The sequence below is a fragment of the Duganella rhizosphaerae genome, from assembly GCF_040364205.1.
Classification (GTDB): Bacteria; Pseudomonadota; Gammaproteobacteria; order Burkholderiales; family Burkholderiaceae_D; genus Rugamonas; species Rugamonas rhizosphaerae.
This window is the reverse complement of record NZ_BPWK01000006.1, coordinates 57,672-412,745: the sequence shown is the minus strand read 5'-3', so window position 1 is coordinate 412,745 and position 355,074 is coordinate 57,672. Positions and strand designations below refer to the sequence as shown.

331 protein-coding genes, 4 tRNA genes and 2 pseudogenes (1 of these 337 cut by a window edge) are annotated in these 355,074 nt (G+C 63.8%); 175 read left to right on the top strand and 162 right to left on the bottom strand.

Going from position 1 to position 355,074, the window contains the following annotated elements:
- The coding region (locus RUGAMON1_RS16085; RefSeq protein ID WP_445231436.1) for a non-ribosomal peptide synthetase at positions 1–5,587 on the top strand (5,587 nt) is incomplete at its 5' end.
- 58 nt (positions 5,588–5,645) lie between these two features.
- Here RUGAMON1_RS16085 and RUGAMON1_RS16080 read toward each other — a convergent pair.
- From RUGAMON1_RS16080 to RUGAMON1_RS16070, 3 genes are all read right to left on the bottom strand, one after another.
- Complete coding sequence (locus RUGAMON1_RS16080) at positions 5,646–8,066, bottom strand: ABC transporter permease (protein WP_445231435.1); 2,421 nt, start codon at positions 8,064–8,066, stop codon at positions 5,646–5,648.
- A 79-nt stretch (positions 8,067–8,145) separates the two neighbouring features.
- Complete coding sequence (locus RUGAMON1_RS16075; protein ID WP_445231434.1) at positions 8,146–8,829, bottom strand: ABC transporter ATP-binding protein; 684 nt, start codon at positions 8,827–8,829, stop codon at positions 8,146–8,148.
- Between the two features lie 33 nt (positions 8,830–8,862).
- A complete protein-coding gene (locus tag RUGAMON1_RS16070) occupies positions 8,863–10,146 on the bottom strand; it encodes an efflux RND transporter periplasmic adaptor subunit (RefSeq protein ID WP_445231433.1) in 1,284 nt (427 codons plus the stop codon).
- A gap of 164 nt (positions 10,147–10,310) precedes the next feature.
- Between RUGAMON1_RS16070 and RUGAMON1_RS16065 the strand changes: the two genes are divergently transcribed.
- Positions 10,311–11,153 (top strand): 4'-phosphopantetheinyl transferase family protein, encoded by an 843-nt coding sequence (locus tag RUGAMON1_RS16065; protein WP_445231432.1) that lies wholly within the window; start codon positions 10,311–10,313, stop codon positions 11,151–11,153.
- Here RUGAMON1_RS16065 and RUGAMON1_RS16060 read toward each other — a convergent pair.
- Complete coding sequence (locus RUGAMON1_RS16060; protein WP_445231445.1) at positions 11,102–11,881, bottom strand: thioesterase II family protein; 780 nt, start codon at positions 11,879–11,881, stop codon at positions 11,102–11,104. The two genes, RUGAMON1_RS16065 and RUGAMON1_RS16060, sit on opposite strands and share 52 nt — an antisense overlap.
- Positions 11,882–12,233: 352 nt before the next feature.
- On the opposite strand from RUGAMON1_RS16060, the gene tnpA reads away from it, so the two are divergent.
- The 6 genes and pseudogenes from tnpA (at position 12,234) to RUGAMON1_RS16030 (ending at position 15,800) form a co-directional block, all read left to right on the top strand.
- Positions 12,234–12,620: an IS66-like element accessory protein TnpA gene (gene tnpA / locus RUGAMON1_RS16055; protein WP_445231431.1), complete on the top strand. Its 387-nt coding sequence runs from the start codon at positions 12,234–12,236 to the stop codon at positions 12,618–12,620.
- Positions 12,617–12,922: pseudogene (gene tnpB / locus RUGAMON1_RS16050) on the top strand (IS66 family insertion sequence element accessory protein TnpB); the annotation flags it as partial. The gene tnpA and the pseudogene tnpB, both read left to right, overlap by 4 nt.
- A 73-nt stretch (positions 12,923–12,995) precedes the next feature.
- Positions 12,996–14,087, top strand: coding sequence for an IS66 family transposase (gene tnpC, locus RUGAMON1_RS16045; protein WP_445231430.1), 1,092 nt, complete (start codon positions 12,996–12,998; stop codon positions 14,085–14,087).
- A gap of 1 nt (position 14,088) precedes the next feature.
- A complete protein-coding gene (locus RUGAMON1_RS16040) occupies positions 14,089–14,463 on the top strand; it encodes a transposase domain-containing protein (RefSeq protein WP_445231444.1) in 375 nt (124 codons plus the stop codon).
- Positions 14,464–14,826: 363 nt separating this feature from the next.
- Positions 14,827–15,252: an organic hydroperoxide resistance protein gene (locus RUGAMON1_RS16035; RefSeq protein WP_445231429.1), complete on the top strand. Its 426-nt coding sequence runs from the start codon at positions 14,827–14,829 to the stop codon at positions 15,250–15,252.
- Positions 15,253–15,347: 95 nt separating this feature from the next.
- A complete protein-coding gene (locus RUGAMON1_RS16030; RefSeq protein WP_445231428.1) occupies positions 15,348–15,800 on the top strand; it encodes a GNAT family N-acetyltransferase in 453 nt (150 codons plus the stop codon).
- Between the two features lie 10 nt (positions 15,801–15,810).
- On the opposite strand, the gene RUGAMON1_RS16025 is transcribed toward RUGAMON1_RS16030, so the two are convergent.
- Together RUGAMON1_RS16025 and RUGAMON1_RS16020 are read right to left on the bottom strand one after the other, a co-directional pair.
- Positions 15,811–17,055, bottom strand: a complete 1,245-nt coding sequence (locus RUGAMON1_RS16025) for a sensor histidine kinase (protein ID WP_445231427.1) — start codon at positions 17,053–17,055, stop codon at positions 15,811–15,813.
- On the bottom strand, positions 17,045–18,466 hold the full coding sequence (locus RUGAMON1_RS16020) for a sigma-54-dependent transcriptional regulator (RefSeq protein WP_445231426.1): 1,422 nt from the start codon (positions 18,464–18,466) through the stop codon (positions 17,045–17,047). The genes RUGAMON1_RS16025 and RUGAMON1_RS16020 overlap by 11 nt, the downstream gene beginning before the upstream one ends.
- Positions 18,467–18,668: 202 nt before the next feature.
- On the opposite strand from RUGAMON1_RS16020, the gene RUGAMON1_RS16015 reads away from it, so the two are divergent.
- The 4 genes from RUGAMON1_RS16015 to RUGAMON1_RS16000 are packed head-to-tail and all read left to right on the top strand — an operon-like array spanning position 18,669 to position 25,538.
- Positions 18,669–19,973 carry an efflux RND transporter periplasmic adaptor subunit gene (locus RUGAMON1_RS16015; protein ID WP_445231425.1) on the top strand — a complete coding sequence of 435 codons (1,305 nt, stop codon included), beginning with the start codon at positions 18,669–18,671 and terminating at the stop codon, positions 19,971–19,973.
- A gap of 32 nt (positions 19,974–20,005) precedes the next feature.
- A complete protein-coding gene (locus tag RUGAMON1_RS16010; protein ID WP_008443565.1) occupies positions 20,006–20,686 on the top strand; it encodes an ABC transporter ATP-binding protein in 681 nt (226 codons plus the stop codon).
- Positions 20,687–20,704: 18 nt separating this feature from the next.
- A complete protein-coding gene (locus RUGAMON1_RS16005) occupies positions 20,705–23,095 on the top strand; it encodes an ABC transporter permease (RefSeq protein ID WP_445231424.1) in 2,391 nt (796 codons plus the stop codon).
- 13 nt (positions 23,096–23,108) lie between these two features.
- The gene (locus RUGAMON1_RS16000; RefSeq protein WP_445231423.1) at positions 23,109–25,538 is read left to right on the top strand and encodes an ABC transporter permease; all 2,430 of its coding nucleotides are present in this window, start codon (positions 23,109–23,111) and stop codon (positions 25,536–25,538) included.
- A 71-nt stretch (positions 25,539–25,609) separates the two neighbouring features.
- Here the strand turns inward: RUGAMON1_RS16000 and RUGAMON1_RS15995 are convergent, their stop codons facing one another.
- A complete protein-coding gene (locus RUGAMON1_RS15995; RefSeq protein ID WP_445231422.1) occupies positions 25,610–26,467 on the bottom strand; it encodes an FKBP-type peptidyl-prolyl cis-trans isomerase in 858 nt (285 codons plus the stop codon).
- Positions 26,468–26,584: 117 nt separating this feature from the next.
- Positions 26,585–28,465 (bottom strand): potassium transporter Kup, encoded by a 1,881-nt coding sequence (locus RUGAMON1_RS15990; protein WP_445231421.1) that lies wholly within the window; start codon positions 28,463–28,465, stop codon positions 26,585–26,587.
- Between the two features lie 227 nt (positions 28,466–28,692).
- On the opposite strand from RUGAMON1_RS15990, the gene rarD reads away from it, so the two are divergent.
- Both rarD and ettA read left to right on the top strand, forming a co-directional pair.
- Complete coding sequence (gene rarD, locus RUGAMON1_RS15985; RefSeq protein ID WP_445231420.1) at positions 28,693–29,568, top strand: EamA family transporter RarD; 876 nt, start codon at positions 28,693–28,695, stop codon at positions 29,566–29,568.
- Positions 29,569–29,650: 82 nt separating this feature from the next.
- A complete protein-coding gene (gene ettA / locus RUGAMON1_RS15980; RefSeq protein ID WP_445231419.1) occupies positions 29,651–31,318 on the top strand; it encodes an energy-dependent translational throttle protein EttA in 1,668 nt (555 codons plus the stop codon).
- A 103-nt stretch (positions 31,319–31,421) separates the two neighbouring features.
- Here ettA and RUGAMON1_RS15975 read toward each other — a convergent pair whose 3' ends face one another.
- Together RUGAMON1_RS15975 and RUGAMON1_RS15970 are read right to left on the bottom strand one after the other, a co-directional pair.
- Positions 31,422–32,009, bottom strand: coding sequence for an outer membrane beta-barrel protein (locus tag RUGAMON1_RS15975; RefSeq protein ID WP_445231418.1), 588 nt, complete (start codon positions 32,007–32,009; stop codon positions 31,422–31,424).
- 183 nt (positions 32,010–32,192) lie between these two features.
- Positions 32,193–32,798, bottom strand: a complete 606-nt coding sequence (locus tag RUGAMON1_RS15970) for an alpha-ketoglutarate-dependent dioxygenase AlkB family protein (RefSeq protein WP_445231417.1) — start codon at positions 32,796–32,798, stop codon at positions 32,193–32,195.
- Positions 32,799–32,841: 43 nt separating this feature from the next.
- Between RUGAMON1_RS15970 and RUGAMON1_RS15965 the strand changes: the two genes are divergently transcribed.
- Positions 32,842–33,432 carry a putative pterin-binding protein gene (locus RUGAMON1_RS15965; RefSeq protein WP_445231416.1) on the top strand — a complete coding sequence of 197 codons (591 nt, stop codon included), beginning with the start codon at positions 32,842–32,844 and terminating at the stop codon, positions 33,430–33,432.
- Here the strand turns inward: RUGAMON1_RS15965 and RUGAMON1_RS15960 are convergent.
- The 6 genes from RUGAMON1_RS15960 to RUGAMON1_RS15935 all read right to left on the bottom strand — a co-directional run bounded on the left by RUGAMON1_RS15960 (position 33,429) and on the right by RUGAMON1_RS15935 (position 38,316).
- Positions 33,429–33,791 (bottom strand): hypothetical protein, encoded by a 363-nt coding sequence (locus RUGAMON1_RS15960; RefSeq protein ID WP_026334793.1) that lies wholly within the window; start codon positions 33,789–33,791, stop codon positions 33,429–33,431. The genes RUGAMON1_RS15965 and RUGAMON1_RS15960 overlap by 4 nt on opposite strands.
- 235 nt (positions 33,792–34,026) lie before the next feature.
- Positions 34,027–34,851, bottom strand: a complete 825-nt coding sequence (locus tag RUGAMON1_RS15955; RefSeq protein ID WP_445231415.1) for a Rossmann-like and DUF2520 domain-containing protein — start codon at positions 34,849–34,851, stop codon at positions 34,027–34,029.
- The gene (locus RUGAMON1_RS15950) at positions 34,851–35,468 is read right to left on the bottom strand and encodes a DUF924 family protein (RefSeq protein ID WP_445231414.1); all 618 of its coding nucleotides are present in this window, start codon (positions 35,466–35,468) and stop codon (positions 34,851–34,853) included. The genes RUGAMON1_RS15955 and RUGAMON1_RS15950 overlap by 1 nt, the downstream gene beginning before the upstream one ends.
- Before the next feature lie 8 nt (positions 35,469–35,476).
- On the bottom strand, positions 35,477–36,223 hold the full coding sequence (locus RUGAMON1_RS15945; protein ID WP_445231413.1) for an MgtC/SapB family protein: 747 nt from the start codon (positions 36,221–36,223) through the stop codon (positions 35,477–35,479).
- A 24-nt stretch (positions 36,224–36,247) separates the two neighbouring features.
- Positions 36,248–36,505: a hypothetical protein gene (locus RUGAMON1_RS15940; RefSeq protein WP_116991218.1), complete on the bottom strand. Its 258-nt coding sequence runs from the start codon at positions 36,503–36,505 to the stop codon at positions 36,248–36,250.
- The gene (locus RUGAMON1_RS15935; RefSeq protein ID WP_445231412.1) at positions 36,502–38,316 is read right to left on the bottom strand and encodes an aminopeptidase P family protein; all 1,815 of its coding nucleotides are present in this window, start codon (positions 38,314–38,316) and stop codon (positions 36,502–36,504) included. The genes RUGAMON1_RS15940 and RUGAMON1_RS15935 overlap by 4 nt, the downstream gene beginning before the upstream one ends.
- A 364-nt stretch (positions 38,317–38,680) precedes the next feature.
- On the opposite strand from RUGAMON1_RS15935, the gene RUGAMON1_RS15930 reads away from it, so the two are divergent.
- Positions 38,681–39,001 carry a Rossmann-fold NAD(P)-binding domain-containing protein gene (locus tag RUGAMON1_RS15930; RefSeq protein WP_445231411.1) on the top strand — a complete coding sequence of 107 codons (321 nt, stop codon included), beginning with the start codon at positions 38,681–38,683 and terminating at the stop codon, positions 38,999–39,001.
- Between the two features lie 52 nt (positions 39,002–39,053).
- Here the strand turns inward: RUGAMON1_RS15930 and RUGAMON1_RS15925 are convergent, their stop codons facing one another.
- Positions 39,054–39,743, bottom strand: coding sequence for a Crp/Fnr family transcriptional regulator (locus tag RUGAMON1_RS15925; RefSeq protein WP_445231410.1), 690 nt, complete (start codon positions 39,741–39,743; stop codon positions 39,054–39,056).
- Positions 39,744–39,882: 139 nt separating this feature from the next.
- On the opposite strand from RUGAMON1_RS15925, the gene RUGAMON1_RS15920 reads away from it, so the two are divergent.
- The 11 genes from RUGAMON1_RS15920 to RUGAMON1_RS15870 all read left to right on the top strand — a co-directional run bounded on the left by RUGAMON1_RS15920 (position 39,883) and on the right by RUGAMON1_RS15870 (position 51,817).
- Entirely contained in the window at positions 39,883–41,829 is a 1,947-nt protein-coding gene (locus RUGAMON1_RS15920) for an AMP-binding protein (protein WP_445231443.1), read from the top strand.
- 14 nt (positions 41,830–41,843) lie between these two features.
- On the top strand, positions 41,844–42,677 hold the full coding sequence (locus RUGAMON1_RS15915; protein WP_116991432.1) for an ABC transporter ATP-binding protein: 834 nt from the start codon (positions 41,844–41,846) through the stop codon (positions 42,675–42,677).
- 2 nt (positions 42,678–42,679) lie between these two features.
- Positions 42,680–43,576 carry a branched-chain amino acid ABC transporter permease gene (locus RUGAMON1_RS15910; protein WP_332852769.1) on the top strand — a complete coding sequence of 299 codons (897 nt, stop codon included), beginning with the start codon at positions 42,680–42,682 and terminating at the stop codon, positions 43,574–43,576.
- A 19-nt stretch (positions 43,577–43,595) separates the two neighbouring features.
- Positions 43,596–44,654, top strand: coding sequence for a branched-chain amino acid ABC transporter permease (locus tag RUGAMON1_RS15905; RefSeq protein WP_445231409.1), 1,059 nt, complete (start codon positions 43,596–43,598; stop codon positions 44,652–44,654).
- Between the two features lie 34 nt (positions 44,655–44,688).
- Complete coding sequence (locus tag RUGAMON1_RS15900) at positions 44,689–45,987, top strand: ABC transporter substrate-binding protein (protein ID WP_445231408.1); 1,299 nt, start codon at positions 44,689–44,691, stop codon at positions 45,985–45,987.
- Positions 45,984–46,835 carry an ABC transporter ATP-binding protein gene (locus RUGAMON1_RS15895; protein ID WP_445231407.1) on the top strand — a complete coding sequence of 284 codons (852 nt, stop codon included), beginning with the start codon at positions 45,984–45,986 and terminating at the stop codon, positions 46,833–46,835. Before RUGAMON1_RS15900 ends, RUGAMON1_RS15895 begins: the two co-directional genes overlap by 4 nt.
- Before the next feature lie 20 nt (positions 46,836–46,855).
- Entirely contained in the window at positions 46,856–47,203 is a 348-nt protein-coding gene (locus RUGAMON1_RS15890; protein ID WP_445231406.1) for an MmcQ/YjbR family DNA-binding protein, read from the top strand.
- Positions 47,204–47,209: 6 nt separating this feature from the next.
- On the top strand, positions 47,210–48,466 hold the full coding sequence (locus tag RUGAMON1_RS15885) for a phenylacetate--CoA ligase family protein (protein ID WP_445231405.1): 1,257 nt from the start codon (positions 47,210–47,212) through the stop codon (positions 48,464–48,466).
- A 100-nt stretch (positions 48,467–48,566) separates the two neighbouring features.
- Positions 48,567–49,136, top strand: coding sequence for a hypoxanthine-guanine phosphoribosyltransferase (locus RUGAMON1_RS15880; RefSeq protein ID WP_445231404.1), 570 nt, complete (start codon positions 48,567–48,569; stop codon positions 49,134–49,136).
- Positions 49,137–49,162: 26 nt separating this feature from the next.
- Positions 49,163–50,272, top strand: coding sequence for an AraC family transcriptional regulator (locus RUGAMON1_RS15875; protein WP_445231403.1), 1,110 nt, complete (start codon positions 49,163–49,165; stop codon positions 50,270–50,272).
- A gap of 78 nt (positions 50,273–50,350) precedes the next feature.
- Positions 50,351–51,817: an amidohydrolase family protein gene (locus RUGAMON1_RS15870; protein ID WP_445231402.1), complete on the top strand. Its 1,467-nt coding sequence runs from the start codon at positions 50,351–50,353 to the stop codon at positions 51,815–51,817.
- 11 nt (positions 51,818–51,828) lie between these two features.
- On the opposite strand, the gene RUGAMON1_RS15865 is transcribed toward RUGAMON1_RS15870, so the two are convergent.
- The 3 genes from RUGAMON1_RS15865 to RUGAMON1_RS15855 form a co-directional block, all read right to left on the bottom strand.
- Positions 51,829–52,782 carry an NAD(P)H-dependent flavin oxidoreductase gene (locus RUGAMON1_RS15865; protein ID WP_445231401.1) on the bottom strand — a complete coding sequence of 318 codons (954 nt, stop codon included), beginning with the start codon at positions 52,780–52,782 and terminating at the stop codon, positions 51,829–51,831.
- Between the two features lie 110 nt (positions 52,783–52,892).
- Entirely contained in the window at positions 52,893–53,801 is a 909-nt protein-coding gene (locus RUGAMON1_RS15860; RefSeq protein WP_445231400.1) for an MBL fold metallo-hydrolase, read from the bottom strand.
- Entirely contained in the window at positions 53,798–54,028 is a 231-nt protein-coding gene (locus RUGAMON1_RS15855; protein ID WP_445231399.1) for a DUF1289 domain-containing protein, read from the bottom strand. Before RUGAMON1_RS15855 ends, RUGAMON1_RS15860 begins: the two co-directional genes overlap by 4 nt.
- A gap of 86 nt (positions 54,029–54,114) precedes the next feature.
- Between RUGAMON1_RS15855 and RUGAMON1_RS15850 the strand changes: the two genes are divergently transcribed.
- Positions 54,115–54,528: a ribbon-helix-helix domain-containing protein gene (locus RUGAMON1_RS15850; protein ID WP_116991234.1), complete on the top strand. Its 414-nt coding sequence runs from the start codon at positions 54,115–54,117 to the stop codon at positions 54,526–54,528.
- Positions 54,529–54,561: 33 nt separating this feature from the next.
- Positions 54,562–55,773 carry an extracellular catalytic domain type 1 short-chain-length polyhydroxyalkanoate depolymerase gene (locus RUGAMON1_RS15845; protein ID WP_445231442.1) on the top strand — a complete coding sequence of 404 codons (1,212 nt, stop codon included), beginning with the start codon at positions 54,562–54,564 and terminating at the stop codon, positions 55,771–55,773.
- Here the strand turns inward: RUGAMON1_RS15845 and RUGAMON1_RS15840 are convergent, their stop codons facing one another.
- From RUGAMON1_RS15840 to RUGAMON1_RS15820, 5 genes are read right to left on the bottom strand one after another with little or no spacing between them, the layout of a single operon-like run.
- A complete protein-coding gene (locus RUGAMON1_RS15840) occupies positions 55,774–56,907 on the bottom strand; it encodes a response regulator (protein WP_445231398.1) in 1,134 nt (377 codons plus the stop codon).
- 13 nt (positions 56,908–56,920) lie between these two features.
- Positions 56,921–59,977: a hybrid sensor histidine kinase/response regulator gene (locus tag RUGAMON1_RS15835; RefSeq protein WP_445231397.1), complete on the bottom strand. Its 3,057-nt coding sequence runs from the start codon at positions 59,975–59,977 to the stop codon at positions 56,921–56,923.
- 12 nt (positions 59,978–59,989) lie between these two features.
- Positions 59,990–60,196, bottom strand: a complete 207-nt coding sequence (locus RUGAMON1_RS15830) for a cysteine-rich CWC family protein (RefSeq protein WP_445231396.1) — start codon at positions 60,194–60,196, stop codon at positions 59,990–59,992.
- A 9-nt stretch (positions 60,197–60,205) separates the two neighbouring features.
- Positions 60,206–60,430, bottom strand: coding sequence for a zf-HC2 domain-containing protein (locus RUGAMON1_RS15825; RefSeq protein WP_445231395.1), 225 nt, complete (start codon positions 60,428–60,430; stop codon positions 60,206–60,208).
- 45 nt (positions 60,431–60,475) lie between these two features.
- Positions 60,476–61,051: a sigma-70 family RNA polymerase sigma factor gene (locus tag RUGAMON1_RS15820; protein ID WP_445231394.1), complete on the bottom strand. Its 576-nt coding sequence runs from the start codon at positions 61,049–61,051 to the stop codon at positions 60,476–60,478.
- 145 nt (positions 61,052–61,196) lie between these two features.
- Between RUGAMON1_RS15820 and argB the strand changes: the two genes are divergently transcribed.
- Positions 61,197–62,090: an acetylglutamate kinase gene (gene argB / locus RUGAMON1_RS15815; RefSeq protein WP_332852754.1), complete on the top strand. Its 894-nt coding sequence runs from the start codon at positions 61,197–61,199 to the stop codon at positions 62,088–62,090.
- 54 nt (positions 62,091–62,144) lie between these two features.
- Positions 62,145–62,219 (top strand) — tRNA-Thr (locus tag RUGAMON1_RS15810).
- A 35-nt stretch (positions 62,220–62,254) separates the two neighbouring features.
- Here RUGAMON1_RS15810 and RUGAMON1_RS15805 read toward each other — a convergent pair.
- Entirely contained in the window at positions 62,255–63,184 is a 930-nt protein-coding gene (locus RUGAMON1_RS15805) for a TraB/GumN family protein (RefSeq protein ID WP_445231393.1), read from the bottom strand.
- A gap of 25 nt (positions 63,185–63,209) precedes the next feature.
- On the opposite strand from RUGAMON1_RS15805, the gene RUGAMON1_RS15800 reads away from it, so the two are divergent.
- From RUGAMON1_RS15800 to pabB, 3 genes are read left to right on the top strand one after another with little or no spacing between them, the layout of a single operon-like run.
- A complete protein-coding gene (locus RUGAMON1_RS15800) occupies positions 63,210–63,938 on the top strand; it encodes a pyrimidine 5'-nucleotidase (RefSeq protein WP_445231392.1) in 729 nt (242 codons plus the stop codon).
- A gap of 41 nt (positions 63,939–63,979) precedes the next feature.
- Positions 63,980–64,573, top strand: coding sequence for a nucleoid occlusion factor SlmA (gene slmA, locus RUGAMON1_RS15795; RefSeq protein ID WP_116991241.1), 594 nt, complete (start codon positions 63,980–63,982; stop codon positions 64,571–64,573).
- 4 nt (positions 64,574–64,577) lie between these two features.
- Entirely contained in the window at positions 64,578–66,443 is a 1,866-nt protein-coding gene (gene pabB / locus RUGAMON1_RS15790) for an aminodeoxychorismate synthase component I (RefSeq protein WP_445231391.1), read from the top strand.
- On the opposite strand, the gene RUGAMON1_RS15785 is transcribed toward pabB, so the two are convergent.
- A complete protein-coding gene (locus RUGAMON1_RS15785; protein ID WP_445231390.1) occupies positions 66,440–66,901 on the bottom strand; it encodes a GNAT family N-acetyltransferase in 462 nt (153 codons plus the stop codon). The two genes, pabB and RUGAMON1_RS15785, sit on opposite strands and share 4 nt — an antisense overlap.
- The gene (locus RUGAMON1_RS15780) at positions 66,901–67,260 is read right to left on the bottom strand and encodes a DUF1428 domain-containing protein (protein WP_445231389.1); all 360 of its coding nucleotides are present in this window, start codon (positions 67,258–67,260) and stop codon (positions 66,901–66,903) included. Before RUGAMON1_RS15780 ends, RUGAMON1_RS15785 begins: the two co-directional genes overlap by 1 nt.
- A 118-nt stretch (positions 67,261–67,378) precedes the next feature.
- On the opposite strand from RUGAMON1_RS15780, the gene RUGAMON1_RS15775 reads away from it, so the two are divergent.
- Positions 67,379–68,161, top strand: a complete 783-nt coding sequence (locus RUGAMON1_RS15775) for a substrate-binding periplasmic protein (RefSeq protein WP_445231388.1) — start codon at positions 67,379–67,381, stop codon at positions 68,159–68,161.
- Between the two features lie 7 nt (positions 68,162–68,168).
- On the opposite strand, the gene ftrA is transcribed toward RUGAMON1_RS15775, so the two are convergent.
- Positions 68,169–69,125 carry a transcriptional regulator FtrA gene (gene ftrA, locus RUGAMON1_RS15770; RefSeq protein ID WP_445231387.1) on the bottom strand — a complete coding sequence of 319 codons (957 nt, stop codon included), beginning with the start codon at positions 69,123–69,125 and terminating at the stop codon, positions 68,169–68,171.
- Between the two features lie 97 nt (positions 69,126–69,222).
- On the opposite strand from ftrA, the gene RUGAMON1_RS15765 reads away from it, so the two are divergent.
- Positions 69,223–69,624 (top strand): rhodanese-like domain-containing protein, encoded by a 402-nt coding sequence (locus RUGAMON1_RS15765; protein WP_332852745.1) that lies wholly within the window; start codon positions 69,223–69,225, stop codon positions 69,622–69,624.
- Positions 69,625–69,626: 2 nt separating this feature from the next.
- On the opposite strand, the gene RUGAMON1_RS15760 is transcribed toward RUGAMON1_RS15765, so the two are convergent.
- From RUGAMON1_RS15760 to RUGAMON1_RS15750, 3 genes are all read right to left on the bottom strand, one after another.
- On the bottom strand, positions 69,627–69,866 hold the full coding sequence (locus RUGAMON1_RS15760) for a hypothetical protein (protein ID WP_445231386.1): 240 nt from the start codon (positions 69,864–69,866) through the stop codon (positions 69,627–69,629).
- A gap of 299 nt (positions 69,867–70,165) precedes the next feature.
- Complete coding sequence (locus RUGAMON1_RS15755) at positions 70,166–70,420, bottom strand: hypothetical protein (RefSeq protein ID WP_445231385.1); 255 nt, start codon at positions 70,418–70,420, stop codon at positions 70,166–70,168.
- Between the two features lie 81 nt (positions 70,421–70,501).
- Positions 70,502–71,104, bottom strand: coding sequence for a glutathione peroxidase (locus RUGAMON1_RS15750; protein ID WP_332852741.1), 603 nt, complete (start codon positions 71,102–71,104; stop codon positions 70,502–70,504).
- A gap of 163 nt (positions 71,105–71,267) precedes the next feature.
- Here RUGAMON1_RS15750 and RUGAMON1_RS15745 point away from each other — a divergent pair, with 163 nt between their 5' ends.
- Positions 71,268–72,320 (top strand): extracellular catalytic domain type 2 short-chain-length polyhydroxyalkanoate depolymerase, encoded by a 1,053-nt coding sequence (locus tag RUGAMON1_RS15745; RefSeq protein WP_445231384.1) that lies wholly within the window; start codon positions 71,268–71,270, stop codon positions 72,318–72,320.
- Here the strand turns inward: RUGAMON1_RS15745 and RUGAMON1_RS15740 are convergent.
- The 4 genes from RUGAMON1_RS15740 to RUGAMON1_RS15725 form a co-directional block, all read right to left on the bottom strand.
- Entirely contained in the window at positions 72,317–73,771 is a 1,455-nt protein-coding gene (locus RUGAMON1_RS15740) for an NAD-dependent succinate-semialdehyde dehydrogenase (RefSeq protein ID WP_445231383.1), read from the bottom strand. The genes RUGAMON1_RS15745 and RUGAMON1_RS15740 overlap by 4 nt on opposite strands.
- Before the next feature lie 12 nt (positions 73,772–73,783).
- Positions 73,784–74,626 (bottom strand): polyphosphate kinase 2 family protein, encoded by an 843-nt coding sequence (locus RUGAMON1_RS15735; protein WP_445231382.1) that lies wholly within the window; start codon positions 74,624–74,626, stop codon positions 73,784–73,786.
- Positions 74,627–74,738: 112 nt separating this feature from the next.
- Positions 74,739–76,346, bottom strand: a complete 1,608-nt coding sequence (locus RUGAMON1_RS15730) for an NAD(P)-binding protein (RefSeq protein WP_445231381.1) — start codon at positions 76,344–76,346, stop codon at positions 74,739–74,741.
- Positions 76,346–77,857: a polyamine aminopropyltransferase gene (locus RUGAMON1_RS15725; RefSeq protein WP_445231380.1), complete on the bottom strand. Its 1,512-nt coding sequence runs from the start codon at positions 77,855–77,857 to the stop codon at positions 76,346–76,348. The genes RUGAMON1_RS15730 and RUGAMON1_RS15725 overlap by 1 nt, the downstream gene beginning before the upstream one ends.
- A 65-nt stretch (positions 77,858–77,922) precedes the next feature.
- On the opposite strand from RUGAMON1_RS15725, the gene RUGAMON1_RS15720 reads away from it, so the two are divergent.
- From RUGAMON1_RS15720 to speD, 5 genes are all read left to right on the top strand, one after another.
- Positions 77,923–78,309 carry a DUF350 domain-containing protein gene (locus RUGAMON1_RS15720; protein ID WP_445231379.1) on the top strand — a complete coding sequence of 129 codons (387 nt, stop codon included), beginning with the start codon at positions 77,923–77,925 and terminating at the stop codon, positions 78,307–78,309.
- A 15-nt stretch (positions 78,310–78,324) separates the two neighbouring features.
- A complete protein-coding gene (locus RUGAMON1_RS15715; protein WP_445231378.1) occupies positions 78,325–79,353 on the top strand; it encodes an SPFH domain-containing protein in 1,029 nt (342 codons plus the stop codon).
- Between the two features lie 72 nt (positions 79,354–79,425).
- Positions 79,426–80,829, top strand: a complete 1,404-nt coding sequence (locus tag RUGAMON1_RS15710; protein ID WP_445231377.1) for a DUF4178 domain-containing protein — start codon at positions 79,426–79,428, stop codon at positions 80,827–80,829.
- Complete coding sequence (locus tag RUGAMON1_RS15705; protein WP_445231376.1) at positions 80,826–81,008, top strand: hypothetical protein; 183 nt, start codon at positions 80,826–80,828, stop codon at positions 81,006–81,008. Before RUGAMON1_RS15710 ends, RUGAMON1_RS15705 begins: the two co-directional genes overlap by 4 nt.
- The gene (gene speD, locus RUGAMON1_RS15700) at positions 81,005–81,403 is read left to right on the top strand and encodes an adenosylmethionine decarboxylase (RefSeq protein ID WP_445231375.1); all 399 of its coding nucleotides are present in this window, start codon (positions 81,005–81,007) and stop codon (positions 81,401–81,403) included. Before RUGAMON1_RS15705 ends, speD begins: the two co-directional genes overlap by 4 nt.
- On the opposite strand, the gene RUGAMON1_RS15695 is transcribed toward speD, so the two are convergent.
- Entirely contained in the window at positions 81,396–81,575 is a 180-nt protein-coding gene (locus tag RUGAMON1_RS15695) for a hypothetical protein (RefSeq protein WP_445231374.1), read from the bottom strand. The two genes, speD and RUGAMON1_RS15695, sit on opposite strands and share 8 nt — an antisense overlap.
- Positions 81,576–81,661: 86 nt before the next feature.
- On the opposite strand from RUGAMON1_RS15695, the gene RUGAMON1_RS15690 reads away from it, so the two are divergent.
- Complete coding sequence (locus RUGAMON1_RS15690) at positions 81,662–82,030, top strand: VOC family protein (RefSeq protein WP_445231373.1); 369 nt, start codon at positions 81,662–81,664, stop codon at positions 82,028–82,030.
- On the opposite strand, the gene RUGAMON1_RS15685 is transcribed toward RUGAMON1_RS15690, so the two are convergent.
- Positions 82,027–82,653: a glutathione S-transferase family protein gene (locus RUGAMON1_RS15685; protein ID WP_445231372.1), complete on the bottom strand. Its 627-nt coding sequence runs from the start codon at positions 82,651–82,653 to the stop codon at positions 82,027–82,029. The two genes, RUGAMON1_RS15690 and RUGAMON1_RS15685, sit on opposite strands and share 4 nt — an antisense overlap.
- An 80-nt stretch (positions 82,654–82,733) precedes the next feature.
- Here RUGAMON1_RS15685 and RUGAMON1_RS15680 point away from each other — a divergent pair, with 80 nt between their 5' ends.
- From RUGAMON1_RS15680 to rsgA, 4 genes are all read left to right on the top strand, one after another.
- A complete protein-coding gene (locus RUGAMON1_RS15680) occupies positions 82,734–83,543 on the top strand; it encodes an AraC family transcriptional regulator (protein ID WP_445231371.1) in 810 nt (269 codons plus the stop codon).
- A gap of 85 nt (positions 83,544–83,628) precedes the next feature.
- Positions 83,629–83,754: a hypothetical protein gene (locus RUGAMON1_RS15675; protein WP_445231370.1), complete on the top strand. Its 126-nt coding sequence runs from the start codon at positions 83,629–83,631 to the stop codon at positions 83,752–83,754.
- Entirely contained in the window at positions 83,741–84,070 is a 330-nt protein-coding gene (locus tag RUGAMON1_RS15670) for a helix-turn-helix domain-containing protein (protein WP_445231369.1), read from the top strand. The genes RUGAMON1_RS15675 and RUGAMON1_RS15670 overlap by 14 nt, the downstream gene beginning before the upstream one ends.
- 238 nt (positions 84,071–84,308) lie before the next feature.
- Positions 84,309–85,361: a ribosome small subunit-dependent GTPase A gene (rsgA, locus tag RUGAMON1_RS15665; protein ID WP_445231368.1), complete on the top strand. Its 1,053-nt coding sequence runs from the start codon at positions 84,309–84,311 to the stop codon at positions 85,359–85,361.
- 100 nt (positions 85,362–85,461) lie between these two features.
- Here the strand turns inward: rsgA and RUGAMON1_RS15660 are convergent, their stop codons facing one another.
- The 7 genes from RUGAMON1_RS15660 to RUGAMON1_RS15630 all read right to left on the bottom strand — a co-directional run bounded on the left by RUGAMON1_RS15660 (position 85,462) and on the right by RUGAMON1_RS15630 (position 90,234).
- Entirely contained in the window at positions 85,462–85,860 is a 399-nt protein-coding gene (locus RUGAMON1_RS15660; RefSeq protein WP_445231367.1) for a hypothetical protein, read from the bottom strand.
- A gap of 61 nt (positions 85,861–85,921) precedes the next feature.
- Entirely contained in the window at positions 85,922–86,233 is a 312-nt protein-coding gene (locus RUGAMON1_RS15655; RefSeq protein ID WP_445231366.1) for a hypothetical protein, read from the bottom strand.
- A 58-nt stretch (positions 86,234–86,291) separates the two neighbouring features.
- On the bottom strand, positions 86,292–86,522 hold the full coding sequence (locus RUGAMON1_RS15650) for a hypothetical protein (protein WP_445231365.1): 231 nt from the start codon (positions 86,520–86,522) through the stop codon (positions 86,292–86,294).
- Between the two features lie 95 nt (positions 86,523–86,617).
- Positions 86,618–87,799, bottom strand: a complete 1,182-nt coding sequence (gene tet / locus RUGAMON1_RS15645; protein ID WP_445231364.1) for a Tet(A)/Tet(B)/Tet(C) family tetracycline efflux MFS transporter — start codon at positions 87,797–87,799, stop codon at positions 86,618–86,620.
- A gap of 45 nt (positions 87,800–87,844) precedes the next feature.
- Positions 87,845–89,044, bottom strand: coding sequence for an MFS transporter (locus tag RUGAMON1_RS15640; RefSeq protein WP_445231363.1), 1,200 nt, complete (start codon positions 89,042–89,044; stop codon positions 87,845–87,847).
- Positions 89,045–89,064: 20 nt separating this feature from the next.
- Positions 89,065–89,535 carry a cyanase gene (cynS, locus tag RUGAMON1_RS15635; protein WP_445231362.1) on the bottom strand — a complete coding sequence of 157 codons (471 nt, stop codon included), beginning with the start codon at positions 89,533–89,535 and terminating at the stop codon, positions 89,065–89,067.
- Between the two features lie 36 nt (positions 89,536–89,571).
- A complete protein-coding gene (locus RUGAMON1_RS15630; RefSeq protein ID WP_445231361.1) occupies positions 89,572–90,234 on the bottom strand; it encodes a carbonic anhydrase in 663 nt (220 codons plus the stop codon).
- Positions 90,235–90,345: 111 nt separating this feature from the next.
- Here RUGAMON1_RS15630 and cynR point away from each other — a divergent pair, with 111 nt between their 5' ends.
- Positions 90,346–91,239, top strand: coding sequence for a transcriptional regulator CynR (gene cynR / locus RUGAMON1_RS15625; protein ID WP_445231360.1), 894 nt, complete (start codon positions 90,346–90,348; stop codon positions 91,237–91,239).
- Between the two features lie 103 nt (positions 91,240–91,342).
- Here the strand turns inward: cynR and RUGAMON1_RS15620 are convergent, their stop codons facing one another.
- The 16 genes from RUGAMON1_RS15620 to RUGAMON1_RS15545 all read right to left on the bottom strand — a co-directional run bounded on the left by RUGAMON1_RS15620 (position 91,343) and on the right by RUGAMON1_RS15545 (position 105,141).
- The gene (locus tag RUGAMON1_RS15620) at positions 91,343–92,089 is read right to left on the bottom strand and encodes a hypothetical protein (RefSeq protein ID WP_445231359.1); all 747 of its coding nucleotides are present in this window, start codon (positions 92,087–92,089) and stop codon (positions 91,343–91,345) included.
- A 46-nt stretch (positions 92,090–92,135) separates the two neighbouring features.
- The gene (locus RUGAMON1_RS15615) at positions 92,136–92,321 is read right to left on the bottom strand and encodes a hypothetical protein (protein ID WP_445231358.1); all 186 of its coding nucleotides are present in this window, start codon (positions 92,319–92,321) and stop codon (positions 92,136–92,138) included.
- A 168-nt stretch (positions 92,322–92,489) separates the two neighbouring features.
- Positions 92,490–92,912, bottom strand: a complete 423-nt coding sequence (locus RUGAMON1_RS15610; protein WP_008443442.1) for a F0F1 ATP synthase subunit epsilon — start codon at positions 92,910–92,912, stop codon at positions 92,490–92,492.
- A 60-nt stretch (positions 92,913–92,972) separates the two neighbouring features.
- Positions 92,973–94,373 carry a F0F1 ATP synthase subunit beta gene (gene atpD, locus RUGAMON1_RS15605; protein ID WP_445231357.1) on the bottom strand — a complete coding sequence of 467 codons (1,401 nt, stop codon included), beginning with the start codon at positions 94,371–94,373 and terminating at the stop codon, positions 92,973–92,975.
- 29 nt (positions 94,374–94,402) lie between these two features.
- On the bottom strand, positions 94,403–95,278 hold the full coding sequence (atpG, locus tag RUGAMON1_RS15600; RefSeq protein ID WP_116991264.1) for a F0F1 ATP synthase subunit gamma: 876 nt from the start codon (positions 95,276–95,278) through the stop codon (positions 94,403–94,405).
- A gap of 52 nt (positions 95,279–95,330) precedes the next feature.
- On the bottom strand, positions 95,331–96,872 hold the full coding sequence (atpA, locus tag RUGAMON1_RS15595) for a F0F1 ATP synthase subunit alpha (protein WP_445231356.1): 1,542 nt from the start codon (positions 96,870–96,872) through the stop codon (positions 95,331–95,333).
- A 62-nt stretch (positions 96,873–96,934) separates the two neighbouring features.
- Complete coding sequence (locus tag RUGAMON1_RS15590; protein WP_445231355.1) at positions 96,935–97,480, bottom strand: F0F1 ATP synthase subunit delta; 546 nt, start codon at positions 97,478–97,480, stop codon at positions 96,935–96,937.
- A gap of 2 nt (positions 97,481–97,482) precedes the next feature.
- Positions 97,483–97,953, bottom strand: coding sequence for a F0F1 ATP synthase subunit B (locus RUGAMON1_RS15585; RefSeq protein WP_116991267.1), 471 nt, complete (start codon positions 97,951–97,953; stop codon positions 97,483–97,485).
- A gap of 42 nt (positions 97,954–97,995) precedes the next feature.
- A complete protein-coding gene (gene atpE / locus RUGAMON1_RS15580; RefSeq protein ID WP_008443432.1) occupies positions 97,996–98,271 on the bottom strand; it encodes a F0F1 ATP synthase subunit C in 276 nt (91 codons plus the stop codon).
- A 60-nt stretch (positions 98,272–98,331) separates the two neighbouring features.
- Positions 98,332–99,132 (bottom strand): F0F1 ATP synthase subunit A, encoded by an 801-nt coding sequence (atpB, locus tag RUGAMON1_RS15575; RefSeq protein WP_445231354.1) that lies wholly within the window; start codon positions 99,130–99,132, stop codon positions 98,332–98,334.
- 21 nt (positions 99,133–99,153) lie between these two features.
- Positions 99,154–99,519: an ATP synthase subunit I gene (locus tag RUGAMON1_RS15570; protein ID WP_036622994.1), complete on the bottom strand. Its 366-nt coding sequence runs from the start codon at positions 99,517–99,519 to the stop codon at positions 99,154–99,156.
- A gap of 299 nt (positions 99,520–99,818) precedes the next feature.
- Positions 99,819–100,706 (bottom strand): ParB/RepB/Spo0J family partition protein, encoded by an 888-nt coding sequence (locus RUGAMON1_RS15565; protein ID WP_116991269.1) that lies wholly within the window; start codon positions 100,704–100,706, stop codon positions 99,819–99,821.
- Positions 100,707–100,715: 9 nt separating this feature from the next.
- Complete coding sequence (locus RUGAMON1_RS15560) at positions 100,716–101,486, bottom strand: ParA family protein (protein WP_445231353.1); 771 nt, start codon at positions 101,484–101,486, stop codon at positions 100,716–100,718.
- 120 nt (positions 101,487–101,606) lie between these two features.
- The gene (rsmG, locus tag RUGAMON1_RS15555; protein WP_445231352.1) at positions 101,607–102,257 is read right to left on the bottom strand and encodes a 16S rRNA (guanine(527)-N(7))-methyltransferase RsmG; all 651 of its coding nucleotides are present in this window, start codon (positions 102,255–102,257) and stop codon (positions 101,607–101,609) included.
- Entirely contained in the window at positions 102,254–104,197 is a 1,944-nt protein-coding gene (mnmG, locus tag RUGAMON1_RS15550; RefSeq protein ID WP_445231351.1) for a tRNA uridine-5-carboxymethylaminomethyl(34) synthesis enzyme MnmG, read from the bottom strand. Before mnmG ends, rsmG begins: the two co-directional genes overlap by 4 nt.
- A 179-nt stretch (positions 104,198–104,376) precedes the next feature.
- The gene (locus RUGAMON1_RS15545; protein WP_445231441.1) at positions 104,377–105,141 is read right to left on the bottom strand and encodes a sulfite exporter TauE/SafE family protein; all 765 of its coding nucleotides are present in this window, start codon (positions 105,139–105,141) and stop codon (positions 104,377–104,379) included.
- Positions 105,142–105,297: 156 nt separating this feature from the next.
- Here RUGAMON1_RS15545 and RUGAMON1_RS15540 point away from each other — a divergent pair, with 156 nt between their 5' ends.
- A complete protein-coding gene (locus RUGAMON1_RS15540; protein ID WP_445231350.1) occupies positions 105,298–106,464 on the top strand; it encodes an iron-containing alcohol dehydrogenase in 1,167 nt (388 codons plus the stop codon).
- Between the two features lie 66 nt (positions 106,465–106,530).
- Here the strand turns inward: RUGAMON1_RS15540 and RUGAMON1_RS15535 are convergent, their stop codons facing one another.
- From RUGAMON1_RS15535 to RUGAMON1_RS15500, 8 genes are all read right to left on the bottom strand, one after another.
- Positions 106,531–108,588, bottom strand: a complete 2,058-nt coding sequence (locus tag RUGAMON1_RS15535; protein ID WP_445231349.1) for a 3-hydroxybutyrate oligomer hydrolase family protein — start codon at positions 108,586–108,588, stop codon at positions 106,531–106,533.
- A 121-nt stretch (positions 108,589–108,709) separates the two neighbouring features.
- Positions 108,710–109,693: a branched-chain amino acid ABC transporter permease gene (locus RUGAMON1_RS15530; protein ID WP_445231348.1), complete on the bottom strand. Its 984-nt coding sequence runs from the start codon at positions 109,691–109,693 to the stop codon at positions 108,710–108,712.
- Between the two features lie 10 nt (positions 109,694–109,703).
- Entirely contained in the window at positions 109,704–110,588 is an 885-nt protein-coding gene (locus tag RUGAMON1_RS15525; protein ID WP_445231347.1) for a branched-chain amino acid ABC transporter permease, read from the bottom strand.
- Positions 110,589–110,680: 92 nt separating this feature from the next.
- Positions 110,681–111,889 (bottom strand): ABC transporter substrate-binding protein, encoded by a 1,209-nt coding sequence (locus tag RUGAMON1_RS15520; protein WP_445231346.1) that lies wholly within the window; start codon positions 111,887–111,889, stop codon positions 110,681–110,683.
- 62 nt (positions 111,890–111,951) lie between these two features.
- Positions 111,952–112,659 carry an ABC transporter ATP-binding protein gene (locus RUGAMON1_RS15515; RefSeq protein ID WP_445231345.1) on the bottom strand — a complete coding sequence of 236 codons (708 nt, stop codon included), beginning with the start codon at positions 112,657–112,659 and terminating at the stop codon, positions 111,952–111,954.
- The gene (locus RUGAMON1_RS15510) at positions 112,659–113,429 is read right to left on the bottom strand and encodes an ABC transporter ATP-binding protein (RefSeq protein WP_445231344.1); all 771 of its coding nucleotides are present in this window, start codon (positions 113,427–113,429) and stop codon (positions 112,659–112,661) included. Before RUGAMON1_RS15510 ends, RUGAMON1_RS15515 begins: the two co-directional genes overlap by 1 nt.
- 123 nt (positions 113,430–113,552) lie before the next feature.
- Complete coding sequence (locus RUGAMON1_RS15505; RefSeq protein WP_445231343.1) at positions 113,553–115,181, bottom strand: GMC family oxidoreductase; 1,629 nt, start codon at positions 115,179–115,181, stop codon at positions 113,553–113,555.
- 29 nt (positions 115,182–115,210) lie between these two features.
- Positions 115,211–116,248 carry an NAD(P)H-dependent flavin oxidoreductase gene (locus RUGAMON1_RS15500; RefSeq protein ID WP_445231342.1) on the bottom strand — a complete coding sequence of 346 codons (1,038 nt, stop codon included), beginning with the start codon at positions 116,246–116,248 and terminating at the stop codon, positions 115,211–115,213.
- 389 nt (positions 116,249–116,637) lie between these two features.
- Here RUGAMON1_RS15500 and RUGAMON1_RS15495 point away from each other — a divergent pair, with 389 nt between their 5' ends.
- The 3 genes from RUGAMON1_RS15495 (at position 116,638) to RUGAMON1_RS15485 (ending at position 121,114) form a co-directional block, all read left to right on the top strand.
- Positions 116,638–119,430, top strand: coding sequence for a bifunctional diguanylate cyclase/phosphodiesterase (locus tag RUGAMON1_RS15495; protein ID WP_445231341.1), 2,793 nt, complete (start codon positions 116,638–116,640; stop codon positions 119,428–119,430).
- Positions 119,431–119,762: 332 nt separating this feature from the next.
- Positions 119,763–120,470, top strand: coding sequence for a 5'-methylthioadenosine/adenosylhomocysteine nucleosidase (locus RUGAMON1_RS15490; RefSeq protein ID WP_445231340.1), 708 nt, complete (start codon positions 119,763–119,765; stop codon positions 120,468–120,470).
- 2 nt (positions 120,471–120,472) lie between these two features.
- Positions 120,473–121,114 (top strand): formylglycine-generating enzyme family protein, encoded by a 642-nt coding sequence (locus RUGAMON1_RS15485; protein ID WP_445231339.1) that lies wholly within the window; start codon positions 120,473–120,475, stop codon positions 121,112–121,114.
- A 55-nt stretch (positions 121,115–121,169) separates the two neighbouring features.
- Here RUGAMON1_RS15485 and putA read toward each other — a convergent pair whose 3' ends face one another.
- Positions 121,170–124,823: a trifunctional transcriptional regulator/proline dehydrogenase/L-glutamate gamma-semialdehyde dehydrogenase gene (gene putA / locus RUGAMON1_RS15480; RefSeq protein ID WP_445231338.1), complete on the bottom strand. Its 3,654-nt coding sequence runs from the start codon at positions 124,821–124,823 to the stop codon at positions 121,170–121,172.
- A gap of 212 nt (positions 124,824–125,035) precedes the next feature.
- Between putA and RUGAMON1_RS15475 the strand changes: the two genes are divergently transcribed.
- Both RUGAMON1_RS15475 and RUGAMON1_RS15470 read left to right on the top strand, forming a co-directional pair.
- Positions 125,036–125,491: an Lrp/AsnC ligand binding domain-containing protein gene (locus RUGAMON1_RS15475; protein WP_008443393.1), complete on the top strand. Its 456-nt coding sequence runs from the start codon at positions 125,036–125,038 to the stop codon at positions 125,489–125,491.
- Positions 125,492–125,547: 56 nt separating this feature from the next.
- Positions 125,548–127,113, top strand: a complete 1,566-nt coding sequence (locus RUGAMON1_RS15470) for a methyl-accepting chemotaxis protein (protein WP_445231337.1) — start codon at positions 125,548–125,550, stop codon at positions 127,111–127,113.
- Here RUGAMON1_RS15470 and RUGAMON1_RS15465 read toward each other — a convergent pair whose 3' ends face one another.
- Positions 127,114–128,082: a LysR family transcriptional regulator gene (locus tag RUGAMON1_RS15465; RefSeq protein ID WP_445231336.1), complete on the bottom strand. Its 969-nt coding sequence runs from the start codon at positions 128,080–128,082 to the stop codon at positions 127,114–127,116.
- 170 nt (positions 128,083–128,252) lie between these two features.
- On the opposite strand from RUGAMON1_RS15465, the gene RUGAMON1_RS15460 reads away from it, so the two are divergent.
- Complete coding sequence (locus tag RUGAMON1_RS15460) at positions 128,253–128,534, top strand: hypothetical protein (protein ID WP_445231335.1); 282 nt, start codon at positions 128,253–128,255, stop codon at positions 128,532–128,534.
- Positions 128,535–128,586: 52 nt separating this feature from the next.
- Here RUGAMON1_RS15460 and RUGAMON1_RS15455 read toward each other — a convergent pair whose 3' ends face one another.
- From RUGAMON1_RS15455 to RUGAMON1_RS15435, 5 genes are all read right to left on the bottom strand, one after another.
- A complete protein-coding gene (locus RUGAMON1_RS15455; RefSeq protein WP_445231334.1) occupies positions 128,587–129,180 on the bottom strand; it encodes a chalcone isomerase family protein in 594 nt (197 codons plus the stop codon).
- 132 nt (positions 129,181–129,312) lie between these two features.
- Positions 129,313–129,570, bottom strand: coding sequence for a YfhL family 4Fe-4S dicluster ferredoxin (locus RUGAMON1_RS15450; RefSeq protein ID WP_116991290.1), 258 nt, complete (start codon positions 129,568–129,570; stop codon positions 129,313–129,315).
- 12 nt (positions 129,571–129,582) lie between these two features.
- Positions 129,583–130,083, bottom strand: a complete 501-nt coding sequence (gene coaD, locus RUGAMON1_RS15445) for a pantetheine-phosphate adenylyltransferase (protein ID WP_116991291.1) — start codon at positions 130,081–130,083, stop codon at positions 129,583–129,585.
- 108 nt (positions 130,084–130,191) lie between these two features.
- Positions 130,192–130,848 carry a 16S rRNA (guanine(966)-N(2))-methyltransferase RsmD gene (gene rsmD / locus RUGAMON1_RS15440; RefSeq protein ID WP_445231333.1) on the bottom strand — a complete coding sequence of 219 codons (657 nt, stop codon included), beginning with the start codon at positions 130,846–130,848 and terminating at the stop codon, positions 130,192–130,194.
- A gap of 53 nt (positions 130,849–130,901) precedes the next feature.
- Entirely contained in the window at positions 130,902–131,783 is an 882-nt protein-coding gene (locus tag RUGAMON1_RS15435) for a DUF6279 family lipoprotein (RefSeq protein WP_445231332.1), read from the bottom strand.
- 40 nt (positions 131,784–131,823) lie between these two features.
- On the opposite strand from RUGAMON1_RS15435, the gene glmU reads away from it, so the two are divergent.
- Entirely contained in the window at positions 131,824–133,188 is a 1,365-nt protein-coding gene (glmU, locus tag RUGAMON1_RS15430; RefSeq protein WP_445231331.1) for a bifunctional UDP-N-acetylglucosamine diphosphorylase/glucosamine-1-phosphate N-acetyltransferase GlmU, read from the top strand.
- 371 nt (positions 133,189–133,559) lie between these two features.
- On the opposite strand, the gene RUGAMON1_RS15425 is transcribed toward glmU, so the two are convergent.
- Positions 133,560–134,012 (bottom strand): Lrp/AsnC family transcriptional regulator, encoded by a 453-nt coding sequence (locus RUGAMON1_RS15425; RefSeq protein WP_332852692.1) that lies wholly within the window; start codon positions 134,010–134,012, stop codon positions 133,560–133,562.
- A gap of 139 nt (positions 134,013–134,151) precedes the next feature.
- On the opposite strand from RUGAMON1_RS15425, the gene glmS reads away from it, so the two are divergent.
- The 5 genes from glmS (at position 134,152) to RUGAMON1_RS15400 (ending at position 142,901) form a co-directional block, all read left to right on the top strand.
- A complete protein-coding gene (gene glmS / locus RUGAMON1_RS15420; RefSeq protein WP_445231330.1) occupies positions 134,152–135,981 on the top strand; it encodes a glutamine--fructose-6-phosphate transaminase (isomerizing) in 1,830 nt (609 codons plus the stop codon).
- 121 nt (positions 135,982–136,102) lie between these two features.
- A complete protein-coding gene (locus tag RUGAMON1_RS15415; RefSeq protein ID WP_445231329.1) occupies positions 136,103–137,572 on the top strand; it encodes an aminotransferase-like domain-containing protein in 1,470 nt (489 codons plus the stop codon).
- A 168-nt stretch (positions 137,573–137,740) separates the two neighbouring features.
- A complete protein-coding gene (locus RUGAMON1_RS15410; protein WP_445231328.1) occupies positions 137,741–140,419 on the top strand; it encodes a PAS domain-containing hybrid sensor histidine kinase/response regulator in 2,679 nt (892 codons plus the stop codon).
- A 14-nt stretch (positions 140,420–140,433) separates the two neighbouring features.
- A complete protein-coding gene (locus RUGAMON1_RS15405; RefSeq protein ID WP_445231327.1) occupies positions 140,434–141,624 on the top strand; it encodes a response regulator in 1,191 nt (396 codons plus the stop codon).
- A 47-nt stretch (positions 141,625–141,671) separates the two neighbouring features.
- Positions 141,672–142,901 carry an EAL domain-containing response regulator gene (locus RUGAMON1_RS15400; RefSeq protein ID WP_445231326.1) on the top strand — a complete coding sequence of 410 codons (1,230 nt, stop codon included), beginning with the start codon at positions 141,672–141,674 and terminating at the stop codon, positions 142,899–142,901.
- A 7-nt stretch (positions 142,902–142,908) separates the two neighbouring features.
- Here the strand turns inward: RUGAMON1_RS15400 and RUGAMON1_RS15395 are convergent, their stop codons facing one another.
- The 3 genes from RUGAMON1_RS15395 to RUGAMON1_RS15385 all read right to left on the bottom strand — a co-directional run bounded on the left by RUGAMON1_RS15395 (position 142,909) and on the right by RUGAMON1_RS15385 (position 145,528).
- Positions 142,909–144,168: a hypothetical protein gene (locus tag RUGAMON1_RS15395; RefSeq protein WP_445231325.1), complete on the bottom strand. Its 1,260-nt coding sequence runs from the start codon at positions 144,166–144,168 to the stop codon at positions 142,909–142,911.
- Entirely contained in the window at positions 144,165–144,902 is a 738-nt protein-coding gene (locus RUGAMON1_RS15390; protein WP_445231324.1) for a hypothetical protein, read from the bottom strand. The genes RUGAMON1_RS15395 and RUGAMON1_RS15390 overlap by 4 nt, the downstream gene beginning before the upstream one ends.
- Positions 144,903–145,024: 122 nt before the next feature.
- Complete coding sequence (locus tag RUGAMON1_RS15385; protein ID WP_445231323.1) at positions 145,025–145,528, bottom strand: hypothetical protein; 504 nt, start codon at positions 145,526–145,528, stop codon at positions 145,025–145,027.
- Between the two features lie 108 nt (positions 145,529–145,636).
- Here RUGAMON1_RS15385 and RUGAMON1_RS15380 point away from each other — a divergent pair, with 108 nt between their 5' ends.
- Both RUGAMON1_RS15380 and RUGAMON1_RS15375 read left to right on the top strand, forming a co-directional pair.
- A complete protein-coding gene (locus tag RUGAMON1_RS15380) occupies positions 145,637–146,026 on the top strand; it encodes a YybH family protein (protein ID WP_445231322.1) in 390 nt (129 codons plus the stop codon).
- A 63-nt stretch (positions 146,027–146,089) separates the two neighbouring features.
- On the top strand, positions 146,090–146,737 hold the full coding sequence (locus tag RUGAMON1_RS15375) for a TMEM175 family protein (RefSeq protein ID WP_445231321.1): 648 nt from the start codon (positions 146,090–146,092) through the stop codon (positions 146,735–146,737).
- Position 146,738: 1 nt separating this feature from the next.
- On the opposite strand, the gene RUGAMON1_RS15370 is transcribed toward RUGAMON1_RS15375, so the two are convergent.
- From RUGAMON1_RS15370 to RUGAMON1_RS15355, 4 genes are all read right to left on the bottom strand, one after another.
- Positions 146,739–147,419: a Fe2+-dependent dioxygenase gene (locus RUGAMON1_RS15370; RefSeq protein ID WP_332852656.1), complete on the bottom strand. Its 681-nt coding sequence runs from the start codon at positions 147,417–147,419 to the stop codon at positions 146,739–146,741.
- A 70-nt stretch (positions 147,420–147,489) separates the two neighbouring features.
- Positions 147,490–149,865 (bottom strand): catecholate siderophore receptor Fiu, encoded by a 2,376-nt coding sequence (locus RUGAMON1_RS15365; protein WP_445231320.1) that lies wholly within the window; start codon positions 149,863–149,865, stop codon positions 147,490–147,492.
- A gap of 210 nt (positions 149,866–150,075) precedes the next feature.
- The gene (locus RUGAMON1_RS15360) at positions 150,076–153,639 is read right to left on the bottom strand and encodes a response regulator (protein ID WP_445231440.1); all 3,564 of its coding nucleotides are present in this window, start codon (positions 153,637–153,639) and stop codon (positions 150,076–150,078) included.
- Positions 153,640–153,730: 91 nt separating this feature from the next.
- Positions 153,731–154,477, bottom strand: coding sequence for an alpha/beta fold hydrolase (locus RUGAMON1_RS15355; protein WP_445231319.1), 747 nt, complete (start codon positions 154,475–154,477; stop codon positions 153,731–153,733).
- Positions 154,478–154,676: 199 nt separating this feature from the next.
- Here RUGAMON1_RS15355 and RUGAMON1_RS15350 point away from each other — a divergent pair, with 199 nt between their 5' ends.
- The 3 genes from RUGAMON1_RS15350 to fnr are packed head-to-tail and all read left to right on the top strand — an operon-like array spanning position 154,677 to position 156,227.
- Positions 154,677–154,907 carry a YgaP family membrane protein gene (locus RUGAMON1_RS15350; protein ID WP_445231318.1) on the top strand — a complete coding sequence of 77 codons (231 nt, stop codon included), beginning with the start codon at positions 154,677–154,679 and terminating at the stop codon, positions 154,905–154,907.
- Positions 154,904–155,422, top strand: a complete 519-nt coding sequence (locus RUGAMON1_RS15345) for an RNA polymerase sigma factor (RefSeq protein ID WP_445231317.1) — start codon at positions 154,904–154,906, stop codon at positions 155,420–155,422. Before RUGAMON1_RS15350 ends, RUGAMON1_RS15345 begins: the two co-directional genes overlap by 4 nt.
- 46 nt (positions 155,423–155,468) lie before the next feature.
- Positions 155,469–156,227, top strand: a complete 759-nt coding sequence (fnr, locus tag RUGAMON1_RS15340; protein WP_445231316.1) for a fumarate/nitrate reduction transcriptional regulator Fnr — start codon at positions 155,469–155,471, stop codon at positions 156,225–156,227.
- Between the two features lie 84 nt (positions 156,228–156,311).
- Here fnr and RUGAMON1_RS15335 read toward each other — a convergent pair whose 3' ends face one another.
- The 11 genes from RUGAMON1_RS15335 to RUGAMON1_RS15285 all read right to left on the bottom strand — a co-directional run bounded on the left by RUGAMON1_RS15335 (position 156,312) and on the right by RUGAMON1_RS15285 (position 167,945).
- Complete coding sequence (locus tag RUGAMON1_RS15335; protein WP_445231315.1) at positions 156,312–156,845, bottom strand: FixH family protein; 534 nt, start codon at positions 156,843–156,845, stop codon at positions 156,312–156,314.
- Positions 156,846–156,855: 10 nt separating this feature from the next.
- Positions 156,856–158,241 carry a cytochrome c oxidase accessory protein CcoG gene (gene ccoG, locus RUGAMON1_RS15330; protein ID WP_445231314.1) on the bottom strand — a complete coding sequence of 462 codons (1,386 nt, stop codon included), beginning with the start codon at positions 158,239–158,241 and terminating at the stop codon, positions 156,856–156,858.
- Entirely contained in the window at positions 158,238–159,170 is a 933-nt protein-coding gene (gene ccoP, locus RUGAMON1_RS15325; protein ID WP_445231313.1) for a cytochrome-c oxidase, cbb3-type subunit III, read from the bottom strand. The genes ccoG and ccoP overlap by 4 nt, the downstream gene beginning before the upstream one ends.
- A complete protein-coding gene (locus tag RUGAMON1_RS15320) occupies positions 159,163–159,327 on the bottom strand; it encodes a cbb3-type cytochrome oxidase subunit 3 (protein WP_445231312.1) in 165 nt (54 codons plus the stop codon). The genes ccoP and RUGAMON1_RS15320 overlap by 8 nt, the downstream gene beginning before the upstream one ends.
- A 1-nt stretch (position 159,328) precedes the next feature.
- A complete protein-coding gene (gene ccoO / locus RUGAMON1_RS15315) occupies positions 159,329–159,943 on the bottom strand; it encodes a cytochrome-c oxidase, cbb3-type subunit II (RefSeq protein WP_445231311.1) in 615 nt (204 codons plus the stop codon).
- A 14-nt stretch (positions 159,944–159,957) separates the two neighbouring features.
- On the bottom strand, positions 159,958–161,385 hold the full coding sequence (gene ccoN, locus RUGAMON1_RS15310; RefSeq protein WP_445231310.1) for a cytochrome-c oxidase, cbb3-type subunit I: 1,428 nt from the start codon (positions 161,383–161,385) through the stop codon (positions 159,958–159,960).
- A gap of 97 nt (positions 161,386–161,482) precedes the next feature.
- Complete coding sequence (gene ccoS, locus RUGAMON1_RS15305) at positions 161,483–161,638, bottom strand: cbb3-type cytochrome oxidase assembly protein CcoS (protein ID WP_445231439.1); 156 nt, start codon at positions 161,636–161,638, stop codon at positions 161,483–161,485.
- The gene (locus tag RUGAMON1_RS15300; RefSeq protein WP_445231309.1) at positions 161,638–164,127 is read right to left on the bottom strand and encodes a heavy metal translocating P-type ATPase; all 2,490 of its coding nucleotides are present in this window, start codon (positions 164,125–164,127) and stop codon (positions 161,638–161,640) included. The genes ccoS and RUGAMON1_RS15300 overlap by 1 nt, the downstream gene beginning before the upstream one ends.
- Positions 164,106–164,867: a sulfite exporter TauE/SafE family protein gene (locus tag RUGAMON1_RS15295; RefSeq protein ID WP_445231308.1), complete on the bottom strand. Its 762-nt coding sequence runs from the start codon at positions 164,865–164,867 to the stop codon at positions 164,106–164,108. Before RUGAMON1_RS15295 ends, RUGAMON1_RS15300 begins: the two co-directional genes overlap by 22 nt.
- A 7-nt stretch (positions 164,868–164,874) precedes the next feature.
- Positions 164,875–166,308, bottom strand: a complete 1,434-nt coding sequence (hemN, locus tag RUGAMON1_RS15290) for an oxygen-independent coproporphyrinogen III oxidase (protein ID WP_445231307.1) — start codon at positions 166,306–166,308, stop codon at positions 164,875–164,877.
- 2 nt (positions 166,309–166,310) lie between these two features.
- The gene (locus RUGAMON1_RS15285; protein ID WP_445231306.1) at positions 166,311–167,945 is read right to left on the bottom strand and encodes a methyl-accepting chemotaxis protein; all 1,635 of its coding nucleotides are present in this window, start codon (positions 167,943–167,945) and stop codon (positions 166,311–166,313) included.
- Positions 167,946–168,064: 119 nt separating this feature from the next.
- On the opposite strand from RUGAMON1_RS15285, the gene RUGAMON1_RS15280 reads away from it, so the two are divergent.
- Complete coding sequence (locus RUGAMON1_RS15280) at positions 168,065–168,850, top strand: glutamate racemase (RefSeq protein WP_445231305.1); 786 nt, start codon at positions 168,065–168,067, stop codon at positions 168,848–168,850.
- 4 nt (positions 168,851–168,854) lie between these two features.
- Here the strand turns inward: RUGAMON1_RS15280 and RUGAMON1_RS15275 are convergent, their stop codons facing one another.
- The 3 genes from RUGAMON1_RS15275 to RUGAMON1_RS15265 all read right to left on the bottom strand — a co-directional run bounded on the left by RUGAMON1_RS15275 (position 168,855) and on the right by RUGAMON1_RS15265 (position 172,439).
- Positions 168,855–170,933 carry an EAL domain-containing protein gene (locus RUGAMON1_RS15275; protein WP_445231304.1) on the bottom strand — a complete coding sequence of 693 codons (2,079 nt, stop codon included), beginning with the start codon at positions 170,931–170,933 and terminating at the stop codon, positions 168,855–168,857.
- A gap of 74 nt (positions 170,934–171,007) precedes the next feature.
- Complete coding sequence (yiaA, locus tag RUGAMON1_RS15270; protein ID WP_445231303.1) at positions 171,008–171,433, bottom strand: inner membrane protein YiaA; 426 nt, start codon at positions 171,431–171,433, stop codon at positions 171,008–171,010.
- 73 nt (positions 171,434–171,506) lie between these two features.
- Positions 171,507–172,439, bottom strand: coding sequence for a DUF808 domain-containing protein (locus tag RUGAMON1_RS15265; RefSeq protein WP_445231302.1), 933 nt, complete (start codon positions 172,437–172,439; stop codon positions 171,507–171,509).
- A gap of 149 nt (positions 172,440–172,588) precedes the next feature.
- On the opposite strand from RUGAMON1_RS15265, the gene RUGAMON1_RS15260 reads away from it, so the two are divergent.
- Both RUGAMON1_RS15260 and RUGAMON1_RS15255 read left to right on the top strand, forming a co-directional pair.
- Positions 172,589–173,230 carry a LysE family transporter gene (locus RUGAMON1_RS15260; RefSeq protein WP_445231301.1) on the top strand — a complete coding sequence of 214 codons (642 nt, stop codon included), beginning with the start codon at positions 172,589–172,591 and terminating at the stop codon, positions 173,228–173,230.
- A gap of 88 nt (positions 173,231–173,318) precedes the next feature.
- On the top strand, positions 173,319–175,292 hold the full coding sequence (locus RUGAMON1_RS15255; protein ID WP_445231300.1) for a DUF6600 domain-containing protein: 1,974 nt from the start codon (positions 173,319–173,321) through the stop codon (positions 175,290–175,292).
- A 261-nt stretch (positions 175,293–175,553) separates the two neighbouring features.
- On the opposite strand, the gene RUGAMON1_RS15250 is transcribed toward RUGAMON1_RS15255, so the two are convergent.
- Positions 175,554–176,039, bottom strand: coding sequence for a phage regulatory CII family protein (locus tag RUGAMON1_RS15250; RefSeq protein ID WP_445231299.1), 486 nt, complete (start codon positions 176,037–176,039; stop codon positions 175,554–175,556).
- An 86-nt stretch (positions 176,040–176,125) separates the two neighbouring features.
- Here RUGAMON1_RS15250 and RUGAMON1_RS15245 point away from each other — a divergent pair, with 86 nt between their 5' ends.
- From RUGAMON1_RS15245 to RUGAMON1_RS15230, 4 genes are all read left to right on the top strand, one after another.
- Complete coding sequence (locus RUGAMON1_RS15245) at positions 176,126–176,914, top strand: hypothetical protein (protein ID WP_445231298.1); 789 nt, start codon at positions 176,126–176,128, stop codon at positions 176,912–176,914.
- 1 nt (position 176,915) lies between these two features.
- A complete protein-coding gene (locus RUGAMON1_RS15240) occupies positions 176,916–177,701 on the top strand; it encodes a DUF2491 family protein (protein ID WP_445231297.1) in 786 nt (261 codons plus the stop codon).
- A 26-nt stretch (positions 177,702–177,727) separates the two neighbouring features.
- The gene (locus RUGAMON1_RS15235; RefSeq protein ID WP_445231296.1) at positions 177,728–178,540 is read left to right on the top strand and encodes a hypothetical protein; all 813 of its coding nucleotides are present in this window, start codon (positions 177,728–177,730) and stop codon (positions 178,538–178,540) included.
- A gap of 79 nt (positions 178,541–178,619) precedes the next feature.
- A complete protein-coding gene (locus tag RUGAMON1_RS15230; protein ID WP_332852632.1) occupies positions 178,620–178,895 on the top strand; it encodes a DUF493 family protein in 276 nt (91 codons plus the stop codon).
- A 1-nt stretch (position 178,896) separates the two neighbouring features.
- On the opposite strand, the gene RUGAMON1_RS15225 is transcribed toward RUGAMON1_RS15230, so the two are convergent.
- Positions 178,897–179,796: a transcriptional regulator GcvA gene (locus RUGAMON1_RS15225; RefSeq protein WP_445231295.1), complete on the bottom strand. Its 900-nt coding sequence runs from the start codon at positions 179,794–179,796 to the stop codon at positions 178,897–178,899.
- Between the two features lie 122 nt (positions 179,797–179,918).
- Here RUGAMON1_RS15225 and yfcF point away from each other — a divergent pair, with 122 nt between their 5' ends.
- The 5 genes from yfcF to RUGAMON1_RS15200 all read left to right on the top strand — a co-directional run bounded on the left by yfcF (position 179,919) and on the right by RUGAMON1_RS15200 (position 183,100).
- Positions 179,919–180,548, top strand: coding sequence for a glutathione transferase (gene yfcF, locus RUGAMON1_RS15220; RefSeq protein WP_445231294.1), 630 nt, complete (start codon positions 179,919–179,921; stop codon positions 180,546–180,548).
- A gap of 91 nt (positions 180,549–180,639) precedes the next feature.
- Positions 180,640–181,326 carry a lipoyl(octanoyl) transferase LipB gene (lipB, locus tag RUGAMON1_RS15215; protein WP_445231293.1) on the top strand — a complete coding sequence of 229 codons (687 nt, stop codon included), beginning with the start codon at positions 180,640–180,642 and terminating at the stop codon, positions 181,324–181,326.
- 31 nt (positions 181,327–181,357) lie between these two features.
- Entirely contained in the window at positions 181,358–182,344 is a 987-nt protein-coding gene (gene lipA, locus RUGAMON1_RS15210) for a lipoyl synthase (RefSeq protein WP_445231292.1), read from the top strand.
- 142 nt (positions 182,345–182,486) lie between these two features.
- Complete coding sequence (locus RUGAMON1_RS15205; protein ID WP_445231291.1) at positions 182,487–182,723, top strand: type II toxin-antitoxin system Phd/YefM family antitoxin; 237 nt, start codon at positions 182,487–182,489, stop codon at positions 182,721–182,723.
- Positions 182,723–183,100 (top strand): type II toxin-antitoxin system VapC family toxin, encoded by a 378-nt coding sequence (locus tag RUGAMON1_RS15200; RefSeq protein ID WP_445231290.1) that lies wholly within the window; start codon positions 182,723–182,725, stop codon positions 183,098–183,100. Before RUGAMON1_RS15205 ends, RUGAMON1_RS15200 begins: the two co-directional genes overlap by 1 nt.
- Before the next feature lie 20 nt (positions 183,101–183,120).
- Here the strand turns inward: RUGAMON1_RS15200 and RUGAMON1_RS15195 are convergent, their stop codons facing one another.
- The 5 genes from RUGAMON1_RS15195 to RUGAMON1_RS15175 all read right to left on the bottom strand — a co-directional run bounded on the left by RUGAMON1_RS15195 (position 183,121) and on the right by RUGAMON1_RS15175 (position 189,358).
- Positions 183,121–184,242, bottom strand: coding sequence for a HupE/UreJ family protein (locus RUGAMON1_RS15195; RefSeq protein ID WP_445231289.1), 1,122 nt, complete (start codon positions 184,240–184,242; stop codon positions 183,121–183,123).
- Positions 184,239–185,411, bottom strand: a complete 1,173-nt coding sequence (locus RUGAMON1_RS15190) for a tetratricopeptide repeat protein (protein WP_445231288.1) — start codon at positions 185,409–185,411, stop codon at positions 184,239–184,241. Before RUGAMON1_RS15190 ends, RUGAMON1_RS15195 begins: the two co-directional genes overlap by 4 nt.
- A gap of 61 nt (positions 185,412–185,472) precedes the next feature.
- Complete coding sequence (locus RUGAMON1_RS15185) at positions 185,473–185,712, bottom strand: hypothetical protein (protein WP_445231287.1); 240 nt, start codon at positions 185,710–185,712, stop codon at positions 185,473–185,475.
- Positions 185,709–187,235, bottom strand: a complete 1,527-nt coding sequence (locus RUGAMON1_RS15180) for a DUF4331 domain-containing protein (protein WP_445231286.1) — start codon at positions 187,233–187,235, stop codon at positions 185,709–185,711. The genes RUGAMON1_RS15185 and RUGAMON1_RS15180 overlap by 4 nt, the downstream gene beginning before the upstream one ends.
- A 95-nt stretch (positions 187,236–187,330) precedes the next feature.
- Positions 187,331–189,358 (bottom strand): TonB-dependent receptor, encoded by a 2,028-nt coding sequence (locus tag RUGAMON1_RS15175; protein WP_445231285.1) that lies wholly within the window; start codon positions 189,356–189,358, stop codon positions 187,331–187,333.
- A 144-nt stretch (positions 189,359–189,502) separates the two neighbouring features.
- On the opposite strand from RUGAMON1_RS15175, the gene RUGAMON1_RS15170 reads away from it, so the two are divergent.
- From RUGAMON1_RS15170 to RUGAMON1_RS15150, 5 genes and pseudogenes are all read left to right on the top strand, one after another.
- Positions 189,503–190,090: a sigma-70 family RNA polymerase sigma factor gene (locus RUGAMON1_RS15170; RefSeq protein WP_445231284.1), complete on the top strand. Its 588-nt coding sequence runs from the start codon at positions 189,503–189,505 to the stop codon at positions 190,088–190,090.
- The gene (locus RUGAMON1_RS15165) at positions 190,087–190,791 is read left to right on the top strand and encodes an anti-sigma factor (protein WP_445231283.1); all 705 of its coding nucleotides are present in this window, start codon (positions 190,087–190,089) and stop codon (positions 190,789–190,791) included. Before RUGAMON1_RS15170 ends, RUGAMON1_RS15165 begins: the two co-directional genes overlap by 4 nt.
- Before the next feature lie 58 nt (positions 190,792–190,849).
- Entirely contained in the window at positions 190,850–191,272 is a 423-nt protein-coding gene (locus RUGAMON1_RS15160; protein ID WP_445231282.1) for a PaaI family thioesterase, read from the top strand.
- A 46-nt stretch (positions 191,273–191,318) separates the two neighbouring features.
- Positions 191,319–191,780: pseudogene (locus RUGAMON1_RS15155) on the top strand (group I truncated hemoglobin); the annotation flags it as partial.
- The gene (locus RUGAMON1_RS15150; RefSeq protein WP_445231438.1) at positions 191,778–192,632 is read left to right on the top strand and encodes a DUF3034 family protein; all 855 of its coding nucleotides are present in this window, start codon (positions 191,778–191,780) and stop codon (positions 192,630–192,632) included. The pseudogene RUGAMON1_RS15155 and the gene RUGAMON1_RS15150, both read left to right, overlap by 3 nt.
- 93 nt (positions 192,633–192,725) lie before the next feature.
- Here the strand turns inward: RUGAMON1_RS15150 and RUGAMON1_RS15145 are convergent, their stop codons facing one another.
- Genes RUGAMON1_RS15145 through RUGAMON1_RS15125 form a run of 5 tightly spaced genes read right to left on the bottom strand, consistent with a single transcriptional unit; the run spans position 192,726 to position 196,377 of the window.
- Positions 192,726–193,241 (bottom strand): peroxiredoxin family protein, encoded by a 516-nt coding sequence (locus RUGAMON1_RS15145; RefSeq protein ID WP_445231281.1) that lies wholly within the window; start codon positions 193,239–193,241, stop codon positions 192,726–192,728.
- 50 nt (positions 193,242–193,291) lie between these two features.
- Entirely contained in the window at positions 193,292–193,942 is a 651-nt protein-coding gene (locus tag RUGAMON1_RS15140) for a BON domain-containing protein (RefSeq protein WP_445231280.1), read from the bottom strand.
- Positions 193,935–194,531 carry a phosphoheptose isomerase gene (locus RUGAMON1_RS15135; protein WP_116991343.1) on the bottom strand — a complete coding sequence of 199 codons (597 nt, stop codon included), beginning with the start codon at positions 194,529–194,531 and terminating at the stop codon, positions 193,935–193,937. Before RUGAMON1_RS15135 ends, RUGAMON1_RS15140 begins: the two co-directional genes overlap by 8 nt.
- Before the next feature lie 57 nt (positions 194,532–194,588).
- On the bottom strand, positions 194,589–194,939 hold the full coding sequence (locus RUGAMON1_RS15130) for a YraN family protein (RefSeq protein WP_445231279.1): 351 nt from the start codon (positions 194,937–194,939) through the stop codon (positions 194,589–194,591).
- 13 nt (positions 194,940–194,952) lie between these two features.
- Positions 194,953–196,377, bottom strand: a complete 1,425-nt coding sequence (locus tag RUGAMON1_RS15125) for a penicillin-binding protein activator (RefSeq protein WP_445231278.1) — start codon at positions 196,375–196,377, stop codon at positions 194,953–194,955.
- A 10-nt stretch (positions 196,378–196,387) separates the two neighbouring features.
- Between RUGAMON1_RS15125 and rsmI the strand changes: the two genes are divergently transcribed.
- Complete coding sequence (gene rsmI, locus RUGAMON1_RS15120; RefSeq protein ID WP_116991346.1) at positions 196,388–197,296, top strand: 16S rRNA (cytidine(1402)-2'-O)-methyltransferase; 909 nt, start codon at positions 196,388–196,390, stop codon at positions 197,294–197,296.
- On the opposite strand, the gene RUGAMON1_RS15115 is transcribed toward rsmI, so the two are convergent.
- Positions 197,297–197,935 carry a hypothetical protein gene (locus RUGAMON1_RS15115; RefSeq protein ID WP_445231277.1) on the bottom strand — a complete coding sequence of 213 codons (639 nt, stop codon included), beginning with the start codon at positions 197,933–197,935 and terminating at the stop codon, positions 197,297–197,299.
- Positions 197,936–198,058: 123 nt separating this feature from the next.
- Between RUGAMON1_RS15115 and RUGAMON1_RS15110 the strand changes: the two genes are divergently transcribed.
- The 4 genes from RUGAMON1_RS15110 (at position 198,059) to RUGAMON1_RS15095 (ending at position 204,354) form a co-directional block, all read left to right on the top strand.
- A tRNA-Pro gene (locus tag RUGAMON1_RS15110) sits at positions 198,059–198,135 on the top strand.
- Positions 198,136–198,230: 95 nt separating this feature from the next.
- Complete coding sequence (locus RUGAMON1_RS15105; protein ID WP_445231276.1) at positions 198,231–198,962, top strand: hypothetical protein; 732 nt, start codon at positions 198,231–198,233, stop codon at positions 198,960–198,962.
- A gap of 271 nt (positions 198,963–199,233) precedes the next feature.
- Entirely contained in the window at positions 199,234–201,999 is a 2,766-nt protein-coding gene (locus tag RUGAMON1_RS15100; RefSeq protein WP_445231275.1) for a TonB-dependent receptor, read from the top strand.
- Complete coding sequence (locus RUGAMON1_RS15095; protein ID WP_445231274.1) at positions 202,000–204,354, top strand: beta-galactosidase; 2,355 nt, start codon at positions 202,000–202,002, stop codon at positions 204,352–204,354. It begins immediately after the preceding gene.
- A 12-nt stretch (positions 204,355–204,366) separates the two neighbouring features.
- Here RUGAMON1_RS15095 and RUGAMON1_RS15090 read toward each other — a convergent pair whose 3' ends face one another.
- The 11 genes from RUGAMON1_RS15090 to RUGAMON1_RS15040 form a co-directional block, all read right to left on the bottom strand.
- A complete protein-coding gene (locus RUGAMON1_RS15090; RefSeq protein ID WP_445231273.1) occupies positions 204,367–205,278 on the bottom strand; it encodes a hydroxymethylglutaryl-CoA lyase in 912 nt (303 codons plus the stop codon).
- Position 205,279: 1 nt separating this feature from the next.
- Positions 205,280–206,212, bottom strand: coding sequence for a 2-hydroxyacid dehydrogenase (locus tag RUGAMON1_RS15085; protein ID WP_445231272.1), 933 nt, complete (start codon positions 206,210–206,212; stop codon positions 205,280–205,282).
- An 11-nt stretch (positions 206,213–206,223) separates the two neighbouring features.
- Complete coding sequence (locus RUGAMON1_RS15080) at positions 206,224–208,260, bottom strand: acetyl/propionyl/methylcrotonyl-CoA carboxylase subunit alpha (RefSeq protein WP_445231271.1); 2,037 nt, start codon at positions 208,258–208,260, stop codon at positions 206,224–206,226.
- Positions 208,261–208,383: 123 nt separating this feature from the next.
- Positions 208,384–209,433, bottom strand: coding sequence for a biotin synthase BioB (bioB, locus tag RUGAMON1_RS15075; RefSeq protein WP_445231270.1), 1,050 nt, complete (start codon positions 209,431–209,433; stop codon positions 208,384–208,386).
- A 17-nt stretch (positions 209,434–209,450) separates the two neighbouring features.
- Positions 209,451–210,233 carry a dethiobiotin synthase gene (bioD, locus tag RUGAMON1_RS15070; protein ID WP_445231269.1) on the bottom strand — a complete coding sequence of 261 codons (783 nt, stop codon included), beginning with the start codon at positions 210,231–210,233 and terminating at the stop codon, positions 209,451–209,453.
- A 1-nt stretch (position 210,234) separates the two neighbouring features.
- Positions 210,235–211,419 (bottom strand): 8-amino-7-oxononanoate synthase, encoded by a 1,185-nt coding sequence (gene bioF, locus RUGAMON1_RS15065; RefSeq protein ID WP_445231268.1) that lies wholly within the window; start codon positions 211,417–211,419, stop codon positions 210,235–210,237.
- Positions 211,420–211,421: 2 nt separating this feature from the next.
- Entirely contained in the window at positions 211,422–212,756 is a 1,335-nt protein-coding gene (gene bioA / locus RUGAMON1_RS15060) for an adenosylmethionine--8-amino-7-oxononanoate transaminase (protein ID WP_445231267.1), read from the bottom strand.
- Between the two features lie 105 nt (positions 212,757–212,861).
- Entirely contained in the window at positions 212,862–213,659 is a 798-nt protein-coding gene (locus RUGAMON1_RS15055; protein WP_445231266.1) for an enoyl-CoA hydratase/isomerase family protein, read from the bottom strand.
- A 2-nt stretch (positions 213,660–213,661) separates the two neighbouring features.
- Entirely contained in the window at positions 213,662–214,531 is an 870-nt protein-coding gene (locus tag RUGAMON1_RS15050) for a dienelactone hydrolase family protein (protein WP_445231265.1), read from the bottom strand.
- A 13-nt stretch (positions 214,532–214,544) separates the two neighbouring features.
- Complete coding sequence (locus tag RUGAMON1_RS15045; protein ID WP_020703867.1) at positions 214,545–216,167, bottom strand: carboxyl transferase domain-containing protein; 1,623 nt, start codon at positions 216,165–216,167, stop codon at positions 214,545–214,547.
- 45 nt (positions 216,168–216,212) lie between these two features.
- Positions 216,213–216,647: a YchJ family protein gene (locus RUGAMON1_RS15040; protein WP_445231264.1), complete on the bottom strand. Its 435-nt coding sequence runs from the start codon at positions 216,645–216,647 to the stop codon at positions 216,213–216,215.
- A 166-nt stretch (positions 216,648–216,813) separates the two neighbouring features.
- Between RUGAMON1_RS15040 and RUGAMON1_RS15035 the strand changes: the two genes are divergently transcribed.
- From RUGAMON1_RS15035 to RUGAMON1_RS15025, 3 genes are read left to right on the top strand one after another with little or no spacing between them, the layout of a single operon-like run.
- On the top strand, positions 216,814–217,554 hold the full coding sequence (locus RUGAMON1_RS15035) for a GntR family transcriptional regulator (protein ID WP_008443158.1): 741 nt from the start codon (positions 216,814–216,816) through the stop codon (positions 217,552–217,554).
- Positions 217,555–217,564: 10 nt separating this feature from the next.
- Positions 217,565–218,446, top strand: coding sequence for an N-acetylmuramic acid 6-phosphate etherase (murQ, locus tag RUGAMON1_RS15030; protein WP_445231263.1), 882 nt, complete (start codon positions 217,565–217,567; stop codon positions 218,444–218,446).
- Entirely contained in the window at positions 218,443–218,895 is a 453-nt protein-coding gene (locus tag RUGAMON1_RS15025; RefSeq protein WP_445231262.1) for a GNAT family N-acetyltransferase, read from the top strand. Before murQ ends, RUGAMON1_RS15025 begins: the two co-directional genes overlap by 4 nt.
- A gap of 4 nt (positions 218,896–218,899) precedes the next feature.
- On the opposite strand, the gene RUGAMON1_RS15020 is transcribed toward RUGAMON1_RS15025, so the two are convergent.
- The gene (locus RUGAMON1_RS15020; protein WP_445231261.1) at positions 218,900–219,388 is read right to left on the bottom strand and encodes a GNAT family N-acetyltransferase; all 489 of its coding nucleotides are present in this window, start codon (positions 219,386–219,388) and stop codon (positions 218,900–218,902) included.
- Positions 219,389–219,408: 20 nt separating this feature from the next.
- Positions 219,409–219,699 (bottom strand): type II toxin-antitoxin system TacA family antitoxin, encoded by a 291-nt coding sequence (locus RUGAMON1_RS15015; protein WP_445231260.1) that lies wholly within the window; start codon positions 219,697–219,699, stop codon positions 219,409–219,411.
- 145 nt (positions 219,700–219,844) lie between these two features.
- Between RUGAMON1_RS15015 and RUGAMON1_RS15010 the strand changes: the two genes are divergently transcribed.
- The 5 genes from RUGAMON1_RS15010 to RUGAMON1_RS14990 are packed head-to-tail and all read left to right on the top strand — an operon-like array spanning position 219,845 to position 225,168.
- Complete coding sequence (locus tag RUGAMON1_RS15010) at positions 219,845–221,032, top strand: MFS transporter (protein ID WP_445231259.1); 1,188 nt, start codon at positions 219,845–219,847, stop codon at positions 221,030–221,032.
- Positions 221,033–221,074: 42 nt separating this feature from the next.
- On the top strand, positions 221,075–222,727 hold the full coding sequence (locus RUGAMON1_RS15005; protein ID WP_445231258.1) for a glycoside hydrolase family 10-like protein: 1,653 nt from the start codon (positions 221,075–221,077) through the stop codon (positions 222,725–222,727).
- Between the two features lie 17 nt (positions 222,728–222,744).
- The gene (locus RUGAMON1_RS15000; protein WP_445231257.1) at positions 222,745–223,644 is read left to right on the top strand and encodes an N-acetylglucosamine kinase; all 900 of its coding nucleotides are present in this window, start codon (positions 222,745–222,747) and stop codon (positions 223,642–223,644) included.
- 22 nt (positions 223,645–223,666) lie between these two features.
- The gene (locus RUGAMON1_RS14995; protein ID WP_445231437.1) at positions 223,667–224,539 is read left to right on the top strand and encodes an N-acetylmuramoyl-L-alanine amidase; all 873 of its coding nucleotides are present in this window, start codon (positions 223,667–223,669) and stop codon (positions 224,537–224,539) included.
- A 17-nt stretch (positions 224,540–224,556) separates the two neighbouring features.
- Positions 224,557–225,168 (top strand): M15 family metallopeptidase, encoded by a 612-nt coding sequence (locus RUGAMON1_RS14990; RefSeq protein WP_445231256.1) that lies wholly within the window; start codon positions 224,557–224,559, stop codon positions 225,166–225,168.
- A gap of 96 nt (positions 225,169–225,264) precedes the next feature.
- On the opposite strand, the gene RUGAMON1_RS14985 is transcribed toward RUGAMON1_RS14990, so the two are convergent.
- Positions 225,265–226,242 (bottom strand): aldo/keto reductase, encoded by a 978-nt coding sequence (locus RUGAMON1_RS14985; RefSeq protein ID WP_445231255.1) that lies wholly within the window; start codon positions 226,240–226,242, stop codon positions 225,265–225,267.
- A gap of 83 nt (positions 226,243–226,325) precedes the next feature.
- On the opposite strand from RUGAMON1_RS14985, the gene RUGAMON1_RS14980 reads away from it, so the two are divergent.
- A complete protein-coding gene (locus tag RUGAMON1_RS14980; RefSeq protein ID WP_445231254.1) occupies positions 226,326–227,258 on the top strand; it encodes a LysR family transcriptional regulator in 933 nt (310 codons plus the stop codon).
- Between the two features lie 10 nt (positions 227,259–227,268).
- Here the strand turns inward: RUGAMON1_RS14980 and RUGAMON1_RS14975 are convergent, their stop codons facing one another.
- Together RUGAMON1_RS14975 and RUGAMON1_RS14970 are read right to left on the bottom strand one after the other, a co-directional pair.
- Positions 227,269–228,171, bottom strand: a complete 903-nt coding sequence (locus tag RUGAMON1_RS14975) for a pepsin/retropepsin-like aspartic protease family protein (protein WP_445231253.1) — start codon at positions 228,169–228,171, stop codon at positions 227,269–227,271.
- A 76-nt stretch (positions 228,172–228,247) separates the two neighbouring features.
- On the bottom strand, positions 228,248–229,141 hold the full coding sequence (locus RUGAMON1_RS14970; RefSeq protein ID WP_445231252.1) for a LysR family transcriptional regulator: 894 nt from the start codon (positions 229,139–229,141) through the stop codon (positions 228,248–228,250).
- Between the two features lie 116 nt (positions 229,142–229,257).
- Here RUGAMON1_RS14970 and RUGAMON1_RS14965 point away from each other — a divergent pair, with 116 nt between their 5' ends.
- The 3 genes from RUGAMON1_RS14965 (at position 229,258) to RUGAMON1_RS14955 (ending at position 232,145) form a co-directional block, all read left to right on the top strand.
- Complete coding sequence (locus RUGAMON1_RS14965) at positions 229,258–229,950, top strand: glutathione S-transferase family protein (protein ID WP_445231251.1); 693 nt, start codon at positions 229,258–229,260, stop codon at positions 229,948–229,950.
- 301 nt (positions 229,951–230,251) lie between these two features.
- A complete protein-coding gene (locus RUGAMON1_RS14960) occupies positions 230,252–231,547 on the top strand; it encodes a zinc-dependent metalloprotease family protein (protein WP_445231250.1) in 1,296 nt (431 codons plus the stop codon).
- Positions 231,548–231,575: 28 nt separating this feature from the next.
- The gene (locus RUGAMON1_RS14955; protein ID WP_445231249.1) at positions 231,576–232,145 is read left to right on the top strand and encodes a hypothetical protein; all 570 of its coding nucleotides are present in this window, start codon (positions 231,576–231,578) and stop codon (positions 232,143–232,145) included.
- Here the strand turns inward: RUGAMON1_RS14955 and dacB are convergent.
- Together dacB and RUGAMON1_RS14945 are read right to left on the bottom strand one after the other, a co-directional pair.
- Complete coding sequence (gene dacB / locus RUGAMON1_RS14950; RefSeq protein WP_445231248.1) at positions 232,142–233,650, bottom strand: D-alanyl-D-alanine carboxypeptidase/D-alanyl-D-alanine endopeptidase; 1,509 nt, start codon at positions 233,648–233,650, stop codon at positions 232,142–232,144. The two genes, RUGAMON1_RS14955 and dacB, sit on opposite strands and share 4 nt — an antisense overlap.
- An 11-nt stretch (positions 233,651–233,661) precedes the next feature.
- Positions 233,662–234,900 carry a spore maturation protein gene (locus tag RUGAMON1_RS14945; RefSeq protein ID WP_445231247.1) on the bottom strand — a complete coding sequence of 413 codons (1,239 nt, stop codon included), beginning with the start codon at positions 234,898–234,900 and terminating at the stop codon, positions 233,662–233,664.
- A 108-nt stretch (positions 234,901–235,008) separates the two neighbouring features.
- On the opposite strand from RUGAMON1_RS14945, the gene RUGAMON1_RS14940 reads away from it, so the two are divergent.
- The 8 genes from RUGAMON1_RS14940 (at position 235,009) to RUGAMON1_RS14905 (ending at position 241,857) form a co-directional block, all read left to right on the top strand.
- The gene (locus tag RUGAMON1_RS14940) at positions 235,009–236,718 is read left to right on the top strand and encodes an ABC transporter substrate-binding protein (protein WP_445231246.1); all 1,710 of its coding nucleotides are present in this window, start codon (positions 235,009–235,011) and stop codon (positions 236,716–236,718) included.
- A gap of 20 nt (positions 236,719–236,738) precedes the next feature.
- The gene (locus RUGAMON1_RS14935; RefSeq protein WP_445231245.1) at positions 236,739–237,656 is read left to right on the top strand and encodes a YihY/virulence factor BrkB family protein; all 918 of its coding nucleotides are present in this window, start codon (positions 236,739–236,741) and stop codon (positions 237,654–237,656) included.
- 372 nt (positions 237,657–238,028) lie between these two features.
- On the top strand, positions 238,029–238,343 hold the full coding sequence (locus RUGAMON1_RS14930) for an ArsR/SmtB family transcription factor (RefSeq protein ID WP_332853842.1): 315 nt from the start codon (positions 238,029–238,031) through the stop codon (positions 238,341–238,343).
- Positions 238,340–238,822, top strand: coding sequence for an arsenate reductase ArsC (locus RUGAMON1_RS14925; protein WP_445231244.1), 483 nt, complete (start codon positions 238,340–238,342; stop codon positions 238,820–238,822). The genes RUGAMON1_RS14930 and RUGAMON1_RS14925 overlap by 4 nt, the downstream gene beginning before the upstream one ends.
- Positions 238,822–240,102, top strand: a complete 1,281-nt coding sequence (locus tag RUGAMON1_RS14920) for an arsenic transporter (protein WP_445231243.1) — start codon at positions 238,822–238,824, stop codon at positions 240,100–240,102. Before RUGAMON1_RS14925 ends, RUGAMON1_RS14920 begins: the two co-directional genes overlap by 1 nt.
- 9 nt (positions 240,103–240,111) lie before the next feature.
- Positions 240,112–240,816, top strand: a complete 705-nt coding sequence (gene arsH / locus RUGAMON1_RS14915; protein ID WP_445231242.1) for an arsenical resistance protein ArsH — start codon at positions 240,112–240,114, stop codon at positions 240,814–240,816.
- Positions 240,817–241,407 (top strand): flavin reductase family protein, encoded by a 591-nt coding sequence (locus RUGAMON1_RS14910; protein ID WP_445231241.1) that lies wholly within the window; start codon positions 240,817–240,819, stop codon positions 241,405–241,407.
- A 156-nt stretch (positions 241,408–241,563) separates the two neighbouring features.
- On the top strand, positions 241,564–241,857 hold the full coding sequence (locus tag RUGAMON1_RS14905) for a GIY-YIG nuclease family protein (RefSeq protein WP_445231240.1): 294 nt from the start codon (positions 241,564–241,566) through the stop codon (positions 241,855–241,857).
- Positions 241,858–241,923: 66 nt separating this feature from the next.
- Here the strand turns inward: RUGAMON1_RS14905 and RUGAMON1_RS14900 are convergent, their stop codons facing one another.
- The 7 genes from RUGAMON1_RS14900 to RUGAMON1_RS14870 form a co-directional block, all read right to left on the bottom strand.
- Positions 241,924–242,367: a hypothetical protein gene (locus RUGAMON1_RS14900; protein ID WP_445231239.1), complete on the bottom strand. Its 444-nt coding sequence runs from the start codon at positions 242,365–242,367 to the stop codon at positions 241,924–241,926.
- A 515-nt stretch (positions 242,368–242,882) separates the two neighbouring features.
- Positions 242,883–244,010, bottom strand: coding sequence for an acyl-CoA dehydrogenase family protein (locus RUGAMON1_RS14895; protein ID WP_445231238.1), 1,128 nt, complete (start codon positions 244,008–244,010; stop codon positions 242,883–242,885).
- An 84-nt stretch (positions 244,011–244,094) separates the two neighbouring features.
- The gene (locus RUGAMON1_RS14890; protein ID WP_445231237.1) at positions 244,095–244,763 is read right to left on the bottom strand and encodes an SDR family oxidoreductase; all 669 of its coding nucleotides are present in this window, start codon (positions 244,761–244,763) and stop codon (positions 244,095–244,097) included.
- Positions 244,764–244,767: 4 nt separating this feature from the next.
- Positions 244,768–245,967, bottom strand: coding sequence for an acetyl-CoA C-acyltransferase (locus RUGAMON1_RS14885; RefSeq protein ID WP_332853847.1), 1,200 nt, complete (start codon positions 245,965–245,967; stop codon positions 244,768–244,770).
- Complete coding sequence (gene aceK, locus RUGAMON1_RS14880) at positions 245,960–247,783, bottom strand: bifunctional isocitrate dehydrogenase kinase/phosphatase (protein WP_445231236.1); 1,824 nt, start codon at positions 247,781–247,783, stop codon at positions 245,960–245,962. The genes RUGAMON1_RS14885 and aceK overlap by 8 nt, the downstream gene beginning before the upstream one ends.
- Positions 247,784–247,857: 74 nt before the next feature.
- Complete coding sequence (locus RUGAMON1_RS14875) at positions 247,858–249,042, bottom strand: isovaleryl-CoA dehydrogenase (RefSeq protein WP_116991384.1); 1,185 nt, start codon at positions 249,040–249,042, stop codon at positions 247,858–247,860.
- A 112-nt stretch (positions 249,043–249,154) separates the two neighbouring features.
- Positions 249,155–249,562, bottom strand: coding sequence for a MerR family transcriptional regulator (locus RUGAMON1_RS14870; protein ID WP_445231235.1), 408 nt, complete (start codon positions 249,560–249,562; stop codon positions 249,155–249,157).
- A gap of 87 nt (positions 249,563–249,649) precedes the next feature.
- Here RUGAMON1_RS14870 and RUGAMON1_RS14865 point away from each other — a divergent pair, with 87 nt between their 5' ends.
- The 3 genes from RUGAMON1_RS14865 (at position 249,650) to RUGAMON1_RS14855 (ending at position 251,760) form a co-directional block, all read left to right on the top strand.
- The gene (locus tag RUGAMON1_RS14865; RefSeq protein ID WP_445231234.1) at positions 249,650–250,690 is read left to right on the top strand and encodes an MBL fold metallo-hydrolase; all 1,041 of its coding nucleotides are present in this window, start codon (positions 249,650–249,652) and stop codon (positions 250,688–250,690) included.
- Between the two features lie 243 nt (positions 250,691–250,933).
- Entirely contained in the window at positions 250,934–251,341 is a 408-nt protein-coding gene (locus RUGAMON1_RS14860) for a hypothetical protein (RefSeq protein ID WP_026334739.1), read from the top strand.
- Between the two features lie 248 nt (positions 251,342–251,589).
- A complete protein-coding gene (locus tag RUGAMON1_RS14855; protein ID WP_020703835.1) occupies positions 251,590–251,760 on the top strand; it encodes a hypothetical protein in 171 nt (56 codons plus the stop codon).
- Between the two features lie 20 nt (positions 251,761–251,780).
- Here the strand turns inward: RUGAMON1_RS14855 and RUGAMON1_RS14850 are convergent, their stop codons facing one another.
- The 3 genes from RUGAMON1_RS14850 to RUGAMON1_RS14840 form a co-directional block, all read right to left on the bottom strand.
- Positions 251,781–252,392, bottom strand: a complete 612-nt coding sequence (locus RUGAMON1_RS14850; protein WP_445231233.1) for a UbiX family flavin prenyltransferase — start codon at positions 252,390–252,392, stop codon at positions 251,781–251,783.
- Positions 252,385–252,696 (bottom strand): Grx4 family monothiol glutaredoxin, encoded by a 312-nt coding sequence (gene grxD / locus RUGAMON1_RS14845; RefSeq protein ID WP_315399911.1) that lies wholly within the window; start codon positions 252,694–252,696, stop codon positions 252,385–252,387. Before grxD ends, RUGAMON1_RS14850 begins: the two co-directional genes overlap by 8 nt.
- 81 nt (positions 252,697–252,777) lie before the next feature.
- Complete coding sequence (locus tag RUGAMON1_RS14840) at positions 252,778–255,126, bottom strand: Tex family protein (RefSeq protein WP_445231232.1); 2,349 nt, start codon at positions 255,124–255,126, stop codon at positions 252,778–252,780.
- A gap of 237 nt (positions 255,127–255,363) precedes the next feature.
- Here RUGAMON1_RS14840 and RUGAMON1_RS14835 point away from each other — a divergent pair, with 237 nt between their 5' ends.
- The 7 genes from RUGAMON1_RS14835 to RUGAMON1_RS14805 all read left to right on the top strand — a co-directional run bounded on the left by RUGAMON1_RS14835 (position 255,364) and on the right by RUGAMON1_RS14805 (position 269,271).
- The gene (locus tag RUGAMON1_RS14835) at positions 255,364–258,513 is read left to right on the top strand and encodes a DEAD/DEAH box helicase (protein ID WP_445231231.1); all 3,150 of its coding nucleotides are present in this window, start codon (positions 255,364–255,366) and stop codon (positions 258,511–258,513) included.
- Positions 258,514–259,647 (top strand): PAS domain-containing sensor histidine kinase, encoded by a 1,134-nt coding sequence (locus RUGAMON1_RS14830; RefSeq protein ID WP_445231230.1) that lies wholly within the window; start codon positions 258,514–258,516, stop codon positions 259,645–259,647.
- A gap of 55 nt (positions 259,648–259,702) precedes the next feature.
- Positions 259,703–260,383 (top strand): response regulator transcription factor, encoded by a 681-nt coding sequence (locus RUGAMON1_RS14825; RefSeq protein ID WP_445231229.1) that lies wholly within the window; start codon positions 259,703–259,705, stop codon positions 260,381–260,383.
- A 114-nt stretch (positions 260,384–260,497) separates the two neighbouring features.
- Entirely contained in the window at positions 260,498–262,093 is a 1,596-nt protein-coding gene (locus RUGAMON1_RS14820; protein ID WP_445231228.1) for a methyl-accepting chemotaxis protein, read from the top strand.
- A 57-nt stretch (positions 262,094–262,150) separates the two neighbouring features.
- Positions 262,151–262,852 carry an REP-associated tyrosine transposase gene (locus RUGAMON1_RS14815; RefSeq protein ID WP_445231227.1) on the top strand — a complete coding sequence of 234 codons (702 nt, stop codon included), beginning with the start codon at positions 262,151–262,153 and terminating at the stop codon, positions 262,850–262,852.
- A gap of 192 nt (positions 262,853–263,044) precedes the next feature.
- Positions 263,045–267,772 carry a glutamate synthase-related protein gene (locus RUGAMON1_RS14810; protein ID WP_445231226.1) on the top strand — a complete coding sequence of 1,576 codons (4,728 nt, stop codon included), beginning with the start codon at positions 263,045–263,047 and terminating at the stop codon, positions 267,770–267,772.
- Positions 267,773–267,807: 35 nt separating this feature from the next.
- Complete coding sequence (locus tag RUGAMON1_RS14805) at positions 267,808–269,271, top strand: glutamate synthase subunit beta (RefSeq protein WP_445231225.1); 1,464 nt, start codon at positions 267,808–267,810, stop codon at positions 269,269–269,271.
- A 68-nt stretch (positions 269,272–269,339) separates the two neighbouring features.
- On the opposite strand, the gene RUGAMON1_RS14800 is transcribed toward RUGAMON1_RS14805, so the two are convergent.
- The 3 genes from RUGAMON1_RS14800 to RUGAMON1_RS14790 are packed head-to-tail and all read right to left on the bottom strand — an operon-like array spanning position 269,340 to position 272,907.
- Positions 269,340–271,166, bottom strand: coding sequence for a tetratricopeptide repeat protein (locus RUGAMON1_RS14800; protein ID WP_445231224.1), 1,827 nt, complete (start codon positions 271,164–271,166; stop codon positions 269,340–269,342).
- 25 nt (positions 271,167–271,191) lie between these two features.
- A complete protein-coding gene (locus tag RUGAMON1_RS14795) occupies positions 271,192–272,067 on the bottom strand; it encodes a GNAT family N-acetyltransferase (protein WP_445231223.1) in 876 nt (291 codons plus the stop codon).
- A gap of 18 nt (positions 272,068–272,085) precedes the next feature.
- Positions 272,086–272,907 (bottom strand): PEP-CTERM sorting domain-containing protein, encoded by an 822-nt coding sequence (locus tag RUGAMON1_RS14790; protein WP_445231222.1) that lies wholly within the window; start codon positions 272,905–272,907, stop codon positions 272,086–272,088.
- A 283-nt stretch (positions 272,908–273,190) separates the two neighbouring features.
- Between RUGAMON1_RS14790 and RUGAMON1_RS14785 the strand changes: the two genes are divergently transcribed.
- From RUGAMON1_RS14785 to tatC, 24 genes are all read left to right on the top strand, one after another.
- On the top strand, positions 273,191–274,012 hold the full coding sequence (locus RUGAMON1_RS14785) for an ABC transporter ATP-binding protein (protein ID WP_445231221.1): 822 nt from the start codon (positions 273,191–273,193) through the stop codon (positions 274,010–274,012).
- Complete coding sequence (mlaE, locus tag RUGAMON1_RS14780) at positions 274,009–274,794, top strand: lipid asymmetry maintenance ABC transporter permease subunit MlaE (RefSeq protein ID WP_445231220.1); 786 nt, start codon at positions 274,009–274,011, stop codon at positions 274,792–274,794. The genes RUGAMON1_RS14785 and mlaE overlap by 4 nt, the downstream gene beginning before the upstream one ends.
- A 48-nt stretch (positions 274,795–274,842) precedes the next feature.
- Complete coding sequence (gene mlaD, locus RUGAMON1_RS14775) at positions 274,843–275,313, top strand: outer membrane lipid asymmetry maintenance protein MlaD (RefSeq protein ID WP_070267829.1); 471 nt, start codon at positions 274,843–274,845, stop codon at positions 275,311–275,313.
- The gene (locus RUGAMON1_RS14770; RefSeq protein ID WP_445231219.1) at positions 275,310–276,161 is read left to right on the top strand and encodes an MlaA family lipoprotein; all 852 of its coding nucleotides are present in this window, start codon (positions 275,310–275,312) and stop codon (positions 276,159–276,161) included. Before mlaD ends, RUGAMON1_RS14770 begins: the two co-directional genes overlap by 4 nt.
- A 31-nt stretch (positions 276,162–276,192) precedes the next feature.
- Entirely contained in the window at positions 276,193–276,837 is a 645-nt protein-coding gene (locus RUGAMON1_RS14765) for an MlaC/ttg2D family ABC transporter substrate-binding protein (protein ID WP_445231218.1), read from the top strand.
- A 33-nt stretch (positions 276,838–276,870) separates the two neighbouring features.
- Positions 276,871–277,296, top strand: coding sequence for an STAS domain-containing protein (locus RUGAMON1_RS14760; RefSeq protein WP_445231217.1), 426 nt, complete (start codon positions 276,871–276,873; stop codon positions 277,294–277,296).
- A 187-nt stretch (positions 277,297–277,483) separates the two neighbouring features.
- Positions 277,484–278,398 (top strand): ABC transporter ATP-binding protein, encoded by a 915-nt coding sequence (locus RUGAMON1_RS14755; RefSeq protein ID WP_070358806.1) that lies wholly within the window; start codon positions 277,484–277,486, stop codon positions 278,396–278,398.
- Positions 278,395–279,162 carry an ABC transporter permease gene (locus RUGAMON1_RS14750; RefSeq protein WP_445231216.1) on the top strand — a complete coding sequence of 256 codons (768 nt, stop codon included), beginning with the start codon at positions 278,395–278,397 and terminating at the stop codon, positions 279,160–279,162. The genes RUGAMON1_RS14755 and RUGAMON1_RS14750 overlap by 4 nt, the downstream gene beginning before the upstream one ends.
- A gap of 27 nt (positions 279,163–279,189) precedes the next feature.
- The gene (locus RUGAMON1_RS14745) at positions 279,190–279,426 is read left to right on the top strand and encodes a BolA family protein (RefSeq protein WP_008443072.1); all 237 of its coding nucleotides are present in this window, start codon (positions 279,190–279,192) and stop codon (positions 279,424–279,426) included.
- A 6-nt stretch (positions 279,427–279,432) separates the two neighbouring features.
- Positions 279,433–280,683 carry a UDP-N-acetylglucosamine 1-carboxyvinyltransferase gene (murA, locus tag RUGAMON1_RS14740; RefSeq protein WP_445231215.1) on the top strand — a complete coding sequence of 417 codons (1,251 nt, stop codon included), beginning with the start codon at positions 279,433–279,435 and terminating at the stop codon, positions 280,681–280,683.
- Positions 280,684–280,695: 12 nt separating this feature from the next.
- A complete protein-coding gene (hisG, locus tag RUGAMON1_RS14735) occupies positions 280,696–281,358 on the top strand; it encodes an ATP phosphoribosyltransferase (RefSeq protein WP_008443069.1) in 663 nt (220 codons plus the stop codon).
- 6 nt (positions 281,359–281,364) lie between these two features.
- Positions 281,365–282,681 carry a histidinol dehydrogenase gene (gene hisD / locus RUGAMON1_RS14730; RefSeq protein ID WP_445231214.1) on the top strand — a complete coding sequence of 439 codons (1,317 nt, stop codon included), beginning with the start codon at positions 281,365–281,367 and terminating at the stop codon, positions 282,679–282,681.
- On the top strand, positions 282,678–283,496 hold the full coding sequence (locus RUGAMON1_RS14725) for a DNA-methyltransferase (protein ID WP_332853871.1): 819 nt from the start codon (positions 282,678–282,680) through the stop codon (positions 283,494–283,496). Before hisD ends, RUGAMON1_RS14725 begins: the two co-directional genes overlap by 4 nt.
- 13 nt (positions 283,497–283,509) lie before the next feature.
- A complete protein-coding gene (gene hisC / locus RUGAMON1_RS14720) occupies positions 283,510–284,604 on the top strand; it encodes a histidinol-phosphate transaminase (protein ID WP_445231213.1) in 1,095 nt (364 codons plus the stop codon).
- A 30-nt stretch (positions 284,605–284,634) separates the two neighbouring features.
- Positions 284,635–285,225: an imidazoleglycerol-phosphate dehydratase HisB gene (gene hisB, locus RUGAMON1_RS14715; protein WP_008443061.1), complete on the top strand. Its 591-nt coding sequence runs from the start codon at positions 284,635–284,637 to the stop codon at positions 285,223–285,225.
- A gap of 21 nt (positions 285,226–285,246) precedes the next feature.
- The gene (hisH, locus tag RUGAMON1_RS14710; RefSeq protein ID WP_116991409.1) at positions 285,247–285,885 is read left to right on the top strand and encodes an imidazole glycerol phosphate synthase subunit HisH; all 639 of its coding nucleotides are present in this window, start codon (positions 285,247–285,249) and stop codon (positions 285,883–285,885) included.
- Positions 285,886–285,918: 33 nt separating this feature from the next.
- A complete protein-coding gene (hisA, locus tag RUGAMON1_RS14705) occupies positions 285,919–286,710 on the top strand; it encodes a 1-(5-phosphoribosyl)-5-[(5-phosphoribosylamino)methylideneamino]imidazole-4-carboxamide isomerase (protein ID WP_116991410.1) in 792 nt (263 codons plus the stop codon).
- 11 nt (positions 286,711–286,721) lie between these two features.
- On the top strand, positions 286,722–287,483 hold the full coding sequence (gene hisF / locus RUGAMON1_RS14700; RefSeq protein ID WP_332853874.1) for an imidazole glycerol phosphate synthase subunit HisF: 762 nt from the start codon (positions 286,722–286,724) through the stop codon (positions 287,481–287,483).
- A 24-nt stretch (positions 287,484–287,507) separates the two neighbouring features.
- Entirely contained in the window at positions 287,508–287,969 is a 462-nt protein-coding gene (gene hisI / locus RUGAMON1_RS14695; protein WP_116991412.1) for a phosphoribosyl-AMP cyclohydrolase, read from the top strand.
- Positions 287,966–288,304, top strand: coding sequence for a phosphoribosyl-ATP diphosphatase (locus tag RUGAMON1_RS14690; RefSeq protein WP_116991413.1), 339 nt, complete (start codon positions 287,966–287,968; stop codon positions 288,302–288,304). Before hisI ends, RUGAMON1_RS14690 begins: the two co-directional genes overlap by 4 nt.
- A 22-nt stretch (positions 288,305–288,326) precedes the next feature.
- The gene (locus tag RUGAMON1_RS14685; RefSeq protein ID WP_176362069.1) at positions 288,327–288,698 is read left to right on the top strand and encodes a histidine triad nucleotide-binding protein; all 372 of its coding nucleotides are present in this window, start codon (positions 288,327–288,329) and stop codon (positions 288,696–288,698) included.
- A 125-nt stretch (positions 288,699–288,823) separates the two neighbouring features.
- Positions 288,824–289,027, top strand: a complete 204-nt coding sequence (gene tatA, locus RUGAMON1_RS14680; RefSeq protein WP_026334731.1) for a Sec-independent protein translocase subunit TatA — start codon at positions 288,824–288,826, stop codon at positions 289,025–289,027.
- Between the two features lie 39 nt (positions 289,028–289,066).
- Positions 289,067–289,561 carry a Sec-independent protein translocase protein TatB gene (gene tatB, locus RUGAMON1_RS14675; RefSeq protein ID WP_445231212.1) on the top strand — a complete coding sequence of 165 codons (495 nt, stop codon included), beginning with the start codon at positions 289,067–289,069 and terminating at the stop codon, positions 289,559–289,561.
- Positions 289,562–290,317, top strand: coding sequence for a twin-arginine translocase subunit TatC (tatC, locus tag RUGAMON1_RS14670; RefSeq protein ID WP_020703803.1), 756 nt, complete (start codon positions 289,562–289,564; stop codon positions 290,315–290,317).
- A gap of 2 nt (positions 290,318–290,319) precedes the next feature.
- On the opposite strand, the gene RUGAMON1_RS14665 is transcribed toward tatC, so the two are convergent.
- The 4 genes from RUGAMON1_RS14665 to RUGAMON1_RS14650 form a co-directional block, all read right to left on the bottom strand.
- The gene (locus tag RUGAMON1_RS14665) at positions 290,320–290,631 is read right to left on the bottom strand and encodes a CCDC90 family protein (RefSeq protein ID WP_445231211.1); all 312 of its coding nucleotides are present in this window, start codon (positions 290,629–290,631) and stop codon (positions 290,320–290,322) included.
- A 119-nt stretch (positions 290,632–290,750) separates the two neighbouring features.
- A complete protein-coding gene (locus RUGAMON1_RS14660) occupies positions 290,751–292,709 on the bottom strand; it encodes a DUF885 domain-containing protein (protein WP_445231210.1) in 1,959 nt (652 codons plus the stop codon).
- 103 nt (positions 292,710–292,812) lie between these two features.
- Positions 292,813–296,976 (bottom strand): DEAD/DEAH box helicase, encoded by a 4,164-nt coding sequence (locus RUGAMON1_RS14655; RefSeq protein ID WP_445231209.1) that lies wholly within the window; start codon positions 296,974–296,976, stop codon positions 292,813–292,815.
- 6 nt (positions 296,977–296,982) lie between these two features.
- Positions 296,983–298,965, bottom strand: a complete 1,983-nt coding sequence (locus RUGAMON1_RS14650; RefSeq protein WP_445231208.1) for a dipeptidyl-peptidase 5 — start codon at positions 298,963–298,965, stop codon at positions 296,983–296,985.
- 114 nt (positions 298,966–299,079) lie between these two features.
- On the opposite strand from RUGAMON1_RS14650, the gene hemE reads away from it, so the two are divergent.
- On the top strand, positions 299,080–300,162 hold the full coding sequence (gene hemE / locus RUGAMON1_RS14645; protein WP_445231207.1) for a uroporphyrinogen decarboxylase: 1,083 nt from the start codon (positions 299,080–299,082) through the stop codon (positions 300,160–300,162).
- Positions 300,163–300,750: 588 nt separating this feature from the next.
- Here hemE and RUGAMON1_RS14640 read toward each other — a convergent pair.
- Positions 300,751–300,969: a hypothetical protein gene (locus RUGAMON1_RS14640; RefSeq protein WP_445231206.1), complete on the bottom strand. Its 219-nt coding sequence runs from the start codon at positions 300,967–300,969 to the stop codon at positions 300,751–300,753.
- On the opposite strand from RUGAMON1_RS14640, the gene RUGAMON1_RS14635 reads away from it, so the two are divergent.
- On the top strand, positions 300,968–303,001 hold the full coding sequence (locus RUGAMON1_RS14635) for a primosomal protein N' (RefSeq protein WP_445231205.1): 2,034 nt from the start codon (positions 300,968–300,970) through the stop codon (positions 302,999–303,001). The genes RUGAMON1_RS14640 and RUGAMON1_RS14635 overlap by 2 nt on opposite strands.
- 95 nt (positions 303,002–303,096) lie before the next feature.
- Here the strand turns inward: RUGAMON1_RS14635 and RUGAMON1_RS14630 are convergent, their stop codons facing one another.
- Positions 303,097–303,987, bottom strand: a complete 891-nt coding sequence (locus tag RUGAMON1_RS14630) for an ArgP/LysG family DNA-binding transcriptional regulator (RefSeq protein WP_445231204.1) — start codon at positions 303,985–303,987, stop codon at positions 303,097–303,099.
- 145 nt (positions 303,988–304,132) lie between these two features.
- Here RUGAMON1_RS14630 and RUGAMON1_RS14625 point away from each other — a divergent pair, with 145 nt between their 5' ends.
- A complete protein-coding gene (locus RUGAMON1_RS14625) occupies positions 304,133–305,575 on the top strand; it encodes a dihydrolipoyl dehydrogenase (protein ID WP_445231203.1) in 1,443 nt (480 codons plus the stop codon).
- Positions 305,576–305,652: 77 nt separating this feature from the next.
- A complete protein-coding gene (locus RUGAMON1_RS14620) occupies positions 305,653–306,798 on the top strand; it encodes an HD-GYP domain-containing protein (RefSeq protein WP_445231202.1) in 1,146 nt (381 codons plus the stop codon).
- On the opposite strand, the gene RUGAMON1_RS14615 is transcribed toward RUGAMON1_RS14620, so the two are convergent.
- Positions 306,795–307,277, bottom strand: coding sequence for an SRPBCC family protein (locus RUGAMON1_RS14615; RefSeq protein ID WP_445231201.1), 483 nt, complete (start codon positions 307,275–307,277; stop codon positions 306,795–306,797). The two genes, RUGAMON1_RS14620 and RUGAMON1_RS14615, sit on opposite strands and share 4 nt — an antisense overlap.
- An 82-nt stretch (positions 307,278–307,359) precedes the next feature.
- Complete coding sequence (locus RUGAMON1_RS14610; protein ID WP_445231200.1) at positions 307,360–308,268, bottom strand: LysR family transcriptional regulator; 909 nt, start codon at positions 308,266–308,268, stop codon at positions 307,360–307,362.
- Between the two features lie 101 nt (positions 308,269–308,369).
- Here RUGAMON1_RS14610 and RUGAMON1_RS14605 point away from each other — a divergent pair, with 101 nt between their 5' ends.
- The 4 genes from RUGAMON1_RS14605 (at position 308,370) to RUGAMON1_RS14590 (ending at position 312,247) form a co-directional block, all read left to right on the top strand.
- On the top strand, positions 308,370–309,362 hold the full coding sequence (locus tag RUGAMON1_RS14605) for a zinc-binding alcohol dehydrogenase family protein (protein ID WP_445231199.1): 993 nt from the start codon (positions 308,370–308,372) through the stop codon (positions 309,360–309,362).
- A gap of 52 nt (positions 309,363–309,414) precedes the next feature.
- Positions 309,415–311,475 carry a UvrD-helicase domain-containing protein gene (locus RUGAMON1_RS14600; RefSeq protein ID WP_332853891.1) on the top strand — a complete coding sequence of 687 codons (2,061 nt, stop codon included), beginning with the start codon at positions 309,415–309,417 and terminating at the stop codon, positions 311,473–311,475.
- 64 nt (positions 311,476–311,539) lie between these two features.
- Positions 311,540–311,995, top strand: coding sequence for a cache domain-containing protein (locus RUGAMON1_RS14595; RefSeq protein ID WP_445231198.1), 456 nt, complete (start codon positions 311,540–311,542; stop codon positions 311,993–311,995).
- Between the two features lie 36 nt (positions 311,996–312,031).
- A complete protein-coding gene (locus RUGAMON1_RS14590) occupies positions 312,032–312,247 on the top strand; it encodes a SlyX family protein (RefSeq protein ID WP_020703788.1) in 216 nt (71 codons plus the stop codon).
- Here the strand turns inward: RUGAMON1_RS14590 and RUGAMON1_RS14585 are convergent, their stop codons facing one another.
- A complete protein-coding gene (locus RUGAMON1_RS14585) occupies positions 312,248–312,715 on the bottom strand; it encodes a heme-degrading domain-containing protein (RefSeq protein ID WP_445231197.1) in 468 nt (155 codons plus the stop codon). It abuts the gene before it with no gap.
- Between the two features lie 49 nt (positions 312,716–312,764).
- Positions 312,765–314,399 (bottom strand): TonB family protein, encoded by a 1,635-nt coding sequence (locus RUGAMON1_RS14580; protein WP_445231196.1) that lies wholly within the window; start codon positions 314,397–314,399, stop codon positions 312,765–312,767.
- 158 nt (positions 314,400–314,557) lie between these two features.
- On the opposite strand from RUGAMON1_RS14580, the gene RUGAMON1_RS14575 reads away from it, so the two are divergent.
- A complete protein-coding gene (locus RUGAMON1_RS14575) occupies positions 314,558–315,004 on the top strand; it encodes an SRPBCC family protein (RefSeq protein WP_445231195.1) in 447 nt (148 codons plus the stop codon).
- 21 nt (positions 315,005–315,025) lie between these two features.
- The gene (locus RUGAMON1_RS14570) at positions 315,026–315,508 is read left to right on the top strand and encodes a hypothetical protein (protein WP_445231194.1); all 483 of its coding nucleotides are present in this window, start codon (positions 315,026–315,028) and stop codon (positions 315,506–315,508) included.
- A 15-nt stretch (positions 315,509–315,523) separates the two neighbouring features.
- Here RUGAMON1_RS14570 and RUGAMON1_RS14565 read toward each other — a convergent pair whose 3' ends face one another.
- A complete protein-coding gene (locus RUGAMON1_RS14565) occupies positions 315,524–315,805 on the bottom strand; it encodes a hypothetical protein (RefSeq protein WP_445231193.1) in 282 nt (93 codons plus the stop codon).
- A gap of 152 nt (positions 315,806–315,957) precedes the next feature.
- Here RUGAMON1_RS14565 and RUGAMON1_RS14560 point away from each other — a divergent pair, with 152 nt between their 5' ends.
- Positions 315,958–316,515 (top strand): TMEM175 family protein, encoded by a 558-nt coding sequence (locus tag RUGAMON1_RS14560; RefSeq protein WP_445231192.1) that lies wholly within the window; start codon positions 315,958–315,960, stop codon positions 316,513–316,515.
- Here the strand turns inward: RUGAMON1_RS14560 and RUGAMON1_RS14555 are convergent.
- Positions 316,484–316,873 carry an MmcQ/YjbR family DNA-binding protein gene (locus tag RUGAMON1_RS14555; protein ID WP_445231191.1) on the bottom strand — a complete coding sequence of 130 codons (390 nt, stop codon included), beginning with the start codon at positions 316,871–316,873 and terminating at the stop codon, positions 316,484–316,486. The two genes, RUGAMON1_RS14560 and RUGAMON1_RS14555, sit on opposite strands and share 32 nt — an antisense overlap.
- A 214-nt stretch (positions 316,874–317,087) precedes the next feature.
- Here RUGAMON1_RS14555 and RUGAMON1_RS14550 point away from each other — a divergent pair, with 214 nt between their 5' ends.
- From RUGAMON1_RS14550 to RUGAMON1_RS14535, 4 genes are all read left to right on the top strand, one after another.
- A complete protein-coding gene (locus tag RUGAMON1_RS14550; RefSeq protein WP_445231190.1) occupies positions 317,088–319,217 on the top strand; it encodes a M3 family metallopeptidase in 2,130 nt (709 codons plus the stop codon).
- Between the two features lie 26 nt (positions 319,218–319,243).
- Positions 319,244–321,388, top strand: a complete 2,145-nt coding sequence (locus RUGAMON1_RS14545) for a M3 family metallopeptidase (protein ID WP_445231189.1) — start codon at positions 319,244–319,246, stop codon at positions 321,386–321,388.
- Positions 321,389–321,475: 87 nt separating this feature from the next.
- Positions 321,476–321,685 (top strand): VF530 family protein, encoded by a 210-nt coding sequence (locus RUGAMON1_RS14540; protein WP_116993833.1) that lies wholly within the window; start codon positions 321,476–321,478, stop codon positions 321,683–321,685.
- A gap of 9 nt (positions 321,686–321,694) precedes the next feature.
- Positions 321,695–321,976, top strand: coding sequence for a DUF4404 family protein (locus RUGAMON1_RS14535; protein WP_445231188.1), 282 nt, complete (start codon positions 321,695–321,697; stop codon positions 321,974–321,976).
- Positions 321,977–322,088: 112 nt separating this feature from the next.
- On the opposite strand, the gene RUGAMON1_RS14530 is transcribed toward RUGAMON1_RS14535, so the two are convergent.
- Positions 322,089–322,598, bottom strand: a complete 510-nt coding sequence (locus RUGAMON1_RS14530; protein WP_445231187.1) for a DUF1269 domain-containing protein — start codon at positions 322,596–322,598, stop codon at positions 322,089–322,091.
- Positions 322,599–322,757: 159 nt separating this feature from the next.
- Between RUGAMON1_RS14530 and RUGAMON1_RS14525 the strand changes: the two genes are divergently transcribed.
- From RUGAMON1_RS14525 to ahpF, 11 genes are all read left to right on the top strand, one after another.
- Entirely contained in the window at positions 322,758–325,133 is a 2,376-nt protein-coding gene (locus RUGAMON1_RS14525) for a YgiQ family radical SAM protein (protein WP_510167298.1), read from the top strand.
- Between the two features lie 279 nt (positions 325,134–325,412).
- Positions 325,413–326,849 (top strand): RCC1 domain-containing protein, encoded by a 1,437-nt coding sequence (locus RUGAMON1_RS14520; protein WP_445231185.1) that lies wholly within the window; start codon positions 325,413–325,415, stop codon positions 326,847–326,849.
- A gap of 145 nt (positions 326,850–326,994) precedes the next feature.
- Positions 326,995–329,808, top strand: coding sequence for an EAL domain-containing protein (locus RUGAMON1_RS14515; RefSeq protein ID WP_445231184.1), 2,814 nt, complete (start codon positions 326,995–326,997; stop codon positions 329,806–329,808).
- A gap of 110 nt (positions 329,809–329,918) precedes the next feature.
- Positions 329,919–332,708 carry a type VI secretion system Vgr family protein gene (locus RUGAMON1_RS14510; protein ID WP_445231183.1) on the top strand — a complete coding sequence of 930 codons (2,790 nt, stop codon included), beginning with the start codon at positions 329,919–329,921 and terminating at the stop codon, positions 332,706–332,708.
- A 31-nt stretch (positions 332,709–332,739) separates the two neighbouring features.
- A complete protein-coding gene (locus RUGAMON1_RS14505; RefSeq protein ID WP_445231182.1) occupies positions 332,740–333,621 on the top strand; it encodes a hypothetical protein in 882 nt (293 codons plus the stop codon).
- Positions 333,622–333,636: 15 nt separating this feature from the next.
- Entirely contained in the window at positions 333,637–336,651 is a 3,015-nt protein-coding gene (locus RUGAMON1_RS14500) for a T6SS effector BTH_I2691 family protein (RefSeq protein WP_445231181.1), read from the top strand.
- 33 nt (positions 336,652–336,684) lie between these two features.
- On the top strand, positions 336,685–337,701 hold the full coding sequence (locus tag RUGAMON1_RS14495) for a DUF6708 domain-containing protein (protein ID WP_445231180.1): 1,017 nt from the start codon (positions 336,685–336,687) through the stop codon (positions 337,699–337,701).
- Position 337,702: 1 nt separating this feature from the next.
- Entirely contained in the window at positions 337,703–338,317 is a 615-nt protein-coding gene (locus RUGAMON1_RS14490) for a hypothetical protein (protein WP_445231179.1), read from the top strand.
- Between the two features lie 133 nt (positions 338,318–338,450).
- Positions 338,451–338,597 carry an immunity protein TriTu family protein gene (locus RUGAMON1_RS14485; protein ID WP_445231178.1) on the top strand — a complete coding sequence of 49 codons (147 nt, stop codon included), beginning with the start codon at positions 338,451–338,453 and terminating at the stop codon, positions 338,595–338,597.
- A gap of 159 nt (positions 338,598–338,756) precedes the next feature.
- Positions 338,757–339,320: an alkyl hydroperoxide reductase subunit C gene (gene ahpC / locus RUGAMON1_RS14480; RefSeq protein ID WP_020703761.1), complete on the top strand. Its 564-nt coding sequence runs from the start codon at positions 338,757–338,759 to the stop codon at positions 339,318–339,320.
- Between the two features lie 108 nt (positions 339,321–339,428).
- Positions 339,429–341,024: an alkyl hydroperoxide reductase subunit F gene (ahpF, locus tag RUGAMON1_RS14475; protein WP_445231177.1), complete on the top strand. Its 1,596-nt coding sequence runs from the start codon at positions 339,429–339,431 to the stop codon at positions 341,022–341,024.
- Positions 341,025–341,070: 46 nt separating this feature from the next.
- On the opposite strand, the gene RUGAMON1_RS14470 is transcribed toward ahpF, so the two are convergent.
- The 6 genes from RUGAMON1_RS14470 to RUGAMON1_RS14445 all read right to left on the bottom strand — a co-directional run bounded on the left by RUGAMON1_RS14470 (position 341,071) and on the right by RUGAMON1_RS14445 (position 344,750).
- Complete coding sequence (locus RUGAMON1_RS14470) at positions 341,071–342,198, bottom strand: AI-2E family transporter (RefSeq protein ID WP_445231176.1); 1,128 nt, start codon at positions 342,196–342,198, stop codon at positions 341,071–341,073.
- The gene (locus RUGAMON1_RS14465) at positions 342,195–342,677 is read right to left on the bottom strand and encodes a cyclic nucleotide-binding domain-containing protein (RefSeq protein WP_445231175.1); all 483 of its coding nucleotides are present in this window, start codon (positions 342,675–342,677) and stop codon (positions 342,195–342,197) included. The genes RUGAMON1_RS14470 and RUGAMON1_RS14465 overlap by 4 nt, the downstream gene beginning before the upstream one ends.
- A gap of 65 nt (positions 342,678–342,742) precedes the next feature.
- The gene (locus RUGAMON1_RS14460) at positions 342,743–343,360 is read right to left on the bottom strand and encodes an ABC transporter ATP-binding protein (protein ID WP_445231174.1); all 618 of its coding nucleotides are present in this window, start codon (positions 343,358–343,360) and stop codon (positions 342,743–342,745) included.
- Positions 343,351–344,475 carry a hypothetical protein gene (locus RUGAMON1_RS14455; protein ID WP_445231173.1) on the bottom strand — a complete coding sequence of 375 codons (1,125 nt, stop codon included), beginning with the start codon at positions 344,473–344,475 and terminating at the stop codon, positions 343,351–343,353. The genes RUGAMON1_RS14460 and RUGAMON1_RS14455 overlap by 10 nt, the downstream gene beginning before the upstream one ends.
- A gap of 100 nt (positions 344,476–344,575) precedes the next feature.
- Positions 344,576–344,652 (bottom strand) — tRNA-Asp (locus tag RUGAMON1_RS14450).
- A 22-nt stretch (positions 344,653–344,674) separates the two neighbouring features.
- Positions 344,675–344,750, bottom strand: a tRNA-Val gene (locus tag RUGAMON1_RS14445).
- A 180-nt stretch (positions 344,751–344,930) separates the two neighbouring features.
- On the opposite strand from RUGAMON1_RS14445, the gene RUGAMON1_RS14440 reads away from it, so the two are divergent.
- The 4 genes from RUGAMON1_RS14440 to RUGAMON1_RS14425 all read left to right on the top strand — a co-directional run bounded on the left by RUGAMON1_RS14440 (position 344,931) and on the right by RUGAMON1_RS14425 (position 348,328).
- Complete coding sequence (locus tag RUGAMON1_RS14440) at positions 344,931–346,205, top strand: MFS transporter (protein ID WP_445231172.1); 1,275 nt, start codon at positions 344,931–344,933, stop codon at positions 346,203–346,205.
- 70 nt (positions 346,206–346,275) lie between these two features.
- Complete coding sequence (locus tag RUGAMON1_RS14435) at positions 346,276–346,632, top strand: nuclear transport factor 2 family protein (RefSeq protein WP_445231171.1); 357 nt, start codon at positions 346,276–346,278, stop codon at positions 346,630–346,632.
- Between the two features lie 38 nt (positions 346,633–346,670).
- Positions 346,671–347,507, top strand: a complete 837-nt coding sequence (locus RUGAMON1_RS14430) for an alpha/beta fold hydrolase (RefSeq protein ID WP_445231170.1) — start codon at positions 346,671–346,673, stop codon at positions 347,505–347,507.
- A complete protein-coding gene (locus RUGAMON1_RS14425) occupies positions 347,504–348,328 on the top strand; it encodes a helix-turn-helix domain-containing protein (RefSeq protein ID WP_445231169.1) in 825 nt (274 codons plus the stop codon). The genes RUGAMON1_RS14430 and RUGAMON1_RS14425 overlap by 4 nt, the downstream gene beginning before the upstream one ends.
- Here the strand turns inward: RUGAMON1_RS14425 and RUGAMON1_RS14420 are convergent.
- Positions 348,325–349,155 carry a substrate-binding periplasmic protein gene (locus RUGAMON1_RS14420; protein WP_445231168.1) on the bottom strand — a complete coding sequence of 277 codons (831 nt, stop codon included), beginning with the start codon at positions 349,153–349,155 and terminating at the stop codon, positions 348,325–348,327. The genes RUGAMON1_RS14425 and RUGAMON1_RS14420 overlap by 4 nt on opposite strands.
- 123 nt (positions 349,156–349,278) lie before the next feature.
- Between RUGAMON1_RS14420 and dinB the strand changes: the two genes are divergently transcribed.
- From dinB to RUGAMON1_RS14405, 3 genes are all read left to right on the top strand, one after another.
- Complete coding sequence (gene dinB, locus RUGAMON1_RS14415; protein ID WP_445231167.1) at positions 349,279–350,430, top strand: DNA polymerase IV; 1,152 nt, start codon at positions 349,279–349,281, stop codon at positions 350,428–350,430.
- A 91-nt stretch (positions 350,431–350,521) separates the two neighbouring features.
- Positions 350,522–351,418 carry a recombination-associated protein RdgC gene (locus RUGAMON1_RS14410; protein ID WP_332853928.1) on the top strand — a complete coding sequence of 299 codons (897 nt, stop codon included), beginning with the start codon at positions 350,522–350,524 and terminating at the stop codon, positions 351,416–351,418.
- A gap of 173 nt (positions 351,419–351,591) precedes the next feature.
- Positions 351,592–355,074, top strand: the beginning of a protein-coding gene (locus RUGAMON1_RS14405) for an SPM autocatalytic domain-containing protein (protein WP_445231166.1). Its footprint extends 4,314 nt past the window's final position; only the first 3,483 of its 7,797 coding nucleotides appear in the window; it begins with the start codon at positions 351,592–351,594; its stop codon lies beyond the right edge, outside the window.

Sequence of the window (355,074 nt, the reverse complement as noted above, 5' to 3'; positions counted from 1 at the left end):
CGTGGTGCTGCAAAAGACGCCGTTCAGCTTTGACGTATCGGTGTGGGAATTCTTCTGGCCGCTCAGCTGCGGCGCGCGGCTGGTGATGGCCAGGGCGCAGGGACACAAGGACCCGGCGTATCTGAGCGAGACCATCGCACGGGAAGGCGTCACGACGCTGCACTTCGTGCCGTCGATGCTGCAGGTATTCCTGGAACACGCGCAGTTGAGCGCTTGCGGCAGCGTGACGCGGGTGGTGTGCAGCGGCGAGGCCTTGCCGGCGGCGCTGGCGCAGCGCCTGCATGGCGGCCTGCCGGGTGCGCAGCTCTACAATTTGTACGGCCCCACCGAGGCGGCGGTCGATGTCACGGCCTGGACCAGCGTGGCGGGCGATACGCGCACCACGGTGCCGATCGGGCGGCCGATCGCCAACACCCGCATCTACCTGCTTGATCAGGCGATGCGTCCGGTTCCGCTGGGCGTGGCCGGCGAGCTGTATATCGGCGGCGTGCAAGTGGGGCGCGGTTATCTGCATCGGCCGGAACTGACGGCCGAACGCTTCGTGCCCGATCCGTTTGCCGGCGTGGCCGGCGCCCGCATGTACAAGACGGGCGACCTGGCGCGCTTCCTGGGCGATGGCAATATCGAATACCTGGGCCGCAACGACTTCCAGGTCAAGATCCGCGGCTTCCGCATCGAACTGGGCGAAATCGAGGCGGCGCTGGCCGCCTGCGCCGGGGTGCGCGAGGCGGTGGTGCTGGCGCGCGAAGACCAGCCGGGCGACCAGCGCCTGGTGGCCTATGTGGCGGCCCAGGACGGCGTGGAGCTCGACATCGTCGCGCTGCGCGCGCAGCTGGGCCGGACGCTGTCGGAGTTCATGGTACCAAGCGCCTTCGTGGTGCTGGATGACTTGCCGCTGACGCCGAACGGTAAGCTCGACCGCAACGCCCTGCCCGCGCCGGACCAGGATGCGGTGTCTGCGTCCGCCTATGCGGCGCCGCGCGGCGCCACCGAGCAGGCGCTGGCTCGCCTGTGGCAAGAGCTGCTGGGGCTGCCGCAGGTGGGCCGCCATGACCACTTCTTCGAGCTGGGCGGCCACTCGCTGCTGGCGGTGCAACTGACGGCGCGGCTGCGCAACCAGCTCGGGGTCGAGCTCAGCCTGCGGGCGCTGTTTGCCCAGCCCACCCTGGCCGCGTTGGCCGAGCTGGTCGACCAGGCGCGTGGCGCCGGCATTGCGGCCGACACCCCTGCCATCGTCGCGGCCGACCGCGACGGCGCGCTGCCGCTGTCCTGGGCCCAGCAACGCCTGTGGTTCCTCGACCAGCTCGATCCGGCCGCAGGCGCCGCCTACCGCATGCCGGCCACGCTGCGTCTTAGCGGCGCGCTGGACCGCGCTGCGCTGCAAGCCTGCCTGGACCGCATCGTCGCCCGCCACGAGGGCTTGCGCACCAGCTTTTCCGGCGGCGCCGACGGGCCGCGCCAGCACATCGCCGCGGCCGATTGCGGTTTCGTGCTGGACACGCACGACCTGCGCCAGCTTGACGGCCAGGCCCAAGACGACGCCGTGGCCCGCCTCGGCGCACTAGAGGCGGCGCGGCCGTTCGACCTAGCGGCCGGGCCGCTGGTGCGCGGACAACTGCTGCGCCTGGCCGACGACGAGCACCTGCTGCTGCTGACCCAGCACCACATCGTCACCGACGCCTGGTCGATCGGCATCCTGGTGAGCGAAGTCAACGCCTTGTACACCGCCTTCAGCCTGGGCCGACCCGACCCGCTACCGCCGCTGGCGCTGCAATACGCCGACTACGCGGCCTGGCAGCGACAATGGCTGCAGGGCGCCGCCCTGCGCCGACAGGCCGACTTCTGGCGCGATTACCTGGACGGCGCGCCGGCGCTACTGGCGCTGCCGCTGGACCGGCCACGCCCGGCGCTGCAGCAATATGCGGGCGCCAGCGTCGCGCTGACCATTCCCGCCGGGCTGGCCGCAGGCCTGCGCCAGCTGTCGCAGCGGCACGGTGCAACCCTGTTCATGACCCTGCTCACGGGCTGGGGCATGCTGATGGCGCGCCTGAGCGGGCAGGACGATATCGTGATCGGCACCCCGGTGGCCAACCGCCAGCGCCCCGAGCTCGAAGGCTTGATCGGCTTGTTCCTCAACACCCTGGCATTGCGCGTGCGTCTGCACGGCAACCCGAGCGTGACCGCACTGCTGACGCGGGTCCGGGACAGCAGCCTGGGGGCCTACAGCCATCAGGACTTGCCCTTCGACCAGGTAGTCGAAGCCGTGCAGCCGCCGCGCAGCCTGGCCCACGGGCCGCTGTTCCAGGTCATGCTCAACCTGATGAACACTCCGGGCGACGGCGCCCTGGCCCTGCCCGGCCTATCGCTGCGCCAGGAAAGCCGTCCGCCCGACACCACCCACGACGACCTGTCGCTGTCGCTGATCGACAGCGGCGGCGCCATCTCTGGCAGCCTGAACTACGCCAGCGCGCTGTTCGACCATGGCACGGTCGAGCGCATCGGCCGCCGCTTCGTGCGGCTGCTGGAGGCGATGGTGGCCGACGCGCGGCAGCCGGCCGGCGACATCGCGCTGCTCGACCCGGACGAGCGGCAACTGCTGCTGGCCGGCTTCAACGCCACCGCCTGCGCATGGGACGGGCCGGGCATGCTGATACACCAAATGTTCGAGACGCAGGCGGCCGCGCGGCCGGACGCCGTCGCGCTACTGCACGATGGCGTCGCCGTCCGCTATAGCGAGCTGAACGTTCGCGCCAACCGGCTGGCGCATCGCCTGCTGACGCTCGGTGTGCGCGCCGACGACCGGGTCGCACTGTGCGCAGAACGCAGCCCGGAGCTGGTGATCGGCCTGCTGGCCATCCTCAAGTCCGGCGCGGCCTACGTGCCGCTCGACCCGGCCTACCCGGCCGCGCGCCTGGCCCACATGCTGCAGGATTGCGCGCCGGTGGCGTTGCTGGCGCAGGACGGGTTGCAGGCGGTGCTGGCGACCATCGCGGTATCGGCCACGCTGCCGGTGCTGGCGTTGTCGGCAGCCGCCGACGCCGGGGCGCCGCACGCCGACCTCAATCCCGCGCCCGACACGCAAGCCGCGCACCTGGCTTACGTGATCTACACCTCAGGCTCCACCGGCCTGCCCAAGGGCGTGGCGGTGGAACACGGCAACGTGCTCAACCTGGTCCGCCATCACATCGACAGCTGCGCCCTGCGGGCGGATGACCGCGTGCTGCAGTTCGCCTCCTTCAGCTTCGACAGCTCGATCGAAGAACTGTTCCCGGTACTGGCGGTGGGCGCCACCGTCGTGCTGCGACCGGCCGACATGGTCGCGCCGTCGCCGGCCTACATCGCCTTCCTCGACGACCACGGCATCACCGTGGCCGACCTGCCGACCGCGTTCTGGCACCAATGGATGCTGGAGTGCCAGGCCGGCCTGGCGCCGCCGTCGGCAGCGCTGCGGCTGGTGATCATCGGCGGCGAGAAAGCTGAGCGCCGCCACCTGGACAGCTGGCAGGGCTGCGCCCGCCTGCGCCAGTGCGAGCTGCTCAACACCTACGGTCCCACAGAGACCACCGTGTACGCCACCGCCCGCCGCTTCGGACGGTCCTCGCCGGCGCCGGCCGAGGGCGTGCCGATCGGGCGGCCAATCGCCAACACCCAGGCCTACCTGCTCGACGCGCGCGGCCATCCGGTGCCGCTGGGCGTGGTGGGCGAACTGTGTCTCGGCGGCGCTGGCGTGGCGCGCGGCTACCTCAACCAGCCCGCCTTGAGCGCCGAACGCTTTATCGACGATCCCTTCAGCGGCCGCCCCGGTGCGCGCCTGTACCGCACCGGCGACCTGGCGCGCTGGCTGCCCGATGGAGATCTCGACTATCAGGGACGCAACGACTTCCAGGTCAAGCTGCGCGGCTTCCGCATCGAACTGGGCGAGATCGAGGCGCGCCTGGCCGCCTGCGACGGCGTGCGGGAGGCGCTGGTGGTGCTACGCGAGGAACGGCTGGTGGCGTACCTGCTCAGCGCCGGCGAGGCCGCGCCCGACGCGGCCGCCCTGCGCCGCCAGCTGGCCGCCACACTGGCCGAGCACATGCTGCCGTCGGCCTTCGTGACGCTGCCGGCATTCCCGCTCACGCCCAACGGCAAGCTGGACCGCAAGGCGCTGCCGGCGCCCGGCCGGGAAACCTACGCCACGCTCGACTACGAAGAACCACGCGGGACAACCGAAGTGGCGCTGGCCGCAGTGTGGGCCGAGGTCCTCAAGCTGGGGCGCGTGGGCCGGCACGACGACTTCTTCGCCCTGGGCGGCCATTCAATGCTGGCGGCTAAGCTGATGTCGTTGATCGAAATGCGCCTGCTGCGCAAAGTACCGCTGCAGCGTATTTTCAGCTGCCCCACGGTCCACCTGATGGCCGAAGCAATCGATCAGCATCAAACCATGCCGGGCGCCGCGACGCCTTTGGAGCACGCGTTGTTGCGCGCGGTGCCGGTGGTGGACAGTGCCGCGCCGGCCGCCGGCGCGCACGTGCTGCTCACCGGCGCCAACGGCTTTGTCGGTGCGTTCCTGCTGCGCGAACTGCTGGCATCGCGCCCCGAGGCGACCATCTATTGCCTGGTGCGCGCCGCCACGCCGCTGGCCGCGTCCCGGCGCCTGCAACAGGCGCTGGAATCCTACGGCTTGTGGCAGCCGCGCTACGCCGACCGCATCGTCGCGCTGCCGGGCGACTTGGCAGCGCCGAATCTGGGCCTCGATAGCGCCACTCAGCGCCTGCTCGAACGGCGCGTCGGCCTGATAGTCCACAACGGCGCTGCGGTCAATCACGCGCAGCCCTACCGCGCGCTGCGCGCGGCAAATGTCGAGGCCACCTTATTCCTGCTGCAACTGGCGGCCCGGGCAGGAGGCGCGCGCTTTGCCTTCATTTCCACCACGGCGACGTTTTCCCCGGCACCCGGGCGCAATGCGGTGGACGAGCGAACCTGCAACCTCGACGAGCGTCATGTCGAGCATACGGGCTATGCGGCCAGCAAGTGGCAGGCGGAAGTGTTGGTAGAGCGGGCAAGGAAGCAAGGTCTAGCCGCCAGCATCTTCCGCCTCGGCCGGGTGGTCGCCGACAGCGTGCACGGCAAGGGCCGCGACGACGATATGGTGGCGCGCTATCTGCGCACTTGCCTGGCACTGGGCATCTACATCGATACCCCTTACCACGAGACCGTCATTCCGGTCGATGCGGTGGCGGCAGCGGTGTGCCGCCTGTGTACGCCGGCCAGCGCGAGCGGCAACTACCACCTGCTCGGTCAGCAGGCCTTCGACTGGAACCAGCTGATGGACTGGGCGCGGCAGGAGCGCGCGTCGCTACGGCCCGTACCGCTCAGTGCCTGGTACGCAGAGGCCCTGCGGGCGTCGGCGGAAAACAGCAGCCTGCCGTTCGCACCGTATCTGCATCTGTTTAACCCGGCGGGAGGCGGCGCGGTCGCCGCGGAAGTGCAGGTAGACCAGCAAGCGACCCTGCGGGTGCTTGCCGAACTGGACTACGCGGTGCCCGCCATGACGGCGCCAGTGCTGTTGAAGTATCTGGACGGAATCGCTGGCGAAAGCGCGTAATTAAAGCAGGGTTCCGGCCGCACGCCACTAGCTGGCATGCGGCCGGCGGCCGGCAGCGCTAAGCGGTACGGAAGGCCAGCGCCGGCGCGATGCCCGTGGCCTTGAGCGTGTGGCGCAGCGTGGCGCAGAAGGCCACCACGGCGACCAGGGCCAGCGCCAGGGCCAGCGCCAGTCCGGCCAGCGGCGCGCGCTCGACAAAACTCGACAGATAATGCTCGGTGGCGAACCAGGCCAACGGCAGGCCGATGGCGGCACCGACGCCCACCAAGACGCTGAACTCCTTGCCGATCAACAGGCCGATCGCGCGCGCATCGGCGCCATACAATTTGCGCAGCACGATTTCGCGTTCGCGCCGCTGCACGCTGTAGGCGGCCAGAACATAGATGCCGAAGGCGGCGATGCCGATGGCGATCGCGCTGGCCAGGCCCAGCAGCTTGGCCAGGCGCAGGTCCTCCGCGTAATTGAGCGCGAAATAGCTGCCGGCGCGGCGCACTTCCAGCACGTCGTTGGGGAAGTACTGGCGCTGCAGGTCGCCGACCGCGCTTTCCAGCGCGGTCAGGTCGCCGTGGCTGCGTGCGGTAAGCGTGTTGATCGTCAGCGCCGGGAAATACACGATCGGCTGCGGCACATCATGCAAGCCCTCGTGGCGGATGTCCGGCGCCACGCCGATCACGCGTGCGGCCACCGCTTCGGGCCCGTCGCCCATCGTGATGACCTGGCCCACCGCCGCTTCCGGCGTGGCGAAACGCAGCGCGCGCACTGCGGCGCCGTTCAGGACCACTGCGTCGCGCCGGTCTTCCTGGTCGCGCTGGTTGTCGAACAGCCGCCCAGCACGCGCCGCCACGCCGTAGACGCTGAAGAAGTTCGGGCTGACCGGGCGCGTGACCACGCTGGCCTTGATGCCGTCGCTGCGGGCCAGGCCGACATTGGCGCCGATGAAGCCGCGCCCGACCGGATCGGCCGAAACCGCCACGCCATCGACACCAGGTAGATGCGACAGGGCTTCGCGCAGACCACGGCTGGCGGGGTTCTGCAAGTCGGCCGGTAAGCCGACCACTAGCAGCGGATGCGTATCGAAGCCGGGATCGGCCGCCATCGCGTAACGGGTCTGGTAGGCGATGGTCAGCGTCACGCCGGACAGGCCGATCGCGGTGGAAAACTGCAAGACGGTCAGCGCGCGGCGCAGCCACAACCCGGCGCCGGTCTCGCTGCCGCCACGACCTGCCAGCGTGCGCGGCGGACGCACGCGCCATGCCACCCAGGCCGGATAGCTGCCCGCCAGCGCGCCAACCGCCGCGCCCAGCGCCAGCGCCAACAGCACCGCGCCGGCCGTGAACATATGATCAAGGTGGCGGTCCATCAATTCCGAGAACAGCGGCAGCAGCAGCGCCGCCAGGGCCAGTCCCAGCAAGGTGGCCAGCATCGACACCAGCAACGATTCGGCCAGGAACTGGCCGGTCAGGCGGCCGACGCCGGCGCCGAGCACCTTGCGTACCGCGATTTCACGCTGGCGCCGCAGCGTACGCACGGTGGCCAAGTTGACGTAATTGATCACCGCCAGCAGCAGGATCAGCACGGCCACGCCGGCCAGCGCGATCACCACCCTCAGGTCGCCGTGCTGGCTGCTCATCGGCGAATTGGCAGTGTCGTTGTCGAAGTACATATCCGACAGCGCGCCCAGGCGCAGGTCCATGACCTTCTTGCTGCCCAGCTCGGCGATGACTTCGGGGCCCAGCTCCTTGATCAGCGGCGAATGGTCGGCCGCTTCCTGCAGCACGCCAGCCAGCACCTCGGGCGCCACGCCAGGCTTGAGCTTGACGTACATCTTGGCGCCGATATTGCCCCAGGACTGGAACAGGAATTTGCGCTCCTCGTCGGCCCAGGCGGCGCTGTCGATGCCGACCAGGCCGTCATAGGTGACGGTGCTGTTGCTCGGCACGTCGGCCAGCAAGGCCCCCAGCGTGTACGACTTGCCGGCGATCTGCAGCGTGCGCCCCACTCCGGCGCCGTCACCGAACAGGCGATTGGCGGTGCTGCGGGTGAGTGCGATCGTGTCCGGCCGGCTTAACGCTTGCGCCAGGTCACCCGCGATCGGATGGAGGTTGAACATCTGGGGGAAGCTGGCGTGCACCGCCGACAGGCTCAGCGGCTGGACCACGGCACCCACCTTGGCCGACACGTCCAGCGCCATCAGGGCGCTGCCGCTCTCGACCATGCCACTGCGCTGCGCCACCGCGAGAAACGGCAACGGCGTCGACTCGTACCACGCCGGCTTGCCGATGATGTTGAGTTTGTGCTTGATCAGGTAGATACGCGACGCGTCCGGCACGAAGGCGTCGTAACTGCAAGCATAGCGCACGAAACCGAGCAATAGGAAACAGACGGCGAAACCGACCGACAGGCCGAGCACCACCACGCTCGAATACGCCGGCTCCTTCACCAGCAGACGCAAGCCAATACGAAAATCACGAAAATTCATGGGTATCCTTTACGCACGGCGGACCGTGCGGGCAATCGGGGAATCAGGCAATTGGAAAAGGCGCGGCACGCCGGCAAATTCAGGCGGCGGCCTGGATGGCGTCGTGGACTAGCTGGCCGTCGAGCAGGCGCAGCACGCGCGTAGCCTGCAGCGCGTGCTCCGGTGAGTGCGTGACCATGATGACGGTGGTGCCTTCGGCGTTGATCTGGCGCAGCAGCTGCATGACCTCGTCGCCGTGCGCGGTGTCCAGGTTACCGGTCGGTTCATCGGCCAGCAATACTGCCGGAGCGGCCACCAGCGCGCGGGCGATCGCCACGCGCTGCTGCTGGCCGCCGGATAGCTGGGAGGGACGGTGGCCGGCACGATGGGCGATGCCCAGCTTGTCGAGCATGGCAGCGACGCGTTCGCGCCGTTCCCTGGCCGGCGTGCCGGTATATTCCAGTGCCAGTTCGACGTTCTCGAACACGGACAACTCCTCGATCAGGTTAAAACTCTGGAAAATGAAGCCGATGCGTCCACGCCGCAGCTGGTTCAGCCGGGACTCGCTCCAGCCGGCCACATTCTGCCCCTCGAACCAGTACTCGCCGCTGTCCGGCACGTCGAGCAAGCCCATCAAACTAAGCAAGGTGGATTTGCCGCAACCCGACGGCCCGGTGATGGCGACGTATTCCCCTTTAAGGATTTCAAGGTCGATCTGGCGAAGCGCCGTGGTTTGCACTTCGCCAGCCTGATGGATCTTGTTGACGCCTACAATTTTGATCATGGGTTTTCCTGAGAAAAGTTGAATATGGGGGCGTTACTGCGAAAGCTGCAAGCGCTCGGCCTTGCCGAACGACGCGTAGCTGGAAACGATGACTTTCTCTCCGGCGGCCAGGCCGGAGAGAATTTCAAGCTGGCCATTGCTGCGGCGGCCGGTTTTGATCACCCGCCGCTCGACGCTACGGCCATCGCGGCCGACCACGAACACCCAGCTTCCGCCGCTGTCGTTGACGAAGGCGCCGTTGGGCAGCAAAGTCGCCTTGCCGGGCTCGCCCAAGGTGATTTGTGCGTCCAGGCTCTGGCCGGGCGACATCCCCTCGGGCTGGCCTCGCGTGAAGACCATCTCGACGGTGAAGCGCCCGTCCTTGATTTGCGGATAGATGGCGCTGATATCGACGGGATAATTCTTGCCAGCCTGGCTGATGCCACCGTGACGGCCGATCGCCACCCGGTTCAGGTAAAACTCGTCGAGCTGCGCGCTGAGCTTGAATAAGGTCGGATGATCGATGCGGCCGATATGCTGGTCGGTCTTGACGGTCTCGCCCACCTGCAGGCGAAAGCCGGTCAGGCGGCCGGCAACCGGGGCGCGCACCGCGAGCGCTTCGACCGTGGCGTTGACCAATGCCAGCCCGCGATTGAGGCCGCGGATCGCGCCGTCCAGCTGCGCCAGCGCTGTGCTGCGCACCTTGAACTCCGCGTCATTGCTGGCTTTTTCCTGCTCCAGCAAGTGGCTCTGCTGCGCTAGGCTGTCGTCGGACTCTTCCAGCTGCGCTGCGGAAATAAAGCCCTGGCTGGCGAGTTTGACATCGCGCGCGTGTTGCTTCTGGCGCTGCGTCAGGGTGAATTGCAGATCAGCTATGCGGCGCTGATGGTCGATACGGCTGGCTTCGTCGCCGACGCGCAAGATGGACAGATTCGATATCTGCTGCGCGATTTCAGTCTGGCGGGCGAGCAAGTCCAGGTTACGCTGGGGATTAGACAAGCGGAACAGCAACTGGTCCTTGGTGACCAGTGCGCCATCGGTGGCGAGCACCTCTTCGACCCGGCCCATCTCGACCGAATCAAGCAACACCGAACTCAGCGGTTCGGCCTTGGCCCGTACGGTAACGTCGTCAATGAACAAGCCTTTTTCAACGGTCGCGATGCGGACCTCGCTAGCCGGCACTTGCAGTCCGTGCGGCAACCAACTCCAGGCCAGGTATCCACCAGCCATGAGCACAAGTACCGCGACGGCAATGAGGACAACTGGCTTGTTGCGGCGCCGGGGCATAATAGTGTCCATGGCCGCACCGGTGGCGGCGCGATTAGTCGAAGCGGTCATTTAGAAATCCAAAGGACAAGTGCAACCACACTTGTGACATTCTTAAAAAAACACGGCAAATTGGCCGGATTAGTATAGTCGTTTTCTTTTGCGCTAGTTGAAATAAAAGAAATATTTATTTATTTAACCATTAGCAAAACAACAGTAAGTACGGCGGCCTACGGATGCCGCCAACTCTCCGGCGGCATGATAAGATAGACAACAGGCAGACGCTACCGATATCAAATGACTTCATCCACTTTGTTCTTCATTACAAGCCCCGATACCGAGGCGAGAAATTGAAGTTTTGCGGCGCCTGCGATGGGCACCCTTTTATTAATATGTCCCAGTGCGTTCTGCCGGGTGATAACGCCATTCCATATTCAATGGCACGCTTTTGTCCGCAGCACTTTCAGCTCGACCTGTTCAGGCACTTCGGCATAGACATACCACCGTCGATCGGCGCCAGCGTTCAAAAACGCCAGGCCGAGTTTCTCGCCGGCCGGATCTGTGCTCAGGCAATGCTACAGCTCCACGGCCGCTCCCCAACACAAGTTAACATCGGGACGCATCGCGCACCGCACTGGCCTGAAGGCATTGTCGGCAGCATTACACACAACTCGCATTTTTCCGCCGCTATAGTCACCACGGATCCGGCGGTAAAAGGCATTGGCATCGATATCGAAACCGTCATCGAACCATCGTTGGCGCGTACCATAAAACATCAGATAGCCAATGAGCGAGAGATGGACAGTCTGGGCGCCCCCGGCAGCGAATTAAGTACCCACCAGCGATTGACGCTACTCTTTTCTGCAAAGGAAAGCTTTTTCAAAGCCGCGTTCCGTCAGGTTGGCCAATACTTTGACTTCAGTGCTGTTGAATTAATCCAGCTGGATCAGGAAAATTCAAAGATGCAGTTTCGCTGCGTGGATACCCTGAGTCCCGGATTACCGGCAGGCACGCGCTTCCTGGCATCCTATCGCATGCTGGACGAAGCGACCCTGATGACATCGGTAATACTGACCTGAGCGCGCGTTGGCGGGTTGCATTGCGATGCCATGGATCTCCAAGCAGAAAGTTGAGCGTTGACATACAAGTTCACCGCGTCGGCTTGTTTCTGCAAGAAGAAATGGTGACCGTCGAACCAGTGAACCTCGCAAGTTCCGGTCGTCTCCAGACGCCATGCATCCACTTGTTCGAGCGTTGTATATTCGTCATCGCGACCAGCCAGTACGGCGATCGGCATCGCAAGCGGGGGGCGCGGCACATACTGGTAACGCTCGGCGAGGGCGAAATCTGCACGCAACACCGGCAATACCAACTCCATCAACTCAGCATTGTTCAAAACCTCCGCCGGCGTGCCCTGATAATTCTGTAGCGCTCTAATGAGTTCGTCCTTAGGCAACAAGTGCAAGTTTTCCGGCGGCTCGCGAAGACGTGGCGAACTGCATCCCGACACCATCAAGCCAAGCGGGAGCGCGCCACCAATTTCCTGCAAGCGCGAGCTTACCTCAAAGGCTACCAATGCCCCGAGACTGTGGCCGAAGAATGCAAACGGCAGCGGCGGCTGTCCAGCGATCCGCTCTGCCAACACATCCACCAACAGGTCCAGGTCGCGCACCGGCAGTTCGTGAAAGCGTGTACCGCGGCCCGGCAACTGAACAGCGCAAACTTCAATGTCGCCATCCACACGCTTCCGCCATTGTGAGAAAACGCCGGCACTGCCGCCAGCATAAGGGAAACAATACAACCGCATTCGAGGCTCAGCTGGAGCACTCCGAACGAACCAGGGATCAGGCACCATCAGACTTCCTTCATATCGGATGTTGCGGCGATCAAACCGCCGCAGGAAAACTTTGTTTCATTGCTTAATCGCCAATAGTATCATGTTTATACTGCAATTATTATAGTTGTTATATTAGGACAATCCGGGCGCCAATTATCAGGAGTCAGCAATGTGTTGGCGCCGAGGCAAACTTGTACGTTTGCTGGCTGGATTGCCCCTCTCAGTTTGACCGTAAGCGTCTTCCCAGCGCCATCTGGACTGCCTGATCGGCGTCATCCATGATCGAATTTTGGCACAGTATTTGTGCCCACAATTTTCGATTATGGACACAAATTTTCAACCGATCATTTCCACGAATGCACGCGGCCACTACCGCCAGCATCCATTGGAGTTCAAGCGCGCCCTAGTGGCGCTGTCGCTGGAGCCTGGCGCCTCGGGCGCGCACATCGCGCGTGAGCACGGCGTCAATGCCAACCAAGTCTTCAGCTGGCGCCGGCTGTATCAACAAGGACGCCTCGACGTACCTGCATTGATGCGAGGCGATGGCCTGTTACCGGTGATGCTGGCGCCAACAGCGTCAGCATCGAGCAACACCAGCTCCGATGCCGACGGCATTATCGTGCTTGAGTTGGGCGAGGTCCGCGTGCGGATCGAAGGGCAACCCAATGCGGCCATATTGGCGCAGGTGTTAGACCGGGTGCTGCGATGATCGGTCTGCCCACCGGCACCAAGGTCTGGATCGCCGCCGGCATCACCGATATGCGCGCCGGCTTCAATGGACTGGCTGCAAAAGTGCAGACGGCGCTGGAGGAAGATCCGTTCAGCGGCCACGTGTTTGTGTTCCAAGGGCGACGCGGCGACCTCATCAAATTACTGTGGTGGACTGGCGATGGCCTATGTCTGTTGGCCAAGCGGCTTGAGCGCGGGCGCTTCGTCTGGCCGCAAGCTACCAACGGCTCGGTAGCGCTGACGCAGGCGCAGCTGTCGATGCTGCTCGAAGGCATAGACTGGCGGCGGCCGGAACGGACCTGGAAACCCACGTCGGCCTCCCTTGAAGGCGCTGCTGCTCGCCCAAGACGAGGTGGTGGAAGGGCTGCGCGAGCAACTGAACACGCGCGCCGTCGAGATCGAGCACCTCAAGCTGCAGATCGCCAAATTGCGGCGCATGCAGTTCGGCCGCAAGTCGGAAAAGCTGGACCATCAAATCGAGCAGCTCGAGCTGCAGCTGGAAGACCTGCAGGCCGACGAGGCCGAGGCGGCGCGCGAGATGCCGGCCGCCGACCAGGCGCCGCGCAAGAAGTCGGTGCGTCGGCCTTTGCCCGATCATTTGCCACGAGACGAGAAGGTATACGCGCCGACCGCCGATGCCTGCCCAACCTGCGGTGGCGGCCTGCGGCCGCTGGGCGAGGACGTGGCGGAGCAACTGGAGTTCGTGCCGGCCAGCTTCCGCGTGATCCGCCATGTGCGCGCCAAGCTGGCGTGCTCCTGCTGCGACGCCATCGTCCAGGCGCCGGCGCCGAGCCGGCCAATCGAGCGCGGCATCGCCGGCCCCGGTCTGCTGGCGCACATTCTGGTGGCGAAGTTCGCCGATCATCTGCCGCTGTACCGCCAGTGCGTCATCTACGCCCGCGAAGGTGTCGACCTGGATCGCGCAATGCTGGCGAGCTGGGTCGGCGCCGCGAGCGCGTTGTTACGGCCGTTGGTCGATGCCGTTCAACGTCATGCGCTGGCGGCGTCGAAGCTGCATGCCGACGACACCCCGATTCCGGTGCTGGCGCCCGGCAACGGCAAAACTAAGACGGCGCGTTTATGGACCTACGTGCGCGATGACCGGCCAGCCGGCGACACCACGCCGCCAGCCGTCTGGTTTGCCTACACACCGGACCGCAAGGGCATCCATCCACAAACGCACCTGGCCAAATTCGAGGGCGCGCTGCAAGCCGATGCCTACGCCGGCTTCAACGCCTTGTTCGAAGACGGCACGATCCGCGAAGCGGCCTGCTGGGCACACGCGCGACGCAAATTCCACGACCTGCACGCGGCGCGACCAACCCCGCTGACCACCGAGGCGCTGCGGCATCGCCGAACTTTATGTGATCGAGGCCGAGATCTAGGGCAAACCTCCCGACGAACGAAGAGAAGTTCGGCAAGCCCGCTCTCGTCCGCTACTCGATGACCTGGAACGCTGGCTGCAAACCACGCTCGAAACGCTATCGCGCAAGTCCGACACGGCGGCGGCGATCCTGTACGCGCTCAAACTCTGGCCGGCGCTGCTGCGCTACTGCGACGACGGCGCCATCGAGATCGATAACTCGGCTGCCGAGCGCGCCTTGCGTGGCGTCGCCATCGGCCGCCGCAACTACCTCTTCGCCGGCGCCGACAGTGGTGGCGAACGCGCCGCCGCGATCTATTCGTTGATCGGCACGGCCAAGCTGAACGGTGTCGACCCCGAAACCTGGTTGCGTCACGTGCTGACGCATATCGCCGATCATCCCGTGAACCGGGTTGATGATTTCTTGCCTTGGAACTGCAACCTACCAGCAGCCCTTTGAGATGACGCCGCTTCCCAGCGGGGTAATGCCATCATCGATTAATTTTCTACAGCATTCAAGACGGCGCTCAGCGGACGCTTACTTTGTGACCGAGTTTTGTGTGTTTTTAATCAATATTTTCATTTAGCGACTTTATTTGGCTGTTTGCGACTTTTTTAAACATTAGCGACTTATTTGCACGGAATAGGCGCCGACGGGCCGCGCATCCCGGTAAAAATATTTTTAAAAATAGCTTGCTATTCAATAGCGCACGATCTATAGTGTGTTCATGGGCGCTGCAAACAGCGCCGAATAGTAGTAGAAGTAAGTAGCTAGCGATTAGATAGTTAATTAAACATTCTCCCTCACTCAAAGGAAATCATCATGTCGATCCAACAAGTTCTGTACCGCGCAAACGCAAAAGCAACCGGTGGCCGCGAAGGCCGTGCTGTTTCCTCCGACAGCGTGCTGGACGTGAAGCTGACCACCCCGAAAGAACTGGGCGGCGCCGGCGCCGTCGGCACCAACCCTGAGCAGCTGTTCGCTGCCGGCTACTCGGCCTGCTTCCTCGGCGCGATGAAATTCGTCGGCGGCCGCGACAAGATCGCCGTCCCGGCGGACGTTTCGGTGGAAGGCACCGTCGGCATCGGTCCTATCCCTACCGGTTTCGGCATCGAAGTCGAACTGAAAATCTCGCTGCCAGGCCTGGACCGCGCAGAAGCCGAGAAACTGGTCGCCGCCGCCCATATCGTTTGCCCATACTCGAACGCCACCCGCGGCAACATCGACGTCACCCTGACCATCGTTTAATCGACGCGGTCCCCGAATGAAAGGCCGGCCCCTCCTCCGAGGCGCCGGCCTTTTTTCACATACAATCGTTGTTTTGAACCGCATCGGGACACGCAATGATTGAGTGGCAATGGCTGGCCTTTGACGACATCCCCCGCCTGGACTGGCATGAAGTGCTGCTGCAGCGCCAGCAGGTGTTCATCCTGGAGCAGACCTGTTTGTACCCGGACATCGACGGCGCCGATCCGCAGTGCCATCACCTGATGGCCTGGCGCGAGATCGACGGCAAGCGCACGCTGGCCGCGTATCTGCGCTGCGTGCCGCCCGGCGTGAAGTACGACGAAATGTCGCTGGGCCGCGTGCTGACCACGCAGGCCGCGCGAGGCGGCGGCATCGGCCGCGAGCTGCTGGCCAAGGCGATCCCGCTGGCCGAGGCGCTGCATCCCGGCCACGGTTTCCGCATCGGCGCGCAGGCGCATCTGGAAAAGTTCTACGCCAGCTTCGGCTTCAAGACGGTGACCGAGCCTTACGACGAAGACGGCATCCTGCACATCGATATGGTGCGGTAAGACCCGTGCGCTAGAACGTCAGCATGAAACGCGCGCCGGCGCTGACCGAGCGCGCGTAGCGCACCGTGCCGCCGTTGGCGTGCACCAGGTGCCGCACCATCGCCAGGCCGATGCCCCGGCCCTGTTTTTTGGTTGAGAAGAACGGCGTGAAGATGTGCGCGGCCAGCGCCTCCGGCACGCCGGGGCCGTTGTCCACCACTTCGATGCGCAGGCGGCCGCCGCGGCTGAAGCGCGCGCGCACCTGCGCTTCCGGCGCCTTGCCGGTGATGGCTTCGGAGGCGTTCTTCAGCAGGTTGATGAGCGCCTGTTCCAGCTGGCCGGGATCGATCATCACCGCCAGCGACGCCGGCTCCACCGTGAACGACACCTTTCCACCCAGGGCCTGCCACTGCGGCGCGATCAATATCGACAGGCGGTCGAACAATTCCTCCAGCAGCACGCGCTGCGGCTGCGCCTGCGGCACGGTGGACAGGCTGCGGTAGCTGCCGACAAAATCGACCAGGCTGGCGGCGCGGCGCGAGATGGCGTCCAGCGCGGTGCCCAGGTCGGCGTGGATGTCGGCCGGCAGGCCGGCTCCCGCTTCGTCCAGCAGCCCGCAGGCGGTGCGCGACAGGGACGCCACCGGCGTCAGTGAATTCATGATCTCGTGGGTCAGCACCTGCACCAGTTCGCGCCAGGCGTTCAGGGCTTCGGCTTCCAGTTCGCTTTCCACCGGCATCAGCGCGGCCAGGCGCTGGGCCGTGCCCTGCATCGTCAGCGCGGCGACGGCGACCAGCGCGCGCTCCACGCCACGTTCGGTGTCAAAGCTGATCAACTGCCGCTGGCCGGCGGTCTGCGCGGCCAGCAGCTGGTGCAGGTCCTGCGGCGCGCTGGCGCGGCCAGGTGCGAGCAGGCGGCGCGCGCTGGCGTTCAGCGGCGCCACCGCGCCGGCGCCGGCCGCGTTGCGGATGCTGAACAACGCGATGGGCGCGTGTTCGAGCCGGGCTTCCAGCGCGTGGATGGTGTCGGCCAGTTCGCGGCCTGCGGGTGCGCCGTAGTGCATCGCGCTGTCGTGCGCTTCCATGCGCGGGGTGCGCGGCGCCAGGCGGCGCAGGCATTGCCACAGCGCGGCGGCAGGCATCAGCGCGGCGAGGCAGCACAACACGATGCGACGCGGCTCGGGCGTGGCGGACATGACGTCGGCAACGGCGGTCAGCGCCATCAAGCCGGCAACGCTGGCGGCAGCGCCCAGCTTGAGGAGGCGTTCAGATGCCATGCTTGCCCAGCTTGCGGTACAGCGCGGCGCGGCTGACGCCCAGCGATTTCGCGGCGTGGCTGATATTGCCGTTGAACTGGGCCAGCGCCGAGGCGATGGCTTCGCGTTCCAGGGCGTCGAGCGTCATGTCGCCGGCGATGGCGCCGTTGAGGGCGCCGCTGCCGGAGCCGGAGCCGTTGATGGCGGTGCGCGCTGAAGCGGCAACCGCGACGCCCGGCGACGCGATGAAATCTTCGCCATCATCCAGCGCCGCAGCGCCGGCGCCGAGGCCGAAATCGCCCAACGATAATTCAGCGCCCTGCCCCAGGATCACGGCGCGTTCGCAGGCATGGCGCAGCGCCCGCACATTGCCCGGCCAGTCGTGGCGCAGCAGGCCATCCATCGCCACCGCATTCACGTTGCGCACCGGCCGGTCGTACTGCAGGGCGTACAGGTTCAGATAGTGCGCCAGCAGCAGCGGTATGTCCTCGCGCCGCTCGCGTAGCGGCGGCACGCGGATCACGATGGTATTCAGGCGGAACAGCAAATCCGGCCGGAACACGGCGGGATCGAACAGCCGCGCCTCGTCCAGGTTGGTGGCGCTGATAATGCGCACGTCGATGGCTTCCGGTTTGTCGGCGCCGATCGGCGTCACCTCGCGCCGTTCCAGCGCGGTCAATAACTTGGCCTGCGCCGCCAGCGGCATGTTGCCGATTTCGTCCAGGAACAGCGAGCCGCCGCGCGCGGCCTGGAAGCGCCCCGCCCGATCGGCCTTGGCGTCCGTGAACGATCCTTTGCGATGGCCGAACAACTCGCTCTCGAAGGTCGATTCCGGCAGCGCGCCCATGTCCACCGCCAGCAGCGTGCCGGCCGCGCGGCGCGACAGCGCATGGATGGCGCGCGCCACCAGCTCCTTGCCGACGCCGTTCTCGCCCAGCACCATCACGTTCGCCTCGGTCGGCGCCACGCTGGCGATCAAGGCCTTCAACTCGCGCATCGCCGCAGATTCACCCATCAGGTCGGGCGTCGCCGCCATCGGACCGCGCATGGCGGCGCGACGGGCCAGCGCCTGGTCGATGGCGGCCACCAGCCGCGCGTTGTCCCACGGCTTGGTGATGAAATCGCCGGCGCCGCGCTTCAACGCTTCCACCGCCAGCGGCACGTCGGCGTAGGCGGTCATCGCGATCACCGCCGGCGGCTGCGCCTGTGAGCGCAACAGGTCCAGCAGCGCCAGGCCTTCGGCGCCGTCGATGAAGCCGGGTGTGAAGTTCAGGTCCAGCAGCACCACATCCGGCATGCCCTGCGCCAGCAAGGCCGGCAGGCCTGCCGGATCGCACAGCGTGGCGACCTTGTCGTAGCGTCGCCGCAGCAGCAGCTGTGCGGCAGTGGCAACATCGGCGTCATCATCGAGTATCAGGACATAGGCGGTCATGCAGGCATTCTAGCAGCCGCCAACGGGCGCCGGGCATGGCTTTCCGGCCGCAGGCCTTGGGCGCGCGCCGCAAGTGTTCAGTTCCGAACAGTGGCCGCTGTTCATAAGCGGACACCGGACGGCCATTGAGGGCCGATGAGGGGCAAACAGGCTGTCAATACAGGCTTTTTGGCCATGGCACAGGGTTTGCTGTATGGCTTTCATGCACATCAAAAAAAATATCGGCCCCTCTCCTTCCCACCTGCCATCCAGCGGCGCGGCGATGGACGTTGTGGTGCCACGCAAACGCGGCAAGGCCATCGCCCTCGGACTGGCGGCCACGCTGGCCGTCGCGGCGGCCGGCTACGCCCTGTGGTCGTGGATGCCGCGCGGCCTGCAGATCGACGGCGCCGACCTGCGCATCGGCCAGGCCGCGCGCGGCATCTTCGTCGACGAAATCGTCGTGCGCGCCAATGCGGAGCCGCTCAATTCCGTGATACTCGACTCGGTCGAATCGGGCCGCGTCGAAGAAGTCTTCGCCATCGACGGCACGCTGGTGAAAAAAGGCCAGCTGCTGTTCCGCATCTCCAACCCGCAGCGCAACCTGGAACTGCTGGCGCGCCAGTCGGAACACGCGGTCAGCATTTTCAACCTGTCCAACCTGCGCGTGGCGCAGGAGGCCAGCGCCAGCGACCACCAGCGGCGGCGCGAAGACCTCCAGTACGCGCTGGAGCAGGTCCGCAAGCAGCATGAGCGCAATGTGAGGCTGGCGGCGCAGGGCTATATCTCCGCCGTCGCGCTGGAGGAATCGGCAGACAAGCTGCAGCAGCAGCGCCGCCTGCTGGCACAGGAAGAACGCGCCTCAGGCACCGAGGAGAGCGTGCGCCGCAACGCCGCAACGCAGCTGGAAACGGCGATCGGCGGCCTGAACTCCGGCCTGAAGCTGGTCTCCGCCACCGTCGATGCGCTGGCCGTGCGGGCGCCGGTCGACGGCCGGCTGACCAACTTCCGCCTGCAGGTGGGCGAATCGATCAGCACCGGCAAGAACATCGGCCGCATCGACGATCCGGCGCGCTTCAAGCTTTCCGCCAGCGTCGACGAGTACTACCTGAACCGCATGGCCGTCGGCCGCCACGGCAGCGTCAAGCAGGACGAGCGCAGCTACGCGATCGATATCCGCGCCATCTACCCGCAGATCAAGGAAGGCCGCTTCATGGTGGAGCTGGTGTTCACCGGTGGCCAGCCGCCGGTGCTCAATCCCGGCCAGAGCCTGGACGCGCGCATCACGCTGGGTGAGCCGGCCAAGGCGTTGCTGCTGCCGAACGGCGCCTTCATCAACGACAGCGGCGGCGCCTGGGTCTATGTACTGGACGCCGGCGGCCGTACGGCGCAGCGGCGCGCGGTACGCGTCGGCCGCCGCAACAACAGCCAGCTCGAAGTGCTCGAAGGCCTGGCCGCCGGCGACAAGGTGATCCTGTCGAGCTACGCGGCCTACGGAAATTCACCACGACTGCAAATAACGCAGTAAATTCCCATCACTACCAATCAAAGGCAAACCCCATGCTCAAACTCGTCGGCATCAGCAAAATCCACCAGGCAGGAGAAATCCAGACCACCGCGCTGGATCGCATCGACCTGGAAATCGAAGCGGGCGAATACGTCGCCATCACCGGGCCGTCCGGCTGCGGCAAGTCGACCATGCTGGGCATACTGGGGCTGCTGGACGTGCCGAACCACGGCGAATACTGGTTCGAGGGCCAGAACGTGGCCGGCTGGAGCGAATCGAAACTGAACCAGCTGCGGCGCGGCCGCATCGGCTTCATCTTCCAGAGCTTCAACCTGATCGAAGAATTGACCGTGTTCGAGAACGTCGAACTGGCGCTGGAATACAACGGCACGCCGGCGCGCGAACGGCGCGAGCGCGTGACGGCGATGCTCAACAAGCTGGGCGTGGGCCATCGCGCCTCGCACCGCCCTTCGCAACTGTCGGGAGGCCAGCAGCAGCGCGTGGCGATCGCGCGCGCGCTGGTGGCCGGCCCCGCCGTCCTGCTGGCCGACGAACCGACCGGTAACCTGGACACCGCGCACGGCGATGAAGTCATGCGCCTGCTGCGCGAGATTAACGCCGAAGGCACCACCGTGGTCATGGTCACGCACTCGCCGGACCACGCCGCGCAGGCTTCGCGCACACTGAACCTGCTCGACGGCCGCATCATGGTCGACGTACTGCAAGCCGCTTAAAGCGTCAGGATCATCTCCATGAACCTGCGCGACTTTCGCATAGGCTGGCGCCTGCTGTTGCAGCAGCCGGCCTACTCCGCCGTGGTCATCGGCGGCCTGGCCATCGGCTTTGCCGCCTGCTTCCTGCTGTTCGGCTTTGTCGAATTCTGCCTGAACTTCAACAGCGCCATCCCCGACAACGATCGTCTGCTCGTGGTCAAGCAGCGCATCAACGTCTTCCCGCGACCGGAATGGCAAGCCTGGGCCTTTATGCCCCTGCGCGATGTCGCTCTCGCCAGCGGCATGGTGTCGGAGGCCAGCGTCGCCAAGCCCATCGACTCGCCGATACGCGCCGGCAGCGATTTGCGCGCGCTGAACCTGCTGGCGGTCGATCCCGATTTCCGCACCATGTTCGGCATCGTCGCGCTGCAGGGCGACTTGAAAGCGGCGCTGGCGCAGCCGGACGGCCTGGCGTTGACGCGCACCGGCGCCCACAAACTGTTCGGTTCCAATCCCGCAATTGGCCAGACCGTCACGGTCGACGGCACGGCATTGCAGGTGCGGGCGCTGATGCCCGATCCGCCGGCCAACAGCAGCCAGCAATACGAGGCGCTGGTCGGCACCGGCAGCAGCGCCTGGCCGGAACGCGAAACCGCGATCAGCAAATGGGGGCGCGGCATCGTCTACATGAAGCTCAAGCCCGGCGCGTCGATGCAGGCGTTGACGGCGCTGCTGCAGGAAGCCAGCGAGAAATCGCCCACCAACCAGCGCGTTAAAAGCAGCGGCATGGGCAAGGGCCTGAACGGCCGCAACGTCGCCGATATCAGCCTGCTGCCGCTGCGCGACGCCTACTTCGACGAGGGCCTGGCCAACAGCCGCGCGGGCGAGCAATACGGCCAGCGCAGCAGCGTGTTCGGGCTGGCGGCGGCGGGTTTCCTGATCCTGCTGCTGGCGGCGATCAACTACATCAACCTGGCGACGGTGCGCACCTTGCGGCGCCAGCGCGAGATCGGCATCCGCAAGCTGCTGGGCGCAAGCTCCGCACGGCTGGTGCGCCAGTTCCTCAGCGAGGCGGCGCTGACTTCCGTGCTGGCGGCCATCGCCGGCCTGGTGCTGGCGTGGCTGCTGCTGCCGACTTTCTCGGAGCTGGTGAACCGTCCGCTGGCCGGCATGTTCACGCCCTGGCGCTGCGTGATCGCGCTGGCGTTCGGACTGTTCATCGGCGTGTGCGCCGGCGCCTATCCTGCATGGCTGGCGCAACATGCGTTGCCCGGACCCGCGCTGGCGGGACGCGGCAACAGCGAAACCGCCGCAGGCCTGTGGGTGCGGCGCGTGCTCACCGTGCTGCAGTTTTCCAGTGCGATGGCGCTGTCGGCGACGGCGCTGGCGGTCGGCTGGCAGACGTATTTCGCCACCCATGCGTCGCCGGGATTCGATCCCGCGCACCTGCTGGTGCTGGACCTGCCGTCCGATGCGGAGGGCAAGCAGGGAGCTGTCGCCTTCATGGAGCAGCTGGCCCGGCTGCCGCGCGTTGAAGGCGTGTCGTCTATTTCCGAGGCGGTGGGCCGCGACGGCATGAAGCTGACCAATACCGTGACCACCAGGGACGGCCGCGAGATACCATTGGAGGGCAAGAACGTCAGCGCCAACTGGTTTGAAGTAAGCCACCTGCAGGCGCTGCACGGACGGCTGTTCCGCGCGGCGCAAGATGTCGACTATGGCAAATCCCCACGCGTGGTGGTCAACACCGCCGCCGCGCTGGCGCTGGGGTATCTGGCGCCGCAGGATGCGGTCGGCCAGGTTGTACCGGGCGGGATGGAGATCGTCGGCGTCGCGCCCGACCTGCGCTTCCAGGGACTGCACCAGCCACCGAAGGCGATCGTCTATTTCGTCCGCCCCGGCGGCGTGCTGATGATACGCACCAGCGACAGCCTGGAAACGGCCTACGCCGAGATCGAACCGCTATGGCGTCGCCACTTCCCCAACGCCATCATGGAGATGAAGACACAGCAGGCCGTACTCGAAGAGCGCTACGCCAGCGAGGCGAGGCTGATACGGATACTAGCGGCCACCAGCGTGATCGCCATCGCCCTGGCGGCCTTCGGCATCTACGTGCTGTCGGCCTACAGCGTGCAGCGCAGCCGGCGCGAGATCGTGATGCGCAAGCTGCACGGCGCCGGCCGCGCCGACATCGCGCTGATGATGGGCCGCGAGTTCTCGGCGCTGGTGGGTGCCGGCGCGATGATCGGCCTGCCGCTGGCGGCGGTGGCCATCCAGCGCTACCTGGCTGTCTACACCGAGCACGCACCCATCGGCGTCTGGACGCTGGCGGCGGCGCTGGCGATGGCTCTTCTGGTGGCGCTGCTGGCCACCACCCGCCACACGGTGACGGCATTGCGCATGTCGCCCGCATTGGCGCTGCGCGACTGAACCGGAGACTGATATGAAAACTAGCGACTTCCGCATCGGCTGGCGCCTGCTGCTGCGCCATCCACTGCATTCCGCAGTGGAGATACTGGGCCTGGCGACCGGCTTCGCCGTTTGCTTCCTGCTACTGGGATTTGTGGCCTACTCCTTCAGCTACGACAGCGACGTGCCGCAGCGCGAGCGCGTGTTCGTCATCAAGCACCGGCTGAACTTCATCCCGCAGCCGCAATGGATGGAGTACACGCCGTTCGCGCTGCGCGAGGTGGCGCTGCGCAGCGGGGTGCCGCTGGAGGCCAGCGCCTGGTGGCCGCGCCAGGCCACGCTGCAACTGCACGGACGCATGCAGCAGCTGGAGGTCACTGCGGTCGACCCGGCGTTCCAGTCCATCAGCGGCCTGCCGGCAGTGGCAGGCGACCTGCGCGCGGCGCTGACCCGGCCCGACGGCCTGGCCGTGACGCGGCAGACCGCGCTGCGCCTGTTCGGCACCACGCAGGCGCTGGGACGCAGCATCGAGATCAATCGCCAGGCGCTGCAAGTACGGGCCGTGCTGGCGGACCGTCCGGCCAACAGCACGCTGCAGTTCAACGCGCTGGTCGGCGTGGGCAGCATGCTGTGGCCGGAGAAGGAGCGCCAGGATGCGCTGTCCAACTGGATGGGCATCGGCGGCCGCATCTACGTCAAGACCGGCCAGGGCGTCAGTCCGCAAGCCTTGCAGCGGGCGCTGCAAGATGCGATCGACCATGCGCCGTGGGCCAGCATGGCGACGCCTGAAATGAAGGTGGCGCTGGCCCAGCGCAAGATGGTCGATGTCGGCCTCGGTCCGCTGGCCGACGCCTACTTCGACCGCAGCGTCGCCAACACCATGGGCACCGGCCCGCGCGGCGACATGCGCGTGGTGCTCGCGCTCGGCGCCACCGGCCTGCTGATACTGCTGCTCGCCGTGATCAACTACGTCAACCTGGCGACGGTGCGCACCTTGCGCCGCCAGCGCGAGATCGCCGTGCGCCGGGTGCTGGGCGCCAGTACGCGCCAGTTGCTGGCGCAGTTCATGGCCGAATCGATGCTGCTGTCGGTGGCCGCCGCGGCGCTGGGCGTGTTGCTGGCGTGGCTGCTGCTGCCGCTGGCCTCCGACCTGCTGGAGCGCCGCCTGGACGGCATGTTCACGCCGGCGGCGATCGGCGTCTGCCTGCTGGCCGGCGCGCTGGTCGGCGCGGCGGCCGGCGTCTATCCAGGCTGGCTGGCGCGCGGCGTCGACATGGGCATCACGCTGGCCCACCGCAGCGGCGAAACCGCAGGCGGCGCTTGGCTGCGCCGCGTCCTGACGGCGGTGCAGTTCGGCGCGGCGATGAGCATGGGCAGCGTGGCGCTGGCGATCTTGTGGCAGACGCAGTTCGCCGCGGCGGCGCCGCCGGGCTTCGATGCCGAGCCGCTGCTGGTGGTGGAGATGAGCGAGAACCTGCGCGACAGTCCCGCCGCCCGTTCGCTGCGCGACGCCATTGCGCAACTGCCCGGCGTGGCCGGCGTAGCGGACAGCCGCGACGTGCCGGGCCGCGACGACCATACCGGCACGCATGGCAGCGACATGGTCAAGCGCGTGGACGGCAGCAGCGCCTCGCTGTCGGTGCATTTTGTCGGACCGGATTTCTTCAACGTCTACGGTCTGAAGGCGCTGGCCGGGCGCATGTTCGATCCGCGCATCGAAGGCGCGGCCGGCGACGGCGAACAAAACGTCGTGGTCAACCAGGCGGCGGTGCGGGCGCTGGGCTGGGCGTCCGCGCAACAGGCGGTGGGGCAGCGCATCGGCGGCACCCAGTTCCGCATCGCCGGCGTGACGCCCGAGCTGCGCTGGGAAACGCTGCGCGACCCGGTGCGCCCGACCATGTACCGGATAGCCAAGGACAACCAACTGCTGACGGTGCGCATGCGCGCCGCACCGGATGCGCAAAGCCGCGCCGCGCTGGAGCAGGACATCGCCGCCGCCTGGAGCCGCTACTTCCCGGCCAGCGAGCCGGTGATACGCCTGGCCGGCAGCTACTACGCGCAGGCCTACGCCGACGACGTGCGCATGGCCAGGCTGCTGGCCTGCGCCACGGCGGTGGTGTTCGCGCTGGCCGCTTTCGGCATCTACGTGCTGGCGGCGCACAGCGTGCAGCGCCGCGCGCGCGAGATCGTGCTGCGCAAGCTGCACGGCGCCGGCCGCAGGGCGATCGCGATGCTGGTCAGCCGCGAATTCCTGCTGTTGACGATGGCCGCCGCCGCAGCCGGGCTGCCGCTGGCGTGGCTGGCGATCGAGCGCTATCTGGCGGGCTTCGCGGCGCGCACGCCGCTGGGCGGCTGGGCGCCGGCGGCGGCGCTGGCGTGCGCGCTGCTGATCGTGGCGCTGGCCACCGCCCGCCACACGCTGGCGGCGATGCGCATCGCACCGGCGCAGGCGCTGCGCGACTAGGCGCCCGGTACAAAAAAAGGCCGGTTTCCCTCAACAGGGAAACCGGCCTTTTTCATTGGTATCCGATCAGATTATTTGACCGAAACCAGTTGCAACTGGAAGATCAGCGTCGCATTGGCTGGAATGCTGCCCTTGCCGGCCGCACCATAAGCCTGGTCGGGCGGGATAGTCACGGTGCGCGTGCCGCCAACGGCCATGCCGATAACGCCGTTGACGAAGCCTGAAATATTGCCAGTGCCGGTGCTCAGGACCAGCGCATAGGGATCGGCAGGCGCCACATTGGCATCGAACTGCGGGCCCTTGCGATCGGCGCGCGTGCCGTCATACACCCAGCCGGTGTAACGCACGGTGACGGAGCTGCCGGTCACGGCGACAGCGCCGGTGCCGATCACGTCATTGACGATGGTCAGCGTCGTCGGTGGCGGGACGTTGGGGATGACGGTGCCCGGGATAACGTCGATCAGCTCAAAATCGTAGACTATCGGCGAATTGGCGGGAATCGCCGGATAGATGCCTGTTGCAGCGCGCGATGCGGCGCCGTACACCAGGTTGGCCGGCAGGATCGCGGTGCGCTTGCCGCCGATTTTCATGGCGGCGACAGGCGCCACGCCGAGAATCGACTGGTCCCAGCCCGCCACTACCGCGCCCACGCCCACCGTGAACGGAGTGGCCGGCTTGCCGGTATCGACCGAGCTTTCCACTTTGGCGCCTTTGAAATCGGCCTTGGTCGAGTCGTACAGGTAGCCGGTGAAGTTGATCACCACAATGTCGCCCGCCTTGGGGGCGGCGCCGGTGCCGACCACGGTATCGGTCAGTTTGAACGCCGGTTGCGGCACCACCACCGCCACCGGAGCTTTAGAGCCCCCGCCGCAGGCCGTCAGGGCCGCTACGCAGGCAACGGCAGCAATAAATTGAAACATCGATTTCATGATTACCTTTGATGAGTATTCGTATTGGTCGCACATTCGGAGCAGAAGTTTAGCAGACCATACCGCTTCCGCTCCGGGCGCTACATTCGGTTACATCTTTTAGCGCCGAAGGTGTGCTTAAATTTCCACTTGCGTGCCAAGTTCGATCACGCGGTTGGTGGGAATCTGGTAGTAGTCGGCGGCGCCGCGGGCGTTGCGCGACATCGTCACGAACAGGTGTTCGCGCCAAGTCGACATGCCGGCGCCAGGGGTCGAAATCACCGTCTGGCGGGCGATGAAGAACGACGTCTCCATCATCTCGAACGGCAGGCCGAGGCAGTCGCACTGGGCCAGCGCCTTCGGAATATCCGGTTCGTCCTTGAAGCCGTAGTGGACGTTCACTTGGTAGCACTGGTGGCCCAGGTCCGTGACCTTGACCTGCTCGGCCACCGGCACGAACGGCTCTTCCACCACGTGCACCGTGAAGAACACCACGCGCTCATGCAGCACCTTGTTGTGCGACAGGTTGTGCAGCAGCGCGTGCGGCACGCCGTCGCTCTCGCCGCGCAGGAAGATGGCGGTGCCGTAGACCCGCGTCGGCGGCGCCACGAACAGCGAGGCCAGGAAGTCTTCCAGCGGAATCGCGTGCTTCTGCAAATTCTGGAACACCAGTTCGCGGCCGCGCTTCCAGGTCAGCATCACCGTGAACAGGATGATGGCCAGCAGCAGCGGGAACCAGCCACCGTGGAACAGCTTGAGCGAGCTGGCCGAGAACAGCAGCAGGTCGATCACGATGAAGAAGCCGGTGGAGGCAAAGCACACCCACAGCGGCAGGTTCCAGCGGAAGCGGATCACGAAGAAGGTCAGGAAGGTGGTCGCCAGCATGGTCGCGGTGACCGCGATGCCGTAGGCGCCGGCCAGTTTCTCCGACGAGCCGAATCCGACCACCGCCATCAGCACCACCGCCAGTTGCAGCCAGTTGACGATAGGGATGTAGATCTGGCCGATCTCGGTGGCCGAGGTATGCAGCACGCGCATGCGCGGCAGCAGGCCCAGGGCGATGGCCTGCTTGGTCATCGAGAAGGTGCCGGAAATGGTGGCCTGCGAGGCGATCACCGTCGCCAGGGTCGACAGCGCCACCAGCGGGTAGACGCTCCAGGAGCCGAGCTGCTGGAAGAAGGGATTGGCGATCGCTTCGGGATGGGTCAGCAGCAGCGCGCCCTGGCCCAGGTAGTTCACCGCCAGCGACGGGAACACGATCATGAACCAGGCGAAGCGGATCGGCCGCGCGCCGAAGTGACCCATGTCGGCGTACAGCGCCTCGGCGCCGGTGAAGGCCAGCACCACGGCGCCCAGCGCGACGAAGGCGATCATGCGGTTTTCAAACATGAAGCGCAGCGCATGCAGCGGGTTCAGCGCCCACAGGATCTGCGGCGCCTGCACGATGTTGATCAGGCCCATGACCGCCAGCGCGGCAAACCAGACCACCATCACCGGGCCGAACCAGCGGCCGATGCCGGCCGTGCCGTGGCGTTGCACCGCGTACAGCGTGACCAGCACGATGATGGTCAACGGCACAATGTACTGTTCCAGCCCCGGCGTGGCCACTTCCAGACCCTCGATCGCGCTCAGCACCGAGATGGCAGGGGTGATCACGCTGTCGCCGTAGAACATGGTGGCGCCGATCACGCCCAGCAGCATCAATGGATAGTGCCAGTTCGGCGCTTTCTTGCTGACCGAGTTCAGGGCCAGCGCCATCAGCGCCATGATGCCGCCCTCGCCGCGGTTGTCGGCGCGCAGCACCAGGCTGACGTATTTGAGCGAGACGATGGTCGTCAGGCCCCAGAAGATCAGCGAAATGATGCCCAGCAGGTTGCCTTCGTTCAGGATCAGGCCGTGCTCGGGATCGAAGATGGTTTTGAGGGTGTAGAGGGGACTGGTACCGATATCGCCGTAGACGATGCCTACCGCAGCCAGCGTCAAGGCGACGAGGCTGCTTTTCTTATGTTGCTCGGTCAAGATTGCACCTGTTGTTGTTTTGGTGCATTGCACAATAGGATAAGTATTTGCAAAAGGCAAGGAGATTTTCGCATGGAAGGGCGTTCCAAAAATTCAATATCGCCAGTGTACGCTGGTGCGGGCTGAAGCGCGAGTTCGGCGGCAGACGTGGCGGCGGTCCCGGCAGCGGCGGCGCGTCATTTAGGCGATAATGGCAGACCTTGCCCTCCGCCCCGCCGTCCGTCCCCATGAACATAGGTATTGTTTACGCCACATTCGCGTTCTTTTGCTGGGGTCTGTTCCCGCTGTATTTCCACGCCATCGGCGAGGTGCCGGCGCTGGAAATCCTGGCGCACCGCATGCTGTGGTCGCTGTTGTTCCTGGGCCTGGTGCTGACCGCGCGCCAGCAATGGAAATGGCTGCCGAAGGTGCTGCGCAATCCGCGCGTGCTGGCCAGCTTTGTCGCCTCGGCGCTGCTGCTGACGGCCAACTGGTTCGTCTACATCTGGTCGGTCAACAACGGCCACGTCATCGACGCCAGCCTGGGCTACTTCATCAATCCGCTGGTCAATGTGCTGCTGGGACTGCTGGTGCTGAAGGAAAAGCTGCGCCGCGGCCAGTGGATTGCCATCGGCGTGGCGGCCAGCGGCGTGCTGTGGCTGACCTGGTCGGCCGGCCAGGTGCCGTGGATTGCCTTGATTTTAGGCCTGACCTTCGGCGGCTACGGCCTGCTGCGCAAGACCGCCGCGCTGGCGGCGCTGGAAGGCCTGTCGCTGGAAACCATGCTGCTGTTCCCGCTGGCGCTGGTGTATGTGCTATGGCTGACCTTGCACGGCCACAACACCTTCGTCAACACCCCGTACGACAGCACCCGCTGGCTGCTGGCGGCGGCCGGGCCGATCACCGCGATACCGCTGGTGATGTTCGCGGCCGGCGCGCGCAAGATCCCGATGTCGGTGCTGGGCCTGCTGCAATACCTGTCGCCCACCATGCAGGCGGTGCTGGGCGTGTGGGTGTTCCATGAAAGCTTCCCGCCGGCGCGGCTGATCGGCTTCGTCATCATCTGGGCCGCGCTGGCGCTGTACGTGGCCGAAGGGCTGTGGATGGCCCAGCGCGCTAAATAGTGGGCGGACGGCGGGATTTATCGTATCCTGTCGTCCTTCCTTGCATTTCTACGCAATTAAAAAATTCTTACTGAGATTCTCAATGGCAAATTACGTCTACACCATGAACAAGGTGGGCAAAATCGTCCCGCCCAAGCGCCAGATTCTGAAAGATATTTCGCTGTCCTTCTTCCCGGGCGCGAAAATCGGCGTGCTGGGCCTGAACGGCTCCGGTAAGTCGACCTTGCTGAAAATTATGGCAGGCATCGACACCGACATCCAGGGCGAAGCCGTGCCGATGCCGGGCCTGAACATCGGCTACCTGCCGCAGGAACCGCAGCTCGATCCCGAAAAAACCGTGCGCGAGGAAGTCGAATCGGGCCTGGGCGAAGTGTTTGAAGCGCAAGCCAAGCTGGAAGCGGTGTACGCCGCCTACGCCGAGGAAGACGCCGACTTCGACGCCCTCGCAACCGAGCAGGCGCGTCTGGAAGCGATCATCTCGACCTCCGACGGCGGCAACCTGAACCTGCAGCTGGAAATGGCCGCCGACGCGCTGCGCCTGCCGCCTTGGGAAGCCAAGATCGGCGTGCTGTCCGGCGGTGAAAAGCGCCGCGTGGCGCTGTGCAAGCTGCTGCTGTCCAAGCCGGACATGCTGCTGCTCGACGAACCGACCAACCACCTGGACGCCGAGTCCGTCGATTGGCTCGAACAATTCCTGCTGCGCTTCCCGGGCACCGTGGTCGGCATCACCCACGATCGCTACTTCCTCGACAACGCCGCCGAATGGATCCTGGAGCTGGACCGCGGCCATGGCATCCCATGGAAGGGCAACTACTCGTCGTGGTTGGACCAGAAGTCCAACCGCCTGAAGCAGGAAGAGTCGACCGAGTCGGCGCGCCAGAAGGCGCTGCAGAAGGAACTGGAATGGTCGCGTCAGAATCCGAAGGCGCGCCAGGCCAAGTCCAAGGCCCGCCTGGCCCGCTTCAACGAGCTGAGCGAGTACGAATACCAGAAGCGCAACGAGACCCAGGAGATCTTCATCCCTGTGGCCGAGCGTCTGGGCAACGAAGTGATCGAGTTCAAGAACGTCTCGAAAGCGTTTGGCGACCGCCTGCTGATCGACAATGTGTCGTTCACGATTCCGCCGGGCGCCATCGTCGGCATCATCGGCCCGAACGGCGCCGGTAAATCGACCTTGTTCAAGATGATCGCCGGCCTCGACAAGCCGGACAGCGGCGAAGTGGTGATCGGCCAGACCGCCCGCATCTCGCTGGTGGACCAGAGCCGCGATACGCTCAGCGACAGCAAGAGCGTGTTCGAGGACGTGTCCGGCGGCGCCGACATGCTCAGCGTCGGCCGTTTCGACATGCCGTCGCGCGCCTACCTGGGCCGCTTCAACTTCAAGGGTTCGGACCAGCAGAAGATCGTCGGCAACCTGTCCGGCGGTGAACGCGGCCGCCTGCACCTGGCCAAGACGCTGCTCAAGGGCGGCAACGTACTGCTGCTGGATGAACCGTCGAACGATCTGGACGTGGAAACCCTGCGCGCGCTGGAAGATGCGCTGCTGGAGTTCGCCGGTTCCGTGCTGGTGATCTCCCACGATCGCTGGTTCCTGGACCGTATCGCCACCCACATCCTGGCGTTTGAAGGCAACTCGCAGGTCACCTTCTTCGACGGTAACTATCAGGAATACGAAGCCGACAAGAAGAAACGTCTGGGCGAGGAAGGCGCCAAGCCTAAGCGCATCCGCTACAAGCCACTGACTGTCTAAAAGCAAAAGGCCACCGCAAGGTGGCCTTTTTTATGGCTAAGAGGCGAACCCCGAACCGTGGAGGGGTCAGACCCCGTACGGGGTCTGACCCCAGGCTGGCGGGTTAGAAGTTGTAGCGCACGCCAGCAGTGATGGCGCTGTTTTTGCGGCCCAGATCGATGTTGTTCTTGCCGTAGTTTTCATACTCCAGCGAGACCTTCACGTTCTTGTTGATCGCGTACTCGGCGCCAACCGAGCCGTACAACGCGCTCTTGTTGGCGTCGCCACTGACGGAAGCGATGCCGGTGGTGGTGACGTCGTTGTGGTTACGCGCCACGCCCAGCTTGCCGAACAGGGCGACCTGGTCATTCACCGTATAGGTGCCCTTGCCCGCAACGTAGAACGAGCTTGCCTTGGTTTGCACATGGCCGGGCGCGCCGCCTACCGTGTAGTCATAACCTTTCTTGCCGAAGTCGGTGTAACCGCCTTCGACCGCCCAGGTCTTGTCGATGTTGTAGCCGGCGAAGATCTTGCCGGTCGCCTTGTCGCCGCTGCGGTCGGAAACGCTGGTGGCGTTCGGCACGTCGAATTTGTAGTGGCTGCCCACGACACCGGCGCCGATGTAGGCGGTGCCCGCGTCATCGGCGGCGTAAGCGGAGGTGCCGGCCAGGGCGGCAGCGGAAGCAACTAATGCGAACAGAATTTTTTTCATGGTCTTGGATCTTTCAGCAAAATGAGTGTTGGACTTGCTTGGGATCGCAGTTCTCTGAATTGCGATGGAGCCAAGATAGCACTCACGCCAACACCTGTCCGCACCGATTTAGTAAGAAGTGTGACAGGATGTAAGCCAAATTATAGATGGCTTACACTAACTTCCTCCAAACTTAAGAGAGGCTTAAGGTTCGCGCAGAATATTGCGGAAAGTGAGGTTAATGCGCGGCCCCTTGGGTCCGCGTTCCTTGTTGATGCCGTGCAGCCAGTGATGCTGCAGGCTGCCCGCCATCAGCAACAGGCAGCCGTCGCCCAGCGCCAGCTTGACGGTCTTCGGCAGGGTCCGGTGCTTGAGGATGAAGGTGCGCGCCGCGCCGAAGCTGACCGAGGCGATGGCGGGATTCGGCCCCAGCGTCGGCTCATTGTCGGCATGGAAGCCCATGCGGTCGCGTTCGTCGCGGTAGTAGTTCAGCAGCAGGCTGTTGAACTGGCGGCCGGTGGCCAGCTCCACTGCCTGTTTGATGTGCAGCTGCAAAGGTGTGAAGGGCAGCGGACGGAACAGCTTGCCGGAGTATCGGTAGCGGGCGTCGCCATGCCAGGCGCTCAGGCGCGGCTGCATGTGCAGCTTGCCCCAGACCTGGATCTGTTCCTCGCGCCAGTCGGTTTCGTCGAGCAGGCGCTGCATGGCCTCGGCCGGCGCCAGGTCCAGCGCCAGCCGCTGCTGGAACCACAGTTCGCCATCCTCGATCGGGATGGGCATCAAGGCGCTGTCGTCGGCAAATAAGTCCATGCGCGGTATCATACCGGCACTACGTCAGACAGGAGAACCTCGTATGCAAAAACGCCAGTTTCTGGGCCGCGCCGCCTTGGCCGGCATGGCCGCCGCCGCCCTGCCCGCCTCGCAAGCCGCCGCCGTTGCGGGTAACGCCGGACCAGCGCTGCTGACCGTGACCGGCGCCGTCGGCAAGGTCAACCGCGGCCGCTTCGATCCGGTGCGCGACCAGATGATGTTCAAGCAAAAACTCAGCTTCGACAAGGCGCATGCCTTCGACTTCTCCGCGCTGGCCGCGCTGCCGGCCATCACCATCCAACCGACGCTGGAATACGACGGCAAGGTGCACACACTGCGCGGCCCGTTGCTGCTGGATGTGATGAAGGCGGCCGGCGCATCGCTGGGCGACGGCGGCAAGCTGGTGTTGCGTGCGGTGGATGGTTATGCGGCCACGGTCACCGTGGCGCAGGCGCGCGCGCAGCGCTACATCGTCGCCACCCATCTGGATGGCGCGGCGATGGCGCTGGGCGGACTGGGTCCGCTATGGGCGGTCTACGATGCCGACAAGATCCCGGAAATGGCGGCCAAACCGCTCGCAGAACGGTTCGGTTCCTGCCCGTGGGCCCTGTATCACATCGAAGTGCAGGCTTAAGCGTAGGCTTCGGCCAACGTCATTACGCGTGGCGCAATGGTGATGCCGATGCCGCTGAACAGCGCGGTGATGGCGGCCATATTGGCTTCCATCTCTTCCGCTTTCCAGCCCTGGAACAGGTCGGTGCCGTCTTTCTGGAAGTGCAGGTCCAGCACCTTGCCGCGGTCCTTGTGGGTGTAGCCGCCGCTGTAGGTGTTCTTGAAACCCATCGCCGCCAACGCCGCCAGCACTTCGGCCGGAGGATTGTCCGGATCGGTGGCCATGAACACACCAAAAGTCTTGCCGGGTGGTTTAGCGGCGATATCTACGTCGTAAATCCCTGGCGCTTTCGTGACGGTCGTACTCTTCAGAAATAACATGTTCTTACCCCTATCCTATTGGTGCGCCGGCTTCGTGCTAGATTCTTCAAGAAAACATTCTAAGAAACAAGCTTATTGCTAATTCCGAGGTTTGTCGACTAATCCCGCCACTTATTTGTGAATTCGTACCAATAAAACTGCAACGCTCGCTTACAGGAAAAGCATACACCTACTTAAAATATAGTTGTTAAGTAGTAATTTGCAAGGAGATAAGAGGCGTAGCCGTCACGGCGCGCTATTTGTGCCGCTTTCGCTGCGCCAGATCGACGGTGGGCGCCACCAGCGCTCGGTAGAGCTCGCCGGTTGATCTATCCCACTGGTCGACCGCCCGTTGTTGGCGATCCACAGTGACCATGTCGCCGCGCGCGATCGGGCCGCTGAGCGCGGCGGCGGCGCCGAGCCGGAACACATTGGCCATCGACTCGCTGGCCAGCGGCTGCGCCATCTGGCGCGCCACCTCCTCCGGGATACCGGCCGCCATGTACGCGCGCAGGGCGGCGTCCAGCACCGTGACCAGGTAGTTGCTGGCGAACACGGCGGCGGCGTGATACACGGTCTTGGCCGAGGCGTCGATCGGCACCGGTTGCGCGCCGATCGCCTGCAAGGCCGGCGTCAGCACGGCCAGCGCGGCGGCATCGCCCTCGATGCCGCAGTAGGTGCCTGAAAATTGGGCAGCCACCGCTTCCGGATCGGCGAAGCTGCGGATCGGATGGACGCTGGCGACCAGCGCGCCCGCATCGCGCGCCGCCTGCAACTGGCCGGACGCCAGCGCGCCGCTGCAATGGAACACGATGCTGCCTTGCAGCGGCACCGCTTGCGCCAGCGCGGCGCAGGCGCTGACGATCTGGTCGTCGCCGACGGCCAGCACATGGATGTCGGCCGGCAGCAATTGATCGTAACGCTGCACCGGCGCGCCGCTGCCGATGAAATCCACGGCGGCCTGCGCCGACGCGGCGGAGCGCGTCAGCACCTGCCGCACCTGGAAGCCAGCCTGTGCAGCCAGCAAACGTCCCAGCACGCGGCCGACATGGCCGGCGCCGATCAGGTTGAGGGTCGCCATCAGAAACCGGACCCCGGCTGTTGTAAAAACGCCTGTTCTTCCGGTGTCGACGCGCGGCCAAGGATGGCGTTACGGTGCGGGAAGCGGCCGAAGCGGCGTATCACCTCGCGATGGCGCTGCGCGTAGTCGAGCATGCCGGCGATGGCCTGGCTGGTGGCCGCCGGCGCCGTATCGCGCCCGGCGTCCGCCATGCGGGTGTACAGCGCCACGGCCTGCTCCTGCATCGCCATGTTCTCCGCGTGCTCAAACGGCAGGTAAACAAAAGCGCGCTGCAAGGGCGGCAGCGCCAGGTCCTGCCCGGCCCCGACCATATCAAGTGCCGCCTGCAAGGCTTGCTGGTCGCCGCCAAAGGCCAGCGGCGTGCCACGATGGACGTTGCGGCAGAACTGGTCCAACACCAGGATGCGCGCCAGCGCGGACTGCGGACCTTCCGCATCCCACGCGTGCAGGCCGCCGGCCAGCGCCTGCTCGATCAGCGCGCCGAATCGGCTGGCGATCTCGCGGTCGAAATCGTCGTTCTTCTGGAACCACTCGCGTCGCGCCGCGTCTGCTGCCTGCCCGCCGGCGGGCTGGAACCAGAAATCGAATACTGCCCTGACTTGTTCGTTCATGCTCATGTTCGTGTTCAGTTGCGTGCGTGCGATAGTTGGAAGCTGTGGATGCCGTCGAATTGCGCCAGCTCGGCCGACAGCACCGACATCGGCGCGCCGCTACGCTTGCTCAGCGCGATGGCGACGAAACGCCATTCCTGCATGCCGCCGTCGCTGCCTATCATCAGCGAGCCGCCGGCGATTTCATAGCCGCGTTGCAGCGCCATCTGCCGCAGCGCCGGTTCCTGCGGCAGATAGCCTGCCTTGAAGCGCATGGTGATCGCGATCGCATGCCGCGACGGCAACCAGGCCTCGACCCTGGTCAGCAGGATCATCGCGCCGGCGCACAGCGCCGCCAGCCCCATCGCGCCCAGGTAGAAGCCGACGCCGACCATCACGCCGATCACCGACGAGGCCCAGATCGAGGCCGCCGTCGTCAGGCCGCTGATATTAAAGCCTTCGCGCATGATGACGCCGGCCCCGAGGAAGCCGATGCCGGTGACGATGCCTTGCACGATGCGGGTCGGGTCGGAGGTCAGGATGGTGTGGCCGGCATGGCCGCCGAACCACTCGCCGGGATAGCCGCCGATCACCGTCAGCGCGGCGGACGCCATGCATACCAGCCCGTAAGTGCGCATGCCTGCCGCTCGACCATGATACGAACGCTCGTAACCGACCATCAGGCCGAGCAGCAACGCGCCGACCAGATTCAGCAAGATTACGCCGTTGGTGGCGATTTCATGGGCGGACCAGTAAGCAAACAGGAACTCGATCGGTGGCATGCGTGGTCTCTTTCAGCGGTGGCGCTATGGTGTTTTTTTAACGAGCTGTTTTTCAAACGCGACATCGAGCTTGCTGACGCGCCGGGGCGGCCCCGGCGAAATGCCGTTGACGAAGGCGACGAAATCGTCGAGCTCCAGCGGCGCGCACAGCGGCGGCTGGCCGGGGCCTTCGGTCAGGAAGAAATGGCCGCTGCCGGTGCGCGACATCGAATACTTGGCATTTCCACTACGAACCTTGAGACGGTCGACGGCCGTCGTGGCCCGGGTTGCGCGGCCGCTCATAGCGCCTCCGTGCGGGTTTGCAGCCAGGCCAGCGCGGCGCCGGACAGCAGCGGAGCCAAACGCTGGCGCACCGTGGCGTGATAGTCGTTCAGCCAACGTTTCTCGTCGTCGCGCAGCAGCGAGAGCTCGATGCAGCGGGTGTCGATCGGGCACAGGGTCAGCGTTTCGAAATCGAGGAATTCGCCGAACTCGGTCTGCCCCGCGGGACGGTTCAGCACCAGGTTTTCAATCCGGATGCCCCACTTGCCGGGGCGGTACAAGCCCGGTTCTATCGATGTAATCATGCCTGGCTCCATGGCGGTGTGCGGCTCCGGCATCGCCGATTGCGAAATCGACTGCGGGCCTTCGTGCACGTTGAGGAAGTAGCCGACGCCGTGGCCGGTGCCGTGGCCGAAGTCCATGCCTTCGGCCCACAACGGCGCGCGGGCGATGGCGTCGAGCATCGGCGACTTGGTCCCGCGCGGGAAGCGCGCCGAGGACAGGGCGATCACGCCCTTGAGCACCAGCGTGAAATCACGTTTGTGCTCGTCCGTGATGGCGCCGACGCCGACCACGCGGGTGATGTCGGTGGTGCCGCCCACATACTGGCCGCCGGAGTCGATCAGCAACAGGCCATCGCCTTCGATGACGGAGTGCTGGGCTTCGGTGGCGCGGTAATGCATGATCGCGCCGTTGGAGCGGAAGCCGGCGATGGTGGAGAAACTGGGGCTGACGAAGCCAGGACGGCGCGCGCGCGCGGCCGTGATTTCACGGTCGATGGCCAGTTCGGTCAGCGGCGGACGCTGCGGATCGGCCAGCGTCTGCTCCAGCCAGGTGAAGAATTCGCACAGGGCGGCGCCGTCCTGCTCCATGGTGGCGCGCACGTGCGCCGCATCGGCCTCGCTTTTCTTCGATTTGGCGAAGGTGGTCGGGTTGATCGCCTCGATCACCTCGACCGTGGCCGGTATCCACTGGCGCGTGCCGTAGGTGAGGCGGCGCGGATCAATTAGCAAGGTGCTGTCGGCCGGCAGCCCGGCCAGCGCGGCGGCGGCTGATTGGTAGGGCGCGATATCGACGCCGTCCTCCGCCAGTGTGGCGCGCAGCGTGGGCGAGACCTTGCCGTCGGCGACGAACAGCGTGGCGCGGGTTCGGCCGATCAGCGCGTGCGACAGGAAAATCGGGTTGTAATTGACGTCGGCGCCGCGCAGGTTGAACAGGTAGGCGATATCGTCCAGCGTCGAGATCAGGTGGTTCTGCGCGCCCAGCTGCTGCATCGTTGTGCGCAAATTGACAAGTTTTTCGGCACGGGTTTGCGATGCGAACGGCGGCAGATGCTCGTACACCGGCGCGGCCGGCAGCGCCGGACGGCCGCTCCAGACCTGGTCCAGCAGATCGAGATCGGTGCGCAGCGTGACGTTTTTAGCGCGCAGCGCCGTTTCCAGCAGCCGGGCGATGGACAGGCCGAGCACCGCGCCGTCGACCGCAGCCGTCTGGCCAGGCTTCAGGGTCGCGGCCAGCCAGTCGACATATTGCACGCTGGCGCCGGAGGTCAGCTTCATCAGCTGGATGCCGGTATTGGCCAGTTGCTGGTCGGCCTGGGTCCAGTAACGGGCGTCGGTCCAGATGCCGGCAAATTCCGGCGTGATGATGAAGGTGCCGACCGAGCCGGTGAAACCGGACAGCCATTCGCGGCCCTGCCAGCGGGCCGGCAAATATTCGGACAAATGGGGATCGGCGGACGGCACGATCAGCGCGTCGATTTGCTGTTGATGCATCGCCGCGCGCAACAGCACCAGGCGCTCGACGACATGGGAGGTTTCTGGAATATGCATGGCTGAGGTCAATTTCCGGTGCGCCGCCGATGCGGCATAGCTTGTCGCTATGATACCGCGATTGCTCGGGACATAGGTCTCCGAATTACCCGCGCATCGCATCCACCGCTGGCATTAGCCACGCCATCGCTAGCATCAATCAAGCGGTGGAAACATTTAATCAGAAATTCGACGGTGGCTGGGCATTACCGCTGGCGACGGACATGAGTAATGCAGGCAGCGAAAACATATCCGTCGCTAAATACCCCGGGATCGACATCCTTGTGAATAACATGGAACTTATGCACTGAGCGACTTCTTTTCAGCGTGCGGCCGGCACGTACTTTTGACGCCGATGCCACGATGCAAGGCGATCCAATTATCCATGTCGCGCAGTTTGGTGAAATTAACCAAAGGCACCCAAGTGACGGTCCACTCGGCATTACCCGACCCGACTGAAAAAGAAGGCCTGAAAATTTTTATTTCTTCCGTCAATTCTGAATTGTCTTATACCGAGGCTGAACGCCAGTTTATGAACGGGAATAAACCGTCATCGCTTATTCACCGTCTGGCTAAACCCCATCAAATCGCCAATGTCGTCACCTTCCTGGCCAGCGAATGCGCCGGCGGGCGGAACGCTGCCAACCATCGCCTGACGACCGCCAAAAGCTGGAATCTGGCGCGAACACGCCAAAAACTAGCATGATTTAAGGGCAAAACTTCCCCGATCGGAGATTCATAACCAAGGGAAGTGGTGCTCAGGCCTCGTAGCGGCGCAGGCCTTCGAGGTCGAGTATGCGGATACCGCCATAATCAAGACTTAATAAGCCTTGTTTCTCCAGCAGCTGTAACGCCTGATTGGCGCGCTGGCGCGAAGCGCCGGACAGCAGGCCCAACTCTTCCTGCGATATCTGCACCAGTTTCTCCAATCCCGGATAAAGATGGGAATTGAACATGGAAACCAGACAACGCGCCACACGGGTATCGGGATTTAATAGGCGGTCATTTTCCACCATGCCGATAAACTGCCCCAGCCGCTCATTCAGCTGCATCAATAAAAACCGCGTGAATGGCAGACTGGTATCCAGCAACCAGTGAAAAGTGGACATCGGCATACGGGCGATACGGCTATCGCGCAATGTCATCGCGTCGTATTTTAGTATCTCCCGCTTTAATATCGAACCCTCGCCAAACCAGCCGCCGGGTGGCACGCCGGTAAATGACACGCTTTTACCGGCCGCCGAGAAATTAGTCATCTTGACCATGCCCTCCATAATCCCCAGCCAATGCTCGACCATTTCCCCCTTGCGGCAAACATAACCGCCCTTCGGAACAAATGTTTCAAAGGTTTCGGCCTCGACACGCGCCATTTGTTCAGGCGTCAGGCCCTGGGCCCAGATCGCCGTGCGCAATGCTTCCTTGAGGGTAATATGATGTCGATTAGGCATTATTGCAACGCAATATGGAAAGTTCGGTCAAATGTCGCCGAAAAGACAACCTGAGTGTCGGCGGCAGGCTAATATCATCACATAAAAAGGCTGCCGTATCAGAAGTTTAACAAGTACGAGCAAACAGCAACAGGAGACACTGGTGCATACACAGAACGAGACGTTCCCGCGCTGGCTGCTGACCCACGGTCAGCTCCGCCCGGGGAAACCCGCATTCCGCGAAAAATACCTGGGTATCTGGCAAAGCTGGACCTGGGCCCAGGTCAACGACGAAGTGCGCGCTCTGGCCTGCGGCCTGGCCGCCATCGGCTTCCAGCGCGGCATGAACCTGGCCATCATCGGCGACAACCGCCCCCGCCTGTACTGGTCGATGCTGGCCGCTCAATGCCTGGGCGGCGTGCCGGTGCCGCTGTACCAGGACGCCCCCGCCGCCGACATGGCCTACGTGCTGGAAAACGCCGAAATCCGCTACGCCATCGTCGAAGACCAGGAACAGGTCGACAAGTTGACGGAATTGCAAAGCCTGTACCCGCATGTCGCCCACGTGGCCTACGACGACGAGCGCGGCATGCGCCACTACCGCCAGCAAGGCCTGCTGTCCTTCGCCCGCCTGCAAGAGCTGGGCCGCGACTGGGACAAGGCCAATCCCGGCATGTTCGACGCCGCCGTCCAAGCCGGCAAGGGCAGCGACAACGCCATCATCCTGTACACCTCCGGCACCACCGGCAAGCCCAAAGGCGTGTGCCAGACCCACAGCGCGCTGATCGCGGCCGGCACCGGCGGCGTCGGTTTCGAGAACCTCACCGACGAGGAAGACATCCTGTCCTACCTGCCGATGGCCTGGGTGGGCGACTGCCTGTTCTCCTTCGCCCAGGCGATGACGGCCGGCTTCACCGTCAACTGCCCCGAATCCGGCGACACCGTCATGACCGACATGCGCGAAATCGGCCCTACTTATTACTTCGCCCCGCCGCGCGTGTTCGAGAACATGCTGACCACCGTGATGATACGGATGGAGGACGCCGGCGCCATCAAGCGCCGCATGTTCCATCACTTCATGGCGGTGGCGCGCCGCAGCGGCGCCGCCATCCTGGACGGCAAGCCGGTGCCGCTGTCCGACCGCCTGGCCTACGCGGTGGGCAAGGTGCTGGTCTACGGCCCGCTGAAAAACGTGCTCGGACTGTCGCGCGTGCGGGTCGCCTACACCGCCGGCGCCGCGATCGGCCCGGATCTGTTCCGCTTCTACCGCTCCATCGGCGTCAACCTGAAGCAGTTCTACGGCTCCACCGAAACCTGCGCTTATATATGTCTGCAACCGGACGGCCAGATCAAGTTCGACAGCGTCGGCCTGCCGGCGCCAGGGGTCGAAGTCAAACTGGCCGACAACGGCGAGGTGCTGGTCAGGTCGCCAACATTGATGGACTGTTACTACAAGCGCCCCGACGCCACCAACGAAGCGATCGACGCCGAAGGCTACTTCCACACCGGCGACGCCGGCCTGTTCGACAACGAAGGCCACCTGAAGATCATCGACCGGGCGGCGGACGTCGGCAAGATGAACGGCGGCGCCATCTTCGCGCCCAACTATGTGGAGAACAAACTCAAGTTCTTCCCCTTCATCAAGGAGGCGGTGGTGTTCGGCGACAAACGCGACGAGGTCTGCGCCTTCATCAATATCGACATGGAAGCCGTGGGCAACTGGGCCGAACGCCGCAGCATCGCCTACTCCGGCTACACCGACCTGGCCGCGCACCCGCAGGTGTATGGCCTGGTGCGCGACTGCATCGAGCAGGTCAACGCCGACCTGGCGGCCGAACCGATGATGAGCGACACGCAGATCCACCGCTACCTGGTGCTGCACAAGGAGCTCGATCCCGACGACGATGAGCTGACCCGCACCCGCAAGGTGCGCCGCAAGTTCATCGCCGAGAAGTACGCGGTGCTGATCGATGCGCTCTACAGCGGCAAGCAGTCGCAGTACATCGAAACGCAGGTCAAGTTCGAGGATGGACGCAGCGGGCTGGTGGCGGCGGACCTGAAGATCGAGTCCAGCAAGACCTTCCCTGCCATCAAAGCAGCGGCATGATCGAGGAAGCCACCATGCAAATGAACGAACCAGACACCCACTTCGGTGCGGACGCAGACCCCGGCCGCCGGAAAATCGGCCCGGTGATCCTCGACCTGAAAAATATCTCGCTGTCGTTCGGCGGCGTGAAGGCGCTGACCGACATCTCCTTCGATGTGAAGCAGCACGAGATCCGCGCCATCATCGGCCCGAACGGCGCCGGCAAAAGCTCGATGCTCAACGTGATCAACGGCGTGTACCGCCCGCAGCAGGGGGAGATCATCTACCGCGGCGAACACCGCAAGAACATGGACTGCCACGCGGCCGCCAAATCCGGCATCGCCCGCACCTTCCAGAATATCGCTCTGTTCAAGGGCATGACGGTCCTCGACAACATCATGACCGGCCGTAACCTGAAGATGAAATCCAACTTCCTGATGCAGGCCCTGTACTGGGGCCCGGCGCGGCGCGAGGAAATCGCCCACCGCGTCAAGGCCGAGGAGATCATCGACTTCCTGGAGATCCAGGCGATCCGCAAGACGCCGGTGGGCCGCCTGCCCTACGGCCTGCAAAAGCGCGTGGAGCTGGGCCGGGCGCTGGCGGCAGAACCGGAAATCCTGCTGCTCGATGAACCCATGGCCGGCATGAACGTCGAAGAGAAACAGGACATGTGCCGCTTCATCCTCGACGTCAACGACCAATTCGGCACCACCATCGTGCTGATCGAGCATGACATGGGCGTGGTGATGGACATCTCGGACCGCGTGGTGGTGCTCGACTACGGCAAGAAAATCGGCGACGGCACGCCCGACGACATCCGCTGCAACCAGGACGTGATCAACGCCTACCTCGGAAAGGCCTGCGAATGAACGTGAACTTTTTCTTTGAGGTGCTGATCGGCGGCCTGCTGTCCGGCGTGATGTACGCGCTGGTGGCGATCGGCTTTGTGCTGATCTACAAGGCCTCCGGCGTATTCAACTTCGCCCAGGGCGCGATGGTGTTCTTCGCCGCGCTGACCTGCGTCGGCATCGTCGACAAGTTCGGCGTGTCGCTGTGGGTGGCGATCCCGCTGACCATCGTCGTCATGATCCTGCTCGGCATCGCCATCGAGCGCGTGGTGCTGCGGCCGCTGGTGAACCAGCCGGAGATCACGCTGTTCATGGCCACCATCGGCCTGGCGTTCTTCATCGAAGGCCTGGCGCAGTTGATGTGGGGCTCGCAGGTGCACAAGCTGGAGCTGCCGATCGAGGACGTGCCGTCCGAATACCTGATGAACAAATTTAACATCCTGGTCTCGCAGTTCGACATCATGGCGGCCGCCGTCTGCGGCCTGCTGGTGACGGCGCTGGCACTGCTGTTCTCCAAGACCAAGGTGGGCCGCGCACTGCGCGCGGTGGCGGACGATCACCAGGCCGCGCTGGCCGTCGGCATCCCGCTGCAACGCATCTGGGCGGTGCTGTGGGCGGTGGCCGGGTTGGTCGCGCTGGTGGCCGGCCTGCTGTGGGGCGCCCGCAACGGCGTGCAGTTCGCGCTGACCTTCGTGGCGCTGAAGGCGCTGCCGGTGCTGATCCTCGGCGGCTTCACGTCGATGCCGGGGGCGATCGTCGGCGGCCTGATTATCGGCGCCTCCGAAAAAATGGCCGAGGTGTATATCGGCCCGCTGGTCGGCGGCGGCATCGAAGGCTGGTTCCCGTATGTGCTGGCGTTGTTGTTCCTGCTGGTGCGCCCGGAAGGCCTGTTCGGCGAAAAAATCATCCGCAGAATCTGAGAGAGTAAAGGTAAAAACGATGCTCTACCGCGAAGCAGGACAATTTAAAACCAGCTATCAGGCCGACAGCCAGATCTTCCCGATCCTGCAGGACCGCATCGCGCTGTTCGCGTTGCTGGCCGTGGCGATCGTGGTGGTGCCGCTGTTCGCATCGCCGTACACCTTGTCGGCGATCCTGATCCCCTTCCTGATTTTCTCGCTGGCCGCGCTGGGACTGAACATCCTGACCGGCTACGCGGGCCAGCTGTCGCTGGGCACGGCGGCCTTCATGGCGGTCGGCGCCTTCGCCTCGTACAACTTCCTGGCGCGGCTGCCCGGCCTGCCGGTGCTGCTGGCCTTCGTGCTGGGCGGCTTGAGCGCGGCGATGGTCGGCATCGCCTTCGGCCTGCCGTCGCTGCGGATACGCGGCTTCTACCTGGCCGCCTCCACGCTGGCCACGCAGTTCTTCGTGGTGTGGTGCCTGACCAAGATTCCCTACCTGACCAATTACAGCAGCTCCGGCGTGATCACCGCGCAGAAGATCGCCATCCTCGGCTACCAGTTCGACACCCCGGGCCGCAAGTACCTGCTGGTGCTGGGCGTGGTGGCCGTGATGGCTCTGCTGGCCAAGAACATGATCCGCTCCAACGTCGGCCGCTCATGGATGGCGGTGCGCGACATGGACGTGGCGGCCGAGGTGATCGGCTTCCGGCTGATGCGCACCAAGCTGCTGGCCTTCGCGGTCAGCTCCTTCTACTGCGGCGTGGCCGGCGCGCTGTACGCCTATGCCTACCTCGGTACGGTGGAGCCAGAAGCCTACAACCTCGACCTGTCGTTCCGCATCCTGTTCATGGTGATCATCGGCGGCGTCGGTTCGGTGCTCGGCTCCTTCCTCGGCGCGGCGTTCATCGTGCTGCTGCCGGTGTTCCTGAATATTTTCGCCCACAGCCTGGCGCTGCCGACCAGCGTGGCGTCCAACCTGGAGCTGATGGTGTTCGGCGCCCTGATTATATTTTTCCTGATCGTGGAACCGCACGGTCTGGCGCGTTTATGGCAAATCGGTAAAGAGAAACTGCGTCTGTGGCCGTTCCCGCACTGAGCGCATACAAAACAATAACCTGGAGGAGAAGACAATGAAACGCATCGCATCCCTGGTAGTTGGACTCACACTGGCGGCATCCGTTACGGCGTGGGCGCAGGACCAATACGTCGCCCTGCCCTCGTATCGCGTAGGCCCTTATGCGGCGGGCGGTTCCGGCTTTTACGGCGGCATCATCGACTACTTCAACCTGGTCAACCTGGCGGGCGGCGTCAACGGCGTGAAGATCTCGTGGGAAGAGTGCGAGACCGAATACAACCCTTCGCGCGGCGTCGAATGCTACGAGCGCCTGAAGACCAAGAACGGCGGCGCCACGCTGGTCGAGCCATTGTCCACCGGCGTCGCCTACGGCGTACTCGATCGCCTGCCGACCGATAAAATCCCGATGACGATGATCGGCTACGGCCGCTCGGACGCCGCCAACGGCAAGGTCTTCCCCTATGTGTTCCCGCTGATTACCAGCTACTGGAACCAGGCCGCCGCGATGATCAAATACCTCGGCGACAAAAACGGCGGCATGGACAAACTGAAGGGCAAGAAGATCGCCTACCTGTACCACGACTCGGCATTCGGCAAGGAGCCCTTGCCGGTGCTGGAGGCCTTGTCCAAGCAGTACGGCTTCGACCTGATCAAGGTTCCCGTCACGCCGCCGGGCACCGAGCAGCAATCGCAATGGCTGCAAATCCGCCAGGCCAATCCGGACCACGTGATCCTGTGGGGCTGGGGTTCGATGAACGCGGTCGCCATCAAGACCGCGCAGCGCAACGGCATCCCGCGCGAGAAGCTGCTGGGCGTGTGGTGGGCCGGCTCCGAAGAGGACACCGTGCCGGCCGGCGACGCCGCCAAGGGCTACAGCGCGATGACCTTCAACACGCCGGGCAACTACCCGGTGATGGACGAGATCCACAAAAAACTCTACGACGCGGGCAAGGGCAACCTGGCCGACCGCAGCCGCATCGGCTCCGTGTACCACATGCGCGGCGTCAGCGCGGCCATCCTGTGGGTGGAAGCGATGCGTACCGCGCAGGACAAATTCGGCAAGGGCAAACCGGTCACCGGCGAACAGATGCGCTGGGGCCTGGAACACCTGAACGTCGACGAAGCGCGCCAGAAAGCCATCGGCGCCTTCGGCATGCTGCCGGTGGTGAAGACCAGCTGCGACGACCATGAAGGCTCGGGCGCGGTCAAGGTCCAGCAATGGGACGGCAAGAAGTGGAACGCCATCACGCCCAACTGGATCGTCGGCGACAAGGCCCTGACCCGCAAGCTGCTGGAAGAAAGCTCCGCAGCCTACGCGGCCGAGAAAAAAATCACCCCGGCCTGCGCAAAATGATGACAGCCACCAGCACAGGCACCAGCAACCCCGCCGCTCCGGCGGCCGCGCCCTACCTGTCCGTGAACAACGTGGAAGTGATCTACGACCATGTGATCCTTGTGCTCAAGGGGGTGTCCCTGCAAGTCCCGCAGGGGAAGATCGTGGCCCTGCTGGGCGCCAACGGCGCCGGCAAGTCCACCACGCTGAAAACCATCTCCACGTTGCTGCGCGGCGAACGGGGCGACGTCACCAAGGGCGAAGTCCAGTTCAAGGGCGAGCGCATCGACCAGCTCACGCCCAATGAACTGGTGCGGCGCGGCCTGTCGCAGGTGATGGAAGGCCGCCACTGCTTCGGCCACCTGACCATCGAAGAGAACCTGCTCACCGGCGCCTACACCCGCAGCGCATCGCGGGCGGAGCTGAAGGAGTCGCTGGAGAAGGTCTACCACTACTTCCCGCGATTGCGCGAGCGTCGCAGCAGCCAGGCCGGCTACACCTCCGGCGGCGAGCAGCAGATGTGCGCCATCGGCCGCGCGCTGATGGCCAAGCCGTCGATGATCCTGCTGGACGAGCCGTCGATGGGCATCGCGCCGCAGATCGTCGACGAGATCTTCGGCATCGTCAAGGATTTGAACAGCAAGGAGAACGTGTCCTTCCTGCTGGCCGAGCAGAACACCAGCATCGCGCTGCGCTACGCGGACTTCGGTTACATCCTGGAAAACGGCCGCGTGGTGATGGAAGGCGCGGCCTCCGAGCTGGCCAGCAATGAAGACGTCAAGGAGTTCTACCTCGGCGTTTCCGCCGCCGGCCGCAAGAGCTTCCGCGACATGAAATTTTACCGCCGCCGCAAACGCTGGCTGGCCTGAGCAACAAAGGACCACACCGCATGAATATCAAGCAGGCCAAGGCCCTGTGCCGCACCTTTCCCGGCGCGACCGAGGATACCAAGTGGGGCGCGGATCTCGTGTTCTCCGTCGGGACGAAGATGTTCGCCGTCACCGAGCTGGATGACAAGGCCAAGGGTATCAGCTTCAAGGTGGAGGATGACCGCTTCCTGGAACTGACCGACCGCCCCGGCATCATTCCCGCGCCCTACCTGGCGCGGGCGAAGTGGGTATATGTCGAGGATTTGAAAACCCTCAGCGACGCCGAAGCCAAAGAACTGCTGACGCGCTCTTATGAACTGGTGTTCGGCAAACTGACCAAGAAGCTGCAACGCGAGATACAAGGATAAACAATCATGGCCGATACCTACGACAGTCTCGAAACGCGCTCGCCCGAACAACGCGAACGCGAACTGATGTCACGCCTGCCGCAGCTGGTGGCGCGCGCCAAGGCAGCCGCCGGCTGGTCGCGCATCCTGCACGACGTCAACGCCGCCGACATCAACAGCCGCGCCGCGCTGGCGACGCTGCCGGTGACGCGCAAGTCCGAGCTGCACGCCTTGCAGAAGCAGCAGGCGCCGTTCGGCGGCCTCAATACCACGCCGGTCGGCCAGCTGTCGCGCGTGTTCATGTCGCCCGGTCCGATCTTCGATCCCGAAGGACGCGGCCAGGACTGGTGGCGTTTCGCCCGGCCGATGTACGCGGCCGGCGTGCGCCCCGGCGGCCTGCTGCAGAACTGCTTCTCCTACCACTTCACGCCGGCGGCTTTCATGGTCGAAGGCGGCGCCGCGCGCATAGGCTGCGCCGTGATACCGGCCGGCGCCGGCCAGACCGAGATGCAGGTGCAGGCCATCGGCCACTTGCGGCCCGATACCTACATCGGCACGCCGTCGTTCCTGAAGATCATCATCGAAAAAGCGCAGGAGCTGGGCGCGGACGTCAGCAGCATCCAGCAGGCCTTGATGTCCGCCGAGGCGCTGCCGGAATCGCTGCGCAGCTGGTTCATCGAGCGCGGCGTGCCGCACGTGCTGCAATGCTACGCATCGGCCGATATCGGCAGCATCGCCTACGAAACCCAGAGCGGCGGCGTACGCGATCCGGGCATGGTGCTGGACGAAGACCTGATACTGGAGATCGTCCGCCCCGGCAGCGGCGATCCCGTGCCCGACGGCGAAATCGGCGAAGTGGTCGTCACCCTCTTCAATCCGGACTACCCGCTGATCCGCTTCGCCACCGGCGACCTGTCGGCGATCCTGACCGACGTGCCGCCCTCGCCCTGCGGCCGCACCAACACCCGCATCAAGGGCTGGATGGGCCGCGCCGACCAGACCACCAAGGTGCGGGCGATGTTCGTGCATCCGTCGCAGGTGCACGACGTCACCCGCCGCCATCCGGAAATCGTCAAGGCGCGGCTGGTGGTGTCCGGCCACATGGCGCAGGACGTGATGACGCTGCACTGCGAAGTGGCCGATCCGTCCAGCGCCTCCAGCGCCGTCGCCATCACCGAATCGATACGCGACCTGACCAAATTGCGGGGTGAAGTGCGGTTTGCCACCATCGGCAGCCTGCCCAACGACGGCAAGGTGATCGACGACGTGCGCGATTACACCTAGGCTGCGCCTGGTTGTGGTGGAAAACCAACGGCATGCGGCGAGGCGGGATATGGCGGATAATAGCGAACTTACCACCTGTTTTTAGAAGCCGACGAAGATCATGCAAGACTTCCACCACACCCGCGCCCGCGCCCTGCTGGAGAACGCGGAAGAACTGTTCACCAAAGCAGACGTCGACCGGGCCGTCACCGCGATGGCCGACAACCTCAACGCCCGTTTCGACCGACCGGACAGCGAATCCTTCCCGCTGGTGCTGGGCGTGATGGGCGGCGCCGTGGTCTTCACGGGCAACCTGCTGCCGCAACTGACCTTCCCGCTCGAATTCGACTACATCCACGTCAGCCGCTACGGCGACGACGACAAGGGCGGACAAGTGGTCTGGAAAGTGGTGCCGCGTTCGAACGTGGCCGGCCGCGTGGTCATCGTGCTGGACGACATCCTGGACGAAGGCGAAACGCTGGCCCACGTCAAACAGCGCCTGCTGGACATGGGCGCGGCCGAAGTGGTGCTGGCCGTCTTCGCCGACAAGGCGATCGGCAAGGCCAAGCCGTGCAAGGCCGACATCGTCGGCATCACCATCCCCAACCGCTTCGTGGTGGGCTTCGGCATGGACGCCTACGGCTACTGGCGCAACCTGCCAGGCCTGTGGGCGATCCAGACCGAGAACTAAACCTTACGACCGCAGGCGGCGAAGGCATGTTCAATGCGATGCTTTCGTGGCTGTTCCTGCTGGCGATAGGCCAGGCCTTCCTGATGACGGCGACGCTGCTCAGCGTCCGCCAGCCGGAGATGCGCACCGCCAACCGGCTGCTGTCGGCGCTGCTGCTGGTGTTCGCGGCCATCATCGGCCACAACTGGCTGGGGCTCAACCACCTGTATCAGCAGTATCCGCACAGCGCGCTGGCCATCGTCACCCTGGGGTTGGTGGTCGGGCCGCTCCAATATCTCTACCTGCACGCGATGCTGTCGGACCAGCCTCTGGGCCGGCGCGCGCTGCTGCACTTCCTGCCCTTCGCCGTTGCCACGCTGGCGATGACGCCGTTCTACCTGCGCTCGGCCGAAGAGAAGCTGGCGTGGATGCATCAATGGCATGGCTGGCCGTGGTACCTGACCGTGGCGGGGCTGGCCAAGCTGGCCATCCTGCTGACCTACATCCGCGCCACCTACCGGCTGGTGGGCCGGGTGCCGGCCGACTCCGACCTGGTGCGCGATCTGCGGCGGCTAATGGGGATGTGGCTGGTCAGCGCGGCGCTGAGCATCGTCGCGCTGGCGATGGCGGTGCTGGACGTGGAGCAGCCGCTGTCCACCGACGCGATGGACGGCATTTCGCTGATGCTGTTCGTGTTCGCGACCGCCGTCACGGCGATGCGGCTGCCGCTGGGTTATCGTCCGCGCGCGCTGCCGCCGCCCCCGCCGCCCAAGCAGCGCTACGCCAGCAAGCAGTTATCCACAGCCGACCGCGACGCCTTCCTCGCGCGGCTGAACGCCTGCATGGAACAGGACCAGCCCTACCGCAACGGCGAATTGAAACTGGAAGACCTGGCCGCGCAGGTGGCGATGACGCCGCACGAACTGTCCCAGCTGATCAACGAGAACTGCGGCGCCAATTTCGCCGATTTCCTCAACCGCCACCGTGTGGAAGCCCTGAAACAAGCCTTGCACGACCCGGCGCAAGCCAGCGCCAGCATCCTCGACTTGGCGATACTGGCAGGATTTAACAGCAAAAGCGCGATGAACCGCGTATTTAAGAAGCACACCGGCATGACGCCGGGCGAATTCCGCGACCAGGCCAAAACACCCGCGTAGCAGGTGCCAAATCATCATTTGAGACGCAAAACGCAGCGTGCGACGGCACACTGGGCTCCTCACAACACGGAGCTTCACATGAAAACCACCCGCATTCTGATCGGCCTTTCCGTCCTCCTCTGCGCCCAGGCCTGGGCCGGCCAGCAAACCTGGATCACCAACGTCACGCTGGTGTCGCCGGAAAAACTGGATCGCATCGAGACCGGCAGCGTGCTGATCGAAGACGAGCGCATCGTTCGCGTCGAACGCGGCGCGGGCAAGAAAGCGCCGGCCGGCGCCCGCCGCATCGACGGCAAAGGCCAGTTCCTCACGCCCGGGCTGATCGACTCGCACGTCCACCTGTACTCCGTCCCCGGCATGAGCTTCGAGCAGGCCGACCAGAAGAAAACCATGGCCGCCGAATACTTCGCGCAGATGCCGCGCTCCTTCCTCTACTACGGCTACACCACGGTGATCGACCTGGCCGCCGGCAGCCGCGAATTCATCGACCGCGTGAAGGCCACGCCACTGCATCCGGACGTCTACGACTGCGGCGCGCCGCTGGTGTTCGCCAACGGCTACCCCTCGTCCTACGCGCCACCGGAGAGCCGCTTCGAGATGTTCTCCAACTTTATCTACGACCCGGCGCAGGCCGACAAGATCCCCGCCCGCTTCAAGCCGGAAGACTACACCGCCGCCAAGGGCGTGGCGCGGGTCAAGGCCGACCATGCCATCTGCGTCAAAACCCACTTCGAACACGGCTTCGGCACCATGCACAACCTGCCGGTGATGAGCCCCGCCGTGTACGCGGAAGTACGGAGCGCCGCCAGCAAGGACGGCCTGGTGCTGGTCACCCACGGCAATTCGTTCGAGGCGCAGACTTTTGCCGTCAACGGCGGCGTCGACGTGCTGGCGCACGGCATGTGGCACTGGGGCGCGATGGACAAGGAACAGGAACTGCCGGCTGAGATCAAGCAGCTGCTGGACAAGATCGCCGAGCGCAAGATCGGCTACCAGGCGACGATGCAGGTGCTGTATGGACTGAACGCCTACTTCGATCCGGCCTACCTGAACAACCCGGCGCTGGCCAAGCTGCTGCCGCCGGCCATGCTGGCCTGGCTCAAGACGCCCGAGGGCCAATGGTTCAAGCAGGAGCTGGCGGAAGATGAAACCGATGCGGCGGTGTTAAAGGGAATGGAAGCGCCGCTGCGCCGCCAGCAGCAGGTGGTGGCCTACCTGGCCAGCAAGGACGCCAACTTCGTGTTCGGCACCGATACGCCGTCGTCGCCAACCTACGGCAACATCCCCGGCCTGAACGGCTACCTGGAGATGCAGGACCTGCACAAGGCGGGGCTGTCGCTGGCGCAGCTGTTCAAGGCGGCCACCATCAACAACGCCCGCACCTTCAGGATCGACGCGCAAGTGGGCACCATCGAAGCGGGCAAGCTGGCTAACCTGGTGCTGATGAAGACGTCGCCGCTGGCCGACATCCGCGCCTACGACAGCATCGACACGGTCTGGGTACGCGGCAAGCAGGCTGCGCGCGGCAGCCTGGCGGTCAAATAAATCCGGGGTTTTTACAGGGCCAGACGGGCGCGCGCAGCGTCGTATTCCTGCTTCAGGCGCGCCACCATCTCGGCGGTGGTCGGCACGTCGTCCATCAGCCCCACGCCCTGGCCTGCGCCCCAGATGTCGCGCCAGGCCTTGGCGCTGCTGGAGCCGAAATTCATCGAGCTCTTGTCGGCCTGCGGCAGCGCTTCCGGATCCAGGCCGGCGGCGACGATGGATTTTTTCAGGTAGTTGCCATGCACGCCGGTGAACAGGTTCGAATACACGATGTCCGCCGCGGTCGATTCCACGATGGCGTTGCGGTAGTCATCGCTGACGTTCGATTCCTGCGTCGCCAGCCAGCGCGAGCCGATGTACGCGAAGTCCGCGCCCATCGCCTGTGCCGCCAGGATCGCGTCGCCGGTAGCGATGGAGCCGGACAGCGCGATCGGGCCCTTGAAGAATTTGCGGATTTCGCCCACCAGCGCAAACGGCGACAAGGTGCCGGCATGGCCGCCGGCGCCGCTGGCCACCAGGATCAGGCCATCGACGCCCGCTTCCAGCGCCTTCTCGGCGTGGCGAATCGAGACCACGTCATGCAGGACGATGCCGCCGTAGCTGTGGATCGCGTCCAGCATCTCTTTCGGCGGCGCGCGCAGCGAGGAGATGATGATCGGGATCTGGTGCTTGACGCAGACTTCCACGTCATGCGCCAGGCGGTCGTTCGACTGGTGCACGATCTGGTTGACGGCGATCGGGCCGACGCGCTTGCCGGGATTGGCGGCCTGGAATTCGGCCAGCTCTTTCTGCAAATCGGTCAGCCACACGTCCAGCAGTTCCGCCGGACGGGCGTTCAGCGCCGGGAAGGAGCCGACGATGCCGGCCTTGCACTGCGCCGCGACCAGGGCCGGGCCGCTGGCGATGAACATCGGGGATGCGATAACTGGGAGGGAAAGGTTTTGCAACGCTGCTGGCAGGGCCATGGCGAACTCGCTGTCGGTGAGTTAAGGAAAATCGATTATAGATCGAAAATAGTACGACCGTGCCTAAACTAGGAGGCTCCCTCTATATTTCCTGGCGACTACTCGCTTAGCTACTCATTCAGTAAGTACTCACCCTCGACGCGAGCCGCAGCGGCGCGCACCAGCTGGCCGACCGCCCAGGCGCCGACCTGCTCCGGTGTCTGCTTCAGGAAGTTGGTATTGGCCTTTTCAAACACCGGCATCGCCATCAGCAGCTGCGGCACGTCCGCCAGCGGAATGCGCTGGCGCTCCAGCAGCAGGAACTTCAGCAGCACCTTCAGCGCGTTCTGCGCGTTGCGCACCGGATCGGCCTCCAGGTAGTCCAGCCGCGAACGCGCCCGCGCCAGCGCGCCGGCCACGTCGTCGAACGGCTTGCCGTGGCCGGGGATCACCAGCCGCACGTCTAGCCCGGCGATCACGTCCAGCGTGGCGCGTTCCTCGGCGAAGCCGGACTGGCCGTCCAGCTCCGGGAAGATGATGCCGAAGCCGTTTTCCCACAGCGCGTCCGCCGAAATCAGCAGCCGCTGCTGCGGGCAGTAGAAGATCAGCGAATGCGGATCGTGGCCGGGCGCGCCCAACGCCTGCCATTCCATGTCCGCCAGCTTCAGCACGTCGCCGGGGGCGATGGTGGCGTCGAAGGTGAACCGTTCGCAGCGCTGGCCGGTGGCCTTGAAGCTGAGCGCCTCCACGTCCCAGCGCCGCACTTTGTCCGCCTCTGCCACCGGGATCGAGGTGCGGCTGCCGAAATGCGCCTGCAAGACGGCGTTGCCGCCGCAATGGTCGGAGTGCAGATGGGTGTTGACGATCTGGTCGAGATGACGGCCATGCAGCGCATGGCGCACCAGTTCCAGCGTTTGCGGTGCGTGGCTCAGGTAACCGGTGTCGATGATGGCCGTGTCATGGCGGCCCAGCAGCATGACGTTGTTGGACGACAGCCAACCCCGCTCAAACACCTGGACGGTATCGGGCAGCGCGTTCATTCGTCGTCGAAGTTGATTAATTGCTCACGCCGGCGGATTTCCGCCCACACGCCGCGCTTGTAGTCGTCGTCCGCCTTGGACCAGGCGACGATCTCCGGAATGGTGCGCATGCAACCCATGCAATACAGGCGATCTTCGTCCATTTTACACAGGCTGACGCAGGGCGACGGCACCGGTGTGGCCAATTCCGGCGCGCCGGGGGGAATTAAGTTAGCTGGTTCACTCATGCCGCCATTATGCCGCGAACACGCTTGACTTGGTGAGTTTCAAGCCTATAATACCATCCATGTAGATGGTAACCGGATGGAGAATCATGGCAAAGCAAGAATTAAAACTGAAGACCGCTGAATCGGAAAAGATCACGATCAACCTCGGTCCTATCGACCTGGGACAAATTGACCTGTTGGTGCAGGAAGGGTTTTATTCCAACCGCACCGACTTGATACGAACGGCGATCCGCAATCAGTTGAACCAGCACGCCGACGTCGTGAAACAGACGGTGGCGCGCAAAAGTCTGGTACTGGGGATGCAGCACTATTCTCGCGCCGACCTGGAAGCTACCCAGGCGGCGGGACAACGGCTGCAAATCCAGGTACTGGGGTTGGCCAGCATCGCCAGCGACGTTTCCGTCGAACTGGCACTGGCAACGATCGAATCCATTTTTGTATTGGGATCGCTGCACGCCAGCGCCGTGCTCAAAACCGCGCTGGCAAACCGCATCCATTAAAGGAATATCATGAAATTACCACTGTTTGCGCACATGCGCGAGGCGGCACAAAAGCTAATGAACATCAACGCGACGGCCACCGTCCAGCAAGCGATGGACAGCCTGCGCGGCCATCCGTCCATGCGGCCGGCCGCTCCGGCGCAACCCTCGCAACCTACCATGCGCGACATCAATCCGCCGCCACGGTCCACCGCGGAAGCGACGCCCGAAGTGACGGCCAAGGCAGCGCCGGAACCAAGCGCACCGCCGCCCAACGACGCCAGGCCGAATCCGGCCACGCATCCGGCCGAGTTCGCGCAGGATATGCTGAACCGCATGGGCATCAAGGTCGACCTGCAAGCCAATATCGACCACGCCATCGACATCGGCGCCATCATGCACCCTGCGCCCGCCGTGCCGCTGCCGGACGGCGCGCAATTCATCAAAAGCAGCTACACCAACCACGCAGGCACCCGCAACTACAAGCTGTACATCCCTGCCAGCTACCACGGCCAGGCCATGCCGCTGCTGGTGATGCTGCACGGCTGCACGCAGAACCCGGACGATTTCGCCGTCGGCACGCAAATGAACCAGCTGGCCGAGGAAAAGGAATGCTTCGTGGTCTACCCGGAGCAGACGTCCAACGCCAACCAGAGCAAGTGCTGGAACTGGTTCAGCGCCATCGACCAGCAGCGCGGCCAGGGCGAGCCGTCGATCATCGCCGGCATTACCCAGCAAATCATCGACGACTATCCGGTCAACGAGCGCCAGGTGTATGTGGCCGGCCTGTCGGCGGGCGGCGCGATGGCGGTGATCGTCGGCACGCTGTATCCGGAACTGTTTGCGGCGGTGGGCGTGCATTCGGGGCTGCCGTTCGCCTCGGCGCAGGACCTGCCGTCGGCGCTGACGGCCATGAAGCGCGGCGTGATGTCGCCGCGCAAGGCCGGCGACGGCTCGCAACCCATCATCGTCTTCCACGGCGACAGCGACAACACCGTCCATCCGCGCAACGGCGAGCAGGTGATCGAACAGCTGCTGCACAGGCAGCAGGGCAAGCCATCGGTGCAATCGGGCAGTGTGCCGAACGGCCACCGCTATACGCAGACCACCCACACCAAGGCGGACGGCACGCCGATCGGCGAACACTGGGTGGTGCACGGCGCCGGCCACGCCTGGTTCGGCGGCAGCGGCAGCGGCACCTATACCGACGCCAAAGGCCCGGACGCCAGCCGCGAGATGCTGCGCTTCTTCCGCACCGTCAGCTGATTACCCCGTAAAACGCTCGATCTTCTCGCGGTTCTGTTCCATGTCGTGATCGGAATCCGCGTAACGTTTGGCGATGTCGATGAATTCCTGTTGCAGTTCCAGGAAGGCGTCGACCATGTCGGGATCGAAGTGCTGTCCCCGTCCCTCGATGATGATGGCCACCGCCGCCTCATGCGACATGCCGGCCTTGTAGACGCGGCGGCTGATCAGCGCGTCGTACACGTCGGCCACCGCCATCAGGCGCGCGGAAATCGGGATGTTGTCGCCGCTCAGGCCTTCGGGATAGCCGCTGCCGTCCCATTTCTCCTGGTGGCCGTAGGCGATCTCCTTGGCGAACTTGAGGAAGTCCACCTCCAGCCCCAGCTCGCGCTCGGCCTGGCGGATCGCGTCGCGGCCCAGCGTGGTGTGGGTCTTCATGATCTCGAACTCGTTGCCCTCGAAACGGCCGGGCTTGAGCAGGATGCGGTCCGGGATGCCGACCTTGCCGATATCGTGCAGCGGTGCGGACTTGAACAGCAGCTCGATGTTTTTGTCGGTCAAAAAATCGCTGAAGCGCGGATTGGTGCGCAGCTTTTCCGCCAGCGTCTTCACGTAGTGCGCGGTGCGGCGGATATGGTTGCCGGTTTCGCTGTCGCGCGTTTCGGCCAGCGAGGCCATGGTGTGGATGGTCACGTCCTGCAAGGCGCCGATTTCGCGGGTGCGCTTTTCGATCTCCGTTTCGAGGAAGCTGTTCTGGTCGCGCAGGAAGTCGTGTACCCGCTTCATCGACAGCTGGGTCTTGATGCGCGCCTGCACGATGGGCGCGGAGATCGGCTTGGTGATGTAGTCGGCCGCGCCCAGGCTCAGGCCGAGCTGCTCGTCCACCGCCTCGCTCATCGCGGTGACGAAGATCACCGGAATGTCGCGCGTGTCGGGATTGGCCTTGAGCGCCTTGCAGACATCGTAGCCGCTCATCCCCGGCATCATCACGTCCAGCAGGATCAAGTCCGGCTTGGATTCGCCGTTGGCGATCTTCAGGGCGCGCTCGCCGTTGACGGCGATCTTGGTGCGGTAGTCGTCTTCCAGTACGGCGCACAGCAGATCGATGTTGTCCGGGATATCGTCGACCACGAGGATCGTTGGTTTTGCGTTCATCGGCGTTCTCTCTTCACAAGGCGATGTTCAATGCATCGGCGGCGGCCTTCAGTTCATCCAGCGCGCCTTCAAAATCATATTGTCCCAGCATGCGCCGCATCTGGCGCGCATGTTCGGCCTGCCCGGCGCTGGTCAGCGCGCCGCACAGGCGGTCCAGCAGCTTAACGGCGGCGCCGTCGTCCTGCGCCAGCAGGCGCGCCATCTCGTGCGCCAATGCCGTCAATTCATCCTTATCCACCGCCTGTGTGGCCGGCGCGGTTTCGCCGGCGGCCGGCTTGTCTTCCATCGATATCGCCATCGCAATGCGCGCCACCAGGTCGTTCAATTCGCCCGCCATGTCGGCGATGGCTTCGTCACGGCCCTTGGTCGCGCCCATCGCCAGCATTTGCTCCACCTTGCCGGCCGCATCGGCCATGCCGCCGGCGCCGATATTGCCGGCCAGGCCCTTGACAGTATGCGCCTCGCGCGTGGCCCCGGCCAAGTCGTTGTTTTCGATGGCGGTGGCGATGCGCTGCATGGCGTCGATCTGGGTTTCGACAAAGCGCGACAGCAGCTTGCGCATCAGCTTAACATTACCCCCCACCCGCTGCAGCGCGGCTTCCATGCGCAGGCCGGCGACCACCGGCAGCGCTTCGTCGCGGGCGGCGCCGGGCGGCGTTTCGGCCTCCGCTTCGGGCGCCAGCGGATTCTTCACCGTGACCCAGCGCGCCAGCGTGGTGAACAACTGCGCCACGTCGATAGGCTTGGCGATGAAGTCGTTCATGCCGGCGGCCAGGCACTTCTCCTTGTCGCCCACCATGGCGTTGGCGGTCATGGCGATCACCGGCAGGCCGGCGTAGCGCGCATCCTCGCGCAGCTTGCGGGTGGCGTCGTAGCCGTCCATGACCGGCATCTGGCAGTCCATCAGCACGCCGTCATAGTCGGCCACGGCGATTTTGGCCAGCGCCATCGCGCCGTTGACGGCGATGTCGACGCGGATGCCGGCGTCGCTGAGGATCTGCTGCGCCACTTCCTGATTGACCTCGTTGTCCTCGACCAGCAGCAGGTAGGCGCCACGCATCGCCTCTTCGGCCGCCATGTAGTCGGCGCGGCGGCGCGTGCTGCGGCAGCGGCTCAGGTCCTTGCCGAACACGGTGGAAATCGAATCGAGCAGCGTCGACGCGCTGACCGGCTTGTTCAGCATGGCGTCGATGTCGATGCCGCGCGCCTCCTCCATCAGCACGTCGCGGTTGTAGGCGGTGACCATGATGAAGGCCGGCGGCTCGGCGCCGCCGGCCGTGGCCTGCTCGCGGATCGCCTGCAGCGTCTCCAGGCCGTTCATGCCGGGCATTTGCCAGTCCAGCAGCACGACATTGAACGGCCGGCCTTCGCTGCGGGCCTGCGCTGCCATGTCGACGGCGCGCTGGCCGCTGTCGGCGCAGGCGGCGTTGAACTTCATCGTGGCCAACATGCCCATGAAGATTTCGCGGGCGCTGGCGTTGTCGTCCACCACCAGTGCGCGCAGGCCGGAAATGTCCGGCAGCGGCAGCGGCTCCTCGACGGTGGCGACGCCGAATACCGCCGTGAAGTAGAAGGTGCTGCCGACGCCGGGCTGGCTTTCCAGCCCGATCTCGCCGTCCATAAGCTCGACCAGGCGCTTGCTGATGGTCAGCCCCAGGCCGGTGCCGCCGTGGTGGCGCGTGGTCGAGGTGTCGGCCTGCGAGAAGGCCTGGAACAGGCGCGCCTGCTGCTCCGGCGTCAGGCCCGGGCCGGTGTCGCGCACGTCGACGCGCAGGCGCACGCGCTGCTCCGGCAGCCGTTCCTGCACGTGGATCGTCACCACGATCTCGCCCTGCTGGGTGAACTTGATGGCGTTGTTGGTCAGGTTGATCATCACCTGGCCGAAGCGCAGCGGATCGCCGACCAGCGCCTGCGGCACGTCCGGTGCCACATCGAACAGCAGCTCCAGGCCCTTGTCCTGCGCCCGCATGACGGACAGGTCGGCGATATTCGCCATCACGTCTTCGACGTAGAAATCGACCTGCTCGAAGGCCAGCTTGCCGGCCTCGATCTTCGAGAAGTCCAGGATGTCGTTGATGATGCCCAGCAGGTTCTTGGCCGCGCCTTCCACCTTCTCCAGGTAGTTGCGCTGCTTGGGCGTGAGGTCGGTCTGCAGCGCCAGATGGGTCATGCCGATGATGCCGTTCATCGGCGTGCGGATCTCGTGCGACATATTGGCCAGGAAGTCGGACTTCATCTTGGTCGCGTCCTCGGCCACCGTCACCGCGTGGCGCAGCTGCTGCTCGGCCGCCAGGCTGGCCGTCATCAGCTTCAGCGCGTGCAGCAGTTCGCCCGTCTCGTCCTGCGACGTCACCTCGATCACGGAACTGAGGTCGCCCTGGCCGACCCGCTTGGCGATGCCGATCGCAGCCTCCAGCGGCCGCGTGATCGAGCGCGCCGAAAAGCCGAAGCCTATCCCCACCAGCACCGCCGCGCCGCCCATCAGCGAGATCAGCCCCAGCGAAAAATTGATGTCGGCGCGCGCACGTTCGGCGCTGGCCATCACCTGGCTTTGCTGCAGCTGCCCCAGTATCCTGATCTGCTCCAGCAGGTGATCCAGCGCAGGCAGCGCCATCGCGTTCATCTTTTCTTCGGCCTGGTCACGGTCCTCGGCCTCCACCATATCGGCCACGGAGATGAAGGTGTCGTAGTAGGCGGCGCGCGCCTGCTTGACCTTTTCGATCTGCGCCCGCGCTTCCGGCGTGGCGTCCAGCTTGGCCAGCAGCTCCAGCTGGGCGTCGATATCGAACTTGATGCGGTCGATGCGGCTGTAGCTGTCGACGCGATGCTTCTGGTCCTTCTGGATGATCAGCGTGATGATGCGGGTCGCCGCCTCGCGCGACTGCGTATCGATGGCATTGATGGCGGCGCTGGCGGCCCAGTCCTGGTGCAGGATATGGTCGCTCTCGCCGCGGATGGCGTAGATGCGGCTCACGCCGACAAGGATCACGCCTACCATCAGCAGGATCAGGATGATGTAACCGCTGCTGATGCGCGCGCGGATACCCATGTCGCTAAAACGGCGCATCATGCTTCCTTCAGGCTAGCCGGCCGGTTTGGGAGGGTCGGCGCATTGGTTCAAAATATGCTGTTTCAGACAATCCGGGCACCAGCAGCTGGCGCCCGGCGCGGACGGCACCGGCAGCGAGGCCGGCAAGTAGGTGCACCAGCAAGGCTGCGCCGGCGCCGCCGGATCGGCGTCCACCATGGCGCAGCTGAATTGGGCGCCGCAGCGCGAACAGGTGCTCATGGCGCGCGCCTACGGGTGATGATGTCCCGCGTGCTCGTCGTCGTCCAGCGGCGGCGGGCTGTCGTCCGGGAAGCGGTGCATGGCGGTGCGCAGCAGCGACATCTGGCCGTTGAACCGGGTACAGGCGTCGCATACCATCAGGTGCAGCCGCATGCGGGTGCGCTCGATGAAGGACAAGTCACGGTCCATCCCTTCCGACACCAGCCGGTGCACTTCGCGGCAGGTAGGTTTCAAGCCGGTTTTATGTGGTTCCATAGTCGCAGACAATAAGTGGCGCGGTCACGTGGCCTGGCGGTTGCCAAACCAGTTCAAGTCCAGGCACTCGCGCAGACGCATGCGAGCCCGGTACAAGAGCACCCAGGCATTAGACGTTGTAATCGCCAGTTCCTTACAAATTTCGTCGGTTTCCAGCTCCAGCCATTCGCGCATCATGAAGATGCGGGCGGTCTTGGCGGGCAGCTTTTCCAGGCAAATCTCCAGCACCTTGAAGAAATCCTTCTGCTCCAGCGTGGCATCCGGGTCGCCCCAGGCCAGCGGCTGTTCGACGGTGTGGCCGTCGGCCTTGAACAGCGCGTCGATGGCGTCGTCCTCGGACTGGTCCTCGGCGGTGTCGATCTGGCGCTCGCGCGAGCTGGCGCGCAGGCAGTCGATGATCTTGTACTTCAAGATGCCCGTCACATAGGTGCGCAGGGAGGACTGTCCATTGAAACGTTCGGGTTTCTCCAGCACGGCGATCAGCGCGTCCTGGACCGCGTCTTCGGCCAGGGCCTGATTCCGTATTTGCAACTGTGCAAATCGGACAAGCAGGGGGCGCATGACTTCCAGTTGGCGGTGAAGGGTATCGATAGGGCTCATATGACGGCCAGCGTATCGGATGATCCGGGAAAATACAACCGGATAGCCCTATAATGCATGGTTGATTGCAGCATCAGGCTGTAAAATTGCACAGAATTTTCTAACCGGACTCGCCATGACCCAACTGACTAACCTTAACTTAGGCATGACTGACGACTTGACCGCGGTGGCGCCGCAGATCAAGGCGCAGATCCTGGCTGAAGCCCTGCCCTACATCCGTAATTTCCATGGCAAGACCATTGTCATCAAATACGGCGGCAACGCGATGACCGACGAGCGCCTGAAACACGGCTTCGCCCGCGATGTCATTTTGCTCAAACTGGTGGGCATGAATCCGGTCGTGGTACACGGCGGCGGTCCGCAGATCGACAACGCGCTGAAAAAAATCGGCAAGCAAGGCACCTTCGTGCAGGGCATGCGCATCACCGACGAAGAAACCATGGAAGTGGTGGAGTGGGTGCTGGGCGGCGAAGTCCAGCAGGACATCGTGATGCTGATTAATCACTACGGCGGCCAGGCGGTCGGCCTGACCGGCAAGGACGGCGGCCTGATACGCGCCAAGAAGATGGCCATGCCAGACCGGGACAATCCGGGCCAGTTCCTCGACATCGGCTTCGTCGGCGAGATCGACGCGATCAACCCGGCCGTGGTCAAGGCTCTGCAGGACGACGCCTTCATCCCGATCATTTCGCCGATCGGCTTCGGCCAGGATGGCCAGGCGTACAACATCAACGCCGACGTCGTCGCCGGCAAGATCGCCGAGATCCTGAAGGCTGAAAAGCTGATCATGATGACCAACATCGCCGGCGTGCAGGACAAGCAGGGCAACCTGGTGACCGATTTGTCGGCGCGCGAGATCGACGAGATGTTCGCCGACGGGACGATTTCGGGCGGCATGCTGCCTAAAATTTCATCAGCCCTGGACGCGGCCAAGTCGGGCGTCAACACGGTTCACATCATCGACGGGCGAATTGAACACAGTTTATTGCTCGAGGTGTTGACCGAACAGGCTTTTGGCACTATGATCCGGTCTCACTGAAAAAACGGCGATGCACTTTTAGCCGCGATTTCAAGTGCATCGTCATACCAGTACGCCCTTTTAGCTCAGTGGTAGAGCACTCCCTTGGTAAGGGAGAGGCCACGTGTTCAATCCACGTAAAGGGCACCATCTCTGCAATACCCCTCCCTGCAGCACCCTCTCCCTTAGTAAATCCGCTCTACCGTCATGCCGCGTTTGCGCAGCAGTTCCGGCACGCTTCCGTTACCGATCAAATGCAGTATGCCGATCGCCGCCACGCTATTGTTCTCGCGCGCCATCAGCTTGGCCATGCCGTCGGCCAGCGTGGGGTTGCGTCCGTCCAGCAGCACCTTCTGCACGAAGCGGCCGGAAAAGCTGTCGTCCATCTCTGCCTTGAGCGCCAGCGCGTCCAGCGCGATGACGTCGGCCTTGCGCCAGGCGTCGGCGATCTCGCGCGCCTGGTTGGCCTGTTCCTTGTCCTCGATGCCGGCGATGGCCTCCTGCAGGAAGGTCAGCTGCTCGGCGGCGCTCATCTGGTCGAACAAGGCCATCTGGCTCTCGGCCGATTCCAGCTCGACCACTTTCTGGCCGCGTCCGTGAGCCTGCCGCGACAAATGGGCGTCCACCGCCAGCGCCGCCTCGTAACCCTGGGCCGAGAACTCGCTCACCGTCAGCAGGCTGGCCAGCAGCCAGGGCTTCATCGCCGCCACGGTCTCCGGTTCGATGTTGTACTGCTTGAGCAGGCGGTCCAGCCGCAGGCGCCAGTCGGCCGACAGTTCCGGGCCGGCCGGCCCGCCCCTGGTCAGCATGCCGTGGCGCTGCACGGCGCGCATCAGCGGCTGCTGGTCGCCCAGCGGATCGATCTCCAGCGCCAGCACCGGCGCCTTCTTCAGCGCGGCGGCGATGCGCGGCTCCAGCGGATAGAAATCGGCCGCGCCGACGTGGATGGTGCCGAACAGGTACAGTGTATGTCCGCCCTGCTGCACCTTGAACAAGGCGCCGTGGTTGGGGGCCGGCCCCTTGTCGGCGGCCCACGCCGACGTAACCATCAGGGAGGACAATGAGAACAAAGTCCAGAACATCACTATAATCTGGCGCTGTATGGCTACCCGCATGGCTTCCTTGGATGACTGAATTGAAGTGAACATTATTACTCGCAACGCCCCGGTGTGGCTATTCGATCTGGATAACACGCTGCATAACGCCTCACATGCGATCTTCCCGGCGCTGATGGCCAACATGAACGCCTACATCGCCAATGTGCTGGGCGACGGCGTCACGCCCGCCGGCGCGGACGCCGTCAACGCCGCACGCACCCTGTACTGGCGGCGCTACGGCGCGACCATGCTGGGACTGGTGAAGCACCATGGCGTAAAAGCCGCGCACTTTCTCGACGAAACACACCGCTTCGACGGCCTGACCGACATGATCCGCGCCGAACGCGGCCTGCGCCAGCTGCTGCGCCGCCTGCCCGGCCGCAAAATCCTGCTGACCAACGCGCCGCACCGCTATTCGACGCAGGTGCTGCGCCACCTGGGCTTGCAGCGCCACTTCAGCCACCACATCTCGGTCGAATCGATGACGGTGCACCGGCAGATGCGGCCCAAGCCGTCCAAGCTGCTGCTGCGTAAGCTGATGCGCAGCCATGGACTGACGCCCGGCCGCTGCGTGCTGGTCGAGGACACGCTGGCCAACCTGCGCAGCGCCCACGCACTGGGCATGCGCACCGCGTGGGTCACGCAGTACCTGAAAGTGGGCGACGCGGTCGGCCTGGCGCACCCGCAAAAAAGCTTAATTCGCCCCGCTTATGTCGATGTCAAAGTAAAATCTGTCAGGAAACTGCCGGCACGTCTGCATCACCTGCGCTGAACGAAAAACTTACACATCCATTCACTTATCCGCGAGATCACATGGCAAGCAACCCGCCGGGCCAGCGCCGCATGCAAATTTTGCAGGCGCTGGCGGAGATGCTGGAACAACCCAAAGGCGAGAAGATCACCACCGCTGCGCTGGCGCGCAAGCTGGAGTTTTCCGAGGCCGCGCTGTACCGGCACTTCGCCAGCAAGGCGCAGATGTTCGAGGGGCTGATCGAGTTTATCGAGTCGTCGGTGTTCGGCTTGATCAACCAGATCGCCGAACGCCAGAGCGACGGCTTGGCGCAGGCGCGCGACATCCTCGGCATGCTGCTCAACTTCGCCAGCCAGAATCCGGGTATGACGCGGGTGCTGACCGGCGAGGCGCTGGTCAACGAGGACGAGCGCCTGCAGCTGCGCATGAACCAGTTCTACGACCGCGTCGAGCTGGCGCTGAAGCAGGCCTTGCGGCTGGCCGTGACCGAAGGCCAGGCGCACGAAGCGGAAGTGGCCGCGCGCGCCGGCATGCTGGTGAGTTTCGTCATCGGCCGCTGGCACCGTTACGCCAAGAGTGGATTCAAGAACAACCCGGCGCAGGACGCGCCGCTGCAAATCGCCCTGTTGCTGCCGTACGTAGAAGATGAACGCTGAATAGATGGACGCTGAATGCTTTGCACTGCTCGATGACGCCAGCCCGGAAGGTACGCATACTCCGGGCGCGCGTTCGCGCCTGTACACCGGCCACACCGGCACGCTGCGTTGCGACGACATCGGCCAGTGGCCGCAGCTGCTGGAGCGGATGCAGGCGGCGCTGACGCGCGGCGAATACGCCGTCACCGTATGCAGCTACGAGCTGGGAGCGGAGCTGCTGGAGCTGGGCGCATCCGTCCCCCGCACTGCGGAAGCCCCGCCGCTGGCGCAGATCCTGCTGTTCTCGCACTGCGCCCAGCTGTCGTCGGACGAAGTGGGCGACTGGCTGGCGGCGCGCTCCTTCCCGGTCGACCGTCCATCCGGCATCGCCAACGTCCGCGCCAACATCGACCAGGAAGCCTTTAGCGGCGCCCTGGCGCGCATTCACGACTACATCGAGGCCGGCGACACCTACCAGGTCAATTACACGTACAGGCTGCGTTTTGACGCCTTCGGCAGCATCCACGCGCTGTATGCGCGCCTGCGCGGCCGCCAGCCGGTGCCCTACGGCGCGCTGGTACGGCTGGAGGACGGCAGCGCCATCCTGTCGCTGTCGCCCGAGCTGTTCGTGCGCCACGAGGACGGCGTGCTGACGGCGCGCCCGATGAAGGGCACCGCGCCCGCCGCACCGCCGTCGCAATCGGCCGAGAACATCCTGCGCGCCACCACGCTGGCCGCCGATCCGAAGAACCGTGCCGAAAACCTGATGATCGTCGACCTGCTGCGCAACGACATCGCCCGCATCGCCCAAACCGGCAGCGTGACGGTGCCTGCGCTGTTCGAGGTGCACCGCTACAGCAGCGTGCTGCAAATGACGTCCACCATCACCGCCAAGCTGCGCGACGACGCCACGCTGGCCGACATCTTCACCGCGCTGTATCCATGCGGCTCGATCACCGGCGCGCCCAAGCGGCGCACGATGGAGATCATCCGCGAACTGGAGCCGGACCCGCGCGGCATCTACACCGGCGCCATCGGCTGGTTCGATCCGCGCAAGGATGACAACAGCGGCAAGGTGGGCGACTTCTGCATGTCGGTGCCGATCCGCACGCTGACGCTGCAAGCGCCGGCCAGCCCGAACGGCGCGCGCCGCGGCGAGATGGGCGTGGGCGCCGGCATCGTCTTCGACAGCGATGCGCAAGAGGAATACGCCGAATGCCAGCTCAAGGCGCGCTTCCTCACCGGCCTGAAAAACGACTTCGAGATTTTCGAGACCATGCGCGCCACGCGGGCCGACGGCGTGCGCCATCGTGACCGCCACCTGAAGCGGCTGGCCGCATCGGCGGCCTGCTTCGGCTACGCCTGGGACGCGGCGGCGGCCGACGCTTACCTCGACACCGCCTGCACGATGCTGGACGCGGGCGTCGACTACCGGCTGCGATTGGCGCTCAGTTCAGCGGGCGCGTACTCGGTGCAGCATGCGCCGGTGACGCCGTTGACGGAACCGGTGCGCGTGCTGCTGGCGCCGGACGCCACCGAATCGGGCGACCTGTTCCTGCGCCATAAAACCAGCATCCGCAGCCGCTACGACGCCGCCTGGCGCGAGGCCGAGGCGCAGGGCGCTTTCGATACGCTGTTCTTCAACGAGCGCGGCGAGCTGACCGAAGGCGGCCGCACCAACGTCTTCGTGCGCGTGGACGGCCGCTGGCTGACGCCGCCCCTGAGCAGCGGCGTGCTGCCCGGCGTAATGCGCGGCGTGATGCTGGACGATCCGCTGTGGCAGGCCGGCGAGGCCGTCATCACGCGGGCGATGCTGGCGGCGGCCGATGAAATCATCGTCTGCAACGCCCTGCGCGGCGCCATGCGAGCCGTATTGGCAACGGCAGGCTAGGAACGCCATTCCAGCATCTTGTAGGGGCCGGCGTCGCCGGTCACGCGAAAGCCCAGGCGCTCATACAAACGCTGCGCCGGGTTGCTGCCCTCCACATGCATGCTGATGCTGCCGCCATCGCGCGCGGCATCCCGCTGCAAGCCTTGCAGCAGTTGCGTGCCGATGCCCTGGCCTTGCCACGGCGGCAGCAGCGCAATGTCGATCACGTGCGTAACCGACGGCCGCTGCGCAACGTAGATGCGGCCGATCGCCGCGCCATCCAGTTCGACGATATCGAACTGCGCGTCGGGATAGGCGGAGCGGTAGTGGCGGTCCTGCGCGTCGAACTGCATGCGCAGGAAAATCTCGGCCTGGCTGGAGTGCCAGCCGAACAGGCCGATTTCGTTGGCCCGGGTGGAGGCGTACACGCTGCGCAGGAAGGCCTCGTCGTCGGGCTGACTGGATCGGCGCGCCAGCATCACAGGTCGATCATCATGTCGAAGCCGCCCCAGATCATGCGCTTGCCGTCGAACGGCATGTTCTTCGGATCCATGTAATGGGCGATGCGCGGGTCTTTCATCACCTTCTCGTTGATCTCGTCGCGCGCGGCGCGGGAGGCATAGACGATCCATGAAAACACCACGGCCTCGCCATCCTTCAGGTCGACGCTGAGCGGGAACGACGTCACCTTGCCGGGCGGGACATCGTCGCCGATACATTCGCGGAATTCGAGCGCGCCGAATTCCTTCCAGACCTTGCCGCATTCCAGCGACATTTTCTTGTACGCCTCAACGTTTTCCTTGGGCACCGGAATCACAAAACCGTCTACATAGGACATGGCTGTCTCCTTCTCAGTTTGGAAATTCAGGGTAGCGAAATATGGCCGAAATGACAAGCGGCGCCGTGCGCGCCGGTGAATGCGGTAAGCTTGGGTACCATCGTAGTGGGAGAGCTGCATGACTATCCAAGCTGGCCGACTGGGCCGACTATTTTCTGCTGTGCTACTCGCTGGCATGCTGGCATCCTCGGGGCTGGCACGGGCCGCCCCGTTGATCCGCCTGGGCTCGGACGATTGGTGTCCCTTTGTGTGCGCGGTCGACGGCAAGCCTCCCAGCGGCTATCTGGTGGAACTGGCCGCGATGGCGATGGCGCTGGAAGGGTATCGGGCGGAACCGGTGCTCATGCCGCTCAACCGCGCCATCACCCAAACGGCGCACGGCGATATCGAAGGGGTGTATGCGCCGCCGATCGACCAGCGCCTGCGCCTGAGCGCTCCCCTGGCGCAGTCGCGGGCCTGCTTCTACACGCGGGTGGGCGACGACTGGACGTTTCACACCATCGGTTCGCTCAAAACACAGGTGGTCGGCGTGATCGACGACTACGGCTACGACGACGGGCCGATGGATGCCTATATTGCCGCCAACCGGCATACACCTTCCCTCATCGCGCTGGCCTTCGGCGCATCGGCCGGCACCACCAATGTCCAGAAGTTACTGGGCGGACGCTATCGTGTGATGCTGGAACATGCCGCCGTCATGGCGCAATTGAGCAAACGGCTCGATGTGGCCGACCGCATCCGCCAGGCGGGCTGCCTGGAACACGAACTGCCCCTGACCATCGGCTTCGCGACGCAGGACATGCGCGCCGAAACCTGGATCCGCGCGCTGGCCGATGGCATGCGCAAGCTGGAAGCATCCGGCGATCTGAAAGCGCTGCAAAAGCGCTACAAGATCGACTAACGCTCCCCTAAATCGCGTGGGCGAAGCGGCGGCGGTAGGCGCCCGGCGTAGTGGCGGCCAGGCGGCGGAAATGGTGGCGCAGCGATTCCTCCGAACCGAAACCGGCGCGCTCGGCGATCTGCGCCAGCGGCACGTCCGCCACCTCCAGCATGTCCTTGACGATGGCGACGCGCTCGCGGATCAGCCATTCGACCGGGCCGAGGCCGGTGGCCTGCTGGAACTGCCGCTGCAAGGTGCGCGGACTCATGGCGGCGCGTTCGGCCATGCTGTTGACGGTGTGCGGCAGTTCCGGGTGGCTGCGCAGCCAATCCATCAGGCGCGACAGGCGGCCCTGCTCGCCCTGCGCCATCGGCCGCGGCAGGAACTGCGCCTGGCCGCCTTCGCGATGCGGCGCCACCACCAGCCGCTGCGCCACCAGGTTGCCGACCTTGGCGCCGTAATCCCTGCGCACCAGATGCAGCAGCATGTCGAGTCCGGCGGCCGAACCGGCGGCGGTGATGATCTGGCCGTTATCGACGTACAAGTCGTCGGGCTGGACCTGGATCTGTGGATAACGTTGCGCCAGGCGGTCGGCGTAGCGCCAGTGGGTGGTGGCGCGCTGGCCGTCCAGCACGCCGGCGGCGGCCAGCACGAACACGCCGGAACAGATCGAGCACAGGCGGGCGCCGCGCCGGTGGGCGGCGCGGATCATGTCCAGCACGGCCGGCGGCGGCAGCTCGTCGGCGTCGCGCCAGCCGGGGATGACGATGGTGTCGGCCCGCTCCAGCAGCTCCGGCGCGTACGGCGCCTGCACGGTGATGCCGCCGGCCGCGCGGATCGGGCCCGGTTCAACGGCGCAGACGGCGAAGTCGTACCAGTCCACCTCCAGCTCGGGGCGCTCCAGCGCGAACAGTTCGACCGTGCAGCCGAACTCGAAGGTGCACAGGCGGTCGTAGGCCAGTGCGACAACCAGATGTTTTTTCATGGCGCAATCTTAACGCAGAATGGCTTGTGCGCCACTGCCGGCGATGGCGGCGGCATCGCACAATGGCGTCACTGTCCACTCATTGAAGGAGATCACGATGTCCGCCAAGTCCCTCGTCGCCGCCATTCCCGCCGCCGCCAGCAGCGATGCGCTGGCCCGCTTTGAAGCCAGCTTCAGCTATGAAACCGACTGCTGGGACGTGCACGACGCGCTGACCAACGGCCCGCAGGATTTCGTTTTGCTGGATGTGCGCGGCACGGAGAAATACGCGGCCGGCCACGTGCCGGGCGCGCTGGACCTGGCGCACCGCAAGATCATCGGCTCCAAGCTGGCCGAGTTCCCGGCCGACACGCTGTTCGTCGTGTACTGCGCCGGCCCGCACTGCAACGGCGCCGCCCGCGCCGCAGTACGGCTGGCGCAACTGGGCCGCCCGGTCAAACTGATGCCGGGTGGGATTACTGGATGGGTGGATGAGGGATTCGCGTTGGCGACAGCGTAAGGTCACGGGACCTCGACAAACTTCCCCGCCTTAAAATACCCTCTCGCCACCCGGCCATCAAGTTCACGGATGACCAGATGGGGGTCTTGCGGATCGGTGCTGAAGATGGGCGTGCCCGGCTCGGCGAGCGCATCGGCGAGCGCAATCACGGCGCGCTTGCCGATGTTGCGCGCTCGTACCAATTGCAGGACCGTTGACGGTTTAGTCCGGATTGTAATGCTGCCAACCGAGATATCAAGCATGGCGCCTCCACTCTGCCGATTGAGCTGCCGGGGCAGCCATTACTGGTAGACACCGGCCCTGCTCAAAAGTTCACGACAGCGGCGCAACCACATCCAGCCACCGCGTGATGGCCTCCGCAGGAGATCCCATTTCGCGGATATCGAACAAAATCTCTTTGTTTGTGCGTACAGAGGACACGGAGGACACTGAGGTCAGTTCCGGCACTCTGCCAACAAGGGCGGCCTTCATCACTGCATGCAGCACATCTTGGCACATTGCCGGAACTGACCCCGCTCAGCGCGCTCAGGACGCAATAGGCTCACTTTATTTCGACAAACTTGCCGCCAACGAAGCGGCCACGAGAGGTTTTTCGTTTGAGTTTGCGGATGACGACAGTTGGATCGGAGGGATAGGCGGAAAATAGCGGTGTATCGCTCTTAAAGCGCAGGCTCAGCTCAGAAGGCAAAGCGGCTACTGCCACGGGCAAGGCCTTGGCTACACGACGGCTGTCTCGCAGATCAGCATCCTCTACAACCGGCGGAACTACTACCTGCATCTTTCTGTTGCGCGCCATAGCATCCTCCTGCACTGCGGTTGAGCCGCCGGGGCAGCCGTTACTGGTAGACCCCGGCGCTGCTCAAAAGTTCAGCACAACTTACAGCGCCAGCGCTTTTTCCACCGCACCGACCAGTTGCTTGTCGCTAGGCGTGACTTTGCTGCCGAAGTTTTCCACTACCTTGCCGTTGCGGTCGATCAGGTATTTGTGGAAGTTCCAGGCCGGCGCCTTGCCGGTGATTTTGATCAGGTTGGCGAACAGCGGATTCGGCTCCTTGCCCGACACCACCGACTTGGCGAACATCGGGAACTTCACGCCGTAGGTGTTGTAGCAGAAATCGGCGATTTCCTTGCTGCTGCCCGGCTCCTGCTGGCCGAAGTCGTTCGACGGGAAGCCCAGCACCACCAGGCCCTTGCTGCCGTACTTGGCGTACATCGCTTCCAGGCCTTCGTACTGGTTGGTAAAGCCGCAATAGCTGGCCGTGTTGACCACCAGGATCACCTTGCCGGCGTACTGGCACAGGTCCTGCGGCGACTCATCCTGCAAGCGTTTGAAGGTCTGCTTGAGAATGGCCGGGCAGCTGCCCGCCGCAGCGGCCGGGGCCGCCGTTGGCGCGGCGGCGGGCGCCTGCGCAAACGCGGACGCGCTGGCCAGCAAAGTCAGCGAGGAAAGCAGGCATAACTGGGCAAAGGTCTTGGACATGGTGATGGGCCGAAAAAGGGAAAAAACCATTCTATGCCAAACGCCAACACCCTGCTTGCCGAGGCCGCGAATAACAATCTCATGCCCCGCGCACGATTGAGCGAAATTAAGCAAATGGCACTGTCCTGCCCCACACTCACTGCAGACCTGAGGCGAGGAGACCATGATGAGAATATTGTGTTTGCTGTGGCTGCTGATGGGCGCGGCCCAGGCGCAGGTGGCGCTGCCGAATATGACAACCTCGCAAGTCACCGTGTCCGGCCTCTCGTCCGGGGCCTACATGGCGGTGCAGTTCGAGGTGGCCTTCTCGGAGACGGTGCAGGGCGCCGGCGTCATCGCCGGCGGGCCGTACTTCTGTTCGCAGGGCAGCGTGTTCACCGCCACCACCAGTTGCAGCTGCACCAGCGAGCTGTTCGGCTGTCGTGTGCGCCCGGGCGCCACCCGCATCAACGACCTGATCGCCTTCACCGATTGGTTCGCCAACTCCGGCACCATCGACCCCACCGCCGCCCTGGCCGGCCACCATATCTGGATGCTGTCCGGCAGCGCCGACTCCGTCGTGCCGCAGGCGGTGATGACCGACCTGTACTTCTACTATCGCCACTATATCGACGCCGACCACATCTCCTACACCCGCAACCTGCCGGCCGAGCACGCGATGCCGACCGACCAGTACGGCAACACCTGCAGCACGCTGGGCACGCCCTACATCAACAACTGCGGCTACGACGCGGCGGGCGAGCTGCTGCGATGGATCTACGGCCCGCTCACGCCGCGCAACAACGGCACGCTGGGCGGCCGCTTCATCGCCTTCGACCAGTCCGATTTTTTGCCGCTGCCCAACTGGCACGGCATGGCCAACACCGGCTACCTGTACGTGCCCAAGGCCTGCGACGGCAACAGCGGCGCAGGATGCAAGCTGCACGTAGCCTTCCACGGTTGCCTGCAGGACCTGGACAACATCGGCACCACCTTCGTCGAGCACGCCGGCTACAACGCCTGGGCCGACAGCAACAAGATCGTGGTGCTGTATCCGCAAGCGTCGGCGATCTACCCGTACACCAATCCCAACGCCTGCTGGGACTGGTTCTCGTATGACGATCCGCGCTTTGCGCAAAAATCCGGCCACCAGATGGCGGCCGTCAAGCGCATGGTCGACCGGCTGACCGGCGTGGCGCCGGCCACCGTGCTGGTGCGGCTAGGCGCGCATCGTTAAATGCCGCCGAGGCAGATGTATTTGATGACCAGGTAGTCGTCCAGCCCGTAGTGCGAGCCTTCGCGCCCCAGGCCCGATTGCTTGACACCGCCGAACGGCGCGATTTCGTTGGAGATCAGGCCGGTGTTGACGCCGACCATGCCGCTCTCCAGCCCTTCGGCCACGCGCCAGATGCGGCCAATGTCGCGCGAATAGAAGTAGCTGGCCAGGCCGAACTCGGTGTTGTTGGCCAGTTCCACGGCCTGCTCGTCGGTCGTGAAGCGGAACAACGGCGCCAGCGGGCCGAAAGTCTCCTCGGTGGCGACGATCATGTCGCTGGTGACGTCGGCGATCACGGTCGGCTGGAAGAAGCTGTGGCCCAGCGCGTGCCGCTTGCCGCCGGCCAGCAGGCGGCCGCCCTTGGCCAAGGCATCGGCCACGTGCTGTTCGACCTTCTGCACCGCCTTCTCGTCGATCAGCGGTCCCTGGGTGACGCCTTCGTCGGCGCCGTTGCCGACCTTGAGCTTGGCCACGGCGGCCACCAGTTTTTCGGCGAACTGCTCGTACACGCCGTCCTGCACGTAGATGCGGTTGGCGCAGACGCAGGTCTGGCCGGCGTTGCGGTACTTGGAGGCCAGCGCGCCCTCCACCGCCGCATCAAGGTCCGCATCGTCGAACACAATGAACGGCGCGTTGCCGCCCAGCTCCAGCGACAACTTCTTGATGGTCTTGGCGCTCTGCTCCATCAGCAAACGGCCGACCGCAGTCGAGCCGGTGAAGGTCAGCTTGCGTACGGTCGGGTTGGATGTCATTTCGGCGCCGATGTCCTTCGGCGTGCCGGTCACCACGCTGAACACGCCGGCCGGCACGCCCGCGCGCTCGGCCAATACCGCCAGCGCCAGCGCGCAGTACGGCGTCGATTCGGCGGGCTTGAGCACCATGGTGCAGCCGGCGGCCAGCGCCGGGCCGACCTTGCGGGTGATCATCGCGATCGGGAAGTTCCACGGCGTGATGGCGGCGCAGACGCCGATCGGCTCCTTGGTCACCACCAGGCGGCGGTCCGGCCAGGGCGAGGCCAGCGTTTCGCCGGACACGCGCTTGGCTTCCTCGCCGAACCATTCGATGAACGACGCGCCATAGGCCACCTCGCCGCGCGACTCGGCCAGCGGCTTGCCCTGCTCCGCCGTCATCAGCTGCGCCAGGTCTTCGGTGTTTTCCAGGATCAGGTCATTCCACTTGCGCAGGATGACGGCGCGTTCCTTGGCGCTCTTCTTGCGCCAGGCCGGCCACGCCGCGTTGGCGGCGGCGATGGCGCGGCGCGTTTCGGCCGTACCCATCAGCGGCACGGTGCCGAGCTGCTCGCCAGTGGCGGGATTGGTCACGGCCAGCGTGGCGCCGTTGTCGGCGTCGCTCCACTCGCCGTTGATGCAGCCCTGCTGGCGCAGCAGGGTGGGATCTTTAAGTTGCAACATGGTTAAGCTCCTTTATTCCACGGTGAACGAGGACAGGTCGGGATGCGGCTCGGGATACGCCAGGTCCATGTCTTCCAAGGTCTCCAGCAGCAGGCTGGCGACCACCAGATTGCGGTGGGTTTTGGAATTGGCCGGCACCACGTACCACGGCGCGTGCGGCGCATTGGTCTCGCGGATGGCCCGCTCGTAGGCGCGCTGGTACTCGCTCCACTTCTTGCGCTGTTCGACGTCGGTCGGATTGAATTTCCACTGCTTGTCGGGATCGTCCAGCCGCTCCTGCAGGCGCTGGCGCTGCTCTTCCTTCGAGATGTGCAGGAACACCTTGACGATCACCGTGCCAGTCTCCGTCAGCATGCGCTCGAAATCGCGGATCTGCGCATAGCGGCGCTGGCATTCGTCGTCGTCGATCATGCCCTGCACCCTGGTGATCAACACGTCTTCGTAGTGGCTGCGGTTGAAGATCGCGATCTCGCCCTTGACCGGCACCTGCTGGTGCACGCGCCACAGGTAGTCGTGCGCCAGTTCGTTGTCGGTCGGCGCCTTGAAGGCGGCAGCGCGCACGCCCATCGGACTGATGCCGCTGAACATGGCGCGTATCGTGCCGTCCTTGCCGGCGGTGTCCATGCCCTGCAGGATCAGCAGCACCTTCCGGTTGTGCTGCGCATACAGCTTGTCCTGCAAGGCGTCGATGCGGGCGATCAGCGCGGCGGTGCGCTTGTGGTCCAACGCCTTGGCCTTGGACTTGCTCAGTTCAGGATTGACGGAACGGCTGGAAAAAGTCGCATCGTCTGCATATTTTTCGCGCAGTTTCAATTTGGCGGAGGCGCGGAAGCGCTGGCGGGCGTTATGTGTCATGGCACTAGCATAGCATTCCAGCAAGCCGGGCGGCGCGCGCGGAAACCGTTTACCCCGCACTGCGGCGACAGGGGTCTGACCCCGCACGGGGTCAGACCCCAACTTGTCGGGGTTAGGCCGCGAGGGTTGCGGCGCGATAACCCCACCACGCGGCCTCCTCGAACACCGAGAAGCCCGACAGGTCGGCATGCGCGAACAGGATGGGACCATCGACCTCGCGCAGCGCCTTCATGCCGGCGTTGCTGCGGAAGTTGGGTCCCGGCGACGCCATCGCGTGCCCGCGCAGCGTGATGTCGACCCGCTCGACGCAGGAGGCGAACTGCGAGCCATAGGCTTCCTTCAGGTCGGCGCTGGCCAGCGCCAGCAGCTCCTCCGGCTTGGCCGCCTCCAGCCAGCGGCGCGCGGCGGCCGGCTTGCGGTCCGACAGGGCGACGTAGGCGCTGAAGACGGTCTTCTCCGGCGGCCGCACGCGGATGTCCTGGTGGGTGGAGACGACGAAACCCAGTCCCGGCTCGCTGTACACCACGTTATCCCACGACAGCGGCTGGCTGGGACGCTCGTCCGGAAAGCGCTTGAGCAGGAAGTTCGCCACCATCCACGGCGCGTAGTCGGGAACGTGTTTGGCCGGATCAAAACCGTAGGCGCCGATGTTATCCACAACCCGCGCCGCCACGTAGGTGGGCATCGCGCAGATCGCCTTGCGCGCGCGGACCATGTAAGTGGACGGCTTGCCGTTTTCCAGCTTGAAGCACAGCGCCTCGACGCCGTTCGCCGTGGTCTTCAGCGACACCACGGTGCCGGCCTTGCGCTGGACGCCGGCCGCGCGCTCGATGCCGGATGCCAGCGGCTGCAAGCCTCCCGGCCAAGTGAGCCAGGCACCGTTGCCGGCGTTGGCGGCCTGACCCCAGCGGCTGCAATAGTAGTGCAGCCCGGCCCAGGCCGAGACCTGGTCGTAGCGGGTGCCGTAGTCGTCGCGGCAGCAGTAGTTCAGGTACCAGTGCAGCGTCGGCGACTTGTAGCCGTTTTGCTCCAGCCACTGCTTGAGGGTGATGCGGTCCAGCGCCTGCCACTGCGGGTCTGCCGACGACAGCACGGTCGGGAACACGAACACGCGGCGGCCGTCGGCGCCATGGGTCTGGCGCAGCCGCGTTACCTCGGCGAAGAAGCGTGTGTGCTCGTCGCGCTCCCATTGCGGCACGCCGTCGGTGGGGATGAAGCCGTCCTGCCAGTGGCCGTTGAACAGCAGCCGCTCCTCCGGCCCGTGCAGGATGAAACGCTCGTCGTAGTAGGGCTTCTCCGCCATCGCATCTTTTTGGATGATGCCCAGGTCGGCCAGGATCTCGCGCACGTGCACCGATTCCGGCGACGGCAGCGGCAGGTAGTGCGCGCCGGTCGGATATTCGAGGTCGCCGAAGGCGCCGCCGGCGGCGTTGCCGTGCGGCTGAGGGCCGTCGATCATCAGCACGTCGGTCTTGCCGAGTTTTTTCAGCTTCCATGCGGCGGTCAGGCCGGCAATGCCGGAGCCGAGGATGGCGACGTCGGTGTGGATAACTTCCGCTGGCGGCGGCAAGGCGCGGCGGTCGCGCAGGAAGTGGCCCTCGTCGCGGCCCGGATAGTGGACCGTTGGCGTGATCTCCTGCCAGCGATGAAATCCTGCCACGCTGCCCGCCGCCACCACGCCGCTGGCGCCGGCCCATACGAGGAAGGAGCGGCGCAGCATCAGCGTATCACCCTGCGCCAGTCCTGCTCGAACTCGTGCACCAGCGACTGCGTGTTGAGGCGGTTCGGCTCCATCGGCAGCGCCTTCATATCCGGCGGGAAGATGAACATCTCGCGCGTGGTGTCGGCGTTCAGGTAACGCATCGGCAGGCGGTATTCGGTGGGCGGCTTGTAGTCCGCCTGTGGCGTGGCGAGAATGAAGCCCCATTCGCCGAACGACGGCACGTAGGCGTGGTACGGATAGGTCTTCAGCCCGACTTCGCGCAAGGTGGCGTCGATGGTCCAGTAGGCGTGCGGCGCGAAGAACGGCGAGGTCGATTGCACCACCATCAGGCCATTGGCGGACAGGTGCTTCTTCACCATGCCGTAGAACGGCACCGAATACAGCTTGCCCAGCGCGAAACTGGACGGATCGGGGAAATCGACGATGACGGCGTCGAACATGTCGTCGCTGTGTTGCAGCCAGATCGCCGCGTCGGCGTTGATGACGCGCACGCGCTTGTCGCTGAAGGAGCCGTGATTGAGCTTGACCAGCTCTTCGCGCTTGGTGAAGGCGCCCGTCATCGCCGGGTCCAGGTCGACCAGCGTGACCTGTTCGATGTTCGGATAGCGCAGGATCTCGCGCAGCGCCAGGCCGTCGCCGCCGCCCAGCACCAGCACGCGCCGCGCCCAAGGCAGCGGTTGCAGCACCGGATGCACCAGCGCCTCGTGATAGCGGTACTCGTCGCGCGAGGAGAATTGCAGGTTGCCGTTGATGTACAGGCGCAGGTCGTCCTTCCAACGCGTGATCACCAGCCGCTGGTAGGGCGTGGTGGTGGCGTACACGATCTCGTCGCCGAACAGGCCATGCTCGCCCCAATAGGTCATCTTGTCGGCGAAGGCGAAGCCGAAAATCAGCACACACATCACGCTGGCGGCGCGCAGCATGCGGCCGGTGACGTTTTTCAGCTCTGTGCGAAACGCCGTAATCGTCCACAGCGCGACGCCGACATTCAACATGCCGAACAAGAAGCCGGTGCGCACCAGGCCCAGGTACGGCGCCAGCACCAGCGGGAACAGCAGCGACACGGCCAGCGCGCCCAGGTAATCGAAAGTCAGCACGCGGCTGACCAGCTCATTGAATTCGGTCTTGCGCTCGTTCAGCGCCCGCATCACCAGCGGCACTTCCATGCCGACGAAGGCGCCGATCAGGAACACCATCACGTACAGCAGCGTGCGGAACGGCGCCGCCATCCACGAGAAGGTCAGGAACAGCACCGCCGCCGACAGCCCGCCGACCAGGCCAACCGCCAGCTCGATATCCACAAAACGCGCCAGCACATCCTCATCCCTGACATACTTGGAAAAGTGGGCGCCGACGCCCATGGCGAACAGATAGCAGCCGATGATGGTGGAGAACTGCAGGATGGAATCGCCCAGCAGGTAACTGGACAGGGCGCCGGCGATCAATTCGTAGGCCAGGCCGCAGGAAGCGACGACGAAGACGGACAGGATGAGAATCTTTTTGGTCATTTAGCTCTTTTTGCTCTAATATGTTTCAGCGTTAGCAAGTTAACCACTTTAACCCAAGGTGCGCCGTGCCCGCCATCCTAAACTACCTGATCCATCTTTTGCTGGCCGCCGTGCTGCTGGCGATATTTTTCAAAGCCTACACGTGGATGACGCCTTTCGACGAGGTGCTGCTGATACGACAGGGGAATTTCGCCGCGGCGCTATCGCTGGGCGGGGCCTTGATAGGTTTTTCCATCACCATCGCCTCGGCGCTGGTGCATACTGCCGATTACCGGGAGTTCTCCGCCTGGGCTCTCGGGGCGATGGTGGTGCAGATGCTGGCCTATGCCATCACCACGCGCGTGCTGAACATGTCGAAGGACCAGATCGAAGGCAACAACGCGGCCTTCGGCGGCCTGCTGAGCGCCATCTCCATTTCCATCGGCGCCATCAACGGCGCCTGCATTTCATAATTAGCGAGGACCATCATGGGCTTAGGCAGCTTTATCAAGAAGCAGTTTATAGACGTACTTCAGTGGAACGAGGAAGTCGACGGCGTACTGGCGTGGCGTTATCCGATGCAGGACCAGGAGATTCAGAACGGCGGCGTGCTGGTGGTGCGTGAATCGCAGATGGCGGTGTTCGTCAACGAGGGCCAGATCGCCGACGTGTTCGGCCCCGGCACCCACAAGCTGACCACGCAAACCCTGCCGGTGCTGACCAACCTGAAAAACTGGGACAAGCTGTTCGATTCGCCGTTCAAGTCGGATGTCTATTATTTCAGCACCCGCGTGCAGACCGGCCGCAAATGGGGCACGCAGCAGCCGATCACCATCCGCGACAAGGACTTCGACATGGTGCGCGTGCGCGCCTTCGGCATGTACTCGTACCGCGTGGCCGATCCGCGGCTGTTCTTCAAGGAGATCAGCGGCACCCGCGAGGCCTACACCCGCGACGAGGTGGAAGACCAGCTGCGCGGCATCCTGATGGCGACCATGGCCAGCTCGCTGGGCAGCGCGCAAGTGCCCTTCCTCGACATGGCGGCCAACCAGGCGCTGATGGCGCAGCAGGTCAAGGGTGACCTGGCCACCGCGTTCGGCCGCTACGGCATCGGCCTCGATGAATTCAACGTCGCCAGCGTCAGCCTGCCGGAAGAACTGCAGGCCGCGCTGGACGAGCGCATCTCCGCCGGCATGAAGGGCGGCATGAGCGCCGACAAGATGGCCGGCTTCACCAAGTACCAGGTGGCCAGCGCAATTCCGATGGCGGCGCAGAACGAGGGCGGCATGGCCGGCATCGGCGTCGGCCTGGGCGCGGGCGTGCAGCTGGGCCAGGTGATGGGCCAGGCGCTCGGCGCGTCGCTGGCGCCGCAGGCTGCTCCGGCGGCCGCAGCACCGGCCGAGGACTCGATCGAGGCGCGGCTGGAAAAACTTAAGGGTCTGCTCGACAAGGGCTTGATCACGGCTACCGACTACGACAGCACCAAGGCCGAGCTGCTGAAAAAACTGCTCGGTTAAGCGCACTACATGCAAATCGTTTCCTGTCCCAGCTGCGGCGCGGAAGTCAAATTCCGCTCGGCTGCCTCGGTTATGGCTGTCTGCGAATATTGCAGCACCAGCGTGCTCAAAGACGCCGACTCGGTCAAGGACCTGGGCAAGATGTCGTCCGTGCTGGAGGACTATTCGCCGATCCAGATCGGCACCACCGGGGTGCTGGGCAAGCGCCAGTTCACGGTGGTCGGCCGCATCCAGCTGCGCTATTCGGCCGGCATGTGGAACGAGTGGTATCTGCTGTTCGACGACGGCGTCACCTCGTGGCTGGGCGATTCGTCCGGCATGTACACCGTCACCGCGCAGTACAAGGGCGAAGGCGAGTTGCCCGCCTTCGAGCAGCTGCGGCCCGGCCGTAGCTATCCGATCAACGGCGCGCCCTACATCGCCGCCGAAATCCGCACCGCCGATTGCATCGGCGGCCAGGGCGAGCTGCCGTTCAAGGTCGGCGCAGGCTACCAGGCCAAGGTGGCGGACTTCCGCCGCGGCGGCGAATTCATCACGCTCGATTATTCGGATTCGCCGCGGCCCGTGGTCTACACCGGCCTCTCTGTCACGCTGGAGAGCATGAAGTGCCAGCTGCTGCGCGACGACGACACCATCCAGCGCGCGGCCGGCCGGTATCGCGGCAAGCTCGATGCGCTCGATTGCCCGTCCTGCGGCAGCGCGATCAAATACATCCCCGGCGTGACGGCAACCTTGGTGTGCCCGGCCTGCCACGCGCAGATCGACGCCGCCAGTCCGAAGGCGCAAGTGCTGGCGGCCGGCGAACGCGTGGCCGCCGTGCCGATGACGATAGAACTGGGCGCGACCGCCAAAATCAACAACCAGGACTTCACCATCATCGGCATGATGCGCCGCGCCGACGACGAAGGCACGCAGTGGAACGAGTACCTGATGTACGGCACCCGCGCGGGCTTCTCGTGGCTGGTGGAGACCGATGAGGGCTGGTCCGGTTCCAACGTGATGGCCGAATGGCCGGCATGGTACGCGCCCGGCGCGCCGACGGTGACTGTGGATAAGTCGCAGTTTTCCCGCCTCTACGATTACGGCTCGGTGGTGACCTTCGCGGCCGGCGCCTTCAACTGGCGGGTAGCGGCGGGCGACCGCACGCGGGTGGAGGAATTCTCGGCCGGCCAGATCCGGCTGGCGTCCGAAACCACGGAGCAGGAGATGACGTGGTCGCGCTCCTCGCCGGTATCGGCCGACCAGCTCAAGGCCTGGTTCGGCGACAAGTTCAAGGGCCGCGTGGGCGCGCCGGCGGCGGCCAAGGGCGGCAAGCGCCGCTACCGCGATACGGCCAAATACATCATCTGGTTCATGCTGGCGATTAATGCGATTCCGTTGCTGATGAATTTTTCCGGTACCTGGTTCCTCAGCCTGGTCGGCGCGGCGGCGATCTACCTGCCCGCCTGGTTTATGGACAACGAGGACAAATCTTGAGCAAATTCTTCATCTACGCGATCATCGTTTCCGTGGTCACCTCGGGCAGCAGCTGGATGCGCGCCATGAGCGGCAGCAGCAACTACGGCAGCGGCTACCGGGGCAGCACCTGGAGTTCGAACACCGGCGGCGGCGGCGGCAGTTACGGCGGCGGCTCCGGCGGCGGAGGCCACAAGTGAAACGCGAAGCACTCCCGGACCCGGCGCAGCCGGTGGTCCACCAGCCGGCCGGCACGCATCTGCTGGCGGACCTGAGCGGCATCGCTGCTGAAAAACTGGGCAATTGCGCCGAACTGGACGCGCTGCTGCGTGCAGCGGCCGAGGCCGCGCATGCGCGCGTGCTGTTCAGTCATTTTCACGGCTTTGGCGAGGGCCAGGGCGTGACCGGGGTGGTGCTGCTGGCGGAATCGCACATCTCGATCCACACCTGGCCGGAATGCGGCTTTGCCGCCGCCGACATCTTCATGTGCGGCAACGCGCAGCCCGAGTTAGCGCTCACCATCATCGAAACGGCCTTGCAGCCTGCCTCCAGCCGCATCAACACGGTGCGGCGCGCACCGCCGGCGATCAGTTGACCCGGGCCGCGCTCTGGCTGGGCGACATCAATTTCAGCGGCACATCTTCCTGTGGCAGGTTGGCGGTCATGACGGGCGCGGCGATCTGGGGCGCCGGCACGTCGACGATGCGCGGCACCGGGGCGCAAGCCGCCATCGCCAACAGGCACGACAAAGCGAGTATTCTCTTCATGAATTTCCCCTGATGGACAACGTGTCCATCAAATTATCACTCAGGAAATAGAAGATGACAATCTGCAATTTTCAAAGGTGCGCACCATGACGCTTTCTTGCTTGGGGCAGATCGCCCTGCCGGTTTCCAACGCCGACCGTTCGGAGCAGTTTTACGGCGACAGCCTGGGGCTGCCCAAGCTGTTTCGCTACGGCGAGCTGGTGTTTTTCGATTGCGGCGGCGTGCGCCTGATGCTGGAGGGTTCGGGCAAGGCGCCGGTGCAGGCCGGCACCGGCGTGTGCCACTATTTCAAGGTCGAGCGGATTGAGGCGGTGGCCGCCGAGCTGCAAGCGAAGGGCGTGGTGTTTCAAGCGGCGCCGCACCTGGTCGCGAAAATGCCCGACCACGAACTGTGGATGGGCTTTTTCCGCGACCCGGACGGCCACCTGCTGGCCGTGATGGAAGAAAAGCGCTAGGCGGCCTGGGCGGCGGCCAGTTCGCCGTCCTTGGCATTGGCTGCGGCAAAAGCGGGCCGGCTCGTCACGCGCGCCACGTACTGCTCGATCACCGGCAGCTTGGGCAGCAGCTCGTAGGCGCCCATCCAGCCCATGGCCGACGCCCACAACACGTCCAGCGCGCTGAACTGCTCGCCCAGCAGGTACGGGCCCTTGGACAGCTGTTCGACCAGCGTGTTGAACATGGTGTCGAAGTCGCCGTAGTGGCAGGAGGTCTTGTCGGCCGGCGTGTTTTTCATCCACTTGTCGACGATGGCCGGCTCGAAGCAGCTGCCGTAGAAAGCCATCCAGCGCAGATAGGGCCCGCGCAGCGGATCGCCCAGCGGCGGCGCCAGTTTGGCGGCCGGGAACAGGTCGGCCAGGTACAGGTAGATCGCCACTTGCTCGGTGATGACGGCGTCGCCGTGGCGGACCGCCGGCACCTTGCCCATCGGGTTGACGGCCAGGTAGGCCGCTTCGCGGTTCTCGCCCTTTTTCATGTTCATCACATGCAGGTCGTAGGGCGCATGCAGCTCTTCCAGCAAGGTCATGACGCCGGTGGAGCGGGAATACGGGCAGTGGTACAAAGTCAGCAGTGGTGCCATGTCAGGTCTCCTGTCGGTGGTGAAGAAACGTCACGATAACTCTTGCTATGATGATGGTCTTGTAAAAACGCGAACACCTTATGCAAACCGTGACGAGCCGGCCCAAGGGCGTGGTCAATCCCGCCGCAGCTGAGAAAATCTTCCGCCTGGAGCGCTACCTGCCGCCGCCGGACCTGACGCCTTTCATCGAGCATTTCTGGCTGGTGGCGTGGCAGTTGCCGGAAGGCGTAGTCCATCTGCAGCGCACCCTGCCCTCGCCCTGCATCCACATGGTGTTCGACGCCGGCCGCACGGCGGTGTTCGGCGTGATGACTGGCGCTTTCGAATATACGCTGAAAAACAGCGGCCGCATCCTCGGCGTGCGCTTTTTGCCGGGCGCCTTCCGCAGCTTCCTGAAGCGGCCGGTGCAGTCGGTGACGGACCGCGAATTGCCGCTGTCGGCACTGTTCGATTGCGACGATGCGCAAGCCGAGCGCAGCGTGCTGACGGCGGCCGACGACGCCGGCATGGTGGAGGCGGCCAGCGCCATCCTGCGCCGCGCCCTGCCCGTGCCCGATGCGCAGACCGCGCGCATCGCGGAGATCCTGGAGGCGATCGAGCACCATCCCGAGATCACGCAGGTGCAGCAGTTGGCGGATCACACCGGCATCAGTGTGCGCCGCCTGCAAATCCTGTTCAAGGAGTATGTGGGCGCCACGCCGAAATGGGTGATACGCCGCAACCGCCTGCTGGACGCGGCCGACCAGCTGTCGCACGGCAGCGAGATCGACCTGGCCTCGCTGGCGCTGGCGCTGGGCTATTACGACCAGGCCCACTTCACCACCGACTTTGAAAAACTGGTCGGCAAGCCGCCCGCCGATTACCGCCGCAGTTGCAAGGAGCAGGCATGAGCCGTCGTTTCAAGCAGGTCGATGTCTTCACCACTGCGTTCGCAAGGTCCGTTGGCGCCGAGCAGGATCCGGTAAGTCCGGCGGCGTGAGAGTAATTTACTTTACTCGTAACTCCGCTGACGAAATTGTTTTGTTGACGCTATACGCGAAGGCAGAAACGGCAAATCTGTCCAGCGCCGCACTAAAGGAAATTCGCCGTGTCTACGAATAGTAAATTGCCTCTCGACGATGAAGAGATTGCTGCCTTTGAGGCCACCCGCGACTTGGCTGCCGAGTTACTGCTAGCGGGCGGGCAAATGAAAGCCGGGCTCGGACGCATAGTCTATTCGCAGCTAATCGCCGCACGAAAAAATACCGGGCTGACACCGGAGCAGTTCGCGGCCCTATTCGGTATTTCCGTCAGCACTTTGGAAAGCTGGGAACAAGATCGCAGTCCGCCGGTCGGTGCCGCACGGACGCTGATCGCCATCGCCCTCCATCATCCCGAGGCGCTGATCGCTATCGCGAATCAGCCTCAAGAAGTGTGAAGACAATTGACGGCGCCATCGTCCAATGAGACACTGTGCGCCTTATCCCAACCACAGGAGACCATCAAATGTACCAAGTAGATACTGCCCTCCTGTCGGCTGCCTGATTACGTCGGGACTCCCCCTGTAGTGTGTTGATCCGCGCGTTCTCGCGCAGCTGACTTCCCGTATTCGCCACCTATTCGCTTTACCGCGAAGGGTATTGCTCGCCTTACCGGAATCAGGAAACACATACACCATGATCGACATCGATTTTGAATCGCTGCGCCTTATCGGCTTAACGCAAACCATCGCCAGCCAGCTCTACCAACTGCACGACGCACCGGCCAACGCCCAGCTGGTGCGCATCACCGAAATCCAGCGTGACTGGCTCACCGTCCACGACGGCCAGGCCGAGTTCCGCGCGCGCGTCCTGCCGGCGCTGCACGACGAAGCGCTGGCCGTCGGCGACTGGGTGCTCAGCGCGACGCTGGCGCACGACGAACGCTGGCTCAGCACGCTGCTGCCGCCCACCACCCACATCGCCCGGCGCGGCAACGACGGCCGCCATCACAGCCTGGTCAGCAACGTCGACACGGCGCTGCTGGTGATGGGCCTGGATCACGACTTCAATCCGCGCCGGCTGGAGCGCTACCTCGCCATCGTGAAGACGGCGGGCGTGGAGCCGGTGGTGGTGATGAGCAAGGCCGACATCGGCGTCGATGTGGAACAGCGCATGGACCTGCTGCGCCAGCGCCTGCCCTCCAGCATACCGCTGCTGGCCGTCAACACGCTCAGCGACGACGCTGCGCTGCAACTGGCGCCGTGGCTGGGCGTGGGACAGACGCTGGTCTTACTGGGTTCCTCTGGCGCAGGCAAGTCCACGCTGACCAACACGCTGACGCTGGCCGGCCAGCAGACCGGCGGCGTGCGCAAGGGAGATGGGCGCGGCCGGCACACGACCACGTCGCGCTCGCTGCACCTGTGCGACGGCGGCGCCTGCATCATCGACACGCCCGGCCTGCGCAGCTGGCAACCCGACGCCGACGAAGCGAGCCTGACGGCCGCCTTCGAAGACATCGACGCGCTGGCGGCGCAATGCCAGTTCCGCGACTGCCGCCATGCCGGCGAACCCGGTTGCGCGGTGCGCGGCGCGGTGGATGAGGATCGTCTGCTGAACTACCACAAGCTGCTGCGCGAGGCGCGCCGCAGCCAGCAAACCCCGCTGGACCGCATCGCCGAAGTCGCCAAGTGGAAAGTGATGCAGCGCGCCGCCGTGGCCCGCTCGAAGGACAAACTCGGCAAGCGATAAACGAGACTGCCGCCGTCGGCCAAGATGAGGCCGGCGGCATTTCCGCAAGCGGCTCGGCAGGACCGTGACCGGGGTATGGTCAAATCCATTGGATTGAACTCTATGAAAACATCTCGCTGATGTCGCGCCACCGAACGAAAGCGGGCCAGTCCTCGCCGCGCAGAAAGGCGCAAAATGCGTCCGCCGCCACGGCGCACGTGAACCACTCGTTTGCATTCAGTTTGACGGCGCCGCCACCGAACATCAAGGACGTTCCGTCGGGATAAATCGTGCTGGGGGTGTTATGAAATGCCCGGAAATGCCGGCCGCTGGCGGCCTCGCGTCGTTCCAGCACGCAGGTGATGACACCGCCGGCGACCTGGATATAGCTACCGTCGGCATCGACCAGCGAAGCAAACGACGACGGCCCGTAGCTACGCAATGCCTGAATGACGCTACGTATCTTCTTCTCAGTGACATTCTCGACACTGGCCTTGCCTTCTATGTCCAAACGCATCAATTAAGGTCCCAATAGCACTCAAAACGATTATGCGGCGCAGCGCCAGGGCGCCACAACCAGCCTAGGTCGTCAGCGCTTGCTGCGTTTCCAACAACACCAGCAAGGCCTCGATTTTCGGCATGAACGCCCCCTTGTTCATGAGCGCTACCCGTTGCCTGGCAATACAAGCCAGTTCCTCGAAATTGGCGCGCCCCAGCAGCTTGGCCGTAATCAGTCCGATCGCATAGCGGTCCCACAAAATCTTGTGGGGCGTCGGCAGGAGCGGCTCCGTATTGAGCAACTGGTCTATCGCTTCAATTGACCCATAGCGTTCAAAATACGGCAGCGCAAATTCGTGAAATACCCGCTCCACACCCTGCACCACCAGCGGCAAATCCGCTCATGGTGACAAGGCCACACGCCAACAGCCGCGCGGTGCAAGGCCCGCCAATTCAGCAATAACAAAAATAAATGTCTTTCACCAGGGCGGCATGCTCCGGCGTCATGGCTTCAGCCAGCCATGGATCCAGACGCGCCAGCAGACCTTTTACCCCGGCGCCATTGCTGGACACCTGCTCAGCCTGCTCAAGCAAGCGGCGCTGGTCCCCCGGGGGAATATAGGTGCGGATCAGAAGCGCTAGATTGGCGTTCAGTTCATCAAGGGACATCAGCGGCTGTGTCATAACTTCGTGAGGGAGATTGAAATTTTAGATAATATTGCGGAGCACGGACATGCTACCTTATTACAATAAAATCAATCATTAAATTTCGGTAATATTCATGCTTGATATTGCCCGCGCAGCAATACCGGCAAGCACAACACGTACAGGCCGGCGCCGATCAGCCAGACCAGACCGGGGAAGCTGCCGCGCGACATGAAGTAGATCGTGCTGATCGCCACCGGCCCGATCACGGTCGCCAGGCTGGCGGTGCTGGCCAGTACGCCTTGCAGTTTTCCCTGCTGATCCGGGCCGACGCTGGCCGACACCAGCGACTGCAAAGCCGGTGCACCGATGCCGCCGAGGCAGAACAAAGGCATCAACGCGAACGCCATCCAGCCCTGGCTGGCCAATGCGATCAGGACGTAGGCGCAACTGTCGGCCGCGATGCCGACCAGCAGCGCGCGGCGTTCGCCCCAGCGTTCCGCGATCGGTCCGACGACGAAGGCCTGCGCCAACGCGTGAAACGCACCAAAGCCCGCCAGCGAGATGCCGATGGTCAGCGAGTCCCAGGCAAACTTGTCTTCTCCGTACAGCACCCAGACCGTGCCGCCGATTTCTCCGATCAACACCAGCACGCCGGAAGCGCCGATCAGCGGCAGCAGCGATTTGAAGCTGGCCGCCCAGCGCAGATTGGCCAGCGGATTGAAGGACATGCGCTCGGCCGGCGCCGCACCGGCCGCGCGCGGCGTGTGCGACTCGCGCACCACCAGCAGGGTCAGGATCAGATTGACGGCGTTCATCGCCGCAGCCGCCAGGAACGGCGCCCTCACCCACCACGCTCCCAGCAGGCCGCCGATTACCGGGCCGATGATGAAGCCGATGCCGAAGCAGGCGCCCAGCTGGCCGTAGCGGCGCGAGCGCTGGTCTTCCGGCGTGACGTCGGCAATGTAGGCCGAGGTGACGGCCATGCTGGCGCCGGTGATGCCGGCGATCGCGCGGCCGACGAACAGCAAGGCCAGCGACGGCGCCATCGCCATGAACAGGTAATCGACCACGGTGCCCGCCAGCGACAGCAGCAGCACCGGCCGGCGTCCGATGCGGTCGCTCAGCACGCCGAGCACCGGCGAGAAGATGAACTGCATCAGCGCGTACAGTCCGGTGAAGGCGCCGAAGCGCCAACCCAGCTCGGATGTATGGCCGACATCGCGCATCAATTGCGGAACGATGGGCATGGTCAGCCCGATGCCAACGGCGCTCAGGACAACGGTGGAAAGTATGGTCAGCAGCGCTCGGTTCATCGGGCTCTTTTCGGAAAGTAGCCGCCGATTGTATGCCGCCCCGGTTCACACCGTTGTGGTCGTTGTCACAATTACCAGTCTTCCGCTGGCACGCCAGGCGATGAGGGCGATTGCGCTTAACGCAGCGCCGGCCAGCGAAACCCCTGTCCATCCGGCGCGGGCATAAACGAAGGTGGAAAGCACCGATCCGGATGCGCCGCCGATGAAGTAGCAGCTCATGTAGCACGCCGTCAGGCGATTTCTTGCGTCGGGACGCAGTTGGTTGAGGACGCTGAGGTTCATCACGTGGATCGCTTGCGCCGTGAGGTCGAGTATCAGTACGCCGAAAAGAAACGCCACGAGGGAGGTCCTGGCGGCCGCCAGCGGCAACCACGACAGCAACAGCAGGCCCAGGCCGACGCTGGTGACCTGGCCGGCTTTGCCGCGATCGGCCCATCGCCCGACCGGAGAGGCGGCCAGCGCGCCCGCCGCGCCGACCAGTCCGAACAAACCTATGGTGGCGTCGGAATAATTGAAGGGTGCGGCAGCCAGCAAGAAGGACAGCGATGTCCACAGCACACTGAAGACGCAGAACACCACGGCGCCCAGGAAAACCCGGATGCGCAACACGGGTTCTTCCAAGAACAAGGTCAGCGTCGATCCCAGCAGGCGCGGGTAGCTGAGCCCCGGCGACTGCCGGTGGCGCGGCAGCGCCCATCCAAGCGCGAGCGCCGTGACGACCATCATGCCGGCGCCCAACCAGTACACCGTTTGCCATCCCCCCAGCGAGGAAAAATAACCGGCGACAGTACGCGCCAGCAAGATCCCCAGCAACAGGCCGCTCATGACATTGCCGACGACTCTGCCGCGCTGTTCCGGCGCGGCCAGGGTCGCGGCGAATGGCAGCAGGATTTGCGCGACCACCGAGAACAGGCCGGTCAGCACCGTGCCGATCAGAACCTGGGTGATGCCGGAGGCGAGCGCTGTCAGCAGCAGTCCTGCCGCGGAGAGCAAGGTCATGCTGACGATCAGTTGCTTGCGCTCGAACAGGTCGGCCAGTGGCACCAGCAGCATCAGGCCCGAGGCATATCCCAATTGGGCTGCGGTCACTATCCATCCGGCGGTGGCGTTGGAGATGCCCAGTTGTGCGGCTATGGTGTGCAGCAACGGCTGCGCATAATAGTTGCTGGCGACGGCAACGCCGGTGGCGGCCGCCATCAACATGACGAGGCCGGCGCTGAGCCTGGTGGATGGCGTATCAGCCATGGTCGAGCGCCGGCCGTCCATTAGTACGGCTTGTTCGGCAAGAATTTGCCGTTCAGCGTGATCACTGCGCGCTTGCCGCCGTCGGGGTCGTCTTCGGTCTTGAAGTCGAGCTTGAAGTTGATCGCGCTGATGATGCCGTCACCCAGTTCCTCGTGGACCAGGGCCTTCAGCGTGGTGCCATAGATCTGCACCATTTCGTAGAAACGATAGATGGTCGGATCGGTTGGTATGCCGCCGGGGATGCTGCCGCGCAGCGGAATCGCTTGCAGCTGCCGGGCATCGGCCGAGTCCAGCCCCAGGCGCTGGCATACCAGCTCCGCGGCATCCTTGCTCAGCGTGTGCTGCCCCAGCAGCGCCGCCGTCACATAGGGCACGCTCAAGCCGCTGTCCGCTGCGATCTCTTTCCAGGACAGGTCTTTCAGCGCCTTGGCGGCAAGCACGCGGTAGGTGACATCAAGGCGAGGATCTTGAAAAACGTTCGATTGTTGCATGGTATTTTCCTTTATCAACGGGTGGAGTGATGATGGTCAGGCGACCAGGACGCTATGCTTGGCTTGCGTAGCGCGGGTTTGTGGAAATTCGGCGAGCGGGACAAAGCTGTTGCTCTCGCCATCCAATGCCACGATGGATCCTGTCTCAATGTCATAGACCCAGCCGTGCAGATTCAGCCGGCCTTGCTCCAGCGCCAGCGCGACCGAGGGATGGGTACGGAGATTGACCAGCTGCGCGATGACGTTTTCACGCACCATCGAATTGAGGCGCGCAGCCGGAGAGATATGGGTGCGGGATGCGTTGACGACCTTGGCCGAATCCGCGTGGCGCAGCCAGCTGGCGACGGCCGGCAAATGATCCAGGCACTTGCAACTGGAGATGGCGGTCATCGCGCCGCAGTCCGAATGGCCGCAGACGACGATGTCGGTCACGCCCAGCACCGCGACCGCATACTCGACCGTGGCGGTGACGCCGCCGGGTTCGGAGCTGTACGAGGGCACGATATTGCCGGCGTTGCGGATCACAAAGATGTCGCCCGGATCTTGCTGGGTCAGCAGTTCGGGCACGACCCGGCTGTCCGAGCAGGTGATGAACAGCGCTGTCGGGCTTTGGGTGGTGGCCAGCTCCTTGAACAGCGACGACAGCGCAGGGAAGGCATGCTGCTGAAACTTGATAACTCCGTCGACGATGGACTTCATGGCGTTTCTCCTTGGGTGATGAGGCAGTAACGTCATGATGAGGCGGTTGAGCTATTGCGTCCAAGACTCATATACAATGAAATCCATAATCAAAGCTTATAGTTCAGGGCCATGCAACTACGTCACATCCGCTATCTGCTCGCCGTCGCGGAGCACAGGAATTTCACCCGCGCCGCCGAGACGCTGCATGTCTCGCAGCCGGCCTTATCGCAGCAGATCAGGCAGCTTGAAGAGTCGCTTGGGGTGCAGCTGCTGGACCGGACCGGCCGCACGGTGCGGCCCACCGATGCAGGAACAGCGTATATCGAATATGCGCGCAGGGCATTGACGGAACTTCAAGCGGGCGAGCGCGCGATGCAGGACGTGCGCGACCTGTCGCGCGGCGCGCTCAGGCTGGCGATGACGCCGACGTTCACCGCCTATCTGGTCGGCCCGGTGATCGAGCGTTTCAATACCCGCTATCCCGGCATCAAGATCGGCATCCGTGAAATGGCGCTGGACGCCATTGAATCCGCCCTGGCGGAAGACGAGGTGGACCTTGCCATCGCATTCAGCGAAGTGCGGTCCGCGGAACTGGATTGCCGCACGCTGTTTGTCGAAAAGCTCAGCGTGGTGGTCGGCGCCGATCATCCTTTCGCGCTGCGCCCGCAAGCCATCAGGCCCGCAGACCTGGAGTCCACGCCGCTGGCGCTGTTGACGGCCGATTTTGCGACCCGCGCGCATGTGGACGCGTACTTCCAGGCGCAGGGCATCGCGCCGAGGACTGCGATCGAAGCCAATACGATCAGCGGCATCGTCGAAATCGTCCGCAGGGGAAAGGTGGCGACGATACTGCCGGACGCGATCGCCCGCGAGAACGATGCGCTGCGGTCCATCACGCTGGCGCCGCCCTTCCCTCACCGCAGCGTCGCGCTACTCAGCCGAAAAGGCGCTTACCAAAGCGCGGCGGCTGTCGCCTTCGCCGAACTGCTGGCCACCATGATTGCCGACGCGAGCTTCGCCTGAAATAAAAACGGCCCGGTCGAAAACTCGACCGGGCCGTTTTTATTTCAGGCGAAGCTGCCTTTCGGGCAATTGCTTGCTCAACGTTTGTTATCCTCATGATTTTTCAGCGTGGATTGAATGCCGGCTTGCTCAAGCATCCCGCGCTTCTGAGGGCCTCGATCAGTTTCCGCAAGCGGTTCAGTGCTTCAGCATCCTCCGCCCCCGGCGGGGCCGCCTCTGTCCGAATCAAAAGTCCATCGCTGAGCGCCTCCGCCTTGATGGGCACAGCCAAGCTTGACGTGCACTGAGCATTATCCCAGTAAGTCAACCACCCGACCGGCTTCTCTTTGACCGGCTGGCCGACAAGCCGACGCACGTCGCCTCGCACCGCGACACCAAAATTCGGCGCCGAGCAGGCAATCAAGGTCTTAAACACCCGCTCCGCCAGATCAGGCGTCGCCAAGTCGGCCGACATCGTGAGCACTATGCTATCGGCAGAAAAATTCACCCGGCTTCCGGCCGTCGCCGACAGCATGCAACCTGAGGCATCAGTATCCTCGGAAGTCACGAATGCGTTGGAAAAACTCATTTTGGGCCGCGCCTCCAAGGTAAAGCGCTTGCTGTCCGAGCCGTCAATTTCAAACGCCCATCCCCGAGGTTGATTGTCCGCCACGCAGGACTCGAGATTGGAAAAATCGGCTGACACTGACCGGTAGCCATTGGGCTGAACGACTGCGTAGCGCGCAAAACAGGGTGCGCTACGCTGCAGCGCAAGCAGGAGCCGAGACAGCCACTCTATATATTCACGACCAGTCATTGGTTTGCCATACCAATACACGCACAGATTAAGATTTTCTTCGGACAAAACCATAGAGCTCCTTAACGGCGCCGCGTAGCGCTGAAGCGCCTGCAACCACCTACTGTATTTCCAGCAACGCCAGCAAGGCCTCGATTTTCGGCATGAACGCCCCCTTGTTCATGAGCGCCCCCCGGTGCGTGGTCAGCCCGATCACATAGCTGTCCCAGACGATGCGGGTCCCCCGGGGAGGATAGGTGCGGATCAGAAGCGCCAGACTGGCGTTCAGCTCATCAAGGGACAGCACGGATAGGCTACATGATTACAATAAAAACAATCATTAAATTTCGATAATATCTGCATTGATCGTCTCGCACCGATACCGCCACAGCTTGACGCATCGACTTTGATATACAGCCACGCCAATAAAAAAAGGCAGCCGAGGCTGCCTTTTTGCTGTGATGCTATGCGTTGCTTAGTGCTTGGCGCGCAGTTTGGCGATCGCCGCCAGCTGGCCGATGGCCGCCGCCAGTTCGGCTTGCGCTTTCGCGTAGTCGATACCGGAGGTGTTGTTCGCCAGCGCTTCTTCGGCGCGTTTCTTGGCCGCTGCCGCTTTGGCTTCGTCCAGATCCTTGCCGCGAATCGCGGTATCCGCCAGCACCGTCACGGCGCCCGGCTGCACTTCCAGCAGGCCGCCCGCGACGAAGACAAATTCTTCCTCGGCTTGACCTGGTACCTGGATGCGCACCGCGCCCGGACGGATGCGGGTGATCAGCGGCGTGTGCTTGGGGTAGATCCCCAGCTCGCCCTGCTCGCCCGGCAACGCGACGAATTCGGCTTCGCCCGAGTAGATCAACTCCTCGGCGGAAACCACGTCAACGTGAATTGTATTTGCCATGTGTGTCCTGTCGGTGTGATGCGGCCCCGCTCACACGGGGCCGCGCTCGAAGCTCAATGATTAGTTGAGTTTCTTGGCTTTTTCGATGGCTTCATCGATCGTGCCGACCATGTAGAACGCTTGTTCTGGCAGGTGATCGAGTTCGCCGGAAGCGATCATTTTGAAGCCCTTGATCGTGTCTTTCAGCGAAACGTATTTACCTGGCGAACCGGTAAACACTTCAGCAACGTGGAACGGCTGCGACAGGAAACGCTGCATCTTACGTGCGCGCGATACCAGCAGTTTGTCTTCCGGCGCCAGTTCGTCCATACCCAGAATCGCGATAATGTCACGCAGTTCCTTGTAGCGCTGCAGGGTGCCCTGAACGGCGCGCGCGGTGTCGTAGTGCTCTTGGCCGACGACCAGCGGATCCAGCTGACGCGAGGTCGAATCCAGTGGGTCCACCGCAGGGTAGATACCCAGCGAGGCGATGTCACGCGACAGAACGACGGTCGAATCCAGGTGACCGAAGGTGGTCGCTGGCGATGGGTCGGTCAAGTCATCCGCTGGAACATAGACGGCCTGGATCGAGGTGATCGAACCGGTCTTGGTCGAGGTGATGCGCTCTTGCAGACGGCCCATCTCTTCGGCCAGGGTAGGCTGGTAACCCACTGCGGAAGGCATACGGCCCAGCAGTGCGGATACTTCGGTACCGGCCAGCGTGAAGCGGTAGATGTTATCCACGAAGAACAGAACGTCCTTGCCTTCGTCACGGAACGATTCCGCGATGGTCAGACCGGTCAGCGCGACGCGCAGACGGTTACCAGGTGGTTCATTCATCTGACCGTAGACCATCGCTACTTTCGAGTTGGCCGGGTTTTCCAGGTCAACTACTTTAGCGTCAGCCATTTCGTGGTAGAAGTCGTTACCTTCGCGGGTACGCTCACCAACGCCGGCGAACACGGACAGACCCGAGTGCGCTTTAGCGATGTTGTTGATCAGTTCCATCATGTTCACGGTCTTGCCCACACCTGCACCGCCGAACAGACCGACCTTACCGCCTTTTGCGAACGGGCAGACCAAGTCAATCACCTTGATGCCGGTTTCCAGCAGGTCCTGCGACGGCGACAGTTCGTCGTATGCAGGAGGAGTGCGGTGGATCGAGGCGATCTGGTCGTGAGCGACCGGGCCGCATTCGTCGATCGGATTACCCAGCACGTCCATGATGCGACCCAGGGTAGCTTTACCCACCGGCACCATGATTGGCTTGCCGGTGTTCTGGATCATCATGCCGCGACGCAGACCGTCGGACGAGCCCAGAGCAATGGTACGGACCACGCCGTCGCCCAGCTGTTGTTGTACTTCCAGGGTCAGCTCGGAGCCAGCCATCTTCAAGGCATCAAATACCTTAGGCATCGCGTTGCGTGGAAACTCTACGTCCACCACAGCGCCGATACACTGAACGATTTTGCCATCAGCCATGTTCGTTCCTTCTATATAGTTTAATTCGTTTAAACCGCAGCCGCACCGGCGACGATTTCGGAGAGTTCTTTGGTAATCGCAGCTTGGCGGGTCTTGTTGTAGATCAGCTTCAATTCGCCGATCACACTGCCGGCGTTGTCGCTTGCCGACTTCATCGCCACCATACGCGCCGATTGCTCGGACGCCAGGTTTTCCGCCACCGACTGGTACACCAGCGCTTCTACATAGCGCTCCAGCAGCTCATCAATCACGGTCGCAGCATCCGGCTCGTAGATGTAATCCCAGTTGTGATTACCCGCGTCGGCCTGCGTCTTCGCGGCTGGCAGTGGCAACAATTGCTCCACTACCGGCTCTTGCTTCATCGTGTTAATGAACTTGGTGTAGCACAGGTAGACTGCGTCAACTTCACCGTTCTGGAACTTCTCGAGCATGACCTTGACCGGTCCGATCAGTTTTTCCAGGTGCGGCGTGTCGCCGATCTGCGTTACTTGCGCAACGACAGGGATGCCTACGCGATTCAAAAACCCCAAACCTTTGTTACCGATAGCTACCGCGGCAATCTTGTTGCCGGCTGTTTCCAGCTCACGGGTTTTCGCCGTCACCATGCGCAGGATGTTGGTGTTCATGCCGCCGCACAGACCTTTGTCGGTGGTGACGATCACGAAGCCAACTGCCTTCGCCGAGTCCTTTTGCTCTTCAGCCAGGAACGGGTGGGTGTATTCCGGATTTGCGGTAGCCAGATTAGCGGCGATATTGCGAATCTTTTCACTGTAGGGACGGGCGGCGCGCATGCGATCCTGCGCTTTGCGCATTTTCGATGCGGCGACCATTTCCATCGCCTTGGTGATCTTCTTCGTATTCTCTACGCTCTTGATCTTGCCACGTATCTCTTTGCCTACTGCCATGAGTCCTTACTCCTTCTGCGCGTAAGGCGCCCCTCGCGGGGCGCCGTTGTGCTTAAAATGCGCCGGATTTCTTGAAGTCCGCAATGGCGGCCGACAGCGTTGCTTCGCCGTCTTTGTCCAGTTGCTTCGACGATTCAATCTTGGACAGCAGGTCAGCTTGCTTGGTCTTCAGGTAGGCGTGCAGGCCGGCTTCGAACGGCAGTACTTTCTTGACTGGCACATCATCCAGGAAGCCCTTGTTCACTGCGAACAGCGAAGCGGCCATCAGGGAGATCGACAGTGGCGAGTACTGAGCCTGCTTCAGCAGTTCGGTCACGCGGGCGCCGCGGTCCAGCTGCTTGCGGGTCGATTCGTCCAGGTCGGAAGCGAACTGCGCGAACGCAGCCAGTTCACGGTACTGCGCCAAGTCGGTACGGATACCGCCGGACAGGTTTTTGATGACCTTGGTCTGGGCGGCGCCACCAACGCGCGACACCGAGATACCGGCGTTAATCGCAGGACGGATACCCGAGTTGAACAGCGAGGTTTCCAGGAAGATCTGGCCGTCGGTAATCGAAATCACGTTGGTTGGAACGAACGCCGAAACGTCGCCAGCCTGGGTTTCAATGATCGGCAGTGCGGTCAGCGAACCGGTCTTGCCGGTGACGGCGCCGTTGGTGAAGGCCGACACGTAGTCGGCGTTCACGCGGGCTGCGCGTTCCAGCAGACGGCTGTGCAGGTAGAACACGTCGCCTGGGTAGGCTTCGCGGCCTGGTGGGCGGCGCAGCAGCAGGGAGATCTGACGGTAGGCAACGGCTTGTTTCGACAAGTCATCGTACACGATCAGCGCGTCTTCACCGCGGTCGCGGAAGTACTCGCCCATGGTGCAGCCCGAGTAGGCCGAGATGTACTGCATCGCTGCCGATTCGGCGGCCGATGCGGCAACAACGATGGTGTACTCCAGCGCGCCGTGCTGTTCCAGCGAACGCACGATGTTCTTGATCGTCGAGGCTTTCTGACCGATAGCCACGTAGATGCAGGTCATGCCCTGGCCTTTTTGGTTGATGATCGCATCAACCGCTACGGCGGACTTACCGGTTTGACGGTCGCCAATGATCAGCTCGCGCTGGCCACGGCCAATCGGCACCATCGCGTCGATCGATTTCAGACCGGTCTGCATAGGCTGCGAGACGGACTCACGGGCGATAACGCCAGGAGCGATCTTTTCGATTGGCGAGGTCATCTTGGCATCGACAGCGCCTTTGCCGTCGATCGGCTGGCCCAGGGCGTTGACCACACGGCCACGCAGTTCAGGACCGACCGGCACTTCCAGAATGCGGCCGGTGCACTTGACCGTGTCGCCTTCGGAGATGTGCTCGTAAGCACCCAGAATCACGGCGCCGACGGAGTCACGCTCCAGGTTCATCGCCAGACCAAAGGTGTTACCAGGGAATTCCAGCATTTCGCCCTGCATCACGTCCGACAGGCCGTGGATGCGGACGATACCGTCGGCGACGGAAATAACCGTGCCTTGGTTGCGTACTTCAGCGCCGCCATCAAGGCCTTCGATACGGCTCTTGATCAGCTCGCTGATTTCAGATGGGTTGAGTTGCATACTAACTCCTAAAAGTGTTTCTCTCAGCTTGCGCGAGGGGAAGAATCTGTTCTAAGCGGCGCTTACGCGACCAGCGCGACACGCATTTGCTGCAACTTGGCGCGGACCGACGTGTCCAGCACCTGGTCGCCAACAACGACGCGTACGCCACCGATCAACGCTGGATCCACGGTCACGACCGGGTTCAGCTTGCGGCTGAATTTCTTCTCCAGCGTGGCGACCAGCTCGCTCACTTGAGCCGAGCTCAGGTCGAAGGCGCTGGTGATGTCGGCGTCTGCCGCACCTTCCGTGGCGTTTTTCAACGCCAGGAATTGCGCGCCGATTTCCGGCAGCAGACTGATGCGGCCGTTGTCGACCAGCATCGCCAGGAAGTTTTTCGCTTCCGTGTTCAACGGCGACTTGACCAGTGCCGTAATGGCGGCGCTCACATCGCTAGCCGAAGCTTTCGGGTTGCGGGCGAATGCTTGCACCTCGGGGTGGGCACCGATCTGGGCCAGTTCGGCCACCAGTTCGGACCACGCCGCGAGGTTGAACGATTCCTTACCTGCTTGGGCTACGCGGAACAAAGCTTCCGCGTAGGGACGGGCGACGGTTGCGTTTTCTGCCATGATTACAGCTCGACAGACAGGCGCGACAACAGATCGGCGTGAGCCGAGGCGTTGACTTCGCGCTTGAGGATTTGCTCGGCGCCCTTCACAGCCAGGTCAGCCACCTGAGCGCGCAGCGTGTCGCGCGCTTTGGCCAGTTGCTGATCGGCGTCGGCCTTGGCTTGCGCAATGATGCGGTCCGCTTCGGCTTGTGCATTTGCTTTGATTTCTTCTGCCACCAGTTGCGCGCGCTTTTCAGCGTCGGCAACGCGTTGCGAAGCTTCTTCGCGTGCACCTGCCAGCGCTTCGCTGGCGCGCTTCTCAGCCACTACCATCGCTTGCTGGCCTTGGTCGGCCGCAGCCAGACCGTCAGCGATACGCTTGGCACGCTCATCCAACGCTGCATTCAGCGATGGAAATACGAACTTCATCGAAACCCAGACCAACACCGCGAAGGTGATCATCTGACCGATGAGAGACATATTGATGTCCATACCTTTGCTCCTAACTAAAAGTTTCTCCTAGAAGGGAGCGAATTAATGTGCCGCCAGAACAGCTGCCAGGAATGGGTTGCTGAAGGTGTACAGCAGAGCAACGCCGACGCCGATCATCGAGATCGCATCCAGCAGACCAGCGATAACGAACAGTTTGGTTTGCAGTTGTGGCATCAGTTCTGGTTGACGAGCCGAAGCTTCCAGGAATTTGCCGCCCAGAATTGCGAAACCGAGTGCGGTGCCGATAGCGGCCAGGCCGATGATGATTGCTGCGGCCAGAACGGTCATGCTTTGTACTTGTGCGATCAGAGCTTGCATTGAATTTCTCCTAAGATTTTAAAAAAGACTACAGATACTAAAAAGTTAAAACTAAGTTGCTTAGTGCTTCTCAACCGCGAGGCTCAGGTACACAACAGTCAACGCCATAAACACAAACGCTTGCAGGGTCACCACCAGGATGTGGAAGATAACCCAAGGACCACCCAGCAGCCACTGCGCCCACCATGGCAGCAGAGCGATCAGAATGAACAGCAGCTCACCGGCGTACATATTGCCGAAGAGTCGCAGCGACAGCGACAGTGGCTTAGCCAGCAACTCGATCATCTGGAAGGCGAAGTTGACCGGAGCCAGCACGACGGCCATGAAGCCGTGGGCGTGGAACGGAGCGGTCAGCAACTCTTTACCCCAGCCGCCGAGACCTTTGGCTTTGATCGAGAAACCAATAATGCACAGCATGACGCCGAACGACATGCCGAAAGTGTGGTTGACGTCCGCGGTCGGCACGACTCGCAGTTTATGGACGCCAGCGTAGCCAAGAATCTTAGGCAGCAGATCGACCGGCAGGAAGTCCATCGCGTTCATCAGCCAAACCCAGCAGAAGATCGTGATAGCCAGCGGTGCGATGACCTTGCTCTTGGCGTGGAATGCGGAATTGACGACTTCGTTGACCAGCTCCATGACGGCTTCGACGAAGTTTTGCAGCTTGCCCGGCACACCGGCGGTCGCACGGCGCGAGGCCATGTAGAACACGCCGAGGAAAATCAAGCCCAGAACGGCCGAAACCCAGAACGTGTCCAGGTTAAAAGCGCCGTCCGCGGACTTCAGGTGCGACAGGTGATGCTGAATATACTCAATGGAGGTGGGCGCTTCGTGTGCCCCTACAGCGTTTTCTGTGGTCATAAAAGTATTAGATTTTGGTGATTAAATTGCGAGCAGTGAAAACCAATAAGCTAAGGTTGCCACCGCGAAACCCAAGATCAGCCATAACCAAGAGGCCGACTGAAACAGCGCCAGTGCCAACACAAACAGCACTACCGTGATAAATATTTTTACAACTTCGGCGCGTACATGCGACCGGAAAGCTTTTTTGGCGTCATTTGTTCCGCCCGCAACAATCATCGCGTACATCAGACTCCCGATGACTGCGATTGCTCCGCCATAGGCGGCCGACCAAGCTTTGAGTACTCCGCCCAAGTTCCAGGCGAGCAAGGCGAATCCAGTTGCGATGGCTAACTGGAGGGCGACGACTTTAAACACCGGCTTGGAAATACTCGTCGAATCATTCATCTGGCGAGCCCCCTGAAAAGCCGATAAAACCCAAAGACACGGGATTATATGTGTCTTTACTGTATCACGTCAAACATTGCTGCACCGCAGCAGAGCAATTGGTGCACGAAAGCGACGCTTTTATAAACATTTCCAAGCCGGTTGCACCAAGTTGGAACCAGTTAAGCGTTTTCGTTTTTTATTGTCTCTGCTACAACATCGGGGTCAGATCTGACATTCGGACACGAGCTCTGCCATTGCACCGCTAAGGCAGAGCTCGTGTCCGAATGTCAGATCTGACCCCGGGGTTTAGGTTTAGGTTAAGCGCGCAGGCGGGCGAGGACGCCGTCGAGGATGTCGAGGTCGGCGAAGTCGATGATCATCTGGCCGCGCCCCTTGGTGCCCATCTTGAACACCACCGGCGTGGCCAGCTTGTCCGACAGCTCTTCTTCCAGGCGGACGATGTCGCCGGACTTTTCTTTCTGGCGCGCTTCGGTCGGCGAGGCTTTTTGATCTTCCAGCGTTTTTGCCACCAACTTTTCAGTTTCACGTACCGACAACCGTTTGGCGATGACCATATTGGCCAGGTTGATCTGCGTTGCCGCATCCACCGACAACAACGCGCGGGCGTGACCCATGTCGATATCGCCGGCCATCAGCATGGTTTGCACCGGGTTGGCCAGGTTCATCAAACGCAGCAGGTTGGAGACCGCGCTGCGCGAACGGCCAACGGCCGTGGCCGCCTGCTCGTGCGTGAAACTGAAATCGGTGATCAGACGGTGGATGCCCTGCGCCTCTTCCAGCGGATTCAAATCCTCGCGCTGCATGTTCTCGATCAGGGCCATCGCGGCGGCGGCCTGGTCGTCCACATCGCGCACCAAAACCGGGAGCACTTCCAGGCCGGCGATTTGCGCGGCGCGGAAACGGCGTTCGCCGGCGATGATCTCGTACTTGATGGCGCCAGTCAGCTTGTCGGTGCCGACCGGACGGACCAGGATAGGCTGCATGATGCCCTGGGTCTTGATCGACGCGGCCAGCTCCTGCAAGCCGCCCTCATCCATACGGGTACGCGGCTGGTATTTACCGGCCTGCATTTGCGTGACCGGCAGTTCGGACGGCGTGTTGGCGTCCGGAGTGGTGATGTCGCCGTCGCCGCCGAGCAGCGCTTCCAGGCCGCGACCCAGGCCTTTGAGTTTTTTGGTTGCCATTTTATTGCCTTACATTTTCTTGATGCGCTTGACCATCTCGGCGCCGAAGGCGATATACGCCTGCGCACCTTTGGAGGATGGATCGAAGGTGACGCCCGGCAGGCCGTAGGACGGCGCTTCGGCCAGGCGTACGTTGCGGGGGATGATGGTTTTGAAGACCTTGTCGCCGAAGTGCTGCTCCAGCTGGGCCGACACTTGCTGCGACAGCGTCATGCGCGGATCGAACATCACGCGCAGCAGGCCGATGATCTTCAGGTCCGGGTTCAGGTTGGCGTGCACCTTCTTGATCGTGTTGACCAGGTCGGACAGACCTTCCAGCGCGTAGTACTCGCACTGCATCGGGATGATGACGCCGTGCGCGGCGCACAGGCCGTTCAAGGTCAACATCGACAACGCCGGCGGGCAGTCGATCAGGATGAAGTCGTACTCCTTGTCGACCAGGGCCAGCGCATCCTTCAGGCGGCGCTCGCGGTTTTCCAGCGAGACCATCTCGACTTCGGCGCCGGCCAGCTCGCGGTTGGAAGGCAGCACGTCGAACTGGCCCGGCTCCGAACGCTGGCGCGCGGTGGCCACGTCGGATTCGCCCAGCATCACCTCATAGGTCGATGCAGGCAGTCCCGCCTTGTTGATGCCTGCGCCCATCGTGGCATTGCCTTGTGGGTCCAGGTCGACCAGCAGTACCCGCTGGTTCAGCTTTGCCAATCCGGCGGCCAGGTTGACCGTCGTGGTAGTCTTGCCTACGCCACCCTTTTGATTCGCTACGCAAAAAATTTTCGCCATGTATTTCTTTGGGTTGTGCTTCTTAATTATTTATACTATTAAAACGATATAAACGATTTATACTGTTTATACAGAATAAACTGTATAAACCTTATAAACGATTTATACCGTATAAATCATTTACTTAGTTTCGGCTTGGATAAAAACCAGGTGGCGCTCCGCGTCCAGCCCCGGCACTTCTAAAGGCTCCAGTTTCTGCACTTTCCATGGCTCTGGCAGTCGCTCCCGCTCCTCTGCAGGCGCCGTTCCTTTCAGGGCTATGAATCGCCCGCCCTCTTGCAGCAGGTGCCCCGACCAGTTGACGAAGTCGGAAAGGTCCGCAAAAGCCCGCGAGGTGATGACGTCGAATTTCGTCTTCACTTCCAGCTGCTCCACGCGCTTGGTGTACACCGTCACGTTGGCCAGGCCCAGCTCCGCCTTCACCTGGTTCAGGAACGCGGTCTTCTTGTGCACCGTGTCGATCATCGACACTTTCATGTCCGGACGGCTGATCGCCAGCACCATGCCCGGCAGTCCGCCCCCTGCTCCCACGTCCAGCACGTTCTGCGCGCCGGCGAAGGCAGGCACCGCCGCCAGCGAGTCCAGCACATGCAAGGTGACCATCTGCATCGGATCACGCACCGAGGTCAGGTTGTACACCGAATTCCACTTGTTCAGCAGCGCCAGGTAGTCCAGCAATTTCTCCACCTGGTCGTCGCCGAGGCCCAGCTTCAGACTGTTGATGCCTTGTTTTAAAACATCCGCTAGTACTGCACGGTCAAACACCTTCATTGAACAGCCTCATCTTTTTGAGCATTATCAGGACTAACAAAACCGCCGAAACCGGCCTTCTTCAGGTGTACCAGCAGCAGCGAAATCGCCGCCGGCGTCACGCCGGAAATGCGAGATGCCTGGCCCAGCGTTTCCGGACGCTGCGCGTGCAGCTTCTGGCGCACTTCCACCGACAGCGCGGTGATGTCCAGGTAGTTGAAACCTTCCGGCAATTTCAGGTTTTCGTAGTGCTCGTGACGCTCGACTTCCTTGGTCTGGCGATCGATATAGCCCGAATATTTGAGCTGGATTTCCACCTGTTCGCGCACCGCTTCGTCGGCCACGCCGGGGCCGGCCAGCTCGCGGCCGTCGATGCCGGACAGGCTCATCAGCTTGTCGTAGTCGACGCCGGGACGGGCCAGCAGGTTCGCCAGCGAGTACTCGCGCTCGATCGCCTGGCCGATAACGCGTTCGGATTCGGCCGCTTCCAGGATGCGCGGATTGACCCACGTGGAACGCAGACGCTCCAGCTCGCGCGCCACGGCCTCGCGTTTGGTCTCGAACGCTTCCCATTGTGCATCGCCGACCACGCCCAGTTTGCGGCCGATCTCGGTCAGGCGCATGTCGGCATTGTCTTCACGCAGGCTCAGGCGATACTCGGCGCGGCTGGTGAACATGCGGTAAGGTTCCATCACGCCTTGCGTGACCAGGTCGTCGACCATCACGCCCAGGTAGGCTTCGGAACGGGCCGGCGTCCAGGCTTCGCGGCCCTGGGTTTGCAGCGCGGCGTTGATGCCGGCCAGCATGCCCTGCGCCGCCGCTTCTTCGTAGCCGGTGGTGCCGTTGATCTGGCCGGCGAAGTACAGGCCGCCAACCGCCTTGGTTTCCAGCGAAGCCTTGAGGCCGCGCGGGTCGAAATAATCGTATTCGATGGCGTAGCCGGGACGCAGGATGTGGGCGTTTTCCATGCCCTTCATCGAGCGCACCAGGGCGATCTGCACGTCGAATGGCAGGCTGGTGGAGATGCCGTTTGGATAGAATTCGTTGGTCGTCAGGCCTTCCGGTTCCAGGAAAATCTGGTGCGATTCCTTGGCCGAGAAGCGGTGGATCTTGTCTTCGATCGACGGGCAGTAGCGCGGGCCGACACCTTCGATGACGCCGGTGTACATCGGGCTGCGATCCAGGCCGGCGCGAATGATGTCGTGGGTCTGGGTGTTGGTGTGCGTAACCCAGCACGGCATTTGCTCAGGGTGCATGGCGGCATTGCCCATCACCGAGAATACCGGCACCGGATCGAGGTCGCCGGGCTGTTCGGTCATCAGCGAGAAGTCGATGCTGCGGCCGTCGATGCGCGGCGGCGTGCCGGTCTTCAGGCGGCCTTGCGGCAGCTTCAGTTCCTTCAGGCGGGCCGACAGCGAGATCGCCGGCGGATCGCCGGCGCGGCCGGCCGAGTAGTTTTGCAAGCCGACGTGGATCTTCCCGTCGAGGAAAGTACCGGCGGTCAGCACCACGGCCGGTGCCAGGAACTTCAGGCCGATCTGGGTGACGGCGCCGATCACGCGGTCGCCCTCCACCATCAGGTCGTCGACAGCCTGCTGGAACAGCCACAGATTGGGCTGGTTTTCCAGGCGCGAACGGATGGCTTGCTTATACAGGATGCGGTCGGCCTGGGCGCGGGTGGCGCGCACGGCAGGGCCTTTAGACGAGTTCAGGATGCGGAACTGAATGCCCGACTCATCGGTGGCGATGGCCATGGCGCCGCCCATGGCGTCGACTTCCTTGACCAGATGGCCTTTGCCGATACCGCCGATGGATGGGTTGCACGACATCTGGCCCAGCGTCTCAATGTTATGCGTGAGCAGCAAAGTCTGCTGGCCCATGCGGGCCGAAGCGAGGGCCGCCTCGGTGCCGGCGTGACCGCCACCGACGACGATGACGTCGAATTTTGTAGGAAATAGCATGTTGGAATTGGTTAAAGCGAAGGGATCAAGGTCAGATTATAGAGTCTTTTTGTGGCTGCGACTTTTTTAAGCAAAAAAATATCGTCAAATTGTTCCACGTGAAACATTGAAAAAGGGCCCTTATCGTTACCCTCATTGGCAACCACAAGAGCCCTCTTTTGGTTCCACGTGAAACAGTGTCACCAACGCAACCATGCATCGTAGCCAGTTTTCAGGATCAGGATGGTGACCACGACCAGGAACAGCTTACGAACGAATCCACTGCCATGCTTCATTGCCATGCGCGAGCCGATGATGGAGCCGGCGATCTGGGCCACCGCCATGATGATGCCCAACTGCCAGATCAGGTGGCCGCTGTAGCCGAACCAGATCAGCGCGGCGAAGTTGCAGGCGACGTTGACGACTTTGGCCACGGCCGACGCGCCGAGGAAGTCGAAGCCGAAGATACGCACAAACAGGAACACCAGGAAGCTGCCGGTGCCGGGGCCGAAGAAGCCGTCGTAGAAGCCGATGCCGGCGCCGATCAGCAGCGCCAGCGTCTGCTCCCGGGCGCCCGAGTGGATGGGTGCGTGCACGCTGCCGAAGTCCTTCTTGGCGAAGGTGTAGATGGCGACCGCCACCAGCACCACCGGCAACAGCAGGCGCATGAACTCGGCCGAGACCTTGGTCACCGTGTAGGCGCCGAGGAAGGCGAAGATCAACGCGGCCAGTGCGGCCGGCGTGGCAACCGACCAGGCGATGGCGACGCGACGCGCGTAGCTCACCGCCGCGACGCCGGTGCCGAAGATGCTGGCCAGCTTGTTGGTGCCGATCAGCGTGGCGGGCGCCATGTTGGGAAACACCGAGAACATCGCCGGCAGCTGTATCAGTCCCCCGCCCCCGACCACCGCATCCACCAGACCCGCACCGAACGCCGCCACTCCCAACACCAGATAATCGACCATCACCTTGCCATCCTTTACGCTTGCGAAGGCTATATTGTACGGAAGAAATTCGGAGCGGCTCATGCGCATGCTGCATGGACACTGCATGGACCACGACAGGCACGACGGCCGCGCATGAGGTAAGCTTCACGTGAAATCCACCACCCTGGAACCGCCATGACCGACTTCCCAGCGTTCGCATTCAGCACCGTCGCCCACATCGTTTCCGAGCTCGGCGCAGCCGGACGCTTGGGCGAACATATCGCCCAGCGCTTTCCGACGGCCAGGCGCGCCCTGCTCGTCACCGATCCCGGCTTCCTGGCAACCGGCCTGGTCGAGGCTCCGGCCGCCAGCCTGCGCGCCGCGGGCGTGGCGGTGGAAGTCTATTCCAAGGTCGTGGCAGACCCGCCGGAGCAGGTCGTGCTGGACGCCGTGGCTGCCGCGCGCAAGCATCGCACCGACCTCGTCATCGGCCTCGGCGGCGGCAGCTCGATGGATGTCGCCAAGCTGATCGCCGTGCTGGCGGGCAGCGAGCAGCCGCTCAGCGCCATCTACGGCATCGGCAATGTGCAGGGTGCGCGGCTGCCTTTGGTGCAGATTCCGACCACCGCCGGCACCGGCTCGGAGGTCACCAACATCGCCATCGTCACCACCGGCACTACCACAAAAATGGGCGTCGTCGCGCCGCAACTCTATGCCGATCTGGCATTGCTGGATGCCGAGCTGACCATCGGCCTGCCGCCCATGGTCACCGCCGCGACCGGCATCGACGCGATGGTGCACGCGATCGAGGCCTACACCAGCCGCCACAAAAAGAACCCGCTGTCCGATATCTTTGCGCGCAAGGCGCTGGGTCTGCTGTCGGCCAACCTGATCCGCGCTTGCGAAAACGGCCGCGACCTGGCGGCGCGGCAAGCCATGCTGCTCGGCGCGATGTTGGCGGGACAGGCGTTTTCCAACGCGCCGGTGGCGGCGGTGCATGCGCTGGCGTATCCGATAGGGGGCATATTCCACGTGCCACATGGGCTGTCGAACTCGCTGGTGCTGCCGCACGTGTTGCGTTTCAATGCACCGGAGGCGGCTGCGCTGTATGCGGAACTGGCGGAGATCGTCGTGCCCGAGGTGAGCGGCAGCGTCGAGGCGAGGGCGGAGGCGCTGGTTGTTGCGATGCAACAAATAGCCACCATCACGGGGATAGAGCGGACTTTGCAGCAGGTGGGGATCAGGGAAACGGATCTGGACCGGCTGGCGGATGACGCCATGCTCCAGACCCGCTTGTTGGGAAATAACCCCCGCACCGTCACGCGCGACGATGCGAGGGCGATCTACGCTGCGGCGCTATAACCCCGCACGGCGCTCCGAAGGGGTCTGACCCCGTACGGGGTCAGACCCCAGGCTTTACGGGTTACGTCAGTTGGGCACATCGACCGTGGTGCCGGTGACCGTGATGGCATTGGCGCCCGGCGCGGCGGCGATCGGCGGTACATTGGCCACGGTGATCAACGAGGTGTTATCGACACGCGGCACCGTGCGCACAACCTGCGAGGGAGGCAACGCCACCGCCGAGCTGCGCAGGTTGGCCAGCATCGCATCCAGCGCGCGGAACAGGTAGACGTGCAAGGGCACGATATTGGCCGGCAGCGCGTTGGTGAACGAGTCGAAGTGGTTGGCGTTGGTCACTTCGATGTAGCGCAGCTTGCTCGCCCCGCCCTCCGCCGATGCATTCAAGCCCACATAGGAACGTGAAGCAAAGTTGACCGGAATCAGCGTATCGCTGCGTCCCTGCACGATGATGGCCGGTTTGCCGTGCAGATTGCCGGTCGCCGCCACCTCGGCCATGCCCGCCTTCACGCGCGCGCTTTGCGCCGCCAGCGTCGCGCTCAGCGCGCCGCCGGTGACAGGATCGACACCCGTCGCCAGCGAGCGCAGGCACAGGAAGCCGTCCAGCGACTGGTCCGCCAGCGTGCTGCTCGGGGACACACCAAGGTTGTAGGCCTTGGCGCCGCCTACCGAATTCTCATAGACCACGCTGCCGATGATGCCGCTTTGCGTCGCGAAGCTGCTGGCTTTTTGCGCCGCCGTGAAGGCCACCGGAGCGCCCGTCACATCGGTCGCGGCAAACGAGAATCCGCACACCTTGTCCGTCACCGAGAACTTGCCGTAAGCATTGGCGTACGTCACCGCCACCAGGATATTGGTGCCGGCGTGGGCCGCTTGCAGAATGTCGGAATCCACCAGCCAGCCGTAGGCCTTCAGGCGGGCCTTGGCGTCAGCCTGCTGCGACGGCAGGTCGGCGCCGGTCAGCAAGCCCTTGGCGGCCAGCGCCGTGCAGCGGCCCGGCGCGGCGGCGGTCGATGCGATGCACGGCTGGTATAGCGCGGCATAGGTCGAGTAGTCGAACAGCGCCTTGCCCTGCCCCGTCGCGTTGACGCCGCCCTGGCGCACCGTGTAGCCGGTGGCGGCCTTGGGCTGCACCTGCGGCTCGGTGGCCGCCACGCCCCCAATAAGGCCCTTGGTGTCCTGTTCCGCAGCGAGCAGAGCCGAGCCGGCGCCGTTGGAAATGCTGGAGGCGATCGTCACCGTGTTCTTCGGCGTCAGGCGCACGATGTGGCTTTTGTTGTCCTTGGCCAGCACGCCGTACTTTTCATTGAGCACATAGAAGGCGAATTCCAGCGATTGCAGCGTGACCTTGCCCCAATCCTTTTCCGGGTTCTGCTGCGAGTGCGCGTGCTTGAAGGCGATGCGCGCCGGCGATGACGAGGCGAACGCGGCGCGGTCGGCATCGCTCAATGCCGGTGCGAAGATGGCGTTCTTGCCGGCTGCGGTGCGGGTGGCGCGCACGCCGTTTTGCAGGTTCACGCTGTCGTCGTCAAACGTGTAGAGGCCGTTGCCGCTGCCCTTGTCCGCGTAGGCCACGGCGCAGTTGTTCTTCAGGCCCCATTCGCCGGCGCTGCCGATGGCGCCATAGATGCCGCGCGATCCGCTCGAGGTACCGGTGACGATGCAGGGATTGTTGATGTCGAAGCCGTTCGGTATCTGCACCATCAACGTCACGTTCTGGTTGCCCGTGCCGTCGTCGGAGTAGGCGATGTATTCGGTGCCGGCGATCATGCCCTGCCCCGATCCGATCCCGCCCTTGGCGTCCACATTCGGGCCATACAAGGTGCCGTAGCCGCTGTTGACGTTGATGTCGAGCACGGCGCGGTAGTTGGCGTGGATGGCGTTGCGGCGCAATTCAGCGGCGGTGGGATTGGCCGGGTCGGCATATGCCGGCGTGGCACCGGCCAGACCGGTCGCGCCCAGGCCGGCGGTCAGCAAATCGTCGGTGGTGCCGTCGTAGGTCTTGCTGCTGATGGTGCCCAGGTACGCCGGCAGCACGTTCAAGTCCTCGGCCGTGTCGTGTTCATTGGCGCCGCAAGCGGTCAGCGCAATGCCGGCCAGCGCCAGCGTGATTTTTTTGATATGCATGTCATCCTCTATGTCGATAAAAGTTACGGACGGACTACTCCCACTCCGGCCGGCGGCCAGACGAAAATTTACTACCGATAAAAAAAAAACGCCGGACAGAACGTCCGGCGTGTGCGCTACATCAAGCTGGTTTTTTGCCGTTGTTGACGGCGAACTTGGCGACGATCTCGCCGACGATGCCGCGCCGGAACAACAGCACGCAAACGATGAAGATAAAGCCGATCACCATGTTGACCGCCTCGCCGATGGTGTTGAACCATTCGATGCCGGTATGCGACACCATGAAGATGCCGAAATCGCCCAGCTTGTTTTCCAGCGCGATGATCAGGATCGCGCCCAGCATCGGGCCGGCAAACGTGCCCATGCCGCCCACCAGCGTCATCAGGATCACCAGGCCGGACATGCTCCAGTGCACGTCGGTCAGCGTTTCGAAACCCTGCACCAGCATGTTGGACGCGCCCGCCAGGCCGGTCAGCGCGGCCGACAGCACGAAGGCCAGCAGCTTGTACTTGTCCACATCGTAGCCCAGCGAAATCGCGCGCGGCTCGTTTTCCTTGATCGCCTTGAGCACCTGGCCGAACGGCGAATGCACGGTGCGCACGATCAGCATGAAGGCCAGCACCGCGATGCCCAGCACGAAGAAGTACAGCGCGGTATCGTTGGACAGGTCGACCAGGCCCAGCAGTTTTCCACGTGGAACACCTTGCAAGCCGTCTTCGCCGCCGGTGAACTCGCCAGCGCGCAACGCGCCGAAGTACACCATCTGCGCCAGCGCCAGGGTGATCATCGAGAAGTAGATGCCCTGGCGGCGGATCGCCAGCGCGCCCATCACCAGGCCGATGAAGGCGCCGGCCGCGACACCGGCCAGCAGGCCCAGTTCGACCGGCAAGCCCCACACCTTCATCGCGTTGCCGGCCACGTAACCGGCGGCGCCGAAGAAGGCCGCGTGGCCGAACGACAGCAAACCGGTAAAGCCGATCAGCAGGTTGAAGGCGCTGGCGAACAACGCAAAGCACAACAGCTTGGCCAGGAAGATCGGATAGCCGACAAACGGCGCCGCCAGCGCGATCGCGAAGGCGACGAGATAACCTATGTTCTTATTCATCAACGGCCTCTTATTTTTCTTTGCCGAACAAGCCGGCAGGACGGATCAACAACACGATGACCATCACCAGGAACACCACCGTCGACGAAAACTCGGGGTAGAACACCTTGGTCAAGCCTTCGATAACGCCCAGGCCGAGGCCGGTCAGGATGGAGCCCATGATCGACCCCATGCCACCGATCACTACAACGGCGAATACGACGATAATCAGGTTCTGACCCATCAGGGGCTGCACCTGGATCACCGGGGCCGCCAGCACCCCTGCAAAGCCCGCCAAAGCGACGCCGAAGCCGTAGGTCAGCGTGACCATCAGCGGCACGTTGATGCCGAAGGCTTCGACCAGCTTGGGATTCTCGGTGCCGGCGCGCAGGTAGGCGCCCAGTTTGGTCTTCTCGATGACGAACCAGGTCGACAGGCACACCGCCAGCGACGCCACCACCACCCAGGCGCGGTAATTCGGCAGCACCATGAAGCCGAGGTCGGTCGCCCCGGCCAGCGCCTCCGGCACCTGGAACGGCTGGCCGGACACGCCGTAGAACGAGCGGAACACGCCTTCGACCAGCAGCGTGATGCCGAAGGTCAGCAGCAGGCCGTAAAGATGGTCCAGCTTGTAGAGCCAGCGCAGCATGGTCTTTTCGATGACGATGCCGAACACGCCGACGATGAACGGCGCCAGCACCAGCATCACCCAGTAGTTCAGGCCGAGGTAGGCCATGCCCATCCAGGCGACAAACGCGCCCATCATGTACAGCGCGCCGTGCGAGAAGTTAATCACGTTCAGCAGGCCGAAGATCACCGCCAGGCCGAGCGACAGCATGGCATAGAAGGAGCCGTTGACCAGGCCCAGCATCAGCTGGCTCATAATCATGGGCAAGGGGTAGCCGAATATTTCCATGAGATCACAATATAAAGATCGCCGTCCCGGACGGGCAGGCGTGGCACCAGAAAAAGGCCGGGCAAGGGAGCCCGGCCTGTGTACAACTCAGCTTATTTCCACAGGGAGCATTTGGTTTCCGCCTTGGTGGCGTAAGCCTGGTCGCCCGGAATGGTGGCCACGACCTTGTAGTAATCCCATGGATATTTCGATTCCGACGGCTTCTTCACTTCCATCAGGTACATATCGTGGACCATGCGGCCGTCCGGACGGATCACGCCGTTCTTGGCGAACATGTCGTTGATCTTGTTCGCCTTCAGGTAGGCCATGACCTTGTCGGTGTCGTCGCTGCCGACGGCCTTGACCGCTTTCAGGTAGTTGGCCGCCGCCGAGTAGTCGGCCGCCTGCAGCATCGACGGTTCCTTCTTCATCTTCTCGAAGTAGCGCTTCGACCAGGCGCGGGTGTCGGCGTTCGCATCCCAGTACCAGCCGTCGGTCAGGTACATGCCCTGGGTCAGGTTCAGGCCCAGCGAGTGCACGTCGTTGATGAAGATCAGCAGGCCGGCCAGCTTCATTTTCTTGGTGATGCCGAACTCGTTGGCGGCCTTGATCGAGTTGATCGCGTCGCCGCCGGCGTTGGCCAGGCCCAGGATCTGCGCGCCCGAAGACTGCGCCTGCAGCAGGAAGGACGAGAAGTCCGATGCCGACAGCGGATGCTTGACCGAACCCAGCACCTTGCCGCCGTTGGCCTTCACCACATCGGCGGTATCTTTTTCCAGCGACTGGCCGAAGGCGTAGTCGGCGGTCAGGAAATACCAGCTCTTGCCGCCCTGTTTGACAATGGCGCCGCCGGTGCCGCGCGCCAGCGCGATGGTGTCGTAGGCGTAGTGAATCGTGTACGGCGTGCATTCCTCGTTGGTCAAACGGGCCGAGCCGGCGCCGATCGAAATGAAGACTTTCTTCTTCTCGGCCGCGACCTTGGCCATGGCCAGGTTAGCGCCCGAGTTGGTGCCGCCGATCAGCATGTCGACGCCCTGCTGGTCGAACCACTCGCGCGCCTTGGAGGCGGCGATATCGGCCTTGTTCTGGTGATCGGCGGAGATGAACTCGACTTTTTTACCGGCGATGACCACGCCGGCGTCGGCAATCGCCATCTTGATGGCCTCGGCACCGCCGGCGCCGTCGATGTCCGTGTACAGGCCGGACATGTCGGTGATCAAGCCGATCTTGATGGTGTCGCCGGAAACCTGGGCTTGGGCAGCAAAGGACAGGCCGAGTGCGCACACGGCGGTGGCTGCGATGGTGATGGCTTTAAGTTTCATTTTGTCTCCGTTGGTTCAAGAAGTAGTGTTTGCTTATTTTTTGTACACTTATTTGCAACCCTTTAGACACCCAGAAGCTCGGTCAACACCGGCATCTTGGCGCCTAATTCCGATGCAACAAAGGTCTCGACGATCTGACCGTGTTCCATCACATAAAACCGGTCCGCCAGCGGGGCGGCAAACCGGAAATTCTGTTCCACCATGACGATGGTGTAGCCCTTGGCCTTGAGCGTGGTGATCATGCGGGCCAGGCCCTGCACGATGACCGGCGCCAGGCCTTCGGATATTTCATCGAGCAGCAGCAGGCGCGCGCCGGTGCGCAGGATGCGCGCCACCGCCAGCATCTGCTGCTCGCCGCCCGACAGGCGTGTGCCCTGGCTGTGCTTGCGCTCTTCCAGGTTGGGGAACATCGCGTAGATTTCCTCGACCGACATGCCCTTCTGGCCGGTCGCCAGCTGCGGCGGCAGCATCAGGTTTTCCTCGGTCGACAACGACGAGAAAATGCCGCGCTCTTCCGGGCAATAGCCGATGCCGAGGTGGGCGATTTTATGCGTCGGCATGCCGATCGCTTCCTCGCCGTTGACCTTGATCGAACCCTTGCGGGTGCCGGTCAGGCCCATGATGGCGCGCAGCGTGGTGGTGCGGCCGGCGCCGTTGCGGCCCAGCAGCGTGACCACTTCGCCGGGCTGCACCGTCAGGTTCACGTCGTGCAGAATATGCGATTCGCCGTACCAGGTCTGCAGGTTGGAGATTTCCAGAGCGGCCGTCATCAGTGGGCTCCTTCCAGTACTGCGGCTTCGGTACCCATGTAGGCTTCCATCACTTGTGGATTACTTGAAACTTCGGCGTAAGTGCCTTCGGCCAGCATGGCGCCGCGCTGCAAAACGGAGATCTTGTCGCAGATGCCGGACACCACCTTCATATTGTGTTCGACCATCAGGATCGTGCGGCCGGCTGAAACTTTCTTAATCAATTCCGTCACGCGGTGCACGTCTTCGTGGCCCATGCCCTGGGTCGGTTCGTCCAGCAGCATCAGTTCCGGTTCCATCGCCAGCGTGGTGGCGATTTCCAAAGCGCGCTTACGGCCGTAAGGCATATCGACGGTGATGGTGTCGGCGAATTCGGTCAGGTCGACCTCGGCCAGCAGCTGCATGGCGCGGTCGTTCAACTTGCTCAACGACCGTTCGCTCTGCCAGAAATTGAAGCTGGTGCCGAGCTGGCGCTGCAATCCGATGCGGACGTTCTGCAGCACCGTCAGATGCGGGAAGACAGCGGAAATCTGGAACGACCGGATCACGCCCATGCGGGCGATCTGCGCCGGCTTGGCCGCGGTGATGTCCTTGTCGTTGAAGAGGATCTGGCCCGAGGTGGGCACCAGAAACTTGGTGAGCAGATTGAAGCACGTGGTTTTACCGGCGCCATTGGGGCCGATCAGCGCGTGGATGTGGCCGCGCTGCACTTTTAAATTCACATCATTGACCGCGGTGAATCCCTTGAATTCCTTGGTCAGATGCTTTGTTTCCAAGATAACGCCGGACATCCTGTCTCCTTGTTATTCTTTTCAAACTACTAAATTTTTTTAGATCATACACAGTAACAAATTGGCTAACAATACAGTATAACTACGGTCCGCTTTTGATCTAGACCTAGCGGGCACAGGGTTTCATTTCCACTCTGAACGGATCAGTTCTGAAGCTTTCTCTGCGATCATGATGGTGGGAGAGTTGGTATTTCCGGAGGTTATGAACGGCATGACGGAAGCGTCAACCACACGCAGTCCTTGTACGCCAATTACACGCAGCGCGCTGTCCACCACGGCGCCCGGATCGTCCGCGCGGCCCATCTTGCAGGTGCCTACCGGATGGAAAATCGTGGTGCCGATCGCGCCTGCCGCCTGCGCCAATTCTTCCTCCGTGCGGTATTGAATGCCGGGCTTGTACTCTTCCGGCGCGTAGCGCTGCAAGGCCGGCGCGGCGACGATCTGGCGCGTCAACGTCAACGCGGCGGCGGCGACTTTGCGGTCTTCCGGCGTGCTCAAATACATCGGCGAAATCTTCGGCGGCGCATACGAATCGGCGCTGGCGATGCGCACATGGCCGCGCGAAGTCGGACGCAGATTGCAAACGCTGGCCGTGAATGCGGTGAAGGCGTGCAATGGTTCGCCGAACTTTTCCAGCGACAGCGGCTGCACGTGGTATTGCAGATTCGGCGTGGCCTGCGCGGCGTCCGAACGCGCAAAGGCGCCCAGCTGCGAAGGCGCCATCGACATCGGCCCGCTCTGGAACATCGCATATTCAAGGCCGATTTTCATCTTGCCGTACCAGCTGCCCGCCATCGTGTTCAGCGTGCGCGCGCCGCCGCCGAGTTTGTAGATCATGCGCAGTTGCAGATGGTCTTGCAGGTTTTCGCCGACGCCGGGCAGATCAGCCAGCGGCTCGACGCCGTGCTGGCGCAAGCTGCCGGCCGCGCCGATGCCCGAGCATTGCAGAATTTGTGGAGAACCAACGGCGCCAGCCGCCAGCAGGGTTTCTTTGTCGGCGGTCGCCGTGAACTGGGTGCCGCCGCCGGTGAAAATCACGCCTTTGCATACCGGTCCGCGATCGCTCATTTCGATCTGCAAACGTTCCACGTGGCAGCCGGTCATGATGGTCAGGTTGGGCCGCATCGACACCGGTTTCAAAAACGCCTTCGACGTGTTCCAGCGGATGCCACGTTTTTGATTGACGTCAAAATAGCCGCAGCCGGCGTTGTCGCCGCGATTGAAGTCGTCCACTTTCTGGATGCCGACCTGCTCCGCCGCATCGCGGAACGCGTCCAGGATTTGCCACGACAAGCGCTGCTTTTCCACGCGCCACGGACCGCCGGCGCCATGCAGTTCGGAAGCGCCGCCGTGGTAATCCTCGCTCTTTTTAAACAAGGGCAGCACCGATTGCCAGCGCCAGCTGTCGTCGCCGGTCAACTCGGCCCAGCGGTCGTAGTCGCTCGCCTGGCCGCGCATGTAGATCATGCCGTTGATGGAGGAACTGCCGCCCAGCACCTTGCCGCGCGGGTAAAGCAAGCTGCGCCCGCCCAGGCCCGGATCGGCTTCGGTGCGGAACATCCAGTCGGTCCGCGGATTATCTATGCAATGCAGATAACCAACAGGAATATGGATCCACACATAATCGTCTCTACCACCCGCCTCGATCAGCAGGACATTCGCGTTTCTGTTTGCGCTCAACCGGTTTGCCAATACGCAGCCCGCCGAGCCTGCACCAATAATGATGTAATCGTAAATGCCTGCTGATTCCAAAAACTTCTCCTCCAAGAGTACTGTTTCAGTCAGGCGGCTGCTATCTCCGCCAGCAATGTCTCAACCAGTTTCGCCGCCGGCATCGGCCGCGCGCGCGCAACGCCGGTACCGCACCACAGCGACATCAATTCCGTCTCGCCGCGCTTGCCCGCTTCCGCCCGGATGGCGCCGGTCAGTGCGTTTTGGATCGGATAGGCGGGGATTTGTTTTTCCACCGGCGCCATTTCAAGCATGAACCGGTTCTCCAGGCCGCGCGCATAGCGACCGGAAAACGTGCGCGTCAGCCGGGTCGGATGATCGCCGGCCGTCAGCAAGCGTTGCTTGTAAATTGGATTGATGGACGATTCGTCGCACACCAGGAACGCCGTGCCCATCTGCACCGCCTGGGCGCCGCCATCCAGCGCGCGCTTGATATCGGCGCCGTCCATGATGCCGCCGGCGGCGATCACGGGAATATGCACCGCCTCGACGATGGTCGGCAGCAGCTCGAAAGTGGTCAGCCTGGCGTCTTCCTGCGCGCCGATGAAGGTGCCGCGATGGCCACCCGACTCGGTGCCGGAAGCGATCACCGCATCGGCGCCCCTGCTTTGCCAGGCCAGCGCTTCGTCGGCGTGGGTGATGGTGCCGATGACGAAAATACCGGCGTCATGCAGGCGGCGGATCTGCTCGGTGCTGAGGATGCCGAAGGTAAAACTGGCCACTGCGGGACGCAATTCGATCAGCGCCTCGAACTGGGCGGCAAAGTCTTCGCACCATTTGGCCGGTGTCGGCACTTCGGTCCAGCCCAGCGACGATGCGATCGGCTTCAGCCATTCCTTGGCGCGGGCCACTTCGTCCGGATCCGGCTTGGGCGTCTCCAGCACGAAGAAATTCAGGCAAAACGGCTTGTCGGTCAGGGCGCGGATCTGCGCGGTCTGGGTGCGGATGGTGTCCGGCGCAAGTAAGGAGCAAGCCAGCGAACCCAGTCCGCCGGCATTCGAGACCGCAGCCACTTGTGCGGGTGTGTTATTGCCGCCGGCAGTAGGTCCCTGGATGATGGGATGAGGAAAAATGGATGCCAAATTCATCTGATTTCTCGCATAAAGTGGCGTTTACGACATGTGGATAAGTCTATGGATATCCACAGGCACTAAATGTGAGTAAACAAAAAATTTTTGGGGACGCTTTTTCTTATCCCAAAACAGTTCTTTGCTCATACACGGCTTTCTCGCCCGCTTATGCAGTCCGTAAACGCCTGATTTTAATCCAAAATGAACACTTATCCACAGAAAAGTGTCTGCGTTAACAACTACTACTATTTTTATATATACATCTTTAGAGTAAACCATAAACTCAAAAACCACAGGCGGCTGCGCCGGAACGACCTGATACCCCACTGAAACGGAAATAAGATTTCGCCAACATCTGCTTTCCCCTATACTGAATTCGCAAACAAACAGCCCCTGGCGGAGACATTTTGTCCTCACAGCGCAAAAATCTGCGGTCGCCGGCTTACCTGCGCTTTCGGCGACGTCTGATCACCGGCCTTTTCCTCATGGCTGCGCTTGCCATTGCTGTTGTCGTTTCCCAATTCCGCACCACCTACGTCGAACGCGAACTCGCGGTCAAAACCCAGACCGAGCACTACGTCAAAGCGATGGAAGCGCATGTGCTGTACTCGATACAATCGGTCGATTTGTCGCTGATTGGATTTGCCAACGCCATCAAAGTTCTGAATGCGCAGCAACGACGTTCACCGGAAACCGTGTCGGAGTTGTTGTCCTCGCGCGGTTCAGGTTTCAACAGCGAGTACTGGATCAGTTTTCTTGATGCCAAAGGCGAAGCGATCGCCGCCTCCGTTGGCAATAATATTTCCGGCACCCGATACGGCGATCGCGATTACTTCAAAGCCCACCAAAATGTTGCCATGCGTGGCAAATTGTTCATCGGCGAACCGTCAATAGGACGACGCAGCAACCAAAGACTGTTTTTTCTCAGCCGTCGTGTGGAAAGCGCCAAGGGCGAATTCCTAGGAGTGATCGTCGCGCCACTCAACGTCAATCGCTACGTCACGGTGTTTGAAAATTCGCGTTTCAGTTCCGATATCTCGATCGCGCTGATACACAGCGGCGGCAAAGTGATCGCCGGTGTACCCAATTTCGAACAATCATTTGCCCGCGATCAGGGACCGACCGACTTGTTCGACAACGTACGCCGCACCAGTTCAGGGACTTTCAAAACCGTCAGCAATGCCGACGGCCTGACCCGCGTGTTCAGTTACCGGGTATTTGAAAACCTTCCCTTGATCATCGTCGTCGGCAGCAACGATGCGGAATCGGCCAGGCTACTCCAGCAAAACTACCTGATTGCTGGCGCTGGTTTGATCATGTTGCTGATACTGATGGTAGGCGCCGGTCATTTTTCGCTGCGCACCTACACCAAACAGGAAGAACGCGAACTACGCTTCCGCTCGCTGTACGCCGCCAGTCGTGAAATGGAGCAAAAACTGCTGGCCAACGAGGAAGAGCGCAAGAAAAACGAAGAATCCATGAAGCTGGCCGCCCTGCTTTTTCAAAACAGCGGCGAAGGCATGATGGTCACCGACGCCGATGGACGCATCTTGACCGTGAATCCAGCCTTCTCGCTGCTGAGCGGCTATACGGAAAAAGAAGTCATCGGCCACCGCGGCTATGAACTGACCACCAGCCGGCAAGACATCAACTTCTTCACCCGCATGTACGAATCGATTGCCCAAACCGGACAATGGGAAGGCGAACTCTGGCATCAGCATAAAGACGGCGACGAATACCTGGTCGCGATGCGCTTCAACACCGTCTACGATGAGGTGGGTAATCCCTTCCGCTATGTTGCGCTGTTGAGCGACATCACGAAAAAGAAAGCATCGGAAGAATTGATCTGGCGCCAGGCCAACTTCGATGCGCTGACCGGCTTGCCGAACCGGCGCATGTTCCACGAGCATCTGCGCCAGGAAATGAAAAAGACCGACCGCTCCCATCTGCCGATGGCGCTGGTGTTCATGGATCTGGACCATTTCAAGGAAATTAACGACACCCTGGGCCACGATAAAGGCGATTTGCTGCTCAAAGAAGTGGCAAGCCGCTTGTCCGGCACCGTGCGCGGCACCGATACGGTGGCGCGACTGGGCGGCGACGAATTCACCATCATCCTCAGCGAGTTGCATAACGCCGGCGATGTGGTGCGTACAGCCCAGGAAATTCTTAAGCAAATGAGCACGCCGTTCAACCTGGGCAATGACGGCGACAAGCATATTGCCCGTATTTCGAGCAGCATCGGCATCACGCTCTACCCTGAAGACGGCGCCGATGCTGAAACTTTAATCAAAAACGCCGACCAGGCCATGTACGCAGCCAAGCAACAGGGCCGCAACCGCTTCAATTATTTCGCTCCGTTCATGCAGGAAGCCACGCGTGTGCGCATGACATTGGTCAACGAATTGCGCGAAGCGGTCAATCACAACGAATTGCGGATCTTGTTCCAGCCAATTATCGACCTGGCCAGCGGCAAGATCTGCAAGGCGGAAGCGCTGGTGCGCTGGCAGCATCCGGTGCGCGGACTGTTGAATCCTGCTGAATTTATCGGCATCGCCGAAAGCAGCGGCATGATCGTCGGCATCGGCGACTGGGTTTTCAAGCAGGCGGCACAGGAAGTGCAGAAACTGCAGGCGCTGGGATTGCCCGATTTCCAGGTCAGCGTGAACAAATCGGCCTGGCAGTTCCGTGACAACGGCAGCAACTACCAGCAATGGCTGGATTTTCTCCAGGAACTGCATCTGGATGCCAACAGCATCATCATCGAGGTGACGGAAAACCTGCTTTTGGACACTACCAACTCGGTTTCGGAGCGAATGTTGGCTTTCCAGCACGCCCATATGCAGATTTCGCTGGACGATTTCGGCACCGGCTACTGCTCGGTGGCGTTTTTGAAGCGATTCGATATCGATTACATCAAAATCGATCCAACTTTTGTCTCAAATCTGTCCAGCGGCACCGACGGCATAGTGCTTTGCGAGGCAATTATCGCCATGGCGCACAAGCTGAACATCAAAGTGATCGCCGAAGGCATCGAAACGCCTCAACAATTGGCCGCTCTGACGGCCGCCGGATGCGATTTAGGGCAGGGATACCTGATTTCCAAGCCGATTTCAGGCGAAGAACTGGAAAAACAGATCAAAAACGAGCTGGGACCTGTGAATAACTCGCTGGATATCCACAGGACGACTTGTGAGTAAGGACCAAGTTGTCCAAAGGCCGCCATTTTATACAGAATTGCTCCTGAACTGGTACAGCGTTTATGCAAGCGCTTATCTTTCTCGTAAACGAATGATTTGTAAACGTATACATGACTTATCCACAGGCTTTTGGTCGTTTACTATTACTACTATTTTTATATAAATCTTTTGTAAACTACTAAACCCGTAAAACGCGAAATCTGAAGGCCTGGTCGTGCTTTAAAAACACTCCAGACCACAAAAAACGCCTTAAAATCGATCGTTTTTTGTAAACTGCTGTGGAAAAGCAGCTCGAAATCCACAGCCTCCACCTCTACAAACCAAGGAAAACTATGCGTTTAGGCATCATCAGCGCTTTGGCTGAAGAACAGCACGGGCTGATAGAAGCCCTTGAGAGCCCCTACAAGCTCGTCCACGGCATGCGGGAGTACACGGGCGGGAAACTCTGGGAAATCGACGCTGTGTGCGTTCTGTCGCGTATAGGCAAGGTTGCAGCAGCGATGACAGCCTCCATCCTTGTGGAAAAGTTCGGAGTTACCCACATCGTCTTCACCGGCGTCGCTGGAAGCGGGGATAAAAATGTACAAGTCGGTGATATCGTCGTCGCCGAAGAGCTGGTTCAGCATGATTTCGATGCCAGCCCGCTTTTTCCACAGTTTGAGATCCCGCTGACAGGCTTGTCGCGCTTCGCGACCGACACGGCCCTGACCCAGCGATTGGCTATCGCCGCCGCACAAACCACGCGGGTACACCGGGGATTGATCGCCAGTGGTGATCAATTCATAGGCAAACTGACGCAGATTCAGGCCTTGAAAGCCGCTTTGCCCGATTTATTGGCAGTGGAGATGGAAGGCGCAGCGGTCGCGCAAGTGTGTTTCGAGCTGGGCATCCCGTTTGCCATCATCCGCACGATCTCGGACAACGCCAACGACGATGCGGCCGTCGATTTCATGCATTTCATCAAAACCGTGGCTTCGCGTTACGCTTTTGAGGTGATTGAAAACTTCTGCAAGGCCGCTCAACCAGTGAAAAGTGCGTAGAAATGGTGATTATTCCCGCTGGGACCATCGCCATGAGGGATGACCGGACCGGTCGCGCATGGGTAGTCGAACTTCCATCGTTTGCGATCGGCCGCTATCCGGTCACGCAGGCCGAATATGCCGCAGTCAGCGGCGTGCGGCCGGCATCCCACGATTCCCCGCACAGCCCGGTGGAAAACGTCTCCTGGATCGATGCCGTCCGATTCTGCAATAGCTTGTCGGCTAGCGCAGGATTGCGCGCCTGCTATGAACTTCATGAGGACAGCGCCACCCGCATCCCCGGCAGCGACGGCTATCGCCTGCCTACCGAGGCGGAATGGGAATACGCATGCCGCGCCGGCACCAATGGCCCGCGCTATGGCAATCTCGACGACATCGCCTGGTACCGGGAGAATTCCGGCGGCCGTTCCCGCGTGGTCGGCCAGAAGCAGCCCAATCTGTGGGGGCTGCACGATATGCTGGGCAACGTCTGGGAGTGGTGCGAAGACCAGTACGACCCCGAGGTCTACGGTTTGTATCGGGTGTTCCGGGGTGGCGGCTGGTCGGATGCCGAACGCGGCTGCCTGGCGACCAACCGCCGCCGCAGCCATCCCACATATGCCATTGACGATCTCGGATTCCGGGTCGCCAGATCGCAGGCGTAAAAAAAGGGCCGGGTTTTATCCCGGCCCCCAAAACAACAACAGGTGATCGTTACAGTTATGCGTCCAGCGTCATCAGGCTGGCGTTGCCGCCAGCTGCCGTCGTATTCACGCACAGAGCGCGCTCAGCGAGCAAACGCCACAGGGGGATGGCGCCATCCTCGTTGGTGTCGATCAAGCCCACCAGCGCCCCGCTACGGGCCGCCAGCGAGCTGCGCAGGCCGCCGACCAGCATGGTCTCCACCAATGCGATCTGGAAATCGCCAGTGAAGCTTTCCAGCGTGCCAACCACCTGGATGCGGTCCTTGACCGCCGCCGGCAGGTCCGCAGGCAGCAATTTGGACGATTCCGCCGTCAACAGCGCGATATTGCCGGTCGCCAGCGTCGCCGCGATCTGGTTCAGCAGGCCAGCTTGCGTACCGGCCACGCACACCACGGAACCGCGTGCGACCAGCGCCAGCGTATTGCGTTCGCCTGTAGGGCCGGGCAACACGGTGACGCTGCCCAGCATCGTGGTGCGGCTGTACTGCTCAGCCAGGGTGGCGGCGCGTTCGTGACCGTGCATTTTCGACCAGACGGCCAGCGCATCCAGACCCGGCGTCGACTGGCTCTCGTGCTGGACGCTGGTGATGGCGCCGCGTTGCAGACGCTTCAGGTACAGCGGACCGCCGGCTTTCGGGCCGGTGCCGGATTTGCCTTCGCCGCCGAACGGCTGCACGCCGACCACCGCGCCGACGATGTTGCGGTTGACGTAAATATTGCCGACGTGCGCGCGCGAGGTGATGTAGTCGATGGTTTCATCGATGCGCGAGTGCACGCCCAGCGTCAGGCCGTAGCCGCTTTCGTTGATCTGCTCGATCAGCTTCGGCAGATCGGCGCGCTTGTAGCGGATCACGTGCAGGACCGGGCCGAACACTTCCTGCGTCAGTTCGGACAGCGAACGGATCTCCAGCACGGTCGGCGGCACGAAGGTGCCGGCCGCCGTCACGCTGGCAGGCAGGTCCAGCGAGAAGTAGTTCAGCGCGGTCGCTTTCAGCTTGTTGATGTGGGCCAGCAGGTTTTGCTGGGCTTCGGCGTCGATCACCGGGCCGATGTCAGTCACCAGGCGGTCCGGGCAGCCGACTTTCAGCTCCAGCATCGCGCCCTTGAGCATTTTGATGGTCTTGTCGGCGATATCTTCTTGCAGGAACAGTACGCGCAGCGCCGAGCAACGCTGGCCGGCGCTGTCGAAGGCCGACGAAATCGCATCCTGCACCACTTGCTCTGGCAGCGCCGACGAATCGACGATCATGGCGTTCTGGCCGCCGGTTTCGGCGATCAGCGGGATGTCGGCGTTTTCTGCGACGGCGCGCTTGGCCAGGGTACGGTTGATCAGCTGCGCCACTTCGGTCGAGCCGGTGAAAATCACGCCCTTGACGCGGGCATCGGCGGTCAGCGCGGCGCCGACCACTTCGCCGCGGCCAGGCAAGAATTGCAGCGCGGCGCGCGGGATGCCCGCTTCGTGCAGCAGCTCGACGGCGCGGTGGGCGATCAGCGGGGTCTGCTCGGCCGGCTTGGCCAGCACCACGTTGCCGGCAGCGAGCGAGGCGGCCACCTGACCGGTGAAGATCGCCAGCGGGAAGTTCCATGGGCTGATGCAGGTCACCGGACCCAGCGCCAGGGTGTTGGTCGAGCCGTGCACTTCGCCGGCGTAGTAGCGCAGGAAATCGACCGCTTCGCGCAGTTCGGCGATGGCGTTCGGCAGCGATTTGCCGGCTTCGCGGATCGCCAGGGTCATCAGTTCCATGGCGTTGGTTTCGAACAGGTCGGCGGCGCGATTCAGGGCGTCGGCGCGCAGCGACGGTTCGGTGGTCTGCCAATCCATGGCGAAAGTGCTGGCGCTGGTCAGCGCGGTTTCGACGTCGGCGGCGCTCGCTTCCACCAGTTGGCCGACGATGTCGCTGCGTTGCGCCGGGTTGGTCACGTCCTGCGTCGGCTGGCCGGCGCTCAGGCCGCCCGCCAGCAAAGGCGCGGCGCGCCAGCTGCGCGGTATGGCCAGTTCTGCTGAAATTTTACGCAGCACGTCTTCGTTGGCCAGGTCGAAACCGGCCGAGTTCTTGCGGTCGCCGAACATGTCCTGCGGCAGGGCGATGCCGGTGTGCGGCAGGCCGCCCTGTTCGCGCGCCTGGGCGACCGGGTCCTTGACCAGCGATTCGACCGGGATCGCTTCGTCGACGATCTGGTTGACGAAGGACGAGTTGGCGCCGTTTTCCAGCAGGCGGCGCACCAGGTAGGCCAGCAGCGTTTCGTGGGTGCCGACCGGGGCGTAGATGCGGCACGGCTTGTCCAGGTTGTCTTTGCCGACCACCTGGTCGTACAGCGATTCGCCCATGCCGTGCAGGCACTGGAATTCATAGTCGGTCACGCCGTCGCGCTTGGCCCAGGTGTAGATCGTCGACAGGGTTTGCGCGTTGTGGGTGGCGAACTGCGGATAGATCACGCCGGTCGAGCCCAGCAGCTTTTGCGCGCACACCAGATAGGACACGTCGGTGTAGACCTTGCGGGTGTAGACCGGATAGCCGCTCATGCCGTCGACTTGGGCGCGCTTGATTTCGGCGTCCCAATACGCGCCCTTGACCAGGCGCACCATGAACTTGCGGCCGCTGCGCTTGGCCAGGTCGATCAGGTAGTCGATGACGAAGGGGCAGCGCTTCTGGTAAGCCTGCACGACGATGCCGATGCCGTCGAAACCGGCCAGTTCAGGATCGTAGGCCAGCGCTTCGACCAGGTCCAGCGACAGTTCCAGGCGATCGGCCTCTTCCGCATCGATGTTCAGGCCGATGTCGTAGTGCTTGGCCAGCAGCATCAGTTCACGCACGCGCGGCAGCAGTTGTTCCATCACGCGGCTGCGCTGGGCGCGGCTGTAGCGCGGGTGCAGCGCCGACAGTTTGACCGAAATGCCGGGGCCGTTCTTGATGCCGCGGCCGTTCGAAGCCTTGCCGATCGCATGGATCGCGGTTTCGTAGGAAGCGTAGTAATTCTTGGCGTCGGCCTCGGTCAGCGCCGCTTCGCCCAGCATGTCGTACGAATAACGATAGCCGCGCGCCTCGTTGGACTGGCCGTTCTTGATCGCCTCGGCTATGGTCTGGCCGGTGACGAACTGGTTGCCCAGCATGCGCATCGCCAGGTCGACGCCTTTGCGGATCAGCGGTTCGCCGCCCTTGGAAATGAGCTTGGTCAGCGCCGAGCCCAGGCCGGTTTCGCTGCTGGTGGAGACCAGCTTGCCGGTGATCAGCAGACCCCAGGTGGCGGCGTTGACGAACAGCGAAGGCGATTCGCCCAGGTGCTTGCGCCAGTCGCCTTTGCTGATTTTGTCGGCGATCAGGCGGTCGGCGGTGGCGTTGTCGGGAATACGCAACAGTGCTTCGGCCAGACACATCAGTGCCACGCCCTCTTCGGACGACAGCGAAAACTCGTGCATCAGGGCATCGACGCCGGAGGCGCGGGTGCGCTGTTCGCGCACCGAGCTGACCAGTTTATGCGCCAGTTGCTGGGCCTGTTGCAGGGTGCCGGCGTCGTTGTTTTTGATTTGTTCCAGCAGCCACTGAACGGCGCTGACTTCATCGCGGCGATAGGCCGCCGTCACTGCTGCGCGCAGGGGAATCGGGTCGCGCAGGATTTCGGCCTGCATGGCGGCGAAAGGGGTAAAACCGGTGGCTGCTGCTGCTTGCATTGAATACTCTCAGAAGGAAAATTTTGGCGCGGCCGATTACAAAAAAACGCTCTGCCTGCGAGTGCTGGAGAGCGTGAATCTGAGTCAACTGCTGATGATTCGATTGTAGTGGGATTTCTTCTGGATTAATTCTGGTATTGCAGGGGGCTAGCAATAGATTGTTTTTAGTGCGACAATTTAACCAAATAATATTTATTTGGGAGTTCCCGGAAATGTTAGACAAGATCAGCAAAAAAATCTTGATGGAATTGCAGAGCGATGGCCGCATCAGCAATGTGGAGCTGGCGGCGCGGGTGAACCTGTCACCAGCCGCTTGCCTGGAACGCGTGCGCAAGTTGCACGAATCCGGCTACATCATGGGCTACACGGCACAACTGAATCCGCAGTTGCTGGATGTGTCCCTGCTCGTCTTCATCGAAGTGGTGCTCGATCGCACGACACCCGAAGTGTTCGACGCCTTCAAACACAGCGTGCAGGTGATACCGGAAGTGCTGGAGTGCCACATGGTTGCCGGCGGCTTCGACTATCTGGTCAAAGCCCGCGTCAAGGACATGGCGGCCTACCGCGAATTCCTGGGTAAAACCCTGCTCCAGAAGGGCGTACGCGAAACGCATACCTACGCCGTCATGGAAGAGGTGAAGAATACCACCAAGTTGCCCATAAAATAGCATCAGGGAAATAAATTAGTCGAGACGCCCAAGGCGCCTGGTAAAACGGGGGACAGATGAAGCTTTTGCAGCACAAGCTGGTGCAACGTGGATTGTGGATTTTGGGCGCGACGGCTGGCGGTACCTGCCTTGCATATTTGTTCAATCTGGCGGCCGGCGACGGCGCCGCGCTGGTCTATACGGCGGCGCCGGCGGCGCTGACCGGGGCTTTGGTGGCCTGGTGGGCAGCGGGCCTGAACAAGGACGAGGGCGGCGTGCGCCGCTTCGCCCAGGTGGTCGGCGACGAAATCGACGCCATCATGATCGGCGCGGCGGAAACGTCCTATTTCGTCGATTCCGTCAAAAAGAAAATCGAACTGGACGTGGGCACGGCCGGGGTGATCGTCCGCAGCGCGGCGCACAACGCGCAGGCCACCGCAGCCATTGCCGCCAATGCCGAGCGCGCCGCCAAGATCGCCGCCCAGGTGCGCGGCGAGACGGTTGCCGGCCGCACCGAGGCCGATCACGGCCTGCAGCGCATCAACACGGCGCGTCAGGATGCGCAGACCGCGGCGGCCGTCATGGCCAGCCTGCAAACGAATTCCCGCAAAATCTACAGTTTTACCGAGGCCATCAGCGAAATCTCGGCCCGCACCAACCTGCTGGCGCTGAATGCCGCCATCGAGGCTGCGCGCGCCGGCGAACAGGGGCGCGGCTTTGCCGTGGTCGCCAGCGAGGTGCGCCAGCTGGCGCTGCGCACCAAGGAAGCCACCGACGAGATCAGCACCATGGTGCGCGAGATTAATCAGCAGGCCGAACAGGCTGCCACCGGCATGAATTCGCTGGCGCTGAAAGTCAGCGACGCGGCCGGCAACGTGGAAACGGTGCATGGTTTGCTGGGCAATATCGAGCGTTCGTCCGGCGTGTCGGAGGAAGAGATAGGCGAGATCGCGCGGGCGTCGCGCGAGCACGTCGCCACGACTGAAGAAATCGCCGCGGCCATCGCCAGCATCCGCGACAGCCTGTTATCCACAGAGAAGGAATTGCCGCGCGCCGCCAGTTCGGCGATGGCGCTGGCGGAGCGGGCCGAAGTCATCACCGGCGCGCTGGGGGAATCGTCGATAGCAACCTCGCACGACGCGATCCGCGTCGCCGCGCAGCAGGCGGCCGAACAGGTGGGACGGATATTCGAGGCGGCCATCGCTTCCGGCAAGATCACGCGCGATGCGCTGTTCGACCGCAGTTACACGCCGATCCCGAACACCGACCCGCCCAAGCACAAGACCCGCTTCGACGATTTCACCGACCGGGCGCTGCCGCATTTGCAGGAGGGTTTGCTGGCGGCCATGCCGCAGCTGGCTTATGCCGGCGCTGTGGATAACAACGGCTATTTCCCCACCCACAACAAGAAGTTTTCGCAGCCGCTGACGGGCAACTACGACGTCGATATCGTCAACAACCGCACCAAGCGCATCTTCAGCGACCGCACCGGCAAGCGCTGCGGCGCGAACACCAAGCCTTTCCTGCTGCAAACCTACAAGCGCGATACCGGCGAAGTGATGCACGACCTGTCGGCGCCGATTTATGTGAACGGCAAGCACTGGGGCGGTTTCCGCATCGGCTACCGCTCCAGCCACGAGTAATCAGTACGTATCGTTCTTGGGCGCCGTGCCCGGCGCGGTGCGCTGGGCCACGGTGTTCATGCCTTCCAGATGCATGCGCAGCCACTTGTGGGCCGGGCTGCGGGCATCGCGCTCGTGCCACAGCATGTCCAGGTGCACGGCCGGCAAGGTGAACGGCAATTCCTTGGAAATCAGCGCGTCGGTCATGCCGGTCGAGGCGATCAGGTGGCGCGGCAGCACGGTGATCAGGTCCGAATTGGCCACCACGCGGCCGGCGGTGAAGAACTGGTTCACCGTCAGCAAGATGCGGCGCTCGCGCTGGATCTGCGCCAGCGCCTCGTCCACCAGGCCGTGCGCGCGGCCGGAGAAGCTCACCAGCAGGTGGTTGGCCTTGCAATAGTTGTCCAAGGTCAGGTCGACCTTGGACAGCGGATGGTCGCGCCGCATCACGCACACATAATGTCCCGAATACAGCCGCTCGTGGCGGATCGGCGAGCCGGTCTCGTACGACAGCTGCGCCGCCACGCCGGGGAAGAAGCCCACCGCCAGGTCGATATCGCCGCGTAGCAGCATCGGCCGCGGCTCGCGCGTGGTCAGCGGCACCATGCGCACGTTGACGCCCGGCGCTTCGCTCTCGATCGAGCGCATCAGCGACGGCAGCCAGAAGGCGGCGGTGGCGTCGGCCATCGCCATGCGGAAGGTGGCGTGGGCGGCGGAGACGTCGAAGGTCTCCGGCGCCACGGCCGCTTCCAGGCTGGCCAGCGCGCTGCGCACCGACGGCCACAGCACCTCGGCGCGCGGGGTCGGCTTGACGCCGTAGGCGGTGCGGATCAGCAATTCGTCGCCCAGGCTCTCGCGCAGGCGCTTGATGGCGTTGGAAACGGCGGGTTGGGTCATGGCCAAATGGCCGGCGGCGCGTGTCAGGTTCTGCTCTGTCATCACGGCGTCGAAGACGCGTAACAAATTCAAGTCCAGCGTCAAAAAGCTCATGTCGGCTCGGGATGTGGGGTTGGGGTCGGTACAGTATCGAGAAATATGGATTTCACGTCAATGGCAAGCATCCCATTCACCAAACGAATAATTGTTATCGGGGAAGTAAATTGGATACTTATGTTGCGCTGCACTATAGTTACACTTGATTCTAAATGCAGTGCTACAACATGTCTACCATCATCTCATTCGTACAAAATTTTTCCTTGGTCGCCGCCGGTGAGCTGGCGCTGGTCAGCGGCGCCGTATGCGCGCTGATCGTTCTGTTCAAACCGCTGCTGCGCGGCCTGGCGCGTGCCGCCATGCTGGTCATCAAGCCGAAACGCAGCAAGGAAGAGCAGTTGCAGCGTCGCCAGATGCGCGACGCAATGATGCTCAAGCGCATGCTCAATGCGATGGAACGCGATCCCAGCCATGCGGCGGAACTGCGCGCCATGGCCGCACGTGCCTAAATAATACGCAGCGGTACCGAGGGAATCAGCCCGCCGGTACCGCGCCGCAGCATTACTTCTCGCCCAGCAGGGCAGGTTTCAGCGAGCTGTCGACCGGATGGTCGCCCAGCCAGATACGCAGCACGGCGTTGTAGAACGCCATGTCCGGCATCAATTCCCCGATTTTCTTACCGTTCAGATAGCACTGCGTGCCCTCGCCCGGGGTCCAGTCCAGCAGCATCTGGTCGCCCTTTTTCAGCGCCTGGATCTGCGCGAACACTTCGCCGAACTTCATCGTCTGCGGCGCTATCTTGCTGCGTTCGTTCTTGTCGGTATTGTTGTTCAGGCCTTCCAGGAAGGCCTTGCCGAAGTCTTCCGAGCTCACTTCGCGCAGCATCGTGATCGACACGCGGCGCGGGCCCTGGGTGGCCAGCACGTCCGGCACGGAGGCTTTCTTTTCGGTGAGGTACAGGCCGGCGGCATAGACCTTGAAGAATACCTTGGTGCGCAGGCCGGCGCCGTTCAGCTTCAGTTCTTTGCCGGCAACGCTGATGGTGTCGTCGAATTTAACGCCGGCCACTTCCACGGCGGCAAAGGCAGGCAGGCTGAAGCTGCCGGCCAGGAAGGCGGCCGCCATCAGGCTCTTGATGATATTTCTGCGATTCATGAGTTGTCTCCGAGGATGATAGATGCCCGCATCTCGCCCGCGATGTAGGCGTTGCTGGAATATACCATTGGGAGTCGCGCAAAAACGCGTGGCGGCGCAAATTGGCCGCACGGTCATGCTTTTTCCGGCTCGTCAGGCCTTGCTGGCGGCTTGCAAACGGTCGAATTTGTCGCGCAATTGCTCTTCGGTCTCGCGCCAGGCGGGATTGAAGGGGATGCAGCTGACCGGGCACACCTGCTGGCATTGCGGCTCATTGAAATGGCCGACGCATTCGGTGCACTTGTCCGGATTGATTTCGTAAATTTCGGCGCCCATGTAGATCGCGTCGTTCGGGCACTCCGGCTCGCAAACGTCGCAATTGATACAGTCGTCGGTGATCATCAAGGCCATGATGGAACTCGCTTATTGCTGCTCGGCGGCGTTGTTGGCGGCAATTTTCTTTTGCAGCCAGCGGTCGACCGATGGGAAGACAAACTTCGATACGTCGCCACCCAGCACCGCGATCTCGCGCACGATGGTGCCGGAGATGAACTGGTATTGGTCGGACGGGGTCAGGAACAGGGTTTCGACATCCGGCAGCAGGTAGCGGTTCATGCCCGCCATCTGGAACTCGTATTCGAAGTCGGACACGGCGCGCAGGCCGCGCACGATGACGCGGGCGTCATGCTCGCGCACGAAATCCTTCAGCAGGCCGGAGAAACTCTGGACCTTGACGTTGGGATAGTGGCCCAGGACTTCGTTGGCGATGGTCAGGCGCTCTTCCAGCGAGAAGAACGGTTTCTTGTTCTTGCTGTCGGCAACACCCACCACCAGCGTGTCGAACAGACCGGATGCGCGACGCACCAGATCTTCGTGACCACGGGTCAACGGATCAAAAGTTCCTGGATAAACGGCTACTACCATCGCGGCTCCTTGCAGTGCACCAATATAGAACGCGCATTATGCCTGAAAATCCCTGTTTGCCTTAATTTGGGGCTGCTTGCAGCCCTTTTAGCGGCAAATGCGGACCGTTCAGGCTGCCGTTTGCCTGTGCTTTAACAAATGATAGAACACCATCCCGGCCTTGTCGGCCCGCAGCACTTCCCACGGCGCCATCCACTCCGGCGCGGCGCCCTCGTCGAACTCCAGCGCCATGCCGGATTCGGCATAGACCAGGCCGCCCTCTTTCAAGATGCGCGTGCACAGCGGCAGGCAGCGTTCGAGGAACTCCTGCTGGTACGGCGGATCGAGGAAGATCAGGTCGTATTTCTGACCGCGCGCGGCGGCCGACTGGGCCACGGCCAGCGCGTCGGCGCGCATGATCTGTACGTTCTCGGCTTTCAGCTTGGCCTTGATCTCTTCCAGCTGGCGCACCACCGGCACCACGGTGTCGATCATCGTCACCGATTGCGCGCCGCGGCTGGCCGCTTCGAAACCCAGCGCGCCGCTGCCGGCGAACAAGTCCAGCACCTGCGCATCGGCCCAATAGCCGTCGCGCTGGTGATTGATCCAGTTAAACACGGTTTCGCGCACCCGATCCGGCGTCGGACGCAGGCCGGAGGCGCTCAACACCGGCAGCGGCGTGCGCTTCCAGGCGCCGCCGATGATGCGCACCTGGTTGCTGTGCTGGGGACCGTGGACCGGTACTTTGGGTGGTTTCGCGGGCTTGTTGGCGGGCTTTTTTGGCATGTGGCTGTGGTCTAAGTCATTGATTCAACAGGGGCCACTATACCATATGGGCCTTAGCGGGGTTCCGCCGCCAAGCTGTTGAAGTCGTCGATCCAGCCTTGCATGCGCTTCTGCGCGTGGGCTTTCTGGGCCGGCGTGGCGATCTTGACGACGGTCAAGACCAGCTGCACGGTGGACTCATTGTAGGTGTCGAAGAACTGTTTGCGCTCGGAACGTTCGAGGCGCTCGAAGCTGTCCTTGATCAAGGTGTGGATCAGCGCCATCGTGGCGTCCTTGCCCAGCTTTTCGCGCTGGACCTTCTGCACCAGCGTCAGGATGTTTTTCTGGCGGCGCATGCGTTCGTCCAGCCAGATTTCGTTGTCCAGCGGACGGGCGTCGGAAGCCTTGCGGATCTGCGCTTCCTGCTCGGCGCTGAAACTGCCGAACCAGAGCTCGAACTGCTCCATCGATTTTTTGTAGCGGAACTTTTGCTGCGCTTCCTTGTCCCCCTTCATGTTCTTCTTGCGGAACTCGGCGTTGTTGGAGGTGAATTTCTTATCCAGCGCGGCGATCTGCTCGGGTTGCAGCGAGCGCACCAGGTCCGCCAGTTCCGGCAGCGCCTTGAACAGCAACAGCTGCGTGCGGCTCTTGATATCGTCGTAGTCGTTCATCAGGTCGGCCGCCGTCGGGTTGCCGGCCAGCTGGCGCTGTCCCGTTTGCAGGACTTGCACGTAGTCGCGCAACTGGGTCTTGCGATGCCAGTGGAACAGATCGTCTATATCCTTCTTGACCCAGCCCTTTTGATCGGCGTTGAAGTCGACGTAGGCGTCCAGCCACCAGTACAGCAACGTATCGCCGTGGTTGTAGGCCAGGCGCAGCGAACTGCATCCGGCCAGGACCGCCATCAGGACGATCAGGAAAAGGCGGCGCAGTGCGCGGTTGTGGATATCTGGCATGTTAAACTTTCGCTTTAATTAACTCTCTGATTTGGCACCTATGAACGTAGTTATCCTCGCAGCCGGCATGGGCAAACGCATGCAATCCGCGTTGCCGAAAGTGTTGCATCCGCTGGCGGGCAAGCCGCTGTTGTCGCATGTGCTGGATACGGCGCGCAGCCTGTCTGCCAGCCAATTATGCGTGATTTACGGACATGGGGGCGCTGCGGTGCTGGAGATGCTGGCCGCGCAGCCGGAAAAGGTCGCCACCGCACTGCAGGAACCGCAGCTGGGCACCGGCCACGCCGTCATGCAGGCCCTGCCTGAACTGGACGACAGCGCCGCCACCCTGATCCTGTACGGCGACGTGCCGCTGACCACTTCCGCCTCGCTGCAAGCGCTGGTGGACGTGGCCGGCAACGACAAGCTGGGCATCCTGACCGTGGTGCAGGACGATCCGACCGGGCTCGGCCGCATCGTCCGTGAAAATGGTGAAATTGTGCGCATCGTCGAGCAAAAAGACGCGAACGAAGCAGAACGTGCCATTAAAGAGATCAACAGCGGCATTCTGGTGGTACCCACCGCGCGCCTGAAGCAATGGCTGGGCGCGCTGAAGAACAACAACGCCCAGGGCGAGTATTACCTGACCGACATCGTCGCCATGGCGGTGGCGGACGGCGTGCCTGTCGTTTCGGCCCAGCCATCGGCGCAGTGGGAAGTGGCCGGCGTGAACAGCAAGGTGCAGCTGGCCGAGCTGGAACGCATCCACCAGGCCAATATCGCCTTGAAATTGCTGGAACAGGGCGTGACGCTGATGGACCCTGCCCGCATCGACGTGCGCGGCGAGCTGATCTGCGGTCGCGACGTCACCATCGACGTCGGCTGTGTGTTCGAAGGCAAGGTCGAGCTGGCTGACGGCGTGCGCGTCGGACCGCACAGCGTGATCATCAACTCCCGCATCCTGGCCGGCGCCCACATCAAGCCGTTCTGCCATATCGAAGAGGCGGTGGTGGGTGAAGTGTCCATCATCGGCCCGTATGCGCGCCTGCGTCCCGGCACCGTGCTGGCGGAGGATGTGCATGTGGGTAACTTCGTCGAAATCAAGAACGGCCAGGTCGCCGCGCACAGCAAGGCCAACCACCTGGCCTACATCGGCGATGCGACGATCGGCTCGCGCGTCAATATCGGCGCCGGCACCATCACTTGCAACTACGATGGCGTCAACAAGTTCCGCACCGTGATCGAAGACGATGCCTTTATCGGCAGCGACAGCCAGCTGGTTGCTCCGGTGACCGTCGGCAAGGGCGCCACGTTGGGTGCAGGCACCACGCTGACCAAGGATGCGCCGGCCGGCAAGCTGACGATTTCCCGCGCGCGCCAGATCACCCTGGATGGCTGGAGCCGCCCGGTCAAAAAGCCGAAGTAACGGCATCGCACTCCACACCAAAACCGGGCCAGTCCCGGTTTTTTCATTTGTGGATAACAATGTGGAGAAGCCTGCGCATAAGCCCTGAAGAAGCGGCGTATAAGCCTGGGAAAAGTGTTGGACAACTCCCCTTGCATCTAAAAAGTGACCCCTTGCCACGGCATACAGCCGCGATTCCGGCCGGGCTGTGGATAAGCCTGTGGGAAATCATGTGAGTAAATCAGGATAACTTTTTACTGTGGATAAGCTTGGGTATAAGCCAGTGCAAAGCCCTTGGAAAAGCCATGGAAAACCCGGGAAAACATTTCCCGGGTTTTAGCCGATGTGGATAAGCCTGTGCAAAAGCACCTGAACAAGGCAGGGATAAGTGGCTAAACCGCGATCCGCGTCTCGAATTTGCTGCGGAAGGTGGAAAAGTAGGCTTTGACATTGCGCACATTGGTCTGCGTGGCGAACAGGCGATGCGCCAGCGCGTGGTACGCCGGCATGTCGGCCACCTGGACGATCAGCACGAAGTCCGGCCCCGGCGCTACCCGGTAGCATTGCAACACGGCGTCGTCGGCCGCCACGTGGGCCTCGAACTCGGCCATGCGCTCGGCGGCCTGGACATCCAGCGAGATTTCCACGATCGCCGTCAGGCTGGGCCCGACCTTCTCCGGCGCCACGATGGCGACCTGGCGCTGGATCACTCCGCTCTCGGTCAGATGCTTGACCCGACGCAAACAAGTCGGCGCGGAAACATGGACTGCCAGCGCCAGCTCGCTATTTGTTTGCGATGAATCAACTTGCAGCGCATTCAAAATGCGACGATCTATCTCATCCATAAAAATATTCCTCAAAAATGAAATAATATTTCACGCCTTCAGCGTGATGAAAGAATATTCCAAAATATACAGGATTTAGAAAGCATATTTCATAAGTACTGCTCTAGCATGGCTACACTTATTTTTAGCGAGGTTTTCTATGTGCGGCATCGTCGGCGCGGTAGCGCAACGCAACATCACTCCCATCCTGATCGAAGGCCTGAAGCGCCTGGAATACCGTGGTTACGACTCCTGTGGCGTCGCCCTGCACGTGGATGGCCAGTTGCAACGTTCGCGCAGCACCTCGCGCGTGGCCGACCTGGAAAAGCAGATCGCCGAAGTCGGCATGCAAGGTTTCACCGGCATCGCCCACACCCGCTGGGCCACGCACGGCGCACCGGCCTCGCACAACGCCCACCCGCACTTCTCGCCGACCACCGAACAGGCGCGCATCGCGCTGGTCCACAACGGCATCATTGAAAACCATGACGAACTGCGCGCCGAACTGACCGCGCTTGGCTACGTCTTCCAGAGCCAGACCGACACCGAAGTGATCGCCCACCTGGTCGACCATATGTACAACGGCGACCTGTTCGACACCGTCCAGCAAGCCGTCAAGCGCCTGACCGGCGCGTATGCGATCGCCGTGTTCGCCCGCGAAGAGCCGCACCGCGTGGTCGCCGCGCGCCAGGGCTCGCCGCTGATCGTCGGCCTGGGCCAGGGCGAGAACTTCGTCGCCTCGGACGCGATGGCGCTGGCCGGCACCACCGACCAGATCATCTACCTGGAAGAAGGCGACGTGGTCGACCTGCAGCTGGCCCGCACCTGGATCGTCGACGTCGACGGCAAGCCGGTCACGCGCGAAGTCAAGACCGTGCAGGCGCACACCGGCGCGGCCGAGCTGGGCCCATACCGCCACTACATGCAGAAGGAAATCTTCGAACAGCCGCGCGTCATCGGCGACACGCTCGAAGGCGTCACCGGCATCATGCCGGAACTGTTCGGCGACGGCGCCTACGCCGTCTTCAAGCAGATCGACCGCGTGCTGATCCTGGCCTGCGGCACCAGCTACTACTCCGGCCTGACCGCCAAGTACTGGATCGAATCGGTGGCCAAGATTCCGGTCAACGTCGAGATCGCCAGCGAATACCGCTACCGCGACAGCGTGCCGCACCCGAACACGCTGGTGGTGACGATTTCGCAAAGCGGCGAAACCGCCGACACCCTGGCCGCGCTGAAGCACGCGCGCAGCCTGGGCATGGAACACACGCTGACGATCTGCAACGTTTCCACCAGCGCCATGGTGCGCGAATGCAAACTGGCCTACATCACCCGCGCCGGCGTCGAAGTGGGCGTGGCCTCGACCAAGGCCTTCACCACGCAGCTGGCCGCGCTGTTCCTGCTGACCCTGGCGCTGGCGCAAGTCAACGGCCGCCTGACCGAAGAGGAAGAAGAGCAGCACCTGAAAGCGATGCGCCACCTGCCGGTAGCGATTTCCGCCGTGCTGGCACTGGAGCCGCAGATCATCGCCTGGTCGGAAGATTTCGCCCGCAAGGAAAACGCGCTGTTCCTCGGCCGCGGCATGCACTACCCGATCGCGCTGGAAGGCGCGCTGAAGCTGAAGGAGATTTCCTACATCCACGCTGAAGCGTATCCAGCGGGCGAACTGAAGCACGGCCCGCTGGCGCTGGTGACGGAAGAAATGCCGGTCGTCACCATCGCCCCGAACGATGCGCTGATCGAGAAGCTGAAGTCCAACATGCAGGAAGTGCGCGCGCGCGGCGGCCAGCTGTACGTGTTTGCCGACGTCGACTCGCGCATCACCTCGGGCGAAGGCGTGCACGTGATCCGTCTGCCGGAACACTACGGCCTGCTGTCGCCGATCCTGCACGTGGTGTCGTTGCAGCTGCTGGCCTACCACTCGGCGCTGGCACGCGGCACCGATGTGGATAAACCGCGCAATCTGGCGAAGTCCGTCACGGTCGAGTAATTCGCAAACCGCTAGTCTGGCCGGCAACGCCAGACTAGCTTGCATTTCGACAAGAATGCCGTAGACTGGAGCGGTGCTCCTCTATCCAGCCGGCAGTCGACTGAGGCGTGGTGCAGACCCCATGCCTACCCACCTACCCACCGCCCCTTCGAGGTTCGAAACTCTGGCTCAGGAACTCCAGCAGCAAATCGCTGCCGGGGTTCTGCGCCCGGGGGACCGCTTGCCCTCCGTTCGCCAGACTTGTGCCAGCCGGCGCATGAGCCCCAGCACGGTGTTCCAGGCCTACTACCTGCTCGAGTCCCGCGGCCTGATCCGCGCGGTGCCACGGTCGGGCTACTTCGTCGCCGCGCGCGCCAACGGCGTGCCGCTGTCGGAGCCACGAACCTCCGAGCCCAAGCCTGGAATCCAGCCCGTCGAGGTCAACGATTTGATCTGCACGATCCTCGGCTCTGCGCGCGCGCGCGACATCGTGCCATTCGGTTCCGCTTTCCTGAACCCGGCCCTTTTCCCTCTCGACCGCTTGCGGAGCGCGCTGATATCGAGCACGCGCCGACTTGAACCCTGGAACATGGTCGACGACCTGCCGCCGGGCAACCTGTCGCTCAGGCGCGAGATCGCCAAGCGCTACCTGCGCCAGGGCATGGCCGTGGACGCCGACGAGGTCGTGCTGACCAACGGCGCGATGGAGGCCTTGAACCTCTGCCTGGGCGCGCTGACGCGACCGGGCGACGCGGTGGTGGTCGAGTCCCCGACCTTTTATATTGCGCTGCAAGCCCTCCAGCACATGGGCCTGCATGCCATCGAGGTGCCGACCCATGTGCGCGAGGGCATCGATCTCGGCCGCCTGGCGCAGGTCATCGAGCTGTATCGCCCGAAGGCGTGCTGGCTGATGACGACCTTCCAGAATCCGCTCGGCAGCCTGATGCCCGACGCGAAAAAGCGCGACCTGGTCGAACTGCTGGCGCGCCACGACCTGCCGCTGATCGAAGACGACGTCTATTCAGAGCTCTACGACGGCAAGGTGGCGCCGCTGCCCGCCAAGGCGTTCGACCGCCGCGGTCTGGTGCTGCACTGCTCGTCGTTCTCGAAGTGCCTGGCGCCGGGCTATCGGGTCGGCTGGGCCGTGCCGGGCCGCTGGACGCACGAAGTCCAGCGGCTGAAGGTGATGACCAGCCTGTCGGGATCGATTCCGGTTCAGGCCGCGCTGGCCGAGTACCTGCAGGAAGGCGGTTACGACCACCACCTGCGTAGCCTGCGCCTGTCCTTGCGGGCTCAGCGCGCCAGCCTGTTCGAGGCCGTTACCCGGCACTTTCCAGACGGAACGCAAGTCGTGCTCCCGACCGGCGGCTACTTCCTGTGGGTCGAATTGCCCATCGGGGTAGACGCCATGGCCCTGTACCGCGCCGCGCTGGCGCAAGGCATCAGCATAGCGCCCGGGCCCATGTTTTCCGCGCGCGCCGAGTTCCAGCGCCATATCCGGCTGACCTGCGGTCACCGCTGGGACGCGTCGCTCGAGCGCGCCACGCGCACCCTGGCGCGGCTGGTCGACGACGCGGTGCGCGCCCATGCCGGCTTGCATCCAGCGATCTGATCCGGTCATCCAGGCCAGCAACTGCTCACGCTGGCGGCGCAGTTTGCCGGGCAAACTGTCTGCATGGAAAAGCTCATCACAGATCAGCGTACCCCTTGCCGCGATGCCGCGGAGCCCCTGCTCGCGCCCGGCGATGTGCCACCGGCCGCCGAGCGCGCGCTGCGCGACGTGCTGGATCGACTCGGACCATCGGTGTTCGCCGGGCTGCTCGACGCCGACGGCGTCCTGCGCTACGCCAATCATGCGTCGCTGCGGAGCATCGGCAGCACGCCGGAGCAGGTGCTCGGCCAGCGCTTCGACGCGACGCCCTGGTGGCGGGGCTGCGAGGCGTCGCGGCGGCGACTGCAAGAGGCGCTGGCAACGGCGTCGCGCGGCGAGTCCGTGCGTTTCGACGCCCGCATCACCACCAGCGGCGGCCACACGCTCGCCATGGACTTCTCGCTGCAGCCGCTGCATGGCCCCGACGGGCGCGTACAGTGGCTGATCCCTTCTGCCTGCGACGTGAGCGAGCGCGAGCAGGCGCAGCGCCAACTGCTGCTCACCCGCCATGCCGTCGAACAAGCCAACGATGCGCTATTCCTGGTGGGGCCCGACGGCGCCTTTCACGACGCCAACGCCGCCGCCTGTCGGCTGCTGGGCCTGGATCGCCGGCAGGTGCTGCGGATGCGCATGAGCGATCTCGACACCCCAGGCGAGGAGACGCGCTGGCCGCAACGCTGGCAGCAGTTGCGCGAACGCGGTTCGCTGCGCTTCGAGAGCGGCGTGCGCCACAACGATGGTCAGGAAATTCCGGTCGATGTCTCCGTCAGCCTGGTCAGCAGCGACGGCGAGATGTTCGCCCATGTCTGCATGGACGACCTGCGTGAGCGCCGCACGGCCCAGGCCAAGTCGGATTTTTTCGCCGCCATGAGCCATGAAATCCGCACGCCGATGAATGGCGTGATCTGCATGATCGATCTGCTGGCGCGCTCCAGGCTGAAGGCGCACCAGCTGGCCATGGTCGATCTGATCCGCGAATCGGCGTTCTCGCTGCTAGGCGTCATCGACGACATCCTCGATTTCTCCAAGATCGAAGCGGGGCGGCTGGAAACCGAGAGCGAGCCCATCGCCGTGGCCGACGTGGTGGAAAAAGTCTGCGCCATGCTCAACTGCCTGGCGGAAAAGCAGCGTGTGGAGCTGACCTTGTTCATCGACCCGGCCATTCCGCGCCAGGTGCTGGGCGATCAGCTGCGGCTGCGCCAGGTGCTGATCAACCTGATCAACAACGCCATCAAATTTTCCGCCGGCACGGTCAATGCGGGCCACGTGGCGGTGCGGGCCATGCTGGTGGCGCGCGAGCCCGGGCGGGTGGACGTCGAATTCCAGGTGGTGGACAACGGCATAGGCATGACGCAGGAAACCATTTCCCGCCTGTTCGCCGCCTTTACCCAGGCCGATGTCTCCACCACCCGGCGCTATGGCGGTTCCGGACTGGGCCTGGCCATCGCCCATAGCCTGGTGGAGTTGATGGGCGGCGCCATCACGGTCCATAGCGCGCCCGGCAACGGCTCCACCTTTTCCGTGCGCCTGCCATTCGCGTTGGGCCCGGAGCCCGACGAACATGCCGGACTAGATGCGCTGGCGGGGCTGTCGTGCCTGCTCATCGGCGATGGCGATGCCTTGTCCGACGGCTTCCGGGCCTATCTGACCGACGCCGGCGCCCATACCAGCCAGGCGTCTGGCCTCGCGGCTGCGCAAGCCTTGCTGCCCACGCTGTCGGCCGGACTGTGGGTCTGGATCGTCAATACCAACGCGGAGGCGCCGATCTCGCTGGAGCAGCTGCGGGCGGTGGCGCGCACCCGCCCGGAAGTGGATGTCCGTTTCGTGGTCATCGGCCACGGCCCGAATCGCCATCCCCAGAGCATAGACGCCGACCGCGTGTCGGTGGATGCCAACGTACTCACCCGCGACGGCTTGTTGCGCGCGGTGGCCATCGCTGCCGGACGCGCCACCGAGCACGACAGCGGCCTTGCATCCCCGGCGCCGTTGCCAGAGCCACTCGAGGCGCCTACACGCGAACAAGCGCGCCGTGAGGGGCGCTTGATTCTGGTGGCCGAGGACAACGACATCAACCAGAAGGTCATCGAACAACAACTGACCCTGCTGGGTTTTGCCGCCGACTTGACGCGCGACGGGGAGCAAGCGCTGGCCCGCTGGCTCAGTGGTGACTACTCCTTGCTGCTCACGGACCTGCACATGCCCGCGATGAACGGTTACCAACTGACAGCCGCCATACGCGCTGCGGAATCCCCCGGGCGGCATTTCCCGATCATCGCGCTGACGGCCAACGCGCTGAAAGACGAGCGCGAGCGCTGTAAGGCGGCCGGCATGAACGACTTCATGAGCAAGCCCGCCCCCCTTGCCGAATTGCAGACCATGCTGGAGAGCTGGCTGCCCAAGGCGCCCGGCCACATGGCGGTCCAGGCCGGCCCCGACCTGCCGCAGGATAGCGCCCTTCCGGTGGACGTTGACGTGTTGCGCAAAATGGTGGGGATGGACGCCGGGGTTGTCAGGGATTTCCTGCATCATTTCCGCGCCAGCGCGACCAAGATTGCCAGCGAGATTGGCGATGCCCGCGCACAGGGCGACCTGTGCAAGGCCGCCGCCGGCGCTCACAACCTGAAGTCGTCGGCGCGCAGCGTGGGCGCCCTCAGGCTGGCCGACCATTGCGAGGACATCGAACGGGCGGGCACTGCCGACGCCGCGGACGATCTGGCCAGGGCATGGAGTTGTTTTCAGACCGAAATGCAGCTGGTGGACAGCTATCTGGCCGGCGTGTTGGCGGCTGGCGACGAACCACAAACCTGATGTCATTCAAAATCATGCACACCATCAATCCTAGCATTCTGGTCGCCTCCGACAATGCCTCCGATGCCGATCTCGTGAAGCGGCTTCTGGCGAAGGACTTCAGCCGGATCAGCACTTCCACCGTCGAGGGAAAGGCCGCCGCCGACTTCGAGCAACACCTGCCCGACGTCCTGGTGCTGGCCTTCAAGACGCTGGAATCGGCCGAGCGGTTTTACCTCGGCCTTTACCGCCACTGCGCCAGATTGAGCCTGCAACCGCACCGCACCATCATCCTGTGCGGCAAGGACGATGTTCATCGTGTCGCCAAGTTGTGCCTGCAGCAGCATTTTGACGACTACGTGCTGTTCTGGCCGATGAACTACGACGCGCCGCGCCTGTCCATGGCGATACACCTGGCGTATCGCGAGCTGAGCAAATTTAACAACGACGGTCCTTCGCTGGCGGAATTCGCCGCCCAGGCGCGGCGCCTGGGCGAGCTTGAAGGCTTGCTGCAGCAGTACATGGCGGCCGGCTTGAATCAAGTCAGCGTCACCGAGCAGGCGGTCGAGCACGCCGAGCGTGAGATCAATGCCGTGGTGGACGGCTGGTCGCGGCAACTGAGCCAGGCGGCAACTAGCCATGCGGTACCGGTCGATACGGTGGAAACCATGGAGCGCGAACTGGCGCGTTTCAAGGAAGAAGACATCGCCGCGCGCTTCAACAGCGTGCGCGACTCGGTGCGACCGATCGGCCAATGGACAAAAAACCTGACCAGTCAATGCGCGGCGCCGCTGGAATCGGTGCGCGCGCTCTCGGCCATGGCGGAAAAGGTCAAGCCGGTCGTGCTGGTCGTGGACGACGACGACTTCCAGCACAAGATCATCGCCACCATCCTGGGCAATCAGAGCTACCGGCTGGTTTTCGCCGCCAGTGGCGCCGAAGCCTTGAGCAGTGTGCGCAAGGATCGGCCCGACCTCATCCTGATGGACGTAATGATGCCGGACATGGACGGTCTGGAGACGTTGAAGCGCATACGCTTCATACCGCAGCTTGCCAGAGTGCCGGTCATGATGATGTCGGCCAAGAGCGAGGGGGCGGTGGTGGTGCAGTGCCTCAAGTCCGGGGCGGCTGACTTTGCCGTCAAACCGTTCGACCGCGACAGGCTGCATTCCAAGGTTTCGCGCCTGTCCACCGGAGTGGAAGCGAAAGCGCTGCAGGCCAGCTGAGGGTACCCGCATGATCAACGCTGCAAGCTTAACGGGGGAGTGACACGATGGACCGGACCACCTGCAAAATTGTTGTGCTGGACGATGACGCTTTCACGCGCAATCTGCACGCGACCGTGCTGGCCAACCTCGGCTTTCAACAGGTGGCGACCTGCGCCAGCGGCCAGGAAGCCCTGGGCACGCTGGATGACGCCCGCACCTCGCCGTCGGTGATACTTGTCGATCTCAATATGCCTGGCATGGATGGCGTCGAGTTCGTGCGCGAGCTTGTGGATCGTGGTTACACAGGCTGCCTCATTTTGGTCAGCGGGGAGAGCGAGCGCATCCTGAAGTCGGCCCATGCGCTGGTCAAGGCGCACCGGATTGACGTGCTGGGCAGTTTTAGCAAACCGGTTTCACCCCCCCTGCTCGACGCCGCCCTGAACAAGGCGGACACCGCCAACAGCATCTGGCGGCCGGCGGCCCGCAAGAGCTATGGCGCCGTCGAACTGCATCAGGGCATACAAAACGGCGAACTGATTAATCATTACCAGCCCAAGGTATCTCTGTCCACCGGTCAGGTCACTGGGGTTGAAACCCTGGTTCGCTGGCGACACCCATTGGACGGGCTGGTCTACCCGGAACAATTTATCCCCGAGGCGGAATCATACGGTCTGATTGACGCCTTGACACGCGCCGTGCTGGTGCAGGCTTTCACCGACGCCGCAACCTGGCGTGCGGCGGGGTTGGAGCTGAGTGTCGCCGTCAATGTGTCCATGGATAACCTGACCGCATTGGACTTTCCCGATTTTGTCTCAGAGCAGGCTCGTTTGAAGGGATTGCAACCTGCCTCCATCATATTGGAGGTGACGGAAAGCCAGCTGATGAAAGACCTGCGCGCGCCACTTGAAATTCTGACCCGCTTGCGCTTGAGGCGGTTCCGCTTGTCCATCGACGATTTCGGCACCGGTCACTCGTCGCTGGCCCAGTTGCGTGATCTGCCTTTCGACGAACTGAAGATAGACCGCGGCTTTGTCCATGGCGCGCGCCATAACGAAACACTGCGCGCCATTTTTCAGGCCAGCCTCGGATTGGCCAGGCAGCTGGGCATGGAAACGGTGGCTGAAGGCGTTGAAGACAGCGACGACGCTGATTTTCTGAGGTCGACCTGCTGCGATCAGGCACAAGGCTACTTCTTTGCCCGGCCCATGGCGGCTACGCAAGTGGAGGCCTGGGTGCGCGCATACTCGTCATTGCCGGGCCTGGCGATCGTCGACGCGACCGCCCTGCTGACGTAAGGCGCCGTTATTGCGGCCGTTGGTAGCCGCTGTCGGCCAGCAGGCGCTCGAAGTCCCTGGCGTTGAGGATCTCGATGATCGCCTGCTTCTTGTCCTTGGCGTTCTGGTAGTAGGCCTGGCAGATGCGGAAGCCCATGAAGTAGCCCAGGTCGGCCGGCCGCCCGGTCGCTTCGTTCTCGCCGCCGTACAGCCAGTGGCTCAGGTCGCTGCCGCGCATGTCGGCGAAGAATTCCCGCTTGAGTTCGGCCTCGTGCGCGTAGCCGTAGGCGTAGAGGCGCTGGTTGAAGTTGCCCTTGACCACCAGCGAAGCCAGGAAATCGGCGCCCCCTTCCTTGATGCTGTGGCCCAGCAAGGTCTCAGGCGACAGTCTCTGCTGGAAGTGCATCAGCTCGTGCGTCACCAGCGACGGCAGCAAGGCCGGCGGGTTGATCACGCTCTTGAGCCACGGCGTCAGTTCGTCGGTCGGCACGCCTGGCACGCCGCCGTACATCTCGGCGGCGATCAGCAGGCCGTCCGGCGAGGCGGTGCCGCCGGAGTTCATATTACCGATCAGGAAGTAGACGTCGGGGAAGGTCGCCTTGTCGTACAGGCCTTTGAACTTGCGCATCGCGGCGCGCACTGCGGGCTCGGCCTGGCCGGTTTGCAAGGTGAACGGACGGATCGCGGCGTAGTATTTGGGCCGCTTGCCGATGGTGGCATACAGGCGCGCGCCGCTGACGATGCGCTGCGGAATAAAGCCTTGCAGGCCGACGCTGCCCGCGTCCAGGTATTGCCGGTCCAGCAGCTGCGCGGGCGCGGCCGATGCCGGCAGTTGTTCGTACGCTTTCCAGAACAGGTCGATGTCGCTGGTGATGAACTTGAATTTTTCCGGGTCCGCATGCGCGGCCAGGTAGGCGTCCTCGTTGGCGTGGGCGCGCTTGACGATGGCCGGCCAGCGCGCATCGCTGCGCAGCGGTGCGTACATGGGATCGTCGTCGAAGCTGTCGGTCATGCGCATGCCCTCGGCGACGCTGCGTTCGAGCGTGGCCAGCGCGCCGGCGTTGTTGCCGGCCTTGAGGTAGGCGCTGGCCAGGAAGTAGCCCAGCATCGCGTCGCGGTAGCCGCCGTCCAGCGCGGATCGGTAGCCGCTGATTGCCTTGGCGTAGTCGTTGTTTTCCAGCGCGGTTCTTGCGTCGCCGGCCAGTTGGCGCGGCGACTGCTGCGCCTGCGCGCCTGCCGCTGCGGCGGACAGGCAAATCGTCAGGATCACGGAGGCGCGCATCGTCATTTTTTCTCCTGGGCCGCTTCCGGATATTCGTGCTCGATTTCCTTGATGATTTCGGCGCCCAACGCCGCATAGTCGTTGTAGCGTTCGTACAGCTGGGGAAAGGTGATCTGGTTGCGCAGCAGGCGCTTGCCCTTGGGGGCCACCATCAGCCGGTAGCGCTCGGCAAGCGTGTCGTCGCCTGCCATGTCGTTTTCCATGTAAGCGCGGAATTTTTCCTGGTTGTTCGCCCAACCGCGCTCGGAGGACTTGATGCCCACCGTGGCGGATTCGTACAGGCGCAGTATTTTTTCCAGCAACTCCTCGTTTTCAATATGGGTCAGCTTGCCGGAAGACTTGAATCCCTGATAGCGGCTGACCACCGGATTAAAGTAGATATTGTTGTCGGCGAGGCGGTAGCTGGTCTCAAACTTTTCCGGCGCGGGCGCGCTGCGCGGATCGAGCTTGCTGAGGTATTCGAAGTTGGCGTCGAAGCTGTGGTAGGCGGCGCTGATCTGTGTGGTGGCCTGGATGTCGTTGGCGATGTCGTGCCGCAGTCCCAGCAGGAAGGTGCGCACTTGCTGCTGCTCGTGGCGGTGCTCGCTCAGGCTGTGCAGCCAGATGCTGAGGCTGACCGCGAATACGATGGTAATGATTTCCAGCGCCATCTCGCCCAGCTTGTGGCGCCAGCCGTGTTCGCTCTTTTCAAACAGTCGTACCACTTTCTTGGTGTGCTTCGCTATTTCCTGTTCCGCCATGATGATCCATAGTTGAAAAATTGAGTAGCCGAAACTATAACGCATGGCGGCATCGCGGCGTAAAAAAACCCGCCGGCACTGAGCGGGTTCAGGCCGGCGGGCTGGATGCTGCGGGGCCGGCGCTACTGCCCGCCGCAAGCCACCGACGAGGCGTCGGGCGAGGCCTGGCAGAACGGCGCCGCGCCGCCGCAGGCGACCTTGCGGCCGTCGGCCGAGTGCTCGCAGAATGGCGCTTTGCCGCCGCAGGCGACGTTCTGGCCGTTCGCCGATTTCTCGCAAAACGGCGCGGCGCCGCCGCAGGCCACCGTGCCGCCATCCTTCGATTTGGCGCAGAACGCCGCCGCGCCGCCGCAGGCGACTTGCTTGCCATCGGACGAGGTTTCGCAGAAAGCGGCTTTGCCGCCGCAGGCGACCGCGCTGCCGTCGGACGATTTCTGGCAGAAGGCGGCGGCGCTGCCGCAGGCCACCGACTTGCCGTCCGGCGAGCTCTGGCAAAACGGCGAGCCGCCGTTGACGCCGGTGCTGGAGGGTGCCGGGCCGGACTGCGGCACGATGGCCACGCAGCCGGCGAACAGCAGGGTGGCGATCAGGGTCAAGCCGGAGCGTACTGCCTGCGAAATGCGCATTATTTTCCCTAAAGTGGTTGTTGATCTTTTGCTACGATAACCGAGCCGAACGCTGGTGTCCATGCTAACCTTTGCCGATGCTGTTCCCATTTTGCAGAGAGGATGATCATGCAGACCCTGGAATCTGACACCCGCGCCGCCGAGGCGGCCCTGACGGACTGGCATCGCGCGCTGGAGCTCCACGACTGGGGCGCGGTCGACGCCGGGCTGACGACTGAATTCCTCATGATCGAGCAGGACCGTATCCTGGACAAGGCGGCCGTCGTGGCGCTGCTGAGGTCCAGCGCCGCGCTGGGCCGGCAGCGGGCCAGCCTGCACGGATTTCGCACGCAGATACAGGGCGATGTCGCCTGGACCACGGTCAGCAACGATGCCGTCTGGATCGCCAGCGATGGCACGGAAACCCCCTACGGTTTTCTGGAGACGGCGGTCTTCAAACGCGACGGCGGCATCTGGCGGATCGACCGCTACCACGCGACCCGCCTGGCCAAGCGCTGAAAGTTGCAAATTCCGCCTATCGCGGCAAAAATGGCTGCTGTTCAATTAACAACAGGATCACCGATGACCGATATGAGCCATGACGGCCAGCCGCAGATGAGCAAACACCGTATCGAAGCCCTGGTGGACGGCATCTTCGCCGTCGCTATGACCTTGCTGGTGATCGATCTGCGCTTGCCCGAACATGCCCACCTGGCCAGCGAGGCGGCGCTGCAAGGCGCGCTGCTGGACCTGATTCCCAACCTGATCTCGTGGCTGATCAGCTTTTTCGTGCTGGCGATTTTCTGGATCGCCAACCATCGCCTGTACAGCTATGTGCGGCATGCCGACCAGGGCCTGCTGTGGTTGACCATCCTCAGCCTGTCCGGCGCCTCGCTGCTGCCGTTCGCCTCGGCGGTCAACGGCCAGTTCGCTTCGATGACGGGACAGCTGGTGTATTCCGGCGTGATGATCTGGCTCAGCGTGTCCACCTTGCTGGTGGCGCGTCATGTCTACCGCCATCCCGGCCTGTGCGTGCATCCGATGAACCTCGGCGCCTACCGCGCGACGATGGTGCGCGGCTTCGGCGTGATGCTGATCGCCACGCTGGCGCTGCTGCTCGGCTACGTCGCGCCGGGCAAGGCCAACTTCGTGTTTGTGCTGATGTCCACGCTGCGCCCGCTGGGGGCGCGCATCGAGCGCCGCTACGCGCGCGCCGCCGCCATCGCCTGAACTAGACCTCACTCCACTGCCGCAGCAGATTGTGGTAGTGCCCGGTCAGGCCGACCAGTTCCGGGCAGTCGCCCAGCCGCGCGCGCAGGCTCTGGATGTTCTGGTCCAGCTCCAGCAGCAGGCTGCGCCGCATGTCGTCGCGCACCATGCTCTGGGTCCAGAAAAAGGAGCAGACCCGGGCCCCGCGCGTGACCGGCTCGACCCGGTGCACGCTGGTCGACGGATACACGATCAAGTCCCCTGCCGGCAGCTTGACTTCATGCTCGCCATACGCGTCGGTGACGATCAGCTCGCCGCCGTCGTAGTCCTCGGGATCGCTGAGGAACAAGGTCGACGACACATCGGTGCGCAACCACTGCCCGGTGGCCGCCACGCGCCGCAGCGCGCCGTCGACATGGGCGCCGTAGTGCTCGCCGCCGGCGTAGCTGTTGAACAGCGGCGGACAGGTGCGCAGCGGCAGCGCCGCCGCAAAGAACAGCGGACTGGCCGCCAGCGCCGCCAGCACCTCCGCGCCCAGTTCCTGCGCCAGCGCCGAGCCCTCGGCCAGCTGGCGGTTCTGCTTGACCAGCGCGCCTTGGGCGCCGACCGTCGTGCGGCCGTCGACCCAGTCGGTCTGGTCCAGCCGGCGCCGCATGGCGGCCACCTGTTCGCGGCTCAGTACGCCGGGGATGTGCAGCATCATGGAAAACTCTCCTTGAAAAAGAAAAGCCCCGCCGGAATGGGCGGGGCCAGCATGGCAGCGGCGCTGCCGCTTAGAACTTGAAGTTGGCGGTCAGGCTGGCCGAGCGCGGCGCGCCCGGGGTGTAGCGGTAGCCCGACTTGTTGATCGCCTGCACGTACTGCTTGTCGGCCAGGTTGTAGACGTTCAGGCGCAGGTCGACGTGTTTGTTGATCGGGTACGAAGCCATGGCGTCATACACCCAGTACGAATCGGCATAGGCCGGGGTGCCGACCGCGCCGTCGGTGCCGCGCATCAGCTTGTCGGTGAAGCGGGCGCCGCCGCCGATCTGCAGGCCCATCGGCAGCGTGTACGAGGTCCACAGCGTGAACGCCTGTTTCGGCGTGTAGCTCAGCAGATTGTCGCCGGCGGCGGTCACCACCTTGCCGGACACCACCTGGGTCGACATGCGGGTGTAGCCCGCGCTGATCAGCCAGTTGCGCATCAGTTCGCCGGTCACGCCCAGCTCGATACCCTGCACGCGCTTCTTGCCGGTCTGGTAGAAGTTGGCCGCGTTGTTCGGGTCGACCTCGATCTCGTTGCGCACGTCGGTGCGGTAGGCCGAGGCCGACAGCGACAACTTCTGCTTGAGCAGGTCCCACTTGGTGCCGAGCTCGTAGTTGGTGGTGATTTGCGGATCGTAGTTCGGGTTGGCCGAGCTGTTGGCGGCCGAGCTCAGCGTGAAGTTGGTGCCGCCCGGCGGCGCTTTCGACGTCGCCACCAGCGCGTAGACGCTGCTGTCGGCGGTCGGCTTGTACAGCGCCGACAGTTTGCCGTTGAGCAGATTGTCCGACGCCGTCAGCGAGTTGGCCAGCAAGGTGCCGACCGGGATGGTCTGCGGCGTGGCTGCGGCCTGCACCGTCACGCCGTTGTAGCTGGTGTTGTAGTGGTCCAGACGCACGCCGGCGTTGAAGATCCACTTGTCGCCCAGCTTGGCGGTGTCGAAGACGTACACGCTTTCGGTGCTGGTGCTGCCGTCGCCGCGGGCGCCGTTGCGCACCAGGCTGACCTGGGCCGGCGTCACCGGCAGGCTGGAATCCGGATGGTAGATGCTGACCAGCGGCAGGCCGGTGGCGCCCGGCGCGTTGACGTTGGTGTAGTTGGTCTGCTTCTCGTTGATCAGCTCGACACCGGCGACGACCGTGTGCTTCAGCGCGCCGCCGTCGAAGTCGGCGGTGACGGTGGTCTGGTTGGTGATGATTTCGTTCAGCTGGTCTTTGTAGTTCAGGTTGGTGCGCGCCATCATCCAGCTGTCCGGATTGGAGCCGGCCACGACGTTACGCAGGTTGGCGCCGGTCGACATGAACGAGGTCAGCAGGTAGTCCTGCTTGGTGCGGCCGTAGCGGGTGGTGCTTTGCAGCCTGGCGCCGCCGGCGAAGTCGTGCTCGATGCGGGCGGTGAACATGTCGGCCTTGACCTTGTCGAAGTCCAGCACCGAACCGTAGAAGTTCTTCGGATCGACCGGCTTGGCGCCGGCCATGAAGGCGAAGCTCGGTCCCAGCACGGCCGGCTTGGTGGCGGTGGCCGCCGTGATGACGACCGGCGCCGGCGGAGTCCAGCCCGGCAGGCCGATGGTCAGCACGCCGCCGTCGGGGATGTTGTCCTGGTCGACGTGCAGGTAGTTCAGGTAGACGCGGGTCGGGCCGTTGAGGCCGAAGGCCACCGACGGCGCGATCGCCCAGCGCTTGTTCTTGACCACGTCGCGCGCCGGATTGCCGCTGTCCTGGTCGAGCAGGTTGAGGCGGAAGGCGGTGCCGGTGTCGGCGTTGATCACCTTGTTCAGGTCGGCGGTGGCGCGCTTCTGGCTGCCGCTGCCGACCGTGACCGAACCCATGTAGGCGTCTTCCATCAGCGGGCGCTTGCTGACCAGGTTGATCGAGCCGGTCGGCGAGCTGCGGCCGTTGTCGGTGCCGGCCGGGCCTTTGAGCACGTCGATCTGTTCGATGTTGAAGGTGTCGCGCGAGATCGAGCCGACGTCGCGCACGCCGTCCACGTAGATGCTGCCGGAGGCGTCGAAGCCGCGCATGTAGATGCCGTCGCCGGTGGTGGTGCTGCCGTTCTCGCCCAGGAAGAAGGCGCCCACGCCCGGGGTGTTGCGCAGCGCTTCGGTCAGCGTGACGGCGCCCTGCTGCTCGATCAGCTCTTTCTTGATGACCGTCAGCGACTGGGCGGTGTCGACCAGTTTCTCGGTGTACTTGGCGGACGAGGCCTTGTCGGCCTTGAAGTCGTTGATGACGTCGCCGCGGACTTTGACTTCCTGCAAGGTCTGGTTGCTGCCGGCCACGATCACCGGGTCGGTGCCGGCGTCGGCCGCATGGGCGGCCACCGGCAGCAGCATCACGGCCAATGCCGCGCTCATCTGTTGGTTGAAGCGCGATTGCGCGTGTTTGCGACTCTTAATCATTTGCATCTTTCTTCCGAGAATGTAGGCGGCTGGCTGCGCTGGGCTGCTGCTTTCTTGCGTCTGGCTGCCGGATCATGGCGATTTCATGCGGAGGATTGTAACAATGAAGTAAGAATATGTAAATGCGAATTATTATCAATAGCGTTCCGTTATGCGAAAAACGGCGGCGCCCCGGGCCGGGGACGCAAAATGTGACGGGGGTGTAGCGGCGGGAGGTCAGGCCTGTTCGGCGTCGAGCCAGGCGCGGGCGCGCGCCAGCGTGTGTTCCAGCTCGACGCGGACGGTCTGGTAGCGCTGTTCGAGCTCGTCGTCGCGCTGTTCGTTGATGGCGTTTTCGGCCTCGACGGTGGCCTGGATCAGGCGCTTGGCGCCCAGCACGCCGACCGCGCCGCGCAGGCTGTGGAACAGGCGGGCGGCGTCGCGCAGCCGACCTTCCTGCAGCGCCTGGCCGGCCAGGTCGGCCGGTTCCATGCCGGTGTCGACCGCGCCGCGCACCATCTTGACCATCACGGCGCGGCCCTTGGGGTCCTTGCCCATCACCCGCATCAGGCTGTCCATATTGAAGATGGCGGCCTCGCCGGCCGGCATGGCGGCGGCCGGAACCGGGGTCGGCGGCGGCTGAAGCGGCGCCTGCTCGGACGCCGGCGCGGGCATCGACGGGGCAGGCGCAGGTGCGGCGGCGGCCATGGCGGCCAGCAAATCGTCTGCGCTCGGCGCCACCGGCGGCGCCCGGTCCGTCAGGTGGCGCTGCAGCACCGCCAGCATTTCGTCGACCTCGATCGGCTTGGGGATGAAATCGGTGATGCCGGCCTCCTCGCTGCGGTGGCGCTCGGAACCCAGCACGCCGGCCGTCATGGCGATGATGGGCAAGGTCAGGCCCAGCTGCTGGCGCAGGATGCGGGTGGCGGTAAAGCCGTCCATCACCGGCATCTGCATGTCCATCAGCACCAGGTCGTAGCGGCTGGCGTCGGTGCGCAGCAGGTCGACCGCCTGGCGGCCGTCGCCCACCACGTCCAGCGTCGCGCCCGCGTGTTCGAGGATGCCGCGCGCCACAACTTGATTTAGCGCATTGTCTTCCACCAGCAGGAAGTGGCGGCCGGCCAGGCTGCCGGCGATGCCTGCCTCGGCCACCGCCTGCGGCAGGCCGTCGCTCTTGGCCGCCAGCGCCTGGTGCAGCGCGTCGAACAGGTTGGAGCTGGTGATCGGCTTGACCAGCACCACGTCGGCCTCCGGCGCGTTGGAGATTTCCTCCGCATGGTCGCGGGCGAAGGCGTTGACCATCACCACGATCGGCTGCTTGCCGCCGCCCGCCGCCTCGCGGATGCCCTTGGCCGTGGCCAGGCCGTCCATGCCGGGCATGTGCCAGTCGGCCAGCACCACGTCGTAGGTCTGCTTGGCCTGCTGGCTCTGGCGGTAGCGGTGCAGCGCGGCCGCGCCGGAGTCGACCTCGTCGGCATGCCAGCCCCAAGCCCGGATCAGCTTGGCGATCACCTCGCGGCTGGTGCGGTTGTCGTCCGCCACCAGCAGGCGCAGATTGCCCAGCGCCGGCTTGCGGCGCTCGTCCGGCAGCTCGGGCAGCACTTCGAACGGCAGACTGAACCAGAACCGGGTGCCCTGGCCCTGCTCGCTGTGGACGGCGATCTGTCCGCCCATCAGCTCGATCAGACGCTTGGTGATGGCCAGCCCCAGGCCGGTGCCGCCGAAGCGCCGCGTGATGCTCTGGTCGCCCTGCGAGAAGGCCTGGAACAGCTGCGCCAGCTGGGACTCGGTCATGCCCATGCCGGTGTCGCGCACCTCGAAGCGCAGCAGCGCGTGGTCGGCGTCGCGGGCGCTGAGCTCGATGCTGACCACCACCTCGCCGTGCTCGGTGAACTTGATGGCGTTGCCGGCCAGGTTGACCAGGATTTGCTGCAGCCGCATGGCGTCGCCGCGCAGCTGGCGCGGCACCGCCGGGTCGACGCTGATCGCCAGCTCCAGCTCCTTGTCGCCGGCGTTCATGGTCATCAGGGTCGCCAGCGAGTTCATGGTGTCGTCCAGCGCGAACTCCACCGGCGACAATTCCATGTGGCGCGCCTCGATCTTGGAAAAATCCAGCACGTCGTTGAGGATGCCCAGCAGCGACTGGCCCGACACCCGCACCATGCTCAGGTATTTGCGCTGCTGCGGCGTCAACGGCGTATTGCCGAGCAGGTAGACCATGCCCAGCACCGCGTTCATCGGCGTGCGGATTTCGTGGCTCATATTGGCCACGAACTCGCTCTTGGCGCGGTTGGCGGCCTCGGCGCGGTCGCGTTCGCGCTCCAGTTCGGCGGCGCGCGCCTCCACCTCCAGCCCCAGCCGGTGGCGCTCGGTGATGTCGGAAATCACCGCCAGTACCTTGGTGCCCTGGTCGGTGCGCACCGCGCTCAGGTTGACTTCGATCGGGAATTCGCTGCCGTCCCGGCGCAGGCCGTACAGCACCGTGCCGTCGCCCATGCGCACCGGCTCGGCGCTGAGGCGGTCGGCAAAGAACTTCACGCGGTGGGCCGCATGCTGGCCGCGCAGATGTTCCGGCACCAGCATCTCCAGCGGCTGGCCCAGCACCGCCTCACGCTGGTAGCCGAAGCAGCGCTCGCCTTCGCGGTTGAAGGTTTCGATGCGGCCGTCGACGCCCACCACCACGATGGCGTTGGGCGCGAACTCCAGCAGGCTTTGCAGGCGGGCGTCGGCCGCCAGCCGTTCGTGCATCAGCGCGTTGAAGGCGCTGGTCAGCTGGCCGACCTCGTCCTGCGAGTGGGTGGGCAGCGGCGTGAAGCTGCCGGGCTGGTCGCGCAACGCGACGATGGCGTCGCGCAGCCGGATCAGCGGCGCCAGCAGCCGCGAGGTGACCCAGCCGATCAGCGCGGCGGCCGCCAGCGAGGCCAGCGCGCTCCACAGCGCCAGCCGGTACAGCACGCCGTTGAAGGGTTCGAACGCCTCCTCGGCCGGCAGCGACGCGGCCAGCACCCAGTCCACCGACTTCAGCGTCTTGTAGCTGTTGAGGGTGCGCTTGCCGGCGCCGTTGATGCTGTCGACCGTGCCTTCGAAATCCTGCTCCAGCGCGCGCGTGGTGGCGGGGTTGGCGTGGGGCTGGCGCGGCTGCAGCATGCGGCTCAGGTCGGGATGCAACACGTACATCGGCGCCGGGCCGCGGGTCAGCGCGAAGTAGTAGCCGGTGCGGCCGACCTTGGCGTTGCGCAGGTGGCCCAGCAGATTGTCCTTGTACAGCCGCAGCACGCCCACCAGCACGCACACCACCTCGCCGTGGGCGTCCAGCACCGGCGCCACCATCTGCACGATGGGCTGCTTGCCGGCGCGGCCCAGCAGCGGTTCGGTGATCATCGGCTTGCGGGTGCGCATCACCGTCTTGAAGTAGTCGCGGTCGCCGGCGTCGATGCCAACCCGGGCCGGCACTTCCGGCAGGTCGGCAATGATCGTGCCTTGCGGGTTGAGCACCAGCAGGTCGTCGAACAGCGCCAGCACCGCGCGGTCCTGGTAGTAGGCGCGCAGCTGGCTGGGGGATTGGGCGATGGCGGGCGGCTGGTTGCGCGCCGAGACGGTGATGATATCGAGCAGCATCATCAGCTTGTCGTCCAGCTCTTCGGCGGTGCGGTTGATCAGTGCCGTCTGTTGCGTGAACAGCACCTTGGTGAAGTCGTCCTGCATGCGGTGGGTCTGCACCACGGTCACCAGCGCGATCATCAGGACCGAGGTGATGCTGGTGGCCAGCGCAACTTTAACCTTGATGCCGGGTGACTTCATTTCGTCCTTGGAGGCGAGGTCGGGCTGAGTATCGGAGAAATGCCAAATAGACAGCAAATTCTCCTATCAAAGCCCGGCCTTGGCAACAGGATTAACGCTGAGCGGCGGCAATGATCACTTCCGCCACCTTGGCCGGTTGCGACAGCATCGGCACGTGGCTGGTTTTCAGCGTGACGGTGGTGGCGTTGAGTTTCTTGGCAAACGCCTGTTGCAGCGCCGGCGCGATCATGCGGTCGTTGGCGGCGGCGATGTAGTAGCTGGGCTTGGTTTTCCATGCGGCCACGGTGGTGACGTCGCCGAAGGCCTTGGCGTTGATCGGGCCCTGGGTGGCGGCGATCAGCGCGGCGGTGGCCGGCGGTACGTCCTGGGCGAAGTTCTTGGCGACCGAGTCGGTCGGCAGCCACAGGTAGCCGGCGGCGTCGGCCTGCAGCGTGGCGATGCCGGGCGGCACGGCGTAGTCCTTGCCCAGGTTGGCCGAGGCTTCACCCTCGGACGGCGCGAACGCGGCCACATAGACCAGCGCCTTGATCTTGTCGCTGGTGCCGGCCTGGGTGATGACGGTGCCGCCCCACGAGTGGCCCACCAGCACGACTTTGCCGGTTTGCGCATCGACCACGCGCTGGGTCGCGGCGACGTCGTCGGCCAGCGAGGTCAGCGGGTTCTGCACGGCCACGACCTTCAGGCCCTTCGCTTGCAGCAGCGGGATGATCTTGTCCCAGCTGGAACCATCGGCGAAGGCGCCGTGGACCAGGACAACGGTGGTGTCGGAGGCAGGGGCGGCGGCGTGGGCGCCCAGTGCGGAGGCCAGCAGAGCGGTAGCGATCAGAGTGCGTTTCATGATGTGGTCCTTGTAGTTGAGTAGTTGGCGATCAAGTAGTGCGCTACTTGATGTGTTGAACTATAGCTCGCAATTTAATCGTGTGCAAGATAATTATTTTAAATAATTTGTGATAATTCGGCCGCAGCGCGAATCCAAACGGCCTTGGCCCGCCTCTTAGCTGCCGAGGGACTTCCTCTGCAACGAATTGGAGTGCACTATGTTTTATGTCAAGAATGTACCGAACTGGGAGCGCGCGCTGCGCGTGGTGGCCGGCTTGATCGCGGCCTGGGCCGGCATCGCCCTGCTGGGCGGCCTGTGGGGCCTGGTGCTGGCGGCGTTGGCGGCGGGCATCGTCGCCTCCGGCCTGTTCGGCTTCTGCCCGATGTGCGCGCTGGTCGGCCGCCGGCTCGACAAGGCTGAGGCGGCCAAACAATCTGGGGGACTATGAGCCTGGCAGTACAACACTTACCGGTGCTGGACGCCGCCCATCGCGGCGATCCGGCGGCGCTGGCGCAGCTGCTGCGGCTGTGCCAGCCCGACATCCGCCGCTACGCCCAGCGCAACTGCCTGGTCGGCGACGTCGACGACGCCGTGCAGGAAGCCTTGCTGGTGCTGTCGCGGCGGCTGTCGTCGGTGCGCCTGCTGGCGGCGTTTTCGGGCTGGCTGTTCCAGGTGGTCAAGCGCGAGTGCCGCCGGCTGGGCCGCGCCGCGCTCGGCCACGACCCTTGGGACGACGAGCGCGCCGAGCAGTGGCTGGCCAGCCAGGACACTGCCGGCCTGCGGCTGGAACTGGTCAATGCGCTGGAGTCCTTGCCGGCCGATTATCTGCAGGTGGTGCTGTTGCGCGATTTCGCCGAAATGTCGATCGCCGAGATCGCCGCCGACGTGGGCGAGAGCAGCGCCGCCGTCAAGAGCCGGCTGCACCGGGCGCGCAAAATGGCGCGCGAATACCTGATCGGCTAACTGCGGCATTGGCCGGAAATGACGGAAAAAGGTCTACAATGAGACCATGATACGAGAACTTCCTCCGCTGGTCCTGCCCGGCGCCACGCTCGAAAACCTCAAGGCCAGTTGCGCGACGTGCAGCATGCACCAGTTGTGCCTGCCGATGGGGCTGGACAACAACGATATGGACCGGCTGGACCAGATCATCGGCCGCCGCCGCAAGGTGGCGCGCGGCGCTCCGCTGTTCCGTGTCGGCGACTCCTTCCAGAGCCTGTTTGCGATACGGCTGGGCCACTTCAAGACCTACCAGGTCAACCGCGACGGCGTCGAGCAGATCACCGGCTTCCAGATGGCCGGCGAATTGCTGGGCATGGACGCCATCAGCGCCGACCTGCACCATTGCACCGCCATGGCGCTGGAAGACAGCGAAGTGTGCGAGATCCCCTTCGACAGCTTGCAGCAGCTGCTGGCCGATATGCCGACCTTGCTGCGCCATTTCCACCGCATGATGAGCCAGGAAATCACGCGCGAGCAAAGCGTGATGCTGTTGTTGGGGAATATGCAGGCGACCCAGCGCTTTGCCGCCTTCCTGGTCAACCTGTCGTCGCGCTACGAGACGCGCGGTTATTCGCCGCACACCTTCCAGCTGCGCATGTCGCGCGAGGAGATCGGCAACTATCTCGGGTTGACGATCGAGAGCATCAGCCGCCTGCTGTCCAAGTTCAAAAAGGAAGGCTTGCTGCGCGTGAGTAACCGCGAGATCGAGTTGCTGCAGCCGGCGACGCTCAAGGCGATCACCGCCGGCACCCAGACCTGCGCCTGAGCATCCGTCATTCCCGCGCAGGCGGGAATCCATGCTGAGCATGCGGCGGATACGTTGTATGGATTCCCGCCTGCGCGGGAATGACTAATTATCGGCCGGCGTCGGCAGGTCCGATTGCAGCGTCACCTGGCGTTGCCCCGGCCAGCTCCAGGTGCCGGCCAGGCGCCAGTCGCGCTTCTCGCCCTCGATCAGCACCACCCAGCGGCTGCGCTCGAGCATCGGCAGGTTGATCTGGAACGCGCCGAATTCATCCGGCTGCACCACCAGCTGGATGTCCTTGTCCGGCAGCGTCGCATGCGACAGGTGCACGAACAGCCGTTCGGTCTGGCCATGGTCGCTGGCGGTGCGGCGCAACTGCCCGTTCAGCGTACCCTGCGTGACGTCGTAGCTCATCACCGCCGACAAGCCCAGCGACGAGGCCAGGCGGTCGCGCCGCAAGTCCTGGTTGATGGCCTTGCCCTGCTTGTAGTAGTCGCCCACCACCAGCGCGTCCTGGCGCGAGTAGGCCAGCCAGCCGGTGTAGGTCCCGGCCACCACCACCACGGCCGGGCCCAGCATCAACAGCCACGGCCAGCGCTGCTTCCACCACGGCGCCTGCGTCATCATCGAAGCACTCATCTGCGTCCCCTTAGCGCGGCACGAAAAACACCGCATGTTCCTTCACGTGCAGCGACGGCTGGTCGACTGCGGTCAGTTCAATCTCGATCTTGTTCGAGCCCGGATTGCCGGCCCCGTGCGCGCTGCGCAGGCGGATCGGATAAGCCTTGGTCTCGGTGCCTTCCAGCCGCACCAGGTCCGGCGTCACCTGCGCCAGCGTGGCCATGCCGCTGACTTGTATGCGGTAGGTGTGCGCCTGCTCGGTGGTGTTCATGATCTGCAGGCGGTAGACGTTTTCGATCATGCCCTCTTCCACCTCGCGCCCCATGGCGCCGCGATCGCGAATCACGTCCAGCTTGAGCGGCGTGCGCAGCCATAGCGCCGTGCCGACCGCGGCCACGATCAGCGCCAGGATGGCGGCGTAGATCTTCACCCGTGGACGCAGCGTGCGCTGGCGGATCTCGGTAGGCGTGTAATGCATCAGCAGCGCGCGCTCGGTGCTGTAGCGGATCAGGCCATGCGGCTCGCCGATCTTGTCCATCACGCCGTTGCAGGCGTCGACGCAGGCGGCGCAGCCGATGCACTCGTACTGCAAGCCCTTGCGGATGTCGATGCCGGTCGGGCAAACCTGCACGCACAGGCTGCAATCGATGCAGGAACCGCCGTTGACTTCCTCACGTTTCGACAAAGGCGCGCGCGGTTCGCCGCGTTCGTTGTCGTAGGTGATGATCAGCGTGTCGCGGTCGAACATCGAGCTCTGGAAGCGGGCGTACGGGCACATGTATTTGCACACCTGCTCGCGCAGCCAGCCGGCGTTGCCGTAGGTGGCCAGGCTGTAGAACAGCACCCAGAACCATTCCCACGGGCCGAAGCTCAGGGTCAGCACTTCGTTGCCGAGGAATTTGATCGGCGTGAAGTAGCCGACAAAGGTAAAGCCGGTCCACAATGCCACCGCGCCCCAGGCCAGGTGCTTGGCGGTTTTTTTCGCGAACTTGGCGGCTGACGGCGGCTGCCGGTCCAGCGCGATGCGGGCGCTGCGCTTGCCTTCGATCTTACGTTCTATCCACAGGAAGATTTCGGTATACACCGTTTGCGGACAGGCGAAACCGCACCACACCCGCCCGGCCACCGCGGTGGCCAGGAACAGCAGGTAGGCGCAGATGATCAGCAGCGCCGCCAGGTAGATGAAGTCCTGCGGCCACAAGACCAGGCCGAAGATGTAGAACTTGCGCGCCACCAGGTCGAACAGCAGGGCCTGGCGGCCGTTCCACTGCATCCAGGGAGTGCAGTAGAAGGCCAGCTGCGTCAGCCAGACACACAGCCAGCGCAGCCGGGCGTAGCGGCCCGACGTTTCGCGCGGATAGATCTCCTCGCGCGCCGCATACATCTTGATCACTTGTGGTGCAGGATCGTTCATTTTGCTGCCGTGACCGGTGCTGTTTCAACCTGGTTGACGTTGTTCGACAAGCTCCACACGTAGGCGGCCAGCACATGCACCTTGGCGTCGCCGAGGAAGTCGTCGAACGCCGGCATGGTGGTGCTGCGGCCCTTGCGGATGGTTTCCATGATGGTCTCGGCGCTGCCGCCGAACAGCCAGATCTTGTCGGTCAGGTTGGGCGCGCCGATGGCCTGGTTGCCGGTGCCGCCGGCGCTGTGGCAAGCCATGCAGGCGCCGAACTTGTCCTTGCCGAACACCGCCTTGATCGGGTCGTTGGTCGAGCCGGACAGGCTCAGCACGTAATGGGCGACGTTTTCCACTTCCTTGTCCGAGCCCAGCGCCGCGCCCATCGGCGGCATCACGCCGGTGCGGCCGTGCAGGATGGTTTCCTTGATGGTCTCAGGGGCGCCGCCGAACAGCCAGTCCTTGTCGGTCAGGTTGGGGAAGCCCTTGTTGCCGCGCGCATCGGAACCGTGGCACTGCGCGCAGTAGGTCAGGAACAGGCGCTCGCCGATGGCGTGCGCCTTGGGATCGGCCGCCACTGCTTTCAGATCCTGCTTCTGGTATTGCGCGAACAGCGGACCGTAGTCGGCGTCGGCTTGCTTCAGCTCGGCCTGGTACTGGCCCGAGGATTTCCAGCCTAGCTTGCCGGCGTAGCTGCCCAGCCCCGGGTACAGCACCAGGTAGGCCAGCGCGAACACGATGGTGATGTAGAACAGCCACATCCACCAGCGCGGCATCGGCGTGTTCAGCTCGCTCAAGTCCTCGTCCCACACGTGGCCGGTGGTTTCGCCGGCCTTGCCCTTGATCTGGGATTGCGAGTACAGCAGGATGCCGCAGCCGGCGATGCCGAGCAAGGTCAGCACCACGATGTAGATGTCCCAGAAGCCGTTGGTGAAATCAGCCATGACTGTTCTCCTCGTCGTCGAACGGCAGGTGGGCGGCGGCGGCGAAATCGGCTTCCTTGTTGTGGATGAAGGCCCACCACAGGATGCCGGCGAAAGTGATGAAGGAAATCACCGTCATCACGCTACTGGCGCGGTCAAACAGGTTCTCGATAGCCATGCTAGTTCCTCGTCTTGATTAATGTGCCCAGGCCTTGCAGGTAGGCGATCAGGGCGTCTTCTTCGGTCTTGTCCTTCAGCTCGGCCGGGGCGGCGGCGATCTCGGCGTCGGTGTAGGGATCGCCGAGGCGCTTCAGGGCCTTCATCTTCGGCACGATGGAGTCCGGCGCCAGCGCGGTCTGCGCCAGCCACGGATAGTTCGGCATATTCGATTCCGGCACCACGTCGCGCGGATTGGCCAGGTGGGTGCGGTGCCATTCGTCGCTGTAGCGGCCGCCCACGCGCGCCAGGTCCGGCCCGGTGCGCTTGGAGCCCCACTGGAACGGCCGGTCGTAGACGAACTCGCCGGCGACCGAATAATGGCCGTAGCGTTCGGTCTCGGCGCGGAACGGACGGATCATCTGCGAGTGGCAGTTGTAGCAGCCTTCGCGCACGTAGATGTCGCGGCCCGCCAGGCGCAGCGGCGAGTACGGCTTCAGGCCGGCGATCGGCTCGGTGGTGGACTTCTGGAAGAACAGCGGCACGATCTCGACGGCGCCGCCGACGCTGACCACCAGCGTCACCAGCGCGATCAGCAGCCAGGGGTTTCTCTCTATCCAATCATGTGAAAATTTCATGCTCTGCTCCGATATCAGGCGTGGCCGGCGGCAAGCGCGGGAATGCGCGCCACGGCGGTTTCGCGGTTACGCAAGGTCATCCAGGTGTTGTAGCCCATCACGCACATGCCGCTCAGGTACAGCAGGCCGCCGCAGAAGCGCACCACGTAGTACGGATAGGTGGCCTTGACGCCTTCGACGAAGGTGTAGGTCAGCGTGCCGTCGGGATTGACCGCGCGCCACATCAGGCCCTGCATGACGCCGGCGATCCACATCGCGGCGATGTACAGCACGATGCCGATGGTGGCGACCCAGAAGTGCAGGTCGATCAGCTTGGTGCTATACATTTTTTGCTGGCCGGCCAGGCGCGGCAGCAGGTAGTAGATCGAGCCCATGGTGATGAAACCCACCCAGCCCAGCGCGCCGCCGTGGACGTGGGCGATGCCCCAGTCGGTGTAGTGCGACAGCGCGTTGACGGTCTTGATCGACATCATCGGACCTTCGAAGGTGGCCATGCCGTAGAACGACAGCGAGACGATCATGAATTTCAAGATCGGGTCGGTGCGCAGCTTGTGCCAGGCGCCCGACAAGGTCATGATGCCGTTGATCATGCCGCCCCAGCTTGGCGCCAGCAGGATCAGCGAGAACACCATGCCGATCGATTGCGTCCAGTCCGGCAGCGCGGTGTAGTGCAGGTGGTGCGGGCCGGCCCACATGTAGGTGAAGATCAGCGCCCAGAAGTGCACGATCGACAAACGGTACGAATACACCGGACGCTCGGCCTGCTTGGGAATGAAGTAGTACACCATGCCCAGGTAGCCGGCGGTCAGGATGAAGCCCACCGCGTTGTGGCCGTACCACCACTGGATCATCGCGTCCTGCACGCCCGAGTAGGCGGAGTACGATTTGAACAGGGTGGCCGGCATGCTGGCGCCGTTCACCACGTGCAGGATCGTCACGGCGATGATGTAGCCGGCGAAGAACCAGTTGGCGACGTAGATGTGCTTGACCTTACGCGTCAGCAGCGTGCCGAAGAACACCACCGCGTAGGACACCCACACCACCGCGATCAGCAGCGTGATCGGCCATTCCAGCTCGGCGTATTCCTTGCCGCGCGTCAGGCCCATCGGCAGCGTGACGACGGCGCTGAGGATCACCGCCTGCCAGCCCCAGAAGGTGAAGGCGGCCAGCTTGTCCGAGAACAGCCGCACCTGGCAGGTGCGCTGCACCACGTAGTAGGACGTGGCGAACAGTCCGCAGATGCCGAAAGCAAAGATGACGGCGTTGGTGTGCAGGGGCCGCAGGCGGCCGTAGGTCAACCATGGAATGTCCAGGTTCAGCGCCGGCCATGCCAGCTGGGCGGCGATAACGACGCCTACCAGCATGCCGACGATACCCCAGACCACGGTGGCGATTGCGAATTGCTTCACAATCTTGTAGTTGTAGTTCTGTGCAAGGTCCACTTGTAGTTCTCCCAAGAACGCTTTGATGATGTGTATCAAAGGTTACGATTGCGAGACCCAAAAATCCTTGATGTGAATCAAAATTTACCGGATCAACTCAATTCAGTGGCGGCTTGTCGTCGTCTTGCAGTACGCGCAGCGCCGGACCGACCAGGTCGTCGAACTGGCCGCCGTCCGAGGCGGAAAAGAAGATCCACAGCGCGGCGAACACCAGCAGCACGCTGAGCGGAATGAGCAGGTACAAGGCTTCCATCATGTTCCCCTTCTGAGGCGCAGCGCGTTGGCCACCACCACGACCGAGCTGAGCGCCATGCCGACGCCGGACAGCCACGGGTTGAGCCAGCCCAGCGCCGCCGCCGGAATCGCCACCGCGTTGTAGACGCTGGCCCACACCAGGTTCTGGCGGATCACGCGCATGGTGCGGGCCGCCACGCGGGCGCTGTCGGCCACCGCGTCCAGACGGCCGCACAGCAGCACCGCGTCCGCATGGGCCTGCGCCAGCGCGGCGCCGGCGCCCATCGCGAACGAGACGTCGGCCGCGCTGAGCACGGCGGCGTCGTTGATGCCGTCGCCCACCATCGCCACCACCCCGCCCTTCTGCTGCAGGCGCTTGACGAAGGCCAGCTTTTCATCGGGCAGGTAGCCGCCGATGGTGGTGCGGATGCCGAGCTGGTCGCCGACCTGGCGCGCCAGCTGGTCCTGGTCTCCGCTGAGCAGCACCACGGTCTTGCCGGCCTGGCGGAAATAGTCGACCGTGGCCTGGGCGTCCGGCCGCAAGGCGTCGTGCAGGTGGAAGCAGGCCAGCCACTGGCCGTCGACGCCGAGGTAGACCGGGGTCACGCCGCTGCCGGCGTCATGCAGCGGCGCCATGCCGCTGAGCTCGGCGACGAAGCCGGCGCTGCCCAGCCGGTACAGCCGGTTGTGCAGCACGCCTTCGATGCCGCGCCCGGGCGCTTCGACGGCCACCACCGGCTGCCAGTCGGCGCGTGCGCCGCCCTGGGCCGCCGCCGCCGCGTTGACGATGGCGCGCGCCAGCGGATGGGCGCTGCCGGCGTCCAGCGCGGCCGCCACTTGCAGGCAGAAGTCGGGTTGCATCAGGCCCAGTTGCTGGATCTCCCGCAGCATCGGCCGGCCGTAGGTCAGCGTGCCGGTCTTGTCGAACACCACGTGGGTGGCGCGGTGCAAGGTCTCCAGCGTTTGCGGGCCGGTGATCAATACGCCCTGTTGCAGCAGGCGGTCGGTGGCGGCGGCCAGCGCGGTCGGCGTGGCCAGCGACAGCGCGCACGGGCAGGACACCACCAGCACCGCGATCGCGATCGGCCAGGCGCGCGCGGCGCTGTCGCCGTCCAGCCAGTACCAGAAGGCGAAGGTGGCCAGCGCCAGCAGCAGCAGCGCCAGCACGAACCAGCCGGCCACCTGGTCGGCCCATTGCGCGATGCGCGGCTTGTCGCGGCCGGCGCGCTCGATCAGCTTGACCAGCTGGGACATGGTGCTGTCCTGGGCGATCCGCGTCACGCGCGCGAGGATCACGGAACCGGCGTTGATGGCGCCGCCCGGCAGCGCGTCGCCCACGTCCTTGGCCACCGGCGCGCTTTCGCCGCTCAGCAGCGAAAGGTCGAGCACGGTGCGGCCGTCGACGATGACGCAGTCGGCCGCCACCGCCTCGCCCGGTTTGACCATGATGACGTCGTCCGCCGCCAGCGCTGCCGCCTTGACCAGGCTGGCCGCGTGGCTGGCCGGGTAGTCCGCCAGCAGCGTGGCCGAAGCCGGCAGCGCGTGCTGCAGGCGCTCCAGCGCGGCGCCGGCCTTGCGACGCGCGCGCAGCTCCAGGTAGCGGCTGCACAGCAGCAGGAAGATGAACATCGTCACCGAATCGAAATACACTTCGCCGTGGCCGCGCACGGTGGCCGCGACGCTGCCGCCGAACGCCGCGGCGATGCCCAGCGCCACCGGCACGTCCATGCCCGGCGCGCGCGCCCGCAGGCTGGCCCAGGCGCCGCGCCAGAACGGCTGCGCCGAGTAGCAGATGGCCGGCAAGGTCAGCAGCAGGCTGGCCCAGCGCATCAGCGCGGCCATGCTGTCGTCCAGCGTGCCGGCGTCGGCCAGGTAGGCCGGCGCCACGTACATCATCACCTGCATCATCGACAGACCGGCCACGAACAGCTGGCGGCCCAAGGTCTTGGCGGCCTTGCGCTGCTGCTCGCCGTGGCGCTGGGCGTCGTAGGGATAGGCGGCGTAGCCGATCGCGTGCAGCGCGGCCAGGATGTCGCCGGGCTGGCAGGCGTCCTGGCGCCAGCGCACGTACAGGCGCTCGGTGGCGACGTTGAGCTGGGCGCTGTCGACGCCGGGCAGCTTGGCCAGCCGCTGTTCGATCAACCACACGCAGGCCGCGCAGCGGATGCCCTCGACCGCCAGCGTGGTTTCGCGGCTGTCTTCATCGAGCGCGAAGCGCGGATCGGCGTTGTCGTACAGGCGCAGTTCCGGCGGCAGCATGTCCGCGCCCTCGGCGCTGGCGGCGAAGGTGGAACGTTCGCGGTAGTAGGATTCCTGGCCCAGGTCGACGATGGTCTGCGCCACCGCCGCGCAGCCGGGGCAGCACATGGTGTGCGCGGCGCCGGCGATGTGTACGGTCCACGCCGGATGGACGGCGGCCGGCAGCGGCAGGCCGCAGTGGTAGCAGACGCTGGTGTCAGCGTTGGCGCTCACCGGCGCGGCGCTGCCTATTGATGTGGAGTCAGGCATAGGGTGTCCATCCAGTCGGGAGCGATGCCGCCGGCCGCGCGCGCCAGTCCCAGCATGCCGAAAGCCAGCACCAGCAGGCCGCAGGCGACGCGCACGCGGCGTTGTTGCAGCGCGCGTTGCAGGCGGGCGCCGATCAGCCCGAGGCCGGTCAGCATCGGCAGCGTGCCCACGCCGAAGGCCAGCATGACGGCGGCGCCGTCGCCGGCCGAGCCGCTCAGCATCGCGGTCAGCAGCACGCTGTAGACCATGCCGCACGGCAGCCAGCCCCACAGCAGGCCCAGCGCGAAGGCCTGGTGCGGCCGACGTGCCGGCATCAGCGATTTCATCATCGGCGCGATGGCCGGTTGCGCGCGTTGCCACAGCACGCGTCCGCCCTGCTCCAGCAAGGCCAGGCCGCGCCAGGCGTCCATCAGGTACAGGCCCAGCGCCACCAGCATCAGGTTGGCCAGCCAGTAGAAGCCCAGTTGCAGGCCCGCCAGCCCGGCGATGCTGTGCGCGCCGCCGGCCAGGCCGCCCGCCAGCGCGCCGGCCGCCATGTAGCTGGCGATGCGGCCGGCGTTGTACGACAGCACGCGCGGCAAGGCGCTGTGGTGGACGACGGCGGCGATCGGTATCACGTTGCGCGGCAGTGGCGCGCTGGAGACCGACAGCGCGCCGACGATGCCGCCGCACATGCCGATGCAGTGGACGCTGCCTGCCAGGCCCACCACCATCACCGGCAATAACTGGAGTGCATTCATGATGCGTTCATATCGTCTTCGAGTAGCGCAGCGGTTGCGGACCGTCGGCGCGCGGCAGGTTCAGGTAGCGGTCGAACACCATGCAGATATTGCGTATCAGCAGGCGGCCTTTCGGCGTCACGGTGATCCATTCCGGATCGATCTCCACCAGGCCGTCGTCCTCGAAGGCTTGCAGTTTTTCCAGCTCGGCCGCGAAGTACTGCTGGAAGCGGATCGGATAGGCCTGCTCGATCGAAGCGATCGACAATTCGAAATTGCACATCAGCTTCTGGATCACGATGCGGCGCAGCAGGTCGTCGGTGTCGAGCTTGATGCCGCGCGTGACCGGCAGCTTGCCCTCGTCGAGTTTTTCGTAGTACGCCTCCAGCGTTTTCTCGTTCTGGCTGTAGGTGGCGCCGACCGCACTGATGGCCGACACGCCGCAGGAAATCAGCTCGGCCTCGGCGCGCGTCGAATAGCCCTGGAAGTTGCGCTGCAAACGGCCCTGGCGCTGCGCCACCGCCAGCTCGTCCTCCGGCTTGGCGAAGTGGTCCATGCCGATGTAGACGTAGCCGGCCGCGCACAAACGGCGGATGCACAGCGCCAGCAAGTCCAGCTTGACGGCCGGCGTCGGCAGGTCGGCGTCGGCGATGCGGCGCTGCGGCTTGAACAGGTGCGGCATGTGGGCATAGTTGTACAGCGCGATGCGGTCGGGATCGGCGGCGATCACCTTGTCCAGCGTTTGCTCCATGCTGGCCATGGTCTGTTTCGGCAGGCCGTAGATCAGGTCGATGCTGATGGAGCGGAAGCCGGCGTCGCGCGCGGCCTCCATCACGGCGCGGGTTTCCGCCTCCGGCTGGATGCGGTTGACGGCCTTCTGCACCTCGGGATCGAAATCCTGCACGCCCAGGCTGATGCGGTTGAAGCCTTGCGCGCGCAGCGAGTGCACCCGTTCGACGCTGACGGTGCGCGGATCGATCTCGATCGAATACTCGCCCTGCGCATCCGGCGCGAACTGGAAGTTGGCGTGCAGGTGGGCCATCAGGTCGCCCATCTGGCGGTCGCTCAGGTAGGTCGGCGTGCCGCCGCCGAAGTGCAGCTGCTCGATCTGGCCCATGCCGGCGAACAGGCGGCCCTGCATGTCGATTTCCTGCTTCAGGTAGCCGAGGTAGGTGGCGGCCTTGCCGTGGTCCTTGGTGACGATCTTGTTGCAGCCGCAGTAGTAGCAGACGGTGTCGCAGAACGGAATGTGGATGTACAAGGACAAAGGCCGCTGGCTGCGGCGCATGCGCAGGCCGGCCACCGCCTCCAGGAACTGGCCGTAGCCGAAATCCTGCTGGAAGCGGTCGGCGGTAGGGTACGAGGTGTAGCGCGGGCCGGACTGGCTCAGCTTGCCGATGATGGCGGCGTCGAATTCGACGTTGGGGAATGCGCCGCCGGTGTGGTTCTCAGTGGTATTCATTGTCAGGCCGCGAGGCGTTTCATGGTTTGGGGTTGACGGGCCGGCGCGCGCATCGCACGCACCTTGCGGGTGCTGCCGAATTTGAACAGGCTGACCGCCTGCGTCAGGCCGCCCGCTTCCAGCGCCAGGCTGGCGGTGGCGGCGGCCGCTTCCTCGACCAGCGCGGCGTTCTGCTGCGTGACCTGGTCCATGTGGGCAATGGCGGCGTTGACCTGGTCGACGCCGATGCTCTGCTCGCGCGAGGCCACCGTGATTTCCTCCATGATGGACGTCACCTGCTGCACCGAGGCCACCACTTCCTTCATGGTGGCGCCGGCGCGGTCGACCTGCACCATGCCGTCGCTGACCTTGCCGACCGAAACGTTGATCAGGTTCTTGATGTCCTTGGCGGCGGTGGCGCTGCGCTGGGCCAGGTTGCGCACCTCGCCGGCGACGACCGCGAAGCCGCGCCCCTGTTCGCCGGCGCGGGCCGCTTCGACCGCCGCGTTCAGCGCCAGGATGTTGGTCTGGAAGGCGATCCCTTCGATCAGGCCGATGATGTCGACGATCTGGCGCGACGAGCTGTTGATCTCGTCCATGGTGGCGATGACGTCGGCGACGATCGCGCCGCCCTGCACCGCGACGTTGGAGGCGTTCTGCGCCAGCTGGTTGGCCTGTGCCGAATTGTCGGCGTTCTGCTTGACGGTGGCCGAGAACTGCTCGACGCTGGAGGCGGTCTCCTCCAGGCTGGCGGCCTGCGCCTCGGTGCGGCCGGACAGGTCGGCGTTGCCGGCGGCGATCTGGCGCGTGGCCACGGCCATGGTCTCGACGTTGGTGCGGACGTCGCGGATGGTGGCGATCAGGTTGCTGTTCATTTGCTGCAGGGCGCGCAGCAGCTGGCCCACTTCGTCGGTGGCCTCGGTGTCGAACGAGCACGACAGGTCGCCGGCGGCGATCGAGCGGGCGCCGTGCAGTGCGCGCTCGAGCGGTTGCAGCACCGAGGAACGCATGGTGTACCACAGGAAGACGTTGATCAGCAGGCCGGCGAAGGTGGCGCCGAAGATGGCGTAGTTGTGGCCGCCGCTACCGCCCATCAGCGCGGCCGCGCAGACGATCACCTGCAGCACGTTGACCACGCTGGTCGCCAGCCAGATGCGCATCGCCAGCGACACATGGCCCAGGCGCGACAGCAGCGTGCCGGCGCCGGAGTGGATCACCTGGCCGTTCTTGATGCGGATGCCGTGCTTGCCGCCTTCGCGCATGGCGCGGTAGGCCTGTTCGGCTTTTTCGATCTGGCCGCGCTCGGCCTTGACCCGCACCGACATGTAGCCGGTGGTCTTGCCGGCGTCGCGGATCGGCGTGACGTTGGCGCGCACCCAGTAGTAGTCGCCGTTCTTGCAGCGGTTCTTGACGATGCCGGTCCACGGCGTGCCGCCCTTGATCGAGTCCCACAGGTCGGCGAAGGCTTCGGCCGGCATGTCGGGATGGCGCACGATGTTTTGCGGCGCGCCCAGCAGCTCCGCCTCGCTGAATCCGCTGACGTGCGTGAAATAGGGATTTACATAAACAATATTGCCATTTAAGTCAGTTTTTGAGACGATGGCCTGGTCGTCCAGGACTTCCACTTCACGGTTGCTGACGGGCTGGTTGTTGCGCATGTTGGGACTCCGATCGATTTATTGCTCTATCGCAATTGACCCGTCCAGTTTACGTAGTCCGACCCGCAATTTTATTGATATGGATCAAAATTCCCCGGATTGGGATAGCAAAGGAAATCATGGAACTGCAACGCCCCATAGGGATTTTTGATGCCGGCATCGGCAGCTACGCCATCGTCGAACGCGTGCGGGCCGCATTCCCGGCGCAGGACATCGTGTATTTCGCCGACCGCGCCAGTTTTCCCTACGGTGCCAAAACGCCGCAGCAGTTGCTGAGTTCGGTACAAAGTGCTACCGAATATTTGCAGGCGCAGGGTTGCGTGGCGGTGGTGCTGGCGTCCAACGCGCCCAGCGTGGTGGTGCTGGAGCCGCTGCGGGCGGCGGTGTCGGTGCCGGTGATCGGCATCTTCCCGCCGGTGGCGGAGGCGGTGCGGCGCTCGGCCTCCGGCCAGGTGGCGGTGCTGGGCGTGCGGGCTATGGTGGGCAGCGCCGCCATGCAAGCCTATGCCGACGCCCATCGCGGCGACGCCGAGGTACTGCTGGTGAACGCCTCGGCGCTGGTGGAGCTTGTGGAAAACTTCGCCTTTGTCCACAGGCCGCAGGAAACCCAGGCCGCCATCAGCGCCTTCATCGCCGAATTGCGCGCCGTCCATCCGCAGGTGGACGTGATGACGATGTCGTCCACCCACCTGCCATGGCTCAAGCCTTTTTTTGTAGCGGCCGCGCCGGATGTGCAATTCCTCGATCCGGCCGACAGCGTGCTGGCGGAACTGGCGCCCCACACCAGCGCCGGCGGCGGCCGCACGCGCTGCGTGGCCACCGCCAGCGCCGAACTGAGCCTGGATGATTTCAACACCGCGCTGCGGGCGCTGGGCACGCCCTTGCAGGCCGAGCTGGCGGCCTAGGCGTCTAGGCGGTCAGCGGGCGCAGCGTGCCGACCGCGTAGCCCTGGGCATAGTCCAGGCCCAGTTCGCGCACCACGGCCAGGGTCGGCTCGTCCTCGACGTATTCGGCCACGGTGCAGATGCCCATCACGTGGCCGACCTCGTTGATCGCCTTGACCATGGCGCGGTTGATGGCGTTGTTGGCGATGTCGCGGATGAACACGCCGTCGATCTTGAGGAAGTCCACCGGCAGCGCCTTCAGGTAGGCGAACGAGGACAGGCCGCTGCCGAAGTCGTCGAGCGAAAAGCGGCAGCCCAGCGCCTTCAGCCCGGCCATGAAATCCTGCGCCTTGATCAGGTTGGCGATCACGGCGGTCTCGGTGATTTCAAAGCAGATCTGTTCGGGCGCGATGGCGTGTTCGGCGAACTGCTCGATGATGTAGTCGTGCAGGCCCTCGTCGCTCAGCGAGGCGCCCGACAGGTTGACCGAGTACTGGGCCGGCGCCGCCGAGTGGTCTGCCGGGCTGTCGCGCGTGCGCTGCACGTAGCGGCAGACGGCGCGTATCACCCAGCGGTCGATCGCCGTCATCATGTCGTAGCGCTCGGCGGCGGGGATGAAGGCGCCCGGCAGGATCAGATCGCCCTTGGCGGGCTGGATGCGGATCAGCACTTCGTCGTGCATCTCCTCGTGCCGGCCGAGGCCGACGATGGGCTGGGCGTACAGCCGGAAGTACTGGTGCTCGAAGGCTTCGTTCAGGCGCGACACCCACTGCATCTCGCCCTGGCGGCGCGCCAGCCGCAAGTCCGAGTCCTGGTACAGGTGCACGCGGTTGCGGCCGCGCTCCTTGGCCAGGTAGCACGCCTGGTCGGCGGCGATCAGCAGCTCGGTCATGGACTTGCTGTGGTGGTTGATCTCGACCAGGCCGATGCTCACGCCCAGCTCGAAGGTGTGGTGGTCCCACACGAAGCGGAAATTCTTGATCGATTGCCGCAGCTGGTCGGCGATCAGCAGCGCCTGGTCGGGCGGGCAGTGCGGCAGCAGCACGCCCAGTTCGTCGCCGCCGAGGCGGGCCAGGATGTCGCTGTCGCGCATCTGCGTTTGCAGCATCTTGGACAGCAGCTGCAGCAGCAGGTCGCCGGCGGCGTGGCCGCAGGTGTCGTTGACGATCTTGAACTGGTCCAGGTCCATGTACAGCAGCGCGTGCACGTGGTGGTCCTGCTTGGCGCTGTGCAGCGCGGCGGCGGTCTGCACTTCGAATTCGCGCCGGTTGATCAGGCCGGTGAGCGTGTCGTGGCTGGCGTTCCACGACAATTGCTTGCTGAGCTTGCGCTCGTGGCTGACGTCGCGGAAGATCACCACCGCGCCCAGCAGCTCGCCGGCGTCGGACCAGATCGGCGCGGCCGATTCCTCCACCGCGATATGCCGCCCCTCGCGCGTGACCAGCTGGTTTTGCGACGACATGCCGATCGCCTGCCTGAGCCGCAGGCATTGCAGCGCCACGTGCTCCGGGATGGGCGCGCCGACATCGCCGATCAGTTTGAGCGTGGTGGAGATATGCATGCCGCGCGCCTGGTCCAGCGTCCAGCCGGTCAGCTGCTCGGCGATGTAGTTCAGGTAGTCGGTTTCGCCGTCGGCGTTGGTGGTGATCACGCCCTCGCCGATCGAGCGCAGCGTGACGGCGGCCAGTTCGCGCTGGCGCGCCGTGGCCTGCTCGGTTTCCTTGCGCTCGGTGATGTCCCAGACGATGCCCAGCGTGCCGATCGGCACATGCTGTTCGTCGCAGAACACGTGGGCCTTGGCGGCCAGCCAGTGGCGGCTGCCGTCCGGCCACAGCACCCGGTATTCGACGTCATAGCCGTTGCGGCGGTCGACCGCATTCTGCATCGTGTCGAGCAACTGGTCGCGGTCTTCGGGAACGACGGATTGCAAAAAAACAAGGAACGGCTGCGTCAGGTCGCCCGCCGGCAAGCCCAGCAGACTGGTGCCGTCGCCCAACCACTTGACCGTGCTGTCGATCACCTTGCCGTCCGACAGCTCGGTATCCCAGATGACCATCCGCGCGGCGTCGAGCGCCATGCGCAGATGTCGCTGAATTTGTTCCATACCTATCCCCCTTCGCTATTGGAGCGCGAAGGCGGGAATGAGTTCCGTGGTTGGCGACGTTTTTTTGTGCCGGCTCAGCCCGGCTCGGAGACGCTGCCGGTCTTGATGGCGGCGACGTCGCGCACGTTTTTCTGCACCGCCACCGCGGCGAACAGGCTGAGCACGAAGGCCATCGCGTAGAAGCCTTTTTCGCTCGGCGCCAGGCGGGCGTTGAACAGGCCCACGCCCAGCAGGCCGACCGCCAGCATCACCGACACCCAGCACAGGCTGAAGTACAGGCCGCTGACCGGAATGCCTTCGCTGCGGTCGCGCACCGATTTTTGCAACGAGACGGCGGCGAACAGGCCGTACATCAGCAAGGTGAAGTAATAGCCTTTTTCGTTCAGTTCCATGGTGGCGTTCCACAGGCCGATCAGGTAGGTCAGCGCGCCGGCGATCAGGGCGACCCAGGAGGCGGCGATGAAGGCGCCGGTGGGGCCGTGGTGGTTGGTATGGGCCATGAGTGCTCCTTGCTGGTGAGGTGGCGCGGCGCCGGTCGGCAGCCGCTGCGCGATCATAGCCAAAGTACCAGTTTTATTTTTTGACTAGCCGCAACAGTTTTCCACCTAGCATCACCAGAGCCAGGGTCAGCGCGCCGGCGACAACGCCGGCCAGCGCGTCCAGGGTGACCGGTGTGGCCCAGGCCAGCAGCGGTCCCACCGTCGGCAGCGTGGCGACCGCTTCGGCGGTGTGGTGGATCACATCGTGGGCGCCGGGCAGGCCGTGGGTCAGGATGCCGCCGCCGACCATGAACATGGCCGCCGTGCCCACCACCGACAACAGCTTCATCAGCTTGGGCGCGGCCGCCAGCAGCAGCCGGCCCAGCGCGCGCACCGCGCTGCCGCCGCGCTGGCTCAGGTAGAGTCCGGCGTCGTCCATCTTGACGATGCCGGCCACGATGCCGTACACGCCCACCGTCATCACCAACGCGATGCCGACCACCACCGTCACCTGTTGCAGGAAGCTGGCCCCGGCCACCGTGCCCAGCGCGATGACGATGATCTCGGCCGAGAGGATGAAGTCGGTGCGGATCGCGCCCTGGATCTTGTCCTTTTCCAGCGCCACCAGGTCGACGTCCGGATCGCTGACGGCGTCGGCCAGTTCGCCCAGGTGCTGGTCTTCCTCGTCCCCGTGCAGCAGCTTGTGGGCGATTTTCTCGAAGCCTTCGAAGCACAGGTACAGGCCGCCGAGCATCAGCAGCGGCGTGATGCCCCACGGCGCGAAGGCGCTGATCGCCAGCGCGGCCGGCACCAGGATGGCCTTGTTCTTCAGCGAGCCGACCGCCACCGCCCACACCACCGGTAGCTCGCGGTCGGCGCGCACGCCGGCCACCTGCTGGGCGTTGAGCGCCAGGTCGTCGCCGAGCACGCCGGCGGTTTTCTTGGCCGCCATCTTGCTCATCAGGGCGACGTCGTCGAGGATGGAGGCGATGTCGTCGATCAGCGCCAGCAGGCTGGTGCCGGCCATTAGCGGTGCTCCTGCGAAGTAGGGGTCATATGGATTCCTTGGTTGATAAGCAATATTAACCGATGACGGGCCGGGCGGCGAGACGCCAACGCCGCTACAATGTGCTTTGCCCCGCAGCACGGTGCTGCGGCTGACCGCACGGGATTATCATGAGCTTCGCCACCTGGATCACCTTTTTCATCGCCGCCTGCATCATCGCCGTCTCGCCCGGCTCGGGCGCGGTGCTGTCGATGTCGCACGGCCTGTCGTTCGGCGTGCGCCGCACCACCGCCACCATTTTCGGCTTGCAGAGCGGCTTGATGCTGATTTTCTTCATCGCAGGCGCCGGCGTCGGCTCGTTGCTGCTGGCTTCGGAAGTGGCGTTCAGCGTGGTCAAGACGGTGGGCGCGCTGTACCTGATTTACCTGGGCCTGAGTCAGTGGCGCGCCAAGGTCAGCGTCAGCGCCCGCCAGGACCGGGCCGAGGTGGTGGTGCCGAGCGCCGGAAAACGCTTCCTGACCGGCTTCCTGACCAACGCGACCAATCCCAAGGGCATTATTTTCATGGTGGCGGTGTTGCCTCAGTTCATAACCCAGGGCGCGCCGCTGCTGCCGCAGTTGCTGATCCTGGCCGCCACCATGTGCTGCATCGACCTGGTGGTGATGCACAGCTACGCTTTCCTGGCCTCGTCCATGCAGCGCTATTTCCGCGACGCCGGCGCCGTCAAGAAGCAGAACCGGGTGTTCGGCGGCCTGCTGATGGCGGTCGGCGCGGCCTTGTTCTTCGTCAAGCGGGGCGGCGCAAGTGCCTGATTTGCCTCAGATGTGTAACGCGGTGTAAGCCCGGTAGTCGAATTTCTTGCCGCGGCGTTAAATGATAAATATACAAGGAGACGCCGCCATGAGCCGCAAGTTGATCCAAATCGCCGTGCTGGCCGCCCTGGCCGGCTTCAGTTCGTTCGCACTGGCGGACCCGCCCGCCATGGTCGGCCGCATTTCTGCCGTGCAGGGCCAGGTCACGCTGGTCGGCGACGACGAGCCCATGGCCGCGTCGCTGAACTGGCCGGTGACCGGCGCCAGCCACCTGACCACCGCCAGCGGCGCCCGCACCGAATTCCGCGTCGGTTCGACGGCGGTGCGGCTCGATGGCGATTCCGACCTGGAAATCATCGACCTGGACGACGAGCTGCTGCACCTGCGCCTGAATTACGGCAGCGTCAGCATCCGCGTGCGTAGCCCGGAGCTGCTGCGCGATTTCGAACTGAGCACGCCGCAGGCGCGCATCACCCTGCTCGAACCCGGCCTGCTGCGGGTCGATGCCGAGCGCGTCGCCGACACCAGCCAGATCAGCGTGCTGGCCGGCAGCGCCCGGGTGGACGGCGCTGGTTCGTCGGTGACGGTCAGCCCCGGCCGCCATGTCGACGTCAGCAGCGTCGACGTCAGCACCAGCGTGGCGCGGCGCGACGGCTTCGATGTCTGGGCCGACGAGCGCGACCGCGCCGCCGAGGCCGTGGTGAGCAGCCGTTTTGTCTCCACCGGCATGACCGGCTACGAGGAGCTCGACCGCAACGGCAGCTGGACCGAGAGCGTCGAATACGGCGCCTTGTGGACTCCGCGCAATGTGGCGATCGACTGGGCGCCCTACCGCGACGGCCGCTGGATCTGGCTGGCGCCGTGGGGCTGGACCTGGGTCGACAACGCGCCGTGGGGTTACGCGCCCTCGCATTACGGGCGCTGGGTGATGGTCAACCGTCGCTGGTGCTGGGCGCCGGGACGGCCTGCCGGGCGTCCGGTGTGGGCGCCGGCGCTGGTGGGCTGGGTCGGCGGCGAGCATTTCTCGCGCGACCACCGGCCGGGCTTGGGCTGGTTCCCGCTGTCGCCGCGCGAACGTTATGTGCCGAATTACCGGGTGTCGTCCGATCACGAGCGGCGCCTGGGCTGGACCCACAACGGCAAGCCTTTCGAGCCGCGCACGAACGTGCCCGGCCAGGTGGAGCGGCGCGACGGCCTGACCGTGCTGCCGCGCGATCAGTTTGAAGGCCGCCATCGCAGCGTGCAGGTGCCGCGCGGCCAGCAGGTGATACCGGCGGCCAATCTGGCGGCGAGCGCCGCGCCGGTGGCGCCGCCGCAGCCGTCGGTCGTGCGCACGCTGGACACCAACCGCCGCGGCTGGCAAGACCGCGACCATGACGGCCGCCCGGATCGCCCGGTGCGGGTGTTGACCGCGCCGTCCGTGCCGCAGCCGGCGCCGTCCGTGCAGCCGGGACGGACGCAGACCACGACGTTGGCGCCGGGGCAGTTCGGCCATCCGGACGCGCCGCCGCAAACCATCCAGCCGGGCGATGTGCGCATCGATGTGCGGCCGTACGGCCGGCCGGGCCAGACGCCGGGCACGCCGCATATCCAGCAAGCCAATCCGGTGCTGGCGCCGGCGCCGACGATCCAGCAGGCCAATCCGCCGATCACGGTGACGCCGAATATCCAGAAAGCCAATCCGCCGATCACGGCGGCGCCGATCGCGGCGCCCACCGTGCCGACACCGTTCCCGGCCAACCGGGAGCGTTACGAGCGCGAGCGGGACGATAATCGTCGTCCGTACCGGCAGCAGGAAGAGCGGCGCCCGCTGCAGCAACCGCAGCAGCAAATCCAGCCGCAGCAGCAAATCCAGCCGCAGCAGCAAATTCAGCAACCACCCCAGCAGCAGGCGCCGCAAGTGCAGCAGCAGCCGATACAGCCGCCGCGCCAGCAGCCGCAAGCCCAACCACAGGCGCAGCCGCAACAACAACAACGGGAAAACCGCGACAAGCAGCAGGAGCGCCGCAAGGAGGAAGGCAACAAGGACCGTGGCGACAGCCGGCATCAAAACCGCGAGTAACCGCCTGCTCCGGGAAATAGGTCGTTCAGGGAGCCAAAACAGCAGTTCATCACATTTGGATGGACTTTATCTATCGCAATGTATAACGTTGCAATATTGATAAACCGGTGGGAAGCGTGAGAACAAGGATGGCAGCATCCGCCACGCAGGACCGTCGAGACTGTTCCCCTTTGCCCCAACTATTTTCCGGATTTTTCCCAATTTCCGATCAGAGAATAGTTTTTCGCCAGCCCTCGGGCTGGCTTTTTTTTTGCGCGGCGCTTAGCCCTGCTCCGCCTTCAGACGCAGCCGCGCCCGCCATTCGCCCAGCGCCGACAGCGCGCCCTGGAATTCGCGCTCGATCAGGTCCGCCTCCGCCGCCGTGACCTTGCCGTCCAGCAGTGCGGTCGATACCGCCTCGGCCACCGCCCCCACCTGGCTCATCACCTTGCACACGGTTTGCGACAGGTCGTCGTCGCCGATCTTTTCCGGAGACGGCACCACGAAGGCCGCCATGCCGTGGCGCACCAGCAGCGCGTGCAGCGGCAGGTGGGCGTCGGCCACGCCGGCCTTGTGGCACAGGTCCACCACCGCCGAGACTTCCTCGAACGACGGGTAGTGCGAGGCGATGGTCGGCGCCAGCTTGTTGCGCAGGACGTTGACCGAGATGCCCATCGCCTGCGCCAGCGCTTCGATGCCGCCGGGATAGCTGCGCGCCACTTTGTAGAGCGCGTCGTGTTGATTCATGTCGAGGTATTTGCGTGTCATGGTGAAGCGAGCCTTTTATTACCGATGCAGTCGCCGACGCGCGGCGCTATGCTGATTTTCATTCAACTTCTTTGCGAAACGACATCATGAAGTCCTTCCATACTGCACTGTTATTGACGCTGTGCCTTGCGCTAGGCGCCGATGGGCTGGCGGAGGCGCGTACGTCTTCACATTCTGGCACATCGTCGTCGTATAAAAGTGGATTTTCTTCACAAAAGAGCAACTCCACGCGGAGCTCGCCGGTCGCGCCGCCGGCCAACCGCCAGAGCGGTCCCGGCGCTTTCGGCAAGGCGCCCGGCTCGCCGGCCTCGGCCACGCCGCGCAACACCTCGGCCGCCTCGCGCGACCTGGACCAGAGCGCGGCCCAGGCCAACGCGCTGAAAACGCTGGACGCCCGCCGCGCCGCCGCCGCCGCGCCAACCACGCCGCCGCTAAACGATACGGTTTCCCGGCCGCAGCCGTCGCCGGTGTATCAGGCGCCGCCGGTGTACCAGCAGGCGCCGATCATCGTGCAGCAGCCAAGTAGCGGCCTGATGCATGGCGTGCTGGGCTTCATGCTGGGCCGGGCGATGAGCCAGAGCCATCAGCCGGTGTCGTATCCGACCGCGACGACGCCCGCCGCCGGCCCGGCACCGGTCCCGGCAGACAGCAGCGCCGCCCAGGCCGGCATGGTCAACGGTATGCCGGGACTGGGTGATCCGGTCCCGGCCGCCCGAGTCCCAGCCCCTGCGCCGTCTTTCCTGGCCACGGTGGCGCGCTGGCTGGTCTGGCTGGGCGTGTTGAGCGTGATGGTGTGGGCGCTGGTGTACACGGTGCGCAAGCTGCGCCGCCTGCGGTCCGGCAATGCAACGAATTATTCATTTGAGAGGAATTGAGATGGGCTGGTCGGATGCATACAACTACCTGCGCAATGGCGCGGCCAAGCTGGGCGGGGCCGAGGCGCCGCGCACGGATCAGGGCTTGCCGCTGGGGGCGCGCATCGGCAGCGTGATCCAAATGCAGCAGTCGCCGCTGCTGCGCGCGGCCGGCGACGGTTCGCTGATCGCGCTGCCGGACGCGGGCGACACCCGCATCGTGGCGGTGTCGCAGATCCGGCTCAAGCAGAGCGGCGGACTGTACCGCTACTACCTGGACACCGGCGACCAGGATGCGAAGGAAAAATTCCTGCAGGTGTACCAGGACGCCCAGGGCCAAGTGGCCGAGGTGATGTATTGCACCCAGCTGGCCCGCGTGATCCCGGAAACGGTGGAAGACCAGGAAGCCTACATGGGCCTGGCCGGCGCCGGCCTGGGCGACCGCAGCTACACGCTGTGGCGCGAGCAGCTGGGCGATGTCGGGCTGGACGAGGCTGACCTCGACCTGGTGTTCGGCGAGCGCGACGGCGTCGACTACCGGCGCGACGCCGGCGACCCGAACGCCGAGTTCGTCACGCCGTTCTCCGGCACCGAAACCCGGCTGGACGACGCCAGCGGCCGCACCGGCCTGCGCCAGGAAATGTACTTCATGCCGTATGTGCGCGAACTGCGCGGCGGCGGCAACGAATATTTGCTGATCACGACTGAAATCATCAGCAGCGTGAACGGCGATGCATCAAAACGCGGGATCCATGTCGACTTCGTCATTGGCATCCCGGTTGAGCAGCAACGCGTCGTTATCCAATGACGCGCAACTTTTTAAGGACGACTGACATGAGCAACTTGAATGGCTGGGGTTTGACCGCGCGCCTGATTTCCAAACATTTTGGCGCGCTGGGCGACCGTGTTTCCGAAGCGATCGCCAATTTTGATCCGGAAACGGCCACCGAGGCCGACCGCGACCGGCTGGCCGACAGCCTACGCCTGACCGCGCAAAAACTGGCCGCCGCCCGCAGCTCCTTCGACAAGGAAGCGGCCGACGTGGTCAAGCTGCGCCAGCTGATCGCCACCGACGAGCAGGCGGCCGGGACCCTGGCCGACCGCCTGGCCGCCGGCAAGATTTCGGAAGCGACCATCACCCTGTTCTGCGACGAGCTGGAAGGTAACAAGGCGCGCATGCCGCAGGAATTGCAGGAGGAAGCCGACGCCCGCCAGTACATGGAGGAACTGCAAACCATCGTCGACGCGCTGTCCAAGCAGCTGGCAGACTTCGATTCGGCGGCGAAGAAGGCGATGCAGGCGCTGGCCTCGGCCCGCGCCCAGCAGGATTTGCAGAACCTGCGCGCCGAGCGCCAGAGCCAGCTGGCCGGGCTATCCGGCATGCGCGGCAATTCCAGCGCGCTGAACGCGCTGACTCGTCGCGCCCAGGCCATCAGCAACGAGGCGGCCGGCATGAAGATCGTCACCGACATCGGCCAGCGTCCGTACGAGCAGGCCGCCGAGCTGGAGGCGATCCGCAAGTCGGTCAGCCAGCCTGGCGTCGCCAACGAATCGGCGCTGGCGCGCCTGCAGCGGCTGTCCGGCCAGCAGCCGGCGCAGCTGGCCGCGCCGCAGGAAACGGCCACCTTGGCGCTGGGCAAAGCATAAGCCTGCGCTGAATTGGCTACAATAGAGGCCGGTGGCGTCGCGTTGACGCCGCCGGTTTTCTTTTTTGATTGGAATGAATATGCAAGCGATCCCGCCGTCAGAGTCCCTCATCGAGTATCCGAGCGACTTCCCGATCAAGGTGATGGGCCCGACTCATATCGATTTCGCCCCGACCATCGTGCTGGTGGTGCAAAAGCACGACAAGGATTTCCATGAAGGCAAAATGGAAGTGCGTCCTTCGCCCAAGGGCAATTACACCGGCCTGACCGTGACCATCCGCGCCATCAGCCGCGAGCAGCTCGACGCCCTGTATAACGAGCTGTCGGCTCACCCTATGGTGAAGATTGTGATGTAAATCAGGCTTGCTGGCGCTGGAAGACGGCGATCTCTTCCAGCAGCCAGTCGCGGAACGCCTGCACCTGCGGCCTGCCGGCCGCGCCGGGCGGCGACACGAAAAAGTACTCGTCCGGGCACGGCGTGGCGGTATCGAACAGCCGCAGCAGTTGCCCGGAGGCGATCTCCTGCATCGCCACCACATGGCGCACCAGCGCCACCCCGTTGCCGTCGGCGGCGGAGCGTATCAGCATCGACAAATCCTCGAACATCAAGCCGCCGGACGGCTCGGCCATGTCGACCCCGGCCGCGCGCAGCCACGGTGACCATGGCTCCACCGAGCGCAGCAGCGTGTGCTGGCGCAGCTCGTGCGGCGTGGCAGGTTGCTGCCCGCCTCGATAGTGGGGACTCACTACGGGATAGTAGACATCGCCCATCAAGCGCTGCACCACCAGCCCTGGATAGTTGCCGCGTCCGAAGCGGATGCCGACATCGATGCCGTCGCGCGCCAGATCCTGCAGCTGGCCGCTCGATTGCAGCACCACTTCGATATCCGGATACAGGTCGATAAACCGGCCCAGCCGGGGCGCCAGCCAGCGCGCGGCAAACGATGGAATCGATGAAATCGTCAGCCGCTGGTTGACGCTGGAGGCCCGCATGGCGTCGGCCGCGGCGGTGATATCGGCGAAGGACTTGCCTAAAAACTGGGCAAACTTCAGCGCATCGCTAGTTATTTTCACCTGTCGGCCGTGGCGCACGAACAGCGGCCGGCCCAATTCCTCCTCCAAAGCGCGCACCTGGTGGCTGATCGCGCCATGCGTCAGGTGCAACTCTTCCGCCGCCCGCGAGAAGTTCTCGTGGCGTGCCGCCGCCTCGAAGGCGCGCAGTGCGGAAAAATTGGGCAGGCGGCGGCTGGCGCTCATCAGGTCGGCATGCTGTGGATAACTATGTGAATAAAATTAGCTAGAATCACGAAAATATAACGTTATACAGGCGCTACGGCAAGGCTTACCATGTGAATAAATCTACTCTAGCCGGAGCCATCATGCCTTTTGAACTGTACGTCGACAGCCTTTTTACCAGTCCCTACGCCATGTCGGCCTTTGTCGCGCTGACCGAAAAAGGCTTGCCGTTCACCGTCAAGACCGTGGACCTGGAAGCCGGCCAGCAAAAACACAGCGCCTACACGGCGCGCGCGCTGACCGCCCGGGTGCCGGCGCTGGTCGAGGGTGAGTTTGTGCTGACCGAGTCGACCGCGATCACCGAATACCTGGAAGAGAGCTTCCCGGCGCCGGAATACATCGCCCTGTACCCGAAAGACCGGCGCCAGCGCGCCCAGGCGCGGCAGATCCAGGCCTGGCTGCGCAGCGACCTGTTGCCGGTGCGCGCCGAGCGGGATACGGAAACTGTATTTTTTGGCAAGGCTTGCCAGCCGTTGACGGAGGCCGGCCAGGCCGCCGCCGACAAACTGATCCACGCCGCCAGCCAGCTGGTACAGGAAGGCCGCCCCAACCTGTTCGACAGCTGGTCGCTGGCCGACGTCGACTTGGCGCTGATGCTGAACCGCCTGATCCTGAACGGCGACGCGGTGCCGCAAAAGCTCAAGGACTACGCCGCCGGCCAGTGGCAACGGCCGTCCATCCAGCAGTGGCTGGAGCGTCACCAGCCTGGTTAACCCCGCAAGCCTGGGGTCTGACCCCGTGGGGTCAGACCCCGACCGGTTGCGGGTTCCAGCCCCGATCGGCGGGCTGATTTATAATGGCGGCATGACGTCTCCTACCCCAACCGAGCCGGCGCTGATACGCCACCTCGGCCTCGCCGACTACGACAGCACTTTCGCCGCGATGCGCGCCTTCACCGACGCGCGCACCCCGGACACCCGCGACGAACTGTGGATCGTCGAGCATCCGCCCGTGTTCACGCTGGGCCTGGGCGCCGACCGCGGCCACCTGCTGGCGGGCGCGGACTCGATCCCGGTGGTGCAGACCGACCGCGGCGGCGAAGTCACCTTCCACGGCCCCGGCCAGGTGGTGATCTACATGCTGATGGACCTGCGCCGCAACAAGCCGGGCGGCAAGCTGTACGCCCGGCAATTCGTCAATAAAATCGAGCAGGCGATCATCAACGTCTTAGGCGCGTATAATCTCGTCGGTGAGCGCGTTGACGGCGCGCCGGGCATCTACATGGCCGGCGGACCGAAACAAGGCGCCAAAATCGCCGCGCTCGGCTTGAAAGTGCGCGGCAACGGTTGCACCTATCATGGGCTGTCGCTGAATGTGGCGATGGATCTGGCCCCGTTTTCCTGGATTAATCCTTGCGGCTATGCCGGGCTGGAAACAGTCGATATGCGCACCGTCGGCGCGACCGCCGTGTTGTCCGACGTGCAACAACAACTGGCCGATGAGCTGATCAGCGTGCTGGCGCATGTGGCCGAACCCGCAGTACACGAATAACCAAACTTTGCCCGCGAGGGCACGCAGCCAAATGACTTCTGAAACCACCACCAGCGTTGCCCCGGCTTACAACCCAAGCGAAAAGCAAAAAGGCGCCAGCAAGACCGCGCGCATCCCGATCAAGATCGTGCCGATCGAACAGGTCGAGCGCCTGAAAAAGCCGGACTGGATCCGCGTCAAGGCGGCCTCGGCGTCGACCCGTTTCTACGAGATCAAGGACATCCTGCGCGAGAACAAGCTGGTGACCGTGTGCGAAGAAGCGAGCTGCCCGAACATCGGCGAATGCTTCGGCAAGGGCACCGCGACCTTCATGATCATGGGCGACAAGTGCACCCGCCGCTGCCCGTTCTGCGACGTCGGCCACGGCCGTCCGGATCCGCTGGACAAGGAAGAGCCGGCCAACCTGTCGAAGACCATCGCCGAGCTGCGCCTGAGCTACGTGGTGATCACCTCGGTCGACCGCGACGATCTGCGTGACGGCGGCGCCGGCCACTTCGTCGAGTGCATCCAGAACACCCGCGCGCTGTCGCCGAAGACCCAGATCGAAGTGCTGGTGCCGGACTTCCGCGGCCGCCTGCAAAAAGCGCTGGACATCTTCAAGGACGGCCTGCCGGACGTGATGAACCACAACCTGGAAACCGTGCCGCGCCTGTACAAGGAAGCACGTCCGGGTTCGGACTACATGCACTCCCTGCAGCTGCTGAAGGAATTCAAGGACCTGTACCCTGCGGTGAAGACCAAGTCCGGCATCATGGTCGGCCTGGGCGAGACCGACGAAGAGATCCTGCAAGTGATGCGCGACATGCGCGAGCACAACATCGACATGCTGACTATCGGCCAATACCTGGCGCCGTCGAACAGCCACCTGCCGGTGCGCCGCTACGTGCACCCGGACGTGTTCAAGATGTTCGAAGCCGAAGCCTACAAAATGGGCTTCAAGCACGCCGCCGTCGGCGCCATGGTCCGCAGCTCGTACCACGCGGACGAGCAGGCGCACAACGTGCTGGCTGCTGTGTAAAATTCAGCAAGGCCGAAAGAAGCAAGCCCTCGCAAGACGGTTTGCTTTTTTTTCGTTGATCGATATCAGAGGATAGTTGTCTATGTGCCTTGCCATCATCTTTGCGCAAGCTAGACTGGAATTAGTTTGCCGGGAGATGAACATGGCGATATTCGATATTGATGAAGCGAAAATTAAGCTGTCCAGGCTGATTGAAGATGCGTCCCATGGCCAGGAAGTCATCATAGCCGCAGGAGGTAAGCCTATTGTCCGGCTGGTAGCGATTCACGCTCATACAGCATTGCGTAAGCCCGGTTCAATGAAGGGAAAGATCTGGATCGCCGATGACTTTGATGGGCCGCTCCCCGACGACATACAGGCCGCCTTTGAAGGCCAATAGTGCAGCTTCTACTAGACACCCATGTCTTGCTCTGGTGGATGCAGGATAGTCGAAAGTTGTCCAGACATTCACGCGCGCTTATTGCGGCGGCTCAGACCGTGTATGTGAGTAGCGTATCTCTATGGGAAATTGCGATTAAGGTCCAGGCTGGAAAATTAAGTCTGGATTTAAAGGAGCTTGTCGCAAACATCGCGCGAGACGGATTTCTGGAACTAGTTATCTCTTACCCGCACGCAGCGCAGGTGGCGTTGTTACCTCTCATCCATCGCGATCCTTTTGACCGCATGTTGGTAGCCCAAGCAATCTGCGGCCCCATGAAACTGTTGACCGCAGACCGCGTTTTGACTGGGTATTCCGACCTTGTCGAGATGGTCTGACTCTTGTCGTCAGGAGCGGATCAGACGCTGATCAGCTTCAGGTCGAACGCGCGCTCGGCCAGCCACACCACCGCCACCAGCGCGATTACCGCCGAGCCGCCGGTCAGCAGGCGGCGGTAGAACCAGGTGCCGCGCAGCGCGAACGCCAGCGGCAGGAAGGCGGCGACGATGCACAGCTGACCGATCTCCACGCCCAGGTTGAAGCCGAATAAACTGGTCAGCAAGGCGCCCTGCGGCAGGCCCAGGTCGATCAGCACGCTGGCGAAGCCGAAGCCGTGGATCAGCCCAAACCCGAACGCCGCCACCGGCCGCCGGCCCCGGAACAACGGATAGATGTTGTTCAGCGCCGCCAGCACCACCGATGCCGCGATCGCCGATTCCACCCAGCGCGATGGCAGCGATATCAGCGACAGGCTGGCCAGCGTCAAGGTCAGCGAGTGCGCCAGCGTGAAGGCCGTCACCACTTTCAGCACGTCGATGAAGGACTCGCGCAGGCTGGCCGACGGCGTGCCGCGCGCACCGAGCATCACCGCCGGCAGCAGCAGTGACAGCAGGAACAGGATATGGTCGTAGCCGATCCAGATATGCCACACGCCGTCCTTCACGTAGGCGCCGAATTGCCGCCAGCGGTCCGGCGACGCCAGCGACAAGGTCTGGCGCGCGTGTGATGGATCGAAAATCGCGGTGGAGGTCGCGCCGTCGCGCGTCAGGCGCAGCAAGCCTTTGTGCTGCGGATCGAGATCGGCGAACAGCTGGTAGTTGATGATCAGCGCCGTTACCGGACCGGGACAGGCCGCATGAAAACGCAGCACGCTGTAGGCGCCGTCGGTGTGATCGTCGACCAGCTGCTGGTCGGTGTCGATGCGGCAGGCGCCTTGGTCGGTGGCGATGCCCAGCCGTTCCAGTGCATACGCCGCGATCGCCGCATGCCGCGTGCGGATCTCGTCCCATGTCAGCTTGCCGTCACCATCCTGGTCTAGACCGATGGCAAAATCCAGGTCGCGTAGCGCGATGTCCCACTGGCCGGTGATGCGCTCGCCCTGCACTTCCAGCGACAGATAGCTGTCGCTGGGCTTGTGCGCATAGGCCGGCAGCGCCACGCCGCACAGCAGCGCAAAAAATAGCATCAGGCGTTTCATCATGTCCCCGCTTGCAGTTGTCGGATCAGGCGCGCTGCGGCCACGTCCTCGGTGCGGTTCAACGCGACCCAGTCCAGCACCGGCCTGGCGGCGTTGGCGTCGCGCGCCTGCACCGCCGATTCCAGGTAGATGCGGATATCGGCCGCTTCCTTCTGCACCGCCCAGTTCTTGCGCGCCAACGCCAGCGCGGTGGCCGGATCGTGGCGCAGCATCAGTTCGAAGCGCGCCTGCTCGCGCTGGTGCACGGTGTCGCCGCGTTGGGCGGCGGCGTCGAAGCGGGCCGCCAGTTCCTTCACGTCAGCGGCCAGGGCTATGCGCACATTGCCCTGCTGCTGCAACGCCAGTGCGCGACGCAGCAGCAGCGCGTCGATGCGGGTCTGGTCCTTCAGCAGCGTGGCGACTTCGGTTGCGCGTCGCTGCTCCAGCAGAAAATCGGCATAGGCGCCCAGCAGGTAGCTGTCGCGCGGGCTCAGTGCCAGCGCGCGCTTATAGCGCGCCTCGGCGATGCTCGCCGCGCCGCGCCGTTGCGCCATCTCCGCCAGCAGCGTCAACGCCCACACCTGAAGCTCGGCCGGCGCGTTGCTGCTGCGTTCCAGTGTCAGATCCAGCAGCTGTTCGCTTTTCAAGGAGCGCCCCGTCGCCGCGCCAACGTTGGCGATGCAGGTGATGGTGACCAGTTCTATCGACATCGCCGACAGGTGCGCGCAGCTGGCGGTGGCGCCGGCGTAGTCGCCTTGCACGGTCTGCACGGTGGCCTGCGTCAGCCATGCCTGCGCATTGTTCGCATCGGTCGCCAGCACGGCCTTCAGATCGTCCATCGCCGGCTTGAATTGGTGGGTACTTTGCAGCAGCGTGGCGCGCAGCAGGCGCACCGTTGCCGGCGGCGACGACAGCCACCACCATGGCGCCAGCGCCGCTTGCGCGTAGCCGAGGTAGCGTGGATCGGTTTCGCTGCGGGCCAGGCCGATGTAGCGCGTCGCCAATGCCGTGGCCAGCGCCACGTCGTTGGGGCGGGCATTCAGTTCGCTGCGCATGCGGCGCAGTTCCTGTTGCACCGGATCGCCTCGGCGCGGCAGCGTCTCGATCACTTGCCGGCCGCTGGCGGGAATGTAAGGCGTCGCCTGCACCGCCGCCGCAGCGACCAGCAGCAACGCAAATAATGACTTCTTCATGATGACCTCAAAACGGTGACAAGGGCGGGCAAACTTCAAACCCGCCCTTATGCTGCAAGGCTTACTTGTACGCGACCGGTTCCGTATCCTCCGGCGCGGTGGCGACGATGCTGTCCGTCGCCATCGGCTCGGTGGAGGTCTCGCTGCCATCGCCGATGATGGCCAGTACCGCCGTGTAGAACGCATCGAGCATCACCACCGGTGGCGGTGGTGGCGGCGTGACCGGCGTGTGGTCTTCATAATGGGTGCTGCCCCCGCATGCGCTGAGCACCAGCAGCGCAATCAGGCCGAGGGACTTCATGGCTTGCTCCGTGCGGCCGTGATGCCCGAGGTTTGCGGCGAACCGGCGATCGGCGTCTTCAGGTACGGGAAGGCGGCGGTGAAGAAGCTGTCGTCCAGGTAGGCGCCGTCGGTGAAGTGCAGGCCGCCGGCCGGTGCGTCGGCGGGCGCGCAGCCCAGGTTCAGCGTGCACAGTTTGCCCATCACCACGCGCAGCGCGATGTCGACCACGTCGTCGCCGGGACGGCGGCCGTTGGGGAAGCCGGCATTGTCGCCGCCGATCACGCCCAGGCGGTTCTGCGCACCCATCGCGACGGCGGGCGTCGAAGTGTTCAGGCGTAGCATTTCGGAAGCGGTCACGGTGGCCGGCTGGTTCAGGCCCTTGACGCCGGTGAGGAAGGCCGCCACCAGGTCGTTGCGCGGGAAGTTGGTCGGCGCCTTGGCGCCGGCGCTGCCGTACAGGATCTCGATCAGCGCCGGCAGCGTGGGATTGGTGACGTAGGTCGCGAACTGCGCGTCGCCGGAAGGCTTGCTGCTGTTGAAGGTGTCCTTGTCCTTCAGGCCGATGACGACTTCATTCACCAGCGGCATGCCGAGGCGCGATACCTGGGTCCAGGCGCCGCCCTCCTTCGATGGCGCGCTGGAATTCGGCGTCGGGTTCAGCAGGCGCGCCTGGCGCACGCTGGCCGTGGTCCAGCCGCCGATCACGGGGTCGCTGCTGCCGGAGGCGGTCAGGCAGGAGGCGGCCACTTCCAGTTCGATCGAGGTGACGTTCTTGTCGGCCAGGTCGTCCTTGGCGGCTTTCTCGGCGTTGGCGCTGAACTCGGTGGCCGGGGCCTTGATGTTGACCAGGTCGAAGGTCTCGCCGAGGTTGACCACGAACGGGTCCTTGCGCTGGCCGACGAACATGCGCGCCGGCGTGCTGCAACCGGGGATGTTGACGTTGTACATGTGGGAGGCGGCATAGGCCGCGTAGTTCGGGATCGACTTGTTGCCGATGTTGTCGAGCGGCTTGTCGAAGGTGCTGGTGCCGTCGGCCGCGTTGGTCACGGCGGCCTTGCTGCCGGTGCGGCGGTCGCCGCGCACCACGTTGACTGTGTAGGTCTCGCGCACGTTGGCGCCGGCCGCGTTGGGGCCGGCGATGGCGCCGCCGTTGATCACCAGCGGGATCGACACCTGCTTGCCGCCGACGGTGAGCTTGGTGTCCTTGTTAGCATTGTTGAAGCGGAACTGGAAGGTCAGGTCTTCCTTGGCGTCGCCGTTGTTGTCGATGTGGATCTCGTACAGCGCGTTCGGGTCCATGGCGAAGTAGTTCGGACCGCCGTAGGCATCCTGCAGCGGGATGTAGTTGGCGATCAGGGTGACGAAGTTGGCGCGGCCGCTTTCATAGCTGCGGAACATGTAGAAGTCGGTGCCGTCCACTTTAGGACTCTGCGCCACGAACGGCGCTTCGCGATGGCTGGACGCCATGGCCGCTGGTGCGAATGCGCTTGCCAGCGCGCCGACGACGGCCGCGCGCATCGCGTGTTTGACGATAGTTTGCATTTCGTTTTCTCCCCAATAGGTTGATCTGCCAGGTACTGCGTCTTGATATACGGTGCTCGATGCGCGCCGGATTCAAATTAGATTAATTTTGTCGCTTAAAAATTCCTGCTCAACGTCAGCCGCAGCGTGCGTGGTTCGACCGGATGGAAGTGCACGCCGTTGACGCCCTCCGCCGGCTCCCCCGGCAGGCGCGACGCGTAGTAGTAATCGATGTCGCTGGCGCGCCGGTTGAACAGGTTGAAGCCGTCCAGCGTCAGCCTGGTCTTGCGGTCCAGCTGGTAGCCGATGCGGCCGTAGGCCAGCGTGGTGGCGGCCGAGCGCATGCTGTTGTCCTCGACCAGCGGACGCGGACCGAAGTAGCGCAGCTCGAAGCCGCCGGACCAGCGGCCGATGTCCTTGACCGTCACGCCGAACGAGGCCACCTTGTCCAGCGCTTCCGGCACGTAGTTGCCGGACGGGTCGTTGCGGCGATAACGCGCGCGCGAGGCCGACAGGTCGAGATCGAACAGCAGCCACGGCGCGGCGATGTAGTGGTTGCTCCACTCGATGCCGCGGCGGCGGCTGGGGCGGCTCGCCTCGGTGTCGCCGCTGTCGCCGGCGAACACCAGTTCGGAATCGATATCGAGCGTCCACAGCGACATGGAACTTTGCAGGCCGGGCAGCCATTCGCTGCGCACGCCCAGTTCGGCGCCGCGCGTGCCGACCAGCGGCGTGGCCGGATCGGCGGCCTTGAGCACGCCGCGCGCGTCGTTGCTGTGGAAGCCGGCGCCGTAGTTGACGAAGTACTCGGTCTGCTGCCACGGGCCGAAGATCAGCGACAGCTTGGGCGAGGCCTTGTGCGCTTCGGCGCCGGCGCCGTTGACGTTGAAGCGGTAGGCGTCATAGCGTAGTCCGGCGATGCTGCGGAAGGTCGGCGACCAGTAGCTGGTGTTTTCCCAATACAGGCCGGCGCTCGCTTCGTTGACGCGGTCTTCGCTGACGGTGGCGATGCGCCGGCGCGCGACGGTGTGGTGCAGGCCGAGCGGCGCGATGTGGTCGTAGCGCGTCTGCACGCCGAATTTGTTGCGCATGTCCACACCGGCAAGCTGGCGGACCCACGTCTGGCTCGCGTTGAACCCGGCCATCGTGCGGCGCTCGCTTTGCTGGAACTGGTCGCCGTTGACCGGATCGTTGAGCAGGTAGGTGAAGTCGCTGTACAGGTCCAGGCTGGAGCGCACCAGATAGGCCGACGCCTCGGTGATGCTGTCCTCGCGGCGCTGGTGCATAGCCCATGCAAGGCTGGTGCGCGAGGTGTCGCCGCCGTCGCTCGGATTGGCGCTGCCGTAGCGGTCCAGGCGGCCGTCGTCCACCGCGCGCTGCGGCAACTGGTCGGTGGCGTTCCACCGGTTACGGTAGGCCATGGCGGTGATGCTGTAGCCGTCCTGCGCGTCGCCGCGCGTGTAGCGCAGCGTGGCGCTGGCTTTGCGCACCTGTTCCGGCGTCTGCCACGGTCCGTTGTTGCGGCTTAGCTCCAGGCCGTACAGCAGCGTGCCGCCGGCCGCTGCCAGCGAGTCGGCCAGCACGCCGCGCTGGTAGCCGTAGCTGCCCAGCGTGACGCTGGCGGAACCCTGCGCCAGCCGGTCCGCAAGCCGGATGTGGGCGGCGCCGGCCGATGAGAAATCGCCTTCATCGGCGAAGTAGCTGCCCTTCTTGTAGTCGATGCGCTGCACCAGCTCCGGGATCAGGAAATTCAGGTCCGAGTAGCCCTGGCCGTGGGCGTTGCTGCGCATATTGACCGGCATGGCGTCGACATAGGTGGCGAAGTCGGTGCCGTGGTCGAGGTTGAAGCCGCGCAGGAAGTACTGGTTGGCCTTGCCGTCGCCGCTGTGTTGGGTGACGATCATGCCGGGCACGAACTCCAGCAGTTCGCCGGTGCGCAGCGCCGGCCGGCTGGCGATCAGGCTGGACGTGACCGTGCCCTGGCTGGCCGCGTCCGAGGTGCCGACCGCGTTGTCGTAGTGCGCCAGCACGATCACGCGCGCGGCTGTTGCGCCGTCGCCACCCTCTTCGGCGGCGCCGGCGCCGGCCGCGATGGCGGCGGCGACCAGTCCGGCGATCCCGTTCTTGATCACGCTCTTGCTCACAATCCTGCTCCCGCGTGGTGTTTTCGATGACCCATGTACGCAGCGGCGTGGCGGTCGGATTCAAAATAAATATGTGGTCGCGCGTACGCGCGATATGGTATTTTTCTCACGCTTGCTACTTTTCCCACTTCCTCAAGGCCCGCAGTGTCAGACGCGAATACTCTCGATCCCCAGCAGCTGCGCATCTGGCTGCAAGGTGCGGCCAAACGCGACGCTGTCGCATTTCGTTCACTCTACGATGCGACATCGGCGAAACTGTTTGGCTTCGCGCTGCGTATATTGAACAAGCGCGAACTGGCCGAAGAGGTGCTGCAGGAAAGTTTCGTCGCGATCTGGAACAACGCCGGCACCTATCAAAGCCATTTGGCCGCACCCATGACGTGGATGACGACCATCGTCCGCAACAAGGCTTTCGATCTGTTACGCCGCAGCGATGTGACCACCGAAATCGACGGCGAACAGTTTGACAGCGAGGTTATCAATGCACTGCAAGATCCCGCAGCCACCCCCATCGAGGCGCTGCAAATGAGCCGCGACGCCAAGGCGCTGGCCTATTGCATGTCGGCGCTGGAAGGGTTGCACCGGCAGGTGCTGGGCCTGGCCTTTTTCCATGACCTGTCGCACAGCGAGGTGGCGCAGCAGATGGCTCTGCCGATCGGCACCGTCAAGACCTGGATACGCCGCAGCCTCGACAAGCTGAAGACTTGCCTGGCCAAGGGAGAGCGCGCATGAACCTCCGCGACAACGCTGCGCTGCGCGACAAGCTGGCGGCGGAATACGTGCTGGGCACGCTCAAGGGTGGCGCGCGCCGCCGCTTCGAAGGCCATCTGCATAACGATGCCGCGCTGCGCCGCATCGTGGTCGAATGGCAGGACCGGCTGGTGCCACTGGCCGAGTTCTCCACCGCGCAGCAGCCGCGCAAGCAGGTGTGGCTAGGCATCGAGCGCCGCCTGAACCTGCCGCGTGCGTATGCGGCGTGGCAGTTCTGGCGCAACGACTCGCTGACGTTCTGGCGTTCGCTGGGCGTGGTGTCGACCGCCGTGGCGGCCTTGCTGGTGGTGACGATCGGCGTGCGCACGCTGCAGGCGCCGCAGCTCGACTATGTCGCCACGCTGACCGACGACAAGGCGCAGACCGCGCTGGTGCTCACCGGCGACCGCCGCCACCAGTCGATGACGGTGCGCGTGGTCGGCGCGGCGGCGGTGCCGGCCGATAAATCGCTGGAACTGTGGGCGGTGCCGAAATCGGGCCATCCGCGTTCGCTGGGCTTGCTGAGTGAGCGTGGCGAGCTCAAGCTGGCGATGACCAGCAAGGCGGTCGGTGACGACGTGGCGCTGCTGGCGGTCACGCTGGAGCCGAAGGGCGGTTCGCCGGATCCGAACGGGCCGACCGGACCGATCCTGTACAAAGGCAACTGGGTCCGGGTGATGTAGGGGGAAAGTTGCTATCATCGCGGATGTCGGGCTCCGGCCCCATTCGCGAAAGGCAGTCATGGACGCCAGCAAGTTCAACCCGGAATACTTCAACCAGTTCGGCAAGGGCACGCTGCCCGATCACCTGGGCATAGTCATCACCGGCGTGCGCGAAGGCGAGATCGTCGCCGAGTTCGCCGTCACGCCGCAGCACCTGGCGCCGAACGGCTTCCTGCATGCGGGCAGCGTGGTGACCTTGGCCGACACCGCCTGCGGCTACGCCTGTTTCTCGCACCTGCCGGAAGGCGCGCACAGTTTCACCACCATCGAATTGAAGTCGAATCACTTGGGCACGGCGCGCGACGGCGTGGTCGAGGCGACCGCGAAGATGGTGCACCTGGGCCGCACCACGCAGGTGTGGGACGCCATCGTCAGCAACAAGGCTACCGGTAAGACGATAGCGTTGTTCCGCTGCACACAGATGGTTTTGTACCCGAAATAACTGTTAAATTTGTGTCTGGCATCGATCCTGCACACGAGAAACCAAGATGATGAAATTTCGCTGGACGGCCGCGCTCGGCCTCTTGGGGGCCGCATCGCTGGCTGCGTCGCTGGCCTCCGCGCAAACGCCGTACACCGATGACGCCACCTACGTCGGCCTCGGCGGCAAGGACGGCATTAGGAAGATCGTCGACACCTTCATCCCGCTGGTGCTGGCCGATCCGCGCATCAAGGAAAACTTTGCCGACTTCGACATGGCGCAGCTGAATGTGCGCCTGCAGGAACAGTTCTGCGAATTTGCCGGCGGTCCGTGCAAGTACACCGGCAAATACCGCGACAAGACGATGGACGGCGTCGGCACCGTGCGCGACATGGCCACCGTGCATCAGGATTTGAAGATCACCAATGCGATGTTCAACGCGCTGACCGAGGATTTGCAGATCGCGATGGAGCGGAACCAGGTGCCCAGCAGCGTATCGAACAAGCTGATCGCGAAACTGGCGCCGATGCAGCGCGCCATCGTGACCACCACCGCGCAGACCAGGCCGGAGATGGGCAAGTTCCTCGCCACCGGCGGCGTCAGCCAGGTGGAGGGCGCAGGCGGCGGCGGCATCACGCCATGGGCGCTGATCAGCGGCTACGGCACGCGCGACAGCTGGGGCGCCAATGCGCACGCCACCTACATCGACACCCAGGATTATAAGCTCAACAGTTACGGTGTGGCGGTGGGCGTCGCCGACCGGCTGGAGCTGTCGCTGGCGACGCAGGAATTCAAGGGCAGCCTGGCGCCGCTGAACCAGCTCAACATCAAGCAGGACATTTTGGGCGTGAAGCTGAAGGTGGCGGGCGACGCCGTCTACGAGCAGGACAGCTGGATGCCGCAGGTGGCGGTCGGCATCCTGTACAAGCGCAACAAGGGTGTGGGCGGGCTGGGCGCGCTGGGCGTGAGCAATGTGAAGCAGCTGGGCGCCAGGGATGATCACGGCTACGATTACTACGTGGCGGCCACCAAGATCCTGTTCGAGCAGAGCATGCTACTGAACGGCACGCTGCGGGCGACCCGCGCCAATCAGATGGGTTTGCTGGGTTTTGGCGGCGACAAGGGCGACAGCATGCGGCTGATGCCGGAGCTGTCGGTGGCCTACCTGGTCAACCGCAAGCTGGCGCTGGGCGCCGAGTACCGCCGCAAGCCGCACAATCTGGGCGTGGACAACGAGAAGGCCTACTACGACGCCTTCGTGGCCTGGTTCCCGAGCAAGCATTTTTCGCTGACGGCGGCGTATGCCGAGCTGGGCGACATCACCATCTTCAATCCGAAGAAGCAGCACGGCCTGTACCTGTCGGCGCAGGCGGGCTTCTAAGCGGGGGTCAAGTCTGACATTCGGACACGAGCTCTGCCGTAGCACCCGTTACGGCAGAGCTCGTGTCCGAATGTCAGACTTGACCCCCGATTTTTATCCGTGCAGTGATTCTTCCAGCAGCTTGTGCAGGGCGGCGAAGTCCGGTTCGCCCAGGTAGCGCTTGAGGATCTTGCCATCCTTGCCGATGACGAAGGTGGTCGGCGTCATCGCCACGTTGCCGTAGGCTTTGGCGGCCGAGCCGTCGGCGTCGAGCGCCACCTTGAATGGCAGCTGGCGGGTTTCGGCGTAGTTCAGCACGTAGTTCGCCGGGTCGTAGCTCATCGCCACGGCGACGAACTCCAGGCCCTGGCCCTTGAACTTGTTGTAGGTGTCGACCATCTTCGGCATCTCGGCCACGCAGGTGGTGCACGAGGTGGCCCAGAAATTGACCATCACCACCTTGCCGCGCAGGCTCTCCGGCGAGATCTTCTCGCCCTTGATGCTGAGGAAGGTGACTTCCGGCGCGCTCTGGCGCTTGTTCAGCGACAGGTAGCCGCCAAAACCGATGGCGCCGATCAGCACGGCGGCCAGTACTGGCTTGATCCAGCCGGGCGATTGCGTCTTTTGCATGATGAATCCAGGCGACTAAGGAGAGGAGGCCATTATAGACCTCCTCCGGATCAGGAGTTGGACGCCGACTTGTTCGGCTGCAAGCTCTTCCACTCGTCCTCGGTGATGTATTCGAATACCTTGACCACCTTGTTCACGCCGCTCACGCCGCGCGCCACGTCGGCGCCGATCTGGCCTTCGCGCTGGGTCACGCGACCCATCAGGAATACCACGCCGCGCTCGGTCACCACCTGGTAGGAGTTGGCCGAGATATCCTTCATGTCGACCAGGCTGGCCTTGACCTTGGTGGTGATCAGCGCATCGTTGGAGCGCGAGGTGTAGCTCGACGGGCCGGCGATCTCCAGCTCGTTGATCACCGCCACCACGCCTTCGATGCCGCGCAGCTCGCGCTCGGCGGCGGCCTTCATGGCCTCGTCGCGCACTTCGCCGGTCAGCAGCGCCCGGCGGTTGAAACTGTTGATGTTGGTATGACCCGCATCGCCGACGACGTTGTTGAGCTTGATGCTGCCCTTGACTTCGATCGCCCGGTCTTCCGTCTGCGCACCCAGGGTGCGGCGGTCGGTTGCGGCCAGCGTCCCGGAAATGGCGCCGCCCGCGACCAGCGCGACGCAGCCCGACAACGAAGCCAGCATAGCGCCGCACAGCACGCTCATGGCCAGCGGCCGTTGTACTTTTTTCCAGATAACGCCGGGATTAGTCATTCACATCTCCTCCGAATAGCGCGACGTCGATGCCGTCGCAAATGCAGTGTATGGTCACCAGATGGACTTCCTGGATACGGGCAGTACGGTCGGCCGGCACGCAGATGTGCACGTCGGCGTCGGTCAACATTTTGCCGATGGCGCCGCCGCCCTTGCCGGTCATGGCCACCACGCGCATTTCGCGCTCCAGCGCCGCTTCGATCGCCGCCATCACGTTGGCCGAGTTGCCCGAGGTGGAGAACGCCAGCAGGATGTCGCCGGCCTGGCCGAACGCCTGCACCTGCTTGGAGAAGATCTCGCGGTAGCTGTAGTCGTTGGCCACCGCCGTCAGGATCGAGGTGTCGGTGGTCAGCGCCATGGCCGGCAGCGGGAAGCGTTCGCGCTCGAAGCGCCCCACCAGCTCGGCCGCGAAGTGCTGGGCGTCGGCGGCCGAACCGCCGTTGCCGCACACCAGAATCTTATTGCCGTTGGACAACGCCGAGAACATCAGCTCGATCGCTTGCGCGATGTGCGGAGCGAGAACGGTGGCGGACTGGATTTTGATTTCGGCACTTTCGTGGAAGTGCGAGAGTATGCGTTGATTATTCATAGTGTGCTGATTATAGTGCAGCCGCACAGCGGTCCGGACAAGCGCTGTTAAAAATGCTTACATTTCCAGCGCGTTTTGTATCCATGACAACTTTTCGCCGTCGATGGCGACCAGGTCGAAGCGGCACGGCGGCACGCTGCGGTAGCGCAGCAGGTAGAACTGGGCGGCGTGGATCAGCCGCCGTTGCTTGGCCGGGGTGACGCTGGCGGCCGCCCCGCCGAACCGGCTCACGGCCCGGCGCCGCACTTCGACAAACACCAGGTGGGCGCCGTGCTGCATGACCAGGTCGATCTCGCCGGCCTTGCACAGGAAGTTGCGCTCGACCAACACCAGTCCGGCTGCGCTCAGGTGGGCCAGCGCCCGGTCTTCGCCGAGCCGGCCCAGGCGTTGCTGCGTGGTCTGCGGCATGGCGGCACCGGCATCACGGCGTGACCGGCAGCGGCACGCCGTTTTTATACACGGCAGGCTGCTCGACGCGCTCGAAACTGGCCGCGCCCTGGCCGAAATCGACTGTCAGCCGGCCGGTCACGCCGTCCAGGTGGAAGCGGCCGGAGCGGTGGCGGACGATCTCGCGCGCCACCCGGTAGGCGTCGATGCCCAGCGCGTACAGGCGTTCGATGTCGGCGCTGTTCGATTGCAGCGGATGCGGGTAGACCATCACCGCCGGATGGTCGCGCTGGATTTGCCACGGCAGGTCCAGCAGGCGCACGCCGTCCAGTTCCTGGGTCGGGCTGTTGCTGCCGCTGCCGGGGTTCAGCGCCGAGGTGCCGTAGATCGGCAATGCCCGCAATTGCGGCGCCGGCGCCGGGACGGGTGGCGGCGGCAGCGCATCGGCGGTGCTGAAGGTCGGATTGGTCGGCTCGCTGTTGAAGGCGTCGCCGAGGGCGCCGCGCAGCTGGCGGGTCTGGTCGGCGCTCATGGCGGAAAACAGCAGGCCGGGCGGATCGTCGCGCAGGCGCGCGCGCAGCTGCACCAGTTCCGGGTCGCTGAGGTAGCCGTCGGGCGCGCTCAGCTCCACCATCTTGACCGGCAGGCCGTGGCGCTGCCACTGGGCGGCGAAGGCGGCCGCGACGCGGCGCTGCCAGGGCGTGCTGGTGCTTAAAATCATGGCAGTGCTGCCGGGCAGGTCGGCGGCGGCCCACTGGGCGGCCTGGCGCGCTTCCTCTTCGATCGACAGGCCCATGGCCAGCATCAGCGGCGGCAGCGGCGCGGCGCCGGCCAGGCCGTAGCCCTCCGGATAGTTCAGCGCGATGGTCGGTTTTTGCAGCAGGGGGCTGGCGGCGATGGCTGCCACGGCGGAGCGCGCCAGCGGGCCGATGATGATGTCGTCCTGCTGCTGGGCGCGGGCGTAGCTGGCCAGCACGTCCTGCGGCACGTCGCCGGTTTCCACCACGGTGACGGTGATGTTGTCGCGGTCGCGTTCCCAGGCCGCCAGAAAGCCGGCCCGCACCGACGACGCGGCCAGGCCCAGCGTTTCGGACCGCAGCGGCAGCAGCAAGGTCATGCGGATAGGCGCGTTGGACGGTTGCGCCGTCTCGTCGGCGGCGCGCACCGGGCCGGGAACGGCGTCCGGGGTGACTGTCAGGCCGGCGCCGGTCGGGGCGGTGCGGGCTGGCGGGGCCATGCCGGGCAGCGTGACGGCAAAGGTTTCGGCGGGCGGCGGCGTCGGTTCCGGCGGCGGCTTGGGCAACGGCGCCGGGGGAGCTGGCGGCGCCAGCGGCGCCGCCGCACTTGTATTTGATGAGCCGGGCGCGCACAATCCTCCGGGCGCATTGCAGAACGGCGTGCTGCACGCACTGACCAGGGCCGCAATCGCACACAGCAGCGACAACCTCACACTATTCATCCTACCCCCAATGACCGCACAAGAATCCAGCTCCATCGCCACCCTGCCCGTGATGGGCGAAATGGCGCACCAGACCTATCCTAGCGCAACCTTGTACGTCGTGGCGACCCCGATCGGCAATGTGACGGATATAAGCCTGCGGGCGCTGCATGTCTTGAGCCTGGTCAACGCCGTGGCCTGCGAGGACACCCGCAACACCGCGCAGCTGATGACCCGTTTCGGCCTGCACAAGCCGCTGATCGCGGCCCACCAGCACAACGAGCGCGAAGTGGCGGAAACGCTGATCGCCCGCCTGCAGGCCGGCGAGCGCATCGCGCTGGTGTCGGACGCCGGCACGCCGGCCGTGTCCGATCCCGGCGCGCGCATCGTCGACGCGGTGCGGGCGGCCGGCTTGCGCGTGCTGCCGCTGCCGGGCGCCTCGGCGGCGGTGACGGCGCTGTCGGCCAGCGGCCTGGTGAACGATCAGTTTTACTTCGTCGGTTTCCTCCCGGCCAAGGCCAAGCAGCGCGAGAACTTCCTCGGCACGCTGCGCGCGGTGACGGCCACCATGGTGTTCTACGAAGCGCCGCACCGCATCCTCGATTGCGCCACGGCGCTGGCTGCGGTGTTCGAGCCGGAGCGCCAGGTGGTGTTCGCGCGCGAGCTGACCAAGATGTTCGAGGAAATCCACCGTTGCCCGCTGTCCGAGGCGGAGGCGTGGATCAAGGCCGATGCGCATCGCGAAAAAGGCGAGTTCGTCGTGCTGCTGGCCGGCGCGCCGGCGGCCGAGGACGAGCAGGACGTGGAGGCCGAGCGCATCCTCAAGATTCTGCTGACCGAATGCTCGGTCAAGCAGGCCGCCAACCTGGCGGCCTTGATCACCGGCCGCAAGAAAAACGCGCTGTACGACCGCGCCTTGCAGCTCAAGGGCGACGAATAATCAGAACTTGCAGCCGCTGTCCTTTTTGTCCAGCATCCAGATGAGCGGAGCCAGCAGGCCACCGCCGCCCTTCCTGCAGTCGGGTCGGGTGGCGCTTTGGATGTCGCGTCCCAGCTTGGATTCCCGCTCTTCGGGATACAGCGGATGGTCGTCCAGCTGCGCCACCGGCAGCCCGGCGCGGGCCGGGTCCTTGGCATTGGCTTCCTTGCGGGCGGTTTTCAGCGCCGCGTTCATGTCGAATTTCTTCGCTTGCAGTTCCGGGTGCAGTGGGTCGGGCGCGGTGCTGGCCGGCGCCGGCAGCGTGATCGCCTGCGCGGTGACCGGGGCTGGCTCGGCGGCTGGCGCTGGCGGGCTGGCGCGGCTGGCCAGCTGCGGCCGTTCGCGCTTGCGCGGCTGGACCGGCTCCGGTTTCGGCTTGGGCGGCGGCTCCACCTTGGCCACGACGGGCTTGGGCGGCTCGGCCGGCCGCAGCCAGACCGTCATGCTCTTGGCTGGCCGCTGCTCGTCAGGCGCGCTGGGCGCCGCCAGCCGGTAGCCGAAAATCAGCGCCAGATGCAGCACCAGCGAGACGGCGATGCCCGCAGCGATCCCCGGCCGCCGCATCGTCGCCGGCTGAAATTGCTCGAAAGTCGCGCTCATGGCTTTTTAGATAATTTATGCACACCGCCATAATCTCACATTGAAAAAAAATCGCCATGGTACATACTGATTTCATAGTGGTACTTGACGGATAGTGAGGCAGCTTGTATTATCTTGCTTCTTCGGAGTGTGGCGCAGTCCGGTAGCGCACCTGGTTTGGGACCAGGGGGTCCAAGGTTCGAATCCTTGTACTCCGACCAAGATTCAAGAAAAAAGACTCAAGAGCTTAGGCTCTTGGGTCTTTTTTTTATTTCCAAATTATATAAGCGCTTATATAGAGTGTTATCATCGTTGCATGAAACGACTGATACCCTCCCTCTTATTGTTGCAGTGCCTGGCGCTGAATCCTGCATTCGGCAGCGGCCAGGACGTTCCCGACGCGATCGTCGTCAGCGGCGCCAAGGATCCGGACTGGAAGACCTACCGCGCCTTCAGCGCCGGACTGGACATCTTCGAGCAGCAGCACCAGATGGCGCCCGGCGCGTCGCTGCGCTTTGTGCTGTTACCCAAGGCGGCCAACGCCTCGCTCAAGGATATCAAGCTGCGCATCGCGGGCGACGAGATGAGCCTGTCGCTTGCGGTCGCCGAAGACGGCACATTCAGCGTGCCGCGCAGCGAGGCCGCCAGCAAGGAGGATGCCGAGCTGCTGCTCAATCGCAAACCGGGCACGTTCCGCTGGCGTCCGGACGTGCACACGCCGGGTGTACCACCCAACGCGCGCCGCCTGGGCGATCTGCGGCTGGAGTGCGCGGTGCGCTGGGCGGTCGAGCAATACGAACTTCCTTACGTGATCCGCAAGCTGATGAACGCGGCGGGCCAGCCTTGCCTGACCTCGCGGATCAAGGTCGACAATATCGCGCCGCGTCCGGTCGCCGCGATGTATCTCAGCTGGAATGGCCGCCGCAGCCAGCTGCCCGCCAGCCTGCTCGAGGATGGCGGCAAGGTCTACCTGGCCCCGGTCCATGACCAGGATTGGCCGGACGACGCCCTGCTGGAATTCGATTTCGTGCCGGTCGCGACGCGCTGAGCCGCAAACGAGCTATACGAATAGTTCATAGATCCGGTTGAATATGCAATTGGTTGCCTAACAAGCTCTTGCGTAATATTAAATGAGCGCGGGGAAAACGCGCAGTCAAAAATTACGGAGAGACCATGCAACCGACTACGCTCAACTGGCCCATCGCCTGCTAGCTCGCCGCATCCCGCGAGCGCCTGTTTCCAACTATTAGAGCTTAGCGCCGTCCCAGGCAGGCATTCGCACATTCATTCGTTCCTAAAAATAAAACACTGGAGACACAATGAAATTGAATACTTCGAAGACAGTCATCGCCGCTGTCGTAGCTGAAATGTTGATGATGGTGGGCGCGTCCGCGCAAACGTCAAGCGAGGCCAAGCCGCTCGATACCGGTTCCGTTGTCGTCGTCAGCGGCATCCGCGCCTCGCTGTCGTCGTCGCTGACGACCAAGCGCATCCAGGACGGCGTGGTCGACGCGGTGTCGGCCGAGGATGCCGGCAAATTCCCTGACACGAATATCGCCGAGTCCCTGCAGCGCGTGACCGGCGTGCAGATCCAGCGCAACAATGGCGAAGGCCGCTACATTTCCGTGCGCGGCCTGGGGCCGGAGTTCAACAATGTGCTGGTCAATGGCCGCACCATGACCAGCGACACCGGCGGCCGCGAGTTCTCCTTCGACCTGCTGTCCTCCGACCTGATCTCGAAAGCGCTGGTCTACAAAACGTCGCAAGCCTTCCTGCCGGAGGGCGGCATCGGCTCGACGGTGGACATCCAGACCGCGCGCCCGCTGTCGGGCAAGCTGGGCCACAGCTCGGTGGTCAATGTGTCGGATTCCTACGATAGCAACTCCAAGAAGAACACCCCCAATATCAGCGGCATGTACTCGTTTGCCAACGAGAACCGCAGCTTGGGCGTGACCGGCTCGCTCTCCTACACCGACCGCGCGTCCAAGCAGAACAAGGCCGTCAACGACGCCTGGAACTACCGCGACGTCTCCATGATCAACGGCGACCTCAACTCCAAAGGGTTGACCATGGCCGACGTGACCACCAAGAAGCTCTATATGCCGCAGAGCTATGGCTTCCAGCAGGAGAACGAAAGCCGCAAGCGCCTGGTCGGCAATCTGACGGTGCAATACAACCCGTCGCCAACCTGGAAACTGACGGCGGACGCCCTGTACTCGCGCCTCGATCAAAAGAACGACGTGATCGCGTTCAGCGATTGGAACAATCCCCAGCAGCTCGGCGTCAAGTATGACTCCAACAACCAGGTCACCAGCTTCCTGCGGCCAGGCTCCATCTTCTACGCCAACAACCCGGCGCTGGCCGGCAGCGGCAAGCTGCTGGGCGAAGCCAATTCGAACGACATGATCGTCAAGGGCGGCGATCGGCTGTCCACCACGCAGGCGTTCGGCCTGAACTCGAAATGGGCGCTGGCGCCGGAACTGAAGCTGGAAGGCGATATCTCCAACTCGCGCACCACCTCCAAGTCGCCGAATATGTGGATCGTGGCCGGCATGGTGCCCAAGAATGGCGACACGCTGACCTTCGGCAGCACGCCCGGTCTGGTGTTCGGCGACGGCATCGCCGATCCGACCGCGGTGCGCGCGCACGCCGTCTCCTATGGCGACATCCGCAATCTCGACGACTTGCAGGAGGGCCGTTTCAGCCTGGCCTGGAATCACGAGATGGGCTACTTCAAGGGCATCGATACCGGCATGGCCTACTCGCAGCGCAACGTCGAGCGCACGCAGTGGAATAACGACGCCTGGAATGCCTTCAGCGGCTATCACGTCGGCTTGCCTTCGTCCTTGTTCACGGTAACGCCGATGGATAACTTCCTGGGCAATGGCGCGCAGATTCCAAGCGCCTATCTCAGCTTCAATCCGTACGAGTACATGAACTATCTGAACCAGCCGTCGCTGCTGGCGCAATCGAACGATCCGGCGCTGTATCAGGACAAGAGCAAGTATCCAAACGGCCCGATGGCGATCGACTACACCAAGCCGGACATGTGGGGCGTGAAGGAGAAGGTATCAAGCTTCTTCCTGGACTCCAAATGGGAAGGCGCTGGCTGGTCGGCCAATGCCGGCATGCGCGTGGTGCACGTGAACTCGGCGTCGACCGGCATCAGCCGCGTCCTGCTGTCGGCCACCAAGAGCCCCAACGACACGACCTACATCCTGAACTGGGGCCCGACCGCCGTCAACACCGTCACCAACAGCTACAACAGCTTCCTGCCGTCGGCCAATCTGAAGTTCGACCTGACGGCCGACATGCTGCTGCGCCTGGCCGCATCGAAGACCGAGACCCGTCCTACGCTGAACCAGATGGGCGTGAGTAATTCCTACGGCGGTCGTTACGGCGACGTGCAAACCGGCGGCGGCAATCCCTACCTGAAGCCGATGCAGTCGAAGAACTACGACCTGTCGTATGAATGGTATCTGTCGAAGACCAACTACGTCAGCCTCGCCGTCTTCCGCAAGGACGTCTCCAACTTTCTGGAGACCAAGATGGTGGACATGAAAATCCCGCAGTACACCGAAGTGGTGCATGACACCCGCGTGCGCAACGGACAGCAAGGCAAGATCAAGGGCGTGGAACTGGCCGGCCAGTACGCCTTCGATAACAACATCTCCTGGCTGAAGGGATTCGGCGTCGCCGCCAACTACACCTACGTGGACGCAAGCGCGACCCGCGACACCGACACCGGCGCGCCGGCCTGCGGCTATCCTGGCTTGTCGCCGCAGTCGTACAATGGCTCGGTGTTCTACGAGAACGATAAATTCATGGCGCGTATCAGCTACAACTGGCGTAACCACTTCTCCGTCGATTGCGGCGGTGGCAGCACCCTGCCGCGCACCCGCGCAGCCTACGGTCAGAGCGACGCCAGCCTGCGCTACAACCTGACGCCGAAGATGGCCCTGTACGCGGACTTCATCAATCTGAACAACGCCAGGATGCACGAATATGCCAACAACGAATCGCAGTTCCTTACCCTGGAAGACGTCGGCCGCCGCGCCAACGTTGGCCTGCGAGTGGCGTTCTAAATGATGCGAGCGAACCTGCCTCGCCGCCGCCTGCTGCAAGGCGCCGCTGCCGTCGCCGGCGGCGCCCTGCTGCCGATCCACGCCGGCGCACAAGCCGCGCCGCGCTTTGCGGTCGGCGCCAGCGACTTTCTCATCGACGGCAAACCGTTCCAGATCCGCTGCGGCGAAATGCACTTCGCCCGCGTGCCGCGCGAGTACTGGACGCACCGCCTGAAAGCCATCAAGGCGATGGGCTTGAACACGGTGTGCGCTTATCTGTTCTGGAACTATCACGAGTGGCGCGAAGGGAAGTTCGACTGGAGCGGCCAGCGCGACGCGGTGGAGTTCTGCCGACTCGCGCAGCAGGAAGGGCTGTGGGTGATCCTGCGTCCCGGTCCCTACGCCTGCGCCGAGTGGGAGATGGGCGGCCTGCCGTGGTGGCTGCTCAAGAAGAATCCCGGCGACGCGTTTTTGCGCACGCGCGATCCGGCCTTTATCGACCCGGCGCGGCGCTACCTGAATGAAGTTGGCCGCGTGCTGGGGCCTATGCAGGTGACCCAGGGCGGCCCGATACTGATGGTCCAGGTGGAGAACGAATACGGCTTCTTCGGCGAAGACCTGGACTACATGCGCGTGCTGCGCCAGGCCCTGCTCGACGCCAGGTTCGACGTGCCGCTGTTCCAGTGCAATCCGACCAACGCTGTCGCCAAGACCCATATCGCCGGCATGCTCTCGGTGGCCAACTTCGGCAGCGATCCGGCCAGCGGCTTCAAGGCGCTGGCGGCGGTGCAGCAGGCGCCGCTGATGTGCGGCGAATACTATTCCGGCTGGTTCGACACCTGGGGCAATCCGCATCGTCGCGGCGACAACACCAGCGCCGTCGTCGACATCCAGGCCATGCTGAAGGCGAATGGTTCGTTCAGCCTTTACATGGCGCACGGCGGCACCACCTTCGGCCTGTGGGGCGGCTGCGACCGTCCCTTCCGGCCGGACACCACCAGCTACGACTACGACGCGCCGATCAGCGAAGCCGGATGGATGGGCGCCAAGTTCAACGCCTATCGCGAAGGCATGCGGCCGTTCCTGGCGGCGGGTGAAGTACTGCCCCAGCCGCCGGCGCGCAATCCCGTCATGCGCATCGACGCGTTTGCGCTGAGCGAGTCGGCGCCGGTGCTGGCCAATCTGCCGGCGCGCACGATCAAGGCCGTGTCGCCGGAGCCGATCGAACAGTACGACATCAGCCGCGGCCTGGTCGCCTACCGCGTGCAGCTGCCGGCCGGTCCTGCGGGGCTGCTGGCCGCCACCAAGGTGCGCGACCTGGCCTGGGTCTACATCGACGGCAAGCAGGTGGGCACGCTGGATACGCGCCATCGCCGCTTCTCGGTTGCCGTGCCGGCGCGCAGCAAGGCCGTGACGGTGGAGATCCTGCTGTACACCATCGCGCGGGTGAACTTCGGGCTGGAAGTCCATGACCGCAAAGGCCTGCATGGTCCGGTGACGTTCACCACCAAGGACGGCGCGGCGCAGACGCTGGAGAACTGGGAAATCCGCGCCATCGATTTCGACGCCGACGGCGTGCTGCCGCCGCTGTCGTTCAAGCGCGGACGCGCCAAAGGCCCGGCCTTCTGGCGCGGCGGCTTCGAGGCCGGCCGGCAGGCAGACACCTTCCTCGACATGTCCAGCTGGGGACAGGGCATCGTGTGGATCAACGGCCGTTGCCTCGGCCGCTACTGGAGCATCGGACCGACGCAGACCATGTACCTGCCCGGTCCGTGGATCAGGAAGGGCCGCAACGAAATCGTGGTGCTCGACCTGACCGGCCCACGCAGCGCCCGCATCGCCGGCCTGACGGAGCCGATACTCGACCAGCTCAATCCTGAGCTGGACCTGGCGCGGCCACCCAGCACGGTCAAGCCGGCGCTGGAAGGCGTCACGCCGGCGCAGGCGGGCGAGTTTGCCGCCGGTGGCGCGACCCAGGATGTGCTGTTCGCCGCACCGGTCAAGGGACGGCAGTTCTGCCTTGAATCGCTGAGCGCCTTCGACGGCAAGCAGTACGCGGCGGTGGCCGAGATTTCACTGCTGGGCAAGGACGGCAAGACCATCAACCAGCAATCGTGGACGATCGCCTACGCCAGCAGCGAGGAGTTGAAGAAGGAGGATGGATCGGCGCTCAACGCGATCAACGGCCAGGCGTCGGATCACTGGCACACCGCGTTTTCCGGAGGGACCGGCCACCCGCACCAGCTGATCATCGATCTGGGTCAGCAGGTGGAGGTGGCGGGCGTGCGCTACATGCCGCGCCAGGGGCCTGATACCGTCACTGGACGTATCAGGCAGTACCGCATGTACGTCGCGGACAAACTGGTCCGCGAATGACGCCGGCGTTGCTTAGCCGGCGCGCTTGGCGGCGATGGCGTTGCCGGCGCGGCTGGCGCCTTTGCGGCCCAGGAACTGCGAGATGAACTGGCCGGCGTCGACCACGATATCGAGGTCGATGCCGGTTTCAATTCCCAGTCCCTGCATCATGTACAGCACGTCCTCGGTGGCCACGTTGCCGGTCGCGCCCTTGGCGTACGGGCAGCCGCCCAGGCCCGACACCGACGAGTGATAAATCGTGATGCCCAGCTCCAGGCTGGCGTAGATGTTGGCCAGCGCCTGTCCATACGTGTCGTGGAAGTGGCCGGACAAGCCGTCGATACGGAAGGCGCGGATCGCCGTCTCCATCACCGCCTGCGTCTTGCGCGGCGTGGCGACGCCGATGGTGTCGGCGATGTCGATCTCGTCGCAGCCCAGGTCGCGCATGCGGCCCACCACGTCGGCCACCGCGTCCAGCGGCACTTCGCCTTGATACGGACAACCGAACGAGCAGCTGATGCTGCCGCGCAGGCGCAGGCCGTTATCCTTGGCCGCTTTCGCGACGCCTTCGAAACGCGCGATCGATTCGGCGATCGAGCAGTTGATGTTCTTTTGCGAGAACGCCTCCGAGGCCGAACCGAAGATCACCACCTCGTCCGCCCTGGCCGCAAGCGCCGCCTCGAAGCCCTGCATGTTCGGCGTCAGCGCGGAGTAGATCACGCCCGGCTTGCGCGTGATCGCGGCCATCACCTCTTTGCTGGTGGCCATCTGCGGCACCCACTTCGGCGACACGAACGATGCCGCTTCGATGTTCTGGAAACCGGCACTGGTCAGGCGGTTCACCAGCTCGATCTTCACTTCGGCGGGCACGCTCTCTTTTTCATTTTGCAGGCCATCGCGTGGACCGACTTCGACGATCTTTACCTGTTTCGGCAAACTGTTCATATCAATATCCTCTTTTGCGGTCGACCACGCCGGCGACGATATCGCCGTTCGCGGTCTTGCGGATTTTTTCGGCGATCTGCTGCACGCTCTCGCGGCGCAAGGTCAGCGCCGAGATGTGCGGCGTGATCGTGATGCGCGGCTCCTGCCAGAACGGATGCTGCGTCGGCAGCGGCTCGTTGCGGAACACGTCCAGCGTGGCGGCGGCGATGTGGCCGGACTTGATCAGCGCGAGCAGGTCCGGCTCGGCCACATGTGCGCCGCGCGCCACGTTGATCAGGTACGAGCCTTGCGGCAGCTTGCACATATTGGTGCGGTTGACCAGGTTGTTGGTGTCCTGCGTCAGCGGCAGCATGCAGACCAGCACGCGGCTGCCGCGCAGGAAGGTATCCAGGCCATCGGCGCCGTGGAAACACTGCACACCCGGCATGCTCTTCTCGGTGCGGCTCCAGCCGCGCAGCGGGAAGCCGAACGGCGCCAGCGCCTCCAGCACGCGCGTGCCCAGCACGCCCATGCCCAATACGCCGACCGCGAAGTCTTCCCTCGGATGCTGCGGCAACGGCAGCCACTGGCCGGCGCGCGCCTGGGTCTCGTACTCGTCGAAACGGCGGAAGTAGCGCAGCACCGAATAGGTCACATACTCCGCCATTTGCAACGCCATGCCGGCGTCTTCCAGGCGGATGATGGGGATGTGCGGCGGCAGCGCATCGCTGAACTTGAGCAGCGCGTCGACGCCGGCGCCGGTGACGAAGATTGCCTTGACCTGCGCCAGGTCCGGCAGCATCGCTTCCGGCGGCGACCACACGACGGCGTAATCGCATGCCTGGCATTTTTCACCGGCATGCCAGATTTCGACTTCGGCTTCCGGCAGGTACTTGGCAAAGTCCTTGATCCAGGGCTCGGTCTTGCCGTCAGACCGATGTAAAAGAATACGCATGATGTCCTCCTCTACGCCGTCTTGAACGCCAGCAGCGGCGCACCGTCGGCCACCTGGTCGCCCACGCTGTACAGGATTTCGTCGACCACCCCATCGTGCGGCGCGGCGATGGTGTGTTCCATTTTCATGGCTTCCATGATGACCAGGGCGTCGCCCTTCTTCACTTCCTGCCCTTTGGCGGCCAGCACCGCCACCACCTTGCCCGGCATCGGCGCGGTCAGGCGGCCGCCTTCGGCCTCGGTCTCGCCGGCGTGCGCCATCGGATCGTTGTAGGCCAGCGGATAGTGCGCACCGTTGGTGAACACGTGCAGCATGTCACCGTCGCGGCGCACGGTGCCGTGCACGGCGCGCTCGCCCAGCTTGATGCTGAAGTCATTTTCATTCTGAGACATCAGGCTCAGTACCTGCGGCTGCGCCGTGCCGACGCTGAACAGCCAGTCGGTGGCGCGGTAGCTAATGTTGACGCCATACGGTTTGGCTGCCGCGAATTCGTCGCTGAAGGACAGCGTGCGCAGGTAAGGATGGTTCATGCGCCAGCCCAGCGCCTGGCCCCATGGGTCGGAGGCGTTGGCGCCGGATTGCGCGGCGGAGCGGTCCTTCTCGGATTCGATCAGCGACACGGCGGCCAGCGCCAGCGCTGCATCCGGCGCCGCTTGCGCGGCCGGGAACAGCGCGTCGTGATTGCGCTCGATCAGGCCCGTGTCCAGGTCGGCCGTCGAGAAGGCCTGGCCTTCGACCAGGCGTTTCAGGAAGGCGATGTTGGTGGCCAGGCCGACGATCTGGTACTGCGACAGCGCTTGCGCCATGCGGGCCAGCGCCTGCTTGCGGTCCGCGCCCCAGACGATCAGTTTGGCGATCATCGGATCGTAGAACGGCGAGATAGCATCGCCGGCGCGCACGCCGGAATCGATACGTACGCCGGCCGGCAGGTTGACGGCGCCGCCCAGCTCAAAGGCGACCGCGCCCGGCGTTTCCATATGGCGCAGCGTGCCGATCGACGGCAGGAAGCCTTTCTCTGGATTCTCCGCGTAGATACGGGCTTCGATCGAGTGGCCGTTGATGGCCAGTTCGTGCTGCTGCTTCGGCAGCGGCTCGCCGGCGGCTACGCGCAGCTGCCATTCCACCAGGTCGGTCCCGGTGATCATTTCGGTGACCGGGTGTTCAACTTGCAGGCGGGTGTTCATCTCCATGAAGTAGAACGAGCCGTCCTGGTTGGCGATGAATTCCACCGTGCCGGCGCCGACATAGCCGACGGCCTTGGCGGCGGCGACGGCCGCCTCGCCCATCGCTGCGCGGCGTTCGGCCGGCATGTTCGGTGCCGGCGCTTCTTCCAGCACTTTCTGGTGGCGGCGCTGTACCGAGCAATCGCGCTCGAACAGGTAGATGCAGTTGCCGAGGGTGTCGGCAAACACCTGGATTTCAATGTGGCGCGGACGCTGGAGGTATTTCTCCGCCAGCACCTTGTCGTCGCCGAAGGAACTGATCGCCTCGCGCTTGCAAGATGCCAGCGCGTCCTTGAACTGCGCCGAGTTCTCGATCACGCGCATGCCCTTGCCACCGCCGCCGGCCGAAGCCTTCAGCAGTACCGGGTAGCCGATCTTGTCGGCCTGCGCGTGCAGGAAGTCGGCGTCCTGCTGTTCGCCGTGGTAGCCGGGCACCAGCGGCACGTTGGCCTTCTCCATCAGCTGCTTGGCGGCGGACTTGGAGCCCATCGCGCGCATCGCCGAGGCAGGCGGGCCAATGAACACCAGGCCCGCTTCGGCGCAAGCGTCGGCGAATTCGGCGTTCTCGGACAGGAAGCCATAGCCGGGGTGGATCGCTTGCGCGCCGGTGGCCTTGGCGACGGCGATGATTTTCTCGCCGCGCAGATAGCTTTCCTTGGCGGCGGCGGGGCCGATCAGCACCGCTTCATCGCACACTGCGACATGCTTGGCATTGGCGTCCGCTTCCGAGTACACGGCGACGGTCTTGATGCCCATGCGGCGCGCGGTAGCGGCCACGCGGCAGGCGATTTCACCACGGTTGGCGATCAGTATTTTTGTAAACATGGTCTCTCTCTTTGCAGCTTGTGGCTGGAAGTTTTTTTATAGTTAACCGTAAAACCGTCGTCACTCCCGCGCAGGCGGGAGTCCATACTCAGCATGGGCTCCCGCTTTCGCGGGAGCGACGTATTAGCAGCCGCACTTCTCCTTCGGTGCCGAGTCCAGCACGGCGCCACGGGTTTTCAGGCCCAATTTGTTCAGCAATGCGCGGTCGTCTTCCGCTTCCGGGTTATCGGTGGTCAGCAGCTTGTCGCCGTAGAAGATCGAATTGGCGCCGGCCAGGAAGCACATGGCTTGCACCGCTTCGCCCATCTGGCGGCGGCCTGCCGACAAACGCACGCGCGCCTTCGGCATCGTGATGCGGGCGACGGCGATGGTGCGCACGAACTCGAACGGGTCCAGCGGGTCCATGCCGTACAGCGGCGTGCCTTCCACCTGCACCAGGTGGTTGACCGGCACCGATTCAGGATACGGATTCAGGTTGGCCAGCTGCGCGATCAAACCGGCGCGCTGCAGGCGCGACTCGCCCATGCCGACGATGCCGCCGCAGCAGACCTTCAGGCCCGCTTCGCGGATGCGGCCCAGCGTGTCCAGGCGGTCCTGGTATTCGCGGGTCGAGATCACGTTGTCGTAGAACTCGGGCGCGGTGTCCAGATTGTGGTTGTAGTAATCGAGGCCGGCGGCCTTCAGACGCTCGGCCTGTTTTTCTTCCAGCATGCCCAGCGTGGCGCAGGTCTCCAGGCCCAGCGCCTTCACTTCGCGCACCATCTCTTCGACCTTGTCCATGTCGCGGTCTTTAGGGCTGCGCCAGGCGGCGCCCATGCAGAAGCGGGTGGCGCCGTTGTCCTTGGCCTGGCGGGCCGCATCGAGCACGGTGTCGATGTCGAGGATCTTCTTGGCTTCGACGCCGGTGTCGTAGCGCGCCGCCTGCGGGCAGTAGCCGCAGTCTTCCTCGCAGCCGCCGGTCTTGATCGACAGCAGCGTGGCCAGTTCGACGTCGCCGTCAGGGAAATTGGTACGGTGGGTTTGCTGTGCGCGGAACATCAAATCATTGAACGGCAGGTCGAACAAGGCCATCACGTCTTCCAGCGGCCACGTCGCGGCAGGCGGCAAGGTGATGGCGGCCGTCGGACGGTGCAACGCTACGGTTTTCGGTTCTTGGAGGGTGTTCTGGGACATCGTGTTTCCTTCTTCGTTCAAAGTTTGTTTTGAGCTGGCCAATTTGGCAGCTGCGTAAAATCGATATGTGCGGCGGCGGCGCGTGCGCCGGGTTCGGCCAGGCGCGGCACGCGGCCCAGCAGCGGTGCGCTGATGCGTTGTTCCAGCGCGTCGACGTTTTCGTCGGCAAAGGCCATGTCGTCCTGCGTTTCGTTGGCGACCCAGCCGGCCAGGCGCAGGCCGCGCGCTTCGATCGCTTCCACCGTCAGCAGCGCGTGGCTGATGCAGCCCAGCCGCAGGCCGACCACCAGCACCACCGGCAGGTCGAGCTGCTCGGCCAGGTCGGCGGTGTCGAAGTCGTCGTTGAGCGGCACGCGGAAGCCGCCCACGCCTTCCACCACCGTCGCGTCGGAGGCGGCGTTGATCTCGACGTAGGCCGCCAGGATGGGCACCGGCGAAATCGTCACGCCTTCCAGCGCGGCGGCGATGTGCGGCGCGGCCGGCTCCCTCAGCAGGAACGGCGTGGTGATCGATTGCGGCAGGTGGACATTGCCGGCGGCGGCCAGCTGGTCGCAGTCGTCGTTGTGCCAGGCGCCGTCGCGCAGTTCGGCGCCGGCGGCCACCGGCTTCATGCCGCAGGCGCGCACGCCGGCTTGCACCAGCGCGTGCAGCATCGCCGATGAGATCAGCGTCTTGCCGATTTCGGTGTCGGTGCCGGTGACAAAACAGCTGAAACGCGGCGGGATGCCGGTGGCGGCGGGTGCGGGCTGCACCTGCGTTTGCGGCGCCTCTACGGCTATGACGGGATCGTCGAGACTCATATCAAGTCCTTTCCAATGCATTGATCGCGGCTATCAGTTTCGCGACTTCCATGCTGCTATGTCCTGCGGACAGCGTCACGCGCAGGCGCGAGGTGCCCGGCGCCACGGTCGGCGGACGGATGGTGCCGACCCACAGACCCTGCTCGTACAGGGCCGCGCCGGCGCGCATGGTCTCGGCATTATCGCCGATCAGGATGGGCTGGATCGCAGTCATCGAGGGCAGGCGCTGCCAGCGCTTCAAGCGCAGGCCATCGTCCAATTGTGCCACCAAAGCTTGCAGCTGTGCGCGGCGGTTGCGGCCTTCGTCGCCTTCCAGCAGCTCAAGGCTGGTCAGCAGCGCGTGCGCCAGCGCCGGCGGCGTGGCGGTGGTGAAGATGTAGGGACGGGCTTTCTGGATCAGCGTTTCGATCACCGTCTCGTGCGCGGCGACGAAAGCGCCACTGACGCCGGCCGCCTTGCCCAGCGTGCCCATATAGACCAGGTTGGGCGAACGCAGGTCGAAGTGCTCCAGCGCGCCGTGGCCGTTGGCGCCCAGCGTGCCGAAGCCGTGGGCGTCGTCCACCACCAGCCAGGCGCCGTATTGTTCGCACAAAGCCAGCAGCTGCGGCAGCGGCGCCAGGTCGCCGTCCATGCTGAAGACGCTGTCCGTCACTACCAGCTTGGTAGCTGCCTTGGAGGCGGCCAGCATCTGCGTCAGCGCTTCCAGGTCGGCATGCGGGTAGACCTTGACGTTGGCGCGCGACAGGCGGGCGCCGTCGATCAGCGAGGCGTGGTTCAGCGATTCGGAGAAGATGTCGGCGTCGCGGTCGCCGGCGGTCAGGCCGGTGACGATGGCCAGGTTGGCCATGTAGCCGGTGCAGAAGGTGAGCGCGCGCGGCGACACCAGGTGGGCGCCGACGAATTCCACCAGCCGCTCTTCCAGCATGGCGTGGGCGCGGCCATGGCCGCTGATCAGGTGCGAGGCGCCGCTGCCGACGCCATACATCGCCGCGCCTTCCTGCAACGCGAGTTTGATCTTGCGGTGGTTGGCCAGGCCGAGGTAGTCGTTGGTGCAGAAGGCCAGCAGTTCGCGGCCACCGACCGACACGCGCGGACCGCAGGGCGTGTCGACCGTGCGGCGGGTGCGGATCAGGTCCTGTTCTTCCAGGGCTTGCAGCTGCTGCTTGAGTTGATTCAGCATTTCCATGGTCAGCCCGCCATCACTTTGTCGAACACGGCCAACGTGTTGGCGGCGAGGCCGTCGATTTCCTCGTCGTTGAGGATATACGGCGGCATCATGTAGACGGTGGAGCCGATGGGACGCATCAGCAGCTCATGCTCGACCGCCGTGGCAAAGAAGCGGCGCGAGAAGTCCGGCGTGGCATCGATGGCGTCGAAGGCCCAGATCATGCCGCGCTGGCGGAAGTTGCGCACCTGCTTGTGCTGCGCCAGCGGTTGCAGCGCGGCGGTCAGGCGCGCGGCCTTCACGCGGTTGGCGGCCAGCACATCGTCTTCCTCGAAGATTTGCAGCGTCGCCAGCGCGGCCCGGCAGGCCAGCGGGTTGCCGGTGTACGAGTGCGAGTGCAGGAAGCCGCGCGTGACGTCGTTGCTGTAGAAGGATTGGTAGATCTCGTCGCGCGTCATCACCAGCGACAGCGGCAGGTAGCCACCGCTGATGCCCTTCGACAGGCACAGGAAGTCCGGCCATATGCCGGCCTGCTCGCAGGCGAAGAAGGTGCCGGTGCGGCCGCAGCCGACGGCGATTTCGTCGAGGATCAGGTGGACCGAGTGGCGGTCGCACAGTTCACGCACCAGCTTCAGGTACAGCGGGTCGTGCATCGCCATGCCGGTGGCGCATTGCACCAGCGGTTCGATGATGATGGCGGCGATCTTGTCGGCGCGTTCGATGAACAGGCGCTCGACGTCGGCGGCGGCTTTGCGGGCCATGTCTTCCGCGGTTTCGCCCAGGGCAGCATTGGCGTTGCGCGCGTCCGGCGACATCACCGTTTGCGAGGCGCGCAGCAGCGGGCCGTAGGCGTCCTTGAACAGGGCGACGTCGGTCACGGCCAGGGCGCCGATGGTCTCGCCGTGGTAGCTGCCCTTGAGGCAGACGAATTCCTGCTTGCCGCTCTTGCCGTTGTTGCGCCAGGAGTGGAAGCTCATCTTCAGCGCGATTTCCACCGCCGATGCGCCGTCGCTGGCGTAGAAGCTGTGGCCGAGCACATGGCCGGTCAGCGCCGACAGTTTTTCCGACAGTTCGATCACCGGTTCGTGCGTAAAGCCGGCCAGCATCGCGTGTTCCAGCGTGTCCAGCTGGTCCTTCAGCGCGGCGTTGATGCGCGGGTTGGCGTGGCCGAACAGGTTCACCCACCAGGAGCTGATCGCATCCAGGTAGCGGCGGCCTTCATGGTCGTACAGCCACGCGCCCTTGCCGCTCTTCACAGGAATCAGCGGAACGGTTTCGTGGTGCTGCATCTGGGTGCACGGATGCCATACGCTGCGCAGGCTGCGCGCTACCCAGTCGCTTTGTTTATTCAATTCCAAAAAATACTCCTATCCCTGCGTCATTCCCGCGCAGGCGGGAATCCACACTGCGGCATATAGGATGCTCAGCATGGATCCCCGCGTACGCGAGGATGACGGGGGTAACTAAACTAGCCATGACGGCTTGCGCTTCTCCAGGAACGAGGCCACGCCTTCGCGGCCCTGTTCCGAGGCGCGGATATGGGCGATGCGCTCGGCGGTATCGGCCAGCAGCGCATCGTTGACGGTTTGCCCGACCACGTCGCGCACCAGCACCTTGGCTTGCTGCACGGCGTTCGGGCTGTTGTTGACCAGCGCCTTGACGATCTCCGCCACCTTGGCGTCGAGCGCATCGGCGGCCACCACTTCGTGCGCGAAGCCGATGCGCAGCGCTTCCTGCGCGCCGAATCGCTCGGCGGTCAGAAAGTAGCGGCGCGACGCGTTCTCGCCCATGGCCTTGATCACGTAGGGCGAAATGGTGGCGGGGATCAGTCCCAGCTTCACTTCGCTCAGGCAGAAATTGGCCTGGTCGACCGCGACGATGATGTCGCACGCGGAGACCAGCCCCATGCCGCCGGCGTAGCAATCGCCCTGCACCTTGGCCACCACGGGCTTGGGACACAGGTAGATCGTGCGCAGCATCTCCGCCAGTTGCAGAGCGTCGGCATGGTTTTCGGCGTGCGTGTAGCCCGCCATTTTTTTCATCCAGTTCAAGTCGGCGCCGGCGCAGAAGGCCGGGCCGTTCGCCGCCAGCACAATCGCGCGCAGGTCTTCCTCCGCACCGAGCTCGCCGAAGGCTTGCGTGATCTCGGCGATGGTGGTTTCGTTGAAGGCGTTGCGCACGTCCGGGCGGTTCAGCGTGACGGTGGCGACCTTGCCTTCGCGGCTGATGGTCAGCGTGGTAAAGCCGATCTCTAAGCTCATCTCTAGTCCTTGATCGTGTATTTGATTTCGGTCGGCATGCCGACGCTTTGCAGGAAGCGCGTGGTCTCCGGCAGCCAGATGGCGACGCCGTCCGGGCTGGAGCTCATGCCGTGCGCATCGCGCTTGAACGGTCCGTAGGCCACCAGCTGCGCCTTGCCGCCGCCGGCGGTGTAGGCCGCGTACATATCGGCAGCCAGCTTGGGGCCGAAATGCTGGTCGTTGGCGCCGTAGAACCAGATGCTGGGCGTGGTGCCGACCGCGCCGTAGGCCTTGAAGGCGTCCACCAGCGCGGCCTTCCAGTCGCAGTGCGAGCGGCTATTGACGCCACCGGCGAAGTTGATGATGCCCTGTACGCCGCTGATGTTATGGCTGCCGGCGGCGATCGCCGTCAGGCCGCCGTGCGACTGGCCGGCCAGGATCACGTGCTGCTGGTCGGCCCATGGCTGCTTCATCACGTACGCCATCGCCGCATACAGCGACGACGCCTGGTCCTCGCCGTTCTCTTTGGCGCGGCAGTGCGAGTTGACGTAGGTGCCGCCGGAGCCGGCGAAACCCAGCCGCATCGGGATCACCACCGCGTAGCCGCGCTTGACGAACTCGCGGCTGATGACCGGGTAGCGCGCCCGTTCCTGCTGGTGCGCGTCGCCGGCGGCTTTGCCGTGGTTCATGAACAGCACCGGGAACGGGCCGTCGCCCGGCGGTTTGTAGATGGTGGTTTGCAGGTCGATCTCGGCGCCGGCTATCTTGGCGGGGATGGCGATGACCTGCTCGCCCATGCTCGCGTCGACCACCGGCAACGGGCCGGCCTGCGCTGAAGCGCAAGCCGCCGCCAGCAGCAGCGCTGCCAGTCCGTGACGGTATCGGGTTTGCATGGTCATCGTCCGCTTACATCCTGAAGACGCCGAACTTGGTGTCCGGGATTTCGGCGTTGAGCGCGGCCGACAGGCCCAGGCCCAGCACCATGCGGGTGTCGGCCGGGTCGATCACGCCATCGTCCCACAGGCGCGCGGTGGCGTAGTACGGGTGGCCCTGGTGTTCGTATTGATCCTTGATCGGCTGCTTGAACGCGGCTTCTTCCTCCGCCGTCCACGAGCCGCCCTTGCCTTCGATGCCGTCGCGCTTGACGGTGGCCAGCACCGATGCCGCCTGGTCGCCGCCCATGACGGAGATGCGGGCGTTAGGCCACATCCACATGAAGCGCGGCGAGAAGGCGCGGCCGCACATGCCGTAGTTGCCGGCGCCGAAGCTGCCGCCGATGATGACGGTGAACTTGGGTACGGCGGCGGTGGCGACCGCCGTCACCATCTTGGCGCCGTTGCGGGCGATGCCTTCGTTTTCGTATTTGCGGCCGACCATGAAGCCGGTGATGTTTTGCAGGAACACCAGCGGGATCTTGCGCTGTGCGCACAGCTCGATGAAGTGCGCGCCCTTCAGCGCGGACTCGGAGAACAGGATGCCGTTGTTGGCGATGATGCCGACCTTCATGCCGAAGATGTGGGCGAAACCGCAGATCAGCGTGGTGCCGTAGCGCGCCTTGAATTCATCGAACTCGCTGCCGTCGACGATGCGCGCGATGACCTCTCTCACGTCGAACGGTTTGCGGGTATCGACCGGGATCACGCCGTACAGTTCTTCGGTGGCGTATTTAGGTTCCGCCGCCTCGCGCAACGCGCCCTGCTGCGGCTTGGTGCGGTTCAGATTCGAGACGATGGTGCGCGCCAGCGACAGCGCGTGCAGGTCGTTCTGCGCCAGGTGGTCGGCCACGCCGGACAGGCGGGTGTGGACGTCGCCGCCGCCCAGGTCTTCAGCGGTGACGACTTCGCCGGTGGCGGCCTTCACCAGCGGCGGGCCGCCGAGGAAGATGGTGCCCTGTTCCTTGACGATGATCGATTCATCGCTCATCGCCGGCACGTAGGCGCCGCCGGCGGTGCAGGAGCCCATCACCACGGCGATCTGCGGGATGCCCTTGGCCGACAGGTTGGCCTGGTTGTAGAAGATGCGGCCGAAGTGGTCGCGGTCCGGGAAGACGTCGTCCTGGTTGGGCAGATTGGCGCCGCCCGAGTCGACCAGGTAGATGCACGGCAGGTTGTTCTGGTCGGCGATCTCCTGTGCGCGCAGGTGCTTCTTGACCGTGATCGGGTAGTAGGTGCCGCCCTTGACGGTGGCGTCGTTACAGACGATCACGCACTCCTGGCCGGCCACGCGGCCGATGCCGGTGATGATGCCGGCGGCCGGCGCGGCGTCGGCGCCGTTGGCGTCCTGGTACATGCCGTAGGCCGCCATCTGCGACAGTTCGAGGAAGGGCGTGCCGGGATCGAGCAGCATCTGCACGCGGTCGCGCGGCAGCAGCTTGCCGCGGGCGACGTGCTTGGCCGACGCGGCCTCGCCACCGCCGAGGGCGATCTTGGCGACCTTGTCGCGCAGGTCATCGACGACGGCCTGCATGGCGGCCACGTTGGCTTTGAAATCCTCGCTGCGGGGATTGAGTTTGCTTTCGATCTGCGGCATTGCTTTTCCTTTTTCTGCGCGGTGTCTCCGCCGCGTCCTGATGATTTATTCTGGAAAACTACCGTCAACGTAAAACCAGCGCAGCCCGCCTTCGGCCGGCTCGCGTACAAAATTACTGATCTCGTGCAGACGCTGGGCCCGGCCATTGGTCTTGAACCGGGCGACAAACTCCACCGTATCCCTGGTCGGGTCGGTCTCTTCTGCTTTACGTTGACGTAAACGTAAAGCAGATTTTACCTCAAGTCCCAGCCACTGCAATTTTTCTTCTGCGCTCATAATCGGCTCGGCCGGACGGGTGCTGGCGTGCCAGGTTGCCAGCAGGTAGGGCTCGTTGCGCTGCACATAGGCGGTATAGCGGGAGCGCATCAGCGTTTCGGCGGTCGGCGGGATGGCGGCGCCGTCGATATACGGGCCGCAGCAGCTTGCCAGGGAGGGGCCGCCGCAGGGGCAGGCCGCGGGTGCGGTGGACTTCTTGGACATGAATTCAGGTGGTCGGGCTGGTGTGGCGATCCAGCATTATCCGCCAAATAGCCGCATTCCGCCGGGCTTGCCGTTATGCTATGTGTACAAATATTGTTATTTTCAACGTCCTGATGCGTACATGTTTTCTGTAACGCTATTACACTAGAGGCGTGAGGAGATTTGAATGAGCCAGACCAGTTTTGAATTCAAGGCGGATGCCAATGACAGTACGCCGCTGTACATGCAAATTGCCCGCAAATTAAGCGATGATGTGCATAACGGCCGCTACCAGGTGGACCAGGCGCTGCCGTCCGAGCGGACCTTGTCGGAGCTGCTGAACGTGTCACGGGTGACCGCGCGCAAGGCCATCGACCAGCTGGTGGACCAGGGATTGGTGGTGCGCCGTCGCGGATCGGGCAATTATATTGCGCCGCGCATCGAGCAGCCGCTGTCCAACCTGACCAGTTTTTCCGAACAATTGCAGCAGCGCGGCCACATTCCCGGTTCGCGCTGGCTCAAGCGCGCGGTGGTGACGCCGACGCCGGAAGAGCAGCTGAGCCTGGGCCTGTCGCCGTATTCCAAGGTGGCGCGGCTGGAGCGCTTGCGCCTGGCCGACGACGTGGTGATGGCGTATGAGGTGTCGGTGCTGCCGCAGACCGTGCTCAACGATCCGAACGCGGTCGGCGCTTCGCTGTACCAGTACCTGGAAAGCATAGGCCAGGCGCCAGCGCGCGCCCTGCAGCACATCCGCGCGATGAATGCGTCGGCCGAGCTGGCCAAGCAATTGGGTGTTCCCGAGGGGCAGGCGGTGCTGTACATTACCCGTATTGCCTATCTGGAATCGGGCGAGGCGATGGAGTTGACGCATTCCTATTGCCACAGCGATCACTATGACTTCGTGGCGGAGATGCGTCGCGCAACGTAAGACAAAACCTATGCTAAAAACCGAAACGCCGAGTACGCAGCACGCGCAGCTGGATCAATATTCGGTTGAGGCATTGGTGGCGGCGCTGGTCGAGGACCAGACCCATGCGCTGCGGGCGGTGCAAGCCGCCGAGCCCAGCATCACAGCCGCCGTGCAGTCGATGGCGCCGCGCATCGCCGCTGGCGGACGGCTGATCTATGTCGGCGCCGGCACCTCGGGGCGGCTGGGCATCCTCGACAGCGTGGAGCTGTTCCCTACTTTCTCCTGGCCGCATGAGCGCGCCGTTGCCCTGCTGGCCGGAGGCCTCGGCGCCATGTTCGAGGCGGTGGAGGGGGCGGAGGATGATCGCGCCAAGGGCGCTTCCGATCTGCGCCTGCTCTATCCGGTCTACAACGACGTGGTGCTGCTGGTGGCGGCGTCGGGCACCACGCCGTATGTGCTGGGCGCCTTGCAGGCTGCGCGCACGGTGGGCGCGCTGACGGTCGGCATCGCCAACAACGTCGGCACGCCGCTGACGGCGGGCGCCGACATCGGCATCACCATCGACACTGGGCCGGAAGTCATTTCCGGCAGCACACGGCTGAAAGCGGGTACGGCGCAGAAGGTCGTGTTGAACACCTTGTCGAGCGCCTTGATGGTGCGCTTGAATAAAGTCTACGGCAACCTGATGGTGGACATGCACGCCACCAACGTCAAGCTGGTCGAGCGTGCGGTGCGGCTGACCATGCACGCCACCGGTGTCGACGCCGACATCGCGCGCGGCGTGCTGGAGCGCTGCCACTTCCACGTCAAAGTCGCCATCGTCGCGCTGCTGAAAAACACCTCCATCGAAGAAGCGCAAGACCTGCTCGACGCATCGGACGGCAACGTCCGCCGGGCTTTGAAGCCATGATCGAGATACGGGCGGTAACGCAAGAGGATTACGACGCCTGGCATTTGTTATGGCTGGGGTACAACAAATTCTACGGTCGCCATGGCGATACGGCGCTTCCTGAGGAAATCACCCGCATGACATGGTCGCGCTTTTTCGATGAGAGCGAGCCGGTGCATGCGCTGGTGGCTGTGCATGAGGGTCAGTTGGTCGGCCTCGCCCACTGTCTCTACCATCGCGGCACGACACAGATAGGCCTCAGTTGCTACATGCAGGACTTGTTCACCGCTGAAGCCGCCAGAGGCCAGGGCGTGGCGCGCAAGCTGATTGAGGCAGTGTACGAGCAAGCCCGCGCCGCAGGCAGTCCGAGGGTGTACTGGCAAACCCACGAAACCAACCACACCGCCATGCAGCTGTATGACAAAGTCGCGGACCAGTCCGGCTTCATTGTCTACCGCAAGCTGCTGTAGCTAATCACACCTGACTGCGGGGCGCCCTCAACGCTGCGGTTAAATCCGATAGCGTGATCATCAGCGTCATAGCGTCCAGCGGCGAAACAACGAAACCGACTTGCTCATAGAACGATTTGGCCGCCGGTGTCAGCGCGTGCGTGATGATGCCACGGATACCGATTGATTCGGCGGCTTGAAGAATGCGATAGCTGGCATCTCGAACCAATGCGCGCCCCAGCATTCTGCCTTGAAGACGCTGGTCGATGGCGAGGCGGCCGAGCAGCACAACGGGAATGGGTTCAGGCATATTGCGACGAAAAGTTCCTGCAGCTGCGCTGGTGTTGATAGCGCCTGCTGCTAGCGCGTAATAAGCGATAACGCTTTTGCCCTTGCAGATGACAAAGGTACGCGATGCACCGCTCGCCTGATTTTGCATGGCGCGACGTTTAAGCCATATATCCAGGCTGTCGACTCCGCACGAAAAGCGATTGGTGGCATGCTGGCTGGTCATCGGCTCCGGTGACCGTATGATCATTTTTTATCCCAAGGCGCCTTGGTTTGCACGGTTTTAAGCAGGTGCACGTTGGGTGCGGGGGGCATATCCAGCCTTGCAAGGAACTCCGCGTAGGCTTCCGGCGTTACGACTATATTGACTTGGTCCAGTAGCGCGTCGTCCGCTGCTCGCCGTAAGGCATCGAGGACGAAATCGTTGCTATTTTTGCCAGAGGCTTTGGCGGCGCGCTCGATGAGGTTGCGTTCTTTCGAACCCATGCGTATGGTTAGCGTTTCTGGCGTGCTTTGGGTATCGGCTGGTGTGGACATGTCTCGATCTCCGGTGGCTGTCTGAATTGTAGTCCGAATTTTGCCGAACAAAATCGAAGGATGTATGGATCGAGCGCAACAACGCAGTGCCTGGGCCTGGGTGCCTAGTATTTCATTCAGCCAGGCTGTGCCTTACGTCGCGGTGATGATGCTCTCCTCCGTGATGTACAAGAATCTCGGCGTGTCCAATACCGACCTGGCGTTTTATACCGCATGGCTGTACTTGCCGTGGGTGATCAAGCCGCTGTGGTCGCCCATCGTGGAGTTGTTTGGCACCAAGCGGCGCTGGATCGTCCTGCTGCAACTGCTGACCGGCGCGGCGCTCGCGTCGGTGGCGCTGACCTTGCACCTGCCCGACTTCTTCCGCATGAGCCTGGCCTTGCTGTGGCTGATGGCGTTCAGCTCGGCCACCCACGATATCGCGTCCGACGGCTATTACATGCTCGGCCTGCCGACCCAGCACCAGCAGGCGGCGTTCGTCGGCGTGCGCAGCGCGTTCTACAAGCTGGCGATGATCTCCGGACAAGGCGGCCTGGTCTACCTCGCCGGCAAGCTGACCAAGTCCAGCGGCGATCCCGCCTGGGCCTGGTCGGTGGTGTTCTGCGCGATGGCGGCGCTGATGCTGGCGCTGAGCGCGTATCACCAGCTGATCCTGCCCCGCCCGAATACCGACCGCAGCCATGCCGGCGGCGGCTCGTTGTGGAAGGATTTCCTCCGCACCTTCCACAGCTTCTTCCAGAAACCGGGCATCAAGGCCACGCTCGGCTTCCTGCTGCTGTACCGTCTCGGCGAGGCGCAGTTGCTGAAGATGGCGGCGCCCTTTCTGCTCGATCCGCGCTCCCAAGGCGGCCTGGGACTCAGCACGGAAACCGTCGGCGTGGTCTACGGCACCGTCGGCGTGTGCGCGCTGGTGCTGGGCGGCTTGGCCGGCGGCCTGGTGATTTCCCGCTTCGGCCTGAAACGCAGCCTGTGGCCGATGGTGTTCATCATGCACGTGCCGGACCTGGTGTTCGTCTACCTGGCCACCGCGCTGCCGACCAGCACCGTGCTGATCTCCGCCTGCCTGGCGGTGGAGCAGTTCGGCTACGGTTTCGGTTTCTCGGCCTTCATGCTGTACATGGTGCTGGTGGCGGACGGCGAGCACAAGACCGCGCACTACGCCATCTGCACCGGCTTCATGGCCCTCGGCATGATGTTGCCGGGCATGGTCAGCGGCTGGATACAGCAGCACCTGGGTTATCAACATTTCTTCATCTGGGCCTGCATTTCGACCCTGCCGGCGTTCGCGATGACGGCGCTGGTCCGCATCGATCCCGAATTCGGCAAGAAATAATCGCCCGGCGCATTACAATACGGTGCTCAACAGATTCGGGGAATGGTTTTGGTTTTTAATGCAAAGAAGCGGCTGACGCTGACCGCCGGCATGGCCGGCGCCCTGGCCGTGCTGCTGGACGGTTGTTCCAGCACACCGATAGCGCCTGCCCCTGCGGCCGGCGGCACGCCGCGTCCGCCGGCGGCCAGTGCCCCTGCGCCAGCGGCGCCGTTCGATATGAACATGCCGCCGCCGGCGCCGCGCGAGTTCCGCGCGGCCTGGGTGTCGACCGTGGCCAACATCGATTGGCCCAGCCGCAGCAATCTGAGCATGGCCAGGCAGCAGGCCGAAGCGCTCGCCATCCTCGACCGCGCGCAGGCGCTGAACCTGAACGCCATCGTGCTGCAAGTGCGGCCGAGCGCCGATGCGATCTACCCGTCCGAACTGGAGCCGTGGTCCGAGTTCCTCACCGGTCAGCAGGGCCGCGCCCCGGCCACCGCCTGGGATCCGCTGCAATTCTGGATCGAGCAGGCGCACGCGCGCGGGCTGGAGCTGCATGCCTGGTTCAATCCCTACCGCGCCCGCCACGCCACGGCCAAATCGCCGCTGGCGCGCAACCATATCGGCAGCACCAATCCCGACGTGGTCAAATCCTACGGCCGCTATCTGTGGATGGATCCGGGCGAAGCCGCCGCCTCGCAGCACACGCTGGACGTGGTGCTGGACGTGGTGCGCCGCTACGATATCGACGGCGTCCACATCGACGACTATTTCTATCCCTACCCGATCGACACGGCCGCCAGCACCGCCGGCCCGGAAGGCGTGGCGCTGGACGCCGGCGTCGGCCAGAAGCAGGAGCTGGAGTTCCCGGACCAGCCGTCGTGGCAGCACTATCTGCTGGGCGGCGGCACGCTGGACCGCGCCGGCTGGCGCCGCCAGAACGTCAACTCGCTGATCGAAGCGATGTACCTCGGCATCCACAAGGAAAAGAGCTGGGTCCGTTTCGGCATCAGTCCGTTCGGCATCGGCCGCCCGGACCGGCGCCCGGCCGGCATCGTCGGCTTCAGCCAGTACGACAAGCTGTACGCGGACGCCGAACTGTGGCTGGCCAACGGCTGGCTCGACTACCTGGCGCCGCAGCTGTACTGGCCGGTGGCGCAGGCGCCGCAAGCGTTCGACGTGCTGCTCGACTACTGGCTGGCGCAGAACACCCGCACGCGCCACGTCTGGCCCGGCCTGTACACCAGCCGCATCGACAACAGCGCCAAGGCGTTCGCGCCGGAGGAAATCATCAAGCAGATCGGCGTCACGCGCAGCCGCGCCGGCGTGCAGGGCCACCTGCATTTCAGCATCGCGGCGCTGATGGACAACCGCAAGGGCATCGCCGACCAATTGAAGGCGCAGTCTTACCAGACGGCCGCGCTGGCCCCGGCCAGCCCGTGGCTGGGCTCGGATCTGCCGCTGGCGCCGAGCGTCGCCGTGCGGCGTGAAGGCAATGGCGTGGGGCTGAGGCTGTCCGCCGGCGCCGGCAAGCCGGTGGCGCATTATGCGATCTGGTCGCGTTACGGTTCGGAATGGCGCTTCGCGGTGGCGCCGGCCTCGCGCGCGGTGCTGCTGTTGCCGGACGATGCGACCGCAGGCGCGGCGCAGGCGGTGGTGGTCAGCGCCGTCGACCGCTTGGGCAATGAAAGCGAACGCATCAGCGTCATGCGCTGACTCTCACGGAGCGAAATATGGGCGAGCTTGGACTGGGCATCGACGCGGGCGGCACGCAAACCCGCTGGGCATTGGCCGACGCGGCAGGTGCGATCGTGGCCGAGGGCGCGGTGGCCGGCATGTCGGCCACGCAGATGGGCAACACCGCCGGCCGCGACGCGGTGCGCGGCATCTTCTCGATGCTGGCGACGCAGGTGCTGGCGGTGGGCAAGCCGCGGGGCGTATGCGCCGGCCTGACCGGCTTTGACGGCCTGGCCACGCTGCCCGCGCAATGGCTGGCCGAACTGCTGCAAGTGGCGCCGCCGGCGGTCACGCTGCGCAACGACGTGGAAATCGCCTATCTCGACAGTTTCGCGCCCGGCGAAGGCTACCTGGTCTACGCCGGCACCGGCTCGATCGCAGCCTGGATCGCCGAGGACGGTGTGTTCCATCGCGCCGGCGGACGCGGCGTCACGCTGGACGATGGCGGCGGCGGCTTCTGGATCGCGCGCGAAGCGATGCGCCACATCTGGCGGCTGGAGGACGAGCAGCCCGGCGTGTGGCGGCAATCGCCGATGGCGCGCGCGGTGTTCGAGCAGGTCGGCGGCAGCGACTGGGCCTTGTCGCGCCAGTTCATCTACGGCCAGGACCGGGGCGCCATCGGCCGCCTGGCCTTGGCGGTGGCTGCCAGCGCCGACGCCGATCCGGTGGCGCGCACTATCCTCGAACAGGCCGGCCAGGAGCTGGCGCGCATCGGGCTGGCGCTGGTGGGCCGCTACGGTCCGCGCCCCATCGTGCTGAGCGGCCGGGCTGCCAACCTGCATCCGCTGATCGCGCAATCGATGCGCGCGGCGCTGCCGCCGGAACTGTCGCTGCGGCAAAAAGAAGCACAGTCGCACCACGCTGCGGCCCGCATTGCTCTACACTCACGGAATTGAACCGCTGCCGAGACCGCCAATGATGAAGATCCTTCCGTTTGCCGCCCTGTCCACCGCCGTCGCCCTGCTGGCCGGTTGCGCCTCCGCGCCGCCCGCCGGGCCGCGCCTCGACACCACGCTGAGCGCGCGCAGCCAGAGCGACCGCATCAAGTACATCATCATCCACTACACGGTCAGCGACTTGCCGCGCTCGATCAAGATCCTGACCCAGCAGGAAGTCAGCGCGCACTATTTGCTGACCGATACGGAGCAGCCGTTCTTCTATACGCTGGTGGACGAATCGCGCCAGGCCAATCACGCCGGCCTGAGCAGCTGGAAGATCTACAACCAGCTCAATTCGGCGTCGATCGGTATCGAGATCGTCAATCCGGGCTTTGTCGAAACGCCGCAGGGCCGTGTGTACGCGCCGTTCCCCCAGGCGCAGATCGACCAGCTGATTTTGCTGTTGAAGCAGATCGTCGCGCGCCACGACATCAAGCCGGAAAACATCCTCGGCCACAACGATATCGCGCCGCAGCGCAAGCAGGATCCCGGCCCGAAATTCCCGTGGAAGCAGCTGGCCGACGCCGGCCTGGTCGCGTGGCCGGAAGCGAGCCGCGTGGCGGCGCGCCTGCCGGGCTTCCAGGAGCAGTTGCCGGACGTGGCGTGGTTCCAGCGCAAGCTGGCACAGCACGGCTACGCGGTGCCGCAGACGGGTGAGCTGGACCAGGCCACCCGCAACGTGATGGTGGTGTTCCAGTCCAAGTATCGGCAGTCGCTGTATGACGGCGTGCCGGATGCGGAAACGGCGGCCATCCTCGATGTGCTGACCAGTCCGCTGCCGATACCCATGGCGATCCCGCCGATGGTGATGCCGCCGCCGCAACCGGCGCCAGGTACCGTGCCGACTGAATAATTTGCACGGAGCGCCGCATGGCTTTCACCATCACCTGTGAAGAAATCGCCGGCCACCCCGACTTCCGGCATCTCGACAGCGTGGACGGCATCGCCGTCGAGCTGCGCTACGCCACGCCGGACAATTTTGTCGGCCGCGATTTGTACTCGCCGCTCGATTGCGCGTGGCTGCACAACAATGCGGCGGCGGCGCTGGAGCGCGTGGTGGCCTGGCTGGCTGAACGGCGGCCCGATTGCAAGGTGCTGGTGCTGGACGCCCTGCGTCCGCAGCGCGTGCAGGAGCAGCTGTGGCTGGCGCTGCAAGGCACCGAGCTGCTGGGCTATATCGCCGATCCGGTACGCGGTTCCATTCACTCGTTCGGCATGGCGCTGGACCTGACTTTGCTCGATGCGCAAGGCCGCGAGCTGGACATGGGCACCGGCTTCGATGACTTGTCCGAACGCTCGCATCCCGCGCTGGAGGCTGAATTGCTGGCGCGCGGCGAGTTGACCGCGCAGCAGATCGCCAACCGTCAGCTGCTGCGCGACGCCATGTTCCAGGCCGGCTGGGTCGGCATCAACAGCGAATGGTGGCACTTCGATTGCGGCGACCGCTTGCTGGTGCGCCGCGACTACATCCGCGTACTTTAGCGTTTACCCCGCACAGCCAGGCGGGGTCGGACCCCATGCGGGGTCCGACCCCTAAGCGGCGCGGCGTGCGTCTCACATAGGCGCGCGGGGTAAACTTTAACGGTCCACCATCGCCATGCGCTCCTTGCTGTAGCGCAGGCCGGACACCTGTGTCAGCGCGTTATCCAGCACCGCCATCTCGGTCGCATCCAGCTTGATCTCCGCCGCAGCCACGTTCTGCTCCAGGAAGCTGCGACGGCGCGTGCCGGGGATGGTCACGATATCGTCGCCCTTGTGCATGGCCCAGGCCAGCGCGATCTGCCCCGGCGTGACCAGGCGATGATCGGCCAACTCGCGCACGATGGCGGCCGCTTCCATGTTGCGGTCGAAATTCTCGCCTTGCAGACGCGGATCCAGATGACGGAAATCGCCGGGCGGATACTCCTCCGCGCGCTTGGCCGTGCCGGCCAGGAAACCCCGTCCCAGCGGGCTGAACGCCACCAGGCCGATGCCCAGTTCGCGCAACGCCGGCAGCACGTCGGCTTCCAGGTTGCGCTCCCACAGCGAATACTCGCTTTGCAGCACGCTGATCGGGTGCACCGCATGGGCGCGGCGGATATTGGCCACGCCCGCCTCGGACAGGCCGAGGTAGCGCACCTTGCCTTCGCGGACCAGGTCGGCCATCACGCCCACCACCTCCTCGATCGGCACCAGCGGATCGATGCGGTGCTGGTACAGCAGGTCGAGGTAGTCGGTGTTCAGGCGGCGCAGCGATCCTTCCACCTTTTCGCGGATGTGGGCCGGATCGCTGGTCACGCCGACGGTCTTGCCGTCGCGGATGTCGAAGCCGAACTTGGTGGCGAGGATCACCTCGCTGCGGCGGCCGGTGAAGGCGCGGCCCAGCAGCGCTTCATTGTCGTAAGGACCGTATTGCTCGGCCGTGTCGAAGAAGTTGATGCCCAGTTCCAGCGCGCGGTGCAGCGTGGCGACCGCCTCGGTCTGGTCGGCCGGCCCGTAGGTATTGCTCATGCCCATGCAGCCCAAACCCTGCGCCGATACCGTCAGACCCTGGCTGCCTAAAGTACGTTGTTTCATGATGACTCCTGCGTGTTGTGGTGCTTTTAGTATCGGCGCTGCACAAAAAATACACAATCCGCTTACAATGCAAAGCATTGTTGATGCAGCTGCAACGGTGGAGCGATGCGATGGAAATGTTGAAGGAAATGGCCATCTTTGCACAGGTGGTCGATAGCGGTGGTTTCTCTGCGGCTGCGCGGCAGCTGGAGTTGACCACGTCGGCGGTCAGCCGCCACGTGTCGCGGCTGGAGGCGCACATGGGCGGCCGGCTGCTGCACCGGACCACGCGTTCGCTGTCGCTGACCGAGCTGGGGCAGCAGGTGCATGCGGCTTGTTCGCGCATGGTGAGCACGGCGCGCGAGGTGCATGCGCTGGCCGGCAGCTACAGCGCGCGGCCGAACGGCACGATACGCGTCAGCGCGCCCATCGTGCTGGGACAGGTGTGGCTGGCGCCCAAGCTGCCCGGCTTCCTGGCGCGCTATCCGGAGGTCAATGTCGAGCTTCAACTGATGGACCGCAAGATCGACCTGATCGAGGAAGGCATGGACCTGGCGATCCGCATCGCGACCGAGCTGGCGCCGGGACTGGCGGCGCGCACGCTGGGGCCGGTGAGCTACGTGCTGGTGGCGTCGCAGCAGTACCTGGACGCGCATGGCGAACCGCAGTCGCCCCACGAGCTGCCGGCGCATCAATGCAGCTACCTGGGCTACGCGCGCTTCGGCGATGCGTGGAGCTTGCGGCGCGGTGCGGAGACGGCCAGCATCCGCGTGCCGTCGCGGCTGACGATCAACAACAGCGCGGCCCTGATGGCTGTGGTGGAGGCGGGCGGCGGCATCGGCCTGGTGCCGGATTTCACGGCGCGCCCGGCGCTGGCGCAGCAGCGGGTGCGGCAGGTGCTGCCGGAATGGATCTTCGACGAGCCGTACGCCGGCACCGTGCACGCGGTCTACATGCCCGGCCCGCACCTGGCGTTGAAGGTGCGGGCGTTTATCGACTATCTGGTGGATGAGGGCCTGCCGGGTGCCGCAATATGAAAACGCGCGGTCAGGATTCGAAGCGGATGGTTTTTGCCACGTAGTTCAAGGTCACCTTGTATTTCTTCAGGAAGCCTATCCCCAGCGATACGCCGGCGCCTATGGTGTCGGTGGCTGTGCCGAAGGTGGTGTAGGCGGCCTTCATGTCATGCACCGCCAGGCCGCCGATCGAAAACGGTGGCGCCTGGCCAACCACGATGGCTTGCTCGCCGCCATGTCCCATGGCCGATACCGGCTTGGCCGCGGCCATCAGCGCCTCAAGGCCCAGCGCCTTGGCCGTGTCGGGAGTGATGAGGATGCCGTAGGTGCCGCCGGTGTCGATCAAGGCGTTGACGTGTTGTCCGGCCATGGTCAATTGGACGATGGGGATGCCGGTGTCGAGCGACATGACCACATCGTTCGGCGCGGCGGGCTGCGGCGTCTCGAAGTAGACTTCTTCGCGCAGGTAGTCGATCACGATGGATGTCCCCGCCAGGAAAGTTCGGCCCAGCATGCCCGCTGCGGGCTTGCCATCCGGTCCCGCCATGCCGCCCATGCCGATCGACTGGAACAGCACGACCTTGTCGGATTCGTTGCCGGCGCGTATATGGATCGTGTCGGTGTCGAAGGTGTCGGGCTTCGTCGTGCCGAAGGTGGACTGCGCCTCCGCGCTGGCGGTCAGCTTGAGACCGATCGTCTTCGCATAGTCGGTGTCGATGATCGATTCGGTCGTTCCGGTGTCGAGCAGCATCCAAGCGTCCGGCTTATCGTTGACGGAAATCTTCAGGAAGACCTGACCTTTCTGAAACGTCGACGGTAGCATATGCGCGTGCCCGGCCGCGCCGTGAGCAAGCGAAGAGGCCAGCAAACAGGCTGCAGCGATGCAGGACGTGGCGAACGACAGCGCCGATTTATGTGGGGAAGAGGTGAGCATGACGCTACCGTATCATGCCGGGGCGCCGGCGAATATCGTCGTCGGCCGCAATACACTATTCCGCATTTTGACGGCATTAGCCCGGCCCGCTGTTGTCCGCCAGCGCGCCGGCCAGGAAATCGGCGAAGGCGCGCACCCTGGCCACTTGCTGGCGGTGCTTGGGCCAGACCAGATTGATCGGCAGCGGCGCAATCGCCCACTCGGGCAGCAGTGGGCGCACCCGCCCGTCGGCCAGTTCCTGCCGCACCATCCAGCTGGGGGCGTAGGCGATGCCCATGCCGTCGAGCAGCGCCGCGCGCACCACTTCCGAACTATTGCTTTGCAAGGCGCCAGTCACCGCGACCGCAGCCTCGCGGCCATCGGCGTGCGAAAAGTGCCACACGTTCTTGCTGCTCAGTTCTGTGTACACGATGCAGGAATGCCGCAACAGGTCGGTGGGCGCCGCCAGCGCCGCCGGGTAGGAAGCGCTGGCCATCAATGTGCCCTGGCTGCGGCCGATGCCGCGCGCGATCAGTGCGCTGTCGGACAAGTGGCCGATGCGCACCGCCATGTCGATACCCTGCTCGACCAGGTCGATGTAGTGGTCGTGCAGGCGCAGGTCGATCCGCACAGCTGGGTGTTCTGCCAGGAAGCGCTGCACCAGCGGCATCATGACGCGCAAGCCGAAACCGACCGGCGCTGCGACGCGCATGCTCCCTTCCAGTTGATGCGTGCCGTGTCGCAGCTGCTGTTCCGCCTCCGCCACCTCGGCCACCAGCCGGCGCGCCTGCTCGAAATAGCGGCGGCCATCGTCGGTCAGGGCCAGCGCGCGCGTCGAACGCGTGAGCAAGCGCACGCCCAGATGTTGTTCTAGTGCGGCCACCTGTTTGCTGATGGCGCTTTGGGTGGTGTTGCGCTCACGGGCGACGGCTGAAAACGTCCCCGTTTCAGCAACGCGTACAAACACATGCATGGCAAGCAGGCGATCCATAGTCGGTTCCATTCATTCAAATTTGGAATGAATGTTAATCGTTTTTGCCGACTATCACAGGCGAGGGGACTGGCCTATCGTGGCTGCTGGTTTTCCACCATCCACAAGGACAGTTCATGATGAAGTTCTATTACCACCCCTCGCCCAATCCCGCCAAGGTCGCATTGTTTCTGGAGGAGAGCGCCTTGCCTTACGAACTGGTGCTGGTCGATACGCACCGGGGCGAGCAGCATCTGCCCGTCTACCTGGCCATCAATCCGAATGCCAAGACACCGGCGCTGGTCGACGGCGCCGCGACCGTCTTCGACAGCAACGCGATACTGCTCTACCTGGCCGAAAAGACCGGGCGCTTCCTGCCCGGCACGCCCGTCGAGCGCGCCGAGATGCATTCCTGGCTGATGTTCCTGGCCACCGGCCTGGCGCCGATGTGCGGCCAGCTGGGGCATTTCAAGTTTTTCGCGCCGCAGCCCAATGACTATGCCGTCAACCGCTATAGCTTTGAAGCGTGGCGCCACTGGCGCATCCTCGACCAGCGCCTGAGCCAGCGCGCGTACATGCTGGGCGAGAGCTACTCCATCGTCGACATGGCGGTCTGGGGCTGGGCGCGGGTGGTCCCGTTCGTGCTGGGCGAGCAGGCGTGGGCAGCGCTGCCCAACGTCAAACGATGGTTCGACGCCGTCAATGCCCGTCCGGCGGCCCAGCGCGCCGAGGCCTTGAAGGACGCGCAACCCTACAAGGCCGAGTTTGACGCCGAAACGCTGGCAGCACTGTTCCGCCACAATCTGCCGGAGGCGGCGGTTCCGGCGTGAGCTCAAGGTTGTGCGCATCGGGCGACCCAGTCGATCAAGCCGTCCAGCACAGTGTTGGACCGCAAGATCGATCTGGTGGAGGACGGCTTGCCTGGATGAGATGTCGCATAGCCACTGACCGCTGCTGTCGGCGCCTTTTACAAAAGCGCCAACGCTGCGCCCGATTCGCCGGCTGACTTCGCAAACGCCGCGTCAAGTCCCTGTTTCATCAGTAGGTTTGAGAGGAGATCATCGGATGGAATAGATGGTGCTTGGTGTGAGCCGACCGTTGTCAAACGTAGGCTCACCAAGGAGATTTGCCATGAGCACCAAGTCAGTTGCGCGCGTCGTCATCGCCTTTTTATCCACAGTGTTTATCGGGCAAGCGAGCGCTGTTCCGATCGACAAATATTTCGTCGTCAATCCCATCAGCATTTGTAATAACGCCGGCGCAGCCTGCACGGTCGCCAACACCTACGCGGCGGAGACGGCAAAAATCTACGCCCAGGCCGGGGTGGGGGCGGTCTTCCTGCCGACCAGGCAGATCAACAACACGGCAGCCCAGTCAGTGCCGTCGGTGACCAACCTGAGTGTTCCCGGCAACGGTCAAAGCGCAGACCCCGCCACCATCAATATGTGGTTTGCACAGAACATGCCGAGCACCCCCGGTACTGTCTTGTTCGGTAACGCTTACGTTGGTGGCAACGGGGTCGCGATCAATTCGAGCGCCGTCAATGCCTTCAACGGCGGAATCGGCCGCATTGATACCTTGGCGCACGAGTTGGGCCACAATTTGGGCCTGGACCATACTGATTTTGGCGCGGGCGGCGCCAACAATTTGCTCACGACCGGATCGGTACGCAACATTCCGGGTGGACTGGGGGACATCACGCCGAGTGGCGCAATGCTGGATCAGTTGACCACGGCGCAGGTCAACCAATTGCGCAGCAGCCCCTTCATGCGCGAGGTGCCTCATGTGACGGTCGATATCAATGGATCGACGCCCTTTTCCACCAATAATTTTTTCAAAATCCTGTTCAATAACGGCAGCAATTTCCTGAAAAAACTGTCGATCAATCTGGGGCCGGTGGCCGCATTTTTCGATCCGACCAATGCTCCGCCGGGAACTGACAGTTCGCCGTTCTCGCTCAGCGGATTGAGTGGATTGACTGCGTCCGATATCGCCGTATCCGGCAACAGCGACGGTAGCCAGATACTGACGCTGACCTTTGCCGACAATGCTTTTACCGCCGGCGACAGCTTCGCGTTCGGCATCGATATCGACAAATTCGCCTGCGTGGACTGCTTCGGCGCGACGCCGCAGGAACTGATAGGTTCGTTGTTCTCGTTCAGTTTTAGCGACGGCTACGGCGCCACTGCGGCGATGAGCGGTACCAGCTTCAAAGCCGATTCCACCGAGATTGTGGACATGCTTCCGTTCGACACCAGCTTGCTCACCACGCCCCCCGGCTTTGTCGCACCGGTAGGCGTGGTGGGACCCATCGATCCAGTGGCGTTGGTGCCCGAGCCGGGTTCGCTCATGCTGCTGCTGATCGGTTTTGTGGCGCTGCTGCGCTGGCAAGGGCCGGTGCGCCGCGGCCGCGTGCTGGTACACTGAGAGCAGCTGCCACCCGATGAAAAATCCTATGACATGGTCCCGCACCATCTTGGCCTGCCTGGCGATGAGCACCACTCCTCACCCGGCGGTGGCGGCGTCCCCATCCGATCAGATGCCACTGCCGCCTGCCTGCAAAAAAGCCGTCTCAACAGACGGCCACTATCTGTTCGAGGCTTGCTCCACAGATCAATGGCGGTCGCGCCACGCTACCGGCCGCCTGATGGAAAACACCGCGCATGGCACGCGCACGGTGTGGGAGAGGCCCCTGCCGCAAGAGTACGGCCCGCGCTATGTCGTGGTGGGCAGACAAGGGCAGGTGGTGCTGTTTGACGAAGCGATCAACGTCAAAAGCCGCTATGCCGTGGTGCTGATGCGGCAAGCGGAGCGCGGCGATGTGATCCATGCTTACGAAGCGGTGAGGCTGGCGCTGGGACAATCCGCAGCGGCCATCATGGATCATGCGCAGAGCGGTTGGTGGCTGCAGGGCGCGCCGTCGCTGAACGCGGCGGGCACCCAGGCCTTGGCGCCTGTCGCCAATACATTTCTCGCGGTCGACCTGGAGACCGGCGCGCTGTCCGTGCTTGAGCCTGGCCGCTAGCGGCTGCCTGAGCGTGCCACCCAGTCGATCACGCCGTCCAGCACGGTGCGGCCGGCGCCGTTCGCGACATGCTCATCGTTGAGGATGGCGACCACGATGCAGGGCTGGTTGTTGGCGTCGGTGACGTAGCCGGCGATGGCGATCACGCTTTTCAGGCTACCGGTCTTGATGCGGGCGCGCAGTGCGGCCGGGCTGTCCTTGAGGCGCTTGCGCATGGTGCCGTCGGTGGCGGCGATCGGCAGGCTGGACAGGAACTCCGGCATCCACAGGCTCTTCAGGCCGGCTTGCAGAACGCCCGCCAGTTGCGCCGGCGTGGCGCGCTCGATGCGCGACAGGCCGGAGCCGTTGTCGAAGACCAGGCCGTTGGCGTCGATGCGCTGGCTTTGCAGCCAGCCGCGGATCGCGGTTTCGGCGCGCATCGGCGTGCTGGCCTGGCTGCCGTCGGGCGCGATCGGGCGGCTCCCCAGCACGGGGTCGGCTTGCAGGCTGCCCAGCATCAGGAACACGGTGCGGGCCAGGGTGTTGTCCGAGAACTTGTTGATGTCGCGTAGCATTTCCGGCAGCGGCCGGGAGACGTGCTCGGCCAGCAGGCGGGTGGCCGGCGTCGACGCGTCGGCTGGCATTGTTTCAGTTGCCGCAGCGGCCTCGCTCGCGCCGGCCTCGCGCACTTCGCCGACTATGCTGCCGCCCAGCTTGCGCCAGGTGGCGCGCAGCAAGCGCTCCAGATAGTCGTGGTGGTCCATCACGTCGACGCTGGTCGATTTGATGCAGTTTTTAGGGTAGCTGCCATGCAGCACCACCTCGATCTTGTCGCCGCTGCGCGCGACGTCCGGCGAACGCCAGCCTTGCTCCCACGACGCGCACGGCGCATCGCTGAGCTTCATGTCCGAGCGGATGCTGACTTTGTCCATCTCCGGCATCATCACCAGGCCGACCTTGTTGCCGGTCGAGCGCATTTCCACTTTGAGCAGGTTGGTGTTGGTCAGCAGCGCGTCAGGAATCACGTTGTAGTAAGCCCACGGGAATTCGTCGAACGGCGGCTGGCCCACATCCGGCCGCGCCGGCTGGAACAATTGACGGTCCAGGATCACGTCGCCCTTGATCTTGCGGATGCCCTGGTTGCGCAGCGCTTGCAGCATGTGCAGCAACACGTCCTCGTTCAGGTCGACATCGCCGCCGCCGCGCAGTATCAGGTCGCCCTGCAGCACGCCGTTGACCACCTCGGCGCTGCTGCGGAACTCGGTGCGGGCGCGGAAGGCCGGGCCCAGCTGTTCCAGCGCCGTCATCGCGGTGAACAGCTTCATGGTGGACGCCGGCTGCATGCTCTGCTGCGCGTTGTGCGAGACCAGCGTGGCATCGCCGCGCAGCACGACGATGCCGGCGCCTTCCGGCGGAATCTGTGCCGCCTGCAGCAGCGCGCTGATCGGCTCGGGCAGGTCGGCGGCGTGGGCGGTGCCGGCGGTGCTCGTAAAACACAGCGCGGCGAGGATGAGGTGACGGAACATGGCGACCTTGTTCAATGGAAGAAGATGTAGGAAACGAAGATGGCGGCGATGACGCCGGCCAGGTCGGCGATCAGGCCGCAGGAAATCGCGTAGCGCGTCTTGCGTATGCCCACCGAGCCGAAGTACAACGCGACGATGTAGAAGGTGGTGTCGGCCGAGCCGTTGAACACGCAGGCCAGGCGGCCGACGAACGAGTCCACGCCGTAGGTGCGCATGGTGTCGATCATCATGGCCTTGGCGGCGCTGCCGCTGAGCGGCTTCATCAGCGCGGTCGGCAGCGACGGCACGAAATCGGTGTTGACGCCCAGGTGGGCGAACAGCCAGCTGAAGCAGTCCATCACGTAGGCGAACACGCCGGCGTTGCGGATCACGCTGATCGCCACCAGCATGCCGACCAGGTAGGGAATCACGGTGATCGAGGTCTGGATGCCGCCCTTGGCGCCTTCGATGAAGGCTTCGTAGACGTTGACCTTGCGCCGCAGCGCGCCGATGATGAAGCCGGCGATCACCACCATCAGCACCAGGTTGCTGAAGACCTTGGAGAACAACTCAATTTCGATCTTGCTCAGGTAGTGCGTGAAGTAGAAGACCATGCCGGCGATGGCGGCCGTCATGCCGCCCAGCCAGCTCAGCACCACGCCGTTGAACAGGTTGATGCGCTGGCGGATGGCGACGGCGATGATGCCGGTCACGGTCGCCACGTAGGTGGCGATCATGCAAGGGATGAAGATGTCGGACGCATCGGCCGCGCCCAGGATCGAGCGCTGCGCCATGATGGCCAGCGGGATCAAGGTCAGGCCCGAGGTGTGCAGCACCAGGAACATGATCTGGGCGTCGGTCGGCTCGTCCTTGCTGGGGTTCAGCGTTTGCAGGCTTTCCATGGCCTTCAGGCCGAACGGCGTGGCGGCGTTGTCCAGGCCCAGCAGGTTGGCCGAGAAGTTCATCACCATGTGGCCGGTGGCCGGATGGTTCTTCGGCACGCCGGGGAAGATGCGCGAGAAGAACGGCTGGATCAGCCGCGCCAGCAGGTCGATGGCGCCGGCCTTTTCGCCGATGTTCATGATGCCCAGCCACAGCGTCATCACGCCGGCCAGCGGCAGCGCGATGTCCATCACGGCGGCCTTGGCGGAGTCGAAAGTACCGTCGATGATGCGCTTGAAGATTTCGGTGTCGCCCGTCAGCAGGAACTGCGCCAGCGCGGCCGCAAAGCCGACCAGGAAGAAGCCGGACCAGATGTAATTGAGCGACATATCTAGAAATTTTCCTGAAAGCAGTGGGCGATTTTCGAAGTATAGCGGGTAAGCCTGCGAAAAAAGTTATAAGCTGCCGCTTTACGTATGCGATGTGGAATGGACCTGATGCCCAAAAGTTATGCCGCAGCCCTGCTGGCGCTGGTGCTCAGCGCCGTCCCGGCCGCCGCCGCCGCGCCCAAAGTCCTGCATGCCTTCCTCAGCACAGGCGAGACCGGCCTCGATCCGGCGGTGGCGTCCGATATTGCCAGCCTCAGCCTGTTGGAAAACCTGTTCGATCCGCTGCTGCGCTATGACTACCTGGCCCGCCCGGTCAAACTGCAAGCCAACACGCTGAGCGCCATGCCGACCGTGGAAGACAACGGCTTGAGCTACACCTTCCAGCTGCGCCAGGACATCTTTTTCACGCCCGATCCGGCGTTCAAGGGCGTGCATCGCCAGGTAACCGCGCAGGACTACGTCTACAGCCTGAAGCGCCTGTATGATCCGACGCTGAAATCGCCGTGGCTGTTTCTGTTGGAAGGCAAGATCGCCGGCGACGAGGCGCTGAAGACCAAGTTCAGCTACGACAGCAATATCGCCGGCCTGCAAGCGGTGGACAAGTTCACCCTGCGCATCAAGCTCAACGCAGCCGATCCCAACTTCCTGTTCTACCTGGCGACGCCGTCTACCGGCGTGGTCGCGCGCGAGGTGATGGAAGCCTACGGTGCGCAAGCCGGCAACCATCCGGTCGGCACCGGCCCCTTCATGATGGGCAGGTGGAAGCACAGCGACCAGATCACGCTGCTGGCCAACCGCGACTTCCGGCCGACGATGTTCCAGGGCCGGCGCCTGCCGCTGTTGGATCAGGTCGACATCAAGGTCGTCGAGGAATATCAATCGCGCGTGCTGGGCTTCCTGAACGGCGAATTCGATTTCCTCGAGCAGCTGCCCGAGTCGATGAAGGACATGGTGTTGACCGCCGACGCCAAGCCGACCCTGAAACCGGCGCTGGCCAAGCAGGGCATGGTGTTGTCGCCCTTCCCCGTGCTGCAAACCTACTACATGTGGATGAACATGGACGACCCGCTGATCGGCGGCTACAGCAAGGAGAAGCTGGCCTTGCGGCGCGCCATCGCGCTGGGCTACAACAGCGGCGAGGATGTGGCCTTGATGAAGAAGGGCCTGGCGCTGCCGGCTGTCACGCCGTTGCCGCCGAATGTGCTGGGCTACGATCCCGCCTACCGCAGCCCGGTGGCCTACGATCCCGCGCTGGCCAATGCGCTGCTGGACCGCTACGGCTACCGCAAGGCCGCCGACGGCTTCCGCACCCAGCCCGACGGCAAGCCTCTGACGCTGGTGATGCACAGCGAATCGTCCACCGTCGGCCGCCTGCGCGACGAGCTGTGGCGCAAGAACCTGAACGCCATCGGCCTGAAAGTGACTTTCAAGAGCGACAAAAAAACCGAGATCATCAAAGCCTCGCGGCTGGGTTCGGTGATGATGTTCGAAACCAACTGGGTGGCCGACTTCCCCGACGGCGAGAACTTCTACCAGCTGCTGTACGGCCCCAACAGCGGACGCGCCAACTATGCGCGCTTCAACCTGCCCGCCTACAACCAGCGCTACGAGCAGAGCCGCAGCATGGGCGACTCGCCGCAGCGCACCGCGCTGTACGATGAAATGGCGCAGCTCATCCACGCCTACACGCCGTGGGTGCTGCTGACCCATCCGATTTCCGCCGACCTGCAACAGCCGTGGCTGAAGCATTACCAGCGTCATCCGGTGGAACTGACCAACTGGCGCTATCTGGACGTAGACGCACATACCCCGCGCTGAGCAATGCGTACAATGGACGGATGAAACTATTTACCCGCACGGCGCTGCTGCATGTCAGCGCGCATCCAATGAATTTCCTGGTGCAATGCCTGAAGGGCTTCCGCGCCAACCAGGGCTTGCTGCTGGCGGGCGCGGTCGCCTATTACTCGCTGCTGTCCATCGTGCCGCTGGTGATGCTGGTGGTGGTCGCGCTGTCGCACTTCATCGCGCAGGACGAATTGCTGGCGACCTTGGGCCGTTACCTGAACTGGCTGGTGCCGGGACAGGCCCAACCCCTCGTGACCGAGGTCGGCCATTTCCTCGAACACCGCGACCTGATCGGTGGCGTGCTGGTGGTCAGCATGATTTTCTTCAGCTCGCTGGCGTTCACCGTGCTGGAAAACGCCATGTGCGTCATCTTCAAGCACCGGGTCGAGATACGGCGCCGGCATTTCATGATCTCGGCGATCATGCCCTACTGCTACATCCTGTCGCTGGGCGTCGGCATGCTGCTGGTGACCCTGGTGGCGGGCAGCTTGCAGGTGCTGGGCGAGGAAAGCGTGCAATTCCTCGGCTATAGCTGGTCGCTGCATGGCATGTCCGGCGTGCTGCTGTACCTGCTGGGCCTGGGCGGCGAGGTGCTGGTGCTGACCTCGATCTACCTGGTGATGCCGGTGGGCCGCCTGTCGTTGTCGCACGCATTGATCGGCGGGGTGACGGCGGCGCTGCTGTGGGAACTGGCGCGCCGCATTCTGGTTTGGTATTTTTCAACCTTGTCGCAGGTGAACGTGGTGTATGGCTCGATGACCACCGCCATCATCGTCATGTTCAGCCTGGAAATCGGCGCCACGCTGTTGCTGTTCGGCGCCCAGGTCATATCCGAGTTCGAGCGGGTCGGCCGCCATGGCACGTTGCGCGAGCCGACGCCGATGACCACCCAAACTACAGAAGTAAAATAATTTGTGCGTCGCACAAAGATCTGTGTTACACTACGTTCGTGGTTGAGGTTGTAAGGGAGGAATCCCGGCAAACAGTCCCACATCCAAGAGAAGCGCCGCAGTTCGATATGTGTAAGACCGAACCGCAGTTGACGTGAACCTTGGAGTTGTAATTCCGGATACGATGGTCGATTTACACGTTGGGGGCACCACGCAGATAGCATGGGCGCCTGAGACTCTGGAGTCACTTTGCAGATAGCACTGGACCCCGGCATACGATTAAAGCATTGGTAATACATTGGAACGAAGCCCGCTGAGATGCGGGCTTTTTTTTATTGCTGATTCATTTCAATATTATTTGAAATATCGAATCGTTTGCGCTAGCATGGGCGCATGGATACTAAACAAGCTCTGGCGGCCCTGTCGTCGCTGGCCCAGGATAGCCGGTTGGCCGTGTTCCGCCTGCTGGTGCAGGTGGGGCCGGATGGCATGGCGGCCAGCAAAATCGCCGAACGGCTGGATATTTCGCCGTCGTCGCTGTCCTTCCATTTGAAGGAGCTGAGCCATGCTGGCATGGTCGGCTCGCGCCAGGATGGCCGTTTCGTCATCTACACGGCCGATGTGGGCGCAATGAACGGCCTGATCGGTTTCCTCACTGAAAACTGCTGCGGCGGCCTGCCCTGCGGCGTCTCTGAATGCTCCCCATGAATGTTCTGTTTCTCTGTACCGGTAATTCCTGCCGCTCGGTGTTGAGCGAAGGTGTCTTCAACCATCTGGCGCCCGAGGGTTGGCGCGCGCTGAGCGCAGGCAGCCAGCCGGCCGGTGCGCTGCATCCGCGCGCGGTGGCGCTGCTCGCCCGCAAGGGAATTTCCACCGAGGGCTATTACAGCAAGTCGTGGAACGATTTGCCGGTCACGCCGGACATCGTCATCACCGTCTGCGGCAGCGCGGCCGGCGAGACTTGCCCTGCCTATCTGGGCCAGGTGCTGCGCGCACACTGGGGCGTGGACGATCCCAGCCATGTGGTCGGCACCGAAGAAGAAATCGAGATGGCGTTCGAGCTCGCTTACCGCATCATCCGCGCGCGCATCGAGGCCTTCCTGGCGTTGCCGCTGGCGCAGCTGGCGGCCGACAAGGCAGCATTCAAGCTGGAGCTGGACCGCATCGGCGTCCTGAGCGTGGCCTGATGCTGATCGCCTTCCTGATTTTCCTGGCGACGCTGACCCTTGTCATCTGGCAGCCGCGCGGCCTGGGAATAGGCTGGAGCGCGGTGGCCGGCGCCTGCGTGGCGCTGCTGGCCGGTGTGATCCATGTCGGCGATATCCCCGTGGTATGGCATATCGTGTGGAACGCCACCGGCACCTTCGTGGCGATCATCATCATCAGCCTGTTGCTGGACAAGGCCGGCTTCTTCGAGTGGGCCGCGCTGCACGTGGCGCGCTGGGGACGCGGCAGCGGCAAGCTGCTGTTTGCGATGTTCGTGCTGCTGGGCGCGGCGGTGTCGGCGCTGTTCGCCAATGACGGCGCGGCGCTGATCCTCACGCCCATCGTCATCGCCATGCTGCGCGAGCTGAAATTCTCGGGCAAGGCCACGCTGGCGTTTGTGATGGCGGCCGGCTTTGTCGCCGATACGGCCAGCTTGCCGCTGGTGGTGTCCAACCTGGTCAACATCGTGTCGGCGGATTATTTCAACGTCAGCTTCGCGCGGTATGCGGCGGTGATGGTGCCGGTGAATTTTGTCGCCGTGGCGGCCACGCTGGCGGTGCTGCTGTGGTTCTTCCGCCGCGATATTCCGGCCGACTACGATCTGGCGCAGGTCAAGCGGCCCGAAGACGCGATCCACGACCGCGCGACCTTCGTGACCGGCTGGTGGGTGCTGGGTTTGTTGTTGATCGGCTTCTTCTGGCTGGAGGATCTGGGCGTGCCGATCAGCGCCACCTCCGCCGTCGGCGCGGCCATGCTGCTGGCGGTCGCGGCGCGCGGCCATCGCATCTCGACGCGCGAGGTGATCGGCAATGCGCCGTGGCAGATCGTGGTGTTCTCGCTGGGCATGTACCTGGTGGTGTACGGCCTGCGCAACGCCGGACTGACCGACTACCTGACGGCCGCGCTCAACGCCTGCGCGCAGCACGGCGTGTGGGGCGCGGCGCTGGGCACTGGCGTCATTACGGCGATCCTGTCGTCGATCATGAACAACTTGCCGACGGTATTGATCGGCGCGCTGTCGATCGATGCCAGCAGTGCGCAGGGCGTGGTGCGCGAGGCCATGGTCTACGCCAACGTCATCGGCAGCGACCTGGGGCCGAAGATCACGCCGATCGGCAGCCTGGCCACGCTGCTGTGGCTGCATGTGTTGGAAAACAAGGGCATCAAGATTTCTTGGGGCTACTACTTCCGCGTCGGCATCTGCCTGACCTTGCCGGTGCTGCTGGTCACGCTGGCGGCGCTCGCTGTGCGCTTGAACTGAGAGGACAATATGGACCTGCCCAACATCAATCCCTCGCTGCTGGAGACGCCCACGCTGGACAAGCTGGCGCCCGTCGGCAACTTCGATCATCCGCCGCGTATCCTGATGCTGTATGGCTCGCTGCGCGAGCGTTCGTTCAGCCGCTTCCTGACCGAAGAGGCGGCGCGTATTTTGGAGCACTTCGGCGCCGAGGTGAAAATCTTCGATCCGACCGAGTTGCCGATGGCGGGCAGCGTGCCGGAGGACCATCCCAAGGTGCAGGAGTTGCGTGCCTTGTCGTTGTGGTCCGAAGGCCAGGTGTGGTGCAGCCCGGAGCGGCACGGCGCCATCACGGCGGTGATGAAAAACCAGATCGACTGGATACCGCTGGAGCAAGGCGCGCTGCGGCCCAGCCAGGGACGCACGCTGGCCGTGATGCAGGTGTGCGGCGGATCGCAGTCGTTCAACGTGGTCAACACGATGCGGCTGCTGGGGCGCTGGATGCGCATGTTCACAATCCCCAACCAGTCGTCGGTGCCGATGGCCTACAAGGAATTCGACGACGCCGGCCGCATGCGTCCTTCAGGCTACTATGAGCGGGTAGTGGATGTGATGGAGGAGCTGTTCAAGATGACCTTGCTCCTGCGCGGCCGCACCGATTACCTGACCGACCGCTACAGCGAACGCAACGAGCGCTCAATGAAGGCGATCAATCGACAACTGGGGAAAATTTAATTGGACTTACATGTGCTGCCAGTCGAACTGGAAAAAGCCTACCGCTTGTTGAACCACGGCCCGACGGTGCTGGTATCGGCCACGCACGGCGGCGTGACGGATGTGATGGCGGCGGCCTGGTCGTGCGCGCTGGATTTCATGCCGCCGAAGATCACGGTGGTGTTGGACAAATCGACCAGCACGCGCGGGCTGGTTGAGAAGAGCGGCTATTTTGCGATCCAGGTGCCGAACATGGCGCAGATCGATCTGACCTACGCGGTCGGCAGCATGAGCCTGGCCGATATGCCGGACAAGCTGGCCAAATGCGGTGTGGAGCTGTTCCATGCCGAAGGTCACGAAACGCCGCTGGTGGTGGGCTGCTCGGGTTGGCTGATCTGCAAGCTGGTGCCCGAGCCGCACAACCAGCAGACCTACGACCTGTTCATCGGCGAAGTGGTCGCAGCGTATGCCGATACTCATGTGTTCCGCAACGGCCACTGGGAATTCGAATCCGCCGGCCCGGCCTGGCGCAGCCTGCACTACATCGCCGGCGGTACTTTCTACGCCATTGGCGAAAAACTTGTTGTGAAGGCGGCGGGTAACGCCGACTGAGTATGGATTCCCGCTTTCGCGGGAATGACGAGTTAGCAGCGAGTCCGTCATTCCCGCGAAGGCGGGAATCCATAGAACGTAATATCTGCGCCAGATCATCTCAAGACCAATTGAGTCGAGAGACTATTTTTTCTCACTCATCGAGTTGAGAAAATCATGGGCAAAGAAAGCTATGTCTACATCCTCGCCAGCAACCGTTACGGCACGTTATATGTCGGCGTGACTTCAAATCTGATCCAGCGTGTCTGGCAACATCGTGAAGGTATCGCAGAAGGCTTTACCAAGGAATATGCCGTCAAGCGCCTGGTCTGGTACGAGCAGCATGCAGAGATCCTGGCCGCGATTACACGCGAGAAGCAGATCAAGAAATGGCGCCGCGATTGGAAGATCGGGTTGATACAAAAATCTAATCCAATGTGGCGCGATTTGTTCGAGGACTTCACTGGGTGAAAGAAAGACGCGTTAAACCTTGTCGTTCCCGCGCAGTTGTACAAGCCACTCAAACTGACCACTACGCTACTGAACGCTGACCGGGTTATTAGGGTTCCTTCTTACGTCTACGTACTTGTAGAAAGTGGAAATGTGAATTTGAAGAGCTTCTGCAATTTCTTTGACCGAGCGACCCTGGTGCGCATACATGTCTTGTGCGGCCTTAATTTTTTCCGCAGATAGCGCTGGACGTCCTCGCCCGTTGGCTGTCGGAGTGATCTTGACTCGGTTTCTAATTGCTCGTTTCGCCTTGGCTGCTTGCAGTCGACGCTGCCACTCTTCAGCAGGGAGAGTCCTTTCCAGTTCCATTATGCGTTCGATTACTCGGCGTACGCCCAAAGACAAATTCCCCTCTCCGACCTCCACGAAGTATTCGTACTGCGCCTTGGTGAGACGCACAGAGTACGAGCGCATCGCTTCTTCCCCATACGGAGCAACATGGCGTTTCGATTTAGGTTTCTCTTCAGCCATCCGAAATTTTCTTTTTATTCCGATGATTTTGTTCCACGATAACCGGACGATACTTTCTGCATGCCGTCATCCAGAGCAACAGTTTATCGCGGTTGCAAAGACAGATGGTCCTGTTGACGTAACAATAGCGCTTTTCGGCGGCGCTGGCCGAAGTCTATAAAAGGAATGATCATGTGGGAAATTGCTGCAATTGTCTTGAAAAAACCGCGTCGCCTATTGGCCGCTATTCGTCGCTATCCGATGGAGTCCTGCTTGTTAATGTGGTTTGTCTTGGTCATCATGATAATCTGGCGTCTGCCTTTATCGCGATGAGCCATCTGAGTGTGCGGTACTGTTCGTGCGCGCTGGAACGGCACGGACATGCCCAAGACATAGTTTTCGGGTGGCTACCTCTTGAGCGGTGGCGTGGCCATCTAATAGTGTTCTTTCCACGCAGGTGGGAATCCATACTGAGCCTGTTACTGAGGCGTTCTATGGATTCCCGCCTGCGCGGGAATGACGGAGCGGGCGTTGTCTTACAGCGCGCGGGCGATCAGCAGTTTCTGGATGTCGCTGGTGCCTTCGTAGATCTGGCAGACCCGTACGTCGCGGTAGATGCGCTCCACCGGGAAGTCGGACACGTAGCCGTAACCGCCGTGCACCTGGATGGCGTCGGAGCAGACCTTCTCCGCCATCTCGGACGCGAACAGCTTGGCCATCGCCGCTTCCTTCAGACACGGCAGGCCCGCATCCTTCATCGACGCCGCGTGGCGGATCAGCTGGCGCGCCGCTTCGATCTGCGTCGCCATGTCCGATAAACGGAACTGCACCGCCTGGTGCTCGAAGATCGGCTTGCCGAAGCTTTCACGATCCCTTGCATACGCCAGCGCCGCTTCATACGCGGCGCGCGCCATGCCCACCGCCTGCGAGGCGATGCCGATGCGGCCGCCCTCCAGGCCGGACAAGGCGATCTTGTAGCCCTGGCCTTCCTCGCCGATGAGGTTCTCCGCCGGGATGCGGCAGTTCTCGAACAAGATCTGCGCCGTATCCGACGAGTGCTGGCCCATCTTCTGCTCCAGCCCGGCCACGATGTAGCCCGGCGCCGAGGTCGGCACCCAGAACGCGCTGATGCCCTTCTTGCCAGCCGCCTTGTCGGTCACCGCCATGACGATCGCGACGTCCGCGTACTTGCCGCTGGTGATGAACTGCTTGACGCCGTTGATCGCGTACTCGTCGCCATCGCGCGTGGCGGTGGTGCGCAGCGCGGCGGCGTCGCTGCCGGTGTGCGGCTCGGTCAGGCAGAAGGCGCCCAGCATCTCGCCCTGCGCCAGCGGACGCAGCCACTGTTCTTTCTGCTTGTCGTTGGCGTACATCATCGCGATGCTGCACACCGGACAGTTGTTGACCGAGATGATGGTGGACGTGCCGCCATCGCCTGCCGCGATCTCTTCCAATACCAGCGCGAGCGACACGTAGTCCATGCCGGCGCCGCCCAGCGCCTCCGGCACCGCGACGCCGAACGCGCCCAGCGCGGCCAGCTCCTTCAGCTCCTCTTTCGGGAAGTGATGCTCCTTGTCCCAGCGGGCGGCGTTGGGCGCCAGGCGCTCCCGCGCAAACGTGCGCAGGGCGTCGCGTATCATTTCGTGTTCTTCGCTCAGTATCATATTGTCTCGTTTTATTGTTAACCCGCAAACCGTCGCAAGGGTCTGACCCCGTACGGGGTCAGACCCCGGTTGGCTGTGCGGGGTTTACCAGCCGATTTCCGCGCCGTCGTAGTTGCGATAGACGGCGACTTCGGATGCGGGCAACCCGCTTATCGTTGCGCGTATGCCTGCCGCGCTCTCCTCCACCGGCAGATCGGCGTCGCCGCCTCCCATGTCCGTACGCACCCAGCCAGGATGCAGGGCGACACAGGTGGCGCCCTGCTTGCCGAAGCTCAGCGCCGTATCGATCAGCACCGAATTGAGCGCCGCCTTGCTGGCGCGGTACAGCGAGCCGGTCGGATTGCCGCGCTCGCTGAGCGAACCCATCTTCGACGACAGCACCGCCAGCTTGCCGCGCACCGCGCACACGATCGGCGCGAGGATGGGCAGCAGCCGCATCGCCGCCAGCACGTTGGTGTGCATCACCGTGTCGAAGTCCGTTTGCAGCGGGAAGCCGTCGTGGCGCGGGCCGTACACGCCGGCGTTGAGGATGGCCACGTTGAGCTCCTCGCCGTCCAGCTTCCAGCCCAGCCCCGCAACGGCTTCGACGTTGGTCACGTCCAGCCCGTGGGCCTCGGCGCCCATCGCGGCCAGCGCATCGATGTCTTCCGCCTTGCGCGCGGTGGCGATCACGCGCCAGCCGTCGGCCAGGTACTGGCGCACCAGTTCCAGGCCGATGCCGCGCGAGGCGCCGATGATCAGTGCCGTCGCCATCCGCTTAGGCCAGTTCGATGGCCATGGCGGTCGCTTCGCCGCCGCCGATGCACAGCGCCGCCACGCCCTTCTTGCCGCCGGTGCGTTTCAGCGCGCCGATCAGGGTGACGATGATGCGCGCGCCGGAGGCGCCGATCGGATGGCCCAGCGCGCAGGCGCCGCCGTGGATGTTGACCTTGTCGTGCGGGATGTCGAGGTCGCGCATGGCGGCCATCGGCACGGCGGCAAACGCTTCGTTGATCTCGAACAGGTCGACGTCCTTGGTGCCCCAGCCGATTTTCTTGTACAGCTTTTCAACCGCGCCGATCGGTGCGGTGGTGAACAGGTTGGGCTCCTGCGCGAAGGTGGCGTGGCCGTGGATCTTGGCGATCACGGTCAGGCCCAGTTTCTTGGCGGTCGATTCGCGCATCATCACCAGCGCGGCGGCGCCGTCGTTGATCGACGACGACGAGGCGGCGGTGATGGTGCCGTCTTTCTTGAAAGCGGCGCGCAGGGTCGGGATCTTTTCAACCTTGGCCTTGAGCGGGCCTTCATCCTTGTCGATGACGGTGTCGCCGGCGCGGCTGGTCACGGTGACCGGCGCGATTTCCCACTTGAACCAGCCTTCGTTGGTGGCGACTTGCGCGCGCTTGACCGATTCGATGGCGAAGTTGTCCTGCGCTTCGCGGGTGAATTCGTACTTGGCCGAGCACTCTTCGGCGAAGGTGCCCATCGAGCGGCCTTCGCCGGTTTTTTCGTTGCGCGAGTAGGCGTCTTCCAGGCCGTCGTACATCATGTGGTCGAACAGCATGCCGTGGCCGATGCGGTAGCCGCCGCGCGCCTTCGGCACCAGGTAGGGTGCGTTGGTCATCGATTCCATGCCGCCGGCGATTACCACGTCGGCGCTGCCGGCGACCAACTGGTCGTGCGCGAAGATCGCGGCCTGCATGGCCGAGCCGCACATCTTGGACAAGGTGACGGCGCCGGTCGAGGTCGGCAGGCCGGCTTTCAACAGCGCCTGGCGTGCTGGCGCCTGGCCCTGGCCCGCCATCAGGCAGTTGCCGAAGTAGACGTGCTCGACCAGCTTGCCATCGATGCCGGAGCGCTCGACGGCGGCCTGGATCGCGACGGCGCCCAGGTCATGCGCGACCTTGCTGGAGAAGTCGCCCTGGAAGGCGCCCATGGGGGTGCGAGCTGCACCGACGATTACGATAGGATCATTCATTTTCTAGAGTCTCCATAAATGGCGGCTGGATGGCCGCCGGTGGGGTGGTGTGTTGATTGCAAAAACGGATGTGCTGCGGATACGGGAACACGTCTTCCACATGGCCTTCAAGGATGCGCTGCTTGCGCGCCTGCCACCAGGCTTGCGTCAACAGGTCACTGTGGTGCTTCATAAAATATTTGCGGATCTTGGCGTTCCCCAGCAGGAACCTGCCGAACTGCTCGGGGAAGACGTCGTACTTGCCGATCGGGTACCACGGTTCGGAGGCCATTTCCTCTTCTTCCGTGCGCGCTTCCGGGATCACGCGGAAATTGCAGTCGGTGATGTATTCGATTTCATCGTAATCGTAAAACACCACGCGCTGGTGGCGCGTGACGCCGAAGTTCTTATATAGCATATCGCCGGGGAAGATGTTGGCCGCCACCAGTTCCTTGATGGCGTTGCCGTACTCGAGCACGCCGTGCTCGATCTGCAGCTCGTCGTTGTCGTTGTCGGCGTTGGTCAGCCACATGTTCAGCGGCACCATGCGGCGCTCGATGTACAGGTGTTTGATGACCAGCTGATCGCCTTCCTCTTCCAGCAGCGACGGCACGAAATGCTTGAGCTCGGCGATCAGCTCTTCGCTGAAGCGGTGGCGCGGGAAGGCGACGTTGGAATATTCCAGCGTGTCGGCCATGCGGCCGACGCGGTCGTGGTGTTTCACCAGCAGGTATTTTTCCTTGATCAACGCGCGCGTGGTTTCCTTGGGCGCCGGGAAGAAGTCCTTGATGACCTTGAACACATACGGGAACGACGGCAGCGCGAACACCAGCATCACCAGGCCGCGGATGCCGGGCGCGATGTCGAACAGGTCGGACGAATGCTTCAGGTGTTGCAGGTAGTCGCGGTAGAACAGCGTCTTGCCCTGCTTTTGCAGGCCGAGGATGGTGTAGATCTCGCTGCGCGGCTTGCGCGGCAGCAGCGTGCGCAGGAACTGCACGTAGGCCGACGGCACTTCCATGTCGACCAGGAAGTAGGCGCGCGTGAACGAGAACAGGATCGTGATCTGTTCCTGGTCGAACAGCACGGTGTCGAGTATCAGTTCGCCGTGCTTGTTGTGCAGGATGGGCACGACGAAGGGGTATTCCTTGTTGCCGTTGATGCCCTTGCCGACGATGTAGGCGCCCTTGTTGCGGAAGAACAGGCTCGACAGCACATGGATCTGGTGGTTGGGTTCCAGCTTGATGCCGCCGAACAGCGTGCGCAGCCGGGCTTCGATCTGCGCCACGTCGCGCGTCAGGTTGGCGAACCTGGTGGCCAGCTGGAAGTTGGTGATGATGCGCTTGAGCGTGTAGTGCAGGCCGTCGGTGCCGGGGTAGTAGACGCGGTAGGTCGGCGCGATTTCCTCGGTTTCGATGTACTCGGTGGAGACCACCGGGCGCACGAAGATGAATTCGTTGTGGAAGTAGCGGCGGTGCAGGATGTTGCAGCAGACCGAGTTGAAGAAGGTCTCGGCCAGCTCCGGCTGCTTGTGGTCGGACAGCATGCCGATGTAGTGCAGCTTGAGTTCGCGCCACACCTCGTCGGTCAGCTCGGCCGGATCGTACTCGTCTTCCAGCATCTGCACGCATTCCTGCACGCGGCGGTCGTAGAAGTCGATGCGCTCGCGCGCGGCCTGCTGCGCGGTGCGCCAGGCGCCCTGCTCGAAGTGCTGCTTGGCCTGCTGGCTGGTGAGCCGGAACAAGCGGTAGTGCTTGTCGAAACCGTCGCGGATGGTGCGGGCGATGTCGAACGCGATCTGCGAGCGCAGCAGTTTGGGGAAAGCAGCCTGGATCATGGGTCAGCCCTGGTGTGCGTTAGCTGGCTATCAGCGGAATACTGCCGCCGGGCCAGCCCACGCACACGCGATGCTTACTTGGTTTCCGCGAACAGTTCGCGGCCGATCAGCATGCGGCGGATTTCGCTGGTGCCGGCGCCAATTTCATACAATTTGGCGTCGCGCCACAGGCGGCCGACCGGATACTCGTTGATGTAGCCGTTGCCGCCCAGCGTCTGGATCGCCTCGCCGGCCATCCAGGTCGCTTTTTCTGCGCTATACAAAATGGCTCCCGCTGCATCCTTGCGCAACTGGCGGACCGCTTCCGGGGTTTTGGCCCGGTCGCAGGCCTGACCGACGGCGTACACATATGCCTTGCACGCCATCATGGTCGAGTACATGTCCGCAATCTTACCCTGCATCAGCTGGAATTCGCCGATCGGCTGGCCGAATTGCTTGCGGTCGTGGATGTAGGGCACCACCGCGTCCATGCAAGCTTGCATGATGCCCAGCGGGCCGCCGGACAGCACGGTGCGCTCGAAGTCCAGGCCGGACATCAGCACGTTGACGCCCTTGCCCAGGCCGCCCAGCACGTTCTCGGCCGGCACTTCGCAGTTGTCGAACACCAGCTCGCCGGTGTGCGAGCCGCGCATGCCCAGCTTGTCGAGCTTCTGGGCCACGGAGAAGCCCTTGAAGTCTTTCTCGATCAGGAAGGCGGTCATGCCTTTCGGGCCGGCTTCCAGGTCGCTCTTGGCGTAGACCACCAGCACGTCGGCGTCGGGGCCGTTGGTGATCCACATCTTGGTGCCGTTGAGCACCCAGCGGTCGCCCTTGAAGTCGGCGCGCAGCTTCATGCTGACCACGTCGGAACCGGCGTTCGGCTCGGACATCGCCAAGGCGCCCACGTGTTCGCCGGAGATCAGCTTCGGCAGGTATTTTTGTTTTTGCTCTTCGGTGCCGTTGCGCTTGATCTGGTTGACGCACAGATTCGAGTGGGCGCCGTACGACAGGCCGACCGAGGCCGAGGCGCGCGAGATTTCTTCCATCGCGACGATGTGGGCCAGGTAGCCCATGTTGGCGCCGCCGTATTCTTCGCCGACGGTGATGCCGAGCACGCCCAGGTCGCCCATCTTGCGCCACAGATCCATCGGGAACTGGTCGCTGCGGTCGATTTCAGCGGCGCGCGGCGCGATTTCGGCGGCGGCGAACTGTTGCACGGCTTCGCGCAGGGCGGCGATGTCTTCGCCGTGGTCAAAGGTCAGGCCTGGGAGATGGAGCATGTCGTCCTCATTCTTGTGTTTTGTTGGAAGCGTCAATAATACGCCGGTGTGACGTTAACGTAAACGTAAAGCAGTGGTGACGGTGGGCCGCCACGCAATATTGTTATTTTTGTCAGATGGTGGCCGGCCGGGGTTCGCCGATGGCGGCCAGCAGGCGCCTGCATTCGTCCTCGTGGGCGGTGATCTCGGCCAGCGACATTTCGATGTCCTCGCGCTGCTGTTCCAGCGTTTCGCGGTGTTGCGCCAGCACGCCCAGAAAGCGGTTCATCTGGGCGCTGGTGTCCTTCGGCGATTCGTACATGTCGACCAGGCTCTTGATCTCCGACAGCGACAGCCCCAGGCGCTTGCCGCGCAGGGTCAGCTTGAGGCGGGTGCGGTCGCGCGGCGTGTAGACCCGGTTGCGGCCGCCCGCGCCTTCGCGGGACGGGCTCAGCAGGCCCTGGTCTTCGTAAAAGCGGATGGCGCGCGCCGTGATGTCGAATTCACGGGCCAGTTCGGTGATGGTGTAAGTGGTGGGCATCTCTGGGTTTGCGGTAAAGTCGTACAATTTCCGTTTACGTCAACGTCAAGCACATTGTAGCGCGCCTGACATCTTGAAAGAAAAAAAATGAATCCGCTCGAATCGCAACTGGACTACCCGCTGGGCGACACCATCCCCGCCACCGGCGCCGTGCACGAGATCGTCCCCGGCCTGCGCTGGCTGCGCATGCCGCTGCCGTTTGCGCTGGATCATATCAACCTGTGGCTGCTGCGCGACGGCGACGGCTGGAGCGTGGTCGACAGTGGTGTCGCGGGGGACGCCACCCGCGCCGCCTGGGAAACCATCTTCGACACCGGCCTGGACGGCCTGCCGGTGCGCCGCGTGTTTGCCACCCATTGCCATCCCGACCATATCGGCCTGGCCGACTGGCTGTGCCGCCGCTGGGATGCGCCGCTGTGGACCACCACCGGCGAATACGCCTTCGCGCGCATGATGTCGGCCGCCCTGCCGGGCGTGGACGGTTCGGCGGCGCTGCCGCATTTCCAGCGCCACGGCCTGCGCGACCCGGACATGCTGGAAAAAATGGCAAGCCGGAAAAACTACTATCCGACCCTGGTGCCGTCGGTGCCGGCCGCCTACACCCGCATCCAGGATGGACAGTTGGTTGTTATTGGCGATTATGGCTGGCGGGTGATCACCGGCTTCGGCCATGCCCCCGAGCATGCTTCGCTGTATTGCGAGGCACTCAAGGTGCTGATCGCCGGCGATATGGTGCTGCCGCGCATCTCCACCAATGTGTCGGTTTTCGCGGTGGAACCGGAGGCCAACTCGCTGACGCTGTATCTTGACTCGTTGGACAAGTTTGTTGACTTGCCGAATGATGTATTGGTACTGCCCTCACACGGCAAACCGTTCCGGGGGCTGCATACCCGCATCGCCCAGTTGCGCCAGCACCACGTCGAGCGGTTGGCCGAAGTGGTCGACGCCTGCCGCGACTGGCAGTCGGCGGCCGACATCGTGCCGATGATGTTCAAACGGCCGCTAGACGCCCACCAGCTTAGCTTTGCGCTGGGCGAGGCGCTGGCGCATCTGCACAAATTGTGGCACGACGGTATCGTGCGCCGTGAAACAGGGGCGGACGGCATCATACGTTTCCGCGTCGCGTAGCGTTGAAAGTGTGGCCGTAAACTAGTAGTGGTGTTATTGTAATAACTTCACTATTTCCGCTATAAACGGCTCCAAGACTTCGGTCCGTTTGGCAGCGGTAAACCGAATAAAGTTCGGTACAGGTTCTCCCCTGTACTTGCACTTACAGAGGATAAAGTGTTAATTATAAAATCCCATCACGTCACAATCAGATCTTAAAAACAAGAGACTGACTTTCATGACGCAACGTGAAATAGTGCAATTATGAATTCTTCTAATGAACGCGAAAGCTTTAGCCAGCGCCTGCAACAGGCACTCAAAAACGCCCACTACTCCCCCGACAGCCCGACTCGATTGGCGCGGGAATTCAATATCCGATTCGATGGCCGACCGATCACCGTCCACGCCGCCCGCAAGTGGCTGGTAGGCGAGGCGATTCCGACCCAGGAAAAACTGCGCATGATCGCGCAGTGGCTGGGCGTGCCGGCCGAATGGCTGCGCTTTGGCGGCGCCGAAGCGGACGCGCCTACCGGTGAAGGGGGCAACGGCCTGTCGCGCTTCGAGTCGGCCGACGTCAAGCTGATCGCCGATTTGCAACGCCTGGACGAGCATCACCGCCAGATTGCTCGCGAATTTATTCGCATGTTGGTGCGGGTTAATTACCAAAAGTAGTCATTTTCAGTACTACTACGGAGTTATTTTGACCGTTTGTGGCTAAGGCCGAAAGTGTTTCCGTGTGAAACTAGTTTCACAGTTTGGCCGGTTTTTGTTCGGATAGGGCGTCCTTCAGGGGGCGCCCTTTTTATTTTCGGGGGCTTTACGAATTGTCATAGTTCCGACACGGATTTGAGGCACAATAGGTAATCAGCCATCGCTGAGCCGCAGCATTTACTTCGGGAGCCAAGCTTTTGAGCCGTCTTATGAAAAGTAACTACAGCAACGTCGCGCAGCTAAAAGATTTGATGACCGTCCCCCCGATGACCGCCGCCCAGCACGCGGAGGTAATGCGCAAGCGCATTGCCCACCGCCGCATGGTCGAGGAAGCACGGGATCTGAAGAAAGCCAGCGGATCGCAGTTCGATAAACGCTAGGCTGGAGGGTAGTGCAGGTCTTAGTTGGACTCGCTGGTCGGCTTCATGCCGTTCCAGCGCGGGGCCATTGTGTGCTCGATGCCGAACAAATCGATGACCCGGCCGACCGTGTGGTCAACCATCTCCGCAATGCTTTGCGGGTTGTGATAAAAGCTGGGCAGCGGCGGGAAGATGATCCCGCCCATTTCCGTCACCGCCGTCATATTGCGCAAGTGCGCCAGGTTGAACGGCGTTTCCCTCACCATCAGCACCAGCCGGCGGCGCTCCTTGAGCACCACGTCGGCCGCGCGCGCGATCAGGTTGTCCGACAGGCCATGCGCCACCGACGCCAGCGTCTTCATCGAGCATGGCGCTACGATCATCCCATCCGACTGGAACGAACCGCTGGCGATCGAGGCGCCGACGTCGCGCACCTTGTGCACCACGTGGGCCAAGGCTTCGACTTCGCGCCGCTGCAGACCGGTTTCCTGGTGCAGCGTGAGGACCGCGGCATCGGAAACGATCAGGTGTGTCTCGATAGGGCGGCTCCCCGACCGGCGCACTTCTTCCAACTGTTGCAGCAGACGCACGCCATACACCGCGCCAGTGGCGCCGGTGATGGCGATAATTATCCGCCGCGGACGATCAGGCATCCAGCAGGGCCTTTAGCTCGCCGGACTCGAACATCTCGTTCATGATGTCCGAACCGCCGATGAACTCGCCCTTGACGTAGAGCTGAGGAATGGTCGGCCAGTTCGAGTAGTCCTTGATGCCCTGGCGTACTTCCGGATCTTCCAGCACGTTCACGGTGGCGATGTTCTCGACGCCGCAGGCCTTCAGGATCTGGATGGCGCGGCCGGAAAAGCCGCATTGCGGGAACTGGGCGGTGCCCTTCATGAACAGCACCACAGGGGTGCCGGTCACGGTTTCTTTGATCCAGGTTTGTACGTCGCTCATAGCTGCCTCAGTGAAAAGATGTAAATAGATGCCGTCATTTTATAAGAAAACGGCGGCACCGGTATTTTTATGGCCGTTGGGTCAGCCGCGCAGCTTGGCGAACGCCGCCGCCATGCTGCCGCCGACCGGCTCGGATTTGGCGGCCTGCTTCTGGTGCTGGCCCATGCTCTTGCGGTCGTTGCGGTCGCCGCGCTGCTGCGGCTGCGAACCGGCTTGCGGCGCGCTGTCGCTCAGGCGCATGGTCAGGGCGATGCGCTTGCGCTTCTCGTCCACTTCCAGCACTTTCACTTTAACCACCTGGCCAGCCTTGACCACCGTGTGCGGATCCTTGACGAAGGTGTTCGACAAGGCCGAGATGTGCACCAGGCCGTCCTGGTGGACGCCGATGTCGACAAACGCGCCGAACGCGGCCACGTTGGTGACCACGCCTTCCAAAATCATGTCCGGACGCAGGTCGCGGATTTCCTCCACGCCATCCTTGAAGGTGGCGGTGGTGAACTCGGGACGCGGATCGCGGCCCGGCTTCTCCAGCTCCTTGAGGATGTCGCTGATGGTCGGCACGCCGAACTTGTCGTCGGCGTACTTGGCCGGATTCAGCGTCTTGATCAGCGCGGTCTCGCCGATGACGGCCTTGATGTCCTTCTTGATGTCACTGAGGATTTTTTCCACCAGCGGATACGATTCCGGGTGCACCGCCGACGCGTCCAGCGGGTTCTCGCCGCCCATCACGCGCAGGAAGCCGGCCGCCTGTTCGAAGGTCTTGTCGCCCAGGCGCGGCACCGCTTTCAGGCCGGCGCGCGAGGTGAACGCGCCCTTGACGTCGCGGTAGGACACGATCGCCTGCGCCACCGAGGCCGACAGGCCCGACACGCGCGCCAGCAGCGGCGCCGAGGCGGTGTTCACGTCGACGCCGACCGCGTTCACGCAATCCTCGACCACCGCGTCCAGCGAGCGGGCCAGCTGGGTCTGCGAAACGTCGTGCTGGTACTGGCCGACGCCGATCGATTTCGGATCGATCTTGACCAGCTCGGCCAGCGGATCCTGCAAACGGCGGGCGATCGACACCGCGCCGCGCAGCGACACGTCCATGTCCGGCAGCTCGCGCGAGGCGAACTCCGACGCCGAGTACACCGACGCGCCCGCTTCCGAGACGACGATCTTGGTCATTTTCTGCTCGGGGAATTGCTTGATCAAGTCCTGCGCCAGCTTGTCGGTTTCGCGCGAGGCGGTGCCGTTGCCGATCGAAATCAGCGACACATTGTGCTTGGCGGCCAGCTTGCCCAGCGTGTGCAGCGAGCCGTCCCAGTCGTTTTTCGGCTGGTGCGGGTAGATCACGGCGGTATCGACCACCTTGCCGGTGGCGTCCACCACCGCCACCTTGACGCCGGTGCGCAGGCCAGGGTCCAGGCCCATGGTGGCGCGCTGGCCGGCCGGCGCGGCCAGCAGCAGCGCCTTCAGGTTGGTGGCGAAGACGTTGATCGCGTCCAGCTCGGAACGCTCGCGCAGTGCGCCCATCAGTTCGGTTTCCAGGTGCATGAAGCTCTTCACGCGCCAGGTCCAGCGGGCGGTGTCGCCCAGCCATTTGTCGGCCGGACGGCCCTGGTTCTTGATGCCGAAACGGGCGGCTATGCGGCCTTCGCACGGATTGTGCGGCGCGTCCCACTTCGGTTTCTCGGCTTCGGTGTCCAGCCGCAGCGTGACATCGAGGATGCCTTCGCGGCGTCCGCGCAACAGTGCCAGCGCGCGGTGCGACGGCACGGTGCCTATGGTCTCGGAATAATCGAAGTAATCGGCGAATTTTTCGCCTTCGTCTTGCTTACCTTCAATGACCTTGGATTCAACAATGCCATGATCCAGTACGTATTCGCGCAAGGATTGCAGCAACGTTGCATCTTCGGCAAAGCGTTCCATCAAGATCTGGCGGGCGCCGTCCAGCGCGGCCTTGGTGTCGGCCACGCCCGGATTGTTGCCCTCGGCGGTGGTGAAGGCTTCGCGCAGGAACTTGTTGGCTTCCATCTCCGGGTTCAGTTCCGGGTTGTCCAGCAGGCCGTCGGCCAGCGGCGCCAGGCCCGCTTCGATGGCGATTTGCGCCTTGGTGCGGCGTTTTTGCTTGTATGGCAGGTATAAGTCTTCAAGACGGGTCTTGTCTTCTGCGTGCATGACAGCATCTAACAGTTCCGGCGTCATCTTATTCTGCTCGGTGATCGATGCCACAATCGCGGCGCGGCGGTCTTCCAGCTCGCGCAGGTAGCGCAGGCGTTCTTCGAGCAGGCGCAGTTGAATGTCGTCCAGGCCGCCGGTGGCTTCTTTCCGGTAGCGGGCGATGAAGGGCACCGTGGCGCCTTCGTCCAACAGGGCGATGGCGGCGGCAACCTGTACCGGTTTGCAAGTCAGTTCCAGGGCAAGACGTTGTTCGATTGAAGGCAACATGTGGGCGATTCCTAAGCAGTCAAGCCCGGAATCATACGCAATCGGCGCGAATGTGCCAGTCTTGACAGTCCAAAAGGACTGTGTACCGCTGTGGAACGTGCAAGGAACACGCAAGGAACACGCAAGGAACACGTTTACATGCGGGTTTTATGAAGAATCCGCAAACACGAACGCGTGTATGGCGGATAATATCGCCTGTTGCCGTTTTTGAACCATCTTTGACCAACAATGCGACCTATGGATTTTACCCGCGACGACGCCACCGACGATGTTCCCGCCAAGCCAGCTGCACCGGCCGCCCCAGCATCTCCTGCCCGCCCTGCGCCGCCCGCGAATCAATTGTCGTACGCCGTAGCCACCTGGCTGCAGCGTGTGGATGCCGCCGCGCATCCCAAAGCCAAACTGAACGCGCCGCCGCTCGATACTGATCCGAAGCAACAAACCCAATACAAGCTGATCTACGTGATGGCGCCCACCAGCGGCGGCCGCCATGTGGCGCTGTGCCTGTACAAGGCACGCCTGCGCTCGAACGGCGACGTCGCCGCGGCCAGCCCGGTGAGCGAAGTGTTCTCGCTGCTGTCAGCGCCGCCGAGCTTCCTCGCGGCCGGCGACGAGGACTTGATCCGTTTCTTCGTTGCCATGCGCAGCGGACAGAATTCCCAGACCGGCTCCGCCACCGAGCCGCGCGGCAAGATCGGCGCGGCCCTGCTGAACATGCTGGCCGAACAGGATAAGTTGCTCTGGGCAAACTCCTGGGCCGACGTCGGCAACGGTCTGGTCTATCCGCTCAAGGGTGGCGTGATGCGCGAGGCCAACCTGGCCTGGCGCGAAGAAGGCAAGGGCCTGCGCCTGGGCTGGCAAGTACAGGCGCCGCCGAACGCCAAGCATGTCGGCGCCGACCAGGTCGACTACATGTTGCCGACCGATCCGCCGTGGTACATCGACAATCTTTCTTGCGGCGTGCTGCAACTGAACCAGGGCGGCGCGGCCATCCCGCTGGCCGATTTGCAGGCGCTGGTGGCACAAGCCCCGCTGCTGACCAATAACGACAAGATGCGCGTGTCGCAACTGCTGCTGGCCCACGGCCTGCAGCAGCTGATGCCGCTGCCGCAACCGTTGCCGCAGCGCGTACGCGACGACGTCAAGCCGCGTCCGGTGCTGACCTTGGACGCCGCCATGCTGGCCGACGGCTCGCTGCAACGCTGGCACGACTTCGCCGTGCTGTCCTTCGACTACGACGGCGAGCGCGTGTCCTTCGACCCGTCGCAGCGCGTGGTGCGCCAGAAGGGCGAAGTCACCGAAATCATCCAGCGCGACGCCGCCGCCGAAGAGCTGGCCCTGTCGCTGCTGACCGAACGTCATTTCCTGCCTCCCGCCACCTTGCCGCTGAGCAGCGTCAAGGGTGGGTTGTTGCTGCCCAGCCAGGCCGAATGGCTGCGCTTCGCCCGCGATGGCATCGAGGCGCTGAAGCTGGCCGGCTGGAAAGTGGAAAAAACCGTCAAGTACCGCTACGACGTCAGCGACGTCGGCGACTGGTATGCGGACGTGGTGGAAGATCCGGCCGACGGCGGCCACGCCTGGTTCGAGTTGGAACTGGGCATCATGGTCGACCAGGACCGCGTGCCGTTGCTGCCGGTGCTAGTGCAGATGATACGCAGCGCGCCGAACGACTTCAATCCCAAGTCCATCGCGCTGCACGGCGACGAAGACCAGATGCTGGCCACGCTGCCCGACGGCAGCCGCGTCGCCCTGCCGTGGGGCCGCGTCAAGCCCATCCTGACCACGCTGGGCGAGCTGTATTTCAGCGACAAGATCAAGACCTCGCTGCGCATGGCCACGCTGGACGCGGCGCGCCTGGACGACCTGGCCCGCAACGTCGAGCTGAACTGGACCGGCGGCGCCGAGCTGCGCGAAATGGGCGCGCGCCTGAACCAGTTCGGCGCCGTCAAGCGCATTCCCACCCCGGCCGGCCTGCAGGCGACGCTGCGCGACTACCAGACCGACGGCCTGTCGTGGATGCAGTTCCTGCGCGAATACGGCTTCGCCGGCATCCTGGCCGACGATATGGGCCTGGGCAAGACCGTGCAGACGCTGGCCCACATCCTGGTCGAGAAGGAAGCCGGCCGCCTGACCGCGCCGGCGCTGGTGATCGCACCGACCAGCCTGATGGGCAACTGGCAGGAAGAGGCGGCGCGCTTCGCTCCCGGCCTGCGCGTGCTGCTATTGCAAGGCAAGGACCGCATGGTCCAGTTCGACCAGATCGACGAAGCCGACCTGGTGCTGACCACCTACGCGCTGCTGCCGCGCGACGAGGAAAAACTGCGCGAGCATGATTTCCACCTGGTGATCCTGGACGAATCGCACTACATCAAGAACACCCGCAGCAAGGCCGCGCAAAGCGCCGGCCTGCTGCGCGCGCGCCACCGGCTGTGCCTGTCCGGCACGCCGCTGGAAAACCATCTGGGCGAGCTGTGGTCGCAGTTCCACTTCCTGCTGCCGGGCTTGCTGGGCGACGAGAAGGGTTTCAACACCGTGTTCCGCCATCCGATCGAGCGCCAGGACGATCCGCTGCGGCGCGCGCTGCTGAACCGCCGCATCAAGCCCTTCCTGCTGCGCCGGACCAAGGACAACGTGGCCAAGGAATTGCCGCCGAAGACCGAGATGGTGCGCAAGGTCGAGCTGACCGGCGCCCAGCGCGACCTGTACGAGACGGTGCGCCTGGCCATGGACCAGAAGGTGCGCGAGGAAATCGACCGCAAGGGTGTGGCGCGCAGCCAGATCGTCATCCTGGAGGCGCTGCTCAAGCTGCGCCAGGTGTGCTGCGATCCGCGCCTGGTCAAGTCGCTGCCGTCGAAGAAGCAGACGGCCGGCTCGGCCAAGCTGATCGACCTGATGCAGATGGTCGAGGATTTGCTGGAAGAGAATCGCAAGATCCTGGTGTTCTCGCAGTTCACCAGCATGCTGGAGCTGATCGAGGAGGAACTGGAAGCGCGCGATATTCCGTATGCGCTGCTGACCGGCGAAACCAAGGACCGCAGCGCGCAAGTGGCGGCCTTCCAGCAGGGCGCGGTGCCGATCTTCCTGATCAGCCTGAAGGCGGGCGGCGTCGGCCTGAACCTGACGGCGGCCGACACCGTGATCCATTATGATCCATGGTGGAATCCGGCGGCGGAAAACCAGGCCACCGACCGCGCCTGGCGCATCGGCCAGGACAAGCCGGTGTTCGTCTACAAGCTGATCGCCAAGGGCACGCTGGAAGAAAAAATCCAGGTGCTGCAACAGAAAAAATCCGATCTGGCGCAATCCATCCTGGCCGAAGGCGAGTCGCAGAAAATGGCGCTCACCCAGGAAGATTTGCAGCAGATCTTCGCACCGTTGGCGGAATAAGTGGCGACCGTCGCCGAACTGCAAGCGGCATTGCGCCAGTCGCAGGCGGAGGCCGAGCGCTATCGTCTGTTGCTCCAGCACAGCGGCGAGGTCAGCTGGATGGCCGACTGCGCCAGCCTGCGATTATCCTGGCTCAGCCCGGCCGCCGAGCGCCAGTTCGGCTACACGCTGGACTCGGCGCAGGCGCTGGCGGCCGGCCTGTTGCAGCAATTGCCCGCCAGGCTGGCGCGTCACGCCGGTGGGGACCTGAGCCGCCTGCGCCTGGTGCGCGAAACCGAACTGCCCCATGCGGACGGCCGCCTGCTGCCGGTGGAAATCGAATCCACGCTGATCGTCGATGACGACGGTATCGCCGTTTCCGTGGTCGGCGTGGTGCGCGACCTGAGCGCGCGCCGCGAGCTGGCCGCGCAGCAGAAAAAATTCGCCTCCATGCTGTCGCACGAATTCCGCACGCCGCTGTCGACCATCGACGGCGCCGTGCAGCGGCTGGAAATGACCGGCGCCCATCACGACGAAGCCACCCGCAAGCGCTACCGCAAGATCCAGACCGCGGTCGACCGCATGCTGGTGATGCTGGACGAGTACCTGTCGCCGGAGCGCATGGCCAGCATCGGCCGCGAGCGCCAGCCGAATGAAATCTGCCCCGCCGCGCTGCTGGAAGCGGTGGCCGAGCAGGCGCGCAGCCGCCGTCCGGCGGTGAGCGTGCGGATCGAAGCGCTGCCGCAATGGATGCGTTGCGACCCGGCCGGTGTGCGCTTATGCCTGGAAATTTTGCTCGACAATGCAATTAAGTACACGAGTGCCAATACTCCGATAGAATTGATAGGCAAAGTAGCAAGCGAGGGCGGCGTCGAGTTCCTGGTGCGCGATCACGGGGCCGGTCTGCCGGCGGCGGAATTGGCGCAGGTGTTCGACAAATCCTTCCGCGGCAGCAACGCCGCCGGCATCGCCGGATCGGGGCTCGGCCTGTACATGGCGCGCGCAGTGGTGGATGTACACGGGGGAACGCTGACGGCAACAAATGTTTCTGAAAGCGGCACGGAATTTCGGATTTGGCTGCCCATAGCGGCCGGCGCCGGGAAAAGCCTTGCGCGGGCGGGTGGCAGCAGTGATAATTCCTCGAGCGCAAGCTGAAACAGCAAGGCAGGACTGAGCACTGTTGCTCAATAATCGATCGAATGGCGCATCAATGACGCAAATACTCATCGTGGAAGACAATCTGGACTATGCCGAAGAAATGGCAGAGTTTTTGACTGAGCTTGAACACGAAGTGCATATCACTAACAACGCCAGCGAAATGTGGTCGGCCCTGAGCCAGGGCAACGTCGGAGTGGTGGTGCTCGATCTGGGCCTGCCGGACGAAGACGGTTTCAATGTGATACCCCGGATGCGCCAGTTGTACCCGCAAATCGGCCTGCTGGTGCTGACCGGCCGGGTCGCCTTCGACAACCGCATCCTCGGTCTGCGCCTTGGCGCCGACCACTACCTGACCAAGCCGATCAAATTCCCGGAACTGGCCGCCCACATCGAGGCGCTGGACCGTCGCGTCGGTCCGCAGGAAACCCTCCCTGTGCCGAGCAAGTGGACGCTCAAGGTCAGCGCCCGCCAGCTGGAACTGCAGGGCATGGCGATCACCTTGACCGAAAAAGAATGCAATTTCCTGCATCTGCTGACGATTAACACCCGTCCCGTGCCGCGCCAGGTCATCGTGGCCGGCATCGGCGGCGACGATCCGGACGCCGGCCGCCGGGTCGACATGCTGGTGTATCGTTTACGCAAAAAAGCCCGCACCGGGCTGGGCCAGGACCTGCCGTTGCGCAGCGCCTATGGCGAAGGCTACAGCCTGTCCGCCAGCTTCAACCTGTCTTGATCGCATCTTGATCAATTTCCGATAGTAATTTTGTTGTGTGGGAATGTGAGAGTTTCCTAAGCGCAGCTTTGTCGTAGCATGAATTTTCCACCTACAGTGTTGGGGAGAATTGTAATGCGCTACAGCGATTGGAAGATAGGGATACGCCTGGCTGGCGGCTTCGGCCTGGTGATGTTGTTGGTCGTCGGTATGGCCATGGCCGGCATGTGGCGCTTGCAGGCCGTGGGCGACTTGACGGAACAGATGGTCGGCAGCGCCAGCGTCAAGGAACGCTTGACCGCCGAATGGCATAACCAGATCAGCATCAGCGGCGTCGGCGTGCTGGCCTTTGCCCGCAATACCGAAACCGCCGAATCTCCGGCCCTCGCCGAAAAAGCCGCCGCCACCCGCGCGCGCGTCAACGCCATCCAGAAACAACTCGAACCCCTGCTTGCCAGCAATGAGGAAAAAGCCTTGCTGGAGTCCGTCGCCTCGGTGCGCAAGGGCTATGCGGCCAGCCGCGACCTGTTGTTCAAGCTGAAGAAGAGCGGCGACATCGCCGGCGCCCGCGCGCTGGCAGACAGCAAGATGGAACAGCAATTCAATGCCTATCTGGACAGCGTGCAAAAGATCGGCGACTACGAGGCCGGCGTCGGCCGCGCGCTGGGGGAAGAGGTGCAGACGCAATACCATTCCGGCCAGCGCTTCCTGCTGGCGCTGACGGCCGGCGCGCTGGTGCTGGGCGCCTGGTTCGCCTACATCATCGGCGTCTCGATCACCGGTCCTATCCACAAGGCGGTGCGGGTCGCGCAGACCGTCGCCGCCGGCGACCTGAGCAGCAAGATCGACGTGCGCAGCAAGGACGAGACCGGCATGCTGCTGCAAGCGCTGAAGGACATGAACGCCAGCCTGGTCAACATCGTCGGCCAGGTCCGCAGCGGCACCGACACCATCGCCACCGCTTCCGGCCAGATCGCCAGCGGCAACCTCGATCTGTCGGCCCGCACCGAACAGCAGGCCAGTTCGCTGCAACAGACCGCCTCGTCGATGGAAGAACTGACCGCCACCGTCAAGCAGAACGGCAACAACTCGCGCCAGGCGCACACGCTGGCGCTGTCGGCCTCGGAAGTGGCGGTCAAGGGCGGCAGCGTGGTCGACGAAGTGGTCGACACCATGAGCGAGATCAGCGCCTCCGCGCATAAAATCGTCGACATCATCGCGGTTATCGACGGCATCGCCTTCCAGACCAATATTCTGGCGCTGAACGCGGCGGTGGAGGCGGCCCGCGCCGGCGACCAGGGCCGCGGCTTCGCCGTGGTGGCGACCGAAGTGCGCAACCTGGCCCAGCGCAGCGCCAGCGCGGCGCAGGAAATCAAGGCCCTGATCGGTGATTCGGTCAACAAGGTGGAAAGCGGCGCGCGCCTGGTGACCCAGGCCGGCAGCACGATGCGGGAAATCGTCGTCAACGTGCGGCGGGTGACCGATATCATCGGTGAAATCACCGCCGCCAGCGCCGAACAGACCAACGGCATCGAGCAGATCAACCGCGCCATCGCGCAAATGGACCAGGTGACGCAGCAGAATGCCGCGCTGGTCGAGGAAGCGGCCGCCGCCTCCGCCGCCCTGCAGGACCAGAGCGGCGCGTTGGCCCGCGTGGTCAGCGTATTCCAGCTTTCCGGCAATATGAGCAAAAAGAGGGACAGAGTCATGCCGGTTTTGCTGGGCGCTTGAATAATCGGGGACAGAGTGGTGTAGAATCGCTGTCTCCGATTCACTTTGCTCAAATTTATGGCACGTCTACCCCGTTTGATCGTCCCCGGCCAGCCGCATCACGTTATCCAGACCGGCAATAACAACCAGGCTATCTTCCAGGACACGGAAGATTATCAAACCTTCCTGGGCTGGCTGCGCACCGCCGCCAAGAACTACAAAGTGGCGGTGCACGCCTATGTTTTGATGCCGAATCACCTGCATTTGCTGGTCACGCCGGCCGATGCGGACGGCCTGGGACAGATGATGCAGTGGATAGGGCGCTACTACGTGCCCTATTTCAACCAAAAATACGGCCGCAGCGGCACTTTGTGGAACGGACGCTACAAAACCTCGCTTATCGACGCAGAGCAATACTTCATGTCGTGCAGCCGATATATCGAGTTCAATCCGGTGCGCAACGGCATGGTCGGGCGGGCCGAGGATTATCCGTGGTCCAGCTATGCCCACCATGCCGGGCTCCGTTCGGACGGCCTGATCGTCGATCATCCGAAGTTCTGGGAGCTGGGCAACACGCCGTTTCAGCGCGAGGCGGCCTACATCGCGCTGGCCGAGCCGGCGCTGAGCGAGGATGAGGTGGCCAGCATCAGCAAGGCGCTGCTCAAGGGTTGGCCGCTGGGCACCGAGCAATTCAAGACTGCGCTGCAGCACAAGGTCAAGCGCCAGGTACTGCCGGCCAAGCGCGGCAGACCGTTCAAAATCAAGCCGGAAGCAGCCTGAACAACTACTTGAAACCGCAGGAATCGCCAGTTCCTGCGGTTTTTTTAGAGTCGCCATCACTCTGTCCCTAATTAAAATTTTCGGCAACTCGCGAAAAATTAATCTGACTCCGACCCTAATTGTTATTGTTGAAGTTTACGCTGCATTGCACTACTCTAGCTTTTCGTTAGTCAAAATTGCAGTGGAGAGCCCATGAAAGCCCAAGGTCTGTACGATCCGTCCAATGAACACGATGCCTGCGGCGTCGGTTTCGTCGCCCACATCAAGGGCAACAAGAGCCATTCCATCGTGGAACAGGGTCTGTTGATTCTGAAAAACCTCGATCACCGGGGCGCCGTCGGCGCCGATGCGCTGATGGGCGATGGCGCCGGCATCCTGATCCAGATCCCGGACCAGTACTACCGCGACGAGATGGCCAAACAAGGCGTGGAACTGCCGCCGCCAGGCGAATACGGCGTCGGCATGGTGTTCCTGCCTAAAGAGAACGCCTCCCGCATCGCTTGCGAACAGGAAATCGAGCGCGCCGTGCGCGCCGAAGGCCAGGTCGTGCTGGGCTGGCGCAACGTGCCGGTCGACTGCGACATGCCGATGTCCCCTACCGTGCGCGCCAAAGAGCCGGTGATACGCCAGATCTTCATCGGCCGCGGCGCCGACATCATGGTCACCGACGCGCTGGAACGTAAGCTGTACGTGATCCGCAAATCGTCGGGCCACGCTATCCAGGCGTTGAAACTGATCCACGGCAAAGAATTCTTCGTGGCCTCGCTGTCGGCCCGCACCATCGTCTACAAAGGCCTGCTGCTGGCGGACCAGGTCGGTGTGTACTATAAAGACCTGCAAGATGCGCGCTGCATTTCCGCGCTGGCGCTGGTGCACCAGCGTTTCTCGACCAACACCTTCCCGGAATGGCCGCTGGCCCACCCGTACCGCCTGATCGCCCACAACGGCGAGATCAACACCGTCAAAGGCAACTTCAACTGGATGCGCGCCCGTGAAGGCGTGATGAAATCCGCCGTGCTGGGCGACGATCTGCAGAAACTGTTCCCGCTGATCTACGAAGGCCAGTCGGACACCGCCTGCTTCGACAACGCGCTGGAACTGCTGCTGATGGCAGGCTATCCGATCGCCCAGGCGATGATGATGATGATCCCGGAAGCCTGGGAAAATCACGGCACGATGGACGACAATCGCCGCGCGTTCTACGAATATCACGCCGCAATGATGGAACCATGGGACGGCCCGGCCGCCATGGCCTTCACCGACGGCCGCTACATCGGCGGCACGCTGGACCGCAACGGTTTGCGTCCGGCCCGCTACATCGTCACCGACGACGACCTGGTGGTGATGGCGTCGGAATCGGGCGTGCTGCCGATTCCCGAATCGAAAATCATCCAGAAATGGCGTCTGCAACCAGGCAAGATGTTCCTGATCGACCTGGAAGCCGGCCGCATCATCGACGATAAAGAGCTGAAAGACACCTACGCCAACGCCAAGCCATACAAGGCATGGATCAACGCGGTGCGCATCAAGCTCAACGAAATCAAGCTGAGCGAAAGCCAGCTGGCGCACAACCGCGCCAAGGACGTTGCGCCGGCACAAGGCGAAAAAGCCACGCCGTCGCTGCTGGACCGCCAGCAAGCCTTCGGCTACACCCAGGAAGACCTGAAGTTCCTGATGGCGCCGATGGCCGCCGCCGGCGAAGAAGCCACCGGCTCGATGGGCAACGACTCGCCGCTGGCCGTCATGTCCAACAAGCTCAAGCCGCTGTACAACTACTTCAAGCAGCTGTTCGCGCAAGTGACCAACCCGCCGATCGACCCGATCCGCGAAGCGATGGTGATGTCGCTGGTGTCCTTCATCGGCCCTAAACCTAACCTGCTGGACACCAACAACGTCAATCCGCCGATGCGCCTGGAAGTCTCGCAGCCGGTGCTGGGCTTCGACGACATGGCTCGCCTGCGCGGCATCAGCTCCCATACCGGCGGCAAGTTCAAGTCATATGAGCTCAACATCTGCTATCCGCTGGCATGGGGCAAGGACGGCGTGGAAGCCTGCCTGGCTTCGCTGTGCGCCGAAGCGGTCGATGCGGTCAAGTCCGGCCACAACATCCTGATCGTGTCGGACCGCTCGGTCGGCCCTGAGCGCGTGGCGATTCCTGCGCTGCTGGCCACCTCGACCGTGCACCAGCACCTGGTCAGCAAAGGTCTGCGCGCGTCCACCGGCCTGGTCGTGGAGACCGGCTCGGCCCGCGAAACCCACCACTTCGCGCTGCTGGCAGGCTACGGCGCCGAAGCGATCCACCCCTACCTGGCGATGGAAACGCTGGTCGAGATGGCGCTCGGCATGCCGGGCGACATGAACGGCGAAAAGGCGGTCTACAACTACACCAAGGCCATCGGCAAGGGCCTGATGAAGGTCATGTCCAAGATGGGCATTTCGACCTACATGTCCTACTGCGGCGCGCAGATCTTCGAAGCTGTCGGCCTGAACAAGTCGCTGGTCGACAAGTATTTCAAGGGCACGGCTTCCAACGTTGAAGGTATCGGCGTGTTTGAAGTGGCGGAAGAAGCGCTGCGCCTGCACAACCTGGCCTTCGGCAACGATCCTGTGCTGGAAAACCACCTCGACGCCGGCGGCGAATACGCCTACCGCGTGCGCGGCGAAGACCACCTGTGGACCCCGGATGCGATCGCCAAGTTGCAGCATTCGACCCGCAGCAACAACTTCTCCAGCTACAAGGAGTACGCCCAGATCATCAACGACCAGAGCAAGCGCCACCTGACCTTGCGCGGCCTGTTCGAGTTCAAGCTCGATCCGACCAAGGCGATCCCGCTGGACGAAGTCGAATCGGCCAAGGAAATCGTCAAGCGCTTCGCGACCGGCGCGATGTCCATGGGTTCGATCTCGACCGAAGCGCACGCCACGCTGGCGGTGGCGATGAACCGCATCGGCGGCAAGTCCAACACCGGCGAAGGCGGCGAAGATCCATCGCGCTACACGATGGAACTGAAGGGCATCAAGATCAAGCAGGGCGAGACCATGGCCTCGGTCATGGGCAAAGAGCAGATGGTGGTCGATATTCCGTTGCAGGAAGGCGATTCGCTGCGCTCGCGCATCAAGCAGGTGGCGTCCGGCCGTTTCGGCGTGACCGCGGCCTACCTGAACTCGGCCGACCAGATCCAGATCAAGATGGCGCAAGGCGCCAAGCCGGGCGAAGGCGGCCAGCTGCCAGGCCATAAAGTGTCCGAATACATCGCCACCCTGCGCTTCTCGGTGCCGGGCGTGGGCCTGATTTCGCCGCCGCCGCACCACGACATCTACTCGATCGAAGATCTGGCCCAGCTGATCCACGACTTGAAGAACGCCAATCCGCGCGCTTCGATCTCGGTCAAGCTGGTGTCGGAAGTCGGCATCGGCACCGTGGCAGCCGGCGTGACCAAGGCCAAGGCCGATCACGTGGTGGTCGCCGGCCATGACGGCGGCACCGGCGCTTCGCCGCTGTCGTCGGTCAAGCACGCTGGTACGCCGTGGGAGCTGGGTCTGGCGGAAACGCAGCAGACCTTGGTGCTGAACGGTTTGCGTAGCCGTATTCGGGTGCAAGCAGATGGCCAGATGCGTACCGGCCGCGACGTCGTCATCGCCGCCATGCTGGGCGCCGACGAAATCGGCTTCGCCACCGCGCCGCTGGTGGTCGAGGGCTGCATCATGATGCGCAAATGCCACCTGAACACTTGCCCGGTCGGCGTCGCCACGCAGGATCCTGTGCTGCGCGCCAAGTTCTCCGGCAAGCCTGAGTACGTCGTGAACTACTTCTTCTTCGTCGCCGAAGAAGCCCGTCAGCTGATGGCGCAACTGGGCATCCGCACGTATGACGAGCTGATCGGCCGTGTCGACCTGCTGGACAAATCGAAGGCGATCACGCACTGGAAAGCCAAGGGCCTGGACTTCAGCAACATCTTCTACTCGCCGGAAGTGCCGAGCGGCGACTCGATTTACCACACGCAGGAACAGGACCACTGCCTGGACAAGGCGCTCGATCACAAGCTGATCGCGCAAGCCAAGGCCGCGCTGGAAAAAGGCGAACGCGTGTCGTTCATCTCGCCGGTACGCAACGTCAACCGCACCGTCGGCACCATGCTGTCGGGCGAAGTGGCCAAGCGCTACGGTCACGCCGGCCTGCCGGACGACACCATCCACATCCAGCTGCAAGGCACGGCGGGCCAGTCGGCATGCGCCTTCCTGGCGCATGGCATCACGATCGACCTGGTCGGCGAAGGCAATGACTACGTCGGCAAGGGCTTGTCGGGCGGCCGCATCATCGTGCGTCCGAACACCGAGTTCCGCGGCTGGGCGGTGAACAACATCATCATCGGCAACACCGTGCTGTACGGCGCGATTGCCGGCGAAGCTTTCTTCAACGGCGTGGCCGGCGAGCGTTTCGCCGTGCGTAACTCCGGCGCCACCGCCATCGTCGAAGGCACCGGCGACCACGGTTGCGAATACATGACCGGCGGCACCGTGGTGGTGCTGGGCGCCACCGGCCGCAACTTCGCGGCGGGCATGTCGGGCGGTATCGCCTACGTGTACGACCCGGACGGCGATTTCGAAGCGCGCTGCAACACCTCGATGGTGACGCTGGAGCCGGTGCTGACCGCCAAGGAGCAGGAAGCTCAAAGCGAAACCTGGCACATGCAGCACAAGGACCTCGGCCGCGAAGCGGACGAAGTGATCCTGAAGCGTCTGATCGAGCGGCACTTCAAGCACACCGGCAGCACCCGTGCCCGCCTGTTGCTGGACAACTGGGCCGAAGGCCGCGGCAAATTCGTCAAGGTATTCCCGAGCGAATACAAGCGCGCCCTGGCCGAGATGGCCGAGGACGTGGCGAACGAAGCCGCATCCGCCCAGCCGATCGCAGCCTGATGCTGACCGTACAGAACAATATTTAAGGAATTATCGTGGGTAAAATCACCGGCTTCATGGAATTCAAGCGTCAGGAAGAGAGCTATCTGCCGCCTGCTACGCGGTTGAAAAACTATTCGGAATTCGTCATCACCCTGACCAATGAACAGGCCAAGGTGCAGGGCGCGCGCTGCATGGATTGCGGCATCCCGTTCTGCAACACCGGCTGCCCGGTCAACAACATCATCCCGGACTGGAATGACCTGGTCTATCGCGGCAACTACCGCGAGGCGCTGGACACCCTGCACTCGACCAACAACTTCCCCGAGTTCACCGGCCGCATCTGCCCTGCGCCGTGCGAGTCCGCCTGCACGCTGGGTATCAACAATGATCCGGTCGGCATCAAGTCGATCGAGCACAAGATCATCGACGAAGGCTGGGAACACGGCTGGGTCGTGCCGCAGCCGGCCGAACAGCAATCCGGCAAGAAGGTGGCCGTGGTCGGTTCCGGTCCTGCCGGCCTGGCGGCGGCGCAACAGCTGGCGCGCGCCGGCCACGCCGTCACCGTGTTCGAGAAGAGCGACCGCGTCGGCGGCCTGCTGCGCTACGGCATTCCAGACTTCAAGATGGAAAAGTCGCATATCGACCGCCGTATCAAGCAGATGGAAGCCGAAGGCGTGGTGTTCCGCACCAGCGTATTGGTCGGCAAGGACTTCCCTGCCAACGTCAACAACTGGGCCAAGGAAACCATCTTCCCTGAAGACCTCGCCAAGGACTTCGACGCCGTCATCCTGGCCGGCGGCGCGGAACAGCCGCGCGACCTGCCTGTGCCTGGCCGCGAGCTCAAGGGCGTGCACTTCGCCATGGACTTCCTGCCGTTGCAAAACAAGGTCAACGCCGGCGACAAGGTCAAGGACCAGCTGAAAGCCACCGGCAAGCACGTGGTGGTGATCGGCGGCGGCGATACCGGTTCCGACTGCGTCGGCACCTCGAACCGCCATGGCGCCGCCTCGGTGACCCAGTTCGAACTGATGCCTATGCCGCCTGAGCAAGAGAACAAGCCGCTGGTGTGGCCGTACTGGCCGACCAAGCTGCGCACCTCCTCGTCGCACGAGGAAGGCTGCGAGCGCGACTGGGCGGTGGCCACCAAGCGTCTGGAAGGCAAGAACGGCAAGGTCGAAAAGCTGGTCGCCTGCCGCGTCGAGTGGAAAGACGGCAAGATGGCGGAAGTGCCGAACTCGGAATTCGAGATGAAGGCCGACCTGGTGCTGCTGGCCATGGGCTTCGTGTCGCCGGTCGCCAATGTGCTGGACGCGTTCGGTGTCGAAAAAGATGCACGCGGCAACGCCAAGGCCACCACGGACGGCGAAGGCTGCTACAAGACTTCCGCCCCCAACGTATTTGCCGCCGGCGACGTGCGCCGCGGCCAGTCGCTGGTGGTGTGGGCGATCCGCGAAGGCCGCCAGTGCGCGCGCGCGGTCGATGAGTTTTTGATGGGCAGTTCGGAACTACCGCGCTAATCCCTGCGGCCGTAACAGCCTGTCTCCGCCGGTAGTGAATGGGTGATCCCCGTTCCTGCCGGTTTTTTTTATTCTGAGGTGGTATTCCTGGCAGCATCCCTGGCGACCGCCGCCGGATCGATCCGCATCGCCCGCGCGCGTGCCTGGGCTGCCGCTTCCATGTCGCCGCAGTGTTCCCACGCCATGGCGAGGTCGAGCAGCGCTTCCGCCGAACGCGGCCCCAGGCTGACCGCGCGGCCATAGGCGCTGGCCGCATGCCGCCATTGCCCCAGCATGCGCTCGGCCATCCCCAGTCCTGACCAGGCGAAATAATCGCGCCCGTCATGCGCGACTGCGGCGCGGAAGCTGGCGGCCGCCAATTCCCATTCCCGTTGCATCAAGTGGGCCCGGCCCAGCCACATGGCGGCGTTGACGGGCGGCGTGGCGGCGTTCGCGGAGCTGGCTTGGATGCGCGCCAATGCGCCCAGGCGCGCCATCGCCTGCGGCCAGTCGCCGCTGGCAAAGGCAACCATGCCTTCGGTCGCATCGGCCCAGGCGCCTCCTGCCCGCACCAGCGGGAAATCGCGTGCGATGGCCAGGCATTCGTCGAATTGGCCGGCCAGCAGCAATTGCTCGGCCAGCGCGATGCGCACGTTCAGGTCGCCGTCGAAGCGCTGCTGCAATGCGCGCAACTGCTCCAGCGCAGCGCTGCGGTTGCCGCGCAACGCCGTCATCGACGCCAGCGCCAGGCGCGTCTCGCATTCGATTTGGCGGACAAACGCAATCTGCGGCGCGAAATCGGGCAGCGCCAAACCCTCGTGCTCGAACATGGCCGATTCCGCTGCCGACAGTGCAGGCGCGTCTGGCGTGACGCTGATATCGGATGGCGTCAGCGGCGCAACTGCGGCGGCTGTCGCGGCGTTCGCCGCATTTGCTTGCATGCGGACCGGCGCGATGGTCAACGCCTCTTCGATAACGCGTCCATCGAGGCCTGCGCCGGCCGGCAAGTCCAGCACCGCCGCCACGGTCGGCCAGATATCGCAGGCGGCCACCGATGCGGTGGCCTGGTCCCGCGCGACGCCGGGACCGCACAGCAGCATGAAGCCGGCGTCGCGCTCTCCGTTCGACAGGATCGCGAAACAGGCGTCGCGGCCGGCAAGGTGCTGGTAGCGGCCGCACAGCAGGTCGAGAAACTGATAGCAGCGGGCCAGGCAGGTGCTGGCCGCGTGCCGGTCCGCCACCTCGGCCAGCGCGGCGGCCATGACGGCGATAAACGGCAGGCGCAGCACCAGCACATCGGCGCCGCGTTGTTCGATGGCGGCCGTTCCCAGCGCGTGCAGGGTCGCGCATTCGGCCAGTGCCGCCGCCGTCGTGCCCGTCAGCCGGCGGCGGGTGGCCGCGTCGAGCGGGCTGAGCAGAAAGTGCAGGTCTTGCGCCTGGATGTCGCCGGGCGCCAGGCGCGCCGCGTGCACCAGCTCACGCGCCTCAGGCGGCCAGACCGCTTGCGGGTCCAGCGGCCAGGCGTGTTCGTCGTTGCCCGGCGCGGCGCAGGCGCCCGGCGCGATGACGGTGCCATACCGCAGCCGCAGGCCGCGCGTGGCCGGCCAGCCGATGACGGCGGCGTGGCGGCCGGCGGCATCGGCCGCGTGCCAGATGGCCTCGGTGCGCAGCGCGGTGGCGCCGGGTGCCTGCATGAACAGCGAGCCGTCGATCGCCGTCAGCGGGTGCAGGATGCCGTGGCGGTCCGGCTGCATGCCGCTGGCGATGCTGGCCCAACCGCTGTCGGCGCAGGCCGGCAACGGAAAGTCGAGCGGCGCCCAAGTGCCCGCGCCAATCAGGCTGGAGAGAAAAGGCGTCAGTCCGCCCTGGTCCAGCTCCTGCAACAGACGCCAGTCGGCGCCGTCGAGTGCCAGCATGACCAGCGCCGGCGCGGTCCGCGTTTCAGAGGGCGAGTGCATAGGTATGGGTGGTGTGCAGCAGCATGGCGTCGACGCGGCGGGCCATCTGCAAGGTGGCGCCGGCCGCGTCGTTGCAGTGGAAGCGGAAGCGGGGCCCTGCCAGCTTCGCCAGTTGCCGGGCGGCCGCGTCCAGCAACATCAAGGCCGGCCAGCCGTGGCGATGGCCGGGTTGGGTGATCCACAGGTCCACCTCGGGCAATTCCTGGTTCGGCTGGCACAGCAATAAACCGATCAGCTCGCCATCCAGTTCAACCGCCTGCGACAGCGCGGCGTAGGCCGGGTCGGCCATTGCGGCATCGAAGCGGGCGGCGGCGTTGCCGTGGGGCAGCTGGGCGTAGCTGTCGTACAGCGCGATGGCCTGCGGCAGGTGGCGCGGCGCCAGCGGTATGGCGGCGGCGCCGGCCGGAATGCGGCGGCCTGCGCGCAGGCGTTCGAGCATCAGATTGGTCTGCTGGCAGGCGTTGCGGGTGTCCACCTCAAAGTGCAGCACCGCGCGTTGCGGCACGAAGCCGTTGCGCGCCAGGAAAGGCGGCGCGTTGGCGGTGTCCCATTCGCCCCAGGCGTGCAGGTAATCGACGTCCCACTGCCGCAGCGTCCCGCTGAGCGCCGCCAGCAGCGCGCCGCCGACGCCGCGCTGGCGCTGCGATGGCAGCACGAAGATGGCGCCGCGCAATCCGCTGCGCCGCACTTCCCAAGGGATAGCTGAAAACGCCGCCGCGCCGACGATCGCGTGGTCGCCGAGCCGGCGCGCGACCAGCACCGATTCGGCCGCCACGCCCTGGTTGGCGACGTGGGGCAGCAAGGCGAAAGCCAGGTCCAGTTCGCCCGGCTGCGCCACGGCGACATGCACCGTCGCCATCGGCAACACTACCTTGCGTCAGGCCGGCAGCGCGGCGTCGGTGCGCCGGCCGCGGCCTTTGCGGCGGTAGGCGGCGATGCCGGCCAGGCCGCTGGCCAGCATTAGCAGCGACGACGGCTCGGGTACCGGACTGGTGAAGGCGGCCGCGCCGGCGGCCACTGCGGCGCCGGTATTGTCGTAGCCGTAACCGTTGAATGTCACGATGTACGGGGACGTGGCGACTTTGACTGAGGGGTTGTCCAGGATGGTCACGTCTATCCAGCCGTATTGCGTTTGCTGGCCGCTGGAGAACTGGAACGGCACCAACAGGTTGTTGCCGATATTGTTGTTGGTGATGGTGCTGGCCAGCACCGACAATTGGCCGCATTGCTGGCCGCCGCCGGGGGAGCCCTTGCCGGTGTTGTTGCAGGGCCCGATGATGCTGCCCACCTGCCGGTTGGTGGTCAGGTCAAGGGTCACCGTCTTCGACATCGCCAGCGACGGCCCGATCAGCGTGCCGGCGGCCACCGAGCTCGCAGCTACGCCTTGGGCGCCGGCCGTGACCGAGCGGTCATACGCGGGGAGCGAGAAGGCCGTGCTGCCGATCCCTCCAATCACGGCCCAGCTCTGGCCGTAGAGTGCCGCATTATTCGCCAGCGAGAAGTCGGTCGTGCCGTTGTGGTCCACATCCACGGCGATAGAGATCAGGGGGGGAGTGCCGATGCCGAACCACAGCCCTCCCAGCGACTGGTTCAGACCGTCGACCCGGATCACGTCCGCATGCGCCGCCAGCGAAGTCAGGGCCAGCAGCGCGGTGCCGGTTATTTTTTTGTTCGGCAAGATGTTGGATGGACTAGGCATGGCGACTCTATTTCGGGAAGGGAACAGGGATTGTCATCATTTACACATATGTTGTCAATCAACATATTGTTTCTGGAGGCAATAGTGTGACTTATATGTTGTGCGATGGTTGTGCAATGGTTGTGCAATGCAGCAATGTAACAATTCTTGATAGGTGTAAATTGCTGACTTTAGGTTCAGTAGTGTTGTATTATCTGCTACTTACGCTGTCTTCCTCTGTCACAAAAGAGGGGGACGCCAGCAGAGATTAACCTTTCTGCACTACAATACGGCATTAAAAATAATGAGTTCAGTCGTGGCTAATAATCTAGTCGAAATCCGTGATTTACACTTTTCCTATGGAAAGCGCTCGATCCTGTCGGGCCTCCAGATGGATTTCCCACGCGGGAAAGTAATCGCAGTGATGGGTGGCTCGGGCAGCGGCAAGACCACGGTATTGCGCCTGATCGGCGGCCAGATCCGCCCGCAACGCGGCCACGTCAAGGTGCAGGGCCAGATCGTGCACAAATTGAATACCGCCGGCCTGTATCTGCTGCGCCGCAAGATGGGCATGCTGTTCCAGCACGGCGCGCTGTTCACCGACCTGAGCGTATTTGAAAACGTCGCCTTCCCGCTGCGCGAGCACACCGACTTGCCGGAAGAGCTGATCCGCAACCTGGTGCTGATGAAACTGCACGCGGTCGGCCTGCGCAACGCCGCCAAGCTCAAGCCGGGCGAAATCTCCGGCGGCATGGCGCGCCGCGTGGCGCTGGCGCGTTCGATCGCGCTCGATCCGGAACTGATTATGTACGACGAGCCGTTCGCCGGCCTCGACCCGATCTCGATGGGCGTCACCGCCAACCTGATCCGCAACCTGAATACCGCGCTGGGCTCGACCACCGTGCTGGTGTCGCACGACGTCAAGGAATGCTTCGCCATCGCCGACTACGTCTACTTCCTGTCGCAAGGCAAGATCGTCGCGCACGGCACGCCGGCCGACATGATGGTGTCCACCGACCCGTACGTGAAGCAGTTCGTCAACGCCGAGGCCGACGGTCCGGTGCCGTTCCACTATCCGGGCAAGTCCCTGGCCGACGACCTGGGCCTGGGAGTGCAAGTCTTATGAGCCTCAAGAACTGGTTGTCCAAGCTGGGCGCGCCACTGCGCGATTACGTCGAAAGCATAGGCTACGGCGCCCGCACCTTCGCCAACATGCTGGGTGTGTCGCCCGGCCTGCTGCGGCGTCCGGCGCTGCTGATCGAGCAATTGCACTTCATCGGCAATTATTCGATGCTGATCATCACCCTGTCCGGCCTGTTCGTCGGCATGGTGCTGGGCTTGCAGGGTTACTACACGCTCAACAAATACGGCGCCGAGCAGTCGCTGGGCCTGCTGGTGGCGCTGGGCCTGACCCGCGAACTGGGCCCGGTGATCACCGCGCTGCTGTTTGCCGGCCGCGCCGGCACCTCGCTGACCGCCGAAATCGGCCTGATGAAGGCCGGCGAGCAGTTGTCGGCGATGGAAATGATGGCCGTCAACCCGATCCAGCGCGTGCTGGCGCCCCGCTTCTGGGCCGGCGTGATCTCGGTGCCGCTGCTGGCGTCGGTGTTCAGCGCGGTCGGCGTGCTGGGCGGCTGGCTGGTCGGCGTGCAGCTGATCGGCGTCGACGACGGCGCGTTCTGGTCGCAGATGCAGGGCGGCGTCGACCTGTGGAAAGATATTTTCAACGGTTTTGCCAAGAGCGTGGTGTTCGGCATCGCCATCACTTTCATTGCGCTGTACCAGGGCTATGAAGCCCAGCCGACCCCGGAAGACGTGGCGCGCGCCACCACCCGCACGGTCGTGATCTCGTCGCTGATGATCTGGTGGCTGGACTTCATGATGACCGCGCTAATGTTCAGCAAGTAACAGACGCAGCACAAAATACAGTACAAGATAAGAAACTAAGGAATCGCTATGCAACGTAAATCTCTGGATGTCTGGGTCGGTCTGTTCATCGTCGTCGGCGTCGCCGCGCTGATGTTTCTTGCGCTGAAGGCCGGCAACATGGGTTCCATGTCGTTCGGCAAGGTGTATCCGATTACCGCCAAGTTCGACAACATCGGCAGCCTGCGCCCGCAAGCGGCCGTCAAGGCGGCCGGCGTGGTGGTAGGCCGTGTGGGAGAGATCAAGTTTGATGACAAGAGTTACCAGGCACTGGTAACCTTGAACATGGAAGAAGGCTACAAATTTCCCAAAGACAGTTCGGCCAAGATCCTGACCGCCGGCCTGCTGGGCGAACAATACGTGGGCATCGAAGCCGGCGGCGACACCAATAACTTGGCCGCCGGCGACAAGATCGCCCGTACTCAGTCTGCCGCCGTACTGGAAGACCTGATCAATCAATTCATCTACAGCAAAGCTGCAGAGGGAAAGGACAGTAAATGACGTACCGTACTCCGAAATCTCTCCGCAGCGCCGCCTTGGCGCTGGGCGTCACCGTGCTGCTGGCCGGTTGCGCCGGCCCGAACCCGCGCGACCCTTACGAGGGTTTCAACCGCGCCATGTTCAGCTTCAACGATACGGTCGACACCTACGCGCTCAAGCCGGCAGCCACGGCCTACCGCAACGTGCTGCCGAACTTCGTGCAGACCGGCGTCAACAATTTCTTCGGCAACCTGGCCGACGCCTGGACCGGCGTCAACAACCTGCTGCAAGGCAAGGGTGAGGCCGGCATGTCGGACGTCACCCGCTTCGCGCTCAATTCCACGCTGGGCATCGTCGGCCTGTTCGACATCGCTTCGGAAGCCGGCCTGCAAAAACACAAGGAAGACTTCGGCCAGACGCTGGGCACCTGGGGCGTGCCGTCCGGTCCCTACCTGATGCTGCCGCTGCTGGGCCCATCGACCGTGCGCGACACGGTGGCCTTGCCGCTGGACTTCAAGGGCGACATCTGGGCCTACAAGGAGCCGATCTATATCCGTAATTCCGGTGCCGCGCTGCGCGTTGTCGACCAACGTGCTAACCTGCTCAACGCGACCAGTTTGCTGGAAGACGCCGCGCTGGACCGTTACGAATTCATCCGCGACGGTTTCCTGCAACGCCGCGAAAGCCAGATCCATCCTGACGGCGACGACGCTCCACGCAAGTCGAAGAAGGATGATTCGGCCGACATCGACGCCAAACCGGTCACTGCGCCAGTCGCCCCTGCACAAAGTTCCACCCCCGTGTCATCCGAATCGGCGCCAAAGGAGTTAAACTCTGGCGCACCGGCTGCGACTGCTGTCAGCCCGTGACCCCGAAGAACCACACAAAGGTAACGACAACATGAAATTGATTAAACAACTTATCGCTTTAGCAACCATCGCGCTGGCCGCCAACGCCCACGCGGCCACCGCGCCGTCCAACGAAGCGCCGGACGTGCTGGTCAAGCGCATCAGCCAGGACGTGATCGAGACGGCCAAGGCCGACAAGGCCATCCAGTCCGGCGACCAGAAGAAAGTGCTCGACTTGGTGGAAAGCAAGATCCTGCCCTACGTCGATTCGCAGCGCATGACCTCGCTGGCGGCCGGCCGCTTCTGGCGCGACGCCACGCCCGAGCAGCAAAAAGCGCTGTCGGACCAGTTCCGCACGCTGCTGATCTACACCTACTCCGGCGCGCTGTCGCAGATTAAGAACGAAACCATCGAATTCAAGCCGATGCGTTCCGATCCGACCGATAATGAAGTGGAAGTGCGTTCGCAGGTCAACGTCACCCGCGGCGAACCGATCCCGCTGAACTACCGCGTGGCCAAGACCCCGTCGGGCTGGAAGATCTACGACATCAATGTGCTGGGCGCATGGCTGGTCGAGACCTACAAAGGCACGTTCGCCTCCGAAATCAGCAAGGGCGGCATCGACGGCCTGATCAAGACGCTGACGGAAAAGAACAAGTCGCTGGCCAACAAACCCCTGAAAACCGTCGCTAAGTAAGCCACAACGAAGCCACAACGAAGCCATAACGCCATGTCTACCGCCGTTTCCGAAGCCACCGACAACTTGCAGTCGCTCACGACCCTGACCGTGCTCAACGCCTCCGCGGCGCTGGAGCGCGGCCTGGCGGCCCTCAAGGCCGGCCAGACCGTGTTCGACCTGCGTCATGTGTTGACGGTGGATTCGGTGGCGGTGTCGGTCATGCTGGCGTGGCAACGCGCCGCCCAGGATGCCGGCGTCAAGCTGGAACTGAAAAACCTGCCGCCGGCGCTGCAAAGCCTGACCAAGCTGTACGGCGTGTGCTCGCTGCTGTTCCCGCCAGAAGTCAAGCTGGACCAGGACAGCGCCGCCGCGCGCAACCCCGCCCAAGACGAATTCGCCCCGGTTAATGCGCCGGAGTCATTCTTCACCAAAAAGACCGGTCTCGCCGACGACCCGGCCTCGCACCACCATCATTGACCCCCGCCCCGCCCCCCGCTGTCCCGTCGTACCCCTGGTAAATAGCCAGTCCGGCTCTGCCGATCCGAATTTCCAATATAATTGAACGTTGCCGCTGCCTGAGAGCCGCGGCGCCCGCAGCATCTTCCGCCACGTTTAGGCCACACAGCGCCGGCTCGCGCCGCCGCACCTTACAGATAAGTCAAGCATGACAGCGATCCAAATAAGTAATGTCGAGAAGCGCTACAAGTCGCTCCAGGCACTGGGCGGCGTGTCCCTTTCGATCGAAGAGGGCGAGTTTTTCGGCCTGCTGGGCCCCAACGGCGCGGGCAAGACCACCCTGATTTCCATCATCGCGGGCCTGATCCGTCCCGACGCCGGCAAGGTCACCATCCATGGCCACGACGTCACCGGCGATTTCCGCGCCGCCCGCAAGAAGCTGGGCGTGGTGCCGCAGGAACTGGTGTTCGACCCCTTCTTCACGGTGCGCGAGACGCTGCGCCTGCAGTCGGGCTACTTCGGCCTGCCGAACAACGACGCCTGGATCGATGAGGTGATGCACAACCTCGACCTGACCAACAAGGCCGACGTCAACATGCGCGCCCTGTCCGGCGGCATGAAGCGCCGCGTGCTGGTGGCGCAGGCGCTGGTGCACAAGCCGCCCGTGATCGTGCTCGACGAGCCGACCGCCGGCGTCGACGTCGAACTGCGCCAGACGCTGTGGAAGTTCATCTCGCGCCTGAACCGCGAAGGCCACACCGTGGTGCTGACCACCCACTACCTGGAAGAGGCGCAAGCCATGTGCAAGCGCGTGGCCATGCTCAAGAGCGGCAAGGTGGTCGCGCTGGACACGATGGCGTCGCTGATACGCCGCATCTCCGGCTCGCAGCTGACCGTGAACCTGAGCAGCGGCGACCTGCCGCAAGACCTGCGCCACCTGGTCACGCACCCGGAGCAGTCGGAGCACGGCAAGAAGTACAGCCTGCGCATCAACGAATACGCCGAAGTCGAAACCATCCTGGCGCGCCTGCGCGAGTCCGGCGCCGTGATCGACGAAATGCAATTGCAACAAGCTGACCTGGAAGACATCTTCTTGCAGATCATGGATAAGGGCACCGTATGAACTTCATCTCCACCGGCTTCCGCACCCTGGTCTACAAGGAGACGCTGCGCTTCTGGAAGGTCGCCACGCAAACCGTCGCCGCGCCCATCCTGACCGCGATGCTGTACCTGCTGATCTTCGGCCACGTGCTCGAAGGCCGCGTCACCGTGTACGCGGACGTCAGCTACACCGCCTTCCTGATTCCCGGCCTGGTGATGATGAGCGTGTTGCAGAACTCCTTCGCCAACTCGTCGTCGTCGCTGATCCAGTCCAAGATCACCGGCAACCTGGTGTTCGTGCTGCTCACGCCTTTGTCGCACTGGGAGATCTTTTCGGCCTACGTGATCGCCGCCATGGTGCGCGGCATCGTGGTCGGCTTCGGCGTGTTCGTGGTGACGGCGTGGTTCGCCCACCTGTCGTTCACGGCGCCGTTGTGGATCGTGGTGTTCGCGCTGCTGGGCGCCGCCATCCTCGGCACCATGGGCCTGATCGCCGGCATCTGGGCCGAGAAATTCGACCAGCTGGCCGCGTTCCAGAACTTCCTGATCATGCCGCTGACCTTCCTGTCCGGCGTGTTCTACTCCATCCATTCGCTGCCGCCGTTCTGGCTGACGATCTCGCACCTGAACCCGTTCTTCTACATGATCGACGGCTTCCGCTACGGTTTCTTCGGCCAGTCGGACGTCAACCCGCTGGTCAGCGTGAGCATCGTCTCCGCCTTCCTCGTCGTGTTGGCACTGCTGGCGATTCGTTTGCTGCGCAGCGGCTATCGGTTACGCCACTAAGGCGTCATTAATTCCAAGGACTTCATCATGACCACAACTCCAGAACTGATCCACGGCTACCTGAGCGCCGGCCTCGAATGCACCCACCTCGAAGTGGAGGGCGACGGCCAGCACTTCCAGGCTGTCATCGTCTCGCCGGCCTTCGTCGGCAAGCGTTTGATCCAGCGCCACCAGATCGTGTACGCCGCGCTGGGCGACCGCATGCGCGAGGAAATCCACGCGCTGTCGATGAAAACCCTCACCCCTGACGAATACCAAGGATAAGCAAGCATGGACAAGCTCCTCATACAAGGCGGCAACCGCCTGAACGGCGACATCAACATCTCCGGCGCGAAGAACGCGGCGCTGCCTATCCTGTGCGCCGGCTTGCTGACGTCGGGCGATGTCGAACTGTCCAACGTGCCGCACCTGCACGACGTGGCGACCATTCTCAAGCTGCTGGGCCAGACCGGCCTCAAAGTGGCGCAGGACGGCGACAAGGTCACGCTCAACGGCAGCGCCATCGACAAGCTGGAAGCCCCGTATGAGCTGGTGAAAACCATGCGCGCCTCGATCCTGGTGCTCGGTCCTCTGTTGGCGCGCTTCGGCGAAGCCAAGGTCTCGTTGCCGGGCGGCTGCGCCATCGGCTCGCGTCCGGTGGACCAGCACATCAAGGGCCTGCAGGCGCTGGGCGCCGACATCACCGTCGAAGGCGGCTACATCTACGCCAAGTGCAAAAAGCTCAAGGGCGCGCGCATCGTCACCGACATGATCACCGTCACCGGCACCGAGAACCTGCTGATGGCCGCCACGCTGGCCGAAGGCGAGACCGTGCTGGAAAACGCCGCCTGCGAACCTGAAGTGACCGACCTGGCCAACCTGCTGGTGGCGATGGGTGCGAAGATCGAAGGCATCGGCACCAACCGCCTTGTTATTCAAGGCGTGGCCGAACTGCACGGCGCCAAGCACGCTGTCATCTCCGACCGTATCGAAGCGGCGACCTTCCTGTGCGCGGTGGCTGCCACCGGCGGCGACATCACCATCCGCAACACCCGCGTCGATATCATGGATGCCGCGCTGGACAAGCTGCGCGAGATCGGCCTGCAAATGACCATCGGCGACAACTGGATCCGCGCGCAGATGGACAAGCGTCCGACGCCCGTGACCTTCCGCACCACCGAATACCCGGGCTTCCCGACCGACATGCAGGCGCAGTTCATGGCGGTGAACACCATCGCCGACGGCGCCAGCCGCGTGACCGAGACGATTTTCGAAAACCGCTTCATGCACGTGCAGGAGATGAACCGCCTGGGCGCGTCGATCGAGACCGACGGCAACACCGCCTTCATCAAAGGCGTCGAGCAGCTGGTGGGCGCGCCCGTGATGGCGACCGACCTGCGCGCCTCGGCATCGCTGGTGATCGCGGCGCTGACCGCGCGCGGCGAAACGCTGATCGACCGCATCTATCACCTCGATCGCGGCTACGACCAGATGGAAGTGAAACTGTCCGCAGTCGGCGCCAACATTCAACGGATCAAATAGGATCAAATAATCATGAGCGCATTCCAGGCCAACTCGCAGCTGATCCTCGCGCTGTCGAAGGGACGTATTTTCGAGGACACCCTGCCGCTGCTGGAAGCGGCCGGCATCACCGTCACCGAAAATCCGGAGACCTCGCGCAAGCTGATCCTGTCGACCAACGATCCCGACGTCCGCGTCATCATCGTGCGCGCCACCGACGTGCCGACCTATGTGCAGCACGGCGCGGCGGACTTCGGCGTGGCCGGCAAGGACGTGCTGCTGGAGCACGGCGGCGAGGGCCTGTACCAGCCTATCGATTTGAACATCGCGGCCTGCCGCATGTCGGTCGCGGTGCGCAACGGTTTCGACTACGAGACCGCCGTGCGCCAGGGCGCGCGCCTGCGCGTGGCCACCAAGTTCGTCGAGACGGCGCGCGAGCACTTCGCCAAGAAGGGCGTGCACGTCGACCTGATCAAGCTGTACGGCTCGATGGAACTGGCGCCGTTGGTCGGCCTGTCGGACGCCATCGTCGACGTGGTCAGCACCGGCAACACGCTGCGCGCCAACGACCTGAAGGAAGTCGAAGCGATCATGGACATCTCGTCGCGCCTGATCGTCAACCAGGCCGCCCTGAAGCTCAAGCGCGCGCGCCTGCAACCGATTATCGAAGCATTCGAACGCGCCTCTAAAAAGTAAATCATCATGTCGATTCAAATTACCAAGCTCGATTCCACCCAAGCCGATTTCAAAAAGTCCCTGGATGCCCTGCTGGCATTTGAAGCGAGCACCGATGAAGCGATCGAACGCGCCGTCGGCGGCATCCTGGCCGACGTCAAGGCGCGCGGCGACGCCGCCGTGCTGGAATACACCAACCGCTTCGACCGCATTCCGAACGGCGGCGCCTCCAGCATGGCCGCCTTCGATATTCCCGAAGCCGAACTGCAAGCCGCGCTGGCCGCGATTCCGGCAGCGCAGCGCGATGCACTGCACGTCGCCGCGCAACGCATCCGCGTATTCCACGAGCGCCAGAAGCAGGAACTGAACGGCTTCACCTACACCGAAGCCGACGGCACGGTGCTGGGCCAGAAAGTCACGCCGCTGGACCGCGTGGGCATCTACGTCCCCGGCGGCAAGGCCGCCTATCCATCGTCGGTGCTGATGAACGCGATTCCCGCGCACGTCGCCGGCGTACAGGAAATCATCATGGTGGTGCCGACGCCGGACGGCGTGAAGAACCAGATGGTGCTGGCCGCCGCCGCGATTGCCGGCGTCACCCGCGTCATCACCATCGGCGGCGCGCAGGCTGTCGCCGCGCTGGCGCACGGCACCGAGACCATCGCACCGGTCGACAAGATCGTCGGCCCCGGCAACGCCTACGTGGCTGCCGCCAAGCGCCGCGTATTCGGCATCGTCGGCATCGACATGATCGCCGGCCCTTCCGAAATCCTGATCGTCTGCGACGGCACCACCGATCCCGACTGGGTCGCGATGGACCTGTTCTCGCAGGCCGAGCACGACGAGCTGGCGCAAGCCATCCTGCTGTGCCCCGACGCCGACTACATCGCCAAGGTGGAAGCGAGCATAGAAAAATTACTGCCCCAGATGCCCCGCCAGGAAACGATCCGCACCTCGCTGACCGACCGCGGCGCCCTGGTGAAAGTGCGCGACATGGCCGAAGCCTGCGCCATCGCCAACAGCATCGCCGCCGAACATCTGGAAATCTCGGCCGAGAACCCGCAGCAGTGGGCCGACCAGATCCGCCACGCCGGCGCCATGTTCCTCGGCCGTTATTCGTCCGAATCGCTGGGCGACTACTGCTGTGGCCCGAACCACGTGCTGCCGACGTCGCGCACCGCGCGTTTCTCGTCGCCGCTGGGCGTGTACGATTTCCAGAAACGCTCGTCGATCATCCACGTCAGCGAAGCCGGCGCGCAAACGCTGGGCAAGGTCGCGGCCGAACTGGCCTACGGCGAAGGTCTGCAGGCCCACGCCCGCAGCGCGGAGCTGCGCCTCAAATGAGTGAAGCATGGATCAATCAGGTCTTCTGTGAGGATGCGCTGACCGGCCTGGCGCGCATCCCGGACGGTTCCATCGACCTGATTTTGACCGACCCGCCGTACAACCTGGGCAAGGACTACGGCAACGACTCCGATTCGCAAACGGTGGAAGAGTACCTGCGCTGGACCGAGCAATGGATCGACGCCGCGCTGCCGAAGCTGAAACCCAACGGCAGCCTGTACATCTTCCTGACCTGGCGCTTTTCGCCGGAGATCTTCGTGCTGCTGAAAAAGCGCATGACGATGATGAACGAGATTATCTGGGACCGCCGTGTGCCGTCGATGGGCGGCAGCGTGCGCAGCTACTCGTCGGTGCACGACACCATCGGCTTCTTCGTGCGCCGCAAGGATTACTACTTCGACCTGGACTCGGTGCGCATTCCGTACGACGCCGAAACCAAGAAGGCCCGTTCGCGTTCGATCTTCATCGGCGCCAAATGGCTGGAAGTGGGCTACAACCCCAAGGATTTGTGGAGCGTGTCGCGCCTGCACCGGGAGCATCCCGAGCGTGCCGACCATCCGACGCAGAAGCCGCTGGAGATCATCGAGCGCATGCTCAAGGCCTCGTGCCCGCCGGACGGCGTGGTGCTGGACCTGTTCATGGGCAGCGGCACGACGGCGATCGCCGCCAAGCGCTGTGGCCGCAATTTCGTCGGCTTCGAACTGAATCCCGATTACTGCGCCATCATCGCAGAACGACTCGCCATGCCGGAGGTGCCCGCACCGCCGGAGAAGAAGAAAAAATCCGCTGTTAAACGAAGTTTAGTCAACTCATAGGAGCCTTAGTAAGATGTCTTCCATCGACACCCTGGTCAACACCACCATCCGCTCCGACGTGCGCGCCATCCATGGCTACCACGTCGCCGACGCGAGTGGTTATATCAAACTGGATGCGATGGAGAACCCTTACCACCTTCCGCATCACCTGCGCGAGGAGCTGGCCCGCCGCCTGGTGGACGTGACGCTGAACCGCTATCCGGTGGCGTCCTACGCCACCATCAAGCAAAGCGTGTGCGCCAAACTGGGCGTCCCGGCCGGCTACGACGTCATGCTGGGCAACGGCTCCGACGAACTGATCTCGATCCTGTGCATGGGCTGCGCGCTGCAGGACCGCCGCGCCGTGGTGCTGGCGCCGACGCCGTCGTTCGTCATGTACCAGCGCTCGGCGCAATTCGCCGGCATGGATTACGTCGGCGTGCCGCTCAAGGCCGACCTGACGCTGGATATGCCGGCCATGCTGGCGGCGATCAAGCAGCACAAGCCGTCGCTGGTGTTCCTGTCCTATCCAAACAACCCGACCGGCAACCTGTTCGCCGAGGACGATATCGTCGCCATCATCAAGGCGCTGGACGGTTTCGGGCTGGCGGTAGTCGACGAAGCCTACGAGCCGTTCGCGCAACAGACCTTCATGCACCGCCTGCCGGAATTTAACAATCTCGTGGTCATGCGCACCGTATCGAAGCTCGGCCTGGCCGGCATCCGCCTCGGCTACATGTCGGCGGCGCCGCAATTGCTGGCGGAGTTCGACAAAGTGCGGCCTCCTTACAACATCAACGTGTTGACGCAGGCAGCGGCCGAATTCGCGCTCGACCACGTGGAGGTGCTGAACCAGCAGGCCACCGCTTTGCGCGCCGCACGCGCCGATCTGACGGCTGCATTGGCCGCTATGCCCGGCGTCGAGGTCTTCCCCTCGGCGGCGAATTTTATCTTGATACGGGTGCCAAATTCCGACGATGCCTACGCGAAACTGCTGTCCCGCAAGGTATTAGTCAAAAATGTAGGTAAAATGCACGATGTGCTGGCCAATTGTTTGCGTATCACGGTCAGTACCCCGGAAGAGAATTCCACCTTCCTCGATGCGTTCGCCGCATCGCTGGCATCCTAACGTTATAGCCATCGCCATCGCGAGCCCTTCATGAACCGCACCGCAGAAATCATCCGCAACACCAACGAGACGCAAGTCCGCGTTTCCATCAACCTTGACGGCACCGGCCAGCAAAAGCTGAACACCGGCGTGCCCTTCCTGGACCACATGCTGGACCAGATCGCCCGTCACGGCCTGTTCGACCTGGACGTGGAAGCGACCGGCGACATCCATATCGACAACCACCACACGGTGGAAGACGTCGGCATCACGCTGGGCATGGCCGTGGCCAAGGCCATCGGCGACCGCAAGGGCATCGTCCGCTACGGCCACTCGTACGTGCCGCTGGACGAGGCGCTGTCGCGCGTGGTGCTGGATTTCTCCGGCCGTCCAGGCATCGAGTACCACATTCCGTTCACGCGCGCGATGATCGGCACCTTCGACGTCGACCTGACCCTGGAATTCTTCCGCGGTTTCGTCAACCACGCGCTGGTCACGCTGCACATCGATAACCTGCGCGGCACCAACGCCCACCATCAATGCGAAACCGTGTTCAAGGCCTTCGGCCGCGCGCTGCGCATGGCGTCCGAGCTGGACCCGCGCGCCGCCGGCACCATCCCGTCGACCAAGGGCAGTCTGTAACGAGTTTGCACACCACACATCATGAAAAAAATCGTAGTAGTTGATTACGGCATGGGTAATCTGCGCTCGGTCGCGCAGGCGCTGCGCGCCGTCGCGCCCGAAGCCAATGTGCTCATTTCCGGCGAAGTGGCCGACATCGAAAGCGCCGACCGCATCGTGCTGCCCGGCCAGGGCGCCATGCCGGACTGCATGCGCAGCCTGCGCGAATCCGGCGTACAGGAAGCATTGCTGGTGGCCGCCAAAACCAAGCCGTTGATGGGCGTGTGCATCGGCGAGCAGATGCTGTTCGACGTCAGCGAGGAAGGCGATGCCGCCGGCCTCGGTCTGTTGCCGGGCAAGGTGGTACGCTTCCAGCTGGACGGCCAGATCCAGGAAGACGGCTCGCGTTTCAAGGTGCCGCAAATGGGCTGGAACCAAGTCCACCAAAACGCGTCTCACCCGATGTGGCAGGACATTGCCGACAACAGTTATTTCTATTTCGTGCACAGCTATTTCGCCCAGCCTGAGCGGACCGAGCACACCGTCGGACAAACTGTCTACGGTGCGGCGTTCAGTTGCGCCGTCGCCCGTGATAATATTTTTGCTACCCAGTTCCACCCGGAGAAAAGCGCCGCGGCCGGATTGCAGTTGTACAAAAATTTCGTTCACTGGAACCCTTGATTTCATTTACCCCTTAAATCTACTGAAACCATCATGCTGCTCATTCCTGCCATCGACCTCAAAGACGGTCACTGCGTTCGCTTGAAACAAGGCGATATGGAACTCGCCACCGTATTTTCCGAAGACCCGGCCGACATGGCCCTGCATTGGCTCAAGCAAGGCGCGCGCCGCCTGCACCTGGTCGACCTGAACGGCGCCTTCGCCGGCAAGCCGAAGAACGAAGGCGCGGTCAAGGCCATCCTGAAAGTGGTGCAGGAGTACGCCGAAGAAAACGACCTGGATGAAATCCCCGTGCAGCTGGGCGGCGGCATCCGCGACCTCGACACCATCGAGCGCTACCTGGACGCTGGCATCAGCTACGTCATCATCGGCACCGCCGCGGTCAAAGAGCCGGGCTTCCTGCATGACGCCTGCGGCGCCTTCCCCGGCCACATCATCGTCGGCCTGGACGCCAAGGACGGCAAGGTCGCCACCGACGGCTGGAGCAAGATGTCCGGCCACGAAGTGATCGACCTGGCCAAGAAGTTCGAAGCCTACGGCGTCGAATCGATCATCTACACCGACATCGGCCGCGACGGCATGATGGGCGGCGTGAACATCGAGGCCACCGTCAAGCTGGCGCAGGCGGTCAAGATCCCGGTCATCGCCTCGGGCGGCCTGCACAACCTGGGCGACGTCGAAGCGCTGTGCGCTGTCCAGGACGAAGGCATCGAAGGCGTGATCTGCGGCCGTTCGATTTACGAAGGCACCATCGACCTGGCTTCGGCCCAGTTGCGCGCGGATGAACTGAGCGGCGACCTGGAAGTCGACTCGGAAGAAAACTAAAGTTAAATACCATGCTCGCTAAACGCATCATCCCCTGCCTGGACGTGACCAATGGCCGCGTCGTCAAAGGCGTCAACTTCACCGAGCTGCGCGACGCCGGCGACCCGGTGGAAATCGCCCGCCGCTACGACGAGCAGGGCGCCGACGAACTGACCTTCCTCGACATCACCGCCACCAGCGACAACCGCGGCCTGATCCTGGACATCATCGAAGCCGTCGCTTCGCAAGTGTTCATCCCGCTGACGGTGGGCGGCGGCGTGCGCGAAGTGGCCGATGTGCGCCGCCTGCTCAACGCCGGCGCCGACAAGGTCAGCATGAACTCGTCGGCGGTGTCGAATCCGCAGCTGGTGTTCGACGCCTCGCAAAAGCACGGCTCGCAGTGCATCGTGGTGGCGATCGACGCCAAGCAGATCGCGCCGGGCAAGTGGGAAGTGTTCACCCACGGCGGCCGCAAGGCCACCGGCATCGACGCCATCGAATGGGCCAGGAAAATGGAACAGCTGGGCGCCGGCGAAATCCTGCTGACCAGCATGGACCGCGACGGCACCAAGTCCGGCTTCGACCTGGGCCTGACGCGCGGCGTGTCCGACGCGGTCGGCATCCCGGTGATCGCCTCGGGCGGCGTCGGCGGCCTGCAGGACCTGGCCGACGGCATCAAGCTGGGCAAGGCCGACGCGGTGCTGGCGGCCAGTATCTTCCACTACGGCCAGCACACCGTGCAGGAAGCCAAGCGCTTCATGGCGCAGCAGGGCATTCCGATGCGCCTGGCGTAGTTTCATAACAGTTGGGAAAGTAAGATGTCGATCACCGCAAGCGCCTTGGCCAAGGCTAAATGGCTGAAGAAAATCCAGTGGGACGAGCACGGCCTGGTGCCGGTCATCGCCCAGGAAGCGGGCAGCAACGATGTGTTGATGTTCGCCTGGATGAACCGCGACGCGCTGGCCAAAACGGTCGAGCTGGGCGAGGCCGTCTACTGGAGCCGCTCGCGCAAGAAGCTGTGGCACAAGGGCGAGGAGTCCGGCCACGTGCAGAAGGTGCTGGAAATCCGCCTCGACTGCGACGAAGACGTGGTGCTTCTGAAGATCGAGCAGGCCGGTGGCATCGCCTGCCATACCGGCCGCCATTCCTGCTTCTTCCAGAAGTTCGAAGGCGACGCGCTGGAAGGCGACTGGCAGAACACCGAGCCGGTGCTGAAAGACCCGTCGGAAATCTACACCCCCGCCACCGTGGCGAAAACCAAAGCAAAGAAATCGACATGAGCACTATCCTGGACCGCCTGGCCGACATCATCGAGTCGCGCAAACTGGCCAACGGGGGCGATCCCGCGACGTCCTACACGTCCAAGCTGTTCGCCAAGGGCGACGACGCCATCCTGAAGAAGATCGGCGAGGAAGCCACCGAAACCGTCATGGCCGCCAAGGATGCGCGCGCCGGCGGCGACAGCGGCAAGGTGCTGTACGAGGTGGCCGACCTGTGGTTCCATACGCTGGTGCTGCTGGCCCAGTTCGACCTCAAGCCGCAGCAGGTGCTCGACGAGCTGGCGCGCCGCGAGGGCGTCTCCGGCATCGACGAAAAAGCCGCCCGCAAGGAATAATCCCCCCATTTACGGAGTCGTTGTGGAAAATTGCCTGTTTTGCAAAATAGCCGAAAAGAAAATCCCCTCAGCCATCGTCTACGAAGATGAAGACCTGCTGGCCTTCAAGGACATCAACCCGGCCGCGCCGGTGCATTTGCTGCTGATCCCGAAGAAACATTTCTCGACCTTGTCGGATTGCAGCGCCAACGAAGCGCCGCTGCTGGGCAAGATGCTGGCGCTGGCCCCCCGTCTGGCAGAGGAAGCCGGCTGTGGCGTGGGCTATGATGCGGACGGTTCGCCGACCGGCGGTTACAAGACGCTGATTAACAGTGGTCCCAACGGCGGCCAGGAGGTGTACCATTTACATCTGCACGTGATCGGCGGCCCGCACCCCTGGCGCGGACAACGCTAAGCGCAATGGCGTTATATCGATAGCCGCATGACATCTACATGACAGGCTGCGGTTCGCTTATACTGTCGCAGCAGTTCTCGAATCAACGGATAATTTGGGCGCATGCGCCTTGCAAGGGGAATATGATGGGTTCATTCAGTATTTGGCATTGGTTGATCGTCCTGGTAATTGTGATGCTGGTTTTCGGCACCAAAAAACTGGGCAATATGGGTTCGGACATCGGCAAGGCCGTTAAAGGCTTCAAGGATGGCGTCAAGGGCGACGACGACAAGCCGGCCGCGCCAGCCGCTCCCGGCACCATCGACGTCGACGCTAAAGAGAAGAAGTAAGCTGGGGGAGCTGCGCTCCCTTCGGGCTGAAACACCCTTATGATCGATCTCGGTCTTACCAAACTTGCTGTGATCGGCGTGGTTGCGCTGATCGTCATCGGTCCTGAAAAGCTGCCCAAGGTGGCGCGCATGGCCGGGACCTTGTACGGCCGCGCCCAGCGCTACCTGAACGAAGTCAAATCCGAAGTCTCGCGCGAAATCGAACTGGAAGAGTTGAAAAACCTCCAGAAGGAAGTGCAGGCGGCGGCCGAGAGCGTGAAGGCGGACGTCGAAAGTTCGATGTCGCAGCACGCGGCCGAGGTGGAAAACGCCTGGCACGACACGCCGACCATCCACACGCCGAGCATCAGTCACGTCACCACCGACGACCTGTCGCGCAAGGCGCGCGAGTTCCGCCGCAAGAAGCTGGTGCGCAATTCGGCCATCCCCGGCTGGTACAAGCAGCGTCACGGCGGCAAGATGCACGTGACCTCCGGCGCCGCGCGCGTGGCGCGCTTCCGCCCCGGCAGCAACTCCTCTTCTTCGTTCTACTAAATGACTACACCTGAAAAGGGCGAAGAGACCTTTATCTCTCACCTGATCGAATTGCGCGACCGCTTGGTCAAGGCGTCGATCGGGATTGCGATTGTTTGCATCGCGCTGATGATCTGGCCCGGTCCGTCGCAGATCTACGACTTCATCGCGCGGCCGATGATCGCCTCGCTGCCGGTCGGCTCGAAGATGATCGCCACCGGCGTGATCTCGCCGTTCCTGGTGCCGATGAAGGTGACGCTGGTCATTTCCATCATCCTGTCGCTGCCTTGGGTGCTGTACCAGCTGTGGGCCTTCGTGGCGCCGGGGTTGTACGCGCATGAAAAGCGCCTGATCGCGCCGTTGGTGATTTCGTCGTCGGTGCTGTTCATGGCCGGCGTGGCGTTCTGCTACTTCCTGGTGTTCGGACGCGTGTTCCAGTTCATCTCCGAGTTTTCGCCCCATTCGATCGCGGTGACGCCGGATATCGAGAACTACCTGGATTTCGTCATGTCGATGTGCCTGGCGTTCGGCGCCACCTTCGAGGTGCCGGTGGTGGTGGTGATTTTGGTGCGTATGGGGTTGGTCAGCGTGGCCAAGCTGAAAGAGATACGGCCTTACGCCATCGTGGGTGCCTTCGTGATCGCCGCGATCGTCACGCCGCCTGATGCGGTCAGCATGTTCTCGCTGGCGGTTCCGATGTGCCTGCTGTTCGAACTGGGCCTGCTGGTCGCGCCGATGTTCGTGCGCATGTCGACGGCGCCGGAAGAGAAGGCCTGACGTCAGGAAAACAGCTTCACTAGTGTGACTACGTGCAGCACCAAGGACAGCCCGGTCAGCATGTAAAGCGTGTTGAACCTGGCATTCATGTGTTCTTTCAACGCGTCGATCTGCGCTTGCATATCGCTGCGCAGTATCTCTATCCGAGCGATGACATCCGTTTTCAGCAATAGCAGATCACCGGGCGTAACAGTGGACTCGGCCAACGCGTCGCGCAAGGCTAGTGACTGGGCCTCGGCTTGCTGCTGAGGCAGCCCTGCTTCCTCAAGTTTTCTGGCGTATGAAAGAGTGTCGAATTTAATAGGCATGTTCATGACCGCTCCCTGATTTAATCGTAGCAGAAACCGGCCCGAATGCGAGCCGGTTCACTAGCGTATCGAATCAATGGATGAGTCGTTTGCGCGCACTCAAGTGCGCGTAAACGCCTGCGGCTCTACTGCGTCATCAAGCCCTTGATCACCCGCACCGGCGCGCTGCCGTAGCTCAGGAATTGCTCATGGAATTCCTTCAGATTGAACTTGGCGCCCAGCTGCTGCTTGCGCTGCTCGCGCAATTCCATGATCTCGCTGTAGCCGCTGAAATAGCTGGTCAGCTGCACCGACGACACCTGCACCCGATGCCATTTCTCCACCGCCTCGCTGCGCGTCTGGAAGGCCTGGCGCGTCAGCAGGTCGATCGCCTGTTCCTCGGTCATGCCCAGCACGTGCACGCTGTAATCGAGGATGGTGTTGGTCACGCTGCGCAGGTTCCACTTCGAATACATCAGCCACATCTCCGGCGCGTTGTCGCCGTAGCCGGACTCCAGCATCATGCGCTCGCCGTACACCGCCCAGCCCTCCACCATCGCGCCGTTGCCGAAGATGGATTTGACGATAGACGGCGACTTGTTCGCATACACCAGCTGCGCATAGTGGCCCGGTATCGCCTCATGAATATTCAGGATCTGCAAGATCCAGTAGTTGTACTCGCGCAGGCTGCTCTCGGCCGCTTCCGGCGTCGCGCCGTCGAGCGGCGTCACGTTGTAGTAGGTGCGGTCCTGCGGACGATACGGCCCCGGCGCATCGATGCTGGCGCCCGCCACGCCGGCCTGGTAGGCAGGCGTCGCGCGCACTTCCAGCTGCTTCTTCGGATCCAGCGTCAGCAGGTTGTGGCTGATCACCCAGTCCTGCAGCACCGGCACCTGGCGGCGGATCTCGGCGAAGAAATCCTCGCGCTTGACATGGCGTTCGGACAGCTTGTCGATCACCATGCCGATCTTGGCAAAGCGGTCGGCCGGCTTGGCGGTGGAACCCATGGTCTTGTCCCACAGCTCGTCGGAGATGCGGTCCATATTGGCCAGCAGCTCTTCGCGCGCGGCCAGCGCCTTCTGGTAGGTTTGCTCGGCGGTGCTGCCTGACTGGATGTCGAAGGCGAACTTCTGTTCGTACAGCTCCTTACCCAGACGGAAGGTACGGCGGCCGCTGGTGTCCATCTGCTTGTCCATCTCGGTCAGGAAGGCCACATAGCCGTCGACCGCCGTCAGCGCCGCGTTGACGCGCTTCGTGAACAGCTGCTTCTCCACCGGCGTCAGGATCGACGCCTGCGCCGCCTTGTCCACCTCGGTCAGCAAGGTCTGCACGCCGGGCGCCTGCGCGATCGCCAGGCGCGTGTGCTCACGCGTTGGATTGACGATGTTGGCGCGCGCCGCCTCGTAGTAGGCCGGGATGCCGGCAATGCGCTTGAGCAGGGTGCGCAGGCGCTGCGGCTGGGCCGCGTATTCGGTGTTCAGGATCAGGTCGATCGGGCCGGCCACGTTGTAGCTGGCCGGATTCCACTCGTATTCCTTCAGGGTGGTCAGGCGGAAGCGGTCGCTGTCGAGCTTGTTGATCAGCAGCGCCAGGTCGGTGCGCTGCTTGGCCGACAGCTGGCTGGCGTTGATCGCGCCGAAACGCTGCTTCCATTCGTCGATGAAGGCCAGCTCCTTGGCTTGCCCGGCCTTGTCGGGGATGGACAGCGTGGCGGCGGTGTCGTACTTGCCGGCGTAGATCGCGCTTTCCGAATCGATGCGCCACAGCGCGTTGAGGAACTGACTGCTCTGGCCGTCGAAGGAGCGGTCCTGGCGGCGCTCCGGCGTGCCGGAAGGCTTCAGCGACGGCGCGGCGACGGCGGCCACTGCGGCGGTGGCGGCGACGGCTTTTGCCTTGCCGTGCTTGCTGCTACCTTTGCTGCTGCTTTTACTGCTGCCTTTGCTGCTGGCTTTGGCGCTCTTGCCGGACTTGCCGCTTTTCGCGTGGGCCGTGTGGCTGCTGCTCTTGGCCGAGGTATGAGTTGTCTTGTGGTGCGTGGTGGCGCCGGCTGGTGCGACGGCGAGCGTCGTCATCAATACAGCCAGTGCGATATTTGTCTTGATCATCTTGAACAGCCTTGTCGATAAAGTGGCCCGGCGTACCGGGCCGAAGCGGAGGAGATTATCACTAATCCGCCGGTTTGAGCACATCCGGTTTGTAACCGGACGTCTACTTTCGCATTCCTTCTTGCAGCATGTTCAACATCTCGGAGGCCGACATGCGGCCCGACACATCGCTGCCCTCGAGCAGGCTGTCGGCCAGGTCGCGCTTGTGCTGGTGCAGGTCGACGATGCCTTCCTCGATGGTGTGGCGCGCCACCAGCCGGTAGATGGTGACCGGCCGCAGTTGGCCCATGCGGTGCGCGCGGTCCGAGGCCTGGTCTTCCACCGCCGGATTCCACCACGGGTCCATGTGGATCACGTAGTCGGCCGCGGTCAGGTTGATGCCGACGCCGCCCGCCTTCAGGCTGATGAGGAACACATCGCCCTCGCCGGCCTGGAACAGGTCGACCCGCTTCTTGCGCTCGGCCATGGGCGTCGAGCCGTCCAGGTATTGATAGCCGATGTTGTTGGCGTCCAGGTGGGCGCGGATCAGCGACAGGTGGTCGACGAACTGGCTGAACACCAGCACCTTGTGGCGGTTTTCCAGCAGCCCTTCCAGCAAGTGCGCGAAGGCCGCCAGCTTGCTGCTGGCCAGGCCCAGCTCCGGCGCCACCAGGTTCGGGTTGCAGCAGGCGCGCCGCAGCCGCATGATCTCGGCCAGGATCTGGATCGACTTCTTCTCGGCCGGACCTTCGACGGCGGCCAGGTTTTCCAGCGCGGCGCGGCGCAGCGATTCGTACAGCGCCGTCTCGTCCGCAGACAGGTCGACCTCCATCGTGATCTCGGTGCGCGACGGCAGTTCGGTCAGCACCTGCGCCTTGGTCCGGCGCAGCATGAAGGGCTGGATCAAGCGCCGCAGGCGGTTGCGCGCGCCCACTTCGGCGCGATGGTCCTGCGGTTTTTCGATCGGCGCCGCGAAGCGCAGGTTGAATTGCTCGATGCTGCCCAGCAGGCCTGGATTGATGAAGCGGAACAGGTTCCACAGCTCGCCCAGATGGTTCTCCAGCGGCGTGCCGGTGGCGATCATGCGGAAGTCGCCCTTAAGCGCCATCACGGCCTGCGAGCGCTTGGTGGCGCCGTTCTTGATCGCCTGCGCTTCGTCCAGCACGATGGTGTTCCACTGCACGCCGGCGAACAGCGCGGATTCCAGTTGCAGCAGGCCGTAGCTGGTCACCACCAGGTCGTAGGGCTGCAAGGTGGACATGGTCTCGGCGCGGTCGCCGGGGCCGAACAGCTTCACGTTCAGGGTCGGCGCAAAGCGCGCGGCTTCGCTGATCCAGTTCATGCAGACGGAGGTCGGCGCCACCACCAGGGTCGGGCCTTGCGGTGCGCGCGACAGGATCAGCGCCAGCGCCTGCAGCGTTTTGCCCAGGCCCATATCGTCAGCCAGGCAGGCGCCCACGCCCCAGCTGGCGAGGCGCGACAGCCAGTTGAAGCCTTCCAGCTGGTAGTCGCGCAGTTCCGCCTGCAGCGTGGTTGGCAGCTGCGGCACGAAGGCCGCCTGCGCTTCCATGCGCGCCAGGTGTTCCTTCCACAGCTTGTCCGATTTCAGGCCGCCGATATCGTCGGCCAGCTCCTCCAGCGCGAACGACGCCAGCGGATGCACGCGCACGCCGTCCTCGGTGATCTCGCCGTAGACCGACACTTCCATCAGCCGGCGGTGCAGCTCCTCGGTCAGCGCCAGGTAGCGGTTCTCGCCCAGTTCCACGAAGCGGCTCTGGCTCTTCTGCATCAGCTCCAGCAGCGTTTTCAGATCCATGACCTTGCCTTCGTCGATCTGCAATTCGCCACTGGCCGCGAACCAGTCCTTGTTGCTCTTGATGGCCAGGCGCAGCTGCTTGGTCTCCACCTTGGCGGTCACGCGGAAGCTTTCGCCTTCCGGCCAGGCCAGCACGATGGTGTCCGGGTTCATCTCCTGCAGTTCCACCAGCAGTTGCAGGCACAGCGCCGGTTGGCCCAGCAGCCATTCGCCGTGTTCCTGTTCGGCCGATTCCAGCACCGGGCACTTGGCGATCAGTTCGCGCTCGGCGTCGCGTTCGTCGATCAGCTTGCGGCGCGCCTGCACCGGCTTGCCGTTGACGTCGGCGATCACGCTGTCCGCACCGGCGCCGGGCGCGTAGTAGGCGCCGTTGGCCAGCGGACGTACCAGCACCTGCATCTTCAGGCCGTGCTGGTAGGGCAGCAGGTGCAGGTGCAGCCGCATGTCGGCCTCCACCTGTTCCATGTCCGGCGCGGCGCCGCCGATTTCCGACTGCACCGTCACCAGCGACGAGATGGAGCTGATCGCATGCAGCACCTGCTGCTCCGCGTGGGCCGGCACGTTCAAGCCGTCGCCGACGATGGCGGCGATGCGGCGGTGCTCGTCGAGGATGGTGACCACGCGCAGGCGGGTCGGCGTCTCCTTGCTGACGATGACAGAGGAACTGTCGTCCGGGATCGGCGGTTGCAGGCGCAGTTCCAGGTTGCCGGGGCTTTTCTTGATCAGCAGCTCAGGTTCGCCAGCCAGCATTTCCACGCGCGTATCCGGCGCGTCGGCCCAGAACAGCAGCGGATGGCCGATCAGCGCCGATGCGGCGCGCTGCGGATCGATTTCGTAGGCCAGGCCGCTGGACTGGTAGCTGCGGTGCGCCACCGATATCGCCTCGGACGCGCGGATGTCCTGCGGCGTCAGGAAGTCGAATTGCTCTGCCTCGAAGCGCAGCCGTTTCAGGCCGACGGCGCGGCCCTTGCTCCACAGGCCGCGCGCATCGCGCTTCTGCTCCACCGGCGCGACGTCGGTCAGGCCGTGGCGGCTATCGTAGTTCAGCATCCACACCAGGCGCGTGCTGCCGGCGGCATCGGCGGTGGCGGGCTGCTGGAGATTGATCAGCGCCGTCAGCTGCCGCTGCCACGCTTCCTGGCGCTCGAACCACACGCTCAGGTCGGGATAGCCGAGGCGCGAGCGCAGCGCGTTGGCGTGGCGCTGCTGCTCGACGTCGCCCAGATGGCCCAGCAGGCAGGCGGCTTGCCCGGCGATGAACAGGTAGCCCGCGCGCTCGGCGTTCTGCGCCAGCTCCTGCAATTGCGCCTTGCGCTCGGACAGCTGCGGCAGCGACAACCAGAAATACAGCAGGCACTGGAACATCTGCGTTTGCAGGCTGTTGTCCCAAGCCAGCGCCGCAACGGCGTCGGTTTGCATGGTGCCCGCGCGGATCTGGCGCAGCATGTCGATTTGCTGATGCACGGCGGTGTCGTGATTCTGCGGCATGCGCACGGCGATTTCGAGATAAGCCTCGGCCGCCTTCAGGTGCTTGGCATCGCCGCTGCGCAGCATCGCCAGCAGGTACAGGTAGCCGGCCATGCCGGTGAACAGGTGCTTGCGTTTGCCGGTGTCGCGGCGCAGCGTCTTCAGCGCCGCGTCGAAGCCGACGATGGCCGCGCCGCTGGCGCCGCGCAGCAGCACCACCGCGCTGGCGAGGTACTGGCTTTGCGGGCCGGCGGTGCGCTCCAGGTAGCGCTTGGCGTCGTCCAGGCGGCCGCACAGCAGCGCATCCTCGGCCAGCGCCATGCGCAGTTCGGGGCTGATGTCGTCCTTGGCGGCCAGGCGGCGCTGCATGTGCTGCTCGCAGAATTCGCGGATCACCGGCACCGTGAGGAATTCATGCTGGGCGTTTTGCAGCAGCACCATCAGCACGTCGTCCTGCAGCAGCGGATGCACGCGCGCCAGCATGCCCGGCTCGAAGGGACGGCCGAAGATGTCGACGATGGGATGCAGCTGCGCCGCTTCGTAGCTGCCCAGGCAGAACGCCAGTATCGGCTGGATCTGCTGCGGCGCCAGGCCACGCAAAAGGCCCATGCGCAGGCGCGCCATGCCGGCGCGGTAGCTGCGCGGCTCGAAGCTGTTCCAGGTCTGGCGCATCGGCGTCAGCTCGTCGTAGGCGCTGCACAAGTCGTCCAGCGCGTGGGTGCCGATGGAGGCGCGCATCGCCGGCCAGCGCAGCTTGGGATTGCAGACGAAGCCCCGTCCCGTCACGATGCTGATGAAGGCCAGCCGTTCCAGCTTGCGCATCGATTCGTCCAGCGTGCCGACGCCGTAGGCATTGCCGTCCTTGTCCTCGATGCGGGCGTGGTTCAGGTGATCGAGGATGGCCGTGCGTCCCACCGGCTCGCCGATCAGGGCGAGCAGCGCCAGTATCATTTTTTCGTTGAATTCCAGCGCGTCAAATTCGGCGAGCAGCTTAGCGTCGGCCATGCGGGGTCAGTCTTTCAGGTTAACGATGTGTACCGGCGGCGTGGCCGCAGGATCGTGCAGGCCAAACATCCGTTGGTAGAAATACAGTTCCGCTTCCAAGGTGCGGACGATGTTCTCGCCCTTGCGGAAGCCGTGGCCTTCGCCTTCCAGCGGCACGTAGGCCACCGGCACGCCGCGCGCCTTCAGCGCATCGACCATCATTTCCGATTGCTGCGGGGGCACCACCTTGTCGTCCAGGCCCTGGAAAAAGATCATCGGGCGCGCCAGCTTGTCGGTGTGGTTGATCGGCGAGCGGGCCTGGTACAGCGCCTCGGCCTGAGGCTGCGGCGCGATCAGGTACTCATTGTAGTGCGATTCGAACTTGTGCGAGTCCTGGTCCAGCCCTTTGAGGTCGGACACGCCGTAGTAGCTGGCGCCCACCTTGAACACATTGTGGAAGGTCAGCGCGCACAGCGTGGTCAGGCCGCCGGCGCTGCCGCCGCGGATGATCAGGCGCTCGCCGTCGGCCAGCCCGCGCTCGACCAGCGCCTGAGCGCCGGCCACACAGTCCTCGACGTCGACGATGCCCCACTGGCCCTTGAGCAGGTCGCGGTAGGCGCGGCCGAAGCCGGTGCTGCCGCCGTAGTTCACGTCCAGCACGCCGAAGCCGCGGCTGGTCCAGTACTGGGTTTTCAGGTTCAGCGTGTTGACGGTCATGCCGGTCGGGCCGCCGTGGCTGATAACGATCACCGGCGGCTTGCTGCCTTCGGGCGCCGTCACGTCGCGGTTGCGCGGCGGGTAGAAGAAGGCGTGCGAGGTGCGGCCGTTGGCGCTGGCGTAGCTGATGCTGGCGGGGATGGACAGGTAGTCTTCCTCCGGCAGTTCTTCGATCGATTGCGCCAGGATCTCCACGCCCTCCTCGGTGAAGTCGATGCGCGCCAGTTCCATCGGGATGGTCGGGCCGCCGGCCAGCATGGCGATGTAGCCTTTGGCGACGCGCAGTTCGCGGATTTCCTCGTAGGGGTTGGCGATCGCTTCCAGCTTGCCGCTGCCCGGCAGCAGGCGCGCCAGGCGGCTCACGCCCTTGTCGATGTAAGTGCAGATGATTTCGGAGGCCGAGCGGAAGCCGTACATCGAGTTCCCGAAGGTCCAGTGCGGCGAGGCGAATTCCGCCTCCATCGGGCACAGGCCTTCGGTGCGATCGCGTTCGCGGCACAGGCGGTACAGGTTCCACCAGCCGCTGCGGTCGGAGACGAAGTGCAGCAGGCCGTCCGGCGACCATTCGGGCTGGCACACCGATTCCTCGGCGCCGCCGGCGATGCGCACCGGCGTGGCCAGCGCGCCGTCGTCGCCGATGTCGGCCAGCCACAGCGTGGTGCCCTGCCATGGCATGCGCGGATGGTCCCAGCTCAGCCAGGCCAGCGAGCGGCCGTCCGGCGACAGGCGCGGCGAGGAGTAGAAGTCGGCGCCTTGCGCCAGCACGGTCTCGCCGCCGTCGGCGTCGATGGCGCAGATGGTGTTGGACGGCTGGGCGTGGGCGTCGCCCGCGTCATCCCGATGCAGCTCGCGCACACCGATCAGGCGCCCGCGCGCGCGGTCCACCACGAAGTCGGCGAAGCGCTGCTTGCCGGCCCTGGTCATCGCCACGGGGACCGCGCCGTCGTCGGCTACATCAAGTTTGTAGACGACGTTGTCGGCAAAATGCGAAAAATAGATGGTATCGCCGTCCACCGTATAGGCGCCGCCGCCGTATTCGTGTACCCGGCTGCGCACATTGAAGGGGGCCGGCGTCAGTTCGCCGGTGGTCACGCCATGGTGGCGCAGCAGGGTGTTGCGGCCCGCTTCGGCGGCGCGTCCGGCCAGCCAGAAGATATCGCTGCCATCGGCGCCGCCCAGCATCAGCGTGGACAGGGGCGTGGCGCCGGCGGCCACGCGCGCGGCGCTGATGGTCGATGGCCAGGCGCCGTAGGGCGCGGTGATGGTGCTTGTTGTCGATCCAGCGGATGTCATGGCGTCTCCAAAGTCGGGTGCTACGCATGATAGAGAATGAACGGACTATCATCCAGCAAAAAAAATCCGCTCAGGATGCGATAATAGTCTTTTGACCGATTTCGATTGCCTTTCATGCCACAATTTGCCCCGCTCCAGAACGACACCTTCTTGCGCGCGTTGTTGCGCCAGCCGACCGACCACACGCCTGTGTGGCTGATGCGCCAGGCGGGGCGATACCTGCCGGAATACCGCGCCACGCGCGCCAAGGCCGGCTCCTTCATGGGCCTGGCCACCAATCCGGACTACGCCACCGAAGTCACCCTGCAGCCGCTGGACCGCTTCCCGCTGGACGCGGCCATCCTGTTCTCAGACATCCTGACGGTGCCGGACGCGATGGGCCTGGGCCTGTACTTCGTCGAAGGCGAAGGCCCGAAATTCGAGCGTCCGCTGAAAACCGAGGCCGACGTGCTGGCCCTGCGCGCGCCGGAACTGGGCTCGCTGGACTATGTGTTCAAGGCCGTGACCCAGATCCGCACCGAATTGAACGGCCGCGTGCCGCTGATCGGCTTCTCCGGCAGCCCGTGGACGCTGGCCTGCTACATGGTCGAAGGCCAGGGCTCGCGCGAGTTCCACACCATCAAGACGATGCTGTACAACCGCCCGGACCTGATGCACCACATCCTGTCCATCAACGCCAAGGCGGTGGCCGAGTACCTGAACGCCCAGATCGACGCCGGCGCCCAGGCGGTGATGGTGTTCGACTCGTGGGGCGGCGCGCTGGCGGACGGCGCCTACCAGGAGTTCTCGCTCAAATACATGCAGCAGGTTGTTTCCCTGCTGAAACGTGACAAAGACGGCGTCAAGATTCCTGCCATCGTCTTCACCAAGGGCGGCGGCCAGTGGATCGAGCAGATCGCCGACATCGGCGCCGACGCGGTCGGCCTGGACTGGACTGTCAACCTGACCCAGGCGCGCAAGCTGGTCGGCCACAAGGTCGGCCTGCAGGGCAACCTGGACCCGGCCATCCTGTTCGCCAGCCCGGAGCAGATCCGCGCCGAAGTGCACAAGGTACTCGACGCCTACGGCAAGCCGACCGACGGCAATGGCCATGTGTTCAACCTGGGCCACGGCATCTCCCAGTTCACCCCGCCGGAGAACGTCGCCGCGATGGTCGAAGCCGTTCACAGCTACAGCAAGGCCCAGCGCGCATCCTGATGTAATTTCCCAAAACCCCCATCAGCCTGAACGCGCTCAAGATCGCGCTCGGTGCGGATGGGGGTTTTTTCATTGGTGTTCACGACTCAGTAAAACCGACTTATGCACAATTTTTTTAACTGCGGAAATATTGGGCAGGGCTTTTTTGCTAGCCCGTGAGGATGTTGCAAGTCATTGATTATGAAGGATAAAATTTGTGGTCGAAGAGGCAATACATGGCAAGTCGTAAACCTTGACTGTGCGCTGAAACTAGTTTATTTCCTCATTGTCCACAAAGTTATCCACAAAAACTGTGGATAAAAAATAAAAGTACTTAGTAAACCGTGACTTAGCCATAATGTTGCTGTTTTGCCTGAGGTTTATGTTGCGTTGCACGATTTTTGAGCAAAGTTTAGGCCGTGATAACGAAGTTGTGAACAGACAAACCTTACACATAAGGTATGTCCAATGCGGTCCACCGGAAGTAGCGTATTGTGCTTTGCAATATCGGTGGATAAGTTCAAAAAAATGCTTGATTTCGGCAAAAAATGCATCCTAAATACTTCACTTATGCACAGCGGCTGAGAAAAAACACGAATTTTTCTTCTCCTAGGAAGCATTTTCCAAGTCTTTGATTTTAAAGAGAAATAATTTTGAATTTTTGCCCGGTTTACGACGATGCGAAGCCAGAAGTCTATGCTTTCCGGGGATTAAGATTCCTTTGTCCACAAAGTTATCCACAAAAACTGTGGATACTTCAAAGCGCCCCAGTGAGGGCGGTATTTGCGCCCAGTTGCCGCAATAATTTTCTACTGTGACGGGATCCATGCAGGGCCTTTTCCACCATTGCATCCTTCAGATTGCGCTTGATACGCCGCTGAACGCGATTTTCGACTACCGCTGGCATTGCGACGCGGCAGAGCAGCCGCAGGTCGGCCAGCTGGCGCTGGTGCCATTCGGCCGCCGCGAGGTGATGGGCTTGATCGTCGGCGTGGCGGCCGAGACCGATGTGCCGGCCGAAAAGCTGAAGGACGCGCTGGCCGTGCGCAGCCAGCTGGGGCCGCTGTCGCCGGAATGGCTGGCGCTGGCCGGCTTTGCCGCCGACTATTACCAGCGTCCGCTGGGCGAGGTGGCGCTGCCGGGCTTGCCGAAGAACCTGCGCGTGCTGACCACGGTGGCGCTGGACCGGGCGCTGAAGAAGCTGGCCAAGCTGGACGCGCCGCACGACGGCACGCCGCTGAACATGCCGCAACTTAATCCGTCGCAGCAGGAGGCGGCGGACGCCATCGGCGGCGCGGTCGGTTTTAAGCCGACTCTGCTGTACGGCGTCACCGGCAGCGGCAAGACCGAGGTCTACCTGCAATCCTGCGCGCAGGTGCTGGCGCGCGATGCGGACGCGCAGATCCTGATCCTGGTGCCCGAAATCAACCTGACGCCGCAGCTCGAAGGCAATATCCGCGCGCGCTTCCCCGGCGTGATGCTGGCGACCTTGCACAGCAGCCTGTCCGAAGGCGAGCGCATGCTGCACTGGCTGGCCGCTCACCAGGGCAAGGCGCGCATTGTACTGGGCACGCGGCTGGCGATCCTGGCCTCGCTGCCGAACCTCAAGCTGATCGTCATCGACGAGGAGCACGATCCCTCGTACAAGCAGCAGGAAGGCCTGCGCTACTCGGCGCGCGACCTGGCCGTGTGGCGCGCCTGGCAGCTGGGCATACCCATCGTGCTGGGCTCGGCCACGCCGTCGCTGGAGAGCTGGCACCACGCCCAGTCCGGCCGCTACCGCAAGCTGGAGCTGCGCGAACGGGCCGTCAAGAACGCCGTGCTGCCGCAAGTGAAGCTGCTGGACATGGAGCGCGACAAGCCCAAGGACGGGCTGACGTCCCACTTAATCGCGGCGATCAAACAGCGCATGGAGCGCGGCGAACAATCGCTGCTGTTCCTGAACCGGCGCGGCTATGCGCCGGTGATCTGCTGCGAATCGTGCGGCTGGATCAGCGAATGCACGCGCTGCACCTCGTTCATGGTGCTGCACCGTCCCGAGCACCGGCTGCGCTGCCACCATTGCAGCCTGGAGATGCGCATCCCGCGCCATTGCCCGACCTGCGGCAACGTCGATCTGCAACCGCTGGGGCGCGGCACGCAGCGCGTGGAGGAAGGCTTGCAAGCCATGTTCCCGGAAGCGCGGGTGCTGCGCATCGACGCCGATTCCACCCGCAAGAAGGGCAGCGCCCAGGCCGCCTTCGAGACGGTGCACCGGGGCGAGGTCGATATCCTGATCGGCACGCAGATGGTGGCCAAGGGGCATGACTTTAAAAAGCTGACCCTGGTCGGCATCCTGAACCCGGATACGGCGCTGTTTTCGCAGGACTACCGCGCCAGTGAGCGCCTGTTCGCGCAATTGATGCAGGTGGCGGGCCGCGCCGGCCGTTCTGCCCAGACCGAAGGCGGCAGCGCCAGCGAGGTGCTGATCCAGACCCGCTACCCGCAGCATCCGCTGTACGGCGCGGTGGTGAACCACGATTACGACCATTTCGCCTCGGCCCTGCTGGAGGAGCGCGAACAGGCAGCGTTGCCGCCGTATCTGTTCCAGGCGCTGCTGCGGGCCGAGGCGCCGGAGCTGGCCACGGCCATCGAATTCCTGACCATCGCCCGCGATTGCGTCGAGCATCAGGGCATCACGATCAACGATCCGATTCCGATGAGCATGACGCGGGTGCACAACGTCGACCGCGCGCAGTTGCTGGTGGAATCGCCATCGAGGCCGATGCTGCAAGCGTTTCTGCGAGAGTGGCTACTCACTCTGCGGGAAATGAAGAGCCGCGTGAAGTGGTCGCTGGAAGTCGATCCGTTGGATATTTAACATCGGGGTCAGATCTGACATTCGGACACGGATTCAGCCGTCATCGCTCTTAAAGCATGAGCTCGTGTCCAGATGTCAGATCTGACCCCCATGGTTTAAAGCAAGAAGCGCTGGGCGGTGGCGACGATCTGCTCGGTCAGCGCGCGGGTGAACGGGGTGTCGAGGTTCCACGCGTGCCAGTTCAGCGCAACGTCGATGTGGTGGCCGGGCGCCAGGTCGACCAGGCGGTCGGCCGCCAGCGCGCCGGATACCTGGATCAGCGGCATCAGGCCGTACGCCAGGCTGCCGTAGATGCACTCGGTGGTGGCGGCCGACTGCGGCATGGTGTGGTGCGGATACGGGCCGTTCAGTTCCAGCACCGTGTGCAGGAAGCCGGTCATCATGTCCTGGTCGCTGACCACGGCGGGCGCCAGCCGCGCCGCATCCAGCGAGAATCCGTCGCCGAACCAGTGGCCGGCAAACGCCGGCGTGGCCACGCACACATAGCGCATCTTGCCCAGCGGCGTGACGTCCGGCCCGTTGGCGTGCTGGTCCGGGTGCTCCTGGGCCACGGCGATGCTGCCGAACACGCTGCCTTCCTGCACCAGGTGCAGCGCCATCCGCTGGTCGGCCAGCTGCACCTTCAACTGGCAGCGCGGCGGCGACAGCAAGGGCTGCAAACTCATGGGAAACCAGGTCGCCAGACTGGCCGCATCGACCGCCAGCGCAAGCTCCGGCATGCTCACCTTGTGACCCAGATCAATATCGAGCGCCGCTTCCATCAGCCTGACGTTGCGATGGTGCGACACCAGCCGCTGGCCCAGGCCGGTCGGCACGGCCGGCTGGCCGCGCACGATCAGCAAGCGGCCGGCGGCGTCCTCCAACGCCTTGATGCGTTGCGAAACGGCGGACTGGCTGATGCCCAGCGCCAAAGCGGCCTTTTCAAAGCTGCCCTGGCTGGCAACAGCGTCCAGCACGGCCAGTGCGCGGTAGTCGAGTGAGCCCATAAGCTGTACTTATATAAATTGGAAACGATAAGTGATACTAATACTCTTTTGCTTTTAAGTAAAACTCGATTACACGTATCGTGCGTGGTAAAACTTGCCTTTGGGCCGAATATGCCGTCCGGCCAAACGGTGTAGACTCTGGAAAATGAAAACGCTACGCACCGAAGTCGCCGTCATCGGCGCCGGCACCGCCGGCATGACCGCCTACCGCGCCGCCACCACCGGCGGCAAGAAAACCCTGCTGATCGAATCCAACGTCTACGGCACCACCTGTGCCCGCGTCGGCTGCATGCCGAGCAAACTGCTGATCGCGGCGGCCGAGGCGGCCCACGCGCTGCACGCGGCGCCGGCCTTCGGCGTGCATCCGGGTCAGGTCCGCATCGACGGCAAGGCCGTGATGGCGCGCGTGCGCAGCGAACGGGACCGGTTTGTCGGCTTCGTCGTCGAGAGCGTCGACGGCTATCCGGCCGAGGACAAGATCCACGGCCATGCGCGCTTCCTCAGCGCGACCCAGCTGCAAATCGACGATCACACGCTGATCGAGGCGGAGCGCTTCGTCATCGCCACCGGTTCCACGCCCATCGTGCCGGACGAATGGCGCGAGGCTGGCCCGCGCGTGATCACCAGCGACGAGGTGTTTTACTGGGACGACCTGCCGGCCTCGATCGCCGTGGCCGGCACCGGCGTCATCGGCCTGGAGCTGGGCCAGGCGCTGGCGCGGCTGGGCGTGCGGGTCACCGTGTTCGGCCGTGGCGGCAGCGTCGCCCAGCTCAGCGACCCGGACGTGCTGGACGTGGCGCGCCGCGCCATGGCCGACGAGCTCGACGTGCGTTTCGAAACCAAGGTGGTGCGCGTGGTGCAGCAGGGCGACGGCCTGGCCGTCACCAGCGAGGATGGCGACGGCGTGCAGCGCACCGAGCAGTTCAGCTACCTGCTGTCGGCCATCGGCCGGCGTCCGAACGTGCACAAGCTGGGACTGGAAAACACCGGGCTGGAGCGTGACCATCACGGCATTCCGCTGTACGACCAGCAGACCATGCAGTGTGGCAGTAGTTCCATCTTCATCGCCGGCGACGCCGACAACGAACGGCCGCAACTGCCGGAAGCGGCCGACCAGGGCCGCATCGCCGGCGACAACGCGGCGCGCTACCCGGCCGTGCAACCCGGCCTGCGCCGCACGCCGCTGACCGTCGCCTTCACCGAGCCGCAGATCGCGACGCTGGGCGCCAGCTACCAGGAGTTGTGCGCGACCTACGCCGGCCGCTTCGCAGTCGGCAAGGTGTCGTTTGAAAACCAGGGCCGCAGCCGCGTGATGCTGCAAAACAAGGGCATGCTGCGCGTGTATGCCGAACACGCCACCGGCCGCTTCCTGGGCGCCGAGATGATCGGCCCGCGCGCCGAGCACATCGGCCACCTGCTGTCCTGGGCCTGCCAGGCCGGGCTGACCGTCAGCGCCATGCTGGACATGCCCTTCTATCACCCGGTGGTGGAGGAAGGCGTGCGCACCGCCCTGCGCGACCTGGCGCACCAGCTGGCCAACGCCCCGGCGCACGACTGTGGCTGCATCGATTGCACGCCAGCGCCCTAGGCTCAAAATACAACAATCTCACACATTGTCACTAAAACCCCGTATGCTGCTGGCTCGATGGTTTTTTATCAACGGCAATGAAGATACGTAAAGTCACGGCAGCCGATCTGAAGCTGGGCATGCTGATACCGTGGAATGTGTACGGCGAAAACGGCGCCCTGCTGGTCCGCAAAGGGCATATGATCGCCAGCGCCAATCAGATCGATTATCTGGTCGAGCGCGGTTCGTTCGAGGACCACAGCGGGCAGTATGAAACAGCCCGCGAGCCGGACTCGGCACTGCGCAAGCTGAATGCCGCCAGCCTGGAGCTGCAAACACTGTTGCAAGCGGTGTCGCGCCGCGCCGCGCCGCCCGACCTGCGCCGCCGCCTGGACGAGGTGGCGCTGCTGGTCACCGATGCCGTGGCCGTCAATGCCGACGTGGCCGTTGCCACCATCCTGCACAATCAGCGCGCCGCGCCCTACGCCGTGCGTCATTGCATCGACACCGCCGTCGTCGCACAATTTCTGGCCAAGGCGAAGCAGCTGTCGCCGGAAGAGACCGCGAGCCTGACGCTGGCCGCGCTGACGATGAACGTCGCCATGCTGGAGCAGCACCAGCGCCTGCAGGACAGCCGCCTCGAACTGAGCGCCGCCGACCGCGCCGCGGTGCAAGCCCATCCCGAAGCCGGCGTGCAGTTGTTGCGCCTGGCAGGCATCGCCGACCAGGCCTGGCTGGACTGCATCCTGCATCACCATGAAAACGAAGACGGCAGCGGCTATCCGCTGCGCAAGTCGGGCGCGCAGATCCCGCCGCTGGCCCGGCTGCTGGCGCTGGCCGACCGCTACTGCGCCCGCGTGGCCGAGCGCGCCTGGCGCAAGACCATGACCCCGCACGCCGCCCTGCGCGACCTGCTGCTGGAATCGAACGTGACGGTGGACGGCAACCTGGCCGCGCTGCTGATACGCGAGCTGGGCATCTATCCCATCGGCACCTGGGTGCGCTTGATCAACGGCGAGATCGGCGTGGTGTCGCGCCGCGGCCTGCAGTCGACCACGCCGCATGTGGAATCGGTGATCGGCCCGCGCGGCGCACCGCTGGAGGTGTTCCTGCAACGCGATACGCGCGCCGAGATGCACGGCATCCGCGAGGTACTCAGCCTTGCGCAGCTGGCCACGCTGCAGGCGCCGCCGCTGCGCCTGGAGCAGGTGTGGGGCCGCAGCGCCGCCGTAGGCGAGTACTAGTTCAGCAGCGCGCCCAGCCGGCCTTGCTGCGCCAGGTCGCGCAGCACGCGGATGGTGTCGATATCCGACTCCTGGTAGGCGGAGCGGCGGAAATCGTCGTACATCGCGTTGGCGGCGTCGGTCGCCGCGTCATGGCCGTCGTCGTATTGGAAGCGCACGTACAGCGTGTCGGCGGTCGGCGTTTCGATGGTCATCGTCAGGCTCGATTGGCTGATGTCCTGCTGCGCCGCCACTTCGTAGCGCACCTGGCGCATCGGCTCCAATACCACGCGGTCTTCGATGACCAGCTTGCCGTAGGTCAGGCGGCGGCGGAAGCCGTTCTCGACGCGCTCGTCGATGACGCATTCGTCCAGGTGCGGCACGAACAGTTTCGGCGATTCGGCGCGCAGCACCAGGCCGCTCCACAGCTGTTCGAGGCTGAGCGCATCGATCAGCGGATTCAGCGGGTCGTTAATTTCAATTAAATGTTCGAATTTCATAGGGCAACCATGTTTAAGGCAGGCGCACGTGCGCCTCATCCCCGCATGGTAACGCAAATGACGCCATCGCTCCTGCGCCCGCTCAGGCGATGCCCTCATCCCAGTAGGGTTCCGGCCCGAAACGCCGGCTGAAGAAGTCGATGAAGGCCTGGCTCTTGGGCGGCAGGAAACGGCGGTTCAGGTAGACGGCGGAAATCACCGAATCGGTGGTCTGGTAGCCCGGCAACACCCGCACCAGCGCGCCGCTGCGCAACTGCTCCGCCACCAGCCAGGTCGACACCAGGCCGATGCCCAGCCCGGCGATGCCGGCGTCGCGCAGCGCCTCGCCGTTGTCGCTGCGGAAGCGGCCGCCCACGCGCAGCAGCAGCTCGCTGCCGTCGCGCTCGCGCAGCCGCCACGGGTTCATCGCTTGCAGCACCAGGCATTCGTGCTGCAACAGGTCGGCCGGCTGCTGCGGCACGCCGCGCCGGCGCAGGTAGTCGGGCGAGGCGCACAACACCAGCTTGCTCGGCGCCAGCGGCCGCGCCACCAGCGCCGAATCGCGCAGCGGGCCGATGCGGATGGCGACGTCGATGCCGTCCGCCGCCAGGTCGTGGGTGCCGTCGGACAGGCGCAGGTCCAGCTGCACGCCGGGGTGTTCGTCCAGGAATTGCGCCACCTCCGGCACGAGGTACAGCCGCCCGAACGTCACCGAGGCCGCCACCCGCAACAAGCCCTGCGGCTGGGCGTTGCCGTGGCCGACCGCCGCCGAGGCCTGCTCGGCCGCATCCAGCAGCGCCACCGCGTGTTCCAGGAACACTTCGCCGTCCTGCGTCACGGTGATCTGGCGCGTGGTCCGGTGCAGCAGGCGCGCGCCCAGCTGCTTTTCCAGCTGCGCCATGCGGGTGCTGGAGGCGGCCGGCGACAGGCCGAACTCGCGTCCGGCAGCGGACAGGTTGCGGGTCGCGCAAACCCGCACAAACAGCGCCACGTCAGTCAGGTCCAGAGCCATTTTATTGATTTAATGAAGAATGATTTCATCATTATGCCAATTATCAAACACAATGCGGCGATTCATACTGCGTCCATCAAAACTTTTATCTGGAGCAAACCATGAAAGCCATCGCCGTCACCAACACCGCCCTGCAAGATGTGGAAATCGCCGTGCCTGTCGCCACCGGGCGCGACCTGCTGGTCAAGATCGAAGCCGTCTCCGTCAATCCGGTCGACACCAAGGTGCGCGCCGGCGAAGCGGCCGACGCCGCCCCGCGCGTGCTGGGCTGGGACGCCGCCGGCACCGTGACCGCCGTCGGCCCGGACGTGACCCTGTTCAAGGTGGGCGACGCCGTCTACTACGCCGGCAGCATCGTCCGCCCCGGCGCCAACAGCGAATACCACCTGGTCGACGAGCGCATCGTCGGCCGCAAGCCGGCCAGCCTGGACTTCAACCACGCAGCCGCCCTGCCGCTGACCTCGATCACGGCCTGGGAAGCGCTGTTCGACCGCCTGGCGATCCGCCGCGACGGCGCCGATGCCGGCAAACGCGTGCTGGTGATCGGCGGCGCCGGCGGCGTCGGCTCGATCGCGATCCAGCTGGCCAAGCAGCTGGCCGGCCTGACGGTGATCGCCACCGCCTCGCGTCCGGAATCGGCCAAGTGGGTGCGTGAGCTGGGCGCCGACCACGTGATCGACCACAACGGCGACATGGCGGCGCAACTGCTGGCGCTGGAAATCGCCAGCGTCGACTACGTGCTGTGCCTGAGCGACACCGATCCGCACTTCGACGCCATCGCGCAAGTGGTCGCGCCGCAGGGCAAGGTGGTCAGCATCGTCCACAACACCGCGCCGCTGGACATGGACAAGCTGTTCGCCAAGAGCGTGACCTGGGTGTGGGAAATGATGTTCACCCGCTCGATGTTCGGCACGCCGGACATGATCGAACAGCACAAGCTGCTGGACGAAGTGGCAACGCTGATCGACGCCGGCAAGCTGAAGACCACGCTGGGCGAGGTGGTCGGCAAGATCAGCGCCGCCAACCTGCGCCGCGCGCACGAGGCGCTGGAAAGTCGCCGCACCATCGGCAAGATCGTGTTGTCGGGCTTCTGAGCGGCCGGGGGCTGTACAATGACTGGCTGTTCCCTAGCCAGATCGTTGCCTGATGTCCAAAGCCCCCCAATTCGGTCTTAATGTCCCGCAAAGCGAGGCCGTCATGTACCTGGACGGCCCCTGCCTGGTGCTGGCCGGCGCGGGCTCGGGCAAGACGCGCGTGATCACCCAGAAGATCGCCCACCTGATCGAGGACCGCGGCTACGATCCGCGCACCATCGCCGCGCTGACCTTCACCAACAAGGCCGCGCTGGAGATGCAGGAACGTATCGCCAAGCTGCTCAAGCAGCCTCGGCAGGCAAAGCAGCTGACCGTCTCGACCTTCCACTCGCTGGGCGTCAAGATCCTGCGCCAGGAAGCCAACGGCGTCGGCCTCAAGGACCGCTTCTCCATCATGGACAGCGACGATTGCGGCTCGCTGATCCAGGACATGGCGATCACCACCGACAAGCAGGTGGTGCGGCGCATCCAGACCGATATTTCGCTGTGGAAGAACGGCCTGGTCGACCCGGCCATCGCGCTGCACAACGCCAAGGACGAGGACGAGGCGCAATCGGCGCGCATCTACGCCAGCTACGTGGCGACCCTGTCGGCCTACCAGGCGGTGGACTTCGACGACCTGATCCGCCTGCCGGTGGAGCTGTTCCGCAGCAACGAGCCGGTGCGCGACAAGTGGCAGCGCCGCCTGCGCTACCTGCTGATGGACGAGTACCAGGACACCAACACCTGCCAGTACGAGCTGGTCAAGCTGCTGGTGACGGGCATCGGCAAGAAGCCGATGTTCACCGCCGTCGGCGACGACGACCAGGCGATCTACGCCTGGCGCGGCGCGTCGGTGGAAAACCTGAAGACGCTGCAAACCGACTTCCCCGACCTGCAGGTGATCAAGCTGGAGCAGAACTACCGCTCCACCACCCGCATCCTGCAAGCGGCCAACGCGGTGATCGGCAACAATCCCAAGCTGTTCGAGAAATCGCTGTGGTCCGAGCACGGCCTGGGCGAGCCGATCAACGTGCTGGGCATGGCCAACGACGACCAGGAGGCCGAGCAGGTGGCGATCATGATTTCGGCCGACCATTTCCAGCGCAAGAACAAGTGGTCCGACTACGCCATCCTGTATCGCGGCAACCACCAGGCCCGCATCATCGAGCAGACGCTGCGCAAGGAGCGCATCCCGTACACGATCTCCGGCGGCCAGAGCTTCTTCGACAAGGCCGAGATCAAGGACATCATCAGCTACCTGCGCCTGCTGGCCAACACCGACGACGACCCGGCCTTCATCCGCGCCGTGACCACGCCACGGCGCGGCGTCGGCCAGTCGACCTTGGAAACGCTGGGCACCTTCTCCGGCCAATGGCAGTGCTCGCTGTTCGAGGCGGTGTTCAAGGGCGGTATCGAGGGACTGTTGAACGACCGCCAACTGCTGCCGCTGCGCGAGTTCTGCAACTTCATCAACAACCTGGAAGCGCGCGCCAGCCGGCCCGGTCCGAGCGGCAGCGGCGACAACGCGGCGCAGGTGCTGGACGACTTGCTGGAAGCGATCAACTACGAATCCTTCCTCTACGATATGTTCGACGAGCGCGCCGCGCAGGCCAGGTGGCAGAACGTGCTGGAGTTCACCAACTGGCTCAAGGAGCGCGGCCGTGGCGGCAAGGACCGCGACAGCGAGGAGAAGAACGTGCTGGAGCTGACGCAGATGGTGGCGCTGATGTCCATGCTCGAAGGCCAGGACGAAGACCCGGACGCGGTGCGCATGTCGACCCTGCACGCGTCGAAGGGACTGGAGTATCCGCACGTGTTCCTGGTCGGCGTCGAGGAAGGCATCCTGCCGCACAAGGGCGATCCCGATGCGCCGGCCGAGACCATCGCCGCCCGCGTGCAGGAAGAGCGGCGCCTGATGTACGTCGGCATCACGCGCGCGCAGCGCACGCTGCAAATCACCTGGTGCAAGAAGCGCAAGCGCGCGGGCGAGCAGGTGCATTGCGATCCGTCGCGCTTCATCAAGGAGATGGAGCTCGACGTCGGCAACGCCGTGCCGGCCGAGTCCGAGGTGCTGACGCCGAAGGAGCGGCTGGCACGCATGAAGGAACTTTTAACCACACCGAAGACGTAATCGGACTGGCCTTGTGCTAGCATCGGCATGTGCCAATCTGGCGCGATTTCACCGGAGGTGACACTTGCGTACCCAGCTCATTGCGTCTGTTGTTCTCGCCTGCGCGCTGCTGCCTGCCGCCCGCGCCGCCGACATTGCCACCAAGGCCGAAGCGGAGGCGATGGTGCATAAAGCCTTGAAGTTCCTGAAGTCCAATGGCAAGGACAAAACCTACGGCGAAATCAGCAAGAAGGATGGCCAGTTCACCGACCGCGACCTGTACCTGACCGTGTACGGCCTGGACGGCGTGGTGCGCGCGCACGGCGCCAACGCCAAGATGATCGGCAAGAACCTGCTGGAAATTAAGGACGTCGACGGCAAGGCCTTCGTCAAGGAACGGGTCGAACTGGCGAAGAAAAAGCAGCCGTTCTGGCAGGACTACAAGTTCACCAATCCGATCAGCGGCCAGATCGAACCGAAGGCCATGTATTGCGTGCCGGAAGACGACATGGTGGTTTGCGGCGGGGTCTACCTCAAGTGAGGGGTAGAATGCGTGCTTTCCAGCAGGGAGTATGCCGTGAGCACCAACGAAGACCGCTTTATCGATATTGAAATCAAACTGGCGCACCAGGAGCACATCGTGGAGTCGCTGAACCAGCGCGTCTACGAGCAGCAGCAGCAGATCGACAAGCTCGAGCAGATGTGCGCGGCGCTGGTGCAGCATGTGCGCGACCAGGCGCAAGGCGGCGGAGGCGGCGGCGCGTTGGCGCACGAGCCGCCACCGCATTACTGATTACGCCAGCACTGCCCGCAACGCCTCGACCACGATCGCATGGTCTTCCGCCTGGCGCAGGCCGGAGACGGTGGCCGTGCCGATCAGTCCGACATTCTTGACCACCACCGGGAAGGAACCGCCGTAGGGCGCGTATTCTTTCGGGTCCAGGTACTTCACTTCCTCGAACGCCACGCCGCGATTTTTATAGTCCGTGCCGATATGAAACGAGCAGCGGCCGAAGCGCGTCACCACATTGCTCTTGCGGCGTATCCAGTCGGCCTGGTCCGGCGTCGCGCCCTGCATCGCATGGTGGAACAGCACCTTGCCGTTGACCGTCACGTTAACGGTAACGCTCTTGTCGCGTTGCCTGGCCAGATCGACCACCTTCAGACCCAGCGCCAGCGCGGTGTCGCTGGTGAAGGCGGTGAATTGCAATTCCTTTTCCTGCTGCGCCAGGGTTTCCAGCAGCTCGACATAATTTTCCATCGTTGATCCTCATCCGGTACAAGACGGCAGTGTAGCCGAGCTGCCCGGATTAGCGGAAGTCGAATCGCGGAGCTGCGGCCCTTTGCTCGGCCTTGGCTTGCCATGCGCGCGCCTGCGCCGCATCCGCCTTCAGGCCCAGTTCGCCCTTTTTGTAGGCGGTTGCCAGGCGGCGCATGGCGGCTTCGAAGTCCAGGTTGGCCGAGCGCAGGTACATGGCGGCGGCGGTCGCCGCGCTTTGCTGCACGCCCAGTCCGGCTTCGTGCAATGCCGCCAGGCGATACAGGCCATCCGCATTGTTTTGCGCGGCCGCCAGCTGGTACTGTACCGCTGCGCGGCCCAGGTCTTTGTCGACGCCCAGCCCATGCTCGTACAGGCCGCCCAGCGCAGCCTGGGCATTGCCGTTGCCTTGTCCGGCGGCGCGGATATACCAGTCGCGCGCGGCGACATAGTCTTGGGCGACGCCGCTGCCGGTTTCGTAGGCATAGCCCAGGTTGTTCTCGGCCACCGCGTTGCCGCTCTTGCTGGCGGCGCGCTGCCATTTCACGCCCTCGACCGGATCGGCGGCGACGCCGAACAGGCCGTGGGATAGCACCAGGCCCAGGCGGATTTGCGCGCCGACGTTGTTGTCGGCCGCCGCCAGGCGCAGGTAGCGCAAGCCTTCCTCGTTGTTCTGGGCGACGCCTTTGCCGGTCAGGTACATGGTGGCCAGGTCGCGTTCGGCGTCGGCGTTGTGCTTGGCGGCCGCCCGTTCCAGCCAATGCAGCGCCTGCGGCAGATCCTCGGCCACGCCTTTGCCGTACAGGTAGAACAAGCCCAGGTTGGCCTCGCCCCAGGTGTTGCCGCCATCGGCCGCCTTGCGATACCACTTGGCGGCTTCGGCCAGATCGCTCGGAACGCCGCGGCCATAGGCATGCAGTACGCCGATATTGCTTTCCGCCTGGTGGTCGCCCTGTGCGGCCGCTTTCAGATACCAGGCCATCGCCTCGGCATAATCCCTGGCGATGCCCTTGTCATGGTCATAGCGGTAGCCCAGCTCCAGCTGTGCCGTCGGGTTGCCGGCTTGCGCGGCTTTGCGATACCAGACTGTCGCCTCGGCCTGGTCCCTGGACGCGTCCGATCCGTTCGCCAGCCGATGGGCCAGTTCGAATTGCGCGTCCGCCAGGCTCTTGTCCAGCTTGGCGCGGAACTGCTCCAGGCTGGCCGCCTGATTGGCCGCGCCGTTGCTGTAGGCCTTGGCCAGCATGTACAGCGCTTCGGGATCGCCGGCCAGCGCGGCATCGTGGTATTGCTTCACTGCTTGCTGATCGACCTTGATCCGGGAGACGCCCTCCAGTTCCCACACGTACTGCATCTGTTGCCAGGCGCTGACGGGTTTGCCGTCTACGGTGCCCGGCTTGAAGCGGCACAGGCGCAGGCCGCCCATGGCCGCCTCGTCGAGCAGCGGGAAGCCGCTGGAGCGGACCAATTTGGTATCGACCACGCTGCCATCGGCGGCGATCAGGAAGGACAGGGTCACGGTGCCGGCTTGTTCCTTGCGCAGCGCTTCCTTGGGCCAGGCCGGTTTGGCGCAGCTATTGAAATCGGCGAATGGCTGAGTGCGCGTCTCAGCGGCATGGGCGGCCAGCGAGACCGTGACGCCGAGCGCCGCAGCCAGCAAGCGCCGGGTGGAAAAAGTCTGGCCCATAGCGTATCCTTAATGTTTCAAATTTGAAAACGGGCAGGATAGGCGGAAATTGCTTAGTTGTCTATTACCGGCAGGATAGGCGTGGCGTGTCGATTTTACGGACCGTCGTTCGTCGTAGCTTGCAGAGGGATGTCCTCTCACTCTCAGGAGATACGATCATGACTACGAATACTGTACAACTGCAACGGGTACTGAAGGCCAAGGCGGAGCGCGTCTACCGCGCCTTCCTGGATGCCGACGCGCTGGCCAAATGGCTGCCGCCGCATGGCTTCACCGGCAAGGTGCATGCGCTGGACGCCAGGGTGGGCGGCGGCTACCGCATGTCGTTCACCAACTTCACCACTGGCGGCGGCCATCACTTCGGCGGCGAGTACCTGGAGCTGGTGCCGAACCAGCGCCTGGTCTACACCGGCAAGTTCGACGATCCCAACCTGCCCGGCGTGATGCAGACCACCGTGACGCTGCGCGACGTGTTCTGCGGCGTCGAGCTGAAGGTGGTGCAGGAAGGCATACCGGCGGTGATCCCGACGGAAGCCTGCTACCTGGGCTGGCAAGAGTCGCTGGTGCTGCTGGCGCAGCTGGTGGAGCCGGAGATACGCGAGTAAAAAATATAGAGGATCGAAAAATTGGAGATATTCGCTGGACGCCGTGCTGTCGGACGTTGGCTTAAAAATATTCTGGCGCTGGTGGGCTTGTTGGCCCTGCTGGCAGGCGCGGCGCGGTTTTTACTGGGCTACTTCGGAGACCAGCCCTTCCAAACGAAGGAGATGCGCTCGCCTGATGGCAGGTACAAGGCGGTGCTGCTCAACGAGAATGGCGGCGGCGGCATTTCTCCCTATTGCATCGATACGGTCGTGGTCATACCCGCCGACGTGAAGGTCGATGCGCGCGACGATGCCCAGGTGGTCTACGTGGGCGGTTGCGGGAGCTTCCGTGATCCGGCGACCAATAATCTGCGCAACGGCCCGGATGTCAAATGGCTCGCGAGCAATCGCCTTGAGATTCGTTTTCCGCAAGAGAGCGTGGGCGGCGTCGCGGCGATGCGCCTGAAGCAGTATGCCGTCAAGGGCAGTGTGACCATCACCTACCGAATCGACAGCAGCTACTGATTGTCGGGCTCTCGGTCAATGCGTCGGGAGCAGACCAAAGACCTTGATGAGCAAGCCCACCGTGCCGAGGGCCGTGGTCAGGCAGATGCTTAGCAGGATACGGAAGTCCGTGGTGCGTATCTTCATCAGCTGCTCATGCACTCGAACGAACTCGTTGTCCACACGGGCGAAGCCAGCGCGCGTTTCCTCGCGTAGCCCCGATAGCGCTTGGCCTTGGTAGTCGATCGCCGTCTCAAGATGGGCAACGCGTTCGGCCATGCGGTGCTGTTCCTGCTGGGGCTGATTATTGCCGTTCATAGTGGGCTCCTCGGAGGCATCCACCACTTTACGCCAGCATGCCTGCGCAGCATAGAGCACACGATTGATACAGGTCTGAACGCTATAGCCGACCCGGCAGTGAAGGATTCGGTTAAGCTTGCCGTACTTTCAAAAAGGAGCGGTGAGCAGGCATGGGCAAAGGCAGGTTAGAAGCATTCAGCGACGGCGTCATCGCCATCATCATCACCATCATGGTGCTGGAACTGAAGGTGCCGCATGGCGCGGACTGGGCGGCGTTGCAGCCTTTGTGGCCGGTGTTCCTCAGCTATGTGCTGAGCTTCATCTACGTCGGCATCTATTGGAACAACCACCACCATCTGATCCACACCGTCAGCAAGGTCACCGGCGGCGCGCTGTGGGGCAATCTGCATTTGCTGTTCTGGCTGTCGCTGGTGCCGTTCGTGACGGGCTGGATGGGCGAGAACCATTTTGCCGCGTTGCCGCTGGCCTGCTATGGCTTCATCCTGTTCATGTCCAGCTCCGCCTACTTCATCCTGGCCAAGTGCCTGGCGGTCAATAACGAAGCACTGCGGATTGCGCTGGGCAAGGACCGCAAGGGCAAGCTGTCCTCGCTGCTGTATTTGGTCGGCATCGGCTTGTCGCTGGTCGAACCGATGGCCGGTTTCGCGGCCTACGTGTTCGTCGCGATGATCTGGTTTATCCCGGATCGCCGCTTCGAGCAGCGCTAGCTTGCTGGCTTAAGACCTTCTGCCTGGCCTTGCTGAGCGACTCCACCGCGCGGCGATACGATTCCGTCACCAGTTCGGCCAGATAATCGGCCGGGAACTTGCTCACGTCGACGATGGTCACCCAGTGAAAGCGTCCCATGTAGCGCGCCGGTTTCACACCCGGCACGTCGGTCAGCTCCAGGAAGCGGTCCGGCGTCACGCGCACGCTGAAGCGCCAGCGCTCCGGCTCGCTGGTCTTGAAGTAGGCGAAGGTCTTGTCCCCGACCTTGTAGACCAGGATATTGGACGGCTCGCCGTGCAGGGTTTCCACCACGCCGGGGTATTGCTGGCAATGTCGTTTCAGCTGTTGGGTGTTCATTTCTGCGGTGATGTTGCAACGGAACCTCAGTGTAGCTGTAAAAATGCCAATTCGACAAAGCATTCTTCGGAAAAAGCCCCGGCTTTCCAACCAAGTGCAGTGCAGCATTTTTTGCCAGTGACTGCCGCCATATCACCCTGATATCATCTTGCGCTTCCATGCTGCGCTTAGGCGCGTCAGCATTTTCCCTCGGCGTTTAATGAAAGATGTCACCATGTCCCGTCCTCAAGTGCTCGTAATCGCGGCCGCCCTCGGCCTGGCCTTCTCCCAGACCGTGCTGGCCGCACCTGCCTCCGCCGCTGCGCTGGCCGGCAACCCGCTGGCCGCCGCCAGCACGCTGCCGTTCCACTATCCGGCATTTGACAAGATCAAGGACGAGCACTTCCAGCCGGCCTTCGCCGAAGGCATGCGCATCCAGCTGAAGAAAATCGCAGCGATCGCCGACAACAAGAAGCCGGCCACGTTCGAGAACACCATCGTCGCCATGGAAAAATCCGGCGAGCTGTTGACCCGCGTGCAAACCACCTTCGGCAACCTGCAAGGCGCCAACACCAATGACAAGCTCGACGCGATCGATAGCGAGATGTCGCCCAAGCTGGCCGCCCACAGCGACGCCATCTACCTGAACGCCAAGCTGTACGCCCGCGTGAAATCGCTGTACGACAACCGCGACAAGCTCAAGCTCGATGCCGAATCCAAGCACCTGCTGGAACGCTACCACACCGATTTCGTCCGCGCCGGCGCCAAGCTGTCCAACGCCGACAAGGAAAAACTCAAGACCATCAACGGCGCCATCGCCACCCTGCAAACCACCTTCACCCAGAACGTGCTGAAGGAAACCAACGCCTCGGCGCTGGTGGTCGACACCCGCGAAGAACTGGCCGGCATGACCGACGCCGCCATCGACGCCGCTGCCGCAGCGGCCAAGGCCAAGGGCATGGACGGCAAGTTCCTGGTCGCCCTGGTCAACACCAGCGGCCAGCCGCCGCTGGCCGTGCTGACCAACCGCGCCGTGCGCGAACGCCTGATGGCCGCGTCGCTGACGCGCGGCAGCCACGGCGGTGAATTCGACAGCCGCGAAGTGGTGCTGAAAATCGCCAAGGCGCGCGCCGAGAAAGCCACCCTGCTGGGCTACGCCAACTTCGCTGCCTACTCGCTGGAAGACCAGACCGCGCACGACACCGCCGCCGTCAACAAGCTGCTGGGCGAACTGGCCAAGCCGGCCGTCACCAACGCCAGGAAAGAAGCGGCCGACCTGCAAGCCGTGGTCGACGCCGACAAGGGCGGCTTCCAGATCGACGCCTCCGACTGGGCCTTCTACACCGACAAGGTGCGCGCCCAGCGTTTCGCCTTCGACGAGAACCAGCTCAAGCCTTACTTCGAACTGAACAACGTGCTGACCAACGGCGTGTTCTACGCCGCCGGCAAGCTGTACGGCCTGTCGTTCAAGGAGCGCAAGGACCTGCCGGTGTACAACCCGGACGTGCGCGTGTTCGATGTGTTCGACGCCGACGGCAAGCAACTGGCCATCTTCCTGGCCGATATGTACGCCCGCAGCAACAAGCAGGGCGGCGCCTGGATGAACGAGTACAGCTCGCAATCGTCGCTGCTAGGCACGCACTCGGTAGTGGCCAACCACCTCAACATTCCGAAGCCGCCGGCCGGCGAGCCGACGCTGCTGACCTACGACGAAGTCAAGACCGCCTTCCATGAGTTCGGCCATGCGCTGCACGGCATGTTCTCCAACGTCAAGTACCCGCGCTTCTCCGGCACCAGCGTGCCGCGCGACTTCGTCGAATATCCGTCGCAAGTGAACGAGATGTGGGCCGTGTGGCCGGAAGTGCTGGCCAACTACGCCAAGCACTACAAGACCGGCGCGCCTATGCCGAAGGAACTGCTGGACAAGGTTATCGCCTCGAAGAAATTCAACCAGGGCTTCCTGACCACCGAATACCTGTCGGCCTCGCTGCTGGACCAGCGCTGGCACCAGCTGACGCCGTCGCAGATCCCGACCGACGTGCTGGGCTTTGAAGCGGCATCGCTGAAGGACATGGGCGTGGACTTCGCGCCGGTGCCGCCGCGCTACCGCACCACCTACTTCTCGCACAGCTTCTCCGGCGGCTACTCGGCCGGCTACTACGCCTACCTGTGGTCCGAGAAACTGGACGCCGACACCGTCGAATGGTTCAAGGAAAAAGGCGGCCTGAAACGCGAAAACGGCGACTGGTTCCGCGCCAAGCTGCTGTCGCGCGGCGGCACCGACGATGCGATGAATCTGTTCCGCAACTTCCGCGGCCGCGATCCGATCATCGAGCCGCTGCTGGACCGTCGTGGCCTGAAATAATATAAACCGTTTATAAGAAAAACCAGATGAACACCAACCTTAACCTGCTGCTCGCCGCCGGCGTGGCGGCCGTTTGCGGCGTCGCGCACGCGGCCGAGCCAGCTTCCATGCTGCCGGCCAGCAATGCCTTCGCCAAGGCCAGCACGCTGCCGTTCGGCTACCCGCCGTTCGACCAGATCAAGAACGAGGACTACGGTCCGGCCTTCGCCGAAGGCATGCGCATCAACGCCGCCGAGATCGACGCGATCGCCAACAACAAGCAGCCGGCCACGTTCGCCAACACCATCGTGGCGATGGAGAAATCCGGCCAGCTGCTGTCGCGCGTGTCCAGCGTGTTCGGCAACCTGTCCGGCGCCAACACCAACGACAGCTTCAAGGCGCTGGAGCGTGAGCTGTCGCCGAAACTGGCGGCCCACAGCGACGCGATCCGCCTCAACGCCAAGCTGTACGCCCGCATCAAGTCGCTGTACGACAAGCGCGCCAAGCTGCACCTGGACGCCGAGTCGCTGTACCTGCTGGAACGCTACAACACCGACTTCGTGCGCGCCGGCGCCAAGCTGTCCAGCGCCGACAAGGAGAAACTGAAGGCGCTCAACGGCGAGCTGGCCCAGCTGTCCACCAGCTTCGCCCAGAACGTGCTGGAAGAAGCCAACGCCTCGGCGCTGATCGTCGACACCCGCGAAGAGCTGGCCGGCATGTCGGACAAGGCGATCGACGCCGCAGCCGCCGCCGCCAAGGCGCGCGGCCTGGACGGCAAGTTCGCGATCCCGGTGGTCAACACCACCGGCCAGGCCAACCTGGCGGTGCTGACCAACCGCGCCGTGCGCGAACGGCTGATGGCCGCCTCGCTGGCGCGCGGCAGCCACGGCGGCAAGTACGACAACACGCAAGTGGTGTTGAAGACGGCCAAGCTGCGCGCGGACAAGGCTGCGCTGCTCGGTTATGCCAACTTCGCCGCCTACTCGCTGGAAGACCAGACCGCGCACACGCCGGAAGCGGTCAACAAGATGCTGTCCGAGTTCGCCCGCCCGGCCGTCGCCAACGCCAAAAAAGAAGGCGCCGAGATCCAGGCTGTGATCGACAAGGAACACGGCGCTGGCGGGAATAAATTCCAATTGGCGGCGCAGGACTGGTCCTTCTACAGCGACAAGGTGCGTGCCGAGCGCTTCAACTTCGACCAGAACCAGCTCAAGCCCTACTTCGAACTGAACAACGTGCTGACCAACGGCGTGTTCTTCGCCGCCAACAAGGTCTACGGCCTGACGTTCAAGGAGCGCAAGGACTTGCCGGTCTACGATCCGGACGTGCGCGTATGGGACGTGTTCGACGCCGACGGCAAGCAGCTGGCCATCTTCATCGGCGACTACTACGCCCGCAGCAACAAGCGCGGCGGCGCCTGGATGAATGCCTATGTGTCGCAGTCCAAGCTGATGGGCACGCATCCGGTGATCGCCAACCACCTCAACATTCCGAAGCCGAACGCCGGCGAGCCGACGCTGCTGACCTACGACGAACTGCGCACCGCCTTCCACGAGTTCGGCCACGCGCTGCACGGCATGTTCTCCGACGTCAACTATCCGCGCTTCTCCGGCACCCGCGTGCCGCGCGATTTCGTCGAGTTCCCGTCGCAGGTCAACGAGATGTGGTCGGTCTGGCCCGAGGTGCTGGCCAACTACGCCAAGCACTACCAGACCGGCGCGCCGATGCCGCAGGAACTGCTGGACAAGGTGATCGCCTCGAAGAAATTCAACGAAGGCTACCGCACCACCGAGTACCTGGCCGCCTCCATCCTGGACCAGAAATGGCACCAGCTGGGCGCGTCGCAGATCCCGGCCGATGTGCTGGGCTTTGAAGCGGCCGCGCTGAAGGCCGCCGGCGTCGACTACGCGCCGGTGCCGCCGCGCTACCGCACCACCTACTTCTCGCATGTGTTCGCGGGCGGTTACTCGGCCGGCTACTACGGCTACCTGTGGTCGGAAAAGCTCGATGCCGACACCGTCAACTGGTTCACCGAGAACGGCGGCATGCTGCGCAAGAACGGCGACCGCTTCCGCAAGATGTTGCTGTCGAAAGGCGGCACCATGGACGCGATGCAGATGTTCCGCAGCTTCCGCGGCCGCGATGCGCAGATCGAACCGCTGCTGGAGCGCCGTGGCTTGACCGAAAAGTAAGCCGAAGTTCAGCAAGGAAGCAGGGGCCGGGCGCGATTTGTGTAAGAATCGAGTCCGGCCCTTTCATTTTGTGAGTAAGATAGAACTATGAGTAACGAACTGCACGGCGTGACGCTGGAAGCCATCGTAACCCGTTTGCACGCGCATTACGGCTGGGAACAGCTGGGCCAACGGATCGACATCAATTGCTTCATCAGCGATCCGAGCATCAAGTCCAGCCTGAAATTTTTGCGCAAGACACCGTGGGCCCGCGCCAGAGTCGAAGAACTCTACGTCGCCACGAAATTTACCGACTAGGGGTTGATTATGGACAGCAATCTGAAGACATCACTGAGTTCCCTGCGCAGCCATCTGGCCAACGCCGGCCCGATCGACGAGGAATTGCAGGATTTGCTGACGCAGCTGGACGGCGACATCAAGCAGCTGCTGGAACGGCGCGCCGCCGCCGAGGCCTCGCCGGCAGAGAGTTCCACCTTCGGCCTGGCCGAACGCACCCAGGAAATCTCGGCCAAGTTCGCCGCCCAGCATCCGCAACTGGAGCCGGCCCTGCGCGAGTTGGGCAATATCCTGTCCAGCATGGGGATTTAAACCCGCAATGCGGCCACAGGGGTCAGACCCCGTACGGGGTCTGACCCCACGGCTCCGGTTTGCGGGGTGGTATTCAAGGACCCGGGGAACCTAGGTCCCCGGGCAGCCGGCGTTACGGAAACGCCAGCATCGGCGGTTCCATACCGCCAAAGCTGATTTCGGGATGACGCTTGGCGATCATCTCTTCGATTTCTTCGACGCGCCGCACCGGCACGTCCACGATCAACAGCACCTGGCCCTGCTCGATGCGCGGCATGAACTGCTTGAGCCGGGTGTTCGGCACGGCCGCCGCGTTCATGCCGGAAGCCCAGCCGCCGAAAATCGCCCCGCCCAGCGCCACCAGCAGGATGGCGGCGGTGCGCAAGGTCATGCCGTCCACCGGGAACAGCGTCAGGAACACGCCGGCCCCGAGGCCGACGATGGCGCCGATCACCACGCCCAGCTGGGCGCCGTGGACCAGGTCGGTCTTCTGCAGGAAGCTGACGTCCGGCATGTCCGACGGCAGACCATCCCTGGCCATGAAGCGCATATGGCCGATTTCGATCCGCGCCAGCAGCAACTCGTCCAGCATGGAACGGGCGCTCGGCACGTCGGGCAGCATGAAATAAAGTCGGCGTCGCATAATGGTCTCCCGGTGACAGGTGTCTAACCGTTATAGCAAAGTTGCGGACTATAGCAATGTAAATCCATCATCATTTACACTCAAGTGATTGAATAGTAAAAGAATTTTTCTTTCGGCCATGAGCGGAGCGGAGGCATTTCCGGTACAATGCCGTCCCATATGAGCTCCCCTACCAATTTATTTGCGACCGTCCCGAAACGGTCTGCCCGCGCTGCCGTCGCGCCTTTCCTGCCGATGTCCCGCGCCGAAATGGCTGCGCTCGGCTGGGACGAGTGCGACGTCATCCTCGTCACCGGCGACGCCTACATCGACCATCCGAGTTTCGGCATGGCCCTGGTCGGCCGCCTGCTGGAGGCGCAAGGCTTCCGCGTCGGCATCATCTCGCAGCCGGACTGGCACTCGGCCGACGCCTTCCGCGCGCTGGGCAAGCCGCGCCTGTACTACGGCATCACGGCCGGCAATATGGACTCGATGGTCAACCGCTACACGGCCGACCGCAAGATCCGCTCCGACGACGCCTACACCGCCAACGGCGAACCGAACAAGCGTCCCGACCGCGCCGTCACCGTCTACGCCCAGCGCGTGCGCGAAGCCTATCCTGGCACGCCGGTGGTGATCGGCTCGATCGAGGCGTCGCTGCGCCGCATCGCCCACTTCGACTACTGGTCGGACAAGGTGCGCCGCTCGGTGCTGACCGATTCCAAGGCCGACCTGCTGATCTTCGGCAACGCCGAGCGCGCGCTGGTCGACCTGACCCACCGCATGGCCGCCGGCGAGGACATCAAGTCCATCCGCGACCTGCGCGGCACCGCCTTCATGGTGCCGGCCGGCTGGCTGCCGGACGCGGACTGGGGCGTGCACAACAGCACCCGCGTCGACGTGCCGGGCAAGATCGACACCCATCCCGATCCGTACATGATGGTGCAGCAGAACACCTCCTCCTGCGCCACCGAGAACGGCGGCGCCAAGGGCGAAGTGGACGAAGGCATGGTCGAGCCGAAGCCGGTGGTGCCGGTCGAGGTGATCAAGACTATCCGCATCATGAGCCGCGAAGAGCGCCAGGCCATGGCCAGGGAAAAGCACAACAAGACCGTGGTGCGGCTGCCGTCGTACGAAACCGTCAGCACCGATCCGGTGATGTACGCGCACGCCTCGCGCGTGTTCCACCTGGAGTCGAATCCCGGCAACGCCCGCGCCATGGTGCAGGCGCACGGCGAGCGCGACGTCTGGCTCAACCCGCCGCCGCTGCCGCTGCGCATGGACGAGATGGACGGCGTCTACGACATGAACTACGCGCGCGCGCCGCACCCGTCGTACGGCAAGGCCCGCATTCCGGCGTGGGAAATGATCCGCTTCTCGGTGAACATCATGCGCGGCTGCTTCGGCGGCTGCACCTTCTGCTCGATCACCGAGCACGAGGGCCGCATCATCCAGAGCCGCTCGGAGCCGTCGATCCTGCGCGAGATCGAGCACATCCGCGACAAGACCAAGGGCTTCACCGGCACCATTTCCGACCTCGGCGGCCCGACCGCCAATATGTACCGGCTGGCCTGCAAGGACCCGAAGATCGAGGAATCGTGCCGCCGCCTGTCGTGCGTGTACCCGTCGATCTGCGTCAACCTGGGCACCGACCACAGCAAGCTGATCTCGCTGTACCGCAAGGCGCGCGCGATTCCCGGCGTGAAGAAGATCCTGATTTCGTCGGGCCTGCGCTACGACATCGCCGTGCGTTCGCCGGAATACGTCAAGGAACTGGTGACCCACCACGTGGGCGGCCTGCTGAAGATCGCGCCGGAGCACACGGAAGAAAACACGCTGTCGAAGATGATGAAGCCGGGCATCGGCGCCTACGACGAGTTCAAGGAAATGTTCGACCGCTTCTCGCTGGAGGCGGGCAAGAAGCAGTACCTGATCCCGTATTTCATCGCGGCCCACCCCGGCACGACCGACCTCGACATGCTGAACCTGGCGCTGTGGCTGAAGAAGAACAACTTCAAGCTGGACCAGGTGCAGACCTTCATGCCGACGCCGATGGCGATGGCCACCACCATGTACCACACGCGCAAGAACCCGTTGCGCAAGGTGACCGAGGATTCGGAAGTGGTCGAGACCGCGCGCAGCGGCAAGATCCGCCGCACCCACAAGGCCTTCCTGCGCTACCAGGACCCGGAGAACTGGCCGATCCTGCGCGAGGCGCTGGTGGCCATGGGGCGCGGCGACCTGATCGGCAACGGCGACAAGCACCTGATCCCGTCGTGGTCGGCGGGCGAAGGCAATGCGCCGGATCCGAGCCGGCGCACGCCGTCCGGCCCGGCGCCGAGCGCCAAGGGCGCCCGTTCCGGCATCGTCGCCAGCGCCCAGCCGCCGGCCCGTCATCAGGGTCAGCGCGCCAATGCGCTGACCGGTTCGCTGACGGCGCGGCAGTCGCTCGACACCAAGCCGCGCGCCTCGATCCTCGACACCATCAAGGTCAAGAAGCCGGCCGCCGCCGCGCCGGCCAAGGGCGCCAAGCCGGCCCCGCGCGGCCGCAAATAAGCGGCGAATAAGCGGCGAATAAGCAGCAAATAAGCCGCACATCAACCGCGATCGGCCCACCCGGCCGGTCCGGCAAGCAGCGTCGCGACGGTGGCGCTGCTTTTTTTTCGTCTATTTCATTCCGGAAATGTTGTTAAATGCCCCCATCGGTGCAATTGCGTGGATAATTCAGGCTTGCTCGGACGATGCGTGGAGACCGCTTGCGGCTACACTGGTTGCAAGCTGGCCGCCGGTCCGGTTGGCCCCGCACGCAGACCTCATTCTGTGAACTGGAAGAACATGAAAAACTTTAAATTCTCGACCCTGTTGCTGGCGCCCGTGCTGGCCATCCTGGCCGCATGCGGCGGCGGCGGTGGCGGCAGCACGACCACCACGCCGACGGTGGTGACGCTCAAGTCCATCGCCATCACGGCCAGCGCCAGCACCACCATCCCGATCGGCATCGCGGTGCCGCTGACGGCCACCGGCACGTATTCGGACAACAGCACCAAGGCGCTCAACACCGCCTCCGGCCTGGTGTGGGCCTTCAAGGGCGCCGGCGCGGTGGCGACCATCGTCCCGGCCGGCAATGTGACCGGCAAGGCGGTCGGCTCCGACATCGTGACCGCGACCCAGGACGGCGTGGTCGGCACCCTGGCCATCAACGTCATCGCGCAGTGGAACGGCGTGGCCGCCGGCGGCAACCAGACCATCGGCCACAAGTCCGACGGCAGCCTGTACGGCTGGGGCTCGAACATCCGCGGCCAACTCGGCGACAGCACCAAGACCGACCGCAACGCGCCGGTGCTGGTTAGCGGCGGCAGCACCTTGTGGAAGCAGGTGGCGGTGGGCGAACAATTCGTGGTGGCGCTGCGCAGCGACGGCACCCTGTGGACCTGGGGTTCCAACCAGAACGGCACGCTGGGCCTGAACACCTCCGACACCGACCAGCATCCGATCCCGACCAAGGTCGGCAAGGACACCGACTGGGCCTTTGTGGCGGCCGGCAAGTCGCACGCGTTCGCGATCAAGACCAGCGGCGCCATGTACGGCTGGGGCCGTAACTTCAACGGCCAGCTGGGCGACGGCACCAACATCGACCGGCTGCAGCCGACCCCGGTGCCGCTGCCGACCGGCCTGAAGGCCTGGCTGTCGGTCAGCGCCGGCGACACCCATACGCTGGCCATCGTCAAGGACAACCTGAACCTGTATGGCTGGGGCGGCAATGCCAGCGGCCAGGTCGGCAACGGCGGCCTGGTGGACATTTTGTCTCCCGCCAAGATCGGCGCCTTCCAATGGTCGTCGCTGGCGGCCGGCGCCAACCACTCGGTGGCGATCCGCACCGACGGCGCCATGTACGGCTGGGGCAACAACACCTTTGGCCAGGTCGGCAACAATGGCTCGACCAACATCAACGCGCCGACCCCGATCGGCGTCGGCAGCAACTGGCTGGCGGCGGCCTCGGGTTCCACCCACACCATGGCGGTGACCCGCGACGGCCAGCTGTGGGGCTGGGGCAGCAACGCCGAGAGCCAGCTCGGCACCGGTGGCCCGGACAGCCCGACGCCGGTGCAGGTGGGCACGGCCAACAACTGGCTGTCGGTCACCGCGGGCGCGCTGCACAGCTTCGGCCTGCGCTCGGACAATACCTTGTGGGGCTGGGGCCGCAACGCGGAAGGCCAGCTGGGCAAGGGCGACAATGCCCAGGCGCCGGTGCCGGTCGCCATTCCCAACTAAGTAGTACTACCGACCTGACGACGGACGGCAGGCCAACGCCTGGCCGTCCGTTGTGTTTTATGCCTGAGTATTGTCAGAAAGCGACGATTTCGGCCGCCGAAGCAGCTACACTACAGCTAGTCCGCGATTCTCTGGAAAAACACTAGTGCCCGTACGTGAACCTGTCCCCACCACTTCCCCCGCCTTCCGCGCGCCGCGCCGGTGGCGCCGTGCCGGCCTGACGCTGCTGGCGCTGCTGCCCGCGCTGTGGCTGGCGCCCGCCGCGGCGCAGGACAAGGTCACGCTGCAGCTCAAGCATCATCACCAGTTCCAGTTCGCCGGCTACTACGCCGCGCTGGAGCAGGGCTATTACCGCGAGGCCGGGCTGGACGTGTCCATCCGCGAAGGCTCGGACGGCAACGAGCCGGAGCGCGACGTCGCCGCCGGCAAGGCCGAGTACGGCGTCGGCGCCAGCAGCCTGCTGCTGGCGCGCCTGGCCGGCAAGCCGGTGGTGGTGCTGGGCGTGGTGTTCCAGCACTCGCCGTATGCGCTGGCGATGCGCCAGACCAGCGCCGAGCCGGACATCCGCCGCATCATCGGCAAGCGCGCGATGATCGGCTCGCTGACCGACGAGCTGGGCAGCGCCGACGAGCTGCTGGCCTACCTGATCAAGGAAGGCATCCCCGCCAGCAGTTTCCAGCGGGTCGAGCCGACCTACAACACGGCCGACCTGATCAACGGCAAGGTGGACGCCATCGCGGTCTACACCACCAACGAACCGGACACCTTCGACCGCCTCGGCTTCCCCTACGACGTCTACAGCCCGCGCGCGGTCGGCATCGACTTCTACGGCGACAACCTGTTCACCAGCGAGCGCGAGATCGCCAACCATCCGGAGCGGGTGCGCGCCTTCCGCGCCGCCAGCATGCGCGGCTGGCAGTGGGCCATGAGCCACCAGGAGGAGATGGCCGACGTCATCCTCAGCAAGTACTCGCGCCGCAGCGACCGCGCCCACCTGCTGTACGAGGCGCGCCAGATGGTGCCGCTGGTGCAGCCGGTGCTCGTCGAGATCGGCTACCAGAACCCGGAACGCTGGCGCCACATCGCCGACGTCTACGCCGGCCTGGGCATGGTGCCGAAGAACGCCAATTTCGACGGCTTCATCTACCAGATCGACGGCGGCGGCGGCAGCCTGCTGTGGCTGTACCGCGTGCTGGGCGGCGCGGCGCTGGTGCTGGGGCTGGGCGCGGCCGTCCACTTCAGCCTGCTGGCGCGCGAACGGCGCCGCGCCAACGCCGCCATCCGCACCGGCGAGCAGCGCTTCCGCACCATGTTCGAGGCGTCGCCGCTGGGCATCGCGCTGGTCGATTCGGTCACCTACGAATACCGCGACATCAACCCGCGCTTCCAGGAAATCGTCGGCCGCTCGCAGGCCGAGCTGAACGCGATGCGCTGGCTGGAGGCCGGCCATCCGGAGGACGTGGCGCAGATCAAGGTGCAGATGGGGCGTTTGCTCCTGCACGAGATCGGCAGCTTCAAGATCACCAACCGGCTGTTCCGCCCGGACGGCGAGCTGGTCTGGATCGAAGTGTCGGTCACCGCCATCGAGACCGAGAAGGGCAGCCATCCGCACCACCTGTGCATGATCGAGGACGTCACCGACAAGAAGCAGAGCGAGGCGCTGATCTGGCAGCAGGCCAACTTCGACCCGCTGACCCAGCTGCCCAACCGCCGCATGTTCCACGACCGGCTGGCGCACGACATGCTCAAGAGCCAGCGCGACCGCTCGCACATCGCCATCCTGTTCATCGACCTCGACCACTTCAAGGAAGTCAACGACACGCTCGGCCACCACCAGGGCGACATCCTGCTGGTGGACGCGGCGCGCCGCATCAGCGCCTGCGTGCGCAAGTCGGACACGGTGGCGCGCCTGGGCGGCGACGAGTTCACCGTGATCCTGTCCGAGCTCGACGGCACCGAGCGGGTCGAGCAGATCGCCCAGCACATCATCGACAGCCTGCGCCAGCCGTTCCCGCTGGGGCAGGAGCAGGCCTTCGTCTCGGCCAGCATCGGCATCACGCTGTACCCGGACGACGCGCTCGACATCGACGACCTGCTCAAGCACGCCGACCAGGCCATGTACGCCGCCAAGGGCGCCGGCCGCAACCGCTACAGCTATTTCACGCCGACCCTGCAGGTGGCGGCGCTGAACCGCATGCGCCTGACCAACGACTTGCGCGGCGCGCTCAAGGCCGAGCAGTTCGAGCTGTATTTCCAGCCCATCGTCCACCTGAAGAGCGGCCGCATCCACAAGGCCGAGGCGCTGATACGCTGGAACCACCCGCAGCGCGGCGTGGTCAGCCCGATGGACTTCATCCCGCTGGCCGAGGCCAGCGGCCTGATCATCGACATCGGCGAATGGGTGTTCCGCGAATCGGCGCGCTGGGTGCAGCGCTGGCGCCATGAGCACCATCCGGAATTCCAGGTCAGCGTCAACCAGTCGCCGCTGGAGTTCGCGCGCGAGGACGGCGCCTACGACAGCTGGCTGAGCTATTTGCAGGCGCTGGACTTGCCGGGCCAGGCGGTGGTGGTGGAAATCACCGAGGGCTTGCTGCTCGACGCCAACGCCACGGTCAGCAACAAGCTGCTGCAGCTGCGCGACGCCGGCATCCAGGTGGCGCTGGACGACTTCGGCACCGGCTACTCGTCGCTGTCCTACCTGAAGAAGTTCGACATCGACTATCTGAAGATCGACCGCTCCTTCACCCGCAACCTGGCGCCCGATTCCAGCGACATGGCGCTGTCGGACGCGATCATCGTCATGGCCCACAAGCTGGGCCTGCGGGTGATCGCCGAGGGCGTGGAGACGCCGGAGCAGCGCGACCTGCTGGCCGCCGCCGGCTGCGACTACGGCCAGGGCTATCTGTTCGCCCGCCCCATGCCGGCCGAGCAGTTCGACCAGCTGCTGCGCAGCCAGTAAAGCCCGATTTCAATCGAATCACTCTTGCCCAACTGAGCTAACTCAGGTGTAATGCCGGATAAATCATAGTAAATTACTAATTCCGTCGTTATCTTGAAGGGCTGAAATCCATGCTTGCGCTGCTAGACAGTTTGACCCAGGACCACCGTATCCTCCGGCTGACCACGCCGCTGGGAGCGGACACCCTGGTGGCCGAATGCCTGCGCGGCGAGGAAGCCCTGAGCCAGCCCTACCAGCTGACGGTGACGGCCCTGTCGAGCGACGCCGACATCCCGCTGAAGTCGCTGCTGGGCCAGCCGGTGCTGCTGGAGCTGATGACGGCCGCCAGCCGCGACCAGCTGCGGCCCTTCCACGGCCATGTGACGGCGCTGCGCATGCTGGGCGCCGACGGCGGCCTGGCGCGCTACGAACTGAGCATCGGCCCGTGGTACGCCTTCCTGGCCGCCGGGCGCGACAGCCGGGTGTTCCAGGACCAGACCGTGTTCGACATCCTCGACGCCGTGTTCAACGGCTGGCAGGACGCCGGCAAGCTGGTGCCGCAGTGGCGCTACGACCTGGCCGACCGCGCCCTCTACGCCAAGCGCTCGCTGACCTGCCAGTACCAGGAATCGAATCTGGCCTTCGCCGAGCGGCTGATGCGCGAAGAAGGCCTGTTCTATTACTTCGAGCACAGCGGCGACGCCGCCAGCCCGGGCCTGGGCAGCCACACCATGGTGATCGCCGACCACAACGGCAGCTTCCAGCCCAACGCCCAGGCCACGGTGCGCTTCACGCAGCCGGGCGCGGTGATGAAGGAGGATGTCATCGACCGCTGGCGCAGCGAACTGCGCTGGATCGCCGGCGGCGTCGACCTTTCCAGCTGGGACTACCGCAGCAACGGCACCCGGCCGGCGTCGGCCGCCAGCGTCAACGCCGACCCGGCCGCGCCGGTGAGCCGCGACGCGCCGGGTGCCTACGCCTACACCTCGCGCGAGCACGGCCAGCGCATCGCCGAGCGCCAGGCCGAGGCGCTGGAGGCGGGCCGCGAAATCTACACCGGCGCCGGCACCGTGCGCACGCTCAGCGCCGGCACCACCTTCACGCTGGACGGCCAGGCGCTGCTCGACGCCGCCGATGCCGGCGAGCGCGGCTTCGTCATCACGCGCGTGGTGCACCTGGCGCACAACAACCTCAGCACCGACATCCAGCACGCGGCGGCGCAGGCGCTGGGCGTGAGCGCGCTGGCGCAGGCGATCGCGCGCGAACAGGGCGGCAGCCTGCACGCGGTCGGCGAAGGCAAGGGCGAGCGGCCGCTGTACCGCAACCGCATCGACGCCATCCGCAGCAAGCTGCCCTACCGCAGCAGCGACGCCGACGGCCACGGCCTGCTGCTGCATCCCAAGCCGACCGTGCGCGGCCAGCAGACCGCGATCGTGGTCGGCCCGGCCGGCGCGGTGATCCACACCGACCGCGACCACCGCATCAAGGTGCAGTTCCACTGGCAGCGCGGCGCGCAAAGCCACAGCCGGCTGGCGCATCCGGCCCCTAGCGGCCACAGCGGCGCGCCGGCCGACGACAGCGCCGGCACCTGGGTGCGCGTCGCCACCGCGATGGCGCCGGTGGCCGGCGCCAACTGGGGCGCGGTGGCGGTGCCGCGGGTCGGCAGCGAGGTGTTGATCGATTTCATCGACGGCGACATCGACCGGCCGGTGGTGATCGGCAGCGTCTACAACGGCAGCGGCGCGCGCGACGCGCAGAACAACCAGGTCAGCCAGGGCGCCGGCGTGGCGACCGGCAACGCGCCGGCCTGGTTCCCCGGCGAGAGCGGCGCGCACGCGCATCCGGCGGCGCTGTCGGGCATCAAATCGCAAACCATGAACGCCAGCCAGAGCGGCGCCAGCGCGTACAGCCAGCTGGTGTTCGACGACCATCCGGGCGAGCCGCGCGTGGCCTTGCAGCGGCACGCGTCGCCGCACGCGGGTACGGACGAGCTGAACCTGGGCCACCTGCGCCACCAGAGCGACAACCAGCGCCTGCAGACGGCCGGCTTCGGCGCCGAACTGAAGACCGCGCACAGCGCCGCGCTGCGCGCCGGCCAGGGTTTGCTGCTGTCGACCGACGCCCGCAATGGCGCCAGGGGCAGCCAGCTCGATACGGGCGAGGCGCGGTCGCAGATCGAGCAAAGCCATGCATTGCAGCTGTCGCTGGCCGAGACGGCGCAAAAGCACAACGCCAAGCTCAAGGATGAAGCGGAGCCGGCCAAGCTGGCCGCGCTGGCGCAGATGCAGAACAGCGGCAAGGTGGTGCAGGCCAGCGCTGCCGGCGGCGGCGGAGACGAGGGCGGCGACGGCAATGTGACGGCGTACAGCGAACAGCATCTGCAATTGTCGAGCCCGGCCGGTATCGCGGCCGTGACGCCGGCCAGCGCGATATTCGCGGCGGGCGGCACGGCCAGTATGAGCGCCGGGCAGGATATCAACTTCGCCGCGCAGGGCAATGCGTTTAACCTGGTGAGCAAGGGCATCAGCCTGTTCACCTATGGCAAAGCCAGCAGCGCCGACAAACCGAACCAGGAAACCGGCATCAAGCTGCACGCGGCCAGCGGCAAGGTCAGCGTGCAGAGCCAGTCGGACGAGACCAAGGTCACCGCCGACAAGCTGGTCACTGTGGCCAGCATCGGCAAGAGCGTCGCGGTCAGCGGCAAGGAGCACGTGATGCTGACGGCGCAGGGCGCCTTTCTCAAGCTCGAAGGCGGCAACATCATGATCCACGGGCCGGGGACGATGACGTTCAAGGCCTCGATGAAGGATCTGACCGGGCCGGCGAGTTCATCCAACCAGGCGACGCTGCCGACAGGCAAACTGGCCGAATGCCCGTCAGCACTCGCCGATGCCGCCAGCGGGGGCGCCAGTGCCATCTAAGCTCGATCAACTACGTCAGGGCATAGATCCATTGACACCGCTGTTTGTGTTGATCGACCCCATGGCGGGCGAACCTCTGCCTGGCCAGCAGCTATGGGAAAGGGAAATTGTCCCGGTGGTACTACCGAAGGCGATTGCACTGCCGTCGCATCAGCATCCATATCTGGTGCAATTGCGTGGGCCGGACGATCCCCTGCTGGAGCTGAGCTTGGACCTGGCGGAAGGTGAGCGGACGGCCTCCCAGTCCGGCGGACTGGATGGCGAGGGCAGGGCAGCCCATCGCATTGGCGGATGGCTGCAAAGCAGCATGCAGCCCGAGGCGCTGGCGGATATCGTTGCAACCATGTGCCTGCTCAAGACCGATGCTTACACCAAGGCTGCCTATTTGCGACTGGCCGACCGTCGCGTACTGGATTTGTTGTGTCACGTGGTGGGCTGCAACCGGGTCGCCAGCCAGTTCGGGCGCTTGCAAAGCTGGGATTATCTCGACCCCGCAGGCCGTCTGCGTCGCCTGCGTTCGTCCGACGAGCAGGCGGGGCCGCTGCGCTTGAGCGCGGCCGAATGGCAGCGCCTGGCGCGCGGCGAATTGTTGCATCGGACCTTGGCCCAGTGGCTGGGGGCGATCGCGCAAATGGATGGCGTACCGCCGGAGGCGCTGTATGTTGCGACCGAAAATGCCGTGACCAATGCCGCCAGCGCAGCCAAGACTTGGCCGCACAGGTTCAAGACCTCCGGCGATGAAACCGTGTGGGCCGCGCTGTCCTTGCTGCACCCGTCGCTGCCGCATTCGCATGCCGTGCTCAAACTGCTTGCCGATCCCGGTTCGGAGGCGGAACCGCCCGAACCCCTGCGTTACTTGCACCACGACGTCAGCGCGATCGCGGAGCAGGCCGGTTCCGTATTGACTCGATAAACAAATCAGGAAACCATGGTTACGACTACCGGTTGCGATGTCTGCAACAAGAGCTCTCTTTCGCTGCTGCTGTTACGCCCCAGCCCCATCGCGAACAGCCCGCTGCTGGCTGCAGCCGGCGCCCAAGGCGTGGCGGCCGACCCTGCTGTACTGACTGGCATGCTGCCGAATCCTGCACCCAAGCAGTCGCGTTTTGCGTTGCGCCTGTTGCGTGCCGGCTATGTGCATATCTACCTGCCGTCGCCGCCTGCCGGTGTGCCGAACTGGCTGGTCTACCGGGTGACGGAACAGGCCGACCTGGTGCCCGAGAGCAGCGAGCTCTTCGCTCAGGCTGATGCGAGCGTGAGCTGCAGCCGCAGCGGCCACATCGCCATGGGCTTGAAGGTCGTCAGCATTCCGCAGGCACACAAGGTTTCAGAACTGTGGGTGGCGTACAGCGCCAACCTGTGGAACGACACGCTGCGCGGCAAGAACAAGGCCGACCCTGCGGTCATGCAAAAAATCTCGTTGCAAAGCTGTGGCGTCAACAGCTTTGTACCCAGCGCGGAAAAGCTCAAGGCGCAGGTGCTGGAATGTGCGTTGAGCAAGCTGACGATCGACGGCGCATCGGACCACGATTTTCCGTTCAACAGCATCGCATCCAGTGCGGAAGATTTGGCCGCTAATCTGAAGCTGGCGGCCGCCAAACATCCCAAGACTGCTGGCAAGGAAATCGCGATTGTGCTGCGCGACCCCGTTGGTATTGCCACCGAGCTCAATGCACTGCGGATACGGCGGAATGAATTGCTCAAAAAGGAGATCGCCAAACCGGAAAACTTTCATCCTTTGAATAGCTCCGCTACCGTACTGGGTTTGAAGCAAAGTTTGGTGAAGGAAGAAGACCTCAATAGTTTTGAACAGGTGAGTCCATTGCGGACATTGTCAGCCTACATGCACGAGGACTGGCCCGCCGGTACGGAATGGCAGGCCTTGACTGATGAAGACAGGAAGATACTGCTCAGCCGCGTCAAGGGCGATGGTGCGTTCAGCGAATTCGTGCTGTCACCTTACAAAGCTGTTTTTGAGCAAAAGAACCTGGGGCGGGTATTTTATCCCGACCATGACAAGCGAGCCGCTGCGTGGACACAGAAAAAGGTCGAAGAGAATTGGTCCAAACTGGCTAAATACATTGACGAGGATGCTCGCGCAGCCTGGATGACGAGTTTTAGCGCCAGGATGAAGAGCCAGCATTACGATGCGCTGGTTTTATTCGAGAAGGATTGGCACGCTGCGACGGAAGACAAGCAGACGCTTGCCTATTTTGACCGTCATTTCGATCCCCATGCGACGGTCGATCCATTGAAGCAACCGGTTTCCGGTGTGCTCTATGCTCGTGAAAATCATCTCATCAATCAGCCGGCACCTTTTAGCGAGAGCTTGTTGTCAGCCTATCTTGCAAAAATAGACCGGCCGATCACCGACAAGGAATCGATTGCGCTGCGCTCGTCGGTTGGCAATCAAGATGCGATGATCAAGCTAGTGCACATTCAGTTGACCGGAGACCCCGGCGCCGAAGGCATGCGCGACAAGAGTTACGACTTGGTCAAAGGCTTCAGCGAGCTGAGTATGTCTAAAGGGGCGCTCACCTCTAATTCTTGGATCGGCCACGCGATTGCACTGTTCAGTGTTGGCCAATTAAGCGCATTGAGCGGGGCTGCGCTGACGGTCGCAGCACATGAAGTTAAGGCCAGCAGCGCTACCAAAAGCATCATGGCCAAGCTGCAGACGATGGCTCACGTCCAGCGATGCCTTGAGTATGCGGTACAGGGGGCGCTGCACGGCAATGCCCCGAATGTGCCGATGTTGATGCAGATGAACGTGAGCGCCGATAAAGCGCTGAAGATTTTCATGGCGCATGCCGGCGAGTCCTTGGGGACGAGCAAAACGCGCATCAAGAAAGCCCTGGCCAACAACAACAAGATTGTGCTCACCGTCCCGACAGATACGGACACGATCAAAGCGGTCAACGGTAACCTCGCTGAAATAACGGATAATCCTGCTTCCACCGGCATCAAGATGGGGAAGGCGGCGACATCAGCCGCAGTGGCCAGGACGGCGAGCTCGACGCTCGTACTGACTGAGGAAAAATTTTTGCAGCTTTATCAAAATCAGGCAGGTACGGGAGCGAAGGCTGCGAATATCCTCCGGTCGGCATTGCCCAACTTGGCCAAGACCACCAGCGGTGCCCAGTTGATGGCGATGGCTAAAACGCTGGACGCACGCTTGGCGCTGGGGAGCATGGTGATTCAGGCACTGGGCGTTTGGAAAGGCATGGATTCCGCCAGCAAGGCGGAATCGGAATCAGGTTTGACGGATGCAAATTATGGCGTGCTCGATAGCGTCATCGGCTTTACAGGTGGGGCGTTGGCATTGTGGAGTGTTGCGGCTGAGGTGCGGGTAGTGGCGCAACTGGGGCATCAAGCGGTGGCGTCTCATGTTGGAATTGGATTGCTAAAAATTGGTGGGTCAATTACAGGGATCGCAGGCGGCGCAGTGAACTATGTCGCCTCCCAGAAGAAGAGTGAGGATCAACGAGCTCTTGGCAATAAAAATGCTGCGCGCCTATACAACTATTCTGCTATCGCCTTCTTCGCTACCGGCGCAACTTCAACCCTCTTAACTGGTGGTGCAATTGCAGGCGCTTTAGAGGCCCGCGCCATTGGCGGCGCGGTTGTGCGGACGGTTGCCACCCGCCTTGCTGCCAATGCGGTTATTGCCACGGTGGGTGGAATTGGTCTCACCGTGTCGGGTATTGGATTATTGCTACTGGGAGCTGGCGTGGTGGCCCAGGTTGGGGCTATCGTTCTCACTCCTACGGATACGCAACGCTGGCTAGGCCGAAGCTATTTTGGACGTGATGGAGGCCTGGTATTTTCAGGCAAAAGAGATGACATGTTTAAAAAAGGTGACTGGCAGGCTGAAAAAGAGGCACTGGAAGAAGTAATAGCTAACGCGTTCAAAGCACAGAAAGAAAATAACGAAAGAAAGTAGAGCAATCAGCTTAATGGAAGAGGCAAAATTGCCATGAAAAAAAAGCATGAAATCGAAGTTGCCTTATCCGTGAATGAAAAAAAATCAACGGTAAATGGAAGCACTGCACTTTCAGAGGGAGAGACATCAGGTATTGTCAGTAGGTACAAAAAAAACCAGTCTTCCGGAATGGCGGCAATTTCCTTTGGTTTGATTAAAAATAACTATGAGCACGCGATTGAGTATACCGGTATCGCTAAAGGAACACGTGGAATACTTATGCTTACCGCCTTGCTCGCGGCATGCTTCACATTTTGGGGCGGGCAAGATATCCTTTTCAGGATGTTAAATAGAGAATCAGATGGGTTGTTTGATGTAATTCCCGGTATCGCCACAATTGCCTGCTTTGCTATCGGCAGCTATATGGGAATAAAGTACACCCGATTTGAACTCTTTCGGCCTGAGGACGAACCGACTATTTTTGACCGAAAAAATCGCAAGGTGTACCGCATTTTTAGAGAGACGTATTCGGGTTGGCGAGGTCTGTTTCTCCCTTGGCCTTTGAGGAGCGCAGAGTATGACTGGGATCTGGTAGATGCCGAACATCAGGCTGCCGTGACTACCACGGGTTCGACGGTTAATCGAATCCATGCGTTGATTTTTCTGGTCCGCAAAAGCGCTGACGATCCAACGATCGTCGACAGCTTCACCATTGGGAACAGCATGCAAATGGGCGAGGTGACCGTGCCCGCCGTGTGGGAACATATCCGTCGGTTTATGGAGGAAGATGGCCCTCATCTGGCGCCTGGTGAAGTGCTGCAGTCCTTCGACCCGCCCAAGGGCTTTTTGCAGTGTATGGTGGCCACCGGCCCATATGGGAAAAATTTTCGAACCTGGTGGAGGGACTACCCTTTGCTCATGGTCATGGGCCTGGTCTTCTTCCCCATTGTTTTTCCGCTGATGACACTCGTAGGTATTTTTAGCTGGCTTAGCTACAAAACTGCTATTCCGATCAAGTGGTCTCCTGCGGTGCTGGCGGCGTTAGGGCCCGCAATAAAACAGGCTAAATAATATGGCGGAGCGATTCGTTAAGCGTGCTGGAGTGGTGGAAAACCTGCACGTGGAACGGGACGCCAACGGAGACCTCGCGATGGATTTCTTTTCCTGCACCGTGGACGGCGAGGTGTTGAGAGGAGGATTTCATCAGGTTGAATTCCGGAATGGCGACTTCCTCGAATTTGCCATCGGCTTTGAGACCGGCTACCCGGCCGTGTACGCCGCCAGAAGTCCAAGCCTGCTGATCTTGTGGATGCCGCCGCATCGCGTCCGGGGACACGCCATACAAAAGATCTGCGATATCAAGTGGAGCTTTTTCTACCCCACATTGGCGGTCATTCTGGTTGGGATATCCGAATTTTTTATCGACAGGGATTTTGGCAAGAACGGCTTCGCCGCCGATTTCAGGTTTTACGTCATGTGCTTTACGATCACCTTGATTATCACGGTATGGATACGATTGCGCTTCAGGGAGTTCGCCGTGGAGACAACCGAGGTGATGCGCGCATTCGGGTACGAACATCCGGAGCAGGTCGATTTGTGGGTTCGTCACAAGACGGCCCAAAAAGCACTTGCCGCTTCGACGAACGCGCTGCCGCCATTGCTGAAACCCTGGAGTTATCGCTATTGAGGCCAGGCCGGGCTCAGGAACCGGACTGCTGCACCAACCCCGCATGCGCCGAGCGGTTCAGTTTGGGATGCACAACCGGGATGGTTAGCATGGTGCTGGTGGCCACCATCAGCGGCAGCGCGGTGGGTACGCCTTGGATAGCGGCGCTTTTTATGCGGAAATTATCGATGTCGAGTCCGGTAATGACTTGTTTGATGAGCGTGGTGAGTTCGCGTCTGCCGCGGGTCTGACCACGCTGCTGCTATCCTTCCTGCGCAAGCTGGGCGATCCGCTCGGCTGACCCTCTCCCTGCCTGGCCCGAAACGGCGATAATAGCTATCCGCTTTGCTTGTTCTATAGCCAGTGGCTATTGAAACTATTGGAACAATCAATTTTGCAAATGGGGCAAAAGCCCTTAAACTGGCGTCTCAATGATTCACAACCCAACGAGGAAACCACAATGTCTCTGATCAATACCCAAGTAAAACCATTCAAGGCAACCGCATACGCTAACGGCAAGTTCATCGACGTGAGCGACGAGTCCCTGAAGGGCAAGTGGTCCGTTCTGATGTTCTACCCAGCCGACTTCACCTTCGTGTGCCCTACCGAACTGGAAGACCTGGCCGACCACCAGCCTGAATTCGCCAAGCTGGGCGTGGACGTGTACGGCGTGTCGACCGACACCCACTTCGCGCACAAAGCATGGCACGACACCTCGGATGCAATCAAAAAAGTCAACTACCCGCTGATCGGCGACCCTACCGGCACCCTGTCGCGTAACTTCGAAGTGATGATCGAAGAAGAAGGCCTGGCACTGCGCGGCACCTTCGTCATCAATCCGGAAGGCTTCATCAAAGTGCTGGAAGTGCACGACAACGGCATCGGCCGCGACGCTTCCGAGCTGCTGCGCAAAGTGAAGGCAGCGCTGTACGTGGCATCCCACCCAGGCGAAGTTTGCCCAGCTAAATGGACCGAGGGCGCAGCTACCCTGACCCCATCGCTGGACCTGGTCGGCAAGATCTAAGTCTGAGCACGTCTTGAAAGAGACCGCAGCACACAAGTAATACCGCGATGCCGGTCCGGGCGTCCGGCCCGGCATACGCCTAAATATTTGTAAAAAGGAAGAAAAATCATGTTAGATGCAACTCTCAAAACCCAGTTGAAAGCCTACTTGGAAAAAGTGGTGCAACCGATTGAGATCGTCGCCTCTCTCGATGACAGCGCCAAGGCCCGCGAGATGGAGGAACTGCTCCAGGAAATCGTCCTGTTGAGCGACAAGATCACGCTGGTCAAGCGCACCGACGATGCCGAACGCAAACCGTCGTTCAGCATCAACCGCCCGGGCACCGATATCGGCGTGCGTTTCGCCGGCATCCCGATGGGCCATGAATTCACCTCGCTGGTGCTGGCCTTGCTGCAGGTCGGCGGCCACACCATCAAATTCGACGAAGCCGTGATCGAGCAGATCCGCAACCTGGATGGCGATTACGAATTCGAAACCTTTATCTCGCTGAGCTGCCACAATTGCCCGGAAGTGGTGCAAGCGCTCAACGCGATGGCGGTGATTAACCCGCGCATCAAGGTGACCACCATCGACGGTGGCGTGTTCCCGAAAGAAGTCGAGGCGCGCCAGATCATGGCGGTGCCGATGATGTTCCTGAACGGCGAGCATTTCGGCCAGGGCCGCACCAACGTCGAAGAGATCCTGTCCAAGCTGGACAAGAACGCCGGCGCCCGCCAGGCCGCTGAGCTGAGCAAGAAAGACGTGTTCGACGTGCTGATCGTCGGCGGCGGTCCCGCCGGCGCGGCGGCGGCCATCTACGCCGCCCGCAAAGGCATCAAGACCGGCGTGCTGGCCGAGCGTTTCGGCGGCCAGGTGCTGGACACGCTGGCGATCGAGAACTTCATCTCGGTCAAGGCCACCGACGGTCCGAAATTCGCCGTGGCGCTGGAGCAGCACGTCAAGGAATACGAAGTCGACATCATGAACACCCAGCGCGCCGCCAAGCTGGTGCCGGGCAAGCTGATCGAAGTGCAGACCGCCACCGGCGCGACCTTGAAAGCCAAGTCGGTGATCCTGGCCACCGGCGCCCGCTGGCGCGAGATCAATGTGCCGGGCGAGAAGGAATACCGCAACCACGGCGTGGCCTACTGCCCGCACTGCGACGGTCCGCTGTTCAAGGGCAAGCGCGTGGCGGTGATCGGTGGCGGCAATTCCGGCGTCGAAGCGGCGATCGACCTGGCCGGTCTGGTCAAGCATGTGACGCTGATCGAGTTCGGTGCCGAGCTGCGCGCCGACGCGGTGCTGCAACGCAAGCTGCGCAGCCTGGCCAACGTGACCGTGATCGTCTCGGCGCAGACCACCGAGATCCACGGCGACGGCAAGATCGTCAACGGCCTGAGCTACACCGACCGGGTGTCGGGCGCGGTGCAGAAGGTTGAGCTGGAAGGCGTGTTCGTGCAGATCGGCCTGGTGCCTAACACCGAGTGGCTCAAAGGCACGGTGGCGTTGTCGCGCCACGGCGAGATTGAAGTCGATGCGCGTGGCCAGACCTCGATTCCCGGCGTGTTCGCTGCGGGCGACGTCACCACGGTGCCGTACAAGCAGATCATCATCGCCACCGGCGACGGCGCGAAGGCGGCATTGTCGGCCTTCGATCACCTGATCCGTTCGGACGACGAGGAAGTGGTGGCCGAGTCGAGCGAGAAGCAGGCGATGACCGCGTAAGCGAGCGCAGCAAAGAACAAGGGCCGCTTTGACAGCGGCCCTTTTTTTATGTGACCAAGTCAGCGCTGGCCTGCCTGGTGCGCAGCTCCATGGCGTTGCGGTGGCGCGCGCGCAGGCGCGGGTCGGTGATCAGCCGGCCCAGCGTTTCGCCGATCACCATCACCACGCCCAGCAGCGGCAGCACCAGCATCAGCCCCGCCACCCCGGCCACCGAGCCGCCGATGAAGATCATCAGCACCGTGATCAAGGGATGGATGTGCAGGCTGCGGCCCAGGGTCAGCGGCATGAAGACGAAGTCGTCCAGCAGCCGCACCGTGATGAACACGCCGATCGCCATGTAGGCCACCGCCGGATCGGCCGGCGCGTCGGTCGAGGCCACCATCACCACCAGCACGCAGCCGACGATCGAGCCCACGTACGGCACCCACGCCAGCATCGCCGCGATCAAGCCCAGCACCACCGGCGACGAGACGCCGATCGCCCACAGCCCGAACGCCAGCACCGCCGTGTCGAGGATGGTCAGCTTGATCAGGCCCTGGAAGTAGCGGTGCGCGGTCTGGTCCACTTCGTGCAGCAGGCACAGCGTGCGTTCAAAGAAGGCGTTCGGCACGGCGCGCGCCAGGAACTTCTTGAAGCGCAAGCCGTCGCGCAGGAAGAAGAAGGTCAGGAACGGCGCCAGCAGCAGCGACGGCAGCCACGCCGCCACCGATACCAGGATGTCGGTCAAATGCTTCTGCACGAAAGTGCCGGTGAAGGCGCTGACGCGGCTGTTGACCGTGCGCGCCAGCTTGATCTGCTTGAGGATGGGGAACTCCCGCTCCAGCGACAGCATCGTGTGGCGCACGAACTCCAGGCCGCCGGTCAGGTACTTGCCCAGCATGTCCTGCCACGAGTCGGACGGGCCGGAATCCCAGTAGATGAACACCAGGCCGGCCACCACCAGCAGCAACAGGAACACGCTGCCGACGATCAGCGTGGCGGCGTTGTGGCTCACGCCCATGCGGATCAGGCGCTGCATCGGCGGTTGCAGGATGTAGTACAGCACGATCCCCAGCAGGAAGGGGATGGCCAGGAACAGCATCTGCTGCAGCAGGAACAGCAGCACGCAGGTGGCGGCGATGATGCCGCTCCAGACCACCGGCCCGGCGCGCTGTTGGGTCGGCAGGAAATTCATAGCGCCTCGACCTGCGGCTTGCCGGTCATCCAGTCGCGCAGGCGGCTGCCGATGTGGCGCGCCAGGGCCAGCGAAATCTTGTAGCCGATCACGGCGTCGGTCTCCATCAGGCCCATGAAGTCGGCGCGGAAGAACACCGCCAGCTCGCAGTTGTCCAGCGCGCGCGTCTGCGCGTTGCGCGGCGTGTTGTCCAGCAGGGCCAGGTCGCCGAAGAAGGAGCCGGCCGACAGCTCGGCCACCACTTCGCGCGTGGCGCCCAGCTGGCGGCTGATGATCACCCGGCCCGACATCACCAGGTACAGCGCCTGGCCTTCCTCGCCTTCGTCGAAGATGATTTCGTCGGCCAGGTAGCGGCGCTCGTGCATCAGGCCGTCGACGATCTTCAGTTCGAGCGGGGTCAGCGTGGCGAACAGCGCCGATTCCTTCAGTCGCAGCAAACGCGGCGACAAAACGGGCGATTTGAGGAAGCCAAAGATCAAGGGAACTCCGTGCAGGGCAAGGTGCGCGGGCCGGGCCGGCCCGGCTTTATCGTTCCAATGATAACTTAAAGTTGCACGGTAGCGGACAGCGGCAGGGCCGGGTCGAGGTGGCTGGTGAGCAGGATGCACTGGCGCGCCAGCCGTTCGGGCGTCGACAGCTGTTGCCGCAGATACGCCATGGCGTCGGCGTCGAGGCCGTTGAACGGCTCGTCGATCAGCAACAGCCGCACCGGCAGCGCCAGCGCCAGCGACAGTTGCATCTTCTTGTGCTGGCCCAGCGACAGCGTGGTGACCGGCTGGTCCAGCGTGTGCAGCAGGTGGAAGGCTTGCAGCTCGGCGTTGAGCAGCGCCGGCTCGGTGTCGGGATACAGCGACAGGTGCAGGTCGAGGATTTCGCGCACCGTCAGCCACGGCAGTTGCGGCGTGTCGCCGCCGCAGTAGTAGCACCGCAGGCGGTAGGCCAGCGGCTGCGCCTGGATGTCCAGGCCGTCGAGCGTGATGGCGCCGGCGTGCGGCGTCAGCGCGCCGCCGGCCAGCTTCAGCAGCGTGGTCTTGCCGGCGCCGTTTTCGCCGCGCAGCCAGGTGATGCCGGCGCCCAGTTGCAGGTCGTAGCGGCGGAACAGCGGATGGCTGGCGTATTCGAAGGTCAGCTGCTCGATGCGCAGCACGGGGTTCAATTCCATAGTTCGCTTCCAATGGCGGTCAGGATGATGATGGCGCTGATGACCAGCCCCACGCGGCCGCGCACGCTCAGGCGGCGCAGCGAGATGACGGCGACCTGGGCGATGCCGGCAAAGCACAGCCAGACCGTGGCGACGGTGGTGCTGTAGCCGGCGCTGCTGGCGCGGCCCAGGTGGCCCAAGGTCAGCAGCGCGAACCAGGCCATCACGGCCAGGCCGGGCAGCAGCGCGGACACGCGCGCGAAGCGGAACAGCTTGTCGATGCGCACCGGCCACGCCGCCGCGACCGGGCGCAGCAGGGCGACCTGTTCGGTGACGGCCTTGTCGCCGCGGTCGGTCAGCAGCATCAACAGGATCGCGGCGTTGAAGCCCCACAGTGCCGGCGGCACCATGGGCGGATGCCACAGCCACAGGGCGATGCCCAGCGCGGCGCCCAGCAGCAGCACGGTCTGCTGGATGCCGATCACGTTCTCGGCGCGCCAGAACGGCAGCCAGAACAGCTGGCGCCAGTGGTACAGCGCGGCGGGCATGCGCGGCGACGCCGGCACATACGGGCCGGGCGCGGGGCGGTCGGCGGCCAGCCTGGCGGCGGCCGGCATGCGGCAACGTTGTGCCAGCACCAGCGTCGAGAGGATCCAGCCCAGCAGCAGCGAGCCGACGGTCAGCAGCAGCGCCTGCGGCGCGACCGGTTGCAGCCAGTCCGGCCATTGAAACAGCCAGATGGCGGTGGAAATGGCGTAAGCCACGCTCAACGGAACGATGACCATGCCGGCCACGGCGATGTTGGCGCTCCATTGCAGGCGCGTCGGAATCGGCAGCGGACGGCACCACAGCAGCACCTGCGCCGGCAGCAGCCGTTTGCGCAGCAGCCAGACCGGCGCGCTGGCGATCAGCGTCTGGCCGGCGAACAAGCCCAGCGCCTGCGGCCACGGCCGCGTCGCCGCGAACAATCCCGGCAGGGCCAGGCAGGCGACCAGCCCCACCAGCACCTGGCCGAACCCGAGCAGGATGTATTCCAGCGAAGAGGTGAAGCTGGCGACGAACTGCAGCATCGCCTGGTGCGCCATGCGGATGCGGAAACGCAGATAGGGAGGTAAGGACGTGGCGGAGAGAATCATGCCGGGAGGATAACACCCGATGCACAAGCCTAAGCTTAATCGAGCGTTAATCGGCGCAGAAATGATTAAGGGCCCGACGAATCGGGCCCTTAAAGGAATTTGGCGGAGCGGACGGGACTCGAACCCGCGACCCCCGGCGTGACAGGCCGGTATTCTAACCAACTGAACTACCGCTCCAAATTTCGTTTTTCTGTTTTCTTGGTGGGTGCTGAGAGGGTCGAACTCCCGACCTACGCCTTGTAAGGGCGCCGCTCTACCAACTGAGCTAAGCACCCAGAAAACATATCAGCTTTGCTTCACTACTTTGTCGCAACTGCTGAACGAGGCCGTATTCTACAAGCTGGTTTATCCGTTCCGCAAGGGTTTTTGTAAATAATTTAGAAAATTTGTTTGCGGCCCCGCTTTCCAGTGTCACCATAGCCGCGCGCCCAACACCAGGAATAAGGACCGCCAGCATGCACCACCACGATCACCAGCTCGATTCCCTGTACCGCCGCGTCAGCTGGCGGCTGATGCCCTTCCTGTTCCTGTGCTACGTGGCCGCCTACCTGGACCGGGTCAACGTCGGCTTCGCCAAATTGCAGATGCTGGCCGACTTGCGTTTCAGCGATACCGTCTACGGCGCCGGCGCCGGCATCTTCTTCATCGGCTACTTCCTGTTCGAGGTGCCGTCCAACCTGCTGATGACGCGCACCGGCGCCCGCATCTGGATCGCCCGCATCATGATCAGCTGGGGTGTGATCTCGTCGGCGCTGATGCTGGCCAACAGCGTGGCGACGTTCTACCTGCTGCGCTTCCTGCTCGGCGCGGCGGAGGCCGGCTTCTTCCCCGGCATCATCCTGTATCTGACCTACTGGTATCCGGCCCACCGCCGCGCGCGCATGGTGGCGCTGTTCATGAGCGGGGTGGCGGTGGCCGGCGTGGTCGGCGGGCCGCTGTCGGGCTGGATCATGAAGACCTTCGCCGGACTATATGGCCTCAGCGGCTGGCAATGGCTGTTCCTGCTGGAAGGCTTGCCGTCGGTGCTGATCGGCGTCTGGACGCTGTTCTACCTGGACGACGGCATCCGCAGCGCCAACTGGCTCAGCGAGGATGACAAACAGCGGCTGGAGCGCGCCATCGCGGCGGACGGCCAGCATCAGCAACGCCTGCCGCTGGCGCAGGTGTTCGGCAGCGGCACGGTGTGGCTGCTGGCGCTGGTGTACTTCCTGTTCGTGATGGGCTTGTACGGCGTCAGCTTCTGGCTGCCGCAGTTGATCAAGAACAGCGGCGTCAAGGACGTGTTCGACATCGGCCTGCTGACGGCGATCCCGTACTCGGTGGCGGCGGTGGCGATGGTGCTGGCCGCGCGCCACTCGGACCGCAGCGGCGAACGGCGCTGGCACGCGGCCGCCGCCGCCGTGGCCGGCGCGCTCGGCCTGGTGGTGGCCACCGTCTACAGCGACAACACCGTCATCGCCATGGCCGCGCTGAGCGTGGCCACGGCCGGCATCCTGAGCACCTTCCCGATTTTCTGGAGCTTGCCGACCGCCATGCTGGGCGGCGCGGCGGCGGCGGCCGGCATCGCCCTGATCAACTCGGTCGGCAACCTGGCCGGCTTCGCCAGTCCCTACCTGGTCGGCGCCATCAAGGACGCCACCGGCAGCACCGCCAACGGCATCTATCTGCTGGCGGCCAGCCTGGTGGCCGGCGCGGTGCTGGTGGTGGCGCGGCGATTACCTGGGACGTAATCGCCGCCGCACACTGATTTCCGGAGAATGGTTTCTGTCGCCACGACACAACCCAACCAAGGAGATCAGCATGAGCACCCCATCCCACATCGCTACGCTATACCTGGCCGTCTGGAACGAACGCGACGCCGCCGCCCGCCGCGCGCTGGTGGCGCGCGCCTTCGCGCTGGACGCCAGCTATCTCGACCCGATGATGCGCGGCGCCGGCCACGACGGCATCGACGCCATGATCGCCGGCGCGCAGAGCCAGTTCCCCGGCTTGCGCTTCGAACTGGACGGCACGCCGGACGGCCACAACCACGTGGTGCGCTTCTCGTGGACGCTGGCCGCGCCCGGCGGCGCGCCGGTGGCGCACGGCACCGATGTCGCCGAGCTGGGCGACGACGGCCGCCTGACCCGCGTCACCGGCTTCCTGAACGCCGCCTGATTGCAATCGAGCTATTATTGCCCTTCAAGGAGATCATCATGCCTGTACTGAGCGCACCAGGATTTATCCGCACCGACGATGGCGTCGACCTGTTCTACCGCGACTGGGGCGATGGCGCGCCGGTGCTGCTCGTGGCCGGCTGGTCGCTGCCGTCGGACATGTGGCAATACCAGATGCTGGCCTTGTCGCAGCGCGGCCTGCGCTGCATCGCCTTCGACCGGCGCGGCCACGGCCGCTCCACCGATCCGGGACGCGGCTACGATTTCGACACGCTGGCCGACGACCTGGCCGCCGTCATCGAGGCGCTGGACCTGCGCCGCGTGACGCTGGTTGGCCACTCGATGGGCTGCAACGAAATCGTCCGCTACCTGAGCCGCCACGGCAGCGCCCGCGTTGCCCGGATTGCGCTGCTGGGCACGATGACGCCGATGATCACCCAGGACGACAGCAACCCCGACGGCATAGCTCCCGCCCTGCTGGACTACTTCCGCAACCAGCAGCTGGCGCGCGACTTCCCGCAGTGGGTGGACGACAACCTGCCGCCGTTCCTGACGCCCGATACCTCGCCGGCGATCGCCAACTGGCTGCGCCAGCTGGCGCTGGGCGCCTCGCTGCAGGCGCTGACGGAATGCAACCGCGCGCTGGACGGCGCCGATTTCCGCCCCGAATTGCCGCGCATCGACCGCCCGGTGCTGCTGATCGCCGGCGACGCCGACGTCAGCGCGCCATTCGCACTGACCGCCGCACCGAGCGCCGCGCTGATCCCGGACGTGCGCCTGCGCCGCTACGAAGGCGCGCCGCACGGCATGTTTGTCACCCACCTGGACCGGGTCAACGCCGACCTGCTGGACTTCCTCGACGTGGCGCCGGCATGAACGGCGCGGCCGATTATTTCAGCGACTTCGCCGCCGCGCTGAAGTACTGGCGCGGCAAGCGCGGCTACAGCCAGCTGCGCCTGTCGACCGAGAGCGAGATTTCGCAGCGCCACATCAGCTTCCTGGAAAGCGGCCGCTCGCAACCGAGCAAGGACTTGATACTGAAGCTGGGCATGGTGCTGGAAATCCCCCTGCGACAGCGCAACGTCATGCTGCTGGCGGCCGGCTTCGCGCCGGCCTACCAGGAGCGCAAGCTGTCCGATCCGGAACTGGGCGCGGTGCGCCAGGCGCTGGACTTCATGCTGGCGCAGCAGGCGCCGTATCCTGCGTTGGTGGTCGATCGCCTGTGGAATCTGCAGATGGCCAACGCGCCGGCGGCCGGCATGATGCGCTGGCTGCTGGGCATGCCGGACGGCGCGGCGATTGCCGCCGACGGCTCGGTCAACGTGCTCAAGCTGATGCTGGACCCGCACGGCGTGCGCCGCTACCTGCACAACTGGGAAGAGGTCGGCGCCGACCTGCTGCACTGGATACAGCGCGAAGCCATGAGCGACGGCCCCGGCAGCGAAGCGACCCTGCTGCTGGGCGAGTTGCTGGCGCTGCCCGGCATCGCCGCCATGCCGCGCGCGGTCAACCTGGACCGCCGCGCCTTGCCCTTCCTGCCGCTGGCGCTGCGCAAGGACGGCGTCGAACTGAACCTGTTCACCACCATCGCCACCTTGGGCACGCCGCACGACGTCACCGTGCACGAGTTGAGGGTCGAATCGTTCTTCCCGGCCGACGAGGCCAGCGCGGCGTGGTTCCGCGCCCGCCACGGTTAGTCCGGCATGGCGTCCAGCAGCTCGCGCACGCCGCCGCTGAAGATCTGGCGGGCGATCTCCTCGCCCAGATAACGCTCGTAGATTTTCTGCACGTCGCCGTCGCTGATGATGGCGCGCAGCGCCTCGGTGTAGCGGCGCAGCGTCGGCGCCGCCACCTTGTTCGACACATAGATGCCCACCAGCGCGCGCGGCGATTCGGCGAACGGCGTGGCCGTCATCTTGCCCAGCATGTGAAACTGGCGCTGGTGCAGCACGTGGATAGCCGGCGGCGCCAGCGTGCCTTCGGCCCGCCCGGCCAGGATCTTGCGGAACACCACGCCGTAGTCGTTGACGTATTCCAGCCGCCCCAGCTTTTGCAGCCGTTCCATCTGCACCAAGGTCGCGGCGGAATAGGAAATGCCGCGCGTGACGTTCAGGCGCGCCGTGCTGTGCTCGACAAACTCCTCCAGGCTGCGGAACTTGCCTGCGCTCTTGTTGAGCAGCAGCAGCTCGAAGCGGGTGTAGGTGTAGGGCAGCCACACGCCATAGCGGTCGCGCTCGGCGGTGCGCAGCGAGGCGCCGGTCAGGTCCAGCTGGCCGTTGAAGAATTGCGCATACAGCCGGCCGTGCGGATACCACTCCAGCTCGAAGCTGCAGCCGCTGCGCCTGCGCACCGCCTCCAGCACGTCGGCCGTGATGCCGCGGATGACGGCGCCGTCGCGGTAGGACGAGTAGCCCAGGTCGCTCAGCCCGGCCCGCGCCGGCGCGCAGGCACCATCCGCCGCCCACGCCGCGGGCGCGGCGGACAGCAGCAGGCACAGCAACACGGTGCGCGGGCGGTGAAGCATGGTGGCCAGGAGGAAACAGATAGTTTCTTAAGTGTAACACCAGGCCCCGGCAAATGGTGGGGTCTTGCGGCGGCAATGATTTCCGTAGATACTGTATGTATTTACAGTAATTTTATCCGCACCATGGTTGACGACCAGCGCCGCATTGCCCACCTCGACATGGACGCGTTTTATGCGTCCGTCGAGCTGTTGCGCTATCCCGAGCTGCGCGGCCTGCCGGTGGTCATCGGCGGCGGCCGCGACGCCCAGCCGGTGGCGCAGGCGGACGGCACCCACACCTTCGCGCGCCTGCGCGACTATGTCGGACGCGGCGTCATCACCACCGCCACCTACGAGGCGCGCGCGCTCGGCGTCGGCTCGGCCATGGGCATGATGAAGGCGGCCAAGCTGGCGCCGGACGCGATCCTGTTGCCGGTCAACTTCGACGCCTACCGCCACTGCTCGCGGCTGTTCAAGAACGCCGTGGCCGCCATCGCGCCGGACTTCGAGGACCGCGGCATCGATGAAATCTATATCGACCTGACCCATGTCGAAGGCGAGACGCGCGAACTGGCGCAGCGCATCAAGCAGGCCGTGCGCGACGCCACCGGGCTGTCGTGCTCGATCGGCATCACGCCCAACAAGCTGCTGTCGAAGATCTGCTCCGACCTGGAAAAGCCCAACGGCCTGACCATCCTCGGCTACGACGACATCCCGGCCCGCATCTGGCCGCTGGGCGTGCGCAAGATCAACGGCATCGGCCCCAAGGCCACCGAAAAGCTGGCGGCGCTGGGCATACAGACCATCGGCCAGCTGGCGGCGGCCGACGCCGGCCTGCTGCAAGACCATTTCGGCGCCCACTACGCGGCTTGGCTGGCCGAGGCTTCGCACGGCGTCGACCATCGCGAGATCTCCACCAGCTCCGAGAGCAAGTCGATCAGCCGCGAAACCACCTTCGAGCGCGACCTGCACGCGCGCCAGGACCGCGACACCCTGTCCGGCATCCTGACCCAGCTGTGCGCCCGGCTGGCGGACGACCTCAAACGCAAGGGCTACGTCAGCCGCACCATCAGCATCAAGCTGCGCTTCGACGATTTCCAGATCGTCAGCCGCAACGTCACCCTGCCGCAGCCGGTGGCCGACGCCACCGGCATCCTGCACGCCGCGCGCGAGTGCCTGAAGCGGGTGCCGCTGCAACGCCGGCTGCGCCTGCTGGGCGTGCGCGCCAGCACGCTGGAGCCGCCCGGCTCCGGCCAGCAGACGGCTGTGCCCCGCCAAGGCGAATTGTTCGCCTAGCTCAGCAACACTCAGCAACAGATTCGGTCCGGCGCCGCCATCACCGTGTAAAATGGCGCTCCCCTGGCATTACTGAAACAAGGCTCAACACATGTGGTTCAAGAATCTACAGATTTACCGTCTGCCGGCCCCTTGGGCCTACACCCCCGAACAACTGGAAGCAGCACTGGCCTCCCACTCCTTCGTCCCGGCAAGCAGTAATGAGCTGCTGCGCCAGGGTTGGGACACGCCGCGTCCGAACGGCGGCCTGGTGCACGTGGTCAACAAGCAAATGCTGATCTTGCTGGGCACCGAGAAGAAACTGTTGCCGAACACCGTCATCAACCAGGTCGCCAAGGCGCGCGCCGCAGAAATGGAAGAAGCCCAGGGCTTTGCTCCCGGCAAGAAGGCCATGAAGGAACTGAAAGAGCGCGTGGCCGACGAACTGCTGCCGCGCGCCTTCTCGATCCGCAGCAACGTCTGGACCTGGATCGATCCGGTCAACGGCTGGCTGGTGGTCGACGCGGCCAGCCCGGCCAAGGCCGACGAAGTGATCAAGCTGCTGCTCAAGGCGGTCGACAAGCTGCCGCTGGAAAGCCTGCGCGTGCAGCGCTCGCCGGTGGGCGTGATGACCGAATGGCTGCAGGCCGACGATGCGCCGGCCGGCTTCACGGTCGACATGGATACCGAACTGCGCGCCACCGGCGAGAGCAAGGCCGCCGTGCGCTATGTGCGCCACACCCTGGAGGCGGACGAAGTGCGCCGCCACATCGCGGCCGGCAAGCAGTGCACCCGCCTGGCCATGACCTGGGATAGCAAGATCTCCTTCGTGCTGACCGAATCGCTGGCGATCAAGGGCATCAAGCCGCTGGACGTGATCGCCGAAAAGGAATCGAGCACCAAGAACGACGACGAGCGCTTCGACGGCGATTTCATGCTGATGAGCGGCGAATTGGCCAAGCTGATGGCCGACGTGGTCGAGGCCTTGGGCGGCGAAGCCAAGGCTTGATCGTACTGCAACAAAACCCATTGTCTGTTGGTTAAGAATGCCGCAAAGTCTTTGATTTTGCGGCATTTTTCATGTAATTTTTGATAAAAAACGGGGAAAATAATTTCGTTGCTCTGTAGAAATTAGCGCGATTTCTGCTATAGTGAAAGATGTTATCAAATTAGGAACTCGTGATGAGCACCTTCGTCCCCATCCTCAGCACGTCCCAGATCGCCAACAACTTGACCACCCAGGATGTGTTGTCGTGGACCAGCGAGGATATCGCGGCGTTGAGCTCGCTCCAGGTGCCAGCCTTGCGCACCGATCACCTGTTCTTCATGACCAGTTCCCAGCTGGCCTACCTGGCCACCGCCAATGTCGCGGTGTTGACCACGCAGGACCTGGCCGCCATCAAGGCCGCCACGCTGAACGCCGTCGGCGCCTTGCCGTCCGGCTTCATGGGCGCGCTGGGCAGCGCCCAGATCGCTGCCTTGACCACCGCCCAGGCTGCGGCGCTGGGCACCCAGGCTTTCGCCAACCTGAGCACCCAGGCCATCGCCGCGTTTGAAACGGCGGACCTGGTCGCCTTGAGCACCGCCAATATCGCCAGCCTGTCGTCCGACCAGGTGGCCCTGATGGGCACCGGCCAATTGGCCGCGCTGAGCACGCGCCAGCTGGCCACCTTCACGGCCGACGAAATCCTGGCCATCGGCACGCGCGGCATCGGCGCGCTGGGCACGCAGGCCGTCGCCGCGCTGAGCACGGCGCAAGTACGCGCCTTGAGCACGCAGCAGGCCGTGGCGCTGGGCACCGCGCAAGCCGCCGCGCTCGGCAGCGCGCAGCTGAACGCCCTGTCCAGCGATGCCATCGCCGCGCTGGAAACGGCCGACGTCGCCGCGCTGAAAACCGCCGCCGTCGCCGCCCTGGCCACCAGCCAGCTGGCGCTGCTGACCAGCAGCCAGCTGGGCGCGCTGTCCACCACCGAATTCGCCGCATTGAACAGCGCCCAGATCGGCGCGCTGTCCACCGCCGCCCTGGCTAGTTTGCCGGGCGCCGACCTGGCGGCCCTGAGTACGGCGGTCGTGCCGCAACTGGGTGCGGCTGTGCTGGCCGCGCTGAACACGGCGCAAATCAGTGCGCTCGCCACGCGCCAGATCGCCGCCTTGAGCAGTACGCAGATCGCGGCGCTGAGCACCACCCAGATCCATGCGCTGAGCTCGGCGCAGATCGGTGCGCTGGGCTCGCGTCAGGTGGGCGGCCTGTCGACCGCCGACATCGCCGCCATCGGCAGCGCCGGCATCAAGGCGTTGAGCTCGGCCGCCGTCGGCGCGCTGACGTCCGACCAGTTCGCCCAGCTCGGCGCCGGCGCGTCCGGGCAGATCGCCCTGCTGGGCACGGCCCAGCTGGCCGCGTTGAAGACCTCGGTGCTGGCCGGCCTGACCACCGACCAGATGGTGGCGCTGTCCACCGCGCAGGCGGCCGCGCTCAGCAGCGCCCAGATCGCCAGCCTGTCGACGGCGCAGCTGGCCGCGATGGAGACGGCCGACCTGGCCGCAGTGAAAATCGCCAGCATCGCCGGCCTGGGCACGCTGCAGATGTCGGCATTGACGACCGGCCAGGCCATCTCGTTGACGACGGCCCAGATCGCATCGTTGAGCACCAGGCAGTTGAACGCACTGTCCACCGATGCCTTGCATTGGTTGACGAGCGCCGAGTTGCGGGCCTTGAATCCCGCCACCATCGCCGCGCTCAGCCCCTCGCTGTTGGGCACGATGGGCTCGATACAGATCAACGCCTTGAGCATGCCTCAGGTCGCCGCGCTCACCACCGCGCAGATCGCCGGCATGAGTTCCCAGCAGTTCGAGAGCATGAACACCGCCGTGGTGGCCGCGCTGAGCGCAAGCCAGGCCGCCGCCCTGACATCCGCCGATGTCTCGGAGCTGTTTTATTTAGGGGCCGGCAAGGCCTTGACCACGGCCGCGTTCGCGGCACTCTCGTCGGCTCAGTTCAACTTTTTTGGCTCGCTTATTATCGCAAGCGATTTCGATCTGGTCACCACGGCGCAGGTCGCCGCCCTGAGCACGTCGGCCTTGTCCGTACTGTTCGACCCCAACTACACCAACGTGCAGATGAACAGCGCCCAGATGGCGGCACTGAGCAGCAAGCAATTGAGCAGCCTGTCGACGTCGGGGATCCACGGCTTGTTGACGGCCCAGGTGGCGGCATTGAAAACCGCGGCGGTCGCCGGGCTGACCACGCAGCAGATCGCGGCGCTCGGCAGCGCGCAAGTGCGCGCGCTCACCACCGCCCAGATCGCCGCGCTGAGCAGCTCGCAGTTCGGCGCCCTGAGCTCCGCCGGCATGGTCGGTCTGGAAGCGGGCGACCTGGCCGCGCTGAACACCGGCGCCATCGCCGTGCTGGGCAGCGCCGCCCTCGCCGGCCTGGACACAACGCAAATCGCCGGCCTGGGCACGCGCCAGATCGCCGCGCTGTCGAGCGCCCAACTCAACGCCCTCAACAGTGCCCAGATCCGCAGCCTGACCTCGGCCCAGCTCGCCGCGCTCAGTTCGCTGCAGCTGGCCAACCTGTCGACGGCCGATGTGGCCGCTCTGAACGCCGCCAGTGTGCCGGGCCTGCGCACCGCCGCCATCGTCGGCCTCAATTCGGACCAGCTGTCTGCGCTGGGCAGCGCCCAGGTGCAGGTGTTGACCACCGCCCAGATCGCCGCGCTGCGCAGCGCCGCGCTGGCCGGCCTGACCACCGCCGAAACCGTCGCGCTGACGGCGACCCAGGTCGCCGCGCTGGGCAGCGGCCAGGTGCGCGCGCTGAGCACGCAAGCGATCGCCGCCCTGGAGCCGCTGGACCTGGCCGCGCTGCGCACCGCCGCCATCCCCGGCCTGAGCTCGGCCCAGGTGGCCGCGCTGACCAGCGGCCAGCTGGCCGCGCTGACCATGGCGCAATTCCTGACCCTGAACGCGTCGCAGCTGTCGGCGCTGTCGTCCGACACCATCGCCGGCTTCGCCAGCGCCAATATGGCCGCCTTCAGCACCGCCAATATCGCGGCGCTGAGTCCATCGGCGGTCGGCAACCTGAGCGCACTGCAATTGTCCAGCCTGACCTCGCAGCAGTTTGCCGTGCTGTCCAGCAGCCAGCTGGCGGCGCTGCACACGGCGCAGGTCGCCGGCCTGGGCGTGCCGCAGATCCTCGGCCTGAGTTCGCGCAACATCGCCGGCCTGTCGAGCGCCGACGTGGCCGCCCTGAGCGCCACCGCGATCCGCACCCTGAGCACGTCGGCGCTGGCCGCGTTGAGCGCCGAGCAGCTGGCCGCGCTGGCCAACGACCCGTCCGGCAGCCTGTTCGGCACACTGGGCACGGCGCAGATCGTCGCGCTGCGCTCCACCGGCCTGGCCGGCCTGAGCACCAGCCAGGTGGCGGCGCTCAGCACGGCGCAGGCCGCCGTGCTGAGCAGCAGCCAGCTGGCCGCCTTCTCCAGCAATGACATCGCCGCGCTGGAAACGGTCGACCTGGCCGTACTCAAGACCAATGCGCTGACCGGCCTGAGCACCCAGCAGGTGGCGGCGTTCAACAGCGCCCAGGTGACGGCGCTGACCAGCGCCCAGGTCGCCGCGCTGAACAGCGGCCAGGTGCTGGCGCTGTCGTCGTCGGCCATCGCCGGC

Bases quoted from the DNA above. Each gene is read 5' to 3' on its own strand.
- RUGAMON1_RS15050 (WP_445231265.1), bottom strand. From the start codon at position 214,531: ATGCAAACCCGATACCGTCACGGACTGGCAGCGCTGCTGCTGGCGGCG.
- RUGAMON1_RS15190 (WP_445231288.1), bottom strand. From the start codon at position 185,411: ATGAAGAAGTCATTATTTGCGTTGCTGCTGGTCGCTGCGGCGGCGGTG.
- RUGAMON1_RS14810 (WP_445231226.1), top strand. From the start codon at position 263,045: ATGAAAGCCCAAGGTCTGTACGATCCGTCCAATGAACACGATGCCTGC.
- rsmD (WP_445231333.1), bottom strand. From the start codon at position 130,848: ATGCCAAAAAAGCCCGCCAACAAGCCCGCGAAACCACCCAAAGTACCG.
- RUGAMON1_RS14625 (WP_445231203.1), top strand. From the start codon at position 304,133: ATGAAAACGCTACGCACCGAAGTCGCCGTCATCGGCGCCGGCACCGCC.
- RUGAMON1_RS15425 (WP_332852692.1), bottom strand. From the start codon at position 134,012: ATGGATGAGATAGATCGTCGCATTTTGAATGCGCTGCAAGTTGATTCA.
- RUGAMON1_RS15450 (WP_116991290.1), bottom strand. From the start codon at position 129,570: ATGGCCTTGATGATCACCGACGACTGTATCAATTGCGACGTTTGCGAG.
- RUGAMON1_RS15140 (WP_445231280.1), bottom strand. From the start codon at position 193,942: ATGACTAATCCCGGCGTTATCTGGAAAAAAGTACAACGGCCGCTGGCC.
- atpB (WP_445231354.1), bottom strand. From the start codon at position 99,132: ATGACCACAGAAAACGCTGTAGGGGCACACGAAGCGCCCACCTCCATT.
- glmS (WP_445231330.1), top strand. From the start codon at position 134,152: ATGTGCGGCATCGTCGGCGCGGTAGCGCAACGCAACATCACTCCCATC.
- atpE (WP_008443432.1), bottom strand. From the start codon at position 98,271: ATGCAAGCTCTGATCGCACAAGTACAAAGCATGACCGTTCTGGCCGCA.
- RUGAMON1_RS15245 (WP_445231298.1), top strand. From the start codon at position 176,126: ATGAAGTCCTTCCATACTGCACTGTTATTGACGCTGTGCCTTGCGCTA.
- hisB (WP_008443061.1), top strand. From the start codon at position 284,635: ATGAACCGCACCGCAGAAATCATCCGCAACACCAACGAGACGCAAGTC.
- RUGAMON1_RS15285 (WP_445231306.1), bottom strand. From the start codon at position 167,945: ATGCGCAACAACCAGCCCGTCAGCAACCGTGAAGTGGAAGTCCTGGAC.
- RUGAMON1_RS14935 (WP_445231245.1), top strand. From the start codon at position 236,739: ATGAAACTATTTACCCGCACGGCGCTGCTGCATGTCAGCGCGCATCCA.
- ccoS (WP_445231439.1), bottom strand. From the start codon at position 161,638: ATGGAAGCCTTGTACCTGCTCATTCCGCTCAGCGTGCTGCTGGTGTTC.
- hisH (WP_116991409.1), top strand. From the start codon at position 285,247: ATGAAAAAAATCGTAGTAGTTGATTACGGCATGGGTAATCTGCGCTCG.
- murQ (WP_445231263.1), top strand. From the start codon at position 217,565: ATGCTAAAAACCGAAACGCCGAGTACGCAGCACGCGCAGCTGGATCAA.
- RUGAMON1_RS15465 (WP_445231336.1), bottom strand. From the start codon at position 128,082: ATGAGCTTTTTGACGCTGGACTTGAATTTGTTACGCGTCTTCGACGCC.
- RUGAMON1_RS14875 (WP_116991384.1), bottom strand. From the start codon at position 249,042: ATGCTCCATCTCCCAGGCCTGACCTTTGACCACGGCGAAGACATCGCC.
- RUGAMON1_RS15025 (WP_445231262.1), top strand. From the start codon at position 218,443: ATGATCGAGATACGGGCGGTAACGCAAGAGGATTACGACGCCTGGCAT.
- RUGAMON1_RS15930 (WP_445231411.1), top strand. From the start codon at position 38,681: ATGTCGCGCAGTTTGGTGAAATTAACCAAAGGCACCCAAGTGACGGTC.
- RUGAMON1_RS15165 (WP_445231283.1), top strand. From the start codon at position 190,087: ATGAACCTCCGCGACAACGCTGCGCTGCGCGACAAGCTGGCGGCGGAA.
- RUGAMON1_RS14650 (WP_445231208.1), bottom strand. From the start codon at position 298,965: ATGACATCCGCTGGATCGACAACAAGCACCATCACCGCGCCCTACGGC.
- RUGAMON1_RS14430 (WP_445231170.1), top strand. From the start codon at position 346,671: ATGCCTGTACTGAGCGCACCAGGATTTATCCGCACCGACGATGGCGTC.
- RUGAMON1_RS14725 (WP_332853871.1), top strand. From the start codon at position 282,678: ATGAGTGAAGCATGGATCAATCAGGTCTTCTGTGAGGATGCGCTGACC.
- RUGAMON1_RS15460 (WP_445231335.1), top strand. From the start codon at position 128,253: ATGTCTACCATCATCTCATTCGTACAAAATTTTTCCTTGGTCGCCGCC.
- bioB (WP_445231270.1), bottom strand. From the start codon at position 209,433: ATGTCCCAGAACACCCTCCAAGAACCGAAAACCGTAGCGTTGCACCGT.
- RUGAMON1_RS15855 (WP_445231399.1), bottom strand. From the start codon at position 54,028: ATGAGTGAACCAGCTAACTTAATTCCCCCCGGCGCGCCGGAATTGGCC.
- RUGAMON1_RS15515 (WP_445231345.1), bottom strand. From the start codon at position 112,659: ATGACGGCCGCTCTGGAAATCTCCAACCTGCAGACCTGGTACGGCGAA.
- RUGAMON1_RS15955 (WP_445231415.1), bottom strand. From the start codon at position 34,851: ATGGCGACCCTCAACCTGATCGGCGCCGGCCATGTCGGCCGCGTGCTG.
- RUGAMON1_RS15940 (WP_116991218.1), bottom strand. From the start codon at position 36,505: ATGAGCGGCCGCGCAACCCGGGCCACGACGGCCGTCGACCGTCTCAAG.
- RUGAMON1_RS15695 (WP_445231374.1), bottom strand. From the start codon at position 81,575: ATGAAGAGAATACTCGCTTTGTCGTGCCTGTTGGCGATGGCGGCTTGC.
- RUGAMON1_RS16030 (WP_445231428.1), top strand. From the start codon at position 15,348: ATGATTGAGTGGCAATGGCTGGCCTTTGACGACATCCCCCGCCTGGAC.
- RUGAMON1_RS15885 (WP_445231405.1), top strand. From the start codon at position 47,210: ATGGCCGATACCTACGACAGTCTCGAAACGCGCTCGCCCGAACAACGC.
- cynS (WP_445231362.1), bottom strand. From the start codon at position 89,535: ATGCAACAATCGAACGTTTTTCAAGATCCTCGCCTTGATGTCACCTAC.
- RUGAMON1_RS15710 (WP_445231377.1), top strand. From the start codon at position 79,426: ATGGCTGTCTGCGAATATTGCAGCACCAGCGTGCTCAAAGACGCCGAC.
- RUGAMON1_RS14925 (WP_445231244.1), top strand. From the start codon at position 238,340: ATGAATGTTCTGTTTCTCTGTACCGGTAATTCCTGCCGCTCGGTGTTG.
- RUGAMON1_RS14575 (WP_445231195.1), top strand. From the start codon at position 314,558: ATGACTACGAATACTGTACAACTGCAACGGGTACTGAAGGCCAAGGCG.
- RUGAMON1_RS15805 (WP_445231393.1), bottom strand. From the start codon at position 63,184: ATGCGGGTAGCCATACAGCGCCAGATTATAGTGATGTTCTGGACTTTG.
- RUGAMON1_RS15740 (WP_445231383.1), bottom strand. From the start codon at position 73,771: ATGTTGCAACTTAAAGATCCCACCCTGCTGCGCCAGCAGGGCTGCATC.
- RUGAMON1_RS14765 (WP_445231218.1), top strand. From the start codon at position 276,193: ATGAAATTGATTAAACAACTTATCGCTTTAGCAACCATCGCGCTGGCC.
- RUGAMON1_RS15925 (WP_445231410.1), bottom strand. From the start codon at position 39,743: ATGCCTAATCGACATCATATTACCCTCAAGGAAGCATTGCGCACGGCG.
- RUGAMON1_RS15230 (WP_332852632.1), top strand. From the start codon at position 178,620: ATGCAAGCGATCCCGCCGTCAGAGTCCCTCATCGAGTATCCGAGCGAC.
- RUGAMON1_RS15830 (WP_445231396.1), bottom strand. From the start codon at position 60,196: ATGAGCACCTGTTCGCGCTGCGGCGCCCAATTCAGCTGCGCCATGGTG.
- RUGAMON1_RS15335 (WP_445231315.1), bottom strand. From the start codon at position 156,845: ATGAGTGCTTCGATGATGACGCAGGCGCCGTGGTGGAAGCAGCGCTGG.
- tatB (WP_445231212.1), top strand. From the start codon at position 289,067: ATGATCGATCTCGGTCTTACCAAACTTGCTGTGATCGGCGTGGTTGCG.
- RUGAMON1_RS16065 (WP_445231432.1), top strand. From the start codon at position 10,311: ATGCCGCCAACTCTCCGGCGGCATGATAAGATAGACAACAGGCAGACG.
- RUGAMON1_RS15095 (WP_445231274.1), top strand. From the start codon at position 202,000: ATGATGCGAGCGAACCTGCCTCGCCGCCGCCTGCTGCAAGGCGCCGCT.
- lipA (WP_445231292.1), top strand. From the start codon at position 181,358: ATGACTTCTGAAACCACCACCAGCGTTGCCCCGGCTTACAACCCAAGC.
- RUGAMON1_RS15725 (WP_445231380.1), bottom strand. From the start codon at position 77,857: ATGACCAAAAAGATTCTCATCCTGTCCGTCTTCGTCGTCGCTTCCTGC.
- RUGAMON1_RS15755 (WP_445231385.1), bottom strand. From the start codon at position 70,420: ATGGCGCGCAACAGAAAGATGCAGGTAGTAGTTCCGCCGGTTGTAGAG.
- RUGAMON1_RS14550 (WP_445231190.1), top strand. From the start codon at position 317,088: ATGTCCCGTCCTCAAGTGCTCGTAATCGCGGCCGCCCTCGGCCTGGCC.
- RUGAMON1_RS14785 (WP_445231221.1), top strand. From the start codon at position 273,191: ATGAGTTCAGTCGTGGCTAATAATCTAGTCGAAATCCGTGATTTACAC.
- RUGAMON1_RS14955 (WP_445231249.1), top strand. From the start codon at position 231,576: ATGACATGGTCCCGCACCATCTTGGCCTGCCTGGCGATGAGCACCACT.
- RUGAMON1_RS15020 (WP_445231261.1), bottom strand. From the start codon at position 219,388: ATGACCAGCCAGCATGCCACCAATCGCTTTTCGTGCGGAGTCGACAGC.
- RUGAMON1_RS15350 (WP_445231318.1), top strand. From the start codon at position 154,677: ATGTTTTATGTCAAGAATGTACCGAACTGGGAGCGCGCGCTGCGCGTG.
- RUGAMON1_RS15125 (WP_445231278.1), bottom strand. From the start codon at position 196,377: ATGAATAGTGTGAGGTTGTCGCTGCTGTGTGCGATTGCGGCCCTGGTC.
- RUGAMON1_RS15875 (WP_445231403.1), top strand. From the start codon at position 49,163: ATGTTCAATGCGATGCTTTCGTGGCTGTTCCTGCTGGCGATAGGCCAG.
- RUGAMON1_RS14495 (WP_445231180.1), top strand. From the start codon at position 336,685: ATGAAAAAAAAGCATGAAATCGAAGTTGCCTTATCCGTGAATGAAAAA.
- ahpF (WP_445231177.1), top strand. From the start codon at position 339,429: ATGTTAGATGCAACTCTCAAAACCCAGTTGAAAGCCTACTTGGAAAAA.
- RUGAMON1_RS15780 (WP_445231389.1), bottom strand. From the start codon at position 67,260: ATGTCCTATGTAGACGGTTTTGTGATTCCGGTGCCCAAGGAAAACGTT.
- RUGAMON1_RS15950 (WP_445231414.1), bottom strand. From the start codon at position 35,468: ATGAGCATGAACGAACAAGTCAGGGCAGTATTCGATTTCTGGTTCCAG.
- RUGAMON1_RS15970 (WP_445231417.1), bottom strand. From the start codon at position 32,798: ATGGACTTATTTGCCGACGACAGCGCCTTGATGCCCATCCCGATCGAG.
- RUGAMON1_RS14815 (WP_445231227.1), top strand. From the start codon at position 262,151: ATGGCACGTCTACCCCGTTTGATCGTCCCCGGCCAGCCGCATCACGTT.
- RUGAMON1_RS14565 (WP_445231193.1), bottom strand. From the start codon at position 315,805: ATGAACGGCAATAATCAGCCCCAGCAGGAACAGCACCGCATGGCCGAA.
- RUGAMON1_RS15405 (WP_445231327.1), top strand. From the start codon at position 140,434: ATGCACACCATCAATCCTAGCATTCTGGTCGCCTCCGACAATGCCTCC.
- RUGAMON1_RS15890 (WP_445231406.1), top strand. From the start codon at position 46,856: ATGAATATCAAGCAGGCCAAGGCCCTGTGCCGCACCTTTCCCGGCGCG.
- RUGAMON1_RS15845 (WP_445231442.1), top strand. From the start codon at position 54,562: ATGCGCGAGGCGGCACAAAAGCTAATGAACATCAACGCGACGGCCACC.
- RUGAMON1_RS15260 (WP_445231301.1), top strand. From the start codon at position 172,589: ATGAGCTTCGCCACCTGGATCACCTTTTTCATCGCCGCCTGCATCATC.
- grxD (WP_315399911.1), bottom strand. From the start codon at position 252,696: ATGAGCGACGTACAAACCTGGATCAAAGAAACCGTGACCGGCACCCCT.
- atpG (WP_116991264.1), bottom strand. From the start codon at position 95,278: ATGGCAGTAGGCAAAGAGATACGTGGCAAGATCAAGAGCGTAGAGAAT.
- RUGAMON1_RS15005 (WP_445231258.1), top strand. From the start codon at position 221,075: ATGGTTTTGGTTTTTAATGCAAAGAAGCGGCTGACGCTGACCGCCGGC.
- RUGAMON1_RS14600 (WP_332853891.1), top strand. From the start codon at position 309,415: ATGTCCAAAGCCCCCCAATTCGGTCTTAATGTCCCGCAAAGCGAGGCC.
- mlaE (WP_445231220.1), top strand. From the start codon at position 274,009: ATGAGCCTCAAGAACTGGTTGTCCAAGCTGGGCGCGCCACTGCGCGAT.
- RUGAMON1_RS14490 (WP_445231179.1), top strand. From the start codon at position 337,703: ATGGCGGAGCGATTCGTTAAGCGTGCTGGAGTGGTGGAAAACCTGCAC.
- hisF (WP_332853874.1), top strand. From the start codon at position 286,722: ATGCTCGCTAAACGCATCATCCCCTGCCTGGACGTGACCAATGGCCGC.
- RUGAMON1_RS15775 (WP_445231388.1), top strand. From the start codon at position 67,379: ATGACTATCCAAGCTGGCCGACTGGGCCGACTATTTTCTGCTGTGCTA.
- RUGAMON1_RS14560 (WP_445231192.1), top strand. From the start codon at position 315,958: ATGGGCAAAGGCAGGTTAGAAGCATTCAGCGACGGCGTCATCGCCATC.
- RUGAMON1_RS15380 (WP_445231322.1), top strand. From the start codon at position 145,637: ATGCAGACCCTGGAATCTGACACCCGCGCCGCCGAGGCGGCCCTGACG.
- RUGAMON1_RS14985 (WP_445231255.1), bottom strand. From the start codon at position 226,242: ATGAAACAACGTACTTTAGGCAGCCAGGGTCTGACGGTATCGGCGCAG.
- rsmG (WP_445231352.1), bottom strand. From the start codon at position 102,257: ATGAAGGTGTTTGACCGTGCAGTACTAGCGGATGTTTTAAAACAAGGC.
- ccoO (WP_445231311.1), bottom strand. From the start codon at position 159,943: ATGAAATTTTCACATGATTGGATAGAGAGAAACCCCTGGCTGCTGATC.
- RUGAMON1_RS14970 (WP_445231252.1), bottom strand. From the start codon at position 229,141: ATGGATCGCCTGCTTGCCATGCATGTGTTTGTACGCGTTGCTGAAACG.
- RUGAMON1_RS15085 (WP_445231272.1), bottom strand. From the start codon at position 206,212: ATGCGTATTCTTTTACATCGGTCTGACGGCAAGACCGAGCCCTGGATC.
- RUGAMON1_RS15100 (WP_445231275.1), top strand. From the start codon at position 199,234: ATGAAATTGAATACTTCGAAGACAGTCATCGCCGCTGTCGTAGCTGAA.
- RUGAMON1_RS15905 (WP_445231409.1), top strand. From the start codon at position 43,596: ATGCTCTACCGCGAAGCAGGACAATTTAAAACCAGCTATCAGGCCGAC.
- RUGAMON1_RS15650 (WP_445231365.1), bottom strand. From the start codon at position 86,522: ATGACACAGCCGCTGATGTCCCTTGATGAACTGAACGCCAATCTAGCG.
- argB (WP_332852754.1), top strand. From the start codon at position 61,197: ATGACTGACGACTTGACCGCGGTGGCGCCGCAGATCAAGGCGCAGATC.
- RUGAMON1_RS15560 (WP_445231353.1), bottom strand. From the start codon at position 101,486: ATGGCGAAAATTTTTTGCGTAGCGAATCAAAAGGGTGGCGTAGGCAAG.
- RUGAMON1_RS14610 (WP_445231200.1), bottom strand. From the start codon at position 308,268: ATGGCTCTGGACCTGACTGACGTGGCGCTGTTTGTGCGGGTTTGCGCG.
- RUGAMON1_RS14525 (WP_510167298.1), top strand. From the start codon at position 322,758: ATGAGCTCCCCTACCAATTTATTTGCGACCGTCCCGAAACGGTCTGCC.
- RUGAMON1_RS15225 (WP_445231295.1), bottom strand. From the start codon at position 179,796: ATGAGCGCCAGCCGCCGCCTGCCCAATTTTTCCGCACTGCGCGCCTTC.
- RUGAMON1_RS14420 (WP_445231168.1), bottom strand. From the start codon at position 349,155: ATGCTTCACCGCCCGCGCACCGTGTTGCTGTGCCTGCTGCTGTCCGCC.
- RUGAMON1_RS15960 (WP_026334793.1), bottom strand. From the start codon at position 33,791: ATGTTATTTCTGAAGAGTACGACCGTCACGAAAGCGCCAGGGATTTAC.
- RUGAMON1_RS14690 (WP_116991413.1), top strand. From the start codon at position 287,966: ATGAGCACTATCCTGGACCGCCTGGCCGACATCATCGAGTCGCGCAAA.
- RUGAMON1_RS15530 (WP_445231348.1), bottom strand. From the start codon at position 109,693: ATGAATAAGAACATAGGTTATCTCGTCGCCTTCGCGATCGCGCTGGCG.
- RUGAMON1_RS15385 (WP_445231323.1), bottom strand. From the start codon at position 145,528: ATGCGCATTTCGCAGGCAGTACGCTCCGGCTTGACCCTGATCGCCACC.
- RUGAMON1_RS15680 (WP_445231371.1), top strand. From the start codon at position 82,734: ATGCAAACCGTGACGAGCCGGCCCAAGGGCGTGGTCAATCCCGCCGCA.
- slmA (WP_116991241.1), top strand. From the start codon at position 63,980: ATGGCAAGCAACCCGCCGGGCCAGCGCCGCATGCAAATTTTGCAGGCG.
- RUGAMON1_RS14895 (WP_445231238.1), bottom strand. From the start codon at position 244,010: ATGATACTGAGCGAAGAACACGAAATGATACGCGACGCCCTGCGCACG.
- RUGAMON1_RS14635 (WP_445231205.1), top strand. From the start codon at position 300,968: ATGCAGGGCCTTTTCCACCATTGCATCCTTCAGATTGCGCTTGATACG.
- yfcF (WP_445231294.1), top strand. From the start codon at position 179,919: ATGCCTTTTGAACTGTACGTCGACAGCCTTTTTACCAGTCCCTACGCC.
- RUGAMON1_RS15400 (WP_445231326.1), top strand. From the start codon at position 141,672: ATGGACCGGACCACCTGCAAAATTGTTGTGCTGGACGATGACGCTTTC.
- RUGAMON1_RS15520 (WP_445231346.1), bottom strand. From the start codon at position 111,889: ATGAAACTTAAAGCCATCACCATCGCAGCCACCGCCGTGTGCGCACTC.
- RUGAMON1_RS14905 (WP_445231240.1), top strand. From the start codon at position 241,564: ATGGGCAAAGAAAGCTATGTCTACATCCTCGCCAGCAACCGTTACGGC.
- RUGAMON1_RS14655 (WP_445231209.1), bottom strand. From the start codon at position 296,976: ATGGCCGACGCTAAGCTGCTCGCCGAATTTGACGCGCTGGAATTCAAC.
- RUGAMON1_RS15760 (WP_445231386.1), bottom strand. From the start codon at position 69,866: ATGCTTGATATCTCGGTTGGCAGCATTACAATCCGGACTAAACCGTCA.
- RUGAMON1_RS15180 (WP_445231286.1), bottom strand. From the start codon at position 187,235: ATGCAAACTATCGTCAAACACGCGATGCGCGCGGCCGTCGTCGGCGCG.
- fnr (WP_445231316.1), top strand. From the start codon at position 155,469: ATGATACGAGAACTTCCTCCGCTGGTCCTGCCCGGCGCCACGCTCGAA.
- glmU (WP_445231331.1), top strand. From the start codon at position 131,824: ATGAACGTAGTTATCCTCGCAGCCGGCATGGGCAAACGCATGCAATCC.
- bioF (WP_445231268.1), bottom strand. From the start codon at position 211,419: ATGGAAATGCTGAATCAACTCAAGCAGCAGCTGCAAGCCCTGGAAGAA.
- hisD (WP_445231214.1), top strand. From the start codon at position 281,365: ATGTCGATTCAAATTACCAAGCTCGATTCCACCCAAGCCGATTTCAAA.
- RUGAMON1_RS15640 (WP_445231363.1), bottom strand. From the start codon at position 89,044: ATGGCTGATACGCCATCCACCAGGCTCAGCGCCGGCCTCGTCATGTTG.
- RUGAMON1_RS14820 (WP_445231228.1), top strand. From the start codon at position 260,498: ATGCGCTACAGCGATTGGAAGATAGGGATACGCCTGGCTGGCGGCTTC.
- rsmI (WP_116991346.1), top strand. From the start codon at position 196,388: ATGACCGCACAAGAATCCAGCTCCATCGCCACCCTGCCCGTGATGGGC.
- RUGAMON1_RS15785 (WP_445231390.1), bottom strand. From the start codon at position 66,901: ATGCTGGCGCGCCGATCCAGTCAGCCCGACGACGAGGCCTTCCTGCGC.
- RUGAMON1_RS14850 (WP_445231233.1), bottom strand. From the start codon at position 252,392: ATGCCTGATCGTCCGCGGCGGATAATTATCGCCATCACCGGCGCCACT.
- RUGAMON1_RS14620 (WP_445231202.1), top strand. From the start codon at position 305,653: ATGAAGATACGTAAAGTCACGGCAGCCGATCTGAAGCTGGGCATGCTG.
- RUGAMON1_RS14540 (WP_116993833.1), top strand. From the start codon at position 321,476: ATGAGTAACGAACTGCACGGCGTGACGCTGGAAGCCATCGTAACCCGT.
- RUGAMON1_RS14455 (WP_445231173.1), bottom strand. From the start codon at position 344,475: ATGATTCTCTCCGCCACGTCCTTACCTCCCTATCTGCGTTTCCGCATC.
- bioD (WP_445231269.1), bottom strand. From the start codon at position 210,233: ATGAGTCTCGACGATCCCGTCATAGCCGTAGAGGCGCCGCAAACGCAG.
- RUGAMON1_RS14990 (WP_445231256.1), top strand. From the start codon at position 224,557: ATGGCTTTCACCATCACCTGTGAAGAAATCGCCGGCCACCCCGACTTC.
- ahpC (WP_020703761.1), top strand. From the start codon at position 338,757: ATGTCTCTGATCAATACCCAAGTAAAACCATTCAAGGCAACCGCATAC.
- RUGAMON1_RS14745 (WP_008443072.1), top strand. From the start codon at position 279,190: ATGACCACAACTCCAGAACTGATCCACGGCTACCTGAGCGCCGGCCTC.
- RUGAMON1_RS15185 (WP_445231287.1), bottom strand. From the start codon at position 185,712: ATGAAGTCCCTCGGCCTGATTGCGCTGCTGGTGCTCAGCGCATGCGGG.
- RUGAMON1_RS16070 (WP_445231433.1), bottom strand. From the start codon at position 10,146: ATGACCGCTTCGACTAATCGCGCCGCCACCGGTGCGGCCATGGACACT.
- RUGAMON1_RS14945 (WP_445231247.1), bottom strand. From the start codon at position 234,900: ATGTCGCTCAATTACATCTGGTCCGGCTTCTTCCTGGTCGGCTTTGCG.
- RUGAMON1_RS14965 (WP_445231251.1), top strand. From the start codon at position 229,258: ATGATGAAGTTCTATTACCACCCCTCGCCCAATCCCGCCAAGGTCGCA.
- RUGAMON1_RS15370 (WP_332852656.1), bottom strand. From the start codon at position 147,419: ATGATGCTGCACATCCCCGGCGTACTGAGCCGCGAACAGGTGGCCGCC.
- RUGAMON1_RS15040 (WP_445231264.1), bottom strand. From the start codon at position 216,647: ATGTCCAAGAAGTCCACCGCACCCGCGGCCTGCCCCTGCGGCGGCCCC.
- RUGAMON1_RS14760 (WP_445231217.1), top strand. From the start codon at position 276,871: ATGTCTACCGCCGTTTCCGAAGCCACCGACAACTTGCAGTCGCTCACG.
- RUGAMON1_RS14960 (WP_445231250.1), top strand. From the start codon at position 230,252: ATGAGCACCAAGTCAGTTGCGCGCGTCGTCATCGCCTTTTTATCCACA.
- RUGAMON1_RS14995 (WP_445231437.1), top strand. From the start codon at position 223,667: ATGAAGATCCTTCCGTTTGCCGCCCTGTCCACCGCCGTCGCCCTGCTG.
- hisA (WP_116991410.1), top strand. From the start codon at position 285,919: ATGCTGCTCATTCCTGCCATCGACCTCAAAGACGGTCACTGCGTTCGC.
- RUGAMON1_RS14555 (WP_445231191.1), bottom strand. From the start codon at position 316,873: ATGAACACCCAACAGCTGAAACGACATTGCCAGCAATACCCCGGCGTG.
- rarD (WP_445231420.1), top strand. From the start codon at position 28,693: ATGAACATAGGTATTGTTTACGCCACATTCGCGTTCTTTTGCTGGGGT.
- RUGAMON1_RS14885 (WP_332853847.1), bottom strand. From the start codon at position 245,967: ATGAATGATCCTATCGTAATCGTCGGTGCAGCTCGCACCCCCATGGGC.
- RUGAMON1_RS15485 (WP_445231339.1), top strand. From the start codon at position 120,473: ATGGTGATTATTCCCGCTGGGACCATCGCCATGAGGGATGACCGGACC.
- RUGAMON1_RS15765 (WP_332852745.1), top strand. From the start codon at position 69,223: ATGTCCGCCAAGTCCCTCGTCGCCGCCATTCCCGCCGCCGCCAGCAGC.
- dacB (WP_445231248.1), bottom strand. From the start codon at position 233,650: ATGTTCCGTCACCTCATCCTCGCCGCGCTGTGTTTTACGAGCACCGCC.
- RUGAMON1_RS15525 (WP_445231347.1), bottom strand. From the start codon at position 110,588: ATGGAAATATTCGGCTACCCCTTGCCCATGATTATGAGCCAGCTGATG.
- RUGAMON1_RS14855 (WP_020703835.1), top strand. From the start codon at position 251,590: ATGAAAAGTAACTACAGCAACGTCGCGCAGCTAAAAGATTTGATGACC.
- RUGAMON1_RS15895 (WP_445231407.1), top strand. From the start codon at position 45,984: ATGATGACAGCCACCAGCACAGGCACCAGCAACCCCGCCGCTCCGGCG.
- RUGAMON1_RS16075 (WP_445231434.1), bottom strand. From the start codon at position 8,829: ATGATCAAAATTGTAGGCGTCAACAAGATCCATCAGGCTGGCGAAGTG.
- RUGAMON1_RS15540 (WP_445231350.1), top strand. From the start codon at position 105,298: ATGACCGACTTCCCAGCGTTCGCATTCAGCACCGTCGCCCACATCGTT.
- RUGAMON1_RS15145 (WP_445231281.1), bottom strand. From the start codon at position 193,241: ATGCAAAAGACGCAATCGCCCGGCTGGATCAAGCCAGTACTGGCCGCC.
- RUGAMON1_RS15300 (WP_445231309.1), bottom strand. From the start codon at position 164,127: ATGCCTGACTCCACATCAATAGGCAGCGCCGCGCCGGTGAGCGCCAAC.
- RUGAMON1_RS15865 (WP_445231401.1), bottom strand. From the start codon at position 52,782: ATGGCCCTGCCAGCAGCGTTGCAAAACCTTTCCCTCCCAGTTATCGCA.
- RUGAMON1_RS15010 (WP_445231259.1), top strand. From the start codon at position 219,845: ATGATGCTCTCCTCCGTGATGTACAAGAATCTCGGCGTGTCCAATACC.
- RUGAMON1_RS14435 (WP_445231171.1), top strand. From the start codon at position 346,276: ATGAGCACCCCATCCCACATCGCTACGCTATACCTGGCCGTCTGGAAC.
- RUGAMON1_RS14520 (WP_445231185.1), top strand. From the start codon at position 325,413: ATGAAAAACTTTAAATTCTCGACCCTGTTGCTGGCGCCCGTGCTGGCC.
- RUGAMON1_RS15510 (WP_445231344.1), bottom strand. From the start codon at position 113,429: ATGTCCGGCGTTATCTTGGAAACAAAGCATCTGACCAAGGAATTCAAG.
- RUGAMON1_RS15035 (WP_008443158.1), top strand. From the start codon at position 216,814: ATGAGCCAGACCAGTTTTGAATTCAAGGCGGATGCCAATGACAGTACG.
- RUGAMON1_RS15565 (WP_116991269.1), bottom strand. From the start codon at position 100,706: ATGGCAACCAAAAAACTCAAAGGCCTGGGTCGCGGCCTGGAAGCGCTG.
- hemE (WP_445231207.1), top strand. From the start codon at position 299,080: ATGCCACAATTTGCCCCGCTCCAGAACGACACCTTCTTGCGCGCGTTG.
- RUGAMON1_RS14535 (WP_445231188.1), top strand. From the start codon at position 321,695: ATGGACAGCAATCTGAAGACATCACTGAGTTCCCTGCGCAGCCATCTG.
- RUGAMON1_RS14890 (WP_445231237.1), bottom strand. From the start codon at position 244,763: ATGGCGACGGCACTGATCATCGGCGCCTCGCGCGGCATCGGCCTGGAA.
- RUGAMON1_RS15535 (WP_445231349.1), bottom strand. From the start codon at position 108,588: ATGCATATCAAAAAAATCACGCTGGCGCTGGCCGGCATTGCGCTGACC.
- ettA (WP_445231419.1), top strand. From the start codon at position 29,651: ATGGCAAATTACGTCTACACCATGAACAAGGTGGGCAAAATCGTCCCG.
- RUGAMON1_RS15280 (WP_445231305.1), top strand. From the start codon at position 168,065: ATGGAACTGCAACGCCCCATAGGGATTTTTGATGCCGGCATCGGCAGC.
- RUGAMON1_RS16020 (WP_445231426.1), bottom strand. From the start codon at position 18,466: ATGACCGCCTATGTCCTGATACTCGATGATGACGCCGATGTTGCCACT.
- RUGAMON1_RS15455 (WP_445231334.1), bottom strand. From the start codon at position 129,180: ATGAATCGCAGAAATATCATCAAGAGCCTGATGGCGGCCGCCTTCCTG.
- tatA (WP_026334731.1), top strand. From the start codon at position 288,824: ATGGGTTCATTCAGTATTTGGCATTGGTTGATCGTCCTGGTAATTGTG.
- RUGAMON1_RS14500 (WP_445231181.1), top strand. From the start codon at position 333,637: ATGGTTACGACTACCGGTTGCGATGTCTGCAACAAGAGCTCTCTTTCG.
- RUGAMON1_RS14460 (WP_445231174.1), bottom strand. From the start codon at position 343,360: ATGGAATTGAACCCCGTGCTGCGCATCGAGCAGCTGACCTTCGAATAC.
- RUGAMON1_RS15915 (WP_116991432.1), top strand. From the start codon at position 41,844: ATGCAAATGAACGAACCAGACACCCACTTCGGTGCGGACGCAGACCCC.
- RUGAMON1_RS15090 (WP_445231273.1), bottom strand. From the start codon at position 205,278: ATGAACAGTTTGCCGAAACAGGTAAAGATCGTCGAAGTCGGTCCACGC.
- RUGAMON1_RS14605 (WP_445231199.1), top strand. From the start codon at position 308,370: ATGAAAGCCATCGCCGTCACCAACACCGCCCTGCAAGATGTGGAAATC.
- RUGAMON1_RS15055 (WP_445231266.1), bottom strand. From the start codon at position 213,659: ATGAGCTTAGAGATCGGCTTTACCACGCTGACCATCAGCCGCGAAGGC.
- RUGAMON1_RS14545 (WP_445231189.1), top strand. From the start codon at position 319,244: ATGAACACCAACCTTAACCTGCTGCTCGCCGCCGGCGTGGCGGCCGTT.
- RUGAMON1_RS15590 (WP_445231355.1), bottom strand. From the start codon at position 97,480: ATGGCAGAAAACGCAACCGTCGCCCGTCCCTACGCGGAAGCTTTGTTC.
- RUGAMON1_RS15365 (WP_445231320.1), bottom strand. From the start codon at position 149,865: ATGCAAATGATTAAGAGTCGCAAACACGCGCAATCGCGCTTCAACCAA.
- RUGAMON1_RS15015 (WP_445231260.1), bottom strand. From the start codon at position 219,699: ATGTCCACACCAGCCGATACCCAAAGCACGCCAGAAACGCTAACCATA.
- dinB (WP_445231167.1), top strand. From the start codon at position 349,279: ATGGTTGACGACCAGCGCCGCATTGCCCACCTCGACATGGACGCGTTT.
- RUGAMON1_RS15130 (WP_445231279.1), bottom strand. From the start codon at position 194,939: ATGCCGCAGACCACGCAGCAACGCCTGGGCCGGCTCGGCGAAGACCGG.
- RUGAMON1_RS15345 (WP_445231317.1), top strand. From the start codon at position 154,904: ATGAGCCTGGCAGTACAACACTTACCGGTGCTGGACGCCGCCCATCGC.
- RUGAMON1_RS14630 (WP_445231204.1), bottom strand. From the start codon at position 303,987: ATGGGCTCACTCGACTACCGCGCACTGGCCGTGCTGGACGCTGTTGCC.
- RUGAMON1_RS15735 (WP_445231382.1), bottom strand. From the start codon at position 74,626: ATGACACATAACGCCCGCCAGCGCTTCCGCGCCTCCGCCAAATTGAAA.
- RUGAMON1_RS15235 (WP_445231296.1), top strand. From the start codon at position 177,728: ATGAGCAACTTGAATGGCTGGGGTTTGACCGCGCGCCTGATTTCCAAA.
- coaD (WP_116991291.1), bottom strand. From the start codon at position 130,083: ATGGTAGTAGCCGTTTATCCAGGAACTTTTGATCCGTTGACCCGTGGT.
- rsgA (WP_445231368.1), top strand. From the start codon at position 84,309: ATGATCGACATCGATTTTGAATCGCTGCGCCTTATCGGCTTAACGCAA.
- RUGAMON1_RS15475 (WP_008443393.1), top strand. From the start codon at position 125,036: ATGTTAGACAAGATCAGCAAAAAAATCTTGATGGAATTGCAGAGCGAT.
- RUGAMON1_RS15250 (WP_445231299.1), bottom strand. From the start codon at position 176,039: ATGACACGCAAATACCTCGACATGAATCAACACGACGCGCTCTACAAA.
- RUGAMON1_RS15490 (WP_445231340.1), top strand. From the start codon at position 119,763: ATGCGTTTAGGCATCATCAGCGCTTTGGCTGAAGAACAGCACGGGCTG.
- RUGAMON1_RS15295 (WP_445231308.1), bottom strand. From the start codon at position 164,867: ATGAATGCACTCCAGTTATTGCCGGTGATGGTGGTGGGCCTGGCAGGC.
- tnpA (WP_445231431.1), top strand. From the start codon at position 12,234: ATGGACACAAATTTTCAACCGATCATTTCCACGAATGCACGCGGCCAC.
- RUGAMON1_RS14660 (WP_445231210.1), bottom strand. From the start codon at position 292,709: ATGATCAAGACAAATATCGCACTGGCTGTATTGATGACGACGCTCGCC.
- yiaA (WP_445231303.1), bottom strand. From the start codon at position 171,433: ATGGCCCATACCAACCACCACGGCCCCACCGGCGCCTTCATCGCCGCC.
- RUGAMON1_RS15835 (WP_445231397.1), bottom strand. From the start codon at position 59,977: ATGATGCGCCGTTTTAGCGACATGGGTATCCGCGCGCGCATCAGCAGC.
- RUGAMON1_RS14750 (WP_445231216.1), top strand. From the start codon at position 278,395: ATGAACTTCATCTCCACCGGCTTCCGCACCCTGGTCTACAAGGAGACG.
- RUGAMON1_RS14795 (WP_445231223.1), bottom strand. From the start codon at position 272,067: ATGGCGACGGTGCATGTCGCCGTGGCGCAGCCGGGCGAACTGGACCTG.
- RUGAMON1_RS15500 (WP_445231342.1), bottom strand. From the start codon at position 116,248: ATGAATTTGGCATCCATTTTTCCTCATCCCATCATCCAGGGACCTACT.
- RUGAMON1_RS14975 (WP_445231253.1), bottom strand. From the start codon at position 228,171: ATGCTCACCTCTTCCCCACATAAATCGGCGCTGTCGTTCGCCACGTCC.
- hisC (WP_445231213.1), top strand. From the start codon at position 283,510: ATGTCTTCCATCGACACCCTGGTCAACACCACCATCCGCTCCGACGTG.
- RUGAMON1_RS14900 (WP_445231239.1), bottom strand. From the start codon at position 242,367: ATGGCTGAAGAGAAACCTAAATCGAAACGCCATGTTGCTCCGTATGGG.
- RUGAMON1_RS15045 (WP_020703867.1), bottom strand. From the start codon at position 216,167: ATGCCGCAGATCGAAAGCAAACTCAATCCCCGCAGCGAGGATTTCAAA.
- RUGAMON1_RS15080 (WP_445231271.1), bottom strand. From the start codon at position 208,260: ATGTTTACAAAAATACTGATCGCCAACCGTGGTGAAATCGCCTGCCGC.
- RUGAMON1_RS15135 (WP_116991343.1), bottom strand. From the start codon at position 194,531: ATGAATAATCAACGCATACTCTCGCACTTCCACGAAAGTGCCGAAATC.
- RUGAMON1_RS14410 (WP_332853928.1), top strand. From the start codon at position 350,522: ATGTGGTTCAAGAATCTACAGATTTACCGTCTGCCGGCCCCTTGGGCC.
- RUGAMON1_RS14940 (WP_445231246.1), top strand. From the start codon at position 235,009: ATGCCCAAAAGTTATGCCGCAGCCCTGCTGGCGCTGGTGCTCAGCGCC.
- RUGAMON1_RS15435 (WP_445231332.1), bottom strand. From the start codon at position 131,783: ATGCCAGATATCCACAACCGCGCACTGCGCCGCCTTTTCCTGATCGTC.
- RUGAMON1_RS15880 (WP_445231404.1), top strand. From the start codon at position 48,567: ATGCAAGACTTCCACCACACCCGCGCCCGCGCCCTGCTGGAGAACGCG.
- murA (WP_445231215.1), top strand. From the start codon at position 279,433: ATGGACAAGCTCCTCATACAAGGCGGCAACCGCCTGAACGGCGACATC.
- RUGAMON1_RS15685 (WP_445231372.1), bottom strand. From the start codon at position 82,653: ATGGCACCACTGCTGACTTTGTACCACTGCCCGTATTCCCGCTCCACC.
- tet (WP_445231364.1), bottom strand. From the start codon at position 87,799: ATGAACCGAGCGCTGCTGACCATACTTTCCACCGTTGTCCTGAGCGCC.
- RUGAMON1_RS15265 (WP_445231302.1), bottom strand. From the start codon at position 172,439: ATGGCCGGCACCAGCCTGCTGGCGCTGATCGACGACATCGCCTCCATC.
- tatC (WP_020703803.1), top strand. From the start codon at position 289,562: ATGACTACACCTGAAAAGGGCGAAGAGACCTTTATCTCTCACCTGATC.
- RUGAMON1_RS15570 (WP_036622994.1), bottom strand. From the start codon at position 99,519: ATGAATGATTCGACGAGTATTTCCAAGCCGGTGTTTAAAGTCGTCGCC.
- RUGAMON1_RS15585 (WP_116991267.1), bottom strand. From the start codon at position 97,953: ATGGACATCAATATGTCTCTCATCGGTCAGATGATCACCTTCGCGGTG.
- RUGAMON1_RS15820 (WP_445231394.1), bottom strand. From the start codon at position 61,051: ATGAGCCCTATCGATACCCTTCACCGCCAACTGGAAGTCATGCGCCCC.
- RUGAMON1_RS16060 (WP_445231445.1), bottom strand. From the start codon at position 11,881: ATGCGGTTGTATTGTTTCCCTTATGCTGGCGGCAGTGCCGGCGTTTTC.
- RUGAMON1_RS15850 (WP_116991234.1), top strand. From the start codon at position 54,115: ATGGCAAAGCAAGAATTAAAACTGAAGACCGCTGAATCGGAAAAGATC.
- RUGAMON1_RS14800 (WP_445231224.1), bottom strand. From the start codon at position 271,166: ATGCTGGCACTCGACGGCGCCGACTGGCGTCTGTTGCAGGAGCTGGAC.
- RUGAMON1_RS14510 (WP_445231183.1), top strand. From the start codon at position 329,919: ATGCTTGCGCTGCTAGACAGTTTGACCCAGGACCACCGTATCCTCCGG.
- RUGAMON1_RS15620 (WP_445231359.1), bottom strand. From the start codon at position 92,089: ATGGTTTTGTCCGAAGAAAATCTTAATCTGTGCGTGTATTGGTATGGC.
- RUGAMON1_RS15415 (WP_445231329.1), top strand. From the start codon at position 136,103: ATGCCTACCCACCTACCCACCGCCCCTTCGAGGTTCGAAACTCTGGCT.
- RUGAMON1_RS15470 (WP_445231337.1), top strand. From the start codon at position 125,548: ATGAAGCTTTTGCAGCACAAGCTGGTGCAACGTGGATTGTGGATTTTG.
- RUGAMON1_RS15975 (WP_445231418.1), bottom strand. From the start codon at position 32,009: ATGAAAAAAATTCTGTTCGCATTAGTTGCTTCCGCTGCCGCCCTGGCC.
- RUGAMON1_RS14665 (WP_445231211.1), bottom strand. From the start codon at position 290,631: ATGAACATGCCTATTAAATTCGACACTCTTTCATACGCCAGAAAACTT.
- RUGAMON1_RS15375 (WP_445231321.1), top strand. From the start codon at position 146,090: ATGACCGATATGAGCCATGACGGCCAGCCGCAGATGAGCAAACACCGT.
- RUGAMON1_RS15860 (WP_445231400.1), bottom strand. From the start codon at position 53,801: ATGAACGCGCTGCCCGATACCGTCCAGGTGTTTGAGCGGGGTTGGCTG.
- RUGAMON1_RS15115 (WP_445231277.1), bottom strand. From the start codon at position 197,935: ATGAGCGCGACTTTCGAGCAATTTCAGCCGGCGACGATGCGGCGGCCG.
- RUGAMON1_RS14860 (WP_026334739.1), top strand. From the start codon at position 250,934: ATGAATTCTTCTAATGAACGCGAAAGCTTTAGCCAGCGCCTGCAACAG.
- RUGAMON1_RS14825 (WP_445231229.1), top strand. From the start codon at position 259,703: ATGACGCAAATACTCATCGTGGAAGACAATCTGGACTATGCCGAAGAA.
- RUGAMON1_RS15715 (WP_445231378.1), top strand. From the start codon at position 78,325: ATGGGCTTAGGCAGCTTTATCAAGAAGCAGTTTATAGACGTACTTCAG.
- RUGAMON1_RS14980 (WP_445231254.1), top strand. From the start codon at position 226,326: ATGCAGCTGCAACGGTGGAGCGATGCGATGGAAATGTTGAAGGAAATG.
- RUGAMON1_RS14425 (WP_445231169.1), top strand. From the start codon at position 347,504: ATGAACGGCGCGGCCGATTATTTCAGCGACTTCGCCGCCGCGCTGAAG.
- RUGAMON1_RS14835 (WP_445231231.1), top strand. From the start codon at position 255,364: ATGGATTTTACCCGCGACGACGCCACCGACGATGTTCCCGCCAAGCCA.
- arsH (WP_445231242.1), top strand. From the start codon at position 240,112: ATGGACCTGCCCAACATCAATCCCTCGCTGCTGGAGACGCCCACGCTG.
- atpA (WP_445231356.1), bottom strand. From the start codon at position 96,872: ATGCAACTCAACCCATCTGAAATCAGCGAGCTGATCAAGAGCCGTATC.
- RUGAMON1_RS15000 (WP_445231257.1), top strand. From the start codon at position 222,745: ATGGGCGAGCTTGGACTGGGCATCGACGCGGGCGGCACGCAAACCCGC.
- putA (WP_445231338.1), bottom strand. From the start codon at position 124,823: ATGCAAGCAGCAGCAGCCACCGGTTTTACCCCTTTCGCCGCCATGCAG.
- RUGAMON1_RS16035 (WP_445231429.1), top strand. From the start codon at position 14,827: ATGTCGATCCAACAAGTTCTGTACCGCGCAAACGCAAAAGCAACCGGT.
- RUGAMON1_RS15690 (WP_445231373.1), top strand. From the start codon at position 81,662: ATGACGCTTTCTTGCTTGGGGCAGATCGCCCTGCCGGTTTCCAACGCC.
- RUGAMON1_RS15160 (WP_445231282.1), top strand. From the start codon at position 190,850: ATGGACGCCAGCAAGTTCAACCCGGAATACTTCAACCAGTTCGGCAAG.
- RUGAMON1_RS15355 (WP_445231319.1), bottom strand. From the start codon at position 154,477: ATGAAACGCACTCTGATCGCTACCGCTCTGCTGGCCTCCGCACTGGGC.
- RUGAMON1_RS16005 (WP_445231424.1), top strand. From the start codon at position 20,705: ATGAACCTGCGCGACTTTCGCATAGGCTGGCGCCTGCTGTTGCAGCAG.
- RUGAMON1_RS15750 (WP_332852741.1), bottom strand. From the start codon at position 71,104: ATGTCCAAGACCTTTGCCCAGTTATGCCTGCTTTCCTCGCTGACTTTG.
- RUGAMON1_RS14440 (WP_445231172.1), top strand. From the start codon at position 344,931: ATGCACCACCACGATCACCAGCTCGATTCCCTGTACCGCCGCGTCAGC.
- RUGAMON1_RS15840 (WP_445231398.1), bottom strand. From the start codon at position 56,907: ATGAACGCAAAACCAACGATCCTCGTGGTCGACGATATCCCGGACAAC.
- RUGAMON1_RS15395 (WP_445231325.1), bottom strand. From the start codon at position 144,168: ATGACGATGCGCGCCTCCGTGATCCTGACGATTTGCCTGTCCGCCGCA.
- RUGAMON1_RS16025 (WP_445231427.1), bottom strand. From the start codon at position 17,055: ATGGCATCTGAACGCCTCCTCAAGCTGGGCGCTGCCGCCAGCGTTGCC.
- RUGAMON1_RS15900 (WP_445231408.1), top strand. From the start codon at position 44,689: ATGAAACGCATCGCATCCCTGGTAGTTGGACTCACACTGGCGGCATCC.
- RUGAMON1_RS14865 (WP_445231234.1), top strand. From the start codon at position 249,650: ATGAATCCGCTCGAATCGCAACTGGACTACCCGCTGGGCGACACCATC.
- RUGAMON1_RS15205 (WP_445231291.1), top strand. From the start codon at position 182,487: ATGGCGATATTCGATATTGATGAAGCGAAAATTAAGCTGTCCAGGCTG.
- RUGAMON1_RS15995 (WP_445231422.1), bottom strand. From the start codon at position 26,467: ATGAAATCGATGTTTCAATTTATTGCTGCCGTTGCCTGCGTAGCGGCC.
- RUGAMON1_RS15105 (WP_445231276.1), top strand. From the start codon at position 198,231: ATGAAACGACTGATACCCTCCCTCTTATTGTTGCAGTGCCTGGCGCTG.
- RUGAMON1_RS15545 (WP_445231441.1), bottom strand. From the start codon at position 105,141: ATGGTCGATTATCTGGTGTTGGGAGTGGCGGCGTTCGGTGCGGGTCTG.
- RUGAMON1_RS14640 (WP_445231206.1), bottom strand. From the start codon at position 300,969: ATGGATCCCGTCACAGTAGAAAATTATTGCGGCAACTGGGCGCAAATA.
- RUGAMON1_RS15945 (WP_445231413.1), bottom strand. From the start codon at position 36,223: ATGCCACCGATCGAGTTCCTGTTTGCTTACTGGTCCGCCCATGAAATC.
- lipB (WP_445231293.1), top strand. From the start codon at position 180,640: ATGACGTCTCCTACCCCAACCGAGCCGGCGCTGATACGCCACCTCGGC.
- RUGAMON1_RS14755 (WP_070358806.1), top strand. From the start codon at position 277,484: ATGACAGCGATCCAAATAAGTAATGTCGAGAAGCGCTACAAGTCGCTC.
- atpD (WP_445231357.1), bottom strand. From the start codon at position 94,373: ATGGCTGATGGCAAAATCGTTCAGTGTATCGGCGCTGTGGTGGACGTA.
- RUGAMON1_RS14790 (WP_445231222.1), bottom strand. From the start codon at position 272,907: ATGCCTAGTCCATCCAACATCTTGCCGAACAAAAAAATAACCGGCACC.
- RUGAMON1_RS15390 (WP_445231324.1), bottom strand. From the start codon at position 144,902: ATGGCGGAACAGGAAATAGCGAAGCACACCAAGAAAGTGGTACGACTG.
- RUGAMON1_RS15240 (WP_445231297.1), top strand. From the start codon at position 176,916: ATGGGCTGGTCGGATGCATACAACTACCTGCGCAATGGCGCGGCCAAG.
- hisG (WP_008443069.1), top strand. From the start codon at position 280,696: ATGAGCGCATTCCAGGCCAACTCGCAGCTGATCCTCGCGCTGTCGAAG.
- hemN (WP_445231307.1), bottom strand. From the start codon at position 166,308: ATGAATACCACTGAGAACCACACCGGCGGCGCATTCCCCAACGTCGAA.
- ftrA (WP_445231387.1), bottom strand. From the start codon at position 69,125: ATGAAAAAACATCTGGTTGTCGCACTGGCCTACGACCGCCTGTGCACC.
- RUGAMON1_RS14615 (WP_445231201.1), bottom strand. From the start codon at position 307,277: ATGAAATTCGAACATTTAATTGAAATTAACGACCCGCTGAATCCGCTG.
- aceK (WP_445231236.1), bottom strand. From the start codon at position 247,783: ATGATCCAGGCTGCTTTCCCCAAACTGCTGCGCTCGCAGATCGCGTTC.
- RUGAMON1_RS16000 (WP_445231423.1), top strand. From the start codon at position 23,109: ATGAAAACTAGCGACTTCCGCATCGGCTGGCGCCTGCTGCTGCGCCAT.
- RUGAMON1_RS16015 (WP_445231425.1), top strand. From the start codon at position 18,669: ATGCACATCAAAAAAAATATCGGCCCCTCTCCTTCCCACCTGCCATCC.
- RUGAMON1_RS15275 (WP_445231304.1), bottom strand. From the start codon at position 170,933: ATGGAACAAATTCAGCGACATCTGCGCATGGCGCTCGACGCCGCGCGG.
- RUGAMON1_RS15965 (WP_445231416.1), top strand. From the start codon at position 32,842: ATGCAAAAACGCCAGTTTCTGGGCCGCGCCGCCTTGGCCGGCATGGCC.
- RUGAMON1_RS15195 (WP_445231289.1), bottom strand. From the start codon at position 184,242: ATGATGAAACGCCTGATGCTATTTTTTGCGCTGCTGTGCGGCGTGGCG.
- RUGAMON1_RS15935 (WP_445231412.1), bottom strand. From the start codon at position 38,316: ATGCATATTCCAGAAACCTCCCATGTCGTCGAGCGCCTGGTGCTGTTG.
- RUGAMON1_RS14930 (WP_332853842.1), top strand. From the start codon at position 238,029: ATGGATACTAAACAAGCTCTGGCGGCCCTGTCGTCGCTGGCCCAGGAT.
- RUGAMON1_RS14840 (WP_445231232.1), bottom strand. From the start codon at position 255,126: ATGTTGCCTTCAATCGAACAACGTCTTGCCCTGGAACTGACTTGCAAA.
- RUGAMON1_RS15360 (WP_445231440.1), bottom strand. From the start codon at position 153,639: ATGAAGTCACCCGGCATCAAGGTTAAAGTTGCGCTGGCCACCAGCATC.
- RUGAMON1_RS16010 (WP_008443565.1), top strand. From the start codon at position 20,006: ATGCTCAAACTCGTCGGCATCAGCAAAATCCACCAGGCAGGAGAAATC.
- RUGAMON1_RS15745 (WP_445231384.1), top strand. From the start codon at position 71,268: ATGATGAGAATATTGTGTTTGCTGTGGCTGCTGATGGGCGCGGCCCAG.
- RUGAMON1_RS14770 (WP_445231219.1), top strand. From the start codon at position 275,310: ATGACGTACCGTACTCCGAAATCTCTCCGCAGCGCCGCCTTGGCGCTG.
- ccoP (WP_445231313.1), bottom strand. From the start codon at position 159,170: ATGGCTGATTTCACCAACGGCTTCTGGGACATCTACATCGTGGTGCTG.
- ccoG (WP_445231314.1), bottom strand. From the start codon at position 158,241: ATGAACGATCCTGCACCACAAGTGATCAAGATGTATGCGGCGCGCGAG.
- RUGAMON1_RS15870 (WP_445231402.1), top strand. From the start codon at position 50,351: ATGAAAACCACCCGCATTCTGATCGGCCTTTCCGTCCTCCTCTGCGCC.
- RUGAMON1_RS16080 (WP_445231435.1), bottom strand. From the start codon at position 8,066: ATGAATTTTCGTGATTTTCGTATTGGCTTGCGTCTGCTGGTGAAGGAG.
- RUGAMON1_RS15255 (WP_445231300.1), top strand. From the start codon at position 173,319: ATGAGCCGCAAGTTGATCCAAATCGCCGTGCTGGCCGCCCTGGCCGGC.
- RUGAMON1_RS15320 (WP_445231312.1), bottom strand. From the start codon at position 159,327: ATGGCTATCGAGAACCTGTTTGACCGCGCCAGTAGCGTGATGACGGTG.
- RUGAMON1_RS14470 (WP_445231176.1), bottom strand. From the start codon at position 342,198: ATGAATTTCCTGCCGACCCAACAGCGCGCCGGGCCGGTGGTCTGGAGC.
- RUGAMON1_RS14585 (WP_445231197.1), bottom strand. From the start codon at position 312,715: ATGGAAAATTATGTCGAGCTGCTGGAAACCCTGGCGCAGCAGGAAAAG.
- RUGAMON1_RS14870 (WP_445231235.1), bottom strand. From the start codon at position 249,562: ATGCCCACCACTTACACCATCACCGAACTGGCCCGTGAATTCGACATC.
- RUGAMON1_RS14530 (WP_445231187.1), bottom strand. From the start codon at position 322,598: ATGCGACGCCGACTTTATTTCATGCTGCCCGACGTGCCGAGCGCCCGT.
- hisI (WP_116991412.1), top strand. From the start codon at position 287,508: ATGTCGATCACCGCAAGCGCCTTGGCCAAGGCTAAATGGCTGAAGAAA.
- pabB (WP_445231391.1), top strand. From the start codon at position 64,578: ATGGACGCTGAATGCTTTGCACTGCTCGATGACGCCAGCCCGGAAGGT.
- RUGAMON1_RS15610 (WP_008443442.1), bottom strand. From the start codon at position 92,912: ATGGCAAATACAATTCACGTTGACGTGGTTTCCGCCGAGGAGTTGATC.
- RUGAMON1_RS14580 (WP_445231196.1), bottom strand. From the start codon at position 314,399: ATGGGCCAGACTTTTTCCACCCGGCGCTTGCTGGCTGCGGCGCTCGGC.
- RUGAMON1_RS15150 (WP_445231438.1), top strand. From the start codon at position 191,778: ATGCAGCGCGCCATCGTGACCACCACCGCGCAGACCAGGCCGGAGATG.
- mnmG (WP_445231351.1), bottom strand. From the start codon at position 104,197: ATGCTATTTCCTACAAAATTCGACGTCATCGTCGTCGGTGGCGGTCAC.
- mlaD (WP_070267829.1), top strand. From the start codon at position 274,843: ATGCAACGTAAATCTCTGGATGTCTGGGTCGGTCTGTTCATCGTCGTC.
- RUGAMON1_RS15630 (WP_445231361.1), bottom strand. From the start codon at position 90,234: ATGAAGTCCATCGTCGACGGAGTTATCAAGTTTCAGCAGCATGCCTTC.
- RUGAMON1_RS15730 (WP_445231381.1), bottom strand. From the start codon at position 76,346: ATGCTGCGCCGCTCCTTCCTCGTATGGGCCGGCGCCAGCGGCGTGGTG.
- cynR (WP_445231360.1), top strand. From the start codon at position 90,346: ATGCAACTACGTCACATCCGCTATCTGCTCGCCGTCGCGGAGCACAGG.
- RUGAMON1_RS14920 (WP_445231243.1), top strand. From the start codon at position 238,822: ATGCTGATCGCCTTCCTGATTTTCCTGGCGACGCTGACCCTTGTCATC.